Source organism: Acidocella sp. MX-AZ03 (assembly GCF_027626035.1).
GTDB classification, from domain to species: Bacteria; Pseudomonadota; Alphaproteobacteria; order Acetobacterales; family Acetobacteraceae; genus Acidocella; species Acidocella facilis.
On the sequence record NZ_CP110774.1, the window covers coordinates 56,658 to 500,536 of the forward strand.

The 443,879-nt window shown below is 64.6% G+C and carries 435 protein-coding genes, 4 tRNA genes, 2 other RNA genes, 66 pseudogenes and 3 riboswitches; of the genes and pseudogenes, 275 read left to right on the plus strand and 232 right to left on the minus strand.

Annotated features, from left to right (window positions below; translation table 11 throughout):
* Window positions 1-4: 4 nt before the first annotated feature.
* From GT370_RS00315 to GT370_RS00330, 4 genes are all read left to right on the plus strand, one after another.
* Window positions 5-190: a hypothetical protein gene (locus tag GT370_RS00315; RefSeq protein WP_008495775.1), complete on the plus strand. Its 186-nt coding sequence runs from the start codon at window positions 5-7 to the stop codon at window positions 188-190.
* A gap of 81 nt (window positions 191-271) precedes the next feature.
* Entirely contained in the window at window positions 272-1,345 is a 1,074-nt protein-coding gene (locus GT370_RS00320; protein ID WP_008495776.1) for a sigma-54 interaction domain-containing protein, read from the plus strand.
* 134 nt (window positions 1,346-1,479) lie between these two features.
* Window positions 1,480-2,157: a DUF1614 domain-containing protein gene (locus tag GT370_RS00325; protein ID WP_168118464.1), complete on the plus strand. Its 678-nt coding sequence runs from the start codon at window positions 1,480-1,482 to the stop codon at window positions 2,155-2,157.
* A gap of 111 nt (window positions 2,158-2,268) precedes the next feature.
* Window positions 2,269-2,853, plus strand: coding sequence for a transposase (locus GT370_RS00330; RefSeq protein WP_256378791.1), 585 nt, complete (start codon window positions 2,269-2,271; stop codon window positions 2,851-2,853).
* Window positions 2,854-3,016: 163 nt separating this feature from the next.
* Here the strand turns inward: GT370_RS00330 and GT370_RS00335 are convergent, their stop codons facing one another.
* The 5 genes from GT370_RS00335 to GT370_RS00355 all read right to left on the minus strand — a co-directional run bounded on the left by GT370_RS00335 (window position 3,017) and on the right by GT370_RS00355 (window position 5,876).
* Window positions 3,017-3,364, minus strand: a complete 348-nt coding sequence (locus GT370_RS00335; RefSeq protein WP_144052880.1) for a hypothetical protein — start codon at window positions 3,362-3,364, stop codon at window positions 3,017-3,019.
* A 65-nt stretch (window positions 3,365-3,429) separates the two neighbouring features.
* Window positions 3,430-4,068, minus strand: a complete 639-nt coding sequence (locus GT370_RS00340) for a hypothetical protein (protein ID WP_144052881.1) — start codon at window positions 4,066-4,068, stop codon at window positions 3,430-3,432.
* Between the two features lie 26 nt (window positions 4,069-4,094).
* Window positions 4,095-4,802 carry a C39 family peptidase gene (locus GT370_RS00345; protein ID WP_008495781.1) on the minus strand — a complete coding sequence of 236 codons (708 nt, stop codon included), beginning with the start codon at window positions 4,800-4,802 and terminating at the stop codon, window positions 4,095-4,097.
* A gap of 21 nt (window positions 4,803-4,823) precedes the next feature.
* Complete coding sequence (locus GT370_RS00350) at window positions 4,824-5,192, minus strand: hypothetical protein (protein WP_144052882.1); 369 nt, start codon at window positions 5,190-5,192, stop codon at window positions 4,824-4,826.
* A 111-nt stretch (window positions 5,193-5,303) separates the two neighbouring features.
* Entirely contained in the window at window positions 5,304-5,876 is a 573-nt protein-coding gene (locus GT370_RS00355) for a hypothetical protein (RefSeq protein ID WP_008495782.1), read from the minus strand.
* 339 nt (window positions 5,877-6,215) lie between these two features.
* Here GT370_RS00355 and GT370_RS00360 point away from each other — a divergent pair, with 339 nt between their 5' ends.
* On the plus strand, window positions 6,216-7,628 hold the full coding sequence (locus tag GT370_RS00360) for a transporter (RefSeq protein ID WP_008495783.1): 1,413 nt from the start codon (window positions 6,216-6,218) through the stop codon (window positions 7,626-7,628).
* Between the two features lie 145 nt (window positions 7,629-7,773).
* On the opposite strand, the pseudogene GT370_RS00365 reads toward GT370_RS00360, so the two are convergent.
* The 4 genes and pseudogenes from GT370_RS00365 to GT370_RS00380 form a co-directional block, all read right to left on the minus strand.
* Window positions 7,774-8,852: pseudogene (locus tag GT370_RS00365) on the minus strand (IS5 family transposase).
* A 227-nt stretch (window positions 8,853-9,079) separates the two neighbouring features.
* Window positions 9,080-9,535, minus strand: a complete 456-nt coding sequence (locus tag GT370_RS00370; protein WP_008495874.1) for a response regulator transcription factor — start codon at window positions 9,533-9,535, stop codon at window positions 9,080-9,082.
* Window positions 9,536-9,874: 339 nt separating this feature from the next.
* Window positions 9,875-10,018: a hypothetical protein gene (locus GT370_RS00375; RefSeq protein ID WP_270183708.1), complete on the minus strand. Its 144-nt coding sequence runs from the start codon at window positions 10,016-10,018 to the stop codon at window positions 9,875-9,877.
* A 35-nt stretch (window positions 10,019-10,053) separates the two neighbouring features.
* A protein-coding gene (locus tag GT370_RS00380; protein WP_270183331.1) for an IS3 family transposase occupies window positions 10,054-11,201 on the minus strand; the annotation gives its coding sequence in 2 pieces (ribosomal slippage) (window positions 10,054-10,952 and window positions 10,952-11,201; 1,149 coding nt in all).
* A gap of 97 nt (window positions 11,202-11,298) precedes the next feature.
* Between GT370_RS00380 and GT370_RS00385 the strand changes: the two genes are divergently transcribed.
* From GT370_RS00385 to vapC, 5 genes and pseudogenes are all read left to right on the plus strand, one after another.
* Complete coding sequence (locus GT370_RS00385) at window positions 11,299-11,628, plus strand: Gfo/Idh/MocA family oxidoreductase (RefSeq protein ID WP_270183709.1); 330 nt, start codon at window positions 11,299-11,301, stop codon at window positions 11,626-11,628.
* Window positions 11,625-12,146 carry a Gfo/Idh/MocA family protein gene (locus GT370_RS00390; protein ID WP_270183710.1) on the plus strand — a complete coding sequence of 174 codons (522 nt, stop codon included), beginning with the start codon at window positions 11,625-11,627 and terminating at the stop codon, window positions 12,144-12,146. Before GT370_RS00385 ends, GT370_RS00390 begins: the two co-directional genes overlap by 4 nt.
* 423 nt (window positions 12,147-12,569) lie before the next feature.
* Window positions 12,570-14,014, plus strand: a pseudogene (locus tag GT370_RS20645) (DUF6880 family protein).
* A gap of 79 nt (window positions 14,015-14,093) precedes the next feature.
* Entirely contained in the window at window positions 14,094-14,318 is a 225-nt protein-coding gene (gene vapB / locus GT370_RS00405; protein ID WP_039885769.1) for a type II toxin-antitoxin system VapB family antitoxin, read from the plus strand.
* Window positions 14,318-14,719: a tRNA(fMet)-specific endonuclease VapC gene (gene vapC / locus GT370_RS00410; protein WP_008495786.1), complete on the plus strand. Its 402-nt coding sequence runs from the start codon at window positions 14,318-14,320 to the stop codon at window positions 14,717-14,719. The genes vapB and vapC overlap by 1 nt, the downstream gene beginning before the upstream one ends.
* A gap of 196 nt (window positions 14,720-14,915) precedes the next feature.
* Here the strand turns inward: vapC and GT370_RS00415 are convergent, their stop codons facing one another.
* From GT370_RS00415 to GT370_RS00425, 3 genes and pseudogenes are all read right to left on the minus strand, one after another.
* Window positions 14,916-15,608: a zinc ribbon domain-containing protein gene (locus GT370_RS00415; protein ID WP_270183713.1), complete on the minus strand. Its 693-nt coding sequence runs from the start codon at window positions 15,606-15,608 to the stop codon at window positions 14,916-14,918.
* Between the two features lie 530 nt (window positions 15,609-16,138).
* Window positions 16,139-17,217 (minus strand): annotated as a pseudogene (locus tag GT370_RS00420) (IS5 family transposase).
* Window positions 17,218-17,349: 132 nt separating this feature from the next.
* Window positions 17,350-17,667, minus strand: a complete 318-nt coding sequence (locus GT370_RS00425) for a hypothetical protein (RefSeq protein ID WP_270183714.1) — start codon at window positions 17,665-17,667, stop codon at window positions 17,350-17,352.
* Between the two features lie 233 nt (window positions 17,668-17,900).
* Between GT370_RS00425 and GT370_RS00430 the strand changes: the two are divergent.
* Window positions 17,901-18,640: pseudogene (locus GT370_RS00430) on the plus strand (IS5 family transposase).
* 21 nt (window positions 18,641-18,661) lie between these two features.
* Here the strand turns inward: GT370_RS00430 and GT370_RS00435 are convergent.
* Window positions 18,662-19,105, minus strand: a complete 444-nt coding sequence (locus tag GT370_RS00435) for a hypothetical protein (RefSeq protein ID WP_008495829.1) — start codon at window positions 19,103-19,105, stop codon at window positions 18,662-18,664.
* Between the two features lie 22 nt (window positions 19,106-19,127).
* A complete protein-coding gene (locus GT370_RS00440; RefSeq protein WP_270183715.1) occupies window positions 19,128-19,256 on the minus strand; it encodes a hypothetical protein in 129 nt (42 codons plus the stop codon).
* Window positions 19,257-19,388: 132 nt separating this feature from the next.
* Here GT370_RS00440 and GT370_RS00445 point away from each other — a divergent pair, with 132 nt between their 5' ends.
* A complete protein-coding gene (locus tag GT370_RS00445) occupies window positions 19,389-20,468 on the plus strand; it encodes an IS5 family transposase (protein WP_083878918.1) in 1,080 nt (359 codons plus the stop codon).
* Between the two features lie 89 nt (window positions 20,469-20,557).
* Here GT370_RS00445 and GT370_RS00450 read toward each other — a convergent pair whose 3' ends face one another.
* The 6 genes from GT370_RS00450 to GT370_RS00475 all read right to left on the minus strand — a co-directional run bounded on the left by GT370_RS00450 (window position 20,558) and on the right by GT370_RS00475 (window position 23,524).
* Window positions 20,558-20,821 (minus strand): hypothetical protein, encoded by a 264-nt coding sequence (locus tag GT370_RS00450; protein WP_270183716.1) that lies wholly within the window; start codon window positions 20,819-20,821, stop codon window positions 20,558-20,560.
* Window positions 20,822-20,900: 79 nt separating this feature from the next.
* Window positions 20,901-21,344: a hypothetical protein gene (locus GT370_RS00455; RefSeq protein ID WP_144052690.1), complete on the minus strand. Its 444-nt coding sequence runs from the start codon at window positions 21,342-21,344 to the stop codon at window positions 20,901-20,903.
* A gap of 21 nt (window positions 21,345-21,365) precedes the next feature.
* Window positions 21,366-22,007 carry a hypothetical protein gene (locus GT370_RS00460; RefSeq protein ID WP_008493788.1) on the minus strand — a complete coding sequence of 214 codons (642 nt, stop codon included), beginning with the start codon at window positions 22,005-22,007 and terminating at the stop codon, window positions 21,366-21,368.
* Window positions 22,004-22,903 (minus strand): DUF4123 domain-containing protein, encoded by a 900-nt coding sequence (locus GT370_RS00465; protein WP_270183717.1) that lies wholly within the window; start codon window positions 22,901-22,903, stop codon window positions 22,004-22,006. The genes GT370_RS00460 and GT370_RS00465 overlap by 4 nt, the downstream gene beginning before the upstream one ends.
* A gap of 1 nt (window position 22,904) precedes the next feature.
* Window positions 22,905-23,312, minus strand: a complete 408-nt coding sequence (locus GT370_RS00470; RefSeq protein WP_081822299.1) for a PAAR domain-containing protein — start codon at window positions 23,310-23,312, stop codon at window positions 22,905-22,907.
* 80 nt (window positions 23,313-23,392) lie between these two features.
* Window positions 23,393-23,524 (minus strand): hypothetical protein, encoded by a 132-nt coding sequence (locus GT370_RS00475; protein WP_270183718.1) that lies wholly within the window; start codon window positions 23,522-23,524, stop codon window positions 23,393-23,395.
* 13 nt (window positions 23,525-23,537) lie between these two features.
* Between GT370_RS00475 and GT370_RS00480 the strand changes: the two genes are divergently transcribed.
* Window positions 23,538-23,774 carry a hypothetical protein gene (locus GT370_RS00480; RefSeq protein ID WP_144052689.1) on the plus strand — a complete coding sequence of 79 codons (237 nt, stop codon included), beginning with the start codon at window positions 23,538-23,540 and terminating at the stop codon, window positions 23,772-23,774.
* 311 nt (window positions 23,775-24,085) lie between these two features.
* Here GT370_RS00480 and GT370_RS00485 read toward each other — a convergent pair whose 3' ends face one another.
* The gene (locus GT370_RS00485) at window positions 24,086-24,889 is read right to left on the minus strand and encodes a DeoR/GlpR family DNA-binding transcription regulator (RefSeq protein ID WP_008493785.1); all 804 of its coding nucleotides are present in this window, start codon (window positions 24,887-24,889) and stop codon (window positions 24,086-24,088) included.
* Between the two features lie 101 nt (window positions 24,890-24,990).
* Here GT370_RS00485 and GT370_RS00490 point away from each other — a divergent pair, with 101 nt between their 5' ends.
* The 6 genes from GT370_RS00490 (at window position 24,991) to GT370_RS00515 (ending at window position 30,417) form a co-directional block, all read left to right on the plus strand.
* Complete coding sequence (locus GT370_RS00490; RefSeq protein ID WP_270183719.1) at window positions 24,991-25,950, plus strand: carbohydrate kinase family protein; 960 nt, start codon at window positions 24,991-24,993, stop codon at window positions 25,948-25,950.
* A complete protein-coding gene (locus GT370_RS00495; RefSeq protein WP_008493783.1) occupies window positions 25,937-26,824 on the plus strand; it encodes an aldolase in 888 nt (295 codons plus the stop codon). Before GT370_RS00490 ends, GT370_RS00495 begins: the two co-directional genes overlap by 14 nt.
* 4 nt (window positions 26,825-26,828) lie before the next feature.
* Window positions 26,829-27,836, plus strand: a complete 1,008-nt coding sequence (locus GT370_RS00500; RefSeq protein ID WP_008493782.1) for a zinc-dependent alcohol dehydrogenase — start codon at window positions 26,829-26,831, stop codon at window positions 27,834-27,836.
* A 31-nt stretch (window positions 27,837-27,867) separates the two neighbouring features.
* Window positions 27,868-29,205 (plus strand): MFS transporter, encoded by a 1,338-nt coding sequence (locus GT370_RS00505; RefSeq protein ID WP_144052688.1) that lies wholly within the window; start codon window positions 27,868-27,870, stop codon window positions 29,203-29,205.
* Between the two features lie 209 nt (window positions 29,206-29,414).
* Entirely contained in the window at window positions 29,415-29,759 is a 345-nt protein-coding gene (locus GT370_RS00510) for a hypothetical protein (RefSeq protein ID WP_008493780.1), read from the plus strand.
* Complete coding sequence (locus GT370_RS00515; protein WP_008493778.1) at window positions 29,746-30,417, plus strand: hypothetical protein; 672 nt, start codon at window positions 29,746-29,748, stop codon at window positions 30,415-30,417. Before GT370_RS00510 ends, GT370_RS00515 begins: the two co-directional genes overlap by 14 nt.
* Window positions 30,418-30,569: 152 nt before the next feature.
* Here the strand turns inward: GT370_RS00515 and GT370_RS21085 are convergent.
* A pseudogene (locus GT370_RS21085) lies at window positions 30,570-32,275 on the minus strand (cryptochrome/photolyase family protein).
* Here GT370_RS21085 and GT370_RS00530 point away from each other — a divergent pair.
* Both GT370_RS00530 and GT370_RS00535 read left to right on the plus strand, forming a co-directional pair.
* Entirely contained in the window at window positions 32,198-32,377 is a 180-nt protein-coding gene (locus tag GT370_RS00530; RefSeq protein ID WP_144052687.1) for a hypothetical protein, read from the plus strand. The pseudogene GT370_RS21085 and the gene GT370_RS00530 overlap by 78 nt on opposite strands.
* Window positions 32,378-32,486: 109 nt before the next feature.
* Entirely contained in the window at window positions 32,487-33,176 is a 690-nt protein-coding gene (locus tag GT370_RS00535) for a hypothetical protein (protein ID WP_008493774.1), read from the plus strand.
* Window positions 33,177-33,239: 63 nt separating this feature from the next.
* Here the strand turns inward: GT370_RS00535 and GT370_RS00540 are convergent.
* Window positions 33,240-33,324: transfer RNA gene (locus GT370_RS00540), tRNA-Tyr, on the minus strand.
* Window positions 33,325-33,694: 370 nt separating this feature from the next.
* Here GT370_RS00540 and GT370_RS00545 point away from each other — a divergent pair.
* The 4 genes from GT370_RS00545 to eutC all read left to right on the plus strand — a co-directional run bounded on the left by GT370_RS00545 (window position 33,695) and on the right by eutC (window position 37,230).
* Window positions 33,695-34,537, plus strand: a complete 843-nt coding sequence (locus GT370_RS00545) for a TrmH family RNA methyltransferase (RefSeq protein WP_442865521.1) — start codon at window positions 33,695-33,697, stop codon at window positions 34,535-34,537.
* A gap of 141 nt (window positions 34,538-34,678) precedes the next feature.
* Complete coding sequence (locus GT370_RS00550; RefSeq protein WP_205619751.1) at window positions 34,679-35,026, plus strand: response regulator; 348 nt, start codon at window positions 34,679-34,681, stop codon at window positions 35,024-35,026.
* A gap of 64 nt (window positions 35,027-35,090) precedes the next feature.
* Window positions 35,091-36,488 carry an ethanolamine ammonia-lyase subunit EutB gene (locus tag GT370_RS00555; protein WP_008493771.1) on the plus strand — a complete coding sequence of 466 codons (1,398 nt, stop codon included), beginning with the start codon at window positions 35,091-35,093 and terminating at the stop codon, window positions 36,486-36,488.
* Window positions 36,478-37,230: an ethanolamine ammonia-lyase subunit EutC gene (gene eutC / locus GT370_RS00560; RefSeq protein ID WP_008493770.1), complete on the plus strand. Its 753-nt coding sequence runs from the start codon at window positions 36,478-36,480 to the stop codon at window positions 37,228-37,230. Before GT370_RS00555 ends, eutC begins: the two co-directional genes overlap by 11 nt.
* Here eutC and GT370_RS00565 read toward each other — a convergent pair.
* Window positions 37,227-38,342 carry a chloride channel protein gene (locus GT370_RS00565; protein ID WP_270183721.1) on the minus strand — a complete coding sequence of 372 codons (1,116 nt, stop codon included), beginning with the start codon at window positions 38,340-38,342 and terminating at the stop codon, window positions 37,227-37,229. The two genes, eutC and GT370_RS00565, sit on opposite strands and share 4 nt — an antisense overlap.
* Before the next feature lie 65 nt (window positions 38,343-38,407).
* On the opposite strand from GT370_RS00565, the gene GT370_RS00570 reads away from it, so the two are divergent.
* Together GT370_RS00570 and GT370_RS00575 are read left to right on the plus strand one after the other, a co-directional pair.
* Window positions 38,408-38,575 (plus strand): hypothetical protein, encoded by a 168-nt coding sequence (locus tag GT370_RS00570; RefSeq protein ID WP_270183722.1) that lies wholly within the window; start codon window positions 38,408-38,410, stop codon window positions 38,573-38,575.
* 39 nt (window positions 38,576-38,614) lie between these two features.
* Window positions 38,615-39,550, plus strand: a complete 936-nt coding sequence (locus GT370_RS00575; protein WP_270183723.1) for a LysR family transcriptional regulator — start codon at window positions 38,615-38,617, stop codon at window positions 39,548-39,550.
* 87 nt (window positions 39,551-39,637) lie between these two features.
* On the opposite strand, the gene GT370_RS00580 is transcribed toward GT370_RS00575, so the two are convergent.
* The 3 genes and pseudogenes from GT370_RS00580 to GT370_RS00590 all read right to left on the minus strand — a co-directional run bounded on the left by GT370_RS00580 (window position 39,638) and on the right by GT370_RS00590 (window position 45,264).
* Window positions 39,638-41,506, minus strand: coding sequence for a DUF262 domain-containing protein (locus GT370_RS00580; RefSeq protein WP_008493767.1), 1,869 nt, complete (start codon window positions 41,504-41,506; stop codon window positions 39,638-39,640).
* A gap of 177 nt (window positions 41,507-41,683) precedes the next feature.
* A pseudogene (locus GT370_RS00585) lies at window positions 41,684-44,402 on the minus strand (helicase C-terminal domain-containing protein).
* A gap of 19 nt (window positions 44,403-44,421) precedes the next feature.
* Window positions 44,422-45,264, minus strand: coding sequence for a helix-turn-helix transcriptional regulator (locus tag GT370_RS00590; RefSeq protein WP_008493765.1), 843 nt, complete (start codon window positions 45,262-45,264; stop codon window positions 44,422-44,424).
* Window positions 45,265-45,346: 82 nt separating this feature from the next.
* On the opposite strand from GT370_RS00590, the gene GT370_RS00595 reads away from it, so the two are divergent.
* Window positions 45,347-46,237, plus strand: a complete 891-nt coding sequence (locus GT370_RS00595; protein ID WP_008493764.1) for an SDR family oxidoreductase — start codon at window positions 45,347-45,349, stop codon at window positions 46,235-46,237.
* Between the two features lie 133 nt (window positions 46,238-46,370).
* On the opposite strand, the gene GT370_RS00600 is transcribed toward GT370_RS00595, so the two are convergent.
* The gene (locus GT370_RS00600; RefSeq protein ID WP_270183724.1) at window positions 46,371-46,874 is read right to left on the minus strand and encodes an HAD family hydrolase; all 504 of its coding nucleotides are present in this window, start codon (window positions 46,872-46,874) and stop codon (window positions 46,371-46,373) included.
* Entirely contained in the window at window positions 46,775-47,002 is a 228-nt protein-coding gene (locus GT370_RS00605; protein ID WP_270183725.1) for a hypothetical protein, read from the minus strand. The genes GT370_RS00600 and GT370_RS00605 overlap by 100 nt, the downstream gene beginning before the upstream one ends.
* 243 nt (window positions 47,003-47,245) lie before the next feature.
* Between GT370_RS00605 and GT370_RS00610 the strand changes: the two genes are divergently transcribed.
* The 7 genes from GT370_RS00610 to GT370_RS00640 all read left to right on the plus strand — a co-directional run bounded on the left by GT370_RS00610 (window position 47,246) and on the right by GT370_RS00640 (window position 55,729).
* Complete coding sequence (locus tag GT370_RS00610; RefSeq protein ID WP_008493762.1) at window positions 47,246-48,820, plus strand: 2-isopropylmalate synthase; 1,575 nt, start codon at window positions 47,246-47,248, stop codon at window positions 48,818-48,820.
* Window positions 48,821-49,015: 195 nt separating this feature from the next.
* Window positions 49,016-50,926: a molecular chaperone DnaK gene (gene dnaK, locus GT370_RS00615; protein WP_008493761.1), complete on the plus strand. Its 1,911-nt coding sequence runs from the start codon at window positions 49,016-49,018 to the stop codon at window positions 50,924-50,926.
* A gap of 186 nt (window positions 50,927-51,112) precedes the next feature.
* Window positions 51,113-52,261, plus strand: a complete 1,149-nt coding sequence (gene dnaJ, locus GT370_RS00620; protein ID WP_008493760.1) for a molecular chaperone DnaJ — start codon at window positions 51,113-51,115, stop codon at window positions 52,259-52,261.
* A 133-nt stretch (window positions 52,262-52,394) separates the two neighbouring features.
* On the plus strand, window positions 52,395-53,396 hold the full coding sequence (locus tag GT370_RS00625) for a hypothetical protein (protein WP_270183726.1): 1,002 nt from the start codon (window positions 52,395-52,397) through the stop codon (window positions 53,394-53,396).
* A gap of 64 nt (window positions 53,397-53,460) precedes the next feature.
* Window positions 53,461-53,805 carry an energy transducer TonB gene (locus GT370_RS00630; RefSeq protein ID WP_144052686.1) on the plus strand — a complete coding sequence of 115 codons (345 nt, stop codon included), beginning with the start codon at window positions 53,461-53,463 and terminating at the stop codon, window positions 53,803-53,805.
* 39 nt (window positions 53,806-53,844) lie between these two features.
* Entirely contained in the window at window positions 53,845-55,614 is a 1,770-nt protein-coding gene (recJ, locus tag GT370_RS00635; RefSeq protein ID WP_008493757.1) for a single-stranded-DNA-specific exonuclease RecJ, read from the plus strand.
* A gap of 39 nt (window positions 55,615-55,653) precedes the next feature.
* Window positions 55,654-55,729, plus strand: a tRNA-Glu gene (locus GT370_RS00640).
* Between the two features lie 567 nt (window positions 55,730-56,296).
* Here GT370_RS00640 and GT370_RS21090 read toward each other — a convergent pair.
* Window positions 56,297-56,365: pseudogene (locus GT370_RS21090) on the minus strand (hypothetical protein); the annotation flags it as partial.
* A gap of 65 nt (window positions 56,366-56,430) precedes the next feature.
* Between GT370_RS21090 and tnpB the strand changes: the two are divergent.
* From tnpB to GT370_RS00675, 6 genes are read left to right on the plus strand one after another with little or no spacing between them, the layout of a single operon-like run.
* Window positions 56,431-56,610: an IS66 family insertion sequence element accessory protein TnpB gene (gene tnpB / locus GT370_RS00650; RefSeq protein ID WP_270183728.1), complete on the plus strand. Its 180-nt coding sequence runs from the start codon at window positions 56,431-56,433 to the stop codon at window positions 56,608-56,610.
* Window positions 56,585-57,187 (plus strand): TetR/AcrR family transcriptional regulator, encoded by a 603-nt coding sequence (locus GT370_RS00655; protein WP_008493755.1) that lies wholly within the window; start codon window positions 56,585-56,587, stop codon window positions 57,185-57,187. Before tnpB ends, GT370_RS00655 begins: the two co-directional genes overlap by 26 nt.
* A 5-nt stretch (window positions 57,188-57,192) precedes the next feature.
* Entirely contained in the window at window positions 57,193-57,897 is a 705-nt protein-coding gene (locus GT370_RS00660) for a glutathione S-transferase N-terminal domain-containing protein (RefSeq protein WP_008493753.1), read from the plus strand.
* Complete coding sequence (locus tag GT370_RS00665) at window positions 57,897-58,595, plus strand: glutathione S-transferase family protein (protein WP_008493751.1); 699 nt, start codon at window positions 57,897-57,899, stop codon at window positions 58,593-58,595. Before GT370_RS00660 ends, GT370_RS00665 begins: the two co-directional genes overlap by 1 nt.
* A gap of 13 nt (window positions 58,596-58,608) precedes the next feature.
* Entirely contained in the window at window positions 58,609-59,286 is a 678-nt protein-coding gene (locus GT370_RS00670; protein WP_008493750.1) for a haloacid dehalogenase type II, read from the plus strand.
* Window positions 59,283-59,915: a DsbA family protein gene (locus GT370_RS00675; protein WP_008493749.1), complete on the plus strand. Its 633-nt coding sequence runs from the start codon at window positions 59,283-59,285 to the stop codon at window positions 59,913-59,915. The genes GT370_RS00670 and GT370_RS00675 overlap by 4 nt, the downstream gene beginning before the upstream one ends.
* A 172-nt stretch (window positions 59,916-60,087) precedes the next feature.
* On the opposite strand, the gene GT370_RS00680 is transcribed toward GT370_RS00675, so the two are convergent.
* The 5 genes and pseudogenes from GT370_RS00680 to GT370_RS00705 form a co-directional block, all read right to left on the minus strand.
* The gene (locus tag GT370_RS00680; protein ID WP_008493748.1) at window positions 60,088-60,552 is read right to left on the minus strand and encodes an Rrf2 family transcriptional regulator; all 465 of its coding nucleotides are present in this window, start codon (window positions 60,550-60,552) and stop codon (window positions 60,088-60,090) included.
* A gap of 31 nt (window positions 60,553-60,583) precedes the next feature.
* The gene (locus GT370_RS00685) at window positions 60,584-61,591 is read right to left on the minus strand and encodes an FAD-binding oxidoreductase (protein ID WP_008493747.1); all 1,008 of its coding nucleotides are present in this window, start codon (window positions 61,589-61,591) and stop codon (window positions 60,584-60,586) included.
* Between the two features lie 54 nt (window positions 61,592-61,645).
* Window positions 61,646-62,144: pseudogene (locus GT370_RS21095) on the minus strand (hypothetical protein).
* The gene (gene hcp, locus GT370_RS00700; RefSeq protein WP_270183730.1) at window positions 62,141-63,295 is read right to left on the minus strand and encodes a hydroxylamine reductase; all 1,155 of its coding nucleotides are present in this window, start codon (window positions 63,293-63,295) and stop codon (window positions 62,141-62,143) included. The pseudogene GT370_RS21095 and the gene hcp overlap by 4 nt, the downstream one beginning before the upstream one ends.
* A 488-nt stretch (window positions 63,296-63,783) precedes the next feature.
* Window positions 63,784-64,863, minus strand: coding sequence for an IS5 family transposase (locus tag GT370_RS00705; RefSeq protein WP_083878918.1), 1,080 nt, complete (start codon window positions 64,861-64,863; stop codon window positions 63,784-63,786).
* Between the two features lie 340 nt (window positions 64,864-65,203).
* Here GT370_RS00705 and GT370_RS00710 point away from each other — a divergent pair, with 340 nt between their 5' ends.
* From GT370_RS00710 to GT370_RS21105, 10 genes and pseudogenes are all read left to right on the plus strand, one after another.
* Entirely contained in the window at window positions 65,204-65,560 is a 357-nt protein-coding gene (locus tag GT370_RS00710) for a c-type cytochrome (RefSeq protein ID WP_240376559.1), read from the plus strand.
* Window positions 65,561-65,734: 174 nt separating this feature from the next.
* Window positions 65,735-67,264 (plus strand): DcaP family trimeric outer membrane transporter, encoded by a 1,530-nt coding sequence (locus GT370_RS00715; protein WP_270183731.1) that lies wholly within the window; start codon window positions 65,735-65,737, stop codon window positions 67,262-67,264.
* Window positions 67,265-67,304: 40 nt separating this feature from the next.
* Window positions 67,305-68,135: an ABC transporter ATP-binding protein gene (locus GT370_RS00720; protein WP_035180089.1), complete on the plus strand. Its 831-nt coding sequence runs from the start codon at window positions 67,305-67,307 to the stop codon at window positions 68,133-68,135.
* Window positions 68,132-68,986 carry an ABC transporter permease gene (locus GT370_RS00725; protein WP_144052684.1) on the plus strand — a complete coding sequence of 285 codons (855 nt, stop codon included), beginning with the start codon at window positions 68,132-68,134 and terminating at the stop codon, window positions 68,984-68,986. The genes GT370_RS00720 and GT370_RS00725 overlap by 4 nt, the downstream gene beginning before the upstream one ends.
* Window positions 68,987-69,008: 22 nt before the next feature.
* On the plus strand, window positions 69,009-70,055 hold the full coding sequence (locus tag GT370_RS00730; RefSeq protein ID WP_008493740.1) for an ABC transporter substrate-binding protein: 1,047 nt from the start codon (window positions 69,009-69,011) through the stop codon (window positions 70,053-70,055).
* Window positions 70,056-70,171: 116 nt separating this feature from the next.
* Window positions 70,172-71,011, plus strand: coding sequence for an MFS transporter (locus tag GT370_RS00735; protein WP_270183732.1), 840 nt, complete (start codon window positions 70,172-70,174; stop codon window positions 71,009-71,011).
* Window positions 71,011-71,568: an MFS transporter gene (locus GT370_RS00740; RefSeq protein ID WP_270183733.1), complete on the plus strand. Its 558-nt coding sequence runs from the start codon at window positions 71,011-71,013 to the stop codon at window positions 71,566-71,568. Before GT370_RS00735 ends, GT370_RS00740 begins: the two co-directional genes overlap by 1 nt.
* Window positions 71,568-72,251 carry a response regulator transcription factor gene (locus GT370_RS00745; RefSeq protein WP_008493737.1) on the plus strand — a complete coding sequence of 228 codons (684 nt, stop codon included), beginning with the start codon at window positions 71,568-71,570 and terminating at the stop codon, window positions 72,249-72,251. Before GT370_RS00740 ends, GT370_RS00745 begins: the two co-directional genes overlap by 1 nt.
* A gap of 359 nt (window positions 72,252-72,610) precedes the next feature.
* A pseudogene (locus GT370_RS21100) lies at window positions 72,611-72,928 on the plus strand (HAMP domain-containing protein); the annotation flags it as partial.
* A gap of 353 nt (window positions 72,929-73,281) precedes the next feature.
* On the plus strand, window positions 73,282-73,620 hold the full coding sequence (locus GT370_RS21105) for an ATP-binding protein (RefSeq protein WP_442865522.1): 339 nt from the start codon (window positions 73,282-73,284) through the stop codon (window positions 73,618-73,620).
* A 153-nt stretch (window positions 73,621-73,773) separates the two neighbouring features.
* Here the strand turns inward: GT370_RS21105 and GT370_RS00755 are convergent, their stop codons facing one another.
* Window positions 73,774-74,481 (minus strand): GntR family transcriptional regulator, encoded by a 708-nt coding sequence (locus GT370_RS00755; protein WP_008493735.1) that lies wholly within the window; start codon window positions 74,479-74,481, stop codon window positions 73,774-73,776.
* A gap of 100 nt (window positions 74,482-74,581) precedes the next feature.
* On the opposite strand from GT370_RS00755, the gene GT370_RS00760 reads away from it, so the two are divergent.
* The 11 genes from GT370_RS00760 (at window position 74,582) to GT370_RS00810 (ending at window position 86,508) form a co-directional block, all read left to right on the plus strand.
* On the plus strand, window positions 74,582-75,625 hold the full coding sequence (locus GT370_RS00760; protein ID WP_008493734.1) for an amidohydrolase family protein: 1,044 nt from the start codon (window positions 74,582-74,584) through the stop codon (window positions 75,623-75,625).
* Window positions 75,615-76,541, plus strand: coding sequence for a VOC family protein (locus GT370_RS00765; RefSeq protein WP_008493733.1), 927 nt, complete (start codon window positions 75,615-75,617; stop codon window positions 76,539-76,541). Before GT370_RS00760 ends, GT370_RS00765 begins: the two co-directional genes overlap by 11 nt.
* A gap of 91 nt (window positions 76,542-76,632) precedes the next feature.
* Complete coding sequence (locus GT370_RS00770; RefSeq protein ID WP_270183735.1) at window positions 76,633-78,123, plus strand: bifunctional 3-(3-hydroxy-phenyl)propionate/3-hydroxycinnamic acid hydroxylase; 1,491 nt, start codon at window positions 76,633-76,635, stop codon at window positions 78,121-78,123.
* A 3-nt stretch (window positions 78,124-78,126) separates the two neighbouring features.
* The gene (locus GT370_RS00775; RefSeq protein ID WP_008493731.1) at window positions 78,127-78,972 is read left to right on the plus strand and encodes a fumarylacetoacetate hydrolase family protein; all 846 of its coding nucleotides are present in this window, start codon (window positions 78,127-78,129) and stop codon (window positions 78,970-78,972) included.
* A gap of 68 nt (window positions 78,973-79,040) precedes the next feature.
* Complete coding sequence (locus tag GT370_RS00780; RefSeq protein WP_008493730.1) at window positions 79,041-80,381, plus strand: MFS transporter; 1,341 nt, start codon at window positions 79,041-79,043, stop codon at window positions 80,379-80,381.
* Window positions 80,382-80,424: 43 nt separating this feature from the next.
* On the plus strand, window positions 80,425-81,321 hold the full coding sequence (locus tag GT370_RS00785) for a SphA family protein (RefSeq protein ID WP_008493729.1): 897 nt from the start codon (window positions 80,425-80,427) through the stop codon (window positions 81,319-81,321).
* 439 nt (window positions 81,322-81,760) lie between these two features.
* Window positions 81,761-82,717 (plus strand): XdhC family protein, encoded by a 957-nt coding sequence (locus tag GT370_RS00790; RefSeq protein ID WP_270183736.1) that lies wholly within the window; start codon window positions 81,761-81,763, stop codon window positions 82,715-82,717.
* Window positions 82,714-83,349, plus strand: coding sequence for an aldehyde dehydrogenase iron-sulfur subunit PaoA (gene paoA, locus GT370_RS00795; protein ID WP_008493727.1), 636 nt, complete (start codon window positions 82,714-82,716; stop codon window positions 83,347-83,349). The genes GT370_RS00790 and paoA overlap by 4 nt, the downstream gene beginning before the upstream one ends.
* Window positions 83,346-84,320, plus strand: a complete 975-nt coding sequence (locus GT370_RS00800) for an FAD binding domain-containing protein (RefSeq protein WP_270183737.1) — start codon at window positions 83,346-83,348, stop codon at window positions 84,318-84,320. The genes paoA and GT370_RS00800 overlap by 4 nt, the downstream gene beginning before the upstream one ends.
* Window positions 84,317-85,924, plus strand: coding sequence for a xanthine dehydrogenase family protein molybdopterin-binding subunit (locus tag GT370_RS00805; protein WP_270183738.1), 1,608 nt, complete (start codon window positions 84,317-84,319; stop codon window positions 85,922-85,924). Before GT370_RS00800 ends, GT370_RS00805 begins: the two co-directional genes overlap by 4 nt.
* Window positions 85,891-86,508, plus strand: coding sequence for a molybdopterin cofactor-binding domain-containing protein (locus GT370_RS00810; RefSeq protein WP_270183739.1), 618 nt, complete (start codon window positions 85,891-85,893; stop codon window positions 86,506-86,508). Before GT370_RS00805 ends, GT370_RS00810 begins: the two co-directional genes overlap by 34 nt.
* A 139-nt stretch (window positions 86,509-86,647) precedes the next feature.
* Here GT370_RS00810 and GT370_RS00815 read toward each other — a convergent pair whose 3' ends face one another.
* From GT370_RS00815 to GT370_RS00830, 4 genes are all read right to left on the minus strand, one after another.
* Window positions 86,648-87,697, minus strand: coding sequence for an IS5 family transposase (locus GT370_RS00815; RefSeq protein ID WP_039885813.1), 1,050 nt, complete (start codon window positions 87,695-87,697; stop codon window positions 86,648-86,650).
* A gap of 257 nt (window positions 87,698-87,954) precedes the next feature.
* Window positions 87,955-89,034, minus strand: coding sequence for an IS5 family transposase (locus tag GT370_RS00820; RefSeq protein ID WP_083878918.1), 1,080 nt, complete (start codon window positions 89,032-89,034; stop codon window positions 87,955-87,957).
* Window positions 89,035-89,196: 162 nt separating this feature from the next.
* Window positions 89,197-89,604, minus strand: coding sequence for an ArsR/SmtB family transcription factor (locus GT370_RS00825; RefSeq protein ID WP_039884789.1), 408 nt, complete (start codon window positions 89,602-89,604; stop codon window positions 89,197-89,199).
* The gene (locus GT370_RS00830) at window positions 89,601-90,230 is read right to left on the minus strand and encodes a peroxiredoxin (RefSeq protein WP_270183740.1); all 630 of its coding nucleotides are present in this window, start codon (window positions 90,228-90,230) and stop codon (window positions 89,601-89,603) included. The genes GT370_RS00825 and GT370_RS00830 overlap by 4 nt, the downstream gene beginning before the upstream one ends.
* A gap of 103 nt (window positions 90,231-90,333) precedes the next feature.
* Here GT370_RS00830 and GT370_RS00835 point away from each other — a divergent pair, with 103 nt between their 5' ends.
* The 20 genes from GT370_RS00835 to GT370_RS00925 all read left to right on the plus strand — a co-directional run bounded on the left by GT370_RS00835 (window position 90,334) and on the right by GT370_RS00925 (window position 105,053).
* Complete coding sequence (locus tag GT370_RS00835) at window positions 90,334-91,251, plus strand: MBL fold metallo-hydrolase (protein WP_008493719.1); 918 nt, start codon at window positions 90,334-90,336, stop codon at window positions 91,249-91,251.
* Complete coding sequence (locus GT370_RS21110) at window positions 91,251-91,448, plus strand: hypothetical protein (RefSeq protein ID WP_270183741.1); 198 nt, start codon at window positions 91,251-91,253, stop codon at window positions 91,446-91,448. Before GT370_RS00835 ends, GT370_RS21110 begins: the two co-directional genes overlap by 1 nt.
* Window positions 91,400-91,672: a YeeE/YedE family protein gene (locus GT370_RS21115; protein ID WP_270183742.1), complete on the plus strand. Its 273-nt coding sequence runs from the start codon at window positions 91,400-91,402 to the stop codon at window positions 91,670-91,672. The genes GT370_RS21110 and GT370_RS21115 overlap by 49 nt, the downstream gene beginning before the upstream one ends.
* Window positions 91,669-92,067: a DUF6691 family protein gene (locus GT370_RS00850; protein WP_270183743.1), complete on the plus strand. Its 399-nt coding sequence runs from the start codon at window positions 91,669-91,671 to the stop codon at window positions 92,065-92,067. Before GT370_RS21115 ends, GT370_RS00850 begins: the two co-directional genes overlap by 4 nt.
* Window positions 92,068-92,115: 48 nt before the next feature.
* Window positions 92,116-93,708, plus strand: a complete 1,593-nt coding sequence (locus GT370_RS00855) for a bifunctional protein tyrosine phosphatase family protein/NAD(P)/FAD-dependent oxidoreductase (protein ID WP_008493716.1) — start codon at window positions 92,116-92,118, stop codon at window positions 93,706-93,708.
* Between the two features lie 12 nt (window positions 93,709-93,720).
* Window positions 93,721-94,515 carry a sulfite exporter TauE/SafE family protein gene (locus tag GT370_RS00860; protein ID WP_008493715.1) on the plus strand — a complete coding sequence of 265 codons (795 nt, stop codon included), beginning with the start codon at window positions 93,721-93,723 and terminating at the stop codon, window positions 94,513-94,515.
* Between the two features lie 45 nt (window positions 94,516-94,560).
* Window positions 94,561-94,803 carry a hypothetical protein gene (locus GT370_RS00865; RefSeq protein ID WP_008493713.1) on the plus strand — a complete coding sequence of 81 codons (243 nt, stop codon included), beginning with the start codon at window positions 94,561-94,563 and terminating at the stop codon, window positions 94,801-94,803.
* A 61-nt stretch (window positions 94,804-94,864) separates the two neighbouring features.
* Entirely contained in the window at window positions 94,865-95,704 is an 840-nt protein-coding gene (locus GT370_RS00870) for an NAD-dependent protein deacetylase (RefSeq protein ID WP_008493712.1), read from the plus strand.
* 138 nt (window positions 95,705-95,842) lie between these two features.
* Window positions 95,843-97,153 carry an ABC transporter substrate-binding protein gene (locus tag GT370_RS00875; protein ID WP_008493711.1) on the plus strand — a complete coding sequence of 437 codons (1,311 nt, stop codon included), beginning with the start codon at window positions 95,843-95,845 and terminating at the stop codon, window positions 97,151-97,153.
* A gap of 52 nt (window positions 97,154-97,205) precedes the next feature.
* Entirely contained in the window at window positions 97,206-98,099 is an 894-nt protein-coding gene (locus GT370_RS00880) for a carbohydrate ABC transporter permease (RefSeq protein ID WP_008493710.1), read from the plus strand.
* A 74-nt stretch (window positions 98,100-98,173) separates the two neighbouring features.
* Window positions 98,174-98,365, plus strand: a complete 192-nt coding sequence (locus GT370_RS21120; RefSeq protein ID WP_442865474.1) for a hypothetical protein — start codon at window positions 98,174-98,176, stop codon at window positions 98,363-98,365.
* On the plus strand, window positions 98,350-98,931 hold the full coding sequence (locus GT370_RS00885) for a carbohydrate ABC transporter permease (protein ID WP_442865475.1): 582 nt from the start codon (window positions 98,350-98,352) through the stop codon (window positions 98,929-98,931). The genes GT370_RS21120 and GT370_RS00885 overlap by 16 nt, the downstream gene beginning before the upstream one ends.
* A gap of 12 nt (window positions 98,932-98,943) precedes the next feature.
* A complete protein-coding gene (locus tag GT370_RS00890; RefSeq protein WP_008493708.1) occupies window positions 98,944-100,023 on the plus strand; it encodes an ABC transporter ATP-binding protein in 1,080 nt (359 codons plus the stop codon).
* 11 nt (window positions 100,024-100,034) lie between these two features.
* Complete coding sequence (gene dalD / locus GT370_RS00895) at window positions 100,035-101,411, plus strand: D-arabinitol 4-dehydrogenase (protein ID WP_008493707.1); 1,377 nt, start codon at window positions 100,035-100,037, stop codon at window positions 101,409-101,411.
* Complete coding sequence (locus tag GT370_RS00900; protein ID WP_270183744.1) at window positions 101,411-102,193, plus strand: FGGY family carbohydrate kinase; 783 nt, start codon at window positions 101,411-101,413, stop codon at window positions 102,191-102,193. Before dalD ends, GT370_RS00900 begins: the two co-directional genes overlap by 1 nt.
* Entirely contained in the window at window positions 102,190-102,852 is a 663-nt protein-coding gene (locus GT370_RS00905) for an FGGY-family carbohydrate kinase (RefSeq protein ID WP_270183745.1), read from the plus strand. The genes GT370_RS00900 and GT370_RS00905 overlap by 4 nt, the downstream gene beginning before the upstream one ends.
* Entirely contained in the window at window positions 102,852-103,403 is a 552-nt protein-coding gene (locus GT370_RS00910) for an ROK family transcriptional regulator (RefSeq protein ID WP_270183746.1), read from the plus strand. The genes GT370_RS00905 and GT370_RS00910 overlap by 1 nt, the downstream gene beginning before the upstream one ends.
* A complete protein-coding gene (locus GT370_RS00915) occupies window positions 103,310-104,107 on the plus strand; it encodes an ROK family protein (protein ID WP_270183747.1) in 798 nt (265 codons plus the stop codon). The genes GT370_RS00910 and GT370_RS00915 overlap by 94 nt, the downstream gene beginning before the upstream one ends.
* 149 nt (window positions 104,108-104,256) lie before the next feature.
* Window positions 104,257-104,772, plus strand: a complete 516-nt coding sequence (locus GT370_RS00920) for a PfkB family carbohydrate kinase (RefSeq protein ID WP_270183748.1) — start codon at window positions 104,257-104,259, stop codon at window positions 104,770-104,772.
* Window positions 104,766-105,053 (plus strand): PfkB family carbohydrate kinase, encoded by a 288-nt coding sequence (locus tag GT370_RS00925; protein WP_270183749.1) that lies wholly within the window; start codon window positions 104,766-104,768, stop codon window positions 105,051-105,053. Before GT370_RS00920 ends, GT370_RS00925 begins: the two co-directional genes overlap by 7 nt.
* 144 nt (window positions 105,054-105,197) lie before the next feature.
* On the opposite strand, the gene GT370_RS00930 is transcribed toward GT370_RS00925, so the two are convergent.
* Window positions 105,198-106,193: a DUF1501 domain-containing protein gene (locus GT370_RS00930; protein WP_333489993.1), complete on the minus strand. Its 996-nt coding sequence runs from the start codon at window positions 106,191-106,193 to the stop codon at window positions 105,198-105,200.
* Window positions 106,194-106,277: 84 nt separating this feature from the next.
* Between GT370_RS00930 and GT370_RS00935 the strand changes: the two genes are divergently transcribed.
* Window positions 106,278-106,451 (plus strand): hypothetical protein, encoded by a 174-nt coding sequence (locus tag GT370_RS00935; RefSeq protein ID WP_270183750.1) that lies wholly within the window; start codon window positions 106,278-106,280, stop codon window positions 106,449-106,451.
* On the opposite strand, the pseudogene GT370_RS00945 reads toward GT370_RS00935, so the two are convergent.
* Together GT370_RS00945 and GT370_RS00950 are read right to left on the minus strand one after the other, a co-directional pair.
* Window positions 106,423-107,879, minus strand: a pseudogene (locus GT370_RS00945) (DUF1800 domain-containing protein). The gene GT370_RS00935 and the pseudogene GT370_RS00945 sit on opposite strands and share 29 nt — an antisense overlap.
* A gap of 341 nt (window positions 107,880-108,220) precedes the next feature.
* Window positions 108,221-109,299 (minus strand): annotated as a pseudogene (locus tag GT370_RS00950) (IS5 family transposase).
* A 183-nt stretch (window positions 109,300-109,482) separates the two neighbouring features.
* Here GT370_RS00950 and GT370_RS00955 point away from each other — a divergent pair.
* Window positions 109,483-110,718 carry a mannitol dehydrogenase family protein gene (locus GT370_RS00955; RefSeq protein ID WP_270183753.1) on the plus strand — a complete coding sequence of 412 codons (1,236 nt, stop codon included), beginning with the start codon at window positions 109,483-109,485 and terminating at the stop codon, window positions 110,716-110,718.
* Window positions 110,715-110,936, plus strand: coding sequence for a hypothetical protein (locus GT370_RS00960; protein WP_270183754.1), 222 nt, complete (start codon window positions 110,715-110,717; stop codon window positions 110,934-110,936). Before GT370_RS00955 ends, GT370_RS00960 begins: the two co-directional genes overlap by 4 nt.
* 161 nt (window positions 110,937-111,097) lie before the next feature.
* Here GT370_RS00960 and GT370_RS00965 read toward each other — a convergent pair whose 3' ends face one another.
* Window positions 111,098-111,775 (minus strand): HAD family hydrolase, encoded by a 678-nt coding sequence (locus GT370_RS00965; RefSeq protein WP_008493699.1) that lies wholly within the window; start codon window positions 111,773-111,775, stop codon window positions 111,098-111,100.
* A 346-nt stretch (window positions 111,776-112,121) separates the two neighbouring features.
* Between GT370_RS00965 and GT370_RS00970 the strand changes: the two genes are divergently transcribed.
* Together GT370_RS00970 and GT370_RS00975 are read left to right on the plus strand one after the other, a co-directional pair.
* On the plus strand, window positions 112,122-113,609 hold the full coding sequence (locus tag GT370_RS00970) for a GAF domain-containing protein (RefSeq protein ID WP_270183755.1): 1,488 nt from the start codon (window positions 112,122-112,124) through the stop codon (window positions 113,607-113,609).
* Entirely contained in the window at window positions 113,546-115,375 is a 1,830-nt protein-coding gene (locus GT370_RS00975) for a putative bifunctional diguanylate cyclase/phosphodiesterase (RefSeq protein ID WP_270183756.1), read from the plus strand. Before GT370_RS00970 ends, GT370_RS00975 begins: the two co-directional genes overlap by 64 nt.
* Window positions 115,376-115,560: 185 nt before the next feature.
* Here GT370_RS00975 and GT370_RS00980 read toward each other — a convergent pair whose 3' ends face one another.
* From GT370_RS00980 to GT370_RS00995, 4 genes are all read right to left on the minus strand, one after another.
* Window positions 115,561-116,868 (minus strand): PAS domain-containing methyl-accepting chemotaxis protein, encoded by a 1,308-nt coding sequence (locus GT370_RS00980; RefSeq protein WP_008493697.1) that lies wholly within the window; start codon window positions 116,866-116,868, stop codon window positions 115,561-115,563.
* Window positions 116,869-116,871: 3 nt separating this feature from the next.
* Window positions 116,872-117,306 (minus strand): PAS domain-containing protein, encoded by a 435-nt coding sequence (locus tag GT370_RS00985; protein ID WP_008493696.1) that lies wholly within the window; start codon window positions 117,304-117,306, stop codon window positions 116,872-116,874.
* A 123-nt stretch (window positions 117,307-117,429) separates the two neighbouring features.
* Window positions 117,430-117,801, minus strand: a complete 372-nt coding sequence (locus tag GT370_RS00990) for a winged helix-turn-helix domain-containing protein (RefSeq protein ID WP_008493695.1) — start codon at window positions 117,799-117,801, stop codon at window positions 117,430-117,432.
* A gap of 63 nt (window positions 117,802-117,864) precedes the next feature.
* Window positions 117,865-119,133, minus strand: coding sequence for a flavin-containing monooxygenase (locus tag GT370_RS00995; protein ID WP_008493694.1), 1,269 nt, complete (start codon window positions 119,131-119,133; stop codon window positions 117,865-117,867).
* Between the two features lie 218 nt (window positions 119,134-119,351).
* On the opposite strand from GT370_RS00995, the gene GT370_RS01000 reads away from it, so the two are divergent.
* Both GT370_RS01000 and GT370_RS01005 read left to right on the plus strand, forming a co-directional pair.
* A complete protein-coding gene (locus tag GT370_RS01000; RefSeq protein ID WP_270183757.1) occupies window positions 119,352-120,362 on the plus strand; it encodes an MYG1 family protein in 1,011 nt (336 codons plus the stop codon).
* A gap of 57 nt (window positions 120,363-120,419) precedes the next feature.
* Entirely contained in the window at window positions 120,420-121,241 is an 822-nt protein-coding gene (locus GT370_RS01005; RefSeq protein WP_008493692.1) for an aldo/keto reductase, read from the plus strand.
* 105 nt (window positions 121,242-121,346) lie between these two features.
* On the opposite strand, the gene GT370_RS01010 is transcribed toward GT370_RS01005, so the two are convergent.
* The 6 genes from GT370_RS01010 to GT370_RS01035 form a co-directional block, all read right to left on the minus strand.
* Window positions 121,347-121,478 (minus strand): hypothetical protein, encoded by a 132-nt coding sequence (locus GT370_RS01010; protein WP_270183758.1) that lies wholly within the window; start codon window positions 121,476-121,478, stop codon window positions 121,347-121,349.
* A complete protein-coding gene (locus GT370_RS01015; protein ID WP_270183759.1) occupies window positions 121,475-122,464 on the minus strand; it encodes a GGDEF domain-containing protein in 990 nt (329 codons plus the stop codon). The genes GT370_RS01010 and GT370_RS01015 overlap by 4 nt, the downstream gene beginning before the upstream one ends.
* Window positions 122,465-122,587: 123 nt before the next feature.
* A complete protein-coding gene (locus GT370_RS21125) occupies window positions 122,588-122,731 on the minus strand; it encodes a hypothetical protein (protein WP_442865476.1) in 144 nt (47 codons plus the stop codon).
* A gap of 1,236 nt (window positions 122,732-123,967) precedes the next feature.
* On the minus strand, window positions 123,968-124,666 hold the full coding sequence (locus GT370_RS01025) for a response regulator transcription factor (protein ID WP_008493689.1): 699 nt from the start codon (window positions 124,664-124,666) through the stop codon (window positions 123,968-123,970).
* Window positions 124,663-126,057 (minus strand): MFS transporter, encoded by a 1,395-nt coding sequence (locus GT370_RS01030; protein ID WP_039885099.1) that lies wholly within the window; start codon window positions 126,055-126,057, stop codon window positions 124,663-124,665. Before GT370_RS01030 ends, GT370_RS01025 begins: the two co-directional genes overlap by 4 nt.
* A 102-nt stretch (window positions 126,058-126,159) precedes the next feature.
* Window positions 126,160-127,059 (minus strand): LysR family transcriptional regulator, encoded by a 900-nt coding sequence (locus GT370_RS01035; RefSeq protein WP_008493687.1) that lies wholly within the window; start codon window positions 127,057-127,059, stop codon window positions 126,160-126,162.
* 99 nt (window positions 127,060-127,158) lie between these two features.
* Between GT370_RS01035 and GT370_RS01040 the strand changes: the two genes are divergently transcribed.
* Window positions 127,159-127,920 (plus strand): SDR family NAD(P)-dependent oxidoreductase, encoded by a 762-nt coding sequence (locus GT370_RS01040; RefSeq protein WP_008493686.1) that lies wholly within the window; start codon window positions 127,159-127,161, stop codon window positions 127,918-127,920.
* 137 nt (window positions 127,921-128,057) lie between these two features.
* Here GT370_RS01040 and GT370_RS01045 read toward each other — a convergent pair whose 3' ends face one another.
* Complete coding sequence (locus GT370_RS01045; protein WP_008493685.1) at window positions 128,058-128,711, minus strand: pyridoxamine 5'-phosphate oxidase family protein; 654 nt, start codon at window positions 128,709-128,711, stop codon at window positions 128,058-128,060.
* Between the two features lie 58 nt (window positions 128,712-128,769).
* Here GT370_RS01045 and pdxR point away from each other — a divergent pair, with 58 nt between their 5' ends.
* Complete coding sequence (gene pdxR / locus GT370_RS01050) at window positions 128,770-130,266, plus strand: MocR-like pyridoxine biosynthesis transcription factor PdxR (protein WP_270183761.1); 1,497 nt, start codon at window positions 128,770-128,772, stop codon at window positions 130,264-130,266.
* Entirely contained in the window at window positions 130,266-131,243 is a 978-nt protein-coding gene (locus tag GT370_RS01055; RefSeq protein ID WP_008493681.1) for a cation diffusion facilitator family transporter, read from the plus strand. The genes pdxR and GT370_RS01055 overlap by 1 nt, the downstream gene beginning before the upstream one ends.
* On the opposite strand, the gene GT370_RS01060 is transcribed toward GT370_RS01055, so the two are convergent.
* From GT370_RS01060 to lepA, 4 genes are all read right to left on the minus strand, one after another.
* Window positions 131,244-131,693 (minus strand): hypothetical protein, encoded by a 450-nt coding sequence (locus GT370_RS01060; protein ID WP_270183762.1) that lies wholly within the window; start codon window positions 131,691-131,693, stop codon window positions 131,244-131,246.
* Window positions 131,693-132,175 carry a glycosyltransferase family 2 protein gene (locus GT370_RS01065; protein WP_270183763.1) on the minus strand — a complete coding sequence of 161 codons (483 nt, stop codon included), beginning with the start codon at window positions 132,173-132,175 and terminating at the stop codon, window positions 131,693-131,695. The genes GT370_RS01060 and GT370_RS01065 overlap by 1 nt, the downstream gene beginning before the upstream one ends.
* Window positions 132,176-132,263: 88 nt before the next feature.
* A tRNA-Ser gene (locus tag GT370_RS01070) sits at window positions 132,264-132,354 on the minus strand.
* Between the two features lie 131 nt (window positions 132,355-132,485).
* The gene (lepA, locus tag GT370_RS01075) at window positions 132,486-134,291 is read right to left on the minus strand and encodes a translation elongation factor 4 (protein ID WP_008493679.1); all 1,806 of its coding nucleotides are present in this window, start codon (window positions 134,289-134,291) and stop codon (window positions 132,486-132,488) included.
* Window positions 134,292-134,430: 139 nt separating this feature from the next.
* Here lepA and GT370_RS01080 point away from each other — a divergent pair, with 139 nt between their 5' ends.
* The gene (locus tag GT370_RS01080; protein ID WP_270184333.1) at window positions 134,431-134,853 is read left to right on the plus strand and encodes a DUF805 domain-containing protein; all 423 of its coding nucleotides are present in this window, start codon (window positions 134,431-134,433) and stop codon (window positions 134,851-134,853) included.
* A 4-nt stretch (window positions 134,854-134,857) separates the two neighbouring features.
* On the opposite strand, the gene GT370_RS01085 is transcribed toward GT370_RS01080, so the two are convergent.
* Both GT370_RS01085 and ribA read right to left on the minus strand, forming a co-directional pair.
* Window positions 134,858-135,349, minus strand: coding sequence for a L,D-transpeptidase family protein (locus tag GT370_RS01085; RefSeq protein WP_008493677.1), 492 nt, complete (start codon window positions 135,347-135,349; stop codon window positions 134,858-134,860).
* The gene (gene ribA, locus GT370_RS01090; RefSeq protein WP_008493676.1) at window positions 135,342-136,451 is read right to left on the minus strand and encodes a GTP cyclohydrolase II; all 1,110 of its coding nucleotides are present in this window, start codon (window positions 136,449-136,451) and stop codon (window positions 135,342-135,344) included. Before ribA ends, GT370_RS01085 begins: the two co-directional genes overlap by 8 nt.
* A 108-nt stretch (window positions 136,452-136,559) precedes the next feature.
* Between ribA and GT370_RS01095 the strand changes: the two are divergent.
* Window positions 136,560-137,245, plus strand: a pseudogene (locus GT370_RS01095) (response regulator transcription factor).
* A 24-nt stretch (window positions 137,246-137,269) separates the two neighbouring features.
* Here GT370_RS01095 and GT370_RS01100 read toward each other — a convergent pair.
* Both GT370_RS01100 and GT370_RS01105 read right to left on the minus strand, forming a co-directional pair.
* Window positions 137,270-137,815, minus strand: a complete 546-nt coding sequence (locus GT370_RS01100; RefSeq protein WP_008493674.1) for a nucleoside 2-deoxyribosyltransferase — start codon at window positions 137,813-137,815, stop codon at window positions 137,270-137,272.
* 89 nt (window positions 137,816-137,904) lie between these two features.
* Window positions 137,905-138,324 (minus strand): hypothetical protein, encoded by a 420-nt coding sequence (locus GT370_RS01105; RefSeq protein WP_270183764.1) that lies wholly within the window; start codon window positions 138,322-138,324, stop codon window positions 137,905-137,907.
* A 24-nt stretch (window positions 138,325-138,348) separates the two neighbouring features.
* On the opposite strand from GT370_RS01105, the gene GT370_RS01110 reads away from it, so the two are divergent.
* Window positions 138,349-138,480 (plus strand): hypothetical protein, encoded by a 132-nt coding sequence (locus tag GT370_RS01110; protein ID WP_270183765.1) that lies wholly within the window; start codon window positions 138,349-138,351, stop codon window positions 138,478-138,480.
* Window positions 138,481-138,806: 326 nt separating this feature from the next.
* Here the strand turns inward: GT370_RS01110 and GT370_RS01115 are convergent, their stop codons facing one another.
* Window positions 138,807-139,697, minus strand: coding sequence for a helix-turn-helix transcriptional regulator (locus GT370_RS01115; RefSeq protein ID WP_008493672.1), 891 nt, complete (start codon window positions 139,695-139,697; stop codon window positions 138,807-138,809).
* Window positions 139,698-139,893: 196 nt separating this feature from the next.
* On the opposite strand from GT370_RS01115, the gene hslV reads away from it, so the two are divergent.
* The 7 genes from hslV (at window position 139,894) to GT370_RS01150 (ending at window position 145,127) form a co-directional block, all read left to right on the plus strand.
* Window positions 139,894-140,445, plus strand: coding sequence for an ATP-dependent protease subunit HslV (hslV, locus tag GT370_RS01120; protein WP_008493671.1), 552 nt, complete (start codon window positions 139,894-139,896; stop codon window positions 140,443-140,445).
* Between the two features lie 29 nt (window positions 140,446-140,474).
* Window positions 140,475-141,761 carry an ATP-dependent protease ATPase subunit HslU gene (hslU, locus tag GT370_RS01125; protein ID WP_270184334.1) on the plus strand — a complete coding sequence of 429 codons (1,287 nt, stop codon included), beginning with the start codon at window positions 140,475-140,477 and terminating at the stop codon, window positions 141,759-141,761.
* Between the two features lie 161 nt (window positions 141,762-141,922).
* Window positions 141,923-142,501 carry a disulfide bond formation protein B gene (locus tag GT370_RS01130; RefSeq protein ID WP_270183766.1) on the plus strand — a complete coding sequence of 193 codons (579 nt, stop codon included), beginning with the start codon at window positions 141,923-141,925 and terminating at the stop codon, window positions 142,499-142,501.
* Window positions 142,422-142,901, plus strand: coding sequence for a demethoxyubiquinone hydroxylase family protein (locus GT370_RS01135; RefSeq protein ID WP_333489995.1), 480 nt, complete (start codon window positions 142,422-142,424; stop codon window positions 142,899-142,901). The genes GT370_RS01130 and GT370_RS01135 overlap by 80 nt, the downstream gene beginning before the upstream one ends.
* Before the next feature lie 20 nt (window positions 142,902-142,921).
* Complete coding sequence (locus GT370_RS01140) at window positions 142,922-143,389, plus strand: hypothetical protein (protein WP_035180037.1); 468 nt, start codon at window positions 142,922-142,924, stop codon at window positions 143,387-143,389.
* Entirely contained in the window at window positions 143,386-143,658 is a 273-nt protein-coding gene (locus tag GT370_RS01145; RefSeq protein ID WP_008493665.1) for a hypothetical protein, read from the plus strand. Before GT370_RS01140 ends, GT370_RS01145 begins: the two co-directional genes overlap by 4 nt.
* Before the next feature lie 80 nt (window positions 143,659-143,738).
* On the plus strand, window positions 143,739-145,127 hold the full coding sequence (locus tag GT370_RS01150) for an MFS transporter (RefSeq protein WP_026440155.1): 1,389 nt from the start codon (window positions 143,739-143,741) through the stop codon (window positions 145,125-145,127).
* A gap of 138 nt (window positions 145,128-145,265) precedes the next feature.
* Here the strand turns inward: GT370_RS01150 and GT370_RS20655 are convergent, their stop codons facing one another.
* The 4 genes from GT370_RS20655 to GT370_RS01165 form a co-directional block, all read right to left on the minus strand.
* On the minus strand, window positions 145,266-145,445 hold the full coding sequence (locus GT370_RS20655; protein WP_333489997.1) for a hypothetical protein: 180 nt from the start codon (window positions 145,443-145,445) through the stop codon (window positions 145,266-145,268).
* Window positions 145,442-147,622, minus strand: a complete 2,181-nt coding sequence (locus tag GT370_RS01155; RefSeq protein WP_333489998.1) for a transketolase — start codon at window positions 147,620-147,622, stop codon at window positions 145,442-145,444. Before GT370_RS01155 ends, GT370_RS20655 begins: the two co-directional genes overlap by 4 nt.
* 82 nt (window positions 147,623-147,704) lie before the next feature.
* Window positions 147,705-148,238 (minus strand): RcnB family protein, encoded by a 534-nt coding sequence (locus tag GT370_RS01160; RefSeq protein WP_008493662.1) that lies wholly within the window; start codon window positions 148,236-148,238, stop codon window positions 147,705-147,707.
* Window positions 148,239-148,436: 198 nt separating this feature from the next.
* Complete coding sequence (locus GT370_RS01165) at window positions 148,437-149,783, minus strand: NAD(P)H-hydrate dehydratase (protein WP_270183767.1); 1,347 nt, start codon at window positions 149,781-149,783, stop codon at window positions 148,437-148,439.
* A gap of 28 nt (window positions 149,784-149,811) precedes the next feature.
* Here GT370_RS01165 and parA point away from each other — a divergent pair, with 28 nt between their 5' ends.
* Window positions 149,812-150,441: a ParA family partition ATPase gene (parA, locus tag GT370_RS01170; RefSeq protein WP_008493659.1), complete on the plus strand. Its 630-nt coding sequence runs from the start codon at window positions 149,812-149,814 to the stop codon at window positions 150,439-150,441.
* Between the two features lie 216 nt (window positions 150,442-150,657).
* On the opposite strand, the gene GT370_RS01175 is transcribed toward parA, so the two are convergent.
* Window positions 150,658-151,041: a YciI family protein gene (locus tag GT370_RS01175; protein ID WP_270183768.1), complete on the minus strand. Its 384-nt coding sequence runs from the start codon at window positions 151,039-151,041 to the stop codon at window positions 150,658-150,660.
* 123 nt (window positions 151,042-151,164) lie between these two features.
* Between GT370_RS01175 and GT370_RS01180 the strand changes: the two genes are divergently transcribed.
* Together GT370_RS01180 and GT370_RS01185 are read left to right on the plus strand one after the other, a co-directional pair.
* Complete coding sequence (locus tag GT370_RS01180) at window positions 151,165-152,010, plus strand: fumarylacetoacetate hydrolase family protein (RefSeq protein WP_008493657.1); 846 nt, start codon at window positions 151,165-151,167, stop codon at window positions 152,008-152,010.
* 3 nt (window positions 152,011-152,013) lie between these two features.
* Window positions 152,014-152,301 carry an antibiotic biosynthesis monooxygenase family protein gene (locus GT370_RS01185; protein ID WP_008493656.1) on the plus strand — a complete coding sequence of 96 codons (288 nt, stop codon included), beginning with the start codon at window positions 152,014-152,016 and terminating at the stop codon, window positions 152,299-152,301.
* A gap of 126 nt (window positions 152,302-152,427) precedes the next feature.
* Here the strand turns inward: GT370_RS01185 and GT370_RS01190 are convergent, their stop codons facing one another.
* The 5 genes from GT370_RS01190 to GT370_RS01210 all read right to left on the minus strand — a co-directional run bounded on the left by GT370_RS01190 (window position 152,428) and on the right by GT370_RS01210 (window position 156,577).
* Complete coding sequence (locus GT370_RS01190) at window positions 152,428-153,225, minus strand: DUF4010 domain-containing protein (RefSeq protein ID WP_270183769.1); 798 nt, start codon at window positions 153,223-153,225, stop codon at window positions 152,428-152,430.
* Window positions 153,210-153,581: a hypothetical protein gene (locus tag GT370_RS01195; protein ID WP_270183770.1), complete on the minus strand. Its 372-nt coding sequence runs from the start codon at window positions 153,579-153,581 to the stop codon at window positions 153,210-153,212. Before GT370_RS01195 ends, GT370_RS01190 begins: the two co-directional genes overlap by 16 nt.
* Window positions 153,582-153,680: 99 nt before the next feature.
* Complete coding sequence (gene metC / locus GT370_RS01200) at window positions 153,681-154,862, minus strand: cystathionine beta-lyase (protein ID WP_008493652.1); 1,182 nt, start codon at window positions 154,860-154,862, stop codon at window positions 153,681-153,683.
* Window positions 154,863-155,696 (minus strand): 3-mercaptopyruvate sulfurtransferase, encoded by an 834-nt coding sequence (gene sseA / locus GT370_RS01205; RefSeq protein ID WP_008493650.1) that lies wholly within the window; start codon window positions 155,694-155,696, stop codon window positions 154,863-154,865. It abuts the gene before it with no gap.
* Window positions 155,696-156,577 (minus strand): helix-turn-helix domain-containing protein, encoded by an 882-nt coding sequence (locus GT370_RS01210; protein ID WP_008493649.1) that lies wholly within the window; start codon window positions 156,575-156,577, stop codon window positions 155,696-155,698. The genes sseA and GT370_RS01210 overlap by 1 nt, the downstream gene beginning before the upstream one ends.
* Window positions 156,578-156,766: 189 nt before the next feature.
* On the opposite strand from GT370_RS01210, the gene GT370_RS01215 reads away from it, so the two are divergent.
* Window positions 156,767-157,813, plus strand: coding sequence for an AI-2E family transporter (locus GT370_RS01215; protein WP_008493648.1), 1,047 nt, complete (start codon window positions 156,767-156,769; stop codon window positions 157,811-157,813).
* Window positions 157,814-157,862: 49 nt separating this feature from the next.
* Window positions 157,863-158,282, plus strand: coding sequence for a YraN family protein (locus GT370_RS01220; RefSeq protein WP_008493647.1), 420 nt, complete (start codon window positions 157,863-157,865; stop codon window positions 158,280-158,282).
* A gap of 257 nt (window positions 158,283-158,539) precedes the next feature.
* Here the strand turns inward: GT370_RS01220 and GT370_RS21130 are convergent.
* Window positions 158,540-159,915 (minus strand): annotated as a pseudogene (locus GT370_RS21130) (dipeptidase).
* 79 nt (window positions 159,916-159,994) lie between these two features.
* Between GT370_RS21130 and cysS the strand changes: the two are divergent.
* The 4 genes and pseudogenes from cysS (at window position 159,995) to GT370_RS01245 (ending at window position 163,343) form a co-directional block, all read left to right on the plus strand.
* A pseudogene (gene cysS / locus GT370_RS01230) lies at window positions 159,995-161,346 on the plus strand (cysteine--tRNA ligase).
* Window positions 161,346-162,113, plus strand: coding sequence for an RNA methyltransferase (locus GT370_RS01235; RefSeq protein WP_008493643.1), 768 nt, complete (start codon window positions 161,346-161,348; stop codon window positions 162,111-162,113). The pseudogene cysS and the gene GT370_RS01235 overlap by 1 nt, the downstream one beginning before the upstream one ends.
* Window positions 162,114-162,289: 176 nt before the next feature.
* Complete coding sequence (locus tag GT370_RS01240) at window positions 162,290-162,592, plus strand: aldo/keto reductase (RefSeq protein WP_270183771.1); 303 nt, start codon at window positions 162,290-162,292, stop codon at window positions 162,590-162,592.
* 29 nt (window positions 162,593-162,621) lie between these two features.
* Window positions 162,622-163,343 (plus strand): annotated as a pseudogene (locus tag GT370_RS01245) (aldo/keto reductase).
* A 183-nt stretch (window positions 163,344-163,526) separates the two neighbouring features.
* Here GT370_RS01245 and GT370_RS01250 read toward each other — a convergent pair.
* The 4 genes and pseudogenes from GT370_RS01250 to carA form a co-directional block, all read right to left on the minus strand.
* A pseudogene (locus tag GT370_RS01250) lies at window positions 163,527-164,721 on the minus strand (threonine ammonia-lyase).
* Window position 164,722: 1 nt separating this feature from the next.
* Window positions 164,723-165,196 (minus strand): transcription elongation factor GreA, encoded by a 474-nt coding sequence (greA, locus tag GT370_RS01255; protein WP_008493639.1) that lies wholly within the window; start codon window positions 165,194-165,196, stop codon window positions 164,723-164,725.
* Window positions 165,197-165,280: 84 nt separating this feature from the next.
* Window positions 165,281-168,523 (minus strand): carbamoyl-phosphate synthase large subunit, encoded by a 3,243-nt coding sequence (carB, locus tag GT370_RS01260; protein WP_008493638.1) that lies wholly within the window; start codon window positions 168,521-168,523, stop codon window positions 165,281-165,283.
* Between the two features lie 85 nt (window positions 168,524-168,608).
* Window positions 168,609-169,936: pseudogene (gene carA, locus GT370_RS01265) on the minus strand (glutamine-hydrolyzing carbamoyl-phosphate synthase small subunit).
* A 91-nt stretch (window positions 169,937-170,027) separates the two neighbouring features.
* On the opposite strand from carA, the gene GT370_RS01270 reads away from it, so the two are divergent.
* The 8 genes and pseudogenes from GT370_RS01270 (at window position 170,028) to moaA (ending at window position 176,866) form a co-directional block, all read left to right on the plus strand.
* On the plus strand, window positions 170,028-170,486 hold the full coding sequence (locus GT370_RS01270) for a GatB/YqeY domain-containing protein (protein WP_008493634.1): 459 nt from the start codon (window positions 170,028-170,030) through the stop codon (window positions 170,484-170,486).
* Entirely contained in the window at window positions 170,487-171,710 is a 1,224-nt protein-coding gene (dnaG, locus tag GT370_RS01275; protein ID WP_270183772.1) for a DNA primase, read from the plus strand.
* Window positions 171,707-172,315 (plus strand): hypothetical protein, encoded by a 609-nt coding sequence (locus tag GT370_RS01280; protein WP_270183773.1) that lies wholly within the window; start codon window positions 171,707-171,709, stop codon window positions 172,313-172,315. Before dnaG ends, GT370_RS01280 begins: the two co-directional genes overlap by 4 nt.
* A 79-nt stretch (window positions 172,316-172,394) precedes the next feature.
* Window positions 172,395-174,303: pseudogene (gene rpoD, locus GT370_RS01285) on the plus strand (RNA polymerase sigma factor RpoD).
* Between the two features lie 164 nt (window positions 174,304-174,467).
* Window positions 174,468-175,064: a GNAT family N-acetyltransferase gene (locus tag GT370_RS01290; protein WP_008493631.1), complete on the plus strand. Its 597-nt coding sequence runs from the start codon at window positions 174,468-174,470 to the stop codon at window positions 175,062-175,064.
* Window positions 175,064-175,696 carry an RluA family pseudouridine synthase gene (locus GT370_RS01295; RefSeq protein ID WP_008493630.1) on the plus strand — a complete coding sequence of 211 codons (633 nt, stop codon included), beginning with the start codon at window positions 175,064-175,066 and terminating at the stop codon, window positions 175,694-175,696. The genes GT370_RS01290 and GT370_RS01295 overlap by 1 nt, the downstream gene beginning before the upstream one ends.
* Window positions 175,683-175,859 carry a DUF3553 domain-containing protein gene (locus GT370_RS01300; RefSeq protein WP_008493629.1) on the plus strand — a complete coding sequence of 59 codons (177 nt, stop codon included), beginning with the start codon at window positions 175,683-175,685 and terminating at the stop codon, window positions 175,857-175,859. The genes GT370_RS01295 and GT370_RS01300 overlap by 14 nt, the downstream gene beginning before the upstream one ends.
* A gap of 36 nt (window positions 175,860-175,895) precedes the next feature.
* Window positions 175,896-176,866 (plus strand): annotated as a pseudogene (gene moaA, locus GT370_RS01305) (GTP 3',8-cyclase MoaA).
* Between the two features lie 311 nt (window positions 176,867-177,177).
* Here the strand turns inward: moaA and GT370_RS01310 are convergent.
* Together GT370_RS01310 and GT370_RS01315 are read right to left on the minus strand one after the other, a co-directional pair.
* Window positions 177,178-177,420 (minus strand): hypothetical protein, encoded by a 243-nt coding sequence (locus GT370_RS01310; protein ID WP_270183774.1) that lies wholly within the window; start codon window positions 177,418-177,420, stop codon window positions 177,178-177,180.
* Complete coding sequence (locus GT370_RS01315) at window positions 177,417-177,752, minus strand: helix-turn-helix domain-containing protein (protein ID WP_333490056.1); 336 nt, start codon at window positions 177,750-177,752, stop codon at window positions 177,417-177,419. The genes GT370_RS01310 and GT370_RS01315 overlap by 4 nt, the downstream gene beginning before the upstream one ends.
* Before the next feature lie 145 nt (window positions 177,753-177,897).
* Here GT370_RS01315 and GT370_RS01320 point away from each other — a divergent pair, with 145 nt between their 5' ends.
* The 5 genes from GT370_RS01320 (at window position 177,898) to radC (ending at window position 184,369) form a co-directional block, all read left to right on the plus strand.
* Window positions 177,898-179,085: an efflux transporter outer membrane subunit gene (locus GT370_RS01320; RefSeq protein WP_270183775.1), complete on the plus strand. Its 1,188-nt coding sequence runs from the start codon at window positions 177,898-177,900 to the stop codon at window positions 179,083-179,085.
* A complete protein-coding gene (locus tag GT370_RS01325) occupies window positions 179,082-179,363 on the plus strand; it encodes a TolC family protein (RefSeq protein ID WP_270184336.1) in 282 nt (93 codons plus the stop codon). The genes GT370_RS01320 and GT370_RS01325 overlap by 4 nt, the downstream gene beginning before the upstream one ends.
* Window positions 179,360-180,511, plus strand: a complete 1,152-nt coding sequence (locus tag GT370_RS01330; RefSeq protein WP_205619747.1) for an efflux RND transporter periplasmic adaptor subunit — start codon at window positions 179,360-179,362, stop codon at window positions 180,509-180,511. The genes GT370_RS01325 and GT370_RS01330 overlap by 4 nt, the downstream gene beginning before the upstream one ends.
* 7 nt (window positions 180,512-180,518) lie before the next feature.
* Window positions 180,519-183,569, plus strand: coding sequence for an efflux RND transporter permease subunit (locus GT370_RS01335; protein WP_008493623.1), 3,051 nt, complete (start codon window positions 180,519-180,521; stop codon window positions 183,567-183,569).
* 80 nt (window positions 183,570-183,649) lie between these two features.
* Window positions 183,650-184,369 carry a RadC family protein gene (radC, locus tag GT370_RS01340; protein ID WP_008493622.1) on the plus strand — a complete coding sequence of 240 codons (720 nt, stop codon included), beginning with the start codon at window positions 183,650-183,652 and terminating at the stop codon, window positions 184,367-184,369.
* On the opposite strand, the gene GT370_RS01345 is transcribed toward radC, so the two are convergent.
* A complete protein-coding gene (locus tag GT370_RS01345) occupies window positions 184,364-185,140 on the minus strand; it encodes a methyltransferase domain-containing protein (RefSeq protein ID WP_008493621.1) in 777 nt (258 codons plus the stop codon). The two genes, radC and GT370_RS01345, sit on opposite strands and share 6 nt — an antisense overlap.
* On the opposite strand from GT370_RS01345, the gene GT370_RS01350 reads away from it, so the two are divergent.
* The 4 genes and pseudogenes from GT370_RS01350 (at window position 185,141) to hpnK (ending at window position 187,437) form a co-directional block, all read left to right on the plus strand.
* Entirely contained in the window at window positions 185,141-185,872 is a 732-nt protein-coding gene (locus GT370_RS01350; RefSeq protein WP_008493620.1) for a ComF family protein, read from the plus strand. It abuts the gene before it with no gap.
* Window positions 185,873-185,927: 55 nt separating this feature from the next.
* On the plus strand, window positions 185,928-186,185 hold the full coding sequence (grxC, locus tag GT370_RS01355) for a glutaredoxin 3 (RefSeq protein ID WP_008493619.1): 258 nt from the start codon (window positions 185,928-185,930) through the stop codon (window positions 186,183-186,185).
* Window positions 186,182-186,649: a DUF1178 family protein gene (locus GT370_RS01360; protein ID WP_008493618.1), complete on the plus strand. Its 468-nt coding sequence runs from the start codon at window positions 186,182-186,184 to the stop codon at window positions 186,647-186,649. Before grxC ends, GT370_RS01360 begins: the two co-directional genes overlap by 4 nt.
* A gap of 3 nt (window positions 186,650-186,652) precedes the next feature.
* A pseudogene (gene hpnK, locus GT370_RS01365) lies at window positions 186,653-187,437 on the plus strand (hopanoid biosynthesis-associated protein HpnK).
* A 26-nt stretch (window positions 187,438-187,463) separates the two neighbouring features.
* Here hpnK and GT370_RS01370 read toward each other — a convergent pair.
* The 5 genes and pseudogenes from GT370_RS01370 to purH all read right to left on the minus strand — a co-directional run bounded on the left by GT370_RS01370 (window position 187,464) and on the right by purH (window position 191,346).
* On the minus strand, window positions 187,464-188,087 hold the full coding sequence (locus tag GT370_RS01370) for a CPBP family intramembrane glutamic endopeptidase (protein WP_008493616.1): 624 nt from the start codon (window positions 188,085-188,087) through the stop codon (window positions 187,464-187,466).
* Window positions 188,087-188,577: pseudogene (rpsI, locus tag GT370_RS01375) on the minus strand (30S ribosomal protein S9). The gene GT370_RS01370 and the pseudogene rpsI overlap by 1 nt, the downstream one beginning before the upstream one ends.
* A gap of 5 nt (window positions 188,578-188,582) precedes the next feature.
* On the minus strand, window positions 188,583-189,047 hold the full coding sequence (rplM, locus tag GT370_RS01380; protein ID WP_008493613.1) for a 50S ribosomal protein L13: 465 nt from the start codon (window positions 189,045-189,047) through the stop codon (window positions 188,583-188,585).
* Between the two features lie 296 nt (window positions 189,048-189,343).
* On the minus strand, window positions 189,344-189,772 hold the full coding sequence (locus GT370_RS01385) for a hypothetical protein (protein WP_008493612.1): 429 nt from the start codon (window positions 189,770-189,772) through the stop codon (window positions 189,344-189,346).
* A 17-nt stretch (window positions 189,773-189,789) separates the two neighbouring features.
* Window positions 189,790-191,346 carry a bifunctional phosphoribosylaminoimidazolecarboxamide formyltransferase/IMP cyclohydrolase gene (purH, locus tag GT370_RS01390; protein ID WP_008493611.1) on the minus strand — a complete coding sequence of 519 codons (1,557 nt, stop codon included), beginning with the start codon at window positions 191,344-191,346 and terminating at the stop codon, window positions 189,790-189,792.
* A gap of 24 nt (window positions 191,347-191,370) precedes the next feature.
* A riboswitch (ZMP/ZTP riboswitch) is annotated at window positions 191,371-191,448 on the minus strand.
* Window positions 191,449-191,632: 184 nt separating this feature from the next.
* Between purH and GT370_RS01395 the strand changes: the two genes are divergently transcribed.
* Complete coding sequence (locus GT370_RS01395; protein ID WP_008493610.1) at window positions 191,633-192,013, plus strand: hypothetical protein; 381 nt, start codon at window positions 191,633-191,635, stop codon at window positions 192,011-192,013.
* 3 nt (window positions 192,014-192,016) lie between these two features.
* Here GT370_RS01395 and GT370_RS01400 read toward each other — a convergent pair whose 3' ends face one another.
* The 7 genes and pseudogenes from GT370_RS01400 to rpe all read right to left on the minus strand — a co-directional run bounded on the left by GT370_RS01400 (window position 192,017) and on the right by rpe (window position 197,031).
* Window positions 192,017-192,517: a CreA family protein gene (locus GT370_RS01400; protein WP_008493609.1), complete on the minus strand. Its 501-nt coding sequence runs from the start codon at window positions 192,515-192,517 to the stop codon at window positions 192,017-192,019.
* Window positions 192,514-193,098 (minus strand): glycosyltransferase, encoded by a 585-nt coding sequence (locus GT370_RS01405; RefSeq protein ID WP_270183776.1) that lies wholly within the window; start codon window positions 193,096-193,098, stop codon window positions 192,514-192,516. The genes GT370_RS01400 and GT370_RS01405 overlap by 4 nt, the downstream gene beginning before the upstream one ends.
* Window positions 193,095-193,688, minus strand: coding sequence for a glycosyltransferase (locus GT370_RS01410; protein WP_270183777.1), 594 nt, complete (start codon window positions 193,686-193,688; stop codon window positions 193,095-193,097). The genes GT370_RS01405 and GT370_RS01410 overlap by 4 nt, the downstream gene beginning before the upstream one ends.
* 15 nt (window positions 193,689-193,703) lie before the next feature.
* A complete protein-coding gene (gene galE / locus GT370_RS01415) occupies window positions 193,704-194,717 on the minus strand; it encodes a UDP-glucose 4-epimerase GalE (RefSeq protein ID WP_008493607.1) in 1,014 nt (337 codons plus the stop codon).
* Window positions 194,718-194,721: 4 nt separating this feature from the next.
* Window positions 194,722-195,947: pseudogene (locus tag GT370_RS01425) on the minus strand (heparinase II/III family protein).
* A complete protein-coding gene (locus GT370_RS01430) occupies window positions 195,863-196,327 on the minus strand; it encodes a hypothetical protein (protein WP_270183780.1) in 465 nt (154 codons plus the stop codon). Before GT370_RS01430 ends, GT370_RS01425 begins: the two are co-directional and overlap by 85 nt.
* Window positions 196,324-197,031, minus strand: a complete 708-nt coding sequence (gene rpe / locus GT370_RS01435; RefSeq protein ID WP_008493604.1) for a ribulose-phosphate 3-epimerase — start codon at window positions 197,029-197,031, stop codon at window positions 196,324-196,326. Before rpe ends, GT370_RS01430 begins: the two co-directional genes overlap by 4 nt.
* Before the next feature lie 57 nt (window positions 197,032-197,088).
* Here rpe and GT370_RS01440 point away from each other — a divergent pair, with 57 nt between their 5' ends.
* Entirely contained in the window at window positions 197,089-198,210 is a 1,122-nt protein-coding gene (locus GT370_RS01440) for a glycosyltransferase family 87 protein (protein ID WP_270183781.1), read from the plus strand.
* Window positions 198,211-198,303: 93 nt separating this feature from the next.
* On the opposite strand, the gene GT370_RS01445 is transcribed toward GT370_RS01440, so the two are convergent.
* Window positions 198,304-199,530 (minus strand): transcription antitermination factor NusB, encoded by a 1,227-nt coding sequence (locus GT370_RS01445; protein WP_008493602.1) that lies wholly within the window; start codon window positions 199,528-199,530, stop codon window positions 198,304-198,306.
* A 99-nt stretch (window positions 199,531-199,629) separates the two neighbouring features.
* Here GT370_RS01445 and GT370_RS01450 point away from each other — a divergent pair.
* Window positions 199,630-200,504, plus strand: a pseudogene (locus GT370_RS01450) (ketopantoate reductase family protein).
* A gap of 141 nt (window positions 200,505-200,645) precedes the next feature.
* Here the strand turns inward: GT370_RS01450 and GT370_RS01455 are convergent.
* The 5 genes from GT370_RS01455 to GT370_RS01475 all read right to left on the minus strand — a co-directional run bounded on the left by GT370_RS01455 (window position 200,646) and on the right by GT370_RS01475 (window position 203,130).
* Window positions 200,646-201,119 (minus strand): YbaK/EbsC family protein, encoded by a 474-nt coding sequence (locus GT370_RS01455; protein ID WP_008493600.1) that lies wholly within the window; start codon window positions 201,117-201,119, stop codon window positions 200,646-200,648.
* A gap of 115 nt (window positions 201,120-201,234) precedes the next feature.
* Window positions 201,235-201,444 carry a hypothetical protein gene (locus tag GT370_RS01460; RefSeq protein WP_270183782.1) on the minus strand — a complete coding sequence of 70 codons (210 nt, stop codon included), beginning with the start codon at window positions 201,442-201,444 and terminating at the stop codon, window positions 201,235-201,237.
* Window positions 201,445-201,537: 93 nt separating this feature from the next.
* Complete coding sequence (locus GT370_RS01465) at window positions 201,538-201,714, minus strand: hypothetical protein (RefSeq protein WP_162173883.1); 177 nt, start codon at window positions 201,712-201,714, stop codon at window positions 201,538-201,540.
* Between the two features lie 91 nt (window positions 201,715-201,805).
* Complete coding sequence (locus GT370_RS01470) at window positions 201,806-202,843, minus strand: ATP-binding cassette domain-containing protein (RefSeq protein ID WP_083878524.1); 1,038 nt, start codon at window positions 202,841-202,843, stop codon at window positions 201,806-201,808.
* Between the two features lie 211 nt (window positions 202,844-203,054).
* A tRNA-Ala gene (locus GT370_RS01475) sits at window positions 203,055-203,130 on the minus strand.
* Between the two features lie 121 nt (window positions 203,131-203,251).
* Between GT370_RS01475 and GT370_RS01480 the strand changes: the two genes are divergently transcribed.
* The 4 genes and pseudogenes from GT370_RS01480 (at window position 203,252) to GT370_RS01495 (ending at window position 206,378) form a co-directional block, all read left to right on the plus strand.
* Window positions 203,252-203,560: a YggT family protein gene (locus GT370_RS01480; RefSeq protein WP_008493597.1), complete on the plus strand. Its 309-nt coding sequence runs from the start codon at window positions 203,252-203,254 to the stop codon at window positions 203,558-203,560.
* Between the two features lie 43 nt (window positions 203,561-203,603).
* Complete coding sequence (locus GT370_RS01485; protein WP_270183783.1) at window positions 203,604-205,004, plus strand: MMPL family transporter; 1,401 nt, start codon at window positions 203,604-203,606, stop codon at window positions 205,002-205,004.
* A gap of 452 nt (window positions 205,005-205,456) precedes the next feature.
* A pseudogene (locus GT370_RS01490) lies at window positions 205,457-206,032 on the plus strand (MMPL family transporter); the annotation flags it as partial.
* Between the two features lie 135 nt (window positions 206,033-206,167).
* Window positions 206,168-206,378, plus strand: a pseudogene (locus tag GT370_RS01495) (ribbon-helix-helix domain-containing protein).
* 34 nt (window positions 206,379-206,412) lie between these two features.
* Here the strand turns inward: GT370_RS01495 and pheT are convergent.
* Both pheT and pheS read right to left on the minus strand, forming a co-directional pair.
* Window positions 206,413-208,868 (minus strand): annotated as a pseudogene (pheT, locus tag GT370_RS01500) (phenylalanine--tRNA ligase subunit beta).
* 4 nt (window positions 208,869-208,872) lie between these two features.
* On the minus strand, window positions 208,873-209,967 hold the full coding sequence (gene pheS, locus GT370_RS01505; RefSeq protein ID WP_008493593.1) for a phenylalanine--tRNA ligase subunit alpha: 1,095 nt from the start codon (window positions 209,965-209,967) through the stop codon (window positions 208,873-208,875).
* Window positions 209,968-210,276: 309 nt separating this feature from the next.
* On the opposite strand from pheS, the gene pal reads away from it, so the two are divergent.
* Complete coding sequence (gene pal, locus GT370_RS01510; RefSeq protein ID WP_008493592.1) at window positions 210,277-210,777, plus strand: peptidoglycan-associated lipoprotein Pal; 501 nt, start codon at window positions 210,277-210,279, stop codon at window positions 210,775-210,777.
* Window positions 210,778-210,900: 123 nt separating this feature from the next.
* On the opposite strand, the gene GT370_RS01515 is transcribed toward pal, so the two are convergent.
* On the minus strand, window positions 210,901-211,101 hold the full coding sequence (locus GT370_RS01515; protein ID WP_270183784.1) for a hypothetical protein: 201 nt from the start codon (window positions 211,099-211,101) through the stop codon (window positions 210,901-210,903).
* Between the two features lie 35 nt (window positions 211,102-211,136).
* On the opposite strand from GT370_RS01515, the gene GT370_RS01520 reads away from it, so the two are divergent.
* From GT370_RS01520 to ftsH, 3 genes are all read left to right on the plus strand, one after another.
* A complete protein-coding gene (locus tag GT370_RS01520) occupies window positions 211,137-211,763 on the plus strand; it encodes a tetratricopeptide repeat protein (RefSeq protein ID WP_270183785.1) in 627 nt (208 codons plus the stop codon).
* On the plus strand, window positions 211,754-212,911 hold the full coding sequence (gene tilS / locus GT370_RS01525; RefSeq protein WP_270183786.1) for a tRNA lysidine(34) synthetase TilS: 1,158 nt from the start codon (window positions 211,754-211,756) through the stop codon (window positions 212,909-212,911). Before GT370_RS01520 ends, tilS begins: the two co-directional genes overlap by 10 nt.
* A 120-nt stretch (window positions 212,912-213,031) precedes the next feature.
* A complete protein-coding gene (ftsH, locus tag GT370_RS01530; RefSeq protein ID WP_008493587.1) occupies window positions 213,032-214,939 on the plus strand; it encodes an ATP-dependent zinc metalloprotease FtsH in 1,908 nt (635 codons plus the stop codon).
* 209 nt (window positions 214,940-215,148) lie between these two features.
* Here ftsH and panB read toward each other — a convergent pair whose 3' ends face one another.
* The 4 genes and pseudogenes from panB to GT370_RS01555 form a co-directional block, all read right to left on the minus strand.
* Entirely contained in the window at window positions 215,149-215,925 is a 777-nt protein-coding gene (gene panB, locus GT370_RS01535) for a 3-methyl-2-oxobutanoate hydroxymethyltransferase (protein ID WP_008493586.1), read from the minus strand.
* Window positions 215,926-215,946: 21 nt separating this feature from the next.
* Complete coding sequence (locus tag GT370_RS01540) at window positions 215,947-216,450, minus strand: CinA family protein (protein WP_008493585.1); 504 nt, start codon at window positions 216,448-216,450, stop codon at window positions 215,947-215,949.
* On the minus strand, window positions 216,447-216,908 hold the full coding sequence (locus tag GT370_RS01545) for a phosphatidylglycerophosphatase A family protein (RefSeq protein ID WP_051060227.1): 462 nt from the start codon (window positions 216,906-216,908) through the stop codon (window positions 216,447-216,449). The genes GT370_RS01540 and GT370_RS01545 overlap by 4 nt, the downstream gene beginning before the upstream one ends.
* Window positions 216,890-218,481: pseudogene (locus GT370_RS01555) on the minus strand (lytic transglycosylase domain-containing protein). The gene GT370_RS01545 and the pseudogene GT370_RS01555 overlap by 19 nt, the downstream one beginning before the upstream one ends.
* Before the next feature lie 232 nt (window positions 218,482-218,713).
* Here GT370_RS01555 and dapA point away from each other — a divergent pair.
* Both dapA and smpB read left to right on the plus strand, forming a co-directional pair.
* Window positions 218,714-219,592, plus strand: a complete 879-nt coding sequence (gene dapA, locus GT370_RS01560; RefSeq protein ID WP_008493580.1) for a 4-hydroxy-tetrahydrodipicolinate synthase — start codon at window positions 218,714-218,716, stop codon at window positions 219,590-219,592.
* A 7-nt stretch (window positions 219,593-219,599) separates the two neighbouring features.
* Window positions 219,600-220,082 (plus strand): SsrA-binding protein SmpB, encoded by a 483-nt coding sequence (smpB, locus tag GT370_RS01565; RefSeq protein ID WP_008493579.1) that lies wholly within the window; start codon window positions 219,600-219,602, stop codon window positions 220,080-220,082.
* Between the two features lie 232 nt (window positions 220,083-220,314).
* On the opposite strand, the gene GT370_RS01570 is transcribed toward smpB, so the two are convergent.
* Both GT370_RS01570 and GT370_RS01575 read right to left on the minus strand, forming a co-directional pair.
* Window positions 220,315-220,953: a uracil-DNA glycosylase gene (locus tag GT370_RS01570; protein WP_008493578.1), complete on the minus strand. Its 639-nt coding sequence runs from the start codon at window positions 220,951-220,953 to the stop codon at window positions 220,315-220,317.
* Between the two features lie 5 nt (window positions 220,954-220,958).
* Window positions 220,959-221,528 carry a LabA-like NYN domain-containing protein gene (locus GT370_RS01575; protein ID WP_008493577.1) on the minus strand — a complete coding sequence of 190 codons (570 nt, stop codon included), beginning with the start codon at window positions 221,526-221,528 and terminating at the stop codon, window positions 220,959-220,961.
* A 121-nt stretch (window positions 221,529-221,649) separates the two neighbouring features.
* Between GT370_RS01575 and folK the strand changes: the two genes are divergently transcribed.
* The 5 genes from folK to GT370_RS01600 all read left to right on the plus strand — a co-directional run bounded on the left by folK (window position 221,650) and on the right by GT370_RS01600 (window position 226,046).
* Window positions 221,650-222,156, plus strand: coding sequence for a 2-amino-4-hydroxy-6-hydroxymethyldihydropteridine diphosphokinase (folK, locus tag GT370_RS01580; RefSeq protein ID WP_008493576.1), 507 nt, complete (start codon window positions 221,650-221,652; stop codon window positions 222,154-222,156).
* Window positions 222,157-222,230: 74 nt separating this feature from the next.
* Entirely contained in the window at window positions 222,231-222,644 is a 414-nt protein-coding gene (gene rpoZ / locus GT370_RS01585; RefSeq protein ID WP_026439432.1) for a DNA-directed RNA polymerase subunit omega, read from the plus strand.
* Between the two features lie 4 nt (window positions 222,645-222,648).
* Window positions 222,649-224,913, plus strand: coding sequence for a RelA/SpoT family protein (locus tag GT370_RS01590; RefSeq protein ID WP_051060225.1), 2,265 nt, complete (start codon window positions 222,649-222,651; stop codon window positions 224,911-224,913).
* Window positions 224,913-225,389 (plus strand): holo-ACP synthase, encoded by a 477-nt coding sequence (acpS, locus tag GT370_RS01595; protein ID WP_270183788.1) that lies wholly within the window; start codon window positions 224,913-224,915, stop codon window positions 225,387-225,389. The genes GT370_RS01590 and acpS overlap by 1 nt, the downstream gene beginning before the upstream one ends.
* Window positions 225,390-225,434: 45 nt before the next feature.
* On the plus strand, window positions 225,435-226,046 hold the full coding sequence (locus GT370_RS01600) for a flavin reductase family protein (protein ID WP_008493571.1): 612 nt from the start codon (window positions 225,435-225,437) through the stop codon (window positions 226,044-226,046).
* 33 nt (window positions 226,047-226,079) lie between these two features.
* Here GT370_RS01600 and GT370_RS01605 read toward each other — a convergent pair whose 3' ends face one another.
* Window positions 226,080-226,415 (minus strand): DUF952 domain-containing protein, encoded by a 336-nt coding sequence (locus GT370_RS01605; protein WP_008493570.1) that lies wholly within the window; start codon window positions 226,413-226,415, stop codon window positions 226,080-226,082.
* On the minus strand, window positions 226,412-227,443 hold the full coding sequence (locus tag GT370_RS01610; protein WP_008493569.1) for a DUF6976 family protein: 1,032 nt from the start codon (window positions 227,441-227,443) through the stop codon (window positions 226,412-226,414). Before GT370_RS01610 ends, GT370_RS01605 begins: the two co-directional genes overlap by 4 nt.
* A gap of 259 nt (window positions 227,444-227,702) precedes the next feature.
* Here GT370_RS01610 and GT370_RS01615 point away from each other — a divergent pair.
* Both GT370_RS01615 and GT370_RS01620 read left to right on the plus strand, forming a co-directional pair.
* Window positions 227,703-229,024: pseudogene (locus GT370_RS01615) on the plus strand (aspartate aminotransferase family protein).
* A 258-nt stretch (window positions 229,025-229,282) separates the two neighbouring features.
* A pseudogene (locus GT370_RS01620) lies at window positions 229,283-230,715 on the plus strand (NAD-dependent succinate-semialdehyde dehydrogenase).
* Between the two features lie 111 nt (window positions 230,716-230,826).
* Here GT370_RS01620 and cmk read toward each other — a convergent pair.
* Together cmk and aroA are read right to left on the minus strand one after the other, a co-directional pair.
* Window positions 230,827-231,459, minus strand: coding sequence for a (d)CMP kinase (gene cmk / locus GT370_RS01625; protein ID WP_008493565.1), 633 nt, complete (start codon window positions 231,457-231,459; stop codon window positions 230,827-230,829).
* On the minus strand, window positions 231,456-232,790 hold the full coding sequence (gene aroA / locus GT370_RS01630) for a 3-phosphoshikimate 1-carboxyvinyltransferase (RefSeq protein ID WP_008493564.1): 1,335 nt from the start codon (window positions 232,788-232,790) through the stop codon (window positions 231,456-231,458). Before aroA ends, cmk begins: the two co-directional genes overlap by 4 nt.
* Window positions 232,791-232,889: 99 nt before the next feature.
* On the opposite strand from aroA, the gene GT370_RS01635 reads away from it, so the two are divergent.
* Window positions 232,890-233,216 carry an FYDLN acid domain-containing protein gene (locus GT370_RS01635; RefSeq protein WP_008493563.1) on the plus strand — a complete coding sequence of 109 codons (327 nt, stop codon included), beginning with the start codon at window positions 232,890-232,892 and terminating at the stop codon, window positions 233,214-233,216.
* A gap of 13 nt (window positions 233,217-233,229) precedes the next feature.
* Here GT370_RS01635 and GT370_RS01640 read toward each other — a convergent pair.
* The 3 genes and pseudogenes from GT370_RS01640 to GT370_RS01650 all read right to left on the minus strand — a co-directional run bounded on the left by GT370_RS01640 (window position 233,230) and on the right by GT370_RS01650 (window position 237,084).
* Window positions 233,230-233,986: pseudogene (locus GT370_RS01640) on the minus strand (IS5 family transposase).
* Window positions 233,987-234,412: 426 nt separating this feature from the next.
* Window positions 234,413-236,515 (minus strand): AsmA family protein, encoded by a 2,103-nt coding sequence (locus GT370_RS01645; RefSeq protein WP_270183789.1) that lies wholly within the window; start codon window positions 236,513-236,515, stop codon window positions 234,413-234,415.
* Window positions 236,516-236,607: 92 nt separating this feature from the next.
* Complete coding sequence (locus GT370_RS01650) at window positions 236,608-237,084, minus strand: hypothetical protein (RefSeq protein WP_270183790.1); 477 nt, start codon at window positions 237,082-237,084, stop codon at window positions 236,608-236,610.
* Window positions 237,085-237,266: 182 nt separating this feature from the next.
* Between GT370_RS01650 and GT370_RS01655 the strand changes: the two are divergent.
* The 22 genes and pseudogenes from GT370_RS01655 to eno all read left to right on the plus strand — a co-directional run bounded on the left by GT370_RS01655 (window position 237,267) and on the right by eno (window position 261,172).
* Window positions 237,267-238,051: pseudogene (locus tag GT370_RS01655) on the plus strand (TerB family tellurite resistance protein).
* An 8-nt stretch (window positions 238,052-238,059) separates the two neighbouring features.
* The gene (locus tag GT370_RS01660; RefSeq protein WP_008493560.1) at window positions 238,060-238,692 is read left to right on the plus strand and encodes a LysE family translocator; all 633 of its coding nucleotides are present in this window, start codon (window positions 238,060-238,062) and stop codon (window positions 238,690-238,692) included.
* Entirely contained in the window at window positions 238,692-239,366 is a 675-nt protein-coding gene (locus tag GT370_RS01665) for an N-acetylmuramoyl-L-alanine amidase (protein ID WP_008493558.1), read from the plus strand. The genes GT370_RS01660 and GT370_RS01665 overlap by 1 nt, the downstream gene beginning before the upstream one ends.
* Window positions 239,367-239,379: 13 nt before the next feature.
* Window positions 239,380-239,763, plus strand: an RNA gene (gene rnpB, locus GT370_RS01670) — RNase P RNA component class A.
* A 263-nt stretch (window positions 239,764-240,026) separates the two neighbouring features.
* On the plus strand, window positions 240,027-240,470 hold the full coding sequence (locus tag GT370_RS01675) for a division/cell wall cluster transcriptional repressor MraZ (RefSeq protein WP_008493557.1): 444 nt from the start codon (window positions 240,027-240,029) through the stop codon (window positions 240,468-240,470).
* A pseudogene (gene rsmH, locus GT370_RS01680) lies at window positions 240,467-241,401 on the plus strand (16S rRNA (cytosine(1402)-N(4))-methyltransferase RsmH). The gene GT370_RS01675 and the pseudogene rsmH overlap by 4 nt, the downstream one beginning before the upstream one ends.
* Window positions 241,402-241,463: 62 nt before the next feature.
* Complete coding sequence (locus tag GT370_RS01685) at window positions 241,464-242,249, plus strand: hypothetical protein (protein ID WP_442865523.1); 786 nt, start codon at window positions 241,464-241,466, stop codon at window positions 242,247-242,249.
* A 60-nt stretch (window positions 242,250-242,309) separates the two neighbouring features.
* Window positions 242,310-244,274 (plus strand): peptidoglycan D,D-transpeptidase FtsI family protein, encoded by a 1,965-nt coding sequence (locus GT370_RS01690; RefSeq protein WP_051060224.1) that lies wholly within the window; start codon window positions 242,310-242,312, stop codon window positions 244,272-244,274.
* A pseudogene (locus GT370_RS01695) lies at window positions 244,261-245,642 on the plus strand (UDP-N-acetylmuramoyl-L-alanyl-D-glutamate--2,6-diaminopimelate ligase). Before GT370_RS01690 ends, GT370_RS01695 begins: the two are co-directional and overlap by 14 nt.
* A pseudogene (locus tag GT370_RS01700) lies at window positions 245,639-246,969 on the plus strand (UDP-N-acetylmuramoyl-tripeptide--D-alanyl-D-alanine ligase). Before GT370_RS01695 ends, GT370_RS01700 begins: the two co-directional pseudogenes overlap by 4 nt.
* A complete protein-coding gene (gene mraY, locus GT370_RS01705; RefSeq protein WP_008493551.1) occupies window positions 246,969-248,057 on the plus strand; it encodes a phospho-N-acetylmuramoyl-pentapeptide-transferase in 1,089 nt (362 codons plus the stop codon). Before GT370_RS01700 ends, mraY begins: the two are co-directional and overlap by 1 nt.
* Window positions 248,054-249,343: a UDP-N-acetylmuramoyl-L-alanine--D-glutamate ligase gene (murD, locus tag GT370_RS01710; RefSeq protein WP_008493549.1), complete on the plus strand. Its 1,290-nt coding sequence runs from the start codon at window positions 248,054-248,056 to the stop codon at window positions 249,341-249,343. Before mraY ends, murD begins: the two co-directional genes overlap by 4 nt.
* Window positions 249,343-250,458, plus strand: a complete 1,116-nt coding sequence (locus GT370_RS01715; protein WP_008493548.1) for an FtsW/RodA/SpoVE family cell cycle protein — start codon at window positions 249,343-249,345, stop codon at window positions 250,456-250,458. The genes murD and GT370_RS01715 overlap by 1 nt, the downstream gene beginning before the upstream one ends.
* Window positions 250,455-251,548: pseudogene (murG, locus tag GT370_RS01720) on the plus strand (undecaprenyldiphospho-muramoylpentapeptide beta-N-acetylglucosaminyltransferase). The gene GT370_RS01715 and the pseudogene murG overlap by 4 nt, the downstream one beginning before the upstream one ends.
* Window positions 251,545-252,981: a UDP-N-acetylmuramate--L-alanine ligase gene (gene murC, locus GT370_RS01725; RefSeq protein ID WP_008493546.1), complete on the plus strand. Its 1,437-nt coding sequence runs from the start codon at window positions 251,545-251,547 to the stop codon at window positions 252,979-252,981. Before murG ends, murC begins: the two are co-directional and overlap by 4 nt.
* A complete protein-coding gene (murB, locus tag GT370_RS01730) occupies window positions 252,978-253,871 on the plus strand; it encodes a UDP-N-acetylmuramate dehydrogenase (RefSeq protein ID WP_008493545.1) in 894 nt (297 codons plus the stop codon). The genes murC and murB overlap by 4 nt, the downstream gene beginning before the upstream one ends.
* Entirely contained in the window at window positions 253,871-254,773 is a 903-nt protein-coding gene (locus tag GT370_RS01735) for a D-alanine--D-alanine ligase (RefSeq protein WP_008493544.1), read from the plus strand. The genes murB and GT370_RS01735 overlap by 1 nt, the downstream gene beginning before the upstream one ends.
* Window positions 254,761-255,768: a cell division protein FtsQ/DivIB gene (locus GT370_RS01740; protein ID WP_008493543.1), complete on the plus strand. Its 1,008-nt coding sequence runs from the start codon at window positions 254,761-254,763 to the stop codon at window positions 255,766-255,768. The genes GT370_RS01735 and GT370_RS01740 overlap by 13 nt, the downstream gene beginning before the upstream one ends.
* Window positions 255,765-257,057, plus strand: coding sequence for a cell division protein FtsA (gene ftsA, locus GT370_RS01745; RefSeq protein WP_270183792.1), 1,293 nt, complete (start codon window positions 255,765-255,767; stop codon window positions 257,055-257,057). The genes GT370_RS01740 and ftsA overlap by 4 nt, the downstream gene beginning before the upstream one ends.
* 62 nt (window positions 257,058-257,119) lie before the next feature.
* Window positions 257,120-258,581, plus strand: a pseudogene (ftsZ, locus tag GT370_RS01750) (cell division protein FtsZ).
* 316 nt (window positions 258,582-258,897) lie between these two features.
* Window positions 258,898-259,805: pseudogene (gene lpxC, locus GT370_RS01755) on the plus strand (UDP-3-O-acyl-N-acetylglucosamine deacetylase).
* 86 nt (window positions 259,806-259,891) lie between these two features.
* Window positions 259,892-261,172, plus strand: a complete 1,281-nt coding sequence (eno, locus tag GT370_RS01760) for a phosphopyruvate hydratase (protein ID WP_008493537.1) — start codon at window positions 259,892-259,894, stop codon at window positions 261,170-261,172.
* Window positions 261,173-261,328: 156 nt separating this feature from the next.
* Here the strand turns inward: eno and GT370_RS01765 are convergent, their stop codons facing one another.
* Entirely contained in the window at window positions 261,329-262,111 is a 783-nt protein-coding gene (locus GT370_RS01765) for a tetratricopeptide repeat protein (RefSeq protein WP_008493536.1), read from the minus strand.
* A 251-nt stretch (window positions 262,112-262,362) separates the two neighbouring features.
* On the opposite strand from GT370_RS01765, the gene GT370_RS01770 reads away from it, so the two are divergent.
* The 6 genes from GT370_RS01770 (at window position 262,363) to GT370_RS01795 (ending at window position 266,041) form a co-directional block, all read left to right on the plus strand.
* Window positions 262,363-262,875, plus strand: a complete 513-nt coding sequence (locus GT370_RS01770) for a YbjN domain-containing protein (protein ID WP_008493535.1) — start codon at window positions 262,363-262,365, stop codon at window positions 262,873-262,875.
* 43 nt (window positions 262,876-262,918) lie between these two features.
* Window positions 262,919-263,635: a pyrroline-5-carboxylate reductase family protein gene (locus tag GT370_RS01775; RefSeq protein WP_333490003.1), complete on the plus strand. Its 717-nt coding sequence runs from the start codon at window positions 262,919-262,921 to the stop codon at window positions 263,633-263,635.
* A gap of 149 nt (window positions 263,636-263,784) precedes the next feature.
* A complete protein-coding gene (locus GT370_RS01780; RefSeq protein WP_008493533.1) occupies window positions 263,785-264,717 on the plus strand; it encodes a ribose-phosphate pyrophosphokinase in 933 nt (310 codons plus the stop codon).
* Window positions 264,718-264,829: 112 nt separating this feature from the next.
* Window positions 264,830-265,447: a glutathione S-transferase family protein gene (locus GT370_RS01785; protein WP_008493532.1), complete on the plus strand. Its 618-nt coding sequence runs from the start codon at window positions 264,830-264,832 to the stop codon at window positions 265,445-265,447.
* A gap of 97 nt (window positions 265,448-265,544) precedes the next feature.
* Window positions 265,545-265,835 carry a histidine phosphatase family protein gene (locus tag GT370_RS01790; protein WP_270183794.1) on the plus strand — a complete coding sequence of 97 codons (291 nt, stop codon included), beginning with the start codon at window positions 265,545-265,547 and terminating at the stop codon, window positions 265,833-265,835.
* Between the two features lie 5 nt (window positions 265,836-265,840).
* Window positions 265,841-266,041 carry a hypothetical protein gene (locus GT370_RS01795; RefSeq protein WP_270184338.1) on the plus strand — a complete coding sequence of 67 codons (201 nt, stop codon included), beginning with the start codon at window positions 265,841-265,843 and terminating at the stop codon, window positions 266,039-266,041.
* Window positions 266,042-266,246: 205 nt separating this feature from the next.
* On the opposite strand, the gene GT370_RS01800 is transcribed toward GT370_RS01795, so the two are convergent.
* From GT370_RS01800 to GT370_RS01850, 10 genes and pseudogenes are all read right to left on the minus strand, one after another.
* Window positions 266,247-267,326: an IS5 family transposase gene (locus tag GT370_RS01800; protein WP_083878918.1), complete on the minus strand. Its 1,080-nt coding sequence runs from the start codon at window positions 267,324-267,326 to the stop codon at window positions 266,247-266,249.
* A gap of 346 nt (window positions 267,327-267,672) precedes the next feature.
* Window positions 267,673-268,482, minus strand: coding sequence for an exodeoxyribonuclease III (locus GT370_RS01805; RefSeq protein WP_008493528.1), 810 nt, complete (start codon window positions 268,480-268,482; stop codon window positions 267,673-267,675).
* 9 nt (window positions 268,483-268,491) lie between these two features.
* Entirely contained in the window at window positions 268,492-268,728 is a 237-nt protein-coding gene (locus tag GT370_RS01810; protein WP_270183795.1) for a LolA family protein, read from the minus strand.
* Window positions 268,725-269,072 carry a LolA family protein gene (locus tag GT370_RS01815; protein ID WP_270183796.1) on the minus strand — a complete coding sequence of 116 codons (348 nt, stop codon included), beginning with the start codon at window positions 269,070-269,072 and terminating at the stop codon, window positions 268,725-268,727. Before GT370_RS01815 ends, GT370_RS01810 begins: the two co-directional genes overlap by 4 nt.
* Before the next feature lie 88 nt (window positions 269,073-269,160).
* Window positions 269,161-269,541, minus strand: coding sequence for a MarR family transcriptional regulator (locus tag GT370_RS01820; protein WP_026439464.1), 381 nt, complete (start codon window positions 269,539-269,541; stop codon window positions 269,161-269,163).
* A 363-nt stretch (window positions 269,542-269,904) separates the two neighbouring features.
* Window positions 269,905-271,323, minus strand: a complete 1,419-nt coding sequence (locus tag GT370_RS01825; protein WP_051060220.1) for a leucyl aminopeptidase family protein — start codon at window positions 271,321-271,323, stop codon at window positions 269,905-269,907.
* 159 nt (window positions 271,324-271,482) lie between these two features.
* Window positions 271,483-271,731, minus strand: coding sequence for a cold shock domain-containing protein (locus GT370_RS01830; protein ID WP_008493524.1), 249 nt, complete (start codon window positions 271,729-271,731; stop codon window positions 271,483-271,485).
* A 196-nt stretch (window positions 271,732-271,927) separates the two neighbouring features.
* Window positions 271,928-272,376: pseudogene (locus GT370_RS01835) on the minus strand (GcrA family cell cycle regulator).
* A gap of 114 nt (window positions 272,377-272,490) precedes the next feature.
* Complete coding sequence (locus tag GT370_RS01845; RefSeq protein WP_270183798.1) at window positions 272,491-272,901, minus strand: SH3 domain-containing protein; 411 nt, start codon at window positions 272,899-272,901, stop codon at window positions 272,491-272,493.
* 91 nt (window positions 272,902-272,992) lie between these two features.
* Window positions 272,993-273,748 carry a HesA/MoeB/ThiF family protein gene (locus GT370_RS01850; RefSeq protein ID WP_008493519.1) on the minus strand — a complete coding sequence of 252 codons (756 nt, stop codon included), beginning with the start codon at window positions 273,746-273,748 and terminating at the stop codon, window positions 272,993-272,995.
* A 138-nt stretch (window positions 273,749-273,886) separates the two neighbouring features.
* On the opposite strand from GT370_RS01850, the gene GT370_RS01855 reads away from it, so the two are divergent.
* Both GT370_RS01855 and GT370_RS01860 read left to right on the plus strand, forming a co-directional pair.
* A complete protein-coding gene (locus GT370_RS01855) occupies window positions 273,887-275,302 on the plus strand; it encodes an NAD(P)H-dependent flavin oxidoreductase (protein WP_008493518.1) in 1,416 nt (471 codons plus the stop codon).
* Window positions 275,303-275,509: 207 nt separating this feature from the next.
* Window positions 275,510-276,052 carry an NADPH-dependent FMN reductase gene (locus tag GT370_RS01860; protein ID WP_008493517.1) on the plus strand — a complete coding sequence of 181 codons (543 nt, stop codon included), beginning with the start codon at window positions 275,510-275,512 and terminating at the stop codon, window positions 276,050-276,052.
* Here the strand turns inward: GT370_RS01860 and GT370_RS01865 are convergent, their stop codons facing one another.
* Entirely contained in the window at window positions 276,053-276,835 is a 783-nt protein-coding gene (locus GT370_RS01865) for an AraC family transcriptional regulator (RefSeq protein ID WP_008493516.1), read from the minus strand.
* 125 nt (window positions 276,836-276,960) lie between these two features.
* Here GT370_RS01865 and GT370_RS20675 point away from each other — a divergent pair, with 125 nt between their 5' ends.
* From GT370_RS20675 to GT370_RS20680, 15 genes and pseudogenes are all read left to right on the plus strand, one after another.
* Window positions 276,961-277,302 (plus strand): MFS transporter, encoded by a 342-nt coding sequence (locus GT370_RS20675; protein WP_333490004.1) that lies wholly within the window; start codon window positions 276,961-276,963, stop codon window positions 277,300-277,302.
* Entirely contained in the window at window positions 277,302-278,162 is an 861-nt protein-coding gene (locus GT370_RS01870; protein ID WP_333490005.1) for an MFS transporter, read from the plus strand. The genes GT370_RS20675 and GT370_RS01870 overlap by 1 nt, the downstream gene beginning before the upstream one ends.
* Window positions 278,163-278,230: 68 nt before the next feature.
* A complete protein-coding gene (locus tag GT370_RS01875) occupies window positions 278,231-279,088 on the plus strand; it encodes a division plane positioning ATPase MipZ (protein WP_008493514.1) in 858 nt (285 codons plus the stop codon).
* A gap of 107 nt (window positions 279,089-279,195) precedes the next feature.
* Complete coding sequence (gene cobA / locus GT370_RS01880; protein WP_240376555.1) at window positions 279,196-279,942, plus strand: uroporphyrinogen-III C-methyltransferase; 747 nt, start codon at window positions 279,196-279,198, stop codon at window positions 279,940-279,942.
* A gap of 127 nt (window positions 279,943-280,069) precedes the next feature.
* Window positions 280,070-282,028, plus strand: coding sequence for a methyl-accepting chemotaxis protein (locus GT370_RS01885; protein WP_270183799.1), 1,959 nt, complete (start codon window positions 280,070-280,072; stop codon window positions 282,026-282,028).
* A 49-nt stretch (window positions 282,029-282,077) separates the two neighbouring features.
* A complete protein-coding gene (locus tag GT370_RS01890) occupies window positions 282,078-282,377 on the plus strand; it encodes an STAS domain-containing protein (RefSeq protein WP_008493510.1) in 300 nt (99 codons plus the stop codon).
* Window positions 282,374-282,738: pseudogene (locus GT370_RS01895) on the plus strand (response regulator). The gene GT370_RS01890 and the pseudogene GT370_RS01895 overlap by 4 nt, the downstream one beginning before the upstream one ends.
* A 17-nt stretch (window positions 282,739-282,755) precedes the next feature.
* Window positions 282,756-283,280 (plus strand): Hpt domain-containing protein, encoded by a 525-nt coding sequence (locus GT370_RS01900; protein WP_270183800.1) that lies wholly within the window; start codon window positions 282,756-282,758, stop codon window positions 283,278-283,280.
* Window positions 283,214-284,962 carry a chemotaxis protein CheA gene (locus tag GT370_RS01905; RefSeq protein ID WP_270183801.1) on the plus strand — a complete coding sequence of 583 codons (1,749 nt, stop codon included), beginning with the start codon at window positions 283,214-283,216 and terminating at the stop codon, window positions 284,960-284,962. The genes GT370_RS01900 and GT370_RS01905 overlap by 67 nt, the downstream gene beginning before the upstream one ends.
* On the plus strand, window positions 284,959-285,423 hold the full coding sequence (locus GT370_RS01910) for a chemotaxis protein CheW (protein WP_008493506.1): 465 nt from the start codon (window positions 284,959-284,961) through the stop codon (window positions 285,421-285,423). Before GT370_RS01905 ends, GT370_RS01910 begins: the two co-directional genes overlap by 4 nt.
* Complete coding sequence (locus tag GT370_RS01915) at window positions 285,423-286,307, plus strand: CheR family methyltransferase (protein WP_008493504.1); 885 nt, start codon at window positions 285,423-285,425, stop codon at window positions 286,305-286,307. Before GT370_RS01910 ends, GT370_RS01915 begins: the two co-directional genes overlap by 1 nt.
* A complete protein-coding gene (locus GT370_RS01920) occupies window positions 286,304-287,335 on the plus strand; it encodes a protein-glutamate methylesterase/protein-glutamine glutaminase (RefSeq protein ID WP_008493503.1) in 1,032 nt (343 codons plus the stop codon). Before GT370_RS01915 ends, GT370_RS01920 begins: the two co-directional genes overlap by 4 nt.
* Window positions 287,332-287,907: a chemotaxis protein CheD gene (locus GT370_RS01925; RefSeq protein WP_008493502.1), complete on the plus strand. Its 576-nt coding sequence runs from the start codon at window positions 287,332-287,334 to the stop codon at window positions 287,905-287,907. Before GT370_RS01920 ends, GT370_RS01925 begins: the two co-directional genes overlap by 4 nt.
* A 71-nt stretch (window positions 287,908-287,978) precedes the next feature.
* Window positions 287,979-288,353: a hypothetical protein gene (locus GT370_RS01930; RefSeq protein WP_144052676.1), complete on the plus strand. Its 375-nt coding sequence runs from the start codon at window positions 287,979-287,981 to the stop codon at window positions 288,351-288,353.
* 108 nt (window positions 288,354-288,461) lie between these two features.
* Window positions 288,462-288,949: pseudogene (locus GT370_RS20680) on the plus strand (chemotaxis protein CheW).
* Window positions 288,950-289,031: 82 nt separating this feature from the next.
* Here GT370_RS20680 and GT370_RS01940 read toward each other — a convergent pair.
* Window positions 289,032-289,697 (minus strand): alpha/beta hydrolase, encoded by a 666-nt coding sequence (locus GT370_RS01940; protein WP_008493499.1) that lies wholly within the window; start codon window positions 289,695-289,697, stop codon window positions 289,032-289,034.
* Window positions 289,698-289,998: 301 nt separating this feature from the next.
* Here GT370_RS01940 and cysE point away from each other — a divergent pair, with 301 nt between their 5' ends.
* The 4 genes and pseudogenes from cysE (at window position 289,999) to mnmA (ending at window position 293,207) form a co-directional block, all read left to right on the plus strand.
* A complete protein-coding gene (cysE, locus tag GT370_RS01945; protein WP_008493498.1) occupies window positions 289,999-290,661 on the plus strand; it encodes a serine O-acetyltransferase in 663 nt (220 codons plus the stop codon).
* Between the two features lie 9 nt (window positions 290,662-290,670).
* Window positions 290,671-291,762: a cysteine desulfurase family protein gene (locus tag GT370_RS01950; RefSeq protein ID WP_270183803.1), complete on the plus strand. Its 1,092-nt coding sequence runs from the start codon at window positions 290,671-290,673 to the stop codon at window positions 291,760-291,762.
* A 30-nt stretch (window positions 291,763-291,792) separates the two neighbouring features.
* Window positions 291,793-292,122, plus strand: coding sequence for a ferredoxin family 2Fe-2S iron-sulfur cluster binding protein (locus tag GT370_RS01955; protein ID WP_008493495.1), 330 nt, complete (start codon window positions 291,793-291,795; stop codon window positions 292,120-292,122).
* A 42-nt stretch (window positions 292,123-292,164) separates the two neighbouring features.
* A pseudogene (gene mnmA / locus GT370_RS01960) lies at window positions 292,165-293,207 on the plus strand (tRNA 2-thiouridine(34) synthase MnmA).
* Between the two features lie 48 nt (window positions 293,208-293,255).
* Here the strand turns inward: mnmA and GT370_RS01965 are convergent.
* Complete coding sequence (locus GT370_RS01965; RefSeq protein WP_155992634.1) at window positions 293,256-293,408, minus strand: DUF3309 domain-containing protein; 153 nt, start codon at window positions 293,406-293,408, stop codon at window positions 293,256-293,258.
* Window positions 293,409-293,995: 587 nt separating this feature from the next.
* Between GT370_RS01965 and GT370_RS21135 the strand changes: the two genes are divergently transcribed.
* A complete protein-coding gene (locus GT370_RS21135) occupies window positions 293,996-294,766 on the plus strand; it encodes a Hint domain-containing protein (protein ID WP_442865524.1) in 771 nt (256 codons plus the stop codon).
* Window positions 294,767-295,105: 339 nt separating this feature from the next.
* Here GT370_RS21135 and GT370_RS21140 read toward each other — a convergent pair.
* From GT370_RS21140 to purC, 14 genes and pseudogenes are all read right to left on the minus strand, one after another.
* Window positions 295,106-296,557, minus strand: a pseudogene (locus GT370_RS21140) (ABC transporter ATP-binding protein/permease); the annotation flags it as partial.
* Complete coding sequence (locus GT370_RS01975) at window positions 296,518-296,640, minus strand: hypothetical protein (RefSeq protein ID WP_270183805.1); 123 nt, start codon at window positions 296,638-296,640, stop codon at window positions 296,518-296,520. The pseudogene GT370_RS21140 and the gene GT370_RS01975, both read right to left, overlap by 40 nt.
* Before the next feature lie 2 nt (window positions 296,641-296,642).
* Window positions 296,643-296,909 (minus strand): DUF3253 domain-containing protein, encoded by a 267-nt coding sequence (locus tag GT370_RS01980; protein WP_008493490.1) that lies wholly within the window; start codon window positions 296,907-296,909, stop codon window positions 296,643-296,645.
* 106 nt (window positions 296,910-297,015) lie between these two features.
* A complete protein-coding gene (locus GT370_RS01985) occupies window positions 297,016-297,606 on the minus strand; it encodes an EAL domain-containing protein (protein WP_270183806.1) in 591 nt (196 codons plus the stop codon).
* A complete protein-coding gene (locus GT370_RS01990; protein WP_270183807.1) occupies window positions 297,576-297,863 on the minus strand; it encodes an EAL domain-containing protein in 288 nt (95 codons plus the stop codon). The genes GT370_RS01985 and GT370_RS01990 overlap by 31 nt, the downstream gene beginning before the upstream one ends.
* A gap of 101 nt (window positions 297,864-297,964) precedes the next feature.
* The gene (locus tag GT370_RS01995; RefSeq protein WP_270183808.1) at window positions 297,965-299,056 is read right to left on the minus strand and encodes a glycosyltransferase family 4 protein; all 1,092 of its coding nucleotides are present in this window, start codon (window positions 299,054-299,056) and stop codon (window positions 297,965-297,967) included.
* A 149-nt stretch (window positions 299,057-299,205) separates the two neighbouring features.
* The gene (gene grxD / locus GT370_RS02000; RefSeq protein WP_008493486.1) at window positions 299,206-299,541 is read right to left on the minus strand and encodes a Grx4 family monothiol glutaredoxin; all 336 of its coding nucleotides are present in this window, start codon (window positions 299,539-299,541) and stop codon (window positions 299,206-299,208) included.
* A gap of 14 nt (window positions 299,542-299,555) precedes the next feature.
* The gene (locus GT370_RS02005; protein WP_008493484.1) at window positions 299,556-299,789 is read right to left on the minus strand and encodes a BolA/IbaG family iron-sulfur metabolism protein; all 234 of its coding nucleotides are present in this window, start codon (window positions 299,787-299,789) and stop codon (window positions 299,556-299,558) included.
* A gap of 16 nt (window positions 299,790-299,805) precedes the next feature.
* Window positions 299,806-301,974, minus strand: coding sequence for a phosphoribosylformylglycinamidine synthase subunit PurL (gene purL / locus GT370_RS02010; RefSeq protein ID WP_008493483.1), 2,169 nt, complete (start codon window positions 301,972-301,974; stop codon window positions 299,806-299,808).
* Window positions 301,971-302,632, minus strand: a pseudogene (gene purQ / locus GT370_RS02015) (phosphoribosylformylglycinamidine synthase subunit PurQ). Before purQ ends, purL begins: the two are co-directional and overlap by 4 nt.
* A gap of 239 nt (window positions 302,633-302,871) precedes the next feature.
* Window positions 302,872-303,984, minus strand: a complete 1,113-nt coding sequence (kch, locus tag GT370_RS02020; RefSeq protein ID WP_270183810.1) for a voltage-gated potassium channel protein — start codon at window positions 303,982-303,984, stop codon at window positions 302,872-302,874.
* Window positions 303,981-304,106, minus strand: coding sequence for a hypothetical protein (locus GT370_RS02025; RefSeq protein WP_270183811.1), 126 nt, complete (start codon window positions 304,104-304,106; stop codon window positions 303,981-303,983). The genes kch and GT370_RS02025 overlap by 4 nt, the downstream gene beginning before the upstream one ends.
* 88 nt (window positions 304,107-304,194) lie before the next feature.
* Complete coding sequence (gene purS, locus GT370_RS02030) at window positions 304,195-304,437, minus strand: phosphoribosylformylglycinamidine synthase subunit PurS (protein ID WP_008493480.1); 243 nt, start codon at window positions 304,435-304,437, stop codon at window positions 304,195-304,197.
* Between the two features lie 50 nt (window positions 304,438-304,487).
* Window positions 304,488-305,252 (minus strand): phosphoribosylaminoimidazolesuccinocarboxamide synthase, encoded by a 765-nt coding sequence (purC, locus tag GT370_RS02035; RefSeq protein ID WP_008493479.1) that lies wholly within the window; start codon window positions 305,250-305,252, stop codon window positions 304,488-304,490.
* 135 nt (window positions 305,253-305,387) lie between these two features.
* Here purC and GT370_RS02040 point away from each other — a divergent pair, with 135 nt between their 5' ends.
* Window positions 305,388-306,164: a YbfB/YjiJ family MFS transporter gene (locus tag GT370_RS02040; RefSeq protein ID WP_270183812.1), complete on the plus strand. Its 777-nt coding sequence runs from the start codon at window positions 305,388-305,390 to the stop codon at window positions 306,162-306,164.
* On the plus strand, window positions 306,149-306,562 hold the full coding sequence (locus GT370_RS02045) for a YbfB/YjiJ family MFS transporter (protein ID WP_270184340.1): 414 nt from the start codon (window positions 306,149-306,151) through the stop codon (window positions 306,560-306,562). Before GT370_RS02040 ends, GT370_RS02045 begins: the two co-directional genes overlap by 16 nt.
* A gap of 41 nt (window positions 306,563-306,603) precedes the next feature.
* Here GT370_RS02045 and GT370_RS02050 read toward each other — a convergent pair.
* The 4 genes and pseudogenes from GT370_RS02050 to GT370_RS02065 all read right to left on the minus strand — a co-directional run bounded on the left by GT370_RS02050 (window position 306,604) and on the right by GT370_RS02065 (window position 309,102).
* Window positions 306,604-307,664: pseudogene (locus GT370_RS02050) on the minus strand (alkene reductase).
* A 37-nt stretch (window positions 307,665-307,701) separates the two neighbouring features.
* Window positions 307,702-308,016: an ArsR/SmtB family transcription factor gene (locus GT370_RS02055; protein WP_008493476.1), complete on the minus strand. Its 315-nt coding sequence runs from the start codon at window positions 308,014-308,016 to the stop codon at window positions 307,702-307,704.
* Between the two features lie 10 nt (window positions 308,017-308,026).
* A complete protein-coding gene (locus tag GT370_RS02060) occupies window positions 308,027-308,377 on the minus strand; it encodes a hypothetical protein (RefSeq protein WP_270183813.1) in 351 nt (116 codons plus the stop codon).
* A complete protein-coding gene (locus tag GT370_RS02065) occupies window positions 308,368-309,102 on the minus strand; it encodes a radical SAM protein (RefSeq protein ID WP_270183814.1) in 735 nt (244 codons plus the stop codon). Before GT370_RS02065 ends, GT370_RS02060 begins: the two co-directional genes overlap by 10 nt.
* Window positions 309,103-309,125: 23 nt before the next feature.
* Here GT370_RS02065 and epmA point away from each other — a divergent pair, with 23 nt between their 5' ends.
* Both epmA and GT370_RS02075 read left to right on the plus strand, forming a co-directional pair.
* Window positions 309,126-310,094, plus strand: coding sequence for an EF-P lysine aminoacylase EpmA (gene epmA / locus GT370_RS02070; RefSeq protein WP_008493474.1), 969 nt, complete (start codon window positions 309,126-309,128; stop codon window positions 310,092-310,094).
* Window positions 310,095-310,118: 24 nt separating this feature from the next.
* A complete protein-coding gene (locus GT370_RS02075) occupies window positions 310,119-310,478 on the plus strand; it encodes a hypothetical protein (protein WP_008493473.1) in 360 nt (119 codons plus the stop codon).
* A gap of 34 nt (window positions 310,479-310,512) precedes the next feature.
* Here the strand turns inward: GT370_RS02075 and GT370_RS02080 are convergent, their stop codons facing one another.
* From GT370_RS02080 to GT370_RS02095, 4 genes and pseudogenes are all read right to left on the minus strand, one after another.
* Window positions 310,513-310,917 carry a hypothetical protein gene (locus GT370_RS02080; RefSeq protein ID WP_144052673.1) on the minus strand — a complete coding sequence of 135 codons (405 nt, stop codon included), beginning with the start codon at window positions 310,915-310,917 and terminating at the stop codon, window positions 310,513-310,515.
* A 148-nt stretch (window positions 310,918-311,065) separates the two neighbouring features.
* Window positions 311,066-311,700 (minus strand): annotated as a pseudogene (gene thiE, locus GT370_RS02085) (thiamine phosphate synthase).
* A 232-nt stretch (window positions 311,701-311,932) separates the two neighbouring features.
* Window positions 311,933-312,847 carry a class I fructose-bisphosphate aldolase gene (locus tag GT370_RS02090; RefSeq protein ID WP_008493470.1) on the minus strand — a complete coding sequence of 305 codons (915 nt, stop codon included), beginning with the start codon at window positions 312,845-312,847 and terminating at the stop codon, window positions 311,933-311,935.
* A gap of 104 nt (window positions 312,848-312,951) precedes the next feature.
* Window positions 312,952-313,257: a hypothetical protein gene (locus GT370_RS02095; protein WP_270183815.1), complete on the minus strand. Its 306-nt coding sequence runs from the start codon at window positions 313,255-313,257 to the stop codon at window positions 312,952-312,954.
* 86 nt (window positions 313,258-313,343) lie between these two features.
* On the opposite strand from GT370_RS02095, the gene GT370_RS02100 reads away from it, so the two are divergent.
* The 7 genes and pseudogenes from GT370_RS02100 (at window position 313,344) to GT370_RS02130 (ending at window position 316,196) form a co-directional block, all read left to right on the plus strand.
* A complete protein-coding gene (locus tag GT370_RS02100; protein WP_008493467.1) occupies window positions 313,344-313,583 on the plus strand; it encodes a hypothetical protein in 240 nt (79 codons plus the stop codon).
* Between the two features lie 4 nt (window positions 313,584-313,587).
* On the plus strand, window positions 313,588-313,911 hold the full coding sequence (locus GT370_RS02105; RefSeq protein WP_234731369.1) for a cell division protein ZapA: 324 nt from the start codon (window positions 313,588-313,590) through the stop codon (window positions 313,909-313,911).
* A 62-nt stretch (window positions 313,912-313,973) separates the two neighbouring features.
* Window positions 313,974-314,131, plus strand: a non-coding RNA gene (gene ssrS, locus GT370_RS02110) — 6S RNA.
* Window positions 314,132-314,263: 132 nt separating this feature from the next.
* A complete protein-coding gene (locus tag GT370_RS02115) occupies window positions 314,264-314,587 on the plus strand; it encodes an integration host factor subunit beta (protein WP_008493465.1) in 324 nt (107 codons plus the stop codon).
* Window positions 314,588-314,631: 44 nt separating this feature from the next.
* Window positions 314,632-314,877 (plus strand): LapA family protein, encoded by a 246-nt coding sequence (locus GT370_RS02120; RefSeq protein ID WP_008493464.1) that lies wholly within the window; start codon window positions 314,632-314,634, stop codon window positions 314,875-314,877.
* 1 nt (window position 314,878) lies between these two features.
* Window positions 314,879-315,573: pseudogene (gene pyrF, locus GT370_RS02125) on the plus strand (orotidine-5'-phosphate decarboxylase).
* Entirely contained in the window at window positions 315,570-316,196 is a 627-nt protein-coding gene (locus GT370_RS02130) for a phosphoribosylanthranilate isomerase (protein WP_008493462.1), read from the plus strand. Before pyrF ends, GT370_RS02130 begins: the two are co-directional and overlap by 4 nt.
* Before the next feature lie 37 nt (window positions 316,197-316,233).
* On the opposite strand, the gene GT370_RS02135 is transcribed toward GT370_RS02130, so the two are convergent.
* From GT370_RS02135 to fsa, 4 genes are all read right to left on the minus strand, one after another.
* Window positions 316,234-317,010 carry a sulfite exporter TauE/SafE family protein gene (locus GT370_RS02135; RefSeq protein ID WP_008493461.1) on the minus strand — a complete coding sequence of 259 codons (777 nt, stop codon included), beginning with the start codon at window positions 317,008-317,010 and terminating at the stop codon, window positions 316,234-316,236.
* 73 nt (window positions 317,011-317,083) lie between these two features.
* Window positions 317,084-317,740 (minus strand): hypothetical protein, encoded by a 657-nt coding sequence (locus GT370_RS02140; protein WP_008493460.1) that lies wholly within the window; start codon window positions 317,738-317,740, stop codon window positions 317,084-317,086.
* A gap of 2 nt (window positions 317,741-317,742) precedes the next feature.
* Window positions 317,743-318,645, minus strand: coding sequence for a tyrosine recombinase XerC (locus tag GT370_RS02145; protein ID WP_008493459.1), 903 nt, complete (start codon window positions 318,643-318,645; stop codon window positions 317,743-317,745).
* Window positions 318,638-319,294 (minus strand): fructose-6-phosphate aldolase, encoded by a 657-nt coding sequence (fsa, locus tag GT370_RS02150; protein ID WP_008493457.1) that lies wholly within the window; start codon window positions 319,292-319,294, stop codon window positions 318,638-318,640. The genes GT370_RS02145 and fsa overlap by 8 nt, the downstream gene beginning before the upstream one ends.
* Window positions 319,295-319,339: 45 nt before the next feature.
* On the opposite strand from fsa, the pseudogene priA reads away from it, so the two are divergent.
* From priA to GT370_RS20690, 3 genes and pseudogenes are all read left to right on the plus strand, one after another.
* A pseudogene (gene priA, locus GT370_RS02155) lies at window positions 319,340-321,320 on the plus strand (replication restart helicase PriA).
* Between the two features lie 95 nt (window positions 321,321-321,415).
* Window positions 321,416-322,138 (plus strand): hypothetical protein, encoded by a 723-nt coding sequence (locus GT370_RS20685; RefSeq protein ID WP_333490006.1) that lies wholly within the window; start codon window positions 321,416-321,418, stop codon window positions 322,136-322,138.
* Between the two features lie 2 nt (window positions 322,139-322,140).
* Window positions 322,141-322,557: a hypothetical protein gene (locus GT370_RS20690; protein WP_333490007.1), complete on the plus strand. Its 417-nt coding sequence runs from the start codon at window positions 322,141-322,143 to the stop codon at window positions 322,555-322,557.
* A 133-nt stretch (window positions 322,558-322,690) separates the two neighbouring features.
* On the opposite strand, the gene GT370_RS02165 is transcribed toward GT370_RS20690, so the two are convergent.
* Genes GT370_RS02165 through GT370_RS02185 form a run of 5 tightly spaced genes read right to left on the minus strand, consistent with a single transcriptional unit; the run spans window position 322,691 to window position 325,775 of the window.
* Window positions 322,691-322,999, minus strand: coding sequence for a hypothetical protein (locus GT370_RS02165; RefSeq protein WP_270183816.1), 309 nt, complete (start codon window positions 322,997-322,999; stop codon window positions 322,691-322,693).
* Between the two features lie 20 nt (window positions 323,000-323,019).
* Window positions 323,020-323,202 carry a hypothetical protein gene (locus tag GT370_RS02170; protein ID WP_270183817.1) on the minus strand — a complete coding sequence of 61 codons (183 nt, stop codon included), beginning with the start codon at window positions 323,200-323,202 and terminating at the stop codon, window positions 323,020-323,022.
* Window positions 323,203-323,222: 20 nt separating this feature from the next.
* Complete coding sequence (locus GT370_RS02175) at window positions 323,223-323,798, minus strand: ATP-grasp domain-containing protein (RefSeq protein ID WP_270183818.1); 576 nt, start codon at window positions 323,796-323,798, stop codon at window positions 323,223-323,225.
* Window positions 323,795-324,379 carry a DedA family protein gene (locus GT370_RS02180; protein ID WP_008493453.1) on the minus strand — a complete coding sequence of 195 codons (585 nt, stop codon included), beginning with the start codon at window positions 324,377-324,379 and terminating at the stop codon, window positions 323,795-323,797. Before GT370_RS02180 ends, GT370_RS02175 begins: the two co-directional genes overlap by 4 nt.
* Before the next feature lie 55 nt (window positions 324,380-324,434).
* Window positions 324,435-325,775, minus strand: coding sequence for a D-alanyl-D-alanine carboxypeptidase family protein (locus GT370_RS02185; protein ID WP_240376553.1), 1,341 nt, complete (start codon window positions 325,773-325,775; stop codon window positions 324,435-324,437).
* A 358-nt stretch (window positions 325,776-326,133) separates the two neighbouring features.
* Here GT370_RS02185 and GT370_RS02190 point away from each other — a divergent pair, with 358 nt between their 5' ends.
* The 3 genes and pseudogenes from GT370_RS02190 to clpA all read left to right on the plus strand — a co-directional run bounded on the left by GT370_RS02190 (window position 326,134) and on the right by clpA (window position 329,760).
* The gene (locus GT370_RS02190; RefSeq protein WP_008493451.1) at window positions 326,134-326,667 is read left to right on the plus strand and encodes a phasin family protein; all 534 of its coding nucleotides are present in this window, start codon (window positions 326,134-326,136) and stop codon (window positions 326,665-326,667) included.
* Window positions 326,668-326,988: 321 nt separating this feature from the next.
* Window positions 326,989-327,269, plus strand: a pseudogene (clpS, locus tag GT370_RS02195) (ATP-dependent Clp protease adapter ClpS); the annotation flags it as partial.
* A gap of 149 nt (window positions 327,270-327,418) precedes the next feature.
* Window positions 327,419-329,760 (plus strand): annotated as a pseudogene (gene clpA, locus GT370_RS02200) (ATP-dependent Clp protease ATP-binding subunit ClpA).
* A gap of 244 nt (window positions 329,761-330,004) precedes the next feature.
* Here clpA and GT370_RS02205 read toward each other — a convergent pair.
* Complete coding sequence (locus GT370_RS02205; RefSeq protein WP_008493447.1) at window positions 330,005-330,316, minus strand: zinc ribbon domain-containing protein YjdM; 312 nt, start codon at window positions 330,314-330,316, stop codon at window positions 330,005-330,007.
* 77 nt (window positions 330,317-330,393) lie between these two features.
* Between GT370_RS02205 and GT370_RS02210 the strand changes: the two genes are divergently transcribed.
* The 8 genes from GT370_RS02210 (at window position 330,394) to GT370_RS02245 (ending at window position 337,767) form a co-directional block, all read left to right on the plus strand.
* Window positions 330,394-331,278 (plus strand): DMT family transporter, encoded by an 885-nt coding sequence (locus tag GT370_RS02210; RefSeq protein ID WP_008493446.1) that lies wholly within the window; start codon window positions 330,394-330,396, stop codon window positions 331,276-331,278.
* A 321-nt stretch (window positions 331,279-331,599) separates the two neighbouring features.
* Window positions 331,600-332,340, plus strand: a complete 741-nt coding sequence (locus GT370_RS02215; RefSeq protein WP_442865477.1) for a gluconate 2-dehydrogenase subunit 3 family protein — start codon at window positions 331,600-331,602, stop codon at window positions 332,338-332,340.
* Window positions 332,341-332,358: 18 nt separating this feature from the next.
* Complete coding sequence (locus tag GT370_RS02220; protein ID WP_008493444.1) at window positions 332,359-334,128, plus strand: GMC family oxidoreductase; 1,770 nt, start codon at window positions 332,359-332,361, stop codon at window positions 334,126-334,128.
* An 11-nt stretch (window positions 334,129-334,139) separates the two neighbouring features.
* On the plus strand, window positions 334,140-335,135 hold the full coding sequence (locus tag GT370_RS02225) for a c-type cytochrome (protein WP_270183819.1): 996 nt from the start codon (window positions 334,140-334,142) through the stop codon (window positions 335,133-335,135).
* Window positions 335,042-335,374 carry a c-type cytochrome gene (locus tag GT370_RS02230; RefSeq protein WP_270183820.1) on the plus strand — a complete coding sequence of 111 codons (333 nt, stop codon included), beginning with the start codon at window positions 335,042-335,044 and terminating at the stop codon, window positions 335,372-335,374. The genes GT370_RS02225 and GT370_RS02230 overlap by 94 nt, the downstream gene beginning before the upstream one ends.
* Window positions 335,375-335,507: 133 nt before the next feature.
* Window positions 335,508-335,912 carry a DUF5335 domain-containing protein gene (locus tag GT370_RS02235; RefSeq protein WP_008493442.1) on the plus strand — a complete coding sequence of 135 codons (405 nt, stop codon included), beginning with the start codon at window positions 335,508-335,510 and terminating at the stop codon, window positions 335,910-335,912.
* Window positions 335,913-335,950: 38 nt separating this feature from the next.
* Window positions 335,951-337,285: a tetratricopeptide repeat protein gene (locus GT370_RS02240; RefSeq protein WP_270183821.1), complete on the plus strand. Its 1,335-nt coding sequence runs from the start codon at window positions 335,951-335,953 to the stop codon at window positions 337,283-337,285.
* Window positions 337,276-337,767 (plus strand): sulfotransferase family protein, encoded by a 492-nt coding sequence (locus GT370_RS02245; protein WP_270183822.1) that lies wholly within the window; start codon window positions 337,276-337,278, stop codon window positions 337,765-337,767. The genes GT370_RS02240 and GT370_RS02245 overlap by 10 nt, the downstream gene beginning before the upstream one ends.
* 120 nt (window positions 337,768-337,887) lie before the next feature.
* On the opposite strand, the pseudogene GT370_RS02250 reads toward GT370_RS02245, so the two are convergent.
* A pseudogene (locus GT370_RS02250) lies at window positions 337,888-338,936 on the minus strand (glycosyltransferase family 4 protein).
* Window positions 338,937-339,144: 208 nt separating this feature from the next.
* On the opposite strand from GT370_RS02250, the gene GT370_RS02255 reads away from it, so the two are divergent.
* Entirely contained in the window at window positions 339,145-340,806 is a 1,662-nt protein-coding gene (locus GT370_RS02255) for an ABC transporter ATP-binding protein (protein ID WP_270183823.1), read from the plus strand.
* Between the two features lie 51 nt (window positions 340,807-340,857).
* Here GT370_RS02255 and moaB read toward each other — a convergent pair whose 3' ends face one another.
* The 4 genes from moaB to GT370_RS02275 all read right to left on the minus strand — a co-directional run bounded on the left by moaB (window position 340,858) and on the right by GT370_RS02275 (window position 344,003).
* Window positions 340,858-341,397 carry a molybdenum cofactor biosynthesis protein B gene (gene moaB / locus GT370_RS02260; RefSeq protein WP_008493437.1) on the minus strand — a complete coding sequence of 180 codons (540 nt, stop codon included), beginning with the start codon at window positions 341,395-341,397 and terminating at the stop codon, window positions 340,858-340,860.
* Window positions 341,394-342,797, minus strand: a complete 1,404-nt coding sequence (locus tag GT370_RS02265; protein ID WP_051060214.1) for a lytic transglycosylase domain-containing protein — start codon at window positions 342,795-342,797, stop codon at window positions 341,394-341,396. The genes moaB and GT370_RS02265 overlap by 4 nt, the downstream gene beginning before the upstream one ends.
* 421 nt (window positions 342,798-343,218) lie before the next feature.
* Window positions 343,219-343,359: a hypothetical protein gene (locus GT370_RS02270; protein WP_270183824.1), complete on the minus strand. Its 141-nt coding sequence runs from the start codon at window positions 343,357-343,359 to the stop codon at window positions 343,219-343,221.
* Window positions 343,356-344,003, minus strand: a complete 648-nt coding sequence (locus GT370_RS02275) for a uracil-DNA glycosylase (RefSeq protein ID WP_270183825.1) — start codon at window positions 344,001-344,003, stop codon at window positions 343,356-343,358. The genes GT370_RS02270 and GT370_RS02275 overlap by 4 nt, the downstream gene beginning before the upstream one ends.
* A 112-nt stretch (window positions 344,004-344,115) precedes the next feature.
* On the opposite strand from GT370_RS02275, the pseudogene GT370_RS02280 reads away from it, so the two are divergent.
* Window positions 344,116-345,748 (plus strand): annotated as a pseudogene (locus GT370_RS02280) (electron transfer flavoprotein-ubiquinone oxidoreductase).
* Window positions 345,749-345,911: 163 nt separating this feature from the next.
* Here the strand turns inward: GT370_RS02280 and GT370_RS02285 are convergent.
* The 3 genes from GT370_RS02285 to GT370_RS02295 are packed head-to-tail and all read right to left on the minus strand — an operon-like array spanning window position 345,912 to window position 348,031.
* Window positions 345,912-346,550: a hypothetical protein gene (locus tag GT370_RS02285; protein ID WP_270183826.1), complete on the minus strand. Its 639-nt coding sequence runs from the start codon at window positions 346,548-346,550 to the stop codon at window positions 345,912-345,914.
* Window positions 346,537-347,205, minus strand: coding sequence for a tetratricopeptide repeat protein (locus GT370_RS02290; protein WP_270183827.1), 669 nt, complete (start codon window positions 347,203-347,205; stop codon window positions 346,537-346,539). The genes GT370_RS02285 and GT370_RS02290 overlap by 14 nt, the downstream gene beginning before the upstream one ends.
* A 1-nt stretch (window position 347,206) precedes the next feature.
* Window positions 347,207-348,031, minus strand: a complete 825-nt coding sequence (locus tag GT370_RS02295) for a tetratricopeptide repeat protein (protein WP_270183828.1) — start codon at window positions 348,029-348,031, stop codon at window positions 347,207-347,209.
* 281 nt (window positions 348,032-348,312) lie between these two features.
* Between GT370_RS02295 and dapB the strand changes: the two genes are divergently transcribed.
* The 5 genes from dapB to trmB all read left to right on the plus strand — a co-directional run bounded on the left by dapB (window position 348,313) and on the right by trmB (window position 352,163).
* Complete coding sequence (dapB, locus tag GT370_RS02300) at window positions 348,313-349,074, plus strand: 4-hydroxy-tetrahydrodipicolinate reductase (protein WP_039884772.1); 762 nt, start codon at window positions 348,313-348,315, stop codon at window positions 349,072-349,074.
* A gap of 239 nt (window positions 349,075-349,313) precedes the next feature.
* Entirely contained in the window at window positions 349,314-350,501 is a 1,188-nt protein-coding gene (gene metK, locus GT370_RS02305) for a methionine adenosyltransferase (protein WP_008493429.1), read from the plus strand.
* Window positions 350,502-350,605: 104 nt separating this feature from the next.
* Window positions 350,606-351,088 (plus strand): DMT family transporter, encoded by a 483-nt coding sequence (locus tag GT370_RS02310; protein ID WP_270183829.1) that lies wholly within the window; start codon window positions 350,606-350,608, stop codon window positions 351,086-351,088.
* Complete coding sequence (locus tag GT370_RS02315; protein WP_270184341.1) at window positions 350,974-351,492, plus strand: DMT family transporter; 519 nt, start codon at window positions 350,974-350,976, stop codon at window positions 351,490-351,492. The genes GT370_RS02310 and GT370_RS02315 overlap by 115 nt, the downstream gene beginning before the upstream one ends.
* 2 nt (window positions 351,493-351,494) lie before the next feature.
* Entirely contained in the window at window positions 351,495-352,163 is a 669-nt protein-coding gene (gene trmB / locus GT370_RS02320; protein WP_008493427.1) for a tRNA (guanine(46)-N(7))-methyltransferase TrmB, read from the plus strand.
* On the opposite strand, the gene GT370_RS02325 is transcribed toward trmB, so the two are convergent.
* Window positions 352,160-352,627 (minus strand): MarR family winged helix-turn-helix transcriptional regulator, encoded by a 468-nt coding sequence (locus tag GT370_RS02325; protein WP_008493426.1) that lies wholly within the window; start codon window positions 352,625-352,627, stop codon window positions 352,160-352,162. The genes trmB and GT370_RS02325 overlap by 4 nt on opposite strands.
* A gap of 116 nt (window positions 352,628-352,743) precedes the next feature.
* Between GT370_RS02325 and GT370_RS21145 the strand changes: the two genes are divergently transcribed.
* Together GT370_RS21145 and GT370_RS21150 are read left to right on the plus strand one after the other, a co-directional pair.
* Window positions 352,744-353,220 carry an alpha/beta fold hydrolase gene (locus GT370_RS21145; RefSeq protein ID WP_442865478.1) on the plus strand — a complete coding sequence of 159 codons (477 nt, stop codon included), beginning with the start codon at window positions 352,744-352,746 and terminating at the stop codon, window positions 353,218-353,220.
* Window positions 353,160-353,564: an alpha/beta fold hydrolase gene (locus tag GT370_RS21150; RefSeq protein WP_442865479.1), complete on the plus strand. Its 405-nt coding sequence runs from the start codon at window positions 353,160-353,162 to the stop codon at window positions 353,562-353,564. Before GT370_RS21145 ends, GT370_RS21150 begins: the two co-directional genes overlap by 61 nt.
* A gap of 129 nt (window positions 353,565-353,693) precedes the next feature.
* On the opposite strand, the pseudogene GT370_RS02335 reads toward GT370_RS21150, so the two are convergent.
* The 5 genes and pseudogenes from GT370_RS02335 to ubiE all read right to left on the minus strand — a co-directional run bounded on the left by GT370_RS02335 (window position 353,694) and on the right by ubiE (window position 359,355).
* Window positions 353,694-355,015, minus strand: a pseudogene (locus tag GT370_RS02335) (ABC transporter ATP-binding protein).
* Between the two features lie 5 nt (window positions 355,016-355,020).
* Window positions 355,021-356,748 (minus strand): ABC transporter permease, encoded by a 1,728-nt coding sequence (locus tag GT370_RS02340; protein WP_008493423.1) that lies wholly within the window; start codon window positions 356,746-356,748, stop codon window positions 355,021-355,023.
* A 227-nt stretch (window positions 356,749-356,975) separates the two neighbouring features.
* Window positions 356,976-357,428, minus strand: a complete 453-nt coding sequence (gene dut, locus GT370_RS02345; RefSeq protein ID WP_008493422.1) for a dUTP diphosphatase — start codon at window positions 357,426-357,428, stop codon at window positions 356,976-356,978.
* The gene (gene coaBC, locus GT370_RS02350) at window positions 357,425-358,606 is read right to left on the minus strand and encodes a bifunctional phosphopantothenoylcysteine decarboxylase/phosphopantothenate--cysteine ligase CoaBC (RefSeq protein WP_008493420.1); all 1,182 of its coding nucleotides are present in this window, start codon (window positions 358,604-358,606) and stop codon (window positions 357,425-357,427) included. Before coaBC ends, dut begins: the two co-directional genes overlap by 4 nt.
* The gene (gene ubiE / locus GT370_RS02355) at window positions 358,603-359,355 is read right to left on the minus strand and encodes a bifunctional demethylmenaquinone methyltransferase/2-methoxy-6-polyprenyl-1,4-benzoquinol methylase UbiE (protein WP_008493419.1); all 753 of its coding nucleotides are present in this window, start codon (window positions 359,353-359,355) and stop codon (window positions 358,603-358,605) included. The genes coaBC and ubiE overlap by 4 nt, the downstream gene beginning before the upstream one ends.
* Before the next feature lie 26 nt (window positions 359,356-359,381).
* Here ubiE and mutM point away from each other — a divergent pair.
* Window positions 359,382-360,208 (plus strand): annotated as a pseudogene (gene mutM / locus GT370_RS02360) (bifunctional DNA-formamidopyrimidine glycosylase/DNA-(apurinic or apyrimidinic site) lyase).
* A gap of 109 nt (window positions 360,209-360,317) precedes the next feature.
* On the opposite strand, the gene GT370_RS02365 reads toward mutM, so the two are convergent.
* From GT370_RS02365 to GT370_RS02385, 5 genes are all read right to left on the minus strand, one after another.
* The gene (locus GT370_RS02365) at window positions 360,318-360,845 is read right to left on the minus strand and encodes a GGDEF domain-containing protein (protein ID WP_270184342.1); all 528 of its coding nucleotides are present in this window, start codon (window positions 360,843-360,845) and stop codon (window positions 360,318-360,320) included.
* Window positions 360,846-360,918: 73 nt separating this feature from the next.
* Window positions 360,919-361,290 (minus strand): hypothetical protein, encoded by a 372-nt coding sequence (locus GT370_RS02370; RefSeq protein WP_270183830.1) that lies wholly within the window; start codon window positions 361,288-361,290, stop codon window positions 360,919-360,921.
* 193 nt (window positions 361,291-361,483) lie between these two features.
* Window positions 361,484-361,963, minus strand: a complete 480-nt coding sequence (gene bcp / locus GT370_RS02375) for a thioredoxin-dependent thiol peroxidase (RefSeq protein ID WP_039885064.1) — start codon at window positions 361,961-361,963, stop codon at window positions 361,484-361,486.
* 2 nt (window positions 361,964-361,965) lie between these two features.
* A complete protein-coding gene (locus tag GT370_RS02380; RefSeq protein WP_270183831.1) occupies window positions 361,966-362,388 on the minus strand; it encodes a hypothetical protein in 423 nt (140 codons plus the stop codon).
* Complete coding sequence (locus GT370_RS02385; RefSeq protein ID WP_270183832.1) at window positions 362,361-364,811, minus strand: bifunctional [glutamine synthetase] adenylyltransferase/[glutamine synthetase]-adenylyl-L-tyrosine phosphorylase; 2,451 nt, start codon at window positions 364,809-364,811, stop codon at window positions 362,361-362,363. Before GT370_RS02385 ends, GT370_RS02380 begins: the two co-directional genes overlap by 28 nt.
* A gap of 211 nt (window positions 364,812-365,022) precedes the next feature.
* On the opposite strand from GT370_RS02385, the gene GT370_RS02390 reads away from it, so the two are divergent.
* From GT370_RS02390 to GT370_RS02405, 4 genes are all read left to right on the plus strand, one after another.
* Entirely contained in the window at window positions 365,023-365,595 is a 573-nt protein-coding gene (locus GT370_RS02390) for a hypothetical protein (protein ID WP_270183833.1), read from the plus strand.
* Complete coding sequence (locus GT370_RS02395; protein WP_270183834.1) at window positions 365,595-366,026, plus strand: YhdP family protein; 432 nt, start codon at window positions 365,595-365,597, stop codon at window positions 366,024-366,026. The genes GT370_RS02390 and GT370_RS02395 overlap by 1 nt, the downstream gene beginning before the upstream one ends.
* 112 nt (window positions 366,027-366,138) lie before the next feature.
* The gene (locus GT370_RS02400; RefSeq protein WP_270183835.1) at window positions 366,139-367,071 is read left to right on the plus strand and encodes a hypothetical protein; all 933 of its coding nucleotides are present in this window, start codon (window positions 366,139-366,141) and stop codon (window positions 367,069-367,071) included.
* Window positions 366,996-367,550 carry an AsmA-like C-terminal domain-containing protein gene (locus GT370_RS02405; RefSeq protein ID WP_270183836.1) on the plus strand — a complete coding sequence of 185 codons (555 nt, stop codon included), beginning with the start codon at window positions 366,996-366,998 and terminating at the stop codon, window positions 367,548-367,550. The genes GT370_RS02400 and GT370_RS02405 overlap by 76 nt, the downstream gene beginning before the upstream one ends.
* Before the next feature lie 2 nt (window positions 367,551-367,552).
* Here GT370_RS02405 and GT370_RS02410 read toward each other — a convergent pair whose 3' ends face one another.
* Window positions 367,553-368,101, minus strand: a complete 549-nt coding sequence (locus GT370_RS02410; protein WP_008493412.1) for a nucleotide exchange factor GrpE — start codon at window positions 368,099-368,101, stop codon at window positions 367,553-367,555.
* Complete coding sequence (locus tag GT370_RS02415; protein WP_270183837.1) at window positions 368,098-368,580, minus strand: biliverdin-producing heme oxygenase; 483 nt, start codon at window positions 368,578-368,580, stop codon at window positions 368,098-368,100. Before GT370_RS02415 ends, GT370_RS02410 begins: the two co-directional genes overlap by 4 nt.
* A gap of 313 nt (window positions 368,581-368,893) precedes the next feature.
* Here GT370_RS02415 and GT370_RS02420 point away from each other — a divergent pair, with 313 nt between their 5' ends.
* The 3 genes and pseudogenes from GT370_RS02420 (at window position 368,894) to GT370_RS21155 (ending at window position 370,643) form a co-directional block, all read left to right on the plus strand.
* Complete coding sequence (locus tag GT370_RS02420; protein ID WP_333490008.1) at window positions 368,894-369,526, plus strand: DsbA family oxidoreductase; 633 nt, start codon at window positions 368,894-368,896, stop codon at window positions 369,524-369,526.
* A gap of 126 nt (window positions 369,527-369,652) precedes the next feature.
* Window positions 369,653-370,236, plus strand: a pseudogene (locus tag GT370_RS02425) (lipid A-modifier LpxR family protein); the annotation flags it as partial.
* A complete protein-coding gene (locus tag GT370_RS21155) occupies window positions 370,197-370,643 on the plus strand; it encodes a lipid A-modifier LpxR family protein (protein WP_442865525.1) in 447 nt (148 codons plus the stop codon). The pseudogene GT370_RS02425 and the gene GT370_RS21155, both read left to right, overlap by 40 nt.
* Window positions 370,644-370,762: 119 nt before the next feature.
* Here the strand turns inward: GT370_RS21155 and mntR are convergent, their stop codons facing one another.
* On the minus strand, window positions 370,763-371,200 hold the full coding sequence (gene mntR, locus GT370_RS02435) for a manganese-binding transcriptional regulator MntR (protein ID WP_008493408.1): 438 nt from the start codon (window positions 371,198-371,200) through the stop codon (window positions 370,763-370,765).
* A gap of 206 nt (window positions 371,201-371,406) precedes the next feature.
* Between mntR and hfq the strand changes: the two genes are divergently transcribed.
* From hfq to GT370_RS02450, 3 genes and pseudogenes are all read left to right on the plus strand, one after another.
* On the plus strand, window positions 371,407-371,748 hold the full coding sequence (hfq, locus tag GT370_RS02440; protein ID WP_008493407.1) for an RNA chaperone Hfq: 342 nt from the start codon (window positions 371,407-371,409) through the stop codon (window positions 371,746-371,748).
* A 16-nt stretch (window positions 371,749-371,764) separates the two neighbouring features.
* Window positions 371,765-373,044 (plus strand): annotated as a pseudogene (gene hflX, locus GT370_RS02445) (GTPase HflX).
* The gene (locus tag GT370_RS02450) at window positions 373,041-373,859 is read left to right on the plus strand and encodes an inositol monophosphatase family protein (RefSeq protein ID WP_008493404.1); all 819 of its coding nucleotides are present in this window, start codon (window positions 373,041-373,043) and stop codon (window positions 373,857-373,859) included. Before hflX ends, GT370_RS02450 begins: the two are co-directional and overlap by 4 nt.
* A 112-nt stretch (window positions 373,860-373,971) precedes the next feature.
* Here GT370_RS02450 and GT370_RS02455 read toward each other — a convergent pair whose 3' ends face one another.
* Together GT370_RS02455 and GT370_RS02460 are read right to left on the minus strand one after the other, a co-directional pair.
* On the minus strand, window positions 373,972-374,643 hold the full coding sequence (locus GT370_RS02455) for a DUF1345 domain-containing protein (protein ID WP_008493403.1): 672 nt from the start codon (window positions 374,641-374,643) through the stop codon (window positions 373,972-373,974).
* A gap of 15 nt (window positions 374,644-374,658) precedes the next feature.
* A complete protein-coding gene (locus GT370_RS02460) occupies window positions 374,659-374,985 on the minus strand; it encodes a cupin (RefSeq protein ID WP_008493402.1) in 327 nt (108 codons plus the stop codon).
* A 203-nt stretch (window positions 374,986-375,188) separates the two neighbouring features.
* Here GT370_RS02460 and fusA point away from each other — a divergent pair, with 203 nt between their 5' ends.
* The 5 genes and pseudogenes from fusA (at window position 375,189) to GT370_RS02485 (ending at window position 381,245) form a co-directional block, all read left to right on the plus strand.
* Window positions 375,189-377,270 (plus strand): elongation factor G, encoded by a 2,082-nt coding sequence (gene fusA, locus GT370_RS02465; RefSeq protein WP_008493401.1) that lies wholly within the window; start codon window positions 375,189-375,191, stop codon window positions 377,268-377,270.
* 171 nt (window positions 377,271-377,441) lie between these two features.
* Window positions 377,442-378,488, plus strand: coding sequence for a hypothetical protein (locus GT370_RS02470; protein WP_270183839.1), 1,047 nt, complete (start codon window positions 377,442-377,444; stop codon window positions 378,486-378,488).
* Complete coding sequence (locus GT370_RS02475) at window positions 378,473-378,718, plus strand: hypothetical protein (RefSeq protein ID WP_270183840.1); 246 nt, start codon at window positions 378,473-378,475, stop codon at window positions 378,716-378,718. Before GT370_RS02470 ends, GT370_RS02475 begins: the two co-directional genes overlap by 16 nt.
* A 235-nt stretch (window positions 378,719-378,953) precedes the next feature.
* Window positions 378,954-380,288, plus strand: a complete 1,335-nt coding sequence (locus GT370_RS02480) for a DUF2142 domain-containing protein (RefSeq protein WP_442865526.1) — start codon at window positions 378,954-378,956, stop codon at window positions 380,286-380,288.
* A pseudogene (locus GT370_RS02485) lies at window positions 380,278-381,245 on the plus strand (glycosyltransferase family 2 protein). Before GT370_RS02480 ends, GT370_RS02485 begins: the two are co-directional and overlap by 11 nt.
* Before the next feature lie 142 nt (window positions 381,246-381,387).
* On the opposite strand, the gene alaS reads toward GT370_RS02485, so the two are convergent.
* Window positions 381,388-384,012, minus strand: coding sequence for an alanine--tRNA ligase (gene alaS, locus GT370_RS02490; protein ID WP_270183841.1), 2,625 nt, complete (start codon window positions 384,010-384,012; stop codon window positions 381,388-381,390).
* A 206-nt stretch (window positions 384,013-384,218) separates the two neighbouring features.
* Window positions 384,219-385,267, minus strand: a pseudogene (recA, locus tag GT370_RS02495) (recombinase RecA).
* 427 nt (window positions 385,268-385,694) lie between these two features.
* Between recA and GT370_RS02500 the strand changes: the two are divergent.
* The gene (locus GT370_RS02500) at window positions 385,695-386,051 is read left to right on the plus strand and encodes a GFA family protein (protein ID WP_270184343.1); all 357 of its coding nucleotides are present in this window, start codon (window positions 385,695-385,697) and stop codon (window positions 386,049-386,051) included.
* Between the two features lie 58 nt (window positions 386,052-386,109).
* On the opposite strand, the pseudogene GT370_RS02505 reads toward GT370_RS02500, so the two are convergent.
* The 7 genes and pseudogenes from GT370_RS02505 to GT370_RS02535 form a co-directional block, all read right to left on the minus strand.
* A pseudogene (locus GT370_RS02505) lies at window positions 386,110-387,335 on the minus strand (argininosuccinate synthase).
* Between the two features lie 9 nt (window positions 387,336-387,344).
* Entirely contained in the window at window positions 387,345-388,310 is a 966-nt protein-coding gene (locus GT370_RS02510; RefSeq protein WP_008493392.1) for a sterol desaturase family protein, read from the minus strand.
* Between the two features lie 106 nt (window positions 388,311-388,416).
* Window positions 388,417-388,629, minus strand: coding sequence for a hypothetical protein (locus tag GT370_RS02515; RefSeq protein ID WP_270183842.1), 213 nt, complete (start codon window positions 388,627-388,629; stop codon window positions 388,417-388,419).
* A complete protein-coding gene (locus GT370_RS02520) occupies window positions 388,629-389,273 on the minus strand; it encodes a YncE family protein (protein WP_333490009.1) in 645 nt (214 codons plus the stop codon). Before GT370_RS02520 ends, GT370_RS02515 begins: the two co-directional genes overlap by 1 nt.
* Window positions 389,274-389,453: 180 nt before the next feature.
* Window positions 389,454-389,735, minus strand: a complete 282-nt coding sequence (locus GT370_RS02525; RefSeq protein WP_270183844.1) for a hypothetical protein — start codon at window positions 389,733-389,735, stop codon at window positions 389,454-389,456.
* Window positions 389,684-390,079: an O-antigen ligase family protein gene (locus GT370_RS02530; RefSeq protein WP_270183845.1), complete on the minus strand. Its 396-nt coding sequence runs from the start codon at window positions 390,077-390,079 to the stop codon at window positions 389,684-389,686. The genes GT370_RS02525 and GT370_RS02530 overlap by 52 nt, the downstream gene beginning before the upstream one ends.
* The gene (locus GT370_RS02535) at window positions 390,016-390,189 is read right to left on the minus strand and encodes a hypothetical protein (protein WP_270183846.1); all 174 of its coding nucleotides are present in this window, start codon (window positions 390,187-390,189) and stop codon (window positions 390,016-390,018) included. The genes GT370_RS02530 and GT370_RS02535 overlap by 64 nt, the downstream gene beginning before the upstream one ends.
* Window positions 390,190-390,825: 636 nt before the next feature.
* Between GT370_RS02535 and GT370_RS02540 the strand changes: the two genes are divergently transcribed.
* The 3 genes and pseudogenes from GT370_RS02540 (at window position 390,826) to GT370_RS02550 (ending at window position 393,248) form a co-directional block, all read left to right on the plus strand.
* Window positions 390,826-391,590, plus strand: a complete 765-nt coding sequence (locus GT370_RS02540) for an alpha/beta fold hydrolase (protein WP_008493389.1) — start codon at window positions 390,826-390,828, stop codon at window positions 391,588-391,590.
* A 35-nt stretch (window positions 391,591-391,625) separates the two neighbouring features.
* Window positions 391,626-392,692, plus strand: a pseudogene (locus GT370_RS02545) (NAD(P)/FAD-dependent oxidoreductase).
* Window positions 392,693-392,855: 163 nt separating this feature from the next.
* Complete coding sequence (locus GT370_RS02550; protein WP_270183847.1) at window positions 392,856-393,248, plus strand: response regulator; 393 nt, start codon at window positions 392,856-392,858, stop codon at window positions 393,246-393,248.
* 198 nt (window positions 393,249-393,446) lie between these two features.
* Here GT370_RS02550 and phoB read toward each other — a convergent pair whose 3' ends face one another.
* The 7 genes from phoB to aspS all read right to left on the minus strand — a co-directional run bounded on the left by phoB (window position 393,447) and on the right by aspS (window position 399,686).
* Window positions 393,447-394,154: a phosphate regulon transcriptional regulator PhoB gene (phoB, locus tag GT370_RS02555; protein ID WP_008493386.1), complete on the minus strand. Its 708-nt coding sequence runs from the start codon at window positions 394,152-394,154 to the stop codon at window positions 393,447-393,449.
* A 4-nt stretch (window positions 394,155-394,158) separates the two neighbouring features.
* Entirely contained in the window at window positions 394,159-394,875 is a 717-nt protein-coding gene (gene phoU, locus GT370_RS02560; protein WP_008493385.1) for a phosphate signaling complex protein PhoU, read from the minus strand.
* A gap of 11 nt (window positions 394,876-394,886) precedes the next feature.
* Entirely contained in the window at window positions 394,887-395,690 is an 804-nt protein-coding gene (pstB, locus tag GT370_RS02565) for a phosphate ABC transporter ATP-binding protein PstB (RefSeq protein WP_008493379.1), read from the minus strand.
* A gap of 154 nt (window positions 395,691-395,844) precedes the next feature.
* Window positions 395,845-397,071, minus strand: a complete 1,227-nt coding sequence (locus GT370_RS02570; protein ID WP_270183848.1) for an autotransporter domain-containing SGNH/GDSL hydrolase family protein — start codon at window positions 397,069-397,071, stop codon at window positions 395,845-395,847.
* Window positions 397,026-397,298: a hypothetical protein gene (locus tag GT370_RS02575; RefSeq protein ID WP_270183849.1), complete on the minus strand. Its 273-nt coding sequence runs from the start codon at window positions 397,296-397,298 to the stop codon at window positions 397,026-397,028. The genes GT370_RS02570 and GT370_RS02575 overlap by 46 nt, the downstream gene beginning before the upstream one ends.
* Entirely contained in the window at window positions 397,262-397,726 is a 465-nt protein-coding gene (locus GT370_RS02580; protein WP_270183850.1) for an SGNH/GDSL hydrolase family protein, read from the minus strand. The genes GT370_RS02575 and GT370_RS02580 overlap by 37 nt, the downstream gene beginning before the upstream one ends.
* A gap of 172 nt (window positions 397,727-397,898) precedes the next feature.
* Window positions 397,899-399,686, minus strand: coding sequence for an aspartate--tRNA ligase (aspS, locus tag GT370_RS02585; RefSeq protein ID WP_270184344.1), 1,788 nt, complete (start codon window positions 399,684-399,686; stop codon window positions 397,899-397,901).
* Between the two features lie 70 nt (window positions 399,687-399,756).
* On the opposite strand from aspS, the pseudogene rnd reads away from it, so the two are divergent.
* The 3 genes and pseudogenes from rnd (at window position 399,757) to GT370_RS02600 (ending at window position 401,708) form a co-directional block, all read left to right on the plus strand.
* Window positions 399,757-400,919: pseudogene (gene rnd, locus GT370_RS02590) on the plus strand (ribonuclease D).
* Entirely contained in the window at window positions 400,916-401,266 is a 351-nt protein-coding gene (locus GT370_RS02595) for an MmcQ/YjbR family DNA-binding protein (protein WP_008493369.1), read from the plus strand. The pseudogene rnd and the gene GT370_RS02595 overlap by 4 nt, the downstream one beginning before the upstream one ends.
* A complete protein-coding gene (locus GT370_RS02600; protein ID WP_008493368.1) occupies window positions 401,259-401,708 on the plus strand; it encodes a GNAT family N-acetyltransferase in 450 nt (149 codons plus the stop codon). Before GT370_RS02595 ends, GT370_RS02600 begins: the two co-directional genes overlap by 8 nt.
* Here the strand turns inward: GT370_RS02600 and lysA are convergent.
* Genes lysA through argH form a run of 3 tightly spaced genes read right to left on the minus strand, consistent with a single transcriptional unit; the run spans window position 401,695 to window position 404,551 of the window.
* Window positions 401,695-403,011: a diaminopimelate decarboxylase gene (lysA, locus tag GT370_RS02605; RefSeq protein WP_008493367.1), complete on the minus strand. Its 1,317-nt coding sequence runs from the start codon at window positions 403,009-403,011 to the stop codon at window positions 401,695-401,697. The two genes, GT370_RS02600 and lysA, sit on opposite strands and share 14 nt — an antisense overlap.
* 11 nt (window positions 403,012-403,022) lie before the next feature.
* Window positions 403,023-403,148, minus strand: coding sequence for an LPS translocon maturation chaperone LptM (lptM, locus tag GT370_RS02610; RefSeq protein ID WP_008493366.1), 126 nt, complete (start codon window positions 403,146-403,148; stop codon window positions 403,023-403,025).
* Complete coding sequence (gene argH / locus GT370_RS02615) at window positions 403,145-404,551, minus strand: argininosuccinate lyase (RefSeq protein WP_008493365.1); 1,407 nt, start codon at window positions 404,549-404,551, stop codon at window positions 403,145-403,147. Before argH ends, lptM begins: the two co-directional genes overlap by 4 nt.
* An 85-nt stretch (window positions 404,552-404,636) precedes the next feature.
* Between argH and GT370_RS02620 the strand changes: the two genes are divergently transcribed.
* Entirely contained in the window at window positions 404,637-405,158 is a 522-nt protein-coding gene (locus GT370_RS02620; protein WP_008493364.1) for a TlpA family protein disulfide reductase, read from the plus strand.
* 52 nt (window positions 405,159-405,210) lie between these two features.
* Here the strand turns inward: GT370_RS02620 and GT370_RS02625 are convergent, their stop codons facing one another.
* From GT370_RS02625 to secB, 4 genes are all read right to left on the minus strand, one after another.
* Complete coding sequence (locus tag GT370_RS02625) at window positions 405,211-405,738, minus strand: hypothetical protein (protein ID WP_008493362.1); 528 nt, start codon at window positions 405,736-405,738, stop codon at window positions 405,211-405,213.
* Between the two features lie 101 nt (window positions 405,739-405,839).
* A complete protein-coding gene (locus tag GT370_RS02630; RefSeq protein ID WP_008493361.1) occupies window positions 405,840-407,129 on the minus strand; it encodes a hypothetical protein in 1,290 nt (429 codons plus the stop codon).
* Between the two features lie 29 nt (window positions 407,130-407,158).
* Window positions 407,159-407,656 (minus strand): hypothetical protein, encoded by a 498-nt coding sequence (locus tag GT370_RS02635; RefSeq protein WP_240376547.1) that lies wholly within the window; start codon window positions 407,654-407,656, stop codon window positions 407,159-407,161.
* Between the two features lie 204 nt (window positions 407,657-407,860).
* Window positions 407,861-408,367: a protein-export chaperone SecB gene (secB, locus tag GT370_RS02640; protein ID WP_008493359.1), complete on the minus strand. Its 507-nt coding sequence runs from the start codon at window positions 408,365-408,367 to the stop codon at window positions 407,861-407,863.
* A 67-nt stretch (window positions 408,368-408,434) separates the two neighbouring features.
* Here secB and argC point away from each other — a divergent pair, with 67 nt between their 5' ends.
* The 7 genes from argC to GT370_RS02675 all read left to right on the plus strand — a co-directional run bounded on the left by argC (window position 408,435) and on the right by GT370_RS02675 (window position 414,333).
* A complete protein-coding gene (gene argC, locus GT370_RS02645; protein WP_008493358.1) occupies window positions 408,435-409,343 on the plus strand; it encodes an N-acetyl-gamma-glutamyl-phosphate reductase in 909 nt (302 codons plus the stop codon).
* The gene (locus GT370_RS02650; protein ID WP_008493357.1) at window positions 409,340-409,891 is read left to right on the plus strand and encodes a gamma carbonic anhydrase family protein; all 552 of its coding nucleotides are present in this window, start codon (window positions 409,340-409,342) and stop codon (window positions 409,889-409,891) included. The genes argC and GT370_RS02650 overlap by 4 nt, the downstream gene beginning before the upstream one ends.
* A 41-nt stretch (window positions 409,892-409,932) precedes the next feature.
* Window positions 409,933-410,541: a hypothetical protein gene (locus GT370_RS02655; protein ID WP_008493356.1), complete on the plus strand. Its 609-nt coding sequence runs from the start codon at window positions 409,933-409,935 to the stop codon at window positions 410,539-410,541.
* Window positions 410,542-410,584: 43 nt separating this feature from the next.
* The gene (locus GT370_RS02660; RefSeq protein ID WP_270183851.1) at window positions 410,585-410,887 is read left to right on the plus strand and encodes a phasin family protein; all 303 of its coding nucleotides are present in this window, start codon (window positions 410,585-410,587) and stop codon (window positions 410,885-410,887) included.
* Window positions 410,884-411,030 carry a hypothetical protein gene (locus GT370_RS02665; RefSeq protein WP_270183852.1) on the plus strand — a complete coding sequence of 49 codons (147 nt, stop codon included), beginning with the start codon at window positions 410,884-410,886 and terminating at the stop codon, window positions 411,028-411,030. The genes GT370_RS02660 and GT370_RS02665 overlap by 4 nt, the downstream gene beginning before the upstream one ends.
* A 299-nt stretch (window positions 411,031-411,329) precedes the next feature.
* Window positions 411,330-413,486, plus strand: a complete 2,157-nt coding sequence (gene uvrB / locus GT370_RS02670; RefSeq protein WP_008493353.1) for an excinuclease ABC subunit UvrB — start codon at window positions 411,330-411,332, stop codon at window positions 413,484-413,486.
* A gap of 31 nt (window positions 413,487-413,517) precedes the next feature.
* Window positions 413,518-414,333, plus strand: coding sequence for an EipB family protein (locus GT370_RS02675; RefSeq protein ID WP_008493352.1), 816 nt, complete (start codon window positions 413,518-413,520; stop codon window positions 414,331-414,333).
* On the opposite strand, the pseudogene GT370_RS21160 reads toward GT370_RS02675, so the two are convergent.
* From GT370_RS21160 to lpdA, 5 genes and pseudogenes are all read right to left on the minus strand, one after another.
* A pseudogene (locus GT370_RS21160) lies at window positions 414,290-415,233 on the minus strand (formate/nitrite transporter family protein). The gene GT370_RS02675 and the pseudogene GT370_RS21160 sit on opposite strands and share 44 nt — an antisense overlap.
* Window positions 415,234-415,281: 48 nt before the next feature.
* Window positions 415,282-415,734, minus strand: a complete 453-nt coding sequence (locus GT370_RS02690) for a MarR family winged helix-turn-helix transcriptional regulator (RefSeq protein WP_168118399.1) — start codon at window positions 415,732-415,734, stop codon at window positions 415,282-415,284.
* Between the two features lie 194 nt (window positions 415,735-415,928).
* Window positions 415,929-416,894 carry a glucokinase gene (gene glk, locus GT370_RS02695; RefSeq protein ID WP_008493347.1) on the minus strand — a complete coding sequence of 322 codons (966 nt, stop codon included), beginning with the start codon at window positions 416,892-416,894 and terminating at the stop codon, window positions 415,929-415,931.
* Window positions 416,895-417,089: 195 nt separating this feature from the next.
* Window positions 417,090-417,803: a pyridoxine 5'-phosphate synthase gene (locus tag GT370_RS02700; RefSeq protein WP_008493346.1), complete on the minus strand. Its 714-nt coding sequence runs from the start codon at window positions 417,801-417,803 to the stop codon at window positions 417,090-417,092.
* Between the two features lie 7 nt (window positions 417,804-417,810).
* Window positions 417,811-419,202 carry a dihydrolipoyl dehydrogenase gene (gene lpdA / locus GT370_RS02705; protein WP_008493343.1) on the minus strand — a complete coding sequence of 464 codons (1,392 nt, stop codon included), beginning with the start codon at window positions 419,200-419,202 and terminating at the stop codon, window positions 417,811-417,813.
* Between the two features lie 205 nt (window positions 419,203-419,407).
* Between lpdA and GT370_RS02710 the strand changes: the two genes are divergently transcribed.
* Complete coding sequence (locus GT370_RS02710; protein WP_008493342.1) at window positions 419,408-419,572, plus strand: DUF3309 family protein; 165 nt, start codon at window positions 419,408-419,410, stop codon at window positions 419,570-419,572.
* A 91-nt stretch (window positions 419,573-419,663) separates the two neighbouring features.
* On the opposite strand, the gene GT370_RS02715 is transcribed toward GT370_RS02710, so the two are convergent.
* On the minus strand, window positions 419,664-419,993 hold the full coding sequence (locus tag GT370_RS02715) for a hypothetical protein (RefSeq protein ID WP_008493341.1): 330 nt from the start codon (window positions 419,991-419,993) through the stop codon (window positions 419,664-419,666).
* Between the two features lie 38 nt (window positions 419,994-420,031).
* Here GT370_RS02715 and metH point away from each other — a divergent pair.
* A pseudogene (gene metH, locus GT370_RS02720) lies at window positions 420,032-423,516 on the plus strand (methionine synthase).
* Between the two features lie 189 nt (window positions 423,517-423,705).
* Window positions 423,706-424,459: pseudogene (locus GT370_RS02725) on the plus strand (IS5 family transposase).
* Window positions 424,460-424,497: 38 nt separating this feature from the next.
* Here GT370_RS02725 and GT370_RS02730 read toward each other — a convergent pair.
* The 6 genes and pseudogenes from GT370_RS02730 to GT370_RS02755 form a co-directional block, all read right to left on the minus strand.
* Window positions 424,498-424,692: a hypothetical protein gene (locus tag GT370_RS02730; protein WP_270183853.1), complete on the minus strand. Its 195-nt coding sequence runs from the start codon at window positions 424,690-424,692 to the stop codon at window positions 424,498-424,500.
* Entirely contained in the window at window positions 424,683-424,808 is a 126-nt protein-coding gene (locus GT370_RS02735) for a hypothetical protein (protein WP_270183854.1), read from the minus strand. Before GT370_RS02735 ends, GT370_RS02730 begins: the two co-directional genes overlap by 10 nt.
* Window positions 424,805-425,697 (minus strand): annotated as a pseudogene (locus tag GT370_RS02740) (DnaJ C-terminal domain-containing protein). Before GT370_RS02740 ends, GT370_RS02735 begins: the two are co-directional and overlap by 4 nt.
* 228 nt (window positions 425,698-425,925) lie before the next feature.
* A complete protein-coding gene (locus tag GT370_RS02745; RefSeq protein ID WP_008493336.1) occupies window positions 425,926-426,306 on the minus strand; it encodes a response regulator in 381 nt (126 codons plus the stop codon).
* The gene (locus GT370_RS02750; RefSeq protein WP_205619739.1) at window positions 426,303-426,644 is read right to left on the minus strand and encodes a response regulator; all 342 of its coding nucleotides are present in this window, start codon (window positions 426,642-426,644) and stop codon (window positions 426,303-426,305) included. Before GT370_RS02750 ends, GT370_RS02745 begins: the two co-directional genes overlap by 4 nt.
* Before the next feature lie 132 nt (window positions 426,645-426,776).
* Window positions 426,777-427,562 (minus strand): ABC transporter ATP-binding protein, encoded by a 786-nt coding sequence (locus tag GT370_RS02755; RefSeq protein ID WP_008493334.1) that lies wholly within the window; start codon window positions 427,560-427,562, stop codon window positions 426,777-426,779.
* A gap of 84 nt (window positions 427,563-427,646) precedes the next feature.
* A riboswitch (glycine riboswitch) is annotated at window positions 427,647-427,737 on the plus strand.
* Between the two features lie 13 nt (window positions 427,738-427,750).
* Window positions 427,751-427,849: riboswitch (glycine riboswitch) on the plus strand.
* A gap of 46 nt (window positions 427,850-427,895) precedes the next feature.
* Between GT370_RS02755 and gcvT the strand changes: the two genes are divergently transcribed.
* The 5 genes and pseudogenes from gcvT to speE all read left to right on the plus strand — a co-directional run bounded on the left by gcvT (window position 427,896) and on the right by speE (window position 434,041).
* Window positions 427,896-428,957 (plus strand): glycine cleavage system aminomethyltransferase GcvT, encoded by a 1,062-nt coding sequence (gcvT, locus tag GT370_RS02760; protein ID WP_039884766.1) that lies wholly within the window; start codon window positions 427,896-427,898, stop codon window positions 428,955-428,957.
* Window positions 428,958-428,969: 12 nt separating this feature from the next.
* Window positions 428,970-429,350 (plus strand): glycine cleavage system protein GcvH, encoded by a 381-nt coding sequence (gene gcvH, locus GT370_RS02765; protein WP_008493332.1) that lies wholly within the window; start codon window positions 428,970-428,972, stop codon window positions 429,348-429,350.
* Window positions 429,347-432,216, plus strand: a pseudogene (gcvP, locus tag GT370_RS02770) (aminomethyl-transferring glycine dehydrogenase). The gene gcvH and the pseudogene gcvP overlap by 4 nt, the downstream one beginning before the upstream one ends.
* A gap of 204 nt (window positions 432,217-432,420) precedes the next feature.
* Window positions 432,421-432,876 carry an adenosylmethionine decarboxylase gene (gene speD / locus GT370_RS02775; RefSeq protein ID WP_008493330.1) on the plus strand — a complete coding sequence of 152 codons (456 nt, stop codon included), beginning with the start codon at window positions 432,421-432,423 and terminating at the stop codon, window positions 432,874-432,876.
* 298 nt (window positions 432,877-433,174) lie between these two features.
* On the plus strand, window positions 433,175-434,041 hold the full coding sequence (speE, locus tag GT370_RS02780; protein ID WP_008493328.1) for a polyamine aminopropyltransferase: 867 nt from the start codon (window positions 433,175-433,177) through the stop codon (window positions 434,039-434,041).
* 139 nt (window positions 434,042-434,180) lie between these two features.
* On the opposite strand, the gene GT370_RS02785 is transcribed toward speE, so the two are convergent.
* Entirely contained in the window at window positions 434,181-434,816 is a 636-nt protein-coding gene (locus GT370_RS02785) for a DNA-3-methyladenine glycosylase family protein (RefSeq protein WP_008493327.1), read from the minus strand.
* A 74-nt stretch (window positions 434,817-434,890) separates the two neighbouring features.
* Window positions 434,891-435,100 carry a hypothetical protein gene (locus GT370_RS02790; RefSeq protein ID WP_270183855.1) on the minus strand — a complete coding sequence of 70 codons (210 nt, stop codon included), beginning with the start codon at window positions 435,098-435,100 and terminating at the stop codon, window positions 434,891-434,893.
* A 237-nt stretch (window positions 435,101-435,337) separates the two neighbouring features.
* Here GT370_RS02790 and GT370_RS02795 point away from each other — a divergent pair, with 237 nt between their 5' ends.
* The gene (locus GT370_RS02795) at window positions 435,338-435,514 is read left to right on the plus strand and encodes a hypothetical protein (protein WP_270183856.1); all 177 of its coding nucleotides are present in this window, start codon (window positions 435,338-435,340) and stop codon (window positions 435,512-435,514) included.
* 28 nt (window positions 435,515-435,542) lie between these two features.
* Here the strand turns inward: GT370_RS02795 and GT370_RS02800 are convergent, their stop codons facing one another.
* Window positions 435,543-435,971: a S24 family peptidase gene (locus GT370_RS02800; protein ID WP_442865480.1), complete on the minus strand. Its 429-nt coding sequence runs from the start codon at window positions 435,969-435,971 to the stop codon at window positions 435,543-435,545.
* A gap of 406 nt (window positions 435,972-436,377) precedes the next feature.
* On the opposite strand from GT370_RS02800, the gene GT370_RS02805 reads away from it, so the two are divergent.
* Window positions 436,378-436,611, plus strand: a complete 234-nt coding sequence (locus GT370_RS02805) for a hypothetical protein (protein WP_008493323.1) — start codon at window positions 436,378-436,380, stop codon at window positions 436,609-436,611.
* Here the strand turns inward: GT370_RS02805 and GT370_RS02810 are convergent.
* From GT370_RS02810 to GT370_RS02845, 8 genes are all read right to left on the minus strand, one after another.
* Entirely contained in the window at window positions 436,608-437,084 is a 477-nt protein-coding gene (locus GT370_RS02810; RefSeq protein WP_008493322.1) for a DUF4232 domain-containing protein, read from the minus strand. The genes GT370_RS02805 and GT370_RS02810 overlap by 4 nt on opposite strands.
* Window positions 437,085-437,158: 74 nt before the next feature.
* Complete coding sequence (locus tag GT370_RS02815) at window positions 437,159-437,881, minus strand: urease accessory protein UreD (protein WP_270183857.1); 723 nt, start codon at window positions 437,879-437,881, stop codon at window positions 437,159-437,161.
* Window position 437,882: 1 nt separating this feature from the next.
* On the minus strand, window positions 437,883-439,589 hold the full coding sequence (ureC, locus tag GT370_RS02820; protein WP_008493318.1) for an urease subunit alpha: 1,707 nt from the start codon (window positions 439,587-439,589) through the stop codon (window positions 437,883-437,885).
* A 3-nt stretch (window positions 439,590-439,592) separates the two neighbouring features.
* Window positions 439,593-440,285 carry an urease subunit beta gene (locus tag GT370_RS02825; protein ID WP_008493317.1) on the minus strand — a complete coding sequence of 231 codons (693 nt, stop codon included), beginning with the start codon at window positions 440,283-440,285 and terminating at the stop codon, window positions 439,593-439,595.
* Between the two features lie 59 nt (window positions 440,286-440,344).
* Window positions 440,345-441,022: an urease accessory protein UreF gene (locus GT370_RS02830; RefSeq protein ID WP_008493316.1), complete on the minus strand. Its 678-nt coding sequence runs from the start codon at window positions 441,020-441,022 to the stop codon at window positions 440,345-440,347.
* Window positions 441,019-441,294 (minus strand): hypothetical protein, encoded by a 276-nt coding sequence (locus GT370_RS02835; RefSeq protein ID WP_442865527.1) that lies wholly within the window; start codon window positions 441,292-441,294, stop codon window positions 441,019-441,021. The genes GT370_RS02830 and GT370_RS02835 overlap by 4 nt, the downstream gene beginning before the upstream one ends.
* Window positions 441,267-441,467: a hypothetical protein gene (locus tag GT370_RS02840; protein ID WP_270183859.1), complete on the minus strand. Its 201-nt coding sequence runs from the start codon at window positions 441,465-441,467 to the stop codon at window positions 441,267-441,269. Before GT370_RS02840 ends, GT370_RS02835 begins: the two co-directional genes overlap by 28 nt.
* Complete coding sequence (locus GT370_RS02845) at window positions 441,464-442,954, minus strand: leucyl aminopeptidase (protein WP_008493314.1); 1,491 nt, start codon at window positions 442,952-442,954, stop codon at window positions 441,464-441,466. Before GT370_RS02845 ends, GT370_RS02840 begins: the two co-directional genes overlap by 4 nt.
* Window positions 442,955-443,040: 86 nt before the next feature.
* Between GT370_RS02845 and cysQ the strand changes: the two are divergent.
* Window positions 443,041-443,798 (plus strand): annotated as a pseudogene (gene cysQ, locus GT370_RS02850) (3'(2'),5'-bisphosphate nucleotidase CysQ).
* The last annotated feature ends 81 nt before the right edge of the window (window positions 443,799-443,879 follow it).

Here is a 443,879-nt window from a genome sequence, read left to right on the forward strand (position 1 = left end):
CGTCATGATCGAGCAACAGATGTGGGTTTGTGAGGAAAATATAAAGCGATTTCAAAGCAGATTGGCGCAGGAAGCTGACGAGACGCGCAAGTCAATGACAAGAAATCTGCTTGCCTTTGAGCAGCTGGAATTGCAGCGGTTGATCTGCGAGAAAGCCACAAGAAAAAATTTCGCCAGAGCAAAAAAATAGAGCAACCTGTCCTGCTTCGTGCTGTTCAAAATCGGTGACTGCGTCAATTCGAAGATAATGCAACGTTGAGAGGAGCTTATAATGCCCGGCCATCGCAATGGCGACAACGTCGCACGTATGGAGGTTCCGCTGGCCGCCATCCATCAAACGTCGACAGCCCAGACCATTATCGCGCGGTCCTCAGACAACGAGTTCATGGTCGGCGACAGCCAGGTGATGCGTGATGTTTTCGATAAGATCCGCCGCCAAGCTCCCACCAGCGCACCTATCCTCATTACCGGTGAGAGCGGCACCGGCAAGGAACTTGCCGCTCGCGCCATACATCAGCGCTCTGCCTTTCGTGAAGGACGATTCGTCGCCATCAATTGCGCCTCCCTGCCCGCTACGCTTATCGCCTCGGAACTATTCGGATATGAAAAAGGTGCCTTCACGGGGGCAAACACGCGCAAGATCGGTCTTGTTGAGCTGGCGGACAAAGGCACCTTATTCCTTGACGAGATCGGTGATCTGCCATTCGATTTGCAAGGCCATCTACTGCGGTTTCTGCAAGAAGGCACGATCGTGCGGGTCGGCGGCCATCAGCCGATCTCCGTTAGCGCCCGCATCATTTCCGCAACCCATGTCGATTTGCGGCAGGCGATCGAAAATGGAAAATTTCGCGAGGATCTATACTACAGATTAAATGTTCTACCCCTGCATCTACCCTCTCTGCGCGAGAGGGACGGCGATCTACAGCTTCTTGCAAAGTATTTTCTCGACACGTTATCGGTCGAACTCGGTCATGGCGCCAGAGGCTTCACGGCCGACGCTCAGGCATTGATCGAAACCTACCACTGGCCAGGTAATATCAGGGAGATGATCGCCGCCATAAGGCGCGGCATCGTTATGGGGCATGGCAATTTGATCTCGGCGGCAGATCTGGCCTTAGAGCCTTGGCCAACTTCGCCCAAACACCATCAGTTTTCGCTGTCTGTAAGCGACAGGCGCGCTTACGAACCCGGGTCCGACGAAGAACGGAAAACCCTGGAGGACGCGCTTTCACGCTGCCAGTATAATTTAAGCCGTACCGCGCGTGTGCTGAAGGTCTCGCGCGTTACGCTCTATCGCATGCTAAAGCGTCACGCGATGTCCCGGAATACTATGCGGGAAAGATAAATATCGTAGCGTAAGATACGGTATTGAGATGAAAATTTTTTGCGTTATCCGCATCGGTTTTGTTTTCGCGAAAGCGCCGTATGCATATCGCGTCGTCGCGTAAGAATACGCAATCTGGTCTCCGGAACACCGTGATGATTCTGCTTATGTGGTTTTCCTTCTCTCTTGCGATCCTGCTGCTGGTGCTCATGCCTCTGGCTTTCACCGAGATAATGATGAGCGGTCTTGCCAAACTTCATTTGAGTGCTGATGCTGCATCTTTGCTTGTTTTATTTATGCTTTTTGGCGGTGCGATCAATATTCCGATTTTAAGATTTCACTCTGGACGTCGTATCTGCGTTCAACCGCTCGTATCTCATGGCGTTTTCGGCTTCCATTCTGGTTTCACAAAAGCTACAAACGAAACCGTGGTTGCGGTCAATCTCGGCGGTTGCGTGATTCCAGTTGGGCTTGCATTGTTCGAGTTCACGCGCCTGATGGCAGCCGATTCAGGAAGCTTCTGGGCTGTTGTTGGAGTGTCCTCAATAAATATTTTCATCTGCTACGATCTCGCACGCATTGTTCCTGGAATCGGAATCACGCTCCCTGGCCTGATGCCTGCCTTCGCCGCGGCTGGACTCGCCCTAGTTTTTCTGCCTCAGGAGGCAACGCCCATAGCCTTCATAGCGGGTGTGGCCGGCCCATTGATTGGTGCCGATCTGCTTCACTTACCGCAGTTGCGTAAACTCCCGGTCGGCATGCTTAGCATTGGTGGCGCCGGCACGTTCGACGGCATCGTGCTGGCGGGTATCATCGCTGCCTATTTGGCCTGATTGTCAAAATCCTGATACGTTTACGGTATAGCTCTGGGTTTTGTCTCGATTGCGGTCGGCTAAGTCACCGGGCGCAGAGCCACGCTCGGGCTGAAGGTTTCCACCGGCACGATTGTCGACGCGACCATCATTCACGCGCCGTCCTCGACAAAGAACGAGGCGAAAGCGTGTGATCCCGAGATGCACCAGACCCGGAAGGGCAACCAATGGTATTTTGGCATGAAGGTGCAAATCGGAGTGGATTCCAAGACCAAACTGATCCACGCAGTGGCGGCCACCCCTCCGGGGCCATTCCATCGGCGCTTCGCACCGTCGGAACCTTCGGCCCCTCCACCCGCGAATGCTGATGACATTGCAATGCTGGAAGGCCAGCTGCACGGAGATGAGGCGCGCGTCTGGGTCGACCAAGCCTATCGCGGCCGGCGTGATACCATCCGCCGCTGCGCGCCCAGGGCCAAGGGTTTCACCAACCGCCGCCGCAAGATCAAGGGCGTCGTCGACGAGGCCGACAAAGCCAGGAACGCACGTAAATCCAAAACCCGCGCCAAGGTGCGCTATTATTTTGCCGTGATGAAGCGCGTGTTCGGCTCCGCCAAGGTCCGCTATCTTGGAATCAACAAAAATGTCGACTGGCTGTTCGCCAGTTGTGCCCTGGTTAATCTGTTCATGGTCAGACGGCGCCTATTGCCAAGATAACCCCGCCGAGGCTCTGTTCCCCTCGTCCGAAGGTAGAAAAAATAGAAAATCATCCAACCAAGGACGCCTGCTCACTACAAACAGAAACGCCAGGCCGCATGAGAATAGAAATCGCCAGCTTATTCAGATATTCCTTAAGAAAAAGTCACCTTTAAAATACGCACTATTTCGTGACGCCATTGATGGTGATGACTGACGCGCCGTTCACATTACTCTGTTCTGCCGCATGTGGCTTCAGCTCATCCCACAGCGTGATGGTTCCGCTGGAAGAGGCTGAGTTTCCGAATACCGGCTCCTGTAAAGAGCCTCCTTTAACAGTCGCGATTGACTGATTGGAAAGCGGCACGAGCGTGAGGTTGGCGACATCGACGAAGGGGGGTGTGGAATCCTGCGCGCGAAGAGAGCCGGGGCAAAGAGCCAGCGCCAAAAAGCACGCAGCTACCAGACGCCACAATATAGGCTTTGCCATGCAAATTGTTCGATGTTGCACAAATCTCCGCAAATCAGCCATCTCACATCCTTTGCCAGGTCGCCGGCCGTCCGTTTTTCCGGGGGCGGGCTTTTCCGACGGGAGCCTTACTTGAACGCGTTACCCGCATAATACAGTCCTGCTTGTGTATTTGCAAAAGATTGTTGTTGAGTGAGGAACCGGCTTAAGCCTGAAATCGCGATATTCATCGTCGCCGCGACGCTAATGCTGGTATTGTTGGCTGTATTCGTTGTTTGGTTGGACAGTCCACCGGAGCCCAGTTGGGTATTGATTATGGTTCGGCCGCTATTGCCGGTGGTTGTCAAATTGACAGTATTGCCGACGGTGGGCGTAATGGTCTGCGTATTGCCGTTGGCATCCGTCACCGTCAAAGATGGTGTAGAGACGCTCACCGGCGTAGAGGCGGTGGCTGTGGCAGTGTTCGCGTGACCATTGGTGGAACTCGTAGCGGCGGTTACATCCGTTTCGGGAACCATAATGCTTTTCACGACAACGCCATCGATGGTTTCAACTTGCTTGAATGCGAAACTGATTGACAATAATTTATTTAGATCGAATCCGCCTCTGATGCAGCCAAGCTCTTTTGGACCGATTTGATGCCCTGAAAGGCCCAGCGCCAAAGATACTGCTTGCTTGTCCGGCGTAGCCGAATGTGCCATGGCGGGTAGCAGTGCGAAAGCCGCCGCAGCGAGCCAGGCTGTTGTTTGGTTTTTGATCGGAAACATTGATCGTCTCCCGTTAGCCAGAGCCGCTAGAATTTTTCGAGGTCGGGGATGCCGACCTGTTGCAGCGTGGCCAAGTTGATTATGAAGTGACTGAGGTCAAGAGGTGCGCTCGGCTCTCCGGACCAATCCTGCCCGTCGTTAAAACCCGCCCGTGCAAGCTCCAGATGAGCGAGAATGATGAAGAAGATCCCCGACCATTGCTGTCTGAAGCTGGATACGGACACGCTGCGCAGCCCGATCGCCGGATCAGCCAACATCACCTGTCCATTGCGTATCCCGCGCAGTACTACAAAATGTTTGTAGCCGCGCTCGTTGATCAGCACGATGGCAGGAATTTTGATTTCGGCCAGTTTATGCAACGGCGCGCGGAACCCGCCAGCGGGAATGTTGCGTCGGGACAGGTACTCTTTCATATCAAGAAGGGAAAAGCCGGATTCCCGAATGGCTTTGCGGTCGCCATTCAGGAACATATCGGTGAAAACGGAGGTTTCGCTCGCCTTGATGTGATAGGTGTAGAGTAGCAATGTAGCCAGAGCTGCGGAGCCGCATGAAAAATCATATTGCTGCCGGATCGTCGTGTTGAACTTACGGGCCTGGAAACTTTGCACAGTGATGTTGGCGGATCCCGTACCCGTCGCCAGTCCGTTCAAGGGGATCTGCCCAGCGAGTGCGTTTGTCGGTGCCAATGCCAGCATTGTGGCAAGAAGGCCGACGCTCTGTGTCAAGTATCGCATCGTCAGCTCCCAGCATGGCTCCTAATGGACGGTTATGTTTACCGTCATGCTACTTTGCAGCAGCGTGTTGTTGCCGGTATTCTGAATAACCGTGGTTAGCCCGGTATTGCTGTTAACGGATTGTATGTTTGAAATTGACCCGGTAATAGAATTGTTGGCGCTATTTCCAGTATCATTTCCAATATTTATGGCAGCAACGGTGCCGGATCCGCCGCGCATGTTTGCCAGCTGCGCCGGTGAAACCGCGTTCGCGCGCAGGCTTGCGATCATGGCGCCGCTGTTGTTCGCGTCAATGCCGTTATTGGCACCGGAGGCGCGCGCTTGGTGAGCGAAGACGAAGACTGCACTGCCAAGTGCGAGCGAAAGTGCTATTGCCTTCTTGTTTGTCATTGAGCTCTCCTGCACAAAGGCTTTTTTTGTTGCCGAGGACAAGGCGAACAGTGCGGCCCCGTATGGCGGGTGGAACGCCATACAGGTTACCGCACTGCCCTTCTCCGGCTATTAGAAGCCGTTGAAGCCCGTGCTGCCGCCGCCGACGTAAGACCCCAGCGCCACGGAATTCTGCTGCAGAGATGCCGTTCCGGCATTCTGCTGCACGGTGCTGATGCCGGAGCTGCCGCTGTTGGCGAAGCTCATTGAGGCATTGCCGCTGGAGATCAATGCTGTCGCGCTGCCCTTATGGCCTTCCCCACCGCTACCACCGCCGGAGAAGTCGATATTGCTGAGCGTTCCGGTATTGCCGGAGCTGGCAAAAGTGACGTTCATATGCGTGTTGGTGTTGGTGTCGCTCAGCGACACATTGCCGACAGACAGGAGGGTCTTGGTCACGTCCCAGCTGTTGTTCGAATTGCTGGTGACCGTATTGCCATTGGCGTTGAGGGCGGTACCGCCGGTGGTTGCCGCGCTACTGCTGTCTTGGGCGCTCGCGTTCTTGACGACCGGCACAGAGGTATTTGTGGTCGTGGTGGAGCCGCCGCCGGGCCAGCCGCCCTGCCCACCCGTCGGTGTACCGGCAAGTGCCAGGCCGCCGGTCAGAAGGAAGGCAGCGGTGCTCGCAAGAAAAAATGTACGCATTGTCGCTCTCCTGTTCGTGTTGAAACGTTATAAAAAATTTATGGCCGATGTGGTTTCACGGTCACGCTACATATCCAGCAAGTCCTGTGCCAACTTATCTCGTTTCGGCTTAAGATTTATATGGCATGAAATTTCAGGGCTTTGGTGGATGCAGCTCAGGCTGCGTTGGAAGATGGAGAGAACCAAGAAACTGTAAAGGGTTTACGAAAACTGTAATGCTTAAGCGTATCATTTTCGAATTTTCTCATGTTCAAAACGGACAATTGCGTGTGGCGTTCAACAGGTGTTTGGATTAGAAGGCTCCTTAAAATAGTGATAAGAGAAATAAGGAGGCTTATCATGGTGGCGACCTCTAAAATATTCTTTCACCGTTCTGAAAATACGGCGCTGTTAGCAAAACCGAATCAGAAATCGCCGTCCCCGGTATTTTTTTCGATCGCGGGCGAGCCCCGTATAGCGGTCTGGCCATTATCTTTATTGTTTTGCATGGCGGTGATGGAGCCCGGAAAAGCACAGTCTACCGCGGATAATATCGCGGTGCTTCAAGAATCCATCTCGGCGCAACGGACGAAGCTTCAGAAAGTCGAGCAACAGCTCGAAAAGCAGGCTTTGCAGCTGCAGCAGCAACAGCAGTTGCTTGACCAGGAGATGGCGCAATTGCGTGCTGCTGGAACCACCAAGCCGCAGAAGCAACAGCCAGAGCAGGAAGCGGCCGCGCAAGACCAAGCGCCCGCCGAAACCGCGGGAGCCGAGCAGGAGGAGAAGCAGCAGCAAAGCCGGCAGGAACAGACTAAAGTGATCCTGCAATCCTCCACCGTGCTTACAGGTACGGGCGGCGTGCTGACACCAAAGGGTCAGCTGGTGATCGATCCTTCCGTGGAATATGATTACTGGACCCAGAACCAGCTCAATCTTAACGGGTTCACGATCATACCCGGGATTACCTTTGGTAATATTTTCATTTCTCACGTGGATCAACGCTATTTAATGCCCGCTCTGACGTTGCGTTATGGACTCACGAGCCGATGGGAGATCAATCTGAAAGTACCATTTGTGATGGGCTGGGGTAGTACCATAGCGCAACAGGCGGGTGCCGATGCGCGCCCTCTGACTGCCAGTGCCAACGCCGCCAGCATCGGCGATATTCAGTTTGGGACATCCTACCAGTTCAATAGTGGCAATAATGGCTGGCCGGTCTTCGTCGGTAATCTGACCTTCAAGACCGCAACCGGACAAAATCCATACGAGGTGCCGATCTACAACGCGATCAATACCAACGACCAACTTTTATACGGCGTCGCAAGGAAGCTGCCCACTGGCACCGGCTTTTACGCGCTGGAACCCAGCTTGTCGGTCTTCTATCCCACGGCCCCTGGCGTGCTGTTCGCCAATATTCAATACATCAAGAATTTCAGCCATACATTCACCATCCCCAACACCGGCGGCGGCCCTGGCGCACCGATAAATCTCTCGCCCGGCATGGCCCTGGCCGCCACGTTCGGGTTGGGATTCGCGTTGAATGATAAGGCTTCGATGTCTTTGAGCTATCAAGAAGAGCACGTGTTTCCTGCATCTGCGGGTGGGCGGAAGATCGCCGGATCGGCCTACGATTTCGGGACATTCAATTTCGGTCTCGGCTATGCATTCTCGCAGCGTACGAGCGTGAATATAGGGGTGGGCATTGGCGTGGGGCCCTATGCGCCGGCCGCGAAAATTCTGATCGAAGTGCCGGTGCGGATGAATCTATTTTGACAATACGTTCTAGCAGTTTGCTGAAAAACCCCGAAACTTGGTTTTATTTTTTCTGATTTAGCTTTGGGGCCTGGATTTTGGTTCAAGTGATTGAAGTTTCTTGCCGGTTTCTGGACTTTTTTCGTCCAGCGGACAGACTCGTCCCTTATATTGCCACCATTTTTGGAATGCGTACCAGATTATAGGCGATCAGGTTGAGCATGAAGGTGCCGGCGACCCGCGCAACGCCGCGCAGCTTGGTCTTGCGCATCGTGCCGTGCTGCTTGCCCCAGCCGAATATGCACTCGATCATCGCCCGGCGGGTCTGCGACATCGCATAACCGGGATGGCGCGTGGTGCGTCCGTCAATCGCGCTGCGGCGGTGCCTGCCGGTTTTGGTCTCACCGTTGTTTTGTGTGACATGCGGTGTCACGCCGGCGTCGCGCAGATTGGCGACATGATCGGCGGTATCGTAAGCCTTGTCTTCGCCTACGGTGATCCGCCCGGCGGCCGACTTGGCTTTGGCTTTCAACATCGCTTCCGAGGCTTCACGCTCAGCCGTGCCTGTGGCCTGGGTCACTCGGCCACCCACCGCCAAGCCGTGCCGGTTGTCCATCAGCGCGTGCCCCATATACGAAAGCTTTGCCTCCCGCCCAGCGGCCTTGCGGTACAGCCGGCTTTCCGGGTCGGTGGTGCTGGCATGGGTATCGTTCTTACGCTTCTGACCGTGGAAATCCGAACCATCATCGTCGCTGCCATCCTTCGGCCGGAAGCTCTTCTGCGACGCCCACGCCTCGATCAGCGTGCCGTCCACCGAGAAATGCTCATCCGATAGTAGCGGCGTCACCCGCGGGTGGTTCAGCAGCCGGCTCATGAATTTCTGGAATATATCGCCGTTCTGCAGGCGCTCGCGGTTCTTGCTAAACGTGGTCGGGTTCCAGACCGGATCATCCGGGATAAGCCCACAAACCAGCGGTACAGGAGATTATAATCCAGTTGCTCCATCAACTGCCGTTCCGAGCGAATCCCGTACAGCACCTGGATCAGCAGCGCGCTCAGCAATTGTTCAGGCGGCACCGAGGGCCGGCCTTCCCTGGAATACAGCCAGGCAAAGCTGCGGCTCATCTCATGCAGAACATCCCGCACCAAAGCACGGATCGCTCGCAACGGATGGGTCGCCGGAACCCGTGTTTCTGGTGAAACATACGAAAACATCCCGCCCTGATCTCGAAAAGAACCCCGCACCCCACGCCTCACAAAACCTGCCAGCCAAAGTGAATCACATCATAATCCCGGCCGCCAGGAGTTTTTCAGCAAACTGCTAAAACTCGGCGCTTTTGATTGCGCTCCACCGCTTTGAAGGCGGCTGGTACGGGCTCTAAAAACCATTCAATGGAGCGCCGTTCGCCGATAATATGTTAAACTTTTAACCCAACAGGTGAGCCAACACCTCCGTTAAAGCATGCAGCCAATTATCTCAAATCATTCGACGACTGACACATCGTGACCACCTGGCCCGCAAACCGCTTCATATATTCGAGTATCTTGAATTCGCGCGGCGTCAGCGACAATATTTGCGGACTGCGGGTGGCGCGGCGGGCGAGGCTGTCCAGGCATAGATCCTCAAGCTGCATATATTGCGCGCCCCCCGGCGGCCGGCAGCGGCGCACTACGGCCTCAACCCGCGCCGAAAGTTCGGCAACGGAAAATGGTTTGATCAGATAATCATCTCCGCCAGCCCGCAAGCCCTCGACACGATCCTCGATTCCGTCCAACGACGTGAGAAACAGCACCGGGGTTTGTACGCATGTCTCACGCAGCGCCTTCACCAGCGCAAGACCGCCGATACGCGGCAACATCCGGTTCACGATCAGCAGGTCCCAGAAGCTGCTACTGGCCTGCAGCAGCCCGGCATGGCCGTCCACCACTGCGGTTACTCAATGCCCCTCACGCCGCAACGCTGTTTTGACCATACGCACCGCCTCGGCATCGTCCTCAATCAGCAGAATCTTTTGAGATGCCATGCGCGCCCCCGAATCAGACAACCAGCCTACTGCGGGTCAGGTCTCAACATAAGGTCTGCCGTTTCGTGTCGCCGCGCCAAGGAAAGCAGGTCTCGGCCTGTTCAGCTGGCCTCTGCCGGGTGGGCAAATCATCGTCAAGCCTGCGCGCCTCGTCAGCGCGGCTCCAGCAGCCCGGCATGCGGCGGAATTCCACTATTTATTGACGACGAAATGTCATCGAACAATCATGATCTCAGCCTCAGGTCAAACCAGGAAGCTCACTCGCACGATCGGGCCGGGTTCCTGATCCAGCAGGGCGATCTCGGCAACGTGGAGCTTCGCGATCGCGCGTACCAGCGGGAGGCCCAGCCCGTGATCCGGTGTGTTGCGGCTTTGATCAAGCCGCACGAAGCTGAGCTGCTGCCGGTTTGGTGGACAGCGAGTTAAGCTAGCACGGCCTTGGCCTCGAACTCCATGGGGCTGAGATAGCCCAATTTCGAATGCCTGCGTCGTGGGTTATAGAAACGCTCGATATAGTCGAACACATCGGCCCGGGCCTGGTCACGGGTGCGGTAGGTTTTGGCAGCCGTGCGCTCGGTTTTGAGTGAAGAGAAGAAGCTCTCCATTGCCGAGTTGTCCCAGACATTGCCGGCCCGGCTCATTGAGCAGGTAATGCCATTATCAGCCAGCAAGCGTTGGAATTGCTCGCTGGTATATTGCGAGCCCTGATCTGAATGATGAAGTAGCGCGTCGGCCTTGCCGCGGCGCCAGACGGCCATCATCAACGCATCCATGACCAGCGCCGCATCGCGTTCCGCCTTCATCGACCAGCCGACGATGCGCCGGGAGAAGAGGTCAAGAACCACGGCCACATACAGCCAGCCTTCGGCGGTCCAGATATAGGTGAAGTCAGCCAGCCATTTCTGGTTTGGCCGGGCGGCGGCAAACTTCCGATCAAGGATATTATCGGCGATCACCGCACGCTCGCCCTCGTCCTTCGGCTTGGCCCGGCGCTTCGGGCGCGCCCGGAAGCCGTTCTCGCGCATCAGCCGCTCAACCCGGTGCAAGCCGCAGGCCAGGCCTTCTTCGAGCACATCATGCCACACGCGGCGCGCACCATAGGTTCTGTCACTGGCCTTGAAGCTCGTGTCGATCGCCAACGCCAGCTTCCCATCGTACACAGCCCGGTCACAGGCAGGCCGTTTGAGCCAGGCATGGAAGCCGGAACGCGACACCTCAAGAGCCGCACACAGCCAGCTCACCGGCCAGATATGCCGGTGCTTCGCGATGAAGGCAAACTTCACGTCGACTCTCTCGCGAAGAATGCCGCGGCCTTTTTTAGGATGTCACGCTCCGCCTTGAGCTTGGCGACCTCCTTCTTGAGGGCCGCAATCTCAGCCAGATCGGCCCGTTGCTGGCCATGGCCAGGGAACGCCGTCGCAGGCGCCGCCGCCAATTCACGCATCCAGCGCCGCAACACGCTCTCCGCCAGATCCAGGTCACGCGCCGCCTGAGCAACTGATACGCCCCGCTCCGTAACCAGCTTTACAGCCTCGGTTTTGAATTCAGCTCCAAACTTTCGTCTCGCCATATTCGTCCTCCGGTTCATGGGTCACGATCTTATCCTCGTGTCCACCAAACCGGCAGCAGCTCATAGAGCGCTGCAGAAGATAAGAAAGATCCATGATATGACGGGTGAAATCAAGGCGATGCGGTTGCAGCTGGGGATGGTCGGCGGCGGCGATGGCGCTTACATCGGCGGCATCCACCGCTTCGCGGCGCGGCTCGACGACCAGTTTGAACTGGTCGCCGGCGCCTTCGATATCGATGCGCAGAAAGGCCGCGCCTTCGCCGCTGGCCTGTTCATCGAGCCCGCCCGCGCCTATGGCGATTACCGCGAGATGATCGCGGCCGAGGTCCAGCGCATCGATCGCATCGACGTGGTGGCGATCTGCGTCCCTCCAACCATACGCATTTCCCGATCGCGGCGGCGTTCCTTGCAGCCAGTTTCGACGTGATCTGCGAAAAGCCGCTGACCACGACCTCCGCGGATGCGGTGGCGTTGGTGGAAATCGCCGCGCGCACCGGCCGCTTTCTCGGCGTCACCTACACCTATAGCGGCTACCCGCTGATTCATGCGGCGCGTGCGATGGTCGCCGCCGGTGAGATTGGCAAACTACGCGTCTTGCAGGTGGAATATCCGCTGGAATGGATGGCCACCGCGATCGAGCAGGGCGGCAACCAGCAGGCCAGTTGGCGGGGCGATCCCAAACGCTCCGGCCGCGGCGGCAGTGTCGGCGATATCGGCACCCACGCCTATCATCTCGCGGGCTTCGTCACCGGGCTGAAGCTGGAGGCGCTCTGCGCCGACGTGGCGACCTTGGTGGAGGGCCGCATTTTGCACTATAATGCGCATGTGATGCTGCGCTATCACGGCGGGGCGCGGGGCTGTTATGGTCCTCGAATCTGGCGGTTGGTTGTTCCAACGGGCTGCGGCTGCGGGTTTTCGGCGAAACCTGGCATCAGGAAGAGCTGAATAGCTTGCTGCACGCTCCGTGCACGGGCGGCCGGTGACGATCAAGCTCGGACGGGCACCTGCACCCCGCCCGGCCATCCCGAAGGCTATATCGAGGCGTTTGCGAATCTTTATGCTGGCTTCGCCGAGGCGATTCGGGCGCGGCGCGAGGCGCGCGCGCCGGGGCTGATCGGCCAGGCGGTGCCGACTGGCGAGGACGGGCTGAGGGGGCGTGGCGTTTGTCGATGCGGTGGTGGATTCATATGAGGGCGGCCAGGCGGGCTGGGTCAGACCGGCCTATGTCTGATGAATTCGAAAAAAACGGTGTATATGGGGAGATTTAGCGTGGACGATGAGTGAGGTCAGGTGGTGCCGGCATGGCTTGTCAGGCCAAAGCCAAACATGCCACCAAGCCAGGACGAGGTGACAGAGGACCGACACCGCATGGCCAAGACGACAACGCTGAACGCCAAAAACCTGGAAGCGCTCGGGGCCGAACGTCTCGCCGCGCTGCTGATTGAGATCAGCACCGGCGATGCCGCGGCGAAGCGTAGGTTGCGGATGGAGCTGGCGGGGGCGCAAAGCCCGGCCGAACTGGGCAAGGAGGTCCGCAAGCGCCTTGCCGCCATAGGCCGGGCGCGGAGTTTCGTCGATTGGCATGCCATCAAGCCCCTGGCGGCTGATCTTGAAACCCAGCGCGCGGCCATTGCGGGTGCCATCACCCAGCGTGACCCGACGGAAGCGCTCGACCTGCTCTGGCGCTTCATGGAGCTGGCGAATCCGGTCTTTTCGCGTTGCGATGACAGCAATGGTCATATCAGCCCGGTTTTTCACCAGGCCTGTGAGGATCTCGGCTCCATCGCCGTGCTGGCCAAGCCCTCGCCCCAGGTGCTGGCGGTGCAAAGCTTCACGGCGCTGCTGGCCAATGATTACGGCCAATATGATGGGCTTATCGTGGCCCTGGCCAAGGCGCTGGGCAGGCGGGGCGGGATCATCTGAAACAGCTCATGACTGATCTGTCGAACCGCCCGGTGGAGACACCCGCGGCGAAAGACCGGATCAGGATCGGCTACGGCGCCTCCGGGCCAATTTATCAGGATGAGATGGAAGAAAGCTCCCGCGTCAGCACGGTAAAGCTGGCCCTCCAGGAAATTGCCGACGCCCAAGGAGACGTTGACGCTTTCATCACGCAGTACGATGTTAAAACCCGCAAGGTGCCGGTCATCGCCGCCAAGATCGCCCAGCGCCTGCTGGCGGCAGGGCGGTTGGAGGAGGCCTGGAGCGCCATCGAGGCAGCCGTACCCCGCCCGCACGCTCGGGAGGATCGGCTGGAGGTCGAGTGGGAGGATGCCCGCATCGCGGTTCTGGAGGCGATGGGCCACGCCACGCAGGCCCAGGACGCACGCTGGCGCTGCTTTGAGCGCGCGCTATCGCCCGCGCATTTGCGGGACTATCTGAAGCGTCTGGCTGATTTCGACGATGTCGAGGCGGAGCAGAAGGTACTGGATCTGGTCAAGAAACACGATCATTTTCCGCGGGCGCTTGGCTTCCTGATCTCATGGCCGGACCTGAACCGCGCGGCGGCGATGGTGCTGGACCGCGCCAGAGAGCTTGATGGCGATTATTATGAAGTTCTCACCCCCGCTGCCGAGGCACTGGCGGGCAAACATAATCTGGCGGCCGTGCTGGTGCTGCGGGCGATGATCGACTTCGCGCTCATCCAGAACCGGTCCAGCCGCTATAAGCACGCCGCCCGGCATTTGCTGAGCTGCGCCAGCCTGTCCGCCGGGATCAAGACGTTTGGGCGCCTGGAACCGCACGATGCTTACGTGGCACGACTGCGGCGCGAGCATGGCCGCAAGAGCTCGTTCTGGAGCCTGTTGGACTGAGGGGCGGTGAGCTTTCAAAAAGGATTGAAATGAGGCGAGCTGACGTTGTATATCCGCCTTGGATATATATGAGGTTCTCATGCTCGCGCGAACATCACTCTTTCTCTCCAACCGCTCGCAGGCTGTGCGGTTGCCGAAGGCGGTGGCATTTTCCGAGGGAGTGCACGAGGTGGTCATCGTTCCCGACGGCCCGCGCCGGATCATCGCGCCCGCCGAAGCGGCTTGGGATGATTTCTTTGACGCGCCGGGGATTGATCTGGGCGAGCGTGTGCAGCCGGTGGCGCAGGAGCGCGAGCGTTTCTGATGTTGCGCTATATGCTGGACACCAACCTCTGCATCCGTGTGCTCAGGGATCGGCCGCAGGAGGTGAGGACGCGCTTCAATGCTAATGCCGAAGCCTTATGCCTTTCGGATGTGGTTCTCTATGAATTGCTTTATGGCGCTGAGCGTTCGAACGATCCGCCGCGCATCCGCCGCGAGGTCGAGCATTTTGCTGGGCGCCTGACGGTGCTGCCTTTCGACAGTGAGGCGGCGGCCCATACCGCCGAGATACGCGGCGATCTTGAGCGGCTGGGTAATGTGATCGGACCATATGATCTGATGATCGCCGGCCATGCGCGCAGCAGAGGCTTGATCGTCGTCACAGGTAATCTTGGCGAATTCCAGCGTGTGTTGGGGTTAAGGTCTGAAGACTGGCTGGAATAGCCGAGCAGCGCGCCGGCTAGCACATTTTTCAGAATTTACCGTAACGAATTCGCCGATTTTAGCGCATTATTTATCACATAATCCAAAATATATTAAAATAATACAAATAAAACAATAGTTTGTTGTGTAGCTCGTCAGGCTCATAACCTGAAGGTCGCACGTTCAAATCGTGCCCCCGCAACCAGTTTTACCGAACTCATGAACAAGTCAGGAACGCCCTCAGTGCTTCGCACCGAAGGCGTTGTTTTTGTTGGGGAGCCGGCAGGCCCAGGCGGACCATCGCCGCCAGCGCGCCCGTGAGAATAATCTCCGGTTCACCCTGCGTTCCCAGGCCGACATCCACGCGCTCAATCAAGTTCCGTAGTGCCTCCAGCACCGCGCTGTTGTTGCCGTCGGCAGACGCCAATGCGGCCTGAAGCGTCTCGACCCGCTGGCGGTAGAGTTCCGCCAGGTTCGGGTGGATCGACGGTGCCGTGCTGGCGGGCGCCGACAGCCGGGCCTGCAGCTGCGCTTTCTGCTGTGACAGCTTCTCCAATTGCTGCTTCAGCTCCTCGGTCCGGAAGCCGTCCATCACCGCCTCTATGATTTTGCCGATCTTGCGCTCGATCGTGGTCAGGCGGCTCTGGTCATGCGCCCGGTCGGCATTGCTCTCGGCGGCCAGCCGGTTCCACTCGGCGGTGAATTCGGCGACGAACTCCCGTACCGCCTCAGGCTCCATCAAATTGGCGTGCAGGGCCTTAATCACCGAAGCCTCCAGCTGCGGGCGGCGCACGCTGGCCATGTTGGAACAGGTACCGAGTCTGCGTGCGGCGCCACAGGCGAGATAGTCGCGGCCAAGGTTGCTGAGCGTCCCGCCGCAACTGGCGCAGAACAGCTTGCCGGTCAGCAAATGCCTGGCCCGGCGGGTCTCCCAGAATTTGGGCCGGTCACAGGCGCCAAACTTAACAGTTTCTATGCCTTCAAAGGGTAGAATCGTCTAAATCATATTAAATCCCGCCTAACTGTCTTTGTCGATTTGATTTTGCAAACACTCCGCACAGTCTTGCCTTTCTTTCCAGGCCTGGTCGTATTTATTAGGGGCACCCGATTCACGAGCGGGCCGAATTTGTTGATGCAATAAGCAAAGTCTTCATTGATTTGGGCCATCGTTCTGTCAGGCCGCTCATAGCGGACCCCTTGCTGCTGTCGATGTAATAGTCAGAAGTCCGTGAAAAGCTTGCATTTCACCAAAATCCGCTCCAGCTTTTCACGCGAATACGCCCATATTGTCTTGTCACTTTCGTCTAGCAGTTTGCTGAAAAACCCCGAAACTTGGTTTTATTTTTTCTGATTTAGCTTTGGGGCCTGGATTTTGGTTCAAGTGATTGAAGTTTCTTGCCGGTTTCTGGACTTTTTTCGTCCAGCGGACAGACTCGTCCCTTATATTGCCACCATTTTTGGAATGCGTACCAGATTATAGGCGATCAGGTTGAGCATGAAGGTGCCGGCGACCCGCGCAACGCCGCGCAGCTTGGTCTTGCGCATCGTGCCGTGCTGCTTGCCCCAGCCGAATATGCACTCGATCATCGCCCGGCGGGTCTGCGACATCGCATAACCGGGATGGCGCGTGGTGCGTCCGTCAATCGCGCTGCGGCGGTGCCTGCCGGTTTTGGTCTCACCGTTGTTTTGTGTGACATGCGGTGTCACGCCGGCGTCGCGCAGATTGGCGACATGATCGGCGGTATCGTAAGCCTTGTCTTCGCCTACGGTGATCCGCCCGGCGGCCGACTTGGCTTTGGCTTTCAACATCGCTTCCGAGGCTTCACGCTCAGCCGTGCCTGTGGCCTGGGTCACTCGGCCACCCACCGCCAAGCCGTGCCGGTTGTCCATCAGCGCGTGCCCCATATACGAAAGCTTTGCCTCCCGCCCAGCGGCCTTGCGGTACAGCCGGCTTTCCGGGTCGGTGGTGCTGGCATGGGTATCGTTCTTACGCTTCTGACCGTGGAAATCCGAACCATCATCGTCGCTGCCATCCTTCGGCCGGAAGCTCTTCTGCGACGCCCACGCCTCGATCAGCGTGCCGTCCACCGAGAAATGCTCATCCGATAGTAGCGGCGTCACCCGCGGGTGGTTCAGCAGCCGGCTCATGAATTTCTGGAATATATCGCCGTTCTGCAGGCGCTCGCGGTTCTTGCTAAACGTGGTCGGGTTCCAGACCGGATCATCCGGGATAAGCCCACAAACCAGCGGTACAGGAGATTATAATCCAGTTGCTCCATCAACTGCCGTTCCGAGCGAATCCCGTACAGCACCTGGATCAGCAGCGCGCTCAGCAATTGTTCAGGCGGCACCGAGGGCCGGCCTTCCCTGGAATACAGCCAGGCAAAGCTGCGGCTCATCTCATGCAGAACATCCCGCACCAAAGCACGGATCGCTCGCAACGGATGGGTCGCCGGAACCCGTGTTTCTGGTGAAACATACGAAAACATCCCGCCCTGATCTCGAAAAGAACCCCGCACCCCACGCCTCACAAAACCTGCCAGCCAAAGTGAATCACATCATAATCCCGGCCGCCAGGAGTTTTTCAGCAAACTGCTAAATCGAGAAGATCGAACGCAATGCCAAATTTGGGGGAAAAGATCCCATAGTCGTCATCGGTCTTCAGATCTTTGTCGTTCCGACCGATTTCCTCCAGGAAAAATCGGGGGGGTATGAAAATAATCCATTCCGCAAACAAATACAGCCTCGGTTCGCCAGCCAAAGCCAATATCAATGAGGCTGTCATTTTTGGATCCCAAAATCGGTGTTTCAACGCTAGGAAAATAAGCGTTAAAATATTCGGACCACCGTTCGATTTTGCTTTCGTACGGACAGAGTGCACGTTCCGCCTGTAGAGAATTCATGCCGAATTTAATGACGTGATGTCCGTCTTGATAAACTCCTTCATCTGGAGAAATTGTCCACTTCATCAGTTTTCCTTTCGGTCAGTTCAGGGGCGGTTTTGGTTGATCTGGTTTTGTAGGCACTCCACGTAACGCTGCATTTCTTTTATGGCTTCATCATATTTTTGCGGGTCACCGGATTTAGAACGCCTTTCAAAACTCTTGCGCGACGCGAAACGGCTGGTTCATAGAGGGGAATGTCCTCTGTTCTGATTCCCGAAGGCCTCTGGCCGACCTTTGAATAGCTGCTTCCGTCGCCCATGGCCAAGCCCCGCGGTGGCCGGCCCCGCATTTCCGATAGGGCCGCGCTCAGCGGCATTCTGTTTGTCTTGCGCAGCGGTATCGCGTGGGAGGATTTGCCGCCGGAGCTTGGCTGCGGCTAGGGTGTCACCTGTTGGCGGCGTCTGCGCGACTGGCAGGAGGCGGGTGTCTGGGAGCGGCTGCACCATGAGGTGCTGCGCCGTCTGCTTGGCGCGAACAGGATAGATTTCGGCCGGGTCTGCCTGGATTCATCCTCGATTCCGGCAAAAAAAGGGGCTCTGCCACGGGCCCAAATCCAACGGATCGCGGCAAGCCGGGGACGAAACGGCATCTTGTGACCGACCGGCTCGGCATTCCTCTCGCAGTGAAACTGACCGGCGCAAATGTCCACGACAGCACCATGCTCGAACCAATGCTCGATGCCATGCCCGCGATTCGCGGCAGGCCGGGCCGTCCCCTTCAACGGCCAAAGAAGCTCCACGCCGACAAAGGCTATGATTATCCACGCTGCCGAAAGGCGTGCCGCCGGCGTAGCATCTTGCCCCGCATCGCGCGAAAAGGCGTCGAGAGCAAGGAAAAGCTCGGGCGCCATCGCTGGCTTGTCGAACGGGCATTCGCCTGGCTCAATCGCTTCCGCCGGCTGACAATCCGCTACGAGCGCCGCCAAGACATCCATCTCGCCCTCACAAAATTGGCTTGCTCATTGATATGCCTGCGAGCTTTACATCAGAGGTTTTGAAAGGCGTTCTAAAATGGACAATCAAAACTGCCTGACGCCAAACTTCTTGATCATTGACTCCATCTCCATCCGTGAAAAAGCACCGATGACTTTGTCGCTTTCCTCAAGACCAATTCGATCAAACGCTATTCCATATTTGGGGGACAAAAAAGAATTTTCTATATCGATCCAAAGCTCTGAATCTTGCTTTCGAATCTCCTCTAAAAATATTTCCGGATTAGCATGGAAATAATCTAATCCACCGACGTAAACGGCTTCCGTTCTCCACCCGAAGTCCATATGAACAAGGGCATCACTCCGAAAATTCAACGTAGGATATTCGATCTCTTTGAAAGAGCAAGACAGAATTCCAGAAGGCCTTTCGGTCTTTTTCCTGAAGCTGCCGCATATCGTCTCAATGTCCGATACGCTCATTCCAAATTGGATCTTACCGGCTCCTCTATACGGATCGATTATCCACTGCATCTTCAATTCCTTCTGTTTTAAATTAAGATTTTTTCTTGTCGATTTGATTTTGCAGGCATTCTGCATAATCTTGCATTTCCTTCAACGCTTGGTCATATTTTTCGGGTTCTCCAGATTCGGCGGCAATTTTTTTGACATCCTCAATATCCATTTTGGCTGCATCCAGAAGCTTTCCTTCCCTGACCAATTGCGCCTGCTTGGCTCTATCAGTTTGCTGAAAAACTCCTGGCGGCCGGGATTATGATGTGATTCACTTTGGCTGGCAGGTTTTGTGAGGCGTGGGGTGCGGGGTTCTTTTCGAGATCAGGGCGGGATGTTTTCGTATGTTTCACCAGAAACACGGGTTCCGGCGACCCATCCGTTGCGAGCGATCCGTGCTTTGGTGCGGGATGTTCTGCATGAGATGAGCCGCAGCTTTGCCTGGCTGTATTCCAGGGAAGGCCGGCCCTCGGTGCCGCCTGAACAATTGCTGAGCGCGCTGCTGATCCAGGTGCTGTACGGGATTCGCTCGGAACGGCAGTTGATGGAGCAACTGGATTATAATCTCCTGTACCGCTGGTTTGTGGGCTTATCCCCGGATGATCCGGTCTGGAACCCGACCACGTTTAGCAAGAACCGCGAGCGCCTGCAGAACGGCGATATATTCCAGAAATTCATGAGCCGGCTGCTGAACCACCCGCGGGTGACGCCGCTACTATCGGATGAGCATTTCTCGGTGGACGGCACGCTGATCGAGGCGTGGGCGTCGCAGAAGAGCTTCCGGCCGAAGGATGGCAGCGACGATGATGGTTCGGATTTCCACGGTCAGAAGCGTAAGAACGATACCCATGCCAGCACCACCGACCCGGAAAGCCGGCTGTACCGCAAGGCCGCTGGGCGGGAGGCAAAGCTTTCGTATATGGGGCACGCGCTGATGGACAACCGGCACGGCTTGGCGGTGGGTGGCCGAGTGACCCAGGCCACAGGCACGGCTGAGCGTGAAGCCTCGGAAGCGATGTTGAAAGCCAAAGCCAAGTCGGCCGCCGGGCGGATCACCGTAGGCGAAGACAAGGCTTACGATACCGCCGATCATGTCGCCAATCTGCGCGACGCCGGCGTGACACCGCATGTCACACAAAACAACGGTGAGACCAAAACCGGCAGGCACCGCCGCAGCGCGATTGACGGACGCACCACGCGCCATCCCGGTTATGCGATGTCGCAGACCCGCCGGGCGATGATCGAGTGCATATTCGGCTGGGGCAAGCAGCACGGCACGATGCGCAAGACCAAGCTGCGCGGCGTTGCGCGGGTCGCCGGCACCTTCATGCTCAACCTGATCGCCTATAATCTGGTACGCATTCCAAAAATGGTGGCAATATAAGGGACGAGTCTGTCCGCTGGACGAAAAAAGTCCAGAAACCGGCAAGAAACTTCAATCACTTGAACCAAAATCCAGGCCCCAAAGCTAAATCAGAAAAAATAAAACCAAGTTTCGGGGTTTTTCAGCAAACTGCTATAGAGTTTCGCGTCTTCGCCGGAGCCATTGCTCATCGTATCTTTGTGGTCCTCCGGTTCCATCTGAATTGCCGGTCCATCATCCCGCGCTGGCCCACCTCCTGCCTCGTTGGCCTGAGCGGCTGGCATATGATGAGAATCCAGCCCATCACCTTTGGGCTCCTTGGTTTCTCCATGCGCGCCGCCCCTGTATTTGCCTCCACCATTGCCCTTGTGCAAATGCGCACACGGGTCTTCATCACATTCAACGCAAGGCTCGGAAGCATCACGTCACGGCGAGGGAACTCTTGGGGGCAGGTCAGTCTTCAAAAGGGCGAGCTTTTTCAAAAAGAGGCAGGAACTCCTCATGGGAAAACGCCCATATCGTCTTGTCGCTTTCATCAAGATCGATGAGGTCGAAGGAAATGCCAAATGTCGATGACAAGATATTCCCGCCTCTGCTCTTTTTGAGTCCAGAATCGAGACGCTTTACGCTTTGCAAAAACACGTTCGGTTTTGTATGAAAATAATCTGTATCGAGAATATATACGGCTTCCGTTCTCCAACCAAAACCGAAGTCTACGAGTAAACCGTTACGAAATCCAAGAATTGGAGTTTCGAGATCCGGAAAATAAGCATTAAAATATTCAGAAGATCGCTCTATCGTTTTCTCAAATGGACGAAATGCTTTTTGCACCTGCTCTGGCTTCATACCGAGTTTTATCGGGCCAGTCCCCTCATAGGGGTCAATCTTCCATTGCATTCTTATCTCCTTCCTTGATCATCATGGCTTGCCCTTATCTATCTGATTTTGCAGGCACTCCGCGTAAGCCTGCATTTCTTTTAACGCCTCATCATACTTGGCCGGATCACCGGAGGCCGCAGCAATTTTTTTGACGTCTTCAATATCCATTTTGGTGGCATCAAGAAGTTTTCCTTCCTTGATAAGTTCCGCCTGCTTCTCTCGATATGCCTCCGGCCCTGCGCCTCCGCCATAACTTGCCGTATCGCGATGATCTTTGGGCTCCATCTGGATAGCCGGCCCATCATCCCTTGCAGGCCCGCCTCCCTCTTTGCTCGCCTGGGCCGCCGGCGTATGGTGAGAATCCAGCCCATCCTTACTTGGCCCTTTGGTTTCGCCATGTGCGCCGCCCCTGTATTTGCCTCCACCATTGCCCTTGCGCAAGTGAGCGCAAGGGTCTTCATCACATTCCACGCAAGGCTCGGAAGCATCGGAGTCCTTGAGCTGCTCATCGGCTTTGGTATTCGCCTGGACAGCCTGATGGCCCGCATGTTGGTAGATCTCGGCCCCAATGACGCTCACTGCCGCGGCGCCGGCGATGCCAAGTGCCACGGCGTCGACCGCGACGTCCAGGCCGGGAATGAATTGGGCCGCCACAAAGGCCGCCCCGGCCGTTGCGCTCATGCCGCGCCCCTTTGCAACATCCGCTCACCGATGGCCGCCAGCAGCCGCGCAATCGCCTTGTCGGGGCCGTCCGCCGCGTTCCGGAGATAGTCCAGGGCAGGGGGCGCGTTCCAAACCTCGCCACGGCTGACCAAGGTCAGATAGGCGAAGCGCCCCAGCCCCGCCTCCGTTTTCAACCCCCAGGCGCGGCCCTGCGCCTCGCTCCGCGCCACGAAGCCCAGCAGCCCGGCCTCGTCCATGTCCCTGGTCTGCTCCGGTGCGGCATCGCGCAGATAGGAGGCTATGGCCCGGTGCGAGCGCGCCGTCATCGCCCCGGAGAGGGCCTGCATCTGCGCCTCGCTCAGCACCAGCCGCCCGTGCGCGGGCGCCGGCCAGTCCGCCCGGCGCTTGGCCTGCAACGCCCCTTCCGGCGCCGCGATCGCCAGCGCCGCCGCCGGGCCGAACAGCCGGGCGCGCTGTGCTGGGGTCAGCACCGGCAGGATCATCGCCAGCACGCCCGGGTCCCAATGGCGGAACATCACCGTCCGCTGCGCCGTGGCGAACGGGTCCGGCGCAGCATCTTGGGCTGGCGGCGGGGCCGGAATCTCCACCAGGTTCAGCGTGCGCAGATGCCGGTAGAAGGCGGGCTCGTCCGGTTCCTCTACCCGCCAGAACACGGCCGCACCCTCGATGCCCTCGGTGCGCAGCAGGTTGCGCAGCCGCCGCTCGTTCAGCAGCGCTAGGTGCGGGCCGGCGCGCACGACCCCGGCATTGCCGCGATATTCTAGGAACAGCGCGCGCGCTGCCACGTCCACCTGCCGCAGCAGGGCGGGGAGGTCATCGTACTTCGCGCCATCCAGCACGGCGAAGACTGGGCGCGGCCATTCCACCAGAATGTCGGCAAGACCGGCCGCCATGCTACCCCATGCTCATGAAGGGCGCGCCCGCCGCCGCGGCCTGGCGCGGGCAGGGCGGGGCAGCCGGCCCGGCGCCCACCGCCCCGGCATTGCCGCCGCCACCGCTGCCGCCGCTCTCGCCGATCAGCACCGTGAAGCAGCCCAGCGCGATGACGCCGCCATGTGACATCTGGTCGCCCATCCGCGCCGCCGGCATGCCGCCGATCAGCACTGTGGAGGAGCCCATCGCCACCGTATCCGGCGGGCCGACGCACACCGCCATGTCGGAGACGCGCGCTGCGGGAAGGCCCCCGACCAGCACGGTCGGGCAGCCGGGACCGGAGACGGGCCCGCCGACATGCGGCACGGGGCCGTTGCTGGCCGGGCAGGTGTGCATGTCCGTCAATCGCGCCGCTGGCTTCCCGGCCATTCATTCGCCCCTCGATAGAACCAAGCGCAACCTAGGCGGGCTGTTGGCGCGCGTAAATAACGCCATTCATTACGAGGTGATCATTTGTCGGCCACTTGCGGCACCCGGACTTCCGGCGCATCCGCGACGAGGTGCGGCGCCTGGCCAAGATTCCAACCTGCATCGGTTGGGGCCACCAAGACCATCGCCAAGTTGGCGAACAGGGTTGCCAAGGAGCGGCCTTCAATGGAGGGTCTCTTTGAGCTTCGCAGTGCTGGGGTGTGGGCTGCTTTTTATGCCGATACCCCAATCGAAACAGTTTGGGGCATCGGCGGTCAGTCTGCGCTGAAGCTGAAGTGGCTTGGTGTCGCTACCATCGCGGATTTTGTTGCTCTCGACGCCCAGAAGGTGAGGGACGCCCTGACTCAGCTAAAACAGCTTGCTGGCGTGAAGTCTTACGGTCTGAGTGAAAATGTTGGTTAAGGGTTTTAGTTCCGGCATAAGGTATGGCTTGCGGCGTTGAAGCGTGGAATTGTGGCGGCATGTGATATCAAAATGACTGGGGCTTGTTAATTATCGCTGGAATGAAAAGTCATGCCCTTGGTTGTCGCTTTCGACACAAAAATCTCTGCCTCTGTCAGATTCAAGCGAGGCAAAGTTGATGCAGAATAATTCCTCTTTACCGTCCACCATTCCTGACTTCCTCCATTATTGGGGTAAATCCAAGGAAGTGGATGGGGCACTGACCTGGCACATAGAGTGATGCTGCCGCGTCAATCTAAACACACATTATTCTAACCCGGAGCAGCCAAGCTTAGGGCTACCTCGGCGCGAATCAGAGCGGCGGCAACGTCGGCAGGGGGCGGGCGATCTGTCACCAGCGCGTCCAGCTCGTCCAGCCCACAGAGCAGCACCGGTTCCGACAGGCTGAATTTCGAATGATCGGCCAGCAGCACCACCTGGTCCGCCGCCTGCATCAACGCCCGTTTGGTCGGGCGTTCGATATCCGCCTTTACATACACGCCGCGCGCATCCACCGAGGCGGCACCGAGAAAGAAGCTGCGCACCCGCAGCCTTGAGGCGGCTTCCACCGAAAGCGGGCCGACCAGCGCGGCACTGTCCGGCAGCAAATCCCCGCCCAGCATCACCAGCCGATACCCCGTCTGCTCCATCAAGGCCGCCATCACCGGGACAGAATGGCTGACGATGCTACCGGTAAAATCCGCGGGCAGATGCTCGAGGAGATGCAAGGTGGTCGTACCGGCATCGATGGCGATGCTGTCCTCCCGGCCGATCCGCCCCGCCGCGACCCGGGCGATGGCCTGCTTGGCGGCGGCGGCGGCCTGGCGGCGCTGGGCAAAGCCGGTTTGCGCCGGCGGCGCCAGCAGCTTCACCCCGCCATGCAGCGCCGCCACCCGCCCGGCCTGGGCCAGGCGTTGCACATCGCGCCGCGCCGTCATTGGCGAAACCCCCAACGCGGCCGCCAGATCGGCAATGGAAATGAACCCGGCCTGCGCGATGCGCGCGAACACCATCTCCAGCCGCCCGGCGGCGGCGCCATAGGTCAATGACGGCGCCTGCGCCGCTTTCTCGGACATGAGCAATCCTTAAATCCCCAACAAGACCATTTACAACCATCCATGATTTAGATAATTTACTACCATAATTGGTAATTATTTACCAAACTCAAAAATAACAAGTGTCCGAGGGAATGTTGATCGAAACCCAAACCGTAAAGCCGGCTGTCTTTGTCGGCCTCGCCTCCTGGGACATGATCGCTCTGCTACCGGGCTTTCCGGCGCCGGACGGGCGGCTGGTCGCGGAGTGCATCGTCGAGGCCGGGGGTGGGCCCGCCGCCACCGCCGCCGTTGCCTGCGCCAGACTCGGCGTGCCCGCCTGCTTTATCGGCGCGGTCGGAGATGATGTGTATGGAGACCGAATTCTGGCGGCGCTGCGGGCGGAAACCGTGGATGTCTCCGGCGTGGTGCGTGTGCTCAACACCGCCTCCTGCGCTGCCTTGGTGTTGGCGGACCGCACCCAGGCCACCCGCGCCCTCTGCCCCACTTTGCCGCCGGATTTCACCCTGACGGCCGGCAGCCTCCAGGCGCGGATGATCACCCAGGCGGCGCTGATCCATGCCGACCAGATCGGCTATGGCAAGCTCGCCGCATTGGGCGCCGCGTTGCCGCCGCTCTCCATCGATGCCGGCAACCCGATCCCCGATCTCGACCATCGCGCCGCCCGGCTGTTCGTGCCCACCATTGCCCGGCTGGAGGCGATGTTCGGCCCGGCCGACCCAGCCACGCTGCTGCGCCGCGCGGCCGGCGCGGATTGGGTGGTGGCGACCGCCGGCGCCGCCGGCGCCTACGCGCTGGACCGCACCAGGGAGCGGCTCTGGCATGTGCCGGCCTTCCTGCCCGCGCCATGCCTCTCCACGCTGGGCGCTGGGGATGTGTTCCACGGTGCCCTGGTGGCGGGCTGGATGCGCGGCATGGGCTGTGCCGAGGCCACCGCCTATGCCGGCATCACCGCCGCGCTCTCCTGCCGGGGCATCGATGGGCGGTCCGCCATTCCCGACCACGATACCGTGATGCGCGCCTTGCCCGCGCAACGCGCTTTGACCAACGACATAACGGAGCTTTCCCATGCAGCAGATTGAAGACCGCCCCCGCGCCGGGCTCGCCAGCCTCGCCCGCCCCTCCGGCGCCTTCGCGATGCTCGCCATCGACCAACGCGAGGCGCTGCGCGCGATGCTGGCCGCGCATCAGAGCGGCCCGGTGAGCGACCAGCAGGTCACCGATTTCAAACTCGAAGTCACCCGCGCCCTGACCCCGCACGCCTCGGCGATTTTGCTGGATAAGCAGTTCGTCTGGGACCAGGCGGTGGCACAAAAGGCGGTGGCCCCCTCCTGCGCGCTGATCGCGGCGGCGGATCTGTTCATTCCGAGCCCGGATGCGTTTGTCGACAAGGTCGAGATCGACCCGGCGGTGGTCGCGGCCGAAGTCATGGCCGATGGCGCCACGGCGCTGAAGCTGCTGGTGATCTGGCGCCAGGACGAAGCCGCGGAAACCCGCATCGAAATGACCCGCCGCTTCGTTGCGCAATGCAAAGATGCCGGCCTGGTCAGCATCATCGAGCCGGTGGCGAAGCCGCCGCGCGGCGCTGTGCCCTATGACTGGAATGCAGGCGTGCTCGAAGCCGCCAAGGAGTTGGGCGGGCTGGGCGCGGATCTCTACAAGGCCGAGGTGCCGCTGCATGGCCGCGGCAGCGAGGCGGCGCTGCGCTCTGCCTGCGCCGCGCTGACCAAAGCCATCTCATCCCCCTGGGTGGTGCTCTCCTCCGGCGTCGAGCCGGATGAATTCCCCCGTGCGGTGGAGCTGGCCTGCAAGGAAGGCGCTTCCGGCTTCCTGGCCGGGCGCGCGGTGTGGAAGCCGGTGATCGGCCAGCCGAACCTCAAGGCCGCCCTGGCCGGCGAGGCGACGGACCGGCTGAAGCGCCTGTGCGAGGTCGCGGACCGCGCGGTGCAAGGCTGACCCCATGACCGCCCTGCCCAACCGCATCCAGGCGATCGAGTTCCCGGCGCTGGGCGAGGTCAGTCTGATCTCGCACCCTTTCCCGCCCGCGCCCGGGCCGGACGAGGTGCTGCTGCGCCCGGATTATCTGGGCATCTGCGGCACCGATCTGCACGTGCTGCACGGCAAGCACCCCTGGGTGCGCCCGCCGGTGCGGACCGGGCATGAGGTGGTGGCGCGCGTGGTCGCGGTGGGGGCGGCGGTGACGCGGTTTCGCCCTGGCCAGCGTGTCGTCGTCAACCCGTTGCTGGCCTGCGGCATCTGCCGTGCCTGTCAGGCAGGCCGGCCCAACCATTGCGAATCGGCGAAGGTGCTGGGCTTTCGCCTGCCTGGTTTGGGCAGCACCTATCTCAACGCCCCGGCGGCACAATTACACGCGGTGCCGGACGGGCTGGCGCCGACCCTGGCGGCGCTGGCGGAGCCGCTGGCCGTGGGCATCCATGCCGTCGGCCGGGCGCGGGACCTGCACAAGGTGCTGATCATCGGCGGCGGCACCATCGGGCTGTGCGTGCTGCTGGCGGCGCGTCTGGCCGGGGCCGGGCCGATCGACATTGTCGAGCCCGTCGCCGCCAAGCGCGCGCTGGCGCTGCGGCTCGGCGCCAACGCCGCTCACGCGCCCGAGGCGCTCTCCGGGCTTGGCGGCTATAGCGCGGTGTTCGACTGCGTGGCCGCGCAGGCGACCCTGGATGAAGCCTGCCGTGCCACCGCCGGGGGCGGGACGATGGTGGTGGTCGGCGTGGCTGATGCCGCCCGGGCTTTGCCGTTGCCCCGGCTGCAGCGTTTCGAAATCGACGTGCTGGGCAGCGGCATGTATGTGCCCGCCGATATCGACGCTGCCATCGCCGCGCTGGCGGCGGGCGAGATCGCGGCCGGGGCGCTGATCAGCGCCATCCGACCTCTGGCCGAAGCCAAGGACGCCTATGAACAAGCCGGCCAGCGCGACAGCGTGAAAGTGTTGATCGACATGGGCTGACCACCCGATCCAAAAACCGGAGGAAACAACAATGACAAATAGCAGCACCCAGGCTGCCCCGAGAAGCCCGATGGGCAAGGTGGCGATTGCCAGCTTCATCGGCGCCCTGCTCGAATGGTATGATTTCTTCATTTTCGGCACCGCCGCGGCCATCGCCTTCGGGCCGATCTTCTTTTCCAATGCCGGCAAGCTGAACGGCATCATGGGCTCCTTTGCGATTTTCGGCGTCGGCTTCCTGGCGCGGCCGCTGGGGGGCATCGTCTTCGGCCATATCGGCGACCGGATCGGGCGCAAGGCCAGCCTGATCGCCACATTGGTGATCATCGGGCTCGGCACCTTCCTGATCGGCGTGCTGCCGACTTATGCGCAGATCGGCATCGGCGCGCCGATGCTGCTGCTGGCGCTGCGGCTGGTGCAGGGCTTCGGGCTGGGCGGCGAATATGCCGGCGCGGCGCTGATGACGATCGAGCACGCGCCGGCCAACCGCCGTGGCTTCTGGGGCGGGGTGCCGCAATCCGCCGCCTCGGCGGGCATTCTGCTCGCCACCGGGATTTTCGCGCTGCTGGGCGGGCTGTCCAAGGACCAGTTCCTGCAATGGGGCTGGCGCATTCCGTTTCTGATCAGCGGGCTGTTCACCTTCATCGGGCTGTTCATCCGCGTCAGCCTGATGGAGACGCCGGATTTCCGGGCGATGCTGGCCAAGGGCAAGCCGCAGCGCACGCCGCTGGGCGCGCTTTTGCGCAACCATGCCGGCAACACCGCCCTGGCCACCGGCGCGCGGCTGGCGGAGACGATCTCCTCCAACATCATCAACGCCTTTGGCATTGCCTATATCGTCAATGATCTGGGCATGAACCGCTCGACCGGGCTGCATGCGATGATGGTGGCCTCGCTCATCGGCATTTTTCTGTGTCCGCTGTTCGGCGGGCTCTCGGACCGGTTCGGGCGGCGCAGCGTCTATCTGGCCGGGGCCGGGTTCATGGCCTTGTTCAGCTATCCGTTCTTTCTGCTGCTGGGCACCAAATCCGTCGCCATCATCTGGCTGGCCTTCATCCTCGCCTATAATCTCGGACCGACGCTGATGTTCGCTGTCGAGGCCACTTTTTTCACGGAACTCTTCAGCCCCGGCACGCGCTATACCGGGCTGTCGCTGGCTTATCAGATCTCGGCGATCGCGGGTGGCTTCATGCCGCTGATCGGCACCTGGCTGATCAAGGCGGATGGCGGCCAGCCCTGGGCGATTGCGGCCTTCCTGGCCGGGATTTGCGTGCTTTCTTTCATCTGCGCGGCGGCGGCGAAGCGACTGGCAGGGCAGGAGGAGATAGCGGCACAGCAGCGCAGCGAAGCCTGGCAGGCCTCTTCGCGCTGAATTGCGACAGTTTGGGGCTGTCCCAGATAACTTTCCAGCTTATACCTTCAACGCCTTGAAGGATCAGCATTATTTCGATCATTGCAGGGTTTCGCCTTTTGCCCGTGGCGTCAAGGGCGCGCGGCTTCGCCGCGCGTCGCCGAAGGCGAGTAAACCCCTTGACGCCACGGGCAAAAGGCGAAGAGACTCGGGATCGACATAATGGTCAGATGAATGAAGATCTGGGACAGAACCAAAGTTTTTGGTGGGGTGTTGTTGAACAAATCCTCCACCGCTTTTGTCAGCTGGCGCCACGCCTCGAAGAGTTCGCAGCCGAGATCCATGGTATCCTGACCACCGCCGCGAACGAGGGGGTGACGCCAATCCACCCCAAGGCCATGCCGGTGATCCTGATCGCACCGGACGCGTGGGATGTCTGGCTGTCAGCGCCCTGGGCAATGGCCAAGGATCTGCACGGGCCGGCGGGGTACGCGAAAATTCACTTTAAAGTTGTTGCTGGAATGGATATTTTACCGTCCCTGTCCACGAGGGGGAACCAAGATGGCACGCTATGACCGTGACTACAGCGTTACCGAGATCAAAACGATGATCGCCATTTCCGAACGTAAACCGCATCCGTATAATCCCGGCAATGTCGGCCATGCGTTCCGGGACCATCACGGCATTAGCGATAGCGACCTGATCGCGAAGAACAAATCCGCTTTCATCATCTCCCAGCAGACCAACGCCACGGGCACTTATCTCGACCCGGCGATGATCGGGCAGACGTGGCGGATGAAAATACGCACGGTCTCCGACCAGCCCTTCGTGGTGGCGAAGATCCTGAATTCGCCGTTCGGTCAGGCGGCGTTGAAATTGCTGAATGTGGCCATGGGGGCGCGCATGACCATCCACGCCAACCCAGTTTCCGGCCCAGGCGGAAACTTCAATATCCGTGTGAAGTCAGGCGGGGCAGTGGATGCTTCTGGCCAAGTTAAGCATGTCGTGCTGGTCGTGGATAATGGCGGCCGCGATTCCGGCAAGGATTATTTGCATTTCGTGACGGCCTATCCGACCAATGGTGCGAATTATAAATTCAAATTCGGCCCGCAAGTTCCAAGAACACGCCCTGGCGTTGAGTTCTATACAGAGAATGGCCGAAAATCGCTGTATCTCTGGAGCTCCGATAATCAGGAGGCCGATGGCCAGTTGAACCTGCTGCTCTTGGCCTGACGCCGGACAGGACAGACCAGCTTCTACCGCCGGCAGTAAAAGGCACGCGGTCTCATCCGCATAAGGCCAATCCCCCGGTGCGGGGAGGCATCCTGTCTTCTGCCGTTGCCCAAGGCGGTCGACGATGACGTGGGCCATTTCAGCTTTTTAGATCAGAGACGCTCCAGAAAGCTACGCGCGCTGTCGCGGATCGCGGCCAAGGCCGGGCTGGGCATGGTGTTGAGGGTCTTATACGCCAGGCCCAGCCGGGCATTGCCGCCCAGCTTGTCGCGGTGGCGGTCGAGGAAGGCCCAATAGAGATAATTGAACGGGCAGGCCTCCGGGCCGGTTTTCTGCGCCACGTTGAAGCTGCAATGGCCGCAATAATCCGACATGCGGTTGATATAGGCCCCGCCCGCCGCATAAGGCTTGCTGGCCAGCAGCCCGCCATCGGCGAACAGGATCATGCCGGTGACATTGGGCATCTCCACCCATTCATAGGCATCCGCATAGACCAGCAGATACCATTCATTCACCTCCGCCGGGTCGAGCCCGGCGAGCAGGGCGAAATTGCCCAGCACCATCAGCCGCTGGATATGGTGGGCATAAGCATGGTCGCGGGTGGTGCGGACACATTGCCGCAGGCAGTTCATCTCGGTGCCGGCATCCCAGTAGAAGCTGGGCAGGGGCCGGGTGGCGCCGAGCGCGTTCTGCGCCGCGTAATCAGGCATTTTCAGCCAATAGAGCCCGCGCACATATTCGCGCCAGCCGAGGATCTGGCGGATGAAGCCCTCGGCGGCGTTCAGCGGCACGTCGCCGGCGCGCCAGGCGCGCTCGGCGGCGGCGATGCATTCGCCCGGCAGCAGCAGCCCGCAATTCAGATAGAGGCTGAGATGCGAGTGAAACAGCCAGGGTTCGTTCTGGCGCATCGCATCCTGGTAATCGCCGAAGCTGGCCAGGCGCTGGGTGATGAAGCGCGCCAGCGCCGCCTGCGCCCCGGCGCGGGTGACGGCGTAGGAGAATCCCTTCAATTCGCCGAAATGCTCCGGAAATTCCGCCGCCACCAGATCCAGAACCTCCTGCGTCACCGCATCCGGGCTTGCGTGTAGGTGAGCGGGATTTTCTTCTGGGGCGGCAGCGGGTGGCGGTTCTCGCTGTCGAAATTCCAGCGCCCGCCGGCCGGCTCATCCCCCTCCATCAGGATATTCAGCCGGCGGCGCAGCAGCCGGTAGAAGAATTCCATCCGCAATTGCGTGCGGCCCTGCGCCCACTCGGCAAAGACGCTGAGCGGGGCGAGGAAGCGTGTATCTTCCAGGATCTCGGCGCCCAGCCCCTCCAGCATCTGTTTCACCCGCCATTCGCCAGGCCAGGTGGCGATGATCCGCTCGGCCTTATGCCGGTGCAGCGCGCGGCGCAGCTCGCCCTCGAAGCTGTGGGTATTGCCCTCATCCTGAAGCGCCACATAATCGACCCGATAGCCCTGCTCGCGCAGCGCCGCGGCGAAATGCCGCATCGCCGAAAACAGGAAGGCGATTTTCATCTTGTGATGGCGCGGGGTTGTGGCCTCGCCACGCACCTCCATCATCAACACGACATCCTTGGCCTTGTCGCACTGGGCAAGGCTGGCGAGCCCCAGGCTGAGCTGGTCGCCGAGGACGGGAAAAAGCCGGGTCATATATTTGTTACGGCAAGGCGGGGCGATCGGATCACCGGTTGGCGACCATAATTGGCGCGTTTTTGCTCCATGCTTTGGCCCCAATTCGGCGCTTGAACCGCCCGCGCGTCGATGAAGGAGAACAGCGTGCGGGCGTTTGAATGGGTCGGGCTGGTGGTGGTGCTGGTTTTGGCGGCGGGGGCCTTGTCGCTGTTTGGCGTGCATCTGCTCGGATGGCTCGATCACGGCGTCCCCGGCCGGGTGGCTGCCCTGGGCGGCCAGCCGGAGATCGGGTTCGGAAATTTTGCCCGTGGCCTGCTGATGTAGGCCGGCGCGGCGTTCATCGATGCCTCCGGCCCCCGCTATTTCCTCGCGGTAATGTCGGGGGCATACTGCGCGGGCTATCTGTTTCGATCTCAGATTTGGGTGCGCAGCCTTGTCCAATAAAAATCGGCACCTGCCGCCGCCACAAGCCAATGCGGCACCGCCCGTCGCGGCGGTGAAGAGCGGGCGGGGCTGGCTGAAGCCCGCCATGATCGCGGCGTTTGTGCCGTTCAGTCTCGTTTGTGCCGCCGCGTATTTGCAGCGCGCGCAAAGCGTGCAGAACCGGCTGCTGGCGTCGGGCTATTCGCCTTATCCCGGCGGCAATGACAGTGATCTGGACCTGTTCTGGAAACACGGGCCGGGCCATGTCCTGACGATCGCCGGCGCGGACCAGACCGGCCTAGGAACGGTGATTTTCTCGGTCGCGTTCACGCTCTATTTCACTTTGGTTGCCTGGGTCCTGCGCGGGACCTTCATGCCCTATCTCGTGGCCGTCGCGGTGGTCGTTTTGAATGTGCTCTGCACCGGGGCGTTTCTGGCGCCGCCGGACGTCGCCCTGAGGGTCTCCGTCAATCAGGATCGTGGTGTGATCAGCGACGGATCGACGCCGGTGGCGCTATGCGATGTGCGCGCGCTGAGCGTCGAGGAGCGGGATGCGGTGCGCGGCGGGGCGAGCTACTGGATAGTCGGGCATCTGCGGACGGGCGGGACGGTCGATCTGTCAGTCTTCGACAACCCGGCCATCGCCGCGGACGTGCTTGCCTCTCTGCAGACCGCCATGCAGGCGAAATCCTGCCTCTGATCCTGGCTTGGGCAAGGCGGCGAATGAATGCCGCAAGGCTGGTGATCCGCGTTTTGAGGGAAGTGGTGGAAGGGGTTGGATTCGAACCAACGTAGGCGCACGCCAACGGATTTACAGTCCGTCCCTTTAGCCACTCGGGCACCCTTCCACGTGGGGCGCGTCTTGCAACGGTTGGCATCGGTTGTCAACGCATGGGGGTGGAGATAGTGAGGGGCATGGTTCAAAAACGCCCCCCGCATGGAAAAAACGCTCCCCGTCAACGTTCAGCTGGCGAGGCGCGGGGATCGCGTCCCGACGACTCGCGGAAAAAAGAGCCGCGTCAGGGCGCGCCGCGCCAGGAGCAGCCCCGTCAGGACGGCCAGTTCCGCCAGGCCGAGCCAGGGCGCGGGGCGGGGCGTGCCGGGGGGGCGGGACGCGGCTTCGCGCCTGCCCGCCATGACGCCCCGGCGCGGCATGAAGGCCCGAAGCGCAATGAGGGGCAGGGACGGCGTGAGGCCGAGGGCCGCGCTGAGGCCCCGCTGCGTGCCGAGCGTCAGCCCCAAGCCCAGCCCCAAATCCAGCCCCAGCCCCCTACCCAGGTCCAGCGCGAGGCGCAAAAGCGCGGCGCGGCCCGGCGCGGCCCCTCCACGCCATCCGGCGCGGTCTGGCTCTACGGCACCCATGCGGTGGCGGCGGCGCTGAAAAACCCGGAGCGTCTGTTCCGCCGGCTGGTGATCACCGAGGAGGCGCAGGCCAGCCTGGCGGCGGAAGCGCCGCTGCCCTGGCCGATCCAGCCGGAGATTTCGCCGCGCGAGCGGATCGACCAGATTCTCGCCGCCAAGCCGGGTTCGGGCATCGTGCATCAAGGCATCGCCTTGCTGGCCGACCAGCTGGAGGCGCCCTCCTTGCAGGAGGCGCTGCTGCGCCCCGGCCCGGTGCTGGTACTCGACCAGATTTTCGACCCGCGCAATGTCGGCGCGCTGATGCGCACGGCCCAGGCTTTCGGCGCCTGCGCGGTGGTGGCGCAGGACCGCAACGCCCCGGAAGAGACCGGCGCCCTGGCGAAAGCCGCTTCCGGCGCGCTGGAGACGATCCCGCTGCTGCGCATCACCAACATCTCCCGCACGCTGACGGCGTTGAAGGACGCCGATGTCTGGGTGGTCGGGCTGGACGGCCATAGCCAGACCAGGCTGCGCGGCGAGGCCTTCGCCGGCCGGCGGGTGGCGCTGGTGCTGGGCAGCGAGGGCGAGGGCATGCGCCGGCTCACCCGCGAAACCTGCGATGAGATCTGCGCCCTGGCGATGCCGGGCGGCATGGAGAGCCTGAATGTCTCCGCCGCCGGCGCGGTGGCGTTATATGAACTAACGCGCACCCCTGGCTGACCCCGCCGGCTAACGGATTCTTTAGGTTTCGCTTAGGTGGCGGCGCTTTGCGGGAGTCCGCCCGGCGGGTACAAAAGCGCAAAGGGGTTCATGATGGGTCAAGCCGGGTCACTCCCGCCAGTTATCAATACGGTGCTCGTGGTGGATGACGAGCCCATGGTGCGCATGCTGGTCGTCGAGACGCTTGAGGAGCAGGGGTACCGGACATTCGAGGCGGAGGACGTGCCCTCCGCTTTGATGGTGCTGAACTCGTCCCAGCCGATCAATCTGTTGGTGACCGACGTGACGCTGCCCGGCCAGAATGGCCGCCAGCTGGCCGATGCCGCCAAGCAGATCCGCCCCGGGCTGAAGGTGCTGTTCATGACCGGCTATGCGCATAATATCGAGGTCGGCAATGGCAGCGCCATGGCCGAAGGCATGGAGATCATCACCAAGCCGTTTTCGCTGGATGGGCTGGCGAAGAAGATCCAGTCAATGATGGCGGACTGAAAACCGGCATTCCTCCCGCTAATTTATATTGCACGGCAATAAATTCCGGTGTTGCATATGCGGCATGGGACATTTTGCGCATGCCTTTCGCGGGGAAAGCTTTCGTTTCCCGGATCTGAAAACGGTTCTGGCGAAGGCCTCGGCCAAACGCTCGGGCGATGAGCTGGCCGGGCTGGCCGCGGCCTCGGATGCCGAGCGCGTCGCCGCGCGGGCGGTGCTGGCCGATCTGCCGTTGAAGATGTTCCTGGAAGAGCCGCTGATCCCCTATGAGACCGACGAGGTCACGCGGCTGATTTTCGACAAGCATGACCAGGCGGCCTTCAAGCCGGTGGCGCATATGACGGTCGGGCAGTTCCGGGACTGGCTGCTCTCCTACGAGGCGGATGCCGCCGCCCTGGCCGCTTTGGCGCCGGGGCTGATGCCGGAGATGGCGGCGGCGGCGAGCAAGCTGATGCGCAACCAGGATCTGATCGCGGTGGCGCGCAAATGCCGGGTGGTGAAAGCCTTCCGCAACACCATCGGGCTGGAGGGCCGGCTCTCCTCGCGGCTGCAGCCGAACCATCCCACGGATGACCTGAAGGGCATCGCCGCCTCGACGCTGGACGGGCTGCTTTACGGCACCGGCGATGCCGTCATCGGCATCAACCCGGCGACCGACAGCGTGCAGAACTGCATCTCCCTGCTTTCCATGCTCGATGAGCTGCGCGCCCGCTACGAAATCCCGACCCAGACCTGCGTGCTCACCCATGTGACCAACTCGATCGAGGTGATGAATGCCGGCGGCGCGGTGGATCTGGTGTTCCAGTCCATCGCCGGCTCGGAAGCGGCGAATGCCGGGTTCGGCATCAATCTCGGCATTCTGCGCGAGGCTTATGAGGCCTCACAATCGCTGAAGCGCGGCACCATCGGCCAGGATACGATGTATTTCGAGACCGGCCAGGGGGCGGCTTTGTCCGCCGGGGCGCATTTCGGGCTGGACCAGCAGACCATCGAGGCGCGGGCCTATGCGGTGGCGCGGGAATTCTCGCCGCTGCTGGTGAATACCGTGGTCGGCTTCATCGGCCCGGAATATCTCTATGACGGCAAGCAGATCATCCGCGCCGGGCTGGAGGATCATTTCTGCGGCAAGCTGCTCGGCATCTCGATGGGCTGCGACGTTTGCTACACCAACCATGCCGAGGCCGACCAGGACGACATGGACACGCTGATGACGCTGCTGACCGTGGCCGGCGTCTCCTTCGTCATCGCGGTGCCGGGGGCGGATGACGTGATGCTGAATTACCAGAGCCTCTCTTATCACGATATTCTCTATCTGCGCTCCAGCTTCGGCGCCCGCCCGGCGCCGGAATTCGAGGATTGGCTGGAGAAGATGGAGATGCTGGACCGGCATGGGCGGATGCGCCTGCCCGGGCCGCAGAACAAGGCGCAGCGCCGCCTGCTGGAGGCCCGCAATGCCGCCTGAGGAAAACGATCCCTGGGTGCTGCTGCGTCAGGCCACGCGCGCGCGCATCGGCCTCGGCCGGGCGGGGGATGCGATGAAGATTGGCGATGTGCTGGACTTCCAGTTCGCCCATGCCATGGCGCGCGATGCGGTGCACGCGAAGCTGGATGTGGCGACGCTGAAGGCCGCGCTGCCGGGGGCGCTGCAGGTGCACAGCGCCGCCAAGGACCGGGAGATTTATCTGCGTCGGCCGGATCTCGGCCGGGCGCTGGCGCCGGAGTGCCTGGAGACGTTGCCCAAGGGCGATTACGACGCGGTGATCGTGATCGGCGATGGGCTTTCCGCCACCGCCGTGATGCAGAATGCGGTGCCCGTGGCCCAGGCGCTGCTGGCCCGGCTGGGCGGCATGAAGCTGGCGCCTTTGGTCATTGCCACCCAGGCGCGGGTGGCGCTGGGCGATGATATCGGCGCGGCTTTGGGGGCGAGGCTGGTGGTGATGCTGATCGGCGAGCGGCCGGGGCTGACAGTGTCCGATTCTCTGGGCGTCTATCTCACCTTCGATCCGAAGCGCGGCACGCCGGATTCGGCGCGCAACTGCATCTCCAACGTGCATGGCCAGGGCGGGCTTTCGGCCGAGGCGGCGGCGGACATGCTGGCCTGGCTGATGCGCGAGGCGCTGCGCCGGGGGCTGACCGGGGTGGGGCTGAAGGAGGCCAGCGGCCTGACGCATGAGGGCGCCGCGCCGCTGGTTGGGCAGGCCTAAATCGCGGTTTCGCCCTCCGGGGCGGGGGCGCGACGGTTGGCCAAGGCGGTCTGGACCAGGGGCACGGCCCGGCTGGTGGCGCTGGCCAGCGCGGCGGTGAGGATCAGCGGCACCAAAAAATCCTGCCCGACGCGGGTGAAGCCGAACATCAGCGCCACGGCGGTGAAGGGCATCTCCATCGAGACGCCGAGGAAGGCGGCAGCGCCGACCAGGGCGAAGGCGCCGGCCGGCACCGCCGGCAGCACCAAGTTCCAGCCCAGCACGAGCAAGGTGGAGAGCAAAGCGCCGACGGTCAGCCCTGGTGTCAGCACCCCGCCTTCCGCACCGGCCCAGAGGGCGCCGGCAATGGCCGCCACCTTCAGCCCCAGCAAGGCCAGCGCCAGATGCAGCGGCAGCGCGCTCTCCAGCCCGAGCTGGATCGGCCCCTTGCCGTTGCCGGGCAGTTGCGGAAACGCCATGGCGGCGAGGCCGACCAGCGTGAATACCACCAGGCAGCGGCGGATCAGGCGGCCATCCGTGCGCATATTTTTGCGCGCGGCGGCGGTGAGGCGGGCGAAGCCATGCCCGGCCAGCCCGATGACCGGCGCGGCCAGCACGCACAGCACCAGCAGCGGCGCGGAGAGGGTGAAATCCGGGATGTGATATTGCGGCACATCGCCCAGCACCGACCAGGCGAGCATGGCGGCGATGCAGGAGCTGGCCAGCGCCATCAGAATGGAGCGCGGGTCGAGCCGCAGGATCAGCACCTCCAGCGCGAACACCGCGCCGCCCAGCGGCACGTTATACACCGCCGCCAGCCCCGCCCCAGCACCACAGCCGAGCAGGATTTTCGCCTCCTCCCCGGTGATGCCGGCCCAGCCGGTGAGGCGCTGGGTCAGCAGCGCGGCGATTTCGCGCGGCGCCACCTCCCGCCCCAGGGGCGAGCCCATGGCGACGGTGATAATCTGCAGCAGCGCGTGCCCCGTGGTGCTGCCGTAAGGCATGTGCTTGCCGCTGCTGGCGGCGGCTTTGATGCTGACCAGCTTGGCGCCGCGATTATACACCGCCCACCAGCCCAGCCCCGCCACCAGCCCGGCGATGAGCAGGGCCAGGGCGCGGTGCCAGGGCGGCACGGCGGCGACGGCGGTGAGGAAACTCTCCGGCCCGACCAGATCCGCAAGCTGTAGCCATAGGTGACATGCTGCACGGCATGCAGCAGCAGCGCCATGCTGCCGCCGCCGATCCCGCCGGCGATTCCGACCAGGATGGTCACCAGGGCCAGTTTCAGGGAATGCCGCGCCGTGCCGCTCATGGGAAAATACTCCTTGTCTGCGGCGATGCTTTGCGCGATTTTGAAACGAAATAACAGTTATATTTGTTATTGTGATTCGTTATAAGCAGACTCATGGACCTGTTGCTCGATCCCGTTCTGCTGCGCAGCTTCGTCGCCGTCGCCCAGGCGGGCGGGTTTTCCGCCGCGGCCCGGCAGCTGGGGATCAGCCAGTCCGCCGTCAGCCAGCACGTCGCGCGGCTGGAGGCGCAGACCGGCCGGCGGCTGCTGGCGCGTGATACCCACCATGTGCGGCTGACCACGGATGGCGACGCGGTGCAGCCCTTTGCCCGGCAGGTGCTGGGGGCGAATGCGCGGATCGGCGAATATCTGGCCGAGGGGGCGCTGCGCGGGCGCATCCGCTTCGGCGCCTCGGAGGATTTCGTGTTCTCGGCCCTGCCGGAGCTGCTGGCGGATTTCCGGGACCGGCATGAGCAGGTGGATCTCGAACTGACGGTGGGGTTGAGCGAGGATTTATATGAGCGCTTCGATGCCGGGCAGCTGGATCTGATTCTGGCCAAGCGCCGGGAGGGGGATGTGCGCGGCCAGCGCGCCTGGGTGGACGAGCTGCGCTGGGTGGGGCGCAAGGGGCTGGTGCTGGCGCCGGGGGCGCGGGTGCCGCTGGTGATCTATCCGCCGCCCAGCATGACCCGCAAACGCGCTTTGGGGGTGCTGGACGCCAACCGCATCCCCTGGCGCGTGGCCTGCACCAGCGGCAGTTTGAGCGGGCTGCGCGCGGCGGCGATGGCGGGGCTGGGGGTGGTGCCGCTGGCGGGCCAACTGATCCCGCCCGGGCTGGAGGATCTGCCGGCCAGTGGCCTGCCCTCGCTGGGGCCGGTGGAGTTCGTGCTGCTGGGCGGCACCTATGGCGGCAACGACGCGGTGACGGCGCTGGGGCAGGTTCTGCTGGCGGGACGGGAGCGGTTGCGGGAGGGTAGGGGGCTGGCGGCAACGCGCCCTTTATGGTCATTCCCGAGGGCCGGACGCCTTCCCGAAAGCTGCCATTTGTAGATGGGTGGAGCGTAGCGTAACCCATCAAACGGCCGGGAGCTGGAACAAAGCGATGGGCTACGCTACGCTCCACCCATCTACGGCTTGCTAATTTGGCGGTTGCCAGAGGAGCTGTGCAATTGCGGTGTATGAATTTGCCCGATGAGCAATATCTTGTTTTGAGAAGTCGGCAAAGCTGATCAAACCTAGCCCCGGTTGCTTGGCTACGTAAGTAGCGACGTTTGGATTGTTCTGATAAAGATTTTCACAGAGGGTTTGTGCAAGAATGCCCTCTGTCGCGTAGGCGGCCAGCTTTTCTCGGTAAGGTTTATCCTGGAGCGAACGATTGCGAGACCGAGGGAGCAATGTGAGCGCGCCGATGAGGTTTCGAGAGTTGCTATAGTCTGTCGCATCAGCGAAGCCATGACTCGGCGGGAGGGCTGCGCTATCAAAAGCCTCCTTCAACAGGTGCTCAATGTCAAACGTTCTGGCACCTCGGTCGCGTTGCCAGTATGTTGGGAATCCAACTTTGTTTGTCAACGAAAATTCTTGTTCGAGATACGATGCTATACGTGCCAGGATAAAGAGGATATCCGATCGATCAGCTTTTTGATACTTCAAATGACCTAGGTTCGCTAGCACAGAAAAATACTTTCCCCATTCGGATTGCACGTAAGCCAAAAGGTCAGAAACATTCTTTCCGCGAAGATCCTTTGCAAGCTGAAATGATATGTCTTTCAAGTTATCGTAGTTGTTGTCTTTTCCTTCAATAGTCCGAGATGTAAGCAAAATATCGATCAGTTTGCTTGCAAGAGAAATCTTTCTTTTCCATTCCGTAGTGTTATCGTTGACCTCTACGGATGCGAGTAGAACCATAGATTGGAATCCGTAGCGTCGCGCAGCATTATAGTAGACACATTCGAAACCGTTCGTGATGTCCTCTTCTGCCCGTTTGATAAATCTGTAAATTTCGGAAAAACGCGTAATATCGTCGCGCGCAAACCGGACATAATCGTCGGCCGTCGCAAGCCCAAGGGTAACCGTATGTTCCTCGAACCAGCGGTGATACGCATCGCCTATCTGATCGAAATCACCCGCCGGGTCTCCTTTAGCCTTGCCTCGTATGGTTTTAGCCCATTTAGCACGAAACAGATTTCGGAAGAAAAGTGAATCCTCCTCTGGGTCAATGTCCCGAAGTTTGTTGATGGTGTCGATCCAGACTGTGTGGCACGAGTAGCTGTCTTCTGGCGATGTAATCTTTGATAGAATTTGACCTTTGAGCAGGTCGATTGGCCCTAGCCGTAGCCCACGGTCGTTCATTGTGACGAATACTCGGTGGGCTTCAGATTCACTATCCACCGAGATGTCGATCAATAAAACTCGCTCAACGACGTAATCAATGAAGTAGGCGATAGCTCCTCGGACAATGTCATTTAGGAGGTCTCCCGTCGCTCGGAGAGCTTCCAAGAGTTTTTTGTCGCCATCGTCAATGTTGGGTACTTCCTCAGCGTTCGCCATGGCCTCGGCTAGTGACTTCGTTTTGTCTAGGTATTTGTCGAAAATGGCGCGGCGAGTGGCTGAAAACTCAACTGAGTAATCCATCTCCCCGTAATTGACATTGCCTAGAAGTGTCGACAAATCCAAGGCGTCGGGAATGTTCTGATCTCTTCGATATCTTTCGAGATAGGCCAAAAGCAAAAATGTGGCCGTTAGTCTTTGCTGCCCATCGATTAGTGGCTTTTTAGCGTTCACGGCGGTTGAAGTGATTATCGACCCAAGGAAATACGGGGAATAGTTTGATACTTCCTTCCGCCCGTGTGAAGAGTCGTAGCTCAGGACAAAAGCGTTCTGTATATCGTTAAGCAACTCAACGAAATGCTTAGACTCCCATTTATACTCACGCTGAAAATACGGTAGAGAATAATGGCTCTGAAAGCAGGTCTTGATGGACTGTGTCGAAGGATTTACATAAGCCATAACGAGCTCTCACTGATGATTTCTGACGTAGAGATTGTAACACAATTTGTGTTATTGGCCAGTATGGTGGATGTCGGCGGTGGGTCGTGACGTGCCTTCTACCCTTCGGCTACGTATGTCAGCTTTCCTTGAAATCACACTTTGAACCCGCCATTCCCCTTCCGGACCACTCCCCCCTCAAACCTCCTCCCGCAAAAACCGCCCAATCCCCGTCACCGCTTCCGACAGTGAGGACCGTATGATCCGCGCCTGTTCCGGAAAGGCCGTGAGCAATCTTGAGGGGAAGGCGCGGTCGAGCAGGACGAAGACGCCGCGGTCGTCGGCGCGGCGGATCAGGCGGCCGAAGGCCTGGCGCAGGCGCAGGCGCACGATCGCGTCGTCGTAATCCTTCGGCGCGCCGTGGCTCAGATGGGTGCGGCGGGTGCGGTGGAGAATGTCCGGGCGCGGCCAGGGGGTGCGCTCGAACACCACCAGCCGCAGGGAATTGCCGGGGATGTCGACGCCGTCGCGCATCGCATCGGTGCCGAGCAGGCAGGAATGTTCCTCGGCGCGGAAGATATCCACTAACGTCGCGTTATCCATCGCATCGACATGCTGGGCGTAGAGCGGGATGTTTTTCTCCTCGAGCGGGGCTGCGATTTTGGCGTGCACGGCGCGCAGGCGTGAGATCGCGGTGAACAGCCCGAGGCCGCCGCCGCCAGCGGCCTCGAACAAGGCCTTGTAGGCGCCGGCGAGCTGGCCGAGATCCTGGGTGTTGACGTCCGAGACCAGCACGACGCGGGTGCGCTCGCCATAATCGAAGGGGCTGTCGAAGGCGGCGCGGATGGCCGGCGCGGCGAGGTGCGCCGCGCCGGTGCGGGCCTCGGCATTTTCCCAGGCCTCTTCCATATCCGTGCCGTCGCGCAACGTGGCGGAGGTGATCAGCAGCCCATGCGCCGGGGCGGCGATGGATTGGGTGAAGGCTTCCGTCGGGTCCAGCAGATGCGATAGCAGGGCGATGTCCTTGTCCGTGCCGGCCTCGCGGTCCAGCCGCAGGAATTCGATGCGCGCCGGGCGCTCGCCGGGGGCGGGCTCGGCCTCCATGCCATCCAGGATGCGGCCCCAGCCGGAGAGCGGGTCGATGGCGCGGCGCTTCAGGCTGCGGGCGGTGCTCTCCAGCCGCTGGCGCATCGCCTCTTCGAGGTCCGGCTCGGTCTCCAGCCGTTCCAGCATGCGCGCGCGCAAGGCCACCAGGGGCGCGCGCAGCTGCGCCATGGCTTTGGAGAGTTTGCGGGCGGCGGGCAGCGCGTCCTCATTCAGCGGGTGCAGATCGGTCTCGAAGCCGAAGGGGGCGTTGAGGTCGGCCTCGGTGGCGCGGGCGCGGGACTGGGCGCGCAGGGCGCGCAGCAGGGCTTCGGCCGGATTGTCGTCGGCGGCGAGTTCCGGGTCGAGGCGCACGGAGAACATCGGCGCGGGCAGGCATTTGGCCAGATGCACCGCCTGCAGGATGGCTTTGTGGGTGGGCTCGTCCACCGCCGCCATATCCTCCAGCCGCTTGGCCAGGCCCCGGGCGCGTGAGCGCGTGCCCTCCGCTCCCAGCAGCCAGCGGCGCAGCTCCGCCATCGCGGTGCCGGAGAGCTCGATGGCAAAGGCGCTGTCGGCGGCATCGAAAATATGGTGGCCTTCGTCGAACACGTAGCGGGTCGGCACGCTGTCATCATCCAGCCCGCCCCAGACGGATTGCGCCATCACCAGCGCATGGTTGGCGATGACCAGATCCGCCTGGCGGGCATTGCGGATGACGCGCTCGATGACGCAGGTGGAAAAATGCGGGCAGGCGGCATGGATGCATTCGCCGCGCCGGTCGGCGATGGAGGCCAGCAGCCCCTGGCCGTAAAGCTCGGCGAACCAGCCGGGCAGGTCGCCGCCGAACAGGTCGCCATCGGCACTCGCGGCGGCCCAGCGGGCGATGAGCCCGAGCGGGATGGCGCGGGTTTCGGCGTTCATCGCGTCTTCGAAATTCAGCAGGCAGAGATAATTCTCCCGGCCCTTGCGCAGCACGACATTGCTGCCGGCGGGCAGGCGTTGGGCCTCCTGCTCGATCTGGCGCTGCAGATGCCGGGTATAGGTGGAAACCCAGACCGCGCCCTTGTTGCGGGTGGCCCAGAGCGAGGCGGGGCGAGATAGCCCATGGTCTTGCCGGTGCCGGTGCCGGCCTCGGCGAGGACCACTTGCGGGCTGCCCTCGACCTCCCTTGGCGCAAAGGCGGCGGTGGCGGCGGAGCAGAAATCCGCCTGGGCGGGGCGCTGCTCGGCCTCGGGCCGAGCAGGGAGGCGAGGCGCGCGCGGGCCTCGACCGGGGTGATGGGAAAGCTCGACGGCGGCGGGCGCGGCGCGACTTCCTCCCATTTCGGCAGGCGTTTCCAGAGGCGCATGGCCATGCCGTCCGGCTTGGCGTCGGGCTGGCCGAGGGCATTCAGGACATAGGGCGCCCAGAGCCAGCCGGCGGCGCCCATGCGGGCCGCAAGGCCAGGGGCGTCGCGGTTGGCCGGGGTGTCCTTGCCGGCGGCCAGACGGGTGAGCAGCAGTTCGGCCATTTCCGGCAGCGCCTGGGCGGCGGAGTCGAGCGAGGTCGGCACTGGGATTTCCAGCGCCCGCGCCAGCCCGGCCGGGGTGGGGGCGAGGCTCTGCGCCGGGTGCACGAAGGCGAAGAGTTCCAGCAGGTCGAGCAGCTGGATGGCGGGGTTGCCGAGGCGTCGCAGGGTGGCCGGCACATGGATGGCGAGCGGGATGGAGGCGCCGACCTGGCGCGCCACGCTGCCGGGCTTGATGGTGGTGATCACCCCGTCACCATCCAGCAGGACGGCGCGGCCATGGCCGGCGGCCAATGCGGGCAAGGCGGGAAGGGGCGGCATCATCCCGGTTATAGGTGGCTGTTCACGGTTTGTCTTGGGGTTTGTCGAGCAAAGCGGCGAGGCGGGCGAGATCTTTCGCCTCCAGCGGGTTGTAGATGACCATAGTCAGATCCGGCCGGCCATCGACCGCGAAGGCGGAATATTCGAAGGCGAGCGGGCCCAGCAGCGGGTGTTTGATATGCTTCACCGCCTCGCCAGGGGCGCCGTGGAGGTCGTGCTCCTGCCACAGACGGGCGAAATCCGGGCTTTTGCGGGACAGCTCCTCGACCAGCGGGGCGATTTCGGCGGCGGCGCCGCTGCGGGCGGTATCCACCCGGAAGGCGCCGAGCACGAAGCGGGCGACGGTTTCCCAGTCATGCTGGGCGGCGCGGGCGCGGGGCTCCAGGAACATGTGGCGCAAGATGTTGCGGTTCTCCGGCGGCAGCGAATCGTAATCGGCCAGCAGCACGCAGGCGGCGCGGTTCCAGGCGGCGACATCCCAGATCGCGGTACGGATCACGGCCGGGGTGGGGGAGAGCGCGTCCAGCACACGTTGCAGGCGCGGGGTGATCGGGCTGCTGCGATATTTCACCTCCGGCGGGCGGCCGAGGCCAAGCAGGAAGAGATGCTCGCGCTCGATATCGGTGAGCATCAAGGCGCGGGCGATGCGCTCCAGCACATCCGCCGAGGGGGCGCCGCCGCGGCCTTGTTCCAGCCAAGTGTACCAGGCCGGGCTGATATTGGCGCGCTGGGCCACCTCCTCGCGGCGCAGGCCGGGGGTGCGCCGGCGCGCGGCGGGCAGACCCAAAGCCGCCGGGTCCAGCCGGGCGCGGCGGTCTTTCAGATAGGTGCCGAGCACGTTGGCGGGGGCGAGGCTAGGAGACATTATAATAGGATAAACTCACGTCTTTTCTACCATAGCGCGCTGGCCAAATCTTCCGCCAGAGGCAAAATGGAAGGATTTGAGCATGCGTGTTTTTGTAACGGGCGCCACGGGGTTTATCGGCTCCGCTTTGGTGAAAGAGCTGATACTGGCCGGGCATGAGGTGACCGGGCTGTATCGTGACGAGGCCAAGCGCGCCGCGCTGGAAGCGACCGGGGCCACCGCCCTGCACGGCGACATGAAGGATTACAAATTGCTGACCAAAGCGGCGGCTGAGTCTGATGGCGTGGCGCATCTGGCCTTCAACCATGATTTCTCCACCTTCATGGCGAATTGCGAGGATGACCGGCATGTTGTCGCAGCCCTTGGGGCGGGGCTGGCGGGGAGCAAAAAGCCGCTGATCGTCACCTCCGGCACCGGCATTGCCCGCAACGAGGCGGGGGCGGTGGCGACGGAAGACGCGCGGCCGGATGCGAGCGTGCCGCGCGCGGCTTCCGAAGAGGCGGCGCGGGCGCTGGCGGACCAGGGCGGGGCGGGGGCGATCATGCGGCTGCCGCAGGTACATGATCCGCGCCGGCAGGGGCTGGTGAGCTATTATATTCAGCTGGCGTTGCAGCATGGCTATCTGGCGCTCATCGGCGAGGGGACGAATCGCTGGCCGGCGGCGGCGCGGGTGGATGTGGCGCGGCTCTACCGGCTGGCGCTGGAGGCGGCGCGGCCGGGGGCGGTGTATCATGCCGTGGCCGAGGAAGGGGTGGCGATGCGCGACATCGCGCGGGTGCTGAGCACGCAGTTGAAGCTGCCGGTGAAGTCGATCACCCCGGACGAGGCGCAGGGCTATTTCGGCTGGCTGGCGATGTTTGCCGGGCATGACATGCCGGCTTCGAGCGCCTGGACCCGGGAGACGCTTGGCTGGAGTCCGACCGGGCCGACCATGCTGGAAGATCTGGCCAGGCTGGAGCTGGAAACGGTCTAAAAGTTTTTGAGGGTGTAGGAACTTTTTCCAAAAAGTTCCCACGAACGTTTGGGGTATTGGCACCGCCGTTGCCAACGCCCCAAACGTTTTTCGCCGCTTTTTTGTAAAAAAGCGGCACCAAAAAACTTTTGCTCTATAGATACTTGCGCAGATAGACGCGGTTCAGCCCGTCCGGCGGCGGGGCGGTGTCCGCCATCAGCTTGTTGATGTCGATCGCCGGCATCCCGGCCAGCAAGGCGGCCTGCAGCCCCTGGGCGCTATCCTCGAACACCAGGCAGGTGGCGGGGGCCAGCCCCATGCGCCGTGCGGCTTCCAGGAACAGATCCGGCGCCGGCTTGGCGTTGGCGACATCCTCAATGGTGACGATCTGGTTGAATAATGGCCGCAGCCCGGTGGCCTCCAGCGTGGCCTGCACGATCTCCGCCGGGCCGGAGGAGGCGACGGCCAGTTGCAGCCGCCCGGCCTGGGCGCGGGCGATGTTGGCGACGGCCTGAATCTCCCGCAGGCTGTGCAGATTGTCCATCACATGCGCGCGGGTCAGCCTTGCCACGTCTTCGCGCGGCAGGGTGGTGCCGAAATGCCGCTCCACATCGTCCAGCAGCAGGTCCTCGGAGAGGCCGGCGCGGGGCGGAACCATTCCAGCTCCAGCCGGGCCCCGAATTCCGCCAAGGCCGCCATCCAGGCCGCGGCGTAGAGGGGCGGGGTGTCCACCAGCGTGCCGTCGCAATCGAAAATCAGGCCCTGGATGTGCGCAGGAATATCCATGCGGCGATACTGGATTGGGGCAGGGTTGTTGCCAAGTGGGCATAAGAGAAACGTTGCTTGCCTTGGTCCCGGAATTTGTCTAAGCGGAGGGCATGGCTTCTGCCCCCACCTTCGCTGGGCTGCTCCTTCGACTTATCCGCCCCTGAGCGATAAGTGATTTTTCGCGCGTGTCCGATGACCGCGCCCGCCGCTCAGGGGAATGCCAGAAACACCGCCCACGGCAGATAAATTCGGAGCAGAGTTATGAGCTTTACGCACCCCAATTTTGGCAAGATCGACGAAAACCGCGTCATTATTTTCGACACCACGCTGCGCGACGGCGAGCAATCCCCTGGCTTCTCGATGAATCTGGACGAGAAGATCCGCATGGCGGAGGCATTGGCTTCGTTGGGCGTGGATGTGATCGAGGCCGGCTTTCCGATCGCCTCGCCAGGCGATTTCGAGAGCGTGCAGAAAATCGCCGAGACGGTGAAGGGCCCGGTGATCACCGGCCTGTCCCGCTCCGCGCCCAATGACATCACCCGCGCCGGCGAGGCCATTCGCGACGCCGAGCGCAAGCGCATCCACACCTTCATCTCCACCTCGCCCTTGCACATGAAGTACAAGCTGAAGATGGAGCCGGAGGTGGTGCTGGAGCATGTGACCAAATCCGTGACCCTGGCCCGCCAGTTCACCGACGACGTGGAATGGTCCGCCGAGGACGGCACCCGCACCGACATGGAATTCCTGCTGCGCTGCGTGGAGGCGGCGATCAAGGCCGGCGCCACCACCATCAATATCCCCGATACGGTCGGCTATGCGGTGCCGGAGGATATGGTGCGGATCTTCTCCACCGTGCGCGAGAAGGTGCCGGGGGCGGACCAGGTGATTTTGTCCACCCATAATCATAATGATCTGGGCCTGGCCGTGGCCAACACGCTGGCGGCGGTGAAGGGCGGGGCCCGGCAGATCGAATGCACGATCAACGGCATCGGCGAGCGCGCCGGCAATGCCGCGCTGGAAGAGGTGGTGATGGCCATCCGCACCCGGCCGGATGCCGCGCCCTACCAGCACCAGATCGAGACCCCGCGCATTCTGCGCACCTCCAAGCTGCTGGCGACGATCACCGGCTTCGATGTGCAGCCGAACAAGGCGATCGTCGGGCGCAACGCCTTCGCGCATGAGAGCGGCATCCATCAAGACGGGATGCTGAAGAATGCCGCCACCTATGAGATCATGACCCCGGAATCGGTGGGCTGGCAGAAGACCTCGCTGGTGATGGGCAAGCATTCCGGCCGTGCCGCCTTCCGCGACAAGCTGAACGCGCTGGGTTATGGCGACATCGGCGATAACGCGCTGAACGACGCCTTCTCCCGCTTCAAGATTTTGGCCGACCGCAAGAAGGTTGTGTATGACGAGGACATCGTCGCGCTGGTGGATGACGAGGTCGTGCGCAGCCATGAGACGATCAAGTTCATCGGGCTGGAGGTCTGGGCCGGCTCGCGCGAGCCGGCGCGGGCCAAGCTGGAGCTGGAGATCGACGGCGCGGTGAAAGCCGCCGATGAACGCGGCGACGGGCCGGTGGATGCCGCCTTCAACGCCATGCGCAGCATTTTCCCGCACACCGCCGAGCTGGCCTTGTTCTCGGTCGGCGCCGTCACCGAGGGCACCGACGCCCAGGCCCGCTGCACGGTGCGCCTGACCGAGGAGGGCAAGAGCGTGGACGGGCAGGGGGCGGATACCGACACCATCGTCGCCGCCGTGCGGGCTTATATCCATGCGCTGAACAAGCTGGTGACCAAGCGCGCCCGCACCGCCCCGGAGGCGATGAGCGCGTAACGCCCAAAACCGGGGAATCGGGCAGTATAGCACCGTTTTCCCCGGCAAAAGTTAATTTTTCGGCGCGTTTTTCACGCCCGGGACATGAGCGCAAAGCTCTTGTGTCCGGGCGTTTCAATGAATAGATAGAACTCATCTCAAAGGGGTGACCCCGGTGCTTCGGGCCGGCGCCACCCGCTGCAAAGGAGCATATATATGAGCAAAGTCATCGGTATTGACCTTGGTACCACCAATTCTTGCGTGGCGGTGCTGGAGGGCAAGGATGTCCGCGTCATCGAGAACGCCGAGGGCGCGCGCACGACGCCGTCCATGGTCGCCTTCTCTGACTCGGGCGAGCGTCTCGTCGGCCAGAGCGCCAAGCGCCAGGCCGTTACCAACCCGACCAACACGCTGTTCGCGGTCAAGCGCCTGATTGGCCGCCGTTATGACGACCCGACCGTGGCCAAGGATAAGGGGCTGGTGCCCTATACCATCGCCAAGGGCGATAATGGCGATGCTTGGGTTGAGGCGCGTGGCGAGAAATATTCGCCGAGCCAGATTTCCTCCTACATCCTGACCAAGATGAAGGAGACCGCCGAGGCGTATCTCGGTGAGACCGTCACCCAGGCCGTCATCACCGTGCCGGCCTACTTCAACGACGCCCAGCGCCAGGCGACCAAGGATGCCGGCAAGATCGCCGGGCTTGAGGTGCTGCGCATCATCAACGAGCCGACGGCGGCCGCCCTGGCCTACGGCATGGACAAGAAGAACGCCGGCACCATCGCGGTCTATGACCTTGGTGGCGGTACCTTCGACGTCTCCGTGCTCGAGCTGGGCGATGGCGTGTTCGAGGTGAAATCCACCAACGGCGATACCTTCCTCGGCGGTGAGGATTTCGACGCCCGCATCATCGATTATCTGGCGTCCGAGTTCCAGAAGGACCAGGGCATTGACCTGCGTAAGGACAAGCTGGCTCTGCAGCGCCTGAAGGAAGCTGCGGAGAAGGCGAAGATCGAGCTGTCCTCCTCCAAGGAGACCGAGATCAACCTGCCCTTCATCACCGCCGACGCCACCGGGCCGAAGCATCTGGTGCTGAAGCTGACCCGCGCGAAGCTGGAGAGCCTGGTCGAGGATCTGATCGAGCGCACCTTGGCCCCGTGCCGCGCGGCGCTGAAGGATGCCGGTGTCACCGCCGGTGAGATCTCCGAGGTGATCCTGGTCGGCGGTATGACCCGCATGCCGAAGGTCATCGAGACGGTGAAGAGCTTCTTCGGCAAGGAGCCGGCCCGCAATGTGAACCCCGACGAGGTCGTGGCGATCGGCGCGGCCATCCAGGGCGGCGTGCTGAAGGGCGACGTCAAGGACGTGCTGCTGTTGGACGTGACCCCGCTCTCGCTGGGCATCGAGACGCTGGGTGGCGTGTTCACCCGTCTGATCGACCGCAACACCACGATTCCGACCAAGAAGAGCCAGACCTTCTCCACCGCCGAGGACGGCCAGACGGCCGTGACCATCAAGGTCTTCCAGGGCGAGCGCGAGATGGCGGCGGACAACAAGCTCTTGGGCAATTTCGACCTGCAGGGCATTCCCGCCGCGCCGCGCGGCGTGCCGCAGATCGAGGTGACCTTCGATATCGACGCCAACGGCATCGTCTCCGTCTCCGCCAAGGACAAGGCGACCGGCAAGGAGCAGCAGATCCGTATCCAGGCCTCTGGCGGTCTGTCCGATGCCGATATCGAGCGCATGGTGAAGGATGCCGAGGAGAACGCGGCGGCTGACAAGGCGCGGCGCGAGGCGGTGGAAGCGCGCAACCAGACCGAAGGGCTGATCAACCAGGTTGAGAAGACCCTGAAGGATGGCGGCGACAAGATCGCCCCGGCCGACAAGACCGAGGCGGAGGCCGCGATTGCCGAAGCCAAGAGCGCGCTGGAGAGCGGCAGCGCCGAGACGGTGAAGGCCGCCTCCGAGAAGCTGACCCAGGTGGCGATGAAGATCGGCGAGGCGATGTACAAGGCCGAGGCCGCCGCCGGCGCGGCGCAGCCGGGGGCCGAGAGCACTGGGCCGAATGGCGAGAAGGTCGTGGACGCCGATTTCGAGGACGTCAACGACAAGAACAAATCCGCCTGAAACCGGGTTTGAGCTGACAAAAAGATCCCGGGGCGAGGGCCCCGGGATTTTCCGTTTCTAGAGCAATATATGTTTAGGTTGACGCGTCAGCGTCAAGATAAACACATGAAATTGCTCGCTAAAACAAAACTTAGAGCGTCAGGCTAAAAGCTTGATGCTCTAGCCGCTAGGGAATAAAGCGCCGCCATGGCCAAACAGGATTACTACGCCACGCTGGGGGTCGCGCGTGGCGCCAGCGCCGATGAGCTGAAAAAGGCCTACCGCAAGCTCGCCATGCAATATCACCCGGACCGCAACCCGGGCGACACGGCGGCGGAGGCGAAATTCAAGGAGTTGAACGAAGCCTATGACGTTCTGAAGGACGATCAGAAGCGCGCCGCCTATGACCGCTTCGGCCATTCCGCCTTCGAGAATGGCGGCATGGGCGGCGGTGGCGGCTTTGGCGGCGGCTTCGGTGGGTTTGAGGGCGGGCTCGGCGATATTTTCGAACAGATGTTCGGCGGTGGCGGCCGGCGCGGCGCTGAGCGCGCGCAGACCGGCGCCGACATCAAGGCCGCCGTGACCATCGACCTCACGGAAGCCTTCGCCGGCACCAAGGCGAATGTGCGCGTGGCGACCCGGATGGCCTGCGATGCCTGTAACGGCTCCGGCTCCGCCGACAAGAATGCCAGCGCCGATAGCTGCGCCACCTGCGGCGGGGCTGGCCGGGTGCGCGCCCAGCAGGGCTTCTTCGTGGTCGAGCGCACCTGCCCGACCTGCGGCGGCAGCGGCCATACCGTGCGCAACCCGTGCCGGGTATGTTCCGGTGCGGGTACGGTGCCGCGTGAGCGCACGCTCGCGGTGCAGATCCCCGCCGGGGTGGAGGATGGCACCCGCATCCGCCTGGCCGGCGAGGGCGAGGCCGGGCCGCGCGGTGCCCAGCCGGGCGATCTCTATGTGCATGTCGCGATCCGCCCGCATGCGATCTTCCAGCGCGACGGGGCGAATATTTTCTGCCGGGTGCCGCTGCGCATGGCCCAGGCGGCCCTGGGCGGGGAGATCGAGGTACCGGCGATCGATGGCAGCGCCGCGCGGGTGAAGATCCCGGCCGGCACCCAGTCCGGCGACCAGTTCCGCTTGCGCGCCAAGGGGTTCTCGGTGCTGCGCTCGACCCAGCGTGGCGATATGTATATCCAGGTGGCGGTGGAAACCCCGCAGAACCTGACCAAGCGCCAGCGCGAGCTGCTGGAGCAGTTCGACCAGGAATCCGCCAGCCATCAGGCTGGCAGCCCGGAGCATGAGGGCTTCTTCGCGAAGGTGAAGGATTTCTTAAAAGGTGTCGCGGAGGGCAATTAGTCCTATTTCTGCCCTATAAATCCGGCAATTTCGCCACGCTACGAATTGTAATCCATTTGGCCGGCGCGTTGGCGAAGACCCGGCCAGGGATTAGATAAGTGGGTGGTTTGAAAGCCTTGTTAGGGAGTTTCGGATGTTGAACAAAATCACGGTGGCGGCCTTGGTGCCGCTGCTGGCTCTGGGGGCCTGCACGGCGGCCACGCCGACCGGCCCTACCATTACGGCACTGCCCGGCCCCGGCAAAAGCTGGGAGCAGTTCCAGGCGGATCAGGCGAGCTGCCAGGCCTATGCCCAGTCGCAGATGCCCTATGCCGGGGCAACCGCGCAGAATTCGCAGAATAATTCCGTCGCCACCGCGGCGCTTGGCACCGCCATTGGCGCCGGCGCTGGCGCGGTGCTGGGCTCGCTCTCCGGCAATGTCGGCGCGGGGGCGGCCATCGGCGCCGGGGCGGGGCTGCTTGGCGGCGCCGCCGTGGCGGGTAATAATACCCAGGCGACGGCGGATTCGCTGCAGCACCGGTATAATGTAGCCTACGCGCAGTGCATGGTGGGACATGGCGAGACGATCCAGCAAGCTGCCGCACCGGCCTATTACGCAGCGCCGCCCGCCTATTATGCCGCGCCACCTCCGCCCCTCCGGGATATTATTATTACCGTCCCTGAGCCTGCCGGGGTCGGGATTGACGATGTAACGCTGGCGAGAGCGCATCTCGCCACGCCGGTTCGCAAATGGCGCCGCAACCCATGGGCCTGGGGGGCGGCGCTGCTTTTGCATGCGCTGGTGATTGCCGCGGCCCTGCTGGTGCGGGTGCGCCCCCCGCCGGAGCCGCAAAGCCCGCCCGGCCTGTCTGTGGTGTTCGACAGCGAGGGCACCGGCCCGCAGACCACCGCGCCGCAGAGCCCACTGCACGGCCCGCCGCAGCCGGCGCAGGCGCCCAAACCGCCCCGCCGCCGCCCGCCGCCCCGGCCCAGCCCGCGCCCAATCCGGACGCGACGGAAGTGCAGGTGCCGGATGTGCCGCTCACGGCGCTGCCCAGCCCGCCGCCCCTGCCAACTCCACCGCCGCGTCCGGCCCATGCGGCGCGCCCGCACCGCGCCGCGCCGGCGCAGAAATATGTGCTGCTGGACGGGATGAATTACGGCAATCCGTCACCGGCCGCCCCGCCGCGCCACCCGCGCCGCGCGGTCTGAAACTGAACATGCCGACCTCCGACGCGCAGGCGGCCACCGCCTCGGATTTCTCGGTGAAGGGCAATGCCGGGGCGGATTGGGATGCGGCGCTGACCAAATGGGTGCAGGAGCACGCTTATTATCCGCAAGCCGCGATTGAGCAGAACCAGGAAGGCACCGCCACGGTGGAATTCACCGTCGACCGCCAGGGCCATGTGACCGGGCTGAAGCTGTTGGATTCCGCCGGCTCGCCGTTCCTGGACCAGGCCTGGGAGCAGCTGTTCAGGGACAATACCCTGCCGCCTTTCCCGCCGGATGCGAAGGATGACCATGTGACGGTGCGCTACACCGTGCATTACCAGCTGATCCGCTGAACGCTTGCATCGACTCGCGCATTCTGGCTGAACCGGCGGATGGACGCGCATGTTTTCGGCATCACCCAGAGTCTGAGCGGCAAAAGCTGGATCTGGCGGCCAGGCCAGGCGGAGCGCCAGGGCGAGGGGCTGGCGCAGCAGCTGGGCATCCCTGAGCTGATGGGGCGGTTGCTGGCCTCGCGCGGTGTCACCGTGGACCACGCCCCCACCTTCCTGGACCCGACGCTGCGGGCGATGCTGCCGGACCCGTCCAGCCTGATCGACATGGATGTCGCCGCCGGGCGGCTGGCCGATGCGGTGCTCAAGGTCGAGATGGTCGGCGTATTTGGCGATTACGATGTCGATGGCGCCTGTTCGGCGGCCCTGATGGTGACGCTGCTGCGCCAGCTCGGCTGCGCGGTGACCTATCACGTGCCGGACCGGCTGACCGAGGGCTATGGCCCGAACAGCGATGCGCTGCGGGCGATGGTGGAGCGCGGGGCGAGCCTGATCGTGTGTGTGGATTGCGGCACCGCGGCGCATGCCGCCTTCGCGCCACTGCATAATGCCGCCGACATCATCGTGCTGGACCATCATAAATCAGAGGGCCCGCCGCCGCCGGTCTGCGCCACGGTGAACCCGAACCGGCTGGATTGCCCCTCCGAGCTGCGCCATATCTGTGCCGCCGCCGTGGCCTTTCTCAGCGCCGTGGCGCTGCTGCGCACGCTGCGCCGGCGCGGCTTCTTCGCCGATAGAGCGGAACCGGATCTGCGCGAGATGCTCGACCTGGTGGCGCTGGCGACGATTTGCGACGTGATGCCGCTGAGCGGGCTCAACCGCGCCTTTGTGGTGCAGGGGCTGAAGGTGATGGCCAGGCGCGCCCGCCCCGGCCTGGCGGCGCTGCTGGAGGTGGCAAAGCTGAACGAGGCGCCGACGGCGATGCATTGCGGCTTCGCGCTGGGGCCGCGGATCAACGCCTCCGGGCGTATTGCCGAGGCGGATATGGGGCTGCGGCTGCTGCTGGCCGAGGATACCGAGCTCGCCACCGAACTGGCCCAGGCGCTGGATGCGGTGAACAAGCAGCGCCAGACCGTCGAGGCCGGGGTGACGAGCGACGCGATGAGCCGCGCCGAGGCGCAGGTGGCGGGCGGGCACGGCATCATCCTGCTGGCGCAGGAAGGCTGGCACCCGGGCGTGGTCGGCATCGTCGCGGGGCGGGTGAAGGAGCGCTTCAACCGGCCGGCTTTGGTGGCGGGCATCGCCGATGGCATCGCCAAGGGCTCCGGGCGGTCAGTGCCGGGGATCGATCTCGGCGCGGCGGTGATCGCGGCGCGGCAGAGCGGGATTCTGGCGACCGGTGGCGGCCATGCGATGGCGGCGGGCTTCTCCGCCCCGGAGACCGCCCTCTCCACCTTCCACGGCTTCCTGAACGACCGGCTGGCCAGCGCGGCTTTGTTGCCGCCGAGTGCCGAGCTGCTGCTGGATGGCGTGCTGGGGCTGGCCGGGGCGGATGCGGCGCTGGCGCAGATGGTGGCCCGGCTGGGGCCGTTTGGCACCGGCAATGAGGAGCCGCTCTTCGTGCTGCCGCGCGCGCGGGTGGTGAAGACCGACCGCATCGGCAAGGACGGCAACACCATCCGGGTGATGCTGGAAGGCGAGGGCGGTGGGCGGATGAAGGCGCTGCTGTTCCGCGCCAAGGACGGCCCGCTGGCCGAGGCGCTGAGCCGCGTCGGCGGCGCGCCGCTGCATCTGGCGGGACATTTGCGGGCGGAATCCTGGCAGGGCAGGGTCTCGGCAGGTTTTTTCATCACCGACGCCGCGCCGGCTTGACGCGGGACGAAGAGGGCCTTATCAGGCGCTCCACCTTTAGTCCCCATCGTCTAGAGGCCTAGGACACCGCCCTCTCACGGCGGTAACAGGGGTTCGAATCCCCTTGGGGACGCCATTCCCGAACAAAAGTAATAACTTCGTTCGGCGTGTTTGGCAGGTCAGCAAGAGCAGCCCGCACAAGCAGAGATTTCGGCCCGGTGAGTTCAATCGCCTGTTTGCTGACGACAACCTTGTCCACGAATAATTTGATGTAGGCCTTGCGCAGGTCCGGCTGTGCTTTGTGCAAAGTGGCGCGGACGGTTTCGCTGAGGCGCTGGAGTTTGGCCTCTGTAAGCTGCGGGCGGTTGGTCGGTTGCAGGGCGGACGCCTGGTCAAGCTGCGCGGTGAGGGTTTTACGTTTGGCTTTCAGCGCGGTCATGCGTTCGCGCAGCGCGGGATCGTCGACCTCCATCAGCCCGTCTTCGACCATGCGCAGCAGGCGCTTGATGGCGCCGTCCGTCTCGGTCAGGTCGGCCTTGATCTGGCCGAGCTGGCTGCGCTGCTGCTGGGCGTCGGCCTTGGCCTTGTCGAGATAAGCAGAGACGAGGTTGGCAAGCCTGTCAGATGCGAAGATGCGCTCGGACAGCGTGTCGATCACCGCGTGGTCGAGCTTGGGCATCGAGACGGTGCAGCCTCCGCAGCGCGTAGGCCCCTTCTGGGCGCGTCCGGCGCAGGTGTAATAGCGATAGCCTTTGCCGGTCCGCAGCGTCATGCCCGCGCCGCAATGGGCGCACCTCAAGCTAAAAGCTTGAGGCTCTAGCGGCGCAGGTGCAGACCATGCTGAGCCTCGATCCGCATAACGGCACGCTCTATGTGTTCCGCGGCAAACGCGGCGATCTGGTGAAGATCCTGTGGTGGGATGGCCTTGGGGGCTGTTTTGTAAACGGCAGCGATCTTGTTATAAACCGATCGATCTATTATTATCTGATCGATGGCACGCCCCCGTACACTCGATGATGACGCCCTGCTCGACCGCGCCCGTGACGTATTCTGGCGTCAAGGCTACGCCGCCACCTCCCTGCGGGATCTGACGAACGCCACCAAATTATCCACGGCGGCACTTTATAACCGCTTCGGTGATAAGTCTGGATTGTTTCGTGAAGTCTTGCGCCGCTATGCCGATACCGGGCTGAGCGGTCAGCTCTTGCCGGGCTTGGCCGCCTTGCCCGACCCTCGTGACGCCATCGCCGGGTTGTTCGCGGCGCTAATCGCCCTCTCTTGCTCGACCGAAACGCCGTCTGGCTGTCTGCTCATCAACACCGCGCTGGACGGTGCGGCGGACACCGCCACACGCGGCTTGGTTCGCGAACGGCTCGGCGAGGTGGAAGCCTTCCTGCGCGCCCAGATTGAGCGTGCCGTGCTGGCCGGGCTGCTCCCGCCGGGCACCGAGCCAAGCCGCGCGGCCGAAGGGCTGTTTGGCGCCGTGCTGGCGTTGCGTGTTCTCGCCCGGTTGGACCCGGACCCGGTGCGCCTGCGCCGGCTGGTTGAGGCCAACCTGGCCCCGCTCGGACTAACCCTTAAACCAGGAGCTTGATGCAAGTGATCGATCTTTATTACTGGACCACGCCAAATGGCCATAAGGTCACAATCTTTCTCGAGGAGACCGGTCTGCCTTACAAGATCGTGCCGGTGAATATCAGCAAGGGTGAACAATTCGCGCCTGAATTTCTGGCGATTTCCCCCAATAACCGCATGCCTGCCATGGTTGACCATACGCCCGAGGACGGCGCCGGGCCGCTCAGCATTTTCGAATCCGGCGCGATTTTGGAATATCTGGCCGATAAATCCGGACAATTTCTACCCCGCGCGCCCCGCCCGCGCTTCGAAGTGCTGCAATGGCTCTATTGGCAGATGGGCGGGCTTGGGCCGATGGCCGGCCAGAACCACCATTTCGTGCAATACGCGCCGGTGCAAATTCAATATGCCATCGACCGCTATGTGAACGAGACCAACCGTCTCTATGGCGTGCTCAACAAGCGCCTGGCCGGGCGCGATTACATTGCCGGGGATTACTCCATCGCCGACATGGCCTGCCATCCCTGGATCAAGCTCCACAAAAATCAGAAGCAGACGCTGGAGGATTTCCCGCATCTGGCGCGCTGGTTCGCGCTGGTGGGCGAGCGTCCGGCGGTGCAGCGCGCCTACGCGCTGGCGGAGAAGATCAACACCGCGCCGGTGGTGAGCGAGGAGGCGCGCGCCATCCTGTTCGGCCAGACCGCGACCAACCTCACGGAGAGCAAATAATGACCGCCACGATCAAGCTTTACGACCTCGCCGCCAAGGATGAGAGCATCCGCTTCAGTCCGAATTGTTGGCGCGTGCGCTTGGCCCTGGCGCATAAAAACCTGCCTGTCGAAACCATCGCCTGGCGCTTCACCGAGAAGCAGGAGATTGCTTTTTCCGGCCAGGGCAAGGTGCCTGTGCTCGTCGATGCGGGGCGCTGCGTGGTGGATAGCTGGGCGATCGCCGAATATCTCGAGGCGACCTATCCGGATCGTCCCTCGCTTTTCAACGGCGTGGCCGGCAAGGCCCTGACCCCCTTCGTCAATGACTGGACCGAGACCGTGCTGCATCCGGCGATCGCACGGCTGATTCTGCCGGAGATCCACGCCATGCTGCATCCCAAGGACCAGGATTATTTCAAGACCACGCGCGAGGCTTTCTTCGGGTGCAGCCTGGCGGATCTGGCGGCGGAACGTGAGGCGCATCTGAGCGCGCTGCGCCAGGCGCTGCGGCCGCTGGCGGCCACGCTCGGCCAGCAGCCTTATCTCGCCGGTGAGGGCCCGGCCTATGCTGACCATGTCGTCTTCGCCGCGCTGCAATGGCAGCGCGTCTGCGGCGGACATGACGTGACCAGCGCCGAATCCGCTCTGTCGGGCTGGTTCACGCGCATGCTCAATGCCTATGAAGGGCTGGCTCTCGCCATGCCCGCCGCGGCTTGAAGGAGGGGCTGACATGGCGATTAAAGCTTGTGTCTTCGACGCCTACGGAACCTTGTTCGACCTGGCCTCCGCCACGGCGCGCTGCGACCAGGTTCCGCCCGAGCAGCGCGCCCCCTTGAGCGCGCTCTGGCGCGACAAGCAGCTGCAATATACCTGGCTGCGCGCCCTGCAGGGGCGCTACGCGGATTTCCGCCAGGTTACCGCCGAGGCGTTGGAATTCGCTTTGGAGAGCCTGGGTCTCGCCAGCCCGCAGCGTCATGCGGCGCTGATGGGGCTGTTCGAGACGCTGCACGCCTTCCCCGAGGTGCCAGACATGCTGCGCGCTCTGCGCCGGGCCGGGGTGAAAACCGCCATTCTCTCCAACGGCACCCCGGCAATGCTGGCATCCTCCCTGGTCAGTTCGGGGCTGGACGGGCTGTTCGACGAGGTGCTCTCCGTCCATCCGCTGCAAACCTACAAAACCGACCGGCGGGTCTATCAATATGCGTTGGACAGGCTGGGGTTGATGGCGGCGGAGATCAGCTTCCAATCCTCCAATGGCTGGGATGCGCATGCGGCGGCGGATTTCGGCCTGCACGTGGTCTGGTGCAACCGCTACGGCCAGCGCCGCGAGCGCCTGCCCGGCGCCCCGGCGCATGAGGTCACCAGCCTGGCCGCGCTGCCGGCGCTGCTCGGGCTTGCCCCCTCATGACCGGCCCGCATCTGGTTTATTTCGCTGACCCGATGTGCTCCTGGTGCTGGGGGTTTTCGCCGGTGATCGAGGCCATCACGCGTCGGTTCGGCGATGCCCTGCCGGTGCGCCTGGTTCTGGGCGGGTTGCGTCCTGGCAATATAAACGCCATGACGGCGTCAGACCGCGCCGAGATCCGCGCGCATTGGGAGCATGTGGGCGAGGCTTCCGGTCAGCCATTTGATTTCAGCTTTTTCGAGCGCGAGGGCTTCGTGTACGACACCGAGCCCGCCAGCCGCGCCGTGGTGGTTTTTCGCCAGCAGGGCATGACCAGCGGGCTCGCCGCGCTGGCGCGGATTCAACGCGCCTTTTACGCCGAAAACCGCGACGTGACGGCGGCCGAGGTGCTGACCGACCTGGCGATGGAACTGGGCATGGACGAGCTCGGCTTTAAAACGCTGTTCAATGACGCTGCCGTGGCGGCGGAAACCATGCAGGATTTCGCCCTGGCGCAGCAAGCGGGCATACGAGGTTTTCCCACACTTATCTCCGGGACGGGAGATCAGAGTGGCTATGCACTCGTAACGAACGGCTTTCAGCGGGCGGACAGGCTGATTCCAGCACTTACGGCCTGGCTGGAGACATTGTAGGTACCGCCGATTTTTCTCCCTGTTGTGAGCAAGGCGACGCCGTTGCGAGGTGTTCCCGTGTTTTGCCTTCGATGTGGCGATCATAAATCATCCACACGACAAATGCGCTGGAACGCCTGAAAGCCTCCATAGACTCACTGAAAACCTCGCATGTCATTCTTCGTGACCGCTTTTACGTCACCCGGCCCGGCGCCCCTTCGCCCGGCAGCGCCAGGCCCAGGCGCCGGCGCAGCGAGGCCATGTTGCCGGCGATGACATCCTCCAGCGTGTAGCGCTCCAGCACCGCCAGCATCGCCGCCAGCGCCTCGTCCAGCACGCTCTCCAGCCCACAGGCGCCGCGGATCGCGCAGCTGCCATCGCCCTGGCATTCCACCAGGGCGAAATCCGGCTCCAGCTTGCGCACCACATCGCCAATACGGATCTGTGCCGGCGGATGCGCCAGCCGCATCCCGCCCTGGCGGCCGCGTATCGTCTCGATCAGCCCGGCCTGGCCCAGCCGGTGCACCACTTTCGTCATATGGTTTTCCGAAACCCGGTAGGCGGCGGCAATGTCGCTGATCTGCGCCAGCCGGTCGGGCCGCATGGCCAGGTAGATCAGCGTCCGCAAGCCGTAATCGGTGAACCGGGTGAGATGCATCCTTGCACTATACCCCTCGCCGCCGGGCCGGTTAAAGCCGCTCGGCGAAAATTTGCGCGGGCGGCAGACCGGCCGCGCGCGCCACCGCCAGCACCGCGTCCAGCATCTTTGGCGGGCCGCAGACATAAAGATCCGGCGGCGTTGCCGCCGTCTTCAGCGCCACCGCCAGAGCCTCGGCGCTGCTGCCCTGGAAGGCCGTGCAGCCCGGCTCCGGCTGCCAGACGGCGAGGATTGTTTCCAGCTGCGGCAGGTCCGCGCGCAATTCCGCCAGCAGCGCCTCCGGCACTGCCTCCGCCGCGCGGTTCACCCCGTAGATCAGCTTCACCGGCGTGGCATCCTGGAAGGATGCCATCTGCCGCAGCATCGAGAGCAAAGGCGCGAAACCGCAGCCGCCGCCGACCATCCAGCGCGGGCGCGGGCTGGCCTCGTCCAGGGTGAAATGGCCGAGCGGCCCGCGCAGCTCCAGACGGTCACCCGGCTTTGCCGTAGTGGCCAGCCAGCCGGAAAAGGCGCCGCCCGGCACCAGCCGGATCAGGAATTCCAGCTCCCCGTCCCAGTTCGGCAGATTGGCCAGCGAATAGGCCCGGCTGACCGTGCCGCCGGGCAGGCACAGCTCCATATATTGCCCGGGCAGAAAATCCGCCGCCTGGCCGCTTGCCGCATCGGGCACCAGCCGCAGCACCAGGCTCACCGCCGCCGCCCCGCACGGGTGCAGCGCCTCAACCACCGCCGCGCGCACCGGCACGCTCTGGCGGGGCAGCTGGGCATCGTCATAGGGCAGCGCCACGACGAGGTCGGCCGTTGGCAGGCAGCGGCAGAGCAGCACGCCACCCGGCCCGGCCGGCAGCGCGGCGGCGCTGTGCGGGCCCATCTCATAGCTGCCCGCGCGCACATGCGCGGCGCATTGGCCGCATTGCCCGTCCCGGCACATGGCGGGCGGGTAGAGGCCGGCGGCTTCCGCCGCCGCCAGCACGCTCTGCCCGGGAGCGGCATCGATTTGGAGGCTTACCGCGTCGCGGGTCTGCAAAGTGAGCTTCATCGTCTTGTCCCTGGAAACAGGCTGGCCGGGGAAATACCCGGCCAGCCTAGCGGTTCAGGCCGCGCGGGCCAGCGCCGCCGCGATATCCGCCTCGGCCGTGGTGATCGGCTGCACGCCGAATTTTTCCACCAGCACGTTCAGCAATGCCGGCGTCAGGAAGGCGGGCAGGCTCGGCCCCAGCCGCAGATTGCGCAGCCCCAGCGCCAGCAGCGTCAGCAGCACCGCCGCCGCCTTCTGCTCGAACCAGGAGACCACCAATGTCAGCGGCAGATCATTCACCCGCAGCCAAACGCCTCCGCCAGGGCGCTGGCGATCTGGATGGCGGAGTAGGTGTCGTTGCACTGGCCGACATCCAGCAGCCGCGGCAGCGGGCCGATATTACCGAACTCATGGCTGTTGAAGCGGTATTTGCCGCAGCCCAGCGTCAGCAGCACGGTATCGTCCGGGGCGTGGTCGGCGAAGTCGGTATAGTAATTGCGCCCGGGGCGGCACCGTCGCAGCCGCCGATCAGGAAGAAATGCTTGATCGCGCCGGCTTTCACCGCGTCGATCACGGTCTGCGCCGCCCCAGCACCGCCTCACGCGCGAAACCGACCAGGATGCTGGTCTCCGGCGCGGTTTCGGCGAGGCCCGGCATCGCCTGCGCGGCCTGGATCACCTGGGCGTAATCATCATGCTGGATATGGCGCAGCCCCGGCCAGCCCACTGGCCCGGCGGTGAAGATGCGGTTGCGGTAGGCGGGGCGCGGCTCGATCAGGCAGTTCGAGGTCATCACGATCGGGCCGGGGAAGTCGGAAAATTCCTGCTGCTGGTTCTGCCAGGCGCCGCCGTAATTCCCGGCCAGATGCGGGTAGGCGTGCAGCTTCGGATAGCCATGGGCGGGCAGCATCTCGCCATGGGTGTAAATATTGATGCCGGTGCCCTGGGTGGCCTCCAGGATCTTGTGCAGATCCCGCAGATCATGGCCGGAGACCAGGATCGCCTTGCCGGCCACCGGGCTGGTGCGCACCCTTGTCGGCGTCGGCTGGCCGAAGCTGCCGGTATTGGCGGCGTCCAGCGCCTCCATCACGGTCAGGTTCAGCTGGCCCAGCGCCAGCGCCTCTTCCAGCAGCAGGCCGATATCGGCCGGGTCATGCGCCAGCACATCCAGCGCATGGGCGATGCCGGCATAGATTTCGGCGCGCTGTTCGCCCAGCACCTCGGCATGGTGGGCGTAAGCGGCCACGCCTTTCAGCCCGTAGAGCAGCAGCGCGCGCAGCCCGATCACATCCTCGCCGACCAGCTCCAACCCGGCTCGCACCGAGGCGATGTTGGCCTGCGCCAGCAACCCGGCCAGATCCGCCGCCGGGGCGAAATGCGCCGCCGCACTGAGGCCGGTGAGCGGCTCTCCGGCCGCCTCCAGGGCGCCGCGCAGCCCATCGCGCCGGCGCGCCGCCTCGGCGATCAGCTTGACGAAGACCGTGCGGTCGAAATTCACGTTGGTGAGGGTGGTGAACAAAGCATAGAGGATGAAGCTGTCCGCATCCTGGTCCGGCGTGCCCCGCCGGTGCAGCCGGCTGCTCAGCTCGCCCAGCCCTTTCAGCTGGTAGATCAGCAGATCCTGCAGATCCGCCGTGGTCTCATCCTTGCCGCACACGCCCTTGGCGCTGGCACAACCCGCCTGCCCGTCCTGGCGCGCCGTCTGCTCGCATTGAAAACAAAACATCGCCTGCTCCTCGAAAAATCATTCCACCCTTAAAGGTGCGTTCTAAATACATCTTTCCGCGGGGCGACCATTGATTCAGATCAAGGGGCACGCTTTGCCTCCAGCCAGCCGGCGTGCATGCTGGACGCGCGGCCGCTCTTGTTTCGACAGATACATATCAGGCCGCCCCACCGCGCCTCGAACGCTTCGCTCGAGCTACAGCCTCTAAGACTGGCCAGAAGCTGCGCTCAGACTCGCTGGGCTCTGCCCGTATCGGCCGGGTTGCGTGGCTTGAGCGGGAAGGAGACGCTAGAGCAACATCCGATCAAACGGACTCGTTTGATCGGATAAAGTTGCTCGCTCGAACAAAAAGCTAGCAGTTTGCTGAAAAACCCCGAAACTTGGTTTTATTTTTTCTGATTTAGCTTTGGGGCCTGGATTTTGGTTCAAGTGATTGAAGTTTCTTGCCGGTTTCTGGACTTTTTTCGTCCAGCGGACAGACTCGTCCCTTATATTGCCACCATTTTTGGAATGCGTACCAGATTATAGGCGATCAGGTTGAGCATGAAGGTGCCGGCGACCCGCGCAACGCCGCGCAGCTTGGTCTTGCGCATCGTGCCGTGCTGCTTGCCCCAGCCGAATATGCACTCGATCATCGCCCGGCGGGTCTGCGACATCGCATAACCGGGATGGCGCGTGGTGCGTCCGTCAATCGCGCTGCGGCGGTGCCTGCCGGTTTTGGTCTCACCGTTGTTTTGTGTGACATGCGGTGTCACGCCGGCGTCGCGCAGATTGGCGACATGATCGGCGGTATCGTAAGCCTTGTCTTCGCCTACGGTGATCCGCCCGGCGGCCGACTTGGCTTTGGCTTTCAACATCGCTTCCGAGGCTTCACGCTCAGCCGTGCCTGTGGCCTGGGTCACTCGGCCACCCACCGCCAAGCCGTGCCGGTTGTCCATCAGCGCGTGCCCCATATACGAAAGCTTTGCCTCCCGCCCAGCGGCCTTGCGGTACAGCCGGCTTTCCGGGTCGGTGGTGCTGGCATGGGTATCGTTCTTACGCTTCTGACCGTGGAAATCCGAACCATCATCGTCGCTGCCATCCTTCGGCCGGAAGCTCTTCTGCGACGCCCACGCCTCGATCAGCGTGCCGTCCACCGAGAAATGCTCATCCGATAGTAGCGGCGTCACCCGCGGGTGGTTCAGCAGCCGGCTCATGAATTTCTGGAATATATCGCCGTTCTGCAGGCGCTCGCGGTTCTTGCTAAACGTGGTCGGGTTCCAGACCGGATCATCCGGGGATAAGCCCACAAACCAGCGGTACAGGAGATTATAATCCAGTTGCTCCATCAACTGCCGTTCCGAGCGAATCCCGTACAGCACCTGGATCAGCAGCGCGCTCAGCAATTGTTCAGGCGGCACCGAGGGCCGGCCTTCCCTGGAATACAGCCAGGCAAAGCTGCGGCTCATCTCATGCAGAACATCCCGCACCAAAGCACGGATCGCTCGCAACGGATGGGTCGCCGGAACCCGTGTTTCTGGTGAAACATACGAAAACATCCCGCCCTGATCTCGAAAAGAACCCCGCACCCCACGCCTCACAAAACCTGCCAGCCAAAGTGAATCACATCATAATCCCGGCCGCCAGGAGTTTTTCAGCAAACTGCTAGAGCGTATCCCGTGCATCAACGTGAACGGAATACGCTCTACAGACCGGTTCGATGTGCTGCAGGTGAAGCTGAATTTGCCGGGGTGATATTGGTCTGCCTCTCGATTTGGTTTATTCCCTTGCAAGCGCGCCATCTTTGCCAAAGTTTTAGGGCGAAGATGAGGTGCCACGGTTTAATCATGGCCGCGACGCTGGCGCGTCCGCCCGGTTCGCGGCATAACGAGGCCGGTTTGAATACAACATAAATATATGGAGGTTCGCTTGTTCAGAACATCGTTATTGGCGCTCTCGGCCTTGTTCCTGACATCCGGCGCGGCGCTGGCGCAGCAAGGCAGCGCCGCCGCCGGCAAGGCGCTTTACATGCGCAATTGCAGCGGCTGTCACCTCGCCAGCGGCGCGGGCGGCGTGCATTTCGGTGACGCCGTCTCCGCCGATCTGCGCGCGCCGGGGCTGGAGACCACCTATCACCACAGCACGAAATTAATGTTACGTGCGATTTTGCAAGCACGTGACGAGGATGGCAAGCGGCTGGACCAGCCGATGCCGGCCTGGGCCGGCAAGATAACTCAGGCACAAGCTCTTGATATCATTTCTTATCTCAAGACCTTGCACAGCTGAGCGGGAACGCCCGGCCCGCCCCCGGCCCGCCCACGCCGGGGGGGGGTTTGCCCTGTCGACATCCAACATTAAATTTTTACAAACTAACCGCCATGAAAGGGGAATGCTCCCGGCCCCTATTCGGCATACGCGAAGTCCAAGACCGCGTGAAAAAATATAATGGGAGGATCATCTATGAAGCTTGGTGTGAGGCGCGGATTAATGAGTTCCGCCGCTATTTTGGCTGTCTGGTTTCCGATGGCCGCGCATGCGCAGTCGGTCACCGACATGCAGGCGCAGATCGACCAGCTATCGGCACAATTGAAGGCGCTCTCAAGCAAATTGCAGACGGTTCAAACGCATGAGGCGCAGGAGCGCGCGGAGCAGGCCCGCCAGCGCGCCGCCGCCGCGCAACTGGCCTCGCGCCAGGAGCGTGATGAGGCGTTGGTCATTCAGCATAACAAGGCGGCCCAGGTCGCCTTGCAGGCGGTATCGCCCACCAGGGCGGAGCAGCGTGGCGTGGTCAATGATCAATATGTCACCAAGGGCGTCCTGCCCGGTTCGTTCCTGATCCCCGGCACGGATACCTCGATTCATGTTGGCGGTTTCGTAAATCTGCAGGCAGAATATAATGCCACGCAGAATCTGGGACCAAAATTCTCGATCGGTAATCTGCTGCCGAACAGCCCGGCGCGGCGGGCGACGCAGGGGGATTTCCAGTATAACAGCAAGGTCTCGCGGCTGGTCGTGCAGAGCAGCACACCCAGCCGGTTCGGCCCGGTCACCACGAATTTCGCTCTGGATTTTTATGGTTATGTCGCCGGTGGCGATTATAATCAGGCGCTGCAGAACAATTCTTACTCCGCACGTATCGTTTACGCCTTTGGTACGATCGGTCCGGTGACGCTGGGTATGCTCAACTCCAACTTCATCGATAATAACGACACGCCAGAGACCATGGATTTCGCCGGGCCTGCGGGTTTGCCGGCCGAGCGCACTGAGCAGATCCGCTACACCTGGCCTGTCAATAAGCAGAATATCCTCAGCTTTGCGGCAGAGAATCCGCAGTCGGGCTATCAGGATACGCGGGACAATATCGAGGTCGCCTCGCCGACCGAACCGATGCCCGATTTCAGCATACGATATCAATATACCAACGATCTCGTGCATGTGCAGCTCTCTGGCATCTTGCGTGACATAGCCTACTCAGACGGATTTGGCGACCGGACCAGTCACATGACCGGTGCTGCCATCATCGGTTCGACGGTCAATCTCGGTGCTTTGAACAAGGTCTTCGGCAAAGATAATATCGGTGGCCAATATTGGACGGGCTCCATCGGCCGCTATATTCCTGACGATTTCGGCGCCAATGTTGCCTCCGTGCTGGCGGTGAATAACGGTACAACGGGCACGCCGAAGACGCTTGGCACAAAGCTTCAGGATGATCAGGGCTTCACCCTGTATTACCAGCATTTCTGGATGCCGACATTGCGCTCGACCGTGGCGATTGGCTACAACCATCAAAATCTGGCGGCGTTCTTGCCGGCCGACACGGCAAACGCCGTGGCCACAAAGACGGTCTCGGCGAATATTCTTTGGCGGGCTGTGCCAAGTGCCGATATTGGTATTGAGTTCCTTCTGGGGCAGAAGCAGTTCCAGAAATCCACTGGCGTTCCGCCGAAAAATGCCGAGAAAATCCTGTTTGGTGGTACATGGCATTTCTGAAGAAACCGGAACGCCCGCAACATGAAGGCGGGATTTTTCCATGGTAAGTAATTCGACGAGTGGCGGAGACATCGTCCTGGAAGGCGTCACGAAACGTTTCGTGACGCCGACGGGACAGGCGATGACCGCCATCCGGGATGTCAACATCAAGATTGGCGCGGGAAAGTTCTGCGCCATCGTGGGGCCCACGGGTTGCGGAAAATCAACCACGCTGACGCTGACCTCCGGGCTGGATACGTTGAGCGCGGGCACCATTCACGTAGCCGGCCGGCCAGTTATGGGCATCACGCCTGGCGTTGGCTTCGTGTTTCAGAACGATGCGTTGCTGCCCTGGAAATCCGTGATCGCGAATGTCGCCTTTGGTCCGCTGATGAATGGCATACCAAAGGCACAGGCGATGGAGAAGGCGAGGGAATGGTTGGCCACGGTCGGCCTCACCGGTTTTGAAAATCATTATCCGCATCAGCTCTCCGGCGGCATGCGCAAGCGCGTGCAGCTCGCGGCGACGCTGATTAACGATCCCTCGCTGCTGATGATGGACGAACCATTTTCAGCGCTGGACGTGCAGACGCGAGCGATCATGACCAACGAGCTGATGAATCTCTGGGAGCAGAGCAAGCCCTCGGTGATGTTCGTCACGCATGATCTGGAAGAGGCGATCGCCATTGCCGATCAGGTCGTGGTGATGACGGTCGGCCCGGCGACGGTGAAGGACGTGTTCGAGATCGACTTGCCGCGCCCGCGCGGCGCCATCCAGGATATCCGCTTTCAGCCGAGGTTTTTGGAATTGTACAAGTTGATCTGGAATTCGCTGCGCGAGGAAGTCGAGCGCTCATATGCGATGGCCGCGGCCAAAAGGGAGACAGCATGATGAACGGCGGACGCGACATTGATCTGGCGCTGCTCGCGAAACAGCGCGCGCAACGCTATCGCAACCTGGTGCTGTTGGGGCGGATCGGCACCCTGGTGATCTTCCTGGGCTTATGGCAGATCCTGACCGATCTCAAAATCGTCGATCCGTTCTTTTTCGGCTCGCCGATCGGGATCGTCAAGCGGCTGGGCGACTGGTTCGTCAACGGCACGGCCTATGGGTCGTTCTGGTACCAGATCTGGGTGACAATGGAGGAATCGATCCTCGGCTTTGTCTTCGGCGTGCTGGCGGGCGTGTTTTTCGGTGTGTTGCTGGGTGAAATTCCGCTGCTGTCGGATATCATGACGCCCTACATCAAGATGGTGAATGCGCTGCCGCGTATCGTGCTCGGCTCGATCTTTGTGATCTGGCTCGGTCTGGGGCTGCCATCGAAAGTGATGCTCGCGGCGGTTCTGGTGTTCTTTGTGGTGTTCTTCAACGCATATCAGGGGGTGAAAAGTGTAGACCGTAATCTCGTCGCGCATGCCCGCATCCTGGGGGCCTCAAGGCTTGACCTGGTCCGTCATGTTGTGGTGCCCTCCGCGACATCCTGGATTATCGCCAGCCTTCACGTCGCGCTTGGATTTTCCATCATCGGTGCGATTGTCGGCGAATTCCTCGGCGCGCAGCATGGGCTGGGGCTGGTGATCTCCACGGCCCAGAATAATTTCGATACCAACGGTGTGTTCGGCGCGATGCTCGTCATCGGCGTCATCGCGATCAGCGCCGAAGGCTTGATGGGGCTGGCCGAAAAACGTCTACTGGCTTGGCGTCCCGCCAGCGCCAATGACGGTGCAAGAAACTCGATCTAAATATAACCAAAGGAAACGACAAATGTTCAATAAGACGATGCGCAATGTGATGTTGGCCGCGACAGCGCTGGCGGCCGTGGCGGTCCACGCGCCGGCCGCGAAGGCCCAGGACGCGAAACTGCCGACCGTGACCATGATGATCGGCGGGATCGACAAGCAGATCTACCTTCCCTACCAGCTCGCGCAGGATCTTGGATATTTCAAAAAATATGGCGTGAATATGGTGCTCTCCACCGAGCAGGAGGGTGGCATCGGCGCCGAGGACGCGATGGTTTCCGGTCAGGTCGATTTTGCCGGCGCCTGGTATGTTCATACCATCGATTTCCAGCTGCACGGCAAGGATGTCGTGGACGTGGCGCAGCTGAGCGGCGCGCCTGGCGAGCGTATTCTCTGCGCCAAGGGCACGGATATTTCCTCGCCGGCGGATTGGAAAGGCAAGGCCATCGGTGTCACCGATCTTGGGTCGGGCACGGATGATCTGACGCTCTATCTTGCGGCGCGCTATCATCTCACCACGAAGGATTTTTCGCGCGTGGGTGTTGGCGCCGGCGAAACATTGATCAGCGCGCTGAAGCATAACCGCGTCGCCTGCGCGATGACCACGCAGCCGACCGTCAACGCCATTGAAACGATGAATGTCGGCTATCCGGCGATTGATCTGGCAACCACGGCGGGTGCGGAAAAATGGCTGGGTGGCGCGTGGCCGGCGGCCTCCGTGCTGGCGCGCGCCGAGTGGGTCAAGGCGCATCCGAAGGAAACGCAGGCGGTGGTCAATGCGCTCGTCGCAACCATGCATTGGATCGACACGCATAGCGCCGAACAGATCGCCGATAAAATGCCGACGGATTTCGTCTCCAGCCCGCTATCGACCAAAGCACAATATATCACGGCGCTGACCCAGGATAAGGGGCAATTCCTCCCCGATGGCATGATGCCGCAGGGTGGTCCGGAGAAGGTGCTCGACGTCGAGAAGCTCGCGGGGAAGATCACCGGGCCTGTCGATCTCTCGGCGACCTGGGATCCGACTTTCGTTGTCGCCGCCAACAAGATGTTGGGTGACGCGAAGTAAAACACTCAAAGGAAGAGGCGCATTAAAACCGCGCCTCTTTCGCTGTTTTCTATTGCTCAAATTTCCAATACGTCGGATTATGGAAAAAACATAATATGTGACGGAGGAAATTAACGATGTCTACCGCAGCTGCGGCACGAATCGCCGCGCGGCTCGACAGGCTTCCCGCGACGGGAGCCATGTGGCGCCTGGTGGCATTGATTTCGATCGGCGGCATTTTCGAGTTTTATATGGTCTTTCAGACAGGCTATCTCATGCCAGCAATGCGCGCGAGTGGCCTGTTTTCCGCGTCCAGCCTGGGGCCTCTCGCCGCACTTCGCAGTATTTCCATAGCTGGAGGTGCCAGCTATGTGTTTTCGCTTTTTATCGGGCTCTGGGTTGGTTCGCTTTGCCTCTCACCTCTGGCCGATTGGCTGGGGCGGCGGTCGGTCTTTACCGGTGCCATTCTGTGGTATTTGCTGTGCTCGGCGATCATGGCCCTACAGCATACGGGATTATGGCTGAATATCTGGCGTTTTGCCGCGGGGTTGGGGTTTGGCCTGCAGCTCGTTGTCATGGACGCTTATTTGGCGGAGTTGGTGCCGGCCAAATTCCGGGGTAGGGCGTTCGCCCTCAATCAGACCATTACATTTTCAATCGTTCCCGTCGTCGCCTTCCTGTCCTTGATATTGGTGCATCGTCATTTTGGCGGTTTGGAAGGATGGCGCGTTGTCGTGTTAATCGGTGCCCTCGGCGCGCCCGTGGCGCTTTGGCTTGGGCGCGTGTTGCCGGAAAGCCCGCGCTGGCTGGCGCTGAAGGGGCGTGAAAGCCAGGCGGAGGCGGTGATCACGCAGCTCGAAAGCGCCGCTCTCAAGGTTGTCGGGACGTTGGCGGCACCAGTCCCGGTTGTCCCGAAAAAGCCGCGACCGGCCGGTTTGTTGAGCTGTTCTCGCCACGCTATGCTGAGCGCTCGCTGATGATGGCGATTTTTAATATTGGTCAAGTCGTTGGGTTTTATGGGTTTGCGGCCTGGGTGCCGACTTTATTGATGGCAAGAGGGATCAGCATCACCAATAGTCTGGAATATTCGATGCTGATCGCCCTGGCCAATCCCTTTGGTCCCATCTTGGTAATGTTGGTCGCCGACCGCATCCAACGCTCGACCCAGATTGTCATCGCGCTGTGTTTGATGGGCGCCTTCATGGTAGGCTTCGCATTGTCTGGCCGCCCGTTTGAAATTATCGGCTTTGGGATCGCCTTCACGCTGGCCTCCAACGCGATGTCGAGCGCCTTCCACACATATCAAGCCGAACTTTTTCCCACGCGTATGCGCGGTCAGGCGGTGGGGTTCGTGTATTCCTGGAGCCGCCTGTCCGCGGCATTCGCGGGTCTCGCTGTCGGTTATTTTCTCAGCGACGGCGGCGTGCCCGCCATCGCGGTGTTCATCGGCGTGACGATGGCGATTTCGATTATCATGGTTTTTGCCTTCGGACCGCGTACATTGGCCCAATCTTTGGAGGCGATCAGTCACTGATGCAGATTCTCTTGATCGAAGATGATGCGACCATGAGCGGTTTTCTGAAGGAAGCCTTGGTCGATGAAGGTCATGACGTCGCGGTCTCCGGCGATGGCCGCGACGGCCTGATGCTGGCCACGACAAGTCCCTTCGATGTGCTGATTATCGACCGAATGCTGCCTTATCTTGACGGGTTGAGTGTGGTTCAAGCGCTTCGGTCCATGCAGATCAGTACCCCGGTGATCCTCCTGACCGCCTTGGGACGTGTGGATGAGCGGGTGCGCGGCTTGCGGGCGGGCGCGGATGATTATGTCGTGAAGCCGTTCGAAATGGCGGAACTACAAGCAAGGATCGAGGCGGTCAGACGGCGGCGTGATATCAAGACGGATCCCAGCCAGCTTCGTGTTGGCGATCTTGTCCTGGACCGGCTCACACATTCCGCGCGCCGTGGCGCTTGCGAGATTTCGCTGAAGCCACGCGAATTCCGGCTGCTCGAATATTTGATGCTGCATGCGGACCAGGTTGTCACCCGGACGATGCTTCTCGAAGACGTCTGGGATTATCATTTTTTACCGCAAACCACATTGGTCGAATCGCATATCTGCCGGATCCGGCTGAAAATTGACCGTGGATTTTCGCGGGAATTGATCCAGACCGTTCGTGGTGCCGGATATCGTATCAGTGCGGGCACCGATACGTGACAGAGCCGAGGGTCAGGACCAACCTCTTTCGGATGGCGGGCTTTCGGCTCGCCGTTCTGGGAACGTTGTTTTCAACGATCGCCGCGATTATTGTTTTTGCGTTGATCTATAACGCCACCCGGATCGCCTCCAAGGAGGAGCTCGCGCCGATTATTGCGGGCGACCGGGCGGATGTTCTTTCCGATGCCATTTCAGATCGGCTGCCACTGGAGCAGGAACTCAGGCAGACGGTGGCGCACGCGCCGAGCCACACCTTCTATGCCCTGCTCGATGCACGCGGAAAGGTGTTGTTCGCCAATATCACCATGCCACCCGAGCCTACGGAATGGAGCACGATCACCCGGCTGACCGATCCACAAATGCCGCAGGGGGTGCAGCGGATCGACGGGATTGGCCGCGATCTGCCAAATGGTGGATTTTTGTTCATTGGCGAGGATGCCAGCGTCTTCGCGGCATTGAATAAGCGGGTCGCCGTCATTTTCGCGGTCGTGTTCAGCGCCCTGATCGGAATTGGCCTGTTGGCGAGCCTGCTGATCGCCGGGCATAGTCTGAAGCGCGTCCAGGCGATCAGCGATGCCAGCGTGGATATCATGACCGGCGATTTATCCCGGCGCATCGAAGCCTACGGCATTGACGATGAGTTGGATGTGCTCACCGAAGAGCTGAACCGCATGCTTGAGACGATCGAGCATCTGGTTGAAAATGCCCGCCAGGTGACAAATGATATCGCGCATGATCTGCGCTCGCCCCTGGTCCGGTTGCATGAATGGATCAAGCATCTATTGAAGCTCGATGCGGTTCGGAAAGACCCTGTTTTATCCTCGGGCCTTGAGGCGGCGCTGTCCCAGACAACGCTTATCATCTCGGTGTTCGTTTCGCTATTGCGCCTCGCGGAGGTGGAGGCTGGCTCCTTGCAGGGCGGCTTCACAGCATTGGATTTGAGCGCGCTGGTGACGAATATCTGCGACGAATTCAGTGCCGTCGCCATCGATGCCGGCCAGACTCTGCGCTGCGCGGCGGAGGAAAATTTATGCATCAGCGGCGATTCCGCCTTGCTGACGCAACTGATCGTCAATCTGGTCGAAAATGCCATCCGCTATGGTCCCGCGGGGGGATCATCAATGTCACCCTGTCGTCGGATAAAAAAAGCTTGTTTCGCCTGGAGATCGCGGATCAGGGGCCAGGCATTCCGGAAGAGGATAGAGACCGCGTATTTCGCCGGTTTGTGCGACTCGATCAAAGCCGGAACACGCCCGGCCACGGGCTGGGTTTGCCCCTGGTCCGGGCGATCGCAAAATTGCACGGTGCTCAGATTACCCTGCTGGATAACCACCCAGGACTTATCGTACGGGTCGAGTTCCGGGGGTAGAGCGAGACGGGTTTACACCCCCCCTCGCTCTATTCATGTTTTGGCGAGCAATTTCATGCGTTTAAGGTGACGCAGGCGCGTTAACCTAAACGCCGATTCCTTAACGGAATGCCCTTTACGATACACGGCCGCATCATGCGCAAGCGGCGCCGCCTATCCGGCGAGTGACAAGGCGGCGGTGCGCAGATCCGCCTCGATGACGGTGGCGGTGCGCATATAATGTGCCTGTAGTAACGAAACCGCCTGCTCCTGGTTATGGTCCAGCACGGCCTGCAAGATCGCGTCATGCTCGGCGCTGACCTTGCGCACCCGGAACACCTTGCGGATGGAGATCGTCCGGTAGCGATAGAGCCGGTCGGCCAGCTGCATGCAGAAGCCGATCAAGGGCCGCGAGGCGCAGTTTTCGATCAGCCGATCGTGAAACGCCCGGTGCAGCACCTCCCAGGCCGGATTATCCTCGAATTGCTCGGGGTTGAGCGAGCGCGGTGTGCGGGCGAGGCGGTGATGCGCCACCAACAGCGCTTCCTCCCAGGCCGGGGTGGCGTTCTGCATCGACTCGCGCAGCGCCAGCCCTTCCACCCAGCAGCGCGTGCGGGTCAGCTCGTTCAACTCCTCCAGACTGATCGGCGTCACCGAAAAGCCGCGTTGCTCGCGGCCGATCACCAGCTCCTCGATGACCAGCCGGTTCAGCGCCTCGCGCAGCGGGGTCTGCCCGGTGCCGTACTGGTCCATCAGGAAGCGCAAGGAGAGTTTTTGCCCCGGCTCAAGCCGCGCGGCCAGAATATCATTCTTCAGCCGCTCATAGATGCTGGTGGCCAGCGTCGTGGCGTTGTCGGGGGGCTCTTTGGCTGGGTCAATCATGCTGTTGTTTATACACAAAGGTCTCAAACAAAAAAATTTATAAATTATTTGCGCGGAAGATTGTTTTGTGTATTTTGTCGGGCGAATGAATGAGGGGGAAATGGCAAAAGCCTGGTCAATCAAAGCCTGTGGCTGCGCGGGGGTGGATGTGCATTGCCATGTCGTGCCCGCCAGCTTTCCGGCCGCGCCGGCGGGGGCGCAGGCCGGCTGGCCCAGCCTGCGCCAGGATGGCTGCGGCCACGGCACGGTGATCATCGACGCCAAGCCCTATCGCACCGTCTCCGCCGCGTGCTGGGAGGCGCGCCGCCGGCTTGAGGATATGGACCGCATGGGCATCGCCGTGCAGGCGCTCTCGCCGATGCCGGAGCTGTTCAGCTATTGGCTCCCGGCCCAGGCCGGGGCGGCGCTGACCCGCCATGTCAATGATATGATCGCGGCGCTGCTTGGCGAAGGGCAGGGGCGCTTTGTCGGGCTGGCGGCGGTGCCCTTGCCGGATCTCGATCTGGCGGTCGAGGAGCTGCGCCGGATCATGGCCATTCCCGGGTTTCGCGGCGTCGAGATCGGCAGCAATATCAACGAAACGCCGATCGGCGATCCACGGCTGCGGCCCTTCTTCACCGAGGCCGCGCGGCTGGGGGCGGCGGTGTTCGTGCATGCGGTGCGCCCGGCGGGCATGGCCCGGCTGGTGGGCCCCGCGCCCTTGCAGCAGGTGCTCGGCTATCCCACGGATGTCGGGCTGGCCCTGGCGTCCGCGATCACCGGCGGCCTGGTCCGGGACTGCCCGGATCTGCGGCTGGGTTTCAGCCATGGCGGCGGCAGCTTCGCCGCGCTGCTGCCGCGGCTGCGGCGTGGCTATGAGGTGTTTCCGGCCCTGCGCGAGGCGCTGGAGGAATGCCCGTCCATCACCGCGCGCCGGCTTTACGTGGATTCCCTGGTGTTCGAGCCGGACTGGCTATCCCGGCTGGTCACGTTGTTCGGGGCCGAGCGGGTCATGCTCGGTACCGATTATCCGTTCAATTTCAGCGAGGCGGCGCCGTGCGATCAGGTCAACGCCGCATGTCCCGACGCGGATGTGCGCCAGCGCCTGATTCAGCGCAACGCGCTCGCTTTCCTGGCCATCGATGAGGTGCAAGATGCCGCCTGATTACCCCGTCGCCGCGCTCCGCAGCGTCGCACTTTCCACACCGGATCTGGAGACGGCCCGCGCCTTCTATACCCAAACCTGGCAGCTGGAGCTGGTGGCGCAGGCGCCCGGCCGCGCCTATCTGGCCGCCAGCGGCGATGATGCCTATGTGCTGGAACTGCGCGCCGGCGCGCGTGCGTCCTTGGATGTCGTCAGCTTCCGGGTGCGCGCCGTGGCGGATCTGCCCCGGCTGTACGAGGCTTGCGTGCAAGCCGGCTGCACCATCCTGCAACCGCCCGGACCGGACCATGGCCCAGCCGGCGGCACCCATTTCATCGTCCGCGAACCGCAAGGCTGCACGCTGGAATTTCTGCATGGCGATGCGCGCCGCGAAGGCGCCATCCGCCCCAACCGGCCGCTGCGCCTGGCGCATGTGAACATCAACAGCGCCGCGATCGAGGATTTGTCGCGCTTCTGGCAGGAGGTTCTGGGCTTTCGCCTGACCGACCGCTCCCAGGCCATGGCCTTCCTCAGCTGCAACAGCGACCACCACGCCATCGTGCTCGCGCAGGCGCCGGTGAACGGGCTCAACCATGTCGCCTTCCTGCTGCCGGATCTGGAATCGGTGATGCGCGGTGCCGGGCATGTGGTCGATCATGGCTGTGGCATCGGCTGGGGGCCGGGGCGGCACGGGCCGGGCGATAATGTCTTCGCCTATTTCGTCGGGCCGGATGATGTCGTGGTCGAATACACCGCCGAGGTGCTGCAGGTGGATGAGAGCTACCGCTTCCGGGGCCCGCAGGACTGGGTCTGGCCGCCCGGCCGTACCGATCATTGGGGCGTCGCCCCGCCCAAGACCGCCGCCTGCAAGGCCGCGCAACTCGCCATCGGCTTCGCCGATGCGCCTGGAATTAACGAGACAAAGGTGAAGTCGTGACCTACGCAGATGAGCTCTTCGATGTTGTGATTGCCGGCTTCGGCCCTCCGGGGCGACGGCGGCCGGGCTGCTGGGGGCGCATGGCTTTCGCGTGCTGGTGGTCGAACGGCAGACGGAGGTTTATGACAAGCCCCGCGCGATCGCGCTCGATCATGAAATTTTCAGGCATTTCGACAATATGGGGGTGGCGGACGCGGTGCGGCCTTATGTCGCGCCCTTCACCGCCTCGCAGCATTTCGGCGCGCAAGGCCAGTTGATCCGCACCATCGACATGGTGCAGCCGCCTTATCCGCTGGGCTACACGCCCAGCATGGTCTTCACCCAGCCGCCGGTGGAGGCGGCGCTGCGCGCGCATGCGGCGGGTTTCGCCAATGTCAGCATCGTCACCGGCGCGGAGCTGATCGGCTTCGAGGAGCGCGGCGAAGAGATCCTTGCCACGCTGCGCGCGGAAGACGGCATGCAGCGCCAGATCCGCGGCAAATTCCTGCTCGGCTGCGATGGCGCCTCCAGTACCGTGCGCCAGCTGGCCGATATGGCGCTGCGCGACCTGATTTTCGATGAGCCCTGGCTGGTGGTGGATATACGCTGCGGCGACGCGGCGCTGGCCAAGCTGCCGCAATGCTCGGCGCAGTTCTGCGACCCGGCGCGGCCGACCACCTACATCATCGGGCCGGGCAATCACCGGCGCTGGGAGATCATGCTGCTGCCGGGCGAAAACCCGCGCGAGATGGCGGCGCCGGAGCAGGTCTGGCGGCTGCTGGCCGGCTTCATGGCGCCCAGCGAGGGCGAGCTGTGGCGCGCCGCCGCTTACCGCTTCCATGCGCTGGTGGCGCAAAGCTGGCGGCGCGGGCGCGTGCTCATCGCCGGGGATGCCGCGCACCAGCAACCGCCTTTCATCGGCCAGGGCATGTGCCAGGGGCTGCGCGATGTCACCAATCTGGTTTGGAAGCTGGAGCGCGTGCTGCGCGGGCAATCGCCGCTGGCGCTGCTCGACAGCTATGAGGCGGAGCGGCGCCTTCATGTCGAGACATTGACCGGCAAGATCAAGGCGATCGGCCAGATGATCTGCGAGCGCGACCCGGCGCGGGCGGCGGCGCGCGATGAAGATTTGCTGGCGCAGGGCGGCGGCGTCCCGCCGCATGTCACGCGCCAGGATATTGTGCCGCCGCTGGAGACCGGGCTGCTCGCGCCGCCGGGCAACCCAGGGCGCGGGCTGTTGTTCGTGCAGCCGCTGATCCGCCAGGCGGGCGGCGCCGCGCTGCTCGACAGGCTGACCGGCACCGGCTGGCGGCTGATCCTGGATGGCCGCGTGCTGCGGGTGCCGGATCTTGCCGCCCTGCTGACGCCGGCGGACGAGATCGGCCTGTACGCCATCGCCCCGGCGGGGCGGCGCTGCCGGACGCGCTTGAGGAACAGGACGGCGTCATGGCCGCCTGGTTCGACCGCCATCAGGCCCAGGCCGTGCTGGTGCGTCCCGATCATTACGTCTTTGGCACGGCCGCGAACGCCCAGGCGCTGCCGGCGCTGCTCGCCACCTGCCGGGCGCAGCTCGCCTGCGCCGAACCCATCCACCAGGAAGTGAAACATGAAGCTTGCCACAGTTGAAATCGCCAATGCCCCGCATTGGGGCGTGATCGAGGGAGAGATGTTCCTCGATGTCGGCAGCGTCCTGCGGGCGCGTTATGCCGACCTCAAATCCGCCATCGCCGGCGGGCTGGACGGGGTGGCGCAAGCCCGCGCCCAGGCGCAGGCCACGAAGCTGGAGGCGCTGCGCTTCCTGCCGGTGATCCCCAACCCGGACAAGATTCTTTGCGTCGGCCTGAACTATGAGATGCACCGCCAGGAGACCGGGCGGCCGGAGGTTGCGCATCCCACCATCTTCGCCCGCTTCGCCAACAGCCAGATCGGCCATATGGCGCCGATCCTGCGGCCGAAACTCTCCAATGATCTCGATTACGAGGGCGAGCTCGCCGTCATCATCGGCACGCCCGGCCGCTATATTCCCCGTGCCGCGGCGATGGCGCATATCGCCGGCTATGCCTGCTATAATGATGGCAGCGTGCGCGATTTCCAGCGCCATACGATGCAGTTCACCCCGGGCAAGAATTTTCCCGATACCGGCGCCTTCGGCCCGTGGATGATGACCCCCGATGAGCTGGGGCCGCTGGCGGCGCTGCGCCTGCAGACGCGCCTCAACGGCGAGGTGGTGCAGGAGGCGCGGATTGAGCAGATGATCTTCGATATCGCCACGCAGATCGAATATTGCTCGCAATTCACCCGGCTTGAGGCGGGCGACGTGATCGTCAGCGGCACGCCGGGCGGTGTCGGCGCCAAGCGCAACCCGCCACTCTGGATGAAGCCCGGCGATGTCGTCGAGGTCGAGATCGACCGGCTCGGCATCCTGCGCAATCCGGTCGCGCAGGAGGTTTGATGATCTAGCCGCCGCGCCAGCAAACCGCCAGCGCGGCGGCACGTCCAAAAATAATGGGGAGACTAAAAATGAATGGTCCAAGCGAGGCCGGGCAAATGCCGGCAATCCCGACGCGCGCCTATCTGATCGTGGCGCTGCTGTTCGTGTTTCAGACGCTGAACTTCTTCGACAAGCTGGCCTTCGGCGTCTCGGGCGTGCCGATGATGCATGAATTCAGCCTCACCCCCAAGCAGTTCGGCTTGATCGGCGCGGCGTTCTTTCTATTTTTCGCGGTTGGCGGCACGGTGATCGGCTCGGTCTTCGTCGGGCGCTACCGGTCGAAATATATATTGCTGGCCCTCGCGGGGATCTGGACGGCGAGCCAGCTGCCGGTCGCCTTCACCCACTCCCTGCCAATCATCATCGCCTGCCGGTTGCTGCTGGGCATTGGCGAGGGCGCTGCGTTGGCCACGGCGATGACCGCCGCCTATGAATGGTTCCCGGACCATCGCCGCAACCTTCCCTCCGCCTTCATTCTGCAAGGCATCAGCGCCGGCTTTCTCATCGGCGGGCCGCTGCTCAGCTGGTTTGTCGTGCATGCCGGCTGGCGCTCCTGCTTCCTGGTGTGCGGGGTGCTGAGCCTGGTCTGGATGGTGCTGTTCGCGCTGATCGGGCGCGAGGGCCCGCTGGCCGGCCAGCACGCCGCGCCGGTGGCGCATGAAACCCCGTTGCCGTTTCGCCTGCTCTGGCTGGACCGCACGGTCATCGGCGTCATGCTCATCGCCTTTTTCGGCTATTGGGTCATCGGCATGGCCGCGGTCTGGCTGCCGCCTTTCCTGCGGCTGGGGCTGGGCTATGCGCCGCTGAAGGCCGGCTGGATCATCTCCGCCATCTACGTGATCCAGTCTCCGGTGCTCATCCTCGGCTCCTGGCTGACGCAGACGATGCGCCAGCGCGGCTGGAGTGCCCGCATCTGCCTGGGCTGGAGTTCGGGCCTCGCCATGCTGGTGAGTGGCGCCGCCTTGCTCGTGGCGGTGCAAAGCCCCGCCGGTGTGATGCAGACCTGCTTCCTGGCCATCGCCTTTTCCGTGCCGAGCCTGACGACGATTTTCGGGCCGGTGATCCTCGCCGCGATCGCGCCGTCCCGTCAGCGCGCCCGGCTGGTGGTGGTGATCATCTCCGCCACCTCCATCTCCGCGTTCTTTTCCACCTTCATCAATGGCTGGATCATCGGCGCCTACCCGGGCAATGCGCCGCTGGGCTTTGCCATCGCCTTCGGGCTGGGCGGGGTGATTCTGCTCGCCGGCGGGCTGGCCAGCTTCCTGCTGCTGTTTCCCGAAGCCAGTGCGGCGCGCTTCGCCGCCTATCGGCAGGCCCGCGATACCGGCGCCGTGTTTGAGCCTTCCTCATTCGCCCGCGCCAAGCCCTGATCCAACGAATATCTCAAATCCAACATAACAAGGGAGGTTTCCAATGAAGACAGGATTTCGTTTCTTGCTGGCCGGCATTGGCCTGGCCGCGATGTCGCTGCCCGCCGAGGCAGCGATGGTCGGCAGCAATCCGGAATATCCGGTGGGCAATACGCTCGGCCAGCCGACGGGCCTGCTGCCGCCGCCTGGCGTGTATCTCACCTTCAAGCCGAGCTACACCCAGTCCCGCCCGGTGAACGGGGACGGCCATTTCACCGGTGCCCATGCCAATATCTGGGGCGCCACCGGCTCGTTCGCCTACATTCCCGACATCCGGATCTTCGGCGCCCGCTATGGCATGTTCATCCGCTCGATCGGCTGGCTGAATGTCAGCCTCACCACCCCGCGGGCCGCCGGCGGCAAGACCTTCAACCGCACCGGCCTGGTCGATACCGAGTTCACGCCGCTGTCCTTGAGCTGGGATCTCGGCCATCATGTCTTCTTCGATGCCGATTTCGGCTTCTACCCGCCCAACGGCCAGTACAGCGACACGGCCAAGGTAAATACCGGGCAGAATCACTGGACGATCGAGCCGGACATGTCCGTCAGCTGGCTGCCCGCCCCCTACCAGTTCACGGTGCACGCGACGCTGGACAAGAATTTCGAGAACAGCGCCACGCATTACACCAATGGCACGACGATGGATTGGGACTTCACCGCGATGCGCGGCTTCGGCCCCTGGTCGATCGGGCCGGTCTCGTATTTTTACAAGCAGATCACAGCGGATTCCGGCCCCGCGGCGCTCAATGGCGGGTCCCCGGAATCCTTCGCGCTGGGGGCGGATGTCGCCTATCAGGGCAAGGGCTACAAGATGAACATGTTCTTCACCCATGACGTCTATGCCCGCAATGTCGGCGAGGCCGGCAAGGTCGTGCTGACATTGAGCGTGCCGCTGATGTAGCCCCCTTGGCGCATCGGGCCCAACGCCCGATGCGCCAAACCCAAGCCGCGCGGCAGCGCGCCCTAAGTTTTTTGGTTTTGGCAGGCAACTTTCTGATCCTGACTGAGTCCGGTCAGGGTCATCTTGCTCTCGGGCCGGCGGATTTGCGAAACCGCGCGGTTCAACCAGGCGAAATCGGCGCTCTCCTTAGAGCATCAAGTTTTTAGCTTGACGCTCTAAATTTTGTTTTAGCGAGCCATGCCATGTGTCTAGGCTTTGCCACCGCGCCGCCGCCAGGCCTTCCTCGAATTAACAAATCATCCAGATTGAGACAGGATTTTTCCGCGACGTGCGGCTGCCCCTGGTGCCAGGCGGTCAGCCGCACCATGTGAGCTTCACCTCTCTGACGCGGCGCGCCGGCGGCAGAGCAGCCCCTGTGTTTGCCCATCAAAAGAGATCCATGCCCGAGACTTTGTCCCTGCTCCGGTTTCTGCTGGAGGCACAACCTGGCAGCGTTGCCTTGCTCAGCGTCACCGCGACCTTCGGCGGCGGCGCGCGGGCGGTTGGCGCGCAGATGGCGGTGCGGGCGGATGGCGCGGCCTTCGGCACGCTCTCCGGCGGTTGTGTCGAGGCGGCGATCATCGGCGAGGCGCGGCGGGTGATCGCAAGCGGCCGGCCAGAGAGCATTCGCATCGGCCAGGGCTCGCGGATGATGGATCTGCGCCTGCCCTGCGGCGGCGGGATGGATGTTCTGATCACGCCGCTGGCGGATTTCGCCCCGCTGCGTCAGGCCCACGCGGCCTTGCAGGCCCGCCAGGAGGTCACGCTCCGCCTCGCCCCCGAAGGCGGCCTGGCTCTCATCGAAGGCGATGCCGGCACCGGCTGGGCGGGGCCAGCGTTCCAGGTGGCGCTGCGCCCGGCCTTGCGGCTGGTCATTGCCGGGCAGGGGGCGGAGGCGCTGGCGCTGGCACGGCTGGGGGCGGCTTTCGGGGCCGGGCTCTGCCTGCTCAGCCCGCGCCAGGAGATGCTCGACGCCGCCGCGGCGCTGGGGGCGGAGGTCCTGCTCTGGACGGATCGCCGCCACCCGCCCGCGCTGCGGGCGGATCGGCACAGCGCCATCGTGCTGCTGTTTCACGACCATGAATGGGAGGCGGGGCTGTTACAGGCGGCCCTGGCCAGCGACGCGTTTTACATTGGCGCCATGGGCAGCCGCGCCACCCAGGCGCGCCGGCTGCAAGGGCTGGCGGCGCAGGGCGTGGCGCCCGCCGCGCTGGCGCGGCTCACCGGGCCGATCGGGCTGATCCCGGCGGTGCGCGAGCCTGAGCTGCTCGCCCTCTCCGCTTTGGGCGAGATCGCCGCGCGCCACCAGGCGGCCTGCGCGGTGTCTGCCCCGTCCCTGCTGGCGGCGGCGTCATGATCGGCGACGACAAATTCGACATTTCAAGACGCGCTGTGCTGCTCGGCGGCGGCGCGCTGGCGGGGGCCGGTCCGGTCCGGGCCGCAACCAGAAAGGAGACGGACATGCAGGATAGCCCAACGATGATGGAGGTGAGCTTTTCCGTGAACGGCGAAGCGCGCCGTTTGCGGCTGGATACACGCACCAGCCTGCTGGATGCGCTGCGTGAGCATCTGCAGCTCACCGGCAGCAAGAAAGGCTGCGATCACGGCCAATGCGGCGCCTGCACGGTGCTGGTGCAAGGCCGGCGGATCAATTCATGCCTCAGCCTGGCGGTGATGCATGAAGGCGACGAGATCACCACCATCGAAGGTCTGGGCCAGCCGGGTGAGCTGCACCCGATGCAGGCGGCCTTTCTGCATCATGACGGGTTTCAGTGCGGCTATTGCACGCCAGGGCAGATCTGCTCGGCGGTGGCCGTGCTGGCGGAGCTGCAGGCGGGCATTCCCAGCCATGTCAGCCCCAGCCTGACAGAGGCGCCGACCCTGTCCGAAGCTGAGCTGCGCGAGCGGATGAGCGGCAATATCTGCCGCTGCGGCGCCTATTCCAACATCATGGAGGCGATGCGCGAGATCGCCGGAGAGCCGGCATGAAGGCCTTCACCTATAGCCGCGCCAGCAGCCCGGCGGAAGCGGCAGCCGAGGCGGCGGCCACGCCGAATGCGAAATTCATCGCCGGCGGCACCAATCTTCTGGATCTGATGAAATTGCAGATCGAAACCCCGGCGCATCTGATCGACGTCAACGGGCTCGGGCTGGACAGCATCGAGCCGACGCCAGAGGGCGGCTTGCGCATCGGTGCGCTGGTGCGCAACACGGATCTGGCGGCGGATGCGCGGGTGCGGCGCGATTATGCGCTGCTCTCCCGCGCCTTGCTCGCCGGCGCTTCCGGGCAGTTGCGCAACAAGGCGACGACGGCGGGAAATCTGCTGCAGCGCACACGCTGCGTGTATTTTTACGATCCGCGCCAGCCCTGCAACAAGCGCGCGCCCGGCAGCGGCTGCGCGGCCATGGGCGGGGTGGCGCGCCAGCTCGGGCTGGTCGGCACCAGCGAATCCTGCATCGCCACCCATCCGAGCGACATGGCGGTGGCGATGATGGCGCTGGATGCGGTGGTCGAGACGATTGGCGCGGATGGCGCCAGCCGGCGTATCGCCTTGCAGGATTTCTACCGGCTGCCGGGTGAGACGCCGCAGATCGAGCATGATCTGCGCCCCGGCGAGCTGATCCAGGCGGTGATCCTGCCGCCGCCTCTGGGCGGGGCGCAGATCTACCGCAAGGTGCGGGACCGTGCCTCCTACGCCTTTGCCTTGGTATCGGTGGCGGCGGTGATCCAGCCGGATGGCAGCGGGCGCCTGGCCGCCGGCGGCATCGCCCCGCGCCCCTGGCGGGTGGAGGCGGCGGATGCGGCGCTGCCGCAAGGCGGCGCAGAGGTCTCTGCCGCCTTGCTGGAGGGGGCGCGGCCCCGTCCGGACAATGCCTTCAAACAGCCCCTTCTGGCCCGGACCATCACCGCCGCGCTGGCGCAGGCGCGGGAGATGCAGGGGAAGGAGATGATGTCATGAAATTCGACGCCCCCGCCACAACCAACCCGATCGACCGGCAGTGTTTCATCGGCCAGCCGCTGGACCGCATCGAGGGCCAGCTGAAAGTCACCGGCAGCGCGCCTTACGCCTATGAGCGTCACGGCGTCGTGCCCGATCAGGCCTATGGCTATATCATCGGCGCCGGCATCGCCAAGGGCCGCATCAAGGCGATGGATCTGGACGCCGCGCGCGCCGCCCCCGGCGTGCTGGGCATCGTCACCTCTGCCAATGCCGGCAAGCTCGGCAAGGGCAAGCGCAATACCGCGCGGCTGCTCGGCGGCCCGGAGATCGAGCATTACGACCAGGCCATCGCCATCGTGGTGGCGGAGAGTTTCGAGATGGCGCGCGCCGCGGCGCTGCTGATCCGCCCGGATTATGAGGCGCAGCCGGGCCAGTTCGATTTGGCGGCGGCGCAGGAGCGCGCCGTCAAACCTGAATCCGGTGATCCCGACAGCGCATTCGGCGATTTCGCGCGTGACTATGCGCAGGCCCCGGTGACGCTGGATGAGACCTACACCACCCCCGACCAGTCGCACGCGATGATGGAGCCGCATGCCAGCATCGCCGCCTGGAAGGATGGCGCGGTGACGATCTGGACCTCGAACCAGATGATCGCCTGGGGCAAGGCGGATGTGGCGGAAACGCTGGGGCTGCCGCCGGAGAAGGTGCGGCTCGATTCGCCTTATGTCGGCGGCGGCTTCGGCGGCAAATTATTCCTGCGCGCGGATTGCATCCTGGCGGCGCTGGCGGCGCGGGAGGTCGGCCGGCCGGTGAAGGTGGCGCTGACCCGCCCGATGATCTTCAACAACACCACCCACCGCCCGGCGACGCGCCAGCGCATCCGCCTGGGCGCCGCGCCGGATGGCAGGCTGCTGGCGATCGCGCATGAAAGCTGGTCCGGCAATCTGCCGGACGGCGCCACCGAGACCGCCGTGCATCAGACCCGGCTGCTCTACGCCGCCCCAGGGCGGCTCACCCGCACCCGGCTGGCGCGGCTGGATCTGCCCGAGGGCAATGCCATGCGCGCCCCCGGCGAGGCCTCCGGGCTGATGGCGCTGGAGGTGGCGATGGACGAGATGGCGGAACGGCTGGGCATGGACCCGGTGCAGTTCCGGATCCTCAACGACACCCAGCTCGACCCGGAAAACCCTGAGCGGCCGTTTTCGCAGCGCCATCTGGTCGAGTGCCTGAAGCGCGGCGCGCAGCGTTTCGGCTGGGCGCAACGTCAGGCCAAGCCCGGCCAGCGCCGGGAGGGCGGCGCCTTCATCGGGCTCGGTGTCGCCGCCGGCATCCGCAATAATCTGCTGACCAAATCCGCCGCCCGGGTGCGGCTGACCCGCGATTGCCGGCTGATCGTCGAGACCGACATGACCGATATCGGCACCGGCAGCTACACCATCATCGCCCAGACCGCCGCCGAGATGCTGGGCGTGCCGATGGCGCAGGTGGAGGTGCGGCTGGGGGATTCCGACTCCCCCGTCTCCGCCGGCTCCGGCGGGCAATGGGGGCGAACAACGCGACCTCTGGCGTATACGCCGCCTGCGTTGCGTTGCGCCAGCAGATCGTCGCGCGGCTGGGGGTGAATGACGCGGATGCGGTGTTCGCCGATGGCGCGGTGCAGTCGGGCGGCCATCGCGTCGCCCTGGCCGACGCCGCCCGGCAGGGCGAGCTGGTGGCCGAGGATGGCATCGAATATGGCGATCTGGCGGAGCGCTACCAGCAATCCACCTTCGCCGCGCATTTCGCCGAGGTGTCGGTGGATGCGGCGACGGCGGAAATCCGGGTGCGGCGGATGCTGGCGGTCTGCGATGCCGGGCGCATCCTCAACCCCAAATCCGCCCGCAGCCAGGTGATCGGCGCGATGACCATGGGGGTTGGCGCGGCGCTAATGGAGGAGCTGGCGGTCGACCATCAGCGCGGCTATTTCGCCAACCATGACCTTGCCGGCTATGAGGTTCCGGTACATGCGGATATTCCGCATCAGGAGGTGGTATTCCTGGACGAGCCTGATCCGATCTCCTCGCCGATGAAGGCCAAGGGGGTGGGCGAGCTGGGGCTGTGCGGCGCCGCCGCGGCGGTGGCCAATGCTGTGTATAACGCCACCGGGGTTCGGGTGCGCGACTATCCGGTGACGCTGGACAAGCTGCTGGCCGCCATGCCGGCCTGAAACTTAGCAGTTTGCTGAAAAACCCCGAAACTTGGTTTTATTTTTTCTGATTTAGCTTTGGGGCCTGGATTTTGGTTCAAGTGATTGAAGTTTCTTGCCGGTTTCTGGACTTTTTTCGTCCAGCGGACAGACTCGTCCCTTATATTGCCACCATTTTTGGAATGCGTACCAGATTATAGGCGATCAGGTTGAGCATGAAGGTGCCGGCGACCCGCGCAACGCCGCGCAGCTTGGTCTTGCGCATCGTGCCGTGCTGCTTGCCCCAGCCGAATATGCACTCGATCATCGCCCGGCGGGTCTGCGACATCGCATAACCGGGATGGCGCGTGGTGCGTCCGTCAATCGCGCTGCGGCGGTGCCTGCCGGTTTTGGTCTCACCGTTGTTTTGTGTGACATGCGGTGTCACGCCGGCGTCGCGCAGATTGGCGACATGATCGGCGGTATCGTAAGCCTTGTCTTCGCCTACGGTGATCCGCCCGGCGGCCGACTTGGCTTTGGCTTTCAACATCGCTTCCGAGGCTTCACGCTCAGCCGTGCCTGTGGCCTGGGTCACTCGGCCACCCACCGCCAAGCCGTGCCGGTTGTCCATCAGCGCGTGCCCCATATACGAAAGCTTTGCCTCCCGCCCAGCGGCCTTGCGGTACAGCCGGCTTTCCGGGTCGGTGGTGCTGGCATGGGTATCGTTCTTACGCTTCTGACCGTGGAAATCCGAACCATCATCGTCGCTGCCATCCTTCGGCCGGAAGCTCTTCTGCGACGCCCACGCCTCGATCAGCGTGCCGTCCACCGAGAAATGCTCATCCGATAGTAGCGGCGTCACCCGCGGGTGGTTCAGCAGCCGGCTCATGAATTTCTGGAATATATCGCCGTTCTGCAGGCGCTCGCGGTTCTTGCTAAACGTGGTCGGGTTCCAGACCGGATCATCCGGGGATAAGCCCACAAACCAGCGGTACAGGAGATTATAATCCAGTTGCTCCATCAACTGCCGTTCCGAGCGAATCCCGTACAGCACCTGGATCAGCAGCGCGCTCAGCAATTGTTCAGGCGGCACCGAGGGCCGGCCTTCCCTGGAATACAGCCAGGCAAAGCTGCGGCTCATCTCATGCAGAACATCCCGCACCAAAGCACGGATCGCTCGCAACGGATGGGTCGCCGGAACCCGTGTTTCTGGTGAAACATACGAAAACATCCCGCCCTGATCTCGAAAAGAACCCGCACCCCACGCCTCACAAAACCTGCCAGCCAAAGTGAATCACATCATAATCCCGGCCGCCAGGAGTTTTTCAGCAAACTGTTAGAGCAATATGTGTTTAGCAGTTTGCTGAAAAACCCCGAAACTTGGTTTTATTTTTTCTGATTTAGCTTTGGGGCCTGGATTTTGGTTCAAGTGATTGAAGTTTCTTGCCGGTTTCTGGACTTTTTTCGTCCAGCGGACAGACTCGTCCCTTATATTGCCACCATTTTTGGAATGCGTACCAGATTATAGGCGATCAGGTTGAGCATGAAGGTGCCGGCGACCCGCGCAACGCCGCGCAGCTTGGTCTTGCGCATCGTGCCGTGCTGCTTGCCCCAGCCGAATATGCACTCGATCATCGCCCGGCGGGTCTGCGACATCGCATAACCGGGATGGCGCGTGGTGCGTCCGTCAATCGCGCTGCGGCGGTGCCTGCCGGTTTTGGTCTCACCGTTGTTTTGTGTGACATGCGGTGTCACGCCGGCGTCGCGCAGATTGGCGACATGATCGGCGGTATCGTAAGCCTTGTCTTCGCCTACGGTGATCCGCCCGGCGGCCGACTTGGCTTTGGCTTTCAACATCGCTTCCGAGGCTTCACGCTCAGCCGTGCCTGTGGCCTGGGTCACTCGGCCACCCACCGCCAAGCCGTGCCGGTTGTCCATCAGCGCGTGCCCCATATACGAAAGCTTTGCCTCCCGCCCAGCGGCCTTGCGGTACAGCCGGCTTTCCGGGTCGGTGGTGCTGGCATGGGTATCGTTCTTACGCTTCTGACCGTGGAAATCCGAACCATCATCGTCGCTGCCATCCTTCGGCCGGAAGCTCTTCTGCGACGCCCACGCCTCGATCAGCGTGCCGTCCACCGAGAAATGCTCATCCGATAGTAGCGGCGTCACCCGCGGGTGGTTCAGCAGCCGGCTCATGAATTTCTGGAATATATCGCCGTTCTGCAGGCGCTCGCGGTTCTTGCTAAACGTGGTCGGGTTCCAGACCGGATCATCCGGGGATAAGCCCACAAACCAGCGGTACAGGAGATTATAATCCAGTTGCTCCATCAACTGCCGTTCCGAGCGAATCCCGTACAGCACCTGGATCAGCAGCGCGCTCAGCAATTGTTCAGGCGGCACCGAGGGCCGGCCTTCCCTGGAATACAGCCAGGCAAAGCTGCGGCTCATCTCATGCAGAACATCCCGCACCAAAGCACGGATCGCTCGCAACGGATGGGTCGCCGGAACCCGTGTTTCTGGTGAAACATACGAAAACATCCCGCCCTGATCTCGAAAAGAACCCCGCACCCCACGCCTCACAAAACCTGCCAGCCAAAGTGAATCACATCATAATCCCGGCCGCCAGGAGTTTTTCAGCAAACTGCTAGGTTGACGCGGGAGCATCAAGATAAACACATGAAATTGCGCGCTAAAACAAAACCTAGAGCATCAAGCTAAAAGCTTGATGCTTTAAGCGGGAATGATCCGGGCGAAGCGCGCCGTGCCGGCGGGCGACGCGCTGGGTTGGGTTTGCGCCGGCGCCGGGGCTTGCCCGGCCTGCAGGCGCAGCGCGCTCTGCGCGTCCCCGCCCAGCATCGCCTGCATGCAGGTCACGCAGAGTTCGGTTTTCGCATCCGCCAGCGCGTAGAAAATCTGCGTGCCCTGGCGCCGGGTGCGCACCAGCTCCTTGCGGCGCAGCTCCGCCAGCTGCTGGCTCAAGGCCGGCTGGCCGATGGCGGTGGCGGCGTCAATCTCGCTGACCGTGCGCTCGCCCTCCAGCAGCAGCGACAGGATCATCAGACGCTGCGGCTGCGCATAAACCTTCAGCAGATCAGCCGCCGCTTCGGCCCGGGCGCGGTCCTGATGCAACGGGCTCATCCTCTCACCTTATGGCAGAACCAGTCCGGCCCGGCCTCGATGCCGGCCAGCGAGGCGGCGGGCGGGGCCAGCAGCGCCTCGCCGGGGCGCCAGCCTTCCGGCGCCATCGCCTTGTCGTCATGCGTCGCCTGCAGCGCGGCGAGCAGGCGCAGCGTCTCCTCCACCGAGCGGCCGACATTATGCGGATACCAGGTCATCGCCCGGATGATGCCGTTCGGGTCGATGAAATAGCTGGCGCGCACGCTGGCGCTGTCCGGCGTGGTCTCGTCCAGCATGCCATAGGCGCGGCCGACCGCCATGCTCGGATCCTCGACCAGCGGGAAGGGCACGGTGACGCCAAACGCCTCCTGGATCGCCCGCAACCAAGCCAGGTGGGAGAACAAACTATCCACCGAAAGCCCGAGCAGGGCGCAGTTCATCGCCGCGAAGCGGTCGGCGGCCTTGGCTAACCCCACGAATTCGGTGGTGCAGACCGGGGTGAAATCCGCCGGATGCGAGAAGAACAGCAGCCAGCGTTTGCGAAAGCCGGAGAGCCTGACCTCGCCCTGGGTGGTGCGGGCGACGAAATCCGGGCGGGATCGCCGAGCCGCAACGGGCGGGGGCGGCTTGCAGGGGGTGTCATTCATCGATCATCAGCCTCATCCTGCCAGATTGCCGCAAGTTTCACTTGACACAAGGTCAGTTTCATAATTACGTATTTAACGTAAGTTATAATTAAAGGCAATCCAAATGTCAGACCCTGCCTTCGATCGCGCCTGCGCCTTGATCGCCGCCCACCCGGCCGGATCGGTGCCGGTGAAGGCGTTTTTCGACGAGCCCACCTTCACGGTGAGCTATGTGGTGCATGACCCGGCGACCAGGCGTGCCGCGATCATCGACAGCGTGCTGGATTACGACCCCGCCGCCGGGCGCACCTCCTTTGCCTCGGCGGACGCCATCATCGCCTATGTCCAGGCGGAAGGGCTCAGCGTCGAATGGCTGCTGGAAACCCACGCCCATGCGGATCATCTCTCCGCCGCGCCCTATCTGCAGGGCAAGCTCGGCGGCAAGCTCGCCATCGGCGCCGAGATCGTCGCGGTGCAGACTATTTTCGGCAAGTTATTCAATGCCGGCACGGAATTTCAGCGCGACGGCTCGGATTTCGACCAGCTGTTCAAGGATGGCGACAGCTTCAGGATCGGCGGGCTGGAGGCGATGGTGCTGCATGTGCCCGGCCACACCCCGGCGGATCTGGCCTATGTGATCGGCGATGCGATCTTCTGCGGCGATACCTTGTTCATGCCCGATTACGGCACCGCCCGCGCCGATTTTCCCGGTGGCGATGCGCGCCAGCTTTTCCGCTCCATCCGCCGGCTGCTGGCGCTGCCCGAGCGGACCCGTGTATTCCTCTGCCATGACTACAAGGCGCCGGGGCGCGACGCCTATGCCTGGGAGACCAGCGTGGGTGCCGAGCGGGTCGGTAACATCCATGTGCGCGACGGGATTTCCGAGGATGAGTTCGTGAAAATGCGCGAGGCGCGGGACGCGACGCTGGCGATGCCGCGGCTGATCCTGCCCTCGGTGCAGGTGAATATGCGTGGCGGGCATCTGCCGCCGCCGGAAGAGAACGGCGTACGCTATCTCAAAATCCCGCTGGATTCCGTGTGATGCCGCAGGTCTGGCTGTTTGGCCTGCTGGGCGGGCTGATGATCGGCGGCGCGGCTGCGTTGATGCTGCTGGGGCTGGGGCGGATCGCCGGGGTGAGCGGGCTGAGCGCCCGCGCGGTGGGGCTGGCTGATGCCGGCGCGTCCGCCGGGTGGCCTGGGCCTTCATTCTCGGCCTGCCGCTGGGGGCGTTGGCGCTGAGCGCGGTGTTCGGAGCGCCGGTTTTGCGCTTTCCCTCAGCCGGGGCGCTGCTGGTGGCCGGGCTGGTGGTCGGGTTTGGCACCAGGCTGGGCTCGGGCTGCACCAGCGGGCATGGGGTGTGCGGCATGTCGCGCCTCTCCCTGCGCTCCCTCGCCGCGACATTTTGTTTCATGGGCAGCGGTATCGTCACCGTGGCGGTCATGCGTCTGGTGGGGTTGTCATGAGGCAGATCTCTCTCGCCCTGTTCGCCGGGCTGCTGTTCGGCGCCGGGCTGGCGCTCTCGGGCATGTGCGATCCGGCCAAGGTGCGCGGCTTCCTGGATATTTTCGGCGCCTGGAACCCGACTCTGGCTTTCGTGATGGGCGGCGCCTTGCTGCCGATGGCGCTGGCCTGGCGGGTGCAGCGCAAATTGCGCGCGCCGCTGGCAGCCCCTGCCTTCAGCCTGCCCGGCACTTCCGGGCTGGATGCGAAGCTGCTGGGCGGCGCCGCCTTGTTCGGCATTGGCTGGGGCATTGCCGGGCTTTGCCCGGGCCGGGCCTGGCGGATCTCGCTTTCGCCCCGGCGCGGGCTGGCCTGTTCGTGCTGGCGATGGTCGCGGGCATGGGAATTTTCAAACTGACCATGAACCGGCGGGCCAACATGCCGGGCAGCAAGGGGCGTTGAGACGATGGAGATCAGGCCGGTTACTGCGGATTTTTCCGTAACCCCGCAGCTGCAGCCGCAAGAGCTGCAAGCGGTGGCGGATCAGGGCTTCAAAACCGTCATCTGCACCCGCCCGGATGGCGAGGATGCCAACCAGCCCAGCGCCGCCGAGATCGAGGCGGCCTGCGCCCAGGCCGGGCTCGGCTTCGCGTTTGTGCCGGTGGCCTCGCGCGCGGTCGGCGCCGAGGATGTCGGCAAGATGGCGCGGGCCCTGGCCAGCCTGCCTGGGCCGGTGCTGGGCTATTGCCGCTCCGGCGCGCGGGCGGAGACGCTCTATCTCGCCGTCTCCCGGCAGCAGGCCGCCCCCAGCCCGTGCAGCGCCAAGATTTATGATGTCGTCATCGTCGGCGGCGGCTCCGGCGGCATCGCCACCGCCGCCAGCCTGCTGAAGCGCAAAAGCGGCCTCTCCATCGCCGTCATCGAGCCGATGGATGTGCATTATTACCAGCCGGGCTGGACGCTGGTGGGCGCAGGCGTGTTCCAGCCCCAGGCCACCTGCCGGCCGATGGCGCAGGTGATGCCCAAAGCCGTGCAATGGCTGCGCGCCAGCGTCTCCGGCTTCGCGCCGGAGGAGAACCGGGTGATCCTCGGCGATGGCAGCGATGTCGCTTATCGCACGCTGGTCGTCTCTCCCGGGCTGCGCCTGGCCTGGGAGCAGATCCCCGGCCTGCAGGAGGCGCTGGGCTGCAATGGTGTCACCTCGAATTACCGGTTCGACCTGGCGCCCTACACCAACCGGCTCTCGGCCGAGCTGAAATCCGGCCGGGCGCTGTTCACCCAGCCGCCAATGCCGATCAAATGCGCCGGGGCGCCGCAGAAGGCGATGTATCTGAGCTGCGATCGCTGGCTGAAGGCCGGGCATCTCTCCGGCATCCAGGTGGAATTCCACAATGCCGGAGCGGTGCTGTTCGGTGTGCCCGCCTATGTGCCGGCGCTGATGAGCTATGTGCAGCGCTACGGCATCGAATTGAATTTCGAAAGCAGGCTGGTGGCGGTGGATGGGGGCGCGCGCCTGGCCCGGTTCGAGCGCAAGACGCCGGACGGGGTGGAGACCATCGAGCGTGAATTCGACATGCTGCATGCCGTCCCCCCGCAAGTGGCGCCGGATTGCGTGCGCAGCAGCAAGCTGGCGGGGCCGAGCGGTTTCGTCGCGGTGAATGAGGCGACGCTGCAGCATCCGGATTTCCCCAACGTGTTTGCGCTGGGTGATGGCTGCGCCGCGCCGAATGCCAAAACCGCCGCGGCGGTGCGCCAGCAGGCGCCGGTGGTGGCGGTGAATGTACTGGCCCAGCTCGCCGGCAAGCCAATGGCGGGCGCCTATCTCGGCTATGGCAGCTGCCCGCTGACGGTGGAGCGCGGGCGCATCGTGCTGGCCGAGTTCAGCTATGGCGGCAAGGTGACGCCGACCTTCCCGCGCTGGGTGGTGGACGGCACCAGGCCCACCCGCGCCGCCTGGTTCCTGAAGGACCGCATTTTGCCGACGCTGTATTGGCACGACATGCTGAAGGGAAGGGAATGGCTGGCCGCCCCCAAGCCGCTCAGCGCCGTGCAGAACTGAGGGGGCGGGGCGATGTCACTCGATATGCTGCAATATGCGTTGGGGGCGGGCAGTGGCGGCGTGGTCGGCTTCACGCTCGGGCTGGTCGGCGGCGGCGGCTCGATTCTGGCGGTGCCGTTGATGGTCTATCTGGTCGGCGTGCCGAACGCGCATGTGGCGATCGGCACCAGCGCCCTGGCGGTGGCGGCGAATGCGCTCACCGGCCTGGCCAACCATGCCCGCGCCCAGACGGTGAAATGGCGCTGCGGCGGTATGTATGCGGTGGCGGGGATCGCCGGGGCGTTTGCCGGCTCCTCGCTGGGCAAGGCGATCGATGGGCAGAAGCTGCTCTTCCTGTTCGCGCTGCTGATGGTGCTAATCGGCATCGTGATGCTGCGCGGCCGCCACGACCAGGGCATTCCCGGCGCCCAATGCAACCGCGAGAACGCGCCGAAGGTGCTGGGCTTCGGCCTGGGCACCGGCGTGTTTTCAGGGTTTTTCGGTATTGGCGGCGGGTTTCTCATCGTCCCCGGGCTGGTTGCCTCCACCCATATGCCGATGCTCAATGCCGTCGGCACCTCGCTGGTGGCGGTGGCGGCCTTCGGGCTGACCACGGCGGTGAATTACGCCGCCTCCGGCATGGTGGATTGGGGGCTGGCGATCATCTTCATCCTCGGCGGGATTCTGGGCGGCTTCGCCGGGGCGAAGGCGGCCCGGCGGCTCGCCGGCAATCGCGGCCAGCTCACCAGCGTCTTCGCCGGGCTGATCTTCGTCGTCGCCGCCTATATGCTCTGGCGCAGCGGTGCGACGCTGCTGAAGATGGTCTGAGGCTGGCCGCTTCCCCTGGCCGGGGCTCCACGGGTAAACAGCCTTATGCAAGACGCTTATGAGACGATGATCCGTTCCATCGCCGCGGAGCTGGCGCGCGGGCTGGCGCCGTTCAGCGCGGATGAGGATTTCACCGACCACGTCACCCGCGCGGTGGAGGCGCATTTGCGGACCCATCCCCCCGACGCGGCGATGATCGCCTTCGCCCAGGCCCATGACCAGCACGGCCGCGCCGGCGCGGCGGCCATCGCCGCGGCGATCGAGATCGGGATTTTAACCACGATCTGAGGGCGGCCGCGCCGGACGCGCGGCGCCTTGCGATGCAAAAGGCCATGGGAATAGTTAAGCCATGTCCTCTTTTGCGCCGTTGGACGCGTTCATCGCCCGGCATCCGCGTCTGTTCATCATCACCGGGGCGGGCTGCAGCACGAATTCCGGCATCCCGGATTACCGGGACCGCGATGGGCGGTGGAAGCGCCCGCCGCCGGTGACCTACCAGGCCTTCATGGGCAGCGCGCTGGTGCGCCAGCGTTACTGGGCCCGCAGCCTGATCGGCTGGCGCAGCTTCGGCCAGGCCTTGCCCAACGAGGCGCATCGCGCCTTGGCCCGGCTGGAGGCGCAGGGCAGGGTGACGCAGCTCGTCACCCAGAATGTCGACCGGCTGCATCAGGCCGCCGGCAGCCGCAATGTGATCGATCTGCACGGGCGGCTGGACCGGGTGCGCTGCATGGGCTGCGCGCGGCTCTGGAAACGCGCCGCGCTGCAAAGCGAGCTGGAGCGGCTGAACCCGGCCTGGGCGCGGCTGGACGCCGCCCAGGCCCCGGATGGCGATGCCGCGCTGGAAGGCGCGCCCTTTGCCAGCTTCCTTGTGCCGCCCTGCCCGGACTGCGGCGGCATCCTGAAGCCGGATGTGGTGTTTTACGGCGAAACCGTGCCGGCGAACCGGGTGCAGGCGGCACTCACCCATCTCGCCCAGGCGGATGCGATGCTGATTATCGGCTCCACCCTCATGGTCTATTCCGGCTTTCGCTTCGCCCTGGCGGCATCGCGGGCGGGCAAGCCGATCGCCGCGGTGAATCTCGGCCACACAAGGGCGGATGCGCTGCTGAGCTTCAAGCTGGACGCGCCGTGCGAGCAGGCCCTTGCCGCCGCCTTGCCGCCGCAACAGCTGTCCGTAGCCAGAGCGTAAAGATTATTGACAGAGGCGCTGACGCCCGACTAATTAAACCAAAGTGATTTAATTAGTCGAGGACCCAAGCCCCACCCCTGCTTTTTTGCCGGCCTTGTCATCCAAACAAATAACATCGCTCTCTTGGAGGAGACTTTCATGCGTTTGAAGATCACCGCTGCCCTCTCGGCGGCGCTGCTGGCCGCCTCCGGCACCAGCGCGCTGGCGACCACCATCACCGTCGCCACCGTCAATAATAACGACATGGTGGTGATGCAGAAGCTCAGCAAAGTCTGGGAGAAAGAGACCGGCAACCATGTGAAATGGGTGGTGCTGGAAGAGAATGTGCTGCGCCAGCGCGTGACCACGGACATCGCCACCCATGGCGGCCAGTTCGATGTCGTCACCATCGGCGCCTATGAGACCCCGATCTGGGCCAAGCGCGGCTGGCTGGACAAGCTGAATGATTTCCCGGCCTCGTATGATTATAACGACCTGCTGGGCCCGGTGCGCAGCGCGCTGACCGTGAATGGCAACATGTATGCGGTGCCGTTCTATTCCGAGGCCTCCTTCACCATGTACCGCAAGGATCTGTTCGAGAAGGCCGGGCTGACCATGCCGGACCAGCCGACCTACGCGCAGATCGAGCAGTTCGCGGACAAGCTCACCGATAAATCCAAGCAGCAATACGGCATCTGCCTGCGCGGCAAGCCGGGCTGGGGTGAGAACATGGCCTTCCTCGGCACGCTGGTGAACAGCAATGGCGGCCGCTGGTTCGATATGAACTGGAAACCCCAGCTCACCACCAAGCCCTGGGAAGACGCGATCAATTATTACGTGAAGTTGATGCAGAAGGATGGCCCTCCGGGTGCCGCCTCCGATGGCTTCAACGAGGTGGAGGCGCTGTTCGCCACCGGCCATTGCGCGATCTGGGTGGATAGCACGGTTGCCGCCGGTATGCTGGAGGATCCGAAGCAGTCGCAGGTCGCCGGCAAGGTCGGTTTCGCCAAGGCGCCGATCGCGGTGACGGATAAGGGCGCCTCCTGGCAGTGGATATGGTCGCTCGCCGTGCCCAGCTCCTCGAAGAAGGAGAAGGTGGCGAAGGAATTCATCGCCTGGGCGACCTCCAAGCAATATATCGATCTGGTCGGCAAGACCGATGGCTGGGTGCTGGCCCCGCCGGGCACGCGCATGTCCACCTACCAGAACCCGGATTACCTGGCCGCGGCGCCCTTCGCCAAGCAGGTGCTGGCGGCGGTGCAGAGTGTTGACCCGCAGCACCCGACGCTGCTGCCGGTGCCCTATACCGGCATCCAGTTCGTCACCATCCCGCCCTTCCAGCAGATCGGCACCACGGTCGGCCAGGATATCGCCGGGGCGCTGAGTGGCAGCACCAGCGTGCAGGCGGCGCTGCAATCCGCGCAGGATAGCACCACCAGCGCCATGCAGCAGGCCGGCTATCTGAAGTAAAAGCCAATGCGGGCGGCCGCGCGCCGCCCGCCTCGCAAGGGAAGACCCGGACATGGCCAACGCAAAACCCAAAACGCAGCATCGCGCCAAGCTGATGCGCACCTGGCCGCTGCTCACCCCCGCGGTGGGCGTGCTGCTGCTCTGGGCGCTGGTGCCGCTGGCGATGACGCTGTGGTTCTCCTTCCAGCGCTATAATCTCGTCGACCCGACGATCAGCGGCTTCGCCGGCTGGAGCAATTACAAATTCCTGGTCGAAAGCCCGGCCTTTGTCGCCTCCATCCTGAATGAGCTGGTGATGGTCGCCGCCGTGCTGGTGATCACGCTGGTGCTGGGGGTCGCTTTCGCGGTGCTCTATGACCAGGAATTTCCCGGCCGCGCCATCGCCCGGCTGCTGGTCATCGGGCCGTTTTTCGTGATGCCGACCGTCGCCGCGCTGATCTGGAAAAATCTGCTGATGGACCCTGTGAACGGCGTCTTCGCCTATATCGCCCGCAGCCTGGGCTTCACCCCGCTGGACTGGTTCACCCATGCGCCGATGGCCGGCGAGGTGATGATCGTCTCCTGGGAATGGGTGCCGTTCGCGACGCTGATCCTGCTCACCGCCATGCAGTCTCTGGACCGCCAGCAGATCGAGGCGGCGAAGATGGATGGGGCGCGCGGCCCGCAGATTCTGCGCTACGTGATCCTGCCGCATCTCTCCCGGCCGATCACCATCGTGATGATGATGGAGACGATCTATCTGCTGGCGGTGTTCGCGGAAATCTTCGTCACCACCTCCGGCGGGCCGGGCAACGCCACCACCACGCTCACCTATCTGATCTATCAGAAGGCGCTGGTGGCGTTCGATGTCGGTGGCGCCTCGGCGGGCGGTGTCATCGCCGTCATCCTCGCCAATATCGTCGCGCTGTTCCTCATCCGCAGCGTCGCGCGCAATGTCGATCTGTAAGGAAAGCCAGAGATGAAAGCTTCACCTTTGCAAAAACTGATCGTCTTCGTGCTGGGCTGGGGGCGGCGTTGCTGATGTTCTTCCCCGTCGCCTGGATGGTGCTGACCGGGTTCAAGAGCGAGATCGACGCGGTGCATTCCCCGCCGCTGCTGATCTTCCACCCGATCCTCTCCAATTTTACCCATGTCATTCACGAGGGCGATTATCTCGGCGCGCTCGGCAATTCCGTCGGCATCGCGCTGGGGCGACCGTGCTGGGGCTGTTGATCGCGATGCCCGGCGCCTACGCAATGGCGTTTTTTCCCAATCGCTGGACCAAGGATCTGCTGCTCTGGATGCTCTCCACCAAGATGATGCCGGCGGTGGGGGTGCTGATGCCGATCTATCTGATCTGCCAGAAAAGCGGCCTGCTCGACACACTCACCGGGTTGGTGCTGGTGATGATGCTCTCCAACCTGCCGATCATCGTTTGGATGCTCTATACATTCTTCAAGGAAATTCCAGGCGACATCATCGAGGCCTCGCGCATGGACGGGGCCGGGCCGCTGGCGCAATTGCGCATCGTGCTGCTGCCGCTGGCCGGGCCCGGCATTGCCTCCACCGCCTTGCTCTCGATCATCCTGACCTGGAACGAGGCCTTCTGGAGCCTCAACCTCACCTCCTCCAACGCCGCCCCGCTCACCGCCTTCATCGCCACCTTCTCCGCCCCTGAGGGGCTGTTCTGGGCGAAGCTCTCGGCGGCCTCGACGCTGGCGGTGGCGCCGATTCTGATCTTCGGCTGGCTCACCCAGCGCCAGCTCGTCCGCGGCCTGACCTTCGGCGCGGTGAAATAGGATGTTCTGCTGATGTGCACGCTCGAACTTAAAAATCTTCGCAAAGCCTACGGCAATGTCGAGGTCATCAAGGGTGTTGACCTCACCATCAACGACCGCGAATTCGTCGTCTTTGTCGGCCCCTCGGGCTGCGGCAAATCCACGCTCTTGCGGATGATCGCGGGGCTGGAGGAGATCAGCGGCGGCGAGCTGCTGATCGACGGGGTGCGGGTGAACCAGGTGCCGCCGGACAAGCGCGGCCTCGCCATGGTGTTCCAGAGCTACGCGCTCTATCCGCATATGAATGTCGCGGACAATATGGCCTTCGCGCTGCGCCTGGCCGGGGTGCCGAAATCCGAGCGCGATGCGCGCGTCGCGGTGGCGGCGAAAACCTTGCAGCTGGATGCGCTGCTGGATCGCAAGCCCGCCAATCTCTCCGGCGGCCAGCGCCAGCGTGTCGCCATCGGCCGCGCCATCGTGCGCCAGCCGAAAGCCTTTTTGTTCGATGAGCCGCTCTCCAACCTGGATGCGGCGCTGCGGGTGCAGACCCGCATCGAGATCGCCAAGCTGCATAACGATCTCAAGAGCACGATGATCTATGTCACCCACGACCAGATCGAGGCGATGACGCTGGCGGATCGCATCGTGGTGTTCAATGCCGGGCGGATCGAGCAGGTGGGCACGCCGCTGGAGCTGTATCACAACCCGGCCAATCTTTTCGTCGCCGGCTTCATCGGCTCGCCGAAGATGAATTTGATCGGCGCTGAGGTGGTGCAGACGGATGGCTCCGCCAGCATGTTGAAGCTGGAAGGCGGTTCGGGCTTCGCGGTGCCGGCGCGCCTGGCGCCGGGGGCGAAGGTGACGCTGGGGCTGCGGCCGGAGCATATCGAGCTGGCGCCGGAAGGCGGGCTGGCGGGCAAGGTGGAGGTGGTGGAGCATCTGGGCAATGAGACCATCGCTTATGCCGATATCGGCGCGGCGCAGCCTTTGACGGTAAAACTCTCCTCAGATGCGCCGGTGCGGCTTGGCGAGACGCTGCATTTCGCGCTACGCGGCCACGCCGCATCGCTGTTCGATGAACAAGGTCAAGCCATCGCCCTTCCGGGCACCTGAAAGACACCCCCATGCCCCATCCTTCTGTCATTCTGCATCTCGGTCTGGGCTCGTTCCACCGGGCGCATCAGGCCGTCTATCTCCAGGCGCTGCACGATCTCGGCGATGAAAGCTGGGTGCTGGCCGGGGCCAATATCCGCGCCGACATGCAGGCGGTGGAAGCCGCGCTGATCGCGCAGAACGGCGTCTATCATGTCGAGACCGTGACCCCGGCGGGCGTGCGCGCCTACCAGGAAATCCGATCCATCCGCCATGTCATCCCGTGGGAGGAGGGGCTGGCCGGCCTCATCGCCTATGGCGCCCGGCCGGAGGTGAAGATCATCTCCTTCACCGTCACCGAGGCCGGCTATTACCTCACCCCGCAGCACAAGCTGGATCTGAATTTCGCCGATCTGGTCAGCGATCTTGAGCAGGGGACGATGCTGACCATCTATGGCGCGCTCGCCGCCATCCTGCATGCGCGCATGCGCGCCGATGCGGGCAAGGTGACGCTGCTCTCCTGCGATAATCTGCGCAGCAATGGCGAGCGCTTTCATGAGGGCTTCGCGGAATTCCTCTACCGGCGCGGCGATGAGCAACTGCTCTCCTGGCTGAAAACCCACACCACCACCCCGGCCTGCATGGTGGACCGCATCACCCCGCGCCCGCTGCCGGATGTCGCCGAGCGCGTGCGCGCCGCCTGTGGCGGGAATGACCAATGCCCGGTGATGGGCGAGGATTTCATCCAATGGGTGATCGAGGATGATTTCGCCGCCGGTCGCCCGGCCTGGGAAAAGGCCGGCGCGGAGCTGGTGGCTTCGGTGCAGCCTTATGAGGAGGCGAAAATCCGCCTGCTCAATGCCCAGCATTCCACCATCGCCTGGGCCGGCACGCTGGCGGGCTATCTGTTCATCCATGAAGGCACGCTGGATCCCCAGGTGCGCGGCTTCGCCTATGATTACGTCACCAACGACGTGCTGCCGGTGCTGGAGCCGAGCCCGATCAACCTCGCCGCCTATCGCGACAAGGTGTTGGAGCGCTTCTCCAACGCCTATATCCGTGACACCAACCAGCGCGTCGCCGCCGATGGCTATTCGAAAATCCCCGGCTGGGTGACGCCGACCATCCGCCAGCGCTTCGCCGCCGCGGCGGGGATCGAGAGTGTGGCGATGATCCCGGCTTTGTTCTTCCTGTTCCTGCAGGATTGGGCGGCGGGCAAGCTGCCCTTTGAATATCAGGACCAGGCGATGGATGAGGCCAGCGTGCGCGCCATGCTGGAAGGGCCGTTGCCGCTGCTGGCCTTCTGCCGCGACATTGTGCTGTTCGGCGATCTGGCCGGGGATGCGCGGCTGGAAGCCGCTATTGGCCGCGCGTATGAGCGCGCCGTTGCCTGGCGCGCCAGCCGGTAATGTATCTCGGGCTGGATCTCGGCACCTCGGCGCTGAAGGCGCTGCTGCTGGCGCCGGATCATCGCGTGCTGGCGCAGGCGGAGCGGGGCTTGAGAATCTCCACCCCGCGCCCGCTCTGGTCCGAGCAGGACCCGGCGGACTGGGAGGCGGCGTTGCTCTCGGCGCTGGACGAGCTGGCCGAACGCGAACCGGCGGCGATGCGCGCGGTGCGCGGCATCGGCCTCTCGGGCCAGATGCATGGCGCGGTGGCGCTGGATGCCGCACACCGCCCGCTGCGCCCGGCAATTCTGTGGAATGATGGCCGCAGCTTCGCTGAATGCGCTTCGCTGGACGAAGCCTGCCCGGACGCCCCGGCGCTTACCGGCAACCGCACCATGCCCGGCTTCACCGCGCCGAAACTGCTCTGGATGGCGCGGCACGAGCCGGATCTGTTCGCACGCATCGCGCTGGTGCTGCTGCCCAAGGATTATCTGCGGCTCTGCCTGACTGGGGACGCGATCTCGGACATGTCGGACGCGTCCGGCACCTTCTGGCTGGATGTGGGCCGGCGGGACTGGTCGGACGAGCTGCTGGCCGCTTCGGGGATGCGCCGCAAGCAGATGCCGGGCCTGGCCGAGGGCAGCGATGTCGCCGGCCGGCTGCGGCCTGATCTCGCGGCGCGCTGGGGCATGGGGGCGGATGTGCTGGTGGCCGGCGGGGCGGGCGATAATGCCGCGAGTGCTGTTGGCATGGGCATTGTGCGGCCGGGGCAGGGGTTTCTCTCGCTCGGCACTTCGGGGTGATTTTCCGCGCCACCGACGGGTTCGCGCCGAATGCGGCGTCCTGCATCCATGCTTTCTGCCATGCGCTGCCGGGGCGCTGGCACCAGATGTCGGTGATGCTGTCCGCCGCCGCCAGCTTGCGCTGGGTGACGCGCCTGACCGGCCAGCCGAACGAGGCCGCGCTGCTGGCCGAAATCGCAGCGCTGCGGCCGCAGGATCGCGAGGCTGCACCTTTATTTCTGCCGTATCTGACCGGCGAGCGGACCCCGCATAATAGCGCTACGACGCGTGGCGCTTTCCTCGGGCTGGGGCAGGATCACGGCGCCGCCGCGCTGGGTTACGCGGTGCTGGAAGGGGTGGCGTTCGGGCTGCGGGACGGGTTGCTGGCGCTGGGCGAAGGGGCCGGGGCGCAGGGGTTGCTGCTGGTCGGCGGTGGCAGCCGCAGCGGGCTCTGGAACCAGATGCTGGCCGATATTTTGGGCTTGCCCTTGCAGCTGGCCGAGGGCGGCGCGGCGGCGGGGGCGCTGGGGGCGGCGCGTCTGGCCTGGCTGGCCGATGGCGGCGAGGAGGCGGAAATCTGCCGCGCGCCGGCCGTGCGCGAGGTGTTCAGCCCTGAGGCCGGGTTGAATAAGGCCCGCTATCAGCGCTTTCGCGCTGCCTTCGCGGCATCGGGGCTGTGATGGCCGCCCCCTCCCGCCAGGGCAGCAATGCCATGCAGATCCGCCATTACAACGAGCGGGTGGTGCTGGAGGCGATCCGCCGGCTCGGCCAGGCCTCGAAGGCCGAGATCGCGCGTGGCGCCAACCTCACCCCGCAAGCTGTGGCGGGGATTGTCGATGCGCTGCACAAGGCGGGGTATCTGGTGCAGGCGGGCAAGCGCACCGGGCAGATCGGCCAGCCCTCGGTGCTGTACGAGGCCAATCCCGAGCGGGCCTTTTCCATTGGGCTGCATGTCGGGCGGCGGGCGATCCAGGCGGTGCTGGTGGATCTCTCCGGCAAGGTGCTGCGCCAGGTCGAGCATGAATATCCCTACCCCGCGCCGGAGACCGTCCCCAACCTGGCGCTGGAGGCCATCGCCACGCTGGAAGCCTCCCTCGCCCCGCGCCAGCGCGCCCGGCTGCTGGGGTGGGCGTCACCATGCCCTATTTCCTGGATAACTGGCAGGAGGAGCTGGGCTTCCCCGCCGCGCTGGCGCAAGGCTGGCGGGATTTCAACTTCCCCCGTTTCCTGATGGCGCAGACAAGGCGCGAAGTGTTTTTCGAGAATGACGCCTCCGCCGCCGCCACCGCCCAGCTGGTGCGCGGCCAGGGGATGGCGGAGCGCAATTTCATCTATCTCTATCTCGGCACCATCATCGGCGGCGGGCTGGTGCTGGGCGGCAATCTGGAAACCGGGCCGAATGGCAATGCCGCCGCCTTCAACACCTTCCCCGTCTCCGCCTCCACCCTGCCGGGGGCGGCAGCGCCCGCCGGGCCGTTCGAACTGCTGCAGCATCGCGCCTCGATCTATGTGCTGCTGCGGCATTTGCGGGCAAACGGGGTGGCGATCGACCGGATCGGCGATCTCGCCGGTCTGGGCGAGGCGGCGCAGCCCTGGCTGGGGCAGTGGGAGGATGATTGCGCGGCGGCGCTGGCGCAGGCGATCATCGGCGCGCTCTCGGTGGTGGATGTCGAGGCGATCGTGATTGACGGGATTTTGCCGCCGGCGCCGCTGGCGCGGATCGTGGCGCTGGTGGACGCGGCGCTGGCGCGGCTGGTGCCGAGCGGGTTGATGATGCCGAAGCTGCGCCAGGGCGGGCTGGGGCCGGATGGGCCGGCCATCGGCGCCGCGCTGCTGCCGTTTTATGCCCATTTCGCGCCGAATAACGAGGTTCTGGCGCGCAAATTCAGCGCCGAGGCGAAGCCGCTGCTGGGCTCCGGCCCGGCGGCCGCGTGATGGTAAGGAGAGACGATGTTTCTGGTCTGTGGTGAAGCTTTGTACGATATTTTCCCGCGTGGCGAGGCCGGGGCGGCCTTGCAGATGCAGGCCTATCGCGGCGGCTCACCCTATAATGTGGCGCTCGGGCTGGCGCGGCTGGGGCGAAGGTGGGGTTTTTCGGCGGCTTCTCCAGCGGGCCGATGGGCCAGAGCCTGCGCGCCGCGCTGGCGGGCGAGGGGGTGGAGATGCGCTTCTCCCCGGACAAGGCGGCGCTGACCACGTTGAGCCTGGTGGAGCTCGATGCGCAGGGCTCGCCGCATTACGCCTTTTATGGCGCCGGCATGGCGGACCGGCTGTTGGAGCCGGCGGATCTGCCGGACCTGCCCGCGCAGGTGCGCGCGCTGCATTTCGGCTCCTTCTCGCTGGTGGTGCAGCCTTGCGGCGCCACGCTGCTGGGCTTTGCCCGCGCCCAGGCGGGGCAGAGGGTGATTTCCTATGATCCGAATGTGCGGCCGACGGTGGAGCCGGATATGGGCGTCTGGCGCGCCAGCCTGGCCGAGTGGCTGCTGGTGGCGGATATGGTGAAGGTCTCGCAGGAGGATCTGGGGCTGCTTTATCCGGGCAGGACCCGCTGGCGCTGGCGCGCGGCTGGCTGGCGCAGCGCCCGGCTCTGGTGGTGGTGACGCGCAGCGAGCAAGGCGCGGTGGCCTTTACCAAGGCGGGCGAGATGGCGCTGCCGGCCCCGGCGATTAAGATGGTGGATGCGGTGGGGGCTGGGGATGCGTTCCAGGCCGGGCTGCTGGAGGGGCTGGCGGCGGCCGGGCAGTTGAGCCGGGCGGGGCTGGAGATTTTGCCGGAGGCGGCTTTGCGGCAGGCGATTGTGACCGGGGCGCTGACCTGCCAGCGCGCCGGGGCGGATTTGCCAGGGCGGGCTGAGGTGCTGGCAGCCCTGCAAAAGATTTGAATAAGTTATAAAAGTTTTTGGGGGTGTGGGGGCTTTTTTCAAAAAGCCCCACAAACGCTGGGGGTGTTGGCAAAATCGTCGTCACCACCCCAAACGTTTTCGCCGCTTTTTTAAAAAAAAGCGGCACCAAAAAACTTTTGAAACTCAGGCCCGCAGCAGCCCCGCCATCGGCGGCGCCTCCAGGCTGCCGGGAAAGATGCGCTCCAGCGCCGCACCTTGCAGCCCGAACTGCGCCGCCAGCGCGCCCTTGGCCAAGGCGCGTATATCCGCCGTCGGCGCCAGATCGCGGTTCTCGAACAGCTGCCCTTGGCCCAGCCCCGGCCAGGTGGCGCGCACCTTGCCGCCCTCCACCCGCCCGCCGATGAGAAACGCCACCGTCGCGGTGCCATGGTCCGTGCCCTTGGTGCCGTTCATCGCGGCGGTGCGGCCGAATTCGGTGGCGACCAGGATCACCGTGCTGCCCCAGGCGGGCCCGAGCGATTGTTTCAGCATGGCGAGCCCGGTATCCAGATTGACCAGCGCCCCCTTCAGCGCATTCACCTGATTGCCATGCGTGTCCCAGCCTTCCAGCTCGAAGGCGGCGATGCGCGGGCCACCTGGGGCAGCCAGCATCTGCCCGGCCTTCTGCGCCAGCAGCGGGAAGCCGTAGACGCGCTTCGCCCCCTTCGCCATCGGCGCCTGATCGTCAGACATTTCCATGGCTTCGGCCTGCTGGATGCGGGCATCAAACCGCATCTCCCGCACGCCCTGGGCCAGAGCGGGGCCGAGCACATGGTCCGGCGCGTTCAGCGCCAGGGCCTTCTGCACCAGGTCCGGCGGGGCGGCGGCGAGGCCGAGCGGCGCGTAGGCCCCCACGGGGGCGCGCCCTTCCAGCAGCAGCGGCATCGCCAGCCCCACCGCCAGCCCTTTGGCGACCGGGCCTTGCGGGGCCGGCAGCTCCAGCAGCAGCCGGTTCAGCCAGCCGGAGCTGATGGAATTGGTCTCAGTGCCCAGCTGCAGCAGGTCCTGGGCCTCGAAATGGCTGCGGGTGCGGTAGGGGCCGGCGATGGCATGCACCGGCAGCGCCTCCCCGTCCTGGTACATGCCGTGCAGATGGGGCAGCGCCGGGTGCATGCCGTAAAACCCGCCAAGATCCAGCATGCCGCCTGGCTGGCCGATGGCGGGCGGATCAGCGCGGCGCGCAACCCGGCCAAGTTGGCGTCGCCATAAGGCGGCAGGGCGGCCATGCCGTCCAAGGCGCCGCGCAGCAGCACGACGATGAAGCGCTGCTCCGTCGGCGCGCTGGCCAGGGCCAGGCGGGTCTGCCCGGCAAAGGCGGTGGCGGTGAGGCCGAGCAGGGCGGCGCGGCGGGAGAGGGGGAGATGCGGGATCATCGCCGCAGAAACTCCGGGCTGGTGAAGAGCATGGCCAGAGCCTCGCGCGGGGAGCCGGCCTGGGCCATGGCCTGGCCGGTGGCGGGCTTCTGCAAGCCTCCCAGCGCGGTTGCGGCGATGGCCTGCGGGTTGGCCCCGGCGAGCAGCCCGGCATAGGTATAGGCGGCATCCACCCGGCCCAGCATCAGATCCGGGTCTGCCCAGGCGCCGGCATTATCTGGCCAGCCATTCGGCAAGGGGGCGGCCCAGAGCGGCTGGCCGAGCTGGGCCAGCATATAGAGCACCGCGCCCGGCCTTGGCGGCTGCGGCGGCGGGGCGGCGCGCAGCAAGGAGATGGTATAGTCGAACGGGGTTTTTACCTTAGCCAGCTTCGGCGCCTGCAGCCCCAGCCCGATCAGCGTGGCATAGGCGCTGGGCAGATGCCCGCCCGAGCGCGCCAGGGACTGGGTGAGGGCCGCCACGGCCTGGGCGGGGGATTGTCAGAGATGAAATGGGTGGCGAGGCCGGTGGCGATGCGGTGATAGGCGGTATGATAGGTGGCCAGGAATCGCAGCGCTGCGATGCCGCCTTCCTCGCCTTCCGGGAAGTGCTGACCCATCACAATTTGCGGCCCGGGCTCATGCGCGTTGGGGCGGAATTTATAGCCGGTCAGCTCATCCCCGCCGCCTTCCGCGGTGGTGGCGACCGACCAGCCGGTGAGCAGCTTGGCCATGCTGGTGACATCCGCCTGGCTGTAGCCCGCCTCCAGCCCGACCGTGTGCAGCTCCATGCATTCGCGGCCGAGATTTTCGTTCAACCCCTTGCCGCTGCGTTGCCCGGCGGGGCTGTTGGGGCCGATGGATTGCTGGTTGTCGAGATAGAGCAGCATCGCCGGATGGCGCTCCACCGCCAGCACCATCTCGGCGAAATGGCCGCTGACATGCGGGCGGATCGCCTCGCGGATGAAGGGGCCGACCAGCGGCGCGGTGTTGCCCTGCAGGATCGAGACGCTGAAATGATTGGCCCAGAACCAGACCAGACGCTCACGGAAGGGCGCATCCGTGGTGGCGGCGAAATCGATCTGCGCCAGCGCGTCATCCAGGTAAAGCTGGTGGCTGCGCGGTTTGAAGGCGGGCTTGGCGGCGGGGGCGGTGCCGGCGGCTTGCGCGGCGAGCGCCTGGCGGCGCAGCATCGCATCCTCGCGCAAAACGTCCAAAGCCGCCTGGCCGGTGGGCAGGCTGGCGAAGGCGCCGGCGGCCAGAGCCGGGTCCGGCCCGGTGATCTGCGCGTGCAGCCAGGCCGGCGCATCCGCCGGGGGCGGGGTTTGCGGGCCGCCGCCATAGCCGAAGCGCACCAAGGCGTGCATCGCGAGCTGTTCCATCGGGGGCGTTATAGCATGGGGGCTGTTTGACATTCTGTTACGAAGGGCAACCGAGATGCCGCACCGCGGCAAATGCGAATCGCCAAACCCCATTTTTGACCAAATGTTACGGCGTTTTCATTTACGTAAACGTTACAAAATATGCGCCGCTGTGAAAGGAAGAATGGAAATTCGCAGCGTCTGATTTTGACAAAACGAAGGCGCGATGGCCGTTCTGGGTGGACCTCACGGGTGATGATCATCTAAAATCCTTGAGATTTCGTGTTTTGCTTCTTTGAAGCGGAATATCTCCTGACGCCTAGCAGTTTGCTGAAAAACCCCGAAACTTGGTTTTATTTTTTCTGATTTAGCTTTGGGGCCTGGATTTTGGTTCAAGTGATTGAAGTTTCTTGCCGGTTTCTGGACTTTTTTCGTCCAGCGGACAGACTCGTCCCTTATATTGCCACCATTTTTGGAATGCGTACCAGATTATAGGCGATCAGGTTGAGCATGAAGGTGCCGGCGACCCGCGCAACGCCGCGCAGCTTGGTCTTGCGCATCGTGCCGTGCTGCTTGCCCCAGCCGAATATGCACTCGATCATCGCCCGGCGGGTCTGCGACATCGCATAACCGGGATGGCGCGTGGTGCGTCCGTCAATCGCGCTGCGGCGGTGCCTGCCGGTTTTGGTCTCACCGTTGTTTTGTGTGACATGCGGTGTCACGCCGGCGTCGCGCAGATTGGCGACATGATCGGCGGTATCGTAAGCCTTGTCTTCGCCTACGGTGATCCGCCCGGCGGCCGACTTGGCTTTGGCTTTCAACATCGCTTCCGAGGCTTCACGCTCAGCCGTGCCTGTGGCCTGGGTCACTCGGCCACCCACCGCCAAGCCGTGCCGGTTGTCCATCAGCGCGTGCCCCATATACGAAAGCTTTGCCTCCCGCCCAGCGGCCTTGCGGTACAGCCGGCTTTCCGGGTCGGTGGTGCTGGCATGGGTATCGTTCTTACGCTTCTGACCGTGGAAATCCGAACCATCATCGTCGCTGCCATCCTTCGGCCGGAAGCTCTTCTGCGACGCCCACGCCTCGATCAGCGTGCCGTCCACCGAGAAATGCTCATCCGATAGTAGCGGCGTCACCCGCGGGTGGTTCAGCAGCCGGCTCATGAATTTCTGGAATATATCGCCGTTCTGCAGGCGCTCGCGGTTCTTGCTAAACGTGGTCGGGTTCCAGACCGGATCATCCGGGATAAGCCCACAAACCAGCGGTACAGGAGATTATAATCCAGTTGCTCCATCAACTGCCGTTCCGAGCGAATCCCGTACAGCACCTGGATCAGCAGCGCGCTCAGCAATTGTTCAGGCGGCACCGAGGGCCGGCCTTCCCTGGAATACAGCCAGGCAAAGCTGCGGCTCATCTCATGCAGAACATCCCGCACCAAAGCACGGATCGCTCGCAACGGATGGGTCGCCGGAACCCGTGTTTCTGGTGAAACATACGAAAACATCCCGCCCTGATCTCGAAAAGAACCCCGCACCCCACGCCTCACAAAACCTGCCAGCCAAAGTGAATCACATCATAATCCCGGCCGCCAGGAGTTTTTCAGCAAACTGCTAGCAGAGGATGGCCGCATTTGTTGCTCGATAGATTTGATGAAAATATCACAATACGATCAAAATTGCCGGAGCCGCGACGGCTTCGCCTCGATCGCCTGGACGCGGTGAATCATCGTGCGCGTCTGCCTGATTTCGATCCGATGGCGCTTGAATGCGGCATTTTGCATTTAGGCTGTGGCGCGTTTCATCGCGCGCACCAGGCGCTGGCGACGCAGCGCGCCATTGAGGCGCAAGGGGATGCAGGGCTGGGCTGGGGCATTGCCGCCGCGAGCATGACCCGCGCCACCGTGCCCGAGCAGTTGCGCCCGCAGGATGGGCTCTATACCGCGCTGGAACGCAGCGAGGCCGGCACCAAGGCGGAAATCGTCGGCGTGCTGCGCGATATCGTGCACGCCCCGACCGATCCGTTCGGCCTGCCCGCGCGCATCGCGGATCCACGGACGAAAATCGTCACGCTGACGATCACGCCGACCGGCTATCTGCTGGAGCCGAGCAGCGGCCGGCTGATGGACAGCCATAAGGATATTCAGCATGATCTGCTGAAGCCGTTGCGCCCGCGCAGTGCCGTCGGCGCCATCGCCCTTGGTCTGGAGCGGATCTATGCCGAGGGCGGGCGTCCGCCGGTGATCATCAGCTGCGATAATATTTCCGAGAATGGCCGCACCCTGCGCGACGCGGTGGTGAATTTCGCCAGCCTGCGTAGCGGCCGGCTGGCCGACTGGATCGCGCGCAATGTCCGCTTCCCGAACACGATGGTGGACCGGATCGTTCCGACCGCGAGTGCGGCGGACCGTGAGGATGCGCTGAAACTCACCGGCTTTGCGGATGCGGCGCCGGTTTCGATGGAACCGTTCCTGCAATGGGTGATCGAGGATTTCGCCGGGCCGCGTCCGCTCTGGGAAGCGGCGGGGGCGCAGTTCGTCAGCGATGTCGCCCCCTATGAGCTGGCGAAGCTGCGCATGCTCAACGGCGTGCATATGATGCTGGCCTATCTCGGCGGGATCGCCGGCTACAAGACCATTGCCGATGCGATGGCCGATGCGGCGTTCGCGGCGGCGGCGGCGCAATTCATGCAGGCCGAGCAAGGCGCGACGCTGGCGATGCCGGCAGCGAAGTTGCATGATTACGCCTCGGTTTTAATGACGCGGCTGCGCAACCCCGCGATCCGGCACGATGTTTCACGCATCGGCCGCAATGGCTCGACCAAGATGGCGACCAGGCTGTTCCGCCCGCTGCTGGAAAACCGCGCGGCGGGGCGCCCCGCACCGCTGACCGTGCTGGCCATCGCCGGCTGGATCAGCTGGTTCACCCAGCGCCAGGGCATGGCACGGGGCTGGTGATCACCGATCCGCGCAAGGAGGCGCTGGCGGCGCAGGAGAGCGCGCAGCCACAGGCGCAGGCGCGGCTGTTCCTCGGCCAGGAAGATATTTTCGGCGCCGGCGCGGCGGGCGATGAGGCGTTGGTCGATGAGCTGGCAACCGCCTTGCGGGATCTGCGGGTGCTCTCGGTGCGCGAGGCGCTGCGGCTGCGACTGCGTCACGAAAACATCACACATTGATCCACGCATAAAAAACCCGGCCAGATGGCCGGGTTTTTTATGTTAGAGCAATATGTGTTAATCTTGACGCGGCAGCCTCAAGATTAACACATGAAATTGCTCGCCAATATCAAAAGCCTAGAGCCGCAAGCTAAAAGCTTGAGGCTCTAGGCTGCACGGCCTTACGCGGCCTGGCGCAGCTCCTGCAGATGGGTAACGGCATCGTGCAGCGAGGTCACGATGCGATGCGCGACATTGCGCATCTCATCGGTGGCGGGCAGCAGATCCGGGATCATGATCACGCGCATCTTCGCGGCCACCGCGGCGCGCACGCCGTTATAGGAATCTTCCAGCGCCAGACAGCGATCCGGCGTCACGCCGAGCAGTGAGGCGGCCTTCAGATACGGGTCCGGATGGGGCTTGCCGCGGGTGACATCGTCGCGCGTGACGATTTGTTGAAAGCGATGCGCGATGCCGGCCAGCTGCAGATGATGGTCGGTGCGCAGCCGCGAGGAGGAGGTGGCGATGGCGCGCTTGATGCCCTGCCGGTCCAGCTCGTCGAGAATTTCAATCACGCCGCTTTTCAGCTGCATTTTTCCGGCATCGACCAGTTCGCGCAGATGCTGTTCCTGGGTCGCGAAATAGCGCTCCAGCGGGAAATCCGCGCCATATGTTTCCGTGACCAGAGCGCGGCATTTATCCGCCGGCGCACCGATCATCAGATAGCAGAATTCGTCTTTCATGTCGTAGCCCAGCGCCTGACCGGCAGAGACCAGGGCGGCCATGGCGAGGGATTCGGTATCGAGCAGAAGCCCGTCCATATCGAAGATCACGGCCTCGACGGGCGTGGCGAATGTCATTCTTTGTCCTTTCCAAACGATGCACATCTTCAGATGCGATTTGTGCAGAAGCCGTCTGCGGAAATGCCAAATGGCAGCGGCGGGGCGGGAATGGAGGGTCCCCGCGCGCCTGTGGCTGTGACGCTGTCCTAGCGTTAGGGATGGCAAAAAGCAAGATTTGGGCCGATTGTCCTGGCCGGTTGGGGGCGGCGCGGCTGGGGCCTTATCCCGGCCTGAAACAGAGGGGCTGGACAAGACGTAAAATTTTAAACATTCCTGACGCGCAAGATGCCGAAATGAGTATGGGAGACTCCCGACCTGGACGTGTTTTTAACAATTCGGCCGTCATGTTAGTCCTTTGGTCGGCATGATCGATTTGCATGAATTCTGGCAAGCTCGCGTTTCCGGCGTGGAGCTGGAGCAGCGCCAGCTCGCGGCTTTGGCGCGCTATGCGGTGAGGGATGCGCCGGCGCCGTTCGAGCGCTTCGCCCGGCTCGCGGCGGAAGGGCTTGGCGTGCAGGCCGGGATGCTGCGCTTCCAGGATGGTCAGCGCGTCTGGAGCGGCGGCGGCCCGGAGGCGCCAGGTTGGACGGCTGAGGAGCTGGCCCTGTGCCAGGACGCCATCCGCCAGGAAGACGGCTTTGTGATCCAGGATGCCGGCCCGTCTCTGCCCTTCCGCTTTTATGCCGGCATTCCGGTCATCACGCCGCAGGGGCATCGCATCGGCATGCTGTGCGTGCGCGATGCCACGCCGGGGCGCGCGTTCGCCGCGGCGGAGCGTCGCTTCCTGCGCGACCTCGCGGGCGCGGTGATCACCGAGCTGGAGGTGCGCCGGCTGCAGCGCGAGCAGATTGCCGCCTCGGCGGACACGGCCTTCTGGAACTGCCTGGCCTCGGGCATCGCCGGGGCGCCGGATTTCGACGCGGCCCTGGACCAGGCGCTGGCTTATTGCGCCGAGCGGATGGGGGCGGCGATCTGCATGCTGATGGCGCTGCATCCGGCGGCGGCGCAGATCGAATATGTGAAATCCTATTTTCAGCCGGAAAGTGGCCTGGCGGCGTCGGAGATGTCCGGCTGGTTCGGGCGCATGCCATTCAGCCTGTTCAGCTTTGGCAGCCAGCTGGCGCAGGGCCAGGTGGCGGATACCGGGCCGCTGAGCCTGGCGGATGATCTGCACCATTATCCCCGGCTGGAGGAGCTGGTGGCCGCTGGCCTGCGGCGGCAGATCATGCATCCGTTCGACCTCGCGGCGTGGCGCTTTGGCCTGGTGCTGGGCTTCGAGCGGCCGGATGTGCCGGCCGGGATGCATGGGCTGATCCTGGAATTCATCACCCGGCTGACGCCCTTGCTGCTGGGGCGCCAGCGCGAGGATGCGCTGGCCCGCGCCAACCGGGCGCTGCGCACCATTCACGCCTCCACCGAGACCTTCGAGCAGGCCAAGCGTCCGCGTGCCTTGTTCGCCGCCGCCTGCCGGCTGGGGGTGGAGGTTGGCGGGTATCAGGGCGCCTGGATCGGGCTGGCGCGGCAGGATCAGGCACGACGCATCCAGGTCGCCGCGCATCATGGCGCGGGCGAGGCTTATACCGCCCGGCTCAATCTTTCCTGGGCGGACGTGCCTGCCGGGCAAGGCCCAGCCGGGCGTGCCCTGCGTGACGCCCGGATGGCCGTGGTGCACGATGTCGCCCGCGAACCGAGCTTCGCGCCCTGGCGCGAGCAGGCGCTGGCGAACGGGTTTCGCGCCGTCATCGCGCTGCCCTTCGGGCCGCCGGAGGCGCCCCCGATGGCGTGTTCGTGCTCTATTCCGCGACGCCGATGGCCTTCGGCGACGAGGAGCAGATTCTGCTCAGCGAGCTGACCGCCAATCTCGGCAAGGCGCTGGAGGCGATCAAGACCCGGCAGGAGCGCGATGTCGCCCTCATCGCCCGCTCGGAGAGCGAGACCCGGCTGGAGCGGCTGCTGCAAGCCAGCGGCGTGGTGCTCTACGAGCTGGCGGTGACCGGCGAGGAGGTGACGCCGCTGGGGGTGAGCCCGAATATTCAGGACATGCTGGGCTTTGCGCCGGCCGATGCCTGCAGCCAGGATTGGTGGCGCAGCCGGCTTCATCCGGAGGATCGCGCCCAGCTGGTGGATGCCATGCGGTGTGTGCTGGAAAAAGGCCAGTGCACCCTTCGCTACCAGATCCGCCATCGCGATGGCAGCTATCGCTGGATCCGCGATGAGATGACGCTGCGCCGGGTGGAAGGGGCGGCGCATTTCCGCATCGTCGGCGCCTGGATCGACATCACCGAGCGGCGCACGGCGGAAGAGAAGATCTACCAGCTCGCCCATCTCGACCCGCTGACCGAGCTGCCGAACCGCCGGTTGCTGAATGAGCGGCTGGGCGAGGCGCTGGCCGAGATGCGGCGCAATGGCAGCCAGGGCGCGCTGCTGTTCATCGATCTCGACCGATTCAAGGTGATCAATGACATGCTCGGCCATGCCGCCGGGGATGAGGTGATCCGCGAGGTGGCGGTGCGGCTGAAGCTGGTGCTGCGCGCCCGCGACACGGTGGCGCGCGTCGGCGGCGATGAATTCGTGGTGCTGCTGACCGAGGCCGGCGCCACCGGCGAGGCGGCGGCCCAGCATGCCGGAATCGTCGCGCGCAAGATCAAGGATGCGCTGGCCAGCCAGCCTTTCATGCTGGGCGAGCGGGAATATCATCTGGGGGCCAGCATCGGCTTCACCATCTTCCCCAAGCCCGACGATACGCTGGATGCGCTGATCCGCGAGGCGGACACGGCGATGTATCAGGCCAAGACCAGCGATACCGAGGTGGTGATGTTCCAGCCGGCGATGTATCAATCGCTGATGGCGCGGCATGCGGTGGAGGATGAGATCCGCGGCGCGCTGAAGGCCGGGCGCTTCGAGATCTGGCTGCAGGACCAGGTGGATGAGGATGGGCTGGCGGTGAGCACCGAGGCGCTGATCCGCCTGCGCGGCCAGGATGGGCGGATCATCTCGCCGGCGCAGTTCATCAGCGTCGCCGAAAGCTCCGGCCTGATCGTGCCGCTGGGGCGCTGGGTGTTGCGTGAATCCTGCAGCCTGCTGGCACGGGTGAAGGCGTATCGTCCGCTGACCCGGCTTTCGGTGAATGTCAGCCCCCGGCAATTCCGCGACCCGGCTTTTGTCAGCCATGTGCTGGATGCGATCGAGAGTTCCGGCATCGCGCCCGACCGGCTGACGCTGGAGATCACCGAAAATCTGCTGGTGAAGGATGTGCTGGAGATCGGCGCGATCATGCGCAGCTTAGCGGCGCACGGGGTGCGGTTTTCAGTGGATGATTTCGGCACCGGCTATTCCAGCCTGCATTATCTGCAGCAATTGCCGATCCATGAGATCAAGATCGATAAGGGGTTTGTCGGCCAGGTGCCGGAGGATGCGTCCTCTGTCGCCATTGTCGAGGTGATTTTGGCGATGGGACGCCGGCTGGGGCTGGATGTGGTGGCGGAAGGGGTGGAGACGCCCGCGCAGGTGAGCTTCCTGCGCCGCCATGGCTGCGCGCGCATGCAAGGCTATCTGTTCACCCGGCCGATCCCGGCAAGGGAGTGGCTGGAGCGGATTTATGGCGCGTCGGTAGGTTAAGGGATTTTTTGCCAAGCCCTTTTAAAAATCCGCTGCAAAACTGATAAAAGTTTTTGGGGGTGTGGGGGGTTACAAAAAGCCCCCACATCATCGCTGCTTTTTTGAAAAAGGCGGTCCCCAAAAAGCGCTTTAATTTTTCAAAAAAGCGAAACGTGTTCCGCGCGTCAATGTGAACGGAACAGGTTCTAAGAGGCCAAGGCGGCGAAGCTGCCGGACATGGCTTGCTCGGCTCTGCCTCTTGCTGGCGCCCAGCCGCCGGCAGGCCGCGCCCTCGCCGCCGCATCGCCGATCCGGAACTGGCCTATGAGCTTGGCCAGCGTCTCGGCTTCCTGCGTTAGGCTATGGCTGGCGGCGCTTGTCTCTTCCACCATCGCGGCGTTTTTCTGGGTCACCTGATCCAGATCGTTGATGGCGCTGTTGACCTGGCCGAGCCCGGAGGACTGTTCTTGCGCCGAGGCGGCGATGTTGACGATCAAGCCGTTCAGCCTCGAGACCTGTTTGGCGATACTCTCCAACGCGTTGCCGGTCTCGTTCACCAGCCGCACCCCGGTTTCCACTTGCTGGCCGGAGGTGGAAATCAATGCCTTGATTTCCTTCGCCGCATCAGCGGAGCGCTGGGCCAGGGCGCGCACCTCGGTGGCGACCACGGCGAAGCCCCGCCCGGCATCGCCGGCGCGCGCCGCCTCGACCCCCGCATTCAGGGCCAGCAGATTGGTCTGGAACGCAATCTCGTCGATGACGCCGATGATATTGCTGATCTGTTTGGAGGAGGTTTCGATTCCCGCCATGGCGCTTACGGTCTCGGTCACCACCGTCCGGGAGCGCTCCGCGTCGGCCTGAGCCTTCTCCACAATGTCGCGCGCCGCCTTGGCACTTCCCGCGGCCTCGCTGACGGTCGTGGTGATCTGATCCAGCGCCGCGGCGGTCTCTTCGAGGCTGGCGGCCTGTTGCTCGGTGCGCCGGGCGAGATCATCCGAGGCGGTGGAGATTTCGGACGAGCCGTTGCGGACCGCCTGTGTGTTCGTGGAAATCGCGCGCATCGTCGCGTCCAGCTTGTCCAGCGACGCATTGAAATCGAGGCGAACCGGTTCGAATTCCTGGATGAACAGATCATTGATCCGGTAGGTGAGATTATTGGCAGACAATTCCTTCAAGCCGGCCGCGATGCCTTGGACGGCACGTTCGCGCCCGGTGATATCGGTGGCGAATTTGATCACCTTGACCACCTTGCCGTTGAGATCGAAGATCGGGTTGTAAGAAGCCTGGAGCCAAACCTCCTTGCCGCCCTTGCCGATGCGCTTGAACTCCGCGGCGATATATTCGCCCGCCGCCAGTTTTTTCCAGAACGCCCGATAATCCGCGGATTGCGCATAATCAGGATCGACCAGCATACTGTGCTTGCGGCCTTTAATCTCAGCCAGCTGGTAGCCGATGGCCTTCAGGAAATGATCGTTGGCGGTGATGATCTGTCCATCGACGGTGAACTCGATCATCGCCTAGGCCCGGGAAATCGCCTCAAATATATTTTTTGTTTCGGCGTTTTTCAGCTTCTCGGCGGTGATGTCGGTCGCCTGCTTGACGATTTTGACGACGGCGCCGCGCCGGTTTTTAACCGGATTATAAGAGGCTTGCAGCCATACTTCGCGGCCTTGCTTGCCGATGCGCTTATATTCACCGGCCTCATAGGTGCCGCGCCGGAGCTTCGCCCAGAATTCATTATAGTCCTGGCTCTGCGCATAGGCGGGATCGATAAATATCCGGTGATGTTTGCCCTTGATCTCGGCCAATTCGTAACCGATGGCCTTGCAGAAATTTTCGTTGGCGTTCAGTATTTTGCCGCTGGTATCGAACTCGATGATGCCCAGCGAGGCGGACAAAGCGGCCAGCGTGGCTGCCGCGCCCGCGCCGCTGAAAAAATTAAACGTCGACATTCTGCGCCACCCGTCCCTAACAATTAACCGGCCAGAGCTTCGACGATCGAGCTTGCGGAAGGATTAATTTTTCTCCGTCATTTAAGCGGCTGGACCAGCCGACGGAAAAATATGCCGCCTCTCTCAGTGCGCCGGCGCATCTTCCGGCATCTGCCCCAGCGCCGCGATCGCTTTGAGTGCGGCGCTGCCCTGGGTTTCCGCCGCGTCCAGCACCGCCTGGTAATGCGCCAGCAAGGCGATGCCGGTTGCGGTGAGGCGGGCGCCGCCGCCGGTTTTGCCGCCTTGCATGGTCTCGATCACCGGCGCTTCCAGCAGCCGGTTCATCTCCTCCAGCAGATCCCAGGCGCGTTTATAAGAGATGCGCTGGGCGCGGGCGGCGGCGCTGATCGAGCCTTGCGCCGCCACCGCCTGCAGCAGCGCGATCTTGCCCGGGCCGAGCCGCAGCCCGTTGGGGAGGTAGATCCGCAGGCTCAGCCGATAGGGTGCCGCCGCCATTCTGTCCGCCTTGTCGCCATCCAGGGGCAGAATAGGGCAGGGGCGGTCGGGCTGGCAACGCGGTCAGCCATTCAGCGCCGGCAGCGCCATGCCCTCATAGGCGAGATAGGCGCGTTGCTTGGCGATATGGTCGGTGACGAATTTCGCATCGTGCCAGACGCCCCAGATGAAGGAGGAGCCGCGGCGGGACTGCCAGGGCAGGCCGAGGAAATACAGCCCCGGCTCCGCCGCCACGCCGCGCGCATGGTTGGGGGTGCCGTTGGCGTTGAAGCTATCCAGCTGCAGCCAGCTATAATCCGCCCTGAAGCCGGTGGCCCAGATGATGCTGGTGATGCCGGCCTGGGCCAGATCAAGTTCGCGGATCGGATGGGTGACGCAATCCGGATCGGGGGGGATGATTTTGGCGTCTTCTTCCGGCGGCAGATCGAGATGGTTGCGGGCGATATAGGCGTCGGCCTCTGCCAGCAAAGCGAGATAATTGGCGTCGCCCTTGTCGAGATTACACTTGAGATTATCGGCGAAGCGCAGCTTGCCGTCCGCATGGGCTTCGGTGAGGCCGAGCAGGGTGATGCCGCGCTGGGCCAGGCGGCGGAAATCGACGGTCTCGCCGCCGCGCGCGCCGCTGACCGCGATGGTCACATGCGCGGTGCTGGGCGGGGCTTCGGCGTCCCATTTATTCAGCACCCCCAGCCACCAGCAGAAATCCCGGCCGCGATAGCGCCGGGGCGGGCGGTCATGCGCGCCGACGGAGAGATAGACCCGGCGCCCGGCGCGCTGCAGCTCATCGGCGATCTGCGTGCCCGAGGAGCCGCAGCCGACCACCAGCACCGCGCCGGGGGCGAGCTGGGCGGGGTTGCGATAGGCGCTGGAATGGAGCTGGGTGAGGCCGGGCTGCGCGGGAATGAGCGCCGGATGGACCGGGGTCTGGAATGCCCCGGTGGCGACGATGATCGCGCGCGCGCCGATGCGCCCCTGGCTGGTCTGCGCGATGAAGCCCGGGCCTTCAGGGTTGCGGCGCACCGCCTGCACCTCGACGCCGCAGCGCAGATTGGCGTCGATCTGTTTGGCATAGGCCTCGAAATAATCGGCGACTTCCTCTTTCGGCACAAAGGCGTCCGGGCCGCGATGGGGGAATGCCATGTTCGGAAACCGGTCATGCCAGGCGGGGCCGTTGGCGACCAGCGAATCCCAGCGCGCACTGCGCCAGCGCTCGGCGATGCGCGCGCGCTCCAGCACCAGATAGGGGATGCCAGCCGCGCCCAGATGCTCCGCCGCCGCGATGCCGGCCTGGCCGGCGCCGATCACCAGCACCTCGATCGTTTCGTCAGCCATCACCTCAACTCGCCTTCTGCTGCAAAGCCCGGATGCTACACAGGGCCAGGGGAGAGGGGCAGAACGATTTTCCTATCCATGGCTTCGGTGGAAATAAACCAGAGTCTATCCTGGTTTGAAAATGGTGAAGCATTGGGCGGGCTGGCGAAAAATTGGGCCGGGTTTGCCGGCCGCAAAGCTGGACGGGGGCGGCCATGCTTTGTAGGGCAGGGGGGATTTTGACCCTGCCAGACTGGAATGCCTCGATGATCCCTGCTCAATTGCCGCGCCTTGTCACCCATAGCGGCAAGTTCCATTGCGACGAGGTGTTCGGCTATGCCGTGCTGCGCCTGGCTTTGGGGCTGTCGCGCCCCGGCGAGGACCATGTTCTGCTGCGCACACGCAAGCCCGAGCTGATCGAGAGCGGGGATATCGTGTTCGATGTCGGCAGCGTTTACGACCCGCAGGCGCAGCGCTTCGACCATCACCAGATCGGCGCACCGCAGCGCGAGGATGGCACGCCCTATTCCGCCGCCGGGCTGCTCTGGCAGGTTTACGGCGCGCGCGCGGTGGCGGCTTTGCTGCCGGACGCGGCGCAGGGCTTTGCCGCTGCGATCGCAGAAGAGCTGAATGAGGGGCTGGTGAAGCGGATCGACGAGATCGATAATGGCGTCTCGATGAGCGGGCCGGTGCTGCGTGACAGTCTGGGGCTGGCGGCGCTGATCGGCGATTACAACCCGAGCTGGGACAGTGACGAGGCGAATGGCGCCACCGCCGGGGATGCGGCGTTTCTGCGCGCGGCGGATTTCGCCGCCGGGGTGCTGGCGCTGAAGGTGGAGGGCAAGCGCAGCCGCATGGAGGCCGATGCCCGCGTGCTGGCCGCCTATCAGGCCGGGCCGGAGCCGCGTTTGCTGGTGCTGGAGACCGGCATGCCCTGGAAGAGTGCCGCCTTCGCGCATGAGCTGCCGATTCTGTTCTGCATCTCGCCGGCTTCCAACGGCAATTGGATGATCGACACGATGCCGCCGGAGCCCGGGTCCTTCGCGCAGCGCCTGCCCTTCCCCGAGGCATGGGCCGGGTTGCAGGGCGAGGCGCTGGCGGCGGTTTGCGGGGTGGAGGATGCGGTGTTCGTGCATGTGCGCCGCTTCGTCGGCGCGGCGAAGAGCCGTGAGGGCGCGCTGGCGATGGCGATGAAGATGCTGGCGCAAGCCCCCGCCCGGAGCGTGGCGGAGAGCCCGGCCGAGGCTTGAAACCGGCGCGGGCGGCCCCAAGCTGAGGCGGATCACGCAAGCCAAGGAGGAGCCGCGATGCGCAGCATGAAACAGGCCGGCGGGCTGGAATTGCCGGCGATGGGGCTGGGCACCTGGCGCATGGGCGAGAGCCCGGCGCGCCGGAGCGAGGAGTTGGCGGCGCTGAAGGCGGCCATCGCCCAGGGCATCACGCTGTTCGACACCGCCGAGATTTATGGCGATGGCGCCGCCGAGACGCTGCTGGGCGAGGCGGTACGGGGCGAGCGTGAGCGGCTGCTGCTGGTCAGCAAGGTCGCCCCGTCCCATGCCAGCAAGGCGGGCACGATCCGCGCCTGCGAGGCCAGCCTGAAGCGGTTGGGGACGGAGTATCTCGATCTCTATCTGCTGCACTGGATCGGCAGCGTGCCGGTGGAGGAGACGATCGAGGCGTTCGCTGCGCTGCGCGCGCAGGGCAAGATCCGCGCCTGGGGTGTTTCGAATTTCGACCTTGAGGATATGCGGGGCCTGCCCGCGGGCTGTGCGGCGAATCAGGTGCTGTATAATCCGCAAACGCGGGGGATCGAGTTCGATCTGCTGCCCTGGTGCCAGGGGCGGGGGATTCCGGTGATGGCCTACACGCCGCTGGGGCAGCACAACAAGGTGCTGGAGAGTGCGGCGGTGAAGGCGGTGGCGGCGGCGCATGGGGCAACGCCCGGGCAGGTGGCGCTGGCCTGGGGCTTGCGCCAGGAGGGGGTGGTGAGCATTCCCAAAACCGGCCATGCGGCACGGATCGAGGAAAATCTGGGCGCGCTGAGGCTGCAGCTGACCGCAGAGGATCTGGCCGCCATCGACAAGGCCTTCGCGCCGCCGAAGCGTGCTGTGCCGTTGGATATGCTATAGCCCAAAATTGAAAAAGTTTTTGGGGTGTGGGGGCTTTTTTCAAAAAGCCCCCACGTCTTTCCGCGCGCCGCCGGCTGCGCGCGCAGCGCCGCCCGGCGAAATGCCTCAGCCATGCCGGTAGGTGATGCTGGCCGGGGCGGGCAGGGATTGCAGGCTGCGCTGGCGTTTGGCGATGTAGAGCTCGGCATCGGCGGCGGCGAGCAGGGTTTCGATCGGCGCGGCCTCTCCCGTGATCACCCGAAGGTGACGCCGGTGACATAGCCGCGCGCCTGGCAGGCGCTGGTGAAGGCCTCGCGGATGCGGGCGGCGATGCGGCGGGCCGCGTCCTCATCGTCGCGGATCAGCATCGCGAATTCATCGCCGCCGACCCGGCCGATCAGATCGCCCTTGCGCAGATGCGCGCGGCAGACCTCGCCCAGCACGCGCAGCACCTCGTCGCCGCCGGCATGGCCATGGGTGTCGTTGACGGTTTTGAAATAATCGACATCGAACACCAGCACCGCGCAGGGCCGGTCCTGTAGCACGCGCTGGGCCAGCTCGAAAAACCGCCGCCGGTTCAACAGCCCGGTGAGATGGTCGGTATGGGCCTGGGTGCGCAGCGTGTCCTGACGTGTGGCCAGCACCGCGAACAGGATCAGGAAGGCGTCGGAGAACTCATACAGGATCGCCTCGGTCGGGGTGATGTAGAGCCAGAGCTGGGTGGTATCCGGGCTCGGGAACAGCAGGGCGCAGAGGCTGCGCGCGGCATAGAAGGCGGCATGCAGCAGGGCCAGCCCGGCCAGCAGCCAGCGCACCTCCACCCGGGCCGGAATGCGCAGGCTTTCATGCGCGATCGCCACCATGCAGAGGAAGCCGGCCGGGCTGAACACGGCGAAGCGCAGCAGCTCATTATGAGCGAAGATCCGCCAGTCGCTGACCACGCACCAGCAGGCGGCGACCAGCACTGGCCAGAGCACGAGCGGGCGCCCGGGGCGCAGCTGGCGCAGCCCCATCCACATCAGCCAATAGCCGGTCAGCACCAGGGCCGGCCCCAGCCCATAGGCCGCCCAGGGCCAGTATTTCACCCCGACCACCACGCCGGCGATGCCGATGGCGCCGGCCAGATAGGCGCCGCCCCAGTAGCGCAGTGTCGCCGAGCGCATGATGGTGCTGACTCCCAGCAGCAGCAGGGCGCCGACCCAGGTCATGATGTCCAGGATGAGGAACAGGTTGGCGGGCGGCATTGTCAGCTTGGGGGTTGTCCAGAGAATGAGACATATTACGGCAGGTTAATTTAAGCAATCCCAATGACATGACCGTTTTGCGCTCTGTGCGCTTTTGATGGAGAACAATTTTTATTCTGGGCTCTAGAATGGCGCCGGCAGGCGCAGCCGCAGGATCAGGCCGGGTTCATGGTCCAGCAGCGCCGCCTCGCCCTCATGCAGCCGCGCCACCGCCCGCACCAGGCTGAGTCCCAGCCCGGTGCCCGGCGTCTGCGGGGCCAGCCGCACGAAGGGGCCGAAGGCGGCCTCGCGCAAGGCGGCCGGGATGCCGGGCCGCGATCGCTGATGGTGATTTCGATCCAGCCGCCTTGCGGCTGGGCGCGGAAGCGGATGGCGGTGCCGGGCGGGCAATGGCGCAGCGCGTTTTCGATGCCGTTGACCAGCATCTGGGCGAGCAGCTTGGCATCGCCGCGCAGCGCCAGGCCAGGGGCGATCTCGGCGCGGAAATCCTGGCCGAGATCCTCGGCCACATTCTCATAGGTTTCGGCCAGGCCCAGGCAGAGGGCGGTGAGATCGACCAGCGTGAAGCGCCCGCGCACCGCGCCGGCTTCCACCTCGGCAATCTGCAGCATGGCGGCGAAGAGTTTCAGTATCTCCTCGGTCCGTGCCGTGGCCTCGGCCAGGGCGGCGGCGTCCGGCGGCGCGGTTTTCAGGAAGTTGCGCAGCCGGGCCAGCGGCGAGCGCAGATCATGCGCGATGGCGTTGGTGACGTGGCGGGCATTCAGCACCAGCCCTTCCACCGTGGCGAGCATGGTGTTCACCTCCGCGGTCAGCACGTCCAGCTCGTCGTCATGGCCGTAGAGCTTGACCCGGCGGGAGAGGTCGCCGGCGATGATCTCGCGGCTGGTGCGGCTGATCGCCTGCACGCGTTGCAGGCTGAACAAGGCGATGACCAGGCTGATCAGCAGCCCGAGCCCGAGCGCGATGCCGAAGACGCTGGCGAAGATATAGGCGATGCGCCGGTTGAGGGCGGCGAGGGCGGAGGCATCGGCGCCGATGAAGAGGCTGCCGCCCTGTGCCAGCGCCGTCTCCAGGCCGATGATTTCCTGCATGCCGTCCGGCAGCTGGTCCCCGGCCCAGCGGTTGAGCACCCGCCAACCGGGCGCCGCCGCGCGCAGGGGCAGATTGCCGGCCAGTTCGCGGCCATCCGGCGCGAACAGGGCGTAGAATAACGTGCCCGGCGCCTGGGCCGCCCGGGTTACGGGGCCTTGCAGCGCGTCCGCGCTGCCATCGTTTTCCGTCAGCGCGTCCGCGCTGCCATTTTGTTCCGTCCGCGCGTCCGCGCTGGCGGCTTGGGCCAGCAGCGCGGCGCGGGCCTGGGTGAGGGCCGGCGCCAGATTATGGCGGGCGGCGCTGGCGGTGGCGTTATAGATCAGCGCGAAGGCCAGCATGGCCGCCAAGGTGGAGAGCAGCGTGCCGAGCACGGCGAGGCGGAAGCTCGCCATGCGCACCAGCCGGGCGCGTTTAATCCTGCGAATCATCCGCGAGCCGGTAGCCGAGGCCGCGCACGGTCTGGATCATCTCGGTGGGGAAGCCCTGGTCGATCTTGGCGCGCACGCGGCTGATATGGGATTCCACCACCAGGGTCTGGGGTTCGAAATGGAAGTCCCACACCGCTTCCAGCAGCATCGCGCGGGTGACCACCTTGCCGGCATTCAGCATCAGATATTCCAGCAGCCGGAATTCGCGGGGTTTCAGCAGGATGGTCTTGCCGTCCCGGCTGGCCTTCTGGGTGAGCCGGTTGAGTTCGAGCGTGCCGACCCGCAGCAGCGACTGCTTGGCCTGGGCCGCGCGGCGGCGCAGCAGCACCTCCAGCCGGGCGGTGAGTTCGGCGATGGCGAAGGGTTTGACCAGATAATCATCGCCGCCGGCGCGCAGCCCCTCGACGCGCTCATCCACCCGGCTCAGCGCGGTGAGGAACAAAGCCGGGGTGGCGATGCCCATGGCGCGCAGCCCGGTGATGATGGCGATGCCGTCCAGATGCGGCAGCATGCGGTCGAGCACCAGCGCGTCGAAGCCGCCAGTGGCGGCGCGCTCCAGCCCCTGCCTGCCATCGGCCGCACTCTCCACCGCATAGCCCTCGGCGCGCAGGGCGGTTTCCAGATCGGCGCGCATCTCCTCGTCATCCTCGACGATCAGCAGCCGGGCGGGGCGCGGGCTCAATGGTTGATCTCCTCCAGCGGCAAGCCCGCGCTGTCCGGCCCGAACACGGTGATCATCACCATGCCGACCAGCATGGCGACGCCGATGAACAAGGCCACCGCCGGCACCCCGCCAGCATAGAGGAAATACCCCACCGCCAGCCCGGCGAAGGCGGCGGCCATCCGGCTCCAGCCATAGGTGAAGCCGATGGCGCGGCCGCGTATGCGCGTGGGGTAAAGCTCCGCCTGATAGCCATGATAGGCATAGGACATCAGATTGGCCGCCAGGGTGAACATCACCCCGATCAGGATCAGCAGGAACGGCGCCCGGGCGATGGAAAAGGCGGCCATGAACAGCGCCATCAGCCCGAGCCCGAGCACGATCTGGGTGCGCCGCTCCAGCCGGTCCGCCAGCATCAGCCCCAAAGCCGGGCCGAACGGGTTGGCCAGCGCGATGATGAAGGAATATTCGAAACTATCGACGATGGTGATGCCGCGCGCGATCAGCAATGCCGGCACCCAGGCGGCGAAGCCGTAGAAGCCGACCACCTGGGCGATGTTGAACAGGCTCAGCATCAGCGTGCGCTCGATATAGCGCGGGGTGAACATCTCCCAGAGCGTGCCGCGCCCTTCGGCCTCGGGCTGCGCAATCGCCGGGGCGGGCAGCGGGGCGGCACGCTGGGCGGCGGTTTCCAGCTCCTGCATCACCGCCTCGGCCTGCGCCGTGCGGCCTTTCAGCGCCAGCCAGCGCGGGCTCTCTGGCAGCAGCCGCCAGAGCGGCCAGGCGACCAGCGCCCCCGCCGCGCCGACCAGCATCACCAGCCGCCAGCCCGGCAGAGCGGGCAGGATCTGCGTTGGCGTCAGCCAGGCGAGCAGCGCGGCGAAGGGGACGATGGTGAAGGTGATGGTCTGGTTGAGGGCGAAGGCGCGGCCGCGGGCGAAGCCGGGGATCAGCTCGGCGATATAGGTATCCATCGCCACCAGCTCGGCCCCGAAGCCGATGCCGGCGATGAAGCGCCAGAGATTGAGGGCGGCGCCGCTCTGCTGGCAGGCCATGATCGCGGTGCAGGCGCTGTACCAGAGCAGCGACCAGAAAAACACGCGCTTGCGGCCGCAATAATCGACCAGCGGCGCGCCCAGCACCGCCCCGGCCCAGAGCCCGGCGAAGGTGCAGAAGACGAAGGTGCCAGCGCCCGAGACCGCGATGTCGCGCAGCGCCGCGAAGGGGCCGAGGCTGGCCGGGGTGAACAGCCCGGCATCGACCATGCGCGGCGCGATATAGGCGGTGAGGAAGACGCTGTAGAACTCGAACACGCCGCCCAGCGAGATATAGAGCACCGGATGCCAGATCGCCTCGCAGAGCGGCAGCCGGTCCAGCCGGGCGGCGATGCGCGCGGCCTCCTGCGCGCTCATGCGGGCGGGGACCGGTCTGGCGTGCGGGATTTGGTCTGCATCGGCAAGACGGAAGCGCTCCTCGGCATTTTCAAACATCTATAGCGGGGGTGGCGGGGCCTGTCAGCTTGCCGGCAGATGCCGGGCATATTCGCCGGCCACCCAGTCAATGAACACCCGCACCCGCAGCGAGAGCTGGCGGTTGCGCGGATAGAGCACGTAGAGCGGGAGCGGCGTGGGCGGGGTGTGCGCCAGAACCTCCACCAGCCGGCCGTCGCGCAGCTCCGCCTCCACCCCGTAATGCGGCACCTGGATCAGCCCCAGCCCTTGCAAAGCGGCTTCCTTGTAGCTCTCCGCGCCGTTGACCGAGAGCACGCAGGGAAGTGAGACGGTTTTCACCGCCTTGCCGACGCGAAATTCCAGCGGCAGCACCCCGCCGGTGGCCGAGGAGCGGAAGCCGACCATTTTATGCCCGGCGAGCTGGTCCCAGCTTGGCGGCGTGCCGTGGCGGGCGAGATAGGCCGGGGAGGCGAAGGTGCCTTCCGGCATCAGCGCCAGGCGGCGGGCGATCAGATCGCTCTCGGCCGGCTGGCCGGCGCGCAGGGCGCAATCCACCCCTTCGCGGATCAGATCCACAAAGCGGTCGCCCTCGCTGACATAGAGTTCCAATTCCGGGTAGCGGTCCAGGAAGGCGGGCAGGCCGGGCAGGATGATGCGGCGCACCTGGCTGCCCTGCGCCTCGACATGCAGAAAGCCGCGCGGCTTGGCGCTGCTGAAGGCGCTTTCGGCGTCCTCCATATCGGCGAGGATGGAAAGGCAGCGCCGGTAATAGGCCTCGCCATCCGGGGTGGCGCGGACCTGGCGGGTGGTGCGCTGGAGCAGCCGGGTGCCCAGCCGGGCTTCGAGCTGCTTCAGCGCGTCGGTGACGGTGGAGGCGGGCAGGGAGAGATCCTCGGCGGCGCGCACGAAGCTGCCGCGCTCCAGGATCCGCACGAAGACCCGCATATGGTCGAATCTGTCCATTGTTCGTGATCCTCGGATGATGTTGCCGGATTTTGCCTGATTATTTGCGGGGCGGAAAGGCGCATCTCAGCCTCACTGAAACTCACAGGAGTGTTTGAGATGAGCACAGGAAAAATCGCCTTGATCACAGGGGCCAGCCGCGGGCTGGGGCGCAGCATGGCGCTGGCGCTGGCAGAGCGCGGGGAAAATGTGATCGGCACCTATCACAGCAACAAGGCGCAGGCCGATGAGGTGAAGGACGCGATCGAGGCCAAGGGCGGCAAGGCGGTGTTTTTGCCGCTGGATGCCGGGGATGTGAAAAGTTTCGCGGGGTTTGCGGTGGCGGTGCGGCAGGCGCTGCGGGAGGTGTGGGGGCGGGAGCGCTTCGACCATCTGGTGAATAATGCCGGCTTTGGCCATCATGCGCCGTTCGCGCAAACCAGTGAGGAGGCGTTTGATAAACTCTTCAACGTGCATCTGAAAGGGGTGTTTTTCCTGACGCAGACGCTGCTGCCGTTGCTGGAAGATGGTGGCCGTATCGTCAATATTTCCTCCGGGCTGGCGCGATTCAGCTTCCCCGGCGCCTCCGCCTACGCGGCGATGAAGGGCGGAGTGGAGGTGCTGACGCGCTATCTGGCGGTGGAGCTGGGGGCGCGGGGCATTACCGCGAACACGGTGGCGCCGGGGGCGATTGCCACGGATTTCAATGGCGGTGTGGTGCGGGATAATCCGGAGATGAACCAGCGTGTGGCGTCTTATGCCGCTTTGGGGCGGGTGGGCGAGCCAGAGGATATCGGCCCGGCGGTGGCGGCGCTGCTGGGGGAGGAGACTCGTTGGGTGAATGGGCAGCGGATTGAGATTTCCGGCGGGATGGTGCTCTAAAAAAATTGCAAAAGTTTTTGGGGGTGTGGGGACTTTTTTCAAAAAGTCCCACAAACGTTCGGGGCATTGGCAACGCCAGTGCCACCACCCCAGACGTTTTCGCCGCTTTTTTGAAAAAAAGCGGCACCAAAAAACTTTTAAAATTTTCGCGCCATCGCCGTGAGATGCGCCGGCGGCGCGATCCCGGCCGTCAGACGCGCATCGTCGATCGGCGTGCCGATCTGGGTCGTCACCGGAATCACCCCGGCCCAGATCGGCAGCGCATAATCCTCCTCTTCATCCTTCGGCCCGCCAGTGCGGATTTTGGCACTGCCTTCCTCGATCTTCAGCGCCAGGATCGAGGTTGCCTTGAGCTCCTGCGCGCTGTTCGGGCGCAGCATCGCGGCCCGGCCGGGCCAGAGCCCATCGATAAACGCGCTGAGTTTGGCTTGCTTTTCCTCATCGGGTACCAGATGCGCGGTGCCGAATAGCATCACCGAGCGCGAATTCACCGAGTGATGAAAGCCCGAGCGCGCCATCACATAGCCATCCAGAATCGCCACGTTCAGGCACACCTCTTGCCCGCTGGCGGCGCGCAGGGCGCGGCTGGCGGAGGAGGCGTGCCAATAGACGTGATCGCCCTCGCGCCATTGCAGGGTGGGGGTCACGTAGGGCTTGCCGTCGATCACATAGCCGACGCTGCACATGGGTTGCGCGTCCAGGATCGCGTTCACCACAGCGCGGTCGAAAGAGCCGCGCTGATGCGAACGGCGCAGGCGGGTACGGTCGGTTTGCAGAAGGTCTTCGGTCATGATGCTCTCTGATGGGACTTGATGAGGGGCAGAGTGGCGCGATATTGGTCTGTTTGAAATGACCAATTTAAACATTCAAGACCAGGCCAATTTTGATGCCGCCTTGCTCGGCCTGGCCCTGGCGCGCGGCGGTGAGGCGTTGCATGTGCAGCTGGCCGAGGCGCTGCGGCGGCTGATTCTGGCCGGGGCGCCGCCGGGGGCGCGGCTGCCGCCCAGCCGCAAGCTGGCGCAGGAGCTGTCCATCTCCCGTGCCACCGTGCTCACCGCCTTGGACCAGCTCACCGCCGAGGGCTATCTGCAAGGCCGCCAGGGGGCCGGGCTGTTCGTGGCGCGGGATTTGCCGCATCTGGCCCCGCCGCTGGCGCAGGCGGGGGATGGCCCGGCCGCGTCCGGCGCGCGCCCGGTGCTGCCCTTTCATCCCGGCCAGCCGGATATGCGCCAGTTTCCGCACGCCGCCTGGGCGCGGCATCTGGAGGCCGCCTGGCGCCAGCCGGAAGCGGGCCTGCTGGGCGTGCCGGACCGGTTCGGCTGGCCGCCTTTGCGCGAGGCCATCGCCGCGCATCTCGGCGCCTGGCGCGGCATTTTCTGTTCGGCCGGGCAGATCATCGTCACCTCCGGCGCCACCGAGGCGCTGGGGCTGGCCGGGCGGCTGCTGGCGCCGGGTAGCATCGTGCATGTGGAGGAACCCGGCCACGCCCCGGTGCGCGCCCGGCTGGCGGCGGCGGGGCTGCGTTGCGTGGCCGTGGCTGTGGATGCGCAAGGGCTGAACCCGGCTTTGCTGCGCCCGGATGCGGCCGGGGTGGTGGTGACACCCTCGCGGCAATATCCGCTGGGGATGACGCTGCCCGCGGCACGGCGGCTGGCGCTGCTGGACTGGGCGCAGCGCGCCGGGGCGCTGGTGATCGAGGATGATTATGACAGCGAATTCCGCTTCACCGGCCAGCCGCTGCCGGCCTTGGCCAGCCTCGATCGCGGCGCGCGCACGCTCTATATCGGCAGTTTTTCCAAACTGCTCTCGCCGGGCATCCGGCTCGGCTACATGCTGGTGCCCGCGCCGTTTCTGACGCGGCTGCATGAGGTCATCGGCCGGGCCGGCACCCAGGCCTCGCTGGTGCCGCAGCCAGCCTTGGCGCGCTTCATGCAAAGCGGCGAATTCGCCACCCATCTGCGCCGCATGCGCCGGCTCTACGCCCAGCGCCAGAGCGCGTTGCGCGAGGCGCTGGCGCCTTTGGTGCCGGATTGGCTGGTGCCGGCGATCGAGCCTTCGGGCATGCATTTCATCGTCCGCTTCGGGCCGCGTCTGGCTGGGCTGTCGGACCGGGCGGTGGAGGCGGCGGCGCGCGAGGCCGGGCTGGCGGTGGTCTCGCTCTCCCCATATTTCCACGAGGCGCCCCGGAGCAGGGGCTGCTGCTGGGCTTTGCCGGGTTTGAGCCGGAGGATTTGCGTGCGGCGGCGTTACGGCTGGGGGCGTGCCTTGCCGGGCTGGGGTGAGGCCGGTTCCGGTGGGAAAGGCTTTGCGTTAGATCAGAAGAAATCTTTAGCGGAGCGCGCGTGATGCATGACCATGACGATCACGACCATATGCATGAGCACGGCCACGACCATGCCGGCCACAACCATGCGGGCCATGGCCATGCCGGGCACAGCCACGCCCCGGCTGATTTCGGCCGCGCCTTCGCCATCGGCCTCGCCCTGAATCTGGCTTATGTGATCGGCGAGGCGGTCTATGGTGTCGCCGGCCATTCGATGGCGCTGCTCGCCGATGCCGGGCATAATCTTTCGGACGTGCTGGGGCTGGCCGGGGCCTGGGCGGCGACCTGGCTGGCGAAGCGCCAGCCCTCGGCGCGCTATACGTACGGGCTGCGCCGCTCTTCCATCCTCACCGCGCTGGGCAATGCTGTGCTGCTGCTCGTGGTCACCGGCGCCATCGCCTGGGAGGCGGTGCTGCGGCTGTTCGCCCCGCAGCAGCCGGCCGGGATGGTGATCATCATCGTCGCGGCGTTGGGGATTCTCATCAATGGCGGCACCGCCTTGCTGTTCATGGCCGGGCGCAAGGGGGATCTCAATGTCCGCGGCGCCTTCCTGCATATGCTGGGCGACGCGCTGGTGGCGGCGGGCACGGTGGCGGCGGGTGTGGTGATTCTGTTCACCGGCTGGGCCTGGGTGGACCCGGTGGTCAGCCTCGCGGTCAGCGCTGTCATCGTCATCGCCACCTGGTCGCTGCTGCGCGATTCGGTGAATCTCTCGCTCGATGCCGTGCCCGCCTCCGTCGATCACCATGCGGTGGAGGCTTATCTGCGCGGCCTACCCGATATCGCGGCGCTGCACGATTTGCATATCTGGGGGCTGAGCACGACGGATGTGGCGCTGACCGCGCATCTGGTGCGCGAGGAGGGTGGCAATGAGGAGGCGCTGCTGGCGCGCATCGCCCAGGAGGCGAAGGCGCGCTTTGGCATCGGCCATGTCACCATCCAGATCGAGAGCCTGGCGGTCGCCGAAGGCTGCGCGCTGCGGCTGGGGGAGAGCGTCTGATCAATCCCCGTGGCGTTTGCGGATGATGTAGGTCGGGCGTTGCTTGGCCTCCATATAGATGCGGCCGATATATTCGCCGAGCAGGCCGATCGAGATCAGCTGTACCGAGCCAAAGAAGGTGATTGCCACGAAGAGCGAGGCATAGCCCGGCACCGGATTGCCCAGCAGCAGCGTGCGCAGCAGGATCAGCACCCCATAGAGCAGCGCCAGCAGCGCCCCGGCGATGCCGAGATAGGTCCAGATTTTCAACGGCGCGGTGGAGAAGCTGGTGAAGCCCTCCAGCGCGAAATTCCATAATTTGAAGCCGGAGAATTTGCTCTGCCCGGCGCTGCGGGGGCGGCGGACATAGTCGATGGTGACGGTGCGAAACCCGACCCAGGCGAACAGCCCTTTCATGAAACGCTGGCGCTCGGGCAGGGTTTTCAGCGCCTCGACGACGACGCGGTCCATCAGCCGGAAATCCCGACATTCTCGGGGATTTTGGTGTGGGAGAGGGCGTTGTGGAGCTTGTAGAAGGCCAAGGCGGTCTGGCGCTTCATCGCGCTGTCGGTCGAGCGGTCGACGCGCCTGGCCAGCACCACCTCGGCGCCGGCCCGCCAGGCGGCGAGCATTTCGGGGATCAGCTCCGGCGGGTCCTGCATGTCGGCATCGAAGGGGATCACGGCATCGCCCCGCGCCGCATCCAGCCCCGCGGTCATCGCCGCCTCCTTGCCGAAATTGCGGGAGAGTTCGATGACGCGGACGCGAGGGTCGCGCTGGGCCAGGGCGATGAGCTGGGCCAGCGTGTCGTCCTTGCTGCCGTCATCGACGCAGATGATCTCCCATTGCGTCTCCGGGATGGCCTCCAGCAAAGGGATGATCGTGGCCGCGAACGGGGCGATGGCCTCGCTTTCGTTGTAGCAGGGGACGACGAGGGAGATGAGCGGGATCATATCGGTCACGCTTTGGTTGTGGGCAATCGCGAATGGCTTGTCCAGCGCAACGGGCGATGAAGGACGCAGTCTGTTTCTGAAACGAGAGTGGCGGACAGACAGGGATTCGAACCCTGGGTACGCTATTAACGTACACACGCTTTCCAAGCGTGCGCCTTAAGCCGCTCGGCCATCTGTCCAGCGCGCGGTGGGGCACTCTCTACCCAAACTCACCCCGCCTGCCAAGGGGGGCGGGGGGATGGGCGAAAAAAACGCCACCCCGCCGGAGCCGGGTGGCGTTTTTTAGCAAAAACATTTTGAAAACAGTGGTTTAGGCGTCCATCTTGAGGGCCGCCAGGAAGGCGCTCTGCGGGATTTCCACCTTGCCGAACTGGCGCATGCGCTTCTTGCCCTCTTTCTGCTTCTCCAACAGTTTGCGCTTGCGGCTGATATCGCCGCCATAGCATTTCGCCGTCACGTCCTTGGAGAGGGCGGAGATGGTCTCGCGCGCGATCACCCGCCCGCCAATCGCGGCCTGGATGGCGATCTTGAACAGCTGCTTGGGGATCAGCTCCTTCAGCTTGCCGCAGATGGAGCGGCCCCGGCTCTCCGCCTGGGAGCGATGGGCGATGAAGGAGAGCGCGTCCACCGGCTCGGCATTCACCAGGATGGAGATCTTCACCAGATCCGACTCGGCGTAATCCTCCAGCGAATAATCGAAGCTGGCATAGCCGCGGCTTACGGATTTCAGCCGGTCATAGAAATCGAACACCACCTCGTTCAGCGGCAGCTTATAGACCGCCATGGCGCGGTTGCCGACATAAGTGAGGTCGAGCTGCTGGCCGCGGCGTTCGGAGCAGAGGGTGAGGATGGACCCGAGATAATCATCCGGCACCATGATCGTCGCCTTGATCCAGGGCTCCTCGATATGGTCGATGATCGAGCCGTCCGGCATGTCGGCCGGGTTGTGCAGCGGCTCCATCTCACCATTGGTCTTGAACACGTGATAGACCACCGAAGGGGCGGTGGCGATCAGGTTGAGGTCGAACTCGCGGGAGAGGCGCTCCTGGATGATTTCCAGATGCAGCAGGCCGAGGAAGCCGCAGCGGAAGCCAAAGCCCAACGCCGCGCTGGTCTCGGCCTCGTAATGGAAGCTGGCATCGTTGAGGCGCAGCTTCGCCAGGCTCTCGCGCAATTTCTCGAAATCGTCGGCATCCACCGGGAACAGCCCGCACCACACCACCGGGATGGAGGGTTTGAAGCCGGGCAGGGCCTCGCTGGCCGGGCGGCGATCATCGGTGATGGTGTCGCCGACATTGCAATCCGCGACGGTCTTGATGGCGGCGGTGATATAGCCCATCTCGCCCGGCCCGAGCGCCTCGACCGCGCGCATCTTGGGCGTGAACACGCCGAGCTGCTCGACCGGATGCACGGCGCCGGTGGACATCATGCGGATCTTCTGGCCCCGGCGCAGCACGCCGTTCTTGATGCGCACCAGAATGACGACGCCGAGATATTGGTCGTACCATGAATCGACCAGCAGCGCCTGCAGCGGCGCATCTTCCTGGCCCTGCGGCGGCGGCAGCTTGGCGACCAGTGCCTCCAGCACGCCTTCGATATTGAGGCCGGTCTTGGCGGAGATTTCCACCGCTTCCGAAGCGTCGATGCCGATCACATCCTCGATCTGCTGCTTCACCTTCGGCACGTCGGCGGCCGGTAGATCGACCTTGTTGAGCACCGGGACGATCTCGTGATTGGCATCCAGCGCCTGGTAGACATTGGCGAGCGTCTGCGCCTCCACGCCCTGGGAGGCGTCGACCACCAGCAGCGAGCCCTCGCAGGCGGCCAGCGAGCGGCTGACCTCATAGGCGAAATCGACATGGCCGGGCGTGTCCATCAGGTTGAGCACATAGGTCTTGCCGTCCGAGGCCGGGTATTCGAGGCGCACGGTCTGCGCCTTGATGGTGATGCCGCGCTCTTTCTCGATCTCCATATTATCGAGCACCTGCTCGGTCATCTCGCGCGCGGTGAGGCCGCCGCAATGCTGGATCAGCCGGTCGGCCAGGGTGGATTTGCCATGGTCGATATGGGCGATGATGGAGAAATTACGGATCAGGTCGAGAGGTGTGCCGGTCATGGCGGGTCTTTAGGGCATTTTGGGGGGGCGCGTCGATAAGGGCTTTGGAAAAGCCGCCGCCCCTTGCGCGAATAGCGGGTTTCGGTGAAGCATTGCCAAACCGTTAATAATTCGAGGTTGTTATGGGTTTGTTGGCGCCATCAAGGCCGGTTACGCGAATTATTTCAATTTTTCCGGCAGGGCGACGCGCCCGGCCTATTGGTGGTTTCAGCTCTGGATCCTTCTGTTGCTGATGGGGCTGGGTATTTTCGGCGTCATGGCGATTGGAGTGCATGACGGCTCGGGCTTGAAGCTGGTGGCGGAGCTGTTCGCGGCGCTTTTTGGGCTGATGATCCTTCCCGCCATCAGCCTGCAGGTACGCCGGCTGCACGATGCCGGCCATTCGGGCTGGTGGGTGTTGATTTCCTTCCTGGCCCATGTCGCGCGCTCGATCTGGATGGTCGCCATGCGGCATGATCCCGGCATCGCGGCAGATCTGGTGGCGCTGCTGCTGGATCTGGTGTCGTTGGGGCTGAGCCTCACCATTCTGATTTTCTCGTTCCAGCGCTCCAAGCAGGGCTGAAGCTTCAACCGGGCACGCGGATCGCGCTCAACCCCGCCGCCAGGGCGATCTTCATGTCGCGCTGGTTGAGCGCGACGCAGCCCGCCGTCGGGGCGTAGTCTGGCGTGGCGATGTGGAAGAAGATGGCGGAGCCGCGGCCCGGCAGGATGGGGGCGAGGTTCCAGTCGAGCACGCCGATGATGTCGTAGACCGCATCCTCACGCCACAGCGCCTCGTGGCTCGGGCCGAAGGGCAGGCGGACGGGCTGGTTATAGGCTTTGTCCGCCGGGTCGTCGCACCAGCCATCGGACGGGGAGAGCGGCTCCAGCGGCACAGCGCAGCGCGGCGGGGGCAGGCGGTCGGCGCGGTAGAGCACCCGCACCAGTTTCAGCAGCCCGGTGGGGGTGGCGCCATCGCCTTCGCGTTTCTGGGCGGTGATGCCGCCGCGCCCATGGGCGGCGCGCAGGGTCAGCCCGGCGCCGCGCAGCGTCTCGCCTTGCAGGATGAACTCAACCAAGCAGATGGCCGAAGCGCCTGGCTTTCGTCTCCAGGTAGGAATCATTCACCCCGTTGGCCTCGAACTGGTGCGGGACGCGTTCGACGATCTTGATGCCGCAGGCGGCGAGGCTTTCGACCTTTTCCGGGTTGTTGGTCAGCAGGCGGATCTTCTCGATCCCCAAAGCCTCCAGCATGGCGGCGGCGATGTGGAAATTGCGCTCATCCGCCTGCCAGCCCAGGGCCCGGTTGGCATCCAGCGTGTCCAGCCCCTGATCCTGCAGCGTGTAGGCGCGCAGCTTGTTGATCAGCCCGATGCCGCGCCCTTCCTGGGCCAGATACAGCACCGCGCCGTTGCCCTCCTGGCCCATGCGGGCAATCGCCCCTTGCAGCTGCGGGCCGCAATCGCAGCGCAATGATCCCAAGAGATCGCCGGTGAAACATTCCGAATGCAGCCGCACCAGCGGGGCGTCCTGCGTCTCTGGCGTGCCGACCAGGATGGCCATGTGCTCGATGCCCTGGTCCAGCGCCCGGAAGGCGACCAGCCTGGCGTCGCGCGCCGCGTCCAGCGGCACCGAGACCTCGGCCACCTTCATCAAGGTGGAGGCCAGCTCCAGCGGATAGGCCAGCAGATCGGCGGCGGGGACGGTGAGCAAATCCGCGCCTTCGCGGCGGGTGGCCCAGCCGGGGCGCACCGGGGCCACAACCATCGCCGGCAGCAGGCGGGCGAGCTTGCCCAGCGCCAGGGCGGCGGCGGCTTCGTCCGGGGCTTCGATGGTGGAGAAGCGGGGCAGGATCTGTTCCATCGTCGGGTCGGCGGCGCGTTTCAGCGTCTCGGCGTCGATCAGCGGCCGGGCCAGCTCCAGCGCGATGGCGGGAGCGGTTTCCGGCACATCATGTTGCAGCACCGCGGCGGCGCGGGAGGGGGCGAGCAGCAGGGAAGCCGGGCCGGTGGAGAGAAGATCGATCAGCCGCAGCCCTTCCGCGCCCACCGTCTCCGCCGGGGCGATGATCAGCGGCTTGCGCGCGGCCAGCACCACCGGCACGCCGCGTCTGGCATCGGCGATGGCGCGGTGCACCGCCCGGGTGCGGGGGGTGCCGAGAGGGGCTTGAACGGAACGCAACGGCGAATTCATTTGTTTAAAATAGTGAGCCGCCGCGGATCTGGCCAGAGAGGCTGACAGGTAGGCGAAAACGGGCTAGAATTTGTTCAGATATCAAGGGAGTCGAACATGGCGGACCCGCGACCGATCCTGCTGGTTGACGACGACGTGGCGCTGCGCACAGCGCTTGCCGAGCAATTGCAGGTCAATGGCGAATTCGCGCCCGAAGAGGCGGGAAGCCTCGCCGAAGCGGAGACCCGGCTCGCCAATGGCAAACGCTATGATGCGCTGCTGCTCGATGTCGGGCTGCCGGACGGGGACGGGCGGGAATTCTGCAAGCGCCTGCGCGCCCGTGGCCTCAAGGCGCCGATTCTCATGCTCACCGCCTCGGTCGAGGAAGAGGATGTGGTGCAGGGGATGGAGTCCGGCGCCAATGATTATCTCGCCAAGCCCTTCCGGCTGAATGAGCTGCTGGCGCGGCTGCGCGCGCATATGCGCAGTTTCGAGAATTCCGAGGATGCCGAGATCAAGCTTGGCCCCTACAGCTTCCGCCCCGCCGCGCGCCAGCTGCTGGATGCCAAGGGGGCAAAATCCGCCTCACCGACAAGGAGGCGGCGATTCTCAAGCATCTCTACCGCGCCGGCAAGCCGGTGCCGCGGCAGACGCTGCTGGAGGTGGTCTGGGGCTATAATGAGGGCGTCTCGACCCATACGCTGGAGACGCATGTCTACCGGCTGCGTCAGAAGATCGAGGCGGACCCGCAGAATGCCAAGCTGCTGGTCACCGATGGCGGCGGGTATAGTTTGAACGCTTAGCGCAATGGGGGCGCTAATTTTTATCTAGATGCGCCGGAACCAGTCCGCGACGCGGGCCAGGCAGATTTCGAAAATTTCCAGCGAATCGAAGGGACGGCCGAGCCCGTCCGCGGGCAAAGTGAGCGGCAGGCTCAGGCTGCCCTCGATCATCAGATTATCGGCGCAGCCGAAATCCTCGATGATCAGCCCGGGCAGGGCGTCGCCCACCGCCTCGATCTGCGCCCCGGCGCGGGTGGCGAAGTTTTGCGCCGAGTTGGAATAGCCGAAGACCGGCTTGCCCTGGCCGAGAAACCAGCCCAGCTCGACCAGCGTGCCGGCATCCGCCGAGGCGCCGCGAAACGGGGTGAGGTTGGCGAGGATCGCATCGCTTTCGCGCATCATCCGCAGATCATCGGCGTAGATCGCCCGCCAGAGCTCGGCGGCGGGGCGGTTGAGGTCGAGATTTGGGTTGAAGGGGGCGATTCCCTCCAGCCCATGGGCGGCGCAGAGATCGCGCTTGGCCTGCGCCATCGCGGCGGCATGGGGCAGGAACACGTCCGGCCCGGCGAGATAGAGTTTCGGAACAGCCATGACGCAGGATTTGCGGGGCGGGCGGTGCCGGTCAAGGGGAGACGCCGGTTGGCCAGCATCACAGGGCCGCTCCGCGCCGATTCTCTCGCTCAGCCGCCGGGCAGGCGCGGCGCCGGGGCGGGGGCGGCGAACAGGGCGGCGCGCAACGGCAGCGGCAGGCTGCCATAGATCTCCGCCTCCCAATCCGGCTCGATGCAGCGCGCCCCGTTCCAGACCAGAGTCACCCGGGCGAATTCCTCGCGCTGCCCGGCGCCGGGCAGCAGATGGCGGTAGAACACCAGCCGCGCCGCGATGCGGTTGGCGGCGCGCAGCGTCTCGCGGTTGGCGGCGAGGCGGTAGCCCTCATCCCGGAACAGGATCGCCGCCGCCGGCAGGCGCAGCAGGATCGTCTCCTGCGCCAGCTGGCTGGCGGCGTGCAGATAGCGGGCATTGGAGTTGGGGCCGATGCCGCCCCAGCGATGCGCGATGCAGAGATGAATGGCCTCGCCCAGCTCGCAGGCGCTGACCAAGGCCTCCGGCCCGTTGCTGCCGAATTGCCGCCAGCTGGAGAGCAGCCCGGCCGGGTCGGCAAAGGCCGCGAGGGTGGTGGGCTGGCCGTCGCGCAGCAGAATGGCGCTGACATCCGCCCCTCCTGGCGCTGGCGCAGCAGCCTGACGCAGGCCTGATCCACCGCCGCCAGGCTCTCGAAACTGGCCGGGTCGGGCAGCACGGAAAACCCGTCCTTGGCGTCGGGCAGGTTCGAGAAGCGCCAGGCGGCATAGTCGGCGATGAGGGGAAGGCGGCGCGCTGGGCGCGCTGGGCGTCCTGGCGGGCCGCGTCCAGCGCGGCGAGGGCGAGGTGATGGGCGGGGCTGCCCAGCGGCGCCTGCGCCTCGGCGGCGCGTGCCGTGGCCAGCGCCTGTTGCGCGGCCCGCGCCAGTGCCGGCCAGTCTGGATCGTAAAACGGGTTGGGCGGGCTCTGCATGGTCAAAGCCGCGTGCGCGATAGGCGGTCTAGACGGCCTCGGCCGCCCAGGCATGCTGGCGCAGCATCCCCATCAGACCGTCAAAGGCTTCATCCAGCGTCTTGCCCGAGGTGTTAAAGGCGAGGTCGGACTTGGCGTAGAAGCCGACACGGCTTTCCAGCGTCAGCCGGATATCCTCGACGCCGTTGCGGTTGCCGGGCAGCTGGCGCAGATCGCCCTGGGCCAGCACGCGGGTGAAATGATCCTCAGGCGTGGCCTGCAGCCAGACGGTGAGGCAGTTATTCAGCAGCAGATCGAAGGTGGCATTGTCGCTCACCAGCCCGCCGGCGGTGGCGATGACGCAGGACGGGTAGGTTTGCAGCGTATCCTCCAGCGCCTGGCGCTCATAGCGGCGATAGGCGTTGGAGCCGTAGAGGGCCTGGATTTCCGCAGGGGCACAGCCGGCCAGCCGGGTGATTTCCAGCCGCAGCTCGACGAACGGATAGCCGAGCTTGGCCGCCACCATCTGCCCGAGCGTGGATTTGCCGGCGCCGCGCAAGCCCACCAGCGCGATGCGGTGATGCCGTGTGGCGCCACCATGCGGGCGGCTATTGCCGAACATGTCGCTCAAACCCTGCAAGGCGCGGGCGATCTCGCTCGGCTCGCGCCCATGCAGCAGCCGGCGGATGGAGAGCCATTCCGGGGAGGAGGTGGTCTCGTCCCCCAGCAGCTCGGCCAGGGAGCAATCCAGCGCCTGGGCGACTTGCGCCAGCACCAGAATCGAGACATTTCCGGTGCCCGATTCCAGATTGGCCAGATGCCGCTCGGATACATCCGCCTCGCCGGCCAGAACCCGGCGCGTCATGCCCCTGCGGGCGCGCAGCAATTTCACGCGCTTGCCAAGGCCAGGGAGAATTTCGGACTCGTCGATCGGCGTCATGGGGTCTGGTTCAATTCGGAAGCCATCGCCGCGCGTTAGCACTTTTTTGCCGAAGGACAAAGGGGAAGTCACGAATATTTTGTAATATAGTGCACAAAGCTTTTGCGGACAGGCAGGTTTTGGGCAGTCTGCCGCGTGTTTTGCGTAAAAACCGCGCCCCTTGCCGGGCGCCGGGGCGGGTGCCATCTCTTGTGCCATGACAGAGCATAACGATTCGGTGGGCTGGCATGGCACCACCATTTTGTCCGTTCGCCGCAATGGCCAGGTTGTCGTGGCCGGGGACGGGCAGGTATCGCTCGGCAACACCGTTGTAAAGGGAAACGCGCGCAAGGTGCGGCGGATTGGCAATGGCAGCGTGATCGCCGGCTTCGCCGGGGCCACGGCTGACGCCTTCACCCTTCTGGAACGGCTCGAAGCGAAGTTGGAACGGTTTCCCAACCAGTTGGAGCGCGCCTGCGTGGAGCTGGCGAAGGATTGGCGGACGGACCGCTATCTGCGCCGGCTGGAGGCGATGTTGATCGTCGCCGACAAGGAGAGGGGCTTTACCCTCACCGGCAATGGCGATGTGCTGGAGCCCTCCGATGGCATCATCGCCATCGGCTCCGGCGGCAATTACGCCCTCTCGGCCGCGCGCGCGCTGATGACGGTGGATGATCTCTCCGCCGAGGAGATCGCCCGCCGGGCGATGAAGATCGCCGCCGATATCTGCATCTACACCAACGAAAACCTGGTTGTTGAAACGATTTAAATGGACATTCCTGTTTATTCCCCCGCGAGATCGTCTCCGAGCTCGACCGCTTCATCATCGGCCAGAACGACGCCAAGCGCGCCGTGGCCATCGCCTTGCGCAATCGCTGGCGCCGCCAGCAGCTGCCGGAGGAGATGCGCGATGAGGTGGTGCCGAAAAACATCCTGATGATCGGCCCGACCGGCTGCGGCAAGACCGAGATCGCTAGGCGCCTCGCCAAGCTGGCCCAGGCGCCGTTTCTGAAAGTGGAAGCCACCAAATTCACCGAGGTCGGCTATGTCGGCCGGGACGTGGAGAGCATCGTGCGCGATTTGGTGGAAGCTTCCATCACCATGCTGCGCGAGCAGAACCGTAAGGGCGTGGAAGCCAAGGCGGAACTCAACGCGGAGGAGCGGCTGATTACAGCGCTCGTCGGCGAAGGGGCGTCGGCCGATACGCGGGTGAAATTCCGCCGCATGCTGCGCGCCGGCGAGCTGGAGGATAAGGAGATCGAGGTGTCGATTTCCGAGGCGCCGGGCACGCCGATCGGCATGATGGACATGCCCGGCATGCCGCCGGGCGGGGCGATCAATCTTGGAGACATGATGAAGGGCATGTTCGGTCGCCAAGCGCAGAAGAAAAAGATGCTGGTGCCGGATGCGCGCCGTGCCTTGCAGCGCGAGGAGGCGGACAAGCTCCTGGATACCGAACAGCTGACCAAGGATGCGCTGATGCATGCCGAGCAGAACGGCATCGTGTTCCTCGATGAGATCGACAAGATCTGCGCGCGCTCCGATAGCGGCTTCAAGGGCGGCGATGTCTCGCGCGAAGGCGTGCAGCGCGATCTGCTGCCGTTGATCGAGGGCACCACGGTCTCGACCAAATACGGGCCGGTGAAGACGGATTATATCCTGTTCATCGCCTCGGGCGCCTTCCATGTCGCCAAGCCCTCGGACCTGCTGCCGGAATTGCAGGGGCGGCTGCCGATCCGCGTCGAGCTGAGCTCGCTCTCGCGCGATGATTTCAAGCGCATCCTCACCGATACCGAGCATTCGCTGCTGAAGCAGTCGGTGGCGTTGTTGGGCACTGAGAAGGTGGATCTCACCTTCGCGGATGACGCGGTGGATGAGATCGCCTCGCTCGCTTTCGACATCAATGAGCGGGTCGAGAATATCGGCGCGCGGCGGCTGGCGACGGTGATCGAGCGGATGCTGGAGGAGATTTCCTTCACCGCCACCGACCGTTCCGGCGAGGCGATCACCATCGATGCCGCCTATGTGAATGAGAAAGTGGCGCCGCTGGCCAGCAAGGGCGATCTGTCGCGATTCATTTTGTAGAGCAACATGACCCTGATTGGACTCATTCAGGGTCATAAAGTTGCTCGCCAAAACAAAGGGCTAGAGCGCGCTGGCCGTTTACGGTCAGCGCGCTCTAGCCGGCAAAAGCCACGGGCGTGGTGAAGCTTGGCGGCGGGCGCGAAAGGGAGCAAAAGGCGGGCATGAATGTTCGTCTGGCTGGATTGATTACGGCCCTCCTGGCGGCCGCCGCTCTCGGTGTCGCGTATTTCGCCCAATATGGGCTGCATCTGGTGCCGTGCGAGCTGTGCCTGATGGAGCGCTGGCCCTACCGCATCGTCATCCTGCTGGGGCTGCTGGCGCTGCTGTTCGGCGGGCGGTTCGGCCGGGTGCTGCTGGGGCTGGCCGGGCTGGCGATGCTGGCGGATATTTTCATTGCCGGGCTGCATGTCGGCGTGGAGTTCGGCTGGTGGCCATCGCCCTTGCCGGAGTGCAATGGCATGCTCACCCCGGGGGCGGCGCTGCCGATGACGCCGGCGGTGCCGTGTGACCGGCCGGTGCATCTGCTGGCCGGGGTCCCGATCTCGATGGCGCAGATGGATTTCTGTGCCGCCATCATCCTGACCGTGCTGTTTTTTAGCATGGCGGGGGGCGGCCGAAGCGGAGGCGGTGATGGACGAGACGATCAAGCGGTTTGTACGTGTGGACCATGCCGGCGAATATGGCGCCGAGCGCATCTATGCCGGGCAGCTGGCGGTGCTGGGGCGCGGGCCGAAGGGTGATCTGCTGCGCCACATGCTGGAGCAGGAGACGGTGCATAAGCAGACCTTCGAAGGGCTGATCGCCGCGCGGCGCTCCCGCCCGACGGCGATGCTGCCGATCTGGCGTGTGGCCGGCTTCGCGCTGGGCGCGTTGACCGCGGCGCTGGGCGAGAAGGCGGCGATGGCCTGCACCGTGGCGGTGGAGGAGACCATCGACGAGCATTACGCCGCCCAGCGCGATGCGCTGCCCGAAGGCGAGCAGGAGCTGGCGGAGACGATCGAGCGCTTCCGGCTGGAAGAGCTGGAGCATCGCGATATCGGGCTGGAGCACGGCGCCGAGCAGGCGCCGGCCTATAAATTGCTGACCGGGCTGATCAAGGCCGGCTGCAAGGCGGCGATCAAGATCAGCGAGGCGGTTTAACCAATAAACGGGAGGCGGGCATGGACCAGTACAGAACCTTGCAGGATCTGCGTGAGTATCTTGCCCGCTTGGAAAAATGGTTCGCCCGGCCGATTACGGCTGGGGAGCATCCGACACTGTATACGGAAAGCTCCTCCAGCCGGCAGTTGATCTGCGGCATTCAGCGCGATGATTATATGTTTTCTGGCGATGGGAAATGGATTTTACCCTCGCGCTGCCATGGGCTCTCCTTCTCCGCGCATTGGCAGCATCTTAAAGGTATCCACAGGCTGAAATCCAAGCGCAATCCGGGCAAGCAGATTTCGGTGTACTGGGTGCTGTCCGAGATGGATCTGCCGGACGGGCTGGAATTCGTGGCAGATGAGAAGGACCCGCAGCATTATCTGTTATGCGTGACCGCGACCATGCGGGTGGAGGAACTGCGCGATAAGCTGATCAGGCTCGGCGATCGGATGGCGGTGATCCGGGATGCGCAGGTGGCACTTTGATCCCGTTTCGCTTTGAGGCTGACCGGCAATTGGCGCTGGACTATGCCCGCACGCTGGGCGATGCGGCGGCGGCGGCGATTTTGACCGCCGGGCGGGTGGAGAGTGCCGAGCAGGCGCGGGTTCTGGCGCGCTTCTATTGGGCGATGGTGGATGCCAGCCTGGAGGAAGATATCGAGCCGGAGCTGGAAAATCTGCATAACGCGTTTTCGGCCGGTTGCTACCAGGCCGGGTTCATCGAGATTTGGCACGCGGAGATACCTGAGGATTAGGCGCCAGGCCTAGCGCCCGCATGGCAGCCTCCCGAAGAAAAACCCTGTTTTTCAGGCGGCTTGCCCAGTAAGCGGGAAATATGTCCGCAACACTGGCCCAGCAAGCCGCGCCGCCTTTGCCTGACGGCCTTCCCAAGCACGCGCGTATGCGGGCGATGATCGCTGTTGCCATGGCGGTTTTGCTGTCCGCGGTGGATTATACGGTGGTGAATATCGCGATGCCCACCATCGCGCATGACGTCCATACCAGCAATTCCGCGGCGATCTGGATTGTGAATGCCTACCAGCTGGCGAATTTGATCGCGCTGCTGCCGGTGGCGAGCCTGGGGGAGCGCTTTGGCCATGCGCGCATGTGCGTGCTGGGATTGTTGGTGTTTTCGGCCGCGTCATTATTATGCGCGATGTCGCAGACCCTGCCGGAATTGGCGCTGGCGCGCGCGGTGCAGGGCGTGGGGGCGGCCTGTATTCTGGGCGTGAATGCCGCATTGATCCGCTATATCTACCCCGCCAATCTGCTCGGGCGGGGCATTGCCTTGAACGGCCTGACCATCGCGCTCGGCGTGGCGCTGGGGCCGTCTCTGGCCGCCCTCGTGCTGTCCTTCGCGAGCTGGAAATGGCTGTTCCTGATCAATCTGCCGCTGGGGGCGCTGGCGTTCTATTTCGCGATCACCTCGCTGCCGCGCACCCCGCAAACGCCGGCGCGGCTGGATCTGCTGAGCGTGGTGCTGCTGGCGCTCGGGCTTTCGGGCATCGTCATGGGCGGCGATAATTTCGCCCAGGGCGGGGGCGCCGCGCAGGGGCTGGGGCTGATCCTGGTCGGGGCGGTGGCGATGGCGCTGCTGGTGCGGCTGCAGCTGACCCGCGCCAACCCGCTGCTGCCGGTGGATCTGCTGGCGCGCAGCGGCTTTTCGATTGCCTTCGTCACCGGGTTTCTGTCCTTCGTGGCCTCGAATTTCTTCATGATCTCGATGCCCTTCAACCTGACCGATGTGCTGCATCGCGGCCCGGCGGAGACGGGGCTGGTGATCACCTCCTGGCCGGTGGCGATCGTGCTTTCGGCGCCGATCATCGGGCGGCTGACGGATCGGTATCCGGCGGCGATGCTCTCGACGCTGGGGATGGTGATTTGCGGTACCGGGTTTCTGCTGCTGCGGTTGCTGCCGCATGACCCGAGCGACCTCAACATCATGTGGCGGATTTACCTGGCCGGCACCGGGTTCTCGATGCTGCAGCCGCCGAACAACAAGGCGATGCTGATGACGGCGCCGAAACAGCGGATCAGCGGGGCCTCGGGGATGATCTCGGTGGCGCGGCTGTTCGGGCAGACGATTGGGGGCATGCTGGTGGCGTTGACTCTGGGGCTGGCGCATCCGATGCCGACGCAGACTTGTTTGGCGCTGGCGGCGTTCACCGCCTATGTGGCGGCGGGGTGCAGCCTGTCGCGGGTGTTGGCGAAGCAGGAAAATTAGCGGAAGTTTTTGAGGGTGTGGGAACTTTTTTCAAAAAGTTCCCACGAACGTTCGGGTGGTGGCAACGCCAGTGCCAACACCCCAGGCGTTTCGCGGCCCTTTTTGAAAAAAGGGCCGCCCCCCAAAAAATTTTGGAACTTAGCTCAGTGCTTCGGCGCAGGCATCCAGGATGGCGTCGGCGTCCATCTCATATTCCCGGTACAGCTCCGCCACCGTGCCGGACTGGCCGAAATGGTCCGGCCCCAGCGCCATCACCCGCTGGCCACGCACCGCGCCCAGCCAGCTATGCGCCGCCGGGTGCCCATCCAGCACTGTCACCAGCGCCGAGCCGGGGGCCAGAGGGGCGAGAATATCCTCGATATGCGATGTCGCCTTCTCCCCGCGCGGCGCTGGCGCTGGGCGGCGCGCCAGCCGGCATAGAGCCGGTTCGGGCTGGTGATGGCGAGCAGCCCGGCCTCCGGCACATCCTCCCGCAGCAGGGCGAAGGCTTTTTCCGCCTCCGCCGCCATCGGGCCCTGATAGGCGATGGCGATGGACGCACCCGGGGCGGGCGGGGTGATCCAATGCGCGCCGGCGATCACATGCGCCTCATTCAGCGTACGCGTGGGCTGCGGCAGGGCGAAATTGGAGAGGCGCAGCCAGACCGCCGAGCCGTCCGGTTTCTGCATATATTCGAAGGCATGGCGCATCATGATGCGCAGCTCGTCGCAATAGGCCGGCTCGAAGGTGGCCAGCTTGTCCTGCACGATGCCCAGCAGCGGAGTGTTGGTGGCCTGGTGCTGCCCGCCTTCCGCTGCCAGCGTGATTCCGGACGGGGTGGAGACCAGCAGGAAGCGCGCATCCTGGTAACAGGCATAATAGAGCGCATCATGGCCGCGATTGACGAACGGATCGTACACCGTGCCCACCGGCAGCAGCCTGGTGCCGTAGAGATCCTGCGCCAGCCCGGCGGCGCCCAGCAGCAGGAACAGGCTCTGCTCGGCAATGCCCAGCTCGATATGCTGGCCGCCGGGATGCATGTCCTTGCGGACCATCGAGGCGACCTTGCTCTTGCGGAACACATCCTCCTGCGCCTTGCGGGCGAACATCGAGCGGCGATTGATCCAGGAGGTGAGGTTGGTGGAGGTGGCCACATCCGGGCTGGAGGTGACGATGGCCTGCGAGAGCGCCTTGCTCTCGCCCTGGGCGCGGCCGATTTCGGAGAGGATTTCGCCGAACCCGGCCTGGGTGCTCATTTTGCGCCCGGCGGTGCGCGGGCCGGGCAGGGTGGCGGGCACCGGCACGGCTGGGGCGGTGAGCCGACGCCCGGCGGGGGAGAGCGGCTGCGCGTAGGGCGCTTCGTTGATGAAGCGCTCGATCCGGTGCGGGTTTTCCAGCCCTTCCAGCCGGTCCCATTCATGGCCGGGGCGGATCCTCATGGCGGCGCGGAATTCGTCCATCTGCTCGGGCGTCATCAGCCCGGCATGGTTGTCCTTATGCCCGGCCAGCGGCAGGCCGTTGCCCTTGATGGTGTGGGCGAGGAAGAGGGTCGGCTGGTCGGAACTGGCGGCCTGGGAGAAGGCACCGGTGAGGGTGCCGAGATCATGCCCGGCCAGGTTGGTCATCAGCGCCGCCAGCGCGGCATCGTCCAGCGGGTCGATGAGGGCGCGCAGCGGGCGGCTGCGGCCGATATCGCGCAGCAGCGCCTCGCGCCAGGCCGGGCCGCCCTGGAAGGTCAGCGCCGAGTAGACGGAGTTGGGGCAGTCATCCAGCCAGGCGCGCAGGGCGCTGCCGCCGGGGCGGGTGAACACCTCCTGCAAGGCGCGGCCATAACGCAGCGTCACCACGCGCCAGCCCATGTCGCGGAACAGGCCTTCAAAGCGGCCGAAGAGGCGGTCGGGCATCACCGAGTCCAGGCTCTGGCGGTTGCAATCCACCACCCACCAGACATCGCGGACGTCATGCTTCCAGCCCTCCAGCAGGGCCTCGTAGATATTGCCCTCGTCCAGCTCCGCATCACCGGCGACGGCGACATTGCGGGCGCGTTTGGCGCCTGCGGGCAGCATCTCATGCGCCTGCACGTAATCCTGGATCAAAGCCGAGAAGCTGGTGATGGCGACGCCGAGCCCGACCGAGCCGGTGGAGAAATCGATCTCGGCGCCATCCATGGCCCGCGACGGATAGGCCTGGGCGCCGCCGAACTGGCGAAACAGCTCCAGCTTTTCGCGGCTCTGCCGGCCGAGCAGGTAATTCACCGCATGCAGCACCGGCGAGGCGTGGGGTTTGACGGCGACGCGGTCCTGCGGGCGCAGCGCATCGAAATACAAAGCCGTCATGATCGAGGTGACGGAGGCGCAGCTGGCCTGATGCCCGCCGACCTTCTCGGCGGTGAGGTTGGGGCGGATATGGTTGGCGTTATGGATGATCCAGGAGGACAGCCAGAGCAGCTTGCGCTCGATGGCCGCCAATGTTTCCAAGGTTCCCGTGCTGTGCCCGAGCGGCCGCATCTCATTCATACCGGCATTATAATGCCTTTTGCGTCAACATGGAATGCATAACCCCGCCCTTGCGGGCGGGGTTATGGCAGGGGCGACGGCTTTAATAAGCCGAGCCGGCGATGATGCTGGCGATGATGCCGCTGCTGATCGCGATCATCAGGAACTGGCCGTTATAATTCACCCACTCATAGCCCGGCGGCGGGCGATGCAGATGGTAGCGGTCCCACTCGTCATGCGGCACTACCCGGCGCGCGCCGTTGAAATGGTCGCCCCGCGCCCAGTGACCATCCGGGCCGCTGGGGCCGTGGCGGTATTGCGGGCCGCCATGATATTCGGCGCCTTGCGGGCGGTGGTCGGCGGGCGGGCGGTGGTCGCCGCCTTGCGGGGCGCCGTGATTCTCCCCCTGCAGGCCGAAGAAGCCGGACCCGTTATGCTGGCCGCCCTGCGGCCCGCCATGGTCTCCACCCTGCGGCGCGCCGTGATTGCCACCCTGCGGACCGCCGTGATTCTCGCCTTGCGGGGCGCCATGCGGCTGGCCGCCATCCGGGCCGCCATGGTCGGGCTGGGCCAGGGCCGGGCCGGCCAGCAGGGCCAGCGCGGCGACGCCGGAGAGGAAAGTTTTACTAAAGCGCATGACTGCGTCTCCTTTCGATGACAGGAGTATTGGGGTGGAAAAGGGCAATTCCAGGCCAGGGCAAATGGATTTTGTGATAAAATTTTTCTCCATTGCGGCGAGATTATGTCGTAGACTTTGACCTATTTTCGGTCAACCGGCCTGCCGGCTCAGCCTTTGCCAATGGGCGCGTCGGCGGTGGCCGGGCGCGGGGTGAAGTCATCCTTGCGCCAGCGGGCCGAGCTGGTCCGGCAGATCCTCCGCCAGCAGGCCCGGCCCGATCTTGGTGGCGGCCGCGCCATGCAGCCAGACCCCGGCGCAGGCGGCGGCGAAGGGGGCCATGCCGCGCGCCAGCAGGGCGGCGATCAGCCCGGCCAGCACGTCGCCTGTGCCGCCGGTGGCGAGCCAAGGCGGGGCGTTGGCGTTGATGACGGCCTCGCCATCCGGGGCGGCGATGATCGTATCCGGCCCTTTCAGCACCAGAACCGCGCCGATGCGCGCGGCGGCGGCGCGGGCGGCGCCCAGCCTGTCCGGGCCGATGGGGCCGAACAGGCGGGTGAACTCGCCCTCATGCGGGGTGATGACGGTGACACCGCGCAGACGCTCCGGCGCCCCGGCGCAGGCGGTCAGCGCGTCCGCATCCGCGACGATGTGCCTGTCCCCCGCCGCCAGCAGCGCCGCCAGGGCGGGGCCGGCGGCGTCGATGCCAAGCCCCGGCCCGACCACCCAGTTTTGCCGGCGCTGATCCTGTAACAGCTCTGCCAAAGGCTCCCGCCGCAGCATGATGCCGGCTTCGGGCAGGGCGGCGGCATCGGGCGCGGCGATGCTGACCATGCCGGCCCCGGCCCGGCGCGCCGCCATCGCCGCCAGCCGCGCCGCCCCCGGCAGGGTCCCGGAGAGGAGGGTGACCTCGCCGCTGCCATATTTATGGCCGGTGGGCGCGCGCGGAGGCAGGGTGAACAGGGCCGGGCTGTTCTCCCAGCAGCGTGGCGCGAGGCCGGCAATGATCTCGTCCGGCATGCCGATATCGCGCAACAGCACCTCCCCGCACAGGCCGCGCCCCGGATAGAGCAGATGGCCAGGCTTCTTGCGCACGAAGGTGACGGTGAATTCGGCCTGCGGCGCGAAGCCGCGCACCTGGCCGGTGGCGCCGTCCAGCCCGGACGGCACATCGATGGCGACCAGCCGTTTCGCGGTGCGCAGCAGGGCGGTGCAATGCGCATCCAGATCCCGCGACAACCCGGCGCCGAACAAGGCATCGATGACCAGCCCGGCGCGGGCGACATTGTCCAGCGTCGCCTCGCCGGGGGATTTGACCCGCACATGCCAGCCGGCCCGCGCCAAATAGGAGGCGGCGACATGGCCATCACCGCCATTCCTGCCCGGCCCGGCCAGCACCAGCGTGCGCGTGGGGCGGATGCGTTGCAGGATGGCGCGCGCCACCGCCCGCCCGGCCGCCTGCATCAGCGCCGCGCCGTCTCCAGCCTGGGCGTCGGCCGCGCCCATCTCCGCCGGGGTCAGCAACGCACCCGCAAAATTCTCTGGCCGTTCAAACGAATATGCCATTTACTCCACCTGAGGCAGGAGGCTTTAGATGGGACAGATTATCGCGGTTGCACAGCAAAAAGGCGGTGCCGGCAAGACCATGATCGCGGCACAGTTCGGCGCCGCCCTGGCCGAGCAAGGGCGGGTGGCGCTGCTGGATATCGATCCGCAAGGCAGCCTGACCGCCTGGGGCCGGCTGCGGGAGGGCGCGGCGAAGGCCAATCCCGGCCTGGAGGTGATCGCCGTGTCCGGCTGGCGGCTGGCGAATGAGCTGGAGAAGCTCAAATCCAGCCATGATTACGTGCTGGTGGATACCCCGCCAGTGATCGACAGCGATGCCAGGCGGGCGATTCGCGGCGCGGATCTGGTGCTGGTGCCGATGAACCCGGCCCCGCCCGATCTCTGGGCGGCGGAGGGGACGTTGAAGCTGGCGGCGGAAGAGCGACGCCCGGCTGCACTTTTGTTCAACCGCGCCCCCGCCGCCTCGAAATTGCGCAAGCGGCTGGAGGCGGAGATCGCGGCGCGGCGGCTGACCCTGTTGCCGGTGGCGCTGGCCAACCGCGCCGGCTACGCCAACGCTTTTGCCGACGGGCTGGGCGTGACCGAAGCCGGTGCCACCACCCAGGCGGCCGAGGAGGTGCGCGCGGCGGTGCAGGCTCTGCGTGCGCTTCTTGGCTGATTTGTTACCGGAGAGCGGCATGAAAGAAAATTCTTGTTAACGCTGTTATCCTGCAAAAAACAGCATCTCAGGGGTTGTCAGCCTGCCTTTTTTCCGCCATGAAAGCCGCCGTGGCACATAACCGTCATCAAAATGCTCCGAAACGGAGCAGATTGCTGAACGGGGCAGTCAATGCCAGCCGCCAAGTTTAGGGAGCCAAGAAACGTAGGCATCGAATCAGATGCTAAAGGCCGGTCTCTTATGGAGACCGGCCTTTTTTAATGAAATATAATGCAAGCCCGCCTCAGGGCATGGGCAGGTCCCGGCCCGGGAGCGGCGGCGATAAAAGCGGGTCACGCTCACCTCACCCCACACATTTTCACGGGTGAACGGATCATCCTGCACGAATTTGTCGATCGCCTCGCGGTTCTCCGCCTCCAGCAGCAGCAGCGAGCCGATCATCTGCTCGCCATCGTCGGTCTGCAGCGGGCCGGACATGATGACGCTGACCTTGCCGATTTCGTCCTGCTCCTCCAGGAAAGCCCGATGGGCGGCGTAATGCTCCAGCCGGAGATCCAAGGCATCCGGGCGGTCCTTGGCGTGAAGAATGAACATCGGCATGGTATTGGCGACCCCTCCAGATCTGTTCGCGCATGGTTAGTATGAAACCAGTGTCTTGACACGCCGCATGTTCGCCACCCAGCTTTGTGTTGAACGCTGACGGCTGAAAGAAAGGATAAACGAATGAAATTGCTGCGCTATGGGGATGAAGGCCAGGAGAAATGGGGTATTCTCGACGGGCAGGGGCAGATCCGCACGTTGGAGGACGCGCTGATCCATGTCACCGGCGAGGAGATGACGCTGGACTGGCTGGCACAATTGCAGAAGCTGGAGCCGGAGACGCTGCCGATTCTGAAGGCGGAACATCGCATCGGCGCCTGCATTCCGCGGCCGCGGAATTTTGTCTGTATCGGGCTGAATTATGCCGACCATGCCGCCGAGACCGGCGCCAAGGCGCCGAAGGAGCCGATCGTGTTCCTGAAATCCCTCTCCGCTTTCTGCGGGCCGTATGATGATGTGATCATCCCACCCGGCTCCGAGAAGACTGACTGGGAAATTGAGCTGGGGGTGGTGATCGGCGCCAAGGCGTCGCGCGTCTCAGAGGCGGCGGCGCTGGATTATGTCGCCGGCTATGCGGTGGTGAATGATGTCAGCGAGCGGCACTGGCAGACCGAGCGCGGCGGCAGCTGGGACAAGGGCAAGGGGGCGGATCATTTCGGCCCGGTCGGCCCCTGGCTGGTGACCAAGGATGAGGTCGCCGACCCGCAGAAGCTGAAGCTGTTCTGCGAGGTGGACGGGCGGATGATGCAGGACGGGACCACCGCGAACATGATCTTCGGGGTGAAGACGCTGGTGTCCTACGTCTCGCAGTTCATCACGCTGTATCCGGGCGATATCATCGCCACCGGCACCCCGGCGGGCGTGGGGATGGGCCAGAAACCCAACCCGATCTTCCTGCGGCCGGGCCAGAGCCTGCGGCTGGGCGTGGAGGGGCTGGGCGAGCAGCGCTCGAAGACGGTGGGAGGCTGAGAGATGGTCACTGAATTCGCGGATATTCTGGTCAAGCCCGGGATGGAGCAAGATTTCATCGCGGGGGCGCAGAAGAGCAAGCCGCTCTTCCTGGCTTCAAAGGGCTGCCATGGCATGAGCGTGCAGCGCCTGGTGGAGGAGCCGACGCGTTTCGTGCTGCTGGTGCAGTGGGAGAGTGTGGCGGCGCATGAGGCGTTCCGGGCCACGGAGGCGTTCACTCAGTGGCGGGCCAATGTCAGCGCCTGCTTCGAGAAGCCGCCGCAGGTCTGGCATGGGGAAGTGGTGATTTAAAAAGTTTTTGGGGTGCAGCCCTTTTTTCAAAAAGGGCTGCAAAAGGTTTGGGGTGGTGACGACGCCAGTGCGACCGCCCCGAACGGTTTCGCCGCTTTTTTGAAAAAAAGCGGCACCGAAAAACTTTTATGACAAAGCGAGTCCAAACGAGATCGCCGCCGCCGCGCATAGCCACAGAGCGGCGGGCAGCATCGCGCGGTTGCGGGAAAACCCCAGCGCGTAGGCCGCCTTCAGCAGATTATTGCTGGCGCTGGCAATCAGGATGGCCGCCGTCACCGCTTGCGGGCTGACCGCGAATTTGCCGTCCAGCAGTGAGAGGATGAACGGGTCGATATCCGAAAACCCGACCGCGAAGCTCAGCACATGCAGCCCTGAGGCGCCAAAGCGCGTGGTGACCAGCTGGGTGATGAAGGCGAACAGCACGAACAGCCCGGCGAAGAGAAATGCCACCGGCAGATCCAGCGGGTTGGCGCTCACCGCCGGATGGGCTTGCGTGCTGGCGCCGCGCGCCCGCCAGGCCAGCACCCCGGCCAGCGCCAGCGAGGCGGCGAACAGCCCGCCAAAGGGCAGCGCCAGCGCCAGGGCCGCCTGCACATGGCCGAGCAGCGCGATCAAGGCCAGCAGCCGCGCATACATCATCGCGGTGGCGAGAATAACGGCCGCGGGGGCAAAGCCGGCATCCTCCGGCGTGGCGCGCAGCCCGCGCGCCAGCACCAGCGTGGCGGCGGTGGAGGAATAGAGCCCGCCCAGCAGCCCGGTGAGCAGCGTGCCGGCGCGCGGCACCAGATAGCGATGCGCCAGATAGCCGAGATAGGAGATCCCGGAGATCACCAGCACCGCCATCCAGATCTTGGTCCAGCCGATGCCGGGCAGATAAGGCAGGTCGGTGGCCGGCAGCAGCGGGTAGATCAGCCCGGCCAGCACCAGGAATTTCGCCAGCGTGACGCCTTCTTCCGGGGGAAGGCATCCGAGAAGCGGCGGATGCGCGCCTGTTCGCCCAGTGCCAGCAGCACCAGCACGGCAAGCGCGGCCAGCAGCGCCAACGGGGCGGTGAGCGCCAGCGGCCCCAGGCTGTAGGCGATGAGCCCGACCACGCTGGGCACCAGCGAGCCATCGCCGCCTTGCACGCGCTTGCGGTAATCCAGCAGCAGCGCCAGCCCCAGCACCGCAAGCCCAACGCAGAACGGCGCCACCGGGGCGATCACCCAGAGCACGAAGCCCAGCACCGCGATGAGGGTGATGGTGCGGGTGGTGCCAAAGCCTTCGGCTTCCGGCGCCAAGGCCCGGCGCCGCGCCGCCGGTAGGCGTGCAACTCCAGCCCGATGATAAAGGCCAGCCCGCCGTGCCGAGAAACCCTGACAGCAGAGGCGGCAGCGGGCTCATGTGCGTCTGAGCGCCGCCAGGCCTTGTTCGAGATCGGCAATCAGATCCTCGACGCTCTCCAGCCCGATCTGGAAGCGCGCCGCCTCACCCTCGAACCTGCCGGTGCCGGCGGAGCGGCGGATGGTGCCGGTGGTGGGCAGCACCAGGCTCTCAAACCCGCCCCAGCTGGCGCCGATGCCGAACATGGTCAGCGCGTCGATCATCCGCACCACATCCTCGGCGGAATAGGCGGGCTGGAAGACGACGCCGAACAGGCCGCAGGCGCCGGTGAAGTCGCGCTTGAAAATCTCATGGCCGGGGCAGGAGGGCAGGGCCGGATGCAGCACGCGGGCCACCTCCGGGCGGGCCGCGAACCAGTTGGCGATCTCCAGCCCGGCCGTTTCCGCCGCCTTCAGCCGCAGATGCAGCGTGCGCAGGCCGCGCAGCGCCAGCCAGCAATCATCCGGGCTGGCGTAATTGCCCAGCTCCAGCGAGCCCAGACGCAGCCAGCGCCAATCCTCTTCCGAATTGACCACGACGCCGCCGAGAATAATGTCCGAATGGCCGCCGACATATTTGGTCAGCGCGTGGATGGAGACATCCACCCCGTGCTCGAACGGGGCGAAATGCAGCAGCCCCCAGGTATTGTCGAGAAACACCTTGGCGCCGTGCGCGTGGGCGACCTTGGCCAAAGCCGGGATGTCCTGCACCTCGAACGTATGGCTGCCGGGGCTTTCGGTGAACAGCACCCGGGTATTGGTCTGGAACAGGGCCTCCAGCGCCGCCGGGGTGATCATCGGGTCGTAGTAGGTGGTCTCCACCCCGAAGCGCTTCAGCAGCGAATCGCAGAAGCTGCGGGTGGGGCCGTAGACGGAATCCGGCACCAGAATATGTTCGCCGGTTTTCAGATAGGCCAGCAGCGGCACGGTGATGGCGGAGAGGCCGCTGGCGGTGACCTGGGCGCGGGTGCCGCCCTCGATCTCGGCCAGGGCGGCTTCCAGGGCGAAATGGGTGTCGCTGCCCATCACCCCGTAATTTTCCACCGGCTCGAAGGCGGCGCGCTGGCCGACCTCTTTTTTCGCCGCGATGCTCTTATGCAGCACGGTGGAGCCGCGCTTCAGCGGCGGGTTGACGAAGCCATAGTGGCGCACCGGGGCGCGGCCGGCCTGGACCAGGGCGGTTTCGATCTTGCGTGCCATTCAGACCTCGATCGGCGTGTCGGACTGCCCGCCCCATTCGGACCAGGAGCCGTCATAAATCGCGGCTTCCGGCAGCCCGGCTTGCACCAGCCCGAGGGCCAGCACGCAGGCGGTGACACCCGAGCCGCAGGAGGCGATGAGCGGTTTGGTGCCGTCCACCCCGGCCTTGGCGAAAATCGCGCGCAACGCCTCCGGGGACCGGTATTGGCCGTTTTCCAGCAGATCGCCAAAGGGCAAGGAGCGCGCGCCGGGGATATGGCCGCCGCGCATGCCGGCACGTGGCTCCGGCACCTCGGCGCGAAAGCGCGCCCCGGCCCGGGCATCCAGCATCAAGGCCGCGTTGGTTTCGAGATTGGCGCGCATATCGGCGAGGCTGCGCACCATCTGCGGCCGGAACGCCGGGATGAACTGGCCGGCCAGGGCGGGGCCGGGCGCGCCGGTTTCGGTGATGCCGCCGGCGGCGATCCAGCCCGGCAGCCCGCCATCCAGCACCTGCACATTGTCGTGGCCGAAGACGCGCAGCATCCACCACAGGCGCGGGGCGGAGAAAATGCCGCGCTGGTCATAGACGATGATGCGGGTGGTGTTGCTGATGCCGAGATCCTGCATCGCCGTGGCGAATGCCTCCGGCGTGGGGAGCATGTGAGGTAGGCCTGAGGCGTGATCGGCCACCGCGTCGATATCGAAAAATCGGGCGCCGGGGAGATGCGCCTGGCGGAAATTCGCGGCGCCGTCCTGGCCTTCAGTCGGCAGGAAATAGGTCGCATCCAGAATGGCCAGATCCGGCTGGCCGAGCGCGGCCAGCAGCTCTGCGGGCCGCAGCAGCGGGCTCATCAGCCGCGCACCGCGGCGATCAGCTCACGCACCCGTGCGGCCGCGGTCGCGCCCTTCACCGCCTCGCGCCAGGTCAGCTCGGAGACGCGCTGATGCGCGGCCACGGCATCCTCGGCGCTGGTGATCATCGCCACCCCCGATTGCAGGTTGGGCGGTGCGTCCGCCGGGAACGGGTTGATGGCGAGCGAGGCGCGCTCACGCGAGCGCAGCAGCACGAACGGGCCATTCGGCTCGCCCTGCGCCATCAGCCCGAGCTGCAGGCCGATCGGCTCGCTTTCCATCAGATTGGCCATCAGCTCCATCTCCCGGATCGCCGCTTCGCGCGCCAGCACACGCAGCCGGTCGGAGACGCGCGCCGCCGGGGCGATGCCCTCGGCCAGGAATTTCTGGATCGCCGCATTGGTGAAGATGCCGATGATCGAGGGCTTGCGGGCCTGGTACATTTGCTTGCGGGCGATCAGCACGCCCATCAGCTGCTCGGCGGCGGCGCGGGCGGCGTGCTTGTCGGCCCCCATCGATTCGGCGTGCTCGTCGAGCATCTGGGAGAGAATCGCGTCGAAATGATCGGAGGTAATCAAGTAGCAGACCGCGCCGAAGACCTGCAGGATCTGGTCGGCGGTTTCCTCGATCTGGCGCAGCCGCTCAGTATAGCCGACCGGCTTGGAATAATATTCGACGCCGATGCCAAGCAGCGTCAGCGGCGAGATTTTCAGCAATTCCGCCAGACGGTTGACGGTATCGAGCTTGATGACCTCGCCTTTTTCATAACGGTAGAGGGCGGCGCGGGAGACGCCGAGCCGGGCGGAAATCTCCTCCGCCTTCAGGCCGGATTCCATTCGATAGGCCCGCAATTGCTGGCCGATTTCATTGAAACGCATCATGACGTGCCATCCCCAACAGGCGCTGTACCTTCCCAACTTCCTGGAAAAAATCTCATAAATCAAGACCGAGTAGCGGATATTTTCCTAACCGGTACAAATTCCGAAATGTGAAGACGCTTTTTTGGCTGTGAGATTCGTCCCAGTTCCCGCAGGCTTGCGCGTTTTCCGGAAGCCCGGCACACAGATCCCATGAGACATGACCGGCTGATCCTGCTTGCCCTGGCGATTGCGCTGGGGCTTGGCTGTGCCTTGATCTTGCTGCCTTTTCTGCCGGCGATGCTGTGGGCGGGGATCCTGGTCTTCTGCCTTTGGCCGATCTACACGAAAGGCTGCGTGTATGTCAGGCCGGTTCTCACGGCAGGGTTGATTACGCTGGTGGTGGCGGTGCTGCTGCTGGTGCCGCTGGTGCATCTGGCCATGGTGGCGGCGAAAGAGGCGCGTGTCAGCCAGGGCTGGGTGGCGGATGCCCTGCAGAACGGTCTGCCGCCGGCGCCGCCCTTCATGCAGAAAATTCCGGTCATTGGCGGTTTCCTGGCGGATTTCTGGAATAATTCCGCGGACGATCTCGGCGGGGTGGTCAGCTCCGCGCGGCCGGTGATCGGCACGGTGGCGCATACCGGGATCCAGCTGCTGTTTCATGTCACCCATGGGCTCGTGGAAACCGTGGTGGCGCTGCTGTTCACCTTTCTGTTCTTTGTCTCGGGCGCGCAGATGATCGAGCGGATCCGGCTGGTGCTGGTGCGGGTAATTGAGCCGGTGATGTTGACCGAGCTGATTACGCTGGTGGCGGCGACCGTGCGGGGCGTGGTGTTCGGGATTCTGGGCACGGCGGCGTTTCAGGGAATATTATACGCGATCGGGTTCGAGGTGGCGCGGGCGCCGCAGGCGCTGGTGCTGGCGGTGTTCGCGGGGCTGATCTCGATTGTCCCGGCCGGGGCGGTGCTCGTTTATGTGCCGCTTTGCTTGTATATGATCGCGGCCGGGCATCCTGTCGCGGGGATTTTGCTGGCGATTTATTGTTTCGTCGTCGTCGGCGGGGCGGATTCCGTGCTGCGGCCCTGGCTGATCGCCCGTGGCGCGGCGCTGCCTTATGCGGTGACATTGATCGGCGTGCTCGGCGGCGCGCTGGCCTTCGGCGCGCTGGGTATCTTTCTGGGGCCAGTGCTGCTGGCGCTGGGCATCGCCATGGCGGAACAGTTCGCCCGGCAGCCGCGCGGGACGTGGCGGCAGCCCTGAGAGGGCGGAAATTAGGAAAAAATTAATTAATTTGTGGTGTACTGCGGATATGAGACTGCAGACGGACCAGATTTGCCCGCTTGTTCCGGTTTTTCCTGCCCATGCGCGCGGGCGGGCGGGACGGCGCGCGGCCGAAACGCAGGGGCGGCGGGCGGAGGATGAGGTCGCGGCGATGTTGCGCCGGCGGGGCTATGAGATTTTGGCGATGCGGCTGAAGACCGCCGGCGGGGAGATCGATATCGTCGCCGCGGATGCAGGTTGTCTGATCTTTGTCGAGGTGAAGGCGCGGCCCAGCCTGTCCGAGGCGGCTTACGCGCTCTCGGCCCGGCAGCAGGCGCGGCTGATCCAGGCGGCCTCGATTGCTTTGGCGAACAACCCTGGCTGGGCGCGGGAGGCGATGCGCTTCGATGCGGCCTTGGTTGTGCCGGGCGGCATTGAGATCATCGAGGATGCGATCCGGCTGAACTGAAGCGGCTCGCGCGCCGGGGCAGAGCAATATCCGATCAAACGGACTCGTTTGGTCGGATAAAGTTGCTGGCTCGAACAAAAAGCGAGAGCAATATGTGTTTAGGTTGACGCGCCAGCGTCAAGATAAACACATGAAATTGCTCGCTAAAATAAAACATAGAGCATCAAGCTAAAAGCTTGATGCTTTATAGCGTGTTCCGTGCACCAACGTGAACGGAATACGCTCTGGAGCCGCTTCAGGGCCAAGGCGCGATGCGTTCAGCCGGCGAAGGCGGCGAGCAGCCTGGCATGGGCGCGGGTGCCGCGATGGAAGCAGGCCAGCTCGAATTTCTCGTTCGGTGAATGGATGCAATCATCATCCAGCCCGAAGCCGGCGAGCAGCGTGTCCAGCCCGAGGATGGTTTTGAAGGCTTCCACCACCGGGATCGAAGCGCCGGAGCCGATCAGGGCGGGTTGGATGCCATATTCGGCCTGCAGCGCCGCCTGGGCGGCTTTCAGGAAGGGGGCGTTCGGGTCTAGGCTGTAGCCGGGGGCGGCGCCGCCCCGGGTGAACTCTGCCCGTGCATCTTTGGGCAGGCGGTCCGTGACGAAGCGTTCGAAAGCATCGAGCACCTTCACCGGGTCCTGGCCGGCGACCAGGCGGAAGGTGAGCTTGGCGGTGGCGTGGGCGGGGATCACCGTTTTGCTGCCATCGCCCTGATAGCCGCCATAAATGCCGTTCAGCTCCGCTGTCGGCCGGGCCCAGAGCTGGGCCAGGGGAATTTGGTCGGCCTCGCCCGCCGGCTGGTGCAGCCCGACATCGCCGAGGAAGGCATTCACATCGAAGCCCAGTCCGGCCCAGGCGGCTTCCTGTGCGGCGGAGACGGGGGCGATATTGTCGTAGAAGCCCGGCAGCTGGATGCGGCCCTGATCGTCCTTCAACTGGCCCAGAATATGGGTGAGGGCGAAGATCGGGTTCAGGGCGATGCCGCCGAACAGGCCGGAATGCAGATCTCGCGAGGGCCATGCAGCCGCACATCGATCGCCGCCAGGCCGCGCAGGCTGGCGGTGATGGCGGGGGTTTCGAAATTCCACATATTGGTGTCGGCGACCAGCACGAAATCGGCGCGCAGATTGTCGCGCTCATTGGTCAGCAGCTCGGCCAGAGAGGGGCTGCCATTTTCCTCCTCGCCCTCCAGCAGCACGGTCAGGCGCACCGGCAGCTTGCCGTTGACCGCCAGATGCGCGCGCACCGCTTCCAGGAAGCTGACCACCTGGCCCTTATCGTCCACCGCCCCGCGCGCGACGATGCGCGGGCCGCGCGGGCCTTCGACCAGCTGCGGGTCGAACGGGTCGGAATTCCACAGCTCCAGCGGGTCAGCGGGCTGCACATCGTAATGGCCATAGAACAGCACATGCGGGGCATCCGGCCCGGCGGAAAAGTTGTGCGCGATGACGCCGGGATGGCCCCTGGTCTCCGACAGCCTCGCCTCGAAGCCCATGCCGGCCAGGGTTTCGCGCGCCCATTCGGCGGCTTTGCGGCAATCTCCGGCATGGGCCGGCTGGGCGCTGATGGAGGGGATGCGCAGGAAGGCGAACAGCCGCTCCAGCGAGGCGGGCAGGGCGGTATCGACCGCGTGCAGGATCTTTTCCATGGCCGTCATCAGAGACCCCGGGGGAGAAAAAATCAATGCGGCTTGATTTGGCGGCAAAACCCGCCAAAAGAGCCGCATCATGTCGCATCTCAGCCTCTATAATACCCGCACGCGCGCCAAAGAGCCCTTCATGCCGATCGACCCGGCCAATGTGCGGGCCTATCTGTGCGGCCCGACGGTCTATGACCGCGCCCATATCGGCAATGCCCGCAATGTGGTGATTTTCGACGTGCTGATCCGGCTGCTGCGCCGGATCTATCCCAAGGTAACCTATGTCCGGAACATCACGGACGTGGACGACAAGATCAATCTCCGCGCCAAGGAGCGTGGGGTTTCCATTGCCGAGGTCACGGAGGGGCCGATCCGCTGGTATCATGAGGATATGGCGGCGCTGAATGCGCTCCCCCCGATATCGAGCCCCGCGCGACGGAACACATGGCCGAGATCATCATGATCATCGAGAAGCTGATCCAGAATGGCCATGCTTATGAGGCGGAGGGGCATGTGCTGTTTTCCGTCGCCTCCGACCTGAATTACGGCAAATTCTCCGGCCGCACGCCTGATGAGCTGATCGCCGGGGCGCGGGTGGATGTGGCGCCCTATAAGCGCGAGGCGGGGGATTTCGTGCTCTGGAAGCCCTCCACCCCGGATCTGCCGGGCTGGGAGAGCCCCTGGGGCTTCGGGCGGCCGGGCTGGCATATTGAGTGCTCGGCGATGTCCTGGAAGCATCTGGGCGAGACTTTCGACATTCACGGCGGCGGCGATGATCTGATCTTCCCGCATCATGAGAACGAGATCGCCCAGAGCTGCTGCGCCTTCCCTGGTTCGACCTTCGCCAATGTGTGGGTGCATAACCGCATGCTGCTGGTGAATGGCGAGAAGATGAGCAAGTCGCTCGGCAATTTCCTCGTCCTGCATGAGGTTCTGGAAAAGGCGCCGGGCGAGGCGGTGCGGTTTCTGTTGATGCGCAGCCATTACCGCTCGACGCTGGATTTCTCCGATGCTGCCCTGGTTGAAGCGCGCAAGGAGCTGGACCGGTTCTACCGCGCCATCCAGCTCCACCCGAACGCCCGTGAGCGCAAAGTGCCGCTGCATCTGGTCTGGGACGCGCTGCTGGATGATCTGAACACGCCTGGCGCCATCGCTGCCCTACATAAATATGCGGATCTGGCCTTTGCCGGGAATGAGGTCGGGGCGGTGGCGTTGAAGGCGGCGGGCGAGCTGCTCGGGCTGTTCGCGCTGAGCCCGGATGAATGGTTCCGGGGTGGTATCGATGAAAGCGCTATCGAGGGGCTGGTGGCGCAGCGCGTGCTGGCGCGCATCGCCAAGGATTTCGCTGAGTCCGACCGCATCCGCGATCTGCTGCTCAGCGAACATGGCGTGATCATCGAGGACGGGCCGAAGAATACTTACACACTCAGGAAGGCCTGATGACCGGGCGTAGCGGCGGGGCGGAGCTGAGCCCCATCGAGCCGTCGCCGGTGGTGATTCTGGTGCGTCCGCAGATGGCCGAGAATATCGGCGCGGTGGCGCGGGCGATGGGCAATGGCGGGCTGTTCCATTTGCGCATCGTCGCCCCGCGCGATGGCTGGCCGCTGCCGCGCGCCTGGATCACGGGCTCGGGCGCGCATCGCATCCTGGATAACGTTCAGGTGTTCGAGAGTGTAAGCGAGGCGGTGGCGGATCTGCACCGCGTCTTCGCCACCTGCCCGCGCCCGCGCCATATCATCAAGCCGGTGCTCACCGCGCGCGGCGGGGCGAATGAGATCGTTGCCATCGGGGCGCGGGGGCTGAAGGCCGGCATCTTGTTCGGGCCGGAGCGCACCGGGCTGGATAATGACGATATCGCCCATGCGGACAGCTTGATCCGCTACGATCTCAACCCGGATTTCATGTCCCTCAACCTCGCCCAGGCGGTGATGGTGATGGGCTATGAATGGTGGCTGGCGCGCAGCCCCGAGCAGCCGCCGCGTGAGCTGCAGGTGAATGAAACCGCGCCCGCGACCAAGGGGGAGCTGGATAATTTCATGGCGCATCTGGTGCGCGCCTGTGATGAGTGCGGGTTCTTGCGCAATGAGCAGAAGCGCCCCGGCATGGTGCGCAATCTGCGGCATTTCTTCACCCGTGGCGAGGTGACGCGCCAGGAGTTGAATACGCTGCACGGGATTATCTCGGAATTGCGGCGCGGGCCGCGCTGAGCCATATCTGCGCGGAAATCCTGATCCAGCCGCATAAAGTCGATTTCGAAACAGAAACGCCTGGGGCTGCGCCAGCGCGTCTCGTCTCTGTGGTCGGAGGCTGACAAACACAAGGCTGGCCGGTTGCGCCCGCGCACCTGCCTCCCCATATGCGCGCCGTTCAGGAGATTAACCGGATGAAATACAAGCAGCTGGGCCGTACCGGCCTTTACGTGTCTGAAATCTGCCTCGGCACCATGACCTTCGGCGGCAATGAGAATGCCGGGTTCTGGAAAGCCATCGGCGCGCTGCGCCAGGAGGAGGTGGATGGCATCGTCGGCACCGCGCTGTCGGCCGGGGTCAATTTCATCGACACGGCGGATGTCTATTCCTTTGGCGAGTCGGAGCGTCTGCTCGGGCAGGCCTTGAAGAATCTCGGCACCAAGCGGTCGGACGTGGTGATTGCCAGCAAGGTTTATGGCGAGATGGGGCCGGGGTGAATGAGCGCGGGGCCTCGCGCGGGCATATCATGGATGGGGTGAAGCAGAGCCTGGAGCGGCTGCAGCTGGATTATCTCGATCTCTACCAGATCCACGCCAATGACCCGATCACCCCGATCGAGGAGACGCTGCGGGCGCTGGATGATCTGGTGAGCCAGGGGCTGGTGCGTTATGTCGGCGTGTCCAACTGGTCGGCCTGGAAGATCGCCAAGGCGCTGGGCGTGTCCGAGCGGCGTGGCTTTGCGCGGTTCGAGACGCTGCAGGCTTATTATTCCATTGCCGGGCGGGATCTGGAGCGCGAGATCGTGCCGCTGCTGAATGAGGAAGGGCTGGGGCTGATGGTCTGGTCGCCGCTGGCGGGGGCTATCTTTCGGGCAAATACGGGCCGGGCGGCGAGAAGGAGAATGATTCCCGCCGGCTCTCCTTCGATTTCCCGCCGGTGGACAAGGACCGGGCGGATCGCTGCATCGAGGTGATGCGCGAGATTGGTGACGCGAATGCGGTTTCGGTGGCGCGGGTGGCGCTGGCCTGGCTGCTGGCGCAGAAACACGTGACCAGCGTGATCATCGGCGCGAAAAACACGCAGCAGCTGGAGGATAATCTGGCGGCGGCCGATTTGATGTTGACCGAACATGAGCTGGATAAGCTGGCCGAGGTGAGCGCGCTGCCGCCGGAATATCCTGGCTGGATGATCGAGCGCCAGGCCCGCAACCGCGTGCCGCTGCCGTTCGAGCCGAAGGATAAGGAATAAAAGTTTTTGGAGGGCGTAGTCGCCCAAGGTTCCGGCGCTGCGATAGCAGCGCTGGAAAGGCGCCGGAGGGGTGGGGACTTTTTTCAAAAAGTCCCCACAAAAATTTGGGGTGATGGCAACGTTGTTGCCATCACCCCAAATTTTTTCGCCGCATTTTTGTAAAAAAGCGGCACCAAAAAACTTTTATAACCTACGCAGCACGAACAATTCCGCCAGCGACGCCTCGATCGCCTCGCCATGCGCCGCGTCGCGCGCCTCGATCATCACTTCCAGCTGCGCATCCTGCACCGAAGGGCTGGAGAACAGGCGGTGATGCGCGACTTCCAGAATATTCCCGCCGAGATCGCCGATGCGCCGCGAGACCTCAGCCAGCATGCCGGGCCGGTCCGGCATCTCCAGCACCAGGCGCAGCAGCCGGCCATCGCGCAGCAGGCAGCGCATCAACGTGTTGGCCAGGATGCGCGGATCGATATTCGCGCCGCAGATTGAGATGCCGACCTTCTTGCCGCGGAAATGCTCGGGAAGCTCATCACCGCGGCGAGGCCGACAGCGCCCGCACCCTCGGTGACCTGCTTGGCGTTTTCCGCGAAACTGTCGATGGCGCTCTCCACCGCATGTTCGGAGACGACCAGCACCGGCACCTGCAGCGCTTTCAGCACCGCCAGCGGGCGCTGGCCGATATCGCGCACGGCGATGCCCTCGGCGATAGTCGGGCCGCCGACCTTGATCTCCTGGCCCGCCAGCGCCTGGGCGAAGGCGGCGTAATGCTCGACCTCGACGCCATACACCTGACAGTCCGGGCGCAGATGCCGGGCGACGGTGACAGAGCCGGCGACCAGACCGCCGCCGCCGGTGGCAACGACGATGGCGTCCAGATCCGGCACGTCCTGCAGCATTTCCAGGGCCATGGTGCCCTGGCCGGCCATTACCGCAGGATCGTCATAAGGGTGGATGAAAAACAGCCCTTCCTCGGCCTCCAGCCGGCGCGCCTCGGCCGCGGCTTCGGCCAGGGTCTCGCCATGCAGCACCACATGCGCGCCCCAGCTGGCGGTGCGGGTGACCTTGGTGGCCGGGGTGTGGCGGGGCATCACGATGGTGGCCTTGATGCCGGCCAGGGCGGCATGGCGCGCCACCGCCTGGGCATGGTTGCCAGCCGACATGGCGACGACGCCGCGCTGGCGCTCATCTGCGGTGAGCAGCGCGATGCGGTTGGCCGCGCCGCGCTCCTTGAAGGCGCCGGTGGCCTGCAGATGGTCGAGCTTCACATACAACTCAGCCCCGGTCAGGCGGGAGAGCCCGTCCATCCGCAAAAACGGCGAGCGCAACACCGCCCCTGAATCCGCGCGGCGGCGGCCAGGACATCATCGTAAGTGATCATCTCAGACGTAGCTGATTTTCAGGATTTCGTAGGAGCGGTCGCCGCCCGGGGCGGGCACCGCCACGGTGTCGCCGACGCGCTTGGAAATCAACGCCTTGGCCAGCGGCGAGGTGACGGAGAGGCGGGCCTGCTTGATGTCGGCCTCATGCACGCCGACGATCTGGTAGGAGACCTCGGCATCGGTGTCCTCATCCACGAGCAGGATGGTGGCGCCGAATTTCACCGTGTCGCCGGAGAGCGAGGTCGGGTCGATCACTTCGGCGGCGGAGGTGATCTCCTCCAGCTCCGCGATGCGGCCTTCGATGAAGGATTGGCGTTCGCGCGCGGCGTGATATTCGGCGTTCTCGGAGAGGTCGCCATGGGCGCGCGCCTCGGCGATGGCGCGAATGATCGCCGGACGCTCAACGGCCTTCAGGTTCCGCAATTCGTCTTCGAGGGCCACCAGGCCGCTCGCGGTCATGGGAAATTTCTGCACTGCATCTCCTCAAGGGCGCGGACGCGCCCTCGGGTGGTTAGAGGTCAAAAAGACGGACGCCGGCGGTCGCCCGCCGGCGCTCCATCAGAAGGATTGGGGAAAGTACGACTGAAGCGGCGCAACTTCAAGAGTGCCGCCGATCAGGGCGGCGATGGCATGCGCCGCCGCCCGCGCGCCGGCGATGGTGGTGAAGTTGGGCACGCCATGGGTGAGGGCGGAGCGGCGGATATCGAAACTGTCCGCCACCGATTGCGCGCCGGAGGCGGTGTTGATGATCAGCTGCACATCGCCGGAGAGGATGGCATCCACGCAATGCGGGCGGCCTTCCAGCACCTTATTCACCTTTTTCACCGGAATCCCCGCCTCGGTCAGCACCTTGGCGGTGCCCCCGGTGGCGAGCAGGGTGAAGCCCAGCTCCGTCAGCCGGCGGGCCACCGGCAGGAAGGCGGGTTTGTCCACATCCTTGACCGAGACGAAGGCGGTGCCGGAAAGCGGCAGCTTCACCCCCGCCCCCAGCTGCGCCTTGGCGAAGGCGCGGGCGAAATTGGTGTCCAGCCCCATCACCTCGCCGGTGGATTTCATCTCCGGCCCGAGCAGCGTGTCGATATTCGGGAAGCGGGCGAAGGGGAACACCGCCTCCTTCACCGCGACATGGCGCGGCTGCAGGCTGTCATCCAACTTGAAGTCAGCGAGTTTCTCACCCGCCATCACCAGCGCGCCGATCTTCGCCACCGGCACGCCGGTCGCCTTGGCGACGAAGGGCACGGTGCGCGAGGCGCGCGGGTTCACTTCCAGCACATAGATGGTGTCGTTCTGGATGGCGTATTGCACGTTCATGAGCCCGACCACGTTCAGCGCCTTGGCCAAAGCCACCGTCTCCGCCCGCAGCTCGGCGACGATGGCCGGCGAGAGCGAGTAGGGCGGCAGCGAGCAGGCGCTGTCGCCGGAATGGATGCCGGCTTCCTCGATATGCTCCATCACCCCGGCCACATAAACATCCGTGCCGTCGCAGATGCAGTCCACATCCACTTCCAGCGCCTCGTTCAGATAGCGGTCGATCAGCACCGGGTTTTCCGCCGAGGGGCGGATCATCTCGCGCATATAGCGGGCCAGGCCGTGGCGGTCGTAAACGATCTCCATCGCCCGGCCGCCCAGCACGTAAGAGGGGCGGATGATGATGGGAAAGCCGATGCGCTCGGCAATCGCCTCGGCCTGTTCGGCGGAGCGGGCGATGCCGTTATCGGGCTGGCGCAGCCCGAGCTTCTGCAGCAGGGCGGCGAAACGTTCGCGGTCCTCGGCGAGATCGATCGCATCGGCGGAGGTGCCCAGGATGGGAATCCCGGCAAGCTCCAGCGCCTGCGAGAGCTTCAGCGGGGTCTGGCCGCCATATTGCACGATGCAGCCCAACAGCGTGCCCTTTTCCTGCTCCTTGCGCAGCAGGGAGATCACGTCCTCGGCGAAAAGCGGCTCGAAATAGAGCCGGTCCGAGGTGTCGTAATCGGTGGAGACGGTCTCCGGGTTGCAATTGACCATGATCGTCTCATAGCCGGCCTCGCGCAGGGCGTAGGCGGCATGGACGCAGCAATAATCGAACTCGATGCCCTGGCCGATGCGGTTCGGCCCGCCGCCCAGGATCACCACCTTGCGCTTGTCGGAGACATCCGCCTCGTCCAGCGGGGTGCCGTAGCTGCCCTCATAGGTGGAGTACATATAGGAGGTGGCGGAGGCGAATTCGCCGGCACAGGTATCGATGCGCTTATAGGCCGGGGTGACGTTCAGCTTCAGCCGCGCGGCGGTGACGGCGGCCTCCTTCTGGCCGCAGAGCTGGGCCAGGCGCTTATCGGCAAAGCCCATCGCCTTCAGGCGGCGGAAACCGAACGCATCCTTGGGCAGGCCATTGGCCTTCACCTCGTTTTCGGCGGCGATGATGCCCTGCATCTGCTCCAGGAACCACGGGTCGAACTTGGTGGCGGCGTTGACGTCTTCCAGGCTCATCCCGGCGCGCAGCGCCTGGGCCGCGACCAGCAGCCGGTCCGGGCGCGGGGTGGAGAGGGCGGCGCGGAAGGCATCCATGCCGCCATCGCCGGGTGCTGCCATCTCATCCAGCCCGGAGAGGCCGGTTTCCAGCGAGCGCAGACCCTTCTGCAGCGCCTCCTGGAAATTGCGGCCGATCGCCATCGCCTCGCCGACGGATTTCATCGAGGTGCTCAGCAGCGCCGGGGTGCCGGGGAATTTCTCGAAGGTGAAGCGGGGGATCTTGATGACGACATAGTCGATCACCGGCTCGAAGCTGGCCGGGGTGGCCTTGGTGATGTCGTTCTGCAGCTCATCCAGCGTATAGCCGACCGCGAGCTTGGCCGCGATTTTGGCGATGGGAAAGCCGGTGGCCTTGGAGGCGAGGGCCGAGGAGCGCGAGACGCGCGGGTTCATCTCGATGACCACCATGCGGCCATCTTCCGGGTTGATGCCGAACTGCACGTTGGAGCCGCCGGTCTCGACGCCGATGCGGCGCAGACAGGCGATGCTCGCATCGCGCATGATCTGATATTCCTTGTCGGTGAGCGTCAGCGCCGGGGCGACGGTGACGGAATCACCAGTATGCACGCCCATCGGGTCGATATTCTCGATGGCGCAGATGATGATGCAGTTATCCGCCTTGTCGCGGACGACCTCCATCTCATATTCTTTCCAGCCCAGCACGGATTCCTCGACCAGCACCTCATTGGTCGGCGAGGCCTCGATGCCGCCCATGCAGATTTCGAAGAATTCCTCGCGGTTATAGGCGATGCCGCCGCCGGTGCCGCCCAGCGTGAAGGAGGGGCGGATGACCGCCGGCAGCCCGACCTGCTCAAGGGCTGCGGCCGCTTCCTCGCGGGTATGGGCGATGGCGGACTTCGGGCCCATGACGCCGATTTCGGCCATGGCGTCGCGGAATTTCAAACGGTCCTCGGCGCGGTCGATCACCTCGGCATTGGCGCCGATCAGCTCCACCCCCAGACGCTCCAGCGCGCCGGACTTGGCCAGCGCCATCGCGGTGTTGAGTGCGGTCTGCCCGCCCATGGTCGGCAGCAGCGCGTCAGGCTTCTCCTTGGCGATGATCTTTTCCACCATCTCCGGGGTGATCGGCTCGATATAGGTCGCATCCGCCAGAGACGGATCGGTCATGATCGTCGCCGGGTTGGAGTTGACCAGGATCACCCGGTAGCCCTCCTCGCGCAGCGCCTTGCAGGCCTGGGCGCCGGAATAATCGAACTCGCAGGCCTGGCCGATGACAATCGGCCCGGCGCCGATGATCATGATGGACTTGATGTCTGTGCGTTTGGGCATTGGAAAAATCCTGAAAAGAAGTCGCAGGGCTCCGCCCTGCACCCGCCGGGGCCTGAGGCCCCGGACCCCCATTAATGTTTTGGGCTTAGCCCATCAGCTCAACAAAACGTTTGAACAGATAAGCACTGTCGCTCGGCCCTGGGCTCGCTTCCGGATGGTACTGCACGGAAAACACCTTCTTCGCCGGGGCGGCGATGCCTTCGTTGGAGCCGTCGAACAGCGAGACGTGAGTCACTTCAACGCCCGCCGGCAGGCTCTTTTCATCCACCGCGAAGCCGTGATTTTGCGAGGTGATCTCCACCTTGCCGGAGCGCAAATCCTTCACCGGCTGGTTGGCGCCGCGATGGCCGCGCTCCAGCTTGTAGGTTTTGGCGCCCAAGGCGGTGGCCAGCAGCTGGTGGCCGAGGCAGATGCCGAAAATCGGCACGCCGGCCTGCATCACGCCCTGGATGGCGGGCACGGCGTAGGCGGCGGTCGCCGCCGGATCGCCGGGGCCGTTGGAGAGGAACACGCCGTCCGGCTGGTGGCGCAGAATATCCTCGGCGGTGGCGGTGGCGGGCACCACGGTCACCTGGCAGCCGGCGGAGGCCAGCGAGCGCAGGATGTTGCGCTTGGCGCCGTAATCGACGGCGACGACCTTCTTGCCGCCATTGGTCTCGGCGAAACCATTCGCCCAGTCCCAGGTGCCGCCGGTCCATTCATAGGACTGGGTGCAGGAGACCTCCTTGGCCAGATCCAGCCCTTCCAGCCCGGCCCAGCCCGCCGCCTGCGCCGCCAGGGCCTTCAGGTCGAACTTGCCGTCCTCGGGGAAAGAGATCACCGCATTCGGCGCGCCCAGATCGCGGATGCGCAGCGTCAGCGCGCGTGTATCCACGCCGGAAATGCCGGCGATGCCCTGGGTTTTCAGCCAGGCGCTAAGCGGGGCGGTGGAGCGGTAATTGGAGGGGGAGGTGACATCCTCCTTCGTCACCATGCCGCGCGCGAAGATCTGGGTCGCTTCCATATCCTCGGCGTTGGTGCCGACATTGCCGATATGCGGGAAGGTGAAGGTGACAATCTGCCCGGCAAAGGAGGGGTCGGTCATCGTCTCCTGATAGCCGGTGAGGCCGGTGGAGAAGCACAGCTCGGAGGGGGCGCTGGTGGTGCGCGCGCCAAAACCACGGCCCCAGAACACGGTGCCGTCCGCCAGCACCAGGGCGGCGGTGGCGCCCGGCGGCACCTCAGTGCTCTCCGGTGCGGCCGAAAGCTCTTCCCAGGTGAGCCCGGTTGCCGCCATAATGGCGGGCCAATGGCGCGGCGGGATGGCGTTGCTGCTCCGCCATTTGCGCACGGCTTCGGGGAGACGCCGGTCAGCGTGGCCGCGGCGTCGCTGCCGCCGAGGCGGCGCAGGATTTCATCGAGGGAGATTGCCATGGCAGCCTCTTTAGCGGAATTTTGCTCCGATCTCAATTATGGAATAGGACGGTCCGGAAATTTTTTCCGGACCAGCAAGTGAGGGTATGAAATGGCTATTCGCGAAGATCTGACCGCCGCCGTGAAGGCGTCCATGCTGGCGCGCAATGCGGAGCGCACCTCGGCGCTGCGCATGATCCAGGCCAAGCTGAAGGATACCGACATCGCCGCCCGGCCGAAAGGCGTGGAGCAGATCCCGGATGATGAAATTCTGGCGATGCTGCGCTCGATGATCAAATCCCGCCGGGATTCGGTCGCACTTTATCGCCAGGGCGGGCGCGAGGAGCTGGCGGCGAAGGAAGAGGCGGAGATCGCGGTGATTTCCGAATTTCTGCCGCAGACGCTGGAGGGCGACGCCCTGAACGCCGCCATCGCCGAGGCGATCGCCGCCACCGGCGCCAGCTCGGCCAAGGATATGGGCAAGGTTGTCGGCGCGCTGAAGGCCAAGCATGGCGCGGCTTTGGATATGGGTGTCGCCTCGCAGGCGGTGAAGGCGGCGCTGGCCGGCTAAATGGCGCTCCCGGCGAATTTCCTCGACGAGCTGCGCGCCCGGCTGCCGATCGCCACCGTGATCGGCAAGAGCGTGAAGCTCAGCCGCTCCGGGCGCGAGCGCAAGGGCTGCTGCCCGTTCCATGGGGAAAAGACGCCGTCCTTTTATGTGTATGACGACCATTTTCATTGCTTTGGCTGCGGCGAGCATGGGGATGTCATCAGCTTCGTCATGAAGAGCACCGGCGCCTCCTTCATGGAGGCGGTGGAGGATCTGGCCGGGCAGGCCGGGCTGGAGGTGCCCAAGCAAAGCCCCCAGGCGGCCCAGGCCGAAGCCAGGCGCTCCAGCCTCTCGGAAGTGCTGGAGGCCGCCTGCAAGGAATATCAGCTCTGGCTCTGGGGCCAGGAGGGGCGGGCGGCGCTGGCTTATCTGCGCGAGCGGGGCTTGTCAGACGACACCATCCGGCGCTTTCAGCTCGGCTTCTCCGGAGAGGGGCGAGGGCAGCTCGCCACCGCCTTGCGCGGGCAGAACATCAAGCCGGACCAGCTGATCGAGGCCGGGCTGATGAAGCAAGGCGAGCGCGGCCCCACGGATATGTATTTCGGCCGGGTGATGTTCCCGATCCGCGACCGGCGCGGGGCGCTGATCTCGTTTGGCGGGCGGATCATGGGCGATGGCCAGCCGAAATATGTGAACGGCCCGGAAACTGCCTTGTTCTCCAAGCGCCGCTCGCTCTACGGGCTCAATCTGGCGCGCGAGGCGGTGCGCAAGGGCGCGGTTTTGATCGTGGTCGAGGGCTATATGGATGTCATCGCCTTGGCCCAGGCCGGGTTTGGCGGGGCGGTGGCGCCACTGGGTACGGCGCTGACCGAGGAGCATCTGGAAGAGATCTGGCGCCTCTCCCCGGCGCCGGTGCTGTGTTTCGATGGCGACGCCGCCGGCCAGCGCGCCGCGCTGAAAACCGCCGAGCTGGCGCTGACCCAGCTCACACCCGACAAAACCCTGAAATTGCTGCGCCTGCCGGCCAAGGACGACCCTGACAGCCTGATCAAGCGCGCAGGCCGGGCTGGCTTCGAGGCGGAGTTGGGCAAGGCGCAGCCGCTCTCGGCCGTGCTGTTCGACATGCTGAAGGCCGGGCAGGACATGGCCACCCCGAAGGGCGCACCCGCTTTCGCCAGCGCCTGCTGGGGGCAGCCAACACGATTCCGGATAAATTCCTGGCCGAGGAATATCGCAACGCGTTGAAAGAGGCGTTTTTCGCCGCCACCCGCCGCGCCCCGGCGCCGCGCTTCCAGCCTGGCGGCTTTGCCAAAGGCGGGCGCTTCGCCCCGCCGCCGCCACCGGTGAAGATCCCGCCGCGCAGCGCGCCCGACGCCGAGGCCGCCAATGCCAGGCGGGCGCGGCTGATGCTGGCCATTCTGCTGGCCCACCCGGCCTTGCTGCCGGAATTCGAGGAGCCGTTCTCGAATATCGCCTTGCCGGCGGAGGATGAGCCCTTCCGGGAGGCGCTGCACGCCTATGTGCTCTCCGGCAAAACCCTTGACACCGAATCGCTTCTCACCCATCTCCGGAAGCTCGGCCTTGCTGCGCGTGCCGCCGAACTGGCGGCGCTGGCCAAGGCGGAATTGAGCCTCATCAAGGGTGCAAGCCCGGCGGAAGCCGGACGAAGTTGGTGGAGTTTGTACGAATTGATGGATTTCAGCATCGACTCGTTGCGTCGGCAGCGTGACGAAGCCCAGGCCTTCTGGCTGGCCCATCCTGAGGACCAGAGCGCGAGCGACCGCTTCATACGCTATGTGCAGCTGCTGGACCGCGCCCGCACGGGGGCGGCCGGGGTTGAAGAAATCTGAACCATTCTGGGCGCGCATGTTGCCTAGTAAATGACTTGTAAAATATACGAGCCGCTTAGACCGGAGACCTGACCTGACCATGGCCACCAAGCCGACCGCCACCACGGAAAATGCCGCCCCCGAGGCAGAGGCGGATGCCAATGTGCTCGACACCCAGTCCGGTGCCGTCAAACGCCTGATCGCCAAGGGCAAGGAGCGCGGCTACATCACCTTTGATGAGCTGAACGCGGTCCTGCCGGCGGAGCAGAACAGCTCCGAGCAGATCGAAGACATTATGGCGATGCTCAATGAAATGGGCATCCAGGTGGTCGAGTCCGAGGAGAGCGAGGAGGCGGAGACCGCCGCCGCGCCCAAGGACGAGATGGACAGCGACGACGAGCCGTCGGGAATATCTCCGAGGCCTCGGTCAGCCGTACCGACGATCCGGTGCGCATGTATCTGCGCGAGATGGGCACGGTGGAGCTGCTCTCGCGCGAAGGCGAAATCGCCATCGCCAAGCGCATCGAGGCCGGGCGGGACATGATGATCCGCGGGCTCTGCGAGAGCCCGCTGACCTTCCGCGCCATCATCGCCTGGCATGAGGCGCTGAATAATGGCCGGGTGCTGCTGCGCGACGTGATCGACCTCGAAGCCATGCAGGCCGGCGCCGAGCCGGTTGAGGCGGCGGCGAGTTTCGACGCCAATGAGGAGCTGGACGAGGACGAGGAGGGCGAGGGCGCAGGCATGTCCCTCTCGGCCCTGGAAGAGAAACTCAAGCCCGAGATTTTCCAGAATTTCGACGAGATCGAGAAGCTCTACGACAAGCTCTCGAAGATGCAGACCAAGCGCATCGAGAACCTGACCGCCGGCGGGGATGTGAATGCCCGCAACGAGAAGGCCTATGAGAAGCTGCGCGACGAGCTGGTCGCCAAGGTCGAGCAGGTGCGGCTGCATAATAATCGCACTGAGGAGCTGGTGGCGCAGCTGAAGGTGCTGAACCAGCGCCTGAACGGGCTGGAGGGCCAGCTTTTGCGCCTGGCCGAGAGCACCAAGGTGCCGCGCGATGAGTTCCTGGCGCATTACCGGGCCGGGAGATGGATCCGGGCTGGGTCGAGGCGGTGGCGGAGCTGCCGGGCAAGGGCTGGAAAGAGTTCGGCAAGAAGCACGGCGCGCAGGCGAATGAGCTGCGCGCGCAGATCGGCCGGGTCGCGGCCGAGGCGGGCCTGCCGATCGAGGAATTCCGCCGGGTCTACACCACGGTTTCGCGCGGCGAGCGCGATTCCACCCGCGCCAAGAAAGAGATGATCGAGGCCAATCTGCGCCTGGTGATCTCGATTGCGAAGAAATACACCAATCGCGGCCTGCAGTTCCTGGATCTGATCCAGGAGGGCAATATCGGGCTGATGAAGGCGGTGGATAAGTTCGAATATCGCCGTGGCTATAAGTTCAGCACCTACGCCACCTGGTGGATCCGCCAGGCGATCACCCGCTCGATCGCCGATCAGGCCCGCACCATCCGGATTCCGGTGCATATGATCGAGACGATCAACAAGCTGGTGCGCACCTCGCGCCAGATGCTGCACGAGATCGGCCGCGAGCCGACCCCGGAGGAGCTGGCCGAGAAGCTCGGCATGCCGCTGGAGAAGGTGCGCAAGGTGCTGAAGATCGCCAAGGAGCCGATCTCGCTGGAAACCCCGATCGGCGACGAGGAAGACAGCCATCTGGGCGATTTCATCGAGGACAAGGCGGCGATCATCCCGCTGGATGCCGCCGTGCAGGCCAATCTGCGCGAGGCGGCGACGCGCGTGCTCTCCTCCTTGACGCCGCGTGAGGAGCGCGTGCTGCGCATGCGTTTTGGCATCGGCATGAATACCGACCACACGCTGGAAGAGGTCGGCCAGCAATTCAACGTCACCCGCGAGCGTATCCGCCAGATCGAGGCGAAGGCGCTGCGCAAGCTCAAGCACCCCAGCCGCTCGCGCAAGCTGCGCAGCTTCCTGGACGACTGATTGTTTTGCGAGCAACTTAATCGGATCAGATGCAGGCATCTGATCCGATATTGCTCTAGTAGAAGTTTTTGGTGCAGCTTTTTTCAAAAAGCTGCAAAAAACGCCTGAGGTGGAGACGACGAAGCCGTCACGCCCCCGGCCCCCAAAACCCGTGAGGCAACGCCATGCCCGAGATCCTGGATTACGCAAAGCCGGCCCCGGGTGAGGCGACCGAGCGCGCTCATGTCACTGTCATCTTCCTGCGGATGATGGCCCGGCCGGCGCGGCCGAAAATTGTGCTGCCGGAGGGTGTCGCCGTCACCCGCGAGCGGCTGGATCTGGCGAGCTACCGGGCTTTGTACGAGGAAATCGGCACGCCCTGGCTCTGGTGGCTGCGCCGGGTGATGCCGGATGCGATGCTGGAGCGGCATCTGGCCGCCAGCACGCTCTCGCTGCATCTGTTGCGGGTGGGGGGCGAGCTGGCGGGGTTCTATGAGCTGGATGCCGCCCACTGGCCTTATATCAATCTGAATTATTTCGGTCTGCGGCAAAGCTTTATCGGCCGCGGGCTGGGCCGGCCGTTTCTGGACCATGCGGTGGATGCGGTGTTCGAGGGCGCGACCGCCCTGCGCGGCATGACGGTGAATACCTGCAATGCCGACCATCCCCGGGCGCTGCCGAATTATCTGGCGGCGGGGTTCCGGGAATATCGGCGGGGCGATGAGGTGTGGGATATCCCGACCCGGCTGGGCTTCACCATTCCAGAGCATCTGCGCCGCTGATGGAGCTGCTGTTTCAGGATAACCGGGCGCTGGTGGTGAACAAGCCGGCGGGGCTGCCGGTCTATCCCGGCCGCGCGGGCGGGGCCTCGGTTGAGGACCATTTCCCGGCCTGGCACCGGGGCAATACCGGGCCGTGGCTGGCGCACCGGCTGGACCAGGATACGGCGGGCTGCCTGCTGGTGGCGCGCGGCAAGCAGTTTCTGCTGGCGGCCCAGGCGGCCTTGGCGGCGGGCGAGGCGGAGAAGCTTTATTGGGGCATTCTCGGCTCGGTGCCGGCGCAGGAAGCCGGGGAAATCAATGCGCCATTGCTGAAGGAAACCCAGGAGCGGCGCTGGCGCATGGTGGTCTCGCCCGCAGGCGCCAGCGCGCGGACCAGCTGGCGGGTGCTGGGCACGCATGATGGCAAGGCGCTGGTGGAGTTCATCCTGCATACCGGCCGCACCCATCAGATCCGCGCCCATGCCGCGCATCTGGGCCATGCGGTGGTGGGTGATCCGGTCTATGGCGACGGGCAGGGCATGATGTGCCTGCTGGCGCGCAAGCTGGTTCTGCCGGGGCTGGGGGTGGCGGCCACCGCACCGCCGCCGGCGCATATGGCGGATTTCGTGGAGGCCTGCCTTGGAACGCTCTGAGTACGAGCCGGGCCAGTATGTCCGCCATCCGCAGCGCCCGGATTGGGGGCTGGGGCAGGTGCAGAGCGCCATCGGCAACCGGGTGACGGTGAATTTCGAGCATGCCGGCAAGGTGCTGGTGGATACCGGCCGGGTGATATTGGACCTCGCCGATCCGGCGTGATTGCAATCGGACCGGAACAGTCCGAAATAGAGCGCCATGATCGATCCGTTCGGCCGTATTGTCTCTTATCTCCGCGTCTCGGTGACCGACCGCTGTGATTTCCGCTGCGCCTATTGCATGGCCGAGGATATGCAGTTCCTGCCCAGGGATGAGCTGCTGACGCTCGAAGAGATGGAACGGCTTTGCGCCGCCTTCATCCGGCTGGGGGTGAAAAAACTGCGCCTGACCGGCGGCGAGCCGTTGGTGCGCCGGAATGTGATGAGCCTGATCGAGGGGCTGGGCAGCCGGCTGGGGCAGGGGCTGGAGGAGCTGACGCTCACCACCAATGGCTCGCAGCTCGCCAAACATGCGGCCGGGCTGGCGCAGGCCGGGTGAGGCGGATCAATGTCAGCCTGGACACGCTGGATGAGGCGAAATTCGCCCGCATCACCCGCTGGGGCCGGCTGGGTCAGGTGCTGGCCGGGCTGGAAGCCGCGCAGGCGGCGGGGCTGGCGGTGAAGATCAACATGGTGGCGCTGAAGGGCGTGAATGACGATGAGTTCGACGCCATGCTGGAATGGTGCGGCCGCCATGGTTTCGATCTCTGCCTGATCGAGACCATGCCGATGGGCGAGGTGACGCACCGGGAAGAAACGCATCTGCCGCTGGCGGCGGTGCGCCGGGATCTGGCGCGGCGCTGGAGCCTGAGCGCCAGCGATTACCAGACCGGCGGGCCGGCGCGCTATATGCGGGTGGCGGAGACCGGGCAGCGCATCGGCTTCATCACCCCGCTCAGCCATAATTTCTGCGAGGGCTGCAACCGGGTGCGGCTGACCTGCACCGGCACGCTTTATATGTGCCTGGGCCAGGAGGATGCGGTGGATCTGCGCCGGCCGCTGCGGGCCAGCGCGGATGATGCCGGGCTGATTCAGGCGATCGAGCGCGGCATCGCGGCGAAGCCGAAAGGGCATGATTTCGACATCAGCCGGGTGGCGGTGGCGCGGCATATGTCCGTCACCGGCGGTTGAGGCGAAAAGATTTGGGGCTGTCCCCGATCTTCATTCATCTGGCCATTATGTCGATCCCGAGTCTCTTCGCCTTTTGCCCGTGTCGTCAAGGGTTTACTCGCCTTCGGCGACGCGCGGCGAAGCCGCGTGCCCTTGACGACACGGGCAAAAGGCGAAACCCTGCAATGATCGAAATAATGCTGATCCTTCAAGGCGTTGAAAGCATAAGCCTGAAAGTTTTCTGGGACAGCCCCGAAACTTTCATGTTTCCTCGGCTTTGATCGCCTTTGCCCCGGCCAGGAACATCCGCACCGCCGTGCGGATGCGGGTGTTCAGCACTTTCGGCGCCGGCGCCGTGCGCAGCCCGCACAGCACCCCGAACACGAATTCCCCAGCGCCATGCCAAACAACATGCCCGACATCTCCGCCGCCATTTCCGGGCTCGCCCCTTGGGTGATCGCGATCTCCACCAGGCAGCCTTGCAGATGCGTCTTGCCCTTGCGCATCCGCCCGGCGAGGAAGCTCTGGGTGAAATCCGGATCATGGCTGAATTCGGTGATCAGCAGCCGGGTCATGGCAATCTGCACCGGGTCCAGCAGGAATTGCGCCAGCGCCGCCAGGGTGGCGCAGAGCGTGTCCTCCAGGCTGGCGCCAGGCGGCGGCTCGGGAATTGCAGCCTGGTCTGGCGCTGATGCGCCATCAGCTCGCCGAATAAATCCGCCTTGGAGGGCACCAGCGTATAGACGGTGCGCTTGGACATGCCAGCCTGGCGCGCAATGTCCGCCATGGTGGTGTTGTGGTAGCCTTTGCTCAGGAAAAGCTGTTCCGCCGCGGCAATCAGCGCCTCCAGCCGTTCTGGCGACGGGGGTGGGAGGTTTCGGCGGGCGGCAATGCGGGACTCATGGATAACCTATAGAGCGGCACAAAGGAAACCATCAAGTTTTCATATTTAAATAATACCGTTAAAAATCAGCTTGACGGTGGGAGGAAAGCCACGTACCCGTGCTGGCATGAAACCCGCTGGTTTCCGTTCCGGAGTAAGTTCAGCCGCCTTGGCTCTGGCGCTGCTGCCGGCGCTCGCCGGCTGCGCGGTGGGCCCCAATTATCATCCGCCCGCCGCCCCGAATGTGGCCTTGACGCCGCAGCCTCTCCCCGCCGCCACCAGCCGCGCCGATGGCGCCGCCCAGGCCTTCCGGCCCGGGGCTGATATCCCGGGCGATTGGTGGCATCTCTTCCGCTCCCCGGCGCTGGATGCGCTGATCGCCCAGGCGCTGGCGAATAATCCCAGCCTGAAAGCAGCGCAGGAGACCTTGGTGCAGGCGCAGGAAACCGTGCGCGCCGCCCAGGGCAGCCTGATCCCCAGCATCTCCTCCAGCCTCGGCGCGCAGCGCGACCAGGGCTCCTCCGCCGGGCTTGCCGCCTTCGGCGGCGGCAGCGGCGCCAAGCTGCGGCCCTACACGCTCTATAACGCCTCGCTCTCGGTTTCTTATTCGGTGGACGTGTTCGGTGGCGAGCGCCGGCAGATCGAGAATTACATCGCCACCGCCGAATATCAGCGCTGGGAGCTGGAAGCCTCCTATCTGACGCTGACCTCCAATATCGTCACCGCCGCGGTCAATGAGGCCTCGCTGAACGGGCAGATCCAGGCGACCCAGCAAGTCATCGGCGATGAGCAGAAGCTGCTGACGATTTTGCAGACCCAGGCGCGCTTGGGTGGGGTGCCGCAGGCGCAGGTGCTGCAGCAGCAATCCACCCTGGCGCAGCAGCAGGCCAGCCTGCCGCCGCTGCAATCCCAGCTCGCCCAGGCGCAGAACCAGCTCGCCGCCTATGCCGGGCAGTTTCCGGGCAATTTCCATCTGCAGAGCTTCACGCTGGATGATCTGACCCTGCCGGCGGATCTGCCGGTGAGCCTGCCCAGCGCCATCGTCGCGCAGCGGCCGGACATCCAGGCCGCCGCCGCGCAGCTGCATGAGGCCTCGGCCAATGTCGGCGTCGCGGATGCGAATATGCTGCCGCAGATCACGCTCTCGGCGCAGATCGGGCACGAATCCCTCACCCCCGGCACCTTGTTCACGCCGCAGACTCTGCTTTGGAACCTCGTCTCCGGGCTGACCCAGCCGATTTTCGAAGGCGGGCAGCTGGCGGCGCAGCGCAAGGGCGCGCTGGCGGCGCTGCGCGGGCCGGTGCGCAATATCAATCCACCGTCATCTCCGCCTTCCAGAATGTCGCGGATGCGCTGACGGCGCTGCAATATGACGCGGCCACGCTGGCCGCCGCGCAGACCGCGCGCGATGCCGCGGCGCAAAGCCTGCAAGTGACCCAGGCGCAGTATAAATTGGGCGGCCAGCCCTTCACCGCGGTGCTGAATGCCGAGGTGACCTACCAGACCGCCGACATCGCCGCGGTGAAGGCCAAGGCCACGCGCCTGGCCGATACCGCGGCGCTGTACCAGGCGCTGGGCGGCGGTTGGTGGCACCGCCAGGACGTGACCAGCCAGTGCTGCGGGGTGATTCCATGAAGGACAGCATCGTAATGAGCAAGCCGGCCAGACCCGTGAAGCGCACCATCATCATGCTGCTGATCGTGGTGCTTATTCTGGGCATGGTCTTTGGCTGGGGGGCGCTGCGCGCGGTCTTCATCGCCAAATTCCTGAAAGGCTTCGCCAATCAGGTGCAGACGGTGGCGACCATTCAGGCGCAGGAAACACCCTGGCAGCCGGCGATACAGTCCGTCGGCACGGTGACCGCCATCAATGGCGCCTCGCTCTCGGCCGAAGTCGGCGGCATCGTCGATACCATCCATTTCGAATCCGGCCAGGATGTGCAGAAGGGCGATGTGCTGCTCACGCTGCGCGCGAATAACGACCCCGCCGTGCTGGCGCAGCTGCAGGCGCAGGCGAAGCTGGATGAGATCAATTACGCCCGCGACCTGAAGCAGTTCGCCGCCAATGCGGTGGCGCAATCCACGGTGGATACGGACCGCGCCAATCTCGCCGCCGCGCAGGCGCAGGTGGCGGCGCAGCAGGCGAGCATGGATGAGAAGATCGTCCGCGCCCCCTTCTCCGGCCGGCTGGGCATCCGCCAGGTCAATCTGGGCCAGTATCTGCAGCCCGGCACCGCCATCGTCACGCTGGAGCAGCTGAGCTCGCTTTTCGTGGATTTCTACCTGCCGCAGCAGGCGCTGGTGGCGCTGAAGGTGGGGCAGGTGGTCAATCTGAAGATCGACGCCTATCCGGGCCAGACTTTCCCCGCGAAGATCGCCGCGATCGGCGCCACGGTGGATTCCGCCACCCGCTCCATCGCCGTGCGCGCCGTGCTGCGGAATGACGATCTGCGCCTGCGCCCGGGCATGTTCGCCAGCGTCTCGGTGGAGACCGGCGCGCCGAAGGAGGCAGTGACGCTGCCGCAGACCGCCATCGCCTACAGCTCTTATGGCGATACCGTCTATGTGGTGAAGCATGGCCAGGGCAACGCGCTGGTGGCTGACCAGGTGTTCGTGACGCTGGGGGCGACGCGCGGGGATCAGGTGCAGATCCTGGATGGGGTGAAGGCTGGCGACGAAGTTGTCACCGCCGGCCAGGTGAAGCTGCATAATGGCTCGCCGGTGGCGGTGAACAACACGATCCAGCCCAGCAACGATCCCAACCCGAACCCGCCGAACGAGTGAAAAAGCGATGAAGCGCTTTACCGATCTCTTCATCGCCCGGCCGGTGCTGGCCATCGCCGTGTCCGTGCTGATCCTGGTCATGGGCTTGCGCGCGGTGGGCACGCTGCCGGTGCAGCAATTCCCCGAGACCGAGAACGCCACCATCACCATCACCACGACCTATCCCGGCGCCTCGCCGGATACGATCGCGGGGTTCGTGACCACGCCGCTGGAAAACGCCGTCGCCCAGGTCAATGGCATCGACTACATGACCTCGTCGAGCAGCATCAGCGTCTCCACCATCACCATCAATCTGGTGCTCAACCATAATCCGGATCAGGCGCTGACCGAGGTTTCGGCGCGGGTGAATTCGGTGCTGAACCAGCTGCCCAGCGGCACCGAACAGCCGGTGATCACGCTGGCGGTGGGGCAGTCGGTCGATGCGATGTATATCGGCTTTCGCAGCTCGGTGCTGAACGCCAACCAGATCACCGACTATATTACCCGCGTCGTGCAGCCGCAGCTGCAGGCGGTGCAGGGCGTGCAGACGGCGGAGATTCTGGGCGGGCAGAATTATGCCATGCGCATCTGGCTGGACCCGCAGAAGCTCGCCGCCTTCGGCCTCACCCCCAGCGATGTCTGGACCGCGCTCTCCACCAATGATTTCATCTCCGCCCTGGGCAACACCAAGGGCACGATGACGCAGGTGACGCTGACCGCGAATACCGGCCTGCACAGCGCCGCCGAATTCGGCCAGCTCATTCTCAAGCAGCAGAACAACGCCATCATCCGGCTCAAGGATGTGGCGAAGGTGGAGCTGGGCGCGGATAGCTACGACCAGCATGTGACCTTTGATAACAAGCTCGGCGTCTATATCGGCATCAAGGTGGCACCGCAGGCCAATCTGCTCAACGTGATTTCCGGCGTGCGCAAGATCATGCCGGAAATCCAGACCAATCTGCCCACCGGCCTGACCGGCGCGATTGTCTATGACAGCACGGTGTTCGTGAATGCCTCCATCCGCGAAGTGGTGGAATCGCTGCTGGAGGCGCTGCTGATCGTGACTTTGGTGGTGTTCGCCTTCCTCGGCTCGCCGCGCTCGGTGCTGATCCCGGTGGTGGCGATCCCGCTCTCGCTGATCGGCGCCTTCGCGATGATGGCGGCGTTCGGCTTCTCCATCAATCTGCTGACGTTGCTGGCGCTGGTTCTGGCGATCGGGCTGGTGGTGGATGATGCGATCATCGTCGTGGAAAACGTCAACCGCCATCTCGATCTCGGTGAAACCCCGCTGGTGGCGGCGCGCGCCGCGGCGGCGGAGCTGGGCGGGCCGATCGTGGCGATGACGGTGGTGCTGATCGCGGTCTATGTGCCGATCGCCTTCCAGTCCGGCCTGACCGGGGCGCTGTTCACCGAATTCGCGTTGACGCTGGCGGGCTCGGTGACGATCTCGGCGGTGGTGGCGCTGACCCTGACGCCGATGCTGAGCGGGCGGTTTCTCAAGCATGTGGATCGCGAGCAGCCCAACTGGGAAGGCAAGCTGATCAATTTCATCGATGCCGCCTTCGCCCGCGTGCATCGCGCCTATACCAGGATGCTGCATTCCAGCCTGGAGACGGTGCCGGTGACGCTGATCTTCGCGGCCATCGTGCTCGGCAGCATCTATTTCCTCGCCGCCGGGGCGAAGAGCGAGCTGGCGCCGGTGGAGGATCAGGGCATCGTGCTGTTCAGCTCCACCTCGGCACCGGACAGCACCACCGGCCAGCGCGCCATGTGGGACAGCCATTTCAACGCCTCGCTGCTGAAATATCCAGACGTCGCGCACAGCTTTCAGATCGACGTGCCGGGCACCAACATCATCGGCACGGTGCTGAAGCCCTGGGGCGAGCGCCGCCCGGCCGCGACGCTGCAGACGCTGATGCAGGCGGATGCCAACAAGGTGGATGCCGGCCAGCAGGTCGCCGCCTTCCCGCTGCCGCCGTTGCCCGGCTCCTCGGGCCTGCCGGTGCAGTTCGTGGTGAAGAGCACCAGCGACTTCAACGTGCTCTATCCCGACACCCAGAAGCTGCTGCAGGCGGCGCTGGCCAGCGGCAAATTCATCTTCCTGCAGAGCGATCTGAAGATCGACCAGCCGGAGGCGGAGGTGGTGATCGACCGCGACAAGGCGGCGGCGCTGGGTCTGAATATGAGCCAGATCGGCGCCGCTTTGGGTGAGGCGCTGGGCGGCGGCTATGTGAATTATTTCGATCTCGATGGCCGCTCCTATAAGGTGATCCCGCAGACGCAGCGCACCGCGCGGCTGAATGTCGCCGATCTGAACGATTATTACGTGCTCTCCTCCGGCGGCATCAATGTCCCGCTCTCCTCGATCGCGACGATCAAGACCAGCGTGATCCCGGAGACGATCAATCATTTCCAGCAGCAGAATTCGGCGACCTTGCAAGGGGTGGTGGCGCCGGGCGTGGCCGAGGCGGATGCGCTGCACACGCTGCAAAGCCTGGCCAAGAAAATTCTGCCGCCGGACGACACGCTGGATTATGGCGGGCTGATGCGCCAGTTCGTGCAGACCAGCAGCGCCTTCATCTTCACCTTTGCCTTCGCGCTGATCATCATCTTCCTGGCGCTGGCGGCTCTGTTCAACTCCTTCCGCGACCCGCTGATCATCCTGGTCTCGGTGCCGATGTCCATCGCTGGCGCCTTGATCTTCATCTATATCGGCATTGGCGGGCTGAGCCTGAATATCTATACCGATGTCGGGCTGGTGACGCTGATGGGGCTGGTCTCCAAGCACGGCATTCTGATGACCGAGGTGGCGAACGAGGCGCGGCTGGCCGGCATGGGCAAGCGCGAGGCGATCGAGCATGCGGCCAATATAAGGTTGCGGCCGATTTTGATGACCACGGCGGCGATGGTGGTCGGCGTGCTGCCGCTGGTCTTCGCAAATGGCGCCGGCGCTGCCTCGCGCTATGCGATGGGCATGGTGATCGCCGGGGGCCTGTCCATCGGCACCTTGTTCACGCTGTTCGTGGTGCCGGCGGTGTATCTGGTGCTGGCCGAGGATCACAAACCGGTATCGAACTAAATAAAAGGTTGAAAAACTTTTAAGTTCTGGCAATTTTTGCGTGCATGAAACGAACGCGTGCACCGACGGGATTTGCCGAAATGTCGATGCTGGAGGCGTTGACGCCGGAGCTGCGCCCGGCGCCGATGTCGCTTGGCACCGATGGCCATCGTGCCCGGCTGCGGGCGCGCTTTCTCACCGGCGGGCCGGAGGCGCTGGCCGATCACGAGCTGATTGAGATGACCTTGTTCCTGGCGCTGCCGCGGCGCGACACCAAGCCGATCGCCCGGGCTTTGCTGGCGCGCTTTGGCTCCTACGCCAATGCCATCTCCGCCCCGGTGCCGGATCTGCTGGGCATTGCGGGGCTGGGCGAGGCCGGGGTGGCGGCGTTGAAGCTGGTGCAGGCCGCCTCCCAGCGCCTGGCGAAGGCGGAAGTGCTCTACCGTCCGGTGCTCAGCAACTGGGACCGGTTGATGGAATATCTGCAGGCGGTGCTGGCACGCGAGAAGATCGAGCAGTTCCGGCTCTTATTCCTGGATAACCGCAACCGGCTGCTGGCCGACGAGCCGCAGGCGCAGGGCACGGTCAACCACACTCCGGTCTATCCGCGCGAGGTGGTGAAGCGCGCGCTGGAGGTGAACGCCACCGCGATCATCCTGGTGCATAATCATCCCAGCGGCGATCCCTCGCCCTCGGAGGAGGACATCGCGATGACCCGCGAGATCAAGAAGGCCGCCAGCGCGCTGAGCGTGGTGCTGCACGACCATGTCATCGTCGGCAACGGACGCTGGCTGAGCTTTCGCAAGGCGGGGCTGTTATGAGGCCCAGCCGGTAAGCATGGCCAGGCGCAGCGCCACGGCCAGCCGCCCCTCCTGCTGGGGCAGTGCCGCCAGCGCCGCCGCGAACAGGGTGCGCGGCGGGATGGCGCGGCTGCGCCCGGCCAGCGCGTTGGTCTCCCCGGCGTCGCGCAGCTCATGCAGCAACGCCAGGGGATCGGCGTACAGGAAGGTGATCTCCTCCAGATCCGCCACCGGATGGCTGAAGCCGGCGCGCTGCAGCAGCCCGGCGCAGTCGCGCAGCTCTGGGAAGGGTGAGACGCGCGGGCTGACCTTGCCGGTCAGCGCCTCCTCCGCCTCCAACAGCGCCAGGCGCAGCTCATGCAGCGTACCCAGAGCCGGCAGGCTGGCCAGCAGCAGCCCGCCCGGCTTCAGCGCCCGGCGCAGCTGGATCAGCGCGCCCGGCAGATCATCCAGCCAATGCAGCGAGAGCGGGGCCACGACCAGATCATACGCTCCCGGCGCCAGGCCGAAATCATCGGGGCCAGGCAGGATCAAGGGCCGCCCGCCGGCCAGCGCCGCCAGGCGCGGTGAGGCATCCGCGCTGTCCACCAGCATGCCGCGCGCCGCCAGCGCCGGGGCGACGGCGCCGCGACCGCCAAAATCCAGTGCGCGCTCGAAGCGGATGGTGGTATCGTCCAGCCGGTCGAGCAGCCGCGCGGTCAGATCCTCCAGCACCGGGGCGATATTGCCCAACCGGCCGGCGGCGCGCTCGCGATGCTTTACCATTGTGGTGAAATCGAAAATGCTCTGCACATGAAACCCCTGTTGCGCTGGGTTCTGGATAGCGTCCTGCCGCCTTCCTGTCTCGCCTGCCACCGTCTGGTGGAGGCGCAGGGGCAGCTTTGCCTGGAGTGTTTCAAGACCGCGCATTTCATCACCGCGCCGCTCTGCGCCTGTTGCGGCGTGCCGTTGAGCCTTGCCGCGTCGCCGGCGGAAACCCTGCATTGCGCCGCCTGCGCGGCATCGCCGCCGGCCTTCACCCAGGCCCGCGCCGCGCTGCGCTATGACGAGACCGCCAAGCGGATGATCCTGCCGCTGAAATATAGCGACCAGAGCGAGGTGGCCGCCGGCATGGCCAGGCTGATGCGCCGGGCCGGGGAGGAGCTGCTGCAAGCGGCCAATCTGCTGCTGCCGGTGCCGCTGCACAATGCCCGGCTGCGCCAGCGCCGCTATAATCAGGCGGCGCTGCTGGCGATCGCCCTGGCCAGGCTCACCGGCCGGCCGGTGAGCCTGGATGTGCTGCGCCGGGCGCGGGCCACGGCGAAGCTGGAGGGAATGGGCGCGGCGCAACGCCAGGCGGCGCTGCAGGGCGCCATCCATGTCCGCCCTTATGCCGGGCTGGCGGGCAAGCGCATCCTGCTGGTGGATGATGTGATGACGACAGGGGCGACGGCGCATCATTGCGCCCTGGCGCTGCGCGCCGCCGGGGCCATGCGGGTGGATGTGCTGACCCTGGCGCGCGTCGCGGATCCGCGTTTGCAATGAAGGGGCGCTGAGATTCACCTTGCATTCGCCCGCCCGCAAGCTAATTGGGAGGCAAATGCCTGAAATCGAGATCTATACCCAGCCTTACTGCCCCTATTGCATGCGCGCCATGGCGTTGCTGGAGCGCAAAGGGGCGGCCTTCACGGAAATCAGCGCCCCGCACGGCACGCCGGCGCGCGAGGCGGCGATCAGCCGCTCCGGCGGGCGCACCACCGTGCCGCAGATCTTCATCGCCGGCCAGCATATTGGCGGCTGCGACGATCTGCTGGCGTTGGAGCGCGCCGGCAATTTGGAGCCTCTGCTTACGCCATGATCCATTACCAGCTGCGCTGTGAAGCCGGCCATGAGTTCGATGGCTGGTTCCGGGATTCCGAAGGCTTTGAGAGCCAGGCGGCTGGCGGGCTGGTGGCCTGCCCGTCCTGCGGCAGTGTCGAGGTGAACCGGGCGCTGATGGCCCCCTCGATCCCGCGCAAGGGGCGCGAGCTGGTGGTCTCGCCTGAGCCGCCGCCGGCCGATGCGCTCCCCCCCGGCCCGCAGACCGCCGGCGGCGCGCTGCCGGATGCGGTGCGCGCGGCGCTGCAGAAGCTGCGCGAGGAGGTCGAGAAAAACTGCGACTATGTCGGCGCGGATTTCGCCGAGGAAGCCCGGCGGATCCATTATGGCGAGGCTGCGCCGCGCGGGATTTATGGCGAAAGCTCCGAGGAGGAAGCCGAGGAGCTGGCCGAGGATGGCATCGCCTTCGCCCGCATCCCCTGGGCGCCGCGCAACGATAGCTGAACCATGCGCGAGATCATCTTCTCCGCCGATGATTTCGGCCTGACCGAAAGCGTCAACGAGGCGGTGGAGCGCGCGCATCGCGAGGGCGTGCTGGGCCAGGCGAGCCTGATGGTCGCCGCCCCGCCGCCGAGGATGCGGTGCGCCGGGCGCGGATGCTGCCGGGGCTGAAAGTCGGACTGCATCTGGTGCTGGTGGATGGCGATTCGCTGCTCGGCCATGCCCGCCTGCCGCACATCACCGGCCCGGATGGGCGGTTTTCCACCAATCAGGCGGCTCTGGGCGTGCGCTATTTCTTCTCGCCCGCGGCAAGGCGGGAGCTGCGCGCCGAGATCGAGGCGCAGTTCGCGGCCTTTGCGGACTCCGGGCTGGACCTGCACCATGCCGATGCGCACAAGCATTTCCTGCTGCACCCGACCATCGCCCGGCTGATGATCGAGATCGGCCGGCGCTACGGGCTGAAGCGGCTGCGGGTGCCGGCCGAGCCGCCGGCGGTGATGGCGGCGCTGGGCGAGCGCGTCACCTTCGGGGACCGTGTTTTATATGCCTGGACCCGGCTGCTGCGCGCCCAGGCGCGTGGGCTGGAGGTGCCGGACCAGGTGTTCGGGCTGAAATGGTCCGGGCATGTGACGGCCGAACGCATCGCCCGGCTGCTGCCGCTGGTCCCGGAGGGGCGCACGGAAATCTACACCCACCCGGCTACGCGCCGGGATGAAGCGCTGGTCCGGCTGATGCCGGATTATGAGCATGTGGCGGAGTTTGAGGCGCTGCTGGCCCGCTATCGCAGCTAGAGCCTCAAGCTTTTAGCCTGAGGCATCTAATGATGCCAGGCGGCACCGGTATAGAAATATTGCCCCAGCCCGATGGTGAAAACCAGACAGCCATAGAGCGCATGCTCGACGCCGCTGAATGTGAGCGAGCGTGTGGCGGCGTAAGAGCGGGCGAATAGCCAGCCGCCGGCGAGGGTGAGCAGCACCGCCCAGGCGTTGAGGAAGATGATATGGGCATAGCCGAAAGCCAGGGCTGAAACCGCCACGGTGGCGCGCCCGAAGATGGGCTCGTAACGGGCGAACAGGAAGCGCCGGAAGATGATCTCCTGAGGCCAGACTGAGAGCAGCGGGTAGAGCAGCATGATCAGCGCCCAGAAGCGCGGGCGGTGCAGCGGCAGCGAGAGAAACAGGCCGGGGGCCAGAAGCCAGGTGGCGAGGGTGAGGGCGGCCCCGCACAGCGCGAAGCGGCGCAGCATTTCACGCCACCCCTGGGCGCGGCCACGCGGGACAGCGCGACTGGCCAGCCAGCAGGCCAGGCCACCGCCCCAGAGCACCAGAAACAAAATCCCCGGCCGGCGCAGCATGAGGATGAGCAGCGGCACGCCAGCGAACAGGAACAGAAATTCGGCCCATAAAAAAACCCGGCTTTCGCCGGGTTTTTCGAAGCGCATCAGCGCTTGGAGAACTGGAAGGAGCGGCGGGCCTTCGGCTTGCCGTACTTCTTACGCTCGACCATGCGGCTGTCGCGGGTCAGGAAGCCGGCGGCCTTCAGGATCGGGCGCAGATCCGGCTCGAACAAGGTCAGCGCGCGGGAGATGCCGTGGCGCACGGCGCCGGCCTGGCCGGAGAGGCCGCCACCGGTGACGGTGCAATACACGTCGAACTGGTTGTAGCGGTCAGCCACCAGGAAGGGCTGGGTGATCAGCATGCGCAGCACCGGGCGGGCGAAATAGACCGGGGCGGTCTTGCCGTTCACGATGATATCGCCCTTGCCGGGCTTCACCCAGACGCGCGCGATGGCGTTCTTGCGGCGGCCGGTGGCGTAGGAGCGGCCTTGCGCGTCCTTCTTCGGTTCACGCTTCTGGGGGCGGCGTCCGGGGTGGCGGCGCCGGCGGTGGCCTGGAGGTCCTTCAGACCGGCGAAAGCATTGGTTTCGGACATTGGAATCAAGCCCTCTTGTTCTTGGAGTTCAGCGCGCCGACATCGAGCGCCTTCGGCTGCTGGGCGCCATGCGGGTGCTCGGGACCAGCATAGACATACAGGTTCTTCATCTGCTGGCGCTGCAGCGGGCCACGGGTGATCATGCGCTCAACCGCCTTCTCGACCACGGACTCAGGATGCTTGCCGGCCAGACGGTCCTTGATGGAGCGCTCCTTGATGCCGCCAGCATAGCCGGTGTGGTAGTAGAAGATGCTGTCTTCCAGCTTTTTGCCGGTCAGTTTCACCTTCTCCGCGTTGACGATGACGATGTTATCGCCGCAATCAACGTGCGGGGTGAAGGTGGCTTTGTGCTTGCCGCGCAGGCGCGTGGCCACAATGGCCGCCAGGCGGCCGAGGATCAGACCTTCGGCGTCAATCAGGATCCAGTCCTTCTTGACATCCGCGGGCTTGATGGAAATCGTCGTTTTCATATGCTCACCCAAAGAATAGTGGCGGGCTTATGAGCAAGCCCAGGGAAAAGGTCAATAGATTGGCATGTGGTATTTTCATACCACATGGTTTTCAGGCGATCATCCAGCCATCACCGGGGCTAAGTTTGCAGACATTTTTCGTGGCGGCTTTTTCAAAGAGCTGCAAAAAAGCCGCCCTCTCAGGCGGCTTTTGCTTAGAGCATCAATCCTTTAGCTTGGTGCTCTAAGTTTTGTTTTGGCAAGCAGTTTCATGTGTTTAGGGTGACGCTGTCGCGTCAATCTAAACACATATTGCTCTAATCCAGCCTCGGCTCGCTGCGCCTTGGCCGCTGCGGGGCGGCGGGGCGGGGCTCGCGGATGGCGGAGAAATCCCGGTCCGCGAAGCCACGGCTATTGGGAATCGGCGCGCGGGAGGGGGCAGGGGGCTCTTCCACGGGGGCCTGGCGGGCGCGTTTCAGCTGGGCGAAATTCGGGGTGTCGTCATAGCTGTCCATGGCGCGCACCGGGGTCTGGATGACACCGCTGGCGCGCATCTGCATCACCCGCAGCTCCTCGCGCATATCCTCCAGCTCCCCCTCGATCGTCTCCAGCCGGGCTTTCAGGCCGAAGACATTGAAGGGCACCATCAGGAAGGCCAGGAACCAGAGCAAAGCCGGCACGGCGAGGGCCAGGAACAGCCAGCCCGGCATCCAGTCCGGCAGAGTGAAGGGCAGGGTCATCAGCATAGCCTCATCATAACGAATTAGTGCCGGAAATGCCGCATATTTGTGAACACCATGGCGATCCCGGCTTTGTCAGCCGCCTCGATCACCTCGGCATCGCGGATCGAGCCGCCCGGCTGGATCACGCAGCTCGCCCCGGCGGCAATCGCCGCTTCCAGACCGTCGGCAAAGGGGAAGAAGGCATCGGAGGCCACGGCGCAGCCGGTGAAATCCAGCTTCGCCTCCTTGCCGCGCCAGGCAGCGATGCGGGCACTATCCACCCGGTTCATCTGCCCGGCGCCGACGCCGATGGTGGCCTTGTTCTTGGCATAGACGATGGCGTTGGACTTCACATGCTTGCCGACGCGGAAGGCGAACAGCATGTCCTCCAGCTCGGCTGCGGTGGGGGCGCGCTTGGTGACCACCTTCAGGTCCGCCGCCTCCACCCGCCCGGCGTCGCGGCTCTGCAGCAGGAAACCGCCGGCGAGCGATTTGAAGGTGACACCGGCCTCGGTCGGGCTCGGCACGCCGCCCGTGGTCAGCAGGCGGAGATTCTTCTTCGCGGCCAGCAGCGCCTTGGCGCCCTCGGTCACCTCCGGGGCGATGATCACCTCGGTGAAGATGGTGGCGATCTTCGCGGCGGTCTCCTCATCCAGCGTGCGGTTCAGCGCGACGATGCCGCCAAAGGCCGAAACCGGGTCGCAGGCCAGGGCCAGATCCCAGGCGGCGGACATGCTCTGCGCGCTCGCCACCCCGCACGGGTTGGCGTGCTTGACGATGACGATGGAGGGGGCGTCGAATTCCGCCACGCACTCGAAGGCGGCGTCGGTGTCGTTGAAATTATTGTAGGACAGTTCCTTGCCCTGGTGCTGGGTGGCGGTGGCAACCCCGAAGCGCGACGGGGAGGAGGTGTAGAACGCCGCCGACTGGTGCGGATTCTCGCCATAGCGCAGCGCCTGCTTCTTCTCGCCGGAGAAAGAGAAGCGCTCGGGATATTCCTCGCCCAGCTGCCCCGCGAACCAGCCGGAAATGGCGGCATCATAGGCGGCGGTGCGGGCATAGGCCCCGGCGGCCAGTTTGCGGCGTGTCTCCAAAGTGGTGCCGCCATGCGCGGCGATCTCTTCCAGAACCTTGGCGTAATGCGCGGGCTCGGTCAGCACCGCGACACTTTCATGGTTCTTGGCGGCGGAGCGGATCATCGCCGGGCCGCCAATATCGATATTTTCGATACAATCCTCGAACGCCGCTCCCCGCGCCACCGTCGCCTCGAACGGGTAGAGATTGACCGCGACCAGATCGATCGGCGCGATGTCGTGCGCGGCCATCTGCTCGATATGGGCGGGGTCGTGCCGGCGGCCCAGGATGCCGCCATGCACCTGCGGCACCAGCGTCTTCACCCGGCCATCCAGGATTTCGGGAAAGCCGGTATGTTCGGAAACCTCGGTGACCGGCACGCCGGCCTCGCGCAGCATCTTGGCCGAGCCGCCGGTGGAGAGGATCTTGGTCCCCGTCGCCGCCAGGCTCTGGGCGAATTCGACCAATCCGGTCTTGTCCGAGACGGAAATCAAAGCGGTGCGGATAGGGACGATGTCTGACACGAGGCGGCTCCGTTATTGGCGACGATGCAATGCCCAGGCGCGCGGCGAACTCCCCCACGCTCCCCGATGGTAGCCATCTGAGCGCCAGTCACGTGCGGGCCGGCGCGGTTTCGCATGCGGCAAAACCGGATGCAAGCAGGCAAGCGCTGGGGGTAACGCAGGCATGTCCTAAATTTAAAGCCCCTCGCCTGTGGCAAATTTGTCGCAGTGTAATCAAGTTTTGCTGTATGACGTGAACAGGCCGGGGCGGCGCCCCGGTCAGGCTGTGGTTCAGGAGGATTTGAGCATGGTCAGGCAGAGTTGGCAGGGTTTTGTTTTCGCCGGGGTGGCGGGGATCGCGGCGATCAGCGCCTGCGCGATGGCCGCACCCGGGCCGCATGTCACCGACGCATCGGTGCAGGTCCCCACGCCGGTGACACCGAGAGCGGCCGCCAAGCCGGCGGCGCCGCAATTTTCGGTGCAGACGCCGATCGACAAGATCGCGGCGGATGCGCGCGGCAAGGCGGTGCTGAACCGCGACATGCCGGGGCTGATCAGCGATCCGCGCTATGAGCTGTTTTCCTCGATGAGCCTCTCCCAGCTCGCCAGCCTCTCCGGCGGCAGGCTGACCCAGAGCGATCTGAAGAAGGTCAACACCGATCTGGCCGAGCTCTCCCCCGGCCAGTAGGGTTTACGCCCCCGGCTGCGCCTGCACCACCACGGCGGAGACGGCGTTGGCCGGCGAGCCTTTCAGCACCTTGGTGCTGGTCAGCACATAGATCACCGCATCTTTCTTATCGTCGAGGATGCGCGTCAGGATGAAATGCTTGAAGATCAGCGAGGCGGAGATCGCGCCGATCTGCTCTTGCCGCGGCAGGTCCGCCGGCAAATTCACCGGCCCATGGGCGATGCAATTGAGGGAAAACTCGCTCGGATCGCTCGCCAGCCCCACCCCGCCGGCAATGCCGCCGGTCTGTGCCGAGGCCGCATAGCAGGAAATATTGGGGATCTTCGGATCGTCGAAGCGCTCCACTACCACCTTGTCATTGGGGCCGAACCAGCGGAAATTTGTGCTCACCGCGCCGATCTGATGGCGCGCGCCGCCATGGGGCATCACCAGCCAGAAAAACAGCCCGATCAGCACCAGAATCGCCAGCAGCACGGCCAGCGCGCGATAGAGAAATCCCCTCAACGCCGTATCTCCTTCAACCCGTCATAGATCGCCAGCGTCTTCTGGCAGACGATTTCGTCAGAAAAATGCGCGGCGACGCGCGCCCGCCCATTTGCCCCCAGCCGGGCGCGCAGGCTGGGGCTGGCGATCAGCCGGGCCAGGGCGGCGGCCAGGGCCTGGGGATTATGCGGCGGCACCAGAAAGCCGGTCTCGTGATCAACCACCGCCTCGCGGCAGCCGGGAATGTCGGTGGCCACGGCGGGCCGCGCCGCGGACATCGCCTCCAGCAGCGCCTTCGGCAGGCCTTCGCGATAGGTCGAGGGCAGGGTGAAAATATGAATCTCGCGCAGCAGCCCGGCCATGTCCTTCACCGGCCCGAGCCATTTGATCAGCCCTTGCGCCTCCCAGCCGCGCAGCTCGGCCTCGGTGATCGGGTTGGGGTTGGAGAGGTCCGGCGCGCCGGCCAGCCAGAATTCCGCCTGGCCCTTCAGCAGCCGCGCCGCCTCGACGAAATCCGGAATGCCCTTCTCGCGGATCAGGCGCGCCGCCAGCAGAATGCGCGGCCGGCCTTCCGCTTCCGTCATCGGGGCAAACAGCGTCATATCCACGCCAGCCCCCGGATCAGCGCGGTGCGCGCGCGGGCCACCATCCGGCCCTCGACCATCGCGTTCAGATCGTCCGGGTTTTCGAAAATGGCGATGCCGTGTTTGGGGCTCATGGTGGCGCGCAGCCCGGCCGAGACCAGGGGCTTCAAAATTTTCGCCAGCAGCTTTTGCGAGGAGAATACGAAACCCAGCCCGATCGGCGCGTTGACCACGGCGGGTACGCGCGCCAGACGGGCGGCGATGCCGCCGAAAATGATCGGCTTCAGCGCGATATGATGCACCACATCCGGCTGCAGCCGCCGATATTGCCGCGCCAGCCAGAATGAAAAAGCCAGCTCCTTGAACGGGTTGAGGCGCTTGCGGTCGAGATCGGCGGCGATGAATTCGATGCCCGAGGCCTCGATTTCGGCGCGGGACTGGTTTTCCCGGGTGATCAGCACCACCCGCCAGCCCGCCGCCTTGGCGGCCAGGCCGCGTGCCCAGAAATGTGAGGCGAAGAACCAGTCTTCCATCAGCAGAAAGACGAGGGTGGGGCGTTGGTCGGGCATGCAGCGGATGTAGAGCAACATCTGATCAAACGATACCATTTGATCGGATGTTGCCTAAATATCGTTGATCCCGGCCCGCGCTGCCTGCCAGCGCCAGCTATCGCGGCACATATCCTCCACCCCGCGCTCTGCCTTCCAGCCAAAAAGCTTCTCGGCCAGCGCCGGGTTGGCGTAATAGCTGGCGACATCGCCAGCGCGGCGCGGCGCGATGTTCACCGGGATCTCCCGGCCCGTCGCCGCCTTGAACGCCTTTACCAGCTCCAGTACCGTGGTGCCGTTGCCGGTGCCGAGATTGACGGTGACGGAGACATCATGGGCGGTGATATGTTCCACCGCCAGCGCATGCGCCAGCGCCAGATCCATCACATGGATATAATCGCGCTCGCCGGTGCCATCGCGGGTGGGGTAGTCATTGCCGAAGACATTGAGCCGGGCGCGCTCGCCGGTGGCCACCTGGGTCACGTAAGGCATCAGATTATTCGGCACGCCGCGCGGCGTCTCACCGATCACCGCGGAGGGATGCGCGCCGACCGGGTTGAAATAGCGCAGATTGGCAGCCCCCTTGAGCTTGCCGGTGCGGGCCAGATCGCGGATCAGATCCTCCATCACCAGCTTGGTGCGGCCATAGATGTTCTCCACCCGCGTCGGCGCGTCCTCCAGAATCGGCGAGCTGTCCGGCTGGCCATAGACCGTGGCGGAGGAGGAAAATACCAGCCGCGCCACCCCGGTCGCCTGCATCGCCTGCATCAGCCGGATCGTGCCGATGATGTTCATGTCGTAATAAAGCAGCGGGTCGGCCTCGCTCTCGCCCACCGCCTTCAGCGCGGCGAAATGGATCACCGCCTCGACCGGATGCGCCTTCAGCGCTGCGCTCACCGCCGCGGTGTCGCGGATATCGGCCTCGATCACCGTCATCTCTTGGCCGGTGAGGCGGGCGAGCCGGGCCGGCACGTCGCGCTCGGCATTGGCGAAATTATCCAGAATGACGATCTCGTGGCCGCGCTGGGCCAGCACGGCGGCGGTGTGGGAGCCGATATAGCCGGCGCCGCCGGTCAACAGAATGCGCATGGGATCAGGCCTTGGTAATGGTCCATTTGATATGCTGCGGGCCATCCTGATGGCCCGGCAGCACGATCTGCTCGGCGCGGCGCGGCTCGGCCTGGCCGAAATACACGCTCTCCTCGATCCTCGGCGCCGCGCCTTCGGCCTTCAGCCGGAAGCCGCGCCCGAGGGGGTGCGCAGCAGCACCGTCTCGTCATCCTGCACCAGGCTGGCGGTGACGTTGGGGTGGAGATGGAAACGGATGGCGAAAGGCTGCGGGGTTTCCGCCTCGATCAGATCCTCGCCCTGCAATTCCTCGCCGTTTTCGGAGAGGCCGAGGCGGCGATGATGGATGGCGCCGAAGGGCTTGCTCCAGCCATCGTGATTGGCCTCGATCCAGCCGATGCCGCCGGCCTCCTGGCGCTGCACATTCACATTCAAGGGCCGCCGGCCGAGCCCGGTCTCCTTGATCTCGGCGGAGGAGGTGTCGGCGATAATCAAGGTGGAATGGGCGGCGGTGCCGCGCAGCACCCCGGCCCAGTCGCTGGCCAAAGCCGGGGCGGCGCCGCAATTGACGATCAGCCGGTCCTTGCCGAAGGAATATTCAAAGCCCAGCGTGCCGGCATGGGCGAAACGGTCCAGCCCCGGCGCGGTGGGCACGCCGGCATCCATGAACAAAACCGCCTTGCCGGCGGCGAGGCGGAATAGCCCGCAGGCTTTCAGATGCGCCAGCGTGCCGCGCGCCCGCCCGGCCTGGGCTAGCACCAGATCCACCAATGTCGCCAGCTCCTCCTGGGAGCCGTTGAACAAAGGCAGCCCGCCATCGCCATGGCGCAGGGCGCGCAGCGCGGCGGCGGCGTGCTCGATGGCGGTGACCAGCTCGGTCGGTGGGGTTTTGGAGCCTGCCTGCATCAAGGCGCGGATCTCGGTGAGGTCCTGCAAGGCCAGCAGATGCGCCGCCGGGCTGCGTTCGATATGGCCGCCATCGGCGTAGAATTGCCGCGCCAGCTCCGGCAGCAGGATTTTCTGCACCCGGGGCAGATATTGCACATGCTCGGGCATGGCGATGGAGGCGGCGGCCAGCCCTTTCAGCGCGGTCAGGGCGCGGCCATCCAGAAATTCGGCCGGCAGAGCGGCGGAGAGGGTGCGGGCATCCTGCACCAGCCGGTGCATCAGCGCCTGGCGAAAGGCGTCATCGGCCGAGGCGGCGAAGAAATCATAATGGCCGAGCCAGGCGGCCAGCCGCGCGCCCACCACATCCGGCGCATAGGAAATCGGCTCGGGCTTGGCGTGTCCATGTAATCCATGGCCAGCGCGCGGGCGCGGGAGCGGGCGGCATCGGTGCCCAGGGCGCGCAGATCCCGCAGCCAGGTGAAGCCATGCAGATGCGCGCGCAGCAGGCGGGTGCAGCCGGGGGCATGGCTGAAAATATCGTGATGGAGGGGCAGCACCGCGCCGCCAAATTCCAGCTCCGCCTTGACCAGCCGGGCGCCGCGCGCGGGATCCCCCGGCCAGGGGTCGCGCAGCGAGAGCGCCGGCGCATCCGGCCCGCCGGCGGGGCGCAGATTTTGCAGCCTGGTGAACCAGGTGCGGGCCTGGCGGCCGAGGCCAACCGGCTTGGCGGGGCCTTCGCTCATCCGCCCTGGCTGATGCTGGTCTGCGCCGGCAAAGCGGGCAGGGCGGTGCGGATCTCGGTGATCGCCTGGGCGTAATCCGGAGCGCCGTAAACAGCGGTGCCGGCGATCAGGCAGGTGGCGCCGGCGGCGAGCACGCCGGGCGTGGTCTTGGGCGTGATGCCGCCATCGATCTGCAGCACGATATCATGCCCGCTCTCGTCGATCATGCGTCGTAGCGCTGCGATTTTCGGCAGCTGCGAGGCGATGAAGGCCTGCCCGCCAAAGCCGGGATTGACCGTCATCACCATGATGATGTCGGTGAGATCAAGCACATGCGCCACCGCGTCGATCGGCGTGGCCGGGTTCAGCACCACCCCGGATTTCTTGCCCAGGCCGCGGATATGCTGGAGCGTGCGGTGCAGATGCGGGCCGGATTCAGGATGCACGGAGATATGATCCGCCCCGGCCTCGGCGAAGGCGGTGATATACGGGTCCGCCGGGGCGATCATCAGATGCACGTCGAGCGGCATTTTGGTGTGCGGTCGCAGCGCTTTGACCACCAGCGGGCCGAAGGTGATGTTGGGAACGAAATGCCCGTCCATCACATCCAGATGCAGCCAGTCCGCGCCGGCCTGTTCGACGGCGATCACCTCCTCCTTCAGCCGAGCGAAATCGGCGGCGAGCAGGGACGGGGCGATGAGCGGTCGAGTCGGGGAGGCGGTCATGATGCTTTGTTGTAACCGGCAGGGTGGAGGATTCACAAGCGGGGGTTGATATCCAAGATGCCCCTGTGGCAGGCGCAAGATATGCAAGCTTCGTCTTCAGCGGCAGGGGCGACGGCCCAGGTCAGGTTTTCCTTTGTCCTAGCGGCAGCACTGGTCGTTGGCCTTTATCTGGCATTTCTGGCAGCGCATCTGGTGCTTTTATATCAAATGCACGGCCAGACGGAAGTTTTGCGAGGTGAGCATCAGCTGCCTCAGAAAGATTTTGGTTTGTTTTGGTGTGCCGGGAATGGCCTGATTTCGCAGCTGGCGCAAAGTTTTCATTTTCATTTTTCGCAGTCATTTCGGCAGGTTTGCCAGAACGATATCCTCTCCCCGCAGTCGCCGATCGACCAGGCTTGGCCCTACCCGCCAACAATGGGTTTCCTCGTTGCCCCATTTGCCTTGTTGCCATTAGGGGAGGCGTTTTGGGTGTGGCGGCTCTTCAGCGTTTGTGTCGCCGCATTGCTGTTGCGCAGGGCAGGGCTGAGTTGGCAGATCATCAGTCTTGGTCTGGCCAGCCCGGCCGCTTTGCATGACTTCACCAACGGCCAGAATGGCACGCTGACCGGCGCCTGGCTGCTTGCGGCTTTGCTGCTCGCAGGACACGGCAATCGTCTTGCCGGTTTCTGCGCCGGGCTGTTGAGCCTCAAGCCTCATTTAGGCGTAGGTGTGTCGGTTGCGGCGCTGCGGCTGCGGGCTTGGCGAATGATCGGCTGGGCTGTGGCAGTGGCGTTTTTCCTGGCGGTTGCGGCGACATACTTGTGGGGGCTGCACGGCTGGGTGTGGTTTTTCGGCATCGCACAGCATGACGAATGGCTATGGGCTTCGCGCCCTATTAAGCAAGTTTTTCCAGGTGCCGCGATCACGGTTTACGACATGGTGCGAAGCTTTGGGCTGGCTGATCGAAGTGCCTTGGTGGTGCAAGGCTTGGCCTCTATTTTGGCGATCTGTCTGATCTGGCATTGCTGGGCGCCAGGTCGGTTAAAGTTAATGCCGAGGGTTATTATTACGGTTTGCCTGAATGTGTGGATTGTTCCCCATGGCTTCATGTACGACCTCGTGGCGTTCTCGGTTGCCATGGGGCGCTGGTTGTCGTTTGTAAAGGTTGGCAGCGTTTCGCGGCCTGCCTGTTGTGGCTGATGGCTGGCTACACAGGCGTGATCTCAGTGATGCTCACCCACCTGCTCCTCTTCCCGCTGGTCGCCCTCGCCGGGGCCGCGCTGGCCTGGAAGGTCAGGGACGCACCAGCCTGGCGATAAAGAACCCGTCCATGCCGCCGCGTTCGGGCCAGAGTCCGGGATGGGTGCGGATATCGCCTTGCGCGGTCACCGCCTCGGGCAGTTCGGGCAGGCTGAGCGGGTCGCGCTTCAGCCCGAGCCGTTCGCAGGCGGCGTCCACCCGCGCGGTACCTTCCTGCGGCTGCAAGGAACAGACGGCGTAGATCAGCCGTCCGCCAGGGGCGAGCATCGCGGCCGCCGCGTCCAGCAGCTTGTCCTGCAGGGCGGTGACGGTGTCGATGTCGCGGGCCTTGCGGATATGCAGAAGCTCCGGATGGCGGCGGGCGGTGCCGGTGGCGCTGCAGGGGGCATCCAGCAGGATGGCGGAGAAGGGGGAAGGCGGCTGCCAGCTGGTGGCATCGGCCAGCACGGTTTCGGCGGCAAGATGCAGCCGCTCCAGATTGCCGCACAGCGTCGCCATGCGGGATTTGTCGCGCTCCACCGCCGTTACCGCGGCGCCAGCGGCGCAGAGTTGGGCGGTTTTGCCGCCGGGGGCGGCGCAGAGATCCAGCACGCGCTCGCCCTTCTGGGCGGCCAGCAGCTTGGCCGGCAGCGCGGCGGCGGCGTCCTGCACCCAGATTTTGCCCTCGGCGAAGCCCGGGATGTCCATCACCGGCGTCCCGGCGGGAAAGCGGTAGGAGCCGGTGGGCAAGGCCAAGCCGCCCTCGGGCACGAAGCCGGGCAGGGCGGAGACGTCCAAAGCCGCCTCATGCGCATGCGCCTCGGCAATCGCCCGCGCCTCCTTGCCCCAGCTCGCCCAGGCCCAGGCGGGAGTGTCCAGGCGCGGCATGTCCAGCTCCTCCAGCGCCGCCGGGCCGGTGGCCACCACCTTGCGCAGCACCGCATTCACCAGCCCAGCGAAGGGGGTGAGCTTGCGTGAGCGCGCCAGCTCGACCGAGGTTGCGACGGCGGCATGGGCGGGTGTGTCCAGAAACAGGAAGGCGGCTGCGCCCATGCGCAGGATGATGCGCAGCTCCGGCGGCGGGTCGCGGCGCAGATAAGGCTCCAGCACCGCATCCAGCGTGCCGACATGGCGCAGCACGCAGGCCGCCAGCCGGTGCGCGGCGGCCTTGTCGCGCGGCTCGATGCGCGGCAGCGAATCAAGCGCTGCATCGAGCGGCCGGCCCTTCGCCAGTACGGCGTGGAGCAGAGTGAAGCCAGCATTGCGGGTCGGGTCTGTCATAAGCGTCCTTGGGTTCAGGGGCGGGGCCTAGCATAATGGCGGGGCTCTGGCCATCGCTCAGGGCGAAAAGGAAGGAAAGCTGCCATGAAGATCGCGGTGATGGGGGCCGGTGCGGTGGGGTGCTATTTCGGCGCGCTGCTGGCCAAGGCGGGGCATGAGGTGGTGCTGATCGGCCGCGCGGCGCATGTGGAGGCCATCCAGGCCCGGGGCTGCTGCTGGAGCGTGCCTCGGGCACCGAAAACGTGAAGCTGCAGGCCGCCACCGGGGCGCAGGGCGTGCAGGGCGCCGGGCTGGTGCTGGTCTGCGTGAAATCCGCCGATACCGCCCAGGTTGCCGCTGAGATGGCGCCGCATCTGGCACCGGAGGCGATGCTGATCAGCTTGCAGAACGGGGTCGGCAATGCCCAGCGTCTCACAGCTGCCTTGGGACGGGGCGTGTTGCCGGCGGCGGTCTATGTCGCCACCGAAATGGCCGGGCCTGGCCATGTTCGCCATCATGGCCGGGGCGAGCTGAAGCTGGGCCAGGGCCATGGGGCGCGGGAATTGGCGGCCTTGCTGAATGCGGCTGCAATCCCCACCGACATCGCCGAGGATGTCGAGGCGGTGCTGTGGACCAAGCTGGTGTTGAACTGCGCCTATAATGCGGTCTCCGCCGTCACCCGGGCGCCGTACGGGCATATCGTCGCGGTGGAGGGCGCGCATGCGCTGATCCGCGCCCTGGTGGATGAGGCGGTGGCGGTGGCGGCGGCGGACGGGGTGCGGCTGGCGCCGGACCAGGCCGAGCGCTGCATCGAAGCGGCGCAGGCGATGAAGGGGCAGCTCTCCTCGACCGCGCAAGACATAATCCGGGGGCGCAAGACCGAGATCGATGATCTCAACGGCCATGTGGTGCGGCGCGGGGCGGCGCATGGCATTCCCACCCCGGTGAATGCGGCGATGACGACTTTGGTGAAAATTCTGGAGACCGCGCGCTAAAATTATCAAAAGTTTTTGGGGGTGTGGTGAGTTTTTTCAAAAAGTCCCCACAAAGGTTCGGGTTTTGGCAACGGCGGTGCCACTGCCCGGACGTTTTCGCCGCTTTTTTGTAAAAAAGCGGCACCAAAAAACTTTTGATTTTTAAGCCGCCTCCGGCTTTTGACAGGCATCCACCCAGTCCGCCTGGGTGATTTTCACCATCCGCGCCGGGCTGATGCGCAGCGCGCTATGGGTGGAGCCGGCGGCGGGCAGCACCTCCTCAAACGCCTGCAGCGAGATGTCGCAATAGACCCGCAGCGGGCTGGCCAGCCCGAACGGGCAGACCCCGCCGACAGGATGGCCAGTCAGCGCCGCCACCTCCTCCACCGGCACCATCTTCACCTTGCCGCCAAAGGCGGTCTTGGCCTTCTTGTTGTCCAGCCGCGCATCGCCGCGCGCCACCAGCAGCACGATCTCCTCGCCCACCCGCAACGCCAGGGTCTTGGCGATCTGCGCGGGGGCGACGCCATGGCCGGCGGCGGCGAGCGCCACCGTCGCGGTGCTTTCGGGAAGCTCCAGGATCTCGATGTCAGGCGCGTGGTCCGCCAGAAAAGCGCGGACAGAGTCGAGGCTCATGGCAATATCCCAGTTGAATGATTCAGCCCGGGAGGCTGTCATGGATCGCGGGGCGGCGAAAGCCCTGCGGCTTATTTCTCCGGCTTGCTCACCAGCAGCGTCGCCAGCAGGATGGTCAGCAGCACCAGCACCAGCTCGGTCGCGGAGGGGACAGCGGCACGACATGCCAGGTGACGGCCGGCACCTGATTGGCCGGAAAGCCACTCGCGGCCTGCAGGGCCGTGGCATCACAGGTGGAAGCGTAATACGCCTCGAAGGCGTCCGGACAGGCGGTAAGATTCATGTGCAGCGTCCCAGATCGGCAAAGCCCGCCGGCAAGCAGCATGCCGGCGCCCCTTCAAATGGGAGATTTACGCCGCACTGCACAATCGCTTATTTTCGCCAACTGCGTTGCGTCCGAAGCAGCAATGAACGGCGGTTATTTTTTCGGCCGGTCCGCCAGCAAGGTCGCCAGCAACGCGCTTAAAAGCACCAGCACCCATTGCGTCGCGATCGGCGAGAGCGGGACCATATGCCAGGTCACCGGCGGCGCGCTGGGATGGCACGCGGCCGCCATCACGGGCGAGGTGATGGTCGTGCAGATGGAGGGCGCCATGGTCTGCCTCATCTCCCCAAAAGGCCGCGCCAGGAAGGGGCGGCGAAGATGATATGAGGTTCGCCACCGCCCCCCGCAAGCGCAGATGGCCTCAGCCCGCGTCGGACAGAGGCGGGGAGGAACAGCGCGGCGCGGTGGCGCTGGGCTGCGCCGCCGTGCCGAACAGAGTCAGGGCCGCCCCTGCTTCCAGCCCGCCGCCGGCGGGCTGGGGAGGGCGGTGATAGAGTCCGCGTACCCGCCCCGCCACCTGCCGATCACCGCCGGCCAGCAGCACCAGGCTGTCGGCGATCTCGCGGGCTTGATTCTGGCTCTGCAGCACCACCAGCAAGGCGCCGCGTGCGCCCAGACGGCGCAGCAGCCCGAGCAGCATCTGGGCGTCCGCGTCGCTCATCGCGCTGGTCGGTTCGTCGAGCATCAGCAATTTCGGCCCGGCCGCCGCTTCGCGCAGGATCATCGTGGCGCGGCGCAATCCGGGCGGCAGTTCCAGCAGCGGCTGGTCGAAGAGCGGGATCAGCGCCTCCATGCCCATCTCGCGCACCCAGCCCGCGGCCCAGCCGCGCCGCGCGGCGGCGGGCAGCGATGAGTCGCGATGAAACAGCAGGCTCTCCAGCAGGCTGCGCCGGAGCAGATCCAGCCGCGGCGCGACCAGCACGGGCGGTTTCGTCGCGCCCAGCTTCAACCCCTGATAAAAGACCTCTCCCCAGTTTTTATAGAGCGCATTCTCCGCATACAGCCCCGCGAGGGCGCGCAGCAGCGTGGATTTGCCGGTGCCGGGCGGCCCCATCAGCACGCAGACGCCCTGGGCCGGCACCGTGAAGCTGAGATCGTCCAGCACGATTTTGGCGCCGAACCCCAGGCCGAACGCCGCGCAGTGCAGCACTGGCGGCGCGGCCCGATGCGTCAAGGCGCCAGAGAGCGGCTCGGCATCGATCAGCGGGCCGCCCTCATCCTCGTCCGGCAGTTCCTCCCGCAGGCTCTGCCGCAACGCCGCAATGCCTTCCACCATATGGCTTTCCAAGGCCCGCGCGGCCTCGGCGCGGCGCAGCCGCCGCCCGTGCAGCCGCCACGCCGCCACGGCGATCCCACCGCAAACGCCAGCCAGCCCTAAGTAAGATGCCACATGTTCCATCGAGGCTCTCGCAACCGCACATCCGATTAAAATGTTTGGATGAAGAAACGGCTACCGGAAAGATTATTCATCCGGGGGCGGGAGGCGCGCCCGCTCGGCCATTATTCAGCCCTGCGCGCTCGGTGCCCGAAAAACCGAAACATGACAAGCTTGTAACCAAATCAGCGCAACGCATCTGGCGCCCTGATTAAATTTTTGTCGGAAGGGCGGCTGGTGGAGCTGAGGGGAATCGAACCCCTGACCTCGTCATTGCGAACGACGCGCTCTACCAACTGAGCTACAGCCCCGGTCCCGTCATGCGATGACCGCGTGGGGGCGGCGTTTCGCGCATTCGGAAGCGGAAGTCAACATTGCTTTGACACATTCCTCCCGCTAGGTCTCTGGCACCCGAAATTTTTGAGGAAAACCATGGTTGGCGCGATTTTCTGGCTGGCGTCCGAACTGATTCACCTGCTCATTCTCGCGATTATCGCGGCGGCGGTGTTGAGCATGCTGGTGGCGTTCGGCATCGCGAATCCGCGCAATCAGTTCGTTTATACGGTGGGGGATTTCCTCACCCGAATCACGGACCCTGTTTTGCGTCCCATCCGGCGAGTCATTCCCTATATGGGGAATATCGATATTTCGCCGGTCATCGCCATTTTGCTGCTGGAAGCGCTGCAGATGGTGCTGGCTGATCTTTACGGTCAGATCGTGATGCGCGGTCTGGCATTCTAAGGCCGGGACGTTGCGCAAGCGCCCGGCTCGCCAGGGGATAAGTGTGAGGCTGATCAATTCCATCGTCGCCACGGCCAGCCGCCATGCCGTGCTGTGCGTGCTGCTGTTCCTGGTGCTGGGCGGGCTGGGGCTGGGCTATACGGCCCGGCATCTGGCCATCGATACCGATACCGATCATCTCTTCGCCGCCTCGCTGGCCTGGCGCCAGGCGCAGATCGCCGAGGACAAGAATTTCCCGCAATTCAACGATCTGATCGTGGCGGTGGTGCGCGCCGATACGCCGGAGGAGGCGAAGGAGACCGCCACCGCGCTGAATGCGGCACTCCAAGCCGATACCGCGCATTTCAAGGATTCGAGCTACCCGTCCGGTGATCGCTTCTACACCGATGAAGGGCTGCTGCTGCTGCCCACGGATCAGCTTGCCAAGCTGCTGAACCAGATCGTCGCGGCCCAGCCTTTCCTCGGCCAGCTGGCGGCGGACCCCTCCGCGCGCGGGCTGCTGGATGGGTTGGCGCTGATCACCCAGGGGGTGCAGGCCGGGGCGAATATCTCGCCCTATAACCAGGCCATCGCCGGGGTGCGGGCGAATTTGCAGGCGGCGGCGAATGGCAAGCCGGTGCCGCTCTCCTGGCAAAGCCTGATCATGGCCGGCGCGCCGGGGCAGGGCGGCGCGGAATTCGTGCTGGCGCATCCGAAACTGCAACAGGGCACGCTGCAGCCGGGCGGTGAGGCGACCAAGGCGCTGATGGCGATCGCCAAGACCCTGCCGGATGTGAAGGCCGGGCGGGCGACGGTGAATTATACCGGGCAGATCCCGCTCTCCGACGAGCAATTCGCCTCGCTCACCCATGGGCTGGTGCTGGGCGGCATCATCAGCGTGGTGCTGATCGCGCTCTGGCTTTATCTGGCGCTGCGCTCCTGGCGGCTGATCCTGCCGATTTTGCTGACGCTGGTGATGGGGCTGGCGCTGACCATGAGCTACGCCGCCATCGTGGTGCGCACGATCAACCTGATCTCGGTCGCCTTCGCGATCCTGTTCATCGGGCTGGCGGTGGATTTCGCCATTCAATATTGCGTGCGGCTGCGCGCGGTGCGGCTGATGGAGCCGGAGCTGGGGCCGGCCTTGCGCGAGACCTCGCGCCTGGCCGGGGCGCAGATCGCGCTCGCCGCTACCGCCACCGCCTGTGGCTTCCTCGCCTTCGCGCCCACGCCCTTCGTCGGCGTCGCGGAGCTGGGCGAGATCGCCGGGGCGGGCATGTTCATCGCCTTCTTCTGCACCATCAGCTTCCTGCCGGCGCTGCTGCGGCTGTTCCGCCCGCATCCTGAGACGGAATCGGTGGCGCTGCCGGGCGGGGCCAAGGCGGACCATGTCCTGCGCCGCCATCGCAGGGCGGTGCTGGGCCTGTTCGGGGCGCTGGCGCTGGCCGGGTTGTGGGGGCGGTAACGCTGCGCTTCGATGCCAACCCGCTGGATACCAAGGACCCCAATACCGAGAGCATGCGCACCATCCGTTCGCTGCTCGCGGACCCGCAGACCAACCCGTTCTATGCGGATGCGCTGGCCCCCAACCTGGATGCGGCGCGGGCCTTGGCGGACAAGCTCGGGACGTTGAAGGAGGTCTCGCAGGCGATTTCCGGCGCCACCTTCGTGCCGCAGGACCAGCCGCAGAAGCTGGCGATGCTCGCACAGGCCCAGACCATCCTGGCGCCCACCTTGCTGGCCGCCGCCACCCCGCCCAAGCAGCCGGTCACCGCGCAGGAGATCCGCGACGCGATGGCCAAGACCATCGCCGCCATTACCAATGTGCAGGCGAAACTGCCGAAGGGCAGCGAGCTTTTGGGGATCGCGTCGGTGCTCAAGCAGCTGCAGGGCGAGGATGATGCGCGGATCATGGCGATGAATGAAGCCATCACCCGCTTCCTGCCGCTGGAGCTGCAAAACCTCACCCGCGCCTTGCAGGCCAAGCCGATCACCCAGGATAATCTGCCGGCTTCGATCAAGGCGGACTGGTTCCTGCCTGACGGCCAGGTGCGGGTGGAAGCTTTCCCGACGGCGGCGGCGCAGACTACCAAGGGGCTCTATGCCTTCTCCAAGGCGGTGCTGGCGGCGGCGCCCAATGCCGGCGGCCCGGCGATCTCCACCATCGCCACCGCGGGCACCATTCTCAGCTCCTTCAAGGAAGCGGCGATTTTGGCCTTCATCGCCATCGCGGTGATCCTGCTGGCGGTGTTCCGCAATCTGCGCGACAGCCTGCTGGTGCTGGCGGCGCTGGCGCTCTCGGCGCTGCTCACCGCCTTGTTCGCGCGGATGGCGGGCATGTCGATCAACTATGCCAACATCATCGCGCTGCCGCTGCTGTTGGGGGTGGGCGTGTCCTTCAACGTCTATTTCGTGATGAATTTCCGTTCGGGGATGCGCAATTTCCTGGCCTCGGCGACGGCGCGGGCAGTGTTGTTCTCGGCCCTGACCACCGCCACCGCCTTCGGCTCGCTCGCCGCCTCGGCGGATCGCGGCACCGCCAGCATGGGGATCTGCTCTTCCTCAGCTTGGCGGCGGTGCTGGTTTCCACCTTCATCTTCCTGCCGGCCTTGCTGCACACCCTCGCCGATGCTCGAAAAGCGTAGTTTTTCGCTCTCCGGCCATCGCACCAGCGTGGCGCTGGAGCCGGAATTCTGGGCGGTGCTGGGGAGGTTGCGGCGCGCCGGGGATGGCGGTCTCGGCGCTGGTAACCTTGATCGACGCCGAGCGGGGCGGCGAGCGGCCGCTGGCCTCGGCGCTGCGGGTGTTCGCGCTGCGGGAAGCGAACAAGACGGGATAAAAAACGGGGCGCTCGTAAGCGCCCCGTTTTTGGTTCAGCCGCGCAGCGTGGCGCCGGTCTTCTTCGCCACATCGGCGACGATCTTGGCGCAGACCGCCTCGATTTCGGCATCCGTGAGGCTCTTCTCCGCCGGCTGCAGCGTCACCGCGATGGCGAGCGAGATTTTGCCCTCCGGCACGCCCTTGCCCTGGTAACGGTCGAACAGCACCGCATTGGTGACAAGATTGCGCTCCGCCCCCTTGGCGGCGCGCAGCACCGCTTCGGCGCCGACGCTCTCATCCACAAGGAAGGCGAAATCCCGGCGCAGCGGCTGGAAGGCCGGCAGCGACGGGGCGGATTTCTTGCGGCGCTTGGGCTCGGGGATCGCATCCAGGAAGATCTCGAAGGCGATCGCGTTGGCCGGCAGGTCCAGCGCCTTGGTCACGGTCGGGTGCAGCGTGCCAAAGCGCGCCAGCACGGTTTTCGGCCCTTGCATCAGCGCGCCGCTCTGGCCCGGATGGTAGTAGGAGGGCCCGCCCGGCTGGGTGGTGACGGCCTCCATCGGCACGCCAAGCGCCGCGAGCACGGCCATTGCATCGGCCTTGGCGTCCATCGCATCGAAGGGCCGGGCCGGGGTGAGCGCTGAGAGCGGCGTGCCGCCGACCCGCAACCCCGCCGCGACCAGCGCCTGGGAGAGATCCGCCGCATAGGAAGGGCCGGTTTCGAACAGGCCGAAATCCGCCTGGCCGCGCGCCAGGTTGCGCGCCGCCGCCTGCGCCAAGGTCACCAGAGCGGTGGGGCGCATCTGGTTGAGGTCCGCGGCGATTGGGTTGGCCAGGCGCAGGCTCTCCGGCGCGTCGCCGAACAGCGCGCAGATGGCCGCGTCGGCGAAGCTGAAGGTGACGCATTCCAGCAGCCCGCGCATCGCCAGCACCCGGCGCGCCAGATAGGTGCGCGATTGCTTGGGCGTGAGGATGGGGGCGGGCAGGAGGGTATCGGCACGCAGCGAGACCGGCGCGATCGCATCCAGCCCTTGCAGGCGCAGCACCTCCTCGATCAGATCGACCTCCGGCTCGATCTCAGCCGCACCCAAGGCGGCCTCGGTGCCGCCGGGCAGGCCGGGCGCCTGGTCCAGCGATGGCGGCTGCGCGACATCATTGCGCCAGCTCGGCACCGCGACGGTGACGCGCTGCGCATCCTGGGCGACAACGCCAAAGCCCAGGCGCTGCAGGGAGGCCACCGCATCGGCAGCTTCGATGTCCGAGCCGCCGAAGCTGCGCAGCCGCTCGAAACGCAGGCTGGCCTGACGGGTCCAGGCCGGGCGGGCGCCGGCCTCGGAAATTTCGCTGGCGCTGCCGCCGCAAATCGCCATCACCATGGCGCTGGCCGCATCCAGGCCAGCGGGCAGCAGCTGGCTGTCGATCCCGCGCTCAAACCGCGCCCGGGCATCGGAGAAGATGCCGGTACGCTGGCCGGTGCGGGCGATCCTGACATGGTCGAACAGGGCGCATTCGATGAAGACCTCCGTGGTGCCTTCATCGCAGCCGGTGCCCTCGCCGCCGGTGATGCCGGCGAGCGACTGCGCGCCGCTGCCATCGGCGATCACGCAATCCTCAGGGCCGGCCTTCACCGCCTTGCCGGCGAGGCCGGGGAAGGTGTCGCCCTCCTGGCCGCGGCGCAGGGTCAATACCCTACCGTTAATCTTCTTCACGTCGAAGACATGCAGCGGGCGGCCGAGATCATAGGTGAAGAAATTGGTGATATCGACCAGCGCGTTGATCGGGCGCAGCCCGATGCTCTCCAGCCGCTTCACCAGCCAGTCCGGGCTCGGCCCGTTCTTCACGCCGGAGATGGTGCGGCCCAGCACCCAGGGGCGGCTTCAGGGAATTCGTTCGCCCACTGAATGGCAGACGCCCCTTCGCCCTTGATCGGCGCCGGCGCAAACTCCTTCAGCGTGCCCAGCCCGGCAGCGGCGAGGTCGCGGGCGATGCCGCGAATGGAGAGCGCATCGCCTCGATTGGGGGTGATGGAGATTTCCACCACCGGCTCATCCAGCCCGGCCCATTGCGCATAATTTTCGCCGACCGGCGCGTCGTCCGGCAGCTCGATGATGCCGTCATGCTCCTCGCCCAGCCCCAGCTCGCGAAAGCTGGTGAGCATGCCTTCGGATTTCACGCCGCGGATCTCGCCCACCTTCAGCACCATGCCGCTGGCCGGCACCACCGCCCCGGCCGGGGCGAACACCACTTTCAAGCCGGTGCGCGCATTCGGCGCGCCGCAGACGACGGACAGCTCCGCCCCGCCGGCATTCACCCGGCAGGCGCGCAGACGATCCGCATTCGGGTGCTGCACCGCTTCGATCACTTCCGCGATCACGAAGGGCTTCAGCGCCTCGGCCTTGTTTTCCACGCCCTCGACCTCAAGGCCGATCTTGTTCAGCGTCGCCAGGATCTGATCCAAGGAGGCGTCGGTTTGCAGCCAGCTCTTCAGCCAGGACAAAGAGAATTTCATCGGATCACAATCCTTCGTGCAGGCTGGCGGGGGAGAGCGGGGAGACGCCGTAATGGCGCAGCCAGCGCACATCGCTCTCATAGAACAGGCGCAGATCGTTGATGCCATGCTTGAGCATGGTGATGCGCTCCAGCCCCATGCCGAAGGCAAAGCCCTGGAAGCGGCGCGGATCGATGCCGCAATTCGCCAGCACGTTGGGATGCACCATGCCCGAGCCGCCGATCTCCAGCCAATCCGTGCCGCCGCCGATCTCGCCGGTCTTGCGGCTCCAGCCGATATCGACCTCCATCGAGGGCTCGGTGAAGGGGAAGTAGGAGGCGCGCAGCCGCACCGGCAATTCCGGCACGCCGAAATAGGCGCGCAGCATGTCGTTCAGCACGCCTTTCAGATGGCCGAGATGGATGCCCTCGCCGATCACCAGCCCCTCGCATTGATGGAACATCGGCGAATGGGTGGCGTCATGGTCGGCGCGGAAGGTACGGCCGGGGACGACGATGCGGATCGGCGGGGCGTTTTCCGCCAGGCCGTGGGCCTTGGCCCAGTCCAGCATGGTGCGGATCTGCACCGGCGAGGTGTGGGTGCGCAGCACCGGCGGGCGCTGCCCTTCGGGCGCCTGCAGATAGAACGTGTCCATCATCGCGCGGGCGGGGTGATGGGCGGGGATGTTGAGGGCGGAGAAATTATTCCAGTCGGTCTCGATGTCCGGCCCTTCGGCGATGGCAAAGCCCATCGGCGCGAAGATCGCCGCCAGCTCTTCCATCGTGCGGCTGATCGGGTGGATGGCGCCAGTGGAGTCGGGGCGCGGCGGGGCGGTGACATCGATGCGCTCAGCCGCCAGCTTGGCGTCCAAAGAAGCCGCATCCAGCACGGTTTTGCGCGCCAAAAGCGCATCGGTGATCTGCGTTTTTACCAGATTGATTTCCGCGCCGGCCTGTTTGCGCGCGTCCGGATCCATCCCGCCCAGCGATTTTAGCAACAATGTCACATTGCCGTTTTTGCCGAGCAGGGAGACCCGCAGCTCTTCCAAAGCGCCCGCATCCGCGGCCGCGATGGCGGGCAGCGCCGCTTCCACCAAGCTCTTCAAATCATCGCTCTGCATCTTGATTATGCCTCACTCTTTCGCGGCCAGGGCAGAGCCCGGTCGGGGTCAAATGTCAAGCCGCGCGCTGTCCGTCGCCGCCGCGCCGCAAGTCCAGACGGCTTGCTCTGGTGTTACAAATAATCAACAGATGTAAAGAAAAACATCGGGGTGCTGGAAACCCCCGCGATATGAACAAATTAGCTTAACGTGGCGCTTGACCCTTCCCAGGGCGGAAGAGTACAGCCCGCAAGGTGACGTAATCATCGTGATTACGCAACCAAACGGCTATTTTTGCTCACTCAATTCGGACAGGGATCGGTTCCTACCATGAAAATCAAAGCTCTGGGCGCTCTTGCCGGCCTGGCCCTGCTGGCAGCCTGCTCTTCCAACCCGACCAGCACCGCCTCCAACACCGGCGCGGGCATGACCTCCTCCACCGGTCCGGCTCCGGGCTCCGAGCAGGATCTGGTTGCCAATGTCGGCGACCGCGTGTTCTTCGCCTTCAACAAGTCCGGTCTGTCCAGCGATGCCGACGCGACCCTGGGCAAGCAGGCCGCCTGGCTGGCCAAGTACCCCTCCGTGAACGTGCTGGTGGCGGGTAACGCCGACGAGCGCGGCACCGAGACCTACAACCTGGCCCTCGGCCAGCGCCGCGCCAACTCGGCGCGCGACTATCTGGTGGCTCAGGGCGTGTCCGCTTCGCGCATCCAGACCATCTCCTACGGCAAGGATTGCCCGGTTGCCGCTGGCAATGACGAGTCCGCCTATGCGCAGAACCGTAACGCCATCACCTCCGTGCAGGGCTTCAACCCGCAGAACTGCAAGTAATTGCGGCCTGCGTCCGGCCATCTGGCCGGGCCTTGTGGTACAGACCGGCGGCCCTTGGCCGCCGGTTTTGTTTTGCGCCTATCCCTGACTATATTTGAGGCCATTCACGGCCTGACTGGAGTCTCAATGCGCCCCCGTTTCCTGCTTCTCGCTGCCCCGCTTTTCCTGCCGCTGGCCGCATCCGCCCAGCCGCTGATCCAGAGCCAGGAGGGCATCGCCCTGCAGAACGAGATTCTGCAGCTGCAGCAACAGCTCCAGCAGATGCAGGCGCAAGGGGGCGGCAATGGCGGCTCCGCGCTGGGGGCGGCAATGCGCCGCCGCCATCGGGCAATGCCGGCAATTCTGCCAATGGCGGGCTGGTGGCGAGCCTACTCACCCAGGTGCAGACGCTGCAATCCCAGGTGCAGTCCCTCAATGGCCAGGTCTCCGAGCTGAAGCACGAGATGGATACCCAGAACGCGCAGACCCAGAAGGATATCGGGGATCTGAAATTCCAGCTGCAGAATGGCGGCGCGGCCGGGCAGGGCGGGCAGCCCGGCCAAGCCCCCGGCGCCCCCGCGCCGCAGGCCAGCGCGCCTCCGCCGCAGGCCGCCGCGCCGAGCGACCCGAAGGCCGCCCTGCAGGCCGCGCTGGATGCCTATGGCAAGCATGATTACGCGGCCTCGGCGCGGCTGGCGCAGGGCATCGTGGCGAAGGATAAATCCGCGCCGCAGGCCTATCGCGCCCAGTATCTCGTGGCGCAGAGCTACGCCGCCAAGGGCGATCCGCAGAACGCCGCCATCGCCTATGACAGCACCTACAACATGAACCGTAACGGCACCTACGCGCCGCATGCGCTGCTGGGGCTGGCCTCCTCGCTGGCCGCGATCAACCAGAACGGCGCCGCCTGCGACACCCTCTCCTCGCTGAACAGCCAGTTCACCAACCAGTCCGCCGGGATGCGGGCGGATGTCGCCGCGGTCGCCAAACGCGCCCATTGCTCCTAAACGAAGTCTTCGCGGCGGCGCTTTCGCGGCTGTTGCCGCACAGCACCCCGCGTTTGGCGCTGGGCGTCTCTGGCGGGGCGGACAGCACCGCCCTGGTCTTGCTGGCCGATGAATATTGCCGCCCCCGGGGCGGCGCGGTGCTGGCGCTGATCCTCGATCACGGGCTGCGGGCTGGCTCAGCGGCGGAAGCTCAGCTGACCGCAAGCCGCCTCGCCCAGCGCGGCATCGCCGCGAAGATCATCACCCTGGCGCTGGCGCCGGGGCCGGGATTGCAGGCCCGCGCCCGGGAGGCCCGCCACGCGGCCCTGGCCGAAGCAGCGCGGCAGGCGGGGTTTTTGTATCTGGCGCTTGGCCATCACGCTGCCGACCAGCGCGAGACGGTGGCGATGCGCGCCGCCCGTGGCGAAGGTGGGGTGGAGGGCATGGCCGCCTGGACGGCGCGGCGGGACGTGGTGCTGCTGCGCCCGCTGCTGCGGACCGAACCAGAGCATTTGCGCGCCTATCTCACCGACCAGGGCATGGGCTGGGTCGAGGACCCCTCCAACCTCTCCCGCCGGTTCGAGCGCGTGCGCATCCGCCAGGACGCGGCGGGGCTGAACCCTCACGGCGCCGCCGCCCGCGCCGCGCGCGAGGCCGAGGATGCCGCCTTCCTCGCCCGCCATGCCGCGATGTATCCGGAAGGCTTCGCGCTGCTGGATGCCGGTAGCGCCCCGCCCTCCGCGCTGGGCGCGCTGCTGCGCACGCTCGGCGGCAAGCGCTACCCGCCCCGGCGCGACGCGCTGGCGCGGCTGGCGGCGCAGCTGCGCCCAGCGACATTGGGGGGCGTGCGCATCGCCCCGGCCGGGCGGCTTGGCCCCGGCTGGCTGCTGGCGCGCGAGGCCGCCGCCTGTGCCGCGCCGATTGCAGCGAGCAGCCATGCGCTATGGGATGGCCGTTTCACTTTGTTGCAAGATCCCGAACGCCCCGCATCGTTCGGCGCGCTGGGCGCGCAAGCGGCGGCGTTTCATGGGTTTAACGGCCTGCCAACCCTGGTGCTGCGCGGCCTGCCGGCGCTGCGCCCGGCCACGGGCGGGCTGATCTTTCCGGCGCCGGTGCGGTTTTCGCCGCCTTTGCCGGCCACCCAGGCCCCGTTTCGCGGCGCTGTTTAGCGAGGATTTATTTGTGCTGGTCTAGGAATCCGGTGCAGTATGACCACGTTGAGCTCATGAAGACCTCTCCGTGCCTCGTGCAGGGCGGACGAACTGACTGAAAGAATTGGAAAAGTCTAGATGAATAATCTGGGTCGAAATATCGCTGTATGGGTGGTGGTGGCCCTGTTCCTGGTGGTGCTGTTCAATGTGCTGCAGCCCTCCAGCACGCAGAGCAACGCGTCCGAAATCGCCTATTCCAGCTTCCTGGACGAGGTGAAGAACAACCAGGTGCAGAGTGTCACCATCGCCGGGCACGACATCACCGGCACCACCAAGGACGGCAAGAGCTTCGAAACCTATGCCCCGGCCGACCAGTCGCTGGTCTCCAAACTGACCGATGCCGGTGTGGATGTTTCGGCCAAGCCGGAAGGGGACACGATGAACCCCTTGCTGCGCGCGCTGCTGAACTGGGCGCCGATGCTGCTGATCCTTGGCGTGTGGATCTTCTTCATGCGGCAGATGCAGTCTGGCGGCGGCCGGGCCATGGGCTTCGGCAAATCCCGCGCCCGCCTGCTCACCGAGAAGCAGGGCCGTATCACCTTCGAGGACGTGGCCGGCATTGACGAAGCCAAGGGCGAGCTGCAGGAGATCGTGGACTTCCTGCGCGACCCGCAGAAATTCCAGCGCCTCGGCGGCAAGATCCCGAAAGGCTGTCTGCTCGTCGGCCCGCCCGGTACGGGTAAAACCCTGCTGGCCCGCGCCATCGCGGGTGAGGCGAATGTGCCCTTCTTCTCCATCTCCGGTTCGGACTTCGTCGAGATGTTCGTCGGCGTCGGCGCCTCGCGCGTGCGTGACATGTTCGAGCAGGGCAAGAAAAACGCGCCTTGCATCATCTTCATCGATGAGATCGACGCGGTCGGCCGGCATCGCGGTGCGGGCCTCGGCGGCGGTAACGATGAGCGCGAGCAGACGTTGAACCAGATGCTGGTGGAGATGGACGGGTTTGAGTCCAACGAAGGCGTCATCCTGATCGCCGCCACCAACCGGCCGGACGTGCTGGACCAGGCGCTGCTGCGCCCCGGCCGGTTCGACCGCCAGGTGGTGGTGCCCAACCCGGATGTCGCCGGCCGCGAGAAGATCCTGAAAGTGCATATGCGCAAGGTGCCGCTGGCGTCCGACGTGGACGCCAAGGTGATCGCCCGTGGCACGCCGGGCTTCTCCGGTGCGGATCTCGCCAATCTGGTGAACGAGGCGGCGCTGCATGCGGCGCGCATCGGCAAACGCGTGGTCGCCATGGCCGAGTTCGAGCATGCCAAGGACAAGGTGATGATGGGGGCGGAGCGCCGCTCGCTCGTCATGTCCGACGATGAGAAGCGGATGACCGCCTATCACGAGGGCGGCCATGCGATCTGCTCGATCACTCTGCCGGAATGCGACCCGGTGCATAAGGCCACCATCATCCCGCGCGGCCGCGCTTTGGGCATGGTGATGAGCCTGCCGGAAGGCGACCGCTATTCGATGTCCAAGATCAAGCTGCTGCAACAGCTGATCATGGCGATGGGCGGGCGTGCCGCCGAGGAGCTGACCTTTGGGGCCGACAAGGTCTCCAACGGCGCCTCCGGCGACATCAAGATGGCGACGGATACCACGCGCCGCATGGTCACCGAATGGGGCATGTCCGAGACCCTCGGCATGGTTTCCTATGCCGATGGCCAAGAGAGCTATCTCGGCCAGAGCTTTGGCGGCAGTAAGAGCGTTTCCGAGGCGACGGCCCGCGAGATCGATGATGAGGTCCGCCGCATCATCGACCACGCCTATGCCGAGGCCAAGCGCATCCTCACCGAGCGTCAGGGCGATCTGGAGCGTCTCGCCCAGGGGCTGCTGGAATACGAAACCCTCTCGGGCGACGAAATCCAGATGGTCCTGCGCGGCGAAAAGATCGAACGCAAAGTCGTCGACGAGCCTGCTCCGGATAACCGCCGCGGCTCCGTGCCCACCGCCACGCCCAAGCCGGATGTCGGCGGTCTGGGGCCGGTGCCGGCGTAAGGGCTGGGGGCCGGGGGTGACTCAAGGGGGACGCTGTCCCCCTTGACCCCCTGCAAAGGGCCGAGAGGCCCTTTGATCCCATCATATTCGGTTCAAAAAAGAGGGGGGCCTTTAGGCCCCCTCTTTTTTGAACCGGGTGGGTTCCAAGGGCCTCTCGGCCCTTGGCGGGGGTCAGGGGGCAGAGCCCCCTGGGAGCACCCGGCCCCCCCTCAAGCCGGAAACTGGGACTCCCGGACCTCCCGGACATATTCGGCCAGGGCGGTGGTGATGAGCTGGGCGCCGTCCAGGTAGCGTTTGGCGAAGGCGGGGGCGCGTCCGGGGGTGAGGCCGAGTATGTCGTGGAAGACGAGCACCTGGCCGTCCGTGCCGGGTCCGGCGCCGATGCCGATGGTGGGGACGCGCAGTTTGGCGGTGATTTCGGCGGCGAGTTCGGCCGGGATGGCTTCCATCAGCACCATGCGTGCGCCGGCATCTTCCAGGGCGAGGGCGTCTTCCAGCAGCTGGGCGGCGGCTTCGGGGGTTTTGCCCTGGCGTTTGAAGCCGCCCATCTGGCGGACATGCTGCGGGGTGAGGCCGATATGGGCGCAGACCGGCACGGCACGGCGCGAGAGGAAGGCGACGGTCTCGACCATCGGCGCGCCGCCTTCGAGTTTGACGATCTGCGCGCCGGCTTTCAGCAGCCGCGCCGAGGCGGCGAAGGCCTGGGCTGGGCTTTCCTCGAAGCTGCCGAAAGGCAGGTCCGCCATCACCAGCGTGTTGGTTGCGGCACGGGCGACGATTTCGGTGTGGTAGAGCATCTGCTCCAGGGTCACGCGCAGCGTATCCGCCTCGCCGCCGACCATCATGCCCAGCGAATCGCCTACCAGCACCGCATCCACCCCGGCGGCCTCGGCCAGCCTGGCGGCGGTGACGTCATAGGCGGTGACCATGGTCATTTTGCGCTGTTCGCGCTTCGCCTTGTCCCAGGCGCTAAGCGTTTTGCTCATTCTTCATCTCCCCCGCCTGCGTCAGCAGGCTGAATTGTCCCCGCCTGCGTCAGCAGGCTGAATCGTACCCGCCTGCGCCAGCAGGCTGATGGCGAAGGCCACCGCCTGGGCGCGGATTTCGTCGCGCTCGCCATGGAAGCGCTGATGGTGGGCCATGCTGCCATTGCGTCCGGCAATGCCGAACCACACCGTGCCAACGGGCTTTTCGATGCTGCCGCCATCCGGCCCGGCGATGCCGGTGACGGAGACGGCATAATCGGCCTCCGCCAGCCGCCGCGCGCCTTCCGCCATGGCCCGGGCGACCGGCGCGGAGACCGCGCCATTGGCGGCCAGCATCGCCTCCGGCACCCCCAGCATCTGGGTTTTCGCCGCATTGGCGTAGGTGACGAAGCCGTGGGTGAACACCGCGGAGGAGCCCGGAACGGCGGTGATCGCCCCCGCCACCAGCCCGCCAGTGCAGCTCTCGGCCGTGGCCAGGCGCAGCTTTTTGGCGCGGTAGAGTTCCACCAAGGCGGCCGCGCTCATAGCGGTGAGACCAGATGCAGCGCCAGCATCACCAGCCAGGCCATCAGCCCGGCGATGATGTCGTCGCCCATGATGCCGTACTCGTCCTTGCGCCGATCCGCCCAGGCGACCGGGCCGGGCTTCCAGATATCGAACAGCCGGAACAGCCCGAACGCGATCAGCGCGCCCCAGATGGTCACCTCATAGAGCGCCAGCAGCGGGATCATCAGCCCGGCGATCTCGTCGATGACGATCCAGCCCGGATCGCTGGCGGCTTCCGGCATCCGCCCGATCGCCAGCAGCCCGAGGCCGATGGCCACGATAATCCCGGCCAGCAAAGCCAGATGCCCGGCCTGGAGCAGCGCGCAGCCAATGGCGAGGCCCACCAGCGAACCGAACGTGCCCGGTGCCTTCGGCGCCAGGCCGGACCCGAAGCCCGAGGCCACGAAGCGGGAGAGGTTCATTTCTGCGTCAGCCATTTCGCCACCGGCGAGACCGCCTCGCCATTCAGCAGCGCGCCATAGATGGTGATATTCTCGGAGACGCGCTGCACGTAATTGCGGGTCTCGTTGAAGGGGATCAGCTCCAGCCAGTCCAGCATATTCGCTCCACCCGGGTTGCTGCCCAGCTCCGGGTCGCCATTTTCGCCCAGCCAGCGGGCGACATTGCCCGGCCCAGCATTATAGGCGGCGATGGCCAGCGGCAGGCAGGTGCCGAAATTATTCACCTCCTGGCTCAGATAGGCCGCCCCAGCGCCATATTCTGGCTGGGGTCGAACAGATTGTCGGCGGGCAGGCCGTAGCGCCGGCCGGTGAGCCGGGCGGTGGAGGGCAGCAGCTGCATCAGCCCCACCGCACCGGCGCCGGAGACCACGCTGGGGTTGAAGCTGCTCTCCTGGCGCATGATGCCGAGCGAGACGGCAGGCGGCAGGGCGGAGGCGGGCGGCTGATAGGGGATCGGCCAGCCCTCGCGCACCAGCATCTGCCCGGAAATCCCCGCCAGCCGGGCGATGGCGACGGAGGATTGCGGAAAGCCCAGCGCCAGCGCCAGCCGCGCCGCCAGCATGCGGTTGCGGTCATCCACCGCCGTCTGCCCGGCGCGGGTGAGGAAGATGGCGGCGTCATGTGCATCGCCCATCTGCATCAGCAGCACGCCGGCGCGGGGCAGCTCGCCCAGGCCGAAATCCAGCGCGTCCTGCATGGTAAAGCCCGGCTCCGGCACGGCTTTGATCCGCGCCGCCAGCTGCTGCGGGCTCTCGCCCAGCGCCAGGGCGGCGAGCTGGCCGTAGAAGGTGGTGGGGTAATTCGCCGCACGGGCGTAATCCTGCGCCGCCTGCGCGCCGCTCTCGCTGCGACCCAGCCAGTAATAGGCCCGGGCCTGGGTGATGACAGCGGTGGAGGAGGAGGCGAGGTTCTGGAACCAGGTCGCGGCCTCCTGCGGCTGGTTGAGGAAGCGCAGCAGGATGAAGCCGGCCAGGAAGTCCCGGTCGGCGATCTGCTCGCGCGCCGTGCTGCCGGCAATCGGCGGATCGACCGCGATGACGACCTGATACGCGTCCTTGGCGTCGTTCTCCTGCAGCAAAGCGCGGGCGAGGCTATTCTGCGCCGGCCAGAACATCAGCTGCTGCCCGGCATCGGCGGCGGCCATGGCGCTCTTGCCCTGCGCCTGCCAGAGCGAAGCCGCCTGCTGGTCCTGCCCGGCCGCGTGCAAGGCCTCCACCTGGGTGATGAAATCCGGTGTCATCTCCGGCGTGGCGGGCTGATAAAGCCCCGATGCCTGTTGCTCGCGCAGCGCCAGCAGCCCTTGCTCGGGCCAGTCCGGGTTCTGCTTGATGAAGGCGGCGATCTCATCCGCGCTGGCGCCGCCCGAGGAGGTCATGCGGAAGAACGTGACCAGCTTTTCCACCAGCGGGTCGCCGGTGGCGGCCGCCAGCTGGTCCGCCTGGGAGAAATTGCCCGCATGGACATCCTCCATGATCTGCGGGCTCGCGGCGGTTTGCGCCAGCGCACAGGCCGGCATCAGGAGCAGAGGCAAGACGGCCAGAAACTTCATGAGCCCTCTCTAGAGCAACATCCGATCAAACGGTATCGTTTGAGCGGATAAAGTTGCGCGCTCAAACAAAAAGCTGGCGCGTCGTTCGCGGTCCAATGCGACCGCACGACGCGCCAGCAGCGCTGGCAGCGCGGGCCAAACCTTACCGCAGCGCGCTTGCCCCGGCCCGCGGAGGCGATTAGGTGAATGAACGGACAAAACGCCTTCTCCAAACGCCTTCCAAGGACCAGCAATGTTTCACGGCTCATTCACCGCCCTCGTGACTCCGATGCACGAGGATGGGCGCATCGACGAAGAGGCCTATATGCGCCTCATCGAGTGGCAGATCGCCGAGGGCACTGACGGCATCGTGCCCGTCGGCACCACCGGCGAATCCCCGACGCTGAGCCATGATGAGCATAAACGCGTGGTCGAGCTGGCGGTGAAAACCGCCAAGGGCCGGGTGCCGGTGATGGCCGGCGCGGGGTCCAATTCCACCGCCGAGGCGATCGGCCTGGCCCGCCATGCCGAGCAGGCCGGGGCGGATGCGATCCTGGTCGTCACCCCCTATTACAACAAGCCGACCCAGGAAGGGCTGTACCAGCATTTCAAGGCCATCGCCGAGTCGATGGCGCTGCCGGTGTTCATCTATAACATCCCCGGCCGTTCGGTGATCGACATGTCGGTGGAGACGATGGCGCGGCTGGCGCAGATCAAGAACATCGTCGGGGTGAAGGATGCCACCGCCAATTTGACCCGGCCGCTGCACACCGCGCGCGCCTGCGGCCCGGATTTCGTGCAGTTCTCCGGCGAGGACCATACCATCCTGGCCTTCATGGCCTCGGGCGGGCATGGCTGCATCTCGGTGACCGCCAATGTGGCGCCGCGTTTATGCGCGCAGATGCATGATGCCTGGGCCAAGGGCGATTTCAAGGCGGCGATGGAGATCCAGAACCGGCTGGTGCCGCTGCATGATGCGATGTTCGCCGAGAGCAATCCCGGCCCGGTGAAATATGCCGCCTCGCTGCTGGGCTATGGCGCCAACCATGTGCGCCTGCCGCTGGCCCCGGTTTCTGAGGCTACGGCGCAGCGCATGCAGGCGGCGATGCGGGATGTTGGCCTGCTGAATTGAGACGAGCTTGAGCAAGGACGCGAAAAAGAACCCCTTCATCTCGCACGGCATCGCCGCGCAGAACCGCAAGGCGCGGCATGACTACAAGATCCTCTCCACGCTGGAGGCGGGGATCGTGCTGCGCGGGGTGGAGGTGAAATCGCTGCGGCTCGGCCGCGCCCAGCTCACCGAGGCCTGGGCCGGCGAGCGCGATGGCGAGCTTTATCTGTTCAACATGTATATCCCTGAATATCAGGGCGGGGTGCTGTCGCGCTTCGAGACGCGCGGGATGCGCAAGCTGCTGGTCAAGCGCAATCAGCGCCAGCAGCTCTTCCACGCCATCGCCCGCGAGCGCCAGACTTTGGTGCCGCTGGACGTGTTCTTCAATGATCGCGGCCTGGCGAAAGTGACCATCGGCATCGCCGAGGGCAAGCAGAAGGCCGATAAGCGCCACGCCGCCGCCGAGCGCGACTGGCAGCGCGACAAGGCCAGGTTGTTGAGAAATAGGTAAGTTTGGTGGGCTGTCCCAGATAAGTTTCAGGCTTGTACCTTCAATGCCTTGAAGGATCACCATTATTTCGATCATTGCAGGGTTTCGCCTTTTGCCCGTGGCGTCAAGGGCGCGCGGCGTCGCCGCGCGTCGCCGAAGGCGAGTAAACCCCTTGACGCCACGGGCAAAAGGCGAAGAGACTCGGGATCGACATAATGGCCAGATGAATGAAGATCTGGGACAGCCCTAATTTTTACGGCCCCAGCAAAGCCCTGATGCCGGCGACGATCTCCTCGAACATCGCCTCGGTGATGCGCCCGGTATTCACGTTATATTGCGAGGTGTGGAAGCTGTCCGCCAGCACCAGCCCGCCGGGCAGCTCGTGCTGCGCGCCATGGCGGAATTTATAGGCGCCCGGCTTCAGCTTCAGCCCTTGCAGGATCGATTCATGCGCCTTCTGGCCGATCGCCAGCAGCACGCGCAGCTTCGGCATCGCCGCGATCTCGGCGGCGAGATAAGGCAGGCAATGGTTTTTGTCCGAGGTTTCCAGCTTATGCTGGGGCGGGGCGCAGCGCACCGCGTTGGTCACCCGGCAATCCACCAGGCTCATCCCGTCATCCGGTCGCTCCTGGAACACGCCCTTGGCGAAGCCGAACTTGCCCAGCACGGGGTAGAGCAGCCGCCCCGCCACATCGCCGGTGAAAGGCCTGCCGGTGCGGTTGGCGCCATTCACGCCCGGCGCCTGGCCGACGACCAGCAGCCGCGCCTCAAGCGGGCCAAAGCTCGGCACCGGGGCGTTGAACCAGTCCGGATGCAGCCCCCGATACTCTTCCCGATAAGCGACCAAACGCGGGCAGAGCGGGCAGTCGCGCCCCGGCAGATGCGGCTGCATCGCGCTCACGGCTCGTCCTCACGCTCGCCCCGCGCGCGCGGCTCCTGCGGGCGGCGGGCGAAATGCTGCACGATGTCCGACAATTCGATGAACTGGTCGGCCTGCCGGCGCAGCTCATCGGCGATCATTGGCGGACTGGTGCGGATGGAGGAGACCACCGTCACCCGTACGCCCTTGCGCTGCACCGCCTCCACCAGCCGGCGGAAATCCGAATCGCCGGAGAACAAAACCGCATGGTCGAGCGAGCTCGCCAGCTCCAACATGTCGATCGCCAGCTCGATATCCATATTGCCCTTGATCCGCCGCCGGCCCAGCGCATCCGTGAATTCCTTCGCCGGCTTGGTCACCAGCGCATAGCCATTATAGGCCAGCCAGTCGGTCAAAGGTTTGAGGGGCGAATATTCTTCCGTTTCAAGCAAGGCGGAGTAATAATAGGCTCGTAACAAATTCGACTTGCCTTCAAAGAAATCTAACAATTTGCGGTAGTCGATCTCAAATCCGAGGCTACGGGTCGCCGCGTAGAGATTGGCGCCATCGATGAATAAAGCCGTCCGCTCCTGGTCTGAAAATCTCACATCAAATTCCTTCCCGTTCGCCGGGGTTATAGGGGGTGCACAAATATAGTATAAATGTTAGGAAAGCACGCCATTCGAGTGCCCATTTGGGGAGTTTAGCCGCGTTGACCCTCGTCAGTCCATGATCCTGATCGCGATCGGCGCCAATCTTCCGGCCGAAGATGGGCGCTCGCCCTTGCAGCTCTGCACGGCGGCGGCGGCGGCGGTTCGTGCACTTCCCGGCTTGTCGTTCGTGGCTTTATCGACATGGTATCGGAGCGCTGCGATTCCGGCTTCCAGCCAGCCGGATTATTGCAATGGCATGATCCGCATGAGCGGCGAGACCGACCCGGCGGTTTTGCTGCGCCAGCTACAGGAGATCGAGACGCAATTCGGCCGGGTGCGCTCGGTGCCCAATGCGGCGCGCACCTTGGACCTTGATATCATTGACATTGCTGGCCAGATCCGGACCGCGCCGGACCCGATATTGCCGCATCCGAGGATGCATCTGCGCGCCTTCGTGCTGCGCCCGCTGCTGGATGTGAACTCCTCCTGGCGGCATCCTGTGTTCAAGCGCAGCGTCACCACCTTGCTGGCCGAGCTTCCCCCGCAGCAGATCGAACCCTGGCATGCCGAGCCGTCCGTATAATCCGATTGACCTTGCCTCCCTGCCGCGCCTGCGGTAAGGCACTCTTTCATTTTCTGCCTTGGAGCGTACCCCGTATGGCCCGCGTAACTGTCGAAGACTGCGTTTTGAAGGTGCCGAACCGCTTTGAGCTGGTTCTGCTCGCGGCGCAGCGTGCCCGCAATATCAGCCGCGGCGAGCAGCTGACCATTGACCGGGACAATGACAAGAATCCGGTGGTGGCGCTGCGCGAGATCGCCGATGAGACGGTGGAGCTGCCGCATCTGGAGCAGGATCTGATCAAATCCCTCTCGCGCGTGCCCGAGCCGGAGCCGGTGGATGAAGAGGTGATGGATCTGATCCCGACCGATCAGAACATCTTCGGCCTGCAGGATGTCTCCGCCGAGGAAGAGGCCGCCGCCATGGCTGCCGAGGGCGAGGACATCATGTCCGCCGAGGATATCCAGGCCGCGATCGAGGCGGAGCTCGGCGGCAAGTCCTCGCGCCGCTGACACCATGCTGCGGACAGGCTGCTGGCGTTTGAGCCTGGTCCGCGCCCCTGAGGGGCTCAGCGGCGCGTCGCCCAGCTTTCATCCCGAACTCGCGGGATTGCTGTCGCGGATCGCCGCTTATGATTCCAAGGCCGACCCGGCGCTGATCGACGAGGCCTACGGCGTCGCCGAACTGGCCCATGCCGACCAGAAGCGCGATAATGGCGAGCCCTATGTCACCCACCCGCTGGCGGTGGCGGGCATTCTCGCCAGCTACAAGCTGGACGCCGCCTCCATCATCACCGCCTTGCTGCATGATACGGTGGAGGATACCAGCATCACGCTGGCGGAGCTGCAGAAGCGCTTCGGCGCGGAAATCGCCGCCTTGGTGGACGGCGTCACCAAGCTGACAAGGCTGGAGCTGCAATCGGACCGGACCAAGCAGGCGGAGAATTTCCGCAAGCTGGTGCTGGCGATGAGCAAGGATATCCGGGTTCTCATCGTCAAGCTCGCGGACCGGCTGCATAATATGCGCACGCTGGGCGCGGTCTCTGCCGCACACCGGCGTGTGCGCATCGCCCGCGAGACGATGGATATCTACGCCCCCCTGGCCGAGCGCATCGGCATGGAGGCGGTGAAGACCGAGCTGCAGAACCGCTCTTTCGCCGAGATCGAACCGGAAGCCTACGACACCATCCAGACCCGCCTGAATTATCTGCGCGGGCAGGGGGCGGATGTCATCGAGGAGGTCCGCCAGGAGCTGACCCGCGTCTGCAAGGAGGCCGGGGTGAGCGTGGTGGAACTCTCCGGGCGTGAGAAATCGCCTTTCTCCATCTGGCAGAAAATGAAGCGGCAGAATGTCAGCTTCGAGCAGCTCTCGGACATCATGGCGTTTCGCATCATCGTGCCTTCGCGCGCGGAATGCTATGTGGCGCTCGGCGCTATCCATGCCGCCTACCCGGTGATCGCCGGGCGGTTCAAGGATTACATCTCCACGCCGAAGAGCAATGGCTACCAGTCGCTGCATACCGGGGTGACGCTGCGCCAGCCGCGCAACCAGAAAATCGAAATCCAGATCCGCACCCCGGACATGCAGGCGGTGGCGGAAGCCGGTGTCGCCGCGCACTGGCTCTATAAACAGAGCGACGCCTCGGCCGCCGACGTCAAGCAGTTCGGCTGGGTCAAGGACCTGCTGGAAATTCTCGAAAACTCCGCCGCACCGGATGAGTTTCTCGAAAACACCAAGCTTGAGCTCTATCAGGACCAGGTGTTCTGCTTCACGCCGAAGGGCCAGCTGATCCAGCTGCCGCGCGGCGCCACCTCGGTCGATTTCGCCTACGCGGTGCACAGCCAGATCGGCGATAGCTGTGTCGGCGCGCGCATCAACGGCAAGCTGATGCCGCTGCGCTATGAGCTGCAGAATGGCGATCAGGTGGAAATCCTCACCGCGCGCGGCGGCACGCCGAGCCCGGCCTGGGAGCGCTTCGTCACCACCGGCAAGGCGCGCGCGCGCATCCGCCGCTTCCTCGCCCAGCAGATGCGCGACCAGCATCGGGATTCCGGCAAATCCCTGCTGATGAAGGCCTTCCGCCAGGACGGCGTCGACGGCTCCGAAAAAGTGCTGGAGCCGGTTGCGAAGACGTTGAAACAGGCGAGCGTCGATGATCTCTATGTGGCGGTGGCGACGGGGCTGATCGGGCCGAAGGATGTGGTCCACGCCGCCTATCCGGAGCTGAAGGAAGTGCGCGCCCCGCGCATGATGCCGGCCTTCATGGGCGGCGCGCTTTCCGCCCGTTCGCCGCGCACCACCAGTCGCGGCGATGCCGGCAGCCCGATCACCGGGCTCGTCGCCGGAATGGATGTACATTATGCCGGCTGCTGCCACCCGCTGCCGGGCGACAAGATCGTCGGCATCGTCACCACCGGCAAGCCGATCACCATCCATGCCAAGGATTGCGCGCAGCTCGAACAATTCAACGCCACACCTGAGCGTTTCATCGATGTCGACTGGAACGAGGAGGCGCTGAGCCGGATGGAGGCGCGGGCGCGCAACTTCACCGGCCGGGTGAGTGTGATCGCCAGCAACAGCCCCGGCGCGCTGGCCTCGCTCACCAACGCCGTGGCGAAGCAGGAGGGGGCCATCTCCAATCTGAAAATCGTGCATCGCCAGCAGGATTTCTTCGAGGCGCTGGTGGATATCGAGGTGCGCGACACCCGCCATCTCAACCAGGTGGTGGCGGGGCTGCGGGCGGCCGCCGGCATCGCCCAGGTGGAGCGGGCGCGCAACTGATGATCATCGGTCTGGGCTCGGATATCTGCGATATCCGCCGCATCGAGCAGGTGCTGGAAAAGCATGGCGAGCGCTTCACGCAACGGGTGTTCTCTGAGCTGGAGCGTAAGCGTAGCGAACGCCGGGCGCATTTCCGCGCCCCCAGCTACGCCAAGCGCTTCGCCGCCAAGGAGGCCTGCGCCAAGGCGCTCGGCACCGGGTTTTCGCGCGGCGTGTTCATGTCGGATCTGCGGGTGGTCAATCTGCCCTCCGGCCAGCCGACGATGGAGCTGCATGGCGACGCGCTGGCGCGGCTGCGGGCGCTGACCCCGCCGGGGATGAAGCCCAGCATCTTCGTGTCGCTGACGGATGAATATCCTTATGCCTACGCGCAGGTGATTATTTCGGCGGCGCCGGAGGGTAAAAAACGCCCCACTTACGTTCGGGGTGTTGGCAGCGTGGTTGCCATCGCCCGGGCGTTTTTCGCAGCTTTTTGAAAAAAGCTGCACCAAAAACTTTTGGTTTTTTTAAGGGAGAGGCGTGTGAAGCATTTTTATGAACCGAAGGCCGGCCATGGGCTGGCGCATGATCCGTTCAATGCCATCATCGGGCCGCGCCCCATCGGCTGGGTCTCCACCAAGGGTGCGGATGGCAGCGTCAATCTCGCGCCCTACAGCTTCTTCAACGCTTTCTGCTACACCCCGCCGATCATCGGCTTCTCCAGCACCACCCGCAAGGACAGCCTGCGCAATATCGAGGAAACCGGCGAGTTCGTCTGGAACCTCGCCAACCGTGCCCTGGCCGAGCAGATGAATGAAAGCTGCGCCGCTGTGCCCTACGGCACCGATGAGTTCACTCTGGCGAAGCTGGAAAAAGCCCCGGCGAAACTGGTGGCGCCGCCGATGGTCGCCGCCGCCATGGTGAATTTCGAATGCAAACTCTCCGAGATCGTCACGCTGAAAAGCGCTGATGGCGTGCCCAGCGGCGCCTATCTGGTGCTGGGCGAGGTCGTCGCCGTGCATATCGACCAGAGCCTGCTGAAGGACGGCGTCTTCGACACTTTCAATGCCGGTATCATCCTGCGCGCCGGCGGCCCCTCCGCCTACGCGGAAATCCGCCCGGACAGCCGCTTCGACATGAAGCGCCCGGCCTGAAGCGTGGGGCTTTTTCCAAAAAGCCCCCACGCTTCAAGGCAACAAAGCCCGTCCTTGCGCATCCCGGCTCAGCGCCGTGGAGGCGCTGACATGGCGCATCTCCAGCCGGCCATAGAAATGCGGAAACAGCGCGCCGCCGCGTGAAACCTCCCAGCGCAGCGCTTCGCCCAGCGGTGCCAGCGGCACGGCGGCGATCACCAGCCCATCCTGCCCGGCAAAATGCTTGGCCAGCGTCTCATCCAGCTGCGCCGCCGTGGAGAGATGGATATAGCCATCCGCCACATCCACCGGTGCGCCCTCGAAGCGGCCCGCCTGCAAGGCCGCGAATTGCGGCGCGGTCAAAATCTTATAGGCTGTCTCGTCTGTCATTTGGATTGCGCCGCCGGTTCATCGAGGCGGTGGATATTCAGGCAGGTCAGTGTCTGAGTCAAAACCGTGTAGCCGATCTGCCCGAACGTCACCGGCGCGACCGCCGGCAGGTGGCGGCGCATCTCGGCGGTCAGATGCCGCAGGCTGCCGATACATAAGGCGGACAGCACGGCACCGGCCAGATCGAGATCGCGCGCGGCGCGGGCAAAGGCGGCCTCATAGGCCGGCAAGGGCTCGGCGAAGCGGTACATCAGGCCGGGATCGAGCGGGCAGAGAAACTCGACCGCCTCCTGCGCCGCGCCGGGGTTGAGAATGGTGTTATTGACGAGGGCGCCATCCCGGTCGGCGATCAGCGGCAACCCCGGATCGGCCACGGCCTGGTCGAGAAACGCGCGCAGCCGCATCGTCTCGCCGCCGATCCGGCACAGCCCGGCGCTGGCATAGCCGCGATCCGGAAACACGATGCCCGGGCCAGCGCCGACGCCGAACGGGTTGATCACGCTCAGCTCCGGATAAAGCTCGTTCGGCAAGGTGACATAGAGCAGCGCCGCGCGGTCATCATGCGGGGTGCCATTGCCGCAGAAGATCTTCGGTGTGCTTTGCCCCAGCGCCTCCAATGCCACGCCGCTCACCCAGCCGGTCAGCGGCGCGTTATATAAGCCGTCCCAATCCAGCATGCTGGTGGCGACGCGCTCCAGCAGGGCGCTGCGCCCGGGCAGCAGCAGCACCGCGAAGCCATGCGGCGGATAGAAGGTGCTGAGATGCGGCAGCTCCGTCTCGTCGAAGGCGAACAAGGCGGCATGCCGGGCGATGCCGGTGAGATCGGTATAAATCAGCCGCCCCTGCGCGGGCCCCACCCCGTCCGGCAACAGGAACCAGGCGGTCGTCCCGCCGATCCATCGCCCCGCCGGCAGCTGGGACAGGGTTGCCTCCTCCCCGGCGACGATCAAGACATGCCCCGCCTCGATCAGCCGCGACACGTCCTTTGGGGTGGCCACGGCGCGGCTGCCAGCTAAACTATCGATCATTGCCACGCGTCTGTCGCAGAAATAAGATTTTCCAAATAGATATAGCCTCGTTTCTGGCTTTCTAAGTCTGCGTGCAACGTAAAAAAAGTAACAAAACCGTGCGTTGTTAATCTGTACCACAGCAACAAAGCCGACAACTTACAAATGCATGGCCGCCGCGTCTTTTTCTCATGCCTGGCGGTCCCCGGGGCGGAAGAAAACGCTTTGCAAGACTGTTTAAAATTGTAAACTGACCGCAAATCTACCGGAGTGATTGGCAATGAGCGCCGCGACCCGCCCAAGCAACGTCCCCCTTATCCATCACTGGATGCCCTTCACCGCGAACCGGCAGTTCCAGGAGCAGCCGCGCCTCATCGCCCGGGCCGAGGGTGTTTATTATTATAATACGCGTGGGGAAAAACTGCTGGATGGCTCCTCGGGCCTCTATTGCATCCCGCTCGGCCATGGGCGGCGCGAGATTCGCGAGGCGGTGGCCAAGCAGATGGAGGAGCTGGATTACGCGCCACCCTTCCAATATGGCGTGCCGACCGCCTTCCGCCTCGCCACCGAGGTGGCGCAACTGCTCCCCGATGGCATCAACCGCGTCTTCTTCGCCGGCTCCGGCTCCGAGGCCGCGGATACCGCGCTGAAAATGGCGCTGGCCTATCACCGTGCGCGGGCGAGGCGCAGCGTGTGCGCTTCATCGGCCGCGAGCGCGGCTATCATGGCGTGAATCTGGGCGGCATGTCGGTCGGCGGCATGGTCGCCAACCGCAAGGCCTTCGGCACCGGTCTGCCCGGCGTTTCGCATCTGCGCCACACCCGTATTCAGGAAAACATGTTCGAGATGGGCGAGGGCACGCATGGCGCCGACCTCGCCGACGATCTGGAGCGGTTCGTCAATCTGCACGGGGCGGATACCATCGCCGCCTGCATCGTCGAGCCGATCGCCGGCTCCACCGGCATTCTGGTGCCGCCGAAGGGCTACCTGAAACGCCTGCGCGAGCTGTGCACCAAGCATGGCATCCTGCTGATCTTCGATGAGGTGATCACCGGCTTCGGGCGCACCGGCGAGGCTTTTGCCTCGCAGACCTTCGGCGTCACCCCGGACATCATCACCATGGCCAAGGCGCTGACCAACGGCTCCATCCCGATGGCGGCGGTGGCGGTGAAGGATGAGGTGCAGCAGGCGATCTTCGATTCGTCGCCGGAAAACAGCATCGAGCTGTTCCACGGCTATACCTATTCCGCCCATCCCGCCGCCTGCGCCGCCGGCCTGGCGACGCTGAAGATCTATCGCGAGGAAGGCACGTTCGACCGGGTGAAATCCCTGGCCCCGGCCTTCCTGGAGCAGATCGGCAGCTTCAAGGGCATGGAGGGGGTGGTGGATACGCGCGGTTACGGGCTGCTCGGCGCGGTCGAGCTGGCGCCGCAGGGCAAGCCGGGCGAGCGCGGCTTCAAGATTCTCTGCAAGGCCTTCGAGCAGGGGCTGGTGCTGCGCTCGGCCGGTGACAGCCTGGTGCTGGCGCCGCCCTTTGCCGCCACGGCCGAGCAGATCAATGAGATGACCGACATCATGCGCAAGCTGGTGAAGGAAAACTGAGAGGCGGAATGAAGATAATGCCCTGAAAAACTGGCAAAAGTTTTTGGGGGTGTGGGGAGTTTTTTCAAAAACTCCCCACGTCTTTCCGCCCCTTTTTTGAAAAAAAGGGCGGCCCCAAAAAACTTTTGATTATTTTCAGCAGATCTTTGAACCAGGAAAACCGCGCCGGGAGGCAGGTTTTCAAAATCCAGCGATGACATCCAAGCCCCGGGCCGCCATATGCGGTCCGGGTTTGTTTACAACTCCGGAGGAGCAAGAATGTATCAGGACGTATTGCTGCATATTGGCGGCAAATGGCGCGCGGCGGAGGGCAACAAGACCCTCGAGATTCTGAACCCGGCGACCGAAGAGGTGATCGGCAAGCTGGCCCATGCCAGCAAGGCGGATCTGGACGAGGCGCTGGACTGGGCGGCCAAGGGCTTTGCCGTGTGGCGCAAGATGTCGGCGTTCGAGCGCGGCAAAATTCTGCGCAAGACGGCGGATATTCTGCGCGAGCGCACGCCTGAAATCGCCAAGCTGATGACCCAGGAGCAGGGCAAGCCGCTGGCGGAAGCCAAGACCGAGCTGACGGTTTCGGCGGATGTGATCGACTGGTTCGCCGAGGAAGGCCGCCGCGCCTATGGCCGTGTCATTCCCGCCCGCACCCCGGGCGTGTACCAGCTTTCCGTGCGTGAGCCGGTGGGCGTGGTTGCCGGCTTCACCCCGTGGAATTTCCCGGTCAGCCAGGCGGTGCGCAAAATTTCCGCGGCGCTGGCGGCGGGCTGCGCCTTCATCCTGAAAGGCCCGGAGGAAACCCCGGCCAGCTGTGCCGAGCTGGTGCGCGCCTATGTGGATGCCGGCGTGCCGACCGGCGTGGTGCAGATCATCTTTGGCGTGCCGGCGGAGATCTCCGAACATCTGATCCCGCACCCGACCGTGAGGAAAATCTCCTTCACCGGCTCCACCCCGGTTGGCAAGCATCTGGCGGCTCTGGCCGGCAAGCATATGAAGCGCGTGACCATGGAGCTGGGCGGCCATGCCCCGGCGATCGTGTTCGACGATGCGGATCTCGACCAGGCCGCGACGGTGCTGGCCGCCGCCAAGTTCCGCAATGCCGGCCAGGTCTGCGTGGCGCCGACCCGCTTCCTGATCCAGCAGGGTGCCTATGAGCCGTTCCTGGAGAAGTTCATCGGCAAGGTGCAGGCGATCAAGCTCGGCAACGGCCTGGATGAAGGCACCACGATGGGCCCGCTCGCCAATGACCGCCGTGTGAGCGCGATGGAGAGCATCATCGCCGACGCCGTCTCCAAGGGCGCGAAGGTGCGCACTGGCGGCAAGCGCGCCGGCAACAAGGGCTATTTCTTCGAGCCGACGGTGCTGACCGATGTCACGCTGGAGGCCAAGGTGATGAATGAGGAGCCGTTCGGCCCGCTGGCGGCGTTCATGCCCTTCGCCACTTATGACGAGGTGGTGGCCGAGGCGAACCGTCTGGACTATGGCCTGGCCTCCTATGCCTTCACCCGCAATACCCGTCAGGCGGCGGCTTTGGGCGCGGATATCGAAGCCGGCATGGTGACGATCAACCATAACGGCCTGGCCATGCCGGAAACCCCGTTCGGTGGCGTGAAGGATTCCGGCTATGGCTCCGAAGGCGGCGCCGAGGGCTGGAGCCTTATCTGGTCACCAAATTCGTGACCCAGGCCGGCGCCTAAGGCGTCAGCCTAAAGTTATAAAAGTTTTTGGGGTTTGGGGTGTTTTTTCAAAAACACCCCAAGAAAGAAGTGGGGCTTTTTGAAAAAAGCCCCCACGCCCCCAAAAACTTTTTATTTTTTGATCCCGGTTTTCTGCTGCACGACGCGCAAGGCCGCCGCAAACGCCTCGTCGGCGTTCAGCTCCGTCGTGTCGATATGCACGGCATCCTCCGCCGGCAGCAGCGGTGCCGTCGCCCGGCTGCTATCCGCCGCATCCCGCGCCGCCACATCCGCGATCACCTGCTCCAGCGCCACGCTCTCGCCCTTGGCCAGAAACTCCGCATGCCGGCGCTTCGCCCGCGCCTCGACGCTGGCGGTGATATAGAGCTTCACATCCGCCTGCGGGAAAATCACCGTGCCGATATCGCGCCCATCCAGCACCGCGCCCCTGGTGTTGCCGTAGGCGCGCTGATAGGCCAGCAGCGCCTCGCGCACCGCCGGAATGCCCGCCACCTGACTGGCCGCCTTTGACGTGGCGGCATCGCGCAGATCGCCCCGCGCGGTGTCGGCCTCGCTCAGCTCCCAGGCGGCGGCGATGGCGTCCAGCTCGTTGGTCGGGTCGCCCCCGCTCTCCAGCACCCGCTTGGCGGTGGCGCGGTAGAGCAGGCCGGTATCCAGATAAGGCAGCTTCAGCGCCGCGGCGAGGCGCTTGGCCAGCGTGCCCTTGCCCGCCGCCGCCGGGCCGTCGATGGCGATGATGATCACGCGGCCACCATCTCAGCACCCAGGCCGCGCATCAGCTTCAGGAAGGCGGGGAAGGAGGTGTCGATGAAACTCGCATCGTCGATCCGCACCGCCTCGCGCGCCGCCTGGCCCATCACCAGGGCGGACATCGCCAGACGATGGTCCATATGCGTCTCCACCAGACCGCCGCCTTGGATCTCTCCGGTGCCGTGCACCAGCAGATCATCGCCTTCGATCTCGACATTCACCCCGTTGACCCGCAGCAGGGCGGCGGTGGCGGCGAGGCGGTCGCTCTCCTTCACCCGCAGCTCGGCCAGGCCGCGCAGGCGCGAGGTGCCGTTGGCGGCGGCGCACAGCACCGCCAGCACCGGGTACTCGTCGATCATGCTCGGTGCCCGCTCCGGCGGCACATCCACCGGGCGCAACGCGGAGAAATGCGCGGTGAGGTCACCCACCGGCTCGCCGCCCTCCAGGCGCTGGTTCTCGACCACCAGCTTCGCGCCCATCTCGCGCAGCGTCAGGAACAGCCCGGTGCGCAGCGGGTTGAGGCCAACATTGGCGATGGTCACCGCGCTGCCCGGCACCAGCAAGGCGGCGGCGACAGGGAAGGCGGCGGAGGAGGGGTCGCCCGGCACCGCCACATCGGCGGCGCGCAGCTCCGGCTGACCCTTCAGCCGGATATGCCGGCCGGCCCCGGCCTGGGTGACGGTCACGTCCGCGCCGAAATGCCGCAGCATGTTTTCGGAATGGTCGCGGGTCGGCTCCGGCTCCTCCACCTCGGTGAAGCCCGGCGCGTTCAAGCCGGCCAGCAGCACGGCGGATTTCACCTGGGCGGAAGCCACCGGCAGCCGGTAGGTGAGGGGCATCGGCTCGCGCGCGCCGAGAATCGTCAACGGCAGCCGCCCGCCCTCACGCGCGAAAAACTGCGCCCCGGTCTGCGCCAGCGGCACGGTCACCCGGCTCATCGGCCGGGTGCGCAGCGAGGCATCGCCAGTCATCACCGCGTAGAGCGGATGGGTGGCGAGGATGCCGGCCAGCAGCCGCGCCGCGGTGCCGGAATTGCCCATGTCCAGTACATCCTTCGGTTCCACCAGCCCGCCAATGCCGCGCCCGCTGACCAGCCAGTCGGCGCCCTCGCGGGTGATTTCCGCGCCCAAGGCCCGCATCGCGGCGGCGGTGCGCAGCACGTCCTCGCCTTCCAGCAGCCCGGTGATGCGGGTCTGGCCGACGGCCAGCGCGCCGAACATCAGAGCGCGGTGGCTGATGGATTTATCGCCCGGAACATGCAGGCGGCCATTGAGCGCGCCCGCCGGGCGGCGGGAGATTTGGGGACGGGGTGATGACTGATCCATGCGCGCGCGCTTAGCACGGCTGATGGTGTTTGACATAGAAGCGATGGCATGGCATCGCCCCGCCCCTGATTGATACGGCCCCTTCATCCGAGGTTTGACATGGCAAAACCTGAGCTTGGCGAAAAACATACCTGCGTGTCCTGCGGCGCGCGCTTCTTCGATCTCGGCAAGGCGCCGGCCGTTTGCCCGAAATGCGGCACCGAACAGCCGGCCGAGCAGCCGCGCCTGAAGCGCGCTGCGCCGCTGCCGGATGAGCAGAAGAAGGTCGCCAAGCCGGCGATCGACGGGGATGACGTGGATGTGGAAGTGCCCGACGACGCGGACGATGACGACATCCTGGAAGATGCGGACGACATGGAGGACGACACCTCCGACATCGACGCCGATATCGACGTGCAGACCGAAGCCGGCGACGACGAGCGCTAGGTCGTGTCTGCATTCATCGTAGCCAAATCATGGCGCAAGCGAGATGTACGAAGCCCATGAAGGCTTTGATGGTTTTTTCGCATCTGAGGGCGATTCTGCGGAAGCGTTTGAGTTTATTGAAGAAGCACTCGACCTGATGGCGCTCCTTGTAGAGCCTCCAGTCGATTGGGGGCTTATGGCGCGGCTGGGATTAGCCTTGATCTGAGCGGTTGCACCGAGATCATTGGCAATGAAAGCGCGTAGGGGATCTGCGTCGTAGGCAGCGTCAGCGATGACATGACCAACACCCTGCAACCCATCCAGCAGGGCTTCCGCCTGTGGGCAATCGCCGTGATGTCCCGGCGTCGGGTGGATGCGCAGCGGCAAGCCAAGTGCATCGACCGCGGCATGGAGCTTGGTCGTCAGTCCGCCGCGTGAACGCCCAATGGCGGCAGCTTCAGCCCCCCTTTTGCCCCTGCCGCATCGGCATGGACTTTCGAGATGGTGCTATCAATCAGGACGTATTCAAAATCCGGCGTATCCGCCAGGGTTTTGAATAGCGCTTCCCAAACGCCCGCATGAGACCAACGCCGGAACCGCGCATGTACCGCCGTCCATTTGCCAAACATCTCCGGCAAATCTCGCCAACGCGCCGCATTGCCAGCCATCCATAAGATCGCATCAACAAAAAGTCGGTTGTCCACCCCGCTTCGGCCAGGGGTGCCAACACGGCCAGGCAAGTGACCCTCAATGCGGTTCCATTGTTCGTCCGTCAGTGTCCGTCTGCTCAAGGCAAGAACCCTCCTCAAGCCTTGAATCAGAAATCACAAACAAAGGGAATCTATGAATGCAGACACGACCTAGAGCAATATGTGTTTAGGTTGACGCGGGAGCGTCAAGATAAACACGTAAAATTGCTCGCATAAATAAAAGTTAGAGCATCAAGCTAAAAGCTTGATGCTCTAAGCGCAAAAGTTTTTGAGGGGGTAAAACTGCCCCCAGGTTCTTTGCCGCTTTTTTGAAAAAAAGCGGCAAAGAAAAACTTTTGCGACCTGAGGCCGGGGCGTTGCGACACCCGAACCCCTTTCCGCGATGCGGAAGGGGTTTTTCTTTGCCTTAGCTTCCCGGCTTCCAGCCGGTGGCGTCCTTCAGATCATATTCTCGCCCCGGCTTGCCCCACGGGCCGGAGAGCCGAACGCTCAGCGTCAGCGGCGGCTTCACCGCAGGGTGGCGCCCAACTTCAGCGCCAGCGTCGATTCGAACAGATCGATCGTGCCGCTCGCCGCCAGCGTGCCGGCGGGGGCGGTGAGCTGCGCCTGGGTCAGGGTGCAATTGCCCTGCGCGATCGTCGCCGCCAGAGACAAGGTGGCAAACGGCGTCGTCCCGCCCGACAGGCTCTTGCTCAGCGCCGGGCGGGGTGTCGTGCTCAGCGCGCTGGCCAGGTCCGGCAGTGAGAGCCCGCTCAGCGTGCCGTTGCTGGCGGTGATGGTGGCGCTGCCGCCCAGCGTCGCCGCCCAGGTTTTCGCGCTATAGCCGCTGGCGGTGAGGCTCGCGGTGGCGCTCAGCTGGCCGCTGGTCAGGGTCAGCGGGAAGCTCTGCGGCAGGGCCAGCGCCCCGGCATCGATGCCGTCCGCGAGGAATTTCGCGCTCAGCGCCGGCGGCGCCTTGGGGTCGAGCTTCAGCGTGGCGCTGCCGGAGAGCTTGCCAGTGCCGATGGCGGCATCATCCAGCGTCAGGCGCGCCTGATCCGGTGCGAAGGAAAGCGTGCCGGCGGTGGCGCCAAAGACCGGCGTGCCGGCATAAAGCACCTGGTTCGCCTTCAGCGCGATCTGCCCGCTCACCGGCAGGCTGCCCGGCATCTGCAGGCTGGCGGGCAGCTTCGGCAAGGCCAGTGTGCCGGCATCGATCTGGCCGCTGAGCTTGCCGCCGGATTTGTCTTGGGTCAGCATGATCTGGCCGGAAGCGTTCAGCTGCCCGGCGCTGAGCACGAAATCATTCAGCCCTGCGCTGCCGGGAGCGGCGGAAAACCGCGCGCGCAGCGCCAGCGCGCCGGGGCCAGGGAAGGCGAGGCCAGGATCATTCACCCCCGCGCTGCAAGGCAGGCTCCCACCCTGGAACGGATAGCCCGGCAGCGGCGCCATGCGCGAGCAGCCGCCCCTCAGCCCGAGCAGCTTCAGCGCCGCGATCGCGTCCGGGTGGCGCAGCGAGAGCGCGCCGGCGGCGCTGGGCTTGGTGAGATCGATCACCGGTGCGGCGGTGAGGGTGAAATCCCCCAGCGTAGCGACGGCGCTGGTCGAAAGCGCGTTGGGCGGCCCGGCGGCGGCCAGTACCAGGCTGAGATGCGGGCGCAGCAGCTCAGCCGGCAGCTTCACATCCTGCGGCAGCAAGGCGGCGAGGGGCGCGGCGGAGGGCAGGTCCAGCACCGCATGGGCGGAGGTCACCTTGAAGTCGCGGTCCAGTGTCACGCTGCCATTGGCGATGCCGCCATAGAGCGAGGCGGTGGCGCGGCGGATATCGAGCTGCGCGCCCATATCCGCGTCGATGAACAGATTGCTCAGCTTCAGCGGCCCCGCCACCGCATGGGCGGCGGTGAGTTCGCCGGCGACGCTGACGCCGCCGCCCAGCGGGCGCTGCGCCAGCCACGCCGCCAGCGATGCGAGGTCGAGCTGGTCGAAGGCGAGCCGGAAGGCGGCATGCCCGGCGGAGAGGACCACCCGGCCATTCACATGGTCCGCGCCCAGCGTGCCGGTGATGTCGGTGAGGTCCGGCGCGTCGCGCGTGCCGCCCAGCTGTGCCTGCAGGCTGGCGCTCGTCCAGCCGGGCACGGCCGGCAGCCCTAGCCCGCTTGCCAGCGCCGTCAGGTCCGGCGCGGCGAGGCTCAGCCTGCCGGAGAGATCCTGGTTGGGCGAGATTGTCAGATCGCCGCTGAGGCTGGCGCCGCCGGGCAGACCCAGCGTGAGGCCGGAGACGGCACTGCCGGCAGGGCTGGTCTTCAGTGTCGCCCGCAAGGCCGGGAAGCTCCTGCCGGCCAGACTCACATTCGCGGCATCGAGATGCAGCTCGGTCGCCAGCCCGCCGGGCCAGAGCGGCGACAGCTTGGTCAGCTGGTCGAGATCCAGCCCCTGGCCGGTCAGATCCGCCCGCAGCCCCAGCGGCGCGAAGGCCAGATGCGCGGTGCCGTGCAACGCCAGCTTGTCCTGGCTGGCGCTGATATCCTCGGCGCTGATGCCGTTCGCGTTGGCGCTGATCTGGGCGCTGACGCTGGCATGGCCGGGCAGGGCCAGGTTCAGCTGCCCGGCCAGCTCGCTCTGCGCGTTCAACGCCCCGGCGAAATGCGCGCTGGCCCCGCCCAGCGCGGCGCGCAGGGTAATCTGCGCCGCGCCGTCCGCCTCCGTCTCGCCGACGGCGAGGCTCAGCGAGACATCATGTGTCTGCAGCTTGCCATTGCCCGAGACGCTGACGCTGCCGCCGGCCCCGGTGAACAGATCGGCATTGACATCGGTGAAATCGGCGGCGCCGAAATTGATCCGGCCATTCTTGATATGGGCGTGCAGCGCCGCCAGCCAGGGCGGCGGGGCGATGGCGCTGATGCCCCGGGCAGCGGCCAGGGGAAGGTGATGTTGGGCGTGTCCAGATCCAGCGTGCGGGCGGCGAGCTGGCCTTGCAGCAGCGGCGCCAGCGCCAGATCGAGCGACAGCGCATGCGCGGTGATCACCTCCTTGTCCGGCCCGGAAATGGTGATGCCGGTGGCGGTGATCTCGGGCTGCGGGAAGTAGGACAGAGAGAGCTTGCCGCTGATATGCACATCCCGCCCGGTCAGGCGCGAGGCGAAGGCCTCCACCGCCGTCCGGTGCGCCGGCGCCGCGACAAAGCTGGGCAGCGCCAGCAACGCGGCCCCAGCGCCACCAGCAACGCCAGCGGGCCGGCCCAAAGAAGATGTTTGCGCGTCACGTCAGCTTGTGAACCTGTCTCTCATTTATCATTTAGTGAGCTCTGGCCCCCTAAACCCGCCATGGTGAATGTCCCATTGTGTGGTTGGGTTCAAGGGCGGCGCTGTGCTAGGCGGGGTATATGAGCTATTGGGGCAAGTTTATCGGCGGCATGGCGGGCTTCGCCATGGGCGGCCCGGTGGGGGCTTTGTTCGGCGCGGCGCTGGGCCACGCGGCGGATGAAGGCAAGCTGAACGGCTTCACCCCCAATCTCCAGGGCTTCGCCGGCCGCGCCATGCCGTTCGACCCGCTGCGTCTGGCGGCGATGATGGGCCGGCGCGACCAGGTTTTCGCCATCGGCGTCACCGTGCTGGCGGCCAAGCTGTGCAAATGCGACGGGCCGGTGAGCCGGCTGGAAATCGACGCCTTCAAGGCCAGCTTCGCGATTCCCCCGCCAGCATGGGCGAGGTGGCGAAACTCTTCGACAGCGCCCGCGAGAGCGCCGCCGGTTTCGAGAGCTACGCCACCCAGCTCGGCCAGGCCTTCGCCGATGACAAGACCCCGCTGGAGCAGGTGCTGGCCGGGCTGTATCAGATCGCCCGCGCCGACGGCCCGGTGAACAGCGCGGAGGCGGATTTCCTCTCCCGCGTCGCCTACGCCTTCGGGCTGGGCGAGGCGGCGGCGCGGCGCGCCGGGCAGGGCACCCCACCGCCGCAGGCGCCGTCCGAGGATCCGTATCTGGTGCTGGGCGTGCGCCGGCAGGCCAGCGCCGATGAAATCCGCGCCCGCTGGAAACAGCTGATGCGCGAGACCCATCCTGACAGTCTGGCGGCGCGCGGCGCGTCCCCGGCGATGATCGAGGCCGCCTCGCAGAAGGTGGCGCGGATCAACGCCGCCTATGACGCGATCAAGCGCGCCCAGGCATAGAGGACAAAATGTTCCAGCATCTCGGCGTGTTTTTCCTGGCCTGCCTGATGCTGGCGATTTTGCCGGGGCCGGGCATGACCTACGTGATCAGCCGTTCGCTGGCCGGCGGCACGCTGGAAGGGCTGGCCTCCAGCCTCGGCACCGGCTCGGGCGGGGTGGTGCAGGTGGCGCTGGGCGCGGCCGGGCTTTCGGCTTTGGTGCTGGCCAGCGCGCAGCTTTTCACCGTCCTGAAACTGGCCGGGGCGGTCTATCTGATCTGGATCGGCCTCAGCACCATCCGCAAGGCCGGCGCGGCGACCAGTACCGCCCCCATCCGCGGCCGCGCCGGGCTGGCGCGGGCCTGGCGGGACGGGCTGGCCGTCTCCGCGCTGAACCCCAAAACCGCCGCCTTCTTCCTGGCCTTCCTGCCGCAATTCATCGCCCCGTCGGCGGGGCATGTGGCGCTGCAATTCCTCGCCCTCGGGCTGATGGCGATCCTGCTCTACACCGGCTCGGACGCGATCATGGCGCTGGCCGCCGCAAGGCTGAAGCGGCTCTTCACCGGGCGCGGCAATGCCGTCATCCGGGTGCGCCAGGCGGCGGGCGGGGCGATGATCTGCCTCGGTCTCGGCCTGCTGCTCACCCGCCGCCCGGCCGGCTGATGATCTTCGAGCCCTCGCCGAATTTCGATGCGCGGGAGGAACCCGTCTCGCATCTGGTGCTGCATTATACCGGGATGCCGACCGGGCGCGCCGCCATCGACCTGCTGAAGGCGCCGCGCGCGAAAGTTTCCGCCCATTACGTGGTCGAGGAGGACGGCACAATCTTCAACCTGGTGCCCGAGGCGATGCGCGCCTGGCATGCCGGCATCTCCTCCTGGCGCGGCAAAAGCGCGCTCAACGGCGCCTCCATCGGCATCGAGATCGTCAATCCCGGCCATGAATGGGGCTATCGCGCCTTCCCGCCGGCGCAGATGCAGGCGGTGCTGGCGCTCTGCCAGGGCATTTTGCGCCGACACGCCATCCCGGCGCGCAATGTCGTCGCCCATTCCGACATCGCCCCGAACCGCAAACAAGACCCCGGCGAGCTGTTCGACTGGCCCTGGCTGGCCGCGCATGGGGTGGGGATCTGGACCGACGATTACGCCCCGCCCGGCGATCTGATGGCCGATCTCGCCGCCATCGGCTATGATATCACCCTGCCGCAAGACTCGGTGATCCGCGCCTTTCAGCGCCATTTCCTGCCCGCGCACCTCACCGGCGCGCCGGATGCTCCCACCACCGGCCGGGCTGCTGCCTTACGCCGGCTGGTTGACGCAGCCCCCGAAACTCCCTAGGCACCGCGCCGATCCAGACGGCCGGACGGCCGCTGGCGGGCAACCGCCAGAGGAAAGTCCGGGCTCCACGGAAAGACGGTGCCGGCTAACGGCCGGCGGGGGTGACCCCAGGGACAGTGCCACAGAAAGCAAACCGCCACGGCTTGCCGTGGTAAGGGTGAAAGGGTGCGGTAAGAGCGCACCGCCTTTGCGGTAACGCAAAGGGCAGGGAAAACCCCACCGGGAGCAAAACCGAATAGGGGCGGCCGGCGTCCTGCCTTGGCAGGGGCGCGAAGCATTTCCGGCTTGCCGCCCGGGTTGGTTGCTTGAGGCGGGTGGCAACACCCGTCCCAGAGGAATGGCCGTCCAGCGCGCTTTGGCGCGTGGACAGAACCCGGCTTACAGGCCGTCTGGATCTTTATTTCCGTTTCGCAATGTAGTGCGAACGAAAAGCGAACAAATGAAGAAGATTTCAGGAGCGCGCCCCGAGTCTCGCGGCGCATTTCCTCGCTGTCACGCTGGGGTTTTATTTTGACGGGGAGTCGCGTGCATGTTAGTGGTGAAGAAACCCATGTTTTCCCATGAAGTGGTGGAGTGTGGTGCGTTTCGGGTAGGCCGAAAGGGTTCGGGGTGAGCCCTGAAGGTTCGGTTTGAGGTGAAAGGTGTTGCGGCGCGGGGGCGATGAAGCAGTTCTTTGGCAGCCACGAGAACAAGCGCGACGCGAAGGGACGGGTATCCGTCCCGGCGTCGTTCCGTGCCGCCTGGAAGGACCATCCGGAGATGACCCTGATCCTGCGCCCCTCTTTCATCGAAGGCTGTGTCGAGGCCTGGCCTTTGCCGAATTACGCGCGCTTCCAGGAGAAGCTCGCGGCGATGCCGGAGATGAGCCCCGAGCAGGTCGGGCTGCAGACGCAGATTTTCTCCGATGCGGAAGAGGTCGAGCTGGATGCGCAGGGGCGGGTGCTGATCACCGGCTATCTCGCCGAGCAGGCAAACCTCTCCGATGCGGTGTTCTTCATGGGCCGCGGCGATCATTTCCTGATCTGGGAACCGCAGGCCGGCAAGGCCTTCCGCGACGCCTCCCGCGCGCTCGCCCCGCGTTTGAGCTTCGGGGCGCCGTCATGAGCAATTTTTCACATATTTCCGTCCTGCGCGACGAGGCGATCGAGGCGCTGCAGCCGCGTGAAAACGGCGTCTATCTGGATGGCACCTTCGGCGGCGGCGGCTATTCGCGGATGATCCTGGAGCGTGCCAAATGCCGCCTGTTCGGGGTCGATCGCGATCCGGATGCACTGCCGCGGGGTGCGGAACTGACCGCCGCCCATGCCGGGCGGTTTGAATTGATCCCCGGCCGCATCAGCGAAATTTCGGAGATGATGACGGCGCGCGGGTGGCCCGGCTGGATGGCGCGGTGTTCGATCTCGGCCTGTCCTCGTTCCAGATCGATGATCCGGCGCGTGGCTTTTCATTTCGCCAGGACGGGCCGCTGGATATGCGGATGAGCCGCGACGGGCAGTCCGCCGCGGACCTCGTGAATCTTTGCGCCGAATCCGATCTTGCCGATATTTTGTACAAATATGGTGATGAAAAAGCCGCGCGCCGGATCGCGAAGCAAATCGTGGACCGGCGCAAGGCGCAGAAATTTACGACGACGGCGGATTTGGCTGGCGTGATACGGAGCGTTGTGAGACCGGATAAATCGGGGATCGACCCGGCAACCAGAAGCTTCCAGGCGTTGCGCATCGCCGTGAATGAGGAGCTGTCCGATATCGAGGCGGCGCTGGCGCAATCGGCCGCCTTGCTGGCGCCGGGCGGGCGGCTGGTGGTGGTCAGCTTCCATTCGCTGGAAGACCGGATCGTCAAGCATTTCTTCGCGCAGAGTGCCGGCCGCACGCCGGGCGCCTCGCGCCACGACCCCGCCGGGCTGGCCCAGGTCAGCGCCCCGGAATTTCGCCTGGTGACGAAATCCCCCATCCTGCCCGGGGAGGCTGAAATTCGCGCCAACCCGCGCGCGCGCAGCGCCAAGCTGCGCGTCATGGAAAGGCTGGCCGCATGATCGTTCGGCCCCTGACCTTCCTGACCGGCCTGCTCTTCGCGATCTCCGGCGCCTATCTGTTCATGGTCAAGCATCAGAGCCGGGCCCTGGAAAACCAGCTCGAACAGGTGGCCGAAACCAGCCGGCATGACGAGCAGAGCATCCGCGTGCTGCAGGCGCAGTGGGCGCTGGAGGCGGACCCTTCGCGCATCGCCGCGCTGGCGGCGCAATTTACCGGGTTGCAGCCGATGAAGCCGGGCAGCTGGTCACGCTGGCCGACCTGGCCAGCACGCTGCCGCCGCCTGGCAGCGCCGCGCCCTTCAGCAATCCGGAAGACGAAGTACCGGCCTTGCCGGGGAGCGACGCCATCCCGGCGCCGAACGGCCCGGCGATCGAGGTGCAGGGCCATGTCGCCACGGCAACGCAGGCCGGGCACAGCGTCGCCCCCGCCGCGCCGGCGAAACCGGCCGAGCGGGTGGCCGAGATCGCCGTGCCTCACGAAACGGCGCCGGCGCATGCCGATATGCGGGCGCATCCGCCGGCGCATCATCCGGTGGCGCGCGTCGCCCGGGAAGAGGCCCCGCCGCATCACCTCGCCGCACCGGTGCGCGAAGCCGCGGCGCGGCCGCTCGCCTCGTCGCTGTATCAGCCCGGCGGCAGCGCGATCGCGTCGGCCGTCCCGGCGCCGCGTGAGCGTCAGCCGGTTGCCGCCCCGCGCCCCAGCCTGCCGATGGGCGCACAGGTGGTGCGGGTGCGCGCCACCGCACAGCCGGCTGAACCCGCGCCCACCGCCCCGCTGGGCGGTGGCTCCCTCCTCGGCATGGCGCAGACCGGGAGCCAAAATTGACCCTCAACCTCCGGCCGGGTGATGAGCCTCCTTCCCGCCGGAAGGGGCTTCGGGCCGTGGCGACTCGCCGCGCGCCGAGCAGGTGCGCGTCACCGGCTCGGATCTCGACCAGCGCGGCGCGCTGGAGCGCGCCCGGGGCCGGCTGGTCATCGGCGCTTTCGTCTTCATCGGCCTGTTCAGCCTGCTCGGGCTGAAGCTGATCTGGGCGACGGTGGTGGCGCCGATCCATCCCAGCGCCGCGCAGATCGCGGCGATGACGCCGCAGCTCTCCGAGACCCCGCCGCCGCCCTCGCGCGCCGACATCGTCGATCGCAACGGCGTCATCCTCGCCGTCTCTCTCCCCGGCGCCTCGCTTTACGCCGACCCGCAGCAGGTGCCCGACCCGCAGGCCGCCGCCACGGTGCTGGCCAACGCGCTGCCCGGCGCCAACCAGGCCTGGCTCGCGCATCAGCTGGGCGATGGCGTGCCCGCCGAGAAGCGCAAGGAATTCGTCTATCTCGACCGCCGGCTGACCCCGCAGGAAGAGCTGGCGGTGAACTCGCTCGGCATTCCCGGCGTGTATTTCGAAAACCGCGAGGAGCGGCATTATCCGGATGGCAATCTCGCCGCGCATATTCTGGGCGGGGTGCGCATCGACAGCTCCGGTGTGGCCGGCGTCGAGGAATATTTCAATAAGCGCCTGACCACCGACCCGCAGCCGCTGCAGCTCTCCATCGATGCCCGCATCGAGAGCATCGTGCATGACGAGCTGGCCTCGGCGGTGAAGGAGTTCCAGTCCCCGGGCGCCTGCGCCATCGTGATGAACGTGAAGACCGGCGAAGTGGTGGCGATGGTCAGCCTGCCGGATTACGACGTCAATGATTACGGCGCGGCCAAGCCCAACAACCAGTTCAACCGCTGCGTCAATGGCAATTACGAGCCGGGCTCGGTGTTCAAGCTGCAGACCGCCTCGATGGCGCTGGATAGCGGGCTGATCCATTGGTGGGATTATTTCGACACCACCCACCCGCTGAAGATCGGCCGTTTCCACATCACCGATTTCGAGCCGACGAATAAATGGATGGCGCTGCCGGAGATCATCAACGTCTCCTCCAATATCGGCGCCTCGCGCATCGCCACCATTCTGGGGCCGAAGATCGAGCAGGCCTGGTACGCCAAGCAGGGCTTCTTCAAGCCGCTGGACATCCAGCTCCCCGGCCCGCCGATGCCGCTTTTCCCGTCGAAGGATAATTGGGGCCTGGCGGCGACGATGACCGTGTCCTTCGGCGCCGGCATCGCGATTTCGCCGCTGCAGCTGGTCACCGCCACCATCCCCATCGTCAATGGCGGCATCCGCTATGATCCGACCCTGCTGAAGGTGGACCCGAACGGGCCGCAGCCCCAGGGCGTTCGCATTATGCAGCAGAGCACCTCGGACTTGATGCGCAAGATCATGACCAATGTGGTGCTGTTCGGCACCGGCAAATATGCCGGGGTGCCGGGCTACATCATCGGCGGCAAGACCGGCACGGCGCAGGTGGTGGGGCCGAATGGGCGCTATCTGCTGCACACCAACAACGCCTCCTTCATGGCGGCGTTCCCGATGCAGGATCCGCAATATCTGATCTATGTGCTGGTGCTGCAGCCCAAGCCGGACAAGACCACCTTCGGCTTCACCACCGGCGGCTTCATCGCCGCCCCCACCGTCTCGCGGATCATCGCGCGGATGGGGCCGATGCTGGGCATCATGCCGTCCACCGGCGACCAGCTGGCGCAGCTGGAGGCGAAGCTGACCGTGCCGCTGGACCCGACCCCGCCGCCGGGCCAGCGCGCGCTGGGGCCGGGCGATCCGCTGCCGCCGGGAGCGAATGCCTTCGCCTATGAGCTGATGGGCAAGAAGCCGCCCCAGGCCAACAGCGCCGCCGCCAAGGAGGATGAGCCGCAAGGGGCGCAGGCCAAGCCCGCCGCCTCCAAGGGCCGCAAGACGCATGACGGGGTGATGGCGCCGGTCTCCCCGATGATGGGCAGCCATATGACGGCGCGGGACACCGGATATGAGCAAGGTTGAGATGCAGGGTGTGATCGGCATAACAGCGGATAGCCGGGCGGTGCAGCCGGGCTATCTGTTCGCGGCGTTGCCGGGGGTGAAGGCGGATGGACGGCGCTTCATCGCCGAGGCGGTGGCGCGCGGCGCGATCGCGGTGCTCGCCCCGAGGGCACGCTCTGGCCCCCCGGCGTGCCGCCGCGCCGGCTGATCACCGCCCCGGACCCGCGCGCCAAGCTGGCCGAGCTGGCGGTGGAGTTTTTCGGCAAGCTGCCGGAGCGGCTGGTCGCCGTCACCGGCACCAACGGCAAGACCAGCACGGTGGATTTCCTGCGCCAGATCCTCACTTTGGCCGGGCGCAAGGCGGCGTCGATGGGCACGCTGGGGGTGATCGCGCCGGGGCATGAGCCCGCCGGCAGCCTGACCACGCCGGACCCGGTGACGCTCGCCGCCACCCTGGCCGGTCTGGCGCGCGAAGGGGTGAATGATGTGGCGATGGAAGCCTCCAGCCACGGGCTGGACCAGCACCGGCTGGACGGTCTGCGCTTCTGCGCCGCCGGCTTCACCAATCTCACCCGCGACCATCTGGATTATCACGGCTCGATGCAGGCCTATGGCGCCGCCAAACTGCGGCTGTTCGAGGCGCTGCTGAAGCGCGGCGGGGCAGGGCGGGCGATGGCGGATCTGGATGCCGATATGCTGGCCAGCCTGCGCGATGCTGCCCGCCGCCACGGCCAGAATTTCGAGACCGTCGCGGTGGAGGCGGTTTCGCCGCGCCCGGACGGGCAGGCTTTCACGATGAATGGACGCGCGGTGGCGCTGCCTCTGCCCGGCCGCTTCCAGGCGGATAACGCCGCCCTGGCCGCCGCCCTGGCCGAGGCGCTGGGGGTGGCCGACGCGCTCTCCTACCTGCCGCAGCTCACCGGGGTGCGCGGCCGGCTGGAACGCGCGCTGGTGCTGCCCAACGGCGCGGCGGCTTATGTTGACTACGCCCACACCCCGGATGCCATCGCCCGCGTGCTCTCGGCTCTGCGCCCGCACGCCACCGGCAGGCTGCATATCGTCTTCGGCGCCGGCGGCGACCGTGACCCCGGCAAGCGGCCATTAATGGGCGCGGAAGCCGCGCGCGGCGCGGATGTGGTCATCGTCACCGACGACAACCCCCGCAGCGAGGACCCCGCCGCCATCCGCCGCGCCATCCTGGCCGCCTGCCCTGACGCAAAGGAGATCGGCGACCGCCACGCCGCCATCGGGGCCGCACTGGAAGGTTTGGCCGAGGGCGATGTGCTGGTGGTGGCCGGCAAGGGCCATGAGCAGGGGCAGATCGTGAAGGGTGAGGTGATCCCGTTTGACGACGCCGCGGTGATCCGCGCGCTGGGAGGGGTGGCATGAGCGCGCTATGGACCGCCGAGGAGCTGCAGGTTCTGTTCGGCGCCGGCTACGACATTACCGGCCTCTCCATCGACACCCGCACCCTGCGCCCCGGCGATCTGTTCGTGGCGCTGCAGGGCGAGCGTGACGGGCATGATTTCGTCGCCGCCGCCTTCGCGAAAGGCGCCGCCGCCGCCCTGGTCTCCCGCCCGGTGGAGGGCCCGCATATTCTGGTGCCGGACGTGCTGAAGGCGCTGGAACAGCTGGGTGTGGCCGCGCGTGAACGCTCGGAGGCCAAGCTCGTCGCCGTCACCGGCTCGGTCGGCAAGACCACGGTGAAGGAGATGCTCCGCCGCACCTTGGCCGCTTTCGGCGTGGTGCATGCCGCCGAGGCCAGCTTCAACAACCATATCGGCGTGCCGCTGACCCTGGCGCGGATGCCGCATGACGCGGATTTCGGCGTTTTCGAAATCGGCATGAACCATCCTGGCGAGATCGCGCCGCTGGCCGCCCTGGTGCGGCCGGATGTCGCCATCGTCACCTGTGTCGACCGCGCGCATCTGGGCATGATGGGCTCGGAGCTCGCCATCGCCAAGGAAAAGGCCAGCATCTATGGCGCGCTCAGCGCCGCCGGCAAGGCGGTGATCCCCGGTGAGAGCGCCTATCTGCAGGTGCTGCGCGAGGCGGTGCCGGCCGGCCATTGCGCGTTGCTCTTCAACGGTGCCGAGGCCCGGCTGCTGGACGTGCTGAACGGCCCGGAAGCTTCCGAAATCGCCGCCGAAATCCTCGATACCAAGGTCTATTTCCACCTGCGCGCCCCGGGCCGGCACATGGCCAGCAACGCGCTCGCCGTGCTCACCGCCGCCGCCGCTTTGGATCTGGATGTGGAGATGGCCGCCGCCGCCCTCAATGGCTTCGCCCCTTCGCCGGGCGCGGCGCAAGGCGGGATATCAGGCTGGAGGATGGGCGGCGCATCGCGCTGATCGATGAGAGCTATAACGCCTCCGGCGCCTCGCTGCGCGCTGCCTTCTCGGTGCTGAAGCTGCAGCCGGGCCGGCATGTGGCGGTGCTGGGGATATTCTGGAGTTGGGCGATTTCGCCGAGGCCGAGCATCTGGCCCTGGCCGCCCCCTACGCGAGGCCGCTGACATTGTGTTTACCGCCGGCCCGCATTGCGGGGCTTTGTTCGACTCGCTGCCCCGGGCCATTCAGGGCGCGCGTGCGCCTGACGCGGCAAGCCTCGCCCCCTGGTCAAAGCCGCCTTGCGCGATGGTGACACGGTGTTGGTGAAAGGCAGCCATGGCAGCCGCATGCGTGACGTGATCTCTGCCCTGGAAAGTCCCGGCTGATGCTTTACTGGATTCTGCTTCCCCTCGCCGGGCATATCCATGCCTTCAACCTGATCCGCTATATCTCCTTCCGGGCTGGCGGCGCCTGCCTGACCGCTCTGGTGATCAGCTTCTGGCTCGGCCCGCGTTTGATCCGCCAGCTGCGCGCCATGCAACGCCACGGCCAGCCGATCCGCACGGACGGGCCGGAGCGGCATCTGATCGAGAAAAAGGGCACGCCGACCATGGGCGGCACCCTGATTTTGCTGGCGCTGGGCGCCTCCACTTTGCTCTGGGCGGATCTCTCCAATGGCTATGTCTGGGCGACCTTGATGGTCACCTTCGGCTACGGCGTCATCGGCTTCGCGGATGATTTCCTGAAGCTGACCAAGCGCAACACCAAGGGCGTCTCCGGCCGGGTGCGGCTGCTGGGCGAGGCCGCGATCGGGCTGATCGCCGCGCTCTGGATGACGCATCTGATGCCGCATGCCATCGCCGATGGTGTGGCCGTGCCCTTCCTGAAGAATTTCCTGATCCCGCTCGGCTTCATGTTCCCCCTCTTCGGGCTGCTGGTGATGATGGGCTCCGCCAATGCGGTGAATTTCACCGACGGGCTGGACGGGCTGGCCACCGTGCCGACGATGATCGCCGCCGCCGTGTTCGGGCTGATCGCCTATCTGGTCGGCAACCGCATCTTCGCCGGCTATCTGGAAATCCATTTCATCCCCGGCGTGGGTGAACTCACCGTCTTTCTTTCGGCGTTGATCGGTGCCGGCATGGGCTTCCTCTGGTTCAACGCCCCGCCGGCGGCGGTGTTCATGGGCGATACCGGCTCGCTCTCGCTGGGCGGCGCGCTGGGCGCGGTGGCGGTGGCGACCAAGAATGAGATCGTGCTGGCGATCGTCGGCGGGCTGTTCGTGGTCGAGACCATCTCCGTCATCGTGCAGGTGTTCTGGTATAAGCGCACCGGCAAGCGGGTGTTCCTGATGGCGCCGCTGCACCATCATTTCGAAAAGAAAGGCTGGGCGGAGCCGACCATCGTGATCCGCTTCTGGATCATCTCGATGATCCTCGGGCTGGTGGGTCTGGCCACCTTGAAAATCCGATGAGCCTCTTCTCCGGCAAATCCTACGCGGTGGTCGGGCTGGGGCGGGCAGGGCTGCCGGCGGCCCGGCGTCTGCGCGATCTCGGCGCCGATGTGCTGGTCTGGGACGATGGCGAGGCCGCGCGCCAGGCCGCTGCCGCCGAAGGGCTGGCGGTTGGCCAACCCTCCGAATCGGGCCGGCGCTTCGATGCGCTGGTGCTCTCGCCGGGTATTCCTCACCGCCTGCCTAAACCCCACCCGCAAGCCGCCTGGGCGCTGGCCCAGGGCATCCCGGTTTTGACGGATGCCGAGCTGCTCTATCAGGCGGTGCGCGCCTCTGGCTCCAAGGCGCGTTTCGCCGGCATCACCGGCACCAACGGCAAATCCACCACCACCGCGCTGCTGGCGCATATCCTGCACGTCGCCGGCATTCCCACCGAGGCCGGCGCCAATCTCGGCCCGGCGGCGCTCTCGCTGCCGATCCTGCCGGATGACGGCGTCTATGTGCTCGAAATGTCCAGCTATATGTTGGAGAGACTCGCCAGCCTGCGCTTCGATGTTGCGGTGATGCTCAATCTTTCGCCCGACCATCTGGACCGCCATGGCGACATGGCAGGCTACGCGGCCGCGAAGCGGGAGATTTTCGCGCGCCAGGACGAAACCTGCCTGGCGGTGATCGGCATGGACGACGCGCCCTCCCGCGAGATGGCGGCCTGGCTGCGCACCCGCCCGGCCAAGCTGCTGGAAATCTCCGGCAAGGGCCAGGACACCGGCGCGCCGGCCTTGCGCGGCGAACATAACGCCCAGAACGCTTTGGCCGCCGCTGCCCTGGCGATGGGTCTTGGCGTGCCCCAGGCGGCGATCGCCGAAGGCATCATCAGCTTCCCCGGCCTGCCGCACCGCGCCCAGCTGGTCGCGGAACGCGACGGCGTGCGCTTCATCAATGACAGCAAGGCCACCAATGCGGATGCCACCGCCCGCGCCATGGGCGTGTATGAGCGCTTCGTCTGGATCGCCGGCGGCATCGGCAAGGAAGGCGGCATCGAGGATCTCGCCCCGCTCTTCCCGCGCATCGAGAAAGCCTATCTGATCGGCCGTGACGGCCCGGAATTCGCGGCGCGGCTCAACGCGGCCGGCATTCCCAACGAATTTGTCGAAACGCTGGACCGCGCCGTGCCCGCCGCCTACGCGACGGCGAAGGCCGGCAGCGGCATCGTGCTGTTCTCCCCGGCCACGGCCAGCTTCGACCAGTTCCCGAATTTCGAACTGCGTGGCGCGCGTTTCACCGCTCTGGCGAAAGGAGAAGCCTGATGCCCTCGCTCTCCCGCGCTGATACCTCAATCGTCGGCCGCTGGTGGTGGAGTGTGGACCGCGTCACCATGATGGCGCTCGCCGTGCTGCTGGGCATCGGCTACGTGCTGGCGCTGGCGGCAATGCCCAGCATCACGCTGCATCTCTCGGACCCGCATACCCAGGACATGATCAAGCAGATCGGCTTCCTGGTCATTGGCGGCATCACCATGGTCGGCCTCTCGATGCTCTCGCTGCGCCAGGTGAAGCTGGCGGCCCTTGGCATGGGCATCATCTTTTATCTGCTCACCGCCTTCACTTTGCTACACGGCACGGAAGTGGATGGCGCCAAGCGCTGGCTCTCGCTGCCGGGCTTCACCATCCAGCCTTCGGAATTCCTGCGCCCGGCCTTCATCATCGTCATTGGCTGGTGCATCGCCGAATCCCGCCGCACCCCGGGCTTTCCCGGTCGGCGCGCGGCGATTGCGGTGTTCATCGCCACCGCGGCACTTTTGAAGATGCAGCCGGATATCGGCACCACTTTCCTGTTCACCATGATCGTCTTCACCCAGTTCTATCTGGACGGGATGGAGATGAAATGGGTGGCCGGCGCGGGAGTTCTGGTGGCGCTGGCGGGGGTTTACGCCTTCTTCTTCATCACCCACGTGCATACCCGCGTGATGATGTTCATCGACCCGCCGAAAGGCAGCCAGGCACAGACGGCTTTGATGGCCTTCGGCAATGGCGGCATGTTCGGGCTCGGGCCGGGTGAGGGCCAGGTGAAGCACTTCCTGCCGGATGCGCGCGCGGATTTCGTCTTCGCCGTCGCCGGCGAGGAGTTCGGGCTGTTTTTCTGCGCCTTCATCATCGCGGTGTTCGCCGCCATCGTGCTGCGCGCTTTGGTGCGGCTGCTGGGTGAGCCGAATTTGTTCGTGGTGCTGGCCGCCGGCGGGCTGATCGCCGGGTTCGGCTTCCAGGCCTTCGTCAACATGGCCTCCTCGCTCTCGCTGATCCCGACCAAGGGCATGACGCTGCCTTTCATCTCCTATGGCGGCTCCTCGGCCTTGGCGATTTCCATCCAGATGGGCTTCCTGCTGGCGCTGACCCGAAAACGCCATGCGGGGGACACGCAATGAAGGCCCCCATCGTCATCGCCGCCGGCGGCACCGGCGGGCATTTTTTCCCGGCCGAAGCGCTGGCGGCGGAGCTGATCGCGCGCGGCGAGCGCGTGGTGCTGATGACCGATGCGCGCTCCGGCGGGCTCAACTCCCCGGTCTTCGCGCAGACCGAAAACCACGTGCTCTCCGGCGCCGGGCTGGCTGGGCGCGGCGTGCAGCGCGCGGCGAAAGCCTCGCTGGCGCTGGCGCAAGGTGTGGTGCAGGCGCGCGCCATCATGAGCGGCCTGCGCCCCGGCGCGGTGGTGGCCTTCGGGGCTATCCTTCAGTGCCGCCCGTACTCGCCGCCGCCTTGCTGGGCGGCAAAAAGCCTTTGGTGGTGCTGCATGAACAGAATGGCGTGCTCGGCCGCGCCAACCGCTTCCTGTCGCGCTTCGCCAACATCTTGGCTTTGAATTTCGCCAACACCACGCGTCTGCCGGGCAGGATCGAAACCATCGCGGTCGGCAACCCGGTCCGCCCGGCGGTGGCCGCTTTGGCCGGGCAGGGCTATGCGCCGCCTGGCGAGGTGATCGTCCTGCTGGTGCTCGGCGGCTCTCTGGGCGCGAAAATCTTTTCCACCCTGGTCCCCGAAGCTCTGGCGATGCTCCCCGAGGCGCTGCGCGCCCGCCTGCACGTCACCCAGCAAGTCCGCAAGGATGATCTGGATACCGTGCGCGCCGCCTATGTTGCCGCCGGCATCGAGGCCGAGCTCTCCCCCTTCTTCGCGGATGTCGCCGCCTTGCTGGCGGGTGCTCATCTCGTCATCTCCCGTGCCGGCGCCTCCAGCGTCGCGGAAATCGCCGTTGCCGGGCGTCCCGCCATCTTCATCCCGCTGCCCGGCGCCATTGACGACCATCAGCGCGCCAATGCCGACGCCCTGGCCGCCTTCGGTGCCGCTTTGCGTTTGGACCAAAATGGTCTCACCCCCGCCATCCTGGCTGAAAAGATCGAGACGTTACTGATGAATCCTGAGAGTTTGGTGAAGGCCGCGGACGCCGCCGCGCAGTTGGGGCAGCCGCAAGCGGCCGCCAGGCTGGCGGATCTGGTGCAGGAAAGGATGGCGGCATGAGAGCGCTTCCGCTTTCCATCGGGCCGATCCATTTCGTCGGCATTGGCGGCATCGGCATGTCCGGCATCGCCGAGGTGCTGCATGAGCTGGGCTACCAGGTGCAAGGCTCGGACCTCTCGGAGAACGCCAATGTGCAGCGCCTGCGCGCCGGCGGCATCCAGGTCGCCGTGGGCCATGATGCGAAAAACCTTGGCCAGGCCCAGGTCGTTGTCATTTCAACCGCCGTGCCGAAGGACAACCCGGAAGTCCTCGCCGCCCGCGCCAAGCTGATCCCGGTGGTGCGCCGCGCGGAAATGCTGGCGGAGCTGATGCGGCTGAAATGGGCGGTCGCCATCGGCGGCACCCATGGCAAAACCACCACCACCTCGCTGGTTGCCTGCGTGCTGGAAGGGGCGGGGTTTGATCCGACCGTGATCAATGGCGGCATCATCAATGCCTACGGCTCCAACACCCGCCTTGGCTCCGGCGACTGGATGGTGGTGGAGGCCGATGAGTCGGACGGCTCCTTCCTGCGCCTGCCCGCCGTCATCACCATCGTCACCAACATGGACCCGGAACATCTGGACCATTGGGGCAGCAAAGAGGCGATGGAAGCCGGCTACCGCCAATTCGTTGCCAATATTCCCTTCTATGGCTTCGCGGTGCTCTGCATCGACCATCCCGCCGTCCAGCAGATGATCCCGGCTCTGTCCGATCATCGTGTCATCACCTACGGTTTCTCGCCGCAGGCGGATGTGCGCGCCGAGCGCATCATCTCGTCCAAGGACGGCGCCACCTTCGAGGTCCGCATCTCGGACCGCATCACCGGCCGTGCCCGCCGCGCCGGTCCCTTCAAGCTGCCGATGCTCGGCAACCACAACGTCCAGAACGCCCTCGCCGCCATCACCGTGGCGCTGGAGATGGAGGTGGACGAGCAGAACATCAGAGCCGCCTTGGCGAATTTCGCCGGTGTGAAGCGGCGCTTCACCAAAACCGGCGAGGCCGGCGGCATCACCGTGATCGATGATTACGGCCATCACCCGGTGGAAATCGCCGCGGTGCTGAAGGCCGCGCGCCAGGCCGGCGCGCGCGATGTGGTCGCCGTGGTGCAGCCGCATCGTTTCTCGCGCCTGCAAAGCCTGTTCGAGGAATTCTGCGCCTGCATGAACGATGCCGGCACAGTCATCGTCGCGGATGTCTACGCCGCCGGCGAACAGCCGATCGAAGGTGTCGATAAGGAAGCTCTGGTCGAAGGGCTGCGCGCGCGCGGCCACCGCTCGGTGGTGGCGATGGCCGACCCCGCGCATCTGCCCGAGATGGTGCACGCCATCGCCCGCCATGGCGACTACGTGGTCTGCCTCGGTGCCGGCAGCATCACCCAATGGGCGGCCGCTCTGCCGCATCAGCTCAACGATCTGCAGGCCCAGGCCAAGGCGGCGGGGGCCAGGCGATGATGGCAAGCACGATCCCGGCGACACGCGGGCGCCTGAAGGAAAACGAAACGCTGGCGCCGATGACGTGGTTTCGCGTCGGCGGCCCGGCGGAGTTCCTGCTGCGCCCCGCGGATATCCAGGATCTGTGCGATTTCATGGCGCAATTGCCGCTGGAAATGCCGATCACCGTGATCGGCGCCGCCTCCAATTTGATCGTGCGGGATGGCGGCATCAACGGCGTCGTCATCAAGCTGGCGCGCGGCTTCGGCGAGGTTGAGATCGAGGCGGATGGCATCATCGCCGGCGCGGCGGCCTTGGATATCACCGTCTCCGAGCACGCGGCATCAGCTGGCTTGAGCGGCCTGGAATTTCTCTCCGGCATTCCCGGCACCATTGGCGGTGCGGTGGCGATGAATGCCGGCGCCTATGGCGGGGACATGGCCGGGGTGCTGGACTGGGTCGAGATCGTCACCCGCGCCGGCGAGCTGAAACGCCTGGCCGTGCAGGAGCTGGGGCTAACCTACCGTCATTCCAACTTGCCCGCAGATGCGGTGGTGGTGCGTGCCCGGCTGCGCGCCCAACCCGGCGAGCCTGCCTTGATCGCGGCGCGCATGGCCGAGATCAAGACCAAGCGCGAAGCCACTCAGCCGGTCCGCGCCCGCACCGGCGGCTCCACCTTCGCCAACCCGGACGGCCAGAAAGCCTGGGAGCTGGTGGATGGGGCAGGGTGCCGGGGGCTGACCGTCGGCCAAGCCCAGGTCTCGGACTTGCATTGTAATTTCCTGCTCAATCTCGGCGGCGCCACGGCGGCTGAGCTGGAAGGGCTGGGCGAGGAAGTCCGCAAGCGCGTGCTGGAGAAATCCGGCGTTTCGCTGCGGTGGGAAATCAAACGAATTGGAGTGCCGGCGTGATGCGTGTTGCGGTTTTGATGGGCGGCATGTCCTCCGAGCGCGAAGTGTCGCTCAACACCGGCGCGCAGGTCTCCGGCGCGCTGCGCCAGGCCGGGTTCGAGGTGACGGAGATTATCGTCTCGGACGATCTTGAGGCGCTGCTGAAAGCGCTGAAGCCCCGCCCGGATGTCGTCTTCAACGCGCTGCACGGGCGCTTTGGCGAGGATGGCACCATCCAGGGCATTCTGGATTATATCGGCCTGCCCTACACCCATTCCGGTGTACGCGCCTCGGCTTTGGCGATGGATAAAGGCGCGGCCAAGGCGATCTTCGCCGCCGCCGGCCTGCCGATCGCCGCGCATAAGATCATCGAGATCGAGGAGCTGCTGGCACACGACCCGCTGCCGCGCCCCTACGTGGTGAAGCCGGTGAATGAAGGCTCCTCCGTCGGCGTCTCCATCGTCAAGGCCGGTGATAATCGCCGCGCGGAAATCGTCTCCGCCTGGAATTTCGGTGCGGCGATGGTGGAGGAATATATCCCCGGTCGCGAACTCACCGTCGGCGTGCTGGAAGACCGCGCGCTGGTCGTCACCGAAATTCTGCCGACTGAGAAATTTTACGATTATCACGCCAAATACGCCGCCGGCGGCTCCCGCCACGTGCTGCCGGCGCAGGTGCCCGAAAATATCGCGCAATCCGCCAAGGAGATCGCGGTGGCGGCGCATAAGGCGCTGGGCTGCCGCGGCGCCTCGCGCGCGGACCTGCGCTACGACGAAGACACAGGTAGGCTGATCCTGCTGGAGGTGAACACCCAGCCGGGCATGACCGCGACCTCACTGCTACCTGAACAGGCAGCGTATCAGGGCATGGATTTCCCGGCCCTGTGCAGCTGGCTGGTGGAGAGGGCCGCATGCCGCGTGTAGAAACGCTGGAACGCTCTTTGGCCCCCACGCCGCGCCCGCGGCGCAACAGCCCGCGCGGCAAGAAGGCGCCACCGCAGGATAGGCTCAGCCCACGCGTGCTGTTCTTCCGCCGGGTGAAACGCAGCCTGAAGCCGGGCCTGTGGATCATGGGCGGCATCGCGCTGCTGGTGGTGGGAACAGAACTGGTGCGCAGCCTCCCCAGCGCGCCGCACCACGTCGTCGCCGAGGCGCCGACCGAAATCACCCAAGCGCCGCCTGTAGCACCCGCGCGCGTGGTGCAGCCCGGCCTGCTCGCGGATGCGCTGGCCGGCATCGGGTTTCGCATCGGCGCGGTGCAGGTGAACGGCGCTGTCACCACCGATCATGCCGCGCTGAAGCAGGCCATCGGGGTGACGGATGGTGATCCCACCTTCGGCTTTTCCCTCGCCGCCATCCAGCAACGGGTGCAGGCGCTGGGGCCGGTGCAGAGTGCCACGGTTGAGCGCATCCTGCCCGGCACGCTGGTGGTGAATGTCACCGAGCGCGATGTCTACGCCATCTGGCAGAGCGTGCAGAACGGCAAGGTGGTGTTCCAGCTCATCGACAAGAAAGGCAACGTGATCCAGGACCAGGATGCGGCGGCGGCCAAGCATCGCCAGCCCGGCCTGCTGCTGCTCTCCGGCCCCGGCGCGCCGCAGCAGGCCGCCAAGCTGATCCCGGAATTGCAAGCCGTGCCCAGCGTGTTGTCTCATGTCGCCGCGGCGGAATGGGTGGATGGGCTGCGCTGGAACCTGATCCTGAAGAACCAGACGGTGGTGAAGCTGCCGGCCGAGCATGAGGCGGATGCGCTCTCCCAGCTCGCCGGTCTGCAAAGTTCCATGCAGCTGCTGGATCGTCCGGTGGAGGCGATCGATCTGCGCCAGGATGGCAGGCTGGTCGTGCGCCCCTACGCCACCCCGACATCCGACGGGTCGAAGAAAAAGAACAAACCTGACACCCGCCAGGAGGGACAATGAACAACATGACGCGCCGCGCCGCCCGGTTGGAAAACAAGCCCGCCCTGCCTGAGGATTTGCCGCGCGGCCGGGCGGTGAAATCCGGCCCGTTCGGGGTGCTGGATATCGGCTCCACCAAGGTCGCCTGCCTGATCGGCCGGGCCGAGGCGGATGGCCGGATGCGCGCTCTGGGCTTTGGCTGGCAGCAGAGCCGGGGCATCAAGGCTGGCGGCATTGTCGATCTCGACCAGGCCGAGCGCACCATCCGCGCCGCCGTCGGCGCCGCCGAGGATATGGCGGATCAGCGGCTGAAATCCGTCTATGTCAATCTCTCCTGCGGCCAGCCGGAATCGCGTTTGTTCAACGTGCAATGGCCGGTCGATGGCCGCGCGGTGAACAGCGATGATATTCGCCGCGTGGTGCGCGAGGCCCGCACCCGCGCCTCCACCGAAGGCCGTGTCACCATCCATGCGCTGCCGCTGAATTTCTCCGCCGACGAAACCCCCGGTGTGACCGATCCGCGCGGCCTGTTCTGCGACACGCTCACCGCGCAGCTGCATGTGGTGGATGCCAGCTCCACCGCGCTGCGCACGCTGCAAGCCTGTCTCTCGCGCTGCGAGCTGGATATTGCCGCCCTGGTCTCCGCCCCCTACGCGGCGGGGCTGGCGGCTTTGGTGCGCGATGAGCGCGAGCTTGGCGCCACCATCATCGATATGGGCGGCGGCACCACCACCATGGCGGTGTTCTTCGAAGGCCAGGTGGTGCATACCGCGCAGATCCCGGTCGGCGGCAATCACGTCACCGCCGATATCGCGATGGGGCTTTCCACCCCGCTCGCCCATGCCGAACGTCTCAAGGCGCTGCACGGCAATTGCCATCCTTCGCCGGACGATGCGCGCGAATTGCTGCCGGTGCCCTCCGTTGGCGAGACGGAACATCAGATCGCGCAGGTGCCGCGCTCGCATCTGATCTCCTGCATCAAGCCGCGACTCGAGGAGATTTTCGAGCTGGTGAAGGACCGACTCGAGACCGCCGGTCTCGGCCGCGCCGGCAATGGCCGCGTCGTGCTCACCGGCGGCGCCTCGCAGCTTGGCGGGGTGCGTGATCTGGCCTCGCAAATTCTGGAACGCCCGGTGCGTCAGGGGCATCCGGCCAGCGTCATCGGCCTGGCCGATGCGGCCGGCGCGCCGAATTTCGCCACCCTTGTCGGCCTGCTCGCCTTCGCCACCGGCGATGGCCAGCCCTGCAGGACATTAATTTTGAAGCCCAGCGCAGTGCCGGTTGGTTCGGCAGCTTCGTCGATTTTTTGAAAAATCGCGTTTGACAGAGAATCGACGCGGTCTTTAGCGGTATTGTTCGAGGAGAGAGAGTCATGGTCCTACATTTGTCAGTCGATAAGCCCACACATACGGATTTCACACCCCGGATCACCGTGTTCGGCGTCGGCGGCGGCGGCTGTAATGCCGTCAACAACATGATTCAGATGAATCTCCCCGGCGTGGAATTCGTTGTCGCCAACACCGATGCGCAGCAGCTGCAGCGCTCGCTGGCGGAAAAGCGCATCCAGCTCGGCCCGCACCTCACCCAGGGCAACGGCGCTGGCGGCCGGCCGGATATCGGCAAGCTCTCCGCTGACGAAGCCGCTGATGAGCTGGCCCGGCATCTTGAGAACACCCATATGGTGTTCATCACCGCCGGCATGGGTGGTGGCACCGGCACCGGCGCGGCACCCGTGATCGCACGCATGGCGCGCGAGCGGGACATCCTCACCGTCGGCGTCGTCACCAAGCCGTTCGCGTTCGAGGGCAAGCGCCGCATGCGTTCCGCCGAGGAAGGCATCATCGAGATGCAGGCCTATGTGGACACGCTGATCGTCATCCCGAACCAGAATCTCTTCAAGGTCGCGAATGAGCGCACCGGCTGGAAAGAAGCCTTCGAGATGGCCGATAACGTCCTGTACATGGGCGTGCGTGGCGTCACCGATCTGATGGTGATGCCCGGCATCGTCAATCTGGACTTCGCCGATGTTCGCTCCGTGATGCGCGAGATGGGCAAGGCGATGATGGGCACCGGCGAGGCCGAGGGCGAGGACCGCGCGATCCGCGCCGCCGAGGCTGCGATCAGCAACCCGCTGCTCGAAGACACCAACATGCGCGGCGCGCGCGGCCTGCTGATCAACATCACCGGCGGCTCCGATGTCACTTTGTTCGAAATCGACCAGGCGGCCAATCGCGTCAGCGAGGAGGTCGATACCGACGCCAACATCATGTTCGGCATGTCTCTGGATGAGACCATGTCCGGCAAGGTGCGCGTCTCGGTGGTCGCCACCGGCATCGATTCCGCCCCGGTTGCCATGCCGAATTTGAAAGTCGTCAACGGCAGCGCCGAAAATAATAATTTCGTGCAGGCGGTCGCCTCGCAGCATGCAGCCCAGCAGGGCTCCGGCCGCCCGGCGGGCTACGTGCCGGAGCCGCCGGCCGCGCCGCTGGTCTCCAAGGCCTTCGTCGAGCAGCGCCCGCATGAAGTCGCCCCGGCGCATGTCGAGGCGCATATGGAACCGGCGCCGGCACCGCGCCCGGCAGCCCCGATGCGCCCCGCCATGGCCCCGCCCGGCGCCGGTGCGGGCCCCGGAGCCGCCCAAGCCCACCTCCATCTTCAAATCCGTGTTCGGGTTCGGCGCCAGCAAGGCGCCCGCCCCGGCACCGCAGCCGCAGCACCGCCAGGAACCGGCGATGCGCGCCGACGAGCAGGAACAGCCCCGCGCCGCTGTGCGCCCGGCGCAGATGGATGAGGTCGGCCTGGAAATTCCCGCCTTCCTGCGCCGCAACCAGTAAGGCGCAAGCCGGCCAGGCGGCCCTCTCTCCCCGCCGAAAAACCTCCGGGCAAAACGCCCGGGGTTTTTTTTATGACCGGTGCGGCGCGCGTTCGTTACGCAACCAGAGCCTGAGCGCGGCCCGTGAACAAGCCGAAAACAATCTGAGGCGGCGTGCCACAATCCTTTGTTGCGCTCTGTAACTTCATTTAAAATCAGATGGTTATGGCGAAATAATCAGAAATAATGATTTATTGGCTGCAATGCAGCGAGACGCGTAATTTAGAGCCTGGTTAATGGACAGGATTTCAATGTCGTCTTTGCGTGACAGATACAGCATGATCCAGCGCGACGCTGCCGCCCGCTGCACCCTGAAGGCGCCGATTTCGGCGGTGGGGCGCGGGCTGCATAGCGGCGCGGATGTGCGCCTCACGCTGCGCCCGGCGGCGCTGAATACCGGCATCGTCTTCCGCCGGACCGATCTCGGTGTCGATGTCGCCGCGAAGTTCGACAATGTCACCGACACCCGCCTCTGCACCCTGATTTCGCGCGGCGATGCCAAAATCGGCACCATCGAGCATCTGATGGCGGCCTTGGCCGCCGCCGGGGTGGATGACCTCATCGTCGAGGTGGACGCCCCGGAATTGCCGGTGTTCGACGGCTCCGCCGCCCCTTCCTGTTCCTGATCGAGAGCGCCGGCGTCATCGAGCATGGCGGCGCCCGCCCGGTGCTGGAAATTCTGCGCCCGGTGCGGGTCGAGCAGAACGGCGCCTTCGCCGAGCTGCGCCCGCACGCTGATGGCGGCACCGGGTTCGATATCTCCCTCTCCATCGAATTCGCCGCCCGCGCCATCGGCGCCCAGGCCTATCATTTCAACCTCTCCACCGCCGGCTTCGCCGATGAGATCGCCCGGGCCCGCACCTTCACCCAGCGCGGTGAGATCGAGGCGCTGCGCCAGGCCGGGCTCGCCCGGGGCGGCTCGCTCGCCAATGCGGTGGTGGTGGATGACGACAAGATCATGAACCCCGAAGGTCTGCGTTACGCGGATGAGTTCGTCCGCCACAAGCTGCTGGACGTGATCGGCGATCTCTATCTCGCCGGCGCGCCGATCTCCGGGCGGTTCATCGGCAGCCGCACCGGGCATGCGCTGAACAACCAGCTGCTGCGGGCGGTTTATGCGGATCAGGCGAATTACCGTCTCGCCACCGGCGCGCTGGAAGCGCCGCTGCAGCTCACCGCGGCTTAAATCAGCGCGTTTTCCGGTCCGCTTCGCCTTCTTGCATCGTGGCAAGGGCTGGTTTACCTCGCCAGGGCAAACCAGAGGAGCCGTCCATGACCGCCATTGCCGACATTGTCGCCCGCGAAATTCTCGATAGCCGTGGCAACCCGACCGTCGAGGTCGATGTGCTGCTGGAATCCGGCGCCTTTGGCCGCGCCGCCGTGCCCTCCGGCGCCTCCACCGGCGCGCATGAGGCCGTCGAGCTGCGCGATGGCGACAAGTCCCGCTATAACGGCAAGGGCGTGCTCAAGGCCGTCGCCGCCGTCGAGGGCGAGATCCTGGACGCCATCGGCGGGCTGGATGCCGAAGACCAGGTCGGCATCGATAATATCCTGATCGATCTGGACGGCACCCCGAACAAGGCCCGGCTCGGCGCCAACGCCATCCTCGGCGTCTCGCTGGCGCTGGCCAAGGCCGCCGCGGTCGATAACGGCCTGCCGCTCTATCGCTATATCGGTGGTGTCTCCGCCCGCACTTTGCCGGTGCCGATGATGAACATCGTCAATGGCGGTCAGCATGCCGACAACCCGATCGACATCCAGGAATTCATGATCCAGCCGGTCGGCGCCTCTTCCATCGCGGAAGCGGTGCGCATCGGCGCCGAGATTTTCCACACGCTGAAGAAGCAGCTGCACGATGCCGGCCACAACACCAATGTCGGCGATGAGGGCGGCTTCGCGCCGAACCTGAAATCCGCCGACGAGGCGCTGGGCTTCATCGCCAAATCCGTCGAGAAGGCCGGCTACAAGCTGGGCGAGGACATCACCTTCGCGATGGATTGCGCCTCCACCGAATTCTTCAAGAACGGCATTTACGACCTCGAAGGCGAGGGCAAGAAACTCGATGCCGGCCAGTTCGTCGATTACCTGGCCGATCTCTGCACCCGCTACCCGATCGCCTCGATCGAGGATGGCTGCTCCGAGGATGATTGGGAGGGCTGGAAGCTGCTCACCGAGCGTCTCGGCGGCAAGCTGCAGCTGGTCGGTGACGATCTGTTCGTGACCAACCCGGAGCGCCTGACCCGCGGCATCGCCGCTGGCGTCGGCAACTCTATCCTGGTCAAGGTCAACCAGATCGGCACCCTGACCGAGACGCTGGAGGCGGTCGAAATCGCCCACCGCGCCGGCTACACCGCCGTCATGTCCCACCGCTCCGGCGAGACCGAGGACGCCACCATCGCGGACCTCGCGGTCGCCACCAATTGCGGCCAGATCAAGACCGGCTCGCTCGCCCGTTCGGACCGTATGGCGAAGTATAACCAGCTGATCCGCATCGAGGCAGAGCTGGGCGGCACCGGCCGGTATTACGGGCCGATGATGCGCAGGATTGGGTAAGAAAAACCCGCTTTTTTGAAAAAAAGCGGGACCAAAAAACTTCTGCGACCTTAGGTCGTCGATATGGCTGCATGGGAAGCCTTGGCGTCTCATGCAGCGTTGGTTTCATAGCTATGAAAGAAGCGGCCTTTTTTCAAAAAGGCCGTTTTTTTCTTTCTACCAGCTGTTATTATTCAAATCATCGTCGCTGCTGCCGCCATCATCCCAGCCGGGATTGCCCATCAGCCCGTCATCCTGGCTCTGGCCGAAATCCTGTTGCGGCGGCGCGGCCTGGGCCTCATGCCCGCCCATCATGCCATCCACAATCCGCTCACCGGCCGCAAACCCCGCACCGGCCGCCAGCCCGGAAACGATGGAGCTGCCAAGCCCGCCGCCCATGCCGCCCGCCGGACCATAGCCGCCGCCGGGGCCATAAGGGCCGGGGCCACCTTGCGGATAATTATTATACGGCATGTTCGGATTGCCCGGGAACGGGCGGTACACCTGCTGCCGGCGGAACCCGGAGACCAGGCGCAGTACCACGAACAGCAGGATCAACCCGCCAATCACCAACATCACCATGCTGACACCTCCATGATGCCTCTCCCCCGCTTGGGCTGAGGATAAGCCGTTATTGATATGCGCCCGCAGCGCCGAAACCTTTGCCGCATTGGCAAAAGGCAGGCCCGGCGCGTACTGGTCGGCCTTGGCCAGCGCCTGGGCGGCGGCGTTTTCATTGCCGCGCGCATCCTGCGCCTCGGCCAGCAGATACCAGGCGGTGCCGCTATCCGGGTGCGTGTTCAGCACGGATTTCAGCTGGCTGATCGCCTGGCCGCTCTGGCCGTTATCGATCATCGTCTGGATCTGGCGCGGGCTCGCGTCCTGCGCGAACGCGGGCAGGGCAGGGGCCAGCATCAACCCGCTGGCCAGCGCCAACAGGGGAAAAGAGAATTTGCTCATATCAGGAGTCCTTGAGGCATCCGGCCTGTCATATGGGGGTCTCTAGCATAATAATCCATTGCGGCGGATGGGTGACAGCCAGACGAAACAATCTTTAAGGACGGAATATTAATGTACGCGGCGCACAAAACCCCATAAAATCCGAGTCGTGGGGAGAAACTCTGCGCGGGACGCCAAGCTCTTTTGTCAGTCCAGGCTCTTTTGCCAGTATCGTCTCACCCGGTTTTCATGGTGACAAGGAGGTTCCTTGCATGACCGCTCTGGCCTACGCCAATGATGACGACGTAACCAACGTTGCCAACCCGCTCGACCTCGTTGAACAGGTCATCTCAGCAAATGAATGGATCTTCGACCGCCGCTCCGAGTCCGACCTCGCCGCCGAGGCCCAGGGCAAATGGTGCGATTACGGGCTGTATTTCTGCTGGTCGGATGAGATTTCCGTCATGCATGTCTCCGCCGCCTTTGACATGAAGGCCCCGCCGAAGCAGCGCACCGGCCTTTATGAGCTGCTGGCCAAGGCCAATGAGCGGCTCTGGATCGGCCATTTCGGCATGGATGAGGAGACCGGCATGCCGGTCTATCGCCACGCCATGCTGCTGCGCGGCGCCCCCAGCGCCGCCTCGGAATCGATCGAGGACCTGATCGACATCGCCATCAGCGAGTGCGAACGCTTCTTCCCCGCCTTCCAGTTCGTGATCTGGGGCGGCAAGAGCGCGGATGAGGCGCTGGAGGCGGCCATGCTGGAATGTGTCGGCGAGGCGTAACCCCTACATTCCAAACCGTCCTTCAATGGGTTAGAGCGGTTATATGACCGCTCTTCCCTCCCTTCTGCTCATCGGCGGTGGCCGCATGGGCAGCGCCATGCTCGCCGGTTGGCGTGAGCAGGGCCTCTCCCGCGCTTTCGTCATCGACCCTTCCGAGGGCGCCAAAACCCTGGCCGGGCCGGACGTGACCGTGCTGGCCGATGCCGCCCAGCTCCCGGCGGATTTCGCGCCGGAAGCGGTTATTCTTGCGGTGAAGCCGCAAATGGCGGCCGCCGCGCTGCCCGCTTATGCGAAATTCGCCGAAACCGCGCTCTTCATCTCCATCATGGCCGGCAAAACCGCCCAGGGCGTGGCTTCATTGCTCGGCGGCGCCAAGGCTGTGGTCCGGGCCATGCCCAACACCCCGGCGGCGGTGCGCCAGGGCATCACCGTGGCCTTTCCCGGCCCCGGCGTCTCGCTTGCGCAGCGCGATCTCACCACCAGGCTGCTGGAAGCCGTCGGCCAGGTCGCCTGGGTTGAGGATGAGGGCGCGCTGGATGCCGTCACCGCGATTTCCGGCGGCGGCCCGGCCTATGTCTTTTTATTGACCGAATTGCTGGAGCAGGCCGGGCTGGATCAGGGGCTTTCGCCCGATCTCGCCCGCATCATGGCCCGCCAGACCGTGATCGGCTCCGCCAGCCTGCTCGCCGCCTCCGCCGAAACCCCGGAAGCGCTACGTGTGGCTGTAACCTCCCCGGCGGCACCACCGCCGAGGCGCTGAAACTGTTGCGCGCGGATGACGCTCTGCCAAAAATATTCAGGGAAGCCATCCAGGCCGCCACGGATCGCTCCCGCGCGCTCTCGGCTTAATTTACTTTAAGGCCCCTGGTTGCTACACCGCGCGCGAGTTGAATTCGGGGATCACCGCGCATGAAGATCGTAGCCTGCAACAGCAACCGCCCCCTGGCCGAGGCTGTCGCCGCCGGTTTGAACCTGCCGCTGGCGAAAGCCTCCGTCCGGCGCTTCGCGGACATGGAAGTGTTCGTCGAAATCCATGAGAATGTTCGGGGTGAGGATGTCTTCGTCATTCAATCCACCTCTTACCCGACCAATGACAATCTGATGGAATTGCTGATCACCTGCGATGCGCTGCGCCGCGGCTCCGCCCGGCGCATCACCCCGGTGATCCCGTATTTCGGCTATGCCCGCCAGGACCGCAAATCCGGTCCGCGCACGCCGATCTCCGCCAAGCTGGTCGCCAATCTGATCACCGAAGCCGGCGCCAGCCGCGTGCTGACCATGGATCTGCATGCCGGCCAGATCCAGGGCTTCTTCGACATCCCGGTCGATAACCTCCCCGCCGCCCCGCTCTTCTCCCGCGATATCGAGGAGCGTTTCGCCGGCCGCACCCCGATGATCGTCTCCCCGGATGTTGGCGGCGTGCTGCGCGCGCGCATCATCGCCCGCCGGCTGAATACCGATCTCGCCATCATCGATAAGCGCCGCGAGCGCGCCGGCGTCTCCGAGGTGATGAACATCATCGGCGAGGTTGAGGGGCGCGATTGCATCCTGGTCGATGATATCGTCGATTCCGGTGGCACGCTCTGCAACGCCGCCGAGGCGCTGCTGGCCAATGGCGCCAAATCGGTCGAGGTGTACGTGACGCATGGCGTGCTCTCCGGCGGCGCCGTGGCGCGCATCGCCGCCTCGCCGATCGAGATGCTGACCATCACCGACTCGATCATGGCGACCGAGGCGGTGCGTCTGGCGCATAATATCCGCCAGCTTTCCGTCGCCCAACTGCTGGCCGAGGCGATGCGCCGCATCTCCACCGAAAGCTCGGTCTCCTCGCTGTTCGACTGAGCCCCCACGTCTCGACCTAAAAAACCGCGTCCGGCCCAGGCTGGACGCGGTTTTTTATTGCCCTAAACTCCCCCGGCGGCGGCCACAGGGCCGCGATTTGCTGGGAGCCATCATGAAACTCTTTTATTCCCCGAATGCCTGCTCGCTTGGCATCCATGTGATCCTCGAGGAAATCGGCAAGCCGTTCGAGCTGGTGAAGGTCGATCTCGCCTCCGGGGCGCAATATAAGGAGCCCTTCATTTCACTGAACCCGAAATCCAAGGTGCCGGCTCTGGCGCTGGAGGATGGCAGCGTGATCACCGAATGGCCGGCCGTGGCCTGGTATCTGGCGAAGACCAATCCTGAAGCGCATCTGCTGCCCACCACCCTGGAAGGCGAAGTGAAGGCGCTGGAATTGCTGGATTACATGGTCGCCACCGTGCATATGCGCGGCTTCACCCGCATCTTCCGCCCGGCGAATTTCACCCCGACCACGGCGGATGAACCCGCCGTGCAGCGCACCGGGCGCGAGATTGTGGAGGCCGGCTTCAAGCAGCTGGCGCAGAGCCTTGGCGCCAAGGCCTATCTGCTGGGGGATCTCTCGATCGCCGATGCGGCCTTGTTCTATTTGACCCATTGGGGGGTGCAGCGCGCCAAGATGACGCTGCCGCCGGCACTGGCATCGCATCTGGAACGCATGCGCGCCCGCCCGGCCGTGCAGCGCGCTCTGGCCAGCGAGGGGTTGAGCTGAACATGGCCTTGCCGGCGCGGCCCTTCTGGTTCCTTCGCCATGGCGAAACCGACCTGAATGCCGCCCGGCTCGCCCAGGGGCGGGCATCGATGCTGGCTTGAATGCCACTGGCCGCGCCCAGGCGGAGCGCGCCGGCCCGTTGCTGGCGGGGCAGGAGATCACCGCCATCATCGCCTCGCCCCTGCAGCGCGCCCGCCAGACGGCGGAGATCATCAATGAATTCCTGCGCCTGCCGCTCAGCATCGAGCCGGATCTGCGCGAGGTCGCCTTCGGCAGCATGGAAGGTGAGCCCTTGCTGCCCTGGTTTCCGGACTGGCTGGAAGGCCGCGCCACGCCGGACGGGCGGAGAGCTTCGCTGCGCTCACCCGGCGCGTCGAGACGGTATTAACGCGAATCTTGAAAACGCAGCAGGGGCCGGTGCTGCTGGTGGCGCATGGCGGCGTGTTCCGGGCCATGCGCGAACTCATGGGGCTGCCCAAGGAAGGGCGCACCGCGCACGCCCTCCCGATCTTTTGTGACCATACCGGCGAAGGCTGGCAGGCCACCAGCCCGATCTGGGGATCTAGCGCCTCAGCTTTTCGCTTGAGGCGCTAGCCTTTGATTGAGCGAGCCATTTCAGGTGTTTATCTTGACGCTAGCGCGTCAATCCAACCAGTTTACGCTCTAGCAGTTTGCTGAAAAACCCCGAAACTTGGTTTTATTTTTTCTGATTTAGCTTTGGGGCCTGGATTTTGGTTCAAGTGATTGAAGTTTCTTGCCGGTTTCTGGACTTTTTTCGTCCAGCGGACAGACTCGTCCCTTATATTGCCACCATTTTTGGAATGCGTACCAGATTATAGGCGATCAGGTTGAGCATGAAGGTGCCGGCGACCCGCGCAACGCCGCGCAGCTTGGTCTTGCGCATCGTGCCGTGCTGCTTGCCCCAGCCGAATATGCACTCGATCATCGCCCGGCGGGTCTGCGACATCGCATAACCGGGATGGCGCGTGGTGCGTCCGTCAATCGCGCTGCGGCGGTGCCTGCCGGTTTTGGTCTCACCGTTGTTTTGTGTGACATGCGGTGTCACGCCGGCGTCGCGCAGATTGGCGACATGATCGGCGGTATCGTAAGCCTTGTCTTCGCCTACGGTGATCCGCCCGGCGGCCGACTTGGCTTTGGCTTTCAACATCGCTTCCGAGGCTTCACGCTCAGCCGTGCCTGTGGCCTGGGTCACTCGGCCACCCACCGCCAAGCCGTGCCGGTTGTCCATCAGCGCGTGCCCCATATACGAAAGCTTTGCCTCCCGCCCAGCGGCCTTGCGGTACAGCCGGCTTTCCGGGTCGGTGGTGCTGGCATGGGTATCGTTCTTACGCTTCTGACCGTGGAAATCCGAACCATCATCGTCGCTGCCATCCTTCGGCCGGAAGCTCTTCTGCGACGCCCACGCCTCGATCAGCGTGCCGTCCACCGAGAAATGCTCATCCGATAGTAGCGGCGTCACCCGCGGGTGGTTCAGCAGCCGGCTCATGAATTTCTGGAATATATCGCCGTTCTGCAGGCGCTCGCGGTTCTTGCTAAACGTGGTCGGGTTCCAGACCGGATCATCCGGGGATAAGCCCACAAACCAGCGGTACAGGAGATTATAATCCAGTTGCTCCATCAACTGCCGTTCCGAGCGAATCCCGTACAGCACCTGGATCAGCAGCGCGCTCAGCAATTGTTCAGGCGGCACCGAGGGCCGGCCTTCCCTGGAATACAGCCAGGCAAAGCTGCGGCTCATCTCATGCAGAACATCCCGCACCAAAGCACGGATCGCTCGCAACGGATGGGTCGCCGGAACCCGTGTTTCTGGTGAAACATACGAAAACATCCCGCCCTGATCTCGAAAAGAACCCCGCACCCCACGCCTCACAAAACCTGCCAGCCAAAGTGAATCACATCATAATCCCGGCCGCCAGGAGTTTTTCAGCAAACTGCTAGCCGGTCAGCGCGGCAATGCCGATCCCGAGCAGCAGCGCCACCATCATGATGGCCGGCGGCGGCATGAAGCCTTTCATGTCAAACACTCCTTTACCGTCCCGCGAAACCGGTGGCGCCAAGCGCTGTGCAAACGGCCTGCCGCCTATGACGGATTTTTAATGAAACCGCATGCGCGGATTCATCCAGGGAGCCATGCGAGCTTTATCGCAGGGATTGCCCTTGTATGTTGGGCCGCGCGCCGCGTGAATCAACCCGCCGGGCGGGCCTCAGATCCGGTCCAGATCCAAGGTCAGCGCCACCGGCACATGGTCAGAGGGCTGCGCCCAGCTGCGGGCCTCGCGCAGAATCTGGTGGCGGCTCAAGGCCGGTTTCAGATCCGGCGTCACCCATACATGATCCAGCCGGCGGCCGCGGTTGGAGGCGTCCCAATCGCGGTTGCGATAGGACCACCAGGTATATAATTTCTGGTCCTCCGGCACGAAATGCCGGATCGCATCGTAGAAACCCTGCGCCCGCCAGCCATTCAGGGCCGCCACCTCAACCGGGGTGTGACTAACAACGTCCAGTAGCTGCTTATGGCTCCAAACATCATGTTCGAGCGGCGCGATGTTGAGATCGCCGACCAAAATCGCGCGTTGCGGCGGATAGGCCGAAAAATGCCCGGTGGTTTCTGCCAGAAAATCAAGTTTGTGGGCGAATTTCTCGTTCGCCGCGCGGTCCGGCACATCGCCACCGGCGGGAACGTAGAAATTATGGATTGTTAGCGGCCCGCTTGGGGTGGCGATGCTGGCCGAGAGATGCCGGCAATCACTTTTATTGCACCAATCCGGCGTGTTTTCCGCAAGCATCAACGGCAGGCGCGAAAATATGGCGACGCCATTGTAACTTTTCATGCCGCGCTTCAGCACATGCGGAAATCCAATCTCCGCCGCGATCGCCTCTGGAAACAGCTCCTCAGGAACCTTGGTTTCCTGCAGGCAGATCACGTCAGGTTGCAATTGGCCGACGAGCTGGTGCAGATGCGCCTGGCGCAGCCGCAGGGAATTGATGTTCCAGGTGGCGATGGTGAGGGTCATGGGTGATCTCTACAGGCTTTTCACCGCCTGCCTATCCCCGACCGTGCTGGGCCCGGAGGACGGATTATATTGGAAGAGCGAATCCGGAAACGGTCCGCCCGGCGCGATATCATAGAGATGCACGCTGGTCTGTTTGCCCTGCGCATCGGTGACGATCCAGGATTGCAGCTCAAGCGGGTCGGTCGCGAAACTCAAGGTCAGCGTGCCGGCGGCTTCCTTGCCCTTGCGGACCAGGGAAATATTCACCTGGCCCGGCTGGCGGTTGATGGCGGTGACATACACCCCGCGGATTCAAGATTGACATGCGGGGCCAGCAGAATGCCAAGCGGGGTGGCGCTGAGCGGGATATTGGTGGTCTGCCCGAGGGCGGGGTCGTGATAGACCAGCAGGCCAAAGCCGGCGACGAGCAGTTGCGGGTCCGGTGGGTCATAGGCGAAGCGCATCTTGCCGGGGCGCTGCAACCAGGCCTTGCCAGTGCGCGTCGCGCCGTCCGCCGCAACTTGCAGGAAGTTGGCGGTCAGCCCCTTCTGGGCGTTCAGATAGGCCTCGATCTGGGCGATAAGGGTCTTATCCGCCGCGGTGAGCGCCAAGGGCGCTGCCTGGGCGGCCAATGGCCACCCGAGCAGCAACCCTGAACAGGCAGCCGCCAGCCCAAGGGCTTGGCGGCGGGAGGGACAATCAGCTCGCCGCGCGGCGGCTGGCGGCCTCGGTTTTGTTCGCAGAGAAAGCATCGGTCATAATATGGCGCGTCTCACGCAGAAAAGCAGCCCCCTTGACGGTGCGCTGCACCAGCACCGAGCGGCGGTCGGACGGGTCGACCTTGCGGCGAACGAAATCGAGCTCGGTCAGCCGGTCGAGCGCGCGGGTGATCGCCGGCTTGGAGACGTTCAGCTCCTGCGCGAGGCCGCGCACGGTATGGCCGCCTTCATTCAGGTAGCAGGTGAGAAACACGCCGAGCTGACGCGCGGAAAGATCCACGCCGTCACGGCGAACCAAGGACACGACCGTGTCTCGTAGAATGCCCACGAGCTGATCGGAAGACAGTTGAGCGGATGCCATTTTATAACTCCATGGAAACAGGCTCATAAAAACCGTTTCAGACGGAAGATTTCGCCGAAGCCGTTTCTAGACTGAACCGTTAGTACACAATAGTATAGGTAAATACAAAATCTCTTCAATATGATTACGAAAAATTCTTTGTCCGTATCACTAACATACTGAAAAGGCGAAATGATCCCTCTGCGGACGAACGATTTGTTTTGTAACGAAGTTTGTTGATTTTGCGAAAAATAAATATTCGCGCTTTATTGCTGAAATTTTACGTTTTGATAAGACAATATGTAAACTTGTTTGTGCGCATCCTATTTTATCGATTCGCGACCGGGATCAAAAATAAGACCCGGCCGCTGCATTTTTCGGACGTCACATGGCGTGGGGACGGCTCAGCCCCTCGATTGCCGCAAGCAAGGCCTGCAGAGTTTGCGCCTCTCCGCCTTCGGGCTTTCCCGGTCTGGTTGCATCGTTCCACGCATAAGTGTCGATGTGCGCCCAATGCGTGTTTTTTGAAATGAAATGTTGCAGGAACAATGCGGCGGTTATCGCGCCGGCCATCGGCTTTGAAGAGATGTTGCACAAATCCGCATAAGGGATCTCCAGCCAGGCGGCATAAGGCGCGTGCAGCGGCAGGCGCCAGAGCGGATCGTTCTCGATGAGTCCAGATTCAAGAATCGTCTGGGCCAGTGCGTCGTCATTGCTGAACAGCGCCGGCAGATCCGGCCCCAGCGCCACGCGCGCCGCCCCGGTGAGGGTGGCGGCGTCGATCAGCCAGTGCGGTTGCGCCCCGCAGGCTTCATGCAGCAGGTCGCACAATACCAGCCGTCCTTCCGCATCCGTATCGCCGACTTCGACGCTGATCCCCGCACGGGTGCGCAGAATATCGGAGGGGCGCATGGCATGGCCGGAGACGCTGTTCTCCACGCAGCCCAGCCGCAACTCCAGCCGGATCGGCAGATCCAGCGCCATGATCGCGCTGGCCAGCCCGAGCATGATCGCCGCCCCGCCCATATCCTTGCGCATCAGCCGCATCGAGCCGCCGGGCTTGAGGTTGTAGCCGCCAGTATCGAAACAAACCCCCTTGCCGCAGAGCGAGACCAGCTTCGCCTCCGTCCCCGCCTGGCTGCCCTGCCAGCGCAGCACCACCACCGCTGGCGCGCGCGCCGAACCGGCACCCACCGCCGCCACGGTCGGGTAGTTGGCCTCCAGCGCCGCACCGGTGATCGCTTCCGCATGGGCGCCGAAATGCTGCGCCACGTCCAGCGCCGCCTGCGCCAGCTCGGTGGGCCCGAGCAGGTTGGGCGGTGTGTTGATCAGCTCGCGCGCCAGCATCATGCTGCCGGCCAGGATGCGCGCGCGTGGCTGCGCCTGGGCGCGCTGGGGGGCCAGCTGGGCGAAATCGGCCTGGCGGGCGCGCTGCGTCTGGTAGCGATAGGCCCCCAGCAGAAAAGCCCGCTCCGCCCGCTCAGGATCGAACCCGCCGGGCTCGATATGCCACAGGCTGCCGGCGGGCAGGGCGGCGGCGGCGGCGCCGAAGCCGATGCTCTCCGGCGCGTTGCCCAGCCCGAGCAAGGCCCCGGCCAGCGCGCCTTGCGCATCCGCGTAAAGCAGCACGCGCCCGGCCTCGCCGGTGAAGCCAAGCAGCCTGGCCTGCGCGGCGGCCTCCGGAAGGGCGGCCAGGCATGCACCCAGCCCCTCCGGGCGTACCGCGTACAAGGGCAGAGACGGGCCAGGCACATGCGCCAGGCCAGAGGGATGGTCGAGGAATTGTAAAGGGGAATATGTCATGCCGGCATGCTAGCGCCGGGGCGGGGGCCTGTCATCGCGGCAAAGGCGCGGCGCAGCGCGTAAAGATGCTGCCCAGAGATCAAACCGGGCGCGCTCCTGCCAGCGCACCCGGGTCGCGAGAGATCAGCGCAAGGATGGGCGGGTTACCCCGCCCCTTCTTCAGTGCAGCCGTTCGATCCCGATGGCGGCAACGCGGCCCTCGCGCTGCTGCAGAACGAAGCGCACCCGCTCGCCCTCATTCAGCTTGCGCAGGCCGGCATGCTGCACGGCACTGATATGAACGAAAATATCGTTCCCGCCCTCATCCGGGGCAATGAAGCCATAGCCTTTGCCGGGGTTGAACCATCTCACCACGCCGGTCTGAGACTCAGCCTGCGACGAGGATTGGGTGTCTTGCATCGTTTCCATGTGGCGCCTTTCTTTGCCCAGTTTTATTTGCCCGTTCTTTTGGGCTTGGGTCATTTCGCCGGATCGCTCCGGACGAAACAGAATTTAAGCGCATTTGCCAGGATCGATCAATTCCAAAGTTTTTGCTGCATTGCAGCGGATTTTTGAAACGACAACGCCGCCGGCAAGATGCCGGCGGCGTAACGTTCGCAAGGAGTCAGGCCACGTCTTCGCGTTTGTCGCGCACGCGGACATAGGCGATGGCGGCGTGGTCCTCGCAATAGGGCTTTCCGGAAACCGCCGCGGCATTACAAAAGTGAAAACTCGGTTTGCCGGGCTCGCCGATTGGCCAGCAGCACGGGGTGGCGCGGGGCTGCTGCGGTTTCGGCGCTGGCATGATCGCGCGCAGCACCGGCACAGGCTGGCTCACCGAGGCGGAAAGCGGCGGCAAGGTCGGGCCCTGGGTGCGCTTGGGCGCCACCGGGCGCGGCGCGGTCTCGCCGGTGGAGCGGCGGATCGGCGAGGGCGAGCCGGCAGATTGAGCCGGTGCGCCTTGCCGACCACGGCATTCTTGGAAATATTCAGCCGCCGGCCGATCTCCGCGGTCGACAAACCCTCGGCCCACAAACTCCGCAGCCGCGCAATGCTGTCGTCTGTCCACTCCATTTTGTGGGCCTCCATGCTGTAACTACTAGATACAGTAGAGGTTGCGAGAGGGCGTAGCAATCTCTTGTGACGTTTTCACGAGTCCTTTTCTGTGGAAAACTCAAACTCGCCAGCTCAGGGCTTCACATCCTCGCCCGGAAAGGCGCCCCAGAAATCGCTGCGGGCCAGGTAGCCGGTCTCATATTTGGTGGCAGCCTTGCAGTAATCGCTGGTGGGCGTGCAGCGCAGCAACGCCCCGGACACGCCCTGGGCGAGATAGGCGACCACACCCGCCCCGGCGCTGGGCCCGCTGCGCAAGGCGGCCTTGTCGGCGGTGATATAGAAGCCGCGCTTGGCGCGGATGGTCGCCTCATGTACCCAGCCGGTGCCGCCATCCGGCGCCAGGATCTGCCGCCAGACATTGAATTCGCCGATGATTTCCACCGGCAGCCCGGCGCGCTGATAGACCCAGTTCACCGGATATTGAAAGCCCGGCCCGGCGCGCACATTCACCTCGTCCGAGCGCAGCGAGACAAAGCGCGGCACCGGCAGCCCGGTATTGCTGCCCTTGGCCGGCCCTGGCCCATTGCCGGGGTCCGGGCGGCGGCGCAGAGCAGCGGGGCCAACAGCAGCACGATCAGCCGCAAACGGGGCATTCCGGGTCCTTTCTCAGTTTTACCTTGCGGAATTCCGCCGCCAGCGCGTCCCATACCAGCAAGAAGCCGGAAAGCGATTGGCCGATGAAGGTGATCTCCTTGATCACCTCGGTTGCCTGCAGCGTGCCCATCACCCCGGTCACCGCGCCCAGCACCCCGGCCTCGGAGCAGGGCGGCACCAGCCCCTCGGGCGGCGGCTCAGGATAGAGGCAGCGATAGCAGGGCCCGCCTGTATGCGGCTTGAAGGTTGAAATCTGCCCCTCAAACCGCAGCACCGCAGCGGAGACCAGGGTCTTCTTCGCCGCCACGCAGGCATCGGCCACCAGAAACCGGCTGGTGAAATTATCCGTGCCATCGCAGATCAGGTCGTAATCCCCGAGCAGCCGGCCGACATTCCGTGCATCGAGCTTTTCCCGGTGCTGCACGACCCGCACCAGCGGGTTGATCCGCGCCAGCGACTCGGCGGCACTCTCCACCTTGGCCCGGCCGAGATCCGCCACGCCGTGCGCCACCTGGCGCTGCAGGTTGGAGAGCTCGACCACATCCGGGTCGACCAGCCCGATCGTGCCGATCCCCGCCGCCGCCAGATACAGCCCCAAGGGCGAGCCCAGCCCGCCAGCGCCGACGATGAGCACCTTCGCCGCCTTCAACCTGGCCTGGCCGGTGCCGCCCAGCTCGCGCAGCAAGATATGCCGCGAATAGCGCTGGATTTCCGCTTCCGAGAAATTCAAATCCATGGGCGGGCTTATATTATGCTTCCGCGCGTGGGACCAAACTCGCAAAACCACTTCACGTGGTGTGTCAATCTGGTAATAAGGAGTGATGTATATGGTGTTCCGGCAAGAGCACGCCCCGGCTGTGAGGTTTTCAAAGCGATGACGGTGATTAACCCCATCCGTATGGGTGGCATGGATATTCTTCCCCTGGTCGAGGGCGGCAAGGGCGTTTCCGCGTCCAACGGCATCAGCGCCGGGCATTGGGCGCTGGCCGGCGGCGTTGGCACCTTCTCCGCCGTGAATGCCGATAGTTTTGACGACCAGGGCCGCATCATCCCGCAGATCTATAAGGGCCGCACCCGCCGGGACCGGCATGAGGAGTTGATCCAGTTCGCCATCGATGGCGGGGTGGAGCAGGCCCGGCGCGCCTGGGAGATTTCCGGCGGCAAGGGCCGCATCCACGCCAATATCCTGTGGGAGATGGGCGGGGCGGAGCGCGTCATCAACGGCATTCTGGAGCGCACCAAGGGCATCGTCAGCGGCATCACCTGCGGCGCGGGCATGCCCTACCGGCTGTCGGACATCGCCGCCAAATTCAACGTGCATTACTACCCCATTGTCTCCTCCGGCCGCGCCTTCGCGGCGCTGTGGAAGCGCGCCTACTCCAAGGCGGCGGATCTTCTGGGCGGGGTGGTCTATGAGGATCCCTGGCTGGCAGGCGGCCATAACGGCCTTTCCAACTCCGAGGACCCGGAGAAGCCCGAGAGCCCCTATCCCCGCCTGGTCGCGCTGCGCAAGGTGATGCGCGATTTCGGCCTGCACGAAACCCCGATCATCATGGCCGGCGGCGTCTGGGCCCTGGATGAGTGGAAGGATTACATCAATAATCCCGAAATCGGGCCGATCGCCTTCCAGTTCGGCACCCGCCCGCTGCTGACCAAGGAAAGCCCGATCCCGCAGAGCTGGAAGGAGCGCCTGTTCAAGCTGAAGCCCGGTGATGTCTTCCTCAACCGCTTCTCGCCGACCGGATTCTACTCCTCCGCCGTGAATAATGATTTCATGCGCGAGCTGCGCGCCCGCAGCGACCGTCAGGTGGCCTACAGCCCCGAGGCGGTGGGTGAGCATGTGGTGGAATATGGTGTCGGCGCGCGCAAGCGGCCGGTCTATCTCACCGCACCTGATTATGCCCGCGCCAAGGCCTGGGAGGATGAGGGCTTCACCGAGGCGCTGCGCACCCCGGATTCGACGCTGATCTTCGTCGCCCCGGAGAAGGCGGCGGAAATCCATGAGGACCAGGTGGCCTGCATGGGCTGCCTCAGCCAGTGCCGCTTCTCCAACTGGTCCCAGCATGAGCCGACCTTCGATAACGGCAAGAAGGCCGACCCGCGCAGCTTCTGCATCCAGAAGACGCTGCAGAACATCGCCCACGCGGCGGAGGGTGACGAGGCGGCGATGGATAACAACCTGATGTTCGCCGGCCATAACGCCCATCGCTTCGGCTCGGACCCGTTCTATTCCAACGGCTTCATCCCCTCGGTGAAGCAGCTGGTGGAACGTCTCCTTACCGGCAAATGACTTGGAAAAGCCGCCCAACAGGGCGGCTTTTTTATTTGCAAAATTTTTTGTGCCGCTTTTTTTCAAAAAAGCGGCGAAGAGGTTGGGGCGTGTGCAACGCCGTTGCCACCACCCCAGACGTTTTGCAGCCCTTTTTGAAAAAAGGGCTGCACCCCAAAAACTTTTGAAATATTTTCCAATCTCAGCGTCATAAAGGATGAGGTCCTCATGAAAATTCTCGGCATTTCCGGCAGCCTGCGCACCGGTTCCTGGAACACCAGCGCCCTGCACGCCGCAGCCGAATTGCTGCCGGAGCATCACCTCGGCATCGCCGAAATTGGCGATCTGCCGCTGATGAACCAGGACCTCGAAAAAGACGGCACTTTTCCCCCGGAAGTCGAGCGCCTGCGCCAGGAGATCCGCGGCGCCGATGCCATCCTCTTCGCCACCCCGGAATATAACGCCTCCATCCCCGCGCCGCTGAAAAACGCCATCGACTGGGGCTCGCGCGGCGGCAATGTCTGGGCCGGCAAGCCCGCCGCCATCATCGGCGTTTCCCCGGGCGCGCTGGGCACCGCCCGCGGCCAGTACCCGCTGCGCCAGACTTTGGGCGTGCTCAACCTGCATCTGCTCGGCCAGCCGGAGGTTTTCATCGGCGGCGCCGGCGCGAAATTCCAGGACGGCAAACTCACTGACGAACCTACCCGCGCCTTCCTGGCGAAAATGCTGGAGGCATTCATCACCTTCGCGGCGAAAGTGAACCAGGCCTGATCACCCCGCCCCCCTCGCCAGATAATGGCGTGGCGGCACCCCCAGGCAGCGCTTGAACATGGCGGTGAAGGCGGCCGGATTGTCATAGCCCAGCTCCAGCGCCACGCTGGTGACACTCTGCCCGGCGGCCAGCCGGGGCAGGGCGGCATGCAGGCAGGCCTGCTGGCGCCAGGCGGCGAAGCTCAAACCCGTCTCGTGGCGAAACAGCCGGGTGAAGCTGCGCCGGCTCACCCCCAACGCCGCCGCCCAGTCCTCGATCGTCGCATGCGGCGTCGGCGCGCTCAGAAATCCCTGGCAGCGCGCCAGCAAAGCCGGGTGGCGCACCGGCATCGGCAAACCCAAGGGCAGGGCGGGCAGGTGCCGCAGCTCATGCAGCAGCAGACTCATCAACGCCCCGGCCCGGCTATCCTGGTCATACTCCGCCGGCAGCTCCAGCGCCTCGCGCATCAGCCCCTGCACGAAAGGCGGGATCGCCATCACCTGGCAATCGGCCGGCATGGAGGTGATCGCCTCCGGCTCCAGATACAGGCTGCGAATCTGCACCTGGCCCAGCATCCGCACCGCATGGTCGGTGCCCGCCGGCAACCAGATGCCCTGCTGCGGCGGGATCATCCAACTCCCGCCCTTGGTGGTGACAATCACCGTCCCCGCCGCGCCGAACAAAAGCTGGTGGCGCCGGTGCCGGTGCATGGGAATGGCAAACCCATCGACATAATTTGTGCCCAGCGCCAGCAAGGGCCGCGCGACATCGTCAAGAAGTTCAACCCGGCTATTCCAGACCATGGCCCACTCGCGTAAATTTTCGGCCCGCCTGCGGTTGTGGGCCTGCCATCCTTCCCTTAAGTCTCATCCCTCTCACACGCAATAATATGTCGCCGCGAAACGCGAGCGGCACGGGATGCAAAGCTATGAGTGACGTCATCAGCGCGCCGCAGCGCCCAGCCGGCACCGCCAGCACGGTGCTGGGCGCGGTCAGTGTCTGCCATTTTCTGAATGATCTGGTGCAATCGCTGCTGCCGGCGATCTACCCGATCCTGAAAGGCGGCTTCAACCTGAATTTCGGCCAGATCGGCGCGTTGACGCTGACCTACCAGATCACCGCCTCGCTGCTGCAGCCGCTCGTCGGGCTGTTCACGGACAAAAAGCCGCTACCCTTTTCGCTCCCGGTCGGCATGGCCTTCTCGATGTCCGGCCTGCTCACCCTGGCCTACGCGCCCGGCTATGGCATTCTGCTGCTGGGGCGAGCCTGATGGGCGTCGGCTCCTCCATCTTCCACCCGGAAGCCTCGCGCATCGCGCGCCTGGCCTCGGGCGGGCGGCATGGGCTGGCGCAATCAGTGTTCCAGGTCGGCGGCAATTTCGGCCAGTCGATCGGCCCGCTGCTCGCCGCCTTCATCATCCTGCCGCATGGCCGCGCCAGCCTGGCCTGGTTCGCCCTGGTGGCGCTCGGGGCGATCGTGCTGCTCACCGGCCTTGGCCAATGGTACCGTACCCAGGGCCATGCCAAACGCGCGCCACGCCGCGCCGCCAGCGCCCCGGCGCTGCCCCGCCAGCAGGTGATCACCGCCCTGGTCGTGCTGCTGGCGCTGATGTTCTCGAAATTCTTCTACATCGCCAGCTTCACCTCTTATTATATCTTCTATCTGATGCAGCGCTTTCATCTGGGGGTGCAGGAAGCGCAGGTGGATCTGTTCATCTTCATGGCGGCCGCCGCCATCGGCACTGTCATCGGCGGCCCGGTGGGTGACAAAATCGGCCGCAAGCTCGTCATCTGGGGCTCGATCCTGGGTGTCGCCCCCTTCGCGCTGGCGCTGCCTTATGTCGGGCTCAATCTTACCCTGCTGCTCAGCGTCATCATCGGGCTGGTGCTCTCCTCCGCCTTCTCCTCCATCGTCGTCTATGCGCAGGAGCTGATGCCCGGGCGGATCGGCGCCGTCTCCGGCCTGTTCTTCGGCCTCGCCTTCGGCATGGGCGGCATCGGGGCGGCGGTGCTGGGCACGCTGGCGGACGCCATCGGCATCGTGAAGGTTTATGAAATCTGTGCCTTTCTGCCTTTGATCGGCCTCGCCGCCGCGTTCCTGCCGCATACGGGCGCTAAACACGCCGCATGAATCATTGGGGCGACTCGCGGGACTCGGCTATCCTGCGGGCCGGTTCAGCGGCGTGAAGGAGCAGAGGCATGACGGAGCAGGCGGCGAGAAAACCGTATTTCATCGTGCTCGGCAACGAGAAAGGCGGGTGCGGCAAGTCCACCACCTCGGTGCATGTCATCGTCTCGCTGCTGCGCGACGGCTATAAGGTCGGCGCCATGGATCTCGACGCCCGCCAGGGCACGCTGGCCGGCACGCTGGCCGCGCGCCAGGCCTTCGTCGAGGCCAAGGGCATTGCGCTGCCGCTGCCCGAATTCCGCCCGGTGCCGCGCTCGGAAGCCGATACCCGCGCCGAGATCGAGGAAGAAGAACGCAATAATTTCGACGAAGGCGTGGCCTCTCTGGTCGAGGCCGGCGCCGAGATCATCGTCGTCGACTGCCCGGGCACCGACAACTACCTCTCCCGCTACGGCCATTCCTTCGCGGACACGCTGATCACCCCGATCAATGACAGCTTCGTGGATTTCTCCATGCTGGCGAAGGTGGATGCGGATAATCACGACATCATCAAGCCCAGCATCTATTCCGAGATGGTCTGGGAAGCCCGCAAAACCCGCTTCAACCGCGACAAGGGCAAGATCGACTGGATCGTGATGCGCAACCGCCTGGCGGCGGTGGAGGCGCGCAACAAGCGCGATGTCGGCGAGACGCTGGAAACCCTGGCCAAGCGCATCGGCTTTCGCACGCTGAAGGGCTTTGGCGAGCGCGTGATCTTCCGTGAGCTGTACCTGCAAGGGCTGACGCTGATGGATGTGAAGGAAGCCAATATCGGCATCGCTTTGGGCCTCTCCCACATCGCGGCACGCAACGAGGTGCGCTCGGTCATCGGCGCGATCAAGCTGCCGCCGCCGCGCAAACCCGAGCCGCAAGCCGAGCTGGTCGCCTAAAAAATCCCCTAAAAAAGTAAAAGTTTTTGGTGCAGCTTTTTTCAAAAAGCTGCAAAAACCTTGGTTTTTTGGCAAAGACCGGCAACCCCCTTGCCAGCCCGCGCCCGATGTCCGAAGAGCGGCTCTCCGATGAGAGCCCCGACATGACACGCATATTCCTGGCCGGCGCCGGCCCGGGCGATCCCGATTTGCTGACGATGAAAACCGCCCGGCTGCTGCGCGAGGCGGAGGTGGTGCTGCATGACAGCCTGGTCGGCCCCGGCATATTGGCGCTGATCAATCCGGATGCCGAGCTGGTCGATGTCGGCAAACGCTGCGGCCGCGCCTCCGCCCCGCAGGCGGAAATCTGCCGGCTGCTGGTGGAATATGCCCAAACCGGCCGGAAGGTGGTGCGGCTGAAAGGCGGCGACCCGGTGATTTTCGGCCGCCTGACCGAGGAGATGGAGGCGCTGCGCGCCGCCGGCTTCAGCTTCGAGGTGGTGCCCGGCATCACCGCCGCCTCCGCCGCCGCCGCCGGGCTGGAGCTCTCCCTCACCCAGCGCCGCATCGCCCGCTCTTTGCACATCATCACCGGCCACGGCGCGGATGCCGGGTTGCCGGCGCATGATTGGGGCGCTTTGGCGCGCGCCGGTGGCAGCTTCGCCATCTATATGGGCAGCAAGCATCTGCCCGGCCTCGTCGAGAAATTGCTGGATGCCGGCATGGCCCCGGAGCTGCCGGCGCTTGCGGTGGAATCCGCCAGCCTGCCGGCGCAGCGCGTGCTGCGCGCGACATTGGCCAGCCTCGCCGGCGCGGTGGCGCGCGCCGCGCCCAGCGGCCCGGTTCTGGTGCTGGTCGGCGAGGCGCTGGGCTGACACGTCGCCCCGGGCGCCAAAGGTCGGCAACCGAACCTTAAGTTTCATTCATTATCACCGCCCCAAGCGCCCTTCGCGGGTGCCGCCGGGGCGGAGGTCCCGGCCGTTCCATTCCCGAGGGGCCGATATGAAGAACCAGCCGATCATCGTTAAATTCCTTGCCGTGCTCGGCGTGTTGGGGCTGGTCGCCCTTATCGCCACCGGCTTCGTCGCCACGCAGATCCGCACGGTCGCCGACCGGGGCGGGCAGATCAACGCCACGAGCATGCAGGCGGCTTTGGATGTCGCCAATGCCAACGGCGCCTTGCAGCGCCAGCACGCCGCGCTGGAATGGCTGCTGATCACGTTGGGCGCTGACGTCGACGCGCAGGCCAGCAAGGAAATCACCGACGCACGCGCGGTCTTCGACAATTCCATGACCCAGGCCGCTAACCTGGTTCCGGCGCAGGCCGATGCTCTGAACCAGCTGCGCCAACGTGGCGATGCCGCCTTTGATGCCAGCTGCGCCAAAGCGGAGCAGATGGGCAATGCCTCCACCACGCTGGCAGGTAACGAGGCGGCGCAGACAGAATTCAACCAGAATTGCGCCAGCGTCTTCCCGCCTTTGGCCCAGGACTTGCGGGCGGAACGCGATCAACTGACGCAGCTGGCAACCACGCAGCTGGACGCTGTGCAGCGCGGCGCCGCTTATACGATGTGGACGTCGCTCATCGGCATCGTGCTGGCCCTCGCCGCCGTGGCCATCGGCTCCTATTTCGCCATCGCCGCCTGGGTCTCCAACCCGCTGACCCGCCTGCGTGACGCGATGGCGCGCCTCTCCGGTGGGGATCTCGCGGCCGAGGTGCCGGAGATGGGCCGCAAGGACGAGGTCGGGCAGATGGCCGGCGCCGTCATGGTCTTCAAGCAGGCCGGGCTGGAGAAGCAGCGTGTCGAGGAAGAGGCGCGCCGCACCGCCGCCACCGCCGAGGCCGAACGCGCCCAGGCCGCCGCCGCCCGCGAACAGGCCGCCGCGATGCTGGCGAAGGTGGTGGAAAGCCTGGCCGATGGGCTGGAGCGCCTCTCCGTGGGCGACCTGATGTTCCGGATCGATCAGCAATTCTCCGACGAATATGAAAAACTGCGGACCGATTTCAACAAGGCGGTGGCGACGCTGCAGCAGACCATGCAGCAGATTGCCGCCAACGCCCAGGGCGTGCGCGCCAGCGCCGGCGAGATCACCCAAAGCTCGGACGACCTCGCCCGCCGCACCGAGCAGCAGGCCGCCAGCCTGGAAGAAACCGCCGCGGCGCTGGAAGAGATCACCGCCACCGTGCGTAAATCCTCCGAAGGCGCCAACGAGGCCCGCGGTGTGGTGAACGAGGCGAAACTGGATGCCGAGCGCTCCGGGCTGGTGGTCGGCGAGACCGTCACCGCGATGGGCGGGATCGAGGAATCCTCCAAGAAGATTTCCAACATCATCGGCGTCATCGACGAAATCGCCTTCCAGACCAATCTGCTGGCGCTGAATGCCGGGGTCGAGGCGGCGCGTGCCGGCGATGCCGGGCGGGGCTTCGCCGTGGTCGCCACCGAGGTGCGGGCCCTGGCCCAGCGCTCGGCCGATGCGGCGAAGGAGATCAAGACCCTGATCAACGCCTCCGGCGCGCAGGTTCAGGTCGGGGTGCGGCTGGTGAATGAAACCGGCCAGGCGCTTACCCGCATCGTCGAACAGGTGGCGCGGCTGAATGTGTTGGTGACCGATATCGCCGGCTCCGCCCAGGAACAGGCGACAGGCCTGGCCGAGGTGAACAGCGCGGTCAACCAGATGGACCAGGTGACGCAGCAAAATGCCGCGATGGTCGAGGAAAGCACCGCCGCCAGCCACTCCCTCGCCGCCGAGGCGGACGAGCTGGCCCGGCTGGTGAACCAGTTCAAGATCGGCGATGTGCCGGCCAGCGCGCCCGCCGCGCATGCCCGCCCGGCGCCGGCCAAGCCGAAGGCGGCCCGCCCGGCGCCCAAGCACACCGCCCCGGCGCCCCGGGCCAGCGCGCCCGCAGCCGCGCCGATGCAGCCGCAACCCGCCGGCGCGGATGATTGGGACGAATTCTGATCCAGTCCCCGTAACCAAACATGAATGATTGGCAGCGAAGGTCGAGACCATGACAGACGAGATCGAATTGCCGGCGGTGATGGATCTGGTGGCCGCCCCCGCCTTGCAGGAGATGTTCCTGCAACGGCGCGGCCAGGATGTCTGCCTCAACGGCGCCCAGGTGCAGCGTCTAGGCGGGCAATGCCTGCAGGTGCTGCTGGCCGCCCGCCTCGCCTGGGCGGCGGAGGACCATAGCCTGACTCTGCATAGCCCGTCCGAGGATCTCATCACCTCGCTGGAGCTGATGGGGCTGAAACCTGACGATCTGACGCACCAGGCCAACGATATTTGCGGGGAACCGAAACCATGAGCATGACCATTTTGACCGTCGATGATTCCCGCGCGATGCGGGACATGTTGCGACATTCCCTGGTGGCGGCGGGATTCCGCGTCATCCAGGCGGAGGACGGGCTGCACGGGCTGGAGATTCTGGCCTCCGAATCCCCGGATGTCATCGTGACCGATATCAATATGCCGCGCATGGACGGGTTCGGCTTCATCCAGGCCGTGCGCCAAGACGAGGCCCGCCGCGCCACCCCGGTGCTGGTGCTCACCACCGAGGTGGATATCGAAAAGAAGAACCGCGCGCGTGAGGCCGGCGCCACCGGCTGGATCGTGAAGCCCTTCGACCCGAGAAGCTGGTGGATGCGATCCGCCGCGTCGCCGCCTGAGCCTCAAGGAGGGCCGCATGGAAGACCCGTTAGCCGCAATCCGAGATACGTTTTTCCAGGAATGCGAGGAGCAGCTCGCAGAACTGGAAACCGGGCTGATCGCCATGGAGAATGGCACCGCCGAAGCCGAAACGGTGAATGCCGTATTCCGCGCCGTGCATTCGATGAAGGGCGGGGCGGGCATTTTCGCGCTCGACGCGCTGGTGCGCTTTGCGCATGTGTTCGAGACCGCGCTGGACAAGGTCCGCTCCGGCCTGCTGGTAGCCTCGCCGCCGGTGGTCGCGGTGTTCCTGCGCGCGGCGGATATTCTGGCGGATCTCGTCCGCGCCGCGCGTGATGGCGGCAGCGTGGACGAAGCCCGCATCGCCGCCGTGACGGGGAATTCAACCAGATCGACCAGGCCGGCGCCGCGCCGGAGTCCGCATCCACGCCCCCCAGCAGCCCAGCGCCGGAAGCCGCCGGGCATTGGGAGATATTGTTCACCCCGCACCCGGCGCTTTATGCCAAGGCCAATGAAGCCGCCTTGCTGTTGCGCGAGCTGAAAAGGTTGGGCGAAACGCAGGTGACGCTGGATGACAGCGAACTGCCGGAACTGCAAGAGCTGGACCCGGAAGGTGCCTATCTCTCCTGGCGCATTCTTCTGAACAGCGATTGCAGCAAGGAAGAAATTGCCGATCTCTTTGAATTTGTCGAGGATGATTGCCGGCTCAGCATCACCCGGCACGATGCCGGGCCAGAAGGCGCCACCGCCCCGGCCACGGATGAATCCGGCTTCGCACCCGGCACGGTGATCACCGGCGATAACGGCTTCTGCTTCGAATTCTTCCCGCCTTCCGAGCCGCAGGATGAGGCGCCGGAGGAGCCCGCGCCCCGGCCGTGCCAGAAGCCGCGCCCCCCGCGCGGCTCCCCCGCCCCCAAACCCGCCGCGCCGCCCGAACCTGGCCCCGCCAACCCGGCGGTGCAGGCCATGGCCGCCAAGGCCGAGGCCGCGAATGCCGTCGGCGCCACCATCCGTGTCGATCTCGACCGGGTGGATCGCATGATCGATCTGGTCGGCGAGCTTGTCATCAATGAGGCGATGCTGAGCCAGCGAGTGCTGGAAGCCGGCATCGCGCGCTCCTCCGGCGTGGCCATGGCGTTGGAAGAGCTTGAGCATCTGACCCGTGAAATCCAGGATAGCGTGATGGCCATCCGCGCCCAGCCGGTGCGCTCGGTGTTCCAGCGCATGCCGCGCCTGGTGCGCGAAGTGGCGGCGATGACCAACAAGCAGGTCAAGCTGGTCACCGAAGGCGAGGCGACGGAGGTTGATAAAACCGTCATCGAACGCATCGCCGATCCGCTGACCCATATGATCCGCAACGCCATCGATCATGGGCTGGAACCCACAGAGGCGCGGCTTGCCGCCGGCAAGCCGGCCGAGGGCACGGTACGGCTGACCGCCGTGCATCGTTCCGGGCGCATCGTGCTGGAAGTCGCCGATGATGGCGGTGGCATCAACCGCGCCCGCGTGCGCCAGAAGGCGATCGAAAATGGCGTGATCACCGCGGATGCCCAGCTCAGCGATGAAGAGATCGATAATCTCATCTTCCTGCCAGGGTTTTCCACGGCGGCGAAAGTTTCCGATATTTCCGGCCGCGGCGTCGGCATGGATGTGGTGCGCCAATCCATCCAGGCGTTGGGCGGCAGGATTTCGATTTCCTCCCGGCCCGGCCAGGGCTCGACCTTTACCCTCTCGCTGCCGCTGACTCTGGCGGTGCTGGATGGCATGGTCGTTTCCGCCCAGGGCAACACGCTGATCATCCCGCTCGGCGCCATCATGGAAACGCTGAAGCCCCGTGCCAAGGATGTGTTCCCGCTGGATGGGGATCTCAACATGCTGGCCCTGCGCGGCGGCTATGTGCCGGTGGTCGATGTCGCGTTTTGCCTTGGCTACAGCACGAAACATGCCGACCCGGAACAGAGCGTGGCGCTGTTGGTGGAAGGCGAGGGCGGCGCGCGCGCGGTGCTGATGGTGGATGCGATCCACGGCCAGCGCCAGGTCGTCATCAAGAGTCTGGAGGCCAATTATCGCGCCGTGCCCGGCGTCGCCGCGGCGACGGTGATGGGAGATGGGCGGGTGGCGTTGATTGTCGATGTGGATGCGGTGGTGGTGAATGCCGGCGCCGACATGAATCGCAATTCCGCCGAGATGAAGGCGCTTGAATTGAGCGGGAGGGCGGCATGAGCGATGTTTTGGAGCGTCTGGGCGAAGGGCGCGAATTGATTGCCTTTCGTGTTGGCCGGCAGGAATTCTGCATCAATGTGATGATGGTGCGCGAAATTCGCGGCTGGACCGCGGCCACCACCCTGCCGCGCGCGCCGCGTTATGTGAAGGGCGTCATCAATCTGCGCGGCGCGGTGCTGCCGATTGTCGATCTCGCCACCCGGCTCGGCATGCCGGGCACGGAGCCGACGGCGCGCAATGTCATCATCGTGGTCCAGCTGGCGCAGCGCCAGATCGGAATTCTCGTCGATGCGGTCTCGGATATTCTCACCGCTAACGATAATCTCATCCAGACGGTGCCGGATGTGACATCGGATCTGGTGAAAGGCTTCGTCAAGGGCTTGTTGCCAATGGATGGGCGCATGGTGAGCCTGATCACGCTGGACGACGTGCTGCCGGCGGATGAGCTGGAGGCGGCCTGATGGCCCAGCTCACCGCCACAGCCAAAGTTTTGGTGGAGAACAGCGAATTTCGCTTTACCGCGGCCGATCTGGAGCTGATCTCCCGGCTGATGATGCAGGAAACCGGCATCACCCTCTCCACCGCGAAGGCCAATCTGGTCTATTCCCGCCTCGCCAAGCGCGTGCGCAAGCTCGGCCTGCCCGGCTTCGCGGAATATTGCGCGCTGGTGGAGGCGCCGGAGGGTAAACAGGAACGGCGCGAGCTGGTCGCCGCCTTGACCACCAATGTGACGCGGTTTTTCCGCGAACCGCATCATTTCGAGCATATGCGCACGAAGATGCTGCCCGGGTTGATCCGGCGTGCCCGGGCGGGCGAGAAAATCCGGCTTTGGTCGGCCGCTTGCTCCTCCGGGCCGGAGCCCTATTCGATGGCGCTGACCCTGCTGCAGGAGATGCCGGACGCGCCGCGTTTCGATATCCGCATCCTGGCCTCTGATATCGACCAGAATGTTCTCGCCACCGCCATGGCGGGCATTTACGAGGACTCCCAGCTGGAACCGGTGCCGCCGGCTTTGCGGCAAGCCTGGTTCAAACCGGTGAGCAATGGCAGGGAGCATTATCAGGCCGCCCCCGAGCTGCGCCAACTCATCAGCTTCAAGCCGCTGAATCTCATTGGCCAATGGCCGATGAAAGGCAAGTTCCAGATTATTTTCTGCCGCAATGTCGTGATCTATTTCGATAACCCGACTCAGGAACGGATCTGGTCGCGCTTCACGCCATTACTGGAAGATGCAGGCGCGCTCTATATCGGTCATTCCGAACGTGTTTCGGGCGCGGCGGAGCAGCTTCTGGTCAGTGATGGCGTGACCATCTACCGCAAACGCGCTGGAGGCGCCAGGACATGAGTATTCGTGTCATCGTCGTGGATGATTCCGCCACCATGCGCGGCCTCATCACCGCAACGCTGCGATCGGACCCGCAGATCGAAGTTGTCGGCCAGGCGGGTGATCCGCTGGAGGCGCGGCAAATGATCAAGCAGCTCGCCCCGGATGTGATCACGCTGGATATCGAAATGCCGAACATGGACGGTATTTCCTTCCTGGATAAAATCATGCGGTTGCGGCCGACACCGGTGGTGATGGTCTCCACCCTTACCCAGGCCGGGGCGGATGTGAATCTGCGTGCCCTGGAAATCGGTGCCTTTGATTGCGTGGCCAAGCCCTCCTCCTACGCGCCGGATAGTTTCCGGCTGCTGGCGGAAAAGGTGAAGGCGGCGGCGCAATCGGGGCGGCGGCGCCGGCCCTTGCGCGAAGCCGCGTTCAGCCCGGTGCAGAATTACGATCCGGACGGCAAGATCGTCGCGATCGGCTCCTCCACCGGCGGGGTCGAGGCGTTGATCGAGATTTTTTCGAAATTCCCGGCCAATTGCCCGCCCACTTTGGTCAGCCAGCACATGCCGCCCAGCTTCACCCGCAGCTTCGCCGCCAGGCTGGATAAATTATGCCGCCCGCAGGCCCGCGAGGCGGAACCGGGTATGCGGCTGGAGACAGGCCATATCTATCTCTGCCCTGGCGATCACCATATGGAAATCTCCGGGCGCAGCCAGTTCACCTTGCAGCTCAGCCAGGCGGACAAGGTCAATGGCCATCGCCCCTCGGTGGATGTGATGTTCAATTCCGTCGCGAAGCAAGCCGGGGCGCAGGCGGTCGGGGTGATCCTCACCGGCCTCGGCAATGACGGGGCGGAGGGGCTGCTGGCGATGCGCCGGGCCGGCGCCGAGACGCTGGGGCAGGATGCGGCGAGCTGCGTCGTCTATGGCATGCCGCGTGTGGCCTATGAGCTGGGGGCGGTGGCCAAGCAATGCCCGCTCGACAAAATCGGCGGGCAGATCCTTGCCCTGACCAATACCCGGCAAAGGAGCTCCGTCGCATGAGTCTCTCCAATCTCTCCTCGCCCGCCGGGCGGGAGAAGCGGATCAATATCGTTCAGGGCTTTCATCATGTGGATAACGACCCCAACGCGGTGCTGACCACCATTCTCGGCTCCTGCATCGCGGCCTGCATCTGGGATCCGGCGGCAAAGGTCGGGGGCATGAACCATTTCCTTCTGCCCGGCGATGCCAATGCCCGCACCCCGGCACCGCGTAGCGACGCGCAGCGCTACGGCGTCAATCTGATGGAGCTGCTGATCAACGATCTTTTGCGCATGGGCGCCCATAAGCCCCGCATGAAGGCGAAGCTGTTTGGCGGTGCGGCGATGATCAAGGGGCTGACCGATATCGGCGCCCTCAATGCCAGCTTTGCCGAGGCGTTTCTGCGCGAGGAGGGCATCGAGCTGGTCGGGGGCAGCCTGCGCGGCGTGCATGGGCGGCGCATCCAGTTCTGGCCGGTTGGCGGGCGCGCCCGCCAGGCGCTGCTGCAGAAGGAGACGGAATCGATCATGCGCGAAGAAACCACGCGCCAACCGGTTCTGCGCTCCGGCGCTGGACAGGTGGAATTGTTCTGAACGGATCGGTCACCCCGGCAGGCCTGCACAGCGCCGGGGGAGACGCAAAGCTGAAGCATAGGAGTGGTATGATGACGAATTTTAATTCCCAAGCCGCTGACCACCATACCCCCCTGCGCTCCATCCTTACCGCCATCGGTGAGGAATTTCGGGAGCTTGGGCATTTTACCGATAGTTTTCAGCTCAGCCTCAGCCCGGCCGTGCGCCGCCTGGCGCTGGACCCTGAATGTCACCGCGATGTGCAGTCCCTGGACCTGCTCTCCCAGCGGCTGGCGGCACTTTCGGGCTATATTCTCGATATCAGCGCGATGCTGCCTGATGATCTGGCGGTGGATTCGCGCAACGCGCTCTCCTCGATCCGGCTGGCCGAGCTGCAATACCGGCTGAAAGGCGCGCCCGTGCCGCTGGATCAGGGCCATCTCTCGGGCGAGCTGGAGCTGTTCTAAACCCCGTCCACCAAATTTTAACCCGTTCGCCCTAGGCTGAAATTGCCGGCGGGTGGCCGGTCAAAAACCCGAAAACCTCCAAACCCGAGCCAACGCAAGCGAGAGATCATGTCCCATCAGGCCGAATATAAAGCCAATGAGCATCGCGCGGAGTTCCTCTCCGTCCGCTTAGGCGCGCAGGAATTCGCGTTCGATATCCGTTCCATCCGGGAAATCCGCGGCTGGATCGCCTCCACCCACCTGCCTTACGCGCCGCATTTCATCAAAGGCATGATCAATCTGCGCGGCAGTGTGCTGGTGGTGGTGGATCTGGCGGAACGGCTCGGCCTCTCCGCCGCGGAGCCGGGGCAGCCTCCGTGGTGGTGGTGGTGGAGCATCAGGGCCGCGCCGCCGGGCTGCTGGTGGATGCGGTGTGCGATATCATCACCGTCACCGATGAAATGCGCCAGCGCACCCCCGATACTGGCAGCGAGATGCCGCGCGAATTCATCCAGGGGCTGGTGATGATGGATAACCGCATCATCTCCATCCTCGCCATTGGCAGTCTGATCCCGGAGGAGAGCGTGCAGCAAATGGCCGAAAGGGCCGCCGCCTGAACCGCAGCCACGCGCGCATAAAAAAACCGCCCGAAAGGGCGGTTTTTTGTCTCGGCGGTTTTTGTTGGGCAAAAGGAGCGGTTCAGTCCGCCGCCAGCGCCATCTGCTTGCGCGCCAAGGACTGGCTGACATAGCCTTCCACCGCCTCGCTCACCTTCTCCGCATGGTTGGCGAAGACATGGTCAGCGCCCTCGAACACGCGGTAATCGATGGCCACACCTTTCTGCTGGTTCAGCTTATCGACCAGCTTGCGCACGGAATTCTCCGGCACCAGCTCATCCGCGTCGCCATGGATGATCAGCCCGCCAGTGGGGCAGGGGGCGAGGAAGCCGAAATCATAGCCGGCGGCCGGCAGCGCCACCGAGACCCAGCCGGAGACTTCCGGGCGGCGCATCAGCAGCTGCATGCCGACGAAGGCGCCGAAGGAATAGCCGGAGATCCACAGCCCGCCATGGCCAGGGTTCAACGCCTGCATCCAGTCCAAAGCCGCCGCGGCATCGTTGATCTCGCCCATGCCGCCATCAAACTTGCTCTGGCTGCGGCCAACGCCACGGAAATTGAAGCGCATCACGGAGAAGCCCAGGCGCTGGAACACCTGGTACATCGTATAGGTGATGCGGTTATTCATGGTGCCGCCATGCAGCGGGTGGGGGTGCAGAACCAGGGCCAGCGGGGCGCCACGCTCTTTCGCATGGTGATAACGACCCTCTAGACGGCCCTCCGGGCCAGCAAACATCACTTCAGGCATACTCGAACTCGTCTTTCATCGTTTGGCAGCCCCGATCCTCGAAGCCTTCCCCGGCTGGAAACCGTAAAGAAAAGCGTGACGCACCAGGGGTGGCACAGAGTGTGGACAGGATTTTCTACAGCTTGTCCGCTGCGCGGAAAATAACTCTCCCTGCTAACCGTATTAATTGACCAGGAAGGCTTTGATACCTAAATGCTCCTTCAAGGTCGTGACTAAGGTTACGGATGTCTCTCAACATCTAAAATCGTCTCAGGCTTTTCAATATAGACTGCTTCCCGGCTGTTTATCCACGGAAATTCGCATGCCTTTCATGTTTTTGCGCGAGACTGCCCGAGCCTACCGCGAGCGCGACCCCGCCGCGCGCTCCATGCTGGAGGTTTGGCTCTGCTATCCTGGATTGCATGCGGTGGTGATGCATCGGCTCGCCCACGCGGTCTGGAGGGCGGGTTTCATCACGCTCGGGCGCTGGCTCTCGCATCTCGGACGCTTCCTCACCGGCATCGAAATCCATCCGGGGGCGACCATCGGCCAGCGCCTGGTGATCGATCACGGCATGGGGGTGGTGATCGGCGAGACCGCCGAAATCGGCGATGATGTCTATATTTATCATCAGGTTACGCTAGGCGGCACCAGCAGCGCGCAAGGCAAGCGCCACCCGACCATCGGCAATAATGTCATCATCGGCGCCGGTGCGAAGGTGCTGGGCGCGATCACAGTGGGGGAGGGGGCGCGCATCGGCGCCAACGCGGTGGTCGTGGCCCCGGTGCCGGCGGGCACCACGGTTGTGGGCATCCCCGCCCGGCCGGTGGAGCGCGAGGCCCGCAAGCCGCGTTTCGACGCCTATGGCACGCCCTGCGATCCCTGCATCGACCCGCTGTTTCATGAAATCGAGCTGCTGCGCACTGAGCTGACGGCGCTGGAAGCTCGGCTGCAGGTGCACGAGCGGCAGGATGAGCGGCTGTAAACCGGTAAGATGATCTATCTTGACGCGAATGCCACCGAGCCGCTGCGCCCGCAGGCCCGCGCCGCGGCGCTGGCGGCGATGGAGACCGGCGGCAACCCCGCCTCCGTGCACCAGGCCGGCCGCGCCGCGCGCAAAATCCTGGAAGAAGCCCGCGAGCGGGTGGCTTCATTCTGCGCCGCCCGCCCGGCGGACGTGATCTTCTGCGCCGGCGCGACGGAGGCCAACGCCCTGGCCCTCCACGCGCTGGGCCGCGACCGCCCGATCCTGATCGGCGCCACTGAGCATGACGCCATCCGCGCCGCCGCCCCCCACGCCGAAATCATCCCGGTGCAGCCGGACGGCCAGATGGATCTCGCCGCGCTGAAATCCCTGCTCGCCGCCCATCCCGGCGCCCTGGTCTGCCTGATGGCGGCGAATAACGAGACCGGCGTGCTGCACGACATCGCCGCCGCCGCCGCCCTTTGCGCCGAGGCCGGGGCGCTGCTGCATGTGGATGCGGTGCAGGCCATTGGCCGCTGCAACCAGGGCTGGCTGGCCCTGGGGGCCGCCAGCCTCGCCCTTTCCGGCCATAAATTCGGCGGCCCGCCCGGGGCGGGGGCGCTGGTGGTGCGGGAAAATCTGGAAATCCGGGCGCTGATCAAAGGCGGCGGCCAGGAGCTGGGAAGGCGCGGCGGCACCCCGGCGCTGCCCGCCATCGCCGGCCTCGCCGCTGCTTTGGGCGCCCCGTACGACGCCGCGCAGATCGCCGGCTGGCGCGATGAGATCGAACAGGCCGCCCTGGCGGCGGGGGCGGTTGCCATCGGCGCCGGGGCGCCGCGCCTGCCCAACACCATCTGCCTCGCTCTGCCCGGCGTGCGCGCCGAAACCCAGCTGATCGGGCTGGACATGGCGGGCATCTGCGTCTCCGCCGGCTCCGCCTGCTCCTCGGGCAAGGTCACCGCCAGCCATGTGCTGCTGGCGATGGGGCAGGGGGATCTCGCCGGCCAAGCCATCCGCGTCTCTCTGCCCTGGAATGCCGATGTTGAAATGGTGCGCGCCTTCCAGGCGGCCTATGAGCCCATGGCACGCCGCGCCTTGCGGAAAACCGCCCAATCGGCGTAAGCACCGCCGAAGCGAATTCAAGGATATTTCATGCCGAAAATGACTTTCATCGAGCGAGACGGCAGCAGCCGCGAGGTCGAGGCCCCGGTCGGGCTGTCGGTGCTGGAAGTGGCGCATAAGCATGGCGTCGACATCGAAGGCGCCTGCGAGGGCTCGCTCGCCTGCTCGACCTGCCACGTGATCGTGGACCCGGACTGGTTCGGGAAGCTGAAAGGCCCGTCCGAGGACGAGGAAGATATGCTGGACCTCGCCTTCGGTTTGGAAAAGACCTCGCGCCTGGGCTGCCAGATCGTGATGTCCGAGGCGCTGGACGGCTTGGTGGTCAAGCTCCCTTCCGCCACCCGGAATGCCGGCAAATGAGCGCGGGGATGGTGGGGCGGCCGCGCTCCAAAAAGAGCTAATATGAAAGTCGTGGTCGCCATGTCCGGCGGCGTCGATAGCTCGGTCGTGGCCGGGCTGATGGCGCGCGAGGGGCACGAGGTGATCGGCGTCACGCTGCAGCTCTACGACCATGGGGCGGCGGTGGGGCGCAAGGGCGCGTGCTGTGCCGGGCAGGATATCAGCGATGCCAAGCGCGTCGCGGATAGACTCGGCATCGCCCATTACGTGATCGACAGCGAAACCCGCTTCAAGCAGAGCGTTATGGCCGCCTTCGCGGATTCCTATGCGGATGGCCAGACCCCGGTGCCGTGCATCGCCTGCAACCAGCATCTGAAATTCGGCGATCTGCTGGACATGGCCAAGGATCTCGGCGCCGACGCGTTGGCCACCGGCCATTATGTCCGCCGTTTGGACGGCCCTAACGGCGCGGAAATGCACAAGGCGGTGGATGAAACCCGCGACCAGAGCTGGTTCCTCTTCGCCACCACCCAGGCGCAGCTGGAATTCTGCCGCTTCCCGCTCGGCGGCTACGCCTCCAAGGCGCAGGTGCGCGAAATCGCCGCCGAAATGGGCCTCGCCGTCGCCGAGAAGGCCGACAGCCAGGATATCTGCTTCGTCCCCACCGGCAGCTACGACAAGATCGTGGAAAAATTCCGCCCGGACGCGCTGTCCGAGGGCGAGGTGGTGGCCGAGGATGGCCGCGTGCTGGGTACCCATCAGGGCATCGCCCGCTACACGATCGGCCAGGCCAAGCGCCTGCCGGACAAGGCCGCCCATATGGTGGTGAAAGCCATTGAGCCCGGCACCAGGCGCATCATCGTCGGCCCGCGCGGCAGCCAGAGCCGCATCGTCAAATTGCGGGACGTGAACTGGCTGACCGCGCCGGGCGCATTGCGCGCCTCGGTGAAGCTGCGCGCCCGCGACAGTTTGCACCCGGCCAGCATCCGCCCGGATGGCAGCGGGGCCGTGCTGGAGCTGGACGAGCCGGCGATTGCCGCCCCGGCCAGGCGGCGGTGTTCTATGAAGGTTCGCGCATCCTGGGCGGCGGCTTCATCGCGGCCTGAATCGCAGCGCTTCGAATATCATCGTAGCGCTGCGAAATCGGCGTCGCGTTACAAAATCAGCAGCACCAGGATCACGATCAGCAGCAGCCCGAAGCCGCCGCCATAGTAAATCCCGCCGGTGCCGACGAACAGCCCGCCATGCAGGCCAAAGCCGCCGCCCAGCAGCAGCAGGATGAGCAGAATGATGAGCAAGGCGCGCATGAATAACTCCTCGACGGACATAAATCGTGATCCGGATATAAGGAGGTGACGCCCGCATCACCGCTGGCTTGCGGGGTTTTCATGAATGTCTCATCGTCGCGCGGGGTTTCGATTTTATTGCGTAATTAACCGGTTCCGCTACAATCTTGGGTATAGGCCGTCAAAAACCGGCCTTCTGGCGCGCGAACACGGGATGCAGCATGTCGAACTCGAGCTATAATTCGCTGATCACCACGGGCGAGACCCTCACGGTCACCTCGCCTTACGTCGTCGCGACCAACCTGACCTTCGAGAATACCGGCACGGTCGATGGCGTGCTGCTCTTCACCCGCGCCGGGCTGGTGGCCGGCACGGCGGATATCAACGGCACCATCATGACCGTGGCGAGTTTCGGCGGCGGCACCGTCGCCAATATGCGTCCCGGCGCTTATGCCGGCATCGCCGGGGATGAGATCGTCATCCAGTCGATCGACAGCCTGTTCAGCACTCTGGACGTCGCCGGCACCGACAATGCCAGCTTCGGCTATCAGGCCACCTTGGCCGCACTCAGCGGCTACCATGCCACGATCGACAATGGCACGGTGGGGATGGTCGCCGAAAACGCGTTCACGCTGGATGCCAATGAGAAGCTGGTTCTGGACGAGATCGCGCTGGGCCTGTTCGGCAGCGTCGCCAATCAGGCGAGCCTGGATATCGCCTTCGCCCCGCGCGCGAATCCGGCCAGCAATCTCAACAACCCGTTCATCGATGCGGTGATCACGGCCGAGCAGGTGGTGAATCCCTGCTTTGCCGAAGGCACGCTGATCCTGACCACGCGCGGCGAGGTACGGGTGGAGGCGCTGCGGGTGGGGGATTGCGTCATCACGCCCGAGGGCGGCGAGGAGGAGATTATCTGGATCGGCCGGCGGGCGGTGACGCTGGAGGGGGCGGCAAGGCCAGAGGCGCTGCGCCCGGTCATCATCGAGCCCGGCGCGCTGGAGGAGGGGGTGCCATCCCGGCGCCTCTGCCTCTCGCCGGATCATGCCTTGTATCTGGAAGGGGTGCTGGTGCCGGCGAAAATGCTGATCAACTGGAATTCCATCCGTCAGGATCAGAGTGTTTCGCGGGTGGTTTATTATCATATCGAGCTGACGGCGCATGGCGCCTTGTTTGCCGAGGGCTGCGCGGTGGAATCCTTCCTGGATACCGGCCATCGGAGCATGTTCGACAATGCGGACAAGACGATGGCGGTGCTGCCGGCGGAGATGCAGCGCCGGCGCGAGCTGGAGAGTTTCGCGCCGCTTTGCCTGGAGGGGGAGGGGCTGGCGCAGATCCGTGCCCGCATCGCTGCCCGCCAGCCGGGCCTGAAACTGGCTTAAAGAGCAAAAGTTTTTGGGGGTGTGGGGACTTTTTTCAAAAAGTCCCCACAAACGTTTGGGGCGGTGGCACCGGCGTTGCCACTGCCCCAGACGTTTTGCAGCCCTTTTTGAAAAAAGGGCTGCACCCCAAAAACTTTTAAAAATTAGGCGATAGCTGGGCTTGCGCGAAGCGTACCTGGCGCGGCCCTTGTTCGTGGTGGGTAATCGCCACAATCGTCGTCCCCGGCAGACGCGCCCGCAGCGCGCCGCGGATCTCCCCGCCAGCCCCACATCCAGGGCCGAGGTCGCCTCGTCCAGAAACAGCCAGTCCGGCTTGGCCAGAATCGCCCGCGCCAGCGCCAAACGTTGCTGTTCGCCCCCCGAAAGTGCGAGCCCCCAATTCGCCGCCTCATCCAGTCGCTCGGCCAGATGCCCCAGCCCCATCGCCGCCAGCGCCTCACGCGCCGCTTCATCATCCAGCCCCGCTTCCGGCCCCGGATAAGCGAGATTGCGCCGCAACGTGCCCAGCGGGAAATAGGGTTTTTGCGGCAGGAACAGCAGCTTGCCCTGCGGCAGCGTCACCTCGCCCTGGCCATAGGGCCAGATCCCGGCCAGCGCCCGGAACAAAGTGGATTTACCGGTCCCGGAGGCGCCGGAAATCGTCACCAGCTCGCCCGGCGGCAAGGTCAGGCTGGCACGGTCCAGCAGCTTGCGGCCATCGGGCAGGGTCAGCGTCAAATCGCGCAGCGCCAGACCCTCGCCACCCGCCTGCAAGCGCGGTCCGCCGGCGGCCATGGCGCGCGCCGTCTCCATCGCCTCGCGGAAGCCATAGAGACGCGAGACGGTGGCGCGCCAGGCGACAAGCCCGGAATAGGAGGTGACGAACCAGGAGAGTGCCCCCTGCACCTGGCCGAACACCATCGGGATCTGGCTCAACCCGCCCAGCCCGATCTTCTTGGCGAAATAGCGCGGCAGGATCACCACCAGCGGGAAGATACTTGCCACCTGATTGAAGGAGATGGTGAAGAAATTCAGCGCCTTGGTCCGGCGCATGATCGCCCAGAAATTATCCCGCACGAACTGAAAGCTGCCGACCAGTTCGCCCTCTTCCTGCGCCTCGCCATGGGAGAGCGCGATCGCCTCGGGATGCTCGCGGATGCGCACCAGCCGGTAACGGAAATCCGCTTCCAGCTTCTGCTGGTTGAAGGCCAAAGGCACCAGCTTGCGGCCGATCAGATGGGTCAGCCCGGTGCCGACCAGCGCGTACAGAATGGCCACCCACAGCATATAGCCGGGAATGGTGACGCCCAGCAGCGTGATCGAGCCGGAGATGCTGTAGAGCACGAACACGAAGCTGAACAGAGTCACCACATTGGTGATGAAATCGATGCCGAGCGAGAGCGTGCTGGTGGTGAAATTATTCAAATCCTCGGAAATGCGCTGATCCGGGTTGTCGATGATCGAGCTGGGCGCGTGGGAGAGCGAGATATTGTAATAGGCCCGGTCCTGCAGCCAGTTTTCGACATAATGGGTGGTCAGCCATTGCCGCCATTTGATCTGCAGCATCTGGCTGAGATAGGTGGCGTAGACCGCGATCAGCACATAGATCACCACCAGCTCGAGAAAGCCCGGCATGGCGCCTTTGCCCGGCACCCGTATCACCGGCATGTAGAGAAGGGCGACGACGATCTTCGAATCATAGGCCTGGATGGCGTTGAAGAAATCATTATTCCAGTAGGTCAGGATCACATTGAGCCCGACCAGCAGCAGATTCAGCCCCACCACAGCGCCCAGCAGCCCCAGGCCACCCATTTCTGCTCGGATTTGAAATAGGGCTTGGCCAGGCTGACGCCCTCGGCGAAGCCGGTGAGGAAATTCGTCATCGCATGGCGCAAAGTCAGCCCTCCGGACGGGTCAGGCGCAGGCGGATCACGCCATGCAGCGTCTCGGGATCGACTGGCTTGCCCTTGCGGAGAATCTCGATCCGCCCGGCCCGCGCCAGGCGCTGCGCCGCCAGCTTCACCGGCGCCAGCGAGCGGCGCCAGCTTTCATCCTGCGGATGGCCCGCCAGCGCGCGCGCCGCCTCGGTGGGGCAGATGGATTTGTCCAACCCGCGCTGGGCGAGCGTGTCGAGAATGGCCTGTTCGGCGGGATCGGCGGTCATGGGAACAGAGTTATGCCGCAAGCGGCGGAGGCATCAAGGTGCAGCATATTGCGATTTGCAAAGTTGCGTGTCAGCGGGTGAGTGCCGCCAGCCGAGCGGCCAGGCTTCAGCGCCGTGCCAGCAGGCTGCCGAGCGCTGCGCCATCCATGGCGGCGCTGAAAAAACTGCCCTGCGCCAGATCCGCCCGCAGCCGGCGCAACAGATCATACTGGGTCTGGCTTTCCACCCCGTCCGCCAGCACCTGGCAGCCCAGCGCGTGCCCCGCCTCCACCGCCGCCTGCACGATGCCGGCCGCGCCATCCGCCTCGATATCGCGCACCAGCGAGCGGTCCAGCCGCAAGGTGGAGAAATTCAGCTTGCGCAGCGGGGCGAGCGAGGCATAGCCGGTGCCGAAATGGTCCAGCGCCAGCCGCAGCCCCAGACCCTGCAGGGCCCGCAGCGCGAAGACCGTATCCTCATTGGCATCCAGCAACATCTCCTCGGTGATCAGCAATTCCAGCTGGCAGGGTTCAGCCTGGGCGTGCTGCAACGCCTCCAGCACATGCTTCACCAGCTGGCCGGAGCGCAGATGCCGCAGACACAAGGCCAAAGAGAGGGTGAAATCCCGCGGCATCTGGGCCGCCTGCACGCAGACCTGGCGCAGCATCCAGGCGCCGAGATCGATGATCATGTCCGATTGCTCGGCCAGCGGCAGCAAATGCCCGCCGGGATCAGCCCGCGCCGCGAATGGTCCAGCCGCAGCTGTACCTCCGCCGCGCAGGCCCGCCCGGATGCCAGCGCGATGATCGGCTGGAAATGCAGCGCCAGCCTGTTGGTGGCCAAGGCCTGGCGCAGCTTCTGGATGACGCGCCGCCGCTCGGTGATGCGGTGGCGGGCATTATGCTGCTTCAGCTCCCGTTCCGCCCGCAGCTCAGCCTCGGCGGCATGATCCGATTCTTGGCGTGTCGCGGTCATGGCGCCACGCGGGGGCGAGAGGGGCGGGCTGGGCGGTGCAGGAGGCGCATGGCGCCAATTTGCCCGGCCTCTCTTAACATCCCCCTAACAAAACCCAGGATTCAGGCCGAAATTAACGCCTCTCGCAAGCCGGCGAAGGTGCGTGCCCGGCCGTAATGCCCCGCCACATAGGCCAGGGCCGGCTCGGGCGGGGGCGGCGGGGCGATATGGCGCAGGATCGCCACGGCGAAATCCGCCGCGCCGGTGGCCGGGATGAAGGGCGCGGCATCGTCCCGCGCGAACCCCTCCAGCGCCGCCGGGGTGGCGATGGTGACCAGCCCGTGCCGGGCATAATCCAGCATCTTGATCTTCAGCCCCGACCCGGCCCGCAACGGCGCGATGGCGAGCGCCGCCCGGTGCAGCAGCGGGGCGAGCTTCGCCACCCGCCCCAGCGCCTTCACCCCCTCGGGCAGCGCCCGCAGCGCCGGCCCGCAATCGCCGATCAGGTCCAGCGTGATCCCCTGGCCCCGTAGCCCCGGCCAGATCTCGCTCAGAAACCAGCGCAGCCCGTCCAGATTGGGCAAAGTGTCGCTGCCGATGAACACCAGCCGGCCCGGCAGCCGCATTTGTCCGGCCGGGGGCGGGCAGGGCAGGGCCGGCATCGGCGCGGTGAGGATATCGGCGCCGGGGCACATCTGGCGCAAAATCGCCGCCTCCTCGGGCTGGATCGCGGTGATATGCCGGGCGCGGGCCAGCAGCTCGGTTTCGCGCTGCCGGGTCAGCCCCTCCGGGCGCACCTTGTAGCCGGCCAGTCTTAGCGCCTCGGCACGGCGATGGAACAGGTCATGGGTAATCAGCAGGTTGTTCACCTGCCGCAGCTCGGGGGCTGCCAGCAAAGCGGCCCGGAAGATGGTGTCGATCAGCACCGCCTCGGGTTGCAGCCGGGCGATGGCGGCGGCACACCAGCGCAGATCCGCCGCACTGGCGAAGCTGCCCAGCACCGCATCGGCCCGGTTGCGCCGCGCCCGCAAAGTCTGGGCCAGCCGCCTCGGCAGGGCGCGTAGCCCCAGCCGGGCGGTGGCCTGGGCCAGCCCGGGCAGGGTGGCGGGCCATGCCAGCCGGCCATAGCGGCGCAGCCCTGGGCCGTCCACCCGCATCCCGTCCAGCCAGGCCAACGGCGAAGCCAGCCGCGCGCCGGTGAGCAGGATGGTCACATCCCGCCCTCGGCCCGCAGCCAGTCCAGAATTTCATAATTGAGCGCCAGATGCCCGGCGGCGCCTGGTCTGGGCAGTTCGTCAGTGACGAAAACGATCAAGGGCGGGCGCGGTCACGGATGGCGATCACCTGCCCTTGCGTCACGCGGTCAGGCCGCGTTCTGGGTGACACCCTTTTCGGTGAGCAGGGTCTGCAGCTCGCCGCTCTGATACATCTCGGTGACGATGTCGCAGCCGCCGATGAACTCACCCTTCACATAAAGCTGCGGGATGGTCGGCCAGTTGGAGAATTGCTTGATCCCGTCGCGGATCTCGGGGTCTTCCAGCACATTCACCGAAGAGAAGGCGACGCCGGCATGCTTCAGGATCTGCACGACGCGGGCGGAGAAGCCGCATTGCGGGAAGAGCGGGGTGCCCTTCATGAACAACATGACCGGAGCGCTGTCGATCTGCGCCTGGATGGTGGAAAAAACGGGGTTATCCATGGGGTATTTGGTCCTTATTCCGGGGCCGCTGTCTGCAGCGCCAGGGCATGAAGTTCACCGCCCATGCGCCCTTGCAGGGCGGCGTAAACCATCTGGTGCTGGCGCACCCGGGGCACGCCCCGGAACGCTTCCGACACCACATAGGCGGCATAATGGTCGTTATCTCCCGCCAGATCCTCGATCCGGATCGTGGCGTCAGGGAAGGCGGCCTTGATCAAAGCTTCGATCTCACCCGCGGGCATGGCCATCTATTAAAACCCTTTTTCAGGCGAACCAGCGAGGGAAGAACCCCTCATGGGCATCGCGCAATTGAGGCAGAGATATGGCAAGGCCATCCGGCAGAGTCAATTTTTTCTCTTCCGACGACGCGCCGATATGCTGGGCCGGAATACCGGCGGCGGCGGCGGCGGCCAGCACCGCGCTCGCATCGCGCACGGCCAGCACATAGCGGCCCTGGTCCTCGCCATACCAATATTCGGCCGCCCCGGCGCCGGTCAGCGCCGCGCCGCAATCCCCGGCCAGCGCCATTTCCGCCACGGTGACGAGCAGCCCGCCATCGGAGACGTCATGGCAGGCGGCCACGGCGCCGGCGAGGATCTGCCCGCGCACGAAATCGCCATTGCGCCGCTCCACCGCCAGATCCACCGGCGGCGGCGCGCCTTCCTCGCGGCCGAGAATTTCACGCAGATAGAGCGAGCGCCCCAGCTCGCCCTTGGTCTCGCCGATGACCAGCAAGGTGAGGTCGGGGCTGAGCCCATAGCCCACCGCCAAAGCCGCATCCTCGATCACGCCGACCGCGCCGATGGCCGGCGTGGGCAGGATCGGGCGGCCCTCGGTCTCGTTATAAAGCGAGACATTGCCGGAGACGACCGGGAAATCCAGCGCCGTGCAGGCCGCCGCCATGCCTTTGATGGCGCTGGCGAACTGGCCCATGATCTCGGGCTTTTCCGGATTGCCGAAATTCATGTTGTCGGTCACCGCCAGCGGCTTCGCGCCGGTCGCGGTGATGTTGCGCCAGGCCTCGGCCACCGCCTGGGCGCCGCCCATTTCCGCATCCGCCACGCAATAGCGCGGGGTCACGTCGGTGGTGATGGCCAGGGCGCGCTTGGAGCCCTCCAGCCGGACGATGGCGGCATCGGCCTGGGCCGGGCGCTTCACTGTCTGCCCGCCGACGGAGCTGTCATACTGGTCGAAAATCCAGCGGCGCGAGCACAGATCCGGCGAGCCGATCAGCTTCAGCAGCGCCTGGTCCAGTGGCGCATGCGCCTCAATCGGCGCCAGCTTCGCGGGCTTGGGGGTTTCCGCGATCGGGCGGCGATAGAGCGGGGCCTCGTCGGCCAAAGGTGCCAGCAGAATATCCGCCTCGACCACGCCCTGATGCTTGACCACGATGCGCCCGGTATCGGTGATATGGCCGATGACGGCGTAATCCAGATCCCATTTCTCGATGATGGCGCGGGCCATGTCCGAGCGCTCGGGCTTGAGCACCAGCAGCATGCGCTCCTGGCTCTCGGAGAGCATCATCTCATAGGCGCTCATGCCGGTTTCGCGCTGCGGCACATCGTCCAGATTCAGCTCGATGCCGACGCCACCTTTGCCTGCCATCTCCACGGAGGAGGAGGTGAGGCCGGCCGCACCCATGTCCTGGATGGCGACGATGGCATCCGTCTGCATCAGCTCCAGGCAGGCCTCGATCAGAAGCTTCTCGGTGAACGGATCGCCGACCTGCACGGTCGGGCGCTTATCCTCGGAGGCGGCGTCGAACTCGGTGGAGGCCATGGTGGCGCCATGGATGCCGTCACGCCCGGTCTTGGAGCCGACATAGACCACCGGATTGCCGACACCTGCGGCGGCGGAGAGGAAAATCTTGTCCTGATGCGCGATGCCGACGGTCATCGCATTCACCAGCGGGTTGCCGTTATAGGCCGGGTGGAAATTCACCTCGCCGCCCACGGTCGGCACGCCGACGCAATTGCCATAGCCGCCAATGCCGCGCACCACGCCATCCACCACGCGCTTGGTCACCGGCAAGGCCGGGTCGCCGAAGCGCAGCGCGTTGAGGTTGGCGATCGGCCGCGCGCCCATGGTGAACACGTCACGCAGAATGCCGCCCACACCGGTCGCCGCACCCTGATAGGGCTCGATGAAGCTGGGATGGTTATGCGACTCCATCTTGAAGATGGCCGCCAGCCCTTCGCCGATATCGATCACGCCGGCATTCTCGCCGGGGCCGTGAATGACCCAGGGCGCCTTGGTCGGCAGTTCCTTCAGCCAGACCCGGGAAGATTTATAGGAGCAATGCTCGGACCACATCACCGAGAAGATGCCAAGCTCGGTGAGGGTGGGGGTGCGGCCCATGATCTCCAGCACCTTGCCCCATTCCTCGGCATTGAGCCCGAAGGATTTGGCGAGCGTTTCATTAATTTCAGTCATGCGGCCGCCAGGGAGTCAAAGAGGGGTTTGCCGTCGATGCCGCCCATCAGCGGGTCGACGAGGTTTTCCGGGTGGGGCATCAGCCCCAGCACCCGCAGGTTCGGGGAGAAAATCCCCGCGATGCTGCGTGCCGAGCCGTTGCGGTTTTGGTCCGCATAGCGGAAGGCGACGAGGTTTTCGCCTTCCAGCCGGTCGAGCGTCGCCTCATCTGCGGTGTAATTGCCATCGCCATGCGCCATCGGCGCGCGGAACACCGCCCCTTTGTCCCATTTCGAGGTGAACACGGTATCGGCGCGCTCGACCTTCAGCATGGTGTCCATGGAGAGGAAGCGAAGCCCGGCATTGCGCAGCAGCGCGCCGGGCAGCAGCCCGGCCTCGGTGATGATCTGGAAGCCGTTGCAGACGCCCAGAACATAGCCGCCGCGCTCGGCATGGGCCTTCACCGCGCGCATGATCGGGCTTTGCGCCGCCATCGCGCCGCAGCGCAGATAATCCCCGAAGGAGAAGCCGCCGGGCAGGATCACGAGGTCGGTGCCGGCGGGCAGCTCCGTGTCCTTGTGCCAGACGATCGCCGGTTCACGGCCAAAGCTCTGGCGCACGGCCAGGATCATGTCGCGTTCCCGGTTGATGCCGGGAACAGAAGGATGGCGGCTTGCATGGGGGGCTAATGCCGGAACTGGCGCGGCCAAGCAAGGCGGTTTGGCTCAGGGCGCCCGTGCAAAGACCCCTTAAATAAAATGCCAAAAGTTTTTGGGGGTGTGGGGACTTTTTGAAAAAAGTCCCCACGAACGTCTGGGGTGGCGGCAACGACGTTGCCACCACCCGAACGTTTCCGCCCCTTTTTTGAAAAAAGGGGGCGGCCCCAAAAAACTTTTATAAATTTTTCAAAGGTTTGTTTTAGGCAGGCCGCGCGCCCACATCCAGCAGACGCTCCACCAGCGTGTTGCCGTCAATCTTCTCCTCCGTCAGCGCCATCGCCAGCACCTCGCCGCCAAACACGTTCGGCGCCAAAATCATATCTGGCTGCACCCGGCGCACCCGCTCCAGATTCTTCCGGCTGCTCACCGCCGCAACCTTCTTCGCCTCGCACCCCATCTCGCGCAGCGCCAGAATCACGAACGCATTCTCCGCATCGTCCGGCGACAGGGCGAGCACCGCATGCGCCGTCTCCGCCCCGGCGCGGCGCAGCACGTCCAGCTCGGTAGCGTCGCCATGCACCATCTCGGCCGCGCCGAAATCCTCATCTTCATCGGTGATGACAACCACGGCTTTATCCCGCGCCAGCAATTCCCGCGCGGTGTTATGCGCCAGCGCGCCCGAGCCGGCGATGATGTAATGATTCACCCGTTTCATGCGCTTCCTCTGATGTGGGTCGATGATGCGGCTCAGCCGTCCCTGCACCAGCGGCCCGACCACGGCGCTGAGCGAGGTGACGAAGACGGTGATGCCCACCACGATCAGCGACATCACAAACAGCCTGGCCTCGTCGCTCTTGGGCAGAATATCGCCATAGCCGACGGTGGACATGGTGACGATGGTGAAATAGGCGGCCTGCTGGATATCCAGGATCGGCGGCGCGAAGCCCTGGCCCAAGATCAGCGAACCCAGCACGCCATAGGTGATCAGCAGCAGCGTCGCGGCGACGGCGAACAGCGTGCCGGCGGCCAGCGAGGAGCGCTGAAAACTGCGCCCGGCGGCGGAGAGGATGATGAAAACCGTGCCGATATACAGCACCGGCGGCGAATACCAGGCCTCATGGCTATAGCCGATGGCCAGCGCCCCCTGCGCCAGCGCCATCAGCAGCGCCGCGATCCAGGCCAGGCGCGAGCGCAGCAGCAACCCGACCGCCACGAAAATCTGCAACACCCCGATGATGGTGCTGGGCACGCCCTGCAGGATCAGCGCCGGCACCTTGGCATCCAGCGGATGCAGCGCATCGAACAGGCCGGAGAGCTGCAGATGCAGATATTCGGACAGGTAGCGCCGGATCGCCGGCTGCAGCGCGATCATCCCCGCCGCCCCACCGCCAGCCCCAGCGGGATCTGCGGGAACCAGAGATCCAGCCGCATCCTGCGGTAGAGCCGCAGCAGCAACCGCCGCAACGCTGCCAGGCCAGCCCGCAGCCGCGGCATCAGCCGCACCGCGCGGATATGAAAAAAGGGGCAGACATGCCCCTTTAAGTGCAGAGCCAGGGCGCGTAAGTAAAGCGCCCTGCCCGAATCAGGCCGCGATTTCGACCTTGAAGCTCTCGATCACGGTATTGGCCAGCAGCTTGCGGGCCATATCCTCGGCCTGGGTCTTAGCCTTGGCGGCGTCCGTTTCGGTCAGCTCCAGCTCGATGATCTTGCCCATGCGCACCTCACCCACCTGGTCAAAGCCCAGATTATTCAGCGCATGGCCAATGGCCTTGCCCTGCGGGTCAAGCACGCCGTTTTTCAGCATGATGGTGACAATGGCCTTCATCTATCACAAAACCTTTTTATCAATAAGCGCTAATTGTTCGGATGCGCTTGTTACTGCATCGTCTCCGGGCCCTTCATGTCCCGGGAGCCGGCTTCGGGGAGGATGCCCAGGCGGCGGGCGACTTCCTGATAGGCTTCCTCGATCTTGCCGAGGTCGCGGCGGAAGCGGTCCTTGTCCATCTTCTCGTTGGTCTTGGCATCCCAGAGGCGGCAATTATCCGGGCTGATCTCGTCGGCCAGGACCACGCGCATCTCGTCATTCTCGTAGAGACGGCCGAATTCCAGTTTGAAATCCACCAAGGTGATGCCGACGCCGAGGAACAGTCCGGTGAGGAAATCATTGATGCGCAAAGTGAGGTGGACGATGTCGTCCATGTCCGGCGGGGTCGCCCAGCCGAAGGCGGTGATATGCTCCTCGGCCACCATCGGGTCGTTCAGCGAATCGTTCTTATAATAATACTCGACGATCGAGCGCGGCAGGCGCGTACCTTCCGGGATGCCCAGGCGCTGGGCGATGGAGCCGGCGGCGATGTTGCGCACCACCACCTCGATCGGGATGATCTCGACTTCCTTGATCAGCTGCTCGCGCATGTTCAGGCGGCGGATGAAGTGGGTGGGGACGTTGATCTCCGCCAGCTTCGTCATCAGGAATTCGCTGATCCGGTTGTTCAGCACGCCCTTGCCGGTGATCGTGCCCTTCTTCTGGGCATTGAACGCGGTGGCGTCATCCTTGAAATATTGCACGAGGGTGCCGGGCTCGGGGCCCTCGAACAGGATCTTTGCTTTGCCCTCATAGAGCTGGCGGCGGCGGGCCATGGCGGAACAACCTTCGAAATTAACGGAGCCGGTCTATACCAAGGGTGCCCCCGGAATACCATGGGGGCCAAGCATGGGCGCCAAGACCCTGGCGGGGCTGCGCGAAAGGGCGGGTCAGGCTATCTGACTTTAACCATGGAAACGCCCGAAACCTTCCCGATCAACCGGGCCGCCTTCTGCGGTCTTCTGGCCATGTTCGTCAGCATCGGCGTGGCCCGGTTCGGCTTCGCGCCGATCGTCCCAGCGCTGGCGAAGGCGCATTGGTACAGCGCGGCCGCCGCCTTCTGGCTGGGGGCGGCGAATCTGGCCGGCTATTTCATCGGCGCGGCGGTGATGCGGGTCTGGCGGCGCCCCTTCGCGGCGAAGCCGGCGGTGCTGGGCTTCATGGGGCTGACCGCCTTGTCCATCCTGGCCTCGGCGCTGAACTGGGGCTGGCTCTGGTTCGGGGCCTGGCGGCTGCTCTCTGGCATCACCGGCGGGATTTTGATGGTGCTGATGGCCGCCGCCGTGGTCGGCCGGGCGCCGGCCCGGGCTCGCGGCAAGGTCTCGGGCATCACCTTCGCCGGGATGGGGGCGGGCACGGCCTTCAGCGCCATTCTGCTGCCGCTGCTGCTGGCGCGCGGGCTGGTCTGCACCTGGATCGTGCTGGGCGTTGTCAGTGTCGCGGCGACCTTGGCGGTGGCGCTGATGATGCCGCCAGCGCGGATCACCCCGCCGCCGCGCCATGCCGCGAACGGGCTGCCGCCGCGTGTGGTGCTGCTGATGATCGCCGCCTATGCGCTCTCGGCCTTGGGCTTCGTGCCGCATATGCTGTTCCTCTCCAGCTTCGCGGCTTTGGGGCTTGGGCGCGGCGTGGCGGCGGGGCGGAGCTGGCCGCCTGCCTGGGGGTGGCGGCGATGTTGGGGCCGCTGATCCTGGGGCGGGTGGCCGACCGGTTCGGCTTTCTGCCGACATTGGGGGCCGGCTATGTGCTGATGGGCTGCGGCGTGGCGCTGCCGCTGCTGCTGCACGCGCAGCTGGCGCTGGCGGTCTCCGCCCTGGTGGTGGGCGCCATCGCACTTGGTTCGGTGATGCTGGTGGCGGGGGCGATTGCCGGCATGGTGCCGCCGGCCCGGCTCTCCGCCGATTGGGGGTTGGCGACGATGGCCTATGCGGTGATGCAGGCCGGTGTGGCGGCGCTGTTCTCCAACCTGTTCCATCTCACCGGCAGCTATGAGCTGCTCTTTGGCATCGGCGCGCTGGCGATGCTGGTCAGTATCGGCCTGATCGGGCTCTGCCTCAGGCTGACGGCCGCCGCTGAGGCTTATTGATGGGCCAAAAAAACAGCCCCGCCGAAGCGGGGCTGGTGGGGTCAGGCGACGGTCTCGAGGGCCGGGTAGTCGGTATAGCCTTTCGGGCCCTGGCCATACATCGTGCTGGTATCCAGCTCGTTCAGCGGCGCGTTCTGCTTGAGGCGGGTGACCAGGTCCGGGTTGGCGATGAAGGCCTTGCCCCAGGCGACGGCATCGCAAACGCCATCGGCCAGCGCGGCCTCGGCGCTCTCCTTGGTGAAGCCCTCATTGGCGATATAGACGCCGCCGAAGGCTTTCTTCAGCTGCGGGCCGATCCAGTCTTCCGCCTGGTGCTCGCGCGCGCAGATGAAGGCGATGTTCTTTTCGCGCAGCTCGCGGGCGACATAGGTGAAGGTGCCGAGACGGTCGGAATCGCCCATCGAATGGCTGTCCATGCGCGGGGCGAGATGCACGCCCACCAGCTCCGGGCCGAACACGGAGGCGGCGGCGTCCACCACTTCCAGCAGCAGCCGGGCGCGGTTCTGGATGGAGCCGCCATATTCGTCGGTGCGCTGATTGGTGGAATCCTGCAGGAACTGGTCGAGCAGATAGCCGTTGGCGCCGTGGATCTCGACACCGTCAAACCCGGCCATCTGCGCGTTCATCGCCGCCTTGCGGTAGCATTCGATGATGCCGGGGATTTCGCTGAGCTCCAGCGCGCGCGGGGTGACGTAATCCTGCAGCGGGCGCACCAGGCTGACATGGCCCTGGGCGGCGATGGCCGAGGGGGCCACCGGCAGCTCGCCATTCAGATAGAGCGGGGCGGAGATGCGGCCGACATGCCAGAGCTGGGCGAAGATCAGCCCGCCTTTGTCATGCACCGCCTTGGTGATGAGCTTCCAGCCTTCCACCTGCTCCTGGCTCCACAGGCCGGGTGTGTCCGGGTAGCCGACACCCATCGGGGTGACGGAGGTGGCTTCGGTGATGATCAGCCCGGCATCGGCGCGCTGGGCGTAATATTCGGCCATCAGCGCGTTCGGCACGCGGCCTTCGGAGGCGCGGCAGCGGGTGAGGGGGCCATGATGATGCGGTTGCGCAGGGTGAGTTCGCCGAGCTTCAGCGGGTCAAACAAATTGGGCATGGTTCGTCCTTGTTTCAGGTTGAGAGGAAAAGCGCGCTCATAGCTGCGCCTTCAGCAGCGTGAGAAATTCCGCGATGGCGGCTTCATCGCGTTGGTAGAACACGAATTGGCCGCATTTTTTCGCGGTGATGAGGCCGGCCTGGTGCAGGATGGCGAGATGGCCGGAGACGGTGGATTGCGACAGGGTGCAGGCGGATTCGATTTTCTGGGCGCAGACGCCCCATTCATACGGGTGGTCCTGGCCGGGAAAATGCTTTGCCGGGTCGCGCAGCCCGCGCAGGATGGAGAGCCGCGCCGGGTTGGCGAGGGCTTTCAGGATTTCATCCAGTGCGGGCGGGCTCTGCATCGTCATCTGTCGATATTTAGATCGGTAATTTCCGATTTAAAGGGCAAAAGTTTTTGAGGGTGTGGGAACTTTTTTCAAAAAGTTCCCACAAACGCCCGGGCGGTGGCACGGGCGGCGCAACGCCTAAAGCGGAATCTTCCCCAGCCCCCAGGCCGATCGAGAATATAGGTCGGAAACGCCGTCCCGCTGATCCGGCCCCGCAGCGCCGCCAAAATCTCCCGCCCACGCGCCGGTTCCACATGAAAGCGCGCGGTGCCGGGGCGGGGTCGAGCTGGTGCAGGTAGTAAGGCTTCACCCGGGCGCGGAGCATGGCGCGGAACAGCGCCGCCAGCGCGTCCTCACTGTCATTCACGCCCTTCAGCAGCACGCTCTGGCCCAGTAGCGGGATGCCCAGCCGGGAGAGGCGCCGCAGGCCGGTATTGGCCTCGGGGTAGAATTCCCGGGCGTGATTGGCGTGCACGGCGATGTAGAGCGGGGTTTCGATGTCCAGGGCGGCCAGCAGCGCGTCACTGAGCAGAGACGGGTCGGCCACCGGCACCCGGCTATGGATGCGCAGCAGCTCGACATGGGGGATCGCCTGCAGGCGGCGCAGAATGTCGCCGAGGCGGCGCGGGAGAGGATCAGCGGATCGCCGCCGGTGAGGATGATTTCGCGGATGGCGGGGTGCTCGGCGATGTAGGTATAGGCGGCGTCCAGTTCATCGGCGGAGAGCAGGCCGCCATCCGGGCCGACCTGCTCGCGGCGGAAGCAGAAGCGGCAATAGACCGGGCAGGCCAGCAGCGGCTTCAGCAAAGCCCGGTCCGGGTAGCGGTGGACGATGCCGGGGATAGGGGAGAGGGCTTCGTCGGCGATCGGGTCGGCATCCTCATGCGGGGCGGTGATCAGCTCCGCCGCGTCCGGGATGAATTGCAGGCCCAGCGGATCGTGCGGGGTTTCGATGCGCGCGGCCAAAGCGGGGGGCACGGCGATGGCGTAGCGGGTGGCGACGGCCTGTGCGTCCGCCAGGGCCTCGGGCGGCAGCAGCCCAGCCTGCACCAGCTCTTGCGGGGTGCGCAGCGTGCGTTGTTTGGGGGAGGAAATTCCGTCCGGCATCGGGAGCGTGTAAACCGGCGGGCATGAGCTCTCAACCCTGGCAGACCCTGCCCGACCGCATGGCGCTTCTGCGCCGGCGCAATCTTCTGGCTTCGGGCGTGCGCGCCTTCTTCACCGCGCGCGGCTATAGTGAGGTGGAAACACCTTATGCCGTGGCGGCACCAGGGGAGGAGGTGCATCTTCGCGCCCGCCAGGCCGGGGCGGAATGGCTGAACACCTCGCCGGAATTCGCGATGAAGAAGCTGTTGGCTGGCGGCTCGGGGCCGATTTTTCAGATGGCGCGGGTGTGGCGCGATGAGCCATGGTCCGACACCCATGCGCCGGAATTCACCATGCTGGAATGGTACGCGCTGCATGCGGATATGGGCGCGCTGATGGCGGAGACGTTTGCACTGTTGCAGGCGACGCTGCCGCCGGCGGTGAGCTGCCGGGGGATCACCACCGTGCTGGATGAGCCCGAGTATCTGAGCGTGGCGGAGGCGTTTGCGCGCTATGCCGGCGCGGATGTTCTGGGCACGGCGGGGGATGCAAGGGCGCTGGCGGCGCAGGCGGGGGTGGCGCTGCGGGAGGGTGAGGAGTGGGAGGATCTGTTTTTCCGGCTGTTGCTGGAGAAGATCGAGCCGCATCTGGGGCGGGGGCGGGCGACGTTTCTCACCCATTGGCCCGCCGCCCAGGCGGCGCTGGCGCGTCGATGCCCGCAGGATGAACGGGTGGCGGAGCGGTTTGAGCTGTATGTCTGCGGCATCGAGCTGGCGAATGCGTTTGTCGAGCTGACGGATGCGGCGGAACAGCGGGCAAGGTTTATCGAGGACCGGGCGCGGCGGCATGCCCTGTATGGGCCGGACTGGGCGCTGGATGAGGAATTTCTGCAGGCGGTGGGGCAGTTGCCGGCCTGTGCCGGGATTGCGCTGGGGTTCGACCGGCTGGCGATGCTGGCGACCAATGCCAGGCGCATTGCCGATGTTTTATGGCTGCCCGCGGCACTTATATAAGAGGCTCTGAAGGAGAGTTTTTCGATGCGTCCGATTTATGCTCTGGCTTTGGGTTTGGGGCTGGCCGGTTGTGCGACGGGGCCGAGCCTGGATACGCGGTTGGCGAGCTATATCGGCGCGCCGGAAGCGACGCTGGTGGCGCAGTTCGGCGTGCCGCAGCGGCAGATCAAGGTGGGGGATATCACCTATCTGGCCTACACGCTACGGTATGACGCGCAGAGCATTCCGATGGGGCCGGTCTGGGGCGGATGGGGCTGGGGACCGGGCTGGGGGGCGTATGGCGGCCTGCCTGCGGATGTGCAGATTTACAGCTGTGAGGCGACCTTCGCGCTGCAGGGCGGCAAGGTGGAGAATTATACGCTGCGTGGGAATGATTGCCGCTAACCAGGGATAAAAGGTTGGGCGCCTATATGCTTGGCTAAGTGCTTATCGGAAACGAGTTGTCGTTGAACGCCGATGCAATGATCCGATAAAGAGGGTGGTTCGGCTCGAACTGGTGGTGGGCAATGAGCTCAATGAATTTGTCTGGGTCGATAGGAGCATTCGCGGCGACGACGATTTCTTCGAATTTAAGAAGTAGACGAGACAAAGTGTCCTGGTGATAAACATAGAGGGCACCGCTTTTTATGCGGGCTGTGTCAATGATAAGCGCTCTCAGACCATCATCTTCTGCTTCCCGAGCCACCTGCTCGGGTTGAAGGCGAAGGATGTCTCTTATCGTGTACAAAGGTAAGTAACCGACAGCCTTTTTCGGACCAACTGATGTTAAGCTGCGTAAGATCTCAGCTTTTTCTTGCGCAGAAATAGTTGACCAGTCTGTCATGGTTGCTCGTTTGGTCTTTTCTGGAAAAGCCTGTCGATGTCCGACTGAGAGTTGGCTCAAGGTTACGAAGGAAAGACTGCTTAGCCAAGCATATAGTTGTCAAAGTTTTTGGGCGTGCGAGGGAGTTCAAAAACACTCCACGTCTTTTTTACGCCTCCGGCGGCGTCGCGGCCTCGATGGCGCGCAGCATGGCTTTGACGCCGGCGGCCGCACCGTCCTTGTGGTTCCACACAGCACCCGAGACAGCGACGAATTCAGCGCGGACTTCCACCAGGGGGCGCAGTTTTCGGCGGTGATGCCGCCGATGGCCACACATGGGATTTCCATCGTCTCCGCCCAGAGCTTCAGCGTTTCGATTTCCGCCATTTCCGGCGGTTCCTTGGTGGTGGTGGGGAAGAAGGCGCCGAAGGCGACGTAGTCGGCCCCGGCCTCGCCGGCTTCCATCGCCAGATGGCGGGAATTGTGACAGGTGACGCCCAGGGTGAGGTCGCCCAGGATTTTGCGGGCCTGTTTGGCGGGCATGTCGGTCTGGCCGACATGGGCGCCGTCGCAGCCGGATTTTACCGCCAGGGCCGGATTGTCATTGAGCAGGAAGGCGACGTTCCGGCTTTGCGCGATGGGGCGCAGGCGGTCGATGACGCGCAGCAGCTCGGCTTCCGGCACGTCCTTCAGGCGCAATTGCAGGGCCGCGACGTCGCCGGCATCCAGGGCTTCGGCGAGGAGGCGCTCGAAATTCTCGGGCAGGATGGGCGGGGTGATGAGGTAGAGGCGGCAATCGGGCATGAAGAACTCTTGATAAAGAAAGAGCAGCCTTTTTGGAAAAAGGCTGCACCCAAAAACTTTTGCGACCTGGGTCCCGGGCGTGGCCGCATGGGTTGCCCAAAGTCGTGGGGTCTGGGGCCTCTCGGCCCCAGCGGGGTGCAGGGGCGTCGCCCCAAAGGGGCGCCGCTTTGTATGAGGCGCGCCTCCGGCGCGAGGCCCCTGCTGGGGTTCAAAGGGGCAAAGCCCCTTTGCCTTAGGCCTTATTCAAATAAATATCGATAATCTTCTGCAGCAGCGCCAGGGCTTCCTCGCGCGGGCGCTGGAAGGTGTTGCGGCCGATGATGGAGCCGTTGGCGCCGCCATCGCGCAGGCCACGGATTTCCTCGTACAGCGCGTCCAGGCTCTTGGCCTCGCCGCCCGAGAACACGACGATGCGCTTGCCGGCGAAGCAGCTATCGACCACGTGCTTGACGCGCTTGGCCATGGTGGAGGCATCGAACCCGGCATAGGATTTCTTCGCGGCTTCCAGCGAGATCACATCCGTCGGCGGCTTCACCTTGATGATGTGGGCGCCGATGAGGGCGGCCATGTGGGCGGCATAGGCGCAGATATCCAGGGCGGTCTCGCCGGCCTTGTCGAGCATCGGGCCGCGCGGATAGGACCAGACGACGACGGCGAGGCCGGCGGATTTCGCCTCTTCGGCCATCTCGCGGATTTCCTCGATCAGGTCGAAGGCGAATTCGGAGCCCGGATAGATGGTGAAGCCGATGGCCGAGCAGCCCAGGCGCAGCGCGTCGGAGACCGAGCCGGTGAGGCCCTGGTTCTTGTCGGTGGCGAGCGAGTTGGAGGAATTGACCTTCAGGATGGTCGGGATCTGCCCGGCGAACTCGGACGCGCCGACTTCCAGCATGCCGAGCGGGGCGGCATAGGCGGAGAGCCCGGCATCGATGGCCAGCTGGTAGTGGTAATACGGGTCATAGGCGGCCGGATTCGGCGCGAAGGAACGGGCCGGGCCGTGCTCGAAGCCCTGATCGACCGGCAGGATGACCAGCTTGCCGGTGCCGCCCAGCTTGCCCTGCATCAGGATGCGGGCGAGGTTTGTCTTGGTGCCGGGATTGTCGCTCTCATAGTGAGAGAGAATTTTTTTAACGGTTTCGGTCATCGCCATCTGAACCAGTCCTCCTTGGGGAAACTGGCGGCGATGTAACCCAAGAACAACGCGCTGTCATCCGCCGAGCCAGGAGATCAGCCGTTTTTCGCAGGGCTTTAACCTCAGCTCCAGATAGGCGGGGGCGGTGGCGAGGAGAATCGCGCCGTTGCGCCGGGCCTGGGTGGCGATCTCGGGCCAGGCGGGGCAGGGGCGAGAATGAGCCCCTGGCAGCCCAGCGCCAGCGCCTCGGCGGCGCGGCCGGGCGCATCCGCGCAATCCAGCAGGGAAGGGCCAGCATGGCCCGAGTCGCGGAGCAGGGCGCACCACCAGGCCGCCCCCATAATGAGGGCGGCGCCGGGGGCGGAAAGCAGGGTCACCGCCAGGCCGGGGGCCAGGGCCATCCGCGCGGCTGAGAGCCCGTGCACCATCACCGCCGGGGCAAGGGTGAGAGTTCATCATTCATCTGCGGGGTTCTCCTTGACCGCGCACGGCGCGCTCGGGTTGAATGGCTGGCATGTCTGAGTCGGAATCTGAAGACGAAATCCTGAACCGTATCGAGGACGCGCTGCGCAAGATCGCATCCGTGACCCGCAACGGTAAAGCCGCCCTGCCTGTGCCCCGCGATCCTGCGCCCCAGGATCCTGCCCCGCAGGAGGAGGAGCTTGACCGCGAGGCCCTGGCCAGCGCGCTGGACCAGGTGATCCTGCGGCTGCGCGGCGGCCTCACCCCGCCTCAGACCCCCACGGAGGAATAAGCCCATGGCGCAGGTCACCATCCGCATCAATGGCTATGCCTATCAGGTCGGCTGTGAGGACGGGCAGGAGGAGCATCTCGGCAAGATGGCCGCCGAGATCGAGCAGCGCATCACCCATATCAAGGCGATCGGTGGCCAGGCCGGGGAGGCGCGGCTGCTGATGCTGGCCGCGCTGCTGCTGGCCGACGAGCTGCATGATGTGAAAACCAACCCGCCGGCCAGCGCGCCGGTGGCGGCGACGCCGCGGGCCGATGGCGAGCGCCGGGCGCGGCTGCGCCGGGTGGCGGCGCGGGCCGAGGAAATCGCCTCCGACCTGCTGGATCTCTGATTTTTCGAAAATAGCGCCCTCAAGGTGATTGCGGGGCGCGCGGGTCTTGCCTAAATCTGTTCGCGGAGCTGCCCGGTGCGTCAGGCAAGACATCCCCTGGGCCGTTAAGCACTTCCCTCGGGAGCTGGCTCTGTCCGGGCCCTGGTCCGGATATCTGGCACCCACCTGCACTTGCAGGCCTTGGGAGGATGCAAACGCCAACGGCCAGGGTGGCTCCACCTTCCCCTGCTTTGTCGCGAAGACTCTATAGCGAAGATGAAATTGGCGATAACAAGCCGGTTTGTCGTCCGAACCCTATGAAATTGTTGACCTGCCTGTTACATCCTGGCATCGTTGAGCGTTGGGGGACCTCATGACACGTTCGGAATTGATCGCTGGATTGGCGGAAGACAACCCGCATTTGACCGTCGCGGATGTGGAGAAGATCGTCTCGGCCTTGTTCAACGAGATGACGGCCGCACTTTCGCGCGGGGAGCGGGTAGAGCTGCGCGGCTTTGGCGCCTTTACCGTGAAGCGCCGCCAGGCCCGCGCCGGGCGCAATCCGCGCACCGGGGAGACGGTGGATGTGGCGCAGAAATCCGTGCCGTTCTTCAAGGCCGGCAAGGAGTTGCGCGAGCGGATCAACAAACCCGCCGCCCCCGCCGCGGCGAAGAAGACGAGTGGAGTAAAGAGCTGAAATCCATCAAATTCATCATCGGCTTCCTGGTCATCCTGGCGCTGGTGATTTTCGTGCTCTCCAACCGGGTGCCGGTGCAGATCGGGTTCTGGCCGTTTGGCTCCGCCTCCGCCTGGCTGGGGCCGGTGGCGGTGGTGGCGCTGGCCATCGGGTTTTTTGTCGGGCTGCTGGTGGCGCTGCCGCGCCAGTTGCATTGGCGGCGCCGGGCGCGCCAGGCCGAGAAGCGTGTGGTGGAGCTGACCCCGCCGGCGCCGGCGGTGCCGGTGACGCAGCCGACGATAATCAGGTGAGATGAACATGACGGGTCGTTTGATCGCGGCGATCGATACGCCGGATTTGGTGCGCGCCCAGGCGCTGGTGCGCGATGTGGCGCCGCATTGCGGCATGGTGAAGCTGGGGCTGGAATTTTTCCTGCGCCATGGCGTGGACGGCTATCAGGCGGCGGCGCAGGGCGCGGATGTGTTCCTGGATCTGAAGCTGCACGATATTCCCAATACGGTGGCGGGCGGTGTGCGCGCGTTGTTGCCGTTGGGACCGAAGCTGATCACCATTCATGCCGGTGGCGGCACCAGGATGATCGAGGCGGCGGCGAAGGCGGCGGGGAGATAGGGCCGACCAGGCCGAAGGTGATCGCGGTGACGGTGCTAACGAGCTTCGATTCCGAAGGCTTGGCCGAGACCGGTATTTCCGGCGGGACAGCGAAGCAGGTGCTGCGGCTGGCGCGGCTGGCTTTGTCCGCCGGAGCGGATGGGCTGGTCTGTTCGCCACATGAGGTTTCGATTTTGCGCGATGCGCTCGGGTCAGCGCCGATTTTGGTGGTGCCCGGCATTCGCCCGGAAGGTGCGGCGCTGGGCGACCAGGCGCGGGTGATGACGCCGCGGGAGGCGGTGGCGGCGGGGGCGGATTACATCGTCGTCGGCCGGCCGATCACCGGGGCGGCGGATCCTGGCGCGGCGGCGGCCGAGATTGCCGCCAGCATCGCATGAGCCGGCTGGTCAAGATCTGCGGGCTGAAGGATGCGGCGGGGTTTGACGCCGCCGTGCAGGCTGGGGCGGATTTCGTCGGGTTCGTATTTTTCGCCCCTTCGCCGCGTTACGTGACCAGCGTCGAGGCGCAGGAATTGTCGCTGCGCCATGCGGGCGGGCCGCAACGCGTCGGGCTGTTCGTCAATCCGGGCCTGGATGAGGTGGAGGACGTGCTGCGGGATATCTCGCTGGATATTCTGCAGGTGCATGGCACGAAGGAACAGGTGCAGGCGCTGCGTCTGCGCTTTGGCCGGCCGGTTTGGCACGCGCTGGGGGTGGAGCGTGAGGCCGAGTTTCCGGCGCATGACGACACCGCCGATGGCTATATCGTCGAGGCGAAGCCGCCACCGGGGGCGACGCGCCCGGGCGGCAATGCCGTGCAGGCGGATTGGGAGCTGCTGGCGAAATTCCGGCCGGCGAAGCCCTGGCTGCTGGCCGGGGGGCTGAACCCCGCGAACGTGGCGCGGGCGCTGGCGATCACCGGGGCGCCGGGGGCGGATGTGTCCTCGGGCGTGGAGCGGGCGCCGGGCGAGAAGGACCCGGGGTTGATCCGGGCCTTTGTTGAGGCGGTGAAACAAGGCTGAGGGGTTTGCGGGCAGGCGCCGCCCGAAAATTTCGCGTTTATTTGAACAGCATCTTCGCCCCGACCAGGGCGAGGATGAGGCCCAGGCAGAGTTTCAGCAGCTTGTCCGGCGCGAATTTCGCCAGCAGGCTGCCGAGGATGATGCCCGGGATGGAGCCCATCAGCAGCGCGCCCAGCAGATGGACATTGATTGTCCCCAGCGCCAGATGGCCAAGCCCGGCCAGCAGCGTCAGCGGCACCGCATGGGCGATGTCCGAACCGACGATGCGCACCATCGGCAGGCGCGGATAGAGGATGATCAGCGCGATCGTCCCCAGCGCCCCGGCGCCGACCGAGGAAAACGCCACCAGAATCCCCAGCACGAAGCCGACAATGATGGTCAGCCGGCGCGATTCGCCGTCGCCGAATTCCGGGTGCCGCCTGGCGATGGCCTTGACGATCTTCTCCTTGAACAGCAGCGAGACGGCGCTGAGCAGCAAGGCGATGCCCAGAATATAGGAAATCGCGGCGGAGACATCCTTGCTGGCGGCACCGAGCCAGGCGATCACCCCCAGGCTGAGCACGGTGGCCGGAATCGAGCCGGTGGCCAGCCGCCCGACAATGCGCCAATCCACGCTCTTGCCGCCGCTATGCACGGCGGTGCCGGCGCATTTGGTGGCGGCGGCGAACAGCAGATCCGTGCCCACCGCCGTGCTCGGATGCAGGCCGAAGAACAGCACCAGCAGCGGCGTCATCAACGAGCCGCCGCCGACCCCGGTGAGCCCCACCAGAAACCCGACAAAGGCGCCGGAGACGACATAGGCAGTCTGAAACATTTAAATTCCTATCGGTGATGTAGGATTAAAATGTCATAAAGCTTTTCGGCCTGCAAGATGGCGGGGTTTCGCCTCAGGGCGGTGCGGCGGCGGCGATCCGCGCCCAGCCTATCGGGTGAGCGAAGAAACGCACGCTACCGCCACCCCCCGGCACCCAGGCGCCGCGATGATGGGCAAAGCCCTGGGCGATATCCGTGTCGGTATCGTTCTGCTCGCCGGCCTGGGCTTCCTGCGGCCCCTCCTGCGCCAGTGCCGCCTGGCTTTTGCCGCTGGGGCGGATCACCGCGATATGGCCGGGCCTGGCGGTGTCTGGGTTTTCGAACACCGCCAGCACCAGCCAGCCCTGGTTGGCGAGGCTCTGCGCCTTGATGAAATCCACGCTCTGCCAGCCTTGCGCCGGACCCTGGGTTTGCAGCCATTCATACTGGGCGTTGGCGAGGTCGCGCTGGCCATGTTCAGGCGGATGCAGCAGGGGCACGTGCAGCCGCATCGCCATCGCGGCGGCGTAGGCGCTGCAATGCGTGCCCTTGGAATAGCCGGGAAAGAGCGGGTTTGGCTTGCCGCTGCGCCACAGCACATGCTGATGCGGCAGCCAGAGCTGATCGACATGCGAGGCATCGAGAAACCCGCTCAGCTGTGCGCCTTGCTTGGTGATGGCGCCGCAACAAGGCTGCGCCGCGGCGGGGGCGGCGAAGAGCAGCAGCGACAGAGCAAGCCAACAGGGTTTCATGTTCAGGCCCTCGGGTGCGCTTTACGCCAGATATCCATCAGCTGGCTGGTCTCGACATCCGTATAGCGTTGCGTGGTGGACAGGCTGGCATGGCCGAGCAGCTCCTGGATCGCCCGCAGATCCGCCCCGCCGGCCAGAAGATGGGTGGCGAAGCTGTGGCGCAGCGCGTGCGGGGTGGCGTGCTCGGGCAGCCCGTTCAGGCGGCGGAAATTGCGCAGATTTTTCTGCGCGATGGAGGCGTTCAGCCGGCCGCCGCGCACGCCGATGAAGAGCGGCTCAGCCCGCCCTGGATTGGGGTGCAGCTTCAGCCAGCCGGCGATGGCGGCGCGCACCGCCGGCAGCAGCGGCACGATGCGCTGCTTCTGGCCCTTGCCGGTGACGCGCAACGCATCATCGGCGGCCGGCAGATCGCCGATATTCAGCGCCAGCGCCTCGGCGATGCGCAGGCCCGCCCCGTAGAGCAGCGCCATCAGCGCTTCGTCGCGCGCCTGTTCGAAGGCGGTGTCGGTGGCTTCGCCGATATCATGGGTGACGCTGAGCGCCTGTTCGGGGGAGAGCGCCTTGGGCAGAGGCGGCTTCGGCTTCGGGCGGGCGAGCAGGGAGAGCTGCACCGTCTCCACCCCGTGATGCCTGTGCAGATAGCGATAGAAGGTGCGCAAAGCGGAGAGTTTGCGGGCACGGGTGGCGTTGATGTCCCCTTCCTGCGCGGCGCGGGCGAGGAAGGCGCGGAAATCCGCGGCGCGCAGGGCGCCAAGGCGGGCGGGGGTGGGCGGTTCGCCACGATGCTCGGCGATGAAAGACAAAAATGCCCGCACATCGCGGGCATAGGTTTCGACCGTCTTCGCCCCGGCCCGGCGCTCAGCGCCGAGCCAGGAACAGAATGCGGTCAGTAAGTCGTCAGACAATGCTCTGCCCGGTGGCCGCCCAATCCTTCAGGAAGCCAGCCAGGCCCTTGTCGGTCAGCGGGTGGGCGTAGAGCTGCTTGATGACGGAGGGCGGGATGGTGGCGACATCGGCCCCCATCTTCGCCGCCTCGATCAGATGGATCGGGTTGCGGATGGAGGCGGCCAGCACCTCGGTCTTCAGGTTCGGGTAGTTGTCATAGATGGTCACGATGTCGGCGATCAGCTCCATGCCGTTCTGGCCGATATCATCCAGCCGCCCGATGAAGGGGGAGATGAAGCTGGCGCCGGCCTTGGCGGCGAGCAGCGCCTGGGCGGCGGAGAAGCAGAGCGTGACATTGACCATCACACCTTCCTGGGAGAGGGCGTAGCAGGCTTTCAAGCCGTCCTGGGTCAGCGGCACTTTGATGCAGACATTCGGGGCGATCTTCTTCAGCACCTCGGCCTCGGCCAGCATCTGCTTATATTCGGTGGCGGCCACCTCGGCGCTCACCGGGCCGGGGACGACCTCGCAGATTTCGGCGATGACATCGAGGATCTTGCGGCCGGATTTGGCGATCAGCGACGGGTTGGTGGTGACGCCATCGAGCAGGCCGGTGGTGGCCAGCTCGCGGATTTCAGCGATTTCGGCGGTGTCGACAAAGAATTTCATGTGTGGCTTTCCGGTGAACTTAGACTCTGGTTAAGAGCATACAGCATGGAGCAACCTTCACCCACAAGCCGCGTCAGCGTCCTGCTCCCCTATAAATTCGATAAGGCCTTTACTTATGAGGCGCAGGCGTCCTTGGCGCCGGGCACGCTGGTGCGCGTGCCTTTGGGGCGGCGGATGGTGGTGGGGGCGGTGTGGGATGAGCCGCCGGACGAGGCGGTGAAAATCCGGCCGGTGGCGGAGGTGCTGGACTTCCCAAAACTGCCGGAGGATCTGCGCACATTCATCGATTGGGTGGGGGCTATACGCTGGCGCCCCGAGGCGATGTGCTGGCGCTGACGCTGAAGGAGAAGCTGCTGGAGGCGCCCCCGAAACGCGCCAAGAGCTTCGCCTTTGGCGGCGCGGATGCCGCCCGGCCCGGCCCTTCGCTCTCGGCGATCCAGGAGGCCGCCGCCGTGGCACTGCGATCAACGGTCGCGGAGGCAGCGTTTTCGGTGACACTGCTGGATGGCGTCACCGGGTCCGGCAAGACCGAGGTTTATCTCGAAGCCGTGGCGGCGGCGTTGCGGCTGGGCAAGCAGGTGCTGGTGCTGCTGCCGGAAATCGCGCTCTCGGTGCAGATGCTGGCGCGTTTCGAGGCGCGGTTTGGCGCCCGCCCGGCGGTCTGGCATTCGGAGCTGACCCCGGCGCAGCGGCGCGAGACCTACCGCGCGGTGGCGCAGGGGCGGGCGGATGTGGTGGTCGGCGCGCGCTCGGCCTTGTTTCTGCCCTTTGCCGATCTCGGGCTGATCGTGGTGGATGAGGAGCACGAGACCTCCTTCAAGCAGGAGGACGGGGTGATGTATCACGCCCGGGACATGGCGGTGGTAAGGGGCAAATTCTGCGCCGCCCCGGTGCTGCTGGTGAGCGCCACGCCGAGCCTGGAGACAGCCGAGAACGCCGCCCAGGGGCGCTATCGCAAGCTGGATCTGCCCGCCCGCCATGGCGGGGCGACGATGCCGCGCATGGAAGCCCTGGACATGCGCGAGGCGCCGCCCGAGCGCGGCAAATTCCTCTCGCCCTTGCTGGTGGCGGCGATGCGCGAGACGCTGGCGCGCGAGGAGCAGGCGATGCTGTTCCTCAACCGGCGCGGCTATGCGCCGCTCACCCTCTGCCGCACCTGCGGCCACCGGCTCTCCTGCCCGCATTGTTCGGCCTGGCTGGTCGAGCATAAGGCCTCGCCCCGGCTTTCCTGCCATCATTGCGGCTACAGCCTGCAGCGCCCGGCCAAATGCCCCACTTGCGAGGCTGAGCACAGCTTCGTGCCGATCGGCCCCGGCGTGGAGCGGATCGCCGAGGAGGTGGCGGAGCTGTTTCCGGATGTCGCGGCGCTGACCATGGCCTCGGACGTGATCGCCGGCCCGGCCCAGGCGGCAGAGGCCGCGGAAAAGATTTCCAAGCGCGAGGTCGGCATCATCATCGGCACCCAGATGGTCGCCAAGGGCTGGCATTTTCCGCATCTGACCCTGGTGGGGTGGTGGATGCGGATCTGGGGCTGGCGGGTGGGGATTTAAGGGCCGGGGAGCATACGGTGCAGATGCTGCATCAGGTCGCCGGGCGCGCCGGGCGGGCCGAGGCGCCGGGGCGCGTGCTGTTGCAGAGCTATGATCCCTCGCATCCGGTGATCGAAGCTCTATTATCCGGGGATCTGACGGCTTTTCTGGAGCAGGAGGCGGCGCTGCGCCGGCCTGGCCATTGGCCGCCTTTCGGGCGGCTGGCGGCGTTGATTGTGAGCGCCGAGGATGAGCGCATCGCCGACCAGGCGGCGCGGGCCTTGGCCAGGGTGGCGCCGCAAGGGGAGGGGGTGCAAATGCTGGGCCCGGCCCCGGCGCCGATCGCGTTGCTGCGCGGGCGGCACCGGCGGCGGCTGTTGCTGCGCACCAGGCGCGATATCGCGGTGCAGCCTTTGCTGCGGGCCTGGCTGGCGCAGGTGCCCTTGCCCCGCCAGGTGAAGCTGGATGTGGATGTGGACCCTGTTTCGTTCATGTAAATAAAGAAATGGTCATGTGCCTTGGGGTTTAACCTAAGGTTTTTCGGGCTAGATCGGGTTCATCCGACCATGATCAACCAGGATTGAAGCCCTCCATGATCGATCACGCGCGGACACTCGTGCTCTGGCTCTATAACGTCATCCCGGACCCGGTTGTGGGGACGGCGATGCTGGTGCTGGCCGCTTTGGTGGCGATGTCGCTCTGTCGCTGGGTATTTGCCCGGCTCTCGCGCATTGCCGGGCGGTTCGGCAATGTCCCGCAGATGCTGATGGCGCGCTCCAAGGGGCCGACCTGCGCGCTGCTGGTGCTGCTGGCGGTGAGCGCGGTGCTGCCGCTGGCACCCTTGCCGGATAATCCCTCCTCCATTCTGGGCCATCTGCTGGTTGCCGCCTTCGTGCTGGTGCTCGGCTGGACGCTGATGAATACGGTGGAGCTGTTCGCCGATCTCTATATCAAACGCATCCATTTCGAGGATGACAGCAATAACCTGGTGGCGCGCAAGCAGATCACCCAGGTCGGCATTCTGCGCACGGCGGTGCGCACGCTGCTGGTGCTGCTGACCGTGTCGCTGGCGCTGATGACCAGCAGCGCGGTGCGGCAATATGGCGTGTCATTGTTTGCCTCGGCCGGGGCGGCGGGGTTGGTGGTGGGGCTGGCGGCGCGGCCGTTGCTCTCCAATCTGCTGGCCGGCATTCAGATCGGGCTGACGCAGCCGATCCGGCTGGAGGATTCGGTGGTGGTGCAGGGGAGTGGGGCTGGATCGAGCGGATCGGTGCCACCTATGTCGTCATTCGCATCTGGGATTTGCGGCGGCTGATCGTGCCGCTATCTTATTTCATCGAGCAGCCGTTTCAGAACTGGACGCATTCCTCGGCGGATCTGATGGGCACGGTGATGCTGTATGTGGATTACAGCGTGCCGCTGGAGCAGGTGCGGCAGAAATTGCGCGAGGTGGTGGAGGCCAATCCGCGCTGGGACCGCAAGGTGGCGGTGGTGCAGATGACGGATCTGCCCAATGCGATGGTAGAGCTGCGGCTGCTGGTGAGCGCGCGCAATGCCGGGGTGCTGTGGGATCTGCGCTGCGATGTGCGCGAGGCGATGGTGACCTGGCTGGTGCGGGAATATCCGGGCAGCCTGCCGCGCCGAAGGTTGGAAATGGCGGGGATGCCGGAACGTGCCGGGCCGGGCGGTGCTTTTGTCGCGGCGGGCGAAATGGCGGCGGAGCCGCACAGGTAGCAAAAGTTTTTTGGTGCCGCTTTTTTTTAAAAAAGCGGCGAAAACGTCTGGGGTGGTGGCACCGACGCCGTCAACACCCCAAACGTTTCGCGGCCCTTTTGAAAAAAGGGCCGCCTCCCAAAAACTTTTGCTCTTAATCGTTGCTCGGATAGGCGCGCATCAGCCGTTTCTGCTGCTGCCACAGCGCCAGCAGCTTCCACGGGCCGATCGGCCGGCGGCCCTGCGCGCGCACCTGCGCGCCGATGCGAAAAGACTCGCCATAATGGAAGAACTGGTCCCGATAGGCCTGTTTCAGCGTCATCTCCGGGTCCCAGATATGGGTCGCCTCGGAGCCGGCGCCGTTGAATTCGATGATGCGGAACTCCCGCCCCTCGCACAGCGCCTCAAGGCTGTCGAAGCGCAGATCGATGCGGGAGAAATAAACCTCCGGCATGTCGCGCATGATCTCGTCGATCCGCGCGCTCAGCGCCGGGTGACGATGGAGAGGCCGTCCTTGAAGGTGGAACCGCGGCAATGATTGCCGACGAAGACCAGCCCGACCCGCTCATTCGGCGCCGGCACGCAGGCGGCGCGTGCGCCGAGCTTGCGCAGCAGCAGGGCGGAGATCGCGTTCAGCCGCTCATCCGCCGCGATCAGCTCTTTCACGCTGCGCCGCCCGTCGCCGATCACCACAGGGGATATTTCAGCGTCACCGAGGTGATACGGCCATTCGTCTCGCCGGGGCGGCGGATATAGAAAATCCCGGCCTCGCCTTCATAGTTGACGAGGCTTTGCAACTGCAGCGCGGCGCCACGCGGGAAGGGGCGCAGATAATCGGCCAGCTGCGCATCATCGCGCACCACCCGGACGCCGACGCCGTTGCAGCTCATGTCCGGCTTGGCCACCACCGGGTAGCTGAGCCCGGCCTCCGCCATCGCCAGCCTGGCGCGGGGCAGGTCATCCGCATCCTCATGGCCGCTGACGGTGAAAGGGGCGTAATCCGCCACCCAGGCCCGGGCCTTGGGACCGGCGAGGCTGAGGATCTGGTTTTTCGACTCGCCGCAAATGCCGCCGGCATTGATCAGCGGGTTGGCGAGCGAGGGCAGGGTGATGCTGCGATAGCGGATGGCATTGAGCGCCCAGAACGCCACCACCGGCGCATAGAACAGCCAGTCCGGCCAGAACTCGAAGAAGGAAACCGGGCTTTTCCGCCCGCCTTGCTTCAGCTTGCCGAGAGACCCGGCCAGCGATGCTCCGCTCATTGCGGTGTCCTTTTGTTGTAGAGCCTCGTCGCCAGGCGGCCGACAAGGATGATGATGACCAGGAATACCCCAAGCCCGGCCCAGCGCCAAATCCCGAGATAATGCGCCATCAGCGCGCCCAGGCGCAGCGAGATGTAAAACAGCAGGCTGGTCCAGACCAGCGTGGCGACGATGGCGGCGAGCGCGAAGGGCAGGAACGGGGCGCGCAGGAAGCCCAAAGTGGTATAGGTGGGCAGGCGCAGGCCCGGCACGAAGCGGCTGACCAGCACCAGCGGCACCACTTTGGTTTTCACCCAATCATGCCCGAGATCCCGCCTTTGCTGCGGCACCAGGCGCTGCGCCCAGCGATGCGTGGCGGAGAGCCGCCCCAGCCCGTAGAGCCCGAGATCCCCCAGCACGATGCCAGCATAGAGCGAGCCCAGCGCCAGCGGCAGAGAGAGGCCGCCGGAGGCCACCTGCATGGCGGCCAGCAAGGTCGCCGCATCTTCCAGGATGAAGGTGCCGGAAATGATCGTCGCGGCCTGGAGGGATTTGAGGCCCGCGGCGGCGGCCAGCAGGACGGTGAAGCTTGGCAGGGGCATCGTCCCGCCCCTTAGCCCTGTTTCTTCGCCGGACGCAACCGGCCTGGATGGTAGGTCAGGTGCCGTCCGGCCCGCTCAGCATCGCCAGATGGTCGGCCTGCGGCGGCAGCACATTACACAGCCCGCCATGGGCCTTCATCGCGCGGCAGGTATCGTGGGCGCCGTCATAGGTCAGGCCGGTGAGCTGGGCCAGCCAGAGCGCCTTGCCGTCCCGCCGGACATGCTGGATCTGCGCGATGCCGTGGCCGTGCAGCTGGCGCGCCTTCATCGCCGCCACGCGGGCATTGCTCTCATATTTATAGAGGCCCAGCTGCGCCACCCAGTGTTTGGTGGCGGTGGGCTGCCGGGTGGAGTCCGGCAGCGGGGCCGCGCGGGTGGGGGTGCGGCTGGCGACGCGCTCGACCTTCGCCGCCTGCATATGCGCAGGCGCCGGGTTGCTGGCGGCGGCGACCATCGCGCGGGTCATGTCGACATGACCGCCAAAGCCCGAATCCAGCATCGCGGTCATCTGATGATAAGAGGTCGGCCAGCTTGGCTCGTGCAGCACCACGCCGATCAGCTGCTTGCCGCCGCGCGCGGCGCTGGTGACCAGGTTATGCCGGGCGAGATCGGTATAGCCGGTCTTCATGCCGGTGGCGCCGGCATAGCTTTTCAGCATGCCGTTATTGCTGAACACCTTGCGGCCGTGGAAATCGAACGAGGTGACCTCGAAGAAGGTCTGGAACTGCGGATAATTCTCGACGATGTCGCGCGCCAGCATGGCGAGGTCGCGGGCCGTGGTCACCTGGTTCGGGTTGGGCAGGCCGGAGGCGTTGGCGAACTGCGTCTGCGCCATGCCCAGCGCGTGGGCGCGCAGCGTCATCATCTGGGCGCAGCGCGCCTCGGAGCCGCCGCCGAGATATTCACCCAGAGCGGTGGCGGCATCGTTGGCGGACATGGTGGTCATCGCCAGAATCGCATCGCGCACGGAAATGGTGCTGCCGGGGCGCAGGCCGAGCTTCACCGGCTCAACCGAGGCGGCATGTTCGGAGACCGGGATCTGCGTGTCGAGCGACATCCGCCCGGCATTCAACGCCTGGAAGGCGAGATCCAGCGTCATCAGCTTGGTGAGCGAGGCGGGATAGCGCGGCGTATCGGCGTCGCTGGCGGAGATCACCTGGCCGGTGCGCGCATCGATGAGAATGGAGCTGATGCCCGGCGAGGTCGGGCCGAAGCCGCTGCTGTCGGCGACATTGCGCGCCGGCACGGCGGGGCGCACATAATGATGCACGTAATGATGGTTCAGCACATGGTGCTTGAGCTTGTGCAGTTCATGCGCCGAAGCCGCCGCCGGCAAGAAGGTGCCGGCCAATCCAAGGCCCGCCACCGCCCACATGGCCACGCGCTTCCTGCTCATACCCTGCATGCCTCGCCATCCCGTGATTGACTCTGAAAAGGTTTTAATCGCGGCGCCAGGGAGCTGTCCAGCGATAAACGCTGATCTTCTCGATGAAAGAACAAAAAATTGAATGGCTTACCGTGTGAGTCTCAGCGCCGGCCGGGAGCGCCGGGCGCGGGCGCCGGGACTGCGGGCCGGAACATTAAAATTCTGACAATAATTTCACCCTCAAACAATTGTGCGCCGCACAAAAAACACTTGACGGTTGTGTTTTCGTTTCGCTAAAACGCCGTTGCTGCACTGCGGCAAAGAACGCCAATATGCTCGCCGGTTGGAGCTGTGCAGACATCGTCATTCTAACGGGAGCCGAACCCAGATGAGCGCCACCAAGACCAAGACTGCCGCCGCCGCCGATGCAACCGTCGCCTCCATGGAGGGCGCTGCTGACGCCTCCGTGAAGTCGTTCGAGAAATCCATGTCCGCGCTGCGCGAGAACATGGAGAAGGCCACCAAGGGCTTTGAGACCTCTCAGGCCAAGATCAAGGAAAACGTGGAGAAAGCCGTGAAGACCTCCGAAGAAATGCTGGCTTTCGGCCAGGGCAACCTGGAAGCCTTCGTCAAGGCCTCGCAGATCTACGCCGCCGGGTTCCAGGACATCTCCAAGCACCTGGCCGCCGCCTCCAAGGCCACGCTGGAAGAGAATGTCGCGTTCTCCAAGTCCCTGATGGGCGTGAAGTCCGTCAAGGAAGCTGTCGACCTGCAGACCGGCTTCGCCAAGGCGAGCGTCGAGAAGGCGGTGTCCGAGAGCAACAAGCTGGCCGATGTCACCGTGAAGCTGGCCGAGCAGGCGATGGCCCCGCTCACCGCCCGCCTGACCATCGCGGTTGAGACCTTCGGCAAGTTCCACTAAGCCCGTCGCCGCCGTCTCTGGGCGGCGCTGTTTGGGGAAAAACCGGCCTTAGGGCCGGTTTTTTTGTTTAAAAACGTATCGTCACATGATCTCGCCCTGGGCTGAAAGCGGCCGTTAAGCACCCCATGTTTTTCACATTGAGGAAAAACGCTCTTTCATAGCGGCGTGTGGTTTCGATATGCTTGGAACCAGGATGGGTCCGAATGCCGCGCGTAGGGCGTCCCGCGGTCTGGCTGGGTGGCACCGGCGGGCATTTGCTGAAGGTAAGTGATTGATGAGTGAGAACGACAAACGCAAAGGAACCGAGGGGCCGGGGCCAGCGTCGTGGCGAAGCCACGGCCGAAAACCCGCAAGCCGACCATGTACAAGGTTCTGATGCTGAACGACGATTACACGCCGATGGAGTTCGTCGTGCATGTGCTGGAGCGATTCTTTCAGAAGTCGCGCGACCAGGCGACGCAGATTATGCTGCACGTGCATCGCCGCGGGTGGGGGTGTGCGGGGTCTATACCTATGAGGTCGCCGAGACCAAGGTGACCCAGGTGATGGATCTGGCGCGCCAGAACCAGCATCCGCTGCAGTGCACGATTGAGAAAGAGTGACGTTTTAATTTACGATGACATTCCCATGTTAATCTGTACCCTGCAAAACAGCGTAAACGGGAATTGCAGTCACCCAATGCCAGCCGGACAGGCAGAGTGAATGTCCGGACCTAAGACCCCGTGGATCGGGGTGAAAGAACGGTTTAGCCATGCTGTCTCGCAACCTAGAACAGACTCTCCACCGGGCCCTGTCCTTGGCCGCCGACCGGAAACACGAATATGCCACGCTGGAGCATCTGCTCCTCGGCCTCGTGGACGACGCGGATGCGGTGACGGTATTGCGCGCCTGCGGGGTGGATCTGGACAAGATCAAGAAGGACCTCACCGAGTTCCTGGATAAGGATCTCGCCGGCCTGGCGACCGATCGCGGCGGCGATCCGAAGCCGACCGCCGGTTTCCAGCGCGTGGTGCAGCGCGCCGCCATCCATGTGCAATCCTCCGGCCGCGATGAGGTGACCGGGGCGAACGTGCTGGTCGCGCTCTTCTCCGAGCGCGAGAGCCATGCGGTGTATTTCCTGCAGCTGCAGGACATGACCCGGCTGGACGCGGTGAATTTCATCTCCCACGGCATCGCCAAGAGCCCGGGCAAATCCGCCCCGCGCCCGCCCACCGGCTCCTCCGAGTCCAACGAGTCGGGTGAGCGCGAGGAGAAGGGCAGCGCCAAGCGCGGCCAGGACGCGCTTTCCACCTACTGCGTCAACCTCAACAAGAAGGCCAAGGAAGGCAAGATCGATCCGCTGATCGGGCGTGAGCACGAGATCGAGCGGACGATCCAGATCCTGTGCCGGCGCACCAAGAACAACCCGCTTTATGTGGGCGATCCAGGCGTGGGCAAGACCGCGATCGCGGAAGGGCTGGCCAAGCGCATCATCGATGAAGATGTGCCGGAAGTGCTGCTGAACGCCACCATCTTCGCGCTGGATATGGGCGCGTTGTTGGCTGGCACCCGCTACCGGGGTGATTTCGAGGAGAGGCTGAAGGCGGTGGTGACTGAGATGGAGGCCAATCCCGGCGCCATCCTGTTCATCGACGAGATCCATACCGTGATCGGCGCCGGGGCCACCTCCGGCGGGGCGATGGATGCCTCCAACCTGCTCAAACCGGCTCTGGCCCAGGGCACGCTGCGCTGCATCGGCTCCACCACCTATAAGGAGTTCCGCAACTATTTCGAGAAGGACCGCGCGCTGGTGCGGCGCTTCCAGAAGATCGACGTGAACGAGCCCTCGGTTGAGGATGCGGTGAAGATCCTGCGCGGGCTGAAGGTCGCGTATGAGAAGCATCACAAGGTCCGCTACACCGATGACGCGATCCGCGCCGCAGTGGAGCTTTCCGCGAAGTACATCAACGACCGCAAGCTGCCGGATAAGGCGATCGACGTGATCGACGAGGCGGGGGCGGCGCGGATGCTGCTGCCGGAGAATAAGCGCCGCAAGACCGTGACTCTGAAGGATGTCGAGGAGATGGTCTCCAAGATTGCCCGGATTCCGGCCAAGTCCGTCTCCAATGACGACAAGGAGGTGCTGCGGCATCTGGAGCGCGATCTGAAGGGCATGGTGTTCGGCCAGGATGCCGCCATCGAGGCGCTTTCCGCCGCGATGAAGCTCTCCCGGGCCGGGCTGCGCGACCCGGAGAAGCCGATTGGCAATTACCTGTTCTCCGGCCCGACCGGGTGGGCAAGACCGAGGTGGCGCGGCAGCTGGCGAGCACGCTGGGCATTGAGCTGACCCGGTTCGACATGTCCGAGTACATGGAGCGGCATTCCGTGTCGCGCCTGATCGGCGCGCCGCCGGGCTATGTCGGGTTCGACCAGGGCGGCATGCTGACCGATGCGATCGACCAGCACCCGCATTGCGTGCTGCTGCTCGATGAGATCGAGAAGGCGCATCCGGATCTGTTCAACATCCTGTTGCAGATCATGGATCACGGGAAGCTGACCGACCATAACGGCAAGCAGGTGGATTTCCGCAACGTCATCCTGATCATGACCACCAATGCGGGTGCGGCGGATATGCAGAAGCCGGGCATCGGCTTTGGCAAGCAGACCCGGATCGGCGAGGATGAGGAAGCGGTGAAGAAGCTCTTCACCCCGGAATTCCGCAACCGTCTGGATGCGATCATCCCCTTCGCGGCGCTGACGCCGGAGATTGTCGGCCGCGTGGTGGAGAAGTTCGTGATGCAGCTGGAAGCCCAGCTGGCGGACCGCAACGTGACCATCGAGCTGTCTTCGGCCGCCAAGGAGCTGCTGGCCGAGCAGGGCTACGAGCCGCTTTATGGCGCGCGGCCGCTGGGCCGGGTGATCCAGGAGCAGATCAAGAAGCCGCTGGCCGAGGAGCTGCTGTTCGGCAAGCTGGTGAAGGGCGGGGCGGTGAAGGTGAGCGTGAAGGACGGCAAGCTCGCCTTCGACATCTCCGAGGCCCCGGCCCTGGCGCTGCCGAAGCCCGAAGCCGAGGGCGACGGGGACGACGAGAAGGCCCCGGAAGAGGTACATTGAGACGAAAAACGGCGCCGCGAGGCGCCGTTTTTTGTGAGCAAAAGTTTTTGGGGGCGTAGGCGCCAAAGGTTCCGACGCTGCGCAGCAGCGTTGGAAAGGCGCCGGAGGGATGGGGGCTTTTTTCAAAAAGCCCCATGAACGTTTGGGGGGTGGCAACGAAGGTGCCACCACCCCGAACGTTGTTGCCGCTTTTTTGAAAAAAAGCGGCACCAAAAAACTTCTGCAATTTTTTTGGGGGAGGCCTTCAGGCCTTCCGCACGAATTCCTGCTTGATGAAATAATCCCCGGCTTCGATCGCATGATCGCCGCTATGCAGCCGGATATTTTTCAGCTTCGTGCCCACCTTCAGCCCGGTGGAGGAACCCTTCACCTTCAGATCCTTGATCAGCACCACGCTATCGCCAGCCGCCAGCACGGTGCCGTTGGCATCGCGGATCACCTCCGCCGCCTCGGTGATCTCGGCGGGCCATTCGAACCCGCACACGTCACAAATATGGGTCTCGCCGGAGAGATGCGTCTCCTCCAGGCTGCATTGCGGGCAGGTTATTTTGGTCATGCGCTGGCTTTAGGCGCGGGGCGGGGGCGCGTAAAGCCTGTCTTGTCCTGAAACGATTTGGCTGGAAGAAGGGCGGCATGTCACGCCTGCTTGCCAATCTGCTCCTGCTCACCGCCGCCTGCCTCTGGGGCGGGGCCTTCGTCGCGCAATCCGAGGCGGGGGCCTGGCTCAATCCGGGCTGGTTCACCGGGCTGCGCTTCGCGTTGGCCTTCCTGACCGTGTTGCCGCTGGGCCTGTGGGAGGCGCGGCGCGCCCGCCAGAAACTGCGCGGGGTGATGGGGCTGGTGGCGCTGGCGGCGATCTTCGCCATCTCCTCCTTCCTGCAGCAATGGGCGCTCTCCTTTACCAGCGTCACCCATGCCGGCTTCCTCACCGGGCTCTATGTGATTTTCGTGCCGGTGCTGGAGATGGTTGTGCTGCGCCGCGCCGCGCATCCCACCGTCTGGGGCGCGGCGCTGCTGGCGCTGGCCGGAACCTGGTGCCTGGGCGGCCGGATCAGCGGGCTGGGGTTCGGCGATGCGCTGATCATCGTCTCGGCCTTCGGCTTCGCCGCCCAGATCGTGCTGCTGCAGCATGTGGCCCGCCATACCGGCCGGCCGGTCGCCGCCGCCCTGGCGCAATCCGCCGCCTGCGTGCTGCTGGGGAGCGGGGCAGGGGCGGTGATGTCGCCGCTGCATCTGGCGGCCATATATGCTTGCCTGCCGCAGCTGCTCTATGGCGGCATCATCTCCGGCGGCGTCGCCTTTCTGTTGCAGGCGCTCTGCCAGCGCCATACCGGCGCCACCGATGCGGCGGTGATGCTGATGTCGGAATCGCTGTTCGCGGCTTTGTTCGCGGCCCTGCTGCTGCATGAGCGGCTGAGCGAAACCGGCTGGGCCGGCTGTGCTTTATTGTTCGGCGCGCTGGCCCTGGCGCAGTTCGGCCCCGCCCTCTGGCCCGCGCGCCGCAGGGCGCTGCTATAAAATAAGGGGCTGTCCCGGAAAACTTTCAGGCTTGTACCTTCAACGCTACGGGCAAAAGGCGAAGAGACTCGGGATCGACTTAATGGCCAGACGAATGAAGTTCTGGGACAGCCTTTAAAATAAAGTTGTGACTTTGGACAAACCGAAGCGACGCGGCGGACGTTAATGTCAAGCCACAAAAAAGACTGAGCCTGTTTGCAAAAATACACTGCGTTACATTTCGCTGCCGGGCTTTCATGCCGTCGGGATCCCGGCTTATGTAGGTGTGTCAACCTTACCTAATGTAAGGGGCGCGCGATCTTGCTGCTATAAAAATATGGAGTGCTCGCTTTGAACCAGTCCGTCATCGCCAGGCGGCGTTTCCTGCTTGCGTCGGTTTCGCTGATGGCCGCCGTGCCGACCATCGGCTGCGCGCAGGCCTATTCCGGCGCTCTGCCCTGGAGTGCCAACGCAAACGGGTCGCCCAAGCCGGTCGATCCCGCCGGTTGGACCTATTTCACCCCGGAAGAAGTCGCCGTTATCGACGCGCTGGTCGATCGCTTGATCCCCGCCGACGACCTCTCCCCGGGTGGCAAGGATGTGGGCATCACCGTGTATATTGACCGGCAGCTCTCCGGCCCGTTCGGCAATGACAGCTGGTTCTATATGAGCCCGCCCTTCCAGGAGGGCTATCCGGGCCAGGGCGTCCAGAGCCCGGTGACCCCGGCGCAGCGCTACCGCAAGAGCATCGCCGCCCTCGAAACCTATTGCCATGGCGCCTATGCCGGCAAGGGCTTCGCGCAGATCCCACCGGACGAGCAGGACAAGCTGATCGGCCAGATGGAGAAAGGCACCCTGCAGCTCGACAAGGTCAGCTCCAAGGCGTTCTTCCAGATGCTCTGGCAGAACACCAAGGAAGGCTTCTTCGCCGACCCGGTCTATGGCGGCAACAAGGACATGGCCGGCTGGCGCATGATCGGCTTCCCTGGCGCGCGTTATGATTATCGCGACTGGGTGACCAAATATAACCAGCCTTATCCGCTGCCGCCGATCGGCATCAAAACCCACCCCGACTGGTCCTGAGCCCCGAGGAACTGAAACATGGTAAAAACGCTTCCCCGCAAGGATGTGGCGATCGTCGGACTCGGTTGGACCGGCTCGATCCTCGCTTATGAACTGACCGGTGCCGGTCTCGACGTCGTCGCCATCGAGCGCGGCGAATGGCGCGACACCGCGACCGATTTCCCCCCCGCCTGGGCGCCGGATGAGCTGCGCTATGGCGTGCGGCTGGACCTGTTCCAGCGTCCAGCCCAGGGCACGGTGACGCTGCGCAATAATATGAGCCAGACCGCGCTGCCGGTGCGCCAGTTCGTCTCCTTCCTGCCCGGTAATGGCGTCGGCGGGGCCGGTGTGCACTGGAACGGGATGACCTATCGCTTCCTGCCGACCGATTTCAAGCTGCGCTCGCACGTGACCCAGCGCTACGGCGCCAAGGCGATCCCGGATGACATGACCATCCAGGATTGGGGCGTCACTTATGAGGAGATGGAGCCCTATTACGACAAGTTTGAGAAGCTGGCGGGCATTTCCGGCAAGGCCGGGAATCTGAACGGCCAGATCCAGCCCGGCGGCAACCCGTTCGAGGGCGCGCGCTCCAGCGAATACCCGACCAGGCCGACCACGCCCACCTATGGCCCCAGCCTGTTCGCCAAGGCGGCCGAGAGCCTGGGCTATCACCCGTTCCATGTGCCCTCGGGCAATCTCTCCGAGAGCTATACCAACCCGCTCGGCGTGACGATGGGCCAGTGCTCCTATTGCGGCTTCTGCGAGCGCTTCGGCTGCGGCAACTACTCCAAATCCAGCCCGCAGACCTGCGTGCTGCCGGCGCTGATGCTGCGCAAAACTTTCGAGGCGCGGACCAAGTGCAACGTCACCCGCATCAATCTCGACAATACCGGCAAGAAGGCCACCGGCGTTACGTATGTCGATGCCAAGGGCGAGGAGGTGTACCAGCCGGCCGATATGGTGCTGGTCTGCAACTTCTCCTTTAACGCCGTGCATCTGCTGATGGTCTCGGGCATCGGCACGATCTACGATCCCAAGACCGGCAAGGGCACGGTCGGCCGCAATTACGCCTATCAGTGCGATTCCGGCGTGGCGCTGCAGCTGCCCGAGGGCACCCATCTGAACAAGTTCATCGCTGGCGGCGCCATCGGCATGGTCATCGATGATTTCAACGGCGATAATTTCGACCATGCCGGCCTCGGCTTCATCGGCGGTGGCAATATGGGGGCCACCGTCACTGGCGGCCGGCCGATCCAGCAGCTTTCGATGATGCCGGGCCAGCCGAGCTGGGGTGCGGGCTGGAAGAAGGCGGCGAAGGAGAGCTACCAGACCGTGTACGGGTTGGGCGCCCAGGGCAGCTCTTATTCCTACAAGGATTGCTATCTGGATCTCGACCCGACCTACAAGGACCCGTATGGCAGCCCGCTGCTGCGCATGACCTTCGACTGGAAGCAGAACGAGTTGAAGATGTCCGCCTATATCACCGCGAAGCTGGAGCAGATCGCCAAGGCGATGGGGGCGGTTTCCACCCATGCCGCGCCGCGCAAGGGCAATTATACGGTGACCGTGTACCAGTCCACGCATAATACCGGCGGCGCGGTGATGGGTGATGACCCCTCCACCAGCGTGGTCAATAAATACGGCCAGAGCTGGGACGTGCCGAACGTGTTCGTCTTCGGGGCCGCCTTGTTCCCGCAGAATCATGGTTACAACCCGACCGGCACGGTCGGCGCGCAGGCCTATCTCGGCGCCGACGGGATCGTGAACCAGTATATCAAGAGCCCCGGCGCTCTGCTGCACGTCTGAGGAGAGAGAGAATGAGCAAGATGCGTTTCCTCACCCGGGCGGCGGCGGGTCTGGGTTTCACCGCGATGTCCGGCTTGGCCATGGCGCAGAGCGCGCCAAGCGACGCGCAGACCATCGCCCAGGGCAAGTACCTGGCGACGGCCGGCGATTGCGCGGCCTGCCACACCGCCCCTGGCGGCCAGCCGATGGCCGGCGGCCTCGCCATTCAAACGCCGTTCGGCAAGATCATCGCGCCGAACATCACCCCGGATAAGGCCACCGGCATTGGCAACATGTCCGATGCCGACTTCATCAAGGCGCTGAAGCAGGGGATCGGGCATAGCGGCCATCTCTACCCGGCGATGCCCTATGTCTATTACAACAAGGTGCCGGATGATCAGATTTTGGCGATCCGCGCCTATCTGAACACCCTGCAGCCGGTGGACCATAAGGTCGTCTCCGATCAGCTGCCCTTCCCCTATAATATCCGCGCCGCGATGATCGGCTGGAACCTGCTATTCTTCCCCGATAAGGGGGATTTCAAGCCGGATGCCAGCCAGTCCGCCGCATGGAACCGGGGCGCCTATCTGGTGCAGGGGCTGGAGCATTGCGCCGCCTGCCATACGCCGAAAAACGCGCTGGGCGGCGATGAGACCGGCCATGAATTCCAGGGTTCTATCGTGGACGGCATGAATGCGCCGAACATCACCGCCTCCTGGAACGGCATCGGCAGCTGGAGCGTGCAGGATATCGCCGATTATCTGAAGACCGGCCATAATCAATACGCCGTCGCCTCCGGCCCGATGGCGGAGGCGGTGAAGAACTCCACCTCGCAGCTGACGGATGCGGATGTGAAGGCGATGGCCGTCTATATCAAATCCCAGGCGGGGGCGGGCGGCACCGCCCCGGCCCGGTGGCGGCCAATGATCCGGCGATGCTGGCCGGTGCGAAGATCTATAATGATGAATGCGCCGCCTGCCATACCGGGAGCGGCATGGGCAAGGCGGGCATCTTCCCGGCTCTGGTGAAGAGCCCGGTGGTGCAGGCCGACAAGCCGGCGACCCTGATCGGCATTGTGCTGCATGGCGGGCATGGTGTCGGCATCCCCACCGCGCCGACTGCCCCGGCGATGCCGTCTTTCGGCTGGCTGCTGAGCGATCAGCAGATCGCGGATGTGGCCACCTATGTCCGCAATAGCTGGGGCAATGCCGCGCCCGCCGTGAGCGCGGACGAGGTGAGCAAGGCCCGCGCCGGCAAGAGCAACTGAGCCCAAGAGGCTGCGGCGAATGCAAGCGCCCGGCTTCGGCCGGGCGTTTTTTTGACCTGGACAGCGTTCATCGGCGATACCATGTGAAGACTCTGACCCAACGTCACTCACGCAAACTGCAAAGGGGACGACCATGGTGACAGAACAGCTAAGCCGCGCCGGATGGGGCGCTTATTTCGATCAGCTTTCCAAGAGCTTGCCGCAGGCCGATGTGGAGCTGCGGATTTCCTCGCTGCAGCTGGGCAGCCAGCTGGAGGCGGAAGGGATGAAGGTGAACGGCATCACCTTCGACCATCACAACGATATCATCGTGATTTCGATGCAGGGGTTGGAGCATATCATCCACGCGCCCGCGAGCGCCTACGCCCAGGCGCAGGACGGGCGGGTGGAAAATCTGGAAATCACCGACGCCCAGGGTGAGCGCTGCCTGCTGCATTTCCGCTGGCCGCGCGCGGGCAAGGATGTGGACGAGGTGATCGACGAGGCCGGGGAAGAGACATTCCCGGCCAGCGACCCGCCCCCTTGGACGGGGGCATGATCTAGCCGCCGGCGAGAGGCTCTATTACTCTCGTTGGCATGACGGATCTAACGCCTTGTGACTGCGGCTCCGGGCTGCGGCGGGTGCGCTGCTGCGCCCTGGATTTTGCCGATCTGGCCCCCGCTTCGGCTCATGCCGTGCTCTCGCCTTTGATGGCGCAGGCGGAGGCGCATTTTGCCGCCGGCGACGTCGCCGCGGCGGAGCAGGCGGCGTTGCAGGTTCTGGAACTCGCTCCGGGGCGCGAGGATGCGCTGCTGCTCCACGCCCGGCTTTGCCGCCAGCTCGGGCGCAGCAAGGCGGCCGAGGCGCTGCTGCGCCGGGCGGTGGCGTTGAATCCGAATCATTTCTGGGCCACCAACGACCTCACCTTGCTGCTGCTGGCGCAAGGCGCCCTGGCCGAGGCTGAAGGCCATGCCCGCAACACCATCCGCATCGCCCCGCAAAACCCCCAGGCGCATAATCTGATGGGGCTGGTGCTGACCGAGGCCAACCGGCCACAAGTGGGGGAATATCATTACCGCCAGGTGCTGGCGCTGACCGCGCGCGATGAGCCGGTGACATGGGCCAATCTCGCCTGGAATCTGAAAGCGCAGGGCCGCATCGATGAGGCGCGGGCGCTGTATCAGCGCGCCATCGCCTCTCCGCCGCCGGTGCAGCAGACCTATCTCGGCTATGCCAAGATGGAGGAGGCGGACCGCAAATTCGAGCGGGCGCTGGAAATATTGGACGAGGCTGAGCGGCTGTTTCCCGGCACACCCTCGATGCGGCTGACCCGCGCCACCGTGCTGGCGCGGCTGGGCCAGCATGAGGCGGCGCTGGCGCTGCTGAACGCGCTGGAGCAGGGCGGCGGCCTGCTGGGGCCGTCCGAGCTTTCTGAAAAAGGCCGGCTGCTGGAGCGCATGGGGCTGCATGACGAGGCCTTCGCCTGTTTCGATGAAGGCAAGAAACGCGCTTTGGCCTTCGGCGCGCGGCCTTATATGGCGGCGCAGGCGGGCGATCTGGTGGCGCGGCTGCAGGGATTCTTCTCCGCCCGGCGGCTGGCGACATTGCCGGTGGCGCAGGCGCGTTTGGATATGCCGCAGCCGGTGTTCATTCTCGGCTTCCCCCGCTCGGGCACGACCTTGATCGAGCAGACGCTTTCCGTGCATCCACAGATCGCCGCCGGCGATGAGCTGCCCTTCATCAACGACATCACCCAGATCATGCCGCGCATTTTGGCAAGCCCGCTGAATTATCCAGAGGCTTTGGCCGAACTGTGGATGGGCGACCAGCGCGACGGGCTGGAGGAGCTGCGCGATTATTATCTGCGCCGCGCCGCCAAGGCGGGATATTCAAGGACAAGGCAGGGTTTTTCACGGATAAGATGCCGCTGAACGAGACCCATATGGGGCTGATCTCGCTGCTCTTCCCGCAAGCGCCGCTGGTGCATGTGATCCGGCATCCGCTGGATGTGGTTTTGTCGGTCTATTCCAACTATCTCACCCACGGCTATTGCTGCGCCGCCGAGCTGGAGAGCGCGGCCCGGCATTATATGCTGATCTTCAATCTGATCGAGCATTATAAAGCGAATTTGCAGATGCGCTATCTGCCGGTGCGCTATGAGGAGATGGTGGTGGACCAGGAGGCGCAGGTGCGCAAAATCCTGGACTTCATCGGCGTTGAGTTCGATCCGCGCTGTTTGGCGTTTGAGCGCAATACGCGTTACGCCCGCACCGCCTCCTACGCGCAGGTGACGGAGAAGCTGTATGACCGCTCGCGCTACCGCTACCGGCCCTACCTGAAACATCTCAAGCCAGCGCTGGATATTTTGCGCCCGGCGATCGAGATTCTGGGCTATAAGGTCGAAACGGCATAGCCCCAAGTTCGCAAAAGTTTTTGGGGGCGCAGGCGCCCAAGGTTCCATCGCTGCGCAGCGGCGATGGAATGGCGCCGCAGGGGTGGGGGCTTTTTTCAAAAAGCCCCCACTTCTTTGCGGTTACTGCACCAGACGCAGTTTCGGCCGGCGCGCGAGGATCAGATTTTCATAGACATTCACATAATCCTGCGCCATGCGGCGGGCGGAGAAGCGGGCTTCGAAGCGGCGGCGGATGCGCGCGCGGTCGAGCTGATCGGCCGCCTTCAGCGCCTGCGCCGCCTCGTCCTCGTTATTAACGATGAAGCCGGTGACGCCATGTTCGATGATCTCCGGCACCGAGCCTTGGCCGTAAGCGATCACCGGGGTGCCGCAGGCCATCGCCTCGATCATCACCAGCCCGAACGGCTCCGGCCAGTCGATCGGCATCAGCAAGGCCTTGGCGCCGGAGAGGAAGGCGGATTTATCGCGGTCACCAATCTCGCCGATCAGCTCGGCATCTTTGCCCAGCATCGGGCGATCACCTCGGCGTGGTAATCGGCATCCACGGCATCCACCTTGGCGGCGAGCTTCAGCGGAATCCCGGCGGCCTGGGCGATGCGAATGGCGCGGTCGGCGCGCTTCTCCGGGCAGATGCGGCCGAGGAAGGCGGCATAATCGCGTGGCCGGTCCAGCGGTTTCAGCAAATTCAGCGGCAGGCCGTGATGCACGGTGGCGATGAAATTTGCTTGCCTGAGCGGTGTTGCCTGGGAGTCCGAGATTGAAACCAGATTCTGCGCCGGCAGGCCAGCATAGACCGGCTTCAATTCCGGTAGATCCAGCCTTCCATGCAAAGTCGTTACAAACGGCGTGGTCTGCCGCGCGAACAAGGAGGCCGGCATATAGTCGATATGAAAATGCAGCACGTCGAAATCGGCTGCACGCTCATAGACTTTTTCCAAAAGCAGGAATTGCGGCGCCATCCGGTCGCGCAAGGATTTGTCCAGGCGCAGCGCCTGCGGCCATACCGCTTCCAGCTTCGCATCGGTGAAGGAATCGCCGCTGGCGAACAGGGTCACGTCATGGCCCATGGCAACCAGCTCTTCCGTGAGGAAGGAGACAACGCGCTCGGTGCCACCATAGAGTTTCGGCGGCACCGCCTCATGCAGAGGCGCAATCTGCGCAATACGCATTCTTTCGGCCCTTTCTTCGGCAATGGAGAAATGCTGCAGCGCATAATCCAGCTTGATGTGTCATCAATAAGGCACAATCTGCTGGCATATGTCGGAAGCCATGAATCAGATGATGGAAAATCCTAAAGATTTTTTAACGCCCAAGGAGCGGCAGCCAGGGCGCTTTCTGCTGCGCGCAGTCTCGCGCCACTCGTTTGCGCATCTTGTTGTGCTGGCCTCGGTCCTTGCCGGTGTCGGCTGTTCCGTGGCCTCGCAATATGCGGTGAAAAATCTGGTCGATGTGATGGCGCGGCATCAGACCCAGGCGGTATGGGGCGCGTTTGCGGCTCTGGCCGGGCTGATCGCGGTGGATAATCTTTCCTGGCGCCTGGGCGGCTGGGTCTCCGCAAAAACTTTCTTGGATGTCACAGGAGATTTAAGAAAATTCCTGTTCAACCACGTGCTCGGCCATTCCACCGGATTCTTTGTCAGCCGGCGTGCCGGCATGTTGGCCGGGCGGATTTCCGCCACCGGCAATGCGGTGTTTCGCATCGAGAGCGTGATCACCTGGAATGTGCTGCCGCCTTTGATCGCGGTGCTGGGCTCGGTGATCATGATCGGCTTTGTCGTCCCCGCCATGGGGCTGGCCTTGATTGCAGTTTCCCTGTCCCTCGGCGCGGTGCTGGGGCGCATGGCCTGGAAAGGCCGGCATCTCAACAGCGATTACGCCGAGGCCGCCGCCGCAGTGGATGGCCAGATTGTGGATGTGATCAATAATGCTGGCGTGGTGCGGGCTTTTGGCGCCACGCTGCGCGAGGCGCGGCAGTTCGAGCGTGAGGTGGACGGCGAGATGCGTGCCCGCCAGCGCAGCCTGCGCTATCTGGAAAAAATCCGCCTCGCCCATGCGCTGACCACGGCGGTGCTCACCGCCGGGCTGCTCTATTGGGTCATCGCGCGCTGGCAGGCGGGGCAGGCCAGTGCCGGTGACGTGGTGCTGGTGGTCAGCCTGGGCTTTACCGTTCTGCACGGCACCCGCGACCTCGCGGTGGCGCTGGTGGATATGGTGCAGGATTGGGCGCGGCTGGCTGAGGCGCTGCGGGCGCTGCTGATCCCGCATGACATGCCCGAGCCGACCAGTGCGGCCGAGCTGGAGGCACCGCGCGGGGCGGTGAGTTTCCGCAATGTCAGCTTCGGCTATGGCGAGGCGGCGCCGGTGCTGCGCGGCATCGATCTGGAGATCAAGGCCGGCGAGCATGTCGGGCTGGTGGGCAAATCGGGCTCGGGCAAATCCAGCCTGCTGGCGCTGCTGCAGCGCCAATATGACCCGTCCAGCGGCGAAATTTTGGTGGATGGCCGCAATGTCGCCGCCTTGAAGACGCTGAGCCTGGCCGGGGCGATTTCGGTGGTCTCGCAGGATGTGCAGATGTTCCATCGCTCGGTGCTGGAGAATATCCGCTACGGCAAGCCGGAGGCGAGTGTGGCGGAAGTGCGCGCCGCCGCCCGCGCCGCCTATGCGGAGGATTTCATCGATGCGCTGCCCGATGGCTATGAGACGATGGTGGGTGAGCGCGGCCTGCGGCTTTCCGGCGGCCAGCGCCAGCGCCTGGCCATCGCCCGCGCCTTTCTGCGCGACAGCCCGATTCTGCTGCTGGATGAGGCGACCTCGGCGCTGGATTCGGAATCCGAGGCGACGGTGCAGATGGCCCTGGCCCGGCTGGCGCAGGGGCGCACCGTCATCGCGGTGGCGCACAGGCTCTCCACCTTGCGGGATTTCGACCGGATTGTGGTGATGCAGGAGGGGGTGATCCTGGATCAGGGCGCGCCGGACGATCTGGCCAGCCGCCCTGGCCTCTACCGGGACATGTTGGCGCTGCAATTGCAGGCGGCTTGAAGCCCGGGCACCGATCGCGAAAAGCAAAGCCGCACGAGGCGGCTTTCAGGGTCAGGCTTTGAAATGTTCCTTCAGCCGGGGCATCAGCTCGACCAGATTGCAGGGGCGGTGCCGTGAATCCAGCTGGAAGCGCAGAATATCGTCCCAGCCATCCTTCACCGCCCCGGTGGAGCCGGGCAGGGCGAAGAGGTAGGTGCCGTTGGCCACCCCGCCCAGGGCGCGGGACTGCATCGTGGAGGTGCCGATCTTGGCGTAGGAGAGCATGCGAAACAGCTCGCCGAAGCCCTCGATCTTTTTCTCCAGCACGCGCTCGAAGGCTTCCGGGGTGACATCCCGGCCGGTGACACCGGTGCCGCCGGTGGTGATGACGACATCCACCGCCGGATCCGCGATCCAGCCGCGCAGCGCCGTCTCGATCAGCCCGGCATCATCCTTGATGATGGCGCGGGCTGCCAGCTCGTGGCCGGCCGCCGTCACCCGTGCCGCCAGAGCGTCGCCGGAAGTGTCGTTTTCGGCGGTGCGGGTGTCCGAAATCGTGGCGATGGCGATGCGCACCGGCAGGAAGGCCCGGCTTTCGTCGATGCGGCTCATTGCGCGTCGGCGGTCTGCACCGCTTGCGGGGCCGGGCTGAAATCCTGCAGCGTCGGGAAATCACCCTCCGCCAGCACGTTGAGGCTGCGCGGCTTCAGCCCGATCTCTTCCGAGTACAGCCAGCTATCGGCCAGCACCTGCCGCACGAAGCGGCGGGTCTGGTCGTTCGGGATGGTCTCGATGAACAGCAGCGGATCAGAATCATCCTTGATCGCGCTGTACCAGGCCGAGGCCGCGCCCGGCCCGGCATTATAGCTGGCGAGGATGGCCAGCAGATTATCCTGAATCCCCGGCTGGCTGCCGAGATATTTCAGATAGGCCTGGCCCAGCGCCAGATTGGCGGAGGGATCGTTGATCGAGCCGGTCACGCCTTCGGCGGCGCGCATGGTGGCGGCGGTCTGCGGCATCAGCTGCATCAGCCCGCGCGCCCCCACCGGGGAGGTGGCGTGCGCGTCAAAGCCGGATTCGGTGCGGGCGAGGGCGTAGATCAGCGCCGGATCGACGCTGAAGCCGCCTTGCGGGTGCATGGCGGGCAGCGGCAGCCGGGCGCCGGCGATCTCGTCCACCGGGCTCGGCATGGTGCTGGCGATGGCGATGGTGACATCCACCATGCCCGCCCGCGCCGCCACGGCCATCACGGAGCGGCTGAGGCCGGGCGTGGCCTGCATCTGCGGCCAGAGGGCGCGTAGGGCGGTCTCGGCCTGGTCGTTGAGGCCGAGCTGCAGCAGCTCGAAGGCGAGATGCCCGTCCGGCAGCGAATCGACGGCGGTGGCGTCGGCTTCGGTCAGCGTCGCGGAGATGCCGGTGGGGCCGAAGCCCTGGCCGAGCAGCCGTCCGGCCAGCATGCCGTAGAACGTGTCGGCGCTCCAGCTCGCCTGGTGCAGCCAGTCCAGATACTGGTCCGGCTGCTGCAGGCGCAGCGCCGCGCGGGCGGCCCAGAAGGCGCTGGCGGCGCGGTCATCGTCCGAAATACCGGACAAGCCGGCGCTCTTGCGGAAATCATCGGCGGCGGCCTGGATATGGTTGGCCTTCCAGGCGGAGAGCCCGGCCTCGAAGCCACGGCGCCAGCTGGCCGCATCCGGGGCCAGAGCCGGCCTTGCGGCGGCGCCGGCGGTGAGGGTTTGCTCGGGCAGCAGGGAAAGATGCGGTTCGGCCGGCAGCGCCGCGCGCGCCAGCTTATGCTGCATCAGCCCGTAGATCGCCGGAGCGTCCGGGCCGTGGCTGTATTTCGCCCACCAGGCGGTGAGTTCGGCCGGCTTGGTGATGTAGTTGCTGCTGAGATAGCGGATGGCCAGCACCGTGCCGACCAGCCCGTCATCGGCCACACGCGCCAGCATCTTGTCGGACGCGGCGAAATCCCCCGCCTTCTGCAGAGAGAGGGCGCGTTGATAAAAAGCCACATCGCTGGGGAAAGCGGTTGCGGCAATGCCACCTCGACCCCGCCCGGAGGCGTGTTTCGCGGCACGGCATAAGCTACAGATTCCCCGTTGGTGCCGGCTGCCGGCTGTGTGGGGGGCGTCGTCGATCCCTGGCCTTGTCCCAAATCAGAGGACTTCGCGAACGCCTGCGCATGCAACGCACAGGTGAAAGCAAAAACGGACACGCCAGCAAGCGCCGCGCGCGTCACGTTCAGGCGGGAGAGCGTTTTGATGGCTCCTCGCATGAGCGAGGGAGGTACACATGAAGAAAGGGTGACGCAAGCCTTAAACGCGAGGACGGGCCGCTCAATTAAGGCAGCCCCACCGTTTCACCACATTTTTGCCATACTCGCCATTGGTTTTCCAGAGATCGTTGCCAGAGCAGCTTGTTAATAAACGGGGATCAGTTATGCGTCTGAAGCTGGTCTCGCAGGCTCAGAAGGTCGTGCCAGGCGGCGCGTTTGGCGATGGGGGTGCGCAGCAGATAGGCCGGGTGATAGCTGGGCAGGAGTCGCAGCGGCGCGGGCAGGCCCTCGATGCTCACTTGCTGCCATTTGCCGCGAAGCCGGGTGATTCCGCCCTGCGCCTGGGGCCGAGCATGGCTTTCGCCGCCACCGCCCCCAGGCTGAACAGCAGAGACGGGCCGATCAGCGCGATTTGCCGGTGCAGGAAGGGCAGGCAGAGCGCGATTTCCGATTCGGTCGGGGTGCGGTTGCCCGGCGGCCGCCAGGGCACGGCGTTGATGATCCGCACCTGGGTGCGGTCCAGCCCGATCGAGCCCAGCATCTTATCCAACAGCTGCCCGGCGGCGCCGACGAAGGGCGGCCGATACGGTCCTCCTCCGCCCCCGGAGCTTCGCCGATCAGGATCAGCCGGGCATCGGGCGCGCCATCGGCGAAGACCAGCTGGGTGGCGGTCTCGCGCAGGGCGCAGCCGGCGAAGCCGCGCATCGCCGCTTCCAGCGCCTCCAGGCTGTCGCAGCCGGCGGCGAGGCGCGCGGCATCCTCCGGCCCGGCCAGCAGCGGGGCGGTGGTGGCGGGGCGCGGCGCCCGGCGCTGGGGCAGGGGGCGGGCGCGGCGGCGGGCGCGGCGGCGGGCGCGGGGCGTGGGCGCGGATCTGCGGGGCGTCCAGCAACGCCTCATCCGCCCCCCACTCCCATTGCAGCCTCAGCGCCTCAAGCAACTCCATGTCCAATTCATTATCTTGGGGACGCCTGGCCCGCCACCCTTGTCTGCCCCTTTACTCGCCGGTAGATTTTTCAGTAGACGGGCGGAACTGATTTACAAAAAAGGACGCGATCATGTCGGACGAGGCGCTGCCGCGTGAGGCTATGGAATTCGATGTGGTGGTCGTGGGGCTGGCCCTGGCGGTCTGTCCTGCGCGATCCGGCTGAAACAGCTCAACCCCGAGATGTCCGTCTGCGTCGTCGAGAAGGGCTCCGAGATCGGCGCGCATATCCTCTCCGGCGCGGTGCTGGAGCCGCGTGCGCTGAAGGAGCTGATCCCGGATGTCGATCCCGGGCTGATCCCGCTGGCGACGCCGGTGAGCGCGGATGAATTCCTGATGCTGACCCCCGACGGGCGCGCAAGCTGCCGACCCCGCCGCAGATGCATAATGAGGGCAATTACATCGTCTCGCTCGGCAATGTGGTGCGCTGGCTGGGGCAGCAGGCCGAGGAGCTGGGGGTGGAAATCTATCCCGGTTTCGCCGCCGCCGAGACGCTGATCGAGAATGGCCGCGTCGTCGGTGTCGCCACTGGGGATATGGGCATCGGCAAGGATGGTGAGCCGACTGACAATTATGCCCGCGGCATGGAGCTGCGCGCCACCTACACGGTTTTCGCCGAGGGCTGCCGCGGCTCGCTGAGCAAACAGCTTGAGAAAAGCTTCAATCTTCGCGAGGGCGTGGACCCGCAGACCTACGGGCTGGGGATCAAGGAATTGTGGGAGGTGAAGCCGGAAAAATTCCGCAAGGGCCTGACCCGGCATTCCATCGGCTGGCCGCTGGACAATGCCACCTATGGCGGCTCCTTCCTCTATCATTTTGGTGAGAATCTGGTCGCGGTCGGGTTTGTCATTGGGCTGGACTACAAGAATCCCTATCTCTCGCCCTTCCAGGAATTCCAGCGCTTCAAGACACATCCGGCGATCGCGCCGACCTTTGAAGGCGCCAAGCGGATTTCCTATGGCGCGCGCGCGATCAATGAAGGCGGCTTCCAGTCGCTGCCGAAGCTGGCGTTCCCCGGCGGGGTGATGATCGGCTGTGCGGCGGGGACGCTGAATGTGCCGAAGATCAAGGGAACGCATACGGCGATGAAATCCGGCATGGTCGCGGCGGAAGCGATCGTGGAAGCCTTCGCGGCGGACAAGCCGGATACGCTGAGCGCCTACCCGCAGAAGCTGGAGGCGAGCTGGGTCTGGCCGGAGCTGCACCAGGTGCGCAATATCCGCCCGGGTTTCGCCAAGTTCGGGCTGTATGGCGGGCTGATCAATGCGGCGCTGGAAACCTATGTGTTCAAGGGCAAGGCGCCCTGGACGCTGAAGAACCATGCCGATTACAGCCAGCTGAAAAAGGCCAAGGATTGCACGCCGATCGACTACCCCAAGCCCGATGGCAAGCTGACCTTCGATCGTCTTTCCTCGGTGTTTCTCTCCAACACCAATCATGAGGAAAACCAGCCGGCGCATCTGACCCTGCTGGATCCGGCGAAGGCGATCAGCGTCAATTACAATGAATATGCCAGCCCGGAGACGCGTTATTGCCCGGCGGGGGTGTATGAGATCGTCGGCGTGGAGGCGAATGCGCCGCAGCTGCAGATCAACGCGCAGAACTGCGTGCATTGCAAAACCTGCGACATCAAGGACCCGACCCAGAATATCAACTGGGTGGTGCCGGAAGGCGCGGGCGGGCCGAATTATCCGGGCGGCATGTAAGCCAAGGCGTTTGGCGCCGCCTCGCCTGGATCAGGATCGCGGCGAGACATGGGGGCGACGGCGAAGGCGCCATCGCCCCCCACTTATACCTGCAGTTTTTTCCTTGCGGGCAATTTCAAATGCCTGATTTGAACCTTCCAGTGCAGATCAGGCGAAGATTGCTTTACCGCAAAATCTCGGTGCCGGGTGCGAGTTCTGGCATCGCGCCGCTGGACGACATCACCGGGGCAGGGGCGTGCTTTTCTGGCCTGGCATGTGGTCTGGCACGCGGCGCGGCACGGTGCGTCACCCGATGCGCCACCTGCTGACGATGATGCTCCGGCTTATGCACGGTTTTCGGCTTGGCCGGGGCGGCGGGGGGTGCCACCGGCTCCGCCACCTCGGTCGCGGCCGGCCGGGCCCAGGGCAGGCTGCCGGCCGGGAAGCGGGCGACGGCCGGGGTGATGACCGGTGTTTCCGGCGCGGCGGCGGGCGCCTGGTTGATGGTGGCGCTGGGCGCCTGGGCGATTGAGGCGCTGGGCGCGTGGGTGATTGAGGCGCTGGGCGCCTGGGCGATGATCGTCGCCGGCGGGTTCGGCGCGGCGGGGCGGAGCGGGCGCGGCGCTGGCGCGGGAACGGGCAGCGCCACGGTCTGCGGCACCGGCGCCGTCTGCGGGGATATCTGCGGCGGCGCGGCGGGGGCCAGGGCGGCGGTCTGGTCGGCCGGTGCCAGGCTGGCCTGGCCGGTCGGGGCGTTCAGCAATTGCTGATAGGCGGCAACCGCGCTTCGCGCTTGATCCGGCGAGAGATCATTGGCCAGCACCTGCCGCGCCTCCTCCGCGCGGCCGCTGCCGACCAAAGCCAGCGCGTAATCGGCGCGGATTTTCGGGTGGCGTTATCGGAGATCGCCAGCGGCCCCAGATATTGCAGCGCATCGGCGCTGTTGCCGGACAGCGCCAGCGCCATGCCGAGATTGACCTCGGTGGCGATGTTCCCGGGGCGAGCAGCAGCGCCTGCTGCAACGGCGCCACCGCCCCGGCGGCATTGCCGCTCAGCGCCCGGGCCACACCGAGATCGCTCTGCGCGTTGGCATTTTGCGGGTCATCCGCCACCGCGGCGGCGAAGGCGCGCTCCGCCTCCGGCGCGTTGCGGCGGATCAGGCAGCGTCCGATCCCGGTCTGGGCTTCGGAGGAATGCGGGTTCTGCCCCAGCGCCAGCCTGTAAGCGGCGATGGAATCCTCGCAGCGATCCATCGCATAATAGGCCGCGCCCTCGTGATAGAGTGCCTGCTCATCGTGCGGGTTCTGCGCCAGGGTGGATTGCGCGATTTTCAGCGCCATCTGCGGGTTGCCGCCGGCGATGGCGGCATCGGCGACGTTGAGCGTGTCATTGCCTGGGGCGAACTGGCTGGTCTGCCGCGGCGTCGCACAGGCGCCAAGCATCAGGCAGGAAGCGGCGGCCAGGCCCAGGCGCAGCAAATTAGGGCGCCGTGGCGAGCAGCAACCAGTAGGCAGATTTCTGTGCATCGCGTTTCACTCCGCTCCCCGTCGAGAGAGCCTGGCTCAGGCTGAACTGGGCTTGCTTGTTGCCTTGCGCGGCGGCGCGCTGCCACCAATAGGCGGCCTTGCCGGGATTGGCCGGCACCCCGGCGCCATAGGCATAGGCGTTGCCGAGCGCGTCCTGGGCGTCGGCATTGTTGCGTTCGGCGGCTTTCTGCCACCATTGTGCGGCCAGAACATCGCTCTGCGGCACGCCATAGCCATGGGCGTAGTAATTGCCGAGATTGAACTGCGCCTTCACATTGCCCTGCTGCGCGGCTTCGGTGAAATATTGCGCCGCCTTGGTGTAATCCTGCTTCACGCCCAGCCCGGCATTGTAATTATAGCCCAGGCTGTTCTGCGCCTCGGCATTGCCGGCATCGGCGGCCTTGGCGAACCATTCGCTGGCCTTGGCATCGTCCTTGGGCACGCCGGTGCCGTTGGTATAGGCGTTGCCGAGTGCCAGCGCGGCATCGGGATTGCCCTGATTGGCGGCCTTGGCGAACCAGTAATCGGCGGCCTGGGCATCGGCAGCCACGCCGGTGCCAGTCTGGTACATCACCGCCAGGCGATATTGCGCATCCTCATTGCCCAGAGGTGCGGCGCGGCCATACCAGCTGGCGGCGGTGGCGTAATCCTGCGGCACGCCATGGCCGGTGTAATAGGCATCGCCCATCGCGGCCAGCGCGTCGGCGGAGCCGGCGGCGTTGGAGGGCGAGGCGTTCGGGTTCGGGGCCGGCGGCACGATGGCGGTGGCGTCGGGCACAGGCTGCGGCGCGGCGGCCACCGGGGTGGGGCGGGCGGCTGGGCAGGCGGCACGGCACAGGCGGAGAGGCCAAAAAAGGCCAGGAATGCTGCGCTAGCCGGGATTGGTCTCGTCTTCGAACCCATTCTTGGAAACTCTCCCGGCGTCATTCGTAAAAGCCTGAATTTAAGCGACAATGTTTGTTCTATCCGAAACCGCCAGCATTCGACAATCTTAGGGCGCAACAAATCTGCGTGTTTCCCGCGATTTTTATTTGGGCGGGAACCGGCTATGCAAACGCCATGAGCATACGCATTGGCATCGCCGGTATTTCCGGCCGCATGGGGATCTATCTGGCGCAGGAGGCCGCTGCCGCCGCCACCCTCTCCGGTGGCACCAGCCGCTCCGGCATGGCCCCGCCGGGCGCCTCGCATTTCGCCGACATCACCGCGCTGGCGCGGGAGTCGGACGTGGTGATCGATTTCACCCATGCCAGCACGGTGCAGGACCACGCCAAGGCCCTGGCGCAGACCGAGACCCCCTGGGTGCTGGGCACCACCGGCTACAATCAGGCGGACGAGGCGGCGATCGCGGCGGCGGCGAAGACGATCCCGGTGATCGCCGCCGCGAATTTCTGCACCGGCGTCAATCTGCTGCTGCTGCTGGCGGAAAAGCTCGGCCATGCGCTGCCCGCCAGCCAGTATGACGCCGAGATCCTCGAGATGCATCACCGCCAGAAGGTGGATGCGCCCTCCGGCACGGCCCTGGCCATCGGCCATGCGGTGGCGGCCGGGCGCGGCGTGGCGCTGGCGGATGTCATCGTCTCCGGCCGCGATGGCCATACCGGCCCGCGCCAGGATGGTGAGATCGGCTTCGCGACCTTGCGCGGCGGCCAGATCATCGGCTCGCACACGCTGAGCTTCACCGCCGGGGATGAGCAGATCAGCCTCACCCACCATGCCTTCGACCGCAAGGTCTTCGCCTCCGGCGCGGTGCGTGCGGCGCTCTGGGTGCATGCGCAGCCGGCAGGGCTGTATGGCATGAAGGATTTCTTGAAACTTTAGACAGTTTAGCCAAAGGCCGGAATTTTCTCCGGCGGCCGGGGTTTTTCAAAAATCCCGCCCGCTTTTCCGGGTTTTGCGAAATCGCCGCGCACATGCGGTGCGGGCGGATGGCGCGATGCGGCAAAAGCGCCGAGGGCAGCGCCGGCACGGCATATTGACCCCAGCCGCCCGATGCGCCATCCGGACCCCGCCGTTGCCGACTGACCGGTCTGCAACACCAAGTCATACGGGGGTTTTACATGCGCGATCGCGGAGAGTTTCTGTTCACCTCTGAGTCCGTGTCCGAGGGTCATCCGGACAAGGTTGCCGACCGGATTTCCGATACCGTCGTTGACGCCTATCTGGCGGCCGACCCTTACGCGCGCGTGGCCTGCGAAACGCTGGTGACCACCAACCGCATCATCCTGGCCGGCGAAGTGCGCGGGCCGGACAATATCACCAAGGAATATCTGGCCCATCTCGCCCGCCTGGCGGTGCATGATATCGGCTATGACCAGGAGGGGTTCTCCTGGAAGAATGCCGAGATCTCCGTGCATCTGCACGCCCAGTCCGCGCATATCGCGGTTGGCGTGGATGCCGCCGGCAACAAGGATGAGGGGGCGGGCGACCAGGGCATCATGTTCGGCTATGCCAGCTCCGAGACCAAGGCGCTGATGCCGGCCCCGATCTATTACTCCCACCTGATCCTGCGCCGCATCTCCGAGCTGCGCCGCGCCGCCGACAGCCAGGTGAAGGGCCTGCTGCCGGATGCCAAGAGCCAGGTGACGCTGAAATATGTGGACGGCAAGCCGGTGGGCGCCACCTCCGTGGTTGTCTCCATCCAGCATGAGCCGGGCTACAGCCCGGAGATGGTCAAGGAGATGCTCCGCCCGATCGTCAAGGCCGCGCTGCCTGAGGGCTGGATGCCGGAGGAGAAGGAATTCTACGTCAACCCGACCGGCATCTTCGAGATCGGCGGTCCGGATGGCGATTGCGGCCTGACCGGGCGCAAGATCATCGTCGACACCTATGGCGGCGCGGCCCCGCATGGCGGCGGCGCCTTCTCCGGCAAGGACCCGACGAAGGTTGACCGCTCCGCCGCTTACGTCTCGCGCTATCTGGCGAAGAACGTGGTCGCCGCGGGCCTGGCTGAGCGCTGCACGCTGCAGCTCTCCTACGCCATCGGCGTGTCGCAGCCGCTGTCGCTCTATGTCGATCTGCACGGCACCGGCAAGGATGTCGACGAGGACAAGGTGGCGAAGACCCTGCGCGAGCTGGTCAACCTGACCCCGCGCGGCATCCGCGAGCATCTGCAGCTCAACCGCCCGATCTATGTGCCGACCTCCGCCTTCGGCCATTTCGGCCGGACCCCGGATGACGAGCTGGGCACCTTCACCTGGGAGAAGACCGACCTGGTGCCGGCGCTGAAGAGCGCCTTCGGGCGGTAAGGAAGGGTTTAAGGGAAGAATGGGGGCTTTTTGAAAAAAGCCCCCATACCCCCAAAAACTTTTGCGACTTTTGGCCTGGGGCTTGTCCCCGGGCCGTTTGCTTTTTGAGGCTCCATGAACCCGAAGACGCCCCGCCGGGCTGGCTGCGCGCCGCACCGTTCCTGTTCCTGATGCTGTGGTCGGCCGGGTTTCCGGTCTCCAAGACCGGCATCCAGTACGCCGCCCCCTTCACCTTCCTGGCGGTGCGTTATGCGCTGGCGCTGGCGGTGCTGGTGCCGGTCGCGCTCTGGCTGCGCCCGGCGCTGCCCAAACGGCGCATCGCCCTGCTGCATGTGGCGGTGGTCGGGTTCTGCATCCAGACCATCTATTTCGGCATGTGCTACGCCGCCTTCGCGCGCGGCACCTCGGCCGGGGTGGTGGCGCTGGTGGTCTCGCTGCAGCCGCTGCTGGTCGGCGTGCTCGCCCCTTGCTGGTGCGCGAGCGCATCGGCGCCAAGGGCTGGGCCGGGCTGGGGCTGGGCTTCTGCGGCGCCGCCATCACCATTCTCGGCTATGGCGAAACCGGGCATATTTCGCCGCTGGGGGTGATCTTCTCCATCGGCGCGCTGCTCGGCATGGTGGCGGCCACCCTCTATGAGAAGCGCTTTTCCACCGGCATGCATCCGGTGGCGGCGAATATCGTGCAATATGTGGTCGGCCTGGTCACCACGCTGCCTTTCGCGCTGCTGCATTTCAGCCTGCATCTCACCACGCCCTTCATCGCCAGCATGGCCTATCTGGTCATCGGCAATTCGCTGATCGCGATCTCGCTCTATATCGCCATGCTGCGCTTTGGTGCCGCCTCGCAGGTTTCGGCCCTGTTCTATCTGGTGCCGCCGGTCTCCGGGCTGATGGCCTGGGGGCTGCTGGGCGAGGCGATGCCGGCCTTGGCCTGGGTGGGCATGGCGGTGGCGGGGCTTGGCGTGGCGCTCGTGCGCAGGCAAAGAGCCTGACCATGACCGCCCTGAAACCCCAACCCGACCGGCTCTATGGCCGCGCCCACGGCAAGAAGCTGCGCCCCCGCCAGGAATGGCTGCTGGAGCATTTCCTGCCGCAAACCGCCTGGCCCGCCGCGCCCTTTTCCATCACCCCGCGCGAGATCTGGCTGGAAGTCGGTTTCGGCGGCGGCGAGCATGCTTATGAGCTGGCCTGTGCCAATCCGGAGGTCGGCTATATCGCCGCCGAAGTCTTCGATAACGGCATTTGCTCGCTGCTCTCGCGCATCGCCCCGGATGGGGCGGGCGATCCCACCCCGCTGCCCAATCTGCGGCTCTATACCGAGGATGCCCGCCCGCTGCTGCGCGGCTTCGAGGATGGCGCGCTTTCCAAGCTGTTCCTGATGTTCCCTGACCCCTGGCCGAAGGCCCGCCACGCCAAGCGCCGCTTCGTGCATCCGGACATGGTGCTTGAAATTGCCCGGGCGCTGCGCCAGGGCGGGGAATGGCGCATCGCCTCCGACGATCCGACCTATCAGGGCTGGACGGACGAGGTGCTGGCCGGGCAGGAGCTGTTCACGGTCAGCCGGGTGGATATCCACCCCGAAGGCTGGCCGCATACGCGCTACAAGGAAAAGGCCATCGCCGCTGGGCGCAAGCCGGTCTACTGGTCCTTGATCAAACGCTAATCGCCGCCGGCGGCTGTTTGCAGCCGCTTGGTCAGCGCCAGGATCTGCTCGCGCAAGGCCCCCAGCTCCTCCAGACTCATCCCCGTCGCCTGCAAAATGCAGGCGGGGATGGTTTGCGCTTTTTGCCGCAGCTTATCGCCGGCCGGGGTCAGCTTCACCCGCACCACGCGCTCATCCTTGGTATCGCGATGGCGTGAGAGCAGCCCATCCGCCTCCAGCCGCTTCAAGAGCGGGGTGAGGGTGCTGGATTCCAGCGACAGGCGCTGGCTGAGCTGGCCGACGGTCTGGTCGTCCTCCCCCCATAACAGCGTCATCGCCAGATATTGCGGATAGGTCAGGCCGATCTCGGCCAGAAGCGGCTTATAGGCGCGGCTGAAGGCATGCTCGGCCGCGTAGATCGAGAAGCAGAGAAAATCATCGAGACGGGCGCTGAAGCCCGGTTGGCCTTGTTGTCCACCGTCCATGGCGGGATCTCCAAAAAAACTTCGCCGATTATATCGTGCACGATTGACTTGTGAAATAGCGCCTGATAAATAGTCGTGTACGATTTAATCGTGACGTATAAAACGGAGATACTTAAATGAGCATGATCACCGCCAAAGATGGCACGCAGATTTTCTACAAGGATTGGGGCAAGGGGCAGCCGGTGGTGTTCAGCCATGGCTGGCCGCTGAGTGCCGATGCCTGGGATGCGCAGATGAATTTCCTGGGCGAGCGCGGCTACCGCGTGATCGCGCATGACCGGCGTGGCCATGGCCGTTCCGAACAGACCTGGACCGGCAATGACATGGACACCTATGCCGACGACCTGGCGGCGCTGACCGCGGCGCTGGATCTGCAGGAGGCCATCCATGTCGGCCATTCCACTGGCGGCGGTGAGGTGGCGCGCTATATCGGCCGGCATGGCACCAAGCGGGTGGCCAAGGCCGTGCTGCTCGGCGCGGTGCCGCCGGTGATGCTGAAGGGCGCGGCCAATCCCGAGGGGTGCCGATGGAGGTGTTCGACGGCATCCGCGCCGGCGTGCGCCGCGACCGCTCACAATTCTTCAAGGATCTGACCATCCCGTTCTACAACGCCAACCGCGAGGGCGCGCAGGTTTCGCAAGGCGTGCGCGAGGCGTTCTGGCTGGCGGGGATGCAGGGCGGGATCAAGGCGCTGCTCGATTGCATCAAGCAATTCTCCGAGACGGATTTCACCGAGGATCTGAAGGCGATCGACGTGCCGACGCTGATCGCGCATGGCGATGACGACCAGATCGTGCCGATCGGCAATTCCGCGCTGCGCAGCGTGAATTTTGTCAAAGGCGCGGAGCTGAAGATCTATGCCGGCGGCAGCCATGGGCTGGCGCAGATCCAGGCGGAGGCTTTCAACGAAGATTTGCTGAAATTTATTCAAAAATAAAAAGTTTTTGGGGTGTGGCCCTTTTTTCAAAAAGGGCCACGAAAATTCTGGGTGTTGGTAACGAGGCTGCCAAAACCCCAAACGTTTTTCGACGCTTTTTGAAAAAAGCGGTACCAAAAACTTTTGCTCTTAATCCTCGGTTTCTTCTTCGTCCTCTTCCTCAAGGCCGAATTGCTGCGCCTCTTCGTCATATTCGAAGATTTCCGCGTAACGGCCCAGGAAATCACCGTGCGCAGCGTCTCTTCCGCATATTCCGGAGACATGTGATCCTCCAGCTGGTCGCGGAAGCGCACCGCGGCGGCGCGGTGGTTGGAGCGCTGGTCGATCACCCCGCGGATCGCGCCGATCAGCGGCACATGCGTGCGCAGCGCCTCGGCGAAGATCTCCTTGCGGTCCTCCGTCTCCGCATCGGCGAAGCGCCGGCCGGTTTCGGTGATGATGATGTCGCCTTCCTCCAGCTCCGCGAAACCCAGCATGCTCAGCGTCTCGCCCAGCGGCAGCAGCTCATCGACCTCGAACTGCAAGGCGGCGGCCAGGGCGGGAAGATCGGCGCGGCCATTATAAGGCTCGCTCTTCAGCGTCTCCAGCAGACCGGCGATGAGGTTGGTGCCCACCGGATGCAGCACATGCGCGAACGGGTTGGGTGCGGCGGCGGTGGCGGTGTGCACTTCCGGCGCCTTGCGGCGGGTCATGATGCCGTAAATATCGTCCACCATCTCGCGGAAGGCGGGGTCGAAGCGGTTGCGCGGATGCGCGAAGGGCACTTTCAGCTCATGCGCGACGCGGCCCGGATTGGAGGAGAACACCAGGATGCGGTCCGCCATCAGCACCGCCTCCTCGATATTATGCGTCACGATCAAAATGGATTTCACCGGCAGCTTGCCGTCCATCCAGAGATCGATGAGGTCGGTGCGCAGCGTCTCGGCGGTCAGCACGTCCAGCGCCGAGAAGGGCTCATCCATCAGCAGCAGATCGGGATGCACGACCAGGGCGCGGGCCAGGCCGACGCGCTGGCGCATGCCGCCCGAGAGCTCCTTCGGATAGGCGCCGTCATAGCCGCCCAGCCCGATCAGATCGATCGCCTCTTCGGAGCGCTCCTCGCGGTCATCCTTCTTCACCCGCAGCGCTTCTAGCCCCAGCTCGACATTTTCCTGCACGGTCAGCCAGGGGAACAAAGCAAAGCTCTGGAACACCATGGCGACACCGGGGGCGGGGCCGGTGAGCGGCTTGCCGCGCCAGTTCACCTCGCCGGAGGTCGGCTTCAACAGTCCGGCGACGATGCGCAGCAGCGTCGATTTGCCCGAGCCGGAACGGCCCAGCAGCGCCACGATCTCGCCTTCATGCAGGGTGAGATCGACATTATCCAGCACCACCAGATCGGCGCTGGCCTCCTTATGGTAGGCCTGCCGGCAATTGCGCACGGAGACGAGCGGGATGTTGGTCTGGTCCATGGCGTTTACCCCAGCGTGGTGCGGCGGACGGCGTACGCGTAAAGCGGCCGCCAGAGGATGCGGTTGAAGAGAATGACGAAGCAGGACATCACCACCACGCCGAGCACGACGCGCGGCGTGTCGCCATTATTGGTGGCCTGGGCGATATAGGCGCCCAGCCCATGGGCGGTGAGGGTGTGGGTGCCCCAGCTCGCCACCTCGGCGACGATGGAGGCATTCCAGGCGCCGCCGGAGGCGGTGATCGCCCCGGTGATGTAATAAGGCAGGATGCCCGGGATCATCACCTTGCGCCACCAGAGCAGGCCGTGAATGTTGAAATTGGCCACAGCCTCCTTCATGTCTCCTGGAAAGGCGGCGGCACCGGCGATGACGTTGAACAGCAGATACCATTGCGTGCCGATCAGCATCAAAGGTGTGAGCCAGATATCAGCGTTCAGATGGAACATCACGATGAACAGCACGAAGGGCGGGAACAGCAGATTGGCCGGGAAGGCGGCGAGGAACTGCGCCACCGGCTGGGCGATGCGCGTCGCCTTCGGCCGCAACCCGAGCCACACGCCGATCGGCACCCAGACCAGCGAGGCGATCGCCATCAGCACCGCGACGCGGATGGCGGTATAGATGCCCATCAGCAGCGCCGTGCCGAGATCGCGCCAATGCAGCGTGCCGGAGACATAGGCGACGATCTGCCAGGCGGCATAGACCGCGATGGCGGCGATCAGCAGATACCAGATGCCGTCGACGATGCGCGAAGGCTCGCTGGTTTCATCCACCTGGCCGGGCTGGCGCAGAGAGAGGCGCAGCCGGAACACCCGCCCGAAGGCCCCGCCGATCACCTCGCCGATGGCCCGGAACAAAGCAGTGCGGCGCAGCAGCTTCAGCATCCAGGGCTCAGGGCCGGAGACGGCGGCCGTGGTCTCGAAGCGGAACTTGCCGGACCAGGCCACCAGTGGGCGGAAGATCAGCTGGTCATACAGCAAAATCACCACCAGCATGGCGATGATGGCGTAGATGATCGCGTGCAGATCCTCCTTCGCCAGCGCCACCGCCACATAGGAGCCGATGCCGGGCAGGGTGAACTGGGTGTTGCCGACCGTCACCGCCTCGGACGCGACGACGAAGAACCAGCCGCCGGACATTGACAGCATGGTGTTCCAGACCAGCCCGGGCATGGCGAACGGCACGTCCAGCTTCCAGAAACGCTGCCAGGGGGAGAGGCGGAAGGAGCGCGAGGCTTCCTGCAGATCCGCCGGCAGGGTGGTCAGGGACTGGTAGAAGCTGAAGGCCATGTTCCAGGCCTGGCTGGTGAAGATCACGAACACCGAGGCCAGCTCCGCCCCCATCACCTGGCCGGGGAAGAGATGCAGGAAGAACACGGTGGTGAAGGTGAGGAAGCCCAGGATCGGCACGGACTGCAGAATATCCAGGATCGGGATCAGCACCTGGCCGGCGCGGCGGGATTTCGCCGCCAGCGTGGCGTAGGTGAAGGTGAAGACCAGCGAGAAGAACAGAGCCGCGAACATGCGCGCGGTGGAGCGCAGCGCGTAATAAGGCAGCCAGGCCGGGTCGAGATGGATCGGCGTGTTCTGGATCTGCGCGATCGGGGTGGCGATGGTGCTGCGCCCGACCTCGACCAGCGCGATCAGCAGCCCCATGACCATCAGCATGGCCGCGCCGTCGAAGCGGTTCGGCATGCGATGCCCAGCCAGGGCAGGAGGGGTGTAATTCTTCATCGGGCCGCCTGGCTTCGGTTTAAGAGGAGTTAAGCCCCCTTAGCCATGCGGCGGCACTTTGTCACCTATGGAAAGCATTGCGCTTTGGTGACAAGCCGCAGGCCCCACAAGAGCAAAAGTTTTTGGGGGTGTGGGGGTGTTTTTTCAAAAACATCCCCACGTGTTTTCGACCCTTTTTTGCAAAAGAGGGTCGAGCCCCAAAAATTTTTTGCAACTTTATCTTGGGGTTATTTGGTTCCTGTGGAGCCGAAGCCGCCAGCGCCGCGGGCGGTTTCGTCCAGCTCCGCCACTTCCGCCCACGCCACGCGCACCACCGGCGCCAGCACCGCCTGGGCGATGCGCATGCCGCGCGTCACCTCAAAGGCCGCATCGCCCATGTTCAGCACGATGACACCGACCTCACCGCGATAATCCTCATCGATGGTGCCGGGGCTGTTCGGCAAGGTGATGCCGTTCTTCAAAGCCAGGCCGGAGCGCGGGCGGATCTGCAGCTCATAGCCGGGCGGCAAAGCGATGCTGAAGCCGGTGGGGATCAAAGCGCGCCCGCCCGGCGGAATGCTCACCGGCGCGCTCACCGCCGCCTGCAGATCCATGCCCGCCGCCCCCTTGGTGGCATAGGCGGGCAGTTCCAGCCCCTCGCCATGGGCGAGGCGCTTGATGCTCACGGTCACTTCATTCATTCGAAATGGGCTCCAATCTTCGCGGCGAGTTTTTCAGCGACCGCCTGTTTGTTCATCCTGGCCCAGGGCTCTGCGCCGTCTGCGGTCAGCAGCAGCACCTCGTTCTCGTCCCCGCCCATGATGCCGGTGCCGCCGACATTATTCGCCACCAGCCAGTCGCAGCCCTTGCGGGCGCGCTTGGCGGCGGCATGTTCGGCCAGCCTCTCCGTCTCCGCCGCGAAGCCGATGACGAGCTTCGGGCGGGTGGGCGAGGGGGCGGACAGCCCGGCGAGAATATCCGGGTTTTCGGTGAGGCTCAGCGCGGTGGCACCCGAGCCGTCCTTTTTCAGTTTTTGCTCCGCCTCGGTCTGCGGCCGCCAATCGCCGACGGCGGCCGCGCACACGGCGATATCCGCCGGCAAAGCAGCCTGCACAGCCGCCTGCATCTGCCGGGCGGTTTCCACCTTCACCAGCTCCACCCCGAACGGGTCCGGCAGCGCCACCGGGCCGGAGATCAGCGTCACCCGCGCCCCCAACGCCACCAGCGCCTGGGCAATGGCATGGCCCTGCTTGCCGGAGGAGCGGTTGGCGATATAGCGCACCGGGTCGATCGGCTCATGGGTCGGGCCGGAGGTGACGATGGCGTGCTTGCCCTTCAACGGGCCGTCCTGCAGCGCCGCCAGAATGCCAGCGAGGATCACCGGCGGCTCGGCCAGCCGGCCGGGACCGTATTCGCCGCAGGCCATCGGACCCTCATCGGGCGCCACCACCAGCACGCCGCGCGCTTTCAGCGTCGCGATGTTGGTTTCGGTGGCCGGGTGCTGCCACATGCGCACATTCATCGCCGGGGCGACGAGCACGCGCTTATCCGTGGCGAGCAGCAGCGTGCTGGCCAGATCATCCGCCAGCCCGGCGGTCATTTTGGCGAGGATATCCGCACTGGCCGGGGCCACCACCACCAGATCGGCGGCGCGGGAGAGCTCGATATGGCCCATCTCGCTGTCATCGGTCAGCGAAAACAGATCCTGATAAATCTTCTCGCCGGTCAGCGCCTGCAAGGAAAGCGGGGTGACAAACTCAGCCCCCGCCTTGGTCAGCACCGCCGTCACCCCCAGCCCGGCCTTGCTGGCCAGCCGCACCAGCTCCAGCGTCTTATAGGCGGCAATCCCGCCTGAGACGATGAGCAGGATGCGTTTCACAGCTTCCAGCCAGCATGGATGGCGGCGATGCCGCCCGAGAGGTTGCGGTAGGTGACGCGCTCAAACCCCGCCGCCTCGAACATGCGCTTCAGCTCCTCCTGCTTGGGGAACATGCGGATGCTCTCGGCCAGATATTGGTAGCTGGCACTATCCTTGGCGATGATGCCGCCGATTTTCGGCAGCGCCTGGAAGGACCAGGCATCATAGAGCTTCTCCAGCCCGGCGATCTGCAGCTGGGAGAATTCCAGCACCATGAAGCGCCCGCCCGGCCGCAGCAGGCGCTGCGCCTCGGCGATCACCTTGTCCTTGTTGGTGCAGTTGCGCAGGCCAAAGGCCATGGAGATTCGGTCAAAGCTCGAATCCGGCAGCTTGATCGCCTCGGCATCGGTCACCAGGAATTCGATATCGGCCAGATGGCCGTTGGCGGTGGCGCGGTCACGCCCGACATTGAGCATCGATTCGTTGATGTCCGACATCACCACCGGCCCGCCGCCGCGCTTGAGCCAGCCAAAGGTGATGTCCCCGGTGCCCGCCGCCAGGTCCAGCAGCTTGTGATAGGGGCGCGGGTCCAGGGCGGTGAGGAATTCGCGCTTCCAGAGCCGGTGGATGCCAAGCGACATCAGATCATTCATGATGTCGTATTTGCCCGCCACGGAATCGAACACTTCACGCACCAGCGTGCTCTTCTCCTCGCGCGGGACGGAGCGGAAACCGAAATCGGCGATGTCGTCGGCATTGTTCTGGGTCATGAGCGCCTATATAGCCTCGTTTTGCCATGCCGGAACTCCCCGAGGTCGAAACCGTGATGCGCGGTCTGGACGGTCATCTGACCGGACGGCGCATTTCCCACGCCATTCTGCGCCGCGCCGATATACGCTGGCCGGTGCCGCCAGAGCTGCCGCGCCTGCTCACCGGGGCGCTGGTGCTGGGCTTCCGGCGGCGGGGCAAGTTCATGCTGATGCGCCTCGATAATGGCTGGTCGGTGCTGATCCATCTCGGCATGTCCGGCCGGATGCTGCTGGACAGGCAGGAGGCGCTGCATGAGCATCTGACCATCGAGACGGAAGCGGGCGGGCGCGTCGGCTTTGTCGATCCGCGCCGCTTCGGGGCGCTGGATCTGGTGCGCACAGCGGATGAGGACAGCCACAGGCTGCTGGCCGGAATGGGGCCGGAGCCGCTGGGCAATGAATTCTCCGGGCCTACATGGCCGGGCTGGCCAAGGGCCGCAGCGCGCCGATCAAGGCGTTTCTGCTGGACCAGAAAGTGGTGGCGGGCATCGGCAATATCTACGCCAGCGAGGCTTTGTTCCGCGCCGGCATCTCCCCCACCCGCGCGGCGGGCAAGATTTCCCGGCCGCGTATGGACAAGCTGGCCGAGCAGGTGCGGGCGACGCTGATTGAGGCGATTGCCGCCGGCGGCTCATCCTTGCGCGATTATGTGCAGCCGAGCGGCGAGCTTGGCTATTTCCAGCATGGCTGGAAGGTCTATGGCCGTGCCGGCGAGCCCTGCGAACACTGCCCCGGCCTGCCGGCCTGCGGCGGCATCAGCCAGATCACCCAATCCGGCCGCTCTACCTTCTACTGTGCCAAAACCCAGCGCTGAGGCGGCTAGAGCGTATTCCATTCCCGTTGGTGCAGGGAATACGCTCTAGCTTTTTGTGCGAGCGATCAACTTTATCCGATCAAACGAGTCCGTTTGATCGGATGTTGCTCTACAACCGGGCCGAGCCTGACGGGTCGTCCGGGTTGAGCTTGCCGACCAGCACCCGGTTTCGCCCCGCCGCCTTGGCGCGGTAGAGCCCGTTATCCGCGGCCATCATCAAGGCCTGGGCGCCGGAGGCGGGGTCCAGCCGGGAGACGCCGAGGGAGATGGTCAGCCGGCCATAGGTGAAGCCGGTACCGGCGATGGTGGCGCGCAGCCGCTCGGCCACCACCAGCGCATCCGCCAGATTGGTCGCGGGCAGCAGCACCGCGAATTCCTCCCCGCCATAGCGGGCCAGGAAATCATAAGGCCGCAGCCCGGCTTGCAAGATGCGCGCCACCTCCTGCAAGGTGGTATCCCCGGCCTGGTGGCCGAACTCATCATTCACCGCCTTGAAATGGTCGATATCCAACAGCAGCAGGCAAAGCGGATCCCCGGTGCGCCCGGCGCGGGCGATTTCCATGTCCAGGCGCTTATCCAGCGCGCGGCGGTTGGGGTGGCGGTGAGAAAATCCGTGACCGCCTGCTGCGCCAGCCAGCCATTGGCCTGCGACAGCCCCAGCAAGGTGCGGCGCAGCTCCAGCTGCTCGACGATTTGCGCGGCCAGCAGCTTCAGCGCCCGGCTTTGCCGGGGGGCAGCTTCAACGGCTGCCGGTCCGCCAGCAGGATGGCCCCCAGCACCTCGCCATCCGGGGCGCAAAGCGGCAGCGCCGCCTGCAATTTCAGCTTCATCGGCGCGAACAGCTGCGCGGCCCCGTCCACCGCTAAGCCGGTCAGGATTTCGCCTGGCTGGTGCAGCGAAATATCGTAGAGCGGGGTGGCGGGGGGCTGCAACCGGCACCCCGCGCCGCGCCGCGCCCAGCGCCCTTTGATCCATTGATCCTCGGCGGTGAAGAAACAGATCAGCGCCGCCGCGCACTCACCGATATAGCCGGCCAGGCAGGCCAGCTCGTCAAACGCCGGATCGGGCGTGTCGTCGCTCAAGCCATATTGCGCCAGAATCGTGGCGCGGGATCCAGCCGTGCCGAGGCGCTGTCCCGCAGCTCAGGCGGCTGGCGAATCTGCGTTGTCGCTACCATCATTCCACAACCTTGTTTGTTGCGAAATCAGGATGGGTTGCGAGATTGAATGAATGGTAAATTTCCGCGTTCGATACGCGGAAATTTACTATTTTTGGTCATTTCAGCGCCTGCACCGCCGCCAGAACAGCCTCGGCATGCCCGTCCACCTTCACCTTCGGCCAGATCCTGGCGATTTTGCCCGCCGAATCGACCAGCACGGTCGAGCGTTCGATGCCCATATAGGTTTTGCCGTACATGGATTTCTCCTGCCAGGCGCCATAGGCCTCGATCACGCTGCCCTCCGGGTCCGAGGCGAGGGGGAATTCCAGCTTATATTTGGCGGCGAATTTCTCCAGCGCCTTCATGCTGTCCTTGGAGATTCCGATGATGGTCACGCCGAGCCTGGAGAAATCCGGCAGCCCGCTCTGGAAGGCGCAGGCCTCCTTGGTGCAGCCGGGCGTGTCGGCGCGGGGGTAGAAATAGAGCAGGAAGGGCTGGCCCTTCAGCCCATCGCGCGAAACAGTTCGGCCATTGGTGGCGGGCAGGGTGAAATCCGGCGCGTCTTGGCCTTCGGCCAAGCTTGTCATCAGGCTCATCATCAGGCTCCTTCGGTGAATGTCTGGGTGAAAATCTGGTGTGCCTGGGCGGCGGCTTCGCGCATGCCCGCCTGCAACGCCGCGAGATCGGCAAAGAATGTGGCGCGCAGCAGCGGCTCCAGCATGGCGCCGGGCGGGGCGGCGGCGCTCAGCGGCAGGCCGGTGATGCGGTTGATACCCTGGATCGTTCGCCACAGCCGGTCCGCCGCGATCAGCGCCTCGGCGTCGCTCTGCCGCAGCAGCCCGGCGGCGGCCAGCCCTTTCAGCGCCGCCTCGGTATTGGGCTGGAACAAAGCCGGCTCGCTGCCGCCATGGATCAGCTGCAGCGCCTGGGCGATGAAGCCGACCTCCATCATCCCGCCGGGAATGGCGCGCACATCAAAGGGCCCGCGCGGCTTCATCTCGGCGGCCAGCCGCGCCTGCATCGCGGCGGTATCGGCCAGAATGCGCGCCCGCGGCTCCGGCCGGCAGAGTGCCCCAGCACCGCCTCGCGCACTGTGGCGGCGAAGCCCGGCGTGGCCGCCATCACCCGCGCCCGGGTGAGGGCCAGGCGCTCCCAGGTCCAGCTCTCCTTGGCGTGATAGCTGCGGAAGGACGCCAGCGAGACCGCGACCGGCCCGGCATTGCCCGAGGGGCGCAGCCGCATATCCACATGATAGACCGGCCCGCCCGGCCCCTGCGCCGTCAACGCCGCCACAAAAGCCTGGGAGAGGCGCGAGAACCATTGCGTCGGCGGGATCGCCATCGGGGCGTGATCATAGATCAGCATCAGATCGAGATCGGAGCCCGCCAGCATCTCCCCGGCACCGGCCTTGCCCAGCGCCAGCACCGCCACCTTGGCGCCGCGCGGGGCGGGCTGGCGCTGCTTCTGCGCGGCGATGACCAAGGGCAGCAGCTGCGAGAGCGCGGCCTCCGCCAAAGCGCTGCGGGTGCGCCCGGCCTCATTCGCGTCCAGCCGGCCTTCCAATGTCGCCACCGAGAGGTGGAATTCCTCCTGCCGGACGAAGCGCCGCGTGGCGGCGGCGGCCTGTTCCAGATCCTCCGCCTCGGCCAGCAGCCGGCGCAGCACCGGGCGCGGCGCGGCAAAGCGGGCTTCCGGGGCGAGCAGCCCGTCCAGCGCCTGCGGGTCCTCGGTGAGATAGTCCGAGAGCGCCGGGGCGGCGCCGAGCACGGCGGCCAGGCGCTTGAGCAGGCCAGGATTGCGGGTGAACAAAGAGAGCAGCTGCACCCCGGCGCGCTGGCGGCTCAGCAGCGTGTCGAACTGGGCGAAGGCCTTGTCCGGCTCCGGCTGCGCGCCCAGGGCTGCCAGCAGCGGGGCGACCAGCCCGTCCAGCAGCTCGCGCGCCCGTGGCGAGCGCAAGGCCGGCATATCGCCCGAGCCCCAGTCGCGCAGCCGGGCGGCGATATGCTTGATATCCTTGAAGCCCAGCGCCTCCAGCCGGGCGGTGAAGGCGGGCGCCGGCGCTCCCTCGGGGCCGGGATTCAGCCCGTCCTGCAGGGCCTGGGTGCCGGCATCGAAGAAATCCAGGAAATGCGCATGCACGCGGGCGAGCAGCTTGGGGAAACTCTGCCGGAAGCGCGGCGCCGCCAGGAAGATGCAGAACGCCTCCAGCCCGGCCTCGCTGGCGGGCAGCGCATGGGTCTGGCGGTCCGCCACCATTTGCAGCCGGTGCTCGACCCGCCGCAGCTCCCGGTAATCCGCCGCCAGCTGCCTGGCCGCGCGCTCCGGCAGATGGCCGGCCCGGGCCATGGCGGGCAGCGCCTCCAAGGTCGCCGGGATGCGCAAGGCCGGGTCCTGCCCGCCCCAGACCAGCCCCAGCGTCTGCACGATGAACTCGATCTCGCGGATGCCGCCCTGGCCCAGCTTCACATCGAAGCCGCGCAAGCCCTCGGCCGGGTGCTGCGCGTCGATCTGGCGCTTCATCTCGTGAATATCCGAGATCGCCGCGAAATCCAGATATTTGCGCCAGATGAAGGGGCGGATGGCGGCCAGAAATTGCTGCCCCAGCGCCAGATCCCCGGCGACGGGCCGCGCTTTGGAGAAGGCGGCGCGCTCCCAGGTGCGGCCATGGCTCTCGTAATAAGAGAGGGCGGTGGCCAGGGCGACGACCGGCGGCGTCGCCCCTGGGTCGGGCCGCAGCCGCAGATCGACCCGGAAGACATAGCCCTCGGCATCGCGCGCCGCGAGCAAAGCGGTGAGGTCGCGCGCCAGCCGCGCCATCATCGGCTGCGAGTCCTCGCCATAGACCGGGCTTTCCGGATCGTAGAGCAGCACCAGATCGATGTCGGAGGAGTAATTCAGCTCCCGCGCGCCGAGCTTGCCCAGCGCCAGCGCGACGAAGCCGCTGCCCTGGTCCGGTGCCGCCGGGTCGGGCAGGGCGATCTCTTCCGCCGCGTGCAGCTCGTACAAAAGATGCCGGATGGCGGCGCGCAAGGCGGTCTCGGCGAGGTCCGAGAGCGCCGCGGTGACCTGCTCCAGCGTCCAGAGCCCGCCCAGATCCGCGATGGCGATGCTCAGCGCCATCTGCCTTTTGGCCCGGCGCAGCGCGTCGCTGAGCTGGGCGCGGGGCAGATCCGGCGGCAATGAAGCCAGCCCGGCCAGCACCGCTTTCGCCTGCGGGGTGGGGCCAGCTTCCAGGCAGGCGCAGAGCGTCGCGGATTCACGGCAGGCGAGCTCGGCCAGGAAGGGCGCGTTGCCGCCCAGCGCCGCCAGCAGCGCCGCCCCCGAGTCGCTCCGCGCCAGCTTGGCCTCGCGCGGGCCAAGGGCCGCGAAATCCGCGCGCAGCCGCGCCGCCGCCGCTTGATCGGCCGGTTTGGGGAAGGATGGCTTGTGAAGATCGCCGGGCATCTGGCAAGCAGAACAGGATGAAGTTCCGCAGAGGTCAAGCGGCCTGGATTATCATAGAGGCGATCCACCAGCTCGGCCGCATCGTCGCGCTGGTTGTGCTGCTGGCGCTGGCCTTGTTCGGGCTGTTGGGGTTCCGGCTGGCGCAGGGCCGCTGGAGATCCCGCAAATCGCCTCGCGCATCGCCACGCGGCTCTCCGGCGAAGGGGTTGAGGTGCGTATCGGCACCGCCGAGCTGGCCTGGGCCGGCTATCACAAAGGCGGGGCGGTGCCGCTGGTGCTGCGTCTGGCGGATATCAAGGTGGGCAGCGATTCAGGCGGGGCGCTGGCGGATATTCCCGCGGCCGATCTGACCCTGCCGGTGGCGGATCTGTTCGGCGGGCGCGACCCGATCGCGCTGAACGGCGCCGGCGCCACCTTCCCCGGCGGCAATGTCCCGGTCTCCTGGCATGCGGATCTCTGGCCCGGGCGCGGCTTCACCCTCTCCCACGGGGCGGTGCATGCGCGCATCGGCGCCGGGCGGATCGGCACCGGGGTGAACAGGGTGGCGCTCAGCGATGCCAGCTTTACCCTCGCGGTCTTGCCCGATGGCGCGGTGCAGGTGAGCGACGGCGTGGCCCAGCTCGCCCCGCAAGGCCAGAGCGCGCCGCGCCTGTACTTCAGCTTCCGCGCGCACCGCGATGGGCTCTGGCTCGGCCGGCTCAACGTAGCGCTGGACAGCGTGCAGGCCCAGGATCTGGCGGCCTACTGGCCGCCGATCGCCGCCCGGATGCGCGGGTCTGGGTGATGCGAAACATCACCGCCGGCAGCGCCCATGACGCGCAATTCAGCATCGACATGGCCGCCCATGGCGATCTCTCGCATTTCAAAATCGAGAACGTGCAGGGCGGGTTTCAGGCCAGCGATCTGACCCTGCATTTCCTGCCCGGCGCGGTGCCGCTGGAGCATCTGGACGGTGTGTTCACCATGCCGGGGATGGATACCATCCTCATCGATGCCGGCGGCGGCGCGGCCGGCGGGGTCGGGCTGCAAAGCGGCAGCATGGTGATCACCGATCTCACGGCCAAGGATCAGTTCGGCTTCCTCAGTCTGAATCTGGCGGGGCCGGTGCAGAACGTGCTTGGCATTCTGGGGCGCCGCCGCTCAACCTGCTCGCCCACACCCCGCCTGACATCAAGGGCGCCACCGGCACGCTCGCCGGCACGCTGGCGGCGATGATCCCGCTGGCCAAGAATGTCACCGCGCGGGATGTGCAGATCAACGTCGCCACCCAGCTCAGCGACGTGAAAATGGCCACCCCATTCCCGGCATCTACTTTACCGATGGCGCGGTGAGGATCGCCACCGATGGCGAGACGCTGCGGGCGGACGCCACGGCGCAGCTCGCCGGCGCCCCGGCCAGCCTGACGCTGACCCAGGATGTCTCCAAGCCGGACGGGGCGGAGACGCTGGATCTGCAGGGCGAGGCCGGGCCCGCCCTCTGGCACGCTTTCGGGCTGGATACGCCGAGTGGCTTCACCTCCGCCACGCAAGGCAGCGCGCCCTTCCGCTTCAGCCTCAGCGGCCCGGCGGATGGCACCCAGGAGGCGGCGCTGGAGGCCGACCTTACCCGCATCGGCCTGGCTTTGCCCTTGCTCGGCTGGGTCAAGCAGCCCGGCGGGGCGGGGCGGCTGGCGGCGCGTTTCAGCCTGGAGAATGGTGATCTCGGCGCGATTCAGGATTTTATGATGGAAGCGCCGGGGCTGTTCGTGCGCGGCCACAGCCAGGGGCGGGTGTTCACCCTGACCCAGGCGGATATCGGCCGGTCGCAGGCGCAAGGCAGCGTGATTGCGCCCGCCCGCCCCGGCCAGCCCTGGCAAATCGAGGCCAGCGGCGAGACGCTGGATCTGCGCCACGGCGCCGACGCGCAGACGCAGCCCGACCAGCCCGCCCCGGCGGCACCGCCGCAACCCGCGCCCTCCGGCCCGCTCTGGCAGGCCAGGCTCGCCTTCCAGCATCTTTATATCACCAAGCCGCCGGCACCGGGTCTGCGGAATGTCAGCCTCACCGCCAGCGGCCAGGGGCAGGATCTGTCGCAGGCCAGCGCCAGTGCCGATGGGATGAGCGCGCAGATCACCCCGCTCGCCGGCCCGCGCCGCGCCCTGGCCCTGCAGGGCCAGGATGCCGGGGCGCTGCTGCGCGTGTTGGGGTGTATGACGGCATGCAGGGCGGCGCGCTGGATCTGCGGGCGCAATTCGGCGGCGGCCCGGCGCAGGGCACGCTGAAGCTGGCCCAGGCCCGGCTGGTGAATGCGCCGGGCTTCATCAAGCTGATGCAGGCGGCGACCTTATATGGGGTGGCGGAGGCGATGTCTGGCCCGGGGCTGCTGATCGACCACGCGACCATCCCCTTCACCCTGGAGGGCGGCGTGCTGCGGCTGAACGGGGCGGATGCCTATTCGGAATCGCTGGGCTTCACCGCCAGCGGCAGCGTGGACGGCAATACCGGCATTTGCGATCTGCAGACCACGATCGTGCCCGCCTACGCGCTCAACGCGCTGCCGGGGAAAATCCCGGTTCTGGGGCATCTGTTCTCGGCGGAGAAGGGCGGCGGCTTGTTCGCCGTTCGCGCCCATGTGCAGGGGAAGATGAGCAACCCGCAGATCCATGTGAATCCGCTCTCCGCGCTCACGCCTGGATTCCTGCGGGGTGTGTTCGGGCTGGGGAGTGGTGCGCCGCCGGCCACGAAGCCGGCGGCGCCGTAGATTCAGCCCTGCGCCGGGGCCTTGGAGACCACGACCATCGCCGGGCGCAGCAGGCGGCCATTCAGCAGCCAGGTCTGGCTCCAGGCCTGCAGCACGGTGCCTGCCGGATGGTCCGCACTTTCCTGCTCGGCCATCGCTTGGTGCAGATTGGCGTCGAACACCGCGCCGGTCGGGTCGGTGCGGGTGATGCCGTTGCGCTCCAGAATGCCGGCGAAAGCGCGCTCGATGCCCTCGAAGCCATCACGCATCTTGGTGATCAGCTCCGGCTCGTCCTCGGTCTTCTTCGGCAGGCTGTCGATGCCGCGCTTCAGATTCTCCGCCGCCTCGACCACGTCGCGGGCGAATTTCTGCACGGCATAGAGCCGCGCATCCTCGACCTCGCGTTTGGTGCGGGCGCGCAGATTGGCCATTTCCGCCTCGGCGCGCAGCCATTTGTCGCGCATCTCGGAAAGCTCCTGCTCCAGCTGCGCGATGCGCTGATCAGGGGCTTCCAGCAGCGCCTCGTCCTGCGGGGCGGCATCCTCATGCATGATCTTGTCTTCTTCGCTCATGGCCCGGAATTAGGGGATTCTCGGCCGCCAAACAAGGAGGGCGCAACGCGCCGCTCATGCCGGATCGAGGGTTTGATGCTGGGGCCGCGCAAGCCCTGGCATCGCGGCGGTGAAATGCGCAAACGCCGCCAAGGCCCGGCCGCGCACTCCTGCTCCTCGGCCGGGCTGAAACTCTGGGCGTTCAGCCGCGCGACAAAGCCGCGCCAATGCCGGGCGCGCTGCGCCTGCAAGGCCAGATGCCGTGCGCCGTGCGCGCCATCGAACCCCAGCGCCTGGGCCCAGCCGCGCAGCTGCAAAGCGCCGAGATTGGAGCCCTGCAGCACATAAAGACAGCCCCAGCCGCTGCCGCGCGCAAAGCCCACGGGCGGCGTGGCGCCAAGCGGCGCGGTGCCGAGATCCGCGAGGTCCGCCTCCAGCGACGCTGTCAACTCATACGCATCGGCCGGAAGCAGGCGCAGCGGCGCCAGTGCTGCTTCCAACGCGCGGCGGGCCTGATGAGTGATCTGCAGATAACGCGCATACAGAACAGGCGTGGCGAAAAAGCCGGCCCGCGCATCGCCTCGTCCAGCCTGGCATGCGCCGGCGCGGTCAAGGCGCTGAGCGCGGCGCGCCGGTCCCGCGGCGCTTTATGTGGTAAAGCCATGTCCGCCGATATGGGGGTGAAGCGCTCAGCGCCAATCCGCAATGTCATTTTTACAACCGTCCGCGCCGGTCCTGATCCGCGGGCATCCTCTCGGGCGGGGCGGCCATTCCCTCTCGTCTTGGCCGCGAAATCGGCGTATGAGACGAGAAATGAATAGTCTGACGCCATTGCCCGCACGGCTGGTGATCGAAATCGTCTTCGATTTCGTCTGTCCCTGGTGTTATCTCGGCGTGAAGCGTCTGACCTATCTGCTGGCCCGCCGGCCGGAACTCGATGTCACCCTCAACTGGCGGCCCTTCCTGCTCAACCCCGACATGCCGCGCGGCGGCATGTCCCGCGCCGATTACATGATCCGCAAATTCGGCGCGGAGGACCGGGCGCGCCGGCTCTATGCCTCGATCGCCGAGCTGGGCGCGGCGGAGGGGATTGCGTTCAATTTCCCCGCCATCCGCCGCACCCCCAACAGCGTGGATGCGCATCGGCTGGTGCGCGAGGCGGCGCGGGTTGGGGCCGCGGATGCGCTGGTGGCCGGTATTTTCGCGGCGCATTTCGTCGAGGGGCTGGATATCGGCCAGCATGAGGTGCTGAGCGCGCTGGCGGTGCAGTCCGGCATGGGGGCGCGCCAGGTGCGGCTGTTCCTGGAATCCGGCGAGGGCACCGAATATGTGCATGCGGAAAATCTGCACGCGCACCGGCTCGGCATCAACGGCGTGCCCTGCTTCATGCTGGATGGCGAACACGCCATCGCCGGGCGCAGGAGAGCGAGGTGCTGGAACGGCTGATCGACCTCGCCCTGTGCACCGCCCGGGAGCGTTGAAAGGGTTTCCTTTTTTCACGGCTGCGCTACAGCTTGTAACAGGCTGTACCTGCCGCCTCAGAAAAAGGGTCGACGAAACGTGAAAAGATCTGTGATTGCGTCTTCTGCCATCGCGTTGGGCGCGGCGGCGTGGTTGAGTTACGCGCCCCAGGCGCGCGCGGATGTTCCGCCGGCTGATCCGCACAGCATCGTCACCATCCAGCTCGAAAACGACGCCGCCTCCATCCCCGGCACGGATGAGCTTTACACCTCCGGCGAGCGTCTGGGCTATGTCGGCCCCACCGGCGCGGTGCCGGGCTTTCTCTCCAATCTTGGCCAGGGCGTGTTCGGCCAGGGCAGCCAGCGCCTGGAGATAGATCTGCAGCAGGTCATCTTCACCCCGACCAACACCCAGCTCTACAACCCCAACCCGCATGACCGCCCTTATGCCGGGCAGCTTTCGGCGAAGCTGACGCTGATCCAGGACACCACGACCACCCGCTCGATGCTGGGGCGGCGATCGGCATCGTCGGCCCGGCCTCGCTGGCGCAGACCGTGCAGAACGGCTTCCACAGCATCATCGGCGATACCACCAATAAAGGCTGGCATTACCAGCTGCATGACGAGCCGACGCTGGATTTTTCCGCCGGGCGGATCTGGCGGATGGATCTGGCGAATTATGGTGGCATCGGCGTGCAGGTGCTGCCCCAGCTTACCGCGCAGGTCGGCAATACCGAGATCTATGCCCAGACCGGCGGCATCGTGCGTTTCGGCCAGGGGCTGGATTCGGATTTCGGCCCGGCGCTGATCGGCCCGCAGCTTTCCGGCACCGATGCCTATACCCCACGCGCCCCTTCGTCTGGTACGTATTCGGCGGCGCGCTGGGGCGCTTCGTGGCGCATGACATGCTGGTCCAGGGCAATGATTTCCGCTCCAGCCGCGGGGTGGGGCTGACCCATCTGCAGGGTGATCTCGAAGTGGGGCTGGCGGTGATCTATCGCGGCGTGCGGCTTTCGGCGGTGGAGACCTTCGAGACGCCGGAATTCCACGGCTCGGCGCCGGCCTTCCAGTACGGGTCGATCGCGATTTCGACCAGGTTCTAAACGTTTTTGGGGGCGGCCCTTTTTTTAAAAAGGGCCGCAAAACGTTGGGGCGTTGACGACGCCGTTGCCAAAACCCGGGCGTTTTCGCCGCTTTTTGAAAAAAGCGGCACCAAAAACTTTTATTTACTTAGAAATTTTCGGAACGCCGCCAGCGTCGCCGGGGAGATATGGTGCTCGATCCCCTCGGCATCCTCCTCCGCCGCCTCGCGCGGCACCCCCAGCGCCAGCAGCAGCGCCACCACCAGCTGATGCCGCTCCCGGCTGCGCGCCGCCAGATTTTGGCCCTCCGGCGTCAACAACACGCCGCGATAGGGCAGGGAGGTCGCCAGCCCCTCGCGTTTCAGCCGGCCGATGGTCTTGATCACGCTCGCATGCGAAATGCCCAGCCGCCTGGCGATGTCCGTCGGCCGCGCCGGGGCGCCGCCGCTCTGCAGATCATCGATCAGCTCGGCATAATCCTCCAGCGTCGCGCTCAACTGCGCGGCCCTGGTTTTGCCGAAGCGTCTGGCCTGGGTCGGCTCGGCGGGAAGGTTCGGGGTTTTGCCGTCAGCTTCCATTTTATGGCGGTGCTCCAGTCTGACGCATGCTTTGCGGGAAAACCCCCATGCTGGCAAGTTGGGGCTCGGGGCGGTTGCCGCGTTGCACAAATCCGCTATATTCAGACACCATGCGGACGCGCCACGCCTTCGCAGGTTTAAACTTTTTGTTGTGGATTCAATCACTCGTCCGATAAAGTGGGCGACAAAAATAAAGGGATGCCATCGTGGCGAACGAAAAATCTCAGAATGTGCAGGACGTGTTCCTGAACCATGTCCGCAAGAGCAAGACGCCGGTCACGGTGTTCCTGGTCAATGGCGTGAAGCTGCAGGGCGTGATCACCTGGTTCGATAATTTCTCGGTGCTGCTGCGCCGTGATGGCCATACCCAGCTGGTCTATAAGCACGCGATCAGCACGGTGATGCCGGGCGCGCCGATCATGCTGTTCGATGCCGGCCGCGCCGAAGGTGGCGCTGCGGCCCCTGGCGAGGCTGGCTCCGCCAGCGCCAGTACGTTGCGCCTGAGCCGCAACCCCGAGCCGCAATACGACCCCGAGTCCGAAGGCTGATCCTCCGGATATCGTGATGCAAGAGACCGCGCCCCCGCCAAGCCGGGCGGCGATTTTGCTGCCCTGGGACCGGCAGGCGGCCTTCGCCGCCGGTCAGATCCGCTCCGCCGAGGCCCGCCTCGCGGAAGCGGTGGGCTTGCCGCCTCCATCGGGCTGGTGATCGTGCATGAGCAGATCTTCCAGCTCCGCTCCCTCACCCCGGCCACCTTGCTCGGCAAGGGCCAGGTGGAGCTGGCCGCCACCGCCCTGCGCGGGGCGCAGGTGGATGTGGCGGTGGTGGATGCCGCCCTTACCCCCGTGCAGCAGCGCAATCTGGAAAAAGCCTTCGGCACCAAGGTCATCGACCGGACCGGGCTGATCCTGGATATTTTCGGTGCCCGTGCGCGCACCCGTGAAGGGTCGCTGCAGGTGGAGCTGGCGCATCTGGAGTATCAGCGCTCCCGCCTGGTGCGCTCCTGGACCCATCTGGAGCGCCAGCGCGGCGGCTTCGGCTTCCTCGGCGGCCCCGGTGAAACCCAGATCGAGGCGGATCGACGCCTGATCGGTGATCGCATCGTCAAGCTGAAGGCGGAGCTGGAGGAGGTGCGCCGCACCCGCGGCCTGCATCGCGGCGCGCGCAAGAAGGTGCCGTATCCGGTGGTGGCGCTGGTGGGCTACACCAATGCCGGCAAATCCACCTTGTTCAACGCGCTCACCGGCGCCACCGTGATGGCCGAGGACCAGCTTTTCGCGACGCTGGACCCGACCATGCGCGGGCTGGTGCTGCCTTCCGGGCGCAACATCATCCTCTCGGACACTGTGGGCTTCATCTCCGAGCTGCCGACCGAGCTGGTCGCCGCCTTCCGCGCCACGCTGGAAGAGGTGGCGGAGGCGGATCTGCTGCTGCATGTGCGCGACATTTCCCACCCCGACACCGAGGCCCAGGCCCGCGACGTGCGCGCCGTGCTCACCCGCATGGCCAAGGAAGGCACGCTGGACGAGGGCTGGCCTTCCCATACGCTGGAGGTGCTGAACAAGGCCGACGCGCTGGGCGGCATTGCCAATGTCGTGCAGGGCGAGGGCATCGCCGTCTCGGCCTTGACCGGCGAGGGGCTGGACCGGCTGCTGCAGACCATCGATGCCAGGCTCGCCGCCGCCGAACAGCTGGTCGAGCTGCAGGTGCCGGTTGAAGATGGCGCGCGTCTGGCCTGGCTCTATCGCCATGGCGAGGTGGTGGCGCGTGAGGATGACGAGCACCATGTGACATTGCAGGTGCGGCTCTCCGCCGTCGATAAAGCGAGGTTCGAAGCATTATGAAGCCAGCCGAGGTTCAATCCGTCATCGATCTGCTCCGGCATGTGGCGCGAACGGAAATCCTCCCCCGCTTCAAGAAGCTCTCCTCTGAGGATGTCCGCACCAAGACCGGCCCGCTGGACCCGGTGACGGTCGCCGACGAAGCGGCGGAGCGGGCGCTGAAGGCCGGGCTGAATAAACTATTCCCTGGCGATGACGTGATCGGCGAGGAGGCGGTCTCCTCCGGTGCCGCCTCGCTGGAGCGGCTGGCCCAGCCGGGGCGGGTCTGGATTCTCGACCCGATCGACGGCACCGCGAATTTCGCCGCCGAACTGCCTTTATTCGGGGTGATGGCGGCGTTGGTGGAGGCGGATGAGATCCTCGCCGGCTTCATTTTCGACCCGTTCGGCGATGACTGCGCTGTGGCGGTGAAGGGCCAGGGGTCGTACCTGATCGCGGCCGACGGCACCCGCCGCCGGCTGCAGGTGGCCGCCCCGGTGCCGGTGGACCAGATGGTCGGCTCGATGTCCTGGCGGTTCATGCCCGAGCCCTTGCGCAGCCACGTGCTGCACCGGCTGGACCGGCTGGCGGCGGTGACGGATTATCGCTGCGCCGCGCATCAATATCGCATGCTCTCGGGCGGGCATTGCCATGTGCAGATGTTCCGCAAGCTGATGCCCTGGGACCATGCGGCCGGGGTGCTGCTGCACCGTGAGGCCGGCGGCCATGCGCGGCATTTCGACGGTTCACCCTACCGCCCGTCGCAAACCGATGGCGGCCTGCTGCTGACCCCGGACGAGGCAAGTTGGGATGAGCTGGCGAACGCGCTGCTTCGATAAATAAAGGGGCTGTCCCAGATATCTTTCAGGCTTATGCCTTCAACGCCTTGAAGGATCGACATAATGGCCAGATGAATGACGATCTGGGGCAGCCCCTAAATAAAACCACCCTTCAAAGCAGCGACGCCGCGATATTCACCGACAGCGCCAGAATCACCGTATTGAACAGAAACCCGATCAGCCCCTGCAAGGTCGCCAGCCGGCGCAGCTTCTTCGAGGTGATGTTGCAGTCCGAGACCTGAAACGTCATCCCCAGCACGAAGGAGAAATACACAAAATCCAGGTAATCCGGCCGCTCGTCCTTGGGGAATTCGATGCCGCCATCCACGGTCTCGCCGCCCAGATCGTAGGAATAATATTCATGCGCGTAGCGATAGGCGAAGGTGAGCTGCGTGACCGCCCATGAAAGTGTCAGCGTGACCACGACGAAGCCGAGATACGCGCCGGTGAAATGTGCCTTCTGGTTGGCGGCGTGGGAGAACAGGAAGAGGGAGACGAAGCTCATCACCGCGCCCAGCACGGTGAGGCTGAACACGGTCCATTCGCCTTCCTGATGGGCTTTCGCGTCCTCGCTGATGTCGCGCTCTTGCGTGAGGGTGAAGACCAGCAGGGTGGTGACGAGATAGAGCAGGCTGCCGATATCCCAGGCCGCCACCGCACGGATCGCCGGGTTGGTCACCGCGAACATCAGCACCCAGCTCAGCAGGCCGATGGCGTAGCAGGCGGTGAAATAGGGCCGGGCGCGCAGGATCTGGTAGAGGCGGAAGGATTTCATGAACAGCATAAGGGCGCGCCGGCCCTAGTTTTCCAGGGCGGCCAAGGCCGGGGAGAGTTTCTTTATCTCGATCTCCACGAAGGCCATCGGGCCCGGCCCGCCATTGCGCACATCGTGCTGCACCCCGGCATCCCGGACATACGCGTCGCCCGCCTTGCGCGGGATGCTGTGAACCGTGGCGCCGTCATGCACCTCCATCAGCGCGTCGGTCAGCATCACCACGTAATAGGGCCAGCCATGGCTGTGCCAGCCCGTCACCGCCCCCGGCTCGAAAGCCCAGCGTGTGATCCGCAGCTGCGCATCGTCCTGTTGCACGGTTGAGGTGGCGGGAAGGGTGCAGGCGAAGGCCATGGGAACCTCTCGGATTATCGGTCCGCAAGCTGTAACACGCTCCAAGCGATTGAAAAGGCGTGGATGCGGCGAAAAGCGTCATAATCCCCCTGCAATCGGGGTTGCCAAATGCCCCGCTCTGGCTCAAAAGCCGGGCGAACAGCGCGGCCTGATCCAGGCGGCGCCGTACTTGTTTGACATTTTATCCGCCCGTGGAGGCATCGATGGCTGAGACAGACCTGAGTAAGATCCGGAATATCGGGATCACCGCGCATATCGACGCGGGCAAGACCACCACCACGGAGCGCATCCTTTACTACACCGGCGTGTCGCACAAGATCGGTGAAGTCCATGACGGCAACACCACCACCGATTATATGGCCCAGGAGCGTGAGCGCGGCATCACCATCACCTCCGCCGCGGTGACCTGCGAGTGGAAAGAGCACGCCATCAACATCATCGACACGCCCGGCCACATCGATTTCAACATCGAGGTGAACCGCTCCCTGCGCGTGCTCGACGGCGCCATCTTCATCATCGAGGGCGTGGCCGGCGTGCAGCCGCAATCCGAGACCAACTGGCGTCTGGCTGACCGTTACAACGTGCCGCGCCTGATCTTCATCAACAAGCTGGACCGGACCGGCGCCGATTTCTATCGCGCCTTCGACACGCTGAAGGAGAAGCTGGACATCGTGGCGCTGCCGCTGCAGCTGCCCATCGGCATCGAGGAAAACTTCCTCGGCGTGGTCGATCTGGTCGAGATGAAGGCGATCATCTGGGAAGGCGGCGAGCTGGGTGCCAAGTTCCATGATGAGGAAATCCCGGCCGACATGCTGGAGAAGGCCAAGGAGGCCCGCCAGGTCCTGCTCGACACCGCGCTGGCGGTGGACGATGCCGGCATGGAAGAATATTTCGAGAAGGGCGACGTTTCCGTCGAGACCCTGAAGCGCGCGATCAAGACCGGCACCATCACCGGCGCCTTCCGCCCGGTCATGTGCGGCACCGCCTTCAAGAACAAGGGCGTGCAGCCGCTGCTGGACGGCGTGCTGGATTACCTGCCGTCCCCCGTGGACGTTCCGGGCATCAAGGTTGCCCCGGAAGAGGGCCAGGAAGAGGATCCGAACGCGCGCCGCATCAAGGCCGACCCGAACGCCCCGTTCGCCGGCCTCGCCTTCAAGATCATCAACGACAAATACGGCTCGCTGACCTTCGTGCGCGTCTATGCCGGCACGCTGAAGAGCGGCGATTCGGTGCAGAACACCACCAAGGGCCACAAAGAGCGTATCGGCCGCATGTACAAGATGCACGCCGATAAGCGCCAGGAAATCACCGAGGTGTCCGCCGGCGACATCGCGGCCTTCGTGGGGCTGAAGGACACCGGCACCGGCGACACGCTGGCCGCGTCCGAGGACCCGGTGGTGCTGGAGCGCATGGCGTTCCCGGTCCCGGTGATCGACATCTCCGTCGAGCCGAAGACCAAGGAAGGCATCGAGAAGATGACCATCGGCCTGCAGAAGCTGGCCTCCGAGGATCCCTCGCTGCGCCTGAAGACCGACCAGGAAACCGGCCAGACCATCCTGTCGGGCATGGGCGAGCTGCATCTGGAGATCATCGTCGACCGTTTGAAGCGCGAATATGGCGTGGATGCGAATATCGGCGCGCCGCAGGTGGCCTTCCGCGAGACGATCACGAAGGAGCACACCGAGACCTACACCCACAAGAAGCAGTCCGGTGGGTCGGGCCAGTACGCCGAGGTCAAGATCGTGTTCGCCCCGCGTGAGCGTAACGAAGGCATCGAGTTCGAGAACAAGGTCGTCGGCGGTGCGATTCCGAAGGAATACATCCCGGCCGTGGAAAAGGGCATCAAGAACCAGGCCGATACCGGCGTTCTGGCCGGCTTCCCGACCGTGGATTTCTCCTTCTCGCTGGTGGACGGCAAGTACCATGACGTCGACTCGAGCGCCCTGGCGTTCGAAATCGCCGCCAAGGCCTGTTTCCGTGAAGGCATGAAGAAGGCCGGCCCGGTGATCCTGGAGCCGATCATGGACGTGGAAGTCACCACCCCGAACGACCATGTCGGCGACGTGGTGGGCGATCTCAACCGTCGCCGCGGCATGATCCAGAACCAGGAAGCCTCCGGCTCCACCGTGATCGTGCGCGCGCATGTGCCGCTGAAGGAAATGTTCGGCTACATCTCGAACCTGCGTTCGATGACCAAGGGCCGCGCCTCCTTCACCATGCAGTTCCATCACTATGATCCGGTGCCGCGCAACGTCGCCGACGAGATCATGGCCAAGAGCGCGTAAGCGCGGAAGTCTTTACAGAGAGCGCGTAAGCGCGGAGTTTTTGACCGAGAGCGCTTAAAGCCTCTCGCCCAGACCAGAAAACGGCGCCTTTGGGCGCCGTTTTTTTTGGGGCGACGCGGTTTGACAAGCCGACTCCCGACACGGCAGAGACAGGCCATGCAAGATGGCCGGATGGAGCAGACCAGCACGCAACCCCCATGGCGCCCCCGCGCCGGCTTCATCACCCTGATGCTGCTGGGCTTCGCGCTCGTGGTGCTGGTGCGGATGCCGCAGATCCTGGCGCAAGGCGGGCGCTTCTGGGCGGAAGAGGGCGTGGTTTATTTCGCCAATAGCTGGAACTGGCCTTGGTACCGGGCCTGGTTCGCCATCCATACCGGCTATATCAACTTCATCGCGGGTTTCGGCACCTGGCTGGGGCTGCAGCTGGGCGGGCTCGACCATGCGCCGCTGGTGACGGTACTGCTGGCGCTGCTGGTGCAGGCACTGGCCCCGTTCATCATCCTCACGCACGACTTTCCCTGGCGGCGCAGCCGGCTGGCTTGCGCTTCGGCGGTGCTGCTCTGCGCGGTGCCGCCCGGCACCGCCGAGGTCTGGCTGAATACCATCACCAGCCAGTTCCATCTCGGTCTGGCGGCGGCGCTGATCCTCGCCGCCCCGCCGAAAACCAAACGCCTGTTCGTGCTCGATGCGCTGCTGCTTGCCGTCGGCGTGCTCTCCGGTCCCGCCACCAGCTTCCTGCTGCCTTTGTTCCTGCTGCGCGGCGTGCTCACCCGCAGCCGGGTGATGCTGCTGTTCAGCCTGATCCTGCTGGCCGGGTTCGGCCTGCAGCTCGGCATTTATCTCACCCATCCGGTGCCGGCGCGCAGCGGGCAGGATTCGCTGGCGACGCTGCTGGCGGTGATCGCGCTGCACGGGCCGGTCATGGCCTTCACCGGCATGCATGGCGCCGCTGTCATCGGCCGCTGCTTCCTTGCCCTGCACCAGGCCCAGGCGCTGCTATGGCCACCGGTGCTGATCCTCGTCCTGTTCTACGCGCTGCTGGGCTGGCTGGTGGCGGGGGCGCGCTTTGGCCGCGCCACGCTGGCGCTGTTGCTGGCGGCGCAGATCGTCATCCTGTTCGTCTCGTTCGATAAAGCGCTCTCGCCGGACTTTACCGACAGCATGGGGCGGGCTGGGGCGGGCGCTACGCCTTCATCCCGCTGGTGCTCACCGGGCTGATCCTGACCGGCGCGGTCTGCGCCACCAGCTGGGCCCGCCGCGCCGTGGCGTTTTTCGCCTTGCTGCTGGTGCTGGTGGTCGGCGTGACCAATGACCGCACCGGCACCGCCAATTTCGCCAACGGCCCGGCCTGGGGCCCGCAGGCCAAGGCTTGGCAGGTCCGGCACTGGAACATGTTCAAAATCTGGCCCGGCACCACCGGCTGGATCGTCGCGCTCGGGCATCGGTGACCGCGCCGCGCGCAAGGTCTTCATCCAGTTTAAGATTTTAGATCGCAAATCGCAAAAAAATATGTCAGCGCCGGTGGTGCTTTTGATGGCGATTTTTTAAGGTGAGGAGCGATAGGGATTAAGGACGATGATGAGACGCATGAGCGTGAGTGCCGCCAGGCGCGATATCTGGCCGGTGCTTTTATTTCTGTTCTGTGCGTTTCCCGTTCTGGTCATGTCGGCGCTATTGACGCCGATGGGACAATCGCCGGATGAAACCTCTCATATTGCCCGTGCGGACAGCCTGCTACATGGGAACATATTGCTGATACATAAAACTGTTGAGGAGCCGGGAGCAGAGGCGCCAATCAAGGTTGTGGGCACTAAAATCAACGCCGGTCTGAGCGCTGTCGCTTGGGGGAACTATACCCAGATTTATGGTCATGCTGTCAGTGCCGCCAACAATCTGAGCGCGCTCCATCAGGTTCAATGGCAGCATCAGCGTGTTTTCATTAATATTCCCAATACGGCGGCCTATTTTCCACTCGCCTATATTCCTGGCGCCGTTGGGCTGGGCATTGGCAAGGCCATCGGGCTGTCGCCGTTCAATGCCGTTACGCTCGGCCGCCTCGCGACGGCGTTAGCTTATGTGTTGATCGGTGCGGCGGCCCTGGCGCTGGCTAATTTTGGGCGGCCAGTGCTGCTGGCGATTTTGCTCTTTCCCATAAGCTTGTTTCTGGGGGGTACGTTTGATCAGGACGGAATTCTGATCGCGCTCAGCTGCCTTGCCTGCGCGGGACTGACGCGGGAGACGGAATTTGGCCGGGCCGTGGCCTTCGCCTCTTTCGTCGTTGTGTTGCTGGCCAAGCCGCCTTATCTGCCGATGCTCGCCATCTTTGCGCTTCCTTTAGCCCGGCCGGGTTTCTGGCGTCGTGCCGGGACGGTGATTGTCGCGAGCCTGCCGGTGATTGTTTGGGCGGTGATTGTCATTCTGTTTGTAAGTGTTCCGGTTATCAAGCCATCTTACCATCCGGGCATTTTATTCACAGGTCCCGCTGGCACGATGTTTAGCCAGACTGACGCCACTGCTAATCTGCATATCATGCTGGCTGACAAGGCACGTTTCATCACGTTGCCGCTGCATACCCTGCATATTTTTGGCTTCGGCTTGTTACAGGAGGTTATCGGTAAGCTGGGATACAAAAATCTATGCTTTCCGGACTGGTTCTATGAGTGTTGGTGGAGCGCTGGCGTTTTGGCCCTGGTCAGCCTCCTGTTCACCCGTCGTTCGATCATGAGCCCAATTCCGATGGCGTTGCTGAATAATATTGCGGTTCTGGGCTTGTTCGTCATTACGGCTTGGTTGGTAATCCTATCTTTCTATTTCAGCTGGACTCAAGTCGGACAGGACTTCATTGAGGGTTTGCAAGGCCGCTACGTGCTGTTGTTATTGCCGTTCCTGCCGCTGGCCATTCCAGCCTTGGGGGCCTGGCTGCCCGAAGCCGTGCCGATGTTCCCCATTTTCCTGCTCGGGCTTCTCGACATTGGTTATGTCCCCCTGAAACTGGCGCAATTTTATTATGTCCACTGAAATTTTGTCTGTCATACAGCCGAAAATCGCGGTCCTCGTGCCATGCTATAACGAGGAAGCTGCGATCGCCGATGTCGTCACCGGTTTCGCCGCCGCGCTGCCTTCCGCGCGGATCTATGTCTATGACAACAACTCCAGCGACCGCACGCGCGAGGTCGCCGCGGCGGCGGGGCAACTGTGCGCAGCGAGCCCTTGCAGGGCAAGGGCCATGTCGTGCGCCGCATGTTCGCGGATATAGATGCCGACGCCTATGTTCTCGTCGATGGCGATGCCACTTACGATCCCACCGCAGCACCTGACATGGTGCGCCGGCTGCTGGATGAGCAACTGGACATGGTCAATGGCCAGCGCATTGAGGTGGCCGGCGAGGGGCCGATCGGCGCATATCGCCGCGGCCATCGCACCGGAAACCTCGTCCTCACTGGTCTGGTCCGCTTCGTCTTTGGCGACCGCATCCAGGACATGCTCTCCGGCTACCGCGTCTTCTCACGCCGATTCGTGAAAACCTTCCCGGCTCTGGCCTCGGGCTTTGAGACCGAGACGGAATTCACCATCCATGCGCTGGACATGCTGATGCCCCTGGCCGAGGTGCCGACGCACTATCGCGAGCGCCCGCCGGGCTCCGTCTCCAAGCTGCGCACCTATTCGGATGGGTTTCGTATCCTCAGCACCATTATCAAGTTGGTGAAGGAAGAGCGGCCGCTGCAATTCTTCTGCATCGCAGGGCTGGCATTGCTGGTGTTCGGGCTGCTGCTGGCGCTGCCGGTACTGGTGACTTATTTCCAGACAGGGTTCGTGCCGCGTTTGCCGACGGCGGTGCTTTCGCTGGGCGTTGTACTGCTGGCCATGCTCTCGTTCGCCTGCGGGTTGATCCTGGATTCCGTGGCCAGAGGAAGGCGCGAGGCTAAGCGTCTTGCCTATCTCACCATCCCGCGCTGGGAGCCACCACAGCGATAAAAATCAAAAATTTTTTGGTGCCGCTTTTTTGAAAAAAAGCGGCGAAAAAATTTGGGGCGTTGGCAACCAAGTCGCCAACGCCCCAAAACGTTTCGAAGCCCTTTTTGAAAAAAGGGCTTCACCCCAAAAACTTTTGCAAATCTTAAAGCGCCGACTTGATCGCCGCCAGCGCCGCGCCGGCCTGGCCGGCACTTGGCGCGCCCGCCTGGGCCACGGCCTTGTTGCCGCCGCCGCCCTGGCCGCCCGCCGCCGTCGCCGCCGCGCGCACCAGCTCCACCGCGCTCTGCGGCAGATCATCCGACACCGCGACCACGATGGCGGTCTTCTGCTCGGCGGTGGAGACCAGCGCCACCACGCCCGAGCCCAGCCCCTTCAGCAGGTCGGTGGCGATCGGCCGCAGCTCCTTGGCCGCGACATCGCCGACATTGCGCAGGATCGCCTTCACCCCGTTAATCTCTTCAGCTTCCGAGGCGGTGGCCAGCACCAGCTTCTTCTGCAGCTCCGCCACCTGGCGCTCCAGCCGCTTCTTGTCGTCCTGGAGCTGGGCGATGCGCCCCGGCAGCTCGGCGGGCGGCGCCTTGATCGAGGCCGCAGCCTCGGCCAGCAGCTTGGACTCCGCCTCGATCGCGGCAATCGCCGCTTCCCCGGCCAGCGCCTCGATGCGGCGAATGCCGGCCGAGACCGCGCCCTCGGAGACGATGCGGAACAGCCCGATATCGCCGGTGCGGCTGACATGGGTGCCGCCGCACAGCTCGATCGACCAGGCGGATTTGCCCTCAGCCGGCCCGCCCATGGACACGACGCGAACCTCGTCGCCATATTTCTCGCCGAACAAAGCCATCGCCCCCAGCTTTACCGCCTCATCGGGCGTCATCAGCCGGGTGGTGACTTCGGCATTCTCGCGGATATGCGCATTCACCTCGCGCTCCACCTGCACCAGCTCCTCGGCCGTGATCGGGCGGGGCTGGGAGATGTCGAAGCGCAGCCGGTCCGGCGCGTTCAGCGAGCCTTTCTGGGTCACGTGGGGCCCAAGCGCCCGGCGCATCGCCTCATGCAGCAGATGGGTGGCGGAATGGTGGGCGCGGATGGCGCCGCGGCGCTCATGGTCCACGCTGGCCACCACCGCCTGGCCGACACGGGCCGTGCCCGCCTCCACCACACCGATATGCACATAAAGCGCGCCCAGCTTCTTCTGGGTGTCGGTGATGCGGATGCGCAGATTATCCGGGCCGGTGATATAGCCGGTATCGCCCACCTGGCCGCCGCTCTCGGCGTAGAACGGGGTCTGGTTGAGCAGGATATAGGCGGTCTGCTCCGGTAGCGCCTCGTCGGTCGGCTGGCCGTCCACCACCAGAGCGGTGATGCTGCCCTCGGCGGTCTCGGTGGAATAGCCGAGGAATTCTGTGCCGCCGAGCGTCTCGTTCAGCTCGAACCAGATTGTCTCGGTGGCGGCGTCGCCGGAGCCGGCCCAGGCGGCGCGGGCGCGGGCCTTCTGCTCGGCCATGGCCTCGTTGAAGCCGTCCACATCCACGCTCTTGCCCTCTTCGCGCAAAGCGTCCTGGGTCAGATCCAGCGGGAAGCCGTAAGTGTCATAGAGCTTGAAGGCGACGGCGCCGGGCAGGGCGGCGCCTTGGGCCAGCCCCTCGCTCTCGCTCTTCAGCAGCGAGATGCCGCGGTCCAGCAGCGCGCGGAAACGGTTTTCCTCCAGCTGCAGCGTCTCGGTGATCAGCGCCTCGGCCTGGTTCAGCTCCGGGAAGGCCTGGCCCATCTGGCGGGTCAGCGCCGGCACCAGCCGGTACATCAACGGCTCCTTGGCGCCCATCATGTGCGCATGACGCATCGCGCGGCGCATGATCCGGCGCAGCACATAGCCGCGGCCTTCATTGGAGGGCAGCACGCCATCGGCGATCAGGAAGGAGGAGGAGCGCAGATGATCCGCCACCACGCGATGGCTGATGCGGAAGGCGCCGTCCGGGTCCTGGCCGGTTTCCTCGGCGGAGGCGAGGATCAGCGCGCGCAGCGTGTCCGTGTCGTAATTATCGTGCTTGCCCTGCAGGATGGCGGCGAAGCGCTCAAGGCCCATGCCGGTATCGATGGAGGGGCGGGGCAGGGGCGTGCGCGTACCCGGCGGGCCTTCCTCATATTGCATGAAGACGAGGTTCCAGATCTCGATGAACCGGTCGCCATCCTCATCCGGGGAGCCGGGCGGGCCGCCTTGGATCGAGGGGCCGTGATCATAGAAGATCTCGGAGCAGGGGCCGCAGGGGCCGGTATCGCCCATGCGCCAGAAATTATCATCGGTGGGGATGCGGATGATGCGCTGATCCGGCAGCCCGGCGATCTTCGCCCACAGTCCGGCGGCCTCGTCATCGTCGTGATAGACGGTGACCAGCAGCTTGTCCTTGTTGAGCCCGAAATCCTTGGTCAGCAGCGTCCAGGCATGGAAGATCGCCTGTTCCTTGAAATAATCGCCGAAGGAGAAATTCCCCAGCATTTCAAAGAAGGTGTGGTGGCGGGCGGTGTAGCCCACATTGTCCAGATCATTATGCTTGCCGCCGGCGCGCACGCATTTCTGCGAGGAGGTGGCGCGGTTATAAGGGCGCTTTTCCTGGCCGGTGAAGACATTCTTGAACGGTACCATGCCCGCATTGGTGAAGAGCAGGGTGGGGTCGTTACGCGGCACCAGAGGGGCCGAGGGCACGATCTGGTGGCCATTGCGGCCGAAATAATTCAGGAAGGTGGCGCGGATATCGTTGCTGGTGACCATGTGGGCTGGATTACAAGGCGGACGGGTTTTCGCCAAGCCCGCCCGCCTTCGGCGCGCGGGCCAAAAGGAGCAAAAGTTTTTTGGTGCCGCTTTTTTTCAAAAAAGCGGCGAAAAGACGAAGGCCGGATCGCCCTTAAGGGGCGTCCGGCCTTCGTCAGAAAGGGGACTTTTTGAAAAAAGTCCCCTTAAACCCCCAAAAACTTTTGTCAGTCTTCCCCGGCTTCTTCCCCGCCATCGGCGGCCATCAAAGCCTCGCCCAGCGTCGAAGACTGATCGCGGATCTTCTTCTCGATGCTCTCCGCCACTTTCGGGTTATCGCGCAGGAACTGCTTGGCATTCTCCCGCCCCTGGCCGATGCGCTGGCTGTCATACGAGAACCAGGCGCCGGATTTCTCCACCACCCGGCCTTCACGCCGAGATCCACCAGCTCGCCGGATTTGGAAATCCCCTCGCCGAACATGATGTCGAACTCCACCTGCCGGAAGGGCGGGGCCAGCTTGTTCTTCACCACCTTCACCCGGACATGGTTGCCCGTCACCTCGTCGCGCTCCTTGATCGAGCCGGTGCGGCGAATTTCCATGCGGATGGAGGAGTAGAATTTCAGCGCATTGCCACCCGTGGTCGTCTCCGGATTGCCGAACATCACGCCGATTTTCAGGCGGATCTGGTTCAGGAAGATCAAGGTGGTGTTGGAGCGCGCCACCGAGCCGGTGATCTTGCGCAGCGCCTGGCTCATCAGGCGGGCATGCAGGCCGACATGGCTGTCGCCCATCTCGCCTTCCAGCTCCGCCCGCGGCACCAGCGCGGCGACGGAGTCGATCACCAGCACATCGATCGAGCCGGAGCGCACCAGCGTATCGGCGATTTCCAGCCCCTGCTCGCCGGTATCGGGCTGCGAGATCAGCAGATTATCCACATCCACGCCGAGCTTGCGGGCATAGATCGGGTCCAGCGCGTGCTCGGCATCCACGAAGGCGCAGACACCGCCGCGCTTCTGCGCCTCGGCCACGGCATGCAGCGCCAGGGTGGTCTTGCCGGAGCTTTCCGGGCCATAGATCTCGATCACGCGGCCGCGCGGCAGGCCGCCAATGCCCAGCGCCAGGTCCAGCCCGAGCGAGCCCGAGGAGATCACCTCGATCGCCTCATTGCCGCCCTTGGCGCCCATGCGCATGATCGAGCCTTTGCCGAAGGCGCGCTCAATCTGCGCCATCGCGGCGTCGAGCGCCTTGTTCTTTTCGAGATCGGGTTTTGCCATCGTCGTCACTGTCGCCATGAAAGGTGCCTCCGGAGCGTCCAACATCGACTCGATTTCTGTCAAACGAGCTTTTTTGCTTGCGGTGGATGCAACCATAGCGTGTTTTCCTGACCTTGCCAGAGGGAATCGTTGAATCGCATCCTGACATGGCGAGAACAAATTAGCAACATGGTCGTTAATAAATTGTTCGCCGTTTGTTCGTGATTTATGGAGGAAATATTGTGATTCCGTAATGTGTATAGAACATTTACTGAACTTCGCTTCAGGCCGGGCTTTGATCCATTCCGGGACAGGGTTTGACGGCCCAGCGCGGCGCGCCATGCTGAGCCATCCAAAAGCAACAAGGCGAGGAAAAATGAGCCAGATCTATCAAGGTGCGTGTTTTTGCGGGGCGGTGGAGCTGACCGTGAGCGGTGATCCGGAGGCGATGGGCTATTGCCATTGCCGCTCCTGCCGCTCCTGGTCTGGCGGGCCGGTGAATGCGTTCACGCTCTGGAAGCCCGAGGCGGTGAAAGTCACCAAGGGCGGGAGCGAGGTGGCCACCTACGCCAAAACCGAGGCCAGCCATCGGCAATATTGCCGCAAATGCGGTGGCCATCTGATGACGGCGCATCCGGGATTCGGGCTGGTGGATGTGTTCGCGGCGACGTTGCCGGCGCTGGATTTCAAGCCCGGCGTGCATGTGAACTACGCCGAGACGGTGCTGCCGATGAAAGACGGCCTGCCCAAGCTGAAAGACTTCCCCGCCGAGCTGGGCGGCAGCGGCGAAATGGCACCGGAATAAAAGAGCAAAAGTTTTTAAGGGGTCTGGGGGATTTTTACAAAAATCCCCCAGCTCTTTCTTACAATCCGCCGCCGCGGCGCCCGATCGACGCCCCCAGCCGCAGCCGCAGCGCATTGAGCTTGATGAAGCCCGCCGCATCCTGCTGGTTATACGCCCGGCATCGTCCTCGAACGTCACCATGCGGGTATTGTAGAGCGAGTTCGGGCTCTCACGCCCGGTGACGATCACATTGCCCTTATAGAGCTTCAGCCGCACCGTGCCGGTCACGGAGGCCTGGCTGGTGTCGATCAGCGCCTGCAGCATCCGCCGCTCCGGCGAGAACCAGAAGCCGTTATAGATCAGCTCCGCATAGCGCGGCATGATGCTGTCCTTCAGGTGCCCGGCCTCGCGGTCCAGCGTGATGCTCTCGATGCCGCGATGCGCGGCGAGCAGGATGGTGCCGCCCGGAGTCTCGTACACGCCGCGGGACTTCATGCCGACGAAGCGGTTCTCCACCAGATCCAGCCGGCCGATACCGTTGGCTTTGCCGTATTCGTTCAGGCGGGTGAGGATGGTGGCCGGCGAGAGCGCCTCGCCATTGATCCCCACCGCGTCACCGTGCTTGAACTCGATGCTGATTTCGGTGACCTGATCGGGCGCTGCCTCCGGCGAGATGGTGCGCTGATACACGATCTCATCCGGCCCCACCGCCGGGTCTTCCAGCACCTTGCCTTCGGAAGAGGAGTGCAGCAGGTTGGCATCCACCGAGAACGGGGCCTCGCCGCGCTTATCCTTGGCAATGGGGATCTGGTTGGTCTCGGCATATTCCAGCAGCTTGGTGCGGCTGGTCAGCTCCCATTCGCGCCAGGGGGCGATGACGCGGATATTCGGGTTCAGCGCGTAATAGCCCAGCTCGAAGCGGACCTGGTCATTGCCCTTGCCGGTGGCGCCATGGGCGACGGCATCGGCCCCGACCATCTCGGCGATCTCGATCTGGCGCTGCGCGATCAGCGGCCGGGCGATGGAGGTGCCCAGCAGATACTGGCCCTCATACAGCGCATTGGCGCGGAACATCGGGAACACGAAATCCTTCACGAAGGTCTCGCGCAGATCCTCGATGAAGATCTCCTTGATGCCGAACATCTCCGCCTTCTTGCGGGCCGGCTCCAGCTCCTCGCCCTGGCCGAGATCGGCGGTGAAGGTCACCACCTCGCACTTATAGGTGTTCTGCAGCCAGCGAAGAATGACCGAGGTGTCCAGCCCGCCGGAATAAGCCAGGACGACCTTTTTGACTTTCTGTTCCATGCTGGCTGCTTATGACGCGGCGCGGCCAATGCCAAGGCTTGCCCAGCTCTTTCCCAGGGCCTGCCAGAATAATTTCAGCCCGGTCGCCTGCTGGGCGAGGTAGGAGCCGCTCACCAAGGCCGCCGGCGCGCGGGCATCGCCGGTGGGCAGATATTCATCGCGGAAATCGGCGGTGCGGAAGATGATGTCCCAGACCGGGAATACCGAGGCGTAATTGCAGCTATGCCGCCCGGCGGCGCGCAGCCCGTGATGGAAGCGGTGAAAGCGCGGCGAGACGAACAGCCATTCCAGCGGCCCGAAGGAGGCGCGGATATTGGCGTGGCTGAGGCTTTCGATGAATTTCATCGCCATCAGCAGCAGCGGGAATTGCAGCGGCGGGATGCCGATGAGCAGCCCGATGGCGAAGAACCAGAAAAAGCTGATCACATCATCCAGCAGATGGTTGCGGTCATCGGACCAGAAGCTCATCTGAGTCTGCGCATGGTGCAGCGCGTGCAGCGCGTACCACCAGCGGAAGGAATGGGAGAGCCGGTGGCGCCAGTAATCGGCGCAATCCAGGATCAGCGCATAGACCAGGAACGTCACCAGCGGATGCCCGAACAGGCCCGGCACCAGGCTGTCCAGGGTCGGTGGGATGAAGCCATGCTCGACCAGCAGCCCGGTGGACCAGGTCTGCACCTGATAGAACAGCACGAAGGTGACGATGGGGGTGACGCCGACGCGGTTGAGGAAGGTGTAAAACACATCCACCAGCACCGCCTTGTTGTCCGGCCAGCGCTCGACCGGCCGCCAGGCCTCCAGCGGCAGGCAGACCGCGTAGGTCACCAGCACCGCGAACATCCCATAGACGCAGATCAGGCACCAATCGAAGGCGAGATCGTCCCAAGCCATCCAGTGCAGCCGGAACAGCACCGGCAGCACCAGATACTGGTCCATATACCCGGCGATGTTGGAGAAGAGACGATCGAGACCCATACCCAAACCCCATGCAGGACTGGCGGCAACCAGCCTTTATAGCGCCCGCCCGCCGCAAAAAGCGAGAGGGCAAAGCCCGTTGTTACAAAGGCTTAAATGACGGCCCTCAGATCCGCTCGGCGGTGATCCGCCCTGGCTGGCGCAGCATGGTGTTGAGGAAGATGCCATGCGGCGAGCGTCCGACCGGGATGGAGCTGTAATGGCCGCTCACCGGGTCGAGGATCGCCACCGATTCCGCGTAACGCAGGCAGATCCAGATATTCCCCTCCGGGTCGATGCCGATATCGTCCGGCCCGCCGGGGATTTCATACTGGCGCATTATCTGGAAGCTGACCGGGTCCAAAGCGGTGAGGCCGGTCCGCCCGGGCCCCGATTGGAGACGTAGAGGATCTGCTTTTTGGTATCCAGGAAGATGTTATGCGCGCCATCGCCGGTGACGACGCGCCGGGTGATCTGCCCACTCACCGGATCGACCTCGACAAAGCCGCGCCCGCCCATGATGCAGCACAGCACTTTGCCGCGATGCCAGAGCACGCCTGCTGGTGTCTCGCCCACCGTCACCGCCCAACGCTGGGTCATGCTGGTGAGGTCGAAGGAGACCAGCGTGTTGGAATTCTGCATCGAGTTGAAGGACCAGCGGCTGTCCGGCGAGAAATCCAGATGGCTGGGCCAGCGCCCGGGCTTGAAGCGCTTCACCAGCCGCAGCGTGGCGCCGTCATAAACATCCACGAAATCCAGCCGCAGGGCGTTGACCATCAGATATTTGTTATCCGGCGTGTAGCCGAGCTGATACGGGTCGGCGATGCGCTTGCGGCCCAGCGGCGCGCCGGTGATCGGGTCGAAGATGAAAATCGCATTGCCCGAGGCGTCGCAGATGAAAAGCTGGCGGCGGTCGGGGGTCAGGCACCAATGGCTGGGCTCGCGATAAGCCGGCTCGGTCCCGACCACCTGCCGGCTCGCCATGTCGATCAGGCTGATCGAGCCGGCGGCGGAGTTCAGGACGAAGGCGAGGGGGGCGTTGCCGCCAGGGCCGGAGCAGCCCCGGCGAGGGCGAGGGGCAGGGCGGCGGGCAGGGCGATGGCAGTGCGGCGTGTGAGCATGCTGCCCCTGTAGACCCGTTTTGTGCGTTTGCGAAGATGGCGCTTACCCACAAGAAGAACGCCGAGGCGGTCCCGCGATCAGGGTATTGTCGGTCAGGGATTGCACGGCGAATGCAATGAAAATCAACCGCATCAGCCAGGCCTGCCGGGCCGGCAGAAGCGCCGTGCCGCGCGCGACCCAGAGCAGCATCAGCCCCAGCAGCAGCCCCAACCCCAGCACCCCGCCCTCGGTGCCGATGCGCAGATATTCATCATGCGCGGCATTGGTGCCGATCAGCCGGGCCAGCGGCGCGCTGAGCGGAATGATGATCTTGCCCGCCCCCACCCCCAGCCCACCCAGGGCGAGTGGGTGATCGCATTCCAGAAATACGGCCAGACCAACGTGCGGTTGGACAGGTTGTCCGCCAGGCCAAGATGGGTCATGTCCACCACCCGCAGAAACTCCAGCTGGCTGAAACAGAGCGCCAGCAGCGCCAGCAGCGCCCCCGCCAAGGCAAGGGCCCGCAGGCAGCCGCGCTGGGCCAGCAGCGCCGCCAGCGTGAGCCCCCCCAAAGCCAGCGGCGAGCGCGCCCCGGTGAGCAGGATGATGGTGAAATTGACCCCGGTCAGCAGCGCCACGGCCCGGCGCGGCCGCGCCGCCAGCTCCAGCACCCCGGCATACAGCCCCACCAGCGCCGCCCCGGCCAGAAAGGGCGGCTGCCCATCCCCGCCCAGCCGCAGCGCCCCAGCTCCAGCGTATAAAACCGGTCCAGCCCCGCCAGCGCCAGCATCGCCGCCACCCCACGGCGCAGAGCGGGGCGATCATCACCGCCCTGCAGGCGGCGCGGCTGAACCCCTCATCCTGGCGGACAAAGCCGAACAGAAACGGCGCGGCGGAGCCGACCAGCGACCGCGCCGAGGCCTCCAGGCTCAGTCCCGGATGCAGCCCATGGATCAGCCCGACGCAGAACATCAGCAGAAACGCCAGGGACGGATTGCCCACATCCCGCCGCGGCCCGTAGCGCCAGAGTGCCCCGGCCAGCACCAGCAGCCCGTAGAGCTTGAGCAGCCCCGCCGTCGCTTCCAGGCTGCCGGTGGCGCCACTCAGCCAGCCATCCGGCGCGGTGGCCAGCGCCAGCACCCACAGCACCAGCCCCACCCGCGGCCGCATCAGGGCCAGCAGCACGAGCGGCAACGCATAAACCACAACCAGGAATTGCAGCATGGCTCGTCATAGCCCATTTCTGAGGTCGTTTCAAAAGTCTCTATGGCGAGTCGCCAGGCGGTGATTTGTGAGCACCGGAGCGGAGCGTACTTAAGGTACGTGAGCACCGGAGCGCAGCAAATCACCGCCTGGCGGCCGCCAGAGTGGCTTTTCAAACGGCCTCAGTCAGCCGCGCTTGTGATTTCTTCCCGATGCGCCAAAGATGATGCCCATGAAATTAAACGTTTCCGAGGCCGGCGACGGCCCGCCGCTGGTGTTGCTGCATGGCCTGTTCGGCGCCGCCCGCAATCTCGGCGTGCTCACCCGGGCCTTTTCCGCGCATTACCGCGTCTTTGCGCTGGATCTGCGCAACCATGGCGACAGCCCGCGCGGGCCTGAGATGAATTACGCCGTCATGGCGCGGGACGTGGCGGAGACGCTCTCCAGCCTCGGCCTCTCCCGGGTGCGGCTCTGCGGCCATTCCATGGGCGGCAAGACGGCGATGATGCTCGCCCTGCAATCGCCCGATCTGGTCGAGCGCCTGGCGGTGATGGATATCGCCCCGGTGAGCTACGAGCATGATTATTCAGGCTTCGTCGAGGCGATGCGGGCCATCCCGCTCACCCCTGGCCTCTCCCGCGGCGAGGCCGACCAGGCGCTGGCCGCCAGCGTCAAAGCCCCGCCGATGCGCGCCTTCCTGCTCAATAACCTCGTCCTCGGCAGCGCCCCGCGCTGGCGCGTTGGGCTGGAGGAGATCGGCGCCAATATGAGCAACCTGTTCCGCTGGGACGATCCGCCGGGTGCCGCCCCCTATGACGGCCCGGCTCTGTTCCTGTGCGGGGCGGAGTCGGACTATGTCCGCCCGGAATACGACCCGGCCATCCGCCAGCGTTTCCCCCGCGCCGAGATTACCCGCGTCCCCGGCGCCGCGCACTGGCTGCATGCGGACAAGCCCGAGCAGGTGATCGCCGCGCTGCAGGAATTCTTCGCGGCATGAGCCAGGATTTCGATGTCATCGTCATCGGCGCCGGCATGGTCGGCGCCTCCATCGCCGCCAATCTCATCGTCACCCATAAGGTGGCGCTGGTGGAGGCGGAGGAACAGGCGGGCTTTCACACCACCGGCCGCTCGGCGGCGATCTGGATCCGCAATTACGGCCCCCCCGCGGTGCGCGTGCTCACCGGCCTGTCGCGGAACTTCTACAAAGCCCCGCCGGCGGATATCGGCACTGACCGGCTGGCGGTGGACCGCGCCATCCTCTATCTCGCCCCGCCCGCACAGGGCCAGCAGCTGGATGAGCTGATCGCCCAGGATCTCGGCATCGAGGAAATCCCGCTGTCAAAGGCCAAGGAACTCTGCCCGGCCCTGATCGAGGGCTATGCCAGCCGCGCCGGGCTGGAGTCGGACGGGTTCGACATGGATGTGGCCGGGCTGCACCAATATTATCTGCGCCGGATGCGCCAGGGTGGGGGCAGCTGCTGCTTCGCAACCGCGCCGGGCGGATCGCGCGCAAGAGCGGCCTCTGGGCGGTGGAGACCTCCGGCGGGCTGACCATCACCGCCCCCATCGTGGTGAATGCCGCCGGCGCCTGGGGCGATGAGGTGGGCAAGATCGCCGGCCTCGCCCCGCTCGGCCTCGTCCCCTGCCGGCGCACCGCCGCCATCATCGACCCTGGCCCGCACCAGGTCGCGCACTGGCCGCTGGTGCAGTCCGCCGCCCATGATTGGTATGCCAGGCCGGAGGCGCGATCCAAGCTGATGGTCACACCCTGCGATGAAACCCCGGATGTGCCGCATGACGTGCAGCCGGACGAGCTGGACATCGCCATCGGCATCGACCGCATGCAGCAGGCGCTGGATATTCCGGTGAAGCGCATCGAGCATAGCTGGGCGGGCCTGCGCACCTTCACCCCTGACCGCTCGCTGGCCTTTGGCTATGACAAGGCAGTGGAGGGGTTTTTCTGGGCGGTGGGGCAGGGCGGCTATGGCATCCAGACCGCGCCGGCGGCCTCGGCGCTGATCGCCGCCATGGTCCGGCATGAGGACCCGGGGCCGGCCGGGGTGGTGATCCCGGAGATCGACCCGATGCGCTTTCGCTGAAGCTGGTTGCAAAGCCGCGAGGGCTTTTCAATCGGCCTTTGGCATTGCCGTGCCGGGACGGGTGGCTTAGCCTGAAGCCGGAAAAACTTGAATTGTGCGTCATGCTCCCGATATTCGGTGGCAAAGATCAATTCTTTGGGGCACTGGCGTAAAGGGGCATGAGTTGCGGATTTTACTGATCGAGGACGACAAGAACGTCGTCTCCTTCGTGCTCAAAGGCATGCGTGAGGCTGGGCATAATGTGATTCACGCCGAATCCGCCCAGGCCGGCCGCGAGCGTGCGGCGCGGGAGAGCTTCGACGTGATCATTCTGGACCGTATGTTGCCGGAGAAAGAGGACGGTCTGGTGCTGCTGTCGCATTTGCGGGCGCAGAAGATCGAAACCCCGGTGCTGATTCTCTCAGGACTGGGCGAGCCGACCAACAAGGTGGCGGGCTTGCGCGCCGGCGGGATGATTATCTGGCGAAGCCCTTCGCGTTTTCGGAGCTGCTGGCGCGGGTCGAGGGGCTGGCGCGGCGTGGCGGGATCACCCGCAGCGCCTGAAATCCTAAAATAAAAAGTTTCAAAAGTTTTTGAGGGTTGTAGGGAACTTTTTTCAAAAAGTTCCCTACGTGACAAAAAGCCGGATCGCCCCCAGAGGGGGCGTCCGGCCTTTTGTCTTAACGCCGCTTTTTTGAAAAAAAGCGGCACCTCCGGCGGCATTCCGCCGCTGCTGCGCAGCGGCGGAACCTTGGCCGCCTCCGCCAAAAAACTTTTACTCCACTTCCTCCAGGTCGAGCGCATACCCCGCCGCGCGCACCGTGCGCACGATATCGATCTCGCCCGGCCCGTTGATCGCCTTGCGCAGCCGGCGAATATGCACATCCACCGTGCGCGGCTCGACATGAATGTCGCGCCCCCACACCGCATTCAGCACATCCTCGCGCGAAAACACACGCTTCGGATGGCGCAGGAAAAACTCCAGCAACCGGAACTCCGTCGGCCCCAGATGCAACGTGCGGCCATTGCGCAGCACGCGATGCGAGGCCGGGTCCAGCGAAATATCATGAAAGGCCAGCTTGTTCTTCTGCGGCACCGCGCCCGCCCGGCGCAGCAGCGCGCGAATGCGGGCAATCAGCGCCTCGGTCGAGAACGGCTTGGTGATGTAATCATCCGCCCCGGTATCCAGCCCGCGCACCGCATCCTGCTCCTCCGCGCGGGCGGTGAGCATGATGATCGGCAGCGTGCGCGTTGCCGGGCGGCGGCGCAGCTGGCGGCACAGCTCGATGCCCGACATCGTCGGCAGCATCCAGTCCAGCAGCAAAAGATCAGGCGGCGCCTCGGTGATGCGCGTCAGCGCCTCACCGCCATCGCCGGCATCCTCAACCCGGAAGCCCTGTTTTTCCAGATTATAGCGCAGCAGCGTGACCAGCGGCGCCTCATCCTCGACGATCAGCACATACGGCTTATTGCTCTCGGACATGTGGTCAGTTGGCGGCCGGCATGTAGGTGGAGGTGACATCGCCCTTGGGGCGGAAATCCGGCAGGTTGGTGCCGGTGATGGCGTAATAGGTCAGTTCGGCCATGTTGGTGGTATGGTCGCCGATGCGCTCCAGGTTTTTCGCGATGAACATCAGATGCGTGCAGGCGGAAATATTGCGCGCATCCTCCATCATGTAGGTGATCAGCTCGCGGAAGATGGTGTTGTAGAGATCATCCACGGACTGGTCCGCCCGCCACACCGCAATCGCCTTCTGCGGGTCGCTCTCGCCCACCGTGTCGATGCTGGCTTTCAGATTCTGCTGCACCAGGTTGGACATCTGCCCCAGCCCCGCGAGCGAGAAACCGCTGGCGACCTGGTTGATGACGATCGAGCGCTTGGCGATGTTGGCGGCGTAATCGCCGACCCGCTCAAGATCGTTCACGATCTTCAGCGCCTGGATCACCTGGCGCAGATCATCCGCCACCGGCTGGCGCAGCGCCAGCAGTTGCACGGCGAACTGCTCGATCCGGTGCTGCTCGGCGTCGATCTTCGCATCGCCCTCGATCACCCGCGCCGCCAGCTCGGCGTCATGGCCGATCAGCGCGCTGGAAGCATCCGCCACCGCGCGCTCGACCAGCCCGCCCATGGTGGCGATGGCGTCGCGCAGCTTCTTCAGATCCGCCTCGAAGCTGGAAATCATGTGTTTGGGTTGGTCGGCCATCGTCTGTCTCCTTAGCCGAACCGGCCGGTGATATATTCCTGGGTCTTGCGCTCGCGCGGGGCGGTGAAGATCTGGCTGGAGGAGCCAACTTCCACCAGCTCACCCAGATAGAAGAACGCCACCTGATCCGCGCAGCGCCCGGCCTGCTGCATATTATGGGTGACGATGACGATGCAGAAATCGCGCTTCAGCTCATCCACCAGCTCCTCGATCTTCAGCGTGCTGATCGGATCGAGCGCTGAGGTCGGCTCATCGAGCAGCAGCACCTCCGGGCGCACCGCGATGGAGCGGGCAATGCACAGACGCTGCTGCTGGCCGCCGGAAAGGCCGATGGCGGAGCTTTGCAGCCGATCCTTCACCTCGCCCCAGAGGGCGGCGCGGGTCAGCGCCCATTCCACCCGCTCATCCGCCTCGGCCTTGGACAGGCGCTCATGCAGCCGCACGCCAAACAGCACGTTCTCGTAAATGGATTTCGGAAACGGGGTCGGTTTCTGGAACACCATGCCGACGCGCCGGCGCAGCTTGTTCATATCCACGCCAGGGGCGATCAGATTATCCCCGCCCATCAGCACCTCACCCTCGGCGCGCTGGCCGGGATAAAGGTCGTACATGCGGTTGAGAACGCGCAGCAGCGTCGATTTGCCGCAGCCCGAGGGGCCGATCATCGCCGTCGCCTGGCGATCCGGGAAATCGATCGAGACATTCTTCAACGCGTGCGTCGCGCCGTAATAGAAATTCAAATTGCGGATGGAGACACGCGGCTCAGCCCCCGGGACCTGCTGCAGGGTATGGGGGAGCTGGGCATCGGAGGACATGTTGTGACTCGCTATTTCCATAAGGCCATTCCATAGGCGCGATACGTGACAGTACGATGACAGTCACGTGAAGCTTCTATGACAGCCGCCTCTGCAAAACGAGTCTTAAATTTTTCGCCGGGCCAAGCCCTTGCGGCTTCGCCCGGCGCGCTGCTCAGAACCGCCAGAGGACGTTGCCGGTGACCTGCGTGTCATTTCCGTCGCTCTTGAAGGCGGTGGTGGCCGCCTCCAGGCTGGCGCTGAAACGCTGGGTGAATGTCGCACTCACACCCAGGTTGAACAAGCCCCAGCTGCCCGTCTGGTGCGGGTAGCTGTTGGTCAGCGTCACGCCGGGCACATCGGTGAAGGCGGAGCTGAAGCGCTGGTTCGGCCCGGCCAGCAGAAACTCAGCCGCCGCCCCGGCATGCGGGGCAAGCGCCACGCCGCCCAGGCTGACGCTGGTCGCAATCGTGCCGCCGGCACTGGCGACCAGCTGCTTATAGCTTTGCGAATTCACGCTCTGGGTCAGCAGCGCATCGCCGGTCTCGGTATAATTGCCCAACCCGCTCTGGGTGTAGCCCAGACCGAATTCCGGCCCCACCGCGATCGTCGTCGTCGGATGGAATTTCAGCCCCACCGCGCCGCCCGCACTCCAGCTGGTGCCCGAAGGTTTGCCGGTGATGCCGCCAATCACCCCGTTGCGCTGGGTTTTGTCATTGTCATGGTCCCAGGCGGCATAGAGCTTGGCATAGGCGTCGCCGGAGGTCGCCAGCGCATACAGCCCGACATCCACGCCGTTATCCTGCACCGTGCCGCCGCCGCTCACATTCGCATGGGTGTTGTTATAGGCGAGCGAGACGCCGGCGGTGAGATGCTCATTCACCCGCATATCCACCCCCAGCGCCGTCACCGCGCTGCGATAATTATAGCCGCTATCAAACCCCTCGGTCTTGCGGGTGCCGAACTGGCCGGTGACGGAGAGGAACATCGCCACCTTATGCGCCGGATCGGCGGTGCCGCCATTCACCCCGTTAATGTCATAGGAGGCGCCGCTGGCGCCGTTCTGCAACGCATCCAGCCGCGCATTCAGCAGCCCCGCGAAACTCTCCGCGGCATTCGCATTCACCCGTGCCGGCACCGTCAGGCTCTCAAAGCCTTGCAGCGAGGCGGCCGCATATTCGGCGATGATCTGCTGCGCATGGGTGGTCGGGTGCACATTATCCCAGAACAGATAGCTATTCTGCGTCGCAATGCTGCCGGTGACACAGCTCACCGTGTAAAGGCAGGCATTGGTGACATTGCTGAAGCCATACAGAGACGGATCCGCCACCACCCTATTCAGCAGCGCCTCGGTATTCAGCACGATGATATTCGCCCCGGTGCCCTGATGCAGCAGCTGCATCTCGGTCGGCAGCGCCGCATCATGCGCCTGCGAGAACGCATCCCCAGCGCCACGCCTTGCGCGGTGGTGTTGAAATTCGGCGTCAGCCCCAGATCCGGCAGGTTGGGCACAATCAGCATCCTGGCGCCGAGATTGATCAGCGCTGTGGTGTCCTGGGTGAGCTGCGTGATCGTCGTGGTGACACCCTGCGTCACCAGCGCGGTGGCGGCCGCCGGGTTGGCCTGCACCGCCGCCGCATAGGCGAAGTAATTATTCGCCCCGCCCCAGAGTGTGACCACATCATTCGCCCCGAAACTGCCCCCGCCGCCGTGAACGAAGCGATCTCGGTGCTGATCCCCGGCAGCGCCGCCGCTTCCAGATTGGTCCCGGCATTGGTGGTGCCGATGGTCAGCGCCCCGGTAAACGCCCCGCCATAGGCATAGTCATTGGCTGAGGAAAATCCGAGCCCGGTCAGCCCCGGCAGATATTCCACCCAGACCGGCCCGTTGGAAAACCGGCCTTGATAATAAGGGGCCGGCGGCAGCCCGGTGAGTTTGTAAAGATTGCCGTCATCCGAAAGGCTGTCGCCAAACACATAGAGATTGCCCGCCTTCGCCGCCGGCGCCGCCATCAGGCTAAGCGCTGCCACACCGGCCAGAAGCCTGGTTTTCCTCATGGTCGTGTCTCCCGTTTTGTCTTACCTTTGCGCGTCTTATATCACGCAATGGTTAGGCTGGCGACGGAAAAGTGACGTGGAGATGCAATGAAAAAAGCCGCCTCCCCGGCAGGGAAGGCGGCTTTAAGAGGTGGGGACTTTTTGGAAAAAGTCCCCGCACCCCCAAAAACTTTTAGTTTTTTACGACCTTGGGCGGCAGGGCCAGCGCGATGGATAGCTCCTTGAGCCGGTTCGCCGGGATCGGCGCGGGCGCGCCCATCATCAGATCCTCGCCCTGCTGGTTCAGCGGGAAGGCGATCACCTCGCGGATATTCGGCTCATCCGCCAGCAGCATCACAATCCGGTCGATCCCCGGCGCCGAACCGCCATGCGGCGGCGCGCCATAGCGGAACGCGTTCAGCATGCCGCCAAACCGCGCCTCCACCTCTTCCGGCCCATACCCGGCAATCTCAAACGCCTTCAGCATGATGTCCGGACGATGATTACGGATCGCGCCCGAGGACAGCTCGATGCCATTGCACACGATATCATACTGGAACGCCTTGATCGTCAGCGGGTCCTGGGTCTCCAGCGCCTCCATGCCGCCCTGCGGCATCGAGAACGGGTTGTGCGAGAACACCACCTGCTTCAGCTCTTCATCATACTCGAACATCGGGAAATCGACGATCCAGCAGAATTTGAACTCACCCGCCTTGATCAGCCCGAGATCATTGCCGAGCTTGGTGCGCACGGAACCGGCAAACTTCGCCGCTGCCTCTGCCTTGCCAGCGGCAAAGAATACCGCATCGCCCGCCTTCAGCCCGCACGCCTCGCGGATCGCCTCGGCCCGCTCCGGTGCCAGGTTCTTGGCAATCGGCCCCTGCGCCCCGGCCTCGTTCCAGGTGATGTAACCCAAGCCCCCAGCGCCCTCGGCGCGCGCCCATTCATTCAGCTTATCGAAGAAGGAGCGCGGATTGCCGCCCGCCCCCGGCGCCGGAATCGCGCGCACGATGCCGCCCCCCTCGACGATCTTCGCGAACAGCCCGAAGGAGGAGCCGCGGAACGCCTCGGTGACATCGGAAATGATGATCGGGTTGCGCAGATCCGGCTTGTCCGAGCCATATTTCAGCATCGACACATCATAGGGGATGCGCTCGAAGGGCGGCTTGCCGACATCGCGCCCGGCCGCGAACTCATCGAACACCCCATGCAGGATCGGCTCGATGGTGTTGAACACGTCCTCCTGGGTGACGAAGCTCATCTCGAAATCGAGCTGGTAGAACTCGCCCGGCGAACGGTCCGCCCGGCTCGCCTCGTCACGGAAGCACGGCGCGATCTGGAAATAGCGGTCGAACCCGGCCACCATCAGCAGCTGCTTGAATTGCTGCGGGGCCTGCGGCAGCGCGTAGAACTTGCCGGGATGGTTGCGCGCCGGCACGAGGAAGTCGCGCGCGCCCTCGGGCGAGGAGGCGGTGAGGATCGGGGTCTGGAACTCGGTGAAGCCGGCCTCGATCATCCGCCGGCGGAAGCTGGAAATCACCCCCGAGCGCAGCACGATATTCTTGTGCACCTGCTCGCGGCGCAGATCCAGGAAGCGATATTTCAGCCGCAGCTCATCCGGATAATTCTCACCGCCGGCCACCTGCATCGGCAGCACATCGGCCGGGCCCTGAACCTCCAGGCGCGCCACCCGCAGCTCGATATCGCCGGTTGGCAGCTTGGCGTTGGTGGTGCCTTCCGCACGCGCCACAACCTCGCCGGTGACGGTGATCACCGACTCGACGCGCGCCGCTTCCGCCGCCGCGAACCCGGCCGAGCCGGCGGGGAACACGCATTGCGTCAGCCCGTAATGATCCCGCAGATCGATGAACAGCAACCCGCCATGGTCTCGCTTGGCGTGGACCCAGCCGGAAAGCCGGGCGGTTTGGCCGATATTCGCGGCCCGCAGGGCGGCGCAATTGTGGGTGCGATAGGCGTGAATCTGTTCCATGGGGCGCGAAAGAGCCCTTGCCCTGCTTCCTGTCAAGCGGCCTCGGCGCTATGGGAGGGACATGAACGAAAACAAGATCGAATTCATCGCCACGTCAGAGGCTTTGGAGGCTTTGTGCGCCCGTCTTGAGACCGAAGCCTTCGTGACGGTCGACACCGAATTCATGCGCGAAAAGACCTACTACCCGGAGCTTTGCCTGGTGCAGCTGGGCGGCGCCGAGGATACCGCGGTGGTGGACGCGCAGGCCCCGGGCATGGACCTTGCCCCCTGGGCCGGCTGCTGGCGAAAGAGAGTGTGGTCAAGGTCTTCCATGCCTGCCGCCAGGATGTGGAGATTTTCCTGCAGCTCTTCGGCGCCGTGCCGGTGCCGCTCTTCGATACCCAGGTGGCCGCGATGGTCGCCGGCTTCGGCGATCAGGTCGGCTATGACAGCCTGGTCAATGCCTTGACCGGCGCGCACATCGACAAGGCCCACCGCTTCTCGGACTGGTCGGCCCGCCCGCTCTCGAAATCCCAGATCAATTATGCCGCCGCCGATGTCACCCATCTGCGCGATGTCTATGAAAAGCTCAGCGCCAAGCTGGCGGCCGAGGGGCGGCTGGAGTGGGTGGCCGAGGAGATGGCGGTGCTGACGCAGCCCGAGACCTATCGGGTGGATCCAGAGCGTGCCTGGGAGCGGCTGAAAATCCGCTCCAATAACCGCCGCCAGCTCGGCTTGGCCAAGGCCATTGCGGCGTGGCGCGAGCGCGAGGCGCAGCGCATCAACATCCCGCGCGGCCGGCTTTTGAAGGACGAGCAGGTGCCCGAAATCGCCTCGCTGGCGCCGGACGATGCCGAGGCGCTCTCCAAGGCGCGCGGCATTTCGGCGGGCTTTGCCAATGGCAAATCCGGCGCCTCGCTGCTGGCCGCGATCAAGGAGGCCAAAGGCTGGCCGGAGTCCGAGCTGCCGAAGGCCGAGCGCCAGCGCGAGAGTGCGAAAGCCTCCCCGGCGCTGGTGGCGCTGCTGAAAGTGCTGCTGGCGGCGGCGGCGGAGAAGAATAATGTCGCCGCCCGGCTGGTCGCCGGCAGCGACGATATCGAGGCGCTGGCCTTGGATGAAACCGCCCCCAACCCGGTGCTGGAAGGCTGGCGCCGCGAGATGTTCGGGGAGACGGCTTTGCGCCTGATCCGCGGTCAGATCGCCATCTCTACCCAGGGCAAGCGGATCAAGATCGTCGAATTGTGAGCCGCCTCGCCGCCTTCGACCGGTTTTGCGCCAAGCTTCCCGGCAGCCGCATGGTGGTGCAATGGGGCGAGAGCCATGTGCACAAGCTGGGGCCGAAGGTGTTCGCCATCGGCGGCGGCTTTCCGGGTGAGGATGGCTATGTGTTCAAGGCCACGCCCTTGGCCTTCCAGCTTTTGCGCGAGCAGGGCCTGGCCACCCGCGCGCCTTATCTGCGCCGTGGCACCTGGCTGCGGGTCGAAGGCGGGGTGATGAGCGATGCCGAGCTGTTCAATCACATTGCCCAGTCCCACCGCCTCGTCGCCGCCAGCCTGACCCACGCCCTGCGCGCCGAACTCGGCCTTGCCTGAACTGCGCCCCGCCCGCCTCGGTGAAGGCCAGGCGCTCTATGACATCACCGCCGCTGCGATCGCCGGGCTGGCGGCCGGGCATTACAGCGAAGCCCAGATTGCAGGCTGGATGGCCGGGCGGGACGCCGCGCAGTACGAGGCGGTGATCGCGCAAGGCGGCGTCATCATCGAAGACCACGCCCAAGGCTTCGTTGAGGCCGCGCCTGGCGAAATCTTGCGCCTGTTCGTGCGCCCCGAAGCCGCAGGGCGGGGGCTGGGCGCCCGCCTGCTGCAAGCGGGGCTGGCTTTGGCCGGGCCGGGCGAAATCCACCTCAACGCCACCCTCAACGCTGCTCCGTTCTATGAAAAACACGGGTTTGAGGCGCTGGAGCACGCCCTTTACACCCATCCCGGCGGTAGCGCGCCGGTCGAGATCGTGAAGATGCGCCTCAGCCGGGGATGATTTCCTCGGCCCATAGCGCTTCGATCTGCTGGCGCGGGGTGATCAGATGGAAACGCCCGCCATCCACCAGCACGGCGGCGGCGCGGGGGCGAGAATTATAGGCGCTGCTCATCACCGCGCCATAGGCCCCGGCATCCAGCAGCGCCACCCGCCCGCCTGGCTTGATCTCCGGCAGCAGGCGGTCGGTGGCGAATTGATCCGCACTCTCGCAGATCGGCCCGACCACGTCGGCCGGAATCGTAGCGCTACGATAAGCGGCCGCGTCCAGCGGCAGGATGCCGTGCCAGGCATCATACATGGCGGGGCGGGCGAGGTCGTTCATCGCCGCGTCCAGCACCAGGAAGCGCTTGCCAGCCTGTTTTTCCAGGATCACGCTACCCAGCAGCACCCCGGCCGGGCCGACCAGATAGCGCCCCGGCTCCATCATCAGCCGCACCCCTAGCCCTTGTGTCACCTGCTTCACCGTGGCGGCGAAGGCGTGGGGGGAGAGCCCCGGCTCGTCCTGATAGCCAATGCCCAGGCCACCGCCGATATCGAACACCTCCACACTCTGCCCGGCCTCGCGCAAGGCGCGGATCATCGCCGCGCCTTTCTCGTAAGCCAGACGATAAGGCTCGGTGGAGAGGATCTGGCTGCCGATATGCATGGCAATGCCGACCGGCCGCACCCCCGGCAACCCCGCCGCGCGGGCATAGAGGGCCGGAATATCCGCCGCCGCGATGCCGAATTTGTTTTCCGCGAGGCCGGTGGTGATCTTGGCATGGGTGCCGGCATCCACATCCGGGTTCATCCGCAGCGCGATGCTGGCCACAACCCCGCGCCGGCTGGCGATGGCGGAGATCATCTCGATCTCCTCGCCGCTTTCGACATTGATCTGCCCGACCCCGGCGCCCAGCGCCGTCTCCAGCTCCGCCGCCGACTTGCCGACGCCGGAATAGACCACATTCCGGGCCGCGATCCCGGCCTTGGTGGCGCGCATGAACTCGCCGATGGAGACCACATCCGCCCCGGCCCCTTGTTCACGGAACAGGCTGAGCACGGCGAGATGGTCATTCGCCTTCACTGCGTAATGGATGTGCATCGGCACGCCCTCGGCCGCGAACGCGTCTCGTAGCGCTGCGAAACGCGCCCGCATGGTGGCGGCGCCATAGACCCAGCTGGGGGTGCCGAAAGTGTCGGCGATGGCGTTCAGCGGCACGCCTTCGAGGCACAGCCCGTCCTGGGCGTGCATGGTCAGCTGCTTGCGGGCGGCGAGCAGATCCTCAAGCCGCGGTTCCGGCCCGGTGAAATTCATGTCGGCCATGGCGGACCTCTTTATTGCGGCGGCGGGTAGCTGTGGGGGTAGGTGATGTCCTGCGCCGGGCCGGGAGGCACGGGCGCGCCGCGACGGCCGCAGCCGGCCAGGGCCGACATGGCGAGCAGGATGAACACATATTTCATGCCAGTTTCTCCAGCCAGAGTGCGGCCTGTTTGGCGACATTGGCGGGCGCGGTACCGCCATAAGACGTCCGCGAGGCGACGGAGGCCTGCACCGTCAGCACCTCGAAAATCTCGGCACTGATCCGCGGCTCGACCGACTGCATCTCCGCCAGGCTCAGCTCCGGCAAATCGCAGCGCTTCGATTCCGCCAGCCGGACCAGCTGCCCGGTAACGTGATGCGCGTCCCGGAAGGGCATTTTCAGCACCCGCACCAGCCAGTCGGCCAGGTCGGTCGCGGTGGAGAAGCCGGAGCCGGCGAGGGCTTCCATGCGGGGCTTGTTGGCTTGCAGGTCGCGCACCATGCCATCCATCGCCGCCAGGCTCAGCGAGATCGCCGCCACCGCCTCGAACACCGGCTCCTTGTCCTCCTGCATATCCTTGGCATAGGCCATCGGCAGGCCTTTCATCACCGTCAGCAGCCCGGTCAGCGCGCCGAAGATGCGGCCGGTCTTGGCCTTGGCCAGCTCGGCGGCGTCCGGGTTGCGCTTCTGCGGCATGATCGAGGAGCCGGTGGTGAAGGCATCCGAGAGCTCGATCAGTCTATAGGGCGAGGAGCACCAGATGATGATCTCTTCCGAGAAGCGGGAGAGATGCATCGCGCAGATCGACAAAGCGGAGAGGAATTCCAGGGCGAAATCGCGGTCCGAGACGGAATCCAGCGAATTCGCCGTCGGCCGGTCGAAGCCCAGGGCGGCGGCGGTGGCGTGGCGGTCGATCGGGAAGGAGGTGCCGGCCAGGGCGGCGGCGCCCAGCGGACATTCATTCAGCCGGGCGCGGGCATCGCGCAGCCGCGCCGCGTCGCGCGCCAGCATCTCGACATAAGCGAGCAAATGGTGACCAAAGGTAACCGGCTGGGCGGTCTGCAGATGGGTGAAGCCGGGCATCACGGTATCCGCATACTCGGCGGCGCGGGTGGCCAAAGCCTGCATCAGCCCATGGATCTGGCCCAGCACGCCATCCATCGCATCGCGCACCCAGAGGCGGAAATCGGTCGCCACCTGGTCGTTGCGGCTGCGGGCGGTGTGCAGCCGGCGTGCGGCCTCGCCGATGCGCGCGGTCAGCCGGACTTCGATATTGGTATGGATATCTTCCAGCTTTTCGGAGAATTCGAACGCACCGGCTTCGATCTCGGCGCCGATTGCCTCCAGCCCGGCGGCGATGGCGCTCTGGTCCTGCGCCGTGATAATGCCCTGCTTGGCCAGCATCGCGGCATGGGCCTGGCTGCCGGCAATATCCTGGCGCCAGAGCTTGGCATCGAAGCTGATCGAGGCATTAATGGCCTGCATCACCTCGGCGGGACCGGCGGCGAAACGCCCGCCCCACTGAAGCTGACCTTTGTTCGGAGTGCTGTCTTTGTCGGTCAAACCCAAACGCCCTTTACTGTTGCGCCGATCACTCATCGCCGCTGGCCCTGCCTTAGCCCTGGGCGCGGCCTGGGGCAATCGCGCAATGGCGCAAACCGCCGGCGCGGATATGCCGGATGCGGCGCTGGGCTGGACGCGCTTCGCGCCGGTGGCCCCGCCGGCGCTGAAATTCCAGGACGACAAGGGCAAGAGCCTGAGCCTGGCGGATTTCAAGGGGCATGTGCTGCTGGTCAATCTCTGGGCGACCTGGTGCGGCCCCTGCAAGGCGGAGCTGCCGACCTTCGCGGCGCTGGCGCCGAAGCTGGCGAAATTTGGCGGCTTGATTCTGCCGATCTCGATCGATGTGGATGGCCTGCCGGCGGTGCAGGCTTATTTTGCCCTGCACGGCATCCGCAATTTGCCGATGCTGGTCAATCCCGATGGGGATGATCTGGATTTGATGAATACGGACGGGATTCCCGTGACTTTGGTGATCAATCCGGCAGGCAAGGCAGTGGCAAGGCTGGATGGCGGCGCGGACTGGAACACCAAGGATGTGCTGGACTTCCTGCAGGATCTGGCGCGTTCTGGAAAGCCGGACGAAAGACATGGGGTCACTCAGGCCTGAAATGCCACGGTTCTGGCCGCTAGCGGTGTGCCCTGCGAAAGGGCGCGCCGCCTTATATGTCCTGGTTCAAGAGCGCCTCAGGCAGTTCCCATTCCTCAGGCTTTGAGTCGGGATGGTACCAGCGATATTTGTGGTTGGTCCATAACAGTAGCCCGCACAATCCCAGCGCAACGCATAATGGAATGACGGCCGTCAAATACCATGAAAAAATATCCTGGTTGGGGGCGCATACAAGCTCGAAGACATTCCATAGCAGCAGTAAAAGCGTGAAAAGCGAGGATATAAAAGCCAGCCGGCGGAAGCGGCGGACCCATTTTATGGTTTTATAGACATAGATTTTTCGGACAAATGTTACGCCGAACGCCGCCAGGATGACCGCGATAATAACCGGACCGATGGGCAAACCATTTGGCATGAAAACGTTCAGCCAATCGTCGCCAAACCAATGATGTAATATATCAGTAATCAGTATGGTTGGGGCGATAAACAAACCGCCCCCCAGCCCGGCACTGCAGAAATTTATCGCCCGTCGGGGCGGGAGATAAGGCCGCATTCCATCGTCTTGGCTTGTCGCGCTCATTGCTTTTGTCGCCGTTCTTTAGGTTCTGGAGTCAGGAGACAGCATAATGGTGGAATCGATACCAGCTCTCTTCGCGGCTGCATATCTGTGTAGCGGACCCGTCAGTGAGGCTTGGGCTTTCGTCCACCCAAGGCAATCACGGCGGCATAGATGTGGTGCATGAAACCGAGCATTTCTGACCCGGACAAGCCAGCGGGGACCAGCGCCTGTAAAGGGCCTGCTTTAGTCTGATTCCCGATATGTTCGCCGAAATGTTCAGAAAACGGGTTGTTGAATGCGTAATTGCCCATTGACCAGCCATTGAGCGCGGCATCGCGTGTCAACGTGGCTTCTTTAAAATGGACTTTCAGAGTGAAATAGTCGCGCACTTCTTTCTGCAGCTCATCGGCCTTCTTCTGTAGCCGTGCCAGGTCTGCCGCCGCCTCCTTGGCACGTGCCGCCGCGGCAGCCGCATTCGCCTGGCGGAGGACCTGTTGCTGCTTGATCTGTGCCAGGGCGTTCGAGTTGGGGTCGAGAATTTTTTGCGCATTGCCGGCGAGCTTATCAATCCGGGCCGCAGCATCCGTGGCTTCGGTGGCGGCGGCTGCCGTGTTGGCAGCCAATTTGGCCCCGGTTGCGGTCTCCGTACTCAAAGGGCGTAGTTCGCGCATCGCCCCTAGAGCCTTGGTGCCTTCGCGCAGAGGATCAATGATCGCCACCAGCGGAGCGACGCGTTCGGTGTTTTTATAATATTCCGTGCCCTCCCAGCGTTTGACGGCTTTGTCGTCGGAGAAAACTTCGAGCCAGAGGTGGTAACCATCCGCTCGGAATAGAGCTAAAGATGCACCGCTTGCCGCGAAACCTGTGGCACCTGCGGCAATCTCCGCAGCGCCGAGTGGTACGCCGACGCCGGTCGCCGATGTCGCACCACCAACGCCGAAAAGGACGAGGCCGCCCAAAAAACCGCTGATCGTCCCATAGGCATCGAGGGCAGTATTCATCGTGTCAAACGCTATAGGGTGATCAACAATGACATTATGCACAGCGTTAACGCTGGATATGACGGGATTGACGACATCGGTGACTGCAAATGTTTTAAGATTCTGCACTGAATTTGTATAGAATTCCTCCAGAATGGTTTTTACAGAACGTGCTGGCGTCTTGTCATGTTGGGGTTTGGAGTGAAGGGGAACAGCGCCGGTCCATTCATAGGCCAGGGCCAGGGCGTCGCCATCTTTGTCGTAGGTCGGCGGCTGCAACACGCAGGCCTGCCCGTTCTCGCTCCATACGAAGCCCCAAGCCTCGCTGCCTTGGCCAGGAAACGCCAAGGACTGAAACATGCGCAGATGGTGGCGCGCCATGGCTGCGCTGAGATAGGGGCCAAACGTGAACCGCTCTGTACCGTCCGTCATGGCTTTTCCTTAAAACCGGCTTGCCTTCCTCATTCCTGGCATAATACTGCCTCGGGCAATTCCCATTCCTCAGGTTTTGAGTCAGGATGATACCAGCGGTATTTGTGGATGGTCCATAACAGTAGCCCGCACAATCCCAGCGCAATGCACAGGGCAATTACAAACATCAAATACCACGAAAAAACATCCTGGTTAGGGGCGAGCACAAGCTCGATGACATTCCATACCAGCAGTAAAAGCGTGAAAAGCGAGGATATAAAAGCTAGCCGGCGGAAGCGGCGGACCCATTTTATGGTTTTATAGACATAGATTTTTCGGACAAAGGTTACGGCGAACGCCGACAGGATGACCGCGAAAATAACCGGCCCGATGGGCAAGCCATCTGGCATGAAAACGCTTTGCCAAGCATCGCCGAACCACAGATATAGAATATCAAATATCATCACCAGCGGGGCGACGAATAAACCGCCCCCCAGCCCGGCGCTGCAGAAATTTATCGCCCGCCGGGGTGGGAGATAGGGGCGCATTCCGTCATCTTGGCTTATCGGGCTCATTGATTTTGTCGCCGTTCTTTATGTCCTGGAGCCAGGATACAACTAATCTTGGACTTAATTCGAGATGGTTTGGCGGGAATAAAGCTCTGCAACCAAATCGTTCAGGCTTGTGCGCGGCGCTGGAAGGCCGGCGCGGGCGTGGGGTGTTCTTTAAAAACACCCCACGATTTTAGCGTCTCAGTTCGGCGCGCCGTTGGCGGCGGCGGCGGCGGCGGTGCGGCGCTGGTGCCAGAGGCCGACAAAGTCGATCGGCCCGAGCAGCACCGGCGGGAAGCCGCCATCGCGGGTCACGTCGGCCAGGATGTTGCGGGCGAAGGGGAAGAGCAAACGCGGGCACTCGACCAGCAGAATCGGCTCCTGCTGCTCTTCCGGAATGCCGTTGAGGGTGAACACGCCGGCATAGGACAGCTCGGCGATGAACACGACGGGCGGCTTCTCCTGGGTGCCACCGGCGGATTTCGGCGCCTCGGTGGTGCCCTCGGCGCGGATCGCCAGCGCGACCTCGAAAATGGTCTGCTCTTCCTCGATGCGGCGCACCTGCACGTCCAGATTCAGGTTCACATGCGGCTGGGCGCGCAGCTGGGTGAAGATGGCGGGCGCGCCGGGCACCTCGAAGGAGAGATCCTTGGTATACTGGATGTTGAGGATCAGCGGTTGCGGCGGCAGGCCGGCTTGTTCGGACATATCTGGTTTCCCTGTTGAAAGGCTGCGCTGCCCTAGCACGCTGGGCAGGGCATGATAAGAGTAGGGCATGACCGCACGCATCTTCATTGACGGCCAGGCCGGGACCACCGGGCTTGGCATCGCCCAGCGCCTTGAGGCGGATGGGGGCTTTTCTCTCGTCACCCTGGCGGATGCGCGCCGAAAGGACCCGGAGGCCCGCGCCGAGGCCATGGGCAATGCGGATCTGACCGTGCTCTGCCTGCCGGATGATGCGGCGCGCGAGGCGGTGGCCATCGCCCCGCAGGGGGCGCGGATTCTGGATGCCAGCACCGCCCACCGGATTGCGCCGGGTTGGGTTTATGGCTTTGCCGAGGCCTGGCCGGATCAGGCGGAGAAGATCGCGAAGGCGCAGCGCGTCGCCAATCCCGGCTGCTACGCCACCGGGGCGATCGCGCTGCTGCGGCCGCTGCTGGGGCTGGGGCTGCTGGCGGCGGATGCACCGGTTTCGATCAACGCCGTTTCCGGCTATTCGGGCGGCGGCAAGGGGATGATCGCGGACCACGAGGCCAAGGGCGGCCCGGCCTATGAGCTGTACGCGCTGGGGCTCAAGCACAAGCATATTCCCGAGATCATGGCCTATACCGGGCTGACCCGGGCGCCGATTTTCACCCCCGCCGTGGGCCATTACCACCAGGGCATGCTGGTGAGCCTGCCTTTGCATCTGGACCAGCTGGCCCGGCCCGGCAGTGCCGCGCAGCTGTCCGAGGCTTATGCGGATTTCTATGCCGGGGCGGAAAATATCATCGTGCAGCGCGGGCTTGCCACCGGCAATCTCGACCCGGAAGCGTTGAACGGCAGCAATCGCCTCGAAATCTTCGTCGCCGGCAATGAGGCGGCGGGGCAGGCGGTGGCGATTGCCCGGCTGGATAATCTCGGCAAGGGCGCCTCGGGGGCGGCGGTGCAGAATTTGAAGCTGATGCTGGGTCTGGCGGCGTGAGCGAGGCGCAGCGCCCGGGCGGGTTGCTTTACGCGCTGGGCAATCTGGCGCCGCGGATCGACCCGACCGCCTGGGTGGCGCCGACGGCGGTGCTGATCGGCGATGTGCGGATCGGGCCGGGGGCGAATATCTGGTTCAACGCGGTGCTGCGCGGCGATACCAACCCGGTGATCGTCGGCGCGCGCTCCAATGTGCAGGATGGGACCATCGTGCATGTGGACCATGACGACCATCCCGCGATCATCGGCGATGATGTGACCATCGGCCATGGCGCCATCATCCATGCCTGTACGCTGGAAAACCGCGCCTTCATCGGCATGGGGGCGACGGTGCTGGATGGCGCGGTGGTGGAGGAAGGCGGGCTGCTCGGTGCGCGGGCCTTGCTGGGGCCGGGCAAGCGCATCGGGCGGCAGGAGCTGTGGACCGGCACGCCGGCGCGGCTGGTGCGGGTGATGAGCGATGCCGAGCGGGCGCGCTGGGATGAGACGGTGCCGCATTATCTCGGCCTCACCGCGCGATATATGAAAAGCTTGCGGCCAATCACTTAATTTTCCTGGAAAATCTTACGGGGCGCGACTAAGTTTCGGGCATGAGCGAACAGGATTTCGAAGCCGCCCTTATCGATGCCGCTTTCGCCCTGGGGGCGCAGGCGGGCTGGCGGCATGTCTCTCCCGCCGCCGCGGCGCGCCATGCCGGGCTGGATCTGGTGCGCGCCCGGGCGCTGTTTCCCTGCACCGGGACAATCCTGAAAAAATTTGGTCGCCTCGCGGATGCGGCGGCGTTGAGCCATGCGCTGCAGGAGGGCAGCGTGCGCGACCGGCTGTTCGATAGTCTGCTGCGCCGGTTCGATTTTCTGCAGGCGCGGCGGCCTGGCGTGCTGGCGCTGATGAAGGCGCTGCCGTCCTGCCCGCCGCTGGCGGTGGCGCTGGCGGAGATGAACATCGCCTCCATGGGCTGGCTGCTGGAAGGGGCGGGGGTGGATGCCACCGGCCTCACCGGGGCGGTGAAAAAACGCGGCCTGCTGGCGGTGTGGCTTTATGGGCTGCGCGCCTGGGCTGCGGATGAGAGCCTTGATCTGACCGCCACCATGGCGGCGGTGGATAGCGCTTTGGCCCGTGCCGAGCGCTTCGCCACGCGCTTTTCCACCGAACCGGCGCCCAAGGCGGCGCCGGAGCCTGAGCTGCCCGCGCCGCTCTGAGGAGCCAAGGCGGGGGATGAAACCATAATCAAGGAGACGAACAATGGTTGAGAAGACGACAAAAGCTGGCACCGCGCCTTTCATGCCCGAGTTCGATATCAAGAAGCTGATGGGGGATATGAAGATCCCCGCGATGCCGGATGTGGAGGCGGTGCTGGCCGCGCATAAGCGCAATCTGGACGCGCTGACCGAGGCCAACCGGGTGGCGCTGGAAGGCGCGCAGCTGGTGGCGCGCCGGCATATGGAGATCATGCAGGAGACGATGTCCGGCCTGACCTCGACCTTGAAGGAACTCGCCGGCAACCAGCCCCGGCGGTGCGTGCCGCCAAGCAGGCCGAGCTGTTGAAGAAGGCGTATGAGAACGCCGTGGCGAATACCAAGGAGCTGGGGGATTTGATTCAGAAATCCAACGCCGAGGCGATGAGCAAGCTGAATACGCGGTTTTCCGAGGCGATGACGGAGATGAAGGCGCTGTTGGAGAAGAAATAGCGTCCCGATGACGGAGCGGCGCAGCCGCGTAGTCTGAATCGGGCCGCTCTTTCAAAGGTTTTTCCCGATGACGGAGCGGCGCAGCCGCGTAGTCTGAATCGGGCCGCTCAAATTAACCAAAAGTTTTTTGGTGCCGCTTTTTTTCAAAAAAGCGGCGAAGAGGCCGGGGCGTGTGCAGCGCCATCGTCACCACCCCAAACGTTTTGTGGCGCTTTTTAAAAAAAGGGCCACACCCCAAAAACTTTTGCGACTTCAGGTCCGGGCTTTTCCAAGGCTGAGCCAGGGGCCATATTGCCCACATGTCCCTGACCTTCATTCCGCAAAAACAGGCGCCCCGGCCGCTGCAGAAGAAGCTGCGCGTGGTCTCAGACTACCAGCCCGCCGGCGATCAGCCCACCGCCATCGCCCAGCTCGTCGAGGGGCTGGGCGCGCAGGAGCGTGACCAGGTGCTGCTGGGGGTGACCGGCTCCGGCAAGACCTTCACCATGGCCAAGGTGATCGAGGCGGCGCAGCGCCCGGCTCTGGTGCTGGCCCCAAACAAGACGCTGGCGGCCCAGCTTTATGCCGAGATGAAGAGCTTCTTCCCCGATAACGCGGTGGAATATTTCGTCTCCTATTACGATTACTACCAGCCCGAAGCCTATGTGCCGCGCTCGGACACCTATATCGAGAAAGACAGCGCGATCAACGAGACGATCGACCGCATGCGCCATGCTGCCACCCAGGCGCTGCTGGAGCGCGGCGATGTCATCATCGTCGCCTCCGTTTCCTGCATCTATGGTATCGGCTCGGTCGAAACCTACTCGAAGATGGTGGTGCGGCTGGAGACCGGCGGGCGGATCGACCGTGATACGCTGGTGAAGGCGCTGGTGGATCTGCAATATCGCCGCAATGACATGGCCTTTGCCCGTGGTTCCTTTAGGGTGCGCGGCGAGACGGTGGATATTTTCCCCTCCCAATATGAGGACCGCGCCTGGCGGGTGACGTTGTTTGGCGATGAGATCGAGAAGATTTCGGAATTCGATCCGCTGACCGGCGAGCAGAGCGCGGCGCTGGAAAATATCTCGGTCTATGCGAATTCGCATTACGTCACGCCGCGCCCGACGCTGAACCAGGCGATTGCCAAGATCAAGATCGAGCTGAAGGAGCAGCTGGCGAAATTCACCGCCGAAGGCAAGCTGCTGGAAGCGGAGCGGCTGCAGCAGCGCACCACCTTCGATATCGAGATGATGGAAACCACCGGCGCCTGCAAGGGCATCGAGAATTATTCCCGCTATCTCTCGGGGCGCAACGCTGGTGAGCCGCCGCCGACCTTGTTTGAATATCTGCCTGAGAACGCCTTGCTGTTTGTCGATGAGAGCCATGTGACGGTGCCGCAGATCGGCGGCATGTATAAAGGCGATTATGCGCGCAAATTCACCCTCTCCGAATATGGCTTCCGGCTGCCGAGCTGCATCGATAACCGGCCGCTGAAATTCGAGGAGTGGGAGCGTTTCCGCCCGCAATCCTTGTTCATCTCCGCCACCCCCGGCCCCTGGGAGATGGAGCGCACCCAGGGCGTGTTCGCCGAACAGGTGATCCGCCCGACCGGGCTGGTCGATCCGGTCACCGAGATCCGCCCGGTCGAGCATCAGGTGGACGATCTGCTGGGCGAAATCAGGCTTGTCACCAAGCAGGGCGGGCGGGTGCTGGTGACGACGCTGACCAAGCGCATGGCCGAGGATCTCACCGAATATCTCACCGAGCAGGGTGTGCGGGTGCGCTATCTGCATTCGGATGTGGATACGCTGGAGCGCATCGAGATCATCCGCGATCTTCGGCTTGGCGCCTATGATGTTCTGATCGGCATCAATCTGCTGCGCGAGGGGCTGGATATTCCGGAATGTATGCTGGTGGCGATTCTGGATGCGGACAAGGAAGGCTTCCTGCGCTCCGTCACCTCGCTGGTGCAGACCATCGGCCGGGCGGCGCGCAATGTCGATGGCCGGGTCATTCTCTATGCCGACACCATGACCCGCTCGCTGAAACAGGCGATCGACGAGACCGAGCGGCGGCGGGCCAAGCAGATGGCCTGGAATGAGGCGCATGGCATCACCCCGCAATCGGTGCGCAAGAATATCGGCGAGGTGATCCATTCGGTGTTCGAGCAGGATTACGTCACCGTGGCGCCGGTGAAGGATGTGAAGGCGGACGAGTTTGTCGGCAAGGATCTGGCCAGCTCCATCGCGGCCTTGGAAACCCGGATGCGCGCCGCGGCCGCGGATCTGGAATTCGAGGAGGCGGCGCGGCTGCGCGATGAGGTGAAGCGGCTGGAGGCGCTGATGCTGGGGCTGGAACCGCCGCCGCTCTCCAGCCGGGCGCCGGCCAAGCCGAAGGGCCCGGTGCCGCTGGGGCCGGGCGGTGGCGGCTATGATCCGGCGATGCGCAAGGGCAGGGGGCGGGCGCGCAAGGTTTGACGGCGCGCGCCGCACTTGTATCCTGCACGCCATGAAGCTCTCCGCCCTCGCCCTGCTGGCCGCCCTGGCCCCGCTGCCATCTCTGGCCGCCGCCCCTGATCTCGCCAGCCAGCTCACCGGCCAGCACGCCGTTTATAAGCTGAGCCTCTCCAAGCTGCGCACCCATGACATCACCGGCGCCACCGGGCAGATGAATTTCAACGTGGTGGATGGCTGCACCGGCTGGGCGACGACGCAGCATATGACGCTGATCATCCGCAATGTTGATGGCTCGCTGACCAAATCGGTGAGCGACTACATCACCTGGGAGAGCAAGGACGGCAAAACCCTGAGCTTCACCCTGCGCGAGAGCGATAATGACGGCAAGGAGAAGATCGACAGCGCCGGCACCGCTACCCATACCGGGCCGGATGACAGCGGCGTGATCGATTATACCGCGCCGACCAAGAAAGAGGTGAAATTGCCGCCGGGCACCTTGTTCCCGATGCAGCATACCGAGGCGCTGCTGGCGGCCGGGCGGGCGGGCAAGCAATTCATCTCGCCCTTGCTGTTCGATGGCACCTCGCCCGATGGTGCCCAGGCCACCTTTATTACCGTGCTCGGCCACCATGGGGCGGAGAAGGCGCCCTGGCCGGATCTGGATAAATTCGCCAGCACCGATGTCGATATCGGCTTTTTCGAGCGCAAGAACCAGGATGAGACGCCGGATTTCCGGACCTCGATGCGCTATTACGAGAACGGTGTGGCAACCGGGCTGGTGCTGGATTTCGGGGATTTCGTGATGAGCGGCAAGCTGACCAGCCTCAGCGTCCCGCCTTCGGCTTGCCCGCCCGCGAAGTCGCCCTGAGATTGGCGTGGCGCCGCTCCTGGCGCTCGCCCTCGCCCAGACGCTCCTCGATCTCCGGCTTGATGGCGCCGTGATTGAGCACCGAGACCATCACGATCCCGCCGGTGATGTTGCCCAGAATGGTGGGGGCGAAGAAATGCGCCGCGTAGTCATAGAGCGTGGCGCTGCCGGCGAGCACGCCATAAGCGGCCTCGGCTGAGCCGGCGATGATGTGGGAGAGCTGGGCGAGCGCCACCACATAGGTGATCAGCAGCACGATCAGCGGGCGCGAGGTGGAGGCGCTGGGCAGAATCCAGACCATCAACGCGATCAGCCAGCCGGCGAAGAAGGCGCGCACGAAGGTGGCGGCGAAGCCCGGATGGATCGCCGCCTGCGCCATCTCCTGCAAGGCCGGGGTGACGGCGGGTGGAAACAGCCCCGGCGCGTGCACCAGCACGGCGAAAATCCAGGTGCCGGCGATATTGGCGGTGAGCACCACCCCCAGAGCTTGAGCACGCCCAGCAGCGTCGCGCGGTCGCGCCTGGTGATCAGCGGCAGGATGGCGGTGAGGGTGCTTTCGGTGAAAAGCTGCTGGCGGGCGAGGACCACGATGATGAAGCCCACCGCATAGCCGAAGCTGGCCAGGGTATGCCGCCAGGGTGTGTCCGGCAGGTCGGCGGTGAGCAGCGCCTGGGTGAGGAAGGAAAACCCCATCGAGAGCCCGGCCGCCAGGCCCGAGAGGGCCAACGCGCCGGGCTTGCGGGCCAGCTCTTCCTCGCCCTCATGGCGGATGATTTCATGGATGAGAAACGCATCCGGCACGGAATGGCGTTCGGCCAGACGCAGCTCGCCATCGTCGAGATGCTGCAATTGATTGTCTTCAGCCACAGCCCCTCCGGCGATGCGTGTTAGCCGCAACACTTAAGCGCGGACAGAGCCGGATACATCGGGGCGCGGGTGAAGGTTTTTTTAGTTTGGCCCGGAACTCAAATCCCGGCCGAATTGCAGCTTCAGCTTGGCGCGGGCATGTTCATTGCCGCCATCGACCAGATTGGCCAGCAGCGAGAGGAATAATTCCTGCTCCGCCTCGTCCAAAGGGGCCAGAATGCGTTCATTGGCGCGCGCCATCGGGGCCTGCATGCGGGTGAGGGCGGCCTTGCCCTTGGCGGTGAGGTGCAGCAGCTTCTGGCGCTGGTCGCGCCGGCTGATCGCCCGGCGGATCAACCCGCCGCTTTCCAGCCGCGCGGCAACGCTGGCCAAGGTGGCGCGATCGACCCCGATTTCCTCGGCGATGGCGGACTGGTCCCGCCCGGCCTGCTTGGAAATCGCGCGCAGCACGCTGAGCTGCACCGGGGTGATCTCCAGCCCCATCGTCTCATCGGCGAACAGGGCGACGTAGATCTGGTGCAGACGTCGGATCATGAAGCCTGGATTATGCATCGTCTCGCAAGTGAATGGGCTTTTGCCACCAATGCCGATATCCATGACTGCGTATCCTGTTTGTAGAAAAATTGATACAATTATCTTATCAGGTTAGGTCAGTTAGCATGATCCACTTAAAAAAAACAACTCTTACGTTGCATCACAAATCATTGAACAACTCTGTGGTGCGGCATTTAGGCGGCGGTGGAGGCGGCTCCGAGCAAACCCGGGCAGGCGTGCACGATCAGCTTGACCGGAATTCGTGCCATTAGAGGTTGAAAGCGCCCCTTATCCAAGAAACGATGCACAAAGCCTGTTCTGGGCAGAATATGTAACAACCTTGGAATAATTCCGCCAGCGATTACAACCGCGCTGGCGCCATGGGCCAGCGCATAGTCCCCGGCGACCGCGCCCAGCGCCGCGCCGAAGCGTGAAATCGCCTCCATGGCGATTTCATCTACCCCATCGATGCCGCTTTGCCAAAGGGCGGCGTCCGGACCCGGATGGGCGGGCAGGTTGCGGGCGGCGGCCAGGGTTTCATGAATGGCGCGCAGGCCCGGGCCGGAGACGACGCGTTCGGCCGAGACCCGCCCATGCCGGGCGCGCAGCCTGGCCAGCAGCTCGTCCTCGAACTCGTCCAAGGGTGCGAAGCTGATATGGCCGCCTTCGCATTCCAGCACATGGGTATGGGTGGCGGTGCGCAGCACCTGGGCGACGCCCAGCCCGGTGCCGGGGCCGACGATGGTGATTATCCCCTGGGCCGGCAGCGGGCCGGGCGGGCCGGCGAGATGCACGTAATCAGGCTCCTGCAGCTGCGACAGGCTATGGCCGACGGCGCCGAAATCATTGATGAAGTCCAGCCGCTCCAGCCCGAGCTGGGCTTTCAGCGCCGCCGGGCGGATGCTCCAATGGGTGTTGGTGAGTTTCAGCACCTCGCCCTGCACCGGGCAGGCGATGGCGATGGCGGCCTCGCGCGGCAGGGCCCTGCCGGTTTCGCGGGCGAAGATCGACCAGGCTTCGGCGAAGCCGCCGACATCGCGGGTCTGGATCTGCACGGTTTCACCCAACGCCACCACCCGGCCTTGTTCGATCCGCGCCAGGCAGAAGCGCGCATTGGTGCCGCCGATATCCCCGGCGACGATTTCTTTATTCGCGGTCATGAAGTTAATGTGTTGCCCCCGCGTCCGAATGCAAACCTGCGGAGATTGCAACCCCCGACGCCAAGGTTGCAAAAGTTTTTGGGGGCGGCCCTTTTTTCAAAAAGGGCCGCAAAATGTTTGGGGTTCTGGCAACTGCGTGCCAAAGCCCCCAACGTTTTCGCGGCTTTTTTGTAAAAAAGCCGCCCCAAAAAACTTTTATTTAATGCGGGCTTCGATCATCAGCCGCTTCATTTCGGCGATGGCCGCCGGCAGGCCGATCAGCAATGCCTCACCCATCAGGAAATGGCCGATATTGAGCTCGGTCACTTCCGGCAGGGCGGCGACGGGCGAGACATTGGCGAAGGTCAGCCCATGGCCGGCATGGCATTCCAGCCCGGCCTTGGTGCTCAGCGTCGCCGCCTCGCGCAGCCGGTCCAGCTCGCCCAATTTGCCATTGGCATAGGCGCCGGTATGCAACTCCACCACCTGCGCGCCAACCTCGGCGGCGGCGTGGATCTGCGCCTCGTCCGGGTCCACGAACAAGGAGACGCGGATGCCCGCATCCTTCAGCCGGGCGATGGCGGGGCGCAGCGCCTCGCGCTGATTGAACACGTCCAGCCCGCCCTCGGTGGTGATCTCGGCCCGGCGCTCGGGCACGATGCAGCACCCATGCGGCTTCAGCCGGGTGGCGATGGCGACCATCTCGTTCGTCGCCGCCATCTCGAAATTCACCGGCTTGCCGGCCCAGGCGCAGATCGCCTCGGCATCGGCATCGCGGATATGGCGCCTGTCCTCGCGCAGATGGATGGTGATGCCATCCATGCCCGAGCCGACCAGCGCCTTGGCCACCGTCAGCGGATCAGGATGGTTGCCGCCACGCGCGTTCCGCAACGTGGCGACATGGTCAATGTTGACGCCGAGACGGATCATGGCGCGATCAGATATGGATCGGCCGGCCGTCCACGGCCAGGGCGGCTTCCTTCACCACTTCGGCCAGGGTCGGGTGGGCGTGGCAGGTGCGGGCCACGTCCTCGGCGGAGGCGCCGAATTCGATGCCCATGGTGCATTCGGCGATCAGCCCGCCCGCATCCGGCCCGATGATGTGGGCGCCGAGCAGCTGGTCGGTGGTCTTGTCGGCCAGCAGCTTCACGAAGCCCTCGGTGGCGCCCATGGCGCGGGCGCGGCCATTGGCCATGAACGGGAATTTGCCGACCTTATAGGCGACACCGGCGGCTTTCAGCTCTTCCTCAGTTTGCCCAACGGAGGCGACTTCCGGCCAGGTATAGACGACGCTCGGGATGGCGCCGTAATTCACATGGCCATGCTGGCCGGCCAGGATCTCGGCCAAAGCCACACCCTCTTCCTCGGCCTTGTGGGCCAGCATCGCGCCGGCGACGACGTCGCCGATCGCGTACACGCCCGGCACGTTGGTTTCGAAATGCTTGCCGATCTTCACCCGGCCGCGCTCGTCGGTCTCAACCCCGGCGGCTTCCAGGTTCAGCCCGGCGGTGTAGGCGTAGCGGCCGATGGCCAGCAGCACCACGTCGGCGGTGATGGTCTTGGCCTCGCCGCCCTTGGCCGGCTCGACGCTGAGGGTGACTTTTTCGCCCTCGACCTTGGCGGAGGTGACCTTCTGGCCCAGCTCGAACTTGAAGCCCTGCTTGGTCAGGATCTGCTGGAAGCTCTTGGAGATCTCGCCATCCATGGTGGGCGTGATCTTCTCCAGGAACTCGATGACGGTGACTTCCGCGCCCAGACGGCGCCAGACCGAGCCCATCTCCAGCCCGATCACGCCGCCGCCGATGACGACCAGATGGCCGGGCACCTTGTCCAGCTCCAGCGCGCCGGTGGAGGTGACGATGCGCTTCTCATCGACCTCGACGCCCTTCAGCGGGGTGGAATCGGAGCCGGTGGCGATGACGATATGCTTGGCGGTATAGCCCTTGCCCTCGACCTCGATCTCGTTCTTGGCGGTGAACTTGGCGGCACCCTTGATCCAGGTGACCTTGTTCTTCTTGAACAGGAACTCGATACCCTTGGTGTTGGCGCTCACCACCTCGCCCTTGCGGGCCTGCATGCGGGCGAGATCGAGCTTGATGCCTTCGATCTGGATGCCGTGATCGGCGAAGCCATGCGCCGCCTCGTGGAAATTCTCGGAGGATTGCAGCAGCGCCTTGGAGGGGATGCAGCCGATATTCAGGCAGGTGCCGCCCAGCGTGGCGCGCTTCTCGACGCAGGCCACCTTGAAGCCGAGCTGCGCCGCGCGAATGGCGCAGACATAGCCGCCCGGCCCGGACCCGATCACGATAACGTCGAAAGCTTCGGCCATTTTTCCCTCTCCAAGCGCTGATAAATACCTTGCGCCCCGGCTCTTAGACCCAACCGGCGCGCCGGACAATTCGCCAGCCGAAGGGCAGCCCAGCTTTTTCCGGGGCTTGGGTGGGGTTTCGGGGATTTCATGAACGTCTCATGCGGCCCCGGCGTGGCTCATCCCCATGTCCTGTTCAGCTTGGCTTCATTATCGGAGGTTTTTCATGGGTTTGATTCTGATCATCATTCTGCTGGTGCTGCTGTTCGGCGGCGGTGGCGGGTATTATGCGCATCGCTCTTATGGCGGCCGCGGGTCGGGCGGGGTGCTGGGTCTGATCATCATCGTGCTGCTGATCATCTGGCTCGCCGGCGGCTTCCACACGGCGTAAAAGTTTTTAGGGGTTTAAGGGGGATTTTTGCAAAAATCCCCCTTCAGACAAAAGCCCGGACCGCCCCTCGCGGGGCGTCCGGGCTTTTGTCTCATCCCAGCCGAAACCGCGCTTTCGTCACCGCATCCTGCTCCAGCGCCGCCTTGATATCCGCCTCCCCCTGCAACGAGGCCAGAATCACCACACGCTCGAAATAAGGTGCCGCCCCCATCGCCCGGTCCCGGTACAGGGCGGAGAAGGCATTCGCCGCCGGGCCGCGCGCCGTGCAGCAGAAGCAGCCGGGCTGGTGGCCAAAGCGCGGGGCGGTGAAACGTATGGCGTGGCCGGCCGGCGGCATGGCGTGGCCATCCTCCACCAGCACCGCGTCAAGCGGGCCGGGCGTGCCCCCTATATAAACCGGAATGCGGCCATCCTTTTCCATGACTTGGAAATGGGGGTGCGGGGGGCTATTTGGCAAGCATGTCAAAGCGTCCACATCTGCTCGAAGCCCTCTCCCGTAACGTTCTGCTCTGCGATGGCGGCATGGGCTCGCGCGTGCAGGCGCTGACCCTCGATATCGAGAAGGATTTCTGGGACAAGGAAAACTGTACGGAAGTGCTGAACCTGTCCCGGCCGGATCTCGTGCGCGAGATCCATCGCGGCTATTTCGAGGCCGGCTCGGACATGGTGCAGACCAATTCCTTCGGTGGCTCGCCGATCACGCTGGCGGAGTTCGAGCTGCAGGACCGCGCCTTCGAGATCAACAAAATCGCCGGGGAGCTGGCGCGCGAGGCGGCGGAGAGCTTCGCCGATGGCCGGCAGCGCTGGGTGGTCGGCTCGATCGGGCCGGGGACGAAGCTGCCGAGCCTGGGCAATATCGCCTATGACCCGCTGGAGGAGGCGCTCTACGCCCAATGCGTCGGGCTGCTGGCCGGCGGGGTGGATGCGCTGCTGATCGAGACCTGCCAGGACACGCTGCAGATCAAAGCCGCGGTGAACGGCGCCAAGCGCGCCATTCGTGAGGCCGGGAAGGATACGCCGATTTTTGTGCAGGTGACGGTGGAGACCACCGGCACGCTGCTGGTGGGGCCGGACATCGCCGCCGCGGCCACCGTCATCCACGCGCTGGATGTGCCGCTGATGGGGCTGAACTGCGCCACCGGCCCGCAGGAGATGGCCGAGCATGTGCGCTATCTCTCCCAGAGCTGGCCCGGCAAGATTTCCGTGCAGCCGAATGCCGGCCTGCCCGAGCTGGTGGATGGCCAGACCCATTACCCGCTGAGCGGGGCCGAGATGGCGAGCTGGGTGGAGCGTTTCGTGGTCGAGGACGGGGTGAACCTGATCGGCGGGTGCTGTGGCACCTCCATCCCGCATATCCAGGCGCTGGACGGGATGCTGAGGAAGCTGGGCAATCCGCGCCCGGCGCCAATCGCGCGCAAATTCCACTGGGTGCCGTCCGTCGCCAGCCTCTATGGCGCGGTGCCGTTGCGCCAGGAGAACGCCTATTTCTCCATCGGCGAGCGCTGCAACGCCAATGGCTCGAAGAAATGGCGCGAGCTGCAGGAAAGCGGCGACTGGGATGGCTGTGTCGCCATGGGCCGTGAGCAGGTGGCGGAAGCCTCCAACGCGCTGGATATCTGCACCGCCTTCGTCGGGCGCGACGAGATCGCCGAGATGAACCAGGTGATCACCCGCTTCACCTCCTCGGTGAACGCGCCTTTGGTGATCGATTCCACCGAGACGCCGGTGATCGAGGCGGCGCTGAAGCTGCATGGCGGCAAGCCGATCATCAACTCGATCAATTTCGAGGATGGCGAGGGGCATGCGCGTGAGCGCCTGAAGCTCGCGAAGAAGTTTGGCGCGGCGATGATCGCGCTGACCATCGATGAGGTCGGCATGGCCAAGGAGCCGGCCGACAAGCTGCGCATCGCCGAGCGGCTGGTGGCCTTTGCCTGCGACCAGTACGGGCTGCCGCAATCCGATCTGATGATCGACCCGCTGACCTTCACCATCGCCACCGGCAATGAGGATGACCGCAAGCTGGGGCAATGGACGCTGGAAGGCATCAAGCTGATCCGGGATAAGTTCCCGGACATCCAGATCATCCTCGGCCTCTCCAACATCTCCTTCGGCCTCAACCCCGCCGCGCGGGCGGTGCTGAATTCGGTGTTCCTGGACCATGCGGTGAAGGCCGGCATGACCGGGGCGATCGTGCATGTCTCAAAAATCCGGCCGCTGCATCTGATCGACCCGGCGGAGGTGAAGGTGTGCGAGGATCTGATCTTCGACCGCCGCGAAGAAGGCTATGACCCGTTGCAGAAGCTGCTGGAGATGTTCGCGGACCGCAAGGCGGCGGACGCCACCAAGAAGAAGCGCGCCGAGACCCCGGAAGGGCGGCTGAAGGACCGCATCGTCGATGGCGACCGCAAGGGGCTGACCGAGGATCTGGACGAGGCGCTGAAAACCCACAAGCCGCTGGAGATCATCAACAACATCCTGCTGGATGGCATGAAGGTGGTGGGCGAGCTGTTCGGCGCCGGCAAGATGCAGCTGCCGTTCGTGCTGCAATCGGCCGAGACGATGAAGGCGGCGGTGGCTTATCTGGAGCCGATGATGGAGCGCGTCGAGGGTGAGGAGCGCGGCATCATCGTGCTCGCCACGGTGAAGGGCGATGTGCATGACATCGGCAAGAACCTGGTCGACATCATCCTCACCAATAACGGCTACAAGGTCGTCAATCTCGGCATCAAGGTGCCGCTGGCGGAGATGGTGGCGGCGGCGAAGGAACATAAGGCCCATGCCATCGGCATGTCCGGCCTGCTGGTGAAATCCACGGTGGTGATGCGCGAGAATCTGGAAGAGATGTCCCGCCAGGGGCTGGATATTCCGGTGATGCTGGGCGGCGCGGCGCTGACCCGCAATTATGTCGAGGAGGATTGCGCCGCTTCCTACGCCTCCGGCCGTGTCGCCTATGCGCGCGATGCGTTCGACGGGCTGCATCTGATGGACAAGGTGACGGGGAATGATTTCGACGATTACCTCGCCGCGATCCAGGCCAAGCGCGCCGGCAAGGCCCGCAACACCAAGCGCACGCTGGGCCAGGCGGAGGCGAGCGCCTTCGCGCCGGTGGATGTGAAGGAGGTGCAGGCCCGCCGCCGGCGTTTGAACGCGGACCAGCCGGATGTGGTGCCGCCCTTCTGGGGGCGAAGGTTTTGGAGGCCGCGCCGAAGGCGGTGGTGCCGTTCCTGAATGAACGCTCTTTGTTCCAGTTCCAATGGGGCTTTCGCAAGCAGGGCAAGAGCCTGGAGGATTTCATGGGCTGGGCGCGCCAGGAGCTGCGGCCGGTGATGAAGCGCATGCTCGATCTCTGCGAGGCGGAGCGCATCCTGCACCCGCAGGCCGTGTATGGCTATTGGAAGGCGGCGGGGCAGGGGAATGATCTGATCCTGTTCGATGAGGACGGCACCACCGAAGTTGCCCGCTTCGCGCTGCCGCGCCAGCCCAGGCTGGATGGCGAATGCATCGCGGATTTCTTCCCGGACGTGGAGGATGGGCGCGGCGTGATCGGGCTGCAGGCGGTGACCATGGGGCAGAAGGCGTCCGAGGTGGCGCGGGAATGGTTCGAGGGCAACCGCTACCAGGATTACCTCTATCTGCACGGCGTTTCGGTGGAGATGGCGGAGGCGCTGGCGGAATACACCCATAAGCGCATCCGCGCCGAGCTGGGCTTCGCGGCGGAGGATGACCGGGAGATGGAGAAGATGCTGGGGCAGGGCTATCGCGGCTCGCGCTACAGCTTCGGCTACCCGGCCTGCCCGAAGCTGGAGGACCAGGAGCAGCTTCTGCGGCTGCTGGGGGCGGAGCGGATTGGGATTTCGCTGTCGGACGAGCATCAGCTGCATCCGGAACAGAGCACCAGCGCGATTGTGGTGTTGAACAGCCACGCGAAGTATTTTTCGGTGTAAAAAGTTTTTGGCGTCCCGATGACGGAGCGGCGCAGCCGCGTAGTCTGAATCGGGCCGCCCAAATCCAAAGAGAAACGTTTGGGGTTTTGACGACGACGTAGTCAACGCCCCGAACGTTTTTGTCGCTTTTTGGGGCTTGTTGAGATTTAAGGATTCCCCTGACCACGTCTTTTGTGATTCACGCTTTTCATGGAAGAGCGTTTTGTCCTGACTGACGCCCAATGGGCGAAGATTGAGCCGCACTGCCTTGGGAAAGTGGGTGATCCCGGCGGAGCGGTTTGAATAACCGCTTATTTGTTGAAGGTGTTTTGTGGATTGCGCGCACGGGCAGCCCGTGGCGTGATCTGCCGCCGTGGTTTGGTAAATGGAACACGGTGTTCAAGCGTTACCGTGACTGGGTAAAAGCTGGTGTTTTTCAGAAGCTTTTCGAGGCCTTATCGGATGAGCCGGACATGGAATACGCGATGATCGACGGCACGGTTGTAAAGGTCCATCGCCATGGCCAAGGCGCAAAAGGGGGACCAAAAGCCAGGCCATAGGGCGCAGCGTCACCGGATGGGCGACCAAAATCGTCGCTTTAACAGACGCGCTCGGCAATCTGGTCCGCTTCGTCATTATCCCCGGTCAGCATTTTGACACTGTCGGCGTCGCCCCGCTCATCCAGCAGGCGGACTTTGCCGCTTTGCTTGCCGACAAGGCATTTGACGTAGAGTGGATCCGTGAGGCTCTGGAAAAGCAAAAGGCAGAGGCCGTCATTCCCCAACGGAAAAACCGTATCGTCAAACGCGATTATGACAAAACGACCTATAAGGCCCGCCATCTCATCGAAAACTTTTTCGCCAAACTCAAGGAGTTCAAGCGTATCGCCATGCGCAGCGACAAGACAGACCAATCCTTCAAAGCAATGATCTATCTCGCCGCTGCAACAATCAATTCACGATGAATGTCAACAAGCCCTGAAAAAAGCGACACCAAAAACTTTTATTTATTTAGTTTATCCAGAATCGCCTCGCGCGCCTCCGGCGGCAGGCTCGCCAGCGCCGCGTTCAGCTTCGCCGCGTTGCGCCGCAACTCGTAGAGCTGGTCCAGCAGCGACAGCACCACCGGCATCGCCGCCTCGCCAATCTCCAGATCATGGCGCAGCGTCTGGATCAGCCTGATCCGCGCTACATCCACCGCCTCGAACTGCCATGCCCCTGCGCGCCGCGCGCGCGGACCCAGGCGGCCTCGATCCAGCCGCCCAGTTCCGCCTCGTCCAGCCCGGAAATATGCAGAGACTCGAAATCCATCATTTCAGCCCCTCCCTTGGGTTGAAGCCGGGCTGCTCCCAGCCTTCCAGGAATGTCTTCAACGCCGCATCGGCCGGGCCGATGACCACGTTCAGCTTCACATGCAGATCCCCCGCCTCGTGCTTGCCATGCGCCGGCACGCCGCGCCCGCGCAGCCGCATTTCGGTGCCGCTCTCGGTGCCGGGGCGGATCGTCATCGCCACATCGCCGGCCGGGGTGGGCAGGGTGATCTTCGCCCCCAGCACCGCCTCCTTCATCGAGACCGGCACTTCCATATGGATATTGCGGCCCAGGCGGCGGTAGAATTTATGCGGCGCGATATGGATTTCGATCAGCGCATCGCCATCCGGCCCGCCTTTGGCGCCGGGATCGCCCTTGCCACGCAGGCGCAGAATATCCCCTTCCTCGGTGCCGGGGGAATTTTCACATCCAGCGTGCCGCCATCGGGCAAGGTGATGCGCCTTGTGGCGCCGCTTACCGCCTCCAGGAAGCCAACCTCCAGGCTATATTGCCGATCCCGCCCCTTGGCCGGGCCGCGCGGGCGCTGGTTGAAGATGTTGCCGAACAGATCCTCGAAATCCGCGCCACCGCCGGCACCGGAATAGGCGTAGCGCTCGCCCGGCCCGGCCTCGGCATATTGGCGCCAGCTCTGCGCCTGGGGACGCTCGGCCCCCGAGGCGTCGATCTCGCCGCGATCATATTTGCCGCGCTTCTCGGCGTCGCTGAGCAGGTCATAGGCGCCGGAGATGGATTTGAAGGTCTCCTCCGCCGCCTTGTTGCCGGGGTTGAGATCCGGATGGTGCTTCTTCGCCAGCTTCCGATAGGCGGAACGGATTTCGTCCGCGCTGGCCTCTTTCTTCACACCGAGAATTTTATACGGGTCGTCTGCCATGCTCGTCCCTGAATCGAAGGTAATGCAACCTAGAGCGCTTTCAGGCTGACCGTAAACGGTCGGCGCGCTCTAGCTCTTTGTTTCGACGAGCCACTTTACGACCCTGAATGATTCCAGTCAGGGTCGTGTTGCTCTACCTCTAAGATAGGGAGGCAAAGCTTTATTTAACAACGCCCCGGCACGGTAAAGCCGGCTGCCGGGCGCATCAGCTTTTCAGCGCGAACGCGCTTACTGGCCGTGCCGCCGGGCGGTGAGCCGCTTGATCTGCTCCAGCAGATATTGATGATCGTAAGGCGGGTTTTCTTCCGGCCCCATCTCGCACAGATCATGCGCTTTGGCGGCGGTGCTGGCCAGGCCGGCGCTCAGCACCACGTCGAGATCCGGGAAGGCCTCGCGGGCCAGGCGCGCCGCGGCAAAGCCGACCTCGCCGCGGGAGAACAGCACATCCACCAGCACCTTGCCGGAGTCCAGCAGATGCCGCGCCTCCTCCAGCCCGGCCGCCTCGGCGACGTGATAGCCGCATTCGCGCAGATATTCCGCCACCGTATGGCGCACCAGCACATCGGGTTCCACCAGCAGAACCCGTAACAGCTCTTCCGTCTCGCTCATTTCGCCTCCCGTCCCAGCAGGTCCAATGTCGCCTTCGCCGCCGTCTCCAGCCGGTAGGGCTTGGCCAGGAACAGGCCCAGCGCCGAAACATTCTCCCGGCCCGGATTGGCGGAGGTGATGATGCGTTTGAGTTCCGGATAGGCGGTGGCGATGCGGCGCATCAGCTCCAGCCCGTTGATCGAGCCCGGCATGGTGATGTCCGAAAACACCAGATCCGCATCGCCGCCGGCTTGCAGATAGGTCCAGGCATCGTCGGCGTTGCTCGCCTCGATGACGCGCAGGCCCTCATTGCGCAGCGCTTCCGCCAGCAGCAGCCGGATCACCGGCTCGTCTTCCACAAGCAAAACGGCGGCCTGCGCTTGGGAAGAGGGCGGAGATTTGATGGAGAGCATAGGGAGCAAGCGAGATCCGGCCGTTATGGAACTCTCATGTGGGAGAGGCAGGGGCTTCGCGCAATCCCATCAATTCTATCAATGTTTCAATGTGCTCGACAGAAATTGCCGGAAGCGCTCGGTCTTGGGCGCGGCGAACATCTCGTGTGGCGCGCCTTCCTCCTCGGTCTGGCCTTTATGCAGGAACATCACCCGGCTTGCGACCTCGCGGGCGAAGCCCATCTCATGGGTGACGACGAGCATGGTGCGGCCTTCCTTGGCCAAATCGCGCATCACTTTCAGCACCTCGCCGACCAGCTCCGGGTCCAGAGCCGAGGTCGGCTCATCGAACAGCAGCACGTCAGGCTCCATCGCCAGCGCCCGGGCGATGGCGACGCGCTGCTGCTGGCCGCCGGAGAGCTGGGCGGGGAAGGCGTCCAGCTTGGCGGAGAGCCCGACCTTCTCCAGCATCGCCTCGGCCTTGGCGCGGGCGGTCTTCTTGTCTTGCTTGAGCACATGCACCGGCGCTTCCATGACGTTCTGCAGCACGTTCATATGGCCCCAGAGATTGAATTGCTGGAACACCATGGAGAGCCGGGCGCGCAGCCGCTCCAGCTGTTTCGGGTCGGCACAGGCGCGGCCGCCCTTGCCCTGGGTCATCGCGATGGTCTCGCCCTTGATCGCGACACTGCCCTGGTCGGGCATTTCCAGCATGTTGATGCAGCGCAGGAAGGTACTCTTGCCCGATCCGGAGGAGCCGAGAATGGCGATCACATCCTGGTCGCGCGCCGACAGGGACACGCCCTTGAGCACCTCCACCGATCCGAAGGATTTATGGATGTTCTCCACCGCGAGGGCGGGGGCGGTCTGGTTGGCGTCTAGCATGCGGGGCCTCGATCTGGTTTTTGCGCGTAAGGGGCAGATTCAGCTTTGCAAAATACGTACCCTCGGGCAAAAGGGAAGCGTCCTTACGCGGACGCAGGAGAGAGCGGGGCTTGCCCCGCCGCCGAAGGCGCAACCGGCCCCGGAACCGCTCAGGCAAAAGGGCTGCGGATCGGTCGCCGTTTTGCGGGGAAGGACACTCTGGAAAGCCGGCGGGAGCCCCCGCCGCACCGACGGGGTCAAGGGTTTCACCACCCGAATCTCTCAGGTCACAGGACAGAGGGGGGTCAGATTTTCCGGGGCGCGCCGCGCGCCGGGTGAACTGACTTTTGGGGGATTTTTCTTTTGGCCCAGACTCCTTTGGACGCTTTGCATCGCCGGCGCGGCGCGCGCATGGTGGAATTCGCCGGCTATGATATGCCGTTGCAATATCAGGGTATCATCGCCGAACATATGGCCTGCCGCACGGGTGCGGCCTTGTTCGATGTTTCGCATATGGGGCAGGCGGAGATTGCCGACGTGGCCGGGCTGGCCCGCTTCGTGCCGGGCGACGTCGCCGGGCTGAAGCCGGGGCGGCAGCGTTATACGCTGCTGCTGAATGAGGCGGGTGGCATTCTCGATGATTTGATGATGGCCAATCTCGGCGCGCATATCCAGCTGGTGCTGAATGCCGGGCGCAAGGCGGCGGATGTGGCGCATCTGCGTGGCAATGGACTCGATGTCCATACCAGGTTCGACCGCGCGCTGCTCGCCCTGCAGGGCCCGAAAGCCAAGGATGTGCTGCCCGAGGCGGCCGGGCTGAAATTCATGGATGTGGCGGCGCTGGTGGTCGAGGGGATCGACTGCATCATCACCCGCTCCGGCTATACCGGCGAGGACGGATTCGAGATTGGCTGTGCCGGCGAGAATGGCGAGGCGCTGGCGGAAAAGCTGCTGGCGCGCGGCGCGGTGCTGGCGGGACTCGGGGCGCGGGATTCGCTGCGGCTGGAAGCCGGGCTGCCGCTCTATGGCAATGATATCGATGAGACGACCGACCCGGTTTCCGCCGGGCTCGGCTTCGCGCTCTCGAAGAAGCGGCTGGCGCATGCGGATTTCCTGGGTGCCGCCGCGCTGGCGGCGGTGCAGGCCAAGGGGCCGGCGCGGCGTCTGGTCGGCATAAGGCTGGAGGGCCGCGCGCCCGCCCGTGCCGGGGCCGAGATCCGGGGCAAGGACGGGCAGAGCCTCGGCCATGTCACCTCCGGGGTGTTTTCCCCCACACTGAATGCCCCGATCGCGCTCGGCTATGTCCGCGCCGATGCGGCTGAAACCGGCACCGCGCTCGATCTGATCGTGCGTGACAAGCCGCTTCCCGGGCAGGTCACGGACCTGCCCTTCGTTCCTCATAACTATGTCCGCTGAAAGGTAAGGCTCATGTCGCAGATTTTCTATTCCAAGGATCATGAGTGGGTCGCCGTCGGGGCGGATGGGCTGGCCACGATCGGCATCACCGACCACGCCCAGGCGGCGCTGGGCGATATCGTGTTCGTCGAGCTGCCGGAGCCGGGGCGCTCGGTCGGCAAGGGCGAGGCCTGCGCGGTGGTGGAGAGCGTGAAGGCGGCCTCCGACGTGTATGCGCCGCTCTCCGGCACGGTGGCGGAGGTCAATCAGAGCATCGTCGATGAGCCGGCGAAGGTGAACAGCGCCGCCGAGGGCGAGGGCTGGTTCTTCAAGCTGCGCCTGCAGGACCCTGCGGCGCTGACCGAGCTGATGGACCGCGCCGGCTATGACGAATTTCTGGGGACGCTTTCGTGAACGCATTGACCGAACTGGCCGCGCTGGAGCGGCCGGATAGTTTCGTGGGCCGGCATATCGGCCCCAACGAGGCGCAGATTGCCGCGATGCTGAAGGCCGTGGGCGCGCCGAGCCTGGAAGGGCTGATCGCCCAGACGATTCCGGAGAGCATCCGCACCAATGCCGCGCTGGCGCTGCCCGCCGCCGAGGATGAGGCGGCGCTGCTGGAGCGGCTGCGCCAGATCGCCAGCCGCAATGTGGTGAAGCATTCGCTGATCGGCATGGGCTATCACGGCACCGTCACCCCGCCGGTGATCCAGCGCAATGTGCTGGAGAATCCGGGCTGGTACACGGCCTATACGCCCTATCAGGCGGAGATCAGCCAGGGGCGGCTGGAAGCGATTTTGAACTTCCAGACCATGATCGCCTCGCTGACCGGGCTGGATATCGCCAATGCCTCGCTGCTGGACGAGGCCACCGCCGCCGCCGAGGGCGTGGCGATGGCCTTCTCCTTGCACAAGGCCGGCAGCAACGTGATCGCGGTGGCGAAGGATGTGCATCCGCAGACCCGCGCCGTGATCGCCACCCGCGCCTGGCCGCTGGGCTGGGAGATTGTCGATGTGGCGCCGGGTGATGCGGCGGCGATCAGCGCGGCGAAGCCGTTCGCGCTGGTGCTGAATTATCCGGGGTCCACCGGGCAGGTGCGCGACCTCTCTGGCGAGATTGCGGCGGGCAAGGCGGCCGGGGCGATGAGCATCGTCTGCGCCGATCTGCTGGCGCTGACGCTGCTGACCCCGCCGGGCGAGATGGGGGCGGATATCACCGTCGGCTCCGCCCAGCGCTTTGGCGTGCCGATGGGCTTTGGCGGCCCGCATGCCGGCTATTTCGCCACCCGCGACGCGTTCAAGCGCGCCATGCCGGGGCGGCTGGTGGGGGTTTCGATGGATGCCGCCGGGCGGCCGGCGATGCGCCTGGCCTTGCAGACCCGCGAGCAGCATATCCGCCGCGAGAAAGCGACCAGCAATATCTGCACCGCCCAGGTGCTGCTGGCGGTGATGGCCGGGTTCTATGCCGCTTGGCATGGGCCGGAGGGGTTGAAGGCGATTGCGCGGCGGGTCAACCTGCAGGCGCGGCTGCTGGCGGATGTGGTGGCCAAGGCTGGCTTCTCGCTGCGCCACACGGCGTATTTCGACACGCTGGCGATCGAGGCCGGCGCGCAGGCGCAGGCGCTGATGGAGAAGGCCGAGGCGGCCGGGTTCAATCTGCGCCGCATCGATGCAACCGGCATCGGCATCGCGCTGGATGAAACCGTTACCCGCTCTGCGCTGGAGGCGCTGGCCGGGCTGTTCGGCGGCACGCTGGGGGAGGCGGCGGTCTCGATTCCGGCAGAGCTGGAGCGCAAGAGCCGGTTCTGCACTGAGGAGGTGTTCAGCGCGCATCATTCCGAGCACGCCATGCTGCGTTATCTGAAGCGGCTGGAGGATAAGGATGTCGCGCTCAACCGCTCGATGATCCCGCTTGGCTCCTGCACGATGAAGCTCAACGCCGCGGTGGAGATGGCGGCGATCACCTGGCCGGAATTCGCCAGCCTGCATCCTTTCGCGCTGGCCGCGCAGACGCTGGGCTTCAAGCAGCTCATCGACGAGCTGGCGGCGTTGCTGTGCGAGGTGACGGGCTTCGCGGCGGTGTCGCTGCAGCCCAATTCCGGGGCGCAGGGTGAATATGCCGGGCTGCTCGCGATTCGCGCCTATCATGAGGCGCGCGGCGAGGGGCGCGGGATATCTGCCTGATCCCTGCCTCGGCGCACGGCACCAACCCGGCCTCCGCGACGATGGCGGGCTATAAGGTCGTGGTGACCGCCTGCGACAAGCAGGGCAATGTCGAACTGGCCGATATGCAGGCGAAGATTGTCGCCTACGGCCCGCGCATCGCGGCGCTGATGATCACCTATCCCAGCACCCATGGCGTGTTCGAGACCGCGATCCGCGACATCGTGCAGGCGGTGCATGAGGTGGGCGGGCAGGTCTATATGGATGGCGCCAATATGAACGCGCAGGTGGGGCTGACCAGCCCGGCCAATATCGGCGCCGATGTTTGCCATCTCAACCTGCACAAGACCTTCTGCATCCCGCATGGCGGCGGCGGGCCCGGCGTGGGGCCGATTGGGGTGGCGGCACATCTGGCGCCGCATCTGCCCACCCATCCGCTGCGCGCGGATGCGGGGCCGGAAACGGGCTTCGGGCCGGTTTGCGCGGCACCGTTCGGCTCGGCGCTGATCCTGCCCATCCCCTACGCTTATATCCGGCTGATGGGGCCGGAGGGCATCACCCAGGCGACGCGCGCGGCGATCCTGAACGCCAATTACATCGCCACGCGACTCTCCCAGGCCTACCCGATTCTGTATCGGGGCGAGCAGGGGCGCGTCGCGCATGAATGCATCGTCGATTGCCGTGGCTTTGCCGCCACCTCCGGCGTGCAGGTGGAGGATATCGCCAAGCGCCTCGCCGATTACGGCTTCCACGCGCCGACCATGTCCTGGCCCGTCGCCGGGACGCTGATGATCGAGCCGACCGAAAGCGAGGACAAGGCGGAGCTGGACCGGTTCTGCGACGCGATGCTGAGCATCGCCGGGGAGATCGCGCTGATCGCCTCCGGCACCTGGCCGAAGGATGACAACCCGCTGAAGAACGCCCCGCACACCGCCGCCGAGCTGATGGCGGAAGAGTGGGCGCATGGCTATTCCCGGCAGGTGGCCGCCTTCCCGCTGTCCTACGTGGCGGCGCAGAAATACTGGCCGCCGGTGAAGCGGGTGGATAACGTCTATGGCGACCGCAACCTGGTCTGCTCCTGCGCACCGTTGGAGGCTTATCAGGAGGCGGCGGAGTAACGGAAACTTCTTTGTTTCCTGCTTGCGTCTTTCACGAAAACCCCCTGCTCCGCCAACGCGGGGCAGGGGTTAAATTTTTTGGGGTCTGGGGGCAAAATATCACTTGCATCCAGGGGGGATGGCCTCATAAGCCGCCCCCACTGGCCCAGGGGGCATGACGCGGTGTCATGTTCTACAGGCTGTCTACTAGTTAGGGGGTTCGCAATGAACGCACTTGCCCAACTGGGGATGGTCTCGGAGTCTCCGAGCGAAAACCAGATGATTTCCACGGTCTCCGACGAGGCACAGAAGGACTATTACGTCGAAAAAGACGGCGTGAAGTACGCCGGCATGCACCTGATCATCGATCTTTGGGGCGCTTCCAACCTGGATAGCCCGCAGCTGATCGACCAGACGCTGTGCGACGGCGCGCGCGCCGCCGGCGCCACCATCCTGCACCACCATTTCCACCATTTCGAGCCGAATGGCGGCGTCTCCGGCGTCGTCGTGCTGGCCGAAAGCCACATCTCCATCCATAGCTGGCCGGAACGTAACTTCGCCGCTCTGGACGTGTTCATGTGCGGCTGCTGCGACCCCTACAAGCTGATCCCCTTCCTCAAGGAAGCCTTCACGCCGTCGCACATACAGATCAACGAGCAAAAGCGCGGCTTGATCGCGTAAGGATCCCAGGGGGCTCTGCCCCCTGGCCCCCCGTTGGGGCCGTCGCGCCAGAGGCGCGCCGCTTATCTGATAGGCGGCCCTTCGGGCCGACGCCCCCAAACCCCCATTAGTTAAGCGTACCGGGAGGGAGGGGTCACTCGCCCTCCCAGTGCTATGCTTGAAATCCTGGTCCTTTGCGGGCGAGTGACCCCTCCCTCCCGGTACGCTCAGTAGCGGGGGTCTGGGGCCTCAGGCCCCAGCAGGGGGTCAAGGGGGGCGGCGCCCCCCTTGGGTACTGACACGAACAAGGAGCGCTTTGATGGCCGAGACCTGGTTGAATGAGACGTTGTATCCGGATTGGGGGCAGCGCTTTAAGACTGTGCGTGAGTTGGCACGGGTGAAGAGTGAGTTTCAGGATATCGGGGTTTTCGAGACCACGAGTCATGGCCGGGTTTTGACGCTGGATGGCGTGATTCAGATCACTGAGCGCGATGAGTTTGTGTATCAGGAGATGCTGACGCATGTGCCGTTGCTGGCGCATGGGAATGCCAAGGACGTGCTGATTATCGGCGCGGGTGATGGCGGTGTGCTGAAGCATGTGCTGATGCACAAGGGCGTTGAGCGCGCGGTGATGGCGGAGATTGATGGGGAGGTGATTCGCCTTTCCAAAGAGTTCCTGCCGGGCATTGGCGGCGATGCGTGGACCAACCCGCGCGGGCAGGTGATTGTCGGCGACGGCATTGATTATGTGAAGAAGGCGCCGACGGGGTCTTTCGATGTGATTATTGTGGACTCGACCGATCCAATCGGCGTGGGTGAGGTTCTGTTCACTGACGCGTTCTATGAGAACGCGGCGCGGATTTTGCGGGATGACGGGCTGATCGTGAATCAGTGCGGCGTGCCCTTCATGCAGGCGGATGAGCTGTATGAGACCTCGGTGCGGCGCAAGAAATTCTTCCCGTTTGTGTCGGCTTATGTGGCGGCGGTGCCGACCTATGTTGGCGGCTATATGACGCTGGGCTGGGCGGGCAAGAATCCGGCGCAGACTGAGGTGAGCGTGGACGAGATTGCCAAGCGCGCCGAGGCGGCCGGGGATATTGCCGGCAAGAGCGCGTATTGGAGCCCGCAAGTGCATGTGGCGAGCTTCTGGCTGCCGCCCTACATCGCGAAGCACCTGCCGAAGTAAACCCATCCCGATGGCGGCGCGGCGATGTCGCGACGCAATTGGGATAAGTCATAAAAGTTTTTGGGTGCAGCCTTTTTTCAAAAAGGCTGCAAAACCTTCGGGGTTTTGGCACGTGCTTGCCAAAACCCCGCTCTGTTTTTCAGGCGTTGGACAGAATCGTCCCCGGCTTCTTCAGCTCATCCGCCGCGCGCCAGAGATAGCGCGCCGCCAGCGTGCGGTGCGGTGCGTAGGCCTTGCCGATTTCGATGAAGGCTTTCGGCTTTGGCTGGGCGTCCAACCCGTGCAGGATGCGGTAGCCTTCGCGCACGCCGAAATCATCGACGGGAAAAATGTCAGGCCGCTCCAGGGTGAAAATGAGAATCATCTCCACCGTCCAGCGGCCGACGCCGCGGATGGTGATGAGGCGCGCGATCAGCTCTTCGTCGGTGAGGGTTTTCGCGACGCGGTGGGAGGGGATGGTGCCGTCGGCGGCCTTGGCGGCGACATCGCGCAGCGCCGCCACCTTGGAGCCAGAGAATCCGCAGGCGCGCAGCGTGGAGTCAGGAAGGGCGAGCAGCGTTGCGGAATCGGGGAGGGTTTCGCCGCAGGCGGAGCGGAGCCGACCGAGAATGGATTGTGCCGCCTTGGCGTGGAGCTGCTGATGCGCGATGGCGGAGAAGAGCGCGTGATAGAGCTCTTTATGTTCGGGATTGACCCGTGGCAGCTTGCCGAGCCGCTTTATAAGATCGCCCAGGCGGGGGTCGGCTTTTGAAAGATGCGGCAATGGATCATCCATGCCGCATCCTTGCAGGCCCCGCCTAGACGGGCAAGTCGATTAGGACTTGGTGGTGGTGGAGGCCTTCTTGGCCTTCATCTTCTTCTTGGAGACCACTTTCTTGTGGGGGACTTCTTCGCCTTGTGGGCGGAAGCGGCCGGGGCGGACATGGTCGCGGCCGGGGCGGACGCAGCCGGGGCGGAGGTCGCCGGCGCGGTCTGCGCGAAGGCGGTGCCGGACACGGCCAGGGTCAGGGCGGAGGCGAACGCCAGGGTGCGAGAGAACTTGGAAGACAGAGAAGCCATGTTTGTAAATCCCTGAGGGGTTATGGTTACAGCCGCGTGCATAATCCAGTGCAGAATAAAAACAAGAGGGACATGTCACGAAATTCAGCGCCGCGTTGCATTGTCTTACACAACTATGTGAAGACCGCCGCAATCGCGACGCAAATTCGTCACAGCCTTCGTCCAAGTTGAAAACACGTCTGAATATATGGCGAGGATTTAACAATGGCAGAGTTCAATGGTCGGTCGTTCGCGGCCGTGGTGCGGCGTACGGCGCTGGTGATGCTGGCGGGGGCGGCGCTTGCCGGCTGCGTCTATTATCCGTCCGACGGGTATTACAGTTCCGGGTATTACGCCGCGCCGCCGGTGGCCGTGGCGCCGGCGCCGGTTGTCGTCGGCGGCTGGTGGGGCGGGGACGACGATGACTGGCGCTGAGGGCTTTTGAAATCGACCCGGCCTGAGCCTACTGGCTGGCCCAGACGATCCGGTGCATCCATAAAACCGCGCGCGCGGAAAAACGCAGGTCCGGGTAATCCGGATTGAGCGAGCCCAGCTCGATCTGCCCCGCGGTGCGGCGCAGAAGCAGCTTCGCCATCACCGCCTCATCCTGGGTGCGGACCACCACGCGGTCGCCCTGGCGCACGGGAGCGGCCGGGGAGACGATGATGGTATCGCCCGGCCGGTAGACCGGCAGCATCGACTCGCCGCTGATGCTGAGCGCGTAGGCGTGCACATCGGCGACGGTGGGGAGTTCCACCTCATCCCAGCCGGCCCCGGCGGGATAGCCGCCATCATCGAAAAACCCTTCCGCGCCCGCTTGCGCCATGCCGATCAGCGGCAGGCGCGAGCGGCCTTTGGCGCGTGCCTCCGGGATGGCGCGCGCGCCGTTCACCAGAGCGGAGAAATGCTCCAGCTTGGCGCCGGTGGCGTCCAGGATTTTGGCGATACTCTCGGTGGAGGGCCAGCGCAGCTTGCCGTCCGCGGTGCGGCGCTTGGAGGGGTTGAAGCTGGTTGCGTCGAGCCCGGCCTGGCGCGCCAGGGCGGAGGGGAGAGCCCGCGCTCCGCCGCCAAAGTGTCGATCGCCCGCCAGATTTCATCATGCCGCATGGGAGCCTGGTCAATCTTTTAAGATCAGAGATTTACGCGCGTTCGTAACGAGCGGAAAGAGAAAATAGGAATTTTGTCGGAATTTTCACGAAAAAAATGGGACGAAAACCTATTTTGTTCTTGTTATGTTCTGTGTGTAGGAATATAAACCTTTCGTAACTCAACCTCAGGTAAGGCGAAAGGAAAATCCAATGTCATTCACGCTGCGCAACCTCTCGGTGCTGGCTTATGCGAACGGCTTCACGCTCTGGCACTACAAGGCCGGGAACGACAATCTGGCGGAGGCGGGCAAGCCCGGGTTTTTTGCCGATGCGGCGGATCTGATGGCGGAGGGCGACATGGTGATGCTCTCTGGCGCCGAAGGCGGGCGGATTGCCAGTATCGCCGGGGCGGGCAAGCGGATCGCCTTGCGGCCCATGATTTAGCCGGGTGGCGGCGGGTCCAGCGCCAGCGGCGGCTGGGTGAGGCGGGCGGGCGCGTTGCCGGGGCCGCAGAGCGTGCCGGTGAAGGCCTGGCGCAAGCTTCCGCCCGACCAGGAGAGGCGCAGCTGTGCCGGCTTCAGACAGCGATTATGCGAATAGACCGGCGAGGAGACCCAGCGCAGCCCGGCTGTCGCCTCCGCCCCGGCGGCCAGGCGGACTGGCGCGGCGCTGCCCTGGCGGGTGGGCTGGAGCGGCAGCGCCTCGCCCTTGGCGGTTTCCAGGGCAAGGGTCGGGAAGGCTGGCAGCTGGCAGGGGGCGGGGCCGAGATTGCGGAGCACCAGCAAGGTGCCGGAATGGGACATGCCGTTGAAATTGCCGTTTTCGGCGTCGAAACCGAGCGAGAGCTGGTTCGGCTTGCAGACTGGCAAAGCAGAGGCGGGGGCGGCGATACAAACAAGAACCAAGGCAAAGCGCATAGTCCGTATGTAGCCGCGCCGTGCTGGCTCCAAGCTGTAAAATTGATGAAAGTTTTTGGGAGGTGGGGCTTTTTTCAAAAAGCCCTCAACTCCGCCGTCACTTGCCCGACCAGCACCTCCAGCGCGGCGCAAAGCGGCCCGGCCGGCGCGCCGGCCAGCGCGATGACGTGGCCGGCCCCATGCGCCAGTGTGCTGCGGCCGGCACCTGGCGGCAGAGGCAGGCCAGAGAAATCGATCCCGAAGCCCCAGAGCTTGGCGCAGGCCAGCGGGCTGGCGCGCGGGGCCATATGCTCGGCGGCGAGCAGGCGGCCCTCGGCGCTGTGGGCGCGCAGGCTGGTGGTGAGCTGCCAGTCCGCCGCGCCGCCTTGCGGGTTGTGGGTGAGGAAGCCGTCCGCCAGCAGCAGCTTGGCACCTTGGGCGAGGGTGATGTCCCATGCCTGAATCAGCGCCGCGCCGGGGAGCATGATCAGCGGCCGGGTTTCATAGATCAGGCTGGCATCGGCGCCGATCTCCAGCCGGATGCTTTGGCGGGCGGGTGCGGCATCGCCCTGGCGGCGCACGGCGGTGGCGGCGGGCTGCAGCAGATGCGCGCGCGCACCGGGGGCGAGGGTGATGTGCTGCGCCAGCGTTTCGCCGCCATGGATGCCGCCGGAGATGGATTGCAGCGTGAGCCGCGCCAGCGCCCCGGTGCGGGCGTGGGGCGCGGTGATCGCGTACGGGTAGGCAGCGAGGCGCTGGGTCAGGCGGGTGCGGCCATCCGCGCCGGGGGCGAAGCGCAGGCGGAGTTGGGGGCTCACCTCACCGCAGCATGTAGGCGCGGTTGAGCGGCACCTGCGCGGCGGGCGGACCGGCGAGCAGGCGGCCATCCGCGCGGACTTCGAAGGTTTCGCTGTCCACCTCGATGTTCGGCAAGGCGTCGTTATGCAGCATATCCTTTTTGCCGAGCCCGTTGGTGTTGGCGATGGGCAGGAAGGGTTTCTGCACGCCGAGCTTTTCCGCGCGCCCGGCTTCGATGGCGAGTTTGGAGACGAAGGTGGCGCCGAGTTTTTGCGGGGAGAGCCCGAGGCTGCCCCACATCGGGCGTTGAATGTTGGGCTCGCTATCCATCATGCTGCCATTCGCATCGCCGCATGTGGCCCAGACGATGAAGCCGCTCTTCATCACCACGCGCGGCTTGATGCCGAAGCTGGCACGCGGCCAGAAGACGAGATCCGCCATCCGGCCCGGCTGGATGGAGCCTACATAACCATCGATCCCCGCGGCGATGGCGGGGTTGATGGTGAGTTTGGCGAGGTAGCGCTTGATGCGCTTATTATCGGCGCGGGCGGTTTTTTCTTCCGGCAGACGGCCCTGGCGGCGTTTCATCACGCTGGCGAGTTGCCAGCATTTGGCCTGGTTTTCGGCCAGCCGGCCCATGCCCTGGCTATCGGTCGAGAAGATCGAGATCGCGCCCATGTCATGCAGCAGATCCTCCGCCGCCATGGTTTGCGGGCGCACGCGTGATTCGGCGAAGGCGAGGTCCTCGGGCAGGCGCCAGTTCATCGCATGGGCGAGGATGGTCATCGGCAGCCCTTCATTCAGCGCGTAGGCGGTGAAGGGGTTGGTGGGGTTGGTGGAGCCGGGCAGCACGTTGGCGAGGCCGTTCACGCGCAGTAGATCCGGCGCGTGGCCGCCGCCCGCCCCCTCGGTGTGGAACATATGGATGGAGCGGCCATTGATCGCGCGGATCGTATCCTCGCAGAAGCCATATTCATTGATCGTGTCGGTATGCAGGCAGACGGAAAAATCATGCCGGTTGGCGGCGATCAGGCAGCCATCGATGACCGCACCGGAAGCACCGAAATCCTCGTGGATTTTCACTCCCAGCGCGCCGCCGGAGACGGATTCTTCCACCGCCCCAGGGTCCGAACAGCCGCGCCCGAGGAAGCCGAAATTCAGCGGCGAGAATTCCGCCGCCTGGATGATCTGGCCGAGAATTTCCGGGCCGGAGCAGGAGACATCGAAATACGGGCCGGGCGACATGCCGATGATGGTGGTGGTGCCGCCGGCCAGCGCATGGTCCGATTGCTGCGGGCAGAGGAAATGCGCGTGGCTCTCGATGGCGCCGGGGGTGATGATGTAGGCTTCGGCGTGGTGCACGGCGGTGTTGGGGCCGGTGCGCAGATCCGGATGCACGCCATCCATGATATCCGGATTGCCGGCCTTGCCGATGCCGACGATCCGGCCATCGCGGATGCCGATATCGGCCTTGATGATGCCCAGCACCGGGTCGAGGATGGTGGCGTTCTGTACCACCGCATCCAGCGCGCCGGCGGCGCGGGTGCCGATGGTCTGGAAGCCTTCGCCGTCGCGCATGGCCTTGCCGGCGCCGGTGGTCAGCTCGTCGCCGTAGCTGGTGTAATCATGCTCGATCTGCGCGAGCAGGCCGGTATCGCCGAGGCGCACCATGTCGCCCTTGGTGGGGCCGAAGGTGGCGGCGTAGTCGGCGCGGGTCATTTTCACCATGGCTCAGGCTCCCTTATAGCCGCGCGCGCGGGCGGCTTCGTGTGCGGCGCGCGCAATCTCCGGATCGTCCAGCCGACCATTGGTCAACCCGGCCTGACCATGGATGAGGCGCGCCCCGGCCATGGCGACGAGGGTAATTCTTTTGGAAATGCCTGGCTCGAAGCGGATGCCGGCACCTGAAGGCACATCCAGCCGGAAGCCGAAGGCGGCGTTGCGGTCGAAATCCAAAGCCGGGTTGGCTTCGAAAAAATGCGCGTGGGAGCGGACCTGGATGTCGCGATCGCCGGTGTTCAGCACCTCGATCTCGATGCGTTCGCGCCCGGCATTGAGTTCGATCTCGCCCTCTTCGGGGATGATCTCGCCGGGGATCTCCACGCCCTGGTTTTCCTGGCCATCGGCGATCGGGCGGAAGACGATGACGAGCTTGGTGCCTTCGGGAAAATTGGCCTCGACGGCGATGAATTCGGTGAGGCTCGGCACGCCGGGTTCGACATCCTCCGGCGTGAGCAGGTTGGCGGCCATATCGACGATCCGCGCATAATCCTGGCCGCAGCGCGCGGCGAGCAGCATCTCATCGGCGATGAGGGCGACGGCCTCCGGGTGCGAGAGCTTGACGCCACGGGCTTTCAGCCGCCGCGCATGTTCGGCGGCGGTGAAAATGGTAAGCCGTTCCAGCTCAGTCGGCGACAGATTCATGCCCGAACTCCAGGATCAAAGTTTTTTGGTGCCGCTTTTTTTCAAAAAATCGGCGAAGCCTAATTCGAAAACAACTGCTGCGGCTGGGTCGGGTGCCGCATCATCGCAATATCCGCCAAGGGCGTGAATCCCCCAATCTCATCCAGCTTCGGCAAAGGCAGCGCCACCCATTCCGCCAGACGCGGCTGCAGTTTTTGCAACGCCATCTGCGCATCCAGCGCGCCGATCAGCCCGAGCCGCACCGCCGCCGAGCCCAGCGCCTGGGCGCTGGAATGGGCGGAGACGGCCAGAGCGGTGGGCAGATCCAGCCCGGCACCTGCGAGCACGATGCCCATCACCACCGGCAGATGCCCCGGCACCTCGCTTGCATTCACCCGGTCCCGGTAGGCGGCAGCACCCGGCGTGCCGAGGCGGACATGGGTGGACAGCAACGCCGCGCCGGCGCGGCGCGAGCCCTCGCGCGCGGCGGAGGCGAGGCTGAGGGCTTCGGTAAGCTCGTCAAGGTTCCTGAGCGCGTCTTGGTTGTTCGCGTTCAGGTAGGCATGGGCGGTCAGCGGCCGGTCCTGCGTGGCCCAGCGAAGCTGCATCTGGCCCTCCAGGAAGGATGGCCAGTCCGCCCGGGTGAGCAGACCGTCCGCCGCCAGGCTTTCCACCCCCCAGGAGAAGGCGAAGCCGCCGGAGGGGAATTGCCCGTCAGCGAATTGCAGCCCGCGCAGGAGGGACAGCGCGTCGCTCACTCCAGCACCTTCACCTTGCCGGCATGTTCCAGCTCCTGCAGCCGGGCCAGGTAGGTTTCGCGGGGATGGTCGATGGCGACCAGCAGGCAGCCTTCATCGAAACGCACCCGCCAGTGCAGATTGCCGGCCATGTAGCCCAGCTCCAGCCCGCCGCCATTTTGCGGCTGCAGCCGCAGCCAGTCCTGCGCGCCGACCTTCAGCACCACGGCCTTGTGGTCGCTCAGATGCAATACCGCGCCGTCAGTCAGGCTGACATCGCGGGGCAGCGCGATGAAGCAGGGCGTGCCGTGATCCGTGTGCGCGTGGAAGCGCCGGCGGGCAGGTCCTCTTGCGTGACCACCAAAGTTTCGACATGCCCGCCATGATGGCCGAGATCGTGAAGTTTCCTGGCCAGGGCAGGGTCGTTCTTGTCGCCCAGGATGGTCTCGATGAGCAGTTCGCTCATGCTTCGAAGCCGCGGGCGAAATGGTCGAGCAGGCGCACGCCGAAGGCCGTGGCGCCTTTCGGGTTGACGCCGGCATCCTTGGTCGCCCAGGCCATGCCGGCGATGTCCAGATGCGCCCAGGGTGTGTTGTTGACGAAGCGCTGCAGGAATTGCGCGGCGGTGATGGAGCCGCCAGCGCGGCCGCCGCCGATATTCTTCACATCGGCAATGGCGGAATCGAGCTCCTTGTCATAGGCCTCGCCTTCCTTGGCCAGCGGCATGCGCCAGAGCTTCTCGCCGACGATCTCGCCGGAGGCGACGAGTTTTTCCACCAGCTCGTCGCTGTTGGAGAACAGCCCTGCATATTCATGGCCGAGCCCGACGATGATGGCGCCGGTCAGCGTCGCCAGATTGACCATGAATTTCGGCGCGAAACGCTCCTGCGCGTAATAGAGCACATCCGCCAGCACCAGCCGGCCTTCGGCATCGGTGTTGAGAATCTCGACGGTTTTGCCGGCATAGCTCTTCACCACGTCACCCGGACGGGTGGCCGAGCCGGAGGGCATGTTCTCGACCAGCCCGACCAGACCGATCGCATCCACCTTGGCCTTGCGCCCGGCCAAGGCCGCCATCAGCCCGGAGACGGCGCCGGCGCCGGCCATGTCCCATTTCATGTCCTCCATGCCGGTGGCGGGCTTCAGAGAGATGCCGCCGGTATCGAAGGTCACGCCCTTGCCGACGAAGACCAAAGGCTCTTTCGGCTTCTTCGCCTTTTTCTCGTCGCCGCCGGAGGCGCCGAGCCATTGCATCACCACCATGCGCGGCTCGCGCACCGAGCCCTGGGAGACCGCGAGCATGGTGCCGAAGCCCAGCTTCTCCAGCTCCTTCTGGCCGTAAACCTCGATCTTGAGGCCGAGCTTCTTCAGCCCTTCCAGCCGCTCGGCGAATTCCGCCGGGTAAAGGATGTTGGCCGGCTCGGAGACCAGGTCGCGGGCGAAATCCACGCCGTTCGCCAGCGCCTTGGCGCTGCTCCAGGCGGCTTCGGCCTCCTTCGGCGCGGCGCAGAGCAGTTTCAGCTTTTTCAGCTTCGGCTTGGCCTCTTCCTTTTCGGTGGTGCGGTATTTGTCGAACCGGTAGGCGCGCAGGCTGACCCCCAGGGCGATCTGCGCGGCCTCGTCGGCGCTGAAGCCGGCGGTGACGAGGCTGGCCTCGCTCTCCTGGCTCAGGCTGGTGGCAAGCGCCGCCCCCAGCAGCTCGGCCCGGCGCGGCGCATCGGCCTTGCCGGTGCCCAGCAGCAGCACGCGCTTATAGCCGCCGATATGGTAGAGATTGAGGCTCTGCCCGGCCTTGCCCTTGAAGCTGGCGGCCTCGATCGCCTTCGCCAACGCGCCGTCATGGCGCTCATTCAGGGCGGCGGCGTCCTCGCGCAGAGGCGCGTCCTCCGCCAGGGGGAGCACCAGCACCCCGTCTTTCGGCAATGCGGATTTCGCGAACAAGATCTCGACCATGCGACTACCTTCCGTCTTCAAACTGCCGCAACCATATCACCGCCGCGTATCTTGGCCAGCCGGGGGGAGGGGCTAAGCTTCAGCGCATGCAGGATCTTCTTTCGCTTGCCGTGCGCCTGGCCGACGAGGCCGCTGCCGCCATCCGCGCCATCCGCGCCGCCGGGTTCGAGGTGGAGACCAAGGGCGACGAGACCCCGGTGACGATCGCCGACCGCCAGGCGGAGGCGCTGATCACCCAGGGCTTGCGGGCCGCGGTGCCGGCGATCCCGGTGGTGGCGGAAGAGGAGGTGGCGGCCGGGCGGATCACCGCGACAGAGATGATGTACTGGCTGGTGGACCCGCTGGATGGCACCCGCGAATTCGCCGCCGGGCGGGATGAGTTCGCGGTCTGTATCGGGCTGATCGTGGGCGGCGCGCCGGTGCTGGGGGCGGTGGCCTCGCCGGCCTTGAACGAGCTGCATTTCGGGCTGGTCGGGCAGGGGGCGTGGCGGCGGCAAGGCGGGGCGGAGGCGCGCATCCAGGCCCGGCGCCCGCCAGAGGAGGGGCTGAGCGTGTTCGCCTCGCGCCATTACCAGGACGCGCCGGAGCTGAAAGCCTGCCTGGCGGATTACCGGGTGGCGGAGCTGGTGAATATCGGCTCGGCGCTGAAATTCCTGCGCCTGGCCGAAGGGGTGGCGGATTTCTACCCGCGGCTGGGGCGGACGATGGAATGGGACACGGCGGCGCCGCAGGCGGTGCTGGAGGCGGCTGGCGGGCGGTGCTGACGCGCGACGGGACGGCGCTGCGCTATGGCAAGCCGGGCTGGGAAAACCCGGATTTTTTCGCCTGGGGTAAACGCTCTTAATCTCGCCATCATGAAGTCATGATCCGGCGCACTATATAAGCGTCATGAAACGCATTCTTGTTCCCTTTCTGGTGGCCGGGT

Excerpts from the sequence above, each read along its gene's own strand:
- GT370_RS00315 (WP_008495775.1), top strand. The coding sequence starts at position 5 with ATGATCGAGCAACAGATGTGGGTTTGTGAGGAAAATATAAAGCGATTT.
- GT370_RS00320 (WP_008495776.1), top strand. The coding sequence starts at position 272 with ATGCCCGGCCATCGCAATGGCGACAACGTCGCACGTATGGAGGTTCCG.
- GT370_RS00325 (WP_168118464.1), top strand. The coding sequence starts at position 1,480 with ATGATTCTGCTTATGTGGTTTTCCTTCTCTCTTGCGATCCTGCTGCTG.
- GT370_RS00335 (WP_144052880.1), bottom strand. The coding sequence starts at position 3,364 with ATGGCTGATTTGCGGAGATTTGTGCAACATCGAACAATTTGCATGGCA.
- GT370_RS00340 (WP_144052881.1), bottom strand. The coding sequence starts at position 4,068 with ATGTTTCCGATCAAAAACCAAACAACAGCCTGGCTCGCTGCGGCGGCT.
- GT370_RS00345 (WP_008495781.1), bottom strand. The coding sequence starts at position 4,802 with ATGCGATACTTGACACAGAGCGTCGGCCTTCTTGCCACAATGCTGGCA.
- GT370_RS00350 (WP_144052882.1), bottom strand. The coding sequence starts at position 5,192 with ATGACAAACAAGAAGGCAATAGCACTTTCGCTCGCACTTGGCAGTGCA.
- GT370_RS00355 (WP_008495782.1), bottom strand. The coding sequence starts at position 5,876 with ATGCGTACATTTTTTCTTGCGAGCACCGCTGCCTTCCTTCTGACCGGC.
- GT370_RS00360 (WP_008495783.1), top strand. The coding sequence starts at position 6,216 with ATGGTGGCGACCTCTAAAATATTCTTTCACCGTTCTGAAAATACGGCG.
- GT370_RS00385 (WP_270183709.1), top strand. The coding sequence starts at position 11,299 with ATGACGGGTGAAATCAAGGCGATGCGGTTGCAGCTGGGGATGGTCGGC.
- vapB (WP_039885769.1), top strand. The coding sequence starts at position 14,094 with ATGCTCGCGCGAACATCACTCTTTCTCTCCAACCGCTCGCAGGCTGTG.
- vapC (WP_008495786.1), top strand. The coding sequence starts at position 14,318 with ATGTTGCGCTATATGCTGGACACCAACCTCTGCATCCGTGTGCTCAGG.
- GT370_RS00425 (WP_270183714.1), bottom strand. The coding sequence starts at position 17,667 with ATGAAGTGGACAATTTCTCCAGATGAAGGAGTTTATCAAGACGGACAT.
- GT370_RS00435 (WP_008495829.1), bottom strand. The coding sequence starts at position 19,105 with ATGCAGTGGATAATCGATCCGTATAGAGGAGCCGGTAAGATCCAATTT.
- GT370_RS00440 (WP_270183715.1), bottom strand. The coding sequence starts at position 19,256 with ATGGATATTGAGGATGTCAAAAAAATTGCCGCCGAATCTGGAGAACCC.
- GT370_RS00455 (WP_144052690.1), bottom strand. The coding sequence starts at position 21,344 with ATGCAATGGAAGATTGACCCCTATGAGGGGACTGGCCCGATAAAACTC.
- GT370_RS00460 (WP_008493788.1), bottom strand. The coding sequence starts at position 22,007 with ATGAGCGCAACGGCCGGGGCGGCCTTTGTGGCGGCCCAATTCATTCCC.
- GT370_RS00465 (WP_270183717.1), bottom strand. The coding sequence starts at position 22,903 with ATGGCGGCCGGTCTTGCCGACATTCTGGTGGAATGGCCGCGCCCAGTC.
- GT370_RS00470 (WP_081822299.1), bottom strand. The coding sequence starts at position 23,312 with ATGGCCGGGAAGCCAGCGGCGCGATTGACGGACATGCACACCTGCCCG.
- GT370_RS00480 (WP_144052689.1), top strand. The coding sequence starts at position 23,538 with ATGGAGGGTCTCTTTGAGCTTCGCAGTGCTGGGGTGTGGGCTGCTTTT.
- GT370_RS00485 (WP_008493785.1), bottom strand. The coding sequence starts at position 24,889 with ATGTCCGAGAAAGCGGCGCAGGCGCCGTCATTGACCTATGGCGCCGCC.
- GT370_RS00495 (WP_008493783.1), top strand. The coding sequence starts at position 25,937 with ATGCAGCAGATTGAAGACCGCCCCCGCGCCGGGCTCGCCAGCCTCGCC.
- GT370_RS00500 (WP_008493782.1), top strand. The coding sequence starts at position 26,829 with ATGACCGCCCTGCCCAACCGCATCCAGGCGATCGAGTTCCCGGCGCTG.
- GT370_RS00505 (WP_144052688.1), top strand. The coding sequence starts at position 27,868 with ATGACAAATAGCAGCACCCAGGCTGCCCCGAGAAGCCCGATGGGCAAG.
- GT370_RS00510 (WP_008493780.1), top strand. The coding sequence starts at position 29,415 with ATGAATGAAGATCTGGGACAGAACCAAAGTTTTTGGTGGGGTGTTGTT.
- GT370_RS00515 (WP_008493778.1), top strand. The coding sequence starts at position 29,746 with ATGGCACGCTATGACCGTGACTACAGCGTTACCGAGATCAAAACGATG.
- GT370_RS00555 (WP_008493771.1), top strand. The coding sequence starts at position 35,091 with ATGGGACATTTTGCGCATGCCTTTCGCGGGGAAAGCTTTCGTTTCCCG.
- eutC (WP_008493770.1), top strand. The coding sequence starts at position 36,478 with ATGCCGCCTGAGGAAAACGATCCCTGGGTGCTGCTGCGTCAGGCCACG.
- GT370_RS00570 (WP_270183722.1), top strand. The coding sequence starts at position 38,408 with ATGCTGCACGGCATGCAGCAGCAGCGCCATGCTGCCGCCGCCGATCCC.
- GT370_RS00575 (WP_270183723.1), top strand. The coding sequence starts at position 38,615 with ATGGACCTGTTGCTCGATCCCGTTCTGCTGCGCAGCTTCGTCGCCGTC.
- GT370_RS00580 (WP_008493767.1), bottom strand. The coding sequence starts at position 41,506 with ATGGCTTATGTAAATCCTTCGACACAGTCCATCAAGACCTGCTTTCAG.
- GT370_RS00590 (WP_008493765.1), bottom strand. The coding sequence starts at position 45,264 with ATGTCTCCTAGCCTCGCCCCCGCCAACGTGCTCGGCACCTATCTGAAA.
- GT370_RS00595 (WP_008493764.1), top strand. The coding sequence starts at position 45,347 with ATGCGTGTTTTTGTAACGGGCGCCACGGGGTTTATCGGCTCCGCTTTG.
- GT370_RS00600 (WP_270183724.1), bottom strand. The coding sequence starts at position 46,874 with ATGGTTCCGCCCCGCGCCGGCCTCTCCGAGGACCTGCTGCTGGACGAT.
- GT370_RS00605 (WP_270183725.1), bottom strand. The coding sequence starts at position 47,002 with ATGGATATTCCTGCGCACATCCAGGGCCTGATTTTCGATTGCGACGGC.
- GT370_RS00610 (WP_008493762.1), top strand. The coding sequence starts at position 47,246 with ATGAGCTTTACGCACCCCAATTTTGGCAAGATCGACGAAAACCGCGTC.
- dnaK (WP_008493761.1), top strand. The coding sequence starts at position 49,016 with ATGAGCAAAGTCATCGGTATTGACCTTGGTACCACCAATTCTTGCGTG.
- dnaJ (WP_008493760.1), top strand. The coding sequence starts at position 51,113 with ATGGCCAAACAGGATTACTACGCCACGCTGGGGGTCGCGCGTGGCGCC.
- GT370_RS00625 (WP_270183726.1), top strand. The coding sequence starts at position 52,395 with ATGTTGAACAAAATCACGGTGGCGGCCTTGGTGCCGCTGCTGGCTCTG.
- GT370_RS00630 (WP_144052686.1), top strand. The coding sequence starts at position 53,461 with ATGCCGACCTCCGACGCGCAGGCGGCCACCGCCTCGGATTTCTCGGTG.
- recJ (WP_008493757.1), top strand. The coding sequence starts at position 53,845 with ATGGACGCGCATGTTTTCGGCATCACCCAGAGTCTGAGCGGCAAAAGC.
- tnpB (WP_270183728.1), top strand. The coding sequence starts at position 56,431 with ATGCTGAGCCTCGATCCGCATAACGGCACGCTCTATGTGTTCCGCGGC.
- GT370_RS00655 (WP_008493755.1), top strand. The coding sequence starts at position 56,585 with ATGGCACGCCCCCGTACACTCGATGATGACGCCCTGCTCGACCGCGCC.
- GT370_RS00665 (WP_008493751.1), top strand. The coding sequence starts at position 57,897 with ATGACCGCCACGATCAAGCTTTACGACCTCGCCGCCAAGGATGAGAGC.
- GT370_RS00670 (WP_008493750.1), top strand. The coding sequence starts at position 58,609 with ATGGCGATTAAAGCTTGTGTCTTCGACGCCTACGGAACCTTGTTCGAC.
- GT370_RS00675 (WP_008493749.1), top strand. The coding sequence starts at position 59,283 with ATGACCGGCCCGCATCTGGTTTATTTCGCTGACCCGATGTGCTCCTGG.
- GT370_RS00680 (WP_008493748.1), bottom strand. The coding sequence starts at position 60,552 with ATGCATCTCACCCGGTTCACCGATTACGGCTTGCGGACGCTGATCTAC.
- GT370_RS00685 (WP_008493747.1), bottom strand. The coding sequence starts at position 61,591 with ATGAAGCTCACTTTGCAGACCCGCGACGCGGTAAGCCTCCAAATCGAT.
- hcp (WP_270183730.1), bottom strand. The coding sequence starts at position 63,295 with ATGTTTTGTTTTCAATGCGAGCAGACGGCGCGCCAGGACGGGCAGGCG.
- GT370_RS00715 (WP_270183731.1), top strand. The coding sequence starts at position 65,735 with ATGAAGCTTGGTGTGAGGCGCGGATTAATGAGTTCCGCCGCTATTTTG.
- GT370_RS00720 (WP_035180089.1), top strand. The coding sequence starts at position 67,305 with ATGGTAAGTAATTCGACGAGTGGCGGAGACATCGTCCTGGAAGGCGTC.
- GT370_RS00725 (WP_144052684.1), top strand. The coding sequence starts at position 68,132 with ATGATGAACGGCGGACGCGACATTGATCTGGCGCTGCTCGCGAAACAG.
- GT370_RS00730 (WP_008493740.1), top strand. The coding sequence starts at position 69,009 with ATGTTCAATAAGACGATGCGCAATGTGATGTTGGCCGCGACAGCGCTG.
- GT370_RS00735 (WP_270183732.1), top strand. The coding sequence starts at position 70,172 with ATGTCTACCGCAGCTGCGGCACGAATCGCCGCGCGGCTCGACAGGCTT.
- GT370_RS00740 (WP_270183733.1), top strand. The coding sequence starts at position 71,011 with ATGATGGCGATTTTTAATATTGGTCAAGTCGTTGGGTTTTATGGGTTT.
- GT370_RS00745 (WP_008493737.1), top strand. The coding sequence starts at position 71,568 with ATGCAGATTCTCTTGATCGAAGATGATGCGACCATGAGCGGTTTTCTG.
- GT370_RS21105 (WP_442865522.1), top strand. The coding sequence starts at position 73,282 with ATGCATCAGCGGCGATTCCGCCTTGCTGACGCAACTGATCGTCAATCT.
- GT370_RS00755 (WP_008493735.1), bottom strand. The coding sequence starts at position 74,481 with ATGATTGACCCAGCCAAAGAGCCCCCCGACAACGCCACGACGCTGGCC.
- GT370_RS00760 (WP_008493734.1), top strand. The coding sequence starts at position 74,582 with ATGGCAAAAGCCTGGTCAATCAAAGCCTGTGGCTGCGCGGGGGTGGAT.
- GT370_RS00765 (WP_008493733.1), top strand. The coding sequence starts at position 75,615 with ATGCCGCCTGATTACCCCGTCGCCGCGCTCCGCAGCGTCGCACTTTCC.
- GT370_RS00775 (WP_008493731.1), top strand. The coding sequence starts at position 78,127 with ATGAAGCTTGCCACAGTTGAAATCGCCAATGCCCCGCATTGGGGCGTG.
- GT370_RS00780 (WP_008493730.1), top strand. The coding sequence starts at position 79,041 with ATGAATGGTCCAAGCGAGGCCGGGCAAATGCCGGCAATCCCGACGCGC.
- GT370_RS00785 (WP_008493729.1), top strand. The coding sequence starts at position 80,425 with ATGAAGACAGGATTTCGTTTCTTGCTGGCCGGCATTGGCCTGGCCGCG.
- GT370_RS00790 (WP_270183736.1), top strand. The coding sequence starts at position 81,761 with ATGCCCGAGACTTTGTCCCTGCTCCGGTTTCTGCTGGAGGCACAACCT.
- paoA (WP_008493727.1), top strand. The coding sequence starts at position 82,714 with ATGATCGGCGACGACAAATTCGACATTTCAAGACGCGCTGTGCTGCTC.
- GT370_RS00800 (WP_270183737.1), top strand. The coding sequence starts at position 83,346 with ATGAAGGCCTTCACCTATAGCCGCGCCAGCAGCCCGGCGGAAGCGGCA.
- GT370_RS00805 (WP_270183738.1), top strand. The coding sequence starts at position 84,317 with ATGAAATTCGACGCCCCCGCCACAACCAACCCGATCGACCGGCAGTGT.
- GT370_RS00815 (WP_039885813.1), bottom strand. The coding sequence starts at position 87,697 with ATGTTTTCGTATGTTTCACCAGAAACACGGGTTCCGGCGACCCATCCG.
- GT370_RS00825 (WP_039884789.1), bottom strand. The coding sequence starts at position 89,604 with ATGAGCCCGTTGCATCAGGACCGCGCCCGGGCCGAAGCGGCGGCTGAT.
- GT370_RS00830 (WP_270183740.1), bottom strand. The coding sequence starts at position 90,230 with ATGAATGACACCCCCTGCAAGCCGCCCCCGCCCGTTGCGGCTCGGCGA.
- GT370_RS00835 (WP_008493719.1), top strand. The coding sequence starts at position 90,334 with ATGTCAGACCCTGCCTTCGATCGCGCCTGCGCCTTGATCGCCGCCCAC.
- GT370_RS21110 (WP_270183741.1), top strand. The coding sequence starts at position 91,251 with ATGCCGCAGGTCTGGCTGTTTGGCCTGCTGGGCGGGCTGATGATCGGC.
- GT370_RS00850 (WP_270183743.1), top strand. The coding sequence starts at position 91,669 with ATGAGGCAGATCTCTCTCGCCCTGTTCGCCGGGCTGCTGTTCGGCGCC.
- GT370_RS00855 (WP_008493716.1), top strand. The coding sequence starts at position 92,116 with ATGGAGATCAGGCCGGTTACTGCGGATTTTTCCGTAACCCCGCAGCTG.
- GT370_RS00860 (WP_008493715.1), top strand. The coding sequence starts at position 93,721 with ATGTCACTCGATATGCTGCAATATGCGTTGGGGGCGGGCAGTGGCGGC.
- GT370_RS00865 (WP_008493713.1), top strand. The coding sequence starts at position 94,561 with ATGCAAGACGCTTATGAGACGATGATCCGTTCCATCGCCGCGGAGCTG.
- GT370_RS00870 (WP_008493712.1), top strand. The coding sequence starts at position 94,865 with ATGTCCTCTTTTGCGCCGTTGGACGCGTTCATCGCCCGGCATCCGCGT.
- GT370_RS00875 (WP_008493711.1), top strand. The coding sequence starts at position 95,843 with ATGCGTTTGAAGATCACCGCTGCCCTCTCGGCGGCGCTGCTGGCCGCC.
- GT370_RS00880 (WP_008493710.1), top strand. The coding sequence starts at position 97,206 with ATGGCCAACGCAAAACCCAAAACGCAGCATCGCGCCAAGCTGATGCGC.
- GT370_RS21120 (WP_442865474.1), top strand. The coding sequence starts at position 98,174 with ATGTTCTTCCCCGTCGCCTGGATGGTGCTGACCGGGTTCAAGAGCGAG.
- GT370_RS00890 (WP_008493708.1), top strand. The coding sequence starts at position 98,944 with ATGTGCACGCTCGAACTTAAAAATCTTCGCAAAGCCTACGGCAATGTC.
- dalD (WP_008493707.1), top strand. The coding sequence starts at position 100,035 with ATGCCCCATCCTTCTGTCATTCTGCATCTCGGTCTGGGCTCGTTCCAC.
- GT370_RS00900 (WP_270183744.1), top strand. The coding sequence starts at position 101,411 with ATGTATCTCGGGCTGGATCTCGGCACCTCGGCGCTGAAGGCGCTGCTG.
- GT370_RS00910 (WP_270183746.1), top strand. The coding sequence starts at position 102,852 with ATGGCCGCCCCCTCCCGCCAGGGCAGCAATGCCATGCAGATCCGCCAT.
- GT370_RS00915 (WP_270183747.1), top strand. The coding sequence starts at position 103,310 with ATGCCCTATTTCCTGGATAACTGGCAGGAGGAGCTGGGCTTCCCCGCC.
- GT370_RS00930 (WP_333489993.1), bottom strand. The coding sequence starts at position 106,193 with ATGCTGGATCTTGGCGGGTTTTACGGCATGCACCCGGCGCTGCCCCAT.
- GT370_RS00935 (WP_270183750.1), top strand. The coding sequence starts at position 106,278 with ATGCCGTCCAAGGCGCCGCGCAGCAGCACGACGATGAAGCGCTGCTCC.
- GT370_RS00965 (WP_008493699.1), bottom strand. The coding sequence starts at position 111,775 with ATGACATTCGCCACGCCCGTCGAGGCCGTGATCTTCGATATGGACGGG.
- GT370_RS00970 (WP_270183755.1), top strand. The coding sequence starts at position 112,122 with ATGATCGATTTGCATGAATTCTGGCAAGCTCGCGTTTCCGGCGTGGAG.
- GT370_RS00980 (WP_008493697.1), bottom strand. The coding sequence starts at position 116,868 with ATGATCGAGTTCACCGTCGATGGACAGATCATCACCGCCAACGATCAT.
- GT370_RS00985 (WP_008493696.1), bottom strand. The coding sequence starts at position 117,306 with ATGTCGACGTTTAATTTTTTCAGCGGCGCGGGCGCGGCAGCCACGCTG.
- GT370_RS00990 (WP_008493695.1), bottom strand. The coding sequence starts at position 117,801 with ATGGCGGCGGCACCCTATCGGCTGAGCCTGCGGATCTACCTCCCCAAC.
- GT370_RS00995 (WP_008493694.1), bottom strand. The coding sequence starts at position 119,133 with ATGGCTGACGAAACGATCGAGGTGCTGGTGATCGGCGCCGGCCAGGCC.
- GT370_RS01005 (WP_008493692.1), top strand. The coding sequence starts at position 120,420 with ATGCGCAGCATGAAACAGGCCGGCGGGCTGGAATTGCCGGCGATGGGG.
- GT370_RS01015 (WP_270183759.1), bottom strand. The coding sequence starts at position 122,464 with ATGCCGCCCGCCAACCTGTTCCTCATCCTGGACATCATGACCTGGGTC.
- GT370_RS01030 (WP_039885099.1), bottom strand. The coding sequence starts at position 126,057 with ATGAGCGCGCAGGAGGCCGCGCGCATCGCCGCCCGGCTGGACCGGCTG.
- GT370_RS01035 (WP_008493687.1), bottom strand. The coding sequence starts at position 127,059 with ATGGACAGATTCGACCATATGCGGGTCTTCGTGCGGATCCTGGAGCGC.
- GT370_RS01040 (WP_008493686.1), top strand. The coding sequence starts at position 127,159 with ATGAGCACAGGAAAAATCGCCTTGATCACAGGGGCCAGCCGCGGGCTG.
- GT370_RS01045 (WP_008493685.1), bottom strand. The coding sequence starts at position 128,711 with ATGACCGAAGACCTTCTGCAAACCGACCGTACCCGCCTGCGCCGTTCG.
- pdxR (WP_270183761.1), top strand. The coding sequence starts at position 128,770 with ATGACCAATTTAAACATTCAAGACCAGGCCAATTTTGATGCCGCCTTG.
- GT370_RS01055 (WP_008493681.1), top strand. The coding sequence starts at position 130,266 with ATGCATGACCATGACGATCACGACCATATGCATGAGCACGGCCACGAC.
- GT370_RS01060 (WP_270183762.1), bottom strand. The coding sequence starts at position 131,693 with ATGGACCGCGTCGTCGTCGAGGCGCTGAAAACCCTGCCCGAGCGCCAG.
- GT370_RS01065 (WP_270183763.1), bottom strand. The coding sequence starts at position 132,175 with ATGATCCCGCTCATCTCCCTCGTCGTCCCCTGCTACAACGAAAGCGAG.
- lepA (WP_008493679.1), bottom strand. The coding sequence starts at position 134,291 with ATGACCGGCACACCTCTCGACCTGATCCGTAATTTCTCCATCATCGCC.
- GT370_RS01100 (WP_008493674.1), bottom strand. The coding sequence starts at position 137,815 with ATGGCTGTTCCGAAACTCTATCTCGCCGGGCCGGACGTGTTCCTGCCC.
- GT370_RS01115 (WP_008493672.1), bottom strand. The coding sequence starts at position 139,697 with ATGACGCCGATCGACGAGTCCGAAATTCTCCCTGGCCTTGGCAAGCGC.
- hslV (WP_008493671.1), top strand. The coding sequence starts at position 139,894 with ATGACAGAGCATAACGATTCGGTGGGCTGGCATGGCACCACCATTTTG.
- GT370_RS01130 (WP_270183766.1), top strand. The coding sequence starts at position 141,923 with ATGAATGTTCGTCTGGCTGGATTGATTACGGCCCTCCTGGCGGCCGCC.
- GT370_RS01140 (WP_035180037.1), top strand. The coding sequence starts at position 142,922 with ATGGACCAGTACAGAACCTTGCAGGATCTGCGTGAGTATCTTGCCCGC.
- GT370_RS01150 (WP_026440155.1), top strand. The coding sequence starts at position 143,739 with ATGTCCGCAACACTGGCCCAGCAAGCCGCGCCGCCTTTGCCTGACGGC.
- GT370_RS01155 (WP_333489998.1), bottom strand. The coding sequence starts at position 147,622 with ATGAATGAGATGCGGCCGCTCGGGCACAGCACGGGAACCTTGGAAACA.
- GT370_RS01160 (WP_008493662.1), bottom strand. The coding sequence starts at position 148,238 with ATGCGCTTTAGTAAAACTTTCCTCTCCGGCGTCGCCGCGCTGGCCCTG.
- GT370_RS01165 (WP_270183767.1), bottom strand. The coding sequence starts at position 149,783 with ATGGCATATTCGTTTGAACGGCCAGAGAATTTTGCGGGTGCGTTGCTG.
- parA (WP_008493659.1), top strand. The coding sequence starts at position 149,812 with ATGGGACAGATTATCGCGGTTGCACAGCAAAAAGGCGGTGCCGGCAAG.
- GT370_RS01175 (WP_270183768.1), bottom strand. The coding sequence starts at position 151,041 with ATGCCGATGTTCATTCTTCACGCCAAGGACCGCCCGGATGCCTTGGAT.
- GT370_RS01180 (WP_008493657.1), top strand. The coding sequence starts at position 151,165 with ATGAAATTGCTGCGCTATGGGGATGAAGGCCAGGAGAAATGGGGTATT.
- GT370_RS01185 (WP_008493656.1), top strand. The coding sequence starts at position 152,014 with ATGGTCACTGAATTCGCGGATATTCTGGTCAAGCCCGGGATGGAGCAA.
- metC (WP_008493652.1), bottom strand. The coding sequence starts at position 154,862 with ATGGCACGCAAGATCGAAACCGCCCTGGTCCAGGCCGGCCGCGCCCCG.
- sseA (WP_008493650.1), bottom strand. The coding sequence starts at position 155,696 with ATGAGCCCGCTGCTGCGGCCCGCAGAGCTGCTGGCCGCGCTCGGCCAG.
- GT370_RS01210 (WP_008493649.1), bottom strand. The coding sequence starts at position 156,577 with ATGATGCGTTTCAATGAAATCGGCCAGCAATTGCGGGCCTATCGAATG.
- GT370_RS01215 (WP_008493648.1), top strand. The coding sequence starts at position 156,767 with ATGAGACATGACCGGCTGATCCTGCTTGCCCTGGCGATTGCGCTGGGG.
- GT370_RS01220 (WP_008493647.1), top strand. The coding sequence starts at position 157,863 with ATGAGACTGCAGACGGACCAGATTTGCCCGCTTGTTCCGGTTTTTCCT.
- GT370_RS01235 (WP_008493643.1), top strand. The coding sequence starts at position 161,346 with ATGACCGGGCGTAGCGGCGGGGCGGAGCTGAGCCCCATCGAGCCGTCG.
- GT370_RS01240 (WP_270183771.1), top strand. The coding sequence starts at position 162,290 with ATGAAATACAAGCAGCTGGGCCGTACCGGCCTTTACGTGTCTGAAATC.
- carB (WP_008493638.1), bottom strand. The coding sequence starts at position 168,523 with ATGCCCAAACGCACAGACATCAAGTCCATCATGATCATCGGCGCCGGG.
- GT370_RS01270 (WP_008493634.1), top strand. The coding sequence starts at position 170,028 with ATGGCTATTCGCGAAGATCTGACCGCCGCCGTGAAGGCGTCCATGCTG.
- dnaG (WP_270183772.1), top strand. The coding sequence starts at position 170,487 with ATGGCGCTCCCGGCGAATTTCCTCGACGAGCTGCGCGCCCGGCTGCCG.
- GT370_RS01290 (WP_008493631.1), top strand. The coding sequence starts at position 174,468 with ATGCCCGAGATCCTGGATTACGCAAAGCCGGCCCCGGGTGAGGCGACC.
- GT370_RS01295 (WP_008493630.1), top strand. The coding sequence starts at position 175,064 with ATGGAGCTGCTGTTTCAGGATAACCGGGCGCTGGTGGTGAACAAGCCG.
- GT370_RS01310 (WP_270183774.1), bottom strand. The coding sequence starts at position 177,420 with ATGACCCGGCTGCTGATCACCGAATTCAGCCATGATCCGGATTTCACC.
- GT370_RS01330 (WP_205619747.1), top strand. The coding sequence starts at position 179,360 with ATGAAGGACAGCATCGTAATGAGCAAGCCGGCCAGACCCGTGAAGCGC.
- GT370_RS01335 (WP_008493623.1), top strand. The coding sequence starts at position 180,519 with ATGAAGCGCTTTACCGATCTCTTCATCGCCCGGCCGGTGCTGGCCATC.
- radC (WP_008493622.1), top strand. The coding sequence starts at position 183,650 with ATGTCGATGCTGGAGGCGTTGACGCCGGAGCTGCGCCCGGCGCCGATG.
- GT370_RS01350 (WP_008493620.1), top strand. The coding sequence starts at position 185,141 with ATGAAACCCCTGTTGCGCTGGGTTCTGGATAGCGTCCTGCCGCCTTCC.
- grxC (WP_008493619.1), top strand. The coding sequence starts at position 185,928 with ATGCCTGAAATCGAGATCTATACCCAGCCTTACTGCCCCTATTGCATG.
- GT370_RS01360 (WP_008493618.1), top strand. The coding sequence starts at position 186,182 with ATGATCCATTACCAGCTGCGCTGTGAAGCCGGCCATGAGTTCGATGGC.
- GT370_RS01370 (WP_008493616.1), bottom strand. The coding sequence starts at position 188,087 with ATGCGCTTCGAAAAACCCGGCGAAAGCCGGGTTTTTTTATGGGCCGAA.
- rplM (WP_008493613.1), bottom strand. The coding sequence starts at position 189,047 with ATGAAAACGACGATTTCCATCAAGCCCGCGGATGTCAAGAAGGACTGG.
- GT370_RS01385 (WP_008493612.1), bottom strand. The coding sequence starts at position 189,772 with ATGCTGATGACCCTGCCCTTCACTCTGCCGGACTGGATGCCGGGCTGG.
- GT370_RS01395 (WP_008493610.1), top strand. The coding sequence starts at position 191,633 with ATGGTCAGGCAGAGTTGGCAGGGTTTTGTTTTCGCCGGGGTGGCGGGG.
- GT370_RS01405 (WP_270183776.1), bottom strand. The coding sequence starts at position 193,098 with ATGACGCTGTTTGCCCCGATGACGGAAGCGGAAGGCCGGCCGCGCATT.
- GT370_RS01410 (WP_270183777.1), bottom strand. The coding sequence starts at position 193,688 with ATGGTATCGTTTGATCAGATGTTGCTCTACATCCGCTGCATGCCCGAC.
- galE (WP_008493607.1), bottom strand. The coding sequence starts at position 194,717 with ATGCGCATTCTGTTGACCGGCGGCGCCGGCTATATCGGCTCCCACACC.
- GT370_RS01430 (WP_270183780.1), bottom strand. The coding sequence starts at position 196,327 with ATGAGCGAAGGCCCCGCCAAGCCGGTTGGCCTCGGCCGCCAGGCCCGC.
- rpe (WP_008493604.1), bottom strand. The coding sequence starts at position 197,031 with ATGACCGCCTCCCCGACTCGACCGCTCATCGCCCCGTCCCTGCTCGCC.
- GT370_RS01440 (WP_270183781.1), top strand. The coding sequence starts at position 197,089 with ATGCCCCTGTGGCAGGCGCAAGATATGCAAGCTTCGTCTTCAGCGGCA.
- GT370_RS01445 (WP_008493602.1), bottom strand. The coding sequence starts at position 199,530 with ATGACAGACCCGACCCGCAATGCTGGCTTCACTCTGCTCCACGCCGTA.
- GT370_RS01455 (WP_008493600.1), bottom strand. The coding sequence starts at position 201,119 with ATGAGCCTCGACTCTGTCCGCGCTTTTCTGGCGGACCACGCGCCTGAC.
- GT370_RS01460 (WP_270183782.1), bottom strand. The coding sequence starts at position 201,444 with ATGCTGCTTGCCGGCGGGCTTTGCCGATCTGGGACGCTGCACATGAAT.
- GT370_RS01465 (WP_162173883.1), bottom strand. The coding sequence starts at position 201,714 with ATGGCGCCCTCCATCTGCACGACCATCACCTCGCCCGTGATGGCGGCC.
- GT370_RS01470 (WP_083878524.1), bottom strand. The coding sequence starts at position 202,843 with ATGGAACATGTGGCATCTTACTTAGGGCTGGCTGGCGTTTGCGGTGGG.
- GT370_RS01480 (WP_008493597.1), top strand. The coding sequence starts at position 203,252 with ATGGTTGGCGCGATTTTCTGGCTGGCGTCCGAACTGATTCACCTGCTC.
- pheS (WP_008493593.1), bottom strand. The coding sequence starts at position 209,967 with ATGCAGAGCGATGATTTGAAGAGCTTGGTGGAAGCGGCGCTGCCCGCC.
- pal (WP_008493592.1), top strand. The coding sequence starts at position 210,277 with ATGAAAATCAAAGCTCTGGGCGCTCTTGCCGGCCTGGCCCTGCTGGCA.
- GT370_RS01515 (WP_270183784.1), bottom strand. The coding sequence starts at position 211,101 with ATGGCGGCGGCGCATTGCCGCCCCCAGCGCGGAGCCGCCATTGCCGCC.
- ftsH (WP_008493587.1), top strand. The coding sequence starts at position 213,032 with ATGAATAATCTGGGTCGAAATATCGCTGTATGGGTGGTGGTGGCCCTG.
- panB (WP_008493586.1), bottom strand. The coding sequence starts at position 215,925 with ATGAGCAAAACGCTTAGCGCCTGGGACAAGGCGAAGCGCGAACAGCGC.
- GT370_RS01540 (WP_008493585.1), bottom strand. The coding sequence starts at position 216,450 with ATGAGCGCGGCCGCCTTGGTGGAACTCTACCGCGCCAAAAAGCTGCGC.
- GT370_RS01545 (WP_051060227.1), bottom strand. The coding sequence starts at position 216,908 with ATGGCTGACGCAGAAATGAACCTCTCCCGCTTCGTGGCCTCGGGCTTC.
- dapA (WP_008493580.1), top strand. The coding sequence starts at position 218,714 with ATGTTTCACGGCTCATTCACCGCCCTCGTGACTCCGATGCACGAGGAT.
- GT370_RS01570 (WP_008493578.1), bottom strand. The coding sequence starts at position 220,953 with ATGCAGCCGCATCTGCCGGGGCGCGACTGCCCGCTCTGCCCGCGTTTG.
- folK (WP_008493576.1), top strand. The coding sequence starts at position 221,650 with ATGATCCTGATCGCGATCGGCGCCAATCTTCCGGCCGAAGATGGGCGC.
- rpoZ (WP_026439432.1), top strand. The coding sequence starts at position 222,231 with ATGGCCCGCGTAACTGTCGAAGACTGCGTTTTGAAGGTGCCGAACCGC.
- GT370_RS01590 (WP_051060225.1), top strand. The coding sequence starts at position 222,649 with ATGCTGCGGACAGGCTGCTGGCGTTTGAGCCTGGTCCGCGCCCCTGAG.
- acpS (WP_270183788.1), top strand. The coding sequence starts at position 224,913 with ATGATCATCGGTCTGGGCTCGGATATCTGCGATATCCGCCGCATCGAG.
- GT370_RS01605 (WP_008493570.1), bottom strand. The coding sequence starts at position 226,415 with ATGACAGACGAGACAGCCTATAAGATTTTGACCGCGCCGCAATTCGCG.
- GT370_RS01610 (WP_008493569.1), bottom strand. The coding sequence starts at position 227,443 with ATGATCGATAGTTTAGCTGGCAGCCGCGCCGTGGCCACCCCAAAGGAC.
- aroA (WP_008493564.1), bottom strand. The coding sequence starts at position 232,790 with ATGGATCAGTCATCACCCCGTCCCCAAATCTCCCGCCGCCCGGCGGGC.
- GT370_RS01635 (WP_008493563.1), top strand. The coding sequence starts at position 232,890 with ATGGCAAAACCTGAGCTTGGCGAAAAACATACCTGCGTGTCCTGCGGC.
- GT370_RS01660 (WP_008493560.1), top strand. The coding sequence starts at position 238,060 with ATGTTCCAGCATCTCGGCGTGTTTTTCCTGGCCTGCCTGATGCTGGCG.
- GT370_RS01665 (WP_008493558.1), top strand. The coding sequence starts at position 238,692 with ATGATCTTCGAGCCCTCGCCGAATTTCGATGCGCGGGAGGAACCCGTC.
- GT370_RS01675 (WP_008493557.1), top strand. The coding sequence starts at position 240,027 with ATGAAGCAGTTCTTTGGCAGCCACGAGAACAAGCGCGACGCGAAGGGA.
- GT370_RS01685 (WP_442865523.1), top strand. The coding sequence starts at position 241,464 with ATGGTCAAGCATCAGAGCCGGGCCCTGGAAAACCAGCTCGAACAGGTG.
- mraY (WP_008493551.1), top strand. The coding sequence starts at position 246,969 with ATGCTTTACTGGATTCTGCTTCCCCTCGCCGGGCATATCCATGCCTTC.
- murD (WP_008493549.1), top strand. The coding sequence starts at position 248,054 with ATGAGCCTCTTCTCCGGCAAATCCTACGCGGTGGTCGGGCTGGGGCGG.
- GT370_RS01715 (WP_008493548.1), top strand. The coding sequence starts at position 249,343 with ATGCCCTCGCTCTCCCGCGCTGATACCTCAATCGTCGGCCGCTGGTGG.
- murC (WP_008493546.1), top strand. The coding sequence starts at position 251,545 with ATGAGAGCGCTTCCGCTTTCCATCGGGCCGATCCATTTCGTCGGCATT.
- murB (WP_008493545.1), top strand. The coding sequence starts at position 252,978 with ATGATGGCAAGCACGATCCCGGCGACACGCGGGCGCCTGAAGGAAAAC.
- GT370_RS01735 (WP_008493544.1), top strand. The coding sequence starts at position 253,871 with ATGCGTGTTGCGGTTTTGATGGGCGGCATGTCCTCCGAGCGCGAAGTG.
- GT370_RS01740 (WP_008493543.1), top strand. The coding sequence starts at position 254,761 with ATGCCGCGTGTAGAAACGCTGGAACGCTCTTTGGCCCCCACGCCGCGC.
- ftsA (WP_270183792.1), top strand. The coding sequence starts at position 255,765 with ATGAACAACATGACGCGCCGCGCCGCCCGGTTGGAAAACAAGCCCGCC.
- eno (WP_008493537.1), top strand. The coding sequence starts at position 259,892 with ATGACCGCCATTGCCGACATTGTCGCCCGCGAAATTCTCGATAGCCGT.
- GT370_RS01765 (WP_008493536.1), bottom strand. The coding sequence starts at position 262,111 with ATGAGCAAATTCTCTTTTCCCCTGTTGGCGCTGGCCAGCGGGTTGATG.
- GT370_RS01770 (WP_008493535.1), top strand. The coding sequence starts at position 262,363 with ATGACCGCTCTGGCCTACGCCAATGATGACGACGTAACCAACGTTGCC.
- GT370_RS01775 (WP_333490003.1), top strand. The coding sequence starts at position 262,919 with ATGACCGCTCTTCCCTCCCTTCTGCTCATCGGCGGTGGCCGCATGGGC.
- GT370_RS01780 (WP_008493533.1), top strand. The coding sequence starts at position 263,785 with ATGAAGATCGTAGCCTGCAACAGCAACCGCCCCCTGGCCGAGGCTGTC.
- GT370_RS01785 (WP_008493532.1), top strand. The coding sequence starts at position 264,830 with ATGAAACTCTTTTATTCCCCGAATGCCTGCTCGCTTGGCATCCATGTG.
- GT370_RS01805 (WP_008493528.1), bottom strand. The coding sequence starts at position 268,482 with ATGACCCTCACCATCGCCACCTGGAACATCAATTCCCTGCGGCTGCGC.
- GT370_RS01820 (WP_026439464.1), bottom strand. The coding sequence starts at position 269,541 with ATGGCATCCGCTCAACTGTCTTCCGATCAGCTCGTGGGCATTCTACGA.
- GT370_RS01825 (WP_051060220.1), bottom strand. The coding sequence starts at position 271,323 with ATGACATATTCCCCTTTACAATTCCTCGACCATCCCTCTGGCCTGGCG.
- GT370_RS01830 (WP_008493524.1), bottom strand. The coding sequence starts at position 271,731 with ATGGAAACGATGCAAGACACCCAATCCTCGTCGCAGGCTGAGTCTCAG.
- GT370_RS01850 (WP_008493519.1), bottom strand. The coding sequence starts at position 273,748 with ATGGATTTGAATTTCTCGGAAGCGGAAATCCAGCGCTATTCGCGGCAT.
- GT370_RS01855 (WP_008493518.1), top strand. The coding sequence starts at position 273,887 with ATGACGGTGATTAACCCCATCCGTATGGGTGGCATGGATATTCTTCCC.
- GT370_RS01860 (WP_008493517.1), top strand. The coding sequence starts at position 275,510 with ATGAAAATTCTCGGCATTTCCGGCAGCCTGCGCACCGGTTCCTGGAAC.
- GT370_RS01865 (WP_008493516.1), bottom strand. The coding sequence starts at position 276,835 with ATGGTCTGGAATAGCCGGGTTGAACTTCTTGACGATGTCGCGCGGCCC.
- GT370_RS20675 (WP_333490004.1), top strand. The coding sequence starts at position 276,961 with ATGAGTGACGTCATCAGCGCGCCGCAGCGCCCAGCCGGCACCGCCAGC.
- GT370_RS01870 (WP_333490005.1), top strand. The coding sequence starts at position 277,302 with ATGGGCGTCGGCTCCTCCATCTTCCACCCGGAAGCCTCGCGCATCGCG.
- GT370_RS01875 (WP_008493514.1), top strand. The coding sequence starts at position 278,231 with ATGACGGAGCAGGCGGCGAGAAAACCGTATTTCATCGTGCTCGGCAAC.
- cobA (WP_240376555.1), top strand. The coding sequence starts at position 279,196 with ATGTCCGAAGAGCGGCTCTCCGATGAGAGCCCCGACATGACACGCATA.
- GT370_RS01885 (WP_270183799.1), top strand. The coding sequence starts at position 280,070 with ATGAAGAACCAGCCGATCATCGTTAAATTCCTTGCCGTGCTCGGCGTG.
- GT370_RS01890 (WP_008493510.1), top strand. The coding sequence starts at position 282,078 with ATGACAGACGAGATCGAATTGCCGGCGGTGATGGATCTGGTGGCCGCC.
- GT370_RS01900 (WP_270183800.1), top strand. The coding sequence starts at position 282,756 with ATGGAAGACCCGTTAGCCGCAATCCGAGATACGTTTTTCCAGGAATGC.
- GT370_RS01910 (WP_008493506.1), top strand. The coding sequence starts at position 284,959 with ATGAGCGATGTTTTGGAGCGTCTGGGCGAAGGGCGCGAATTGATTGCC.
- GT370_RS01915 (WP_008493504.1), top strand. The coding sequence starts at position 285,423 with ATGGCCCAGCTCACCGCCACAGCCAAAGTTTTGGTGGAGAACAGCGAA.
- GT370_RS01920 (WP_008493503.1), top strand. The coding sequence starts at position 286,304 with ATGAGTATTCGTGTCATCGTCGTGGATGATTCCGCCACCATGCGCGGC.
- GT370_RS01925 (WP_008493502.1), top strand. The coding sequence starts at position 287,332 with ATGAGTCTCTCCAATCTCTCCTCGCCCGCCGGGCGGGAGAAGCGGATC.
- GT370_RS01930 (WP_144052676.1), top strand. The coding sequence starts at position 287,979 with ATGACGAATTTTAATTCCCAAGCCGCTGACCACCATACCCCCCTGCGC.
- GT370_RS01940 (WP_008493499.1), bottom strand. The coding sequence starts at position 289,697 with ATGCCTGAAGTGATGTTTGCTGGCCCGGAGGGCCGTCTAGAGGGTCGT.
- cysE (WP_008493498.1), top strand. The coding sequence starts at position 289,999 with ATGCCTTTCATGTTTTTGCGCGAGACTGCCCGAGCCTACCGCGAGCGC.
- GT370_RS01950 (WP_270183803.1), top strand. The coding sequence starts at position 290,671 with ATGATCTATCTTGACGCGAATGCCACCGAGCCGCTGCGCCCGCAGGCC.
- GT370_RS01955 (WP_008493495.1), top strand. The coding sequence starts at position 291,793 with ATGCCGAAAATGACTTTCATCGAGCGAGACGGCAGCAGCCGCGAGGTC.
- GT370_RS01965 (WP_155992634.1), bottom strand. The coding sequence starts at position 293,408 with ATGCGCGCCTTGCTCATCATTCTGCTCATCCTGCTGCTGCTGGGCGGC.
- GT370_RS21135 (WP_442865524.1), top strand. The coding sequence starts at position 293,996 with ATGGTCGCCGAAAACGCGTTCACGCTGGATGCCAATGAGAAGCTGGTT.
- GT370_RS01980 (WP_008493490.1), bottom strand. The coding sequence starts at position 296,909 with ATGACCGCCGATCCCGCCGAACAGGCCATTCTCGACACGCTCGCCCAG.
- GT370_RS01990 (WP_270183807.1), bottom strand. The coding sequence starts at position 297,863 with ATGACCGCGACACGCCAAGAATCGGATCATGCCGCCGAGGCTGAGCTG.
- grxD (WP_008493486.1), bottom strand. The coding sequence starts at position 299,541 with ATGGATAACCCCGTTTTTTCCACCATCCAGGCGCAGATCGACAGCGCT.
- GT370_RS02005 (WP_008493484.1), bottom strand. The coding sequence starts at position 299,789 with ATGGCCATGCCCGCGGGTGAGATCGAAGCTTTGATCAAGGCCGCCTTC.
- purL (WP_008493483.1), bottom strand. The coding sequence starts at position 301,974 with ATGACTGAAATTAATGAAACGCTCGCCAAATCCTTCGGGCTCAATGCC.
- kch (WP_270183810.1), bottom strand. The coding sequence starts at position 303,984 with ATGATCGCGCTGCAGCCGGCGATCCGGCGCTACCTGTCCGAATATCTG.
- GT370_RS02025 (WP_270183811.1), bottom strand. The coding sequence starts at position 304,106 with ATGCCGCGGCTGCGGGCTGGCCTGGCAGCGTTGCGGCGGTTGCTGCTG.
- purS (WP_008493480.1), bottom strand. The coding sequence starts at position 304,437 with ATGAAGGCCATTGTCACCATCATGCTGAAAAACGGCGTGCTTGACCCG.
- purC (WP_008493479.1), bottom strand. The coding sequence starts at position 305,252 with ATGGCCCGCCGCCGCCAGCTCTATGAGGGCAAAGCAAAGATCCTGTTC.
- GT370_RS02040 (WP_270183812.1), top strand. The coding sequence starts at position 305,388 with ATGGAAACGCCCGAAACCTTCCCGATCAACCGGGCCGCCTTCTGCGGT.
- GT370_RS02045 (WP_270184340.1), top strand. The coding sequence starts at position 306,149 with ATGTTGGGGCCGCTGATCCTGGGGCGGGTGGCCGACCGGTTCGGCTTT.
- GT370_RS02055 (WP_008493476.1), bottom strand. The coding sequence starts at position 308,016 with ATGACGATGCAGAGCCCGCCCGCACTGGATGAAATCCTGAAAGCCCTC.
- GT370_RS02065 (WP_270183814.1), bottom strand. The coding sequence starts at position 309,102 with ATGCCGGACGGAATTTCCTCCCCCAAACAACGCACGCTGCGCACCCCG.
- epmA (WP_008493474.1), top strand. The coding sequence starts at position 309,126 with ATGAGCTCTCAACCCTGGCAGACCCTGCCCGACCGCATGGCGCTTCTG.
- GT370_RS02075 (WP_008493473.1), top strand. The coding sequence starts at position 310,119 with ATGCGTCCGATTTATGCTCTGGCTTTGGGTTTGGGGCTGGCCGGTTGT.
- GT370_RS02080 (WP_144052673.1), bottom strand. The coding sequence starts at position 310,917 with ATGACAGACTGGTCAACTATTTCTGCGCAAGAAAAAGCTGAGATCTTA.
- GT370_RS02090 (WP_008493470.1), bottom strand. The coding sequence starts at position 312,847 with ATGGCGATGACCGAAACCGTTAAAAAAATTCTCTCTCACTATGAGAGC.
- GT370_RS02095 (WP_270183815.1), bottom strand. The coding sequence starts at position 313,257 with ATGGTGCACGGGCTCTCAGCCGCGCGGATGGCCCTGGCCCCCGGCCTG.
- GT370_RS02100 (WP_008493467.1), top strand. The coding sequence starts at position 313,344 with ATGTCTGAGTCGGAATCTGAAGACGAAATCCTGAACCGTATCGAGGAC.
- GT370_RS02105 (WP_234731369.1), top strand. The coding sequence starts at position 313,588 with ATGGCGCAGGTCACCATCCGCATCAATGGCTATGCCTATCAGGTCGGC.
- GT370_RS02115 (WP_008493465.1), top strand. The coding sequence starts at position 314,264 with ATGACACGTTCGGAATTGATCGCTGGATTGGCGGAAGACAACCCGCAT.
- GT370_RS02130 (WP_008493462.1), top strand. The coding sequence starts at position 315,570 with ATGAGCCGGCTGGTCAAGATCTGCGGGCTGAAGGATGCGGCGGGGTTT.
- GT370_RS02135 (WP_008493461.1), bottom strand. The coding sequence starts at position 317,010 with ATGTTTCAGACTGCCTATGTCGTCTCCGGCGCCTTTGTCGGGTTTCTG.
- GT370_RS02140 (WP_008493460.1), bottom strand. The coding sequence starts at position 317,740 with ATGAAACCCTGTTGGCTTGCTCTGTCGCTGCTGCTCTTCGCCGCCCCC.
- fsa (WP_008493457.1), bottom strand. The coding sequence starts at position 319,294 with ATGAAATTCTTTGTCGACACCGCCGAAATCGCTGAAATCCGCGAGCTG.
- GT370_RS20685 (WP_333490006.1), top strand. The coding sequence starts at position 321,416 with ATGATCGATCACGCGCGGACACTCGTGCTCTGGCTCTATAACGTCATC.
- GT370_RS02165 (WP_270183816.1), bottom strand. The coding sequence starts at position 322,999 with ATGCGCGACATGCCGGAGGTTTATTTCTCCCGCATCGATCTGCGCTTC.
- GT370_RS02175 (WP_270183818.1), bottom strand. The coding sequence starts at position 323,798 with ATGAGCGGAGCATCGCTGGCCGGGTCTCTCGGCAAGCTGAAGCAAGGC.
- GT370_RS02180 (WP_008493453.1), bottom strand. The coding sequence starts at position 324,379 with ATGCCCCTGCCAAGCTTCACCGTCCTGCTGGCCGCCGCCGCGGGCCTC.
- GT370_RS02185 (WP_240376553.1), bottom strand. The coding sequence starts at position 325,775 with ATGAGCAGGAAGCGCGTGGCCATGTGGGCGGTGGCGGGCCTTGGATTG.
- GT370_RS02190 (WP_008493451.1), top strand. The coding sequence starts at position 326,134 with ATGAGCGCCACCAAGACCAAGACTGCCGCCGCCGCCGATGCAACCGTC.
- GT370_RS02205 (WP_008493447.1), bottom strand. The coding sequence starts at position 330,316 with ATGACCAAAATAACCTGCCCGCAATGCAGCCTGGAGGAGACGCATCTC.
- GT370_RS02210 (WP_008493446.1), top strand. The coding sequence starts at position 330,394 with ATGTCACGCCTGCTTGCCAATCTGCTCCTGCTCACCGCCGCCTGCCTC.
- GT370_RS02220 (WP_008493444.1), top strand. The coding sequence starts at position 332,359 with ATGGTAAAAACGCTTCCCCGCAAGGATGTGGCGATCGTCGGACTCGGT.
- GT370_RS02225 (WP_270183819.1), top strand. The coding sequence starts at position 334,140 with ATGAGCAAGATGCGTTTCCTCACCCGGGCGGCGGCGGGTCTGGGTTTC.
- GT370_RS02230 (WP_270183820.1), top strand. The coding sequence starts at position 335,042 with ATGCTGGCCGGTGCGAAGATCTATAATGATGAATGCGCCGCCTGCCAT.
- GT370_RS02235 (WP_008493442.1), top strand. The coding sequence starts at position 335,508 with ATGGTGACAGAACAGCTAAGCCGCGCCGGATGGGGCGCTTATTTCGAT.
- GT370_RS02240 (WP_270183821.1), top strand. The coding sequence starts at position 335,951 with ATGACGGATCTAACGCCTTGTGACTGCGGCTCCGGGCTGCGGCGGGTG.
- GT370_RS02245 (WP_270183822.1), top strand. The coding sequence starts at position 337,276 with ATGCCGCTGAACGAGACCCATATGGGGCTGATCTCGCTGCTCTTCCCG.
- moaB (WP_008493437.1), bottom strand. The coding sequence starts at position 341,397 with ATGAGCCGCATCGACGAAAGCCGGGCCTTCCTGCCGGTGCGCATCGCC.
- GT370_RS02275 (WP_270183825.1), bottom strand. The coding sequence starts at position 344,003 with ATGGAGTTGCTTGAGGCGCTGAGGCTGCAATGGGAGTGGGGGGCGGAT.
- dapB (WP_039884772.1), top strand. The coding sequence starts at position 348,313 with ATGAGCATACGCATTGGCATCGCCGGTATTTCCGGCCGCATGGGGATC.
- metK (WP_008493429.1), top strand. The coding sequence starts at position 349,314 with ATGCGCGATCGCGGAGAGTTTCTGTTCACCTCTGAGTCCGTGTCCGAG.
- trmB (WP_008493427.1), top strand. The coding sequence starts at position 351,495 with ATGACCGCCCTGAAACCCCAACCCGACCGGCTCTATGGCCGCGCCCAC.
- GT370_RS02325 (WP_008493426.1), bottom strand. The coding sequence starts at position 352,627 with ATGGACGGTGGACAACAAGGCCAACCGGGCTTCAGCGCCCGTCTCGAT.
- GT370_RS21145 (WP_442865478.1), top strand. The coding sequence starts at position 352,744 with ATGAGCATGATCACCGCCAAAGATGGCACGCAGATTTTCTACAAGGAT.
- GT370_RS02340 (WP_008493423.1), bottom strand. The coding sequence starts at position 356,748 with ATGAAGAATTACACCCCTCCTGCCCTGGCTGGGCATCGCATGCCGAAC.
- dut (WP_008493422.1), bottom strand. The coding sequence starts at position 357,428 with ATGAATGAAGTGACCGTGAGCATCAAGCGCCTCGCCCATGGCGAGGGG.
- ubiE (WP_008493419.1), bottom strand. The coding sequence starts at position 359,355 with ATGACCCAGAACAATGCCGACGACATCGCCGATTTCGGTTTCCGCTCC.
- bcp (WP_039885064.1), bottom strand. The coding sequence starts at position 361,963 with ATGAGCCTGATGACAAGCTTGGCCGAAGGCCAAGACGCGCCGGATTTC.
- GT370_RS02380 (WP_270183831.1), bottom strand. The coding sequence starts at position 362,388 with ATGCAGGCGCGGCTGGCCGCCGAGATGAAGCCGCGCGGGCCCTTTGAT.
- GT370_RS02385 (WP_270183832.1), bottom strand. The coding sequence starts at position 364,811 with ATGCCCGGCGATCTTCACAAGCCATCCTTCCCCAAACCGGCCGATCAA.
- GT370_RS02395 (WP_270183834.1), top strand. The coding sequence starts at position 365,595 with ATGCGAAACATCACCGCCGGCAGCGCCCATGACGCGCAATTCAGCATC.
- GT370_RS02410 (WP_008493412.1), bottom strand. The coding sequence starts at position 368,101 with ATGAGCGAAGAAGACAAGATCATGCATGAGGATGCCGCCCCGCAGGAC.
- GT370_RS02420 (WP_333490008.1), top strand. The coding sequence starts at position 368,894 with ATGAATAGTCTGACGCCATTGCCCGCACGGCTGGTGATCGAAATCGTC.
- mntR (WP_008493408.1), bottom strand. The coding sequence starts at position 371,200 with ATGGAAGCTGACGGCAAAACCCCGAACCTTCCCGCCGAGCCGACCCAG.
- GT370_RS02450 (WP_008493404.1), top strand. The coding sequence starts at position 373,041 with ATGAAGCCAGCCGAGGTTCAATCCGTCATCGATCTGCTCCGGCATGTG.
- GT370_RS02455 (WP_008493403.1), bottom strand. The coding sequence starts at position 374,643 with ATGCTGTTCATGAAATCCTTCCGCCTCTACCAGATCCTGCGCGCCCGG.
- GT370_RS02460 (WP_008493402.1), bottom strand. The coding sequence starts at position 374,985 with ATGGCCTTCGCCTGCACCCTTCCCGCCACCTCAACCGTGCAACAGGAC.
- fusA (WP_008493401.1), top strand. The coding sequence starts at position 375,189 with ATGGCTGAGACAGACCTGAGTAAGATCCGGAATATCGGGATCACCGCG.
- GT370_RS02470 (WP_270183839.1), top strand. The coding sequence starts at position 377,442 with ATGGAGCAGACCAGCACGCAACCCCCATGGCGCCCCCGCGCCGGCTTC.
- GT370_RS02480 (WP_442865526.1), top strand. The coding sequence starts at position 378,954 with ATGGGACAATCGCCGGATGAAACCTCTCATATTGCCCGTGCGGACAGC.
- alaS (WP_270183841.1), bottom strand. The coding sequence starts at position 384,012 with ATGGTCACCAGCAACGATATCCGCGCCACCTTCCTGAATTATTTCGGC.
- GT370_RS02500 (WP_270184343.1), top strand. The coding sequence starts at position 385,695 with ATGGGCTATTGCCATTGCCGCTCCTGCCGCTCCTGGTCTGGCGGGCCG.
- GT370_RS02510 (WP_008493392.1), bottom strand. The coding sequence starts at position 388,310 with ATGGGTCTCGATCGTCTCTTCTCCAACATCGCCGGGTATATGGACCAG.
- GT370_RS02515 (WP_270183842.1), bottom strand. The coding sequence starts at position 388,629 with ATGCGCCAGTATGAAATCCCCGGCGGGCCGGACGATATCGGCATCGAC.
- GT370_RS02520 (WP_333490009.1), bottom strand. The coding sequence starts at position 389,273 with ATGGCGAGCCGGCAGGTGGTCGGGACCGAGCCGGCTTATCGCGAGCCC.
- GT370_RS02540 (WP_008493389.1), top strand. The coding sequence starts at position 390,826 with ATGAAATTAAACGTTTCCGAGGCCGGCGACGGCCCGCCGCTGGTGTTG.
- phoB (WP_008493386.1), bottom strand. The coding sequence starts at position 394,154 with ATGTCCGAGAGCAATAAGCCGTATGTGCTGATCGTCGAGGATGAGGCG.
- phoU (WP_008493385.1), bottom strand. The coding sequence starts at position 394,875 with ATGGCCGACCAACCCAAACACATGATTTCCAGCTTCGAGGCGGATCTG.
- pstB (WP_008493379.1), bottom strand. The coding sequence starts at position 395,690 with ATGTCCTCCGATGCCCAGCTCCCCCATACCCTGCAGCAGGTCCCGGGG.
- GT370_RS02570 (WP_270183848.1), bottom strand. The coding sequence starts at position 397,071 with ATGCAGCTGCTGCATCAGGGCACCGGGGCGAATATCATCGTGCTGAAT.
- GT370_RS02580 (WP_270183850.1), bottom strand. The coding sequence starts at position 397,726 with ATGAGGAAAACCAGGCTTCTGGCCGGTGTGGCAGCGCTTAGCCTGATG.
- lysA (WP_008493367.1), bottom strand. The coding sequence starts at position 403,011 with ATGGCCGACATGAATTTCACCGGGCCGGAACCGCGGCTTGAGGATCTG.
- lptM (WP_008493366.1), bottom strand. The coding sequence starts at position 403,148 with ATGAAATATGTGTTCATCCTGCTCGCCATGTCGGCCCTGGCCGGCTGC.
- GT370_RS02620 (WP_008493364.1), top strand. The coding sequence starts at position 404,637 with ATGGCGCAAACCGCCGGCGCGGATATGCCGGATGCGGCGCTGGGCTGG.
- GT370_RS02625 (WP_008493362.1), bottom strand. The coding sequence starts at position 405,738 with ATGAGCGCGACAAGCCAAGACGATGGAATGCGGCCTTATCTCCCGCCC.
- GT370_RS02630 (WP_008493361.1), bottom strand. The coding sequence starts at position 407,129 with ATGACGGACGGTACAGAGCGGTTCACGTTTGGCCCCTATCTCAGCGCA.
- GT370_RS02635 (WP_240376547.1), bottom strand. The coding sequence starts at position 407,656 with ATGCGCCCCTATCTCCCACCCCGGCGGGCGATAAATTTCTGCAGCGCC.
- secB (WP_008493359.1), bottom strand. The coding sequence starts at position 408,367 with ATGTCCGAACAAGCCGGCCTGCCGCCGCAACCGCTGATCCTCAACATC.
- argC (WP_008493358.1), top strand. The coding sequence starts at position 408,435 with ATGACCGCACGCATCTTCATTGACGGCCAGGCCGGGACCACCGGGCTT.
- GT370_RS02655 (WP_008493356.1), top strand. The coding sequence starts at position 409,933 with ATGAGCGAACAGGATTTCGAAGCCGCCCTTATCGATGCCGCTTTCGCC.
- GT370_RS02660 (WP_270183851.1), top strand. The coding sequence starts at position 410,585 with ATGGTTGAGAAGACGACAAAAGCTGGCACCGCGCCTTTCATGCCCGAG.
- uvrB (WP_008493353.1), top strand. The coding sequence starts at position 411,330 with ATGTCCCTGACCTTCATTCCGCAAAAACAGGCGCCCCGGCCGCTGCAG.
- GT370_RS02675 (WP_008493352.1), top strand. The coding sequence starts at position 413,518 with ATGAAGCTCTCCGCCCTCGCCCTGCTGGCCGCCCTGGCCCCGCTGCCA.
- GT370_RS02690 (WP_168118399.1), bottom strand. The coding sequence starts at position 415,734 with ATGATCCGACGTCTGCACCAGATCTACGTCGCCCTGTTCGCCGATGAG.
- glk (WP_008493347.1), bottom strand. The coding sequence starts at position 416,894 with ATGACCGCGAATAAAGAAATCGTCGCCGGGGATATCGGCGGCACCAAT.
- GT370_RS02700 (WP_008493346.1), bottom strand. The coding sequence starts at position 417,803 with ATGATCCGTCTCGGCGTCAACATTGACCATGTCGCCACGTTGCGGAAC.
- lpdA (WP_008493343.1), bottom strand. The coding sequence starts at position 419,202 with ATGGCCGAAGCTTTCGACGTTATCGTGATCGGGTCCGGGCCGGGCGGC.
- GT370_RS02710 (WP_008493342.1), top strand. The coding sequence starts at position 419,408 with ATGGGTTTGATTCTGATCATCATTCTGCTGGTGCTGCTGTTCGGCGGC.
- GT370_RS02715 (WP_008493341.1), bottom strand. The coding sequence starts at position 419,993 with ATGGAAAAGGATGGCCGCATTCCGGTTTATATAGGGGGCACGCCCGGC.
- GT370_RS02735 (WP_270183854.1), bottom strand. The coding sequence starts at position 424,808 with ATGATGGATTTCGAGTCTCTGCATATTTCCGGGCTGGACGAGGCGGAA.
- GT370_RS02745 (WP_008493336.1), bottom strand. The coding sequence starts at position 426,306 with ATGAGCGAGACGGAAGAGCTGTTACGGGTTCTGCTGGTGGAACCCGAT.
- GT370_RS02755 (WP_008493334.1), bottom strand. The coding sequence starts at position 427,562 with ATGCTAGACGCCAACCAGACCGCCCCCGCCCTCGCGGTGGAGAACATC.
- gcvH (WP_008493332.1), top strand. The coding sequence starts at position 428,970 with ATGTCGCAGATTTTCTATTCCAAGGATCATGAGTGGGTCGCCGTCGGG.
- speD (WP_008493330.1), top strand. The coding sequence starts at position 432,421 with ATGAACGCACTTGCCCAACTGGGGATGGTCTCGGAGTCTCCGAGCGAA.
- speE (WP_008493328.1), top strand. The coding sequence starts at position 433,175 with ATGGCCGAGACCTGGTTGAATGAGACGTTGTATCCGGATTGGGGGCAG.
- GT370_RS02785 (WP_008493327.1), bottom strand. The coding sequence starts at position 434,816 with ATGGATGATCCATTGCCGCATCTTTCAAAAGCCGACCCCCGCCTGGGC.
- GT370_RS02790 (WP_270183855.1), bottom strand. The coding sequence starts at position 435,100 with ATGGCTTCTCTGTCTTCCAAGTTCTCTCGCACCCTGGCGTTCGCCTCC.
- GT370_RS02805 (WP_008493323.1), top strand. The coding sequence starts at position 436,378 with ATGTCATTCACGCTGCGCAACCTCTCGGTGCTGGCTTATGCGAACGGC.
- GT370_RS02810 (WP_008493322.1), bottom strand. The coding sequence starts at position 437,084 with ATGCGCTTTGCCTTGGTTCTTGTTTGTATCGCCGCCCCCGCCTCTGCT.
- ureC (WP_008493318.1), bottom strand. The coding sequence starts at position 439,589 with ATGGTGAAAATGACCCGCGCCGACTACGCCGCCACCTTCGGCCCCACC.
- GT370_RS02825 (WP_008493317.1), bottom strand. The coding sequence starts at position 440,285 with ATGAATCTGTCGCCGACTGAGCTGGAACGGCTTACCATTTTCACCGCC.
- GT370_RS02840 (WP_270183859.1), bottom strand. The coding sequence starts at position 441,467 with ATGAGCGAACTGCTCATCGAGACCATCCTGGGCGACAAGAACGACCCT.
- GT370_RS02845 (WP_008493314.1), bottom strand. The coding sequence starts at position 442,954 with ATGGTCGAGATCTTGTTCGCGAAATCCGCATTGCCGAAAGACGGGGTG.